Genomic DNA, 440,659 nt, shown 5'->3' on the forward strand with positions numbered 1-440,659 from the left:
CCGATGCCGGCAGCCAGACGGCCCGATGGTCGGCTTCCGTCGGCGGCCCCAGCCGCAGGACGGGGCGGGCCAGCCAGATCTGGCAGACCTTTTCGGCCCACATGTCGTATTCGGGCATGAAGGTGAACCGGCGATAGGTGCCGACATGGCGGTGCAGGGCGATGCGCCAGCCCGTCTCCTCCAGAACCTCGCGGTGCAGGGCGGCGATGGGGGGCTCCCCCCGGTCGATGCCGCCGCCCGGCAGCTGGAACTCCGGCTGCGGCGCGGTCTGGAATGTCGTCAGAACCTCCGTCCCGCGCAGGCAGACGGCATAGATCCCCGGCCTGCGCCGATACCGCTGCCCCGGCCGAACCGCTTCGCCATAACGTCGGATCATCATGTCCCCCTTGGGCATCTGGTTGCCGTGCCTATATAGGCGCGGTATGCCAAGTCATACGTTGTTTGCAAATCCCCGTGGGCCTGTTTGCCCAAAGGACATTCCATGACCATCGCACCGCAGATCGCCTGGGACGACACCGTCCTTCCCTTCCAGCTTGACCGTTCGGACATCCGGGGTCGCGTCGTGCGGCTGGACGGTGTGTTGGATCAGATCCTGTCGCGCCACGCCTATCCCCCGTCGATCGAGGCGCTGGTGGCCGAATCCGCGCTGCTGACCGCGCTGATCGGCCAGACGATCAAACTTCGCTGGAAGCTGTCGCTTCAGATTCGGGGCAACGGCGCGGTCAAGCTGATCGCCACCGATTATTACGGCCCGACCGATGACGGCCAACCCGCCCGCATCCGCGCCTATGCCGGGTTCGACAAGGACGCCCTGACCGACGCCCCCGCGTTCGACCAGTTGGGCGACGGGTATTTCGCCATCCTGATCGATCAGGGCGAAGGCACCGTCCCCTATCAGGGCATCACCCCCATCGCGGGCGGGTCGCTGGCCAAATGCGCCGAGACGTATTTCGCCCAGTCCGAACAGCTGCCCACCCGGTTCGAACTGTCCTTCGGCCGGTCGCAGCGCCCGGGCGAGGCGGAGGTCTGGCGCGCGGGCGGCGTGATGCTGCAGCACATGCCCAAGGCGTCCCCCTCGGTGGGCGAGGCGTCGGGCGAAGGCGGTCTGCTGACCCATGCCGACATCCTGTCGGGCGAGGAAAGCGACAGCTGGCTGCGCGCGAACTATCTTCTGGATACGGTGGAGGACATCGAGATGGTCGGCCCCACGGTGTCGCCGACGGATCTTCTGGTGCGCCTGTTCCACGAAGAAGGGCCGCGCGTGTTCGACGCGCAGGCGCTGCGCTTTGGCTGTTCATGTTCCGCCGACAAGGTGCAGGAGGCGCTGGCCCCCTATCCCCCCGAGGAGATCGCCGGAATGATCACCGAGGCGGGCGTCGTCACCGCCGATTGCCAATTCTGCGGCGCGCATTACGAATTCGCGCCCGACACCCTTGGATCGGACACGGTGGGACCGCCCGGAGATGACGCCTGACGCCCTGACCGCCGCCCTGACGCGCCCCGCCCCGCCCGATCCGGCGGGGCCATGGCCCGTGCCGGACATCCTGCGCCCAGCGGCGGTGCTTCTGGCGGTCGAGGGCGACCGTCTGTGGCTGACGAAACGCGCGACCGGTCTGGCCCATCATCCGGGCCAGATCGCCCTGCCCGGCGGCAAGGTCGATCCCACCGACGCCGATGCTGTGGCCTGCGCCCTGCGCGAATCGCAGGAGGAGATCGGCCTGCCCCCGGCCTCGGTCTGCGTTCTGGGCGCACTTCCCCCCCACCCCACAGTGACCGGATTCACGATCACGCCGGTCGTGGGCCTTCTGCACACGCGCTTCACCCCCCGACCGGAGGTGGGCGAGGTGGCCGAGGTCTTCGCCGTTCCCCTGACCCACATCCTCGATCCCGCGAGCTACCGGCTGGAATCCCGCATCTGGGGCGGGCGCACGCGGCGGTATTGGGTGGCGCCGTGGGGGCCCTATTACATCTGGGGGGCGACGGCGGGCATTCTGCGCGATCTGGCGGTGCGCGTCGGATGATCCTGCCCGCCGCCCCCTGGATGGACCCCGCCCGCCCCGTCGCCGCCGCGCTGGAAGACGCGGGCCATTGCGCGCTGCTGGTGGGCGGTTGCGTTCGCAACGCGCTGATGGGGCGGGCGGTGACCGATCTGGATCTGGCCACCGACGCCCATCCCGGCACGGTGATCGCGCGGGCCGAGGTGGCGGGCCTGAAGGTCGTGCCCACCGGGCTGGCCCACGGCACCGTCACCGTCATCACGGGCGGCACGCCCGTGGAGGTCACGACCTTCCGCCGCGATGTCGCCACCGATGGCCGCCATGCGACGGTGGCCTTCGCGCAGGATGTGGCCGAAGATGCCGCGCGCCGCGATTTCACGATGAATGCGCTTTATGCCGATCTGCGGGGGCGGGTGATCGATCCGCTGGGGGGCATGGACGATCTGCGCGCCCGCCATGTCCGCTTCGTCGGCGATCCCGACCGCCGCATCGCCGAAGATTACCTGCGCATCCTGCGGTTCTTTCGGTTTCACGCAATCTATGGCGATGCCGATGCGGGGCTGGATGCCGAGGGCCTGGCCGCCTGCGCATCGGGGGCGGAGGGGCTTGCCCGTCTGTCGCGCGAACGGGTGGGGGCAGAGATGGGCAAGCTTCTGTCCGCCGCCGATCCTGCGCCCGCCGTGGCGGCGATGGCGCAGGCGGGGGTGCTGGCGCGCGTGCTGCCGGGGGCGGACGCGACCGCGCTGCCGGTCCTTGTGCATCTGGAGGGAGATCTGCCCCCCGATCCGATCCGGCGTCTGGCCCTGCTGGGGGGCGAGGCGGACCTGCGCTTGTCCAAGGCCGACGCCACCCGCCTGACCCGTATCGCCGCCGCCGCGCGCGACGGCACCGCGCCGCCCGAACTGGCCTATCGTCACGGGGCGGCGCTGGCCCGCGATGCCGCGCTGGTCCGCGCGGCGCTGATCGGCACCCCTCCGGCGCTGGACGGGCTTGCCGAGGCCGCCGCCGCCCGTTTTCCCGTCACCGCCGCCGACCTGATGCCCGCCCTGAAGGGCCCCGCCCTCGGCCATCGCCTGCGCGAACTGGAGGCGCGGTGGATCGCCTCTGGCTTCCGTCTGACCAAGGATCAGCTTCTGGGGTGACCTGCCACCCCTGCCGACCTATATGGCACGGGTATTCAGAAAGCCGCCCCCATGTTCCAGTTTTTCGAACGGCTCGTCGATCCCTACGCGCCTTATGATCAAAAGGATGTCCCGCCGAACCGCCTCTGGCCGTTTCTGCGCGATTACATGCGCCCGTTCCGGGGGGTGTTCATCGTCACCGCGCTGTTGTCGGTGGTGGTGGCCGTCACCGATCTGGTGCTGATCTGGTATGTGGGGCGCATCGTCGATCTGCTGACGCGCGGCACCCCGGCCGAGGTCTGGGCCACCTATGGCACCGAAATCACCTTGGTCGCGCTGGGCGTATTGTTCTTGCGGCCCCTGGCATCGGCGGCGAACACCGCCATGCTGCACAACGCGATCCTGCCCAATTTCGGCACGCTGATCCGCTGGCGCGCGCACCGGCATGTCCTGCGTCAGCCCGTGGGCTGGTTCGAGGGGGATTTTGCCGGACGCCTCGCCAACCGCATCATGCAGACGCCCCCTGCCGCCGGGGACGCGGTGTTCAACGTCTTCGATGCGGTGGCCTTCGCGGCCACCACGGCGGTGGGCAGCCTTGTGGTTCTGGGACAGGCCGATCCGCGCCTGATGATCCCGCTGCTGATGTGGTTTCTCGGCTATGGTCTCCTGATGCGCTGGACGGTGCGGCGGGCGGGGCCAGCAGCCAAGGCCTCGTCGGACGCCCGCTCGGCAGTGACGGGGCGCGTGGTCGATGCCTATACCAACATCCATTCGGTCAAGCTGTTCGCCCATGACGGGCGGGAGGAGGCCCATGCGCGCGATGCCATCGAACATGCCCGCAGCACCTTCGCGGCCGAGATGCGGATCGTCAGCCGCATGGACATTTCCCTGACCCTTCTGAACGGCGCGATGATCGTCGGCGTGATCGGCTGGGCCGTCCTGCTGTGGCATCAGGGGGCGGCGACGGTGGGCGTGGTCGCGGCGGCGGCGGCGCTGGTCCTGCGGCTGAACAATATGACCTATTGGATCATGTGGGCCACCCAGCAGCTGTTCCAGTCGCTCGGCACCATTGCCGAGGGGATGGAGACCATCGCCCAACCCATCGCCCTGACCGATGCCAAGGGCGCCAAGCCCCTGCACCTGACCGAGGGGCGGATCGATCTGGACGCGCTGACGCATCATTACGGACGCGCCGTGGGCGGGGTGAACGGCATCACGCTGACCATCCGCCCCGGCGAACGTCTGGGCGTCGTGGGCCGCTCCGGCGCCGGAAAATCGACGTTGGTGAAGCTCTTGTTGCGCTTCTACGACCCCGAAGGCGGGGCCATCCGCATCGACGGGCAGGACATCGCGGGCGTCACCCAGTCCAGCCTGCGGCAGGCCGTGGGCATGGTGCAACAGGACCCGAGCCTCCTTCACCGTTCGGTCCGCGAAAACATCCTCTATGGCCGCCCCGACGCGACCGAGGAGCAGATGATCGCCGCCGCCCGACAGGCCGCCGCCCATGATTTCATCCTGACGTTGGAGGATGGCGAGGGCCGCACCGGCTATGACGCGCAGGTGGGCGAACGGGGGGTGAAGCTGTCGGGCGGTCAACGCCAGCGGATCGGCCTTGCCCGCGTCATCCTGAAGGACGCGCCCATCCTTGTGCTGGACGAGGCGACTTCGGCCCTCGATTCCGAGGTGGAGGCCGAGATTCAGGACGCGCTTTACGGCGTCATGGCGGGCAAGACCGTGATCGCCATCGCCCACCGCCTGTCCACGCTGGCGCATATGGACCGCATCCTTGTTCTGGACGACGGGCGGATTGCCGAGATCGGCACCCATGACGAATTGCTGGCCCGGAACGGCCTTTACGCACGCTTCTGGGCGCATCAGTCCGGCGGCTTCATCCACACCGAGGAGGATCCCGCATGAGGACCGCCCTGCGCCGCATGGGCGGCATGGTCGACGCCTTTCGCCCCGCCAAGGGCCAGCCGCCGGAAACGCTGGGCAGGTTCTTTCTGTGGTGCCTGAAGGGGTCCTGGCCCGCGCTGATCCTCGCCGCCGTCATCTCCTGCTTCACCGGCGCGCTGGAGGTGGTGTCGGCCACGCTGCTGGGCTGGGTGATCGACGGGGCGCAGGCCTCCGGCCCCGGCGCGTTCTGGGCGACAAGCTGGCCGCTGTTCGTAGGGTTGGCCGCCTTCTATCTGCTGCTCCGGCCCTTTGCGTTCGGCCTGTCCTCGGCCTCCAACGCGATCATGGTGCAGCCCAACGTCTTTCCGCTGGTTCTGGGGCGGCTGCACCGTTGGACGATGGGGCAGGACGTCACCTTCTTCGACAACGATTTCGCGGGCCGCATCAGCCAGAAACAGATGCAGGCCGCCCGCGCGGTCACGGATGTGGCGGCTGAAACGATCAACACGGTGGCTTTCGCGCTGGCCTCGGTCGTGGGGTCGGTGATCTTTTTGCTTTCGGTCGATATCTGGCTGGCGGTGGCGCTGGGCGTCTGGATCGTCGGCTATATCGTCCTGATCCGCCATTTCATGCCGCAGATCCGCAGGAATTCCGCCGCCCGCGCCAACGCCCGCGCGATGGTGTCGGGGCAGGTGGTGGACACGATCAGCAACATCAAGACGGTCAAGCTCTTCGCCCATGCCGAGTTCGAGGATCGGGTGGCCCTGCAGGCCATGGGCACCTTCCGCGAACGCAGCTTCGATTTCGGCGTCATCTCCACCACCTTTCGCACGGCGCTGATGCTGGTCTCGGGCCTTTTGCCCGTGGCGCTGATCGGCGGCACGCTGGTTCTGTGGCAGCAGGGCGTGGCCACGGCGGGCGACGTGGCGGCGGCGGGGGCAATTTCGCTGCGGCTGTCGCAGATGTCGGGCTGGGTCAGCTTCACGCTCATGTCCATCTACACCTCCATCGGTGAGGTGGAGGATGCGATGAACACGCTGGCCAAACCCCACAAGCTGCCCGACGCCAAGGGGGCGGAGGCGCTGCCCGCCGTGCGGGGCGAGGTGGCGTTCCGCGGGGTCACCTTCACCTATGGCGGGCGGCATGGCGGTGTCACGGATATCGACCTGACCATCGGCGCGGGCCAGAAGCTGGGCATCGTCGGCGCCTCGGGGGCGGGAAAATCCACGCTGGTCGCCCTGCTGCTGCGGCTTTACGACACCGAAAAGGGCGTGGTGGAGATTGATGGCCGCGATGTGCGGACCATCACGCAGGAAAGCCTGCGCCGCCAGATCGGGATGGTCACGCAGGAAACCGCGATGTTCAACCGCTCCGCCCGCGACAATATCCTCTATGGCCGCCCCGAGGCGACGGACGAGGATCTTCGCGCCGCCGCCCGCGCCGCCGAGGCCGACGACTTCATCGAGACGATGACCGACCATCAGGGGCGTTCGGGCTATGACGCCTATCTGGGCGAACGGGGGGTGAAGCTGTCGGGTGGCCAGCGCCAGCGGATCGCGCTGGCCCGCGCCTTCGTCAAGGATGCCCCGATCCTTGTGCTGGACGAAGCGACTTCGGCCCTTGATTCGGAGGTGGAGGCCTCGATTCAGGCCAGTCTGGAAAAGGTGATGGAGGGCAAGACCGTCCTCGCCATCGCCCACCGCCTGTCCACCATTGCCGAAATGGACCGGATCGTGGTGCTGGAAAAGGGCCGGATCGTCGAAGAAGGCACACATGACGCACTTCTGGCGCGAAACGGGGTTTACGCGCGCTATTGGAACCGGCAATCGGGCGGCTTTCTGGGAATGGACGACGACATGATCGGGGCAGCGGAATGAAACTGGTGGCGGACCGTCTGGGCCATCGCGGCGATGCGGTGGCCTATGTTTCGGAAGCGGGGGGGCCTTCCGGTCCCGTCTTCATGCCCCGGATCCTGCCGGGCGAGGAGGTGGAGGGCGAAATCACGGGCGACCGGATGCCCGCGCCCCGCATCCTGACGCCCTCTCCCGACCGCGTGGCGGCGCCGTGCCCGCATTACCGCACCTGCGGCGGCTGCGCGCTGCAACACGCGTCCGACCGGTTCGTGGCCGAATGGAAGCGCGCCGTGGTCGTCACGGCCTTGGCCGGGCAGGGGCTGGAGGCGGCGGTGGACGAGGCGCAGACCTCGCCCCAACGCTCCCGGCGCCGGGCCACGCTGCACGGACGACGGACCAAGGGCGGTGCGCTGATCGGCTTTCACGGGCGGGCCTCGGACGCGCTGGTCGCGGTGCCGAACTGCCTTCTGCTGACGCCGGCGCTGATGGCGGGCTTTCCCGCGCTGGAGGCGCTGGTGAAGGCGGGCGGATCGCGCAGCGGGGAACTGGCGCTGACCGTGACGGACAGCACGACCGGCCTCGATGTGGCGGTGACGGGGGGCAAGCCGCTGGATGCGGCGCTGCACGGCATGTTGGCGCAACTGGCCGAATCGCAAGGCCTCGCCCGTCTGACATGGGAGGGGGAGGTCGTGGCCCTGCGCCAACCCCCGCTCCAACGCTTCGGCGCGGCCCCCGTGGCCCCGCCGCCCGGCGCGTTCCTTCAGGCGACCGAGGCGGGGGAGGCGGCACTTCTGGCCTTTGTCACCCGGACCGTCGATGGGGCGAAGCGTGTCGCCGACCTGTTCGCCGGGGCGGGCACCTTCGCCCTGCCGCTGGCCCGGCAGGCCGAGGTGCACGCGGTGGAGGGCGATGCCGCCATGATCGCCGCGCTGGACAAGGGCTGGCGCGCGGCGACCGGCCTGAAGCGCGTCACGTCCGAAGCCCGCGACCTGTTCCGCCGCCCGCTGGATGCGGACGAACTGCGGGGCTTCGACGCCGTCGTCATCGATCCGCCCCGCGCGGGGGCCGAGGCGCAGGTGCGCGCGCTGGCCGCATCCCGCGTGCCGCGCATCGCCATGGTGTCCTGCAACCCGGTCACCTTCGCCCGCGACGCCCGCATCCTTGTGGAAAAGGGCTTCACGCTCGACCGCGTGGCGGTGATCGACCAGTTCCGCTGGTCCACCCATGTGGAGGTGGCGGCACAGTTCACCCGCTCGTGAAAAGGCCGCGGGAATCCCGACTAGGCAGGGGGCGTGATTCGGGATTAAATGCCCTGCAAAAATACCCCTGACACCGGGATAAAAAATGCGGGCAGTGAAATTGATTCTGGCGTTTGCGCTTGTGGCGGGTCTTGCGGCCTGCGGCGGCAACACGCCTCCTTCCAAATTCAAGACCTATGACGGGCCGCCGATCACCATGATCCAGGTCCAGAAGGCGAACCGGAAGATGTTCATGATGAGCGGCGCGCGCGTCGTCCACACCTATGACATCGCGCTGGGCTTCCAACCCGTCGGACACAAGCAGTTCGAAGGGGACGGCAAGACGCCCGAGGGCACCTACATCATCGACCGTCGCAACCCCAACAGCGCCTATCACCTGTCGGTCGGCGTCTCCTATCCCAATGCGAACGACCGGATCAACGCGCTGGCGGCGGGCAAGCTGCCGGGCGGGGACATCTTCATCCACGGCGACTCGCGGGGGCCGAAGCCCGGTTGGGACTGGACGGCGGGCTGCATCGCCGTGACGGATGCCGAGATGGAAGACATCTATGCCATGATCCGCGACGGAACCGTGATCCAGATCCTTCCCTGACGAAAAAGGCCCCGGACATCCGGGGCCTTTCGCTTATTGGGCCATCGCCATGCCATAGGGCGAGGAGGCCCCGCCGCCCCGTCCTGTGTTGATCACCCACCACAGCTTGCCCGCCGATTCCTGATACCAGGAAATGCCCACATCCGTGGCGTCCCGGTTCAACAGAACCTCGCGCGTGCCGGTCTGGTTCATCCAGTCGCCCACGGTCTGCGTCTCGGTCTGATAGGTCTCGGAGATATCCTCGCCCAGCAGCGTGCCGCCATAGCCCGCGCGCTGTGCCCGCACCAGAGGCGACGAGCCGTCCGAGCCGAAGTGCCAGGGCCGGTTCTGAACCGCCATATCGCGCGCATGGGTGGCGGCGGCGGCCGTCAGGGCGGCGTTCAACTGCAACGGGCCCATGCCACGCGCCTGACGCAGGGCATTGACGGAATCGAGCATCCGATACGTGATCTCGCCCCGCTGGCTTTCGTCGATCTGATAGACGCGCTGCGCCGGTTGCCCGTCCGGGCCCAGTTGCACCGCCGGTGCCCCCGAGCAGGCGGAAAGCGCGGCCAGGCCGCAAATCGCAAGAAGATATTTCATGGCTGTCCAGGCTTTCAGGATTTCGCCATACATAGCCGCCTGTCCGCACCGGATCAAACGCAAGATGCGCACGGTATTGTCATCGTGATTTGCCCGTCACACCGGATGACGCTATGTAGACCTCCGCGCGACACGGGCGTTCCAGCCGGTCGCCCATCATGGAAATGGAGAGACGGATGAGTGACGTGAAGCTCAATCGCCGGGCGTTGCTGGGGGCGGCTGCCGCCATGGGTGCCGGTGCCTTGGCCGCGCCGGCGTTGGCGCAGCAGAATGCGGTGATGCAGGGATCGACGGCGATGGAGGGATCGGCGGCGGCGCGATCGAACATCTCCAGCTTTCGGATGCTGGACTGGCGCAATCACTTCGACAACACCAACAACGGGGCGATTCTGGTCGATCTGACGTCGCGCGCGCTGCATTTCTGGTCGGCGGATCAAAGCGTCTACAAACTTTATCCCTGTTCCATCCCGCTGTCGGAAGACCTGACGCGCCGGGGCCGCACCACTGTGGTGGAAAAGCGTGAGAACCCCAGCTGGCGTCCCACGCCCGCGATGCGCCAGCGCAATCCCGAATGGCCCGAGGTCGTCGAAGGCGGTGCGCCGGACAACCCCTTGGGCGTGCGTGCGCTGTATCTTTCGTGGCAATATTATCGTATTCACGGCACGCACGACACCCGCAAGATCGGACGCGCATCCTCAAACGGTTGTGTGGGCCTCTATAACGAGCACATCATCGAGCTCTATTCGCTCACCTCCGTCGGGACACAAGTGTTGCTTATTTGACAACGTTTTCCGCGTCTTTGTGGGAACCCCAAGCCGCCGATTGCATTCACAATCCAGAGATGCCAATGCATTTCATACGAGGAACAGTCTTGGATGCAAAACGTCCCCTCTGTAACAAAAGACGTTGAGCAGTATCTGGAGGTCATTATGAAGAAAATCGCACTCGCCGCCGCTCTCTCGGTCGCTGCTACCTCGGCTTTCGCCGGTGGTATGGCTGAGCCGGTCATGGAACCCGTCATGGCTCCGGCCGTCGTGGAAGAAAACACCAGCTCGTCGTCGGCTGGCGTCGTTGTTCCGCTGCTGCTGCTGCTGGTTGTGGCTGCTGCCGCTGCTTCCTGATTTCAGGAACACAGAATATGGAAAAGGCGGGGGAGCGATCCCCCGCCTTTTTCAATTCCAAGGGCCGGATCAGATCCAGCCCGCCAGATTTTCGTGGATGATCGCGGCCAGCGCGGCGATATGGGCCGGGCGGTCGTTCAGGCAGGGGATATAGGTGAACGTCTCGCCCCCCGCATGAACGAAGGCCTCACGAATCTCGCCCTCGATCTCCTCCAGCGTCTCGATGCAGTCGGCGGAAAAGGCGGGTGCGACCACGGCGATGTTCTTGCGGCCCTGCCTGGCCAGTTCGGCCACATGTTCGACGGTATAGGGTTTCAGCCACTCCTCTGGGCCGAAAACCGACTGGAACGTGGTGTGGATCGCATCCTTCTCCCACCCCAGCGATTCGCGCAGAAGCCGCGTCGTTTTCTGGCATTGGCAGTGATAGGGGTCGCCCTGCATCAGATACCGCTTGGGCATCCCGTGATAGGAGGCGACGAGCACCTCCGGCTTCGTGTCCATCGCGTCCCACGCCTCACGCACCGAATCGGCCAGTGCGGCGATGTAGGCGGGATGTTCGAAATATTCGGCCACGGTGCGGGCGGCGGGCGCGCGGAACGCCCCTTGCAGGGCGCGGAAGAACGAATCGTTCGCGGTGGCCGTGGTCGCCCCCGCATATTGCGGATAAAGCGGCAGGAACAGGATGCGGTCGCACCCCGCCTCGATCATCGCCTTCACCCGCGATTCGGTGGAGGGATTGCCATAGCGCATGCAGAAATCGACCATCACCTCCGGCAGTTCCGCCGCCAGTGCCGCGGTCTGCGCCTTGGTGATCGTCATCAGCGGGCTTTCCCCGGCCTCGTTGTTCCAGATCGATTTGTAATTCGCGCCCGAGGTGAAGGGCCGTTTCGCCAGGATCACCGTCTGCAACAGCGGTTGCCATTTCCAGCGGGGGTAATCGATCACCCGCCGGTCGGACAGGAATTCCGACAGATAGCGGCGCATGTTCCAGTAGTCGTAACCGTCCGGCGTGCCGAGGTTGGCGATCAAGACGCCCACCCGTTTCGGCGGGATCGCGGGGTGGCCGGGGGGAAGGGTCTGGGACATGGGCGGCTCCTATGGCTAGGGCTGGAGATACGCGCCTGAACGGGGGCGTCAATCCTTCGGGCGCAAGGCGTCCGCCAGCCGGTGGGTGGCCGATCCCGGTCGCAGGGGCTGCGGCTGGCCCGGATGCGGGGCCCACCCCGTCAGCCAAACGAGATCGAACGTCGCGGGAATGCGCCCTTCGGCATCGGCATGATCGGCCTGATACCGCGCCGCCGCCCCCAGCAGAACGCCGCTGCGGGTGAACCGGCGCGGCCGTGCATCCAGGGCCGAGGTTTCGCCCATCCCCCGCAGATCATGCATCAGATGCAGCGCGTCGCGATAGCGGACGGTTCGCCGGTCCGCATCCGCCACCGGCAGCGCCAGCCCGGCGCGCGACAAAAGCGCACCCAGATCGCGAATGTCGGCCATGGGGAGGATGCGGGGGGACAGGCCGCCCGTCACCTCCGCCTCGGCCGCCGTCAGGGCGGCGCGCAGCTCGCGCAATGTCTCGCCGCCGAAGCAGACGGCCATGAACAGCCCGTCGGGGGCCAGTGCGCGGCGGCATTGCACGACCTGCCCCACCGGATCATCGGCCCAATGCAGGCACAGGGCGTGGATCACCAGATCATGCGCGCCGTCCGTCAGATCCAGAAGATCGGCATCGGGCACGGTGGCAAAGCCCGGCCAGAATTCCGGGAACGGTGTCACGACCACGGGCGACGTAAAGGTTCTGTTAACCTCGCTCAGTCTTTCCTGCGTCTCATGCGCGACATCCGCATGCAGGAACAGCGCCTCCGTGCGGGCGCGGGTCCGGTGGCGGGTCAGGGCAGGGCGGTCGGTCAGCTTGGGCGTCATGGACCGGAATGTGTGGGGGCGGGAATGGGAATGCAAGCGGTGCTGCGGGTGCTCTATCCCCCCGCCTGTTTCTGCTGTGGAGAGGGTGTGGCCTCGGGCGGGCTGTGCGGCCCCTGCTGGCGCGACACGCCCTTCGTGACGGGCGCGGTCTGTGATCGCTGCGGCACACCCGTGCCGGGGGCCGAGGATGCGGAGGCCTGCGACGATTGCCTGCGGATGCTGCCGCCCTGGGATCAGGGGCGCGCGGCCCTGATCTATGGCGACAATGCGCGGCGGATGGTGCTGGCGCTGAAACATGGCGACCGGCAGGATCTGATCGCCCCCGCCGCGCGCTGGATGGCGCAGGCGGTGGCCCCGATCCTGCGGCCCGACATGCTGGTGGCCCCCGTGCCGCTGCATTGGACGCGGCTGATCCGGCGGCGTTTCAACCAGTCCGCCCTGCTGGCCACAGGGCTGGCGCGGGCCACCGGCCTGACCGCCGCGCCGGCCCTTCTGACCCGCACCCGCCGCACCGCGAGCCAGGACGGACGCGGGGCCGCCGCCCGGTTCGAGAACGTCTCGGGCGCGATGCGCGTGCGCCGCCCGCAGGCGGTGCCCGGGCGTGCGGTTCTTCTGGTGGACGACGTGATGACCACCGGCGCGACCCTTGCGGCGGCGGCAGAGGCCTGCCGCGACGCAGGCGCCGCATATGTTGCGGTCGCGGTGCTGGCGCGCGTGGTCAAAACCCCCTAGATATGGTGGACCAAAACGGGAGAAAGACATGGCCACCGTCGAGATCTACACCACCCCCACCTGCCCCTTCTGCCATTCGGCCAAGGCGCTGCTGTCGAAAAAGGGTGTGGCCTTCACCGAAACCGACGTCAGCCGCGATCCCGACCTGCGGGCGAAGATGGCCGAACGCGCGGGCGGCCGCCGCTCGGTCCCGCAGATCTTCATCGACGGACAGTCGGTGGGCGGCAGCGACGACATCCACGCGCTGGACGCGCAAGGCAAGCTCGACGCGCTTCTGGCTGGCTGATGATCGACCGCACCGACGATCTTGCGATCACCTTGTTCGGAGAGCTGTTCATGGCCGATCAGCTGGCCCGAAACCGCATATCCAAGGTGCTGCCGAAAGGCATGGAGCTGTCGCATTTCGGCGTTCTGAACCATCTGGCCCGGTTGAACGAGGAACGGACCCCGGCCCAGCTGGCCAAATCGTTCCACGTCACGCGCGGGGCGATGACCAACACGCTGGCCAAGCTGGAATGGGCGGGGCATGTCCATATCCGCCCCGACTGGGACGACGCGCGGCGCAAGTTCGTCGGCATCTCGCCTTCGGGGCGGCAGGCGCGGGATGCGGCGGTGCATGCGATCGTTCCGATCATCGGCGGCGTGGTGAAAACGCTGGGGGCCGATCGCGTGCGCGCGGTTCTGCCGGTCCTGCGCGAGATGCGGGTGCGGTTCGAAGATGCCGACTGACCTGATCGTCACCGGGGCCACGGGGCGGCTGGCGCGCCTTCTTCGGCCCCATTGGCCGGACGCGATCTGGCTTGCGCGGGGCGATGCCTGGCCACAGGGGCGGGGCGGCACGATCCTGAATCTGGCGGGCGTCACCGATCCGCAGGGCCCGATGGAGGACAACGTCACCACGGCCGCCGCCGCGTTGGCCGAGGGGGCGCGGCGGGGCGCGCGGGTGTTTCTCATGTCCTCGGCCGCGGTGTATGGCACCGCGTCGGGCGATCTGACCGAGGATATGGCCCCGACGCCGGTCAGCCCTTACGGCGCAGCCAAGGCGCGGATGGAGGATCTGGCGCGGACGGCCCAGATCCCCGTTTGCGTGTTGCGTCTGGGCAATGTGGCGGGGGCGGATGCGCTGCTGCGCGCGACCCCGCCGGTCACGCTTGATCCGGTGGCGGGGGGGCGGGGGCCGGTGCGGTCCTATATCGGTCCCGCCACGCTGGCGCATGTGCTGCGGGCGTTGATGCACATCCCCGATCTGCCGCCGGTCCTGAACATCGCCGCCCCCGGACCCGTCGCGATGGCCGACCTTCTGGATGCCGCAGGCCTGCCTTGGGCGTTCGGCCCCCCGCGCGCCGGCGCGATCCCCCGCGTCGCCCTCTGCACCGCCCGGTTGCAGGCGCTGGTGCCCCTGCCCCCCGCCGATCCTGCGGCGATGATCGCCGAAGGGCGGGCCGCATGACGCCGGGAAAACGCCTGCTCGACCTCGCGCTGGTTGTGGTGCTGGCGCTGATCCTCGCGGTGCCCTTCGTCGTTCTGGTGGGGGTTCTGCTGATCGCGCAGGGGCGGCCGATCTTCTATGTCGCCGAACGCATGAAGGGCGTGGACCGGCCGTTCCGCCTGTGGAAGCTGCGGACCATGCGCCCCGCCGGCCCGAATGAGGGGGGCGTGTCGGGCGGCGACAAGTCCGACCGCGTGGGTCGCATCGGGCGGCTGCTGCGCAAGACCCGCGCGGACGAGATTCCGCAGCTTTGGAACGTCCTGCGCGGCGACATGAGCTTTGTCGGCCCCCGCCCCCCGCTGCGCAGCTATGTCGAGCGGTTTCCCGATCTTTACGCCCGCATCCTGCGCAACCGCCCCGGAATCACCGGCCTCGCCTCCTTGCATATTCACGGATTTGAGGAACGGGTGCTGACCCCCTGCACCACGGCAGAAGAGACGGACGCCGTCTATGTCCGTCGGTGCATTCCCCGCAAGGCGCGCCTCGATCTGATCTATCAACGCCATCAATCGGTGTGTTTCGACCTGTGCCTGATCCGCGATACCGCGAAACGGGTGATCTTCCGGCGGAAATAGGTCCGGTCCGCGCAGGAGTGCTTGTTGCGCCGTCCGAACCGTTCTAAGTCTTGAACGGTCTTATTTTTGTGCAGCCCCAGCGGTAGGATTCCCGATTTGCCATCGCCCAGAAATCATGTGTTTCGAATGGTCGATGCGCTGTCGCGAAAGCAGAAGCAGGCGGTTATCCTGACGCTGGATCTGATCCTCGCGCCGCTCGCGCTGCTGCTGACCTGTTCGCTGATCCACAATGTCCCCTTTCCCTTGTGGCTGTGGGGCCAGGTGTTCCCGCTGCTGCCCGTGCTGTCGGTTCTGGCGGGGGCGCTGTCGATGCTTCTGGGCATCTATCGCATCCAGTTGAAGGCGTTCGAGGTGTTGGCCATCGGCAAGGTCGCCGTCGCCTCGATCCTTCTGGGCCTGATGATGGCGGGCCTGATCCGCATGACGGATGTGCCGCTGCCGGGGGCGGCGGCGATCGTGTTCGCCCTGTTGTCCTTCCTGATGTCGGTCGGCGCGCGATATGGCCTTCTTTACACGTTGAAATGGGTGCTGCGTCAGGGAAAGCCCCGCCACAAGGTCCTGATCTATGGCGCGGGGACCACGGGCATCCAACTGGCGGCGGCGCTGCGGTCGCATGACAGCATCCGGCCGGTGGCGTTCGTCGATGATGGCGTGGCGGTGCAGGGTTTGACGATTTCCGGCCTGACGGTGCTGCGCCCCGACCAGATCGCCCAGGCGGTGCAGACGATGGGGGTGCAGCGCGTTCTTCTGGCGATGCCGTCCGCCTCGCCCGCGCGGCAGGCGCAGATCGCGCGGCATCTGGAAAAGCGCAAGCTGAAGGTGATGACCGTCCCATCCTTTGCCCAGTTGGTGGGCGAGGAGAAGCTGGTCGATCATCTGGCGCCGGTCATTCCCGGGCGGTTCCTGAACCGCCGTCAGGTGGAATCCGTGATGCCCGAAGGGGCCGAGGCCTATACCGACCGCGTGATCGTGGTGTCGGGGGCGGGCGGGTCGGTTGGATCTGAACTGTGCCGCCAGTTGATCGTGGCCCGGCCCCGGCGGCTGGTCCTGTTCGAATCCTCGGAAATCGCGCTTTATACCATCGACCGCGAATTGCGCGACATGGCCGAGGATCTGGGCGTTCTCATCACCCCGGTTCTGGGATCGGTCACCGATGCCCGTCTGGCGCGCATGGTCATGAACGATCACGCTGCCGAGGTGGTTTTCCATGCCGCCGCCTACAAGCACGTCCCGCTGGTGGAGGGGAATCCGATCGCGGGGCTGGCCAACAACGTTCTGGGCACCCGCACCTTCGCCGACGCCGCGCATGAGGCGGGGGTGGCGCGGTTTATCCTTGTGTCCACCGACAAGGCCGTGCGCCCGACCAACATCATGGGCGCGTCCAAGCGTCTGGCCGAACTGGTGATCCAGGATCTGGCCCTCCGGTCGCGGGGAACCGTCTTCTCCATGGTGCGCTTCGGCAACGTCCTCGGCTCGTCCGGGTCGGTCATTCCGCTGTTTCGCGACCAGATCGCGCGGGGCGGTCCCGTGACCCTGACGCATGAGGATGTGACCCGGTTCTTCATGACCATCGCCGAGGCGGCGCGTCTGGTGATGCTGGCGGGATCCTTCGCGGGGCAGGACAGCGGGGGCGAGGTGTTCGTTCTGGACATGGGCAAGCCGGTCAAGATCCGCAATCTGGCCCAGCAGATGATCGAAGCGGCCGGATATACCGTGCGCGACACCGGCAATCCCGATGGCGATATCGAGATCGTCGTGACCGGCCTGCGCCCCGGCGAGAAGTTGCACGAGGAACTTCTGATCGGCGAAGGACTTCTGACCACGCCCCACCCCAAGATCATGCGCGCCCGCGAAGAGGCGCTGAGCGAGTTGGAAATGGCCAGCGTCCTGCGCGCCCTGCGCACGGCGGTGGCCTTGGGCGATCCCGAAGCCGCGCGCGACGTGGTGCGTCGCTGGGTGGCGGGATATGTCGAACCGGCACCACTGCAGGCGGTTTCCGCCCACTGACCCTCTATTGCGGTTGCCTTGGGATACACGTCTCCGTTATTCCGAAGGCGTAATGATCAGTGTGGGTGTGGCGATGCGGAAAATTGTTCTGGGGTTTGGTGCCCTTGCCTTGTGCACGGGGTCGGCCCTGGCGCAGGACGCGGGCCGCTTCACGGTGACCCTTGGCGGCACCACCAGCCCGACCCTGGGGCAGCGCCCGATCCTCGGCTTCGGGGATGACGGGTTCGCCGCCCTCGGCTATCGCCATCAGGGCGCGCGTCTGGGCTACAATCTTGAGGTGTCGGGCGAAAGCGACGGCGACGGCGTGCGTCTGGATCGCAGCTATGTGGAGACGTATTGGGGCGAGTTCACCTTCGGTCTGGGCGCGATCGACCGCAACTGGGGGCCTTCGCGCCACACCTCGCTGATCATGTCGTCGAATGCGCGGCCCTTCGCTTCGGCCTATGTCCAGAAACGCGAATACAGCGCCTTCGACACACCGCTCCTGTCGTGGATCGGCCCGTGGAAGGGCGAGGTTTTCCTGGGTCAAAGCGACAGCCCCGGCAATCCCGACAACACCAAGCTTCTGGGTATGCGCCTGCAGCTGCAACCGGTCACGGGGTTCGAGATCGACCTTGTTCGCACCGCGCAATGGGGGGGCGAGGGGCGCCCCGAAGGTTTCGGCGATTTCATCGATACCCTGATCGGGCGCAGCAATTCGGCAACGGAACCGGACGCAAACCAGTTGGCCGGTCTTGGCCTGTCCTATACCCTGCCGGAAAACATCGCGCCCATCCGCGTCTATGGGCAAGCCATCGGCGAGGATGAATCGGGCGGCCTGCCCTCCTGCTTCATGTATCTGGCGGGGGTCGAGGGGCGCGGCCAGTCCTTCGGCGTGCCGACCACCGTCACCGTGGAAGGGGCCACGACCGAGATCGCCGATTCGACAAACGGTTTCTGCGGCGACGGCACGGCCTATACCAACTTCTTCTATGATGGCGGCTATACCAACGAGGGCGTGGTCATGGGCGCGCCGATGGACACCGATTCGCGCATGGTGCAACTGGCCGTCACGCATGAACTGTCCAATTTCGACGTGAACTGGTCGCTCGGCTATTACGTCATCAACGCGCCCAGCCTTCCCGATCACCGCCTGACGGCGGAACGGACAGAAGGCGGGATCGTCCGCGTCGGTGCCTCGCGCGATTTTGCCGACCTGTCGGTGCTGGGCGAGGTCACCTATCAGTCCTTCGATCTGGAACGTGCGGGCCAAGACCGTGGCTTTGGTGTCGGCCTGCGTCTGGCAAAATCCTTCTGACGGTTGCCGTCGGGGCAGGGGTCGGCCCATACTATGGGCCGGATTTCGCCCATGAAGGGACCATCATATGCCATTTTCGTCGTCATGGGCGTGGCTGAAGCGCCTCCATGCCCGCACCGACGCCGCCGATCTGTTCATGATCGCGGCCGGAATGGCGTTCTACGGCCTTCTGTCGATCTTTCCCGCCGTCGCCGCCGTCATCGCGATCTGGGGGTTCGTGGCGGACCCCGTCGTCATTCGCGGTCAGCTGGAGCTGGCGCGCGATTTCCTTCCCGGCGATGCGTTCAGCCTGATCTCCACCCAGGTCGATTCGCTGCTGGCCACCAATTCCCGTGATCTGGGCTGGGCGACGCTGGTCTCCACCATGCTGGCGCTGTGGTCGTGCCGGGCGGGGGTGGCCTCGCTCATCACCGGCATCAACACGGTGCACCACCTGCCCGCGCGCAGCGGGGTGATGCATGTCATCCGGGCGCTGTTCCTGACGATCACGCTGGTCGGGGTCGTCCTGTCGGCGATGGTGCTGGCGGTGGTGATGCCGGTTGTCATCCGCTATCTGCCGCTGGGGTATGGGCAGTCGGTCCTGCTGGAATCGCTGAACTTCGCGCTGGGGCTGGCTTTGGTGGTGTTCGGCATCGCGCTGGTCTATCGCCTTGGCCCCAACCGCCCGGCGGGAGAGCCGCGCCCGGTCTTCACCCGCGGCCTCTTGATGTCGGTCCTGCTCTGGGCGCTGATCTCACGCGGGTTCGTGTTCTATCTTAGCAATTTCCACAGCTACAATCAGGTCTATGGCTCCATCGGGGCGGTGATCGCGCTGCTGATGTGGATGTATCTGTCGGGATTCGCGATCCTGCTGGGGGCGGCGGTCGATGCCGACCACGCCGCCCGCCGCCATCGCCGTCAGTAATCGCGTTCGTAGAAGATGCCGAGGCCGGTGGATCCATCCCCCGTCCCGGTCGATCCGCGCACCGTGACATTGTCCGTAAGGTCGTAGTTCAGGCTGATCTCGCTTTGCCCCTGCGAATCGACCTGCACCTCGGTATAGGTGTCGGCGGCGATGTATTTCCCCGCCCGCACCGCCGCGTCGCCGCTGTCGTTCGTGGTCACGTCCAGATCGTCCAGCCCGAAGCTTTTGCGCAGGTTGCCGATGATGCCGTCCCCCCCGCGTCCGGCCAGCGTGGCCACGGCGGACGCAAGTTGCGCCGCCTGGAACGGCGAGATCGAGGACAGGTCGCGGCCGAACAGCAACTGCGCCAGAACCTCCTCCTGCGGCAGTTCCGGGGTGGAACTGAACGTCACCTCCGGCGCATCCGCCGGGCCGACGATGTTGACATAGCTGGTAACGCCGCTGTTCTCGCTGGCCGCGCGGATGTTCAGATAGGGGACGAACTCACCCTCCATCGTGATGGCCGCCTCGCTCAGGTTCAGGCGGCGGCCGAGGATGTCCAGACGGCCGCGCACCAGTTCGAACGCGCCGATCGGCACGATGTTGTTGGTGGTGCCCGTCAGCCGCAACTGGCCCCCGAATTCGGATTCCAGCCCCCGCCCGCGCACGAAGATGCGGTTCGGGGCCGAGATGGTCAGATCAAGGTTCAACCCCGCCGAGGCGCTGCTGCCCTGGGTCCGCCCGTCCTCGTCCAGAAGGCGGGCGCGGGCGCGGGTGGACCGGACGGGCGCGGTCTCGTTCACGTGCTGCAGGCGGGGCAGGGTGCCCGCGCCGCCCAGACCGCCCGAGGGCACCTGCACCTCGGTCTCCTCCAGCACGATGTTGCCCGCCACGGTGCCGTTTCCGGCCAGCGGTCCGGTCAGGCGGACCGTCCCGCCGGTGGTGGTGCGATACAGCGTGGGATCGCTGAACACCGCGCGGTTCAGCGTCACCGTCAGGTCGCTGTTGAACGGATCGGCCAGCCCGACCGAGCCGCCGACCGAGATGCTGCCCCCGTCTTCGGGGGCGGCGCTGGCGGTGATGCGGGCGACCGGCCCGGCCAGCGTGACCGTCGCGTCGATGGCGTTCATCGCAAGGTTCAGTTCCGGGTCGGCAAAACGCGCGCCTTGCGTGCGGATCGTGCCGTTCACCGACTCCAGCGCCAAGGGGCCGTTGACCCGCAGGTCGAACTGCACCGGCCCCGCCACGCTGCGCGGGCTGAGGAACGCGTTCGCCAGCGCCGCCTGCGCGGCCCCCGTCAACGACAGGTCGGCCCGATCAAAGGCCGCGCCCAGATCGCCGTTCACCCGCGCGTTGATCCCGCCCGGCCCCTGCGCCGTCAGATCGAGGCCATAGCGGTCGGGCCGTTGCTGCACCGTTCCCGACACCGTGACGGCGCCGGGAAACTGCGGCACCAGAAGGCCCAGATTGGCCAGCCGCGCCGTCAGGTTCAGGTCCTGCCCATTCTGCGCCGCCGTGCCGGTGGCGTTCACCGTGATCTGTGGGTTCTGCACATTCGCCCGTTCCACGATCACCGTGCCGTTGGTGATCTGTGCTGCGGCGGAAATGGTGGAGTTTCCGCGCAGCAGGCGATCCGCCTCGGCCTGCGCGACGGAGATGTTCCGTGCCTGCCCCTCCACCGTCACACGTGCGTTTTCCGGCGTGCCCTGAAAGGTCGTCACCGCGTTCACCGCCCCGGAATATCCCCGGCCAAGCGCGGTCAGATCGCTCAGGTTCAGGCGCGCGGTCACGTCGCTGCCCTCGGTCGAAAGCCGCCCTTCGGCGGTCAGGTCCAGCGCGCGGGCGTTGACCACGGCCTGCCGGATCACGGCGGCGCCGTTGTCCAGTGCCGCATCCAACCGAAGGCTGGATGCCCCGCGAAGCAGGCCATCCGCCTCCGCGATGCCGGTGCGGATGTCGGTGCCATCGGCGGTCAGGGTGATCTCCCCCGCCTCGGGCGTGCCCGTGAAGGTCACGGCGGCAGCGGCCGCCCCGGCATAGGGCGCGCCCAGAACCGAAAGGTCCCGCGCGTCGATATTCGCGGTCAGGTCGCTGCCGGTGGAGGCGATGAGCCCCTGCGCCTCGGCCGTCAGCCCTTGGGCGTTCACCGTCAGATCGCGGATGCGGGTGCCTGCCGTGTCGCGCAGTGTCGACAGATGGATGGTGGAGGTGCCGCCAAGCAGCCCGTCCACTTGATCGATCCCGACCTGAAGATCCGTGCCGGTCACATCGGCCACGGCGTCAAAGCCGCCTTCCAGCACGGTATAGCGGCCCGACACGGTCGCGGTTGCCGCCCCCGCCAAGGGGCGGCCGGCCAGCGTCGCCGCGCGGCTGATATCGGCGAACCGCGCCCCGATATTGCCGGTGATGGTCATCCCCGTGCTCAGCCCCTGGAACACGGCATCGGCGGTCAGGCCGTAATCCTCGCCGTCCAGCGCAAGGTTCGACAGGCGCAGCCCATCCTCGCCCTGCACCCAGACGATGTTCGCCCCACCTTGGATCGTCGGCCCCAGCGCCTCGTTCAGGGCGGGATCGGCGGCGGCGAGGCCCGTGGCGGCCAGCGTCAGATCCGCCGTCACCTGCTGCGCCGCGCCCGCGACGATGCGGCCCGTGCCGTCCAGCGCCAGCGTGTCGGCGTCGAAATCGGCGCGGTCCAGCCCCGTGATCCGCAGGCCCCCGCGCCAATCCTCGGACTGGGCGGCATCGAACGCCACCTCCAGATCGGCGGAGGTCACGCGGGTTTCCTGCTCCGTGGTCAGCGGCAGCAGCACCGGCTGCCCGTCCGGCGCGGCGATCCGCCCCGTCAGGTCGATCCGGTCGGGCAGCCCGTCGGCCCCTATGGTCACCGCCCCGTTCAAGGCCAGTTGCTGCGCCACCAGCGACACCGCGGGGATGTCCAGCACCCCGTCCGTCGATTGCGAGCCTTCGACCTTGAGCGCCAGGTTGTCGCCGAAGAACTCGGCATAGTCCGGCAGGAACAGCGGGGCGGCGTTGCCCGACAGGTCCGCGGCAAAGCCCAAGGGACCCTCCACCGGCGACTGGATGCGCACATCCCCCGCCAGACGCGGCTGTTCGTCGGTCGCCAGCGCAATGTTCGCGGTGAAATCGTCGATGGGCCCGGTGCCCGCCACCGTCAGGTCGATCGACGGCGCGCCCGGAAGGCCCAGCTTGCGCGTGACCAGACCGTCCGCCCCTTCGGCCACCGTCAGGTTGGTGACCAACTGGCGGTTTTCGTTGGCATAGCTCGCCTCAAGATCCAGCGAGAGCTCCTGCCCGTCGGTCCGGGCGATGTCCAGCGTGATCGACCCTTCACCATTGGCAAGGGACAGCGCGCCTTCCAATGAGGCCACGACATCTTCGCCCACAAGACCTTCGCCCAGCTCCAGCCGGTCCGCCGCGATGCGGCCGACATTCACGGATACGGGCAGTTGCGGCAGGCTGAACGGGGTGGCCTCCGGCGCGGGGGCCGCCTCCAGCCCCTCGGGGACCTTGGGCGTGCGGGCGACGATGATTTCGGCCGCGGTCAGTTCGGTCACCTGGAACTGGCGGCGGAACAGGGCCGACCGGTTCCAGTCCAGCACCACGTCGCGCAGGGTCAGCCAGACGCCGTCATCATCGGCGATGGTCAGTTCCTGCAACGTGGCGCGCGAGGACAGCGCGCCCTGAAATCCGCGAATGTCCACATTCACGCCGGGGGAAGAGAGGTTGTCCTCGATGATGCCTTCCAGCCAGCCGCGATCCTCGTCCGGGGTCGAAGGGGCCACATCCTGCGCCAGCGCGGCGCAGGGCAGGGCGGTGATGAGAAGAAGTGCCGTGATCCGCATCAGAATGCCTGCCCTATACCCACGTAGATCTGGACGCCTTCGCCCGTATCGCCCGACACCGGGGTCGCGATGTCCAGCCGGATCGGCCCCACGCCGGTGTCATAGCGCAGGCCGATGCCGGCGCCGGACTGTTCGCGCATGTCGGAAAAATCGCTGGCCCCGATGCGGCCCGCATCGAAGAACCCGACCAGGCCGATCGTGTCGGTCACCATGACCCGCGCCTCCACCGCCGCCGCAAGGAAGGCCGCGCCGCCGATCTTGTAATCTTCGTTCCCCGGAATGGGGTTCACGCCCAGCGATTGATAGGGTTGCCCCCGAACCGACCCGCCGCCCCCGGAATAGAACAGGTATTCGCGCGGCGTGTTCAGCAGGTCGGTCCCGAAGACCTGCCCCGCCTGCACCCGGCCGGCAAAGGTCACCCGGCGCGGCGTGCCAAGGCTGTAATAGCCGCGCCCGTCCAGCGTGGCGCGCAGACCGGAATCGGCATCGCCCGCCCCCGCGAAGGGTTCGATCGTGGCATTGGCAAACAGCCCTTCGGTCGCGTCCAGCGCGTTGTCGCGCGTGTCGTAGATGGTGCCGAGGGGCAGCGCCAAGGTCTTGTAGTCATAAGTGCCCAGATCGTCCTCCACCCGCGACTGGGCATAGGTCAGGCCGATGCTGGTCGTCAGTTCCTTGCTGATGACATGGGTGAAGCGCAGGCCCAGATCGAACCCGTCCGAGGTGAAGTCTTCCTCGTCCAACCGCTCGATCCCGATATTGACGGCGGCGGTGGTGTCCGCCGTGATCGTGGCGGGGCGTTCCAGCGTGGCGCCCAAGGAATAGTCGCGGCCCGAATTCTGCGCGCCGATATTTTCCACCGCCCCGTCGATCCGAAGCCGCTCCCCCCCGCCCAGAAGGTTGCGGTGGAGCCAATAGGCGGTGACCGACGCCCCTTCGGAGCTGGAAATCTCGGCCCCCACGCTGTAGCGGCGGGGAAGCTGTTCCACCACCGTGGTGGTGATGGGCAGAAGATCGGGGGCCAGAATGTCCCCTTCGGTCATCGCGACCGACGAAAAGATGCCCGTGCGCCGCAGCCGGTTGGCCGACGTGTCGAGTTCCTCGGGCGAATAGGTCTCGCCCTCGGGCAGGCCCGCGATCTTCTCGATCCGCCTTGGGTCCATCCGTTGCTGGCCCTGCACGGTCATGGGGCCGAAACGCAGCTGCGGGCCGGGGGCGATGCGCACCTCGGCCGACAGGGCGTTGGCGCGGTGGTCCGCGATCAGGCGTTCCTGCGCGACATCGGCCTTGGCGTATCCCGCCCCGCGCCAGCCGTCGATGCCGGCGCGCACCGCTTCGGCCACAAGGCCGCTTTCGGCAACCTCGCCCACCGCGAAGCCGTCGGGGAATTCCGACCCCTGGACATAGGGGGTGACGGTGGCGCGGGAAAAGCGGAACTGCGGCCCCGGATCCACGCGGATGACGATGCGGCGGATGGAGGCGGGGTCGGGGGCGTTCAGCGGCGGGATGGAGGCGACCTCGCGCCCGTCGATGGTGATGTTGATCACGGGGGAGTAGCGGCCAAGGGCATACATCGCGCCGACCAGACGGCCGTAATCGGCCTGCGCCGCGCCGAACAGCTCGTCCCAGCGGTCGCGTTCCGCCGACACTTCGGCGGTCAGGGAGGCATTGCGCAGCGTGTCGGTGATGTCCTTGTCGTTGCCGACCACCTGGAACACCACCGCGTCCAGCGCCTGCGCACCCGTCGTGGAGGCGATCCCGATCGCCGCCGCGATCCCCCATGCCTTCAGTCGTTCCACCCGTGCCCCCGATCTTTGTTCTTTTGGCGACTATATGCGCCAAACCCCCAATTGGAAAACGATTCCGGCGCGGGATTGGCAAGGGACGGCGCAATCGTGATAAGGGTGCGGCACCAAGGACGCATACAAGGGATGGCGGCATGTATATCGGGCTGGATCTGGGCACATCGGGGCTGAAGGGCATCCTGATCGACGACACGCAGACGGTCCTGGCCGAAGCGACGGCCCCCCTGACCGTGGAGCGCCCGCATTCCGGCTGGTCCGAACAGGACCCCGCCGCTTGGATTGCCGCCGCCGACGGGGTGATGCGGGCGCTGGCCGCGCAGGCCGATCTGGGCGCCGTCCGGGGCATCGGCCTGTCGGGCCAGCAGCATGGGGCGGTGACGCTGGACGCCTCGGACGCCGTGCTGCGCCCGGCGATCCTGTGGAACGACACCCGCGCCCATGTCGAGGCGGCGGAACTGGACGCCGATCCGCGGTTCCGGGCCATCAGCGGCAACATCGTCTTTCCGGGCTTCACCGCGCCGAAGCTGGTGTGGATGGCGCGGCATGAACCCGACCTGCGCGCCCGTGTGGCCAAGGTCCTGCTGCCCAAGGATTACCTGCGCCTGTGGCTGACGGGCGATCATGTGGCCGAAATGTCGGACGCGGCCGGAACCTCGTGGCTGGACACCGGCGCGCGGGACTGGTCGGACGACCTCTTGGCCGCGACGGGTCTGGGGCGGGACCACATGCCGCGTCTGGTGGAGGGGTCGGACGTCTCGGGCACCTTGCGGGCGGCGTTGGCGCGGGACTGGGGCCTGCCCCCGGGCGTGGTGATCGCGGGCGGGGGCGGGGACAACGCGGCCTCGGCCATCGGGGTGGGGGTGGTGAGGCCGGGGGCGGGGTTCGTCTCGCTCGGCACCTCCGGCGTGCTGTTTGCCGCGACCCAAGGGTATGCCCCCGCGCCCGACACGGCGGTGCACAGCTTCTGCCACTCCCTGCCGGATGCCTGGCACCAGATGGGGGTGATCCTGTCGGCCACCGATGCGGTCAACTGGTATGCCGGTCTGGTCGGACAGGATGCGGCGACCCTGGTGGCCGAGGCGGGGCCGTTGCAGGCCCCCGGGTCGGCGGTCTTCCTGCCCTATCTGGGTGGGGAACGGACCCCCCTGAACAATGCGGGCATTCGCGGGGGCTTTGCCGGACTTGCCCATGCGACCGACCGCGCGGCGGGCACGCGGGCGGTGGTGGAGGGCGTGACCTTCGCCATCCGCGATTGCCGCGACGCGCTGGCCCGCACCGGCACGCGGCTGGACAGCCTGATTGCCGTGGGCGGCGGATCGCGGTCGGACATGTGGCTGTCGATGTTGGCAACCGCGCTGGGCGTGGTCGTCCATCGTCCGGCGGCGGGCGATTTCGGCGGGGCCTTCGGCGCGGCGCGGCTGGGAATGCTGGCCGCCGGCGCATCCGCTGACATCCTGACCCCCCCGCCGGTGGAGCGGAGCTTCGAGCCGGACACCGCCCTTGCCGACGCGTTCGACGCCGGTCATGCGCGCTATGCCGCGCTGCGGGATGCCATCGTAGCACTGGGCTGAGGAACCGCACCCCGTCGGTCCCGTTGATCCTTCAGCCACGGCGCGCCGCGCCCCAGCCGGAGGATCTTTCCATGCCCGACGACACGCCCGACCTGACCAAGGGAATCGACGCCAAGCTGCTGGAGGATGGTGCCATCGTATCCGGCACGGTGGAGGGGAAGGCGGTCATCGTCCTGCGTCAGGGCGGCACCCTGCGCGCGCTGTCGGGCCAATGCACGCACCTGAAGGCCCCGCTGGAAAAGGGCGCGGTGATCGACGGCGAAATCCGCTGCCCGTGGCATCACGCGCGGTTCGATCTGGAAACGGGCGAGGCGGTGGGGGCCCCGGCCTATGCGCCCCTGTCCTGCTACCGCGTGGTGGAGGTGGATGGCCGCGTCGTCGTGCATCCGCGCACGACACGGCCCGAACCCGCACAGGCCCCCGCCGCGCCGCGCGTGGTGGTGATCGGCGGCGGGGCGGCCGGCCACGCGCTGGCCGAGATGATGGCCCGCCATGGGCAGGGGAAACGTGTCACCGTGATCATGGCCGATCCCGACCGCCCCTATGACCGGACCTTCTGTTCCAAACAGTATCTGGCGGGGAAAAAGGATATGGAGGACACCTTCCTGCCGGATCTGCCGGGCGTGGATCTGCGCACGGGGGCCGAGGTGGAGCGGATCGACCCCGCTGCGAAATCGGTCACACTGACCGATGGAACGGTGGTGGACTATGATGATCTGGTTCTGGCCACCGGGGCGGAGCCGAAACGGCCCGAATTCGACGGGATGGACCGCACCAACGTCCACACCCTGCGCACGCTGGACGACGCCACCCGCCTGATCGACGCGGCAAAGGGGGCGGAGCGCGCGGTCATTCTGGGCGCGGGCTTCATCGGGTTGGAGGTGGCGGCAGCGCTGATCGGGCGCGATCTGTCGGTGGAGGTGGTGGATCGCGGCGATCTGCCCATGGCGAAGGTGCTGGGACCGGAGGCCGGGGCCTTCCTGCGCGACCTGCACGAAAAGAAGGGCGTCGTCTTTCATGCCGGGCGGCAGATCGACGGCTTCGACGGAACGGTCGTGCATCTGGATGACGGCACGACGATCGAGGCCGACCTTCTGGTGATCGGCGGTGGTGTCGCCCCCCGCGTGGCCTTGGCCGAGGCGGCGGGGCTGGATCTGGCCGACCACGGAATCGCGGTGGATGCGACGCTTGCCACCTCTGTCCCGCACATCTTTGCCGCGGGGGATGTCGCGGCGACTCCCGACCCCCATGGCGTGGGACGCGTCCGCGTCGAACACTGGGTTCATGCCCAGCGGCAGGGCCAGTATCTGGCGCGGCGGTTCCTGGGGATGGAGGACGGCCCGTGGTCCGACACGCCGTTCTTCTGGTCGGGCCATTACGGCACGCAACTGCGCTATGTCGGTCATGCCAAGGCCGAGGATCGGACGATCGACGGCGATGTGGCGTCGGGCGACTTCGCCGTCCATTACCTCCAGGACGGCGAGGAGCGGGCCCTTCTGACCTGCAAGCGCGACGTCCTGTCCCTGGAAACCGAAGCCGCGTGGGACGCGGATCAGCGGCGCAGGCTGGCCGTGACGTAATTCACCGACAGGTCGCGGGCCGACAGGCTCCATGACCAGCCAAGGGGGTTGAACACCATCCCCTTGCGATCCACGGGATCGAGGCCCGCGCCACGCAGCAGGTCGAACAGTTCGTCCGGGGTGATGAACTTCTTCCAGTCATGCGTGCCCTTGGGCAGCCATCGCATGACCCATTCCGCCCCGACGATGGCCATGGCAAAGCTTTTCGGATTGCGGTTCAGGGTGGAGCAGATCATCAACCCGCCCGGCCGCAGCAGATCGTGGCAGGCGCGCAGATAGGCGGGGGGGGAGGCGACATGCTCCACCACCTCCATGTTCAGGACGACGTCGAACTGCTCTCCCGCCTCGGCCAGCGCCTCGGCCGTGGTGTGGCGATAATCGATCTCCAACCCCGACTGTTCGGCATGGATGCGGGCCACGGGAATGTTGCGTTCGGCGGCGTCCGCGCCCATGACCGTCGCCCCAAGGCGCGCCATGGGTTCCGCCAGCAACCCCCCGCCACAGCCGATGTCAAGGATGCGCAGCCCCTGAAACGGCCGCGCCGCCGTCAGATCGCGGTCGAACTCCATCGCGATCTGGGTGGTTATGTAATCCAGACGGCAGGGGTTCATCTGGTGCAGCGGCTTGAACTTGCCGTTCGGATCCCACCACTCGGCGGCCATCGCCTCGAATTTCGCAACTTCGGAAGGGTCGATGGTGGTGGTCATGGCAATCTTCCTCTTTTCGACGCGACAGCGGGCCGTTCCTCGCTATATAGGCGCAGGATGGAACAGAGGTCAGGCCAAAAGCGCGCAGGCGACAGTCTTTATCCCCCGATCGAGCCGTTCGACCGGCGGATCGTCGATGTGGGCGACGGCCATACGCTGTATGTCGAACAGTGCGGCAATCCGCATGGCGCGCCGGTGATCGTTCTGCATGGCGGGCCGGGGGGCGGCTGTTCGCCGATGATGCGGCGGTTCTTCGATCCGGCGCATTACCGCGTGATCCTGTTCGACCAGCGCGGCTGTGGCCGGTCGCAGCCCCGCGCCTCGGTCGCGGCGAACACGACTTGGCATCTGGTGGCCGACATCGAACGCATCCGCGCCGATCTGGGGGTGGATCAGGCGCTGATCTTCGGCGGCAGCTGGGGGGCCACGCTGGCGCTGATCTATGCCATCACCCATCCCGACCGCGTGACGGGGCTGGCCCTGCGCGGGGTGTTTCTTGGCACGCGGGGGGAAATCGACTGGTTCTATGGCGGGGGCGCGGGGCGGTTCTATCCCCTGAACTGGGCGCATTTCGCCCGCGCCGTGCCGGAGGAGGAGCGGGACGACATGATCGCCGCCTATCACCGCCGCCTGTTTCCGGGCGATCATCCCGATGCCGACCGTCTGGCGCGCATCTGGACGGGGTGGGAAAACGCGCTGGCCTCGGCCCATCACGACGGGGGCGTCAGCGAGGCGCCGCTGGACTACGCCCGCGTCTTCGCGCGGCTGGAGAACCACTATTTCCACAACCGCTGTTTTCTGGACCGGGACGACTGGATCCTGCACCACCGCGCGCGGATCGAACATCTTCCCGCCATCATCGTCCAGGGGCGGATGGACATGATCTGCCCCCCCGCCTCGGCCACTCGTCTGGCGGAGGGGTGGACCGGTGCCGATCTGCGGATCGTGCCCTTGGCGGGCCACGCTCTGTCCGAACCGGGGATCGGGTCCGCATTGATCCGCAGCTTGGATTTCTGGCGCGATACGGGAAAATTCGGCTGATATCACGCCCCCGTGACGCTTGCAGGCCCATATCACCCTCCTTATATACCGCTGCGTGGCCGGATGGGGCGATCATGCCTTGGTCGGTCGCATCTGGGATCGGGGCCAGGGGCCGTAACGGGCCTGGACCCATAAATCGCCGCTAAGAAGAGGTGCATGAACATGGCCAAAGTCATCGGTATCGACCTTGGAACCACCAACAGCTGCGTCGCCATCATGGATGGTGCACAGCCCCGCGTGATCGAAAACTCGGAAGGCGCGCGCACGACGCCGTCCATCGTCGGCTTCACCGAAGGTGAGCGTCTGGTGGGCCAGCCCGCCAAGCGTCAGGCCGTGACCAACCCGTCCAACACCGTATTCGCCGTCAAGCGTCTGATCGGCCGTCGCACGACCGATGCCGAGGTGACGAAGGACAAGAAGCTCGTCCCCTATTCCATCGTGGATGGTGGCAATGGCGACGCGTGGGTGGAAGTGCGGGACGAGAAATATTCCCCCAGCCAGATTTCCGCCTTCATCCTGCAGAAGATGAAGGAAACGGCCGAATCCTATCTGGGCGAGCCGGTGACGCAGGCCGTCATCACGGTTCCGGCCTATTTCAACGACGCCCAGCGTCAGGCCACCAAGGACGCGGGCAAGATCGCCGGTCTGGAAGTCCTGCGGATCATCAACGAACCGACGGCGGCGGCGCTGGCTTACGGCCTCGACAAGAAAGAGACGCGCACGATCGCCGTTTATGACCTTGGCGGCGGCACGTTCGACATCACGATCCTTGAGATCGACGACGGCCTGTTCGAAGTGAAATCGACCAACGGGGACACGTTCCTTGGCGGCGAAGACTTCGACATGCGGATCGTCAACTACCTTGCGGATGAGTTCAAGAAAGAGCATGGCGTCGATCTGACCGGCGACAAGATGGCGCTTCAGCGTCTGAAGGAAGCCGCCGAGAAGGCCAAGATCGAGCTGTCCTCCAGCCAGCAGACCGAGATCAACCAGCCGTTCATCTCCATGGGCTCCAACGGCCAGCCGCTGCACATGGTCATGAAACTGACCCGTGCGAAGCTGGAAAGCCTTGTCGCGGATCTGATCAAGAACTCGATCAAGCCGTGCCAAGCCGCGCTGAAGGATGCGGGCCTGTCGGTGAATGAGATCGACGAGGTGGTTCTGGTCGGCGGGATGACCCGTATGCCCAAGGTCATCGAGGAAGTGACGAAGTTCTTCGGCAAGGAGCCGCACAAGGGTGTGAACCCTGACGAGGTCGTGGCTCTGGGTGCCGCCATTCAGGCCGGCGTTCTGCAGGGCGACGTGAAGGATGTTGTGCTTCTGGACGTGACCCCGTTGTCGCTGGGGATCGAGACGTTGGGTGGCGTGTTCACCCGCCTGATCGACCGCAACACGACGATCCCGACCAAGAAGAGCCAGGTCTTCTCGACCGCCGAGGACAATCAGAACGCCGTGACCATCCGCGTCTTCCAGGGCGAACGTGAAATGGCCGCCGACAACAAGATGCTCGGTCAGTTCAACCTTGAGGACATCCCGCCCGCCCCGCGCGGCATGCCGCAGATCGAGGTGACGTTCGACATCGACGCCAACGGCATCGTGTCCGTGTCCGCCAAGGACAAAGGCACCGGCAAGTCGCAGAACATCACGATTCAGGCCTCGGGCGGTCTGTCGGATGAGGATATCGAGCAGATGGTCAAGGATGCCGAGGCGAATGCCGAAGGCGACAAGGCCCGGCGCGAGCTGGTCGAGGTGAAGAACCAGGGCGAGAGCCTTGTTCACGCCACCAAGAAGTCCATCGCCGAACATGGCGACAAGGTGGACCCGTCCACGGTGGAAGCGATCGAGTTCGCCATCGGCGCGCTGGAGGAAGCCTTGGCTGCCGAGGATGCCGGCAAGATCAAGGGCGCGATCCAGAACCTGACCGAAGCGTCGATGCGTCTGGGCGAGGCGATCTACAAGTCCCAGCAGGAAGCGGAGGGTGGCGCGGAAGCCCCCCGTGCCGCCGATGAGGACGGTATCGTCGATGCCGATTTCGAAGATCTTGACGACAACAAGCGCAAATGATCCCCCGGGATTGATGCAAGAAGGGGGCGGTCCGGCGACGGGCCGCCTCGTTCCATAAGGGACCCCGATGGCAAAACGTGATTATTACGATGTGCTTGGCGTTGCGAAGGGCGCGTCGGCGGAAGAACTGAAAAAAGCCTATCGCACCAAGGCCAAGGAGCTGCACCCCGATCGCAACTCCGACAACCCGCAGGCGGAGGCGCAGTTCAAGGACGTCAACGAAGCCTATGACGTGCTGAAGGACGCCGAGAAGAAGGCGGCCTATGACCGCTTTGGCCATGCCGCGTTCGAAGGCGGTATGGGCGGCGGCGGCGCGCGCGGCGGATATGGCCAGCAGGCCGACTTCTCCTCGGCCTTTTCCGACGTGTTCGAGGATCTGTTCGGCGATTTCATGGGCCGCGGTCAGGCGCGCAGCCGCGTGCAGCGCGGTTCGGACCTGCGCTACAACCTCCGCATTTCGCTGGAGGAGGCGTTCGCCGGATCGCAGAAGACGATCAACGTGCCCTCCTCCACCGCTTGCGATGCCTGTCATGGCACGGGGGCCGAGGGCGGCGCGGAGCCGGTCACCTGTCCCACCTGTTCGGGCATGGGCAAGGTGCGCGCGCAGCAGGGCTTCTTCACCGTCGAACGCACCTGCCCCACCTGCAACGGGCTGGGCCAGACGATCAAGAACCCCTGCAAGGTCTGTCACGGCGTGGGCCGGGTGGAGAAGGATCGCGCGCTGTCGGTCAACATTCCCAAGGGGGTGGAGACCGGAACCCGCATCCGACTGGCGGGAGAGGGCGAGGCCGGTCTGCGCGGCGGGCCGTCGGGCGATCTTTATATCTTCATCGAGGTGCAGGAACATGCCTTGTTCCTGCGCGATGGGGTGAACCTGTTCTGCCGCGTGCCGATCACGCTGGCCACCGCCGCCCTTGGGGGTGAGGTGGAGGTGCCGACCATCGACGGCGGCATGTCGCGCGTCAAGGTGCCCTCGGGCGCCCAGACGGGCAAGCAGATGCGCCTGCGGGGCAAGGGGATGCCCGCCCTGCGCGGGGCCGGTCAGGGCGACATGATGATCGAACTGGCGGTGGAAACCCCGGTGAACCTGACCGCGCGGCAAAAGGAAATCCTGCGGGAATTCGACACGCTGTCGGCCGACAACAATCCCGAAGGCAAAAGCTTCTTCTCCAAGGTGAAGGGCTTCTGGGACGGGATGAAAAGCTGAACGGGGCCGCCTTCGGGCGGTCCTTTCGTATCTGCATTAACCCCTTGTAAACCATCCTGCCGCATCGTGGCGGGATGACACCCGCATTTCACGAAGCCCCCGGCCTGTTCGATGACGAAGCGACGCCCGTCGCCGTCGCGGGCCGGATGCCGTCCTATATCTCCGACCATCGCAAACGCCTGCGCGCACGGTTTTCGGATGGCGGGGCGGTGGCGATGCCGGATTACGAGCTTCTGGAGCTGCTCCTGTTCCGCTCCATCCCCCGTCAGGATGTCAAACCGCTGGCCCGCCTGCTGCTGGACACCTTTGGCGACCTGAACCGGGTCGTCACCGCCCCTGCCGCCCGCCTGACGGCGGTAAAGGGGGTGGGAGAGACGGTGGCGCAGGATCTGAAGATTCTGGAGGCGGTGGCCCAGCGGATGATGCGCGCGCGGGTCATGCATCGGCCCGTGCTGTCATCCTGGGATGCGCTGCTGGACTATTGCCACACCGCCATGGCGCATCGCGAGACGGAGCAGTTTCGCGTGCTGTTCCTCGACCGCAAGAACGTCCTGATCGCGGATGAGGAACAGGCGCAGGGGACGGTGGACCATGTGCCGGTCTATCCGCGCGAGGTGATGAAGCGGGCGCTGGAGCTGAACGCTTCGGCCATCATCGTCGTGCACAACCACCCTTTGGGCGATCCGACGCCATCGCAATCCGACATCGCGATGACGGTGCAGATCCAGGATGCGGGGCAGGTTCTGGGCGTGACGCTGCACGATCATCTGATCATCGGCAAGGAACGGGAACTGTCCTTCCGCGCCTCGGGCTATCTGTGAAAAAAGGCGCCCCGCGGGGCGCCTTTTCATTTCAGGCCAGACGGCCGTGGCAATGCTTGAACTTCTCGCCCGATCCGCAGGGGCAGGGGTCGTTGCGCCCCACCTCGCCCCAGACCGAAGGATCGACGTCCTCGCTCGGCCCATCTTCCTGCAAGACCGGCTCCGACGCAGGCTCGGCGGGGGCCTCCTCCTGCTTCACGTTGATGCCGTGCTGCTGCATCATCTGCGCCAGCATCGCCTGCCGTTCCTCTTCGGTCAGCGGGCGGATCTGCGACAGGCGCTGCGTCACGTCATGGCGAAGCGAGCCGAGCATCGTGTCGAACAGGGCGAACCCTTCGGTCTTGTATTCCGACAGCGGATCGCGCTGCGCATAGCCGCGGAAGCCCACGACAGAGCGCAGATGCTCCAGCGTCAGCAGATGGTCGCGCCACTTGCCGTCGATGGCCTGCAGCAGCACCTGCTTTTCGATGTTGCGCATGTTCTCGGGGCCGAACTGTTCGGTCTTGGCCACCATCATCTCATCCGAGGCGGCGAAGATCCGGTCGCGGATGTCGGCCTGGTCCACGCCCTCTTCCGCCGCCCATTCCGGGATCGGCAGGTCCAACGTCAGAACCTCGCGCACATTGGCCTGAAGCGCCTCCGCCTCCCACGTGTCGGGATAGGATTTGGGGGGCATGTGCAGATCGACCATGTCCTCGATCACCTGATGGCGCATGTCCTGCGCGATCTCGGACAGATCGGAGGCGCCCATGATCTCCATCCGCTGGCCGAAAATGGCCTTGCGCTGGTCGTTCATCACATCGTCGAACTTCAGAAGGTTCTTGCGCATGTCGAAGTTGCGCGCCTCCACCTTGGCCTGCGCCTTTTCAAGGCTGCGGTTGACCCATGGGTGAACGATCGCCTCGCCTTCCTTCATGCCCAGCGTGGACAGGACCTTGTCCAGTCGTTCCGAACCGAAGATGCGCATCAGGTCGTCTTCCAGCGACAGGAAGAAGACCGAGCGGCCCGGATCGCCCTGACGGCCCGACCGGCCGCGCAGCTGGTTGTCGATCCGGCGCGATTCGTGGCGTTCGGTGCCAAGGACGAACAGCCCACCGGCGTCCAGCACGGCGGCCTTTTCGGCGGCATGGCTTTCTTCCACCTGCGCGCGGATGGCGTCGGGATCGGCCTCCGGATCGGCGGCCAGCGCCTCCATCACCTTGATCTCCACGCTGCCGCCCAACTGGATGTCGGTGCCGCGTCCGGCCATGTTGGTGGCGATGGTGACCGCGCCCAGCTTGCCCGCATCGGCGACGATCTGCGCCTCCTGCTCGTGCTGGCGCGCGTTCAGGACGTTGTGGGGGATGCCCGCCTGGTTCAGCAGGGCCGACAGCATCTCAGACTTCTCGATCGACGTGGTGCCGACCAGAATCGGCTGCTGCTTGGCGTGTGCCTCGACGATGGCCTTGACCGCGCCCTCGTATTTCTCGCGCGCGGTGCGATAGACCTGGTCGTGTTCGTCCGTCCGGTTCACGCCCCGGTTGGTCGGAACCTCCACCACGCCCAGCTTGTAGATTTCGCCGAACTCCTCCACCTCGGTCACGGCGGTGCCGGTCATGCCCGACAGCTTGTCGTAAAGGCGGAAATAATTCTGGAAGGTCACGGAGGCGAGGGTGACGTTTTCGGGCTGGATCTTCATGCCCTCCTTCGCCTCGATCGCCTGATGCAGACCTTCGGACAGGCGGCGGCCCTTCATCATCCGGCCGGTGAACTCATCCACCAGCATCACCTCGTCGTCGCGGATGATGTAATGCTGATCGCGCAGATAGAGTTTGTGCGCGCGCAACCCTTGGGTGACATGGTGCACCAGCGTCGTGCTTTCCGGGTCGTAGAGCGACTGATCCTCGGGCAAGAGGCCGGCCTTGTGCAATTCGCCTTCGATGAACTCGTTGCCCTCTTCGGTGAAGGTGACGTTGCGGGTCTTCTCGTCCAGCTTGAAATGCTCGTCGCTCAGCAACGGGATCAGCTTGTCCACCGCGACATATAGCTCCGACCGGTCCTGCGAAGGGCCGGAGATGATCAGCGGCGTCCGCGCCTCGTCGATCAGGATGCTGTCCACCTCGTCCACGATGGCGAAGTTGTGGCCGCGCTGCGCCATCTCTTCCAGCGAGTTCTTCATGTTGTCGCGCAGATAGTCGAAGCCGAGTTCGTTGTTCGTGGCATAGGTCACGTCGGCGCGGTAGGCCTCGCGCTTTTCGCCGTCCGCCTGGAAGGGATAGACGACGCCCGTGGTCATGCCCAGCTGCGCGAACACCTTCGACATCCAGCCCGCATCGCGCTTGGCCAGATAGTCGTTGACGGTGACGACATGCACGCCCTTGCCCGTCAGCGCGTTCAGATAGGCGGGGAAGGTCGCGACAAGGGTCTTGCCCTCGCCCGTCTTCATTTCGGCGATGTTGCCCTGATGCAGGAAGATCCCGCCCGCCAGCTGCACGTCATAGGCGCGCAGGCCAAGCGCGCGGCGCGCGCCTTCGCGGCAGGTGGCGAAGGCTTCGGGCAGAAGCTTGTCCAGATCCTCCCCGCCCTGGGCCCGGGCCTGCAGCTCGGCGGTCTTGGCCTTCAGGGCCTCATCGCTCAGCGGTTGAATCTCCGGCTCCAGCGCGTTGATCTTTGCGATCAGCGGGCGAACCGATTTGACGATCCGGTCGTTGGGCGAGCCAAAGACCTTTCGTGCGAGCGTTCCAAGACCGAGCATATTCTCTCCGGGTGAACCGGCGGAGGCCGGCTTCGTGACAAGATCGTGTGACGCTGCGGCCTTGTCCGGCCATTCCACCAGACATACAACGGAGGAAAGCCCCGGCGGCCCCGCGCTCGTGACGTATCGCGATGTAAGGGGGGATGGGTGCCAAGTCAACGTCGCGCACCCTGCGCGGCCCAAACGGAGACAATGATGCTGACGAAACACACGATCTGCGCCACGGCCCTTGCTTTGGTGATGACGGTTCCGGCCTTTGCCCAAGACGCAACGCCCGCACCGGCCACCGAGGCCCCCGCCGCAGCCGATGTGACGGCAGACACGGTGGTGGCCACCGTCAACGGCGCGGACATCACGCTGGGCCAGATGCTGATCCTGCGCCAGAACCTGCCGCCGCAGTATCAGCAGCTTCCCGACGAGGCGCTGTTCAAGGGCGTGATGGAGCAGTTGGTCCAGCAGCAGGCGCTGGCGGATTCGATGAAGGACAAGATCACCCCAAAGGACGAGATGGCGATCGCGATCGAGCGTCAGTCCTATCTGGCCGCCAAGGCGCTGGAGGAGGTGGCCGGCGCCGCGGTGACCGACGAATCGCTGCAGGCCGCCTATGACGCGCAATACGCCAATGCGGAGCCGACGACGGAATACAACGCCTCCCACATCCTGGTCGCGACCGAGGAGGAGGCCAAGGCCATCAAGCAGGAGCTGGAGGACGGGGCCGATTTCGCCGAGCTGGCGCGCGAGAAGTCCAGCGACGGCGCGGCGCAGAACGGCGGCGAACTGGGATGGTTCGGCCAGGGCATGATGGTGGAGCCCTTCCAGAACGCCGTCAGCGGCATGTCGGTGGGCGACGTGTCCGATCCGGTGCAGACGCAATTCGGCTGGCATGTGATCAAGCTGAACGAAACGCGCGAGGCCGAGGCCCCGACGCTGGACGAGGTGCGCGACGAGCTGTCGGCCCAGATCCAGGAACAGGCCGTGGCCGAGCATCTGGCCCAGATCGAGGAAGGGGCCGACATCACGCGCCCCGGAGAAGGGCTTGACCCCGCGCTGCTTCGCGACGATTCCTTGCTCGACCAATAAGGGTCGACACGCACGGAGCGAAGGGGATGGCGATGACCGATACGAAACCTGCAAAGGCGGTCTCGCCATTGGCCCCGGACGCCTTTCCCCGGCTGCCCGACATCGCGGGGGTCGAATTTTCCGCGGTTGAGGCCGGGGTGCGGTATGCCGGACGGACGGATGTGACGCTGATCCGTCTGGCGCCCGGCACGTCGGTGGCGGGGGTGTTCACCCGATCCTCCACCCGTGCGGCCTGTGTTCTGGATTGTCAGGACAAACTGGCCCAGCCCGCGCCGGACGGCGCAGGCGCGGCCATCATCGTCAATTCCGGCAACTCGAACGCGTTCACCGGCAAGGCAGGCGCGGTGTCGGTGGCCGAGGTGACAGGCGCGGTCGCCGCGGCGCTGGATCTGCCGGAGGGGCGGGTCTTCTCCTCCTCCACCGGGGTGATCGGCGAACCGCTGCCCCATGACCGCATCATCGCCAAGGTGCCCGCGCTGGTGCAGGGCCTGGACGCGGGCGGGATCGAAATGGCGGCCCGCGCCATCATGACGACCGACACCTTCCCCAAGGGGGCCGTGGTGGATGTGGGCGGCATCCGCATCGCGGGCATCGCCAAGGGGTCTGGAATGATCGCGCCGGACATGGCGACGATGCTGGTCTATATCTTCACCGATGCCAAGATCGAGCCCACGCTGCTGCAATCCATGCTATCGGCGCGCGTGGACGACACGTTCAACGCGATCACCGTGGACAGTGACACCTCCACCTCCGATGCGCTTCTTTTGTGCGCCACGGGGCAAAGCGGGGTGGAGGTCACGGCCGGGCCGGTGGCCGAGGCGTTCGAGGACGCCTTGGGCAGCCTGATGCTGGACCTGGCGCATCAGGTGGTGAAGGACGGCGAGGGTGCCACGAAATTCGTGGAGGTCCGCGTGACCGGTGCCGCGACGGCCGAGGACGCCCAGCGTGTGGCCATGGCGATCGCCAACTCGCCCCTGGTGAAGACGGCGATCGCGGGCGAGGATCCGAACTGGGGCCGCATCGTCATGGCGGTGGGCAAGTCCGGGGCCCACGCCGACCGCGACCTTCTGACGATCCGGTTGGGCGACATGATTCTGGCCGAAAACGGCTGGCGCAGCCCGTCCTATTCCGAGGAGGAGGCCGCCGCCTACATGAAGCGGTCCGAACTGGTCATCTCGGTCGATCTGGGTGTCGGGGGGGCGGCGAAAACGGTCTGGACCTGCGATCTGACGCACCGTTACATCGATATCAACGCCGATTACCGCTCGTGAAGACGGTTCTCGTGGCGGCGGTGGCCTTGGTCGACGACCGGGGCCGTATTCTTTTGGCGCAACGGCCCGAAGGCAAATCCATGGCCGGTCTGTGGGAATTTCCCGGCGGCAAGGTGGAGGAGGGCGAGACCCCCGAGGCCGCCCTTGTCCGCGAACTGGCCGAGGAGCTGGGGATCGAGGTCAGTGCCGCCGATCTTGCCCCCGCGATCTTCGCCAGCCACAGCTATGACACGTTCCACCTTCTCATGCCGGTGTTCCTGTGCCGTCGCTGGCAGGGAGAGGTCACGGGACGGGAGGGTCAGGCGCTGGACTGGGCCGTCGCGTCGGCGCTTGGCGACTATCCCATGCCCGCGGCGGACATCCCCCTGATCGCGCCGCTGACCATGGCCCTTAGCGCGCGAATGTAACGCTTCAATCACAAATCGGACAATTGGCAGGCATTGGCCGAAAATAGTGATGGATTTTTAAAACTTTTATGTATCCTTGGTTTCAGAGACACGAAGCGAGGGAAAGAACCATGTTGCGCACCATCACGATCGGAAGCTGCATTTCGGTCCAGGGCCAGTTCGTCGGGGATGCCGCCGATGGCAAGATCATCGTTCAGGTGGGGGAAAAGAGCTTTGTCGGTCGCCCCGTGCAAAGCGCACGCGTCGCCGCCTGATACCAAACCAACGCACGAAAAAAGCCGGGCATCATGCCCGGCTTTTTTCGTTTCTGGGGCTGGGATCAGGCCAGCTTCCGAACCACTTCCTCGCGTTCGAAGATCTCGATCACGTCGCCCGCGCGGATATCCTCGTAACGTTCGAACGCCATACCGCATTCTTGGCCGGAGATGACTTCCTTCACCTCGTCCTTGAAGCGTTTCAGCGTCTTCAGCGTGCCTTCGTGGATCACCACGTTGTCGCGCAGCAGACGGACACCGGCGGAACGACGTGCCACGCCTTCGGTGACCAGACAGCCCGCAACCATACCCACGCCGGTGACCTTGAAGGTCTCCTTGATGGTGGCATAGCCGATGAAATGCTCGCGGATCTCGTTCTTCAGCAGGCCCGAGGCGGCGTCTTTGATGTCATCGACCAGGTCGTAGATGATCGAGTAATACCGGATCTCCACGCTTTTCTGGTTCGCGGAATTCCGCGCCGAGGCGTTGGCCCGGACGTTGAACCCGATGATCGGCGCATTCGACGCCTCGGCCAGACCGACATCGGTGTCCGTGATCGCGCCCACACCGTAATGCAGGATGCGCACGCGCACCTCGTCGTTGCCGATCTTCTCCAGCGCCTGCACGATCGCCTCGGCCGAACCCTGAACGTCGGCCTTCACCAGAACCGGCAGTTCGGCCACGTCCTTGTCGGCCTTGGCCTTCGCCATCAGCTGTTCCAGCGTGGTCGCGGCCCCGGCGGCGGCGCGTTTGTCCTTGGCGGCGTTCTCGCGATAGAGCGCGATTTCGCGCGCCTGCGCCTCGGTTTCCACCACGTTCAGCACGTCACCGGCGGCGGGGGTGCCGTTCAGGCCCAGAACCTCGACCGGAACCGACGGACCGGCCTCGTTCACACGCTCGCCCTGATCGTTGATCAGCGCGCGGACCTTGCCCCACTGTTCGCCGACGACGAAGATGTCGCCGCGCTTCAGCGTCCCGTTCTGCACCAGAACCGTCGCCACGGGGCCACGACCCACGTCCAGCTTCGCCTCGATCACGGCACCGGAGGCGGCGCGGTCGGGGTTGGCCGTCAGTTCCAGAATCTCGGCCTGCAGGGCGATGGCTTCCAGAAGGTTGTCCAGGCCCTGACCGGTCTTGGCCGACACCTCGACATCCTGCACGTCGCCCGACATCTCCTCCACCACGATTTCGTGCTGCAGAAGGTCAGTGCGGACCTTGGTCGGGTTCGCGCCCGGCTTGTCCACTTTGTTGATCGCGACGATCATCGGCACCTTGGCGGCCTTGGCGTGGTTGATCGCCTCCACCGTCTGGGGCATGACCGCGTCATCGGCAGCCACGACCAGCACGACGATGTCGGTCACCTGCGCGCCACGGGCCCGCATCGACGTGAACGCCGCGTGGCCGGGGGTGTCGAGGAAGGTCAGCGTCGTGCCGCCTTCGGTCTTCACTTGATAGGCGCCGATGTGCTGGGTGATGCCGCCGGCCTCGCCCGAGACGACGTTGGCCTTGCGCAACGCGTCCAGCAGCGAGGTCTTGCCGTGGTCCACATGGCCCATGATGGTGATGACCGGGGCGCGGGTCTTCAGATCCGTGTCCTTGTCCTCGACCTGCTGGATCACCTGTTCCACGTCCGAATCGGAGACGCGGACGGCGCGGTGGCCGAATTCCTCGATCACCAGCTCGGCGGTGTCGGCGTCGATCGCCTGGTTCATCGTGACCATCATGCCCATTTTCATGAGCGATTTGACCACGTCGGCCGCGCGTTCGGTCATCCGGTTCGCCAGTTCCGACACCACGATGGTTTCGGGGATGCGAACATCGCGGAACTGCTTTTCGGCGCGCTGGCCGCCCATCGTCTTCTGACGGGCCTTTTCCTGCTTGCGCTTCATGGCCGCGAGCGAGCGCGTGCGCCCACCTTCGCCCGACAGGGCGTCGTTCAGCGTCAGCTTGCCCGAACGGCGGTTGTCCTCACGGCCCTTGCCGACGCGGTCGCGATCCTCACGCTCCCGCTCCGCCTTGCGGGGGGTGGGGGTGCCGGGACGCGCGGGGACGGGTCCGCCACCGGGGGCCTGGCGCGGGCTGGGGGCCTCGGCCTCGGCGCGCTTGGCGGCGTCGGCTCGGCGGGCATCCGCCTCGGCCAAGGCCTTCAGGCGCTCTTCTTCCTCGGCTTTGGCTTGCAGGGCGGCGACGCGTTCGCGCTCCTCCCGGTCCTTGGCTTCGATCTCTTCGCGGCGGCGCTGACGCTCTTCCTCGCGCTGACGCTCCTCCGCGGCGCGGCGCTCGGCGTCTTCCGCCTCGCGTGCCTTGGCGAGTTTCAGCGCGTTCAGGCGCCGTTCCATCTCCGCATCGGTGATGCCGGCAGGACGCTTGGAAGGGTCGCCCAGCCGGGCGGGTCCGCCACCAGCGGCCGACCCCGAAGCGCCCGGCTTCGGCACGACAACGCGCTTGCGCTTCGTTTCCACCAGAACACTTTTCGTGCGGCCGTGGCTGAAGCTTTGCTTCACCGACCCCGAACGCGGGGCCCCACCCAGACCGAGGGGTTTTTTACCGTCTGTATCGCTCATGCGTCTTTCGTATCCCTTCCGGCGGGCCTGCCGCCGATGTCACCGCGAAGTCCGGCGAGTCTTGCCGCGTCCTCTACTACACGTCGAGTGAGTCCGCCAGCCGCAAGCGCGCCGTGTATCGCATGTTCACGTCCGAATGCCAAACCCAATTCCTGAGCGGTCAGGCACCCTATGAACGTATCCTTACCATAGGGCGGATGCAGCTTCGACTTGCCACGTTCCGACCCGTCGCTGGCCTGGACAAGCACCGCGGCCTTGTCCTTGGTCAGCCAGTCCTTCACCTTCTCGTATCCCGTCACCGCCTCGCCCGCCTTGCGGGCCAGGCTGATCAGGTCCACCACCCGCCGCGCCATCTGGGCATCGACCATGTCGGCCAGCCCTTCGGGCACCTTGACCGGCTGGCGGGCGGCACGGGCGAACAGGCCCTTGGCCGCCGCCTTCTCGATCGCCTTGCGGTCGGCCGAGACATAGAAGCCCCGGCCCGGCAGCCGTGCCAGAATATCCGGCACCACCTGCGCCTCCGGCCCCAGACCGAACCGGATCAACCCGGCCTTCGGTCCCGACGTGCCGGACACGATGCATTTGCGTTCGGGGTCATCCCCCGTATCGGTCCGGCCGCCGCGTGTCATTTACGCCTCGTCTTCTTCGTCTTCGGCTTCGGTGTCCTCGGCCGTCTCAAGCTCGGTCGGATCGACCCAGCCCAGCATGACGCGCGCGGTCATGACCATGGTCTGCGCGTCTTCCAGCGATACGTCGAAGGATTCCAGAATGCCGTCATCCTTCTGACGCTTGCCGTCCTGAACCGTCCAGCCGCCGGCCAGTTCCCAATCGGCACAGGTCGCGAAATCTTCCAGCGTCTTGATGCCGTCCTTGGCCAGAGCTTCGACCATCGGGGGGGTCAGGCCGTCGAATTCGATCAGGCTGTCCTCGACCCCCAACGCGCGGGCGTTTTCCAGCGCCTTGACGTTGGCGGCCTCCAGGTGGTCGCGGGCGCGGGCCTGAAGCTCGGCCGCGGTATCCTCGTCGAAGCCGTCGATGGACAGAAGTTCGTCCGCCTCGACATAGGCCACCTCTTCCAGGTTCGTGAACCCTTCCGAGACAAGGAGTTGGGCCATCATCTCGTCGATATCAAGGGTTGCGATGAAGAGATTCGTGCGTTCGTTGAACTCGGCCTGACGACGCGCGCTCTCGTCGCTTTCGGTCACGATGTCGATGTCAAGCGCGGTCAGCTGGCTGGCCAGACGCACGTTCTGCCCGCGACGGCCAATGGCCAGCGACAGTTGTTCGTCCGGAACCACCACCTCGATCTTGCCCGCGTCGTCGTCGATCACGACCTTCGACACCTCGGCCGGTTGCAGCGCGTTCACAAGGAACGTCGCCTGATCCTCGTTCCACGGAATGATGTCGATCTTCTCGCCCTGCAGCTCGTTCACGACGGCCTGCACGCGGGACCCGCGCATCCCGACGCAGGCGCCGACCGGATCGATGGAGTTGTCATAGGAAATCACGGCGATCTTGGCGCGCGAGCCCGGGTCGCGGGCCACGGCCTTGATCTCGATGATGTTGTCGTAGATTTCCGGCACTTCCATCTTGAACAGTTCGGCCATGAACTGCGGATCGGTGCGCGACAGGAAAATCTGCGGGCCGCGGGGTTCGCGGCGCACATCCTTGATATAGCAGCGGATACGGTCGTTCGGGCGATAGGATTCGCGGCCGATCTTCTCGTTCCGGCGCAGGATCGCCTCGCCCCGGCCGATATCGACGATCAGGTTGCCGTATTCCTCGCGCTTGACCAGCGCGTTGATGATGGTGCCCTTGCGGTCCTTGAATTCCTCATACTGGCGATCCCGCTCGGCCTCGCGCACCTTCTGCAGGATGACCTGCTTGGCCGATTGCGCGGCGATGCGGCCCAGATCGACGGGCGGAACCTCGTCGATGACCTCCTGGCCCACCTGCGGATCGGCCAGATAGGTCTTGGCCTGTTTCACCGTCAGCTGGGCGTGGTGGTTCTCGAACTCCTCATCCGACACGACGGTGCGGATGCGGGCGAAGGTGGCCCGGCCCGTCTTGCGGTCGATCTTGACGCGGATGTCCAGATCGGCCCCGTAACGCGACTTCGCGGCACGGGCCAGACTGTCTTCCATCGCCTGGATCACCAGATCCGGGTCGATCATCTTTTCGCGCGCCACCGCCTCGGCGGTTTGCAGAAGTTCAAGCTGGTTGGCAGAGGTGATCGCCATGTCGCAGGGCCTTTCCGAAAGGTCAGTGCTTGGTGGGGGTGGGTTCCGGGGCGTCGTCTTCGTCGCCCGCTTCCGAGGTCTGGACCTCGTCGAAATCGGCCTCATTGAACGTGCCGCTGGCCTTTTTCTGGCGCAGCATCTCGGCAATCAGGTCATCCGTCAGGATCAGTTTGGCATCCGAAAGCCAGTCGAATTCAAGGCCGATGGTCAGCGTCTCGCCGCTTTCCTCGATCTCGATCAGCACCTCGGATCCTTCGGTGCCGCGCAAAAAGCCCTTGAAGCGGCGGCGGCCGTCGATCAGTTCGGTCGTCTCCACGCGCGCTTCGTAATCGGCCCACATGTCGAAATCCTTCAACCGGGTCAGCGGGCGGTCGATGCCGGGGGACGACACCTCAAGGACGTAATTCTCCTCGATCGGATCCTCGACATCCAGAAGGGCGGACACGGCGGTGGAGATCGTGCCGCAATCGTCCACCTCGATCCCGCCCTCGGGCTTGTCGGCCATGATCTGCAGGATGCGGGTCTTGCCGCCCATCAGGCGGATGCGGACCAGTTCGAAGCCCAGCCCCTCGATCGTGGGGGTCACGATTTCGGCCAGGCGGCGGTCGATGGCGGTTTTCGCAATAAGATCGGTCATCGGAGGTCCAGAATCGGAGGGGTCCAGAAACAAAAAAACGGGCCGAGCGGCCCGCATGATCATCCGGTGGAGCTTCGGGTTTGGACCCCGATGCGCCGCTATGGCCCTGCATATAGCGCAAGGCGCGGGGGCTGGCAAGGCGCTAGCGTCCGACCCCCCAGCTGGCCGAGGCGTAGATGCGGGTATAGAAGACCCCCATCAGCCCGATGACGAAGGCCACCGCCGACACCACGACCGGATAGGTTATGGAGCTGTTATGGGGTGTGTAGTTCAGGAACACGAAGCCGCGCGTCTGGTCGATGATGTGAAACAGCGGGTTCCAGTCGAACATCGCCAGCATCATTGCGGGCAGCGTGTTGGCCAGGAACATCTTGCCCGAGGCCAGCATGTTCACCCGCTGATACAGCATGACCAGGAGCCCGACGAGTCGCGGGTTCCACGGCATGAAGGCATAGGCGACCATGCCGAAGATCGCCCCGCTGGCCCAGGCCAGCAGGAACATGGCCATCATGCCCACCGGATCCTCGATCGTGATCGGCTGCACCGCCGCGTGATAGATGTAAAGCACCACCGCCGCCGACAGAAGCTGGGTGTAAAGCGCGGCAAAGGCCGATGCCGACAGCGCGATCACCGGATTCATCGGCGCATGTTTCATCATCTGCGATGTGGGGCCCTCGGACCCCGCGACCGCCCCCATCGTCTTGGTGTGGGTCAGGAACAGAAAGATGCCGGACATCACATAAAGCACGAAATCGCCGCGGATGGCCGCCGAACGCCCCACGAAGTTCATCAGCACGTAAAAGGCCGCCACCAGCAGAACCGTCTGCAGGATGTTCATGATCAGGCCCATGACCGCGTTCCCCGACCCCTTGCGCGCCTCGCGCACGGTGGCGTGGAAGATCACTTCCAGGGTGCGGGCCGGGGCGGACAGCAGGCCGCGCCGTTTTTGTTCGATCCGAAACATGGCATCCTCCGACGGGGCCCCGAGGCTATCTTCAACCCGATAGCTTGCCGTTCCGTCAACGACACATGATAGTGAAGCCGCGCGTCGCACACAACGCGCGATCATGGCCCTACCCAAACGGAGAGCGGGATGGATTTCGAGACGCTGATGCCCACCTTGCGGACCCTCGCGCTTGGCGCGGGCGACCGGATCATGGAAATTTACGAATCGCCCGATTTCGACGTGCGGTCCAAATCTGACGACAGCCCCGTCACGGCGGCGGACGAGGCGGCGGACGCCTTCATCAGCGAAGGGCTGCGCAAGGCCTTTCCCGATGTGACCCTGATCACCGAAGAGCAGGCCGACAGCCACGCCCTGACCGCCAGCACCTTCCTGATCGTCGATCCGCTGGACGGGACCAAGGATTTCGTGCAGCGGCGCGGCGATTTCACCGTCAACATCGCCTTCGTGCAGGACGGCGTTCCGGTGCGCGGCGTGGTCTATGCCCCCGCCAAGAAGCGCCTGTTCTGGACACGGCCCGACGGCACCTCGGTCGAGGAGACGGGCGATCTGGACAAGGATACGGTGGGCGACCTCGTACCGCTGCGCGTCTCCACCCCCGACAACGGGGCGCTGATGGTGGTGGCGTCGAAATCCCACCGCGATCAGGCGACGGACGATTACATCGGCAAATACGCGGTGCGCGACATGACCAGCGCGGGATCGAGCCTGAAGTTCTGTCTGGTGGCCACGGGCGAGGCCGACATCTATCCCCGTCTGGGCCGCACGATGGAATGGGATACGGCGGCGGGCGATGCCGTGTTGCGCGGCGCGGGCGGTCAGGTCGTGCGGTTCGATGACCAATCCGTCCTGACATATGGCAAGGCGGGCTGGGACAACCCGTTCTTCATCGCCCATGCCCCCGGCGTGGAGTTGAAGTGATGTCCGTTCTCATCGCGATTCCCGCGCGCTACGCCTCCACCCGCTATCCGGGCAAGCCGCTGGTGTCCCTGCGGGGGGCGGATGGCGACAAGACCCTGATCCAGCGCAGCTGGGAGGCGGCGATGGCCGTCGCCGGCGTGGACCGCGTGGTGGTGGCGACCGACGACGACCGCATCCGCGATCACGCGCAGGGCTTCGGGGCGGAGGTGGTGATGACCTCGCCCGCCTGCCGCAACGGCACCGAACGCTGCGCCGAGGTGGCGGCGCAGGTGTCGGATCACGACATCATCGTCAATCTTCAGGGCGACGCCCCCCTGACCCCGGCTTGGTTCGTGGAGGATCTTGTGGCCGGCCTGCGCGCACATCCCGAAGCGGCGGTGGCCACCCCCGTCCTGCGCTGCGACGGGGCCGCGCTGAACGGGTTTCTGGAGGATCGCCGCGCGGGCCGGGTGGGGGGCACCACGGCGGTGTTCGACGCGCGCCGCCACGGGCTCTATTTCTCCAAGGAGGTGATCCCCTTCACCTCCCGCACCTATGCCGAGGATGAGGCGACGCCGGTGTTCCACCATGTGGGCGTCTATGCCTATCGCCCCGACGCGCTGACCGCCTATGGCACATGGCCGACCGGCCCGCTGGAGGAGTTGGAGGGGCTGGAGCAGTTGCGGTTTCTGGAAAACGGCACCCCCATCCTGTGCGTGGAAGTGGAAGGGCGGGGCCGCGTGTTCTGGGAATTGAACAATCCGGCAGATGTTCCACGAATTGAACGGGTTCTTCAGGCGGGCGGATGACGGAAGCACGCCGATCCGACACGACGGAATTGATCGCGGCCCCGACCGGGCTATCATTGCCGGAACCGGCGCCACAACGCTTGCAAGATATACCGGCGCACCCTTAACATGTTAAAATCCCGCGTATCTGCGCAAAAAGTGAGAGTCATGAGCATCAAAAAGGTCACCAAAGCCGTTTTCCCCGTCGCTGGCATGGGGACGCGATTCCTTCCGGCCACGAAATCGGTTCCGAAAGAGATCCTGTCGCTGGTGGACCGACCGCTGGTGCAATACGCCATCGACGAAGCCCGCGCCGCCGGGATCGAGGAGTTCATCTTCGTCACCTCGCGCGGGAAATCGGCGCTTGAGGATTATTTCGACGTCTCGCCCACGCTGGAAGCCTCGCTCAAGGCGTCCGGCAAGGACGAGCTTCTGGACATCCTGAACTCCACCAACATGGATGACGGCAAGATCGCCTATGTTCGCCAGCACCGCGCGCTGGGTCTGGGCCACGCCGTCTGGTGTGCCCGCCGCCTGATCGGGGACGAGCCGTTTGCCGTCATGCTGCCCGATGACGTCATCACCGGCGACGTGCCCTGCCTGAAGCAGATGGTGCAGGCCTATGAGAAAACCGGCGGCAACATCGTGGCCGCGATGGAGGTGCCGGTCGAGGCGACGAAATCCTATGGCATCCTGGACGTGTCCGAAGACAACGGATCGACCGTGCGCGTGAAGGGCATGGTGGAAAAGCCGAAGTCGAACCCGCCGTCGAACCTGGCCGTGATCGGTCGTTACATCCTGACGCCGTCGGTTCTGGACACGCTGGACAAGAAGGAAACCGGCGCAGGTGGGGAAATCCAGCTGACCGACGCCATCGCCCGCGAGATCGAGACGAAGAACAACGTCTATGGCTTCCGCTTCAAGGGCGAGCGGTATGACTGCGGCTCCAAAGCAGGCTTCCTTCAGGCGACCGTCGCCTTCGGCCTGGCCCGCGACGACCTGCGCGACGAATTCAGCCAGTTCCTGAACGACGTCGTGTCCTCCAGCAAGACCGCGCAATAAAGGTGGGGCGTCGGGGGCCCGGCACCCCGACGCCGGCCGCGGGGATTCTGGAACTTCCGCCTTTGACGCCATCCGTGCAGACCGCGCGGGTGGCGTTCGCCTTGCGGTGGAAGCGCCGTCGCCTGTTGTGGCGCGCCTTTCGCAGCCGGGGCGACCTTGTGCCCGATCGCGACCGCACCGCGCAGATACGCCGCGACACGATTCTGGGTTTCGCCTGTGTGCGCAACGAGGCGGCGCGCCTGCCCTATTTTCTGGACCATGTCCGCCGTCTGGGCGTCGGGCATCTTCTGATCGTGGACAATGACAGCACCGACGGCACGCAGGACCTTCTGCGGAGCCAACCCGACGTGTCGCTGTGGACCACCACGGCGGGATACAAGGCGGCGCGCTTCGGCGTGAACTGGACCACCTGGCTGCAGATGCGGTTCGGCCACGGGCATTGGTGCCTGACGCTGGATGCGGACGAGTTGCTGATCTATCCCCATTGGCAGACGCGAGATCTGCGCGCGCTGACCGGCTGGCTGGACGATCACGGGCAGGACATGTTTCCCGCCATGATGCTGGACCTGTTTCCCAAAGGGCCACTGGACCGCGCGCCGCACCGGCCGGGCGACGATCCGACGCGGCACCTGTGCTGGTTCGACCACGGCAACTATTCGGTGCAGGTCCAGCCGCGTATGCGCAACTTCTGGATCCAGGGGGGGCCGCGCAGCCGCGCGCTTCTGGCTGATCCCCGGCGCGGTCCCACCCTGAACAAGGTGCCGCTGATCCGCTGGCGCCGCCATTACGCCTATGTCAATTCGACGCATTCGGTCCTGCCGCGTCGCCTGAACCGATTCTATGCCGAAGACGGGGGCGAGATGCCGTCCGGGCTTTTGCTGCACACGAAGTTCCTGAACACCGCCCCCGCCCGCGCCCGCGAAGAAAAAGCGCGCGGCGAACATTTTTTCGACGCCAGTTTTTATCAAGACTACTATGATGTTGTGGCATCGGGGCCTGATCTCTGGCATCCCTGTGCGGAACGATTGCGGGGATGGCGGCATCTGGAGGCGCTGGGCCTTATGTCACGCGGGGGGTGGGCCTGATCATGCCGGACACGGGACATGACATCCGAATTCCGACCGAGGTGTGCGTTTGGGGCTGAAACGAACGATCGACCTGCGCGTTCGGCGCGAATGGCACCGCCTGCGGGCCTGGCGCCGTCTGGCGGACCTGAAGGGCGTGGCCAATCGCACGGGCCGCATCCAGCGGGGCGATATCCTGCTGTTCTGCACCTTGCGCAACGAACGCATCCGCCTGCCGTATTTCTTCGACTACTATCGGCGGATGGGGGTCAACCACTTCCTGTTCGTGGACAATGGCAGCGATGACGGCACCCGCGACTATCTGGTCCGGCAGGAGGACGCCTCGGTCTGGACCACCACCGCAAGCTATCGCCGGGCGCATTTCGGGGTGGACTGGCTGAACGGGTTGCAGGGCCGGTTCGGGCACAATCACTGGTGCCTGACGGTGGATGCCGACGAATTCCTCGTCTATCCCTTCTGCGACACGCGCCCCTTGCGCGCGCTGACCGACTGGCTGCAAAGCTGTTCCATCCGGTCGATGTCGGCGATGATGCTGGACATGTATCCCAAAGGGTCCATCGGCGCGAAACCCTATCACGAAGGGCAGAATCCGTTCGAGATCGCGGAATGGTTCGACCCCGGCAATTACCAGATCAGCCGCAACGGCCAATATGGGAATGTCTGGATCCAGGGCGGGCCGCGCGGGCGGGCCTTTTTCGGCGACGCGCCCTATTCCGCGCCGGCGCTGAACAAGATCCCGCTGGTGCGGTGGAACCGCCGCTACGCCTATATCAGTTCCACCCACATGATGCTGCCGCGCGGCCTGAACAGCACCTATGACCGCTGGGGCGGTGAACAGGTATCGGGATGCCTGATGCATGCCAAGTTCATCGACACGTTCGGTGCCAAGGCGCAGGAGGAGATGCGTCGGGGCGAGCATTACGCCCAAAGCCGCGAATATGCCGCCTATCGCGAACGGATCGAGGCCGAACCCGACCTGTGGACGCGGTGGAGCGAGCGTTACGTCAACTGGCGCCAGCTGGAGATATTGGGCCTTATTTCCAAGGGGAACTGGGCATGAGCGTCGGATTCGTCATGTTGTGCCACACCGCGCTGGACCGCGTGGCGCAGGTGGCGCGCCATTGGGCCGAACAGGGCTGCCCGGTGGTGATCCATGTGGACAGCCGCGTGCGCCCGCGCGAGTTGCGCGACATGAAGAAAAGCCTGGACGACATGCGCAAGCTGATCCGGTTCAGCCCCCGCTATCGCTGCGAATGGGGGGGGTGGAACCTTGTGGCCGCCACGCAGGCCGCCTCGCAGATGATGTTGCGGCAGTTTCCGGGGGTGCGCCATGTCTACCTGACCTCGGGGGCGTGTTTGCCGTTGCGTCCGGCGGCGGATCTTGTCGCCTATCTGAACGAACGGCCCGAGACGGATTTCATCGAATCGGTCATGACCGAGGAGGTGGGCTGGACCATCGGCGGGCTGAACATCGAACGGTTCCGGCTGTTCTTCCCCTTTTCCTGGCGCCGAAACCGGCGTGTGTTCGATATCGCCACACGGATGCAGCAACGGCTGGGCGTGCGGCGGCGCATCCCGCAGGGGATCGTGCCGCATCTGGGCAGCCAATGGTGGTGCCTGACGCGCAAGACGCTGCTGGCCATTCTGGACAGCCCCGAACGCGTCCGCCACGATCGGTATTTCCGCCGGGTGTGGATCCCCGATGAAAGTTACTTCCAAACTCTGGTTCGCCGGTATTCCACCGATGTCGAAAGCCGGTCCCTGACGCTGTTCAAGTTCGATTTTCAGGGCAAGCCCCACATCTTCTATGACGATCACCTGTCGCTTCTGCGCCGGTCGGATTGCTTTGTGGCGCGCAAGGCCTGGGCCCATGCCGACCGGCTTTACGACCATTTCCTGTCCCCGGCGGTGGCCGAGGATCAGCGCTCCGATCCTAATCCGGGGCGGATCGACCGGCTGTTCAGCGCCGCAAAGGAACGGCGTGTGCGGGGGCGGGCGGGTCTGTACATGCAAAGCCGCTTTCCCGTGTCGAATTTCGAGAATGGCCGCACGGCGATGCCCTATTCGGTGCTGCAAGGGTTTGCCGAACTGATGCCGGATTTCCCCGATTGGCTGACCACGATGACCGAAACCCGTGTGCACGGCCATCTGTTCGGGCCGGAGCGGGTGGAATTCGCGGGCGGCCAATCGGTCTTCCGCGGCGGGCTGTCCGACAGTGCCAAGCTGCGCGACTACAATCCCAAAAGCTTCCTGACCAGCCTGATCTGGAACACGCGGCCCCGGCGGCAGTGCTTCATGTTCGGCCCGGCCGACAACCAGACGCTGAACGGCTTCATGGCCGCCGATCCCAACGCGCAGATCTCGATCGTGTCGGGGGCCTGGGCCGTTCCGCTCTATCGTTCGGGCCTGCCCTTTTCGGATATCCGGCGCGAAGCGGCGCGGCTGCAACGGGTGGAGATGGAGTTTCTGGATCTGTTGGAACAGCATTGGGTCAAGGCGCGGGTGCGGATCTGGCCGCTGGCTACCTTTCTCGACAAACCGACCGAGCCGCTGCAGACCATCATCGAGGAAATCGCCCCGCGCCTGCGCCCCCGTCTGACAAGCGCCCCCAATCTGGTCGATCTGACAGGTTTCGGGCAGTTCCTTCAGGATTTGCGCAATCAGGGGATGCAGCCCATGGTCATGGGCGATTATCCGGCCAACGATATATTTCACAATCCCGACCGACAGGTCCGTCCGCATCTGGTGAGCTGACATGACGTTTACAAGCTTTGTCCTTTTCGCCGGAATGCGGACCGGCTCGAACTTCCTTGAGGCCAATCTGAACGCCTTCGACGGCCTGACCTGCCATGGCGAGGTGTTCAATTCCGGCTTCATGGGCAAACTGGGCCAGACCGAGATGTTCGGCATCGACATCGCCGCCCGCGACCGTGACCCGCACACTGTGCTGGCCGCCATGAAGACGGGGGAGGGGTTGCAGGGGTTTCGCCAGTTTCAGGATCACGACACCCGCATCACGCAGGCCGTGCTGGACGATCCCACCTGTGCCAAGATCATCCTGACCCGCAATCCGCTGGAATCCTATGTCTCGCTCTTGATCGCGCGGGAAACGGGGCAATGGAAGCTGACCCATGCGGGCAAGGCCCGGGGCGCGAAGGTGGTGTTCAACGCGCCGGGCTTCGTGGCCCATGTGGAGGGGCTGGGCCGCTTTTACGCCGATATCCTGCACCGCCTGCAGGTGTCCGGCCAGACGGCGTTCCACATAGACTATGAGGATGTGCAGGATGTGGCCGTCCTGAACGGTCTGGCCAAGTTCCTGGGCATTCCCGCGCGGTTGCAGGAACTGGACGGCAAGCTGAAGAAGCAGAACCCCGATCCCCTGGCCGACAAGGTCGAAAACCCCAAGGCGGTGGAGGAGGCGCTGGCCCGTCTCGACCCGTTCCAGTTTTCGCGTGTGCCCAATTTCGAACCGCGGCGGGGGGCGGCGGTGCCGACCTTTCTGGCCGCGACCGGGGCCCCGGCCCTCTATATGCCCACCCGCAACGGGCCGGATGCGCAGGTCGTGCAATGGCTGCGCGATCTGGGCGGAGATGTGGTGGAGAAGATGGATCAGCGCGCCTTGCGGGCGTGGCGCGGCGCGCATCCCGGCCATCGCAGCTTCACCGTCCTGCGCCATCCGCTGGCCCGCGCCCACACCGCCTTCACCGATCAGATACTGACCAACGCGCTTGCGGGCATTCGCCAGCAGATGGTCCGTCGTTATGACCTGCCCTTGCCGCCGCCGGGACAGGATATGGGGTTCGAGGCGCATCGCACCGCGTTCCTTGCGTTTCTGCGGTTCTTGAAACTGCATGTCGCGGGGCAAAGCGGGGTGCGCGCGGATGCCGGCATGGCGTCGCAGGCGGCGGTTCTGGAGGGGATGGGCGCGGTGTGCCAGCCGGATCTGATCCTGCGGGAATCGCGGCTGTCCGAAGGGCTGGCCTTCCTCGCCGCGCAGATCGACCATCCGTCGCCCGCGCTGATCCCGGCCCCGGCCGATGCCGCGATCCCTTTGTCCACCTTGGTCGATGACGAGATCGAGGCGGCCGCGCGCGAGGCGTATCACCGCGATTACGACCAATTCGGCTTCGGCGACTGGCGCGACGAAGGCTAGGCCGCCTGCGACGCCCGCGATTCGGTCAGGATGGCATAGAGTTTGGCCGGGTCGGTGTTGGCGCGCAGCTTCTGGCACACCTTCTGGTCGCGCATGGTGCGCGACACCAGCGCCAGCGCCTTCAAATGATCCACCCCGGAATCCTTCGGCGCGAACAGGGCAAACACCAGATCCACCGGCTGGCGGTCCACGCTGTCGTAATCCAGCGGTTTTTCCAGACGGATGAAAATGCCCTGGATGCCCGGCAGGTCGTGCAGCCGGGCATGGGGCAGGGCGATGCCGTGGCCCACACCGGTGGGGCCAAGGCTCTCACGCTCTTGCAGGCCATCGGTGGCGATGGCGGCGTTCAGGCCATAAGCACCGCCCGCAATGTCGCCCAATTCCTGGAACAGGCGCTTCTTGCTGGTGATATGGCCCAGGACACGCACGGCGTCGGGGGCGAGAATCTTGGTCAGTTCCATACGGTTCCCGGCCCCGCGGGGCCCCTATTTTGCGTTGCGCGGATCGATCCAGCCGATATTGCCGTCTTCCCGGCGATATACCACATTGACCCCGCCATGTCCTTCGTTCCGGAAGACAAGCATCTGCTGCCCCCCCAGTTCCAACTGCATCACCGCTTCGCCCACGGTGATGGCCGGAACCTTCGTTTCGGTTTCCGCGACGATGATGGGCTGCCATTCCTGGCCCTTGTGGTCATCATCCGCGTCCTCTGTCGGGGCGAGGATATAGGAGGAGCCGCCGCCGAACACAACCGGGGTCGTCCGTGCCTTGTGGTGGTCGCGCAGCCGGCGCTTGTAACGGCGGATCTGCTTGTCCATCTTCTCGCGCGCGGCTTCGAACGCGGCATAAATCTCGGTCGCGCGGCCCTTGGCGCTGACGCTCAGGCCGGTGGACAGGTGAAGAACGGTCTCGCAGGTATGTTCATGCGCAATCTTGGAAAAGATGATCAGGGCATCGGTGGGTCGCTGGGCATACTTTTCGATCAACTCGTTCAACTCGGACTGAACGTGGGTCTGAAGCGCTTCGCCGATGTCGATCTGCTTGCCGCTGATCTGGTAACGCATGGTTGTCCTCCTTCTTTCGGGCATGTGCCCATGATTCAAGAATGGGGGACGTGGCGTGGAAATCCAGAGGTATCGTGACGAAACGGCGAATTCGCGCGCGTCAGGTCAGGGTGAAGGTGTCGCCCAGATAGACCTGCCGCACCATCGGGTCGGCCACGATCTCGTCCGTGGTGCCGCTTTTCAGGATGGTGCCGTCATGCAGGATATAGGCGCGGTCGACGATGGCCAGCGTCTCGCGCACGTTATGGTCGGTGATCAGGACGCCCAGACCCCGGCCTTTCAGGTCCTGCACCAGATGGCGAATCTCGGCCACGGCGATGGGATCGACCCCGGCAAAGGGTTCGTCCAGAAGGACATAGGCGGGGTCCGCCGCCAGACAGCGGGCGATCTCGGCCCGCCGCCGTTCGCCGCCCGACAGCGCCAGCGCAGGCGCGCGGCGGATATGGGTGATGGAAAACTCCGACAGCAGATCCTCAAGACGTTCCCGCCGCCGATGGGGGTCTTTCTCGCGGATCTCCAGCACGGCCAGGATGTTGTCCTCCACCGACAGGCCGCGAAAGATCGACATCTCCTGCGGCAGATAGCCGATGCCCAACCGGGCGCGGCGATACATCGGCAGGGCGGTCACATCGCGCCCGTCAATGGTGATCGCGCCGCTTTCGGGCGTGACGAGACCCGCGATGGTATAAAAACAGGTGGTCTTGCCCGACCCGTTCGGCCCCAGAAGGGCCACGACCTCGCCCCGCCGCAGGGCCAGCGACACGTCGCGGATCACCGGACGGCGTTTGTAGCTTTTGCGGATGTTCGTGACCTGCAGCCCGTCGGTCATTGGCGGGCGCCCGGCTGGAACAGGGTCTGGACCCGCCCCTCCATCCGGCCCGACCCGGACGCAAGGTCGATCGTCAGCCGATTGCCCGCGATGGTGCTGGACCCTTGCGTCAGAACCACGTCCCCCGACAGCACGACCTGCCCCGAGGCGATGGTATAGCTGGCCTCGCGCCCCTCGGCCGCCAACGTCTCGTTGGCCAGCGTCACGCCGCCCGTCGCGTGCAGCGCGGTGATCTCGTTCTGGCTTTCGCCGTATTCCACCCGCACCTCGTTCGCCGCCATGCGCAACGCGCCCTGCGCCACGCGCACGTTGCCGGTGAAGGTCGCGGCACCCGCCGCCTGATCGACCGACAGCTGGTCGGCATCCACGCCGACCGGGGCGGAGGTGTCCTGCGCGGCGCCCCCAAGGTCGATCTGCGTATCCTGTGCCGTGGCCGCCACGGGCAGGGCAAGGGCGAAAGACAGGATCGTCGCTTTCAGCATGGAACTTCCGATCATGGTTGTGGTGCAGGGGTGTATATCAGCTTGACGCCCCCGGTGAAGTCCAGACGATATTGCCCGCCCGTGTCCCCCGCCGGGTTCAGCGTCATTCCGCCCGCGGTCAGTTGCCCCATGGGCGCCTGCCCGGTGATGGGGCCGATGCCGGTCACCTGCGTGCGGTCCAGTTCGGCCACCGCCTCCGCCATGCGGATGTCATACCCGGTGGAGGTGTGCACCCGCACCTGCCCCGAAAAGGTCACGCGCTGGTTCGCATCGTCATAGGTGCCGGCGGCGGATTGCAGATGCGTGTCCACGCCGTCGGGGGTCGTCAGATCGGCCCGCAGCGCGCTGATCGTCGCGGGGCGCCCTTCGGCCGGGGGCCGCACCTCCGCCGCCGCGATGTTCAGCCGCGCCCCGTCCGAGGTCAGGCCCGACCATGTGGGTTCGGTCAGGCGCGGGTCCATCGCGCGGCCCTGCACATCGACGTTGGAATAGGGGATCGCGTCCTGCGTGCCGACCGTGCGCGACACCAGAAAGATCGTGGACAAAAGCGCCAGCGCCACCAGGGGAAGGGCGACCTTCAGCAGCTTCACCAGCTTGGTGTGCCGGTCCCCCGTTCTGCCCGCGATCCGCGCCATGTCAGGCCACCCCGGCGCGCAGGCAATCGTGGATATGGATCAGACCCACGGGACGGTCGTTCTCCACCACGAACAGGGCGGTGATCTTGCGGTCCTGCATCACCGCCACGGCCTTTTCGGCCAGCGCGTCGGGGCCGATGGTGCGGGGGTCGGGGGTCATCACCTCGGCCGCCGTATGGGTCAGCAGGCCCTGCATGTGACGGCGCAGGTCGCCATCGGTGACGATGCCCGCCAGACGGTCGCCGTCCAGCACGCCAAGCGTGCCGTAGCCCTTCCCGCTCATGACCAGCAGCGCCTCGGACATGGGCAGGTCGGCGGCCACCAGCGGCAGGTCGGTGTGCATTAGGTCGGCCACGCGCGACAGGCGGGCCCCCAGCTTGCCGCCCGGATGAAAGATGCGGAACTGTTCGGGCGTGAAGCGGCGATGTTCCATCAGGGCCAGCGCCAGCGCGTCGCCCAAGGCCAGCGTCATGGTGGTGGAGGTGGTGGGCACCACGCCCGTGCCACAGGCCTCGGGCACCTGCGGCAGCACCAGCGCCACATCCGCCTGCCGCAGCAAGGTCGATTGCGGGCGCGAGGCGACGCCGATCATCGGGATGGAAAACCGGCGGGTATGGGCCACCAGATCGGCCAGCTCCGGCGTCTCGCCCGAATTGGACAGGACCAGCACCACGTCCTGATCGGTGATCATGCCCAGATCGCCGTGGCTGGCTTCCGCCGGATGCACGAAATGCGCGGGTGTCCCGGTAGAGGCGAAGGTGGCCGCGATCTTGCGCCCGACATGGCCGGATTTGCCCATGCCCGACACGATGACGCGCCCCTTGGCCCCCAGGATCAGGTCCACCGCCCGGGCAAAGCCGTCATCCAGCGCGCCTTCAAGCGCCACCAGCGCCTGCGCCTCGATCCCGATCACGCGGCGGGCGGTGGCAAGATAATCAGTGGTGGAAGATGTCATTCGGCTCATTCCATCCCATCAGATCGAGTTTCGCGCGGGTGGGCAGGAAATCGAAGCAGCTTTGCGCCAGCGCCATGCGGTCCTCGCGGATCAGCCGTTCCTCCAGCGCGGTTTTCAGCGCGTGAAGGTAAAGAACGTCCGACGCCGCATATTCCATCTGCGCGTCCGTCAGCACCCCGGCCCCCCAATCGGAGGTCTGCTGCTGTTTCGACACGTCCACCCCCACCAGTTCGGCCAGCAGGTATTTCAGCCCGTGACGATCGGTGAAGGTGCGGATCATCTTCGACGCGATCTTGGTGCACCACACGGGCGCGGTCGTCACGCCGAAGGCGTTGTGGAGCGCCGCGATGTCGAAACGTCCGAAATGGAACAGTTTGACCACCGCCGGATCGGTCAGCAGACGTTCCAGGTTGGGGGCGCTCGTCTGGCCCTTGGCGATCTGCACCAGATGCGCGTCCCCGTCGCCTGCCGACAACTGCACCACGCACAGCCGGTCGCGCCGGGGGTCGAGGCCCATGGTTTCGGTATCGATGGCGACGATCGCGCCAAGGGTCAGCCCGTCGGGCAGGTCATTCTGATGCAAGTGAAGGGTCATGGGACAGGTCCGGGCGGCTGCGGTTGACACCAGCTAAGCCGTCCGGACGTGTTTCGCAAGGAAGCCGTCAGTCCGTGAACGTCACGCGCACGGGGTCAAGGCCGTCCACGCCGCCTTCGACCTTGCTGCCGGCCACGACGGCGCCGATGCCCGCCGGGGTTCCGGTCATCACCAGATCGCCCGGTTGCAGGCGGTAAAAACGCGAAAGATAGCTCAGAACCTCGGCCGGGCCGCGCGCCATGTCCGACAGCTTGCCGTCCTGCCGCACATCGCCGTCCAGCGTCAGCCAGATGCGCTGATCGCCCAGCGCGTCCATGTCGCCCGCGCGGGTCAGGGGGGCGATGATGGCCGATTCCTCGAAGTTCTTGGCGAAATCCCACGGGCGGCCTTTCTTCTTGGCCACCGCCTGCAGATCGCGGCGCGTCATGTCCAACCCCACGGCATAGCCGTAGATGGCGCGGGCGGCCTCCTCCTCGGACGCGTTGAACAGCGGCTGGCCCAGCGCCAGCACCAGTTCGATCTCGTAATGCAGGTTCTCGGTGCCCAGCGCATAGGCGACATCGGTGCCCGACGGCACAAGGGCGGAGGCGTCCTTCAGAAAGAAGAACGGCGCTTCGGTATCGACGGACGACCCGACTTCCTTGGCGTGGTCGGCATAATTCTGGCCGACGCAGAAGATGCGATGGACGGGATAGGCCGCCGTCTCGCCCTTCACGGGCAGGGTGGGATAGGTCTTTTGCGGGAACAGCGTGTCGGTCATCGGATCCTCCTTGGACTTGGCGCGCAGCCTGCGCCAAGCCAAGGGGGGTTGCAAGTCAGGGCTGCTTGGCAAACCGCAGATAGGGCAGTTTCACGTCCAGATCGCCGAACCGCTCCTTGGCCTGATCGTCGTTCAGGCTGAGTGCCACGATCACGTCCTGCCCCGGCTGCCAGTTGGCGGGGGTGGCGATGGGGACGCCGTCGGTCGCCTGCACCGCGTCCAGCGCGCGGAGGATTTCGGCGAAGTTGCGCCCCACCGACATGGGATAGGAGATCGTCAGCCGCACCTTCTTGTCCGGCCCGATCAGATAGACGGTGCGGACGGTGGCGGTGTGGGCGGGCGTGCGCCCTTCCGTGGGGGTGTAGTATTCCGCGGGCAGCATGTCATAGGCCTTGGACACCGTCAGCGACGTGTCGTCGATGATCGGGAAATCGGCCGGGCTTTGGGCAAAGGCCTCGATGTCGCGCTTCCATTTCTGGTGTTCGTCCACCGTGTCCACCGACACGCCGATGACCTTGGTGTTGCGCTTGGCGAATTCGGGGGCCAACTGCGCCACCGCGCCGAATTCCGTCGTGCAGACGGGGGTAAAATCGCGCGGATGGCTGAAGACGATGGCATAGCTGTCGCCCAGCCAGTCGTGGAACCGAATCTCGCCCGCCGTGGACTGGGCGGTGAAATCGGGGGCGATGTCGTTGATGCGGATAGACATGGGTTCTCCGTCGGTTCGGGAAGATGGGCCTTTCGGGTTTGGGGGATGATACCCACGCCCCGGCCCAAGAAAAGGGCGGCGCGGCGAAAAAAGGCGCATTGCCCGTTTTCGCCGCCCTGCGCGGAACGGGCGTTTCACACGCCCCCCGTGCCGAAAAACCTCAGTCGCCCGAGGCGTAGAGGAGGGCGATGTCGCGATGGTGCAATTCGCATTGCGCGCCTTCCCGGACCAGCACCGCCGCCGTCGGTTCCAGGATCACGACGCAGCCGTTGCGAAAGGCGTATTGCCGGGTGCCGTCCGCCAGCGTGGTCTGTTGCGGCACCTCGTCCATCGGGCGCTCTTCGGCGGTCTCCATGCAGCCGGCCAGAAAGGGCAGGGCCAGAACCGGGATCAGAAGCTGTTTCATCTCATTCTCCTTTCAGGAGTAGATAGCCTCTGTCCCGTCTCAGGCGAGGTATGGGCGGAACTGCGCCACCACCGTGTCATAGACCGCGCGCTTGAAGGGGACGATCGCCTCGATCATCGCGTCGGCCCGCATCCACCGCCATTCGGAGAATTCGGGATGGTCGCTGTCAATACGGATCCGGTCGTCGGTGCCGTGAAACCGCATCAGGAACCATTTCTGCCGCTGCCCACGATATCTGCCGCCCCAGACCTTTCCCAGCAACTCGGGCGGCAGGTCGTAGGTGACCCAATCGTCGGTCCCGGCCACCACCTCCACCTGATCGGCGGTAACGCCGGTTTCTTCCCACAATTCGCGCAAGGCGGCGTCGCGGGGGTTTTCACCCTGGTCGATCCCACCCTGCGGCATCTGCCACGCGGCCGAGGTGCTGTCCAACCGCCGGCCGGTAAAGATCAGCCCGTCGGCATTGATCAGGACCACGCCGACGCAGGGGCGATAGGGAAGATCGGTCATACGGTCACCTTCATCGGGGCCTGTTCGCCCACCTCGAACACGCGTTTGTAGCGGGCGATCTCCTCCGCCGGGCCGATGGCCTTCAGCGGATTGTCGGACAGTTTCACCGTGGGGCGGCCATTGGCCGAAATGGCCTTGCAGACCAGGCTGAACGGGTCCAGCGCGCCGTCCGGCACCAGCCCGCGGAAATCGTTGGTCAGCATCGTCCCCCAGCCGAACGAGGTCTTGACCCGGCCCTTGAACCGCGCGTGCAGATCCTCGATCTTGTCCACATCCAGCCCGTCGGAAAAGACGATCAGCTTGTCGCGCGGATCCTCGCCCCGGTCCTGCCACCAGCGAATCGCACGTTCGGCCCCGGTCGCGGGATCGCCGCTGTCGATCCGCACGCCGGTCCATGTGGTCAGCCAGTCGGGCGCGCGTTTCAGGAACCCTTCGGACCCGAAGGTGTCGGGCAGCATGACGCGCAGGTTGCCGTCATGCTCTTCGTGCCAGTCGGCCATGACCTTGTAGGGGGCCTGGGCCAGTTCGGCGTCGGTTTCGGCCAGCGCGGCATAGACCATGGGCAGTTCGTGGGCGTTGGTGCCGATCGCCTCCACCTCGCGCCGCATGGCGATCAGGCAGTTCGACGTGCCGGTGAACGCGGTGCCCAAGCCCTCCTGCATCGCCTGCACGCACCAGTCCTGCCACAGGAAGGAATGGCGGCGGCGGGTGCCGAAGTCGGCGATCTTCAGATCGGGAATGGCGCGCAGCCGCTCGATCTTCTCCCACAGCTTGGTCATCGCGCGGGCATAGAGGACCTGAATCTCGAACCGTCCCATGCGTTCCAGAACCGCGCGGGACCGCAGTTCGACCATGACCGCCAGCGCCGGAATCTCCCACAGCATGACCTCGGGCCAGGTGCCCTCGAAGGTCAGCTCGTATTGGCCGTCCTTCTTTTCAAGGTGATAGGGCGGAAGCTGGAGGTTCTCGAACCACTCCATGAAATCGGGGCGGAACATCTGGCGTTTGCCGTAAAAGGTGTTGCCGCGCAGATAGGTCGATTCCCCCCGGGTCAGGCGCAGGCTGCGGACGTGGTCCAGTTGCTGGCGCAGCTCCCCCTCGTCGATCAGATCGGCCAGCCGGACCGAGGAGGTGCGGTTGATGATCTGGAATCGCACCTGCGTGTCGGGCCGGTTGCGAAAGATCGACTGGCACATCAGAAGCTTGTAGAAATCGGTGTCGATCAACGACCGGACGATCGGGTCGATCTTCCATTTGTGGTTGTGAACCCGTGTGGCGATATCGGCCATCTATCCCTCCAACGTCACGCCCGCGGCGCGCATTTCGGCCACGGCACGGTCCAACGAGCCGTCCAGATCGATCGCGCGGCAGGCGGCCATGTCCACCGTCGCGGCAAAGCCCAGACGCGCGGCGTCCAGCGCCGACCATGCGACGCAGTAATCCGTGGCCAGCCCCGTCAGCGTGACCGCCGTCACCCCGCGATCCCGCAGGTATCCCGCAAGGCCGGTGGCGGTGGTCCGGTCATTCTCGAAAAACGCGGAATAGCTGTCGATGCCGACCCGCATACCCTTGCGCAGGATGATGTCGGCATCGGTTCGCAGGTCGGGATGGAACGCCGCCCCCGCCGTTCCCTGCACGCAGTGGCGGGGCCACAGCGTCTGGGGGCCGTAGGGCATGGGCACGGTGGAAAACGGCGCGGCACCGGCGACATCGGCAAAGCTGGAATGATCCTGCGGATGCCAGTCCTGCGTCAGCACGGTCGCATCGAACCGGTCCATCGCGGCATTGATGCGGGGGATGACCCGATCGCCCCCTGTCACGGCCAAGGCGCCGCCGGGGCAGAAATCGTTCTGCACGTCGATCACGATCAGTGCGTCCATGGCCCATCCCTCCTCAGGCCGTTGATGCGTAGGGGGGTGCGGTCCGCCCGTCAATGCCGACACTTGATTTTCCGCCGCCTTCGGCGCATCTGGCGGACATGCATATCGTAGCCGCGCTTTATCATTTCACCCGATTCCCCGACCCCGCCGCGCTGATCCCGCCCCTGCGGCAGGTGGCGGAGGGCGCGGGCGTGCGCGGATCGCTTCTGATCGCCCCCGAGGGGATCAACGGCACCATTGCCGGGTCCCGCGCAGGCATCGATGCCGTGCTGGCCGCCCTTCGCGCCCTGCCCGGATGTGCCGATCTGGAGTGGAAGGAAAGCACCGCACGCGACATGCCCTTCGACCGGCTGAAGGTGCGCCTGAAGCGCGAGATCGTGACGATGGGCCAGCCCGACGTCGATCCCCGCGCCCGCGTGGGCCATTACGTGGAGGCGCGGGACTGGAACGACCTGATCCGCCAGCCCGACGTCGTGGTGATCGACACCCGCAACGATTACGAGGTGGAGATCGGCACGTTTCAGGGCGCGGTCGATCCCGACACGTCCTCGTTCGGCGAGTTTCCCGAATGGTGGGCGCAGAACAAGGACCGGTTCGCCGGCAAGCGTGTGGCGATGTTCTGCACCGGCGGGATCCGGTGCGAGAAATCGACGAATTATCTGCTGGGGCAGGGGGTGGAGGATGTGTTCCACCTGAAGGGCGGTATCCTGAAATACCTTGAGGAGGTGCCGCAGGACGACAGCCTGTGGCAGGGCGAATGCTATGTCTTCGACAAACGCGTCTCGGTCGGGCATGGGCTGGTGCAGGGCGATTACGGCATGTGCCACGCCTGCGGCCGCCCGGTGGACGCGGCGGCCCGCGCGCATTCCGATTACGAGGACGGGGTCGCCTGCCCCCGCTGCATCGGCGAATACACCGACGAGGATCGCGCGCGGTTCCGTATGCGCCAGCGCCAGCGCGCCTGACGGTTGCGGCACGGCGCGGCGCGCCCTAAAACCGTCGTAAAGAAGGAGAGTGCCATGCCCCCCAAACCCGTCGTATTGTGCATCCTTGACGGCTGGGGCCTGCGCGAGGGGCGGGAGGCCAATGCCCCCGCGCTGGCGAACACACCCACGATGGACCGGCTGATGGCCACCTGTCCGCATTCCACGCTGGTGACCTTTGGCCCCGATGTGGGCCTGCCGAAAGGGCAGATGGGCAATTCCGAGGTCGGGCACACCAATATCGGCGCGGGCCGCGTCGTGGCGATGGATCTGGGCCAGATCGACCTTGCGATCGAGGATGGGACCTTCTTCACCAATCCCGCGCTGGGCGACTTCATCGCCAAGGTCCGCGCGGCAGGTGGGGCGGCGCATCTGATGGGCGTCATCTCGGACGGGGGGGTGCACGGGCATATCCTGCATCTGCTGGCGGCGGCCCGCGCGCTGGCCGAGGCGGGCCTGCCGGTGGTGATCCACGCGATCACCGACGGGCGGGACGTGGCGCCGTCCTCGGCGCTGACCTTCCTGAAGGCGGTGGAGGACAAGCTGCCCCACGGCGTGCGGATCGGCACGGTGTCGGGCCGGTATTACGCGATGGACCGGGACACCCGCTGGGACCGGGTGATGCTGGCGCAGGCCGCCATCGTCGATGGGCAGGGGCAGATGGCCGGATCCGCGACGGAGGCGATCGAGGCCGCCTATGCCAAGGGTGAGACGGACGAATTCATCCGACCCACCGTCATCGACGGCTATGCGGGGGCGCGGGACGGCGATGGGCTGTTCTGCCTGAACTTCCGCGCCGACCGCGCGCGGGAAATCCTGTCGGCGCTGGGCGATACTGATTTCACCGCCGCCGAACGGCGCGGGGTGGCGTGGTCGTCGATGCTGGGTATGGTCGATTATTCCACGGCGCATGACGCCTACATGACCTCGGTCTTTCCCAAGCGGGCCATCGTCAACACGCTGGGCGAATGGGTGGCGGCGCAGGGCCGGACGCAGTTCCGGCTGGCCGAGACGGAGAAATATCCCCACGTCACCTTCTTCCTCAACGGCGGGCGGGAGCAGCCCTTCGCGGAGGAAGACCGCTTCATGCCGAAATCCCCCAAGGTCGCGACCTATGACCTGCAACCCGAAATGTCCGAACCGGAGGTGGCCGCGCAACTGGTGGGCGCGATCCGGCACGGCTATGACCTGATCGTGGTGAATTTCGCGAACCCCGACATGGTGGGCCATACCGGCATCCTCGAGGCGGCGATGGCCGCGTGCGAGGCGGTGGATACCGGCCTTGGTCAGGCCGTGGCCGCGCTGGAGGAGGCGGGCGGCGCGATGCTGGTCATCGCCGATCACGGCAATTGCGAAACGATGGTCGATCCGGTCACCGGCGGGCCGCACACCGCGCATACGACGAACCTCGTTCCCGCGATTCTGGTCGGCGGGGCGGCGGGGGCGCGCTTGCAGGACGGGCGGCTGGCCGATGTGGCACCCACGCTGCTGCAACTGATGGGCCTGCCGCAACCGGCGGAGATGACCGGAAAGAGCCTGATCGCATGATCCGCGCCGCCGTCCTGATGGCGCTGATGGCCGCCCCCGCCTTTGCGGCGGGCCCGGCCGAACAGGCGCAGCAGGCGGCGGCGACCTTGCGCAAGGCGGTCAGCGACATGCAATCGGCGCGCGAGGGGCGGGACCGCGTGGCCGCCCTGACCCGTACCATCGGCGCCTATGAGGACGGGCTTGCGGCCCTGCGCGAAAGCCTGCGGCAGGTCGCCGCGCGCGAGGCCGATCTGCGCGCGCAGCAGGACGCGCGGCGGGCGGATCTGGGCCATATCCTTGGCGCGCTGGCGCGGATGGAAAGCGATCCCGGCCCGATGCTGATGCTGCATCCGGGCGGGCCGCTGGCGACGGTGCGGACGGGGATGATCCTGGCCGATGTCGGCCCCGCCCTTCAGGCCGAAGCCGACGGTATCGAATCCCGCCTGTCCGAACTGCGGCAACTGGCCGAGGTGCAGCGCGGCACCGCCGGCACGCTGGCCGAGGGGTTGCGCGTGGCGCAGGATGCCCGCGCCGCGCTGGGGCAGGCGATTTCCGACCGGACGGACCTGCCGCGCCGGTTCACCGACGATCCGTCGGTGCTGCGGGCGATCCTTGAAAGCTCGGACACGCTGGACGCATTCGCGGGCGGGCTGGACCCCGACGGGATGCCGCCCGGTTTTGCCGATCTGAAGGGCAGCCTGCCGCTTCCGGCCCATGCCACGCTGGTGCGCAAGGCGGATGCGCCAGACGCTGCGGGTGTGCGTCGTCCGGGAATCATCCTGGCCACCGCGCCGGGCGCGCTGGTGACGGCACCGATGGCCGCGACCATCCGCTATCGTGGGCCGCTGACCAACTACGGAAATGTGATGATCCTTGAGCCCGGCTCGGGGTATCTGATGGTGATTGCTGGGCTTGAGACGTTGTATGGCGAGGTGGGCGAGGTGGTGCCCGCCGGGGCCGCTTTGGGCTTGATGCCGGGCGGCGATCAGGCTCTGGTGGATTTTCTGGGCCGGGCGGGCACGCCGCCGGGTGCGGGCGGAACGGAAACGCTGTATGTGGAACTTCGGCAGGGCAGCGGGCCCGTCGATCCCGCGCAGTGGTTCGCAGCGACCGAAAGGTGATAGGACGCGTATGAGAAAGTTTGTTCTGGCCGCTTTGGGCGGCACCGTGGCGGGGGTTCTGGCCACCACCCAACTGGCCGCGCCCCTGATCGCGCAGGAACAGAAGCATGACAGTTCCGTCTATGAACAGCTGGATCTGTTCGGCGATGTGTTCGAACGCATTCGCCAGCAATATGTCGAGGATGTGGACAGCAAGGAGCTGATCCAGGCCGCGATCAACGGGATGCTCACCTCGCTTGATCCGCATTCCAGCTATCTGCCGCCCGACGATTTTTCCGACATGCAGGAACAGACGCGCGGCGAATTCGGCGGTCTGGGGATCGAGGTCACGACCGAGGACGGCTTCGTCAAGGTCGTGACGCCGATGGACGAAACGCCCGCCGCCGCCGCAGGCATCGAACCGGGCGACTTCATCACCGCCGTCGATGGCGAGTCGCTTCAGGGCCTGCCGCTGGATCAGGCGGTGGAGAAGATGCGCGGCCCGGTCGGGTCGGAAATCGTGATCACCATCGTGCGCGACGGGCAGACCGAACCCTTCGACGTGTCCCTGGTGCGCGACACGATCAAGGTGACGGCGGTGCGGTCGCGCACGGTCAGCGGCCACACGATCGTGTTGCGGGTGACGACGTTCAACGATCAGACCTATCCCGGGGTGCAGGCCGAACTGGCCAAGCGGGTCGAGGAACTGGGCGGGATGGACAATGTGAACGGCATCGTGCTGGATTTGCGCAACAACCCCGGCGGGCTGCTGACGCAGGCGATCAAGGTGTCGGACGCGTTTCTGGAGCAGGGGGAGATCGTCTCCACCCGCGGGCGCAACGAACAGGACAACGAACGCTACAACGCCGTGCCGGGGGATCTGGCGGAGGGCAAGCCGATCGTGGTCCTGATCAACGCGGGCTCGGCCTCGGCGTCGGAAATCGTGGCGGGGGCGTTGCAGGATCACAAGCGGGCCATCGTCGTGGGCACGAAAAGCTTCGGCAAGGGGTCGGTCCAGACCGTGGTGCCGGTGCGCAACGAAGGCGCGATGCGTCTGACCACCGCGCGGTATTACACGCCGTCGGGCCGGTCGATCCAGGCGCTGGGCGTGTCGCCCGACATCGTGGTGGAACAGCCCCGCGTCGATCCGCAGACCACGCCCGAGGATGCCGAAACCGGATCCTCTGTTCGGTCGGAATCCAGCCTGCGCGGCATCCTGTCCAACGATTCGATGACCGAGGAGGAGCGTCAGCAACTGGAAGCCGACCGCGCGCTGGTGGAGGAAACCGCCCGGCTGCGGCAGGAGGATTACCAGCTGGCCTATGCCGTGGACATCCTGCGCGGCCTGTCGGTGGTCGAATCCCGCTGATCCTTCCGGCCCCGCCCCCGCGGCGGGGCCTTACGTCAGGTCGTCATCCGCGACCTTGCCGCGCCCGGCCTTGACCCCGGCGCGGTTGGCTTTTGCCGCCAGCCGCCGCCGCTGGCTGCCCAAGGTGGGGCGGGTGGCGATCCGCCGCTTGGGCGCGACCAGCGCCTGCCGGATCAGGTCGGCCAGACGCTCGCGCGCGATCTCGCGGTTGCGGGCCTGGCTGCGGGTCTCCTCCACCTGAAGGATCAGCGCGCCTTCCTGCGTCCAGCGGCGTCCGGCCAACCGCTTCAATCGTGCCTTCACGGGGTCGGGCAAATGCGGCGACCGCGCCGCTTCGAACCGCAGTTCCACCGCGGTGGAGACCTTGTTGACGTTCTGCCCCCCGGGCCCCGAGGCCCGGACGAAGGTTTCGGTCAGTTCCCAATCGGCGATGAGGATGGTGTCGGTGATGCGCAGCATGTCAAAATAGAGAAAGGGCCGTCACGGCTGACGACCCTTTCCGAGATCCAAGGAGATGAGCCAGTTAGGAGATCATCCCAATTCGTGTGGTGGTCCGCAAGGGGCTGCCCTTAGCTGGTCACCCTCCGAACTGTCCCGACACCTCTCTCCAATATCACTCTAGACACTGGATCACCTCCTTTCAAATGCGTTGCCGATACTTGGGAGGTTGGCACAGATGCAGTGCAAGTCAACGCCCTTCCCACAATTCTTGGGTCGGGTGCCGCAAATTTCATCGCTGTGTCACACTTGCATCGGTAAACCGGTATTCAACGAGTTCGGTGCGTTCGAAGGGCATGAAATTGTCATCCGAAATCATCGTCAGGACCGTCTCGTCCCCGTCGCGCCAGACGGACAGGCCTTCCAGATTGTCGAATTTCGCGGGGCGCGTGGTCAGCAGCGTGACCTCCCCCCCGCCGTCCAGATCGAAGCGGCGCACGCGGCTGGAAAAGGCCACCCCCAGAAAGGCGCGTTCAAGGATATAGAGATGCCCCTCGAAGATGTCGGCGTCGCTGATGCGGAAGATGCCGCGGGCGGGGATTTCGAACAGCGGCGTCCAGTCGGGGTCATGGATCCAGACGGTGAAGATGTCGTCGCGCGGCACTTCGGGCACGGTCACCACACGCCCGTCCAGAAGCGCCACCGACTCCAGCCCGGCGTTGAACGGCAGATTGCGGAACGGGTCGTTCGGCAGGCGGGTGGGGACGCCGTCCATGGTGGGATAGCGGCGGATGCCCACGCGCTGTTCGAAGGCGATGAAGGCGGTGCCGTCCGAGGCAAGGCGCAGCCCCTCGGCATCCGACTGGGGCACGGGCAGGGGCGCGCCATCCTCGCCCCGCAGCGGGCGCAGGGGGCCCGTCTCCACCCCCGTCAGGCGCGGGCCGTCGCGGTGCAGCCGGCCCGTCATCCAGAAACCCTTGTCGGTTACGGCGGTGAAGCCCGTCCCGTCCTTCGTCACGTGAATGCCGGAAAAACCGCCGAAGTTCGGATCCTCCTCGGACCACCACCAGGTTGCCGCGTGCCGCCCGCCCGCCGGCAGTTGCCAGGAGGCGAGGGCGGCGACGGCGACGACCAGCGGAACCCCGATCAGCGCGCGCGCAAGACGTCGATACATTGGGCGGGCAGATCGGCAAGGGTATAGCTGCGCGGATGCGGCGCGGTGGGCGGTCCGGCGGGCGCATTGCGCGGCGGGTTCAGGTAATCCGTGACCCACCAGGTCAGCGTGTCGTCGCAGCCGTTGCCGCCCTTGGACAGTTCGTTGACCGAGGGCGTCTGGGGCGTGCATCCCCGCGCCCCGCGCGGGCAGGCCAGCCGGACGTGGAAATGCGTGTTGTGCCCGGCGATGGGGCGGATCTTCTGCAGCCATGGCGTGTCGGCGGGTGTGGCGGTGCGGCACATCTGGATCTTCACGGCGGCGGCCACGAAGATGCGGTCCACGCGGCTGTCCATCGCCGCCGATTGCAGCAGGGCGTGGTGCTGCGGCGTCCAGTTGCGGTTGACCGACCGCTGATCCTCGGTCCGGACCGAGATCGAGGACAGGCTTTCACGCTGCGCGCGGCTGAGCGTCAGGCTGGTGGGGGGCAGCATCCAGATGTCGGCATCCAGCCCGATCTGATGGCTGGCATGGCCCGAGGTCATGGGCCCCCCGCGCGGCTGGCTGATGTCGCCGATATAAAGGCCCCGCCAGCCGATCCTGGTCGCGGCGACCGACAGCTGCTGAAGGAATTCGATCATCTCCGGCTGGCCGTAATTGCGGTTGCGCGACAGGCGCATCGCCTGCCATGTCGGGCCGGTTTCCGGCAGGGCGACCATGCCCGCCCCGCAGCCCCGGTTGTAGAATCCGATGGGGGCGGGGCGTTGGGCCGACGGCGTCTTCGCCGCCCCGAAATACTGTGCGGCGGTCTGAGCGTTCGCCGGCAGCGCCAGCGCGAAGGTCAGAAGAAGGATGCGGATCATCGGGCGGCCCTGTGCGGTTTCACCCAGCATAGCAGGATCAGCCCCCCAAGAAAGAGCGCGATGACCGGCACGATGCCGATCCGCTGCGATCCGCTGATCTGCGTGGCGATGCCGATGAGCAGGGGGGCGAGGAAGGCCGTGGCCTTGCCCGACAGCGCGAACAGCCCGAACGCCTCGGTCATGCGGGCGGGGTCGGCCTGATCCAGCACCATCGTCCGGCTGGCGGCCTGCACCGCGCCCCCCGCAGCACCGATCACCGCGCCAAGGGCGAAGAACAGCGGCGTGCCAAGGTCGGTCGCGAAACCGAACACCGTGCCCGGCCCGATGGCGACCACGGCGGCGGCGGCGAGGATCAGCGCGATCAGGCAGGTGGCGATCACGGGGCGCGGGCCGAAGCGGCTGTCCGCCCGCCCGCCGATCCACGCGAAGACCGCCCCCGACAGCGCGGCAAGGATGCCGAAGATGCCGACATCCCGCACCTCCCATCCCAGAACCCCCACGGCATAGATGCCCCCGAAGGCATAGATGCCGTTCAAGGCGTCGCGATAGAGCATGGAGGACGCGAGGAACGCCACGAGCGAGCGTTGCCCCGGCAGGCGGGACAGGCTGGCGCGCAGGTCGGGCCAGGCCTGCCGCAGGGCGGGTCCGATCGGCCCTTGCGGCGCGGCGCCCCCCCGAACGAAGGCGAAGAACGGGATCATGAACACCAGATACCAGATGGCGGTCAGGGGGCCTGCGACGCGCGTCCCCTCCTCGGCCGCGGGATCGAGGCCGAAGGGCGGATCGGCGGTCTGGAACACCAGCAGCATCAGCATCAAGGCGACCAGACCACCCAGATAGCCGAAGGCCCAGCCGCTGCCGGAGATGCGCCCCATCTCCGCGCGCCCCGCAAGGCCGGGCAGAAGCGCGTTGGTGAAGACTGTCGCCAGCTCCATCCCGATCATGCCGATGCCGAAACAGACCAGCGTCCAGATCAGGCGCGGATCGTCCGGCGCGGCCCACCACAGCCCCCAGGACCCCGCGACATACATGACGGAAAACACCACGAGGAACCGCATATGCCCCCCCGCCCGGTCCGCCACCGCCCCCAGAAGCGGCGAGGCCACGGCGATGATCGCCCCCGTGACGGCCAGCCCATAGCCCCAGACGGTCTGGGCCGTGGCCCCGTCGCCCAGAATGCGCGCGATATAGGGGGCGAAGATGAACGTCATCAGAAGCGTGCTGAAGGGCTGGCTGGCCCAGTCGAAGAAATACCAGCCCCAGATCCGTCGCCGCATGTCCCGCCCCTCTGTTTGCCTGCATGTGGCGCGAAAGACGCCCTTTGGGCAAGGGGTGCGGCACCAGAACGGTTGTGCGCGGCGTGGCGATTGCTTAGGTCTGTCGGGCACGCCCCTTATGGACATCGGAATGTATTCGCTTCTTCAAATCCTCCTCCTGATCCTCGGGGTCGTCCAGTTCATCATCCTTGCCCATGTGATCATGAGCTGGCTGATCAACTTTCAGGTCCTGAACCTGCGCCAGCCCATCGTCTATCAGATCTGGGACGGGCTGAACCGCCTGCTGGAGCCGGTTTACGGCCGCATCCGCCGTGTGCTGCCGCAGATGGGGGGCCTGGACCTTGCGCCGCTGGTGGCGCTTCTGGCGGTCTATGCGCTGCGGATCATCCTCGTGAACAACGCGGGCGCGTTCTACTGATCCCATGAGCGACCTGCACTCCACGCTGCGCGAGGTTTTCGGCTTTGACGATTTCCGCCCCGGACAGGCGGAGATCGTGGAGGCGGTCATGGCGGGGCGCAACACGCTGGCCATCATGCCGACGGGCGGGGGCAAGTCGCTGTGTTTCCAGCTGCCCGCCTTGTGCCGCGAGGGGGTGACGGTCGTCGTCTCCCCCCTGATCGCGCTGATGCGGGATCAGGTGCGGGGCCTGCGCGAGGTGGGGGTGGAGGCGGGGGCGCTGACCTCGGCCAACAGCGAGGAGGAGAACGAGGAGGTCTTCGCCGCGCTGGATGCGGGAACGCTGAAGCTTCTCTATATGGCGCCTGAACGGCTGGGCGTGGCCGAAAGCCTGCTGCGCCGCGTGGGGGTCAGCCTGATCGCGGTGGACGAGGCGCATTGCGTCAGCCAGTGGGGCCACGATTTCCGCCCCGATTACCTGAAGATCGGCAACCTGCGCCGCGTGCTGGACGTGCCGCTGGCCGCCTTCACCGCCACGGCGGATGAAGAGACGCGGGCCGAGATCGTCCAGCGCCTGTTCGCGGGCGAGCCGCCGGAGACGTTCCTGCGCGGGTTCGACCGTCCGAACATCCATCTGGCCTTTGCCGTCAAGGACAGTCCGCGCCGCCAGATCCTCGATTATGCCGCGCGGCGCAAGGGGCTGTCGGGCATCGTCTATGCCGCCACGCGGGCCAAGACCGAAACGCTGGCCCGCGCGTTGGAGGAGGCGGGGCACAGCGCCGCCTTCTATCACGGCGGAATGGACCCGGACGAACGCCGCATGGTGGAAACGCGGTTCAAACGCGAGGACGGGCTGATCGTCGTGGCCACCGTGGCCTTCGGCATGGGGGTGGACAAGCCCGACATCCGCTGGGTCGCCCATGCCGATCTGCCGAAAACCATCGAAGGCTATTATCAGGAGATCGGGCGCGCGGGGCGGGACGGGGCGGCGGCGGACACGCTGACCCTTTACGGCCCCGACGACATCCGTCTGCGCCGCAGCCAGATCGACGAAAGCCCCGCGCCCCCCGAACGTCGCGCCGCCGATCACGCCCGCCTGAACGCGCTTCTGGGGCTGGCCGAGGCGGTGGCCTGCCGCCGTCAGGTGCTTCTGGGCTATTTCGGGGAGGCCAGCGCGCCTTGCGGCAATTGCGACCTCTGCGCCCGCCCGCCCACGCTGTTCAATGCGACCGATGCGGTACGCAAGGCGCTGTCGGCCATCCTGCGGACCGGAGAGCGGTTCGGGACCGGCCATCTGATCGACATCCTGACCGGACAGGCGACGGAAAAGGTGCGCGACCGGGGCCATGACGCGCTGCCGACCTTTGCCGTGGGGCGCGATCTGTCCAAGCCCGCCTGGGGGGCGGTGTTCCGGCAGATGATGGGCCGCGATCTGGTGCGCCCCGACCCCGAACGCCACGGCGCGCTGCGGATGACCGACGACGCCCTTCCCATCCTGCGGGGCGAGGCGGATATCACCCTGCGGCAGGACACGGTGGACCGCGCGACGACCCGCACGGTGGCCAAAACGCTTGTGCGGGACGAGGATGCGCCCCTGATGTCCGCGCTGAAGGCCAAGCGACGCGCGCTGGCCGAGGCGCAGAACGTTCCCGCCTATGTCATCTTCACCGATCGGACGCTGGCCGAGATGGCGGAGACGCGGCCCGCCGGTCTGGACGCCATGGCGCGGATCAGCGGCGTGGGGGCCAAGAAGCTCGACAGCTATGGCGCGGCCTTTCTGGAAGTGATCAACGGCGCGGCGGAGACGATGCATCCCCAGCGCCGCCGTCTGGCCGGGCGCGAGGCGGGCGAGATTTTCGACCGGCTGACCGACGTCCACCTGCGCCTGATGCGCGGCGAGGATGGGACGGAGAAACCGATGAGCCTGTCCACCAGCGCCCTGCGCAAGATCGCCGAGGCGCGGCCCCGCACCCTGACCGATCTGGACCGTGCGGGCACCTTGGGTGCCGCGCGTCTGGACCGGTTCGGGGCGGCGTTTCTTTCGGTGATGGCCGAGGAGTAGGAACACCGTTCCGCCGCGGATCGCACAGCGCCGCCGATATTTTGCCCGTGCGGCAAAACAGGACCCCGATTTTTTTTGACGAAGGCATCTTTCGGTTGCGTTGCAGCCGTGGCACGACAAGGATGCCGGGGAACGGCGCATCCAAATGACAGCTTTCGGAAGGCATCTCATGGCACTTGATGACCGGCAATTGACCCACCTGCAGCGGCTGGAGGCCGAGAGCATCCACATCATGCGCGAGGTGGTGTCCACGGCGACCAATCCGGTCATGCTTTATTCCGTGGGCAAGGATTCGGCCTGCATGTTGCACCTGGCGAAGAAGGCGTTCTATCCCTCGCCCCCGCCCTTCCCGCTTTTGCATGTGGACACCACCTGGAAATTCCAGGCGATGTATCAGTTGCGCGACAAGGCGGCGGCGGATGCGGGGATGCAGCTTCTGGTGCATCACAACCCCGAGGCGATGGAAAAGGGCATCAACCCCTTCGACCATGGGTCGTTGCACACCGATATGTGGAAGACCGACGGGCTGAAGCAGGCGCTGACGCATTACGGCTTCGATGCGGCCTTCGGCGGCGCGCGCCGCGACGAGGAGAAGTCCCGCGCCAAGGAGCGCGTGTTCTCATTCCGCAGCGCCAATCACCGCTGGGATCCGAAAAACCAGCGGCCCGAACTGTGGAACGCCTACAACGCGCGCAAGGCCAAGGGCGAATCGATCCGCGTCTTCCCGCTGTCGAACTGGACCGAGCTGGACATCTGGCAATACATCCAGCTGGAAGGGATCGAGATCGTGCCGCTCTATTTCTCCGCCCCGCGTCCGGTGGTGGAGCGTGACGGCCTTTTGATCATGGTCGATGACGACCGCTTCCCCCTGCGCAGCGGCGAGGAGCCGGAGATGCGGTCCATCCGCTTCCGCACGCTGGGCTGCTATCCCCTGACGGGGGCGGTGGAGTCGGAGGCCGCGACCCTGTCCGAGGTCATTCAGGAAATGCTGCTGACGACCACGTCGGAACGGCAGGGGCGGGCGATCGACCATGACAGCGCCGCCTCGATGGAAAAGAAAAAGCAGGAAGGGTATTTCTGATGTCCGAACAGTCGCACGAATACAAGGTCGACGCGCTGATCGCCGAGGACATCGACGCCTATCTGGACAAGCACCAGCACAAGACGATGCTGCGCTTCATCACCTGCGGATCGGTGGATGACGGCAAATCGACGCTGATCGGCCGGTTGCTGTATGACAGCAAGATGATCTTCGAGGATCAGTTGGCGACGCTGTCCAAGGATTCGAAGGCCGTGGGCACCCAGGGGCAGGAGATCGACTTCGCCCTTCTGGTGGACGGTCTGGCCGCCGAGCGTGAGCAGGGCATCACCATCGACGTCGCCTATCGCTTCTTTGCCACCGACAAGCGCAAGTTCATCGTGGCCGACACGCCGGGGCACGAGCAATACACCCGCAACATGGTGACCGGCGCCTCCACCGCCGATCTGGCCGTGATCCTGATCGACGCGCGGCAGGGGGTTCTGACCCAGACGCGGCGGCACAGCTACATCGTGAACCTGCTGGGCATTCCGAATGTCGTGCTGGCGATCAACAAGATGGACCTTGTGGGCTATTCCGAGGCGCGGTTCGATGAGATCGTCGCCGAATACCGCGAATTCGCCACCTCCATCGGCATCAAGGATTTCAAGGTCATTCCGATTTCCGGCCTGAAGGGCGACAACATCGTCGACCGTTCGGCGCATATGGACTGGTATTACGGCCCGACCCTGATGGCCCATCTGGAGGAGGTGCCGCTGTCCGACAGCGGCGCGGCCGAGCGTCCGTTCCGCCTGCCGGTGCAATGGGTGAACCGCCCCAACCTCGATTTCCGCGGGTTCTCCGGCACCATCGCCGCGGGCACGGTGCGGCCGGGCGATGCGGTTCGGGTCGTGCCGTCGGGCAAGACCTCGACCGTGAAATCCATCGTCACCTATGACGGGGATCTGGACCGCGCGGTGGCAGGGCAGGCGATCACCCTGACCCTGAATGACGAGATCGACTGTTCGCGCGGGAACGTCATCTCCATCGCCGACGCGCCGCCCGAGGTGGCCGACCAGTTCGAGACGACGCTGATCTGGATGGACGAGGCGGAGATGCTTCCGGGCCGGTCCTATATCCTGCAACTGGGCAGCCAGTCGGTCACCGCCACGATCACCGAGCCGAAATACGAGGTGAACGTCAACACGGCCGAACATCTGGCCTCGCGCACGTTGAAGCTGAACGCGATCGGGGTGTGCAACATCTCCACCGACCGTCCGCTTGTGTTCGAAAGCTATGAGGACGACCGCGCCTTGGGCGGGTTCATCCTGATCGACCGGATGACCAACGCCACGGTGGCGGCGGGCCTGATCCATTTCGCCCTGCGCCGGTCGCAGAACATCCACTGGCAGGCGGTGGACATCGACCGCACCGCCCATGCGGGCCAGAAGGGGCAGAAGGCGCGGGTCGTCTGGTTCACCGGCCTGTCGGGCTCGGGCAAATCGACCATTGCCAACCTGGTGGAGAAGAAGCTGCATTCGATGGGGCGGCATTCGTTCCTGCTGGACGGCGACAACGTGCGCCACGGCCTGAACCGCGATCTGGGCTTCACCGACGCCGACCGGGTGGAGAACATCCGCCGCGTGGGCGAGGTGGCGCGCCTGATGACCGATGCCGGCCTGATCGTGCTGACGGCCTTCATCAGCCCGTTCCAATCCGAACGCCGCATGGTGCGCGACCTGATGGAGGATGGCGAGTTCGTGGAGGTCTTCGTCAACACCCCGCTGGATGTGGCCGAAGGCCGCGACGTGAAGGGGCTCTACAAGAAGGCGCGGGCCGGGCAGTTGAAGAACTTCACCGGGATCGACAGCCCCTATGAGGCACCGGAGGCCCCCGAGATCACCGTCAACACCGTGGAGATGACGCCGGAAGATGCGGCGGAGATGATCGTCGAACATCTTCTGCGGACCTGAGGCCGGGGATCGTCCGGGGGCATCCCGACGGTCTGGACCGCGAGAATCAAGGGCGCGCCGTCGGTGCGCCCTTTTTCATTTCCGATCATCCGTGCGCATCCCCGCAGCGATCCGCAATAAAAAAGGCCCCGCAATGCGGGGCCTTCTGCGTTCGGACCGGGGAAGGGGTCAGGCGCGACCCAGGCCCCCCATCATCCGGTTCACCCGCAGCGCGACCAGCGTGCAGACGGCCCCCGACAGAAGGTAGAGCCCGGCGGCCCACAGGCCCAGTTGCGAGGCCAGATAAAGCGCGATCAGCGGTGCGAAGCCCGCGCCCAGCACCCAGGCGATGTCCGACGTGAAGGACGACGCGGTATACCGGTTGACGTTGCTGAAGCTGGAGGCGACGGCGCCCGAGGCCTGCCCGAAGCTGAGACCCAGAAGGACGAAGCCCAACATGACATAGAGCGACTGTCCCGCCCCGCCGAGGCCCAGCATCACCGGCCCCAGAATGGCGAAGACGGCGATCCCGACCGTGGACGCTGCCAGCAGCTTCCGACGTCCGATGCGATCCGACAGGATGCCCGACGCGGCGGTGGCGGCCAGCCCCACGATCGACCCGACCAGAAGCGTGGTCAGGAAGCTGGTCGGCGTGTTTTCGGTGAACAGGAAGACATACCCCAGCGGGAACACCGTCATCATGTGGAACAGCGCAAAGCTTGCCAGCGGGGTGAAGATGCCGACCAGCATGTGCCGCCCCTCGACCCGACAGGTGGTGCGCAGACTGGAGGGCATGAGTTCGTTCTGCTTGAACAGCTCTTCGTATTCCGGGGTCGCCACCAGACGCAGGCGGGCGAACAGGGCCACCACGTTGATCGAGAAGGCGACGAAGAACGGATAGCGCCAGCCCCAGTCGTAGAAATCGACCGCCGACATCGACGAGATGAGGTAGATGAACAGCGCCGTCACCACGACCAGCGCGATGGGCGCACCCAGTTGCGGGATCATCGCATACCAGCCGCGCTTATGCTCGGGCGCGCTGAGGGCCAGAAGCGAGGCGAGGCCGTCCCATGTGCCGCCCAGGGCGAAGCCCTGTGCCAGACGGAAGACGATCAGGATGCCGATGGCCCAGGCCCCCAGGACGTCGTAGGTGGGGATGAGGCCGATGAACACCGTGGACGTGCCCAGCATCAAAAGCGCCAGCGTCAGCTTGGCCGACCGGCCATAGGTGCGGTCCACCCAGTGGAAGAACAGCGATCCGAAGGGACGCGCCACGAAGGCCAGACCCAGGATGGCAAAGGAATACAGCGTTCCCGTCACCGCATCGGCGAAGGGGAACAGGCGCGCGGGAAACACCAGCACGCAGGCCATGGAAAAGACGAAGAAGTCGAAGAATTCGGCCGTGCGGCCGATGATGACGCCGATCGCCATCTCGCCGGGATCGCTTTCATGCCCCCCGTGGCCGTCTGAATGCAGGCGGCGGGCGTCCTGCTCTGCCGTGGTTGATGCAGGGATGCTCACGGGGCTCACTCCATTCGATTGGTCAGTTTGCTGTCTGCCTGTAATAGACTAGACTTTGGATTGGGCAAATTGTCCAATGTTGCATCATGGGGTTCGGTATTATCGGGGAACCCACGAAACGCCACCTCGGCCGCAAGTCCGACCATTTCGAATGGATTCGCCGTGAAAAGCCTCCGTCTCGCCGCATTGGCGCCCCTTCTTCTTATCGCCGCGTGCAAGCCCGTCGTGCTCGCCCCCGCCGGTGACGTCGCCGCCCAGCAGCGTGATGTGCTGGTGATCTCGACGCTTCTGATGCTGTTGATCATCATTCCGGTGATCGCGCTGGTCATCTACATCGCCTGGAAATACCGCGCCTCGAATCAGGACGCGGAATACGATCCCAAGTTCCACCACTCCACCCGGCTGGAACTGATCATCTGGGCCGCGCCGCTTTTGATCATCATCTGTCTGGGCGCGCTGACCTGGGTCGGCACGCACCTTCTGGACCCCTATCGCCCGCTGGATCGCATTTCCAAGAACACGCCGATCGAGGCGGATTATCAGCCGCTGCGCGTGCAGGTGGTCGCGATGGACTGGAAGTGGATGTTCATCTATCCCGAAGAGGGAATCGCGACGATCAACGAACTGGCCGTGCCGGTGGACCGTCCGGTGGAATTCTCCATGACCGCGACCTCGGTGATGAACACGCTTTATATCCCCGCGATGGCCGGCATGATCTATGCCATGCCCGCGATGGAAACCAAGCTGAACGGCGTGTTGAACAACGAAGGCGTGTATGACGGCTTCTCGGCGCATTATTCGGGTCACGGCTTCTCGCACATGCGGTTCAAGGCCCATGCGATGCAGCCGGGCGATTACGACGCCTGGGTCGAACAGGTGCGCGCCGAAGGCTCGGTTCTGGACCGGGCGGTCTATACCGAGGTGGAGCGTCCCTCCGAGGCGGTTCCCGTCACCTATTATTCGACCGTGGAGCCGGGCCTGTGGCACGCGATCCTGAACCGTTGCGTCAACGGCACGCGGATGTGCATGGACGAAATGATGGCGCTCGATTCGCTGGGCGGGTTCGAATCGCTTGGCATGATGAACGTGACCGAGGTGACGCAGAAGGTCTTCACCCGCGGCAAGACCCCGTTCGGTTCGGCGCCGGTCACGGTCGACGCCTTCTGCACCGTGCTGGATTCCGAGCGTGTCTACGGGTCCGACCAGCTGATCGTCGCCGCAAAGGACAGCCGTCCGCTGCGCGGCCACGGCCTGCAGACCCCCGGCCATCCGCTGACCCCGGTCATTACCCTTCTCACCGCGCCGAAGGGCGCCCAGGCTCTCTGACGGAACTGGTGACATGTCTTTAACAGATCTCATTTTCGGACGGCTGCGCTGGTCGTCCATCCCCCTCTATGAGCCGATCCTGATCGGCACGTTCATCGCCGTGGCGCTGGGGGGGCTGGCATTCCTGTTCCTCATGACCAAGTATCGGTTGTGGGCGCCCTTCTGGAATGAATGGGTCGTCAGCATCGACCACAAGAAGATCGGCATCATGTATATGGTGCTGGGCACGATCATGCTGCTGCGCGGCTTTGCCGACGCGCTGATGATGCGTCTGCAGCAGGTCCTGGCCTTCGGCGGGTCCGAGGGGTATCTGAACTCGCATCACTACGACCAGATCTTCACGGCGCATGGCGTGATCATGATCTTCTTCGTGGCGATGCCGTTCGTGACCGGTCTGATGAACTTCGTCATGCCGCTGCAGATCGGCGCGCGCGACGTGGCCTTTCCGTTCCTGAACAACTTCTCGTTCTGGATGACGGCGGGCGGTGCGGTCCTGACCATGGTGTCGCTGTTCGTGGGCGAATACGCGCAGACCGGCTGGCTGGCCTTCCCGCCGCTGTCGGGCATCGGGGCGTCGCCGTCCGTGGGCGTGGACTATTACATCTGGGGCCTTCAGGTCGCGGGTGTGGGCACGACGCTGTCGGGGATCAACCTTCTGGTCACCATCCTGAAGATGCGCTGCCCCGGCATGACGCTGATGAAGATGCCGATCTTCACCTGGACCGCGCTGTGCACGAACGTTCTGATCGTGGCCTCGTTCCCGGTTCTGACGGCCGTTCTCGTGCTGCTGACGCTCGACCGCTATATCGGGACGAACTTCTTCACCGCCGATCTGGGCGGCAACCCGATGATGTATGTCAACCTGATCTGGATCTGGGGCCACCCGGAGGTGTACATCCTGATCCTGCCGCTGTTCGGCGTGTTCTCCGAAGTCGTGGCCACCTTCTCGGGCAAGCGTCTGTTCGGCTACACGTCCATGGTCTACGCGACGGTGGTGATCACCATCCTGTCCTACGTCGTGTGGCTGCACCACTTCTTCACGATGGGGTCGGGCGCGTCGGTGAACTCGTTCTTCGGGATCACGACGATGATCATCTCCATCCCGACCGGGGCGAAGATCTTCAACTGGCTGTTCACGATGTACAAGGGCCGCATCCGGTTCGAACTGCCGATGATGTGGACGGTGGCCTTCCTGATCACCTTCACGATCGGCGGGATGACGGGCGTGCTTCTGGCCGTGCCGCCGGCGGACTTCGTGCTGCACAACTCGTTGTTCCTGATCGCGCACTTCCACAACGTGATCATCGGCGGCGTGGTGTTCGGGGTGTTCGCGGGCGTGAACTACTGGTTCCCCAAGGCCTTCGGCTTCCGGCTGGATCCGTTCTGGGGCAAGGTGTCGTTCTGGGGCTGGGTCCTGGGGTACTGGGTCGCCTTCACGCCGCTTTATGTTCTGGGCCTGATGGGCGTGACCCGCCGGATGCGTGTGTTCGACGATCCCGATCTGCGGATCTGGTTCATCATCGCCGCCTTCGGGGCCGTTCTGGTGGCCATCGGCATCGCCGCCTTCCTGATCCAGATCTTTGTGTCGGTGATGAAGCGCGACCAGCTGCGCGATCACACGGGCGATCCGTGGGGTGGCCGCACGCTGGAATGGGCAACTTCGTCCCCTCCGCCGAAGTACAACTTCGCGTTCACGCCGGTGGCCTATGACGTGGACACCTGGGCGGACATGAAGGCGCGCAACTACCAGCGGCCGGTGACCGGGTTCGTCCCGATCCACATGCCGCGCGGGACCGAGGCGGGGTTCATCCTGTCGGCCTTTGCCACGCTCTGCGGGTTTGCGTTGATCTGGTACATCTGGTGGCTCGCCGCGCTCAGCTTCGTCGCTACGATCGTCTACGCGATCTACCACACCTACAACCGCGATCGGGATTACTACATCCCGGCGGAAACGGTCGCCGCGACCGAAGCCGCCCGCACGAAGCAGCTTGCGGAGATCTGAGGCATGAGCACAGTCACCCTGCCCACCGATGGTGCCTTCCACCTGAAGGAAGAGCCCCATCACCCCGAGGGTTCGAGCACCATGCTCGGTTTCTGGATCTATCTGATGAGCGATTGCCTTATCTTTGCGGTCCTGTTCGCCACCTATGCGGTTCTCGGCGGCGCCTATGCCGCCGGGCCCGGCCCGAAGGAGTTGTTCGAACTCGACCTCATCGCCATCAACACGGCGATGCTGCTCTTGTCCTCGATCACCTATGGCTTTGCCATGCTGGCCATGGTCAAGCACAACAGCCGTCAGGTCATCGGTTGGCTTCTGGTCACCGCCGCCTTCGGGGCCGTGTTCCTCGGGATCGAAATCTACGAGTTCCACCACCTGATCCACATCGGCGCGGGCCCGCAGCGTTCGGCCTTCCTGTCGGCGTTCTTCCTGCTGGTCGGCACCCACGGTCTGCACGTCACCTTCGGCATGATCTGGCTGTTCACGCTGGTCTTCCAGGTGCGCAAGTTCGGTCTGACCACGGCGATGCAGCGCCGGCTGAGCTGCCTCAGCCTGTTCTGGCACTTCCTCGACGTCATCTGGATCGGCGTTTTCACCTTTGTCTATCTCGTGAGGATGGTCTGATGGCACACCACGCACATACGGACGGGCATCACGACCACGACGCCCACGCGCACGGGTCGTTCGGCTCCTACATGACGGGCTTCGTGCTGTCCGTGATCCTGACCGTGATCCCCTTCTGGCTGGTCATGGGCGAGGTTCTGGACAGCCGCGTGGCCACGATCCTGATCGTCACGGTACTGGCGGCCGTTCAGGTGATCGTGCATGTGATCTTCTTCCTGCATGTCAACGGCAAGGCGGAAGAAGGCTGGCTGCTGACATCGGTCGTCTTCACGCTGGTCGTGGTGGTGATCATGATCGCGGGGTCCGTCTGGGTCATGTGGAACATGAATGCCAACATGATGCCCGCCCATGACATGCTGCTGGAGACCCCGCAGCTGATCGTGCCCGAAAGCGCACCGGCCCAAAGCGTGCAGCATTGACAGAGGCGGGACCGGATCATCGCCGGCCCCGCTCTCGCCTGACGCTGGCGATCCTCGCGCTGCTGGCGGTGGCGGGGATCGCGGCGCTGCTGGCGCTTGGCACATGGCAGGTGCACCGCCTGGCGTGGAAAACCGACCTGATCGCGCGCGTGGACCAGCGTGTGCACGCCATGCCGACGCCGGCGCCCGGCCCGTCCGACTGGGCCGGCATCACCCGCGACAAGGATGAATACCGGCGCGTCACCGTCAGCGGCGAATTCCTGAACGATCAGGCGGTCCTGACGCAGGCCGTGACCGATCTGGGCGGTGGGTTCTGGGTCATCACGCCGCTGCGCACTGATGATGGAATTTACCTCATCAACCGCGGGTTCGTCCTGCCGGACGAGCGGACGACCTACTCCCGGCCGGCGGGCCCCCAAACGATCACCGGCCTGCTGCGAATGACCGAGCCGGGGGGCGGGTTCCTGCGCAGCAACAAACCGGACGAGGACCGCTGGTATTCCCGCGATGTCGCGGCCATTGCGGCCACGCGCGGATTGGACGACGTTGCGCCCTTCTTCATCGATGCCGACCGGGGTGAGGGAACGCCTGTGGGCGGCCTGACCATCATCGCCTTTCCCAACAAACATCTGGGATATGCCATAACATGGTTCGCGCTGGCGCTTGGCCTGATCGCGGCCACGATCTTTGTCGGGGTGCATGAATGGCGGCTGCGGCGGCGGTAAGGCCGGATCTGGCCGATGGGCGCGATCTTGTCCTGCTGGTCCAGTTGCGCTGGCTGGCGGTGGCGGGGCAGATCGCCGCCATTCTGATCGCGACCTTCGTTCTGGGGATCGACCTGCCGCTGCTGCCCATGTGGCTTGTGCTGCTGGTCCTGGTCGCGATGAACCTGATCAGTCGCACGCCGTTCCGCCACTGGCGCGGCGCGGTGGTGGTGGAGATGGTTGTCGACATGCTGGCCCTGACGACGCAACTGGCGCTGTCGGGTGGGGCGACGAACCCGTTCACCATCCTTTATCTGCTGCAGGTCACCCTGTCGGCGGTTCTTTTGCCGCGTGGCACGACCTGGGCGCTGGTGGGCCTTGTCGCCGTGCTGTTTCTGGCCATCATCCCGTTCCATGTCCCCCTGGTCCTGCCGGAGGGGGTGGAGCTGTTTCCCCTCTATATCCTGGGATTCGCCTTCGGCCTGCTGCTGGATGCCGTCCTGATCACCGCCTTCGTGACCCGCATCACCGCCAACCTGAAGGAGCGGACGACGCGGCTGGCCGCTCTGGACCAGCGCGCGCTGGAGGAGGATCACATCGTGCGGATGGGTCTGTTCGCCTCTGGCGCCGCGCATGAACTTGGCACGCCGCTCGCCTCCATCTCGGTCATTCTGGGGGACTGGCGTCACGCCGCGACCGATCCCGAACAGCGCGAGGATATCGACGCCATGCAAAAGGCGATCGATCGGTGCAAGGCGATCGTGACCGGCATCCTCATGACCTCGGGCGAGGCGCGGGGCGAGGCGCCGCGCGCGACCACCGTCCACACCTTCATCGAAGATTTGGCCAACGACTGGAGCGATCAGCGCGATTTCGAGGGGCTGTCCCTGCGCAACGATTTCGGCGAGGATATGCAGATCGTTCTGGACGCCACGTTGAAACAGATGATGATGAACGTTCTGGACAACGCGCTGGAGGTGTCGCCCACCTGGGTCGGGCTGGATGCCGCGCGGCGGGGCAACGATCTGGTGCTGGTCGTCCGCGACCACGGGACCGGATTCGCGCCGGATATCCTGGCCGATATCGGGCGTGCCCACCGTTCCACCAAGGGGCGGCAGGGGCGGGGGCTGGGGCTGTTCCTGACGGTCAACGCCATCCGCAAGCTGGGCGGCGACGTGACGGTGGCGAATGTGTCCGACGGGGCGGAGGTGACCTTGTGCCTGCCGCTTCAATCCTTGGCGCTGAGGGGGGAAGATGTCTGAAGGTTTGATCCTGCTGGTCGAGGATGACGCGGATTTCGCGGCCACGTTGAAACGATCGTTCGAAAAACGGGGCTTTCGCGTCCTGACCGCGTCCGGCCCGGACGCGCTGCCCGACGTGCTGGCGGCGGACACGCCAACCCATGCGGTGGTGGACCTGAAGCTGGCGGGCGGGTCGGGCCTTGTCTGCGTGGACCAGCTGCACCGCCATTCCGCCGAGATGCTGATCGTCGTGCTGACGGGGTTCGCCAGCATCGCCACGGCGGTGGAGGCGATCAAGCTGGGCGCCTGCCATTATCTGACCAAGCCGTCGAACACCGACGACATTCTGGACGCCTTCCAGCGCGGGTCGGGCGATACGGGCGTGGCGGCGGCGACCCAGCCCACGACCATCAAGACGCTGGAATGGGAGCGGATCCACGAAACGCTGGTCGCGACGGATTTCAACATCTCGGAAACCGCGCGCCGGTTGGGAATGCACCGCCGCACGCTGGCCCGCAAGCTGGAGAAGTGGCAGGTCCGATAAGCGGCCTGCCTTCGTCCGCCCGAAAGGCGGCACCGACCGAACGGCAACGACTGGCATCAAGGTGTAAAGTGGTGAGCCCAGCAGGATTCGAACCTGCGACCCACTGATTAAAAGTCAGTTGCTCTACCAACTGAGCTATGGGCCCACATCACAGGGGGCTGACTACGGCCTCACGCCGGGGGGGTCAAGGGCAAAACTTTCACCCTCTGGCAAAAACTTTGCCAGAGGCGTATATCGCGGCCATGGATCAGATCACCTTCCTCAAGATGCACGGGCTTGGCAACGATTTTGTCGTGCTGGACACGCGCGGGCGCGACGCTGTGACCACGCCCGCGCTGGCCCGCGCGCTGGGGGACCGCCACCGTGGGGTGGGGTTCGATCAGCTGGCCGAGATTCGCGACGCCGACGACCACGATTACGCGCTGGAGTTCTGGAACACCGACGGCAGTCGCGCGGGGGCCTGTGGCAATGCCAGCCGCTGTGTGGCCGCATTGATGCTGGACGGGCGGGACCGGGTCAGGTTCAAGACCGACCGAGGCACGCTGGTGGCCGAACGGGCCGGGGATCTGGTCGCGGTGAACATGGGGCATCCGCAACTGGATTGGGCCGAGATTCCGCTGGCCCGCGCCGTGGACACCGCCCATCTGCCGCTGGACGGGGATCCGGTGGCCGTGGGGATGGGCAATCCGCATTGCGTCTTCTTCGTGCCGGACGCCGAGGGCGTGGCGCTGACCGCCCTTGGACCGCGGATCGAACACGATCCGCTGTTCCCGCAGCGCACGAATGTCGAATTTGCCAGCCTTCTGGCCCCCGACCATCTGCGTATGCGGGTGTGGGAACGGGGCGCGGGCGTGACGCTGGCCTGCGGGTCGGGCACCTGCGCCACCGCCGTGGCCGCGCACCTGCGCGGGCTGACGGGGCGGCGCGTCACCGTGGATGTGGATGGCGGACGGCTGGACATCGACTGGCGCGACGATGGAGTCTGGATGACCGGCCCCGTGGCGAAGGTCTTCGAAGGCACCCTTTCCCCCGAATGGCTGCGGGCCGTATGACCGCGCCGGTCTTCTCCACCCTCGGCTGCCGCCTGAACGCCTATGAGACGGAGGCGATGAAGGAACTGGCCGCGCAGGCGGGCCTGTCGAACGCGGTCGTGGTGAACACCTGCGCCGTCACGGCCGAGGCGGTACGCAAGGCCAAGCAGGAAATCCGTCGCCTAGCGCGCGAAAACCCCGGCGCGCCGATTCTGGTCACCGGCTGCGCCGCGCAGACCGAGCCCGAAACCTTTGCCGACATGGCCGAGGTCACCCGCGTCATCGGCAACCATGAAAAGATGCAGGCCGATACGTGGCAATCGCTGCGCGCGCCCGACCTGATCGGCACGACCGAGAAGGTGATGGTCGATGACATCATGTCGGTCAAGGAAACCGCCGGCCATCTGATCGACGGCTTTGGCCGCCACCGCGCCTATGTGCAGGTTCAGAACGGCTGCGACCACCGCTGCACCTTCTGCATCATCCCTTACGGTCGGGGCAATTCCCGTTCGGTGCCCGCAGGGGTCGTGGTGGAGCAGATCAAGCGGCTTGTCGGCAAGGGCTTCAACGAAGTGGTGCTGACCGGCGTGGACCTCACCTCCTGGGGGGCGGACCTTCCGGCCACGCCCCGTCTGGGCGATCTGGTCATGCGCATCCTGAAACTGGTGCCCGACCTGCCCCGCCTTCGGATCAGCTCGATCGATTCGATCGAGGCGGATGACAACCTGATGCAGGCCATCGCCACCGAACCGCGCCTGATGCCGCATCTTCACCTGTCGTTGCAGGCAGGGGACGACATGATCCTGAAGCGGATGAAGCGCCGTCACCTGCGCGACGACGCGATCCGCTTTTGCGAGGAGGCGCGCCGCCTGCGCCCCGACATGATCTTCGGCGCGGACATCATCGCCGGCTTCCCGACCGAGACGGAGGCGATGTTCGACAACTCGCTGAAGCTGGTGGACGAGTGTGGCCTGACCTTTCTGCACGTGTTCCCGTTCAGCCCGCGCAAAGGCACGCCCGCCGCGCGGATGCCGCAGGTGCGCGGCCCGGCGATCCGCGACCGTGCGGCGCGGCTGCGCGCGGCGGGGGAGGCGCAGGTGCAGGCGCACCTGTCGGCTCAGATGGGACGGACCCATGCCGTTCTGATGGAAGGCCCGCGTCGCGGCCGGACCGAGCAGTTCACCGAGGTCGATTTCGCAACCGACCGGCCCGAGGGCCAGATCGTCGCCGCCCGCATCACCGGGGCGGCAGAGGGGCGGCTGACCGCCTAACGGATCGTGGCGCCCCGGTTCAGGCGCGGGGTCAGGGTCACCACCTCGCCGCCGATGATGCCTTCGGGGTGCTTGCCCGCGACGATTTCCGCCGCCTGACGCCCGATTTCGGCCCGGCAGGCGTCCATCGTCGCCAGCCGCATCGGCAGGCCGTCCAGCAGCTCCACATCGTTGAAACCCGCAAGACCCAGACGGCCGGGAATGTCGATCCCCTGTTCCAGGCACCACAAAAGCCCGCCCGCGCCGATGATGTCGTTCGAATAATACAGAAAGTCGAGATCGGGGGACCGGGCCATCATCTGGGCCGTGATCTCCCGTCCCTTGGCCAGGGCCGAGCCGCCCTCGTAGAATTCCCGATCCTCCAAGGCGATCCCCGCTTCGGCCAATGCCGCCTCGAACCCCTCCAGCCGCTTGCGCGCCCGGTGGTCGCCCACCATGCGCGAACCGAGAAAGCCGATGCGGCGATAGCCTGCGGCGATGATGGCCTCGGCCATCATCCGTCCCGCGCGGGTGTGGGAAATCCCGACCGCGCTGTCCACGGGCGTGCCGTCGGTGTCCATGATCTCGACGATCGGAATGCCCGCATTCTCCATCATGGCCCGCGCCGCATCGGTATGTTCCAGCCCCGCGACGATCAGGCCCGAGGGGCGCCAAGACAGCATCTCGTAGATGACGCTTTCTTCTTTGGCGGGGCTGTAGCCCGTGGCCCCGAAGACCGGTTGAAGGCCCGTATCCTCCAGCACCGCGGAGATGTTGCTCAGCACCTCGGGGAAAACCATGTTCGACAGCGAGGGGATGACCACGCCCACAAGGTTCACCCGCTGGCTTGCCAAGGCGCCCGCGATCTTGTTGGGGACATATCCCAACGCCTTCGCGGCCGTCAGTACCTTTTCCCGGGTGGCAACCGACACGTCGCCGCTGTTGCGCAACACGCGGCTGACGGTCATCTCGCTGACGCCCGACGCCTCGGACACATCGCGCAAGGTCAAAGGACGACGCGTTTCCATCTTGGTTCCCCCGCTGCTTGTCCCCCCTTGTTACGCCAACCGCACGGACACGCCAAGCGGGCTTGCGGCATCCGCCGTTTCCTGCGCAAAAGAAGGCAGGCGGCCCCGTGGCTCAACTGGATAGAGCAGCCCCCTCCTAAGGGGCAGGTTACAGGTTCAAGTCCTGTCGGGGTCACCAGTAAAATAAGGCTACTTCGCTAATTTTGGGGTTTGCCTTCTGGTCTGTCGAACCAGAGCGACCCCGCCAAGTTCCAGCGAATCCGCCGCTTTCCGCAGGTGGTCCGGGCTGAATTTGGCATAGGTCGAGCGGGTCACGTTCGGGTTGGAGTGCCCAAGATACTGCGCGATTTCCTCGATCGGGACGCCCGCCTCGGCCATGAACCGTCCGGCTGTTCTGCGCAGATCGTGGGGGGTGCAATGGTCGATCCCCGCGCGCTTCACGGCGGCGTTGAACCCTGTCTTGATCGATCCGACCGGACGGCCTCCCCATTCAATGACGTGATCAGAGAGGGCGGCGCGCTGCGCATCTTGCAGAGCGGCGATCAGCGTGTCGTTGATAGGCACGGTCGCACGGCCCTTGCGCGGTCCGATGTCGTTGGCGGCCAGCTTGATCACTCTGCGCTCCAAGTCGACGCGGTTCCACGTCAACTCCAGCAAGGCCCCGATGCGGCCGGCGGTCGTCAGCATCAAGAGCATTGCCAGGCGCACATGGGGATCGACAGCCGCCCCGATCAGCGCGGCCACCTCGTCCTTCGTTAGATACCGCTCGCGCGGTGGGGGTGTTTGGGGCAGTTCGATCCGGGGCGTCTTGTCGATCAGGCCGGATTTGAACGCCCACAGCAGGCTGGTGCGCAAGCATCCCATCTCCGTTCTGATCGTCGCGTCTTTTCGGCCAGCCGCCCGTCGCTTGGCGATATAGCGTCGGCAGTCCTCGACCTTGATCTGGCTCGCGGACAGGTGCCCAAAATCCGGCAGGACGTTCTTGCCGGTCTGGGCCATCTTGGCCTCTTGGCGCCGTCCGGACACCTCGACCTGATAGGCCTCCCAGATCTGGCCCACGGTCATCCCGGTGACGGGCGCCGTCTCCTTTAGGATTCGATCGCGCGCTTCGCGTTCTGCGTCTTTGGCCGTGTGTGCCTTAAGACGATAGCGTCTGCGGGTGCCGTCCGGCTCGTTCCACATGACGACAAAGCGGTCGTTGAGGCGTCCGATCCGGAAGTCTTGCATTCGTATTCCTCAAGGGCTTGGTTTGTGACGCGCATCATGCGCCCGACGCGAAACGCGGGCAAGCGGCCATCGCGGATCATCTGGCGAACGGTTTCCCCGCTGCACATCCAGCGATCCGCGATCATTTCAGGTGTCCAAGGCTTTCCCATCAGTGCCTCCGTCCAATGTGTTTCGCGATGTGCAGCCTGTCGAACGTCTCCTGTATTCGGTCGAGTATTTGCTGCGGGTGATAGTCGCCCTCGTTCAATCCAAAGGCGATCGCATCGGCTAGAAGGTCCAGCGCGGGGCCGGGGTGCGATTCGATGCTTCTTGCATAACCCCACACCTGAATGATTTCCTGCAGGGCCCGACTAGGTTTCCCGGCCATCATCCCACCTCCATCGAGTAATCCGTCGCCCGCTCCAGCCGCTTCCGGCAGGGGGCTATCCAGTCGTATTGCGTCTGCTCGGTCCAGCCGGGGGTCCAGACGATCCAGCAGTAGGCCGTGGCGGTCGTCATGCCCGCTTCCATCCGCCCGCGATTCATCGGCACCCGTTCGGTGAACTGGAGGATCGCGCGGGGCCGGTAGAGGCCAAACAGGAACTGGTGTCGCCGGACGCCCTCGGTGAACGCGCTGCGCACGATCAGGGCGCAGCCCTTGCGGCTGGTCTCGATCGCACGGCGGGCGAAGTCCTCGCCCAGGCGAAAGGGCGGGTTGGTGATCGTCCAGTCCACCATGGGCGGGGGCAGCATTTCCAGATAGACCCGCACCGGATAGCCCGCGCCGTAGTCGTGAACATCCGTCGCTTCGACCTGTCCAAAGTATTCCCGCAGCGGTCGCACCATGTGCCCGCGATTGGCGGCCGGTTCATGCACCTCGTCCGCCCTCGCGGCCAGCCCTTCGGCAAACAGCCATTCGCACAGGGCGCGCGTGGCCCACGGGGGCGTGGGATAGTCGTCCAGGCTGTGATGCGGCTCCACCCGGCGCTGCATGACGGCGGTGCTGGTGTTCTGGGTCATGCCGCCATCCTTTCCATCACAGTGCCAAGCCCGCGCGTCTCAGCTCGCAAAAGGGCGGAAACCGCTCCCGCGCCCACAGCAAACAGCGTCGTGCCGGTGCCCGGAGATTTCCCGACGGACCCATCGGGGCGTTCGAACTTGATCTTGCCCGCGACGAACAGCGTGGCGTCGCATCTGCGATTAGCGTCCTGCCACCACGGGGCCGATGTGCGGTCAGGTGTCAGCGCAATACCGTTGCCGTGCGAGAAAAACCGATCCAGCCAAGGTATGAGGCCATTGCGACCCCCGAAGGGCGGGTTCATCCATACCATGCCGTGCCAATCCTGAGCCAAGCAGTCATCAGAGGCAGTCAGCCAGTGGCTTGCCGGAACATGCGGCCCGCCGCCGATTGGTGCGGCCACATCCATTAAAAACGCGCATCCCAAGGCATCGAAGATGTATCGCGGCGTGTACCATTCGTCTGAAGCCCCCAAGGAGATTTCCCAAGCGCTCATGCCGCCACCTCACTCGCCACCAGATGCCCGCAGTTCGCGCGGATGATCATCGGCGCGGAGTCGATGAAGGAACCGTCAGGCATTTGCGATCTCCAGAAGCACGTCGGCGTGGCAAGGCTGATCCAGCGAGCACCAGCAGGCGAGGTCTTTGCCGCGCAGGCGTTCTTGGACCATCCTGATGGTGGGCGGGTGCCTCCGCCCCTGATGCCCCGTGCCGGTGATCCAGATGCGATACCAGTGAACGGCAATTGCGGCGGGGTCGGTCTTCTCGCCCAGTTCGCTCAGGCATTCCCGAGCCTCTGCAATGGACCAAGGGTTGCCCCACAGGGTCGGTCGCCCGACGTAGACGGCGCCCTCGGGCATGCGCCACCCTTTGGCGCGGCTTCGCTTGATGCGTTTAGCCATAGAAGAACCTCTCGGTCTTACTGTCCTTCGTGAGTGCGACACTGCGAACGAGTGGGCCAAAGCTGTCACGCTCCTCCATCCGCCACGCGCCGACTTCGAAGCCAGCGGCGACCAATGCAGGGGTGGCTAGATCAAGCTCCCAGCTGCGGTAGGAGTAAGTTCCGAAGCAGTTAGGGTGGTTGAAGAGGTCGTTCGGCAGGACCTCCGCGAGGTCGCGATCAGGCATACATCGCTCCCGGCCCCTCGGGGCACCATGTCTGATGGGTGTCGCCCTCGGGCGGGTTGCAGGTGCAGGCGGACGTGGCGGGGCCGATCGGGCCGTGCAGGTCCACCCGCGCGCGGCGCGTCAGGTCGGTGATCGTGTCGATGAGCTCCACGGTCGGGGCGTCCATGGGATCGGGGCGCATCACGCCGTTGATGCTGATCCCAGCCTTCAGCTCCTCGGCATAGGTGTCCAGCAGTTCGCACATCTCCAACAGCATCATGTCGCGCGGGTTGGCGTAGGCCACCGGCCCCGACGGCACGAACGGCTCCGGCACCTCGCCCCCGAACCGCGCGCGTTCCGCCGCCACGAAATACGCCCACGCGACGTTCAGGTTGGCGGTGTCGGGGGTGCGGGCTTCGCTGCGCAGGCAGGTGCCGTCCGACAGCCAGTATTGCGTGACGTGGCGGTCGTCCAGGGGGCCGGTCTGCTGGCGGATGATGTGGGGAATGGGGGCGGTCATTGTATGGCCCCCGCATGAAAGGGAACATCCGGTCTCAGCGAGGGGTTCAGCCTCGGTCGGGGAGTGCGCCACCCCAAGGCATCCATGAGCATGGACGGATTAAGCAATGCGGACCATGCGGTGGCGGGCTGCACTGCACATTTTTGAGAAGGAAGAAGTCCATGGACACAGACACCAACGTCGATGCGCAGCTGAACCTGCAATCCGAGATCATGCTTGAGGGAATGGAGGCCATTCGAAATATCTCGGGCGGTCTGCTGGCATGGGATCTGAAAGCCGATGATGAGCGGCTGGCGACCATACATGCCGTTTCCAAGGCGCTTTACAGCTTCGATGCCCGTAGCGAGGTATCGCTCGGCGTAAGCCGGGACACGATGCAGCGTCTCAAGGACGAGCACCCTGAGATCGCGGATATGTGCCCCAAGGCCTATGCTTGGCTGGACGACGTTTAACGCGCCTGGCGCAACGTAAAACTGTTCGAAGCGCTTGAGGAATCTCGCCTTGCGTCCAGCGACTTCGCGGCCGCCATGCCTCGAACATGACCCGGGCGGGAGGGCGTTTGGCAGCGTACGCCGCGCGTCCGACATTTTGGAATATTTGTAATTTGCGGACGGACGCCCTATATAGCGGTCATGATAGAAACAAACTGGGGTAACCCCGTCACCTTCTCCGAAGGCCCCGACGGTCCGATCCGCAACATCAAAACAGTCGAGCAGGCTCTGCAAAGCCTGAAAATGCAGTGGCCGCTTGCCAGCTGCACGAAGCGTCTTGCTGCCGCGCGAATGGCGCAGGGTGCCATGGAATGCGTCATCGATCCCAGAGCGGTTCGTGTGGCATTTCTCGAGGCTATCGAGCGCACCGACATGAAGCTCGTCGTCTGACCTCAGGTCGCGAACATTACCTGCGAACATGACGCCGTATGCGGATCCCGTGTGCGGCTTTTTCATGTCTACCATCATTGGATACGACCTCCGAAGGTGAGGAAATGCTTGGTGGCGTCGGGCGCGATCGAAAGGCTGCCAGCGACGGCGATCAAGGCGAAGAACATGGCGGCGATGGCGATGATCACGAGCCATCCACGGGCCCCGCCCGGCTCCAGCCGGTTGGGCGGATCGTCGGGCAGCAGCTGCTCCATGTCGGCACCGGGCGGGACGCCGCGGTGTTCGCGCAGGATGAACTGGTCGATGGCGTTGGGGCTGCGGGCAAGCACGGCCAGCGCCTCGATCTCGACGTCAGGCCGGATATACGGCTGACGGAGAGCGGTGCGGGCGTCGTGCAGCGACAGCGGGGAAAGGAATGGGCCGGTCATGATGTGGCTCCGGGGGAAAAGGCCCCCGCCCGAAGGCGAGGGAAGTTTGAGACAGTGACGCGCGTCCGACCCCCGACGCGCCGGGGATGGGGTCAGGCCGTCCGGCCCATGAAGAAGGGCAGGCCGGTTTCTTCGGCGGCGGTGGCGGCGATCTCGGCAAAGGTGGCGCGGCGCTGGTATTCGACGCGGCGCCATTCGAAGGCCAGCAGCAGTCCCTGCGCGGTGGGGCGGAAGCGGAAGGCCGCGCGCAGTTCCACCGGCGGTTCGCCGTTGTAGAGCGGGATGTTCAGGAAGAACTCGCGCGGCACCACCACGTCATTCGCCACGCGCGTATCCGTCTCGAACCGGAACTTGCGATCGCCGTTTTCCAACCGAACGCTGCTCTTGAAGCTCTGATCGACAGTCGCCTCCAGATCGCGGCTGATCTCAACCATCACCGTTGCTTCGGGCATGGAGATATCGACGCTGTTCTCTTCCAGAAACGCGGCAAATTCGGCCTGCGGGTGGAAGTCGCCCTCCATCGCATCCCACCGCTGGAATTCCTCAGACGGCAGCAGCTTGAACGTGGCAGTGTGCTTGCAGGCACCGGGCAGCAGAATGCCTTCTTCGTCGTCCTGGTTGCTGCGGTGGAAATCCAGATGCGCCGCAATGGTCATCGCATCGTAGTCCGCGATCAGGATCGACGCCGCCGTGCTGAACCGGTTGGCGTAGTCCGAAAGGGACCGGCGGTTGTCCAGCGTGACGCGCTGGATCTGGCGCGGCGGCAGGCGATGCGGGTCCGTGATGTCCTGCAGGCGGTGCTTGTCCGGCGTCAGGGCAAAGGTGCGCCCGTCGAGCAGGCGCAAGATCGGATCGGCCAGGCGGGCGCCTTCGATCGCCGCCTCGATGCCCGCGCGGGGATCCTCGATCACGGCGACGGTTGTGGTGCCGATCTCTCGGCCTTCGTGGTTTAGGGTTCGGGCCATGGGGGCCTCCTTTCAGGGGTGGGAAATCAGTCGCGGTCGCGCATGCGGCGGTCGTCCAAGTCATCGACCCAGTCTTCCTGGCGCGGATCGCGGCGGGACAGGCGGCCGTCATCGGTGGCGTAGTAGATGCCGGTGCCCATCGGGCGGCGCGGCTTTTTCACCGCGATGTCCGGGGTGCATTCGATCTGGCCGGCCTTGTTGACCTTGAACGGCAGGGTGATGGTGATCGACCCGTTGCCGCCGGTCTCGTTGATGGCGTCCATCAGCTCGTTCAGATGCTTGTCGCCCATCTCCAGCAATTCGCCGCGGCGAAAGGACTGGATGAATTCCATGAAGTTCAGTTCGGCTTTGGCCATGGGGCGATGCCTCTCAGTTGGGGTGATGCGGGCCGGTGCGGTCACGGGTGGGCCTCAAGTGTTGGGGGTGGTGGGGGTCAGGCCAGTGCGGCCATGATGTCGCCGGGTGCGCCGTCCTCGATGTCGGACAGGTCGTGGTCCTGCGTGTCGCTGCGCAGGCGGCGGGACCAGCCGCGCTTGTTGCAGGTGTTGCGGACGGCGATCAGCTTGAGGTCCAGCGCCTCGGCCAGCTCGCGCAGGGTCAGGTCCCAATCGCGGGCGGTTGCGTAGGACCAGATTAAGTAGGCCTGCGCCTCGCGCCGGACGGCGTCGGTGATGTGGCGGCGGGTCATGCTCATATCCCCCGATAGAGTTCGGCCTGATCCAGCGTGTGGGGCAGGTTGACGGCGGTGCGTTCGAGTGCGCAGCCGAAAAGCAACCCCGCCAGGGCGACGAGGGAAAGGATCAGGGTGGTACGGAGAAAGGTGGGCAGGCTGCGGACCAGCGCCTCACGCCGGATGCGGCGGGCGTTGATCAGGGACTGCGGGGCGCGCAGGGCCGTGGATACGGCGGGGCGCGGGTGGTCGGGGATGTTGAACATTTTTCCTCCATGTCCACCGGCCCATGCGTCGCGGTGGTATGGAGTAAAGATGCATTAATGCACATACTAAGTCAATGCACGAATGCATATTATGTGCATTTCGTATGCACATCAACGAATCGCCGTGTTACCCTTCCCCTACTAGCGTGGTGCTGGCGAACATAAAAAGGCCCCGCGCGGGGCGGGGGCTCGGAAGATGAACATACAGACTGGTTACCTTGAGCCGATTACTTTGGACGATCCTGACGGTGCCATGAGGGAAACGCATGCCGTAGTTCTGCTCAACAGTATGAAAAACATACTGAGCACGCTCAATCGGAGCTATCCGGGATTGGGGGTCCATTTGATGGTTGAACGTAAATCGTTCTGGGGACTTGGCCCGTCACGTTGGAGGAGGCTGTAATCGACCGCAGGACCAAATCTGTGAGATCGCGCAGTTCTGATCTTATTTCTGTCGGGAGCGCTTCGACCTTAAGATCAAGCGCTGCAACGCTGTCCGCAATGCGCTCGATATCGCCTTGGCCCCTCGCCTGCATCGCAATCATTATCCCAAATGCCCCAAACACTGCGGCGCACAGAAGGCCAACGGCCCACTGTTGGGTTGAGTAGCCCCCCTCCAGTCGCGAAACCCGGCCGTGGATGTCGCGTACGGCTACGAAGTCAGACAGCGCAACCATATCGCTGGTCGTAAGCCGCACTCTCTGGCCATTGAGCGGTTCAGTGGAGACCTCGGCCTCCTCAAAGCGAATGGTTTCCATCGGTGCTGCATTCATTTTTTCATAAGCGAATCCAGATGGAAAAACTGTGTCGCGGTGCAGTTTCCACAAATCATCGGAACAAAGCCGAACCCATCTGTCAGAGAGTGTATACTGACCATCGCCATCACTTCAGCCTCCTCCGTGCTTCTGCGCTTCGGAACGATCCACTGTCCGGCTCCACATAGGGGGCATTTGTTCGGTATATTCAGCTTCTCGATCTGCCGTATCACCGAGGCATGATTAGGATTGCTCATCAAGTAAGTCCTATGTTTACAACATGCGAAGCGGGATTGGTGTCGCCCGATCGGCGCACAGTACGTTTGCGCCCGTCGATCGTGACAACCTCGCTGCCGGGCAGGTAGGCGGCAGGGGTGCGGGCTGTCAGGGCTGCGCAAGCAATGGTGTTACAGGCGATCTTCCTTGCGGCCATGCAGATCATACCTTCCTCCCATACCAGACAACCTTGCCGACAACCTCGATATCTTCCACCGCTCGTTCGGTGTTCGGATAGGTCTGGTTGTCGGATATGACCATGATGTGGCCGCTTTTGGTACCGCGCCCGATACGTTTCACCAAAAGAGAAGCCCCGCCATCCTTGATGACAAACAGCCCATCGAACGACAGATCCTTCTTTAACATATCAATCATCACGACATCATCGTCGCTGATCGTCGGCAGCATGCTGTCGCCCTTGACGCCAATGATCGCTAGGTCTTTGGCCTTTGTTTTCGTGATCCGATGCAAATATCCGGCAGGGAAAACCAACTGCTCAATGATCCGCTCGTCTTCCACAATGTGCCCGTCTCCGGCACTGGCGTGGACATCGAAAACGGAAACGAGATTGTGGGTATTTTCAAGGGGTGCGGTGCCGACCTCATAGGATTTCGGCACCTCCCCGTCTCGAAAGGGGGCGAATGGTATTCCGCTGAACTCTTCGATCTTAGCAAGCGTTGGAAGCGATAGATCGAAGGCATGATCGGCACCGCTCAAGGGGCGGGTAAGCGTTGTCGTTGAAAGCCCGGCGGCCTTTGCCAAAGGCGATGCTCTTAGGCCGGTCGCCGCCATGACGTGCTTCAGATATCTAAGGTGCCAAGTTTCCTGCATGCCGCGATCCTAGCGATGCATTGGTGCAGGGTCATGTTGCATTGATGCATTGACTATTAGTGTGCAGCAATGCATATTATGTGCATCTTGCAGCGAGACACACATATGGCCCACCCTAACGACATCCCGGAAATGGAAGCAACTCTCGCTACCCATGGCATTTCGATTTCCGCAATGTGCCGCAAGGCAGCCGTTGCAGAAACGACTTGGGGACGCTGGAAGCGGGGGGAAGTCAGCCCGACCTTCAAAACGTGGGACGCCGTAGCGTTGGCTTATTCCGAAATCCTCCGCGACAAAGAACAGGGGGCCGCATGACCACGGCCCCCGTACCATCCTCTGCTGTTTCATCCGTTGCACCCTCACAAGCGCAACATAGGAACGGACCCACACAAATGTCTTTGTCCAAAGTTTTTGACCCGCGCACATTTCGCGCGAGTTTTGCCGGTTTCTGGTCGGCCTTCCTGCACGAGCATTATCGCAACCCCGAGGAAGTCTCGGTCGCGTTCGGTGTACGGTATCAGACCGCGCTGAACTGGTGGCAGGGGACGAACCGCCCCAGCGGCGATATCGTCGCCCTCGCCGGTAGGCGGTTTCAGGATTTCATGGATCGGCGGGCCGCATGATCTGGTGTTTGACCGCGCTGAAGGCCGTCGTCTCGACGGTGATCGTCACGCTTTTGGGGGTGTCATTCCTCCCCAGGGAGGCAGCCGCACGGCTGATCCCGCTGCAAAAGTTTTTGACCAAAGAAATTGAGCGGAGGCGCCCGTGACGCCGCGGGAATGCGGCCCCATTCGGGGGGCTAAGGTCTCCGAAGCCGAATTCCGGCGAATGTGGAACGATCCGAACCTGACCATGACGGAAATCGGCCGGCGGCTTGGCATCAGTCGCCACGCCGTAGCCGTACGGGCCCACTGGCGCAAACTGCCGCCGCGCGGAAATATTGCCGCGCATCTGGCGCAGAGCATACGGGATCCCGAGTTTGCGGCCATGTGGACAGCGGGCGTCCGGTATGGCGACCTGATCAAGCATTATGGGGTAGCGTTTGCCACGCCCGCCAAGACGGCCGCCCGGCTTGGCTTGCCAAAGCGCGGCAAGAACAGGCGCTCGGCCATCGGGATCGATGAATATCGCCAGATGAAGATCGGGCGGGATATGGCCGCGCAGGCCGCGCGTGAGGTGGCCGAACGGGCCGCGCGCGAGCGCCAGCAGGCGAGGTCATCATGAGCCATTCCGCCCTTGTCTGGCTGGCCACCGTGCCTGCCGAGCTGTCCAATGCCGAATTTCGGGTGCTTTACCACTTGTGCAATCACCACAATGACAAGACGGGGCTGTGCTTTCCGCCGCAGTCCTTGCTGCTGGAGCGGTGCGGGTTTTCCAATGGCACGTTGAACAACGCGCTTAACAAGCTGGAGGAGCGCGGACTAGTGCAACGGCATCGGTCCCGTGACGCTTCCCACCGCAAGCGCCCGACCCAATACGAGATCGCCCTTGGCGGGGCCAAGTCTATCTCCAGCCGGTTGGAGACGGAAAAGGGTAATTCCATCTCCAGCGGAGTGGAGACGGCGGGCGGGGAAACCAACTCCAGCGGAGTGAAGATGGAAGTAGGAAAAGCCATCTCCAAAAAACGCACCGTTCCATCTCCAAAAAACGGCAAAAGCCATCTCCAGCCCGTTGGAGATAAACCAGTAAATAAATCAAAAAATAACCCGCAGGCGGGTGCGCCCGCACACGAGGGCGCGCGAGACGCCGCCCCGGTCGAGGCTGATATCCCGGCATTCTGGGCTGAGAAGCTGAACACCGGGAAATTCGTGGCCAGCAGCGCGATCAACGCCGGAATGGCGCGGGCGATGCTGGACCGGAACCTCGTCACCCACGACCGGCTGCGCGCAGCGGGCATCGTGGTCTGATTGCTGAGAAAGGGCGCGAACGATGACGGCAGAGCAGGATGATCACGCCATCGAGGGGCGGCAGGCGGTTCGGGCGCACTTCGTGGGGCGGTTGCGCGACGCGGGGATCCAGAAGCCCAAAGGCATGACTGCCGGGGCGTTTGATCAGATGCTGGACCGTCAGGTGGACTGGCTGGCCTACATGCACCGCGAAAACCTGATCACGCTGGCCGAACAGGTGCTGGACAATGCGGGCGGGCCGAAGCGCGACATGTGCCCGACCGAACTGGTGATCCGTGATCTGGCGCGTCGGCTGCAAGAGCGCCCCGTGCAGAAAAACCGGATCATGACCAGCTGGCTGGCGTCGATCGAGGGGCCGTCCGCGCAGATGGCGGGGCATCTGGTCGAGTTGTTCCGGTTCCTGCGCGTCAACGGGCGTCCGCCGGGGGCGTTCGACAAGATCAAGATCAGCGAGGCCGCGCGGGACAACAGCCGGACGCTGGCCCTGATCCGCGAGCGCATGGCGATCGGCCAGGCGTCGATCGAGGAACGGCAGTTCGCGGAAGCCTATGCCGCCGATCAGCGGGTGGCCAACGACATCGTGCGGACCGGGGCGGAACGCCGGGATGCGAAACTGGAAGGGACAAGGGGATGATGATGCGGAAGATCAGCGCGGCGAAAGCACGGGTGCAGCTGGCCACCATGCCGTGGGATGTGGGGCCGCTGACCCGGAACCAGATGGCGGGCAAGGTGGTCGAACGGGTCATGGTGCGGAACCCCGAGACCGGCAAGCTGGAGAACCCCGACCGCGCGGTGCGGACGCGGCGCGAGTCGTGGATCGGGCGCTATCACCGGCGCGGCAAGCTGACGGCGGCGCAGTTCAACATCGCGGTCGAGCTGTTCGACGCATCGCAGGGGTTTCCGGTGCGGGACGTGCTGGCCGCGCTGCGGATCGATGCGGCGATGGGCGATTGCGATCCGGAAGTGGCGCGGGTGGATCGCCGGCGGAAGTTCTTCCGCATGGCGGCAGCGGTGCCCCAGTTCGCAGCGCCGGTCATCCGCCACGTTGTGCTGCACGACCTGTCCCTTCGGAGCATGCCGCATGTTCATGATGCCCGTGCTGAAGCGCGCCATCTAGACCGACTGCAGCGCGGGCTGGAGGCCCTTCACGGGGTGTGGGGCAGAAAATTGTTGACCGCCCCAAAATAATCGGGCAGATCGGCATAGTCGGAGACGTGCGCGGGTTGGAAACAACGCCGCGCTTTTTCGTATCCGAATGGCCTGCTGCGGTTCTGCCCGTGGCCTAATCCCCCTCCCGCCTCCGTCTGCCGCTCATGTCCCTTGGGGCAGGCGATGATGGCGGGTCGCCCGCCCCGAAAGGTGGCACCGCCGCACGGCCCGGCGTGGCAGGGGTCCAGATAGGAGGATGCGATGGCACCAAGATTGAAAGCGATGCCGTCGCTGCTGCCCGCCGCCCCGTCCGCGTTGCCCTCGATCAGTTCGGATTGGTCGAAGAAGCGTGACCAAGCGGTGTCGTGGCGCAAGTGGTATCACACGGCGCGGTGGCAGAAGCTGCGGAAGGGTGTGCTGGTGCGGGATCTGTTCACCTGCCAGCGATGCGGGCGGATCGAGGGAAACACCTCGCTGCTGGTCGCGGACCACAAGGAGCCGCACCGGGGCGATGAGACGCTGTTCTGGGATGCGGGCAATCTGCAATGCCTTTGCCAGTCCTGCCACAGCAGCGACAAGCAGCAGGAAGAGCGGCGCTTATAGCGGCGGTCCTGTCGTGATGATCTCGACCTGGTCATCGCTGGCGGCCGTCACCACCACCACGCGTATCCGCAATGTCTCCGCGGTGAGGATCGGATCGCCGCGCTCTGATAGCAATGAGAATGGATCTCTTGTTTGAAAGTAGCCCCGGCCCGACCAATCGCTGCCTTGCTGGCTAAACCGGACATCGACCCAACCTTCATATACAGCCCCACTTTCGCACTCGATCGTGGCATCTGATCTTACTGGTCTCAATTTCGTCCCTCCCTAAAGCCGCCAGTTTGCCCGACGCCTTGAGGCAATCAAGGATTCTCTCAGACAATGATTGATGGTGAAGGGATGAAGCTGGATACCGCTTGCCTTGTAGAAGGAAGGCGTGCCGAGGGGCTGGCGGATAAGCAGTTCAATATTCCGCGGCCGGCCTGTTCTATAGAACCTCGCTGATAGGCATAAATGAGAAGAAGCCTACTGCGCTCATATCGGTGATTAGAACCATAAGGCGGTCGTCACCGCACTGTATGATTGGATCCCCGAAGATATGCATGGCCGCCGGTGGTTGATCGCAAACGAACGACCCACCCATGCCGCTGGTGTTGAAGCGCATTATCACTTCACCCGTGTATCGTGTGCCATCGGGAAAGGTCAGGGTCGCCTCACCGTTCAACGCTTTCATCCACTCACCCATCGCTACGTTTGGCCCGAGTTCGAATCGGCAGGGTTCGGGTGAGCCTCCATATCCCTTTCCTCATGGATGCGCAGCACCAACGGTGCGGCTGGGGGGGGTGGGTCAAAAGTCAAAAGGGGCCCAGACGCTAGACCAGCGCCCCCCGCACGGAGAGATTTTTTTCTGATGACAGAGGTTTTCGACCTGTTCGGGAACCCCGTTGAGGCGGGGACCGGCAAGCCCGGACGGCCCCGCAAGGACGCCACGCCGGAAGATCGCAACAAAGTCAAGATGTTACTGGCGTTCGGCTGGTCCAACGAACGGATGGCCCGAACGCTCCGCATGTCGTTGCCGACATTTCGGCGCAATTTTTTTCAGGAGCTCGAAGAGCGCGACGCGGCCCGCGACATGCTCGACGCCCGCCGGATCGAGATCGCCATGGGCCTCGCCAACGACGGCAATGTCGGCGCGCTGAAGGAGTTGGGAAAGATGCTGGAAAAATCGGACCTGATGGGGATGGAGCGCCGGTTGCGTGATGCGCAGTCGGATGAGAAGTCCAAGGACGATCTGGTCACCGCAGCGGCTCCGCAACCCGGTAAGAAGGAAGCGGCGAAGGCGGCGGCGAAAACGGCTGGCGACGGAAGCCTCTGGGGCGATGACCTGAAACCCGGCATCCACTGATGACGGCCCCCATACGTTCGACCGCATGGTCAACGGCGGTCCCGGATTGGAAAGAGCGCATCCGCAAGGGGCGGTCGCTGATCCCGGACCTGCCGTTGCACGATGCCGTGGCCGAAAAGGCGTTGCGGATCTTCAAACGCCTCCGGGTGCCGGACATCATCGGCACCCCGACCTATGGCGACAGCTGCGGGGAATGGGTCTTTGACCTCGTCCGCGTGATCTTCGGATCCTACGATCCCGAGACCAAGCGCCGCGCGCTGCGGGAATTCTTCTTGCTGATCCCGAAGAAGAACGGCAAGTCCTCGATCGCTGCCGCGATCATCGTCACGGCGGCGATCCTGAACGAGCGGCCCGAAGCCGAACTGCTGCTGATCGCGCCGACGCAGAAGATTGCGGGAATCGCCTACAAGCAGGCCAAGGGCATCATCGCCCTGGATGATGATCTGGCGAAGCTGTTCCACGTCCAGAACCATCTGATGACCATCACGCACCGCAACACCGGCGCGATGATCCTTGTCAAAGCGGCCTCGCCGGACGTCATCACCGGCTCGAAATCAACGTTCATCCTCATCGATGAGACGCACGTCTTTGCCCAGATGGCGAAGGCGTCGGAGGTGTTCGTGGAAATCCGCGGGGCCTTGGCCGCGCGGCCCGACGGGTTCCTCTTGCAGATCACGACCCAGTCGAAGAAGCCGCCTGCCGGTGTCTTCAAGGCTGAACTGACCAAGGCGCGTGAAGTGCGGGACGGCGTTCGGGCCTTCCCGATGCTGGCGGTTCTTTATGAATTGCCGCCCGAGGATGCCAACGATGGCGGGTGGAAAAAGCCGGAGAACTGGGGCCGGGTCAATCCGCACCTGGGGCGGTCGGTCGATCCCGAATGGCTTCGCGACGAGGTGGAGACGGCGGAACTGGAAGGGCCGGAAAAGCTGGCGCTGATCGCCTCCCAGCATTTCAACGTGGAGATCGGCCTCGGCCTTCATGCCGATCGGTGGCCCGGCGCCATCTACTGGCGCGAGGCCGCGCTTGAGAAGATGACGCTCGACCGCCTGATTGACAGCTGCGACGTGGCGACTGTCGGGATCGACGGCGGCGGGTTGGACGACCTCATGGCCTTGGCGGTGATTGGTCGGCACCGGAAATCGCGGGCGTGGATCCACTGGGCCCGTGCCTGGGCGCAGCCGGACGTGCTGGAACGCCGGAAAGAGATCGTGCCGCGCCTGCGGGACTTCGAACGCGATGGCGATCTAGTGTTCTGCCAGTCGTCCGAGCAGCAGGAGGCGGAGGTCGCGGACATCTGCGAAAAGCTGTTCCTCGCGGGCGTCCTGCCCGAGGCGAACGGCATCGGCCTCGACAGCGCGGGAATCGCCACTTTGCTCGATGCCCTAGCATCGCGCGGGATGGATCAGCCGCTGGTGACAGCGGTGACGCAGGGCTGGAAACTGCAAGCGGCGGTTCTGACGCTGCCCCGGAAGCTGAAGGACAAGACCATGCGCACCTCGGGCCAGCCCCTGATGGATTGGGCCGTGGGCAACGCCAAGGTCGAACTGCGGGGGAGTAACTACCTGATCACGAAGCAGGCGTCCGGCGCAGCGAAGATCGACCCGCTCATGGCGACGTTTAACGCGGCGATGCTGATGTTTCTGAACCCGCAGGCCAAGCCCAGCTTGGACGAATTTCTGAATGACCCAATCATGGTGGTGTGATGTCGATCATTACAAAGTTGGCATCGACACTGCCCGCCCGGGTGCGGTCTGAGGTCTATGAGGTCGAGAAGGAAAAGCGGACTCGCGAAGGTGGAGGCGCAGATGTGCTGTCGCGGATATTCGGTCGCCGGTCCGCTGCCGGAAAGCCGGTCAACCTTCAGACCGCCATGCAGCTGTCGGCGGTTTGGGCCTGCGTCCGACAGACCGCCACGGTGATCTCATCCCTGCCGCTGTCGGTCTATGACAAGCGCGACAACGGATCGCGGGACACGGTGGCGGATCGGTTTGCCGAAGTGCTGACCGTTTCGCCCAATGCCGATCAGACCGGCATGGAATTCTGGGAAGGCATGGTTGCGTGGCTGATGACCAACGGCAATTGCTATGCCGAACGGACGGACGGGCGGCTTGGCCTGTCGCAGCTGCGCACCCTGCCGTCGATCTCGACCGAACCGTTTCGGAACGCAGATGGCGATCTGATGTATCGCGTCCGGGATAGGGGAAAGACCGAAGTCCTCCCGCGCGACAAGGTGTTCCATGTCCGGGGCTTCGGCTTCGGTTCGGATGTCGGCCTGTCGCCCATCACCTTCGGGGTGCAGACGATGGGCACGGCGCTGGCGGCGGAGGAAAGCGCGGGCAAGATCTTCGGCAACGGCATGCAGGTGTCGGGCATCCTAAAGGCCGGTCAGACGCTGACGGCGGAACAGCGGGTTCAGGCCCGCAAGATGCTGGAAGCCTATCGCGGGTCCGAGGCGGCGTGGAAGGTGATGGTGCTGGAGGCCGGTCTCGACTTCCAGACGCTGACCATGAACCCCGAAGATGCGCAGATGCTGGAGACGCGGCGATTCTCGGTCGAGGATATCTGCCGCTGGTTCGGGGTGCCGCCCATCGTTGTCGGCCATGCGGGCCAAGGCCAGACCATGTGGGGATCGGGCGTCGAGCAGATCATGATCGCTTGGATGAACACCGGCCTGAACCCGATCCTGCGGCGCATCGAAGGCCGGGTTCGCAAAGACCTGATCGCCCCCGGTCAACGCATCAAACGCTACGCCGAGTTCAACCGGGAGGGCATCCTCCAGATGGACAGCAAGGCCAAGGCCGAATTCCTCACCAAGCTAGTGAGCAACGGCATCATGTCGCGCAATGAGGCGCGGGAAAAACTCAACCTCGCCCGCCGCGATGGGGCGGACGATCTGACGGCACAGACGGCGATGGCCCCGGTGCAGGATCTCGGAAAAGAGGATACGCCATGACGCTCCGCACACTTCCCAAGGCCGATATCGCGTCCCGTCCGGGTCTGCGCAGCGATGTGACGCCCAAGTCGCTGTCACGCTGGAACCCGGACGTGCGGGCGGCGGCGGATGAGACCGAAGCAACAATCTCGATCCTCGATCCGATCGGCATGGATTATTGGGGCGACGGCGTCACGGCCAAGCGGATCACAGCGGCCCTGCGGTCGATCGGGGATCGCGATGCTGTCGTGAACGTCAATTCCCCCGGCGGCGACTTTTTCGAAGGGCTGGCCATCTACAACGCGCTGCGCGAGCATAAGGCCAAGGTGACGGTCAACATTCTGGGCGTTGCCGCCTCCGCCGCCTCGGTCATCGCCATGGCGGGGGATGAAATCCGCATCGCCCGCGCGGGCTTCCTGATGATCCACAACACGTGGGTCGTCGCCGCCGGGGATCGCAACGCCTTCATCGAGGTGGCCGATTGGCTGGCCCCGTTCGATGACGTGTCTGCCGACATCTACGCCGCCCGCACCGGGATCGCGAAGGACAAGATCGCGGCCATGCTTGACCGCGAAACGTGGATCTCCGGTTCGGCGGCTGTCGAACAGGGCTTTGCCGATGGCTTGCTGTCGGCGGATGAGATCGACGCGGGCAGCGATGCGCAGCAGAGCGGCGGCAGCGCCCGCGCGGAAAAGAGATTTGATGTGCTGGCCCATAAGGGCGGCATGTCGCGGGTGGAAGCGCGTCAGCTTCTGACCGACCTGAAAGGGGGCAAGCCCGGTGCTGCCTCGGACATCACGCCCGGTGCTGATGTCGCCCAGGGGCTTCGCAGCTTCTTGGAAAGCCTGAAATCCATCTGAGGAACATGACATGAAGAAATCCCTGATGCCGCTGGCAAGCCTGGCGGCGCTTATGGCTGCGCAACCCGTGGCCGTGATCGGTTCGGTTCGGGCCGATGCCGGTGGTGGCGATGTCGCGCAGCTGATGAAAGACGTGAAAGCGCAGCTGGATCGCGTCACCGGCGAGACGAACAAGACCGCCGAGAATGCACTGAAGGAAGCGCAGAAGGCAGGTGCCCTAACGGCGGAGACGAAAACCTCGGTCGATCAGCTGCTGAATCAGCAGGGGGTTTTGCAAACGGCGTTCGACAAGCTGGAAAAGCATATCGAGGGCATGGATGCGAACCACCTCGAACTCGAACAGCGTCTTGGTGGCAAGCGGGGCGACGGCGGCGATCTTCGCCAGACCCTCGGCATGGCCATCGCGCAGCATGACGGGGTCAAGGGCTTCACCAAGGGCAGCCTGACCTTCACCGTCAGCAACGCGATCACCACCGGTTCGGCCTCGGCCGGCGCGCTGAAGGTGCCGCAGCGCGAGACCGAAATCGTCGGCCTGCCGCGCCGCCAGTTCTTCGTCCGCGATCTGCTGTCGCGCAACACCACCGACACCGACCTGATCCAATATGCGCGCCTGAAAACGCGGGATCTGAAAGCGGCCCCGGTCGAAGAGACGACCATCAAGCCGATGTCGAACCTCGAATACGAAGAAGCGGATGCAAAGGTCGTCACGCTGGCGCACTGGATCCCGGTGTCGCGCCAGGCGATGGACGATATCCCGCAGCTTCAGGGCGAGATCGACAACGAGCTGGTCTACGGCCTCGACCTGACCGAAGAAAACCAGATCCTGTCGGGGGACGGCGAAGGGCAGAACCTGCCGGGGCTGATCACCAACGCCACGGCTTACAGCGCGGCCTATGAGCCGGAAGGCTCCACCCGGATCGACCGCCTGCGCTTTGCCATGCTGGAGGCCAGCCTTGCCGGTTATCCGGCGGATGGCATGGTGCTGAACGAGATCGAATGGGCGCTGATCGAAACGACCAAGGACAACGAAGGCCGCTACATCTTCGCCAATCCCCTTGGTCTGGCCGGTCCGGTTCTGTGGAGCCGCCCGATCGTCGCCACGCCGCAGATCGCGCAGGGCGACTTCCTGACCGGGGCGTTCCGCGTGGCGGCCACGATCTATGACCGCATGGACACGGAAATCGCGATCTCCAGCGAAGACCGCGACAACTTCGTCAAGAACATGCTGACGGTGCGGGCCGAAAAGCGGCTGGCGCTGGCCATCAAGCGCCGCGCCGCGCTGGTTCACGGCTCGTTCGCCGTCGCCTGATTCCCCGGTGGGCGCGTGATCGCGCCCGCCGTTTCCCATGGTTCGACACAGGAGAGATCAGATGTCGAAAGTGACCATCACCCCCATGCGCCAGTCCACGGGCGTCTATGGGACCATCCAAGCCTACCAGCCGGTGGAGGTGGACAGCGATCTGGCGAAGAGGCTGCTTAAGACGGGCAACTGGATCAATGGCAAAGTTGCCAAGGAAGATCTGCCGAAGATGTTCGCGCTTCCGATCGGTGCCACGATTTCGGAGATCGCGCAGGATCCCGAACAGGTGCTGGATGCGGAGCATCTTGCGGCGGAAGTCGAACGCCTTGGCAAACAGGCCGAAGGGCTGGATGCCCGCGAGGCGGCGCTGAATGACCGGCAAGCCGAACTCGATACCCTCTTGGCCAATCAGACTGCCGAAGGCCAGCGCCTGACCGCATGGGCAGAGGAACTTGGCGGGCGGGACAAGGTGCTGACCGATCTCGGCACTGATATCGACGCCCGCGAAAAGGCGCTGCAAGATGCCGAGTCGAAGCTCGCAACGGATCGCGAGGCCCATGACAAGGTCGTGGTCGATGCGGCCGCCGCTGCGAAGGCGAAGAAGTGATCGTCGATCTGAGCCTGCTGAAGACGCACTGTCGCATAGACCACGACGCCGAAGACATGGTTCTTTTCGCGTATGCCGAGGCGGCGCAGGCGCAGATCGAACATTGGATCGGTCGCCGTGTCTATGCGCGGGCGTCCGACCTTCCTCCAGCCGGTTCACCATCTCACGACCCGTACCAGCTGGTGGCCGATGCTTCGATCACCGTTGCGGTCCTGATGCTGGTGGGCCGCATGTATGATGATGAGCGGACCGGCGGGGCAAATGTCGGATTCAATGCAACGCCGCCCGCCGCCGTGCAGAGCATTCTGGCGGGCTATCGCGTGTTCCGGTCCTTGTCGGACGAATAGGCCATTCCGCCATGATGGGAGGCAAGTGAGATGAACAGAACCGCAGCTATGGACCGCCGTGTCCAGTTTTTTCGCGGAACGATGATCGATGACGGGCACCAGTCCCGTGTTTCGGACTTCCGCCCGCACGGGTTCCCGGTATGGGCGCAGAAGTCGCCGGTCAGCGATGGGGAGCGGTTTCGCGCGGACGCGGTGGCGCGGGACAACACCGATCGATTTCAGGTGCGTTGGTCAGCGTTCACCTCCGCGATCACCGCGGCGGATCGCCTGAAATGCGAAGGTGTCACCTATGGCATCAGCGGGATCAAGGAGATCGGACGCCGGGAGCGGCTGGAGATCACCGCGCATCGGCTGTCGCCATGACGTTCCGCATCGACGGCGACAAGGCGCTGATGCACGCGTTGCAGCAGATCGGACGGCGCAGTACGCAGATCGCCGTGACGCGCCGGGCGCTGCAAAAGGCGGCGGAGCCGATGCGGGTCAAGGCCGAGCAATACGCGCCCATCGGCCCCACGGGAAACCTGTCGAGCGGTATCAAGATCAGCGTGCGGGCCAAGGGAGAGGTCGGACGCGCCGCCTATGCGGCCACCATGCGGGAAACGGGGGGCGACAAGGCGGCGGCGGTGGCCGCGCTGCGGACGGCGCGGCGGACGTTCCGCGCCCTCAACCCACCCGCAATGCTCTACCTCGGCCCGGTGCAGGCATTGTTCTACGCCCACTTTGTCGAGTTCGGTACCAGGCCCCATCCCAATAAGGGGCGCTTTACGGGAACGCAGCATCCTGGCACCGCGCCCGATCCGTTCCTGCGCCCCGCCTTTGACGAGGAGGCGCAGGCGACAATTGCGCGCGTTGCCCGTCTGATCTGGACAGAAATCGAGAAGAACGCCACGCGCACAGCACGACGGAGGGCCAGAGCCGGTGGAAGTTGAACTGAGGCGCATGGTCATGGCCGCATTCGCGCTGCCGCCGATCGCGGTGAATTGGGGCGAAGCGGCCACGGATCAGCATGAAATCCACATCGTCCTGCACCTTATCAGCTGGGTCAGCGGGCACACGATGCAGGGGCCGGATGGGCTGAACACGTCGCGCGTGCAGATCGATTGCTATGGCCCGACCTGGGCCGATGCGCGAGGGGTTGCGGGGCGCGTTCGTGCGGCCCTCGACGGTTATCGCGGCGGTGTCTTCCGGGGCATCTTCGCAGACGGAATGCGCCAGACCCGCGAGGCTGGTGCGAATGCTGGCGAGTCCATCTATCGCGCCAGCGCGGACTTCATCATCCATTGGAGAACCTCACATGCTTGAAATCGAATCCCAGGCCGATATCGGCTATCAGGACGAGTTGTGGATCGGTCCGTTCGGGGATGGTCAAACCCCCACGGCTTGGACGCAGATCCTTGGCGTCGAAGAATTGGGGATGCCGGAAAAGACCCCCGAAGATGTCGATGTCACGCATATGCAATCGCCGGGGCGGTCCCGCGAAACGCGGCCCGGCCTGATGGCGGTGGCGGATTTCTCGCAGGACATCCAGTTCTGGCCGGAGCATCCGAGCCAGGTTCTGCTGGACGATCTGGCGGAACTGACCGAGGCGGGCGAGCCGGCCTACGTCCTGATCGAGATGAACGTGGGCGGGATGCGTCGGACCTATCGCGGTTACGTCAACTCGTTCACGCCCTCGGGCAGTGTGGGTGACAAGCGCATGGCTAGCTTGGCGATGAAAGTCTTCGACCGCGTCGCAAACAGCCGGGTGCCCGCATGAGCGACGTGACCGGCGCGTATCACCACGCTTTCGGTGAGAAAACCTATCGCCTTCGCCTGACCCTTGGCGGGATTGCCAAGCTGCAAGGTCGGCACGGCGACGATCTGGGCGGGCTGCTGTCGGGCAAGTATGCCAAGAAGGAGGGCGACATGGGACCTGCGCCCATTCCCCCGTTCGGCATCATGCTGGACGTCGTGGCCGTCGCGTTGGAAAAGGGCGAGGCTCTACCTGCTGACGAGGCGGCGGACCTTGCCGACGACCTCATGACGGCGGATCGCAATGTGTTTTCCCATGTGATGACGGCGGCGTTCCCGGACTCGGTGGGAAACGAAAAGCCCCCCAGGGCGAAACGGGCCTGAACCTTGGGGATCTGTTGACCGCCTATGTCGCGCTCGGGCTGGATGCGGCACGGTTCTGGGGCGTGACGCCGCGCCTGTTGAAGCTTGAGATGGATGGCGCAGAGGCGCGTCTACGGCGCGACCGGGAACTGACATGGTGGGGTGCGATGCTGCCCCATCTGAAAAAGCCCGTCCCGCTGGAGAAGTTCATGGGGCAGAAGGTCGATCCGGCGACGCGAGCTGCGGCGTTCAATGCGGCCTGGGACCGTGTCGATCGGGCGTTCAATCGCAAAGGGCGTTCGCAGCCTTGATAAGGGGCCCAAGGCTCTTCTTGAGTTCTTGCCCCGCTATCACTTGGTCAGTTTTCCAGATGGGCTCAATAGACGTGTGCCCAGCCTGCCGGGCCGTGCCATTCAACGCATAGGTCGTGCCACTCGCGCGAATGGTTGCAGCTGATTTCCGGCAGGCCAATACGCCGCTGTCAACGGTAAGTGGCCAATCAGCCCCATACTCTGCGGCTCCCACTGTATTCTGGTCGCCAGGCGATGCCAGCAAGGCGATCACAAGGATGAATACGAGACCGATGCCCGTGACGTAGAAGAAGGTTTTCATTTATGGCCATCGTTATTGGTGATCTTCGGGCCATTCTTGGCCTTGATACGGCTGCGTTTCAACAAGGTATGGAGCGCGCGCAGGCTTCGCTGGCCAGCGCCGGAGCGAGCATGCGGCGGGTTGGGCGGCAAATGTCGGTTGCGGTCACTGCGCCCGTCGTGGGGTTCGGTGCCCTGACCGTTCGCACGGCGGCGCAGTTCGAGCAATCCATGAGCCGCGTCGGGGCCGTGTCCGGAGCGACGGCGGATCAGCTCAACCGCTTGTCCGATCAGGCAAAGGAGCTTGGCCGCACGACGCAGTTCAGCGCGTCGCAGGCGGCGGATGGCATGTCGTTTCTGGCGATGGCCGGGTTCGACGTGGATCAGATCCTGACGGCCATGCCGGGAACGCTGCAGCTTGCGGCGGCGGCGCAGATGGATCTGGCGAGTGCTGCGGATACGGCGTCGAACATTCTGTCGGGGTTCGGGAAGGACGTGGGCGAGCTGAGTCACGTCAATGACGTTCTGGCCAAGACCTTCACCAGCACGAACACCAGCATGCAGCAGCTGGGGGATGCGATGTCCTATGTCGGGCCGATCGCCTCGACGGCGGGCGCGGAGTTCGAAGAAGTCTCTGCCGCCATCGGGCTGTTGGGCAATGCCGGTATCCAGGGCGAACGCGCGGGCACCGCCTTGCGGGGATCCTTGTCGAAGATGCTGCAGCCCACATCGGCGGTCAAACGGCAGATGGATGAGGCGGGTCTCAGCTTTACCGACGCCACAGGCCGTTTACTTCCGCTGGTGGATATCATCGAGCAGCTGGAGCCGCATGCGGATGATGCCGCCCTGATGCTGTCGATCTTCGGGCAGGAAGCCGGACCGGGCATGGCGGCACTGGTCGCCCAAGGCAGCGGGGCGTTGCGTGATCTGACCGGGGAACTGCGCGAAAGCGGCGGCACCGCGGCGCGGATTGCCGACCTGCAGATGGACAACCTGAACGGCCAGATTAAAGCGCTGCAATCCGCGTTCGAAGGTCTGCAGCTGGCCATCGCCGATAGTGGTCTTTTGGCGATGATCACCGGCCTGACAAAGCGTCTGACCGAGTTCGTCCAGAACCTGTCGAACACCAGCCCGAACGTCGTCAAATATGGCGTGGTCATCGGCGGATTGGCGGCTGTGCTTGGGCCGGTGATCATCGCCCTCGGTCTTATGGCGTCGGCCATCGCGGCCATTGGGGTGCCGATCGCCGGGGCCATTCTCGCCATCAGCGGAATCACCGCCGCCATCGTTGCATTCTGGCCCGAGATCGAAAAGGCCGGCGCTGCCGTGTTCGAGTTCGGACGCAATGTCAGTGAGGCGATCCTGGGCATTCTGCCGGAACGGATCAGCTCCGTTCTGCTGGCCCTGCGGCAAACGATCGTGGACATCTTCACGTCCATCCCGGATTTCATCCGGCATGTGCCGAGCTTGATGGCGGAGTCTTTCGCCACCACCCCGGCGGCGGTTCTCGGGTTCTTCCGCGACCTGCCGCAGAACATCGTCGATCTGTTCTCGGCGCTGCCCGGCATGATGGCCGAGGTAGGGCGCAACATTCTTGATGGTCTGCTGGCAGGGTTGCGCGAGAGGTGGGAGGGTGTTCGGGAAAGCGTCACCGGATTTGCGTCCGGCATGGTGGACAGCGTGAAGGAGCGGTTGGGCATCCATTCCCCGTCCCGCGTGTTTCGCGAGATCGGGCAGAACATCATGCAGGGCCTTGGCCTTGGTGTGACGGACGAGGCAGGGAATGCGGTCGGGGCCATGCAAGTGGCGACGGACGGTATGGTCGGCAATGCGGCGCAGATCGGCAACGGCTTTGCCAGCATGGAAAGCACCGCATCCTCCGCCTTCCGAGGGCTGATCACCGGCACCCAGACAATGGCGGAGACGGTGGGCGTCATCTTGCAGCGCCTGTCCGACCGGTTGCTGGACAGCGCATTTTCAAGCCTGTGGGGCGGCCTTGGCAAAAGCAGCTGGGGTCAGGCGATCGGCGGTTTCTTCGGGGGCATCGGCGCCAACGCCAATGGTACGAACAACTGGCGTGGGGGGCTGACCTGGGTGAACGAGCGTGGAGGCGAACTGATGAACCTGCCCAACGGCACCCAGATCATTCCGCATGATGTCTCGAAACGGATGGCGGACAGAATGAACGGACAGCCCATCACCTACGCACCGTCCTACCATCTGGGTGGCACCGCGACCAAGGAAGACATCTCTCGGCTCAAGAGTGAGATGGCCCGCGATCAGGCGCAGTTCACACAGCGTGTTCAGGCGTCGTTACAGCGCCCGAGGGGCTGACATATGATACTGACCCGTGATCAATTCTGGGACCGCCTGCGCGTTCGCAGCCTCGACCTGTTTCCGCCCGCCCTGAAGGTGACCAGCCGGACGGCGGGCGGGCAGGTTATTTCTGCCCGCAGGTTCGGTGAGGATCTCTGGCGCGCCTCGGTGATGCTGGCCCCGCATCATTACGGCAGCGGACGGGAGCGGCGCACCTTGCTGGCGCTGGCGCAGCAGCCAGGAATGCAGGTCCTGATCAATGACCCCACCTATGTGGGCCCCAACCGCACGGGTGTGACGCTTCAGGCAGTTGCCAGTGACAACCGTACCCTGACGGTTGCGGGCTTGGCGCAGGGTTCTGCGCTGCGACCGGGGGATTACCTGTCGATCAATCAGGCGCTTTACAGCGTCGTGACGGCAGGTCCCGCAAACGCCCAGGGCCGGGCGACGATCGCGATCATCCCGCATTTGCGTTTCGGCACTCCTGCCGGGGCCACAGTCGAACTCCGACAGCCCGAAATGCTCGCCGTGGTCGAGAACATCCAGCCCGCGACCTTTGAGGCGGCGATTGCGGGGGCTGCCTCGTTCACCATTCAGCAGGTGCATCCATGAGACCCACGTCCCCGGCCCTGACGGCCCACCGCAACCAGCGCAGCAGCGTCCATGCCGAGCACCTGGTCTGGATCGCTGCGCGCAACCGTGAGGACAATTCCATCGAGACGGTCGGGCTGTGGACCGGCAGCGGCCAGCGGTCATTCACCGTGGACAACGTGGTGCGTCGGTTCAATGGTGGGTGCATTGCGGACCTTTCCGCCTTGCACGACGAAGCCGGTATTCGGGTCCGGCGCAAAACCCTAACTTTGGCGGGAACGGCAGCCTCCACCGAGACAGCTTTGCGTATATACGACACCTACAATGCACCCGTCACGATCTGGCGGGCAGAGTTCAATGCGGACAAAAACCTTCTGGCAGCCCCCGAGAGGGTATGGCGCGGGGTGGTAGAGGCCGCTCCGTTCACGACCGCTGCGATCACCGATGACGGTGTAGCGCTCTGCACCGTTGATCTGACCCTGATATCCGATGCCTGGCGGCTGACCGTCATGCCGCCCCTCACGAAAGCCGCGGCGACGCAGGGGCTTCGGAACGGGGATCAGGGGCGACGGTATTCCAATGTCCATGACGCGACCGTGCAGTGGGGCGAAACGCAGCAAGCGCCGAAGAAGCGCAAGAAGTTTCTGGGGATATTCTGATGGATCGCCTTTCGGATTGGCGCGCCCGCCTGGTGGATTACCTGACGGAATGGCGCGACGTTCCCTTCGCCTATGGCACCGCCGATTGCTGGATCTTTGCGATGGGCGCGGCACACGCGTGCACGGGGCAAGACCATATCAGCGGGGTGCGAGACTATGACACCCGAGATGCGGGGCTCTCGCTGCTGCGTGAGATCACTGGGCGCAAGAGCCACGTCGATTTCGTCTACCGCACCTTTGGGAAGTTGCCGTCGATCTGGCTGGCGATGCCAGGCGATATCGCGACGATCGACACTCACGATGGCATCGGTCTCGGTGTCGTGCAGGGCGATTCCGGGATTTATGTGCTGACCGAGCATGATGGATGGCAGGTCGTGCCATTGGAGAAGGCCCGTGGCGTCTACGCCGTGGGGTCGAGGGGGCGCTGATGACATTTCTTGCCGTTCTGATTGCCGCGCTCGTCTGCGCGTTGCCTGCGCATGCCGGTTTTCTGGCGCCGGTCGTGGGCTGGTTTGCCGCTGGCGGTGTCGTAGCTGGTGCGGTCGCCAATATAGGCATCGGCCTTGGCCTGTCGCTGGTCGGCCGTGCCATGGCTCCGAAGCAGAAGAAGTCAGGGCCGGGGGCAATCTCGCTGGACGCACCCACGTCCGGTGACGGGACGCCACAGACGATCATTCTGGGGCGCCGCGCCGTGGTCGGTCATCGGACATGCCCGGAGTATTCCCGCGCCACCGGCAACGACTGGCTGACGATCGTGCGCGATCTGTCGGATGCGCCTGTCCATAAGCTGCGCGCCATCTGGATCGGCAATGACCGTATCGAAATGCCCGAGACGTTTCCGGCTTGGACCGATCCCGGCGTGTTTCACGAGCCCACCGGAAAATATGCGGGCAAGCTGCGTATCCGGTTTCACGACGGCACGCAGACGGAGGCGGATAACTTCCTGATCTGGGCCTATGGAAATCACCCTGATCGTCCTTGGCGGTCGGATATGGCGTTGCGAGGTGTTGCTTACGCCATAATTGAGCTGCGGCGGGACCAGGAACTCTATCCCGGCGTGCCCGATCTGCTGTTCGAGGTCGATGGCCTGCCACTGCTGGATCCGCGAACTGGACAGAGAGCTTGGTCGGACAACCTCCCGCTGCTCGCCTACAACGTGATGCGGGGCATCACCCTACCGGACGGTTCAATTTATGGCGGCGGGGTTCCTGCATCCGATCTTCCATTGTCCAGTTGGGCCCCGGCGATCAGCGAGGCGCAGACGCAGGGATGGCGCGGCGGCCTTGAGGTCAATATCGGGCCGGAGGATTATGACGGCGATGCGCCCTATGAGATCGTCGAGCATCTGTTGCAGGGATGCGCCGGACAGATCGCCGAAAGCGGTGGCACCTGGCGTGTCCGGATCGGCGGGCCGGGCCTGCCCGTCGCGACGATCACGGACCGTGATACCATCGTGACCGAGGATCAGGTGTTCACACCCCATTCCGGCCCCCGTGAAATCTACAACGGCGTCACCGCCCAATACAGCGAGCCGGGGGAGCGGTGGGAAGGTAAAACCACCCCTCTGCTGCTGGATGATGGCTATGCGGCCCGTGACGGAGGGCGCAATGTCGTGCATCTGACCTATAACGCGGTGACCGACAGCGAACAGGTGCAGCAGCTGATCACGATGGCGCTGCACGACAATCGCCGTCAGAGGTCGCACGAACTGTCGCTGCCGCCGGATTATGCGCCGGTCGAGGTTCTGGATACGCTCTCGTTGCACCTGCCATATGACGGCTATGTCGGCAAACTGGTCGAGGTCGTGGCGGTTCATCGTGACCCTGTCTCGATGACGCAGCGCGCGCATGTGCGGGAGGTTGATTCTTCGGACTTCACGCCACCCACCGTCGCACCTTTGCCGGTCCAGCCGGTGGTGACGACGCCGCTGGCACCGCTGGCATTGCCGGGGTGGTCGGTCGAGGTGTTCGCAATCAGGGACAACCAGGACCGCGATCGCCGCCCGGCTGTTCGGATCACGTGGGATCCGCTGCCGGCCGAAGGCATAGAGTGGCAGATGCGGGTGGCGGGCGACACGACGATCGCAGCACAGGATACGACGCAAGCGGTGGGAGCTGGTCAACTGGTCATCGACAAGGGGTTGATCCCCGGTGCGCGTATGCAAATCCGCGCCCGTGCGATCATTCGTGTCCGGCCCGCCGCGTGGACTGCCTGGACGACGTTTGAGGTTCCCAAGATCGGTCTCGGTGAGGACGATATCGGCCAGCAGGTCTGGGATGAGTTCACAGATCTCGCCACCAAGGCGGGGATCGAGACGGTCACGGAGTTCCCGGCCAAGCCAAGGGCCGATCAGATCGTTCTGAAGATGCCGGAAAAGCGGCTGTATCGGTGGGACGGCACAGCGTGGGTAGAGGACATCTTCGCGGGGATACCGGACGGGGCGATCGACGCCACCAAGATCGCCCAGGGGCTGGCGCTGATCGAGAACGTGGAGGGCGACACCCTTCCCACGATCCGCACCGCCACCACGATCACCTTCAAGGGGCGGCTCTACTCGTGGGACGGCACCCGCTACAGCGCCGATGTCCCGGCGGTGAACGTCACTGGCCAGCTGACCAACGATCAGATCGCCGCCGTCGCGGCGGCGAAGCTGACGGGTCAGATCGGATCGGTGCAGATTGCCGATCGGGCGGTGTCCACGGGCAAGATCGCGGATGCGGCGATCGAGGCGGGGAAACTAGCGAAGGGCGCGGTCACGGGTGACAAGATCGCGGATGCGGCCCTGTCGCTGTCGAAGTTCGCGGACGGGCTGCGTCCGATCGAGCGGGTCACCTCCCTGCCGGGGACGCCCCACGTCCTCGGGCGGGTAGTGTCGCTGACCACGGAGGGCGGCAAGCTCTACCGCAACACCGGCAGCGGCTGGACGGCCAGCGTTCCGGCGGCGGATGTGTCGGGGCAACTCGGCAACGATCAGATTGCGGCCGTCGCGGCGGCCAAGCTGACGGGCCAAATCACCGGCACCCAGATCACCGACCGGGCGATCAGCACGGGGAAGATGGCGGCGGGATCGGTCAGCACGGCCATCCTCGCCGCCGGATCGGTGGTGACCGACACGTTGGCCGCTTGGGCGGTCACGGCGGGCAAGCTGGCGGCGGCCAGCGTCACGGCCTTGGCCTTGGCCGCGAACTCGGTCACGGCGGGGGCGATTGCCGCCAATGCGATCGAGGCGGGGCACATTCGGGCCGGGGCTATCAGCACCGATGCCTTGGCGGCAAATGCCGTCACGGCCTCCAAGCTGGTGATCACCGACTTCACCAATCTGGTGACCAACGGCATCTTCGCCGGGGGATCGTCGGACGGGTGGAACCTCGCCAGCGGGGTGTCGGTCCTGCCGTCCCCCTCCAACGTGCCGTCCGAGTTCGCTCTGCGGATCGACACGATGGACGGGGGGCTGAACACCTGGACAAAGCGGATCCCGGTCGCGCCGGGGGACGAGGTGTTCGGCTCGCTCCGGGCGCGGGCCAGCGGCAGCAGCGATCGGCTGATGACCGTGCGCATGCGTCTGGTCTTCGAGGATGGGAGCGGCAACCAGCTGGAAGCCAATCACCTCTTCACCCAGACGACGCAATCCACCTCGCCGGTGGTCTTTACCGGCAGCGTGATGGCCCCTCCGGGGGCGGCAGCGTTCTATGTGACGGTGCAGCGGATCTCCAATGATGCGCAGCGATACTACGGTTATCTCGACAGCGTCACCGTGCGGTGGAAAACCCAAGGCGAACTGATCGTGGACGGGGCGATCACGGCTGCGAAGCTCATGGCCAATGCCGTCACGGCAGCGGCCATCGCGGCAGGCACGATCACCTCGGCCGAGATCGCCAGTGGGGCCATCACCACGGCCAAGCTGGACGCTCTGGCGGTCACCACGGCCAAGATCACCGCCTCGGCCATCACCGGGGACAAGATCGCGGCCAACGCCATCACGGCGCGCGAGATCCAGTCGGCCTCGATCAGCACGGCGCTTCTGGCGGCGGGCGCGGTGGTGGCCGAGAAGATCGCCACCGACGCGGTCACCACGCGGGCCTTGGCCGCGAACAGCGTCAGCGCGAATGCCCTCGCGGCGAACTCGGTCACGGCGGGGGCGATCGCCGCCAACGCGATCACGGCAGCCAAGATCGCTGCCGGGGCCGTGGGGGCGGAACAGATCGCTGCCAAGGCCATCGCCACGTCGAAGCTGGCCGTCTCCAACCTGGAGAACCTGTTCGACGGGGCCGATGCGCTGGCCACCAGTCCCTTCCTCCCCACCTCGGGGGCGAATGGCGGGCGCGGCGATTGGTCCAGCGCGTCGGGCCAGACCGGCTATCGGGGTCAAGCGGCGCTTATGATCGCCGGAGAATGGTCGGGCGTTGCCTATGAGATGCCCTCGTTTCCGGTGACGCCGGGGGCGGAGTATTTCATCCGCTTCTACGGGGCGCGTGATTCCTCGTGGGATGGACAATCCGCCAACTCCAAACTGCGCATCGGGGATCAGAGCGGGGGCTTCCTCGCGTCCATCTCCTACGCCGCCGGGGATCTGCCGCACTTCACCACGTCCAACTGGGCGGAACGGAGCGCGGTCTTCAGGGTGCCGGACGGGGTCAACGCCCTGAACATCACCCTTGGCAATGACGCTACGGCGGGACGGGCCTATCTGGCGGGCTTCGAAATGCGTCTGCGCAACAGCGGCGAGCTGATCGTGGATGGAGCCATCACGGCGGCCAAGGTCATGGCGGGGGCGATCACCGCCAACGCGATCGCGGCCTCGGCCATCCTCGCCAGCCATCTGGCAGCGGGGTCGGTGACGGCGAATGCCCTTGCGGCAAACTCGGTCACCGCGCGGGCCATCGCGGCCCGGTCGGTCACGGCGGATGCCATGGCCGCCAACTCGGTCACGGCGCAGAACGGGGCCATCGGCAATCTGGCGGTGCAGACGCTCAACATTGCAGGCAACGCTGTCACCGTCCCGGTTGCGGCATTCCGGGAACAGAATACAGGGGTGGATTCCAGCAATAATGAAACGACGGTTCTGAACGCCACGATGCGGAATGAGGGCTATCCGGTCTCGATCACGCTGAACTTCAGCTATTCGTTCGTCCGGGCTGCGGGGGCCAGCATCCAAGGGTCGGCCTACATCAACCTCTACAAGAACGGCTCGCTGCTGCGGCGCGTCTATTTCGTGCTTTCGGCAGATACCAATCAGTTCGGCCTGGCCTCATTCAACTATGTGGACACGGACGTGTCCCCGGGCACGGATGTCTATTCATTCCGCAGTCAGGTGAACGGCTTCTCCAACGCGTTCATAGCGAACACGTATCTCGGTCTTAGTCAGGTGAAGAAATGAGCTGGTTTGTCATCCACGACGAGGATGGACAGATCGTTGCGACCGGGCAGTGCCCGGCTTGCGATCTGTCCATCCAGTATCTTGAGCCGGGCCAAGCCCTGATCGAGACGGATGGGCCAATTTCGGATGCCCATCATGAGGTGCGGGGTGGCAAGGTCTGCGCCCGAACGGGACCGCCCAATCCAGAGGATCAGGTGGCCCTGACGCTGCGTGTGCGAAACGATCGCGATCGCCGCCTCGCCGCAACGGACTGGACACAGCTTTCCGATGTTCCGGACGCCACGCGGGCGCGGTGGCGCATCTACCGGCAGGCGCTTCGGGATGTGTCGGATCAGCCGGGGTTTCCCGGCGCGGTCGTGTGGCCGGAGCCTCCGACCGGAAATTGACATCGCGGGGGGCGGAATGGTTCGCCCCCCGCATCACCACGAAAGGACAGCCCGTGGGCTACAAAGTGCATCTGAAAACTGGCCGGGTCATCACCCTGGCGGAGGCCGTGCGCGAGGAACGCGACGGCTCGGGCGTTCGCTTCTACACCGCCGAGGGCGTGGGCTGCGGATCGTTCGGCGACGGCGTGGTGGATTACGCCTATCCCGACCACAGCGCGGTCGAGGAACCGACCAGCACCGCCGAACCCGCCGCCGATAAGACGGCCACCAACACCAAGGAAACATCGAAATGAGCGTTCAAGGCATTGTCGCGCAGAACCGCGAACTCAGGTGGCACAAGGAGCAGCTGGAACACCGCTGCCTGACCCTGGGCATCACACTGGACGAGACGGCGGAAAAGCTGGCCCTCGCCAACGTCCGGATCAAGGAGCTTGGCGGCGAGCCGATCGCCGACACCCCGCCCGACCCGGCGCCCGCGCCCGCCGCCTGATCCCACGATGCCCGCCCATCGCCAATCCAACGCTGCAAATGCACCGCTCCTAACTTGCGTACTGCTGACGCGTCGTGATCGTGCAGGGTCGCATATAAGAGGTTTCGCTTTACCTCAGGACGGTGAGATATTTCAGTTGACGTGACATAGGACGTTTGGCTAAGCAAGTTTTGCTTGCAGCGATAGGCCCCACACTCCACTTGTAGCAGCTTTTCGATTTTCTAGGATGAGCGGCTATTTGGATGCTTCGATTGACTATGAAGCGCTCCTCAGTTGACGGCTCTGTGTTGATAGGGTTGTGGGTTGCTGCAGGCTTTGCATGGAGGAAAGCGATGAACAAACATTCTAAGCTTTATAACCTTGCTCTCAGGTTGCTGTATTTGGCACTTCTCTTCGGAAAAGTTGCTAACGAATACATTGATCTGATGAGCAAGGTCGTCAATTGTCAGTCGCATTCGAAAACTACACCCATTCATTCGCTTTAGGGGCAAAACAAGTCTTTGTTCCAAATAATCTAAGCTTTCGAATTGGTTATGACATAAAGAGACAGGTTACAAAATCCTTCTCTTTTCCTTCATATTACTACCATTTGAGAAATGGTGGTCATGTAGCAGCTCTACATCTACATAGACATAATCAATATTTTGGAAAAGTTGATCTTAAGAACTTCTTTTACTCAATAGCTAGGAACAGAGTATCACGGGCACTGCAGAATATAGGTATTAGGCGCTCTGGACATTATGCGCGATGGTCCTGTGTGCGTAATCCGTATGGACATCCGCGATATGCCTTACCTCTTGGCTTCGTTCAATCTCCCGTTCTAGCCTCCTTAGTGCTGTGTTTATCTGAGGCGGGGAAGTGCTTAGAGTCGATGCATGCTGATGTTACCCGCTCAGTATACATGGATGATATATCATTTTCAGGCTCTACCCCTGAAGTGGTGAATGAGGCTATTGACCTCTTTAGCCAAGCAATAAGTAGATCAGAATTATTTCTAAATCCTGAAAAAACCATACTTGCCTCTGAGAGTATGCTTATTTTTGCTTGCCACATTGAAAATAGCAAAACTTACGTAACTCAAGATAGAATTAATACCTTTTATTCGACACAGCGGTCAGTTGAAAGCGCGGCGGGATTTGAGGCATACCGTGCTTCGGTATCGACAGGGAGCGCTTAAAGCACCGAGAACACTGCAATATAGCCCGCCCCTCGGCGGGCTTTTTCATATCTGGAGCCTTTCCCATGCCCGACCTGTCTCTTGAAGCCCGCAATGCACTGGCCGACACCCTGCGCACCCGCCTCTATGGCGGGGTGACCGTGTTCCGCGATGCGGGCGGGGTCGATCTTTTCACCCTGCCGAACCTCGCGTTCGACGCGGCGGCGGGCGGTGTGATCTCGGCTACGGGCCTGCCTGCCGATGCCCCCGTGATCGCCACCGGCATCGCCTCCAGTTACGAGCTGCGCGACAGCACGGGCGCGTGGGTGCTGCGCGGCCCCGTCAGCGCGCTGGAGGGCGGGGGCGAGGCGATCATGCCCAATCCCACCGTCACCAATGGCGAGGAAGCGCGGGTGACCTCGATCACCCTGACGGTGCCCGCCTCGAATGTCGTGGTGGGCTGATGCAGCTGGCCCGCATCGAGGGCGGGGTCGTGGTCAACGTGATCGAGGCGGATGCGGCCACGCCGGACTGGCCCGATCACGTCCCCCTGACCGGGGGCGCGTGGATCGGCTGGCTCTATCGCGACGGCGCGTTCGTCGATCCCAATCCGCCGGTGGAGGATGCCGATGTTTGACGAGAGCCTTGGCAGCTGGTCGACCGTGCAGGACGGGCCGATCTGGTATCGGGTGGGCGTCCTGCCCGTGTCGGGCACCCTGCGCGCCACGCGCGCGGGGCGGGCGCAGGTGATGCTGGTCGGCGCGGGCGGCACGGGCGCATCGTCGCCTGAAGGCGGCGGTGGCGGCGCGGGCTATCTTCTGACCCGGTGGCTCGACATTGCGCCGGGCGACATCGCCATCACCGTGGGGTCTGCGCCTTCGGCTGCCGCCGCGCTTGGAGGCACGACCTCGGCCTTTGGCCTGACCGCCCCCGGCGGGGGTGGTGGCAATTCCGGCAATGGCGGGAACGGCAGCGGATCCAGCGGCACTGGCGGCAGCACCCCCATCACCATCGGCGGGATCGGCAACCCCGGCAACAATGACGGCCGCAATTCCCGTGGCGGGCGTGGGGCGCGGGCGGGCGGCGGTGGGGGATCCACCACAGCGGCGGGCGGGGATGCAGCGACGGGTGTTCCGGGTGCGGGTGCGCCGGGAGTGGCGGTCACCTGGACCGGCGCGCGGTGGGTGCTGGCCCCCGGCGGCAATGGCTCGGTCGAACAGGCCTCGCCTCTGCCGCGCCCCGAGGGTTTCGCCAATCCCGGCGCGGGCGGTGGGGCGGGCACCGACCCCTATGCCGCGCAATCGGGCGTGGTGCTGGTGCGCTATGTGCTGCGCCAGGCGCTGACGATCGGCGCGGCCAGTCCAGCAGCGCGATCGGCGGCAACAGGCCATGCCGTGCGCGCGGCGGGGGTGGCAGGCGCGACGCCCGCGCCTGCCGCCGCCGCTCTGGCCCGCGCGGTGCGCGCCGTGACCGTGCAGGCCCCTGTGGGGGCGGTGCAAGCCTCCACCTCGGCCCTCGCCCTGCGGCGGGCGGGTCTGGGCCTCTCCGCGCCCCCGGTGGGGGCGGCGGTCGTGGCGGGAATCGCTCTGCCTTACATCATCCGGGGCCGCGTGGCCTTTGCCGAACACAGCCGCAGCTGGACCCGCGACCCGGGTCGGCGCTTCACATGACATCGAGGGGCACCATGGCCGATACATTCACCATCAAGCAGGGCGATACCTCGCCCGCGCTGGCCCGTGTGCTGGAAACAGCAGCGGGGCCGATCCCGCTGGAAATTGGGGACAAGGTGACCTTCTCCATGCGCCGCCCCTATGGCGGGCCCGTGGTGGTCGATCGTCAGCCCTGCCAGATCCGGGAGGGCAGCGTGGTCGTCTTTTTCTGGCACGACCGCGACACCGCCACGCCGGGGCTGTTCGAGGCAGAGTTCGAGATCACCCGCGCGGATCGTTCGATCGAAACGGTGCCAAACTGGGATTACCTCTACGTGAACGTGGTGGGGACGGTGGCGTGACCATGCAGGGACCATCCAGAACCGACTACTGGGCGTTCTTCCGCAACGTCGCGGCAACCATCACCGCCCTGGGCATCATCACCGGCGCGATCTGGTATTGGGTGCAGCCCCGCGTCATCGACTTCCTGCGGACCGAATTGTCCTTGCCATCAAACCTGACGGTGGACATCGCCAAGATACAGGACGTGCAGACGCGACAGGCCGAAACCCAGCAGCAGCAGGCGCAGACCCTGACCGTCCAGCAGCAATCCCTGTCCGAGATCAGCCGCGCCACCGCCACGTTGACCTCGACGCTGGAAAGCACGGTTAACCGCGTGGCGATGCTGGAGGAGAGCAGCCGCCGCGACAAGACGCCCCCGGTGATGTTTGTCGAGGACGGAAACAGCATCGACAGCGGCGCGATCGGGGCCTTCGTCCGCATCCAGTTCCGCTACATCAAGTCGCGCGACTGTGGGCGTCCGAACATCGCGGTGTATTTCACGGACGGTGCGGGGATCAGTCATGCATTCCGCGAGGTCTCGACCGTGGCTGACGATGGGCGCGGTGGATCGGCCCCCGTGCGTCCCGAGGTGCAGACGACGCGCTTCATCGCCAAGATCCCGGAAAGCGCCGGGGTCACGCCGACCACGGGCACGACGTTCGCCTTGGGCTTCATGCTGATGTCGTGGCCGGGGTGTCCGGATGTGCCGGAGGTTCGGTCGCCGCGGGTGCCGTTCCAGATCACCGATTAAGCGCGTCGAAATGTCCCGCGTCCAGCGAATGGCGGATCAGCGTGCTGCTGAACCTGCTGCGCCGGACGCGGGGTGGGTGACTTACACCTAATGCGGGTTATTGTTGATTGGCCAGGCGACAGTCTGGTTCCGTCCGCTCCGTTTGGCGTGATACAGTGCAGTATCAGCACGCTGTATGAGCTCTTTTACCGGTTCGCCAAAAGTGAGATTTGCGACCCCAACACTGATCGTTATCTTGCGCTGCCCGAGCGTCTCCAGCTGGGATGCAGCAATCGCGGAGCGAATGCCTTCCGCACGTTCGAATGCCTCTGAGCTGGTCACGCCTTTCATCAAGACTGCAAACTCTTCACCACCTAGCCGCCCAAAACTGTCAGTGGGCATCAATGAAGCTCGCGTAACGTTTGCGACGTGTGTTAGTGCCTCATCGCCAATGTGATGTCCGAATGTGTCATTAATTTGTTTGAAGTGGTCGATGTCAAATAGGACCAACACCGCGCTTTGCTTTTCACAGTCGTGTCGAGCGACACCTTCCTCAAAGACATGTCGAGTTTGCGCGCCGGTCAACCTGTCAATCGACGCCGACTGTTTCAATTCAAGCTGGGAAACAATCACTTTAGCAAAGCTGCTGAGTATTGCTTTCTCACCCTCTGTGAACTCTCGAGGAGACGTATCAAACAGACATAAAGTGCCCACATTGTAGCCGTCTGGCGTGGTCAAGGGTACGCCAAGGTAGCTACGAATTTTCGCGTCCCCCGTTACTAGAGGATTATCGGAAAAGCGGATGTCTTTCTGCGCGTCCGATACGGCAAGAGGTCCGTCGCCAGTGACCGTTATACGGCAAAATGTATCTTCGCGGGGATGATCGGTACACGGTATACCTGCACTTGCCCGGATCCAGAGGCGGTGGCTGTCGATGGTAGTAATCGCTGCGATAGGTATAGAGAATATTGTTTTCAGAATTTGAACAATATCAGCGTACTCTTTCCTTGCTTGGATGTTTTCAACGTCATAACGACTTAACGCGGCGATCCTGCCGTACTCATCGTTGTGCTTTGCCACATTCAAAACATTCAAAACACTACTCCTACTAACGCGGTCATCATCGTTAAAACACGTCTACTCGCTGGGCCAGACTGCAATATCGTGAATGCGCGGTCTACTGCCGAATGATGAACAATCTATGAGACACCGCCCCGCCCCGTGCGGGGTTTTTTCATATTAGGAGACCACCATGATCCCAGTCGGGTTCAAGGGCCGCGCGTTGGCGCTGGCCGCGATCGATATTGGTCGCATCGGAAGGCGCATCAGCGTGGGTGAGGACGAAATCCGCGCCGTGATCGAGGTCGAAACCTCGGGCGGCGGGTTCGACCGGCAGGGGCGCCCCAAGATGCTGTTCGAGCCGCATGTCTTCTGGCGCGAGCTCGGCCCGGGGCAGAAGCGCACGGCGGCGGAGGGACAAGGGCTCGCCTATCCCAAATGGGGGGCGCGGCCCTATCCGGGCGACAGCTATCTGCGCTTGGCGCTGGCGATGAAGCTCGATCCCGGCGCGGCGCTGCGCTCCGCTTCCTGGGGGCTGGGGCAGATCATGGGGTTTAACCACAAGGCGGCGGGCTATGCCAATGCCGGCGATATGGTCGCGGCGTTCTGCGACATGGAGGCGCTGCATCTGGAGGCGATGGTCGCGTTCATCGTGTCCGAAGGGTTGGACGATGACCTGCGCCGCCACGACTGGTCCAGCTTCGCGCGGGGCTACAACGGGGCGGGCTATGCGCAGCATGGCTATCACACCCGCCTCGCGGCAGCCTTTGCGCGCTGGCAGGCCATTCCGGATGCGCTGGCCCCCGACTTGCCCAAGATCGGCCTCGGGGCGCGTGGCCCGGCGGTGAAGACCGCGCAACAGCGGCTGCTGGCGGCGGGGCACGATCCCCGCGGCGTCGATGGCTGTTTTGGTGTCAACACCCGCCACGCCACCATCGCATTCCAATCCGCCCACGGCCTCGTGCCGGACGGCATCATCGGGCCCAAGACCTGGGCCGTTCTCAACACGGAGATTTACGCATGAAACTTGCCACCCAACTGTCGGCGCTGCCGACGAACAAGCTGCTGACCGGATCGGCCATCGGCCCGATTGCCACCGCCGCTTGGGCGGAGGTCATGGCAACTGCCGCGCCCGCGCTGGCGGGGCCCGGGATGTCCGGTCTGATTGGCTTCATCGCCGCGATCGTGGTCGGGTATTTCGTGCCGGATCGGCTGAACGAGGAACGTTAATAATGTCCAATGCCACCGACTTTGCGCGAGGCAAATTGCGTTGACACTCAGTGGGGCGCCTTATATGGCCGTGGACTAAGTTAGTGACGCCCGCCGTCGCTTCTTCCTCAGTCACCTTCCAGGCGCGCTAACGCCGATTAGGAAGGGAAAGAACGGCAGTGGGACACAACGTGCTCCCACTGCCCAAAACGAAACCGCCAGTATGCACATACATGGACAGGCTTCGGCCAAGAACAGGATGCCATCAGCACCTCCTTCGCGAAGCCTAGGTAGGTCCTAGCCCCGGAATCCGCCGATTACGTATCCCCAAAGGACTTTCATCGACGACATAAGGTGACGACGGGCGTCGCGTCTCATTTGTAATATTGGTTTAAATCTGTCAAGCGTTCTGCAATGCTATATGAAGGTCTCGGCTGTCACCCAGAGTTCGCGCAGCCTTCGCGCCTTGAGTAGTGATCAGCAGCCAAGTAGCGAATGCAATTCGATCACGCTTTTTGCACTTTTTCAAACTTCGCAGGCATTTTTGAGAAAGGCCGATAACAATTGCCGCTGCCCCAGAATCAATACGGACCTTTGGGTCGTAGTCAGCACGTTCGCGGGCTTCCTGGAGCTGTTTGAACTCTCGCGCAACGGTCATAATTTGCGGTGGAAAATCTATCTCTCGCCGTATGGCAAGAGCACAAGCATCTACACAAGCCCGATGGCCTAACCCACGATAGACCTCTACCCATGCCATGTTTCTTCTGTTCGGAACGGGCTTTCCGACAAGAGCATCTGCGCACATTCGTGCTAGCCCATGAAATACGGCGTAGTACGCAGTGCTTACACATCGCCGAAGATCTGACTGCGAAGCCCCGTTGGCTCCACCATTTAGTAGAAGGCGAGCGGTCGCAATCAAGTCATCAGCGATACCTTGGTCAGGCATGAGCCATTGTCACGGGTTGGATGACAGGGAAAACATCTCTGAATCGGTCCCCCATCGCTTTTTGAACCTTCCCGGTCAGGCCGAAGAATTTTTCCCCGATCGCAACAGGGTCCCGGTTGGTGAAGTCTACTTCAACGGTGACCACGCATTCATACTCACCGCTCGCGCCACGCTTCATCGAGATACTGATATCACGCGCCGCAGGACCGATTTTCTTTCGGACAGCAGCCTCTATGGCAGCCCGGATATCGTTGTCGATCGCTTCAGTCATCATGTCTCATCACCCCACGAGTCTGGTGTCCCGCCACGTGCACTTCACATGCATCTTGTCTGTAAAATGGTATCTCTGTGCGGCGGTTCCATACATGCAAACACTTTGCGCGCAAATGGGCAAAAGAAACTTTAACGGTCCGCCCAGAAATTTTCGCTAGGGGCCGCGGTGGGCCCGGCGAGGATGTTCACCTCAAGCATCGGGCAAGTGTGGAGCGGTCGATATGAAAAAAGGCGGGGCAACCCCCGCCTCTCAAAGCGCTTATCGCAGAAAGTCGATGCCAACGATCGCAAGTGTAATGATCGAAAGCGCGATCGAGGTGTAGGCGATCTGTCTGTCCGTCATGGTGTCACTCCTTTGATCCCCAAGGTTTGAGTTTGGCGACGATGGCCGACATCGCAAGGGCGGTCGCGGGTTTGATGTCAATGTCTTGGCCTGCCTGTGCATCCGCCACCCATCGCTGGGCGATGTTCCGGCTCACCCCAAGGCTTCTGACAATGTCAGCCGCAAAGCGGTGTTCGGTCTGTTGCATCCAAGCCAGAAAATCTTGCGATGTCATTTTGCCCGCCCTATGTTGAGGGAAGGTCGCCAGCCCCGCTGTAACGAGGCTGGCTTCCCTCCTAGATCACCAGTGGTGGACGATGTTTGCGACTAGCACCATCGTCGTGATGATCTGGAGGATGAGGGCGATGTGTTGAACTTTCATCCCTTTTCCTCCTGTGCGGGGCGGGACCATCCCGCCCCCTCTGCACATCTTGAATATGCACCTTTATGTGCGAAAGGGCAAGGGATAATTGCACATTATAGTGCAATACTTCTAGGGCATCGGAGGGGTTTGCTTTTTGGTTCGGTGAACCTGCGTCCACCTCTGTTCCCTGCACAGACCGAGAACAGCGGTGCTGAAATCACCCTTATTTTGCGGACGCATCCCTTATTTTGTTGACGAACCTATCCCCTCCTAAGGGGCAGGTTACAGGTTCAAGTCCTGTCGGGGTCACCAGTCTGATAAAGTTCTTGTGCGTGCCATGCGTCGATCCCACAGGGAACACATGGTCGGGGCAGGTGTTGGAGTAAGTGAACCCTCGCTTGGAATACGACACATGACGGCCCCCACGATCCTGATCGCCGAAGACGAAATGATAATTGCCATGGACCTGAAGGATACGCTGGAGGGGGCGGGGTTTCAGACGGAGGGTCCCTATGCCACGATGGCGGGGGCGATGAAGGCGATCGAGGCGGCCACCCCCGCCTGTGCGATCTTGGATGTGCGGCTGATGGACGAGGATATCTATCCCCTTGCGGATGAGCTGATCCGGCGGGGGATTCCGTTCATCTTTCACACGGGTCACGGCAAGCCGACCGACATTCTGGCCCGCTATCCCGCCGCCATATTCTGCCTGAAACCCAGCCGCCCGGAATCGGTGGTCGCGGCGGTGTCGCTGGCAACCGCCGCTGCGTGACCCAAGGGGCGTGGCAGCGCCGCTGACGGCATCGGCGGCCGGAACCGGGTCACCCCCCGGGCGTTTGTCCTGGCGACAACGGAGTGTGCACGTGACGACCGATCCCGACACCACCCCCGATGTCCCCCACAACATCAAGGACACCAAGGTCGACGAGTTGGAGGAGCAACTTCCCTCCATCGCCGCCGCCGTACACCAGCTGATCCGCGAGGATGGCGAGAAGGAAATGGCGCGCGACACGCGGGCGCTGATGTGGTCGGCCATCGCCGGCGGAATCACCATGAGCACGTCCTTCCTGATGCGCGCGATCCTCGCGGCGAATGTCGGTGACAGCGGGGCGGGGTTCCTGATCACGGCGGCGGGCTATACCATGGGGTTCATCCTCGTCATCGCGGCGGGGCAGCAGTTGTTCACCGAAAACACGGTCAAGCCCGTGCTGCCGCTGATGCAGGCCCCATCCTGGCGCAATCTGGGGCGCTTGGGCCGGTTGTGGGGCGTGGTGCTGGCCGGCAATATGACCGGCGGCGCGTTGGCGGCCGCCGTCTTCGCATATCTGCCCATGTTCACTCCCGCCGTGGATGAGGAGCTCATGGCCATCGGCCATCATCTGATGGAGCAATCCGCAGCCCAGATGTTCGCCAAGGGCGTCGTGGCGGGGTGGTTGATCGCGACGCTGGTCTGGACGCTTCGCAGCTTCGAGAGGTGGTCGCTGATCATGATTTTCCTCGTCACCTATCTGATCGCCATCGGTGATTTCACCCATATCGTCGTGGGAACGATCGAAGCCGTGTATCTGATGCTCGTCGGCCATGTGGGGATCGGGCCGGCGCTGCTGCAGTTCTTCTTTCCGGTGCTGCTGGGGAACGTCATGGGCGGCACGTTCATCTTCGCGCTGCTCAGCCACGCGCAGGTGCGGGCCGACATATCCCATTGACGGGAATGGCAGGGCGATCTGCCCGGATGTGCGGGAAATTGGTCGGAGCGAGAGGATTCGAACCTCCGACCCCCTGCTCCCGAAGCAGGTGCGCTACCAGGCTGCGCTACGCTCCGACCGTGGGGTGGCAACTATCCCGTTCGGAACGCGTTTGCAAGGGGGGGATTCACGGCCGCTGCTGTTTCTGCCAGCGCATGACGATGCCGGGGCGGGGCATGACGCCCTCGGGGCGCCAACGCGACCGCAGGACGGGTTTGGTGGACGACACGTTGTCCTCGCGCAGGACGATGTAAAGGCCCGAGGCGATGATCACCGCCGCCCCCAGAAGGGTGGTGGTCTGCACGCCTTCGTCGAAGAACAGAAACCCGAACAGGGCCGCCCAGATGATCTGGCTGTATTGCATTGGGGCGACGATGACCGCCTCGCCCATGCGATAGGCGCCGATGGTCAGCAACATCGCGGCAAAGGCGCAGATCGACATGACCCCGATCAGGCCCAGATGCGCAAGGGGCATGGGGACATAGACGAAGGGCAGCGCGCAGGCCATCAGGATGAAGTTCGCCATCATGGGATACACGAGCAGGACCACGCTCCGCTCCTCCCGCCCGATCTTGCGCACGATGATCGACGACAGCGACCCCGCGATGGCCGAGATCAGCGCCGCCAGATGCCCCAGGGTCAGGTCCGCGCTGCCCGGCTGTATCACGATCATCACGCCGATCAGACCGGCGACGATCGCGCCGCCGCGGTGGATCCCCACACGCTCCCCGAGCACGGGGATCGCCAGCAGCGTGATCAGCAGGGGCGTCGCGAACAGGATGGCATAGGTCTGCGCCAGCGGCAGGACGGTGAAGGCATAGAACGCCGTCACCCCCGCCACCACCGCCGCGATGGTCCGCGTCAGCGTCCACCACGGATGGCGCGGGATTAGATTGCCGTCGGTGCGGTCGCGCATCAGCATGATGGTGACCATGGGCATCCCGAAACAGACCGAGAAGAAGACGATCTGCATCGGGTTGTAGGACCCGCCCAGAAACTTCACCACCGTGTCATGGGTGGAATAGATCAGGAATGCGCCCAAGGCGGTCAGCGCCGCGCGCAGGTTGTGTCGTCCGTCCATCTCAGGTCCTTGCCGTATCGTGCCCGCCAAACTGAACCGTCGGGGGCGAATGACAAGGGCGTCAGCCCTTCAGCGCCGCCAGAATCGCGTCGCCCATCTGGCTGGTCGTCATCGGGTTGCCGCCCTCGGGGCCCATCAGGTCGGACGTGCGATGGCCTTGGGCCAGAACCGTCTCCACCGCGCGTTCCAGCCGTGTGGCCATGTCGCCCATGTCGAAGGAATACCGCAGGGCCATGGCGAAGGACAGGATCGTGGCGATGGGGTTGGCGCGGGCCTGACCCGCGATGTCGGGAGCCGACCCGTGCACGGGTTCATACAGCGCCTTCGGCCGCCCGTTCGCCATGGGCGCACCCAGGCTGGCCGAGGGCAGCATCCCCAGGCTGCCGGTCAGCATCGCCGCCGCATCGGACAGAAGATCGCCGAACAGGTTGTCGGTCACGATGACGTCGAACTGTTTGGGATTGCGCACCAACTGCATCAGCCCGTTGTCGGCATACATGTGGGACAGGGCGACATCGGGATATTCGTTCTTGTGCACCCAGGTCACTTCCTCGCGCCACAGGACGCCCGATTCCATGACATTGGCCTTTTCCATCGAACAGACGCGGTTGCCGCGGCGGCGGGCCAGCTCGAACGCCGACCGCGCGATGCGGCGGATTTCGGCCGTGGTGTAGCGTTGGGTGTTGATCCCCACGCGGTCGTCGCCCGTCCCCTCGATCCCGCGCGGTTCGCCGAAATAGACGCCGGAGGTCAGTTCGCGCACGATCATGATATCAAGCCCCGCGACCACGTCGCGCTTCAGGCTGGAGAAATCGGCCAGCGCGTCGAAGCATTGTGCAGGGCGCAGGTTGGCATAGAGGTCCATCTCCTTGCGGATGCGCAAGAGACCCGCCTCGGGGCGCTTGGCATAGTCCACCCCGTCGTATTTCGGGCTGCCGACCGCGCCCAGAAGCACCGCGTCCACGGCCTGCGCACGGGCCAGCGTCTCATCCGCCAGCGGCACGCCGAACGCGTCATAGGATGCGCCGCCGATCAGCCCCTCGCTTACGTCGAAGGGGGTGCCTTGCGTGCCAAGCCAGTCGATGATCTTGCGCACCTCGGCCATGACTTCGGGGCCGATGCCGTCGCCGGGCAGGATGAGAAGGGATGGATTGGCCATGAACGCCTCCTGTCTTTGGTTGCGAATGGCGTAGCGGGCAGGGCCACAGGGGTCAAGCGCGGGACTTGCCCGGTGGGGGACGAACCTCTATCTCCAATCCATGAAGCGCTTTATCCCATTCCTGTCCGACCGGCCTCTGGTCCCCGTCATCCGCCTGCATGGCACCATTTCGGCGGGGGGGCGCGGTCTGTCCGACGCCGGGCTGGCCCCGATGATCGAACGGGCCTTCCGCAAGGGAAAGCCCGTCGCCGTGGCGGTGGTGGTGAATTCCCCCGGTGGGTCGCCCGCGCAATCCAGCCTGATCGCCGCCCGTATCCGGCGGCTGGCCGATGAAAAATCGCTGCGGGTGCATGTGTTCGTCGAAGATGCGGCGGCCTCGGGCGGGTATTGGCTGGCCTGTGCGGGCGATGACATCTGGGTCGATCAAAGCTCGCTCGTCGGATCCATCGGGGTCATCTTCTCCAGCTTCGGCTTTCCCGAATTCATGGCCCGCCACGGCATCGAACGGCGCGTGCACACCGCGGGCACGTCGAAAAGCCTGGCCGATCCCTTCCTGCCGGAAAAGCCGCAGGACGTGGCACGGCTGAAGGCCATTCAGGCCCCGATCCATGATGCGTTCATCGCCCACGTCAAATCCCGGCGCGGCGCCCGGCTGGCCGAGGCCGACATCTTCAACGCCGACATCTGGGTGGGCCAGCAGGCGGTCGATCTGGGCCTGGCCGACGGGGTGGCGCATCTGGTGCCGAAGATGAAGGAACTCTATGGCCCGGACGTCCATCTGGCGCCCCATTCCCCCAGGCGCGGGCTGATGCAGCGGCTGGGTCTGCGGGCGATGGCCGATGTCATGGCCGGGGTCGAGGATCGGGCCGCCTGGGCCCGGCTGGGGTTGTAGGATGCTGATAAAGATCGCCATCCTGTTCCTTGCCGCCATCGTCCTGATCAGCCTGCTGGGCCTCTTTCGCGGCAAACGCTAGGAAAGTTGTGCCCCGTCAGGGGCATGGCGTCGCACGGGCGTTACTTTGGCCCCCGACGGCCGGCATCGCCGCATATTCCAAAATAATAATGTTTTATTTCAGCTGCTTGAATATGTGTCTAAAAATTGGGCAAAATGAATGGGGGCCCATGAAACAAGGCAAATCGCACCGCTCAGTGATTTTTTGCCCAAGTTTATCCACAGAAACGGTGGATGCCTTTTATCTTGCCAAGGCCGGACGGTCGGTGCAGCGGCAGGGAATCGGTCAACAGAGGTTCGGAACGTGACGGAGAAGGCGGTTCAAACGGGGCCACAGGTCATTCAGGGCTATCTGAAGACGCTAGACGCCTCGCCCGGTGTCTATCGGATGCTGGATGCGCAAAATCAGGTTTTGTATGTCGGCAAGGCGCGGAACCTGAAGATGCGGGTGTCGAACTATGCCCGCGCCACCGGCCATTCGGGGCGCATCGCGCGGATGATCCGCGAAACCGCCAGCATGATGTTCCTGACCACGCGGACCGAGACCGAGGCCCTGCTCTTGGAGCAGAACCTGATCAAGCAGCTCAAGCCCCGCTACAACGTGCTGCTGCGCGACGACAAGTCGTTTCCCGACATCCTGATCGCCAAGGATCACGCCTTCCCCATGATCCGCAAGCATCGGGGCAAGCGCGGCAAGGACGGCAGCTATTTCGGGCCCTTTGCCAGCGCGGGCGCGGTGAACCGGACGCTGAACCAGTTGCAGCGGGTCTTCCTGCTGCGCACCTGTTCGGATTCGGTGTTCGAGGGGCGGACCCGGCCCTGCCTTCTGTTCCAGATCAAGCGCTGTTCCGCCCCCTGCGTGGGAAAGGTGGATGCGGCGGAATACGGCGCGTTGATCGCGGATGCGGAGCTGTTCCTCAAGGGTCGGTCCACGCGCGTTCAGGCCGATCTTGCGCGCGACATGGCCCGCGCGTCCGAGGAGATGGAGTTCGAACGCGCCGCCGCCCTGCGTGACCGGATCAAGGCCCTGACGCAGGTGCAGCAGGGGCAGTCCATCAACCCGCAGGGCGTGGCGGAGGCGGATGTGATCGCCCTGCATATGGAGGGCGGGCAGGCCTGTGTGCAGGTGTTCTTCATCCGCGCCAACCAAAGCTGGGGCAACCGCGACTTCTATCCCAAAACCGCCGGGGCCGACGCGCCCGAGGTGCTGGAGGCCTTCCTGACGCAGTTCTATGACGACAAGGAGCCGCCCCGCATGGTGCTTCTGTCGCATGAGGTGGAGAATCCCGATCTGGTGCGCGCCGTCCTGACCGAACGGGCAGGACGCAAGGTGGCGGTGGGCGTGCCGCAGCGGGGGGAAAAGGCGGTGCTGGTGGCCAACGCCGTCCGCAACGCCCGCGAAAGCCTCGCCCGCCGCATGTCCGAAAGCGCCACGCAGACCAAGCTGTTGGAAGGCGTGGCCGAGGCGTTCGGATTGGACGCCCCGCCCGCGCGGATCGAGGTCTATGACAACTCGCATATTCAGGGCACGAACGCGGTGGGCGGGATGATCGTGGCCGGCCCCGAAGGCTTCATCAAAAGCCAGTATCGCAAGTTCAACATCAAAAGTGCCGCCGGGGCCAACAGCGACGACTTCGGCATGATGACCGAGGTTCTGACCCGCCGGTTCGAACGTTTGCTGAAGGAAGATCCCGACCGTCAGTCCGATGCGTGGCCCGATCTTCTGCTGATCGACGGCGGCGCGGGGCAGGTCAGCGCCGTGCGCGCCGTCATGGCCGAACTGGGTGTGGAGGACATTCCCATGGTCGGCGTGGCCAAGGGCATCGACCGCGACGCCGGCAAGGAGGAGTTCCACCGCACCGGCCAGCGCCCCTTCGCCCTGCAACGCAACGACCCGGTCCTCTATTTCATCCAGCGTCTGCGGGACGAGGCGCACCGTTGGGCCATCGGCGCGCACCGCACCAAGCGGGCCAAGGCCGTCAGCGCAACCCCTTTGGACGACATTCCGGGCGTGGGGGCCGCCCGCAAGCGCGCGCTGCTGGCGCATTTCGGCTCGGCCAAGGCCGTCGCCCGCGCGGGGATCGAAGATCTGCGGGCCGTGGGCGGCATTTCCGCGCAGATGGCGCAGAACGTCCACGATTTCTTTCATCCGCAGGGCTGAAACCGGACCATCCGTCGCATATCTGTTGTGCAACGAACCCTTTCTGCGGGTGGGGGGATAGGATAAGGCCAAAGCATGACGTGGAATCTGCCGAACATCCTGACGGTCCTGCGCCTGCTGGCGGCCCCCGGCGTGGCGCTGATGTTTCTTTACTTCCATCGGCCCTGGGCCGACTGGGCGGCGCTGACCCTGTTCGTGGGCGCGGCGGTCACCGACTGGTTCGATGGCTATCTTGCGCGTCTGTGGAAACAGGAATCGAATTTCGGCCGGATGCTGGACCCGATCGCCGACAAGGCGATGGTGGTGATCGCGCTGGTGGTCATCACCGGATATTCCGGCATGAACCCGTGGCTGATCCTGCCCGTGACCGTCATCCTGTTCCGTGAGGTGTTCGTGTCCGGCCTGCGCGAGTTTCTGGGGGCCCGCGCCGGTCTGTTGCGGGTGACGAAACTGGCGAAGTGGAAGACGACCGCGCAGATGGTGGCGATCGCCGTGCTGTTTCTGGGCACGGGGCTGGAATACATGGAAGGCATCGCCCGGCAGGGAATGACGCCCGAAGCCTATGCCGACGCCATGGCCAGCGGGCTGTCGGATCCCATCCGCACCTGCGGCGCGATCAGTTGTTCCACCACGGCCACGCAGATCGGGCTGGTGCTGATCTGGATCGCCGCCGTGCTGACCGCGATCACGGGCTGGGACTATTTCCAGAAATCCCGCCCCTATCTGAAGGACGAGGAATGATCGACATCCTCTATTTCGCCTGGCTGCGCGAACGGATCGGCCTGCCGAAAGAACGGGTGGAGACATCCGCCCCCACCGTCGCCGCCTTGGTCGAGGAATTGCGCGCCCGGAGCGATCATCACGCGCTGGCCCTGTCCGACCTGCGCGCCGTGCGCGTCGCGGTGGATCAGGAACTGACCGATTTCGACGCCCCCCTGACCGGCGCGCGCGAGGTGGCGTTCTTTCCGCCCATGACCGGCGGATGAGCGTCCCGTCACCCCATGTCCGCGTCCAGACCGAAGGCTTCGACGCGGGTGCGGAGCTGAACGCCTTTTCCCAAGGCCAGCCCTCCGGTGCCGTCGTGTCCTTTACCGGGATCGTCCGCGACAGCGGCGGCCTTCAGGCGATGGAGATCGAACATTACCCCGGCATGACCGAACGCGCCTTGTCCGCGATGGCGGATGAGGCGATCCGTCGCTTCACGCTGGACGCGGCGCTGGTCATCCACCGCCATGGACGGCTGGGTGTCGGAGAGGTCATCATGATGGTCGCCACCGCCAGCCGCCACCGCGCGCAGGCGTTCCAGGGGGCCGAGTTCCTCATGGATTACCTGAAATCCCGCGCGCCCTTCTGGAAGAAGGAAATCGCGGCGGAGGGTGCGGCCTGGGTCGCGGCGCGCCAGACGGATGAGGATGCGCTGACCCGCTGGTGACCTATCCCGCCAGCCCGTTGCGCCAGACGGGTTGCAGATCCCCCTCGCGCGGGGTCGCCTCATAGATGGCGCGGGCGATGGCGCGGATCAGGGCGCAGGCGGCGGCGTGGCCCAGAAGGAACATCTCCTCGTCCCGCACCGGCTTGGCGCCCGTGGCGGCGGCAAACACCAGATCCCCGTCATATTGCGTATGCGCGGGCACGATGCCGCGCGCGATGCCGTCCTGCGCCGCAATGGCCATGCGCTGCGCCTGCGCCTGCGTCAGGTCGGCATCGGTGGCGACGATGGCAAGGGTCGTGGCCTCGCCCTGCCGTTTCAGGGCCACGGGCTCCTCCTCTCCCACCAGAACCGCCGGCAGGCCGACCGATCCGAATTCGGCGTCGATTTCCCACGGGGCGGCCCAGAACCGGCGGCTTTCGCCCGCCGTCACCGACCCCACCGCATTCACCGCCACCAGCGCGCCCACCGTGATCCCGTTCTTCAGCACGCAGGACGCCGATCCGACACCCCCCTTCCACCGGGCGGTCATCGCGCCGAATCCGGCCCCCGCCGTGCCCAGATCGAACGTCTCGGCCGCCGCGTCGAACGCGGTCCGCCCCAGCGCTCGGTAGGGGTTGGCGTCCCACGCCTTGTCGCCCCCGTTGGCCAGATCGAACAGGATCGCCCCCGGCACGATCGGCACGCGCGCATCCCCCACGGCAAGGCCGCGTCCCGCCGCGCGCAGCCCGTCCGTCACCCCCGAACAGGCATCAAGGCCAAAGGCCGACCCGCCCGACAGCACCAGCGCATCCACCTTCTGCACAAGGCGGGACGGGTCCAGAAGGTCCGTCTCACGCGTGCCGGGGGCACCGCCCATGACCGACACGGCGGCGGTGAACGGGTGGTCGGCCGTCAGGACCGTGGTGCCCGACCGCAGAGTTTCGTCCTGCGCCTGACCGACGCGCAGCCCTGCGACATCGGTGATCAGATTGCGTGGTCCCTGTATCATGGCAGCCCCCTGGTATGTCCCGTGGGGTCCATCCCCGAATCGCGCCATCCTAGCCAAGATGCCGCAGGGGTAAAGGCACCCCGAGTTGACATGGCCCCCCGTTCGCGAAACATGGGGCGATCTTCGGAGGACCCCCTTGCGTTTCAACCGCCTGCGTCTGAACGGCTTCAAAAGCTTCGTCGACCCCACGGATATGCTGATCCGGGAGGGGCTGACGGGCGTGGTCGGGCCGAACGGGTGCGGCAAGTCGAACCTGCTGGAGGCGCTGCGCTGGGTCATGGGCGAAAACCGCCCCACCGCGATGCGCGGCGCGGGAATGGAGGATGTGATTTTCGCGGGCACGTCCAGCCGTGGGGCCCGGAACTTTGCCGAGGTGGCGCTGGTCATCGACAATGCGGACCGTCTGGCCCCGGCGGGGTTCAACGACCAGGATCAGATCGAGATCATCCGTCGCATCACCCGGGATGCGGGGTCGGCCTACAAGGTCAACACGCGCGATGTGCGGGCCAAGGACGTGCAGATGCTGTTCGCCGACGCCTCCACCGGGGCGCACAGCCCGGCGCTGGTGCGGCAGGGGCAAATCTCCGAACTCATCAACGCCAAGCCCCGCGCGCGGCGGCGGATACTGGAGGAGGCTGCGGGGATCTCCGGCCTTTACGCCCGCCGCCACGACGCCGAATTGCGGCTGACGGCGACCGAGGCGAACCTGACCCGCGTGGCCGATGTCGTGGAAGGGCTGGCGGGGCAGCTTCAGGTTCTGGCGCGGCAGGCGAAACAGGCCCAACGCTACCGCGAGATCGGCGAGGCGCTGCGCCGGGCCGAGGGGGCGCTTCTGTGGCGCCGGTGGAACGAGGCGGATCACGCGCGGCAGGAGGCCGAGGCCGGTCTGCGCGCCGCCGCCCAGGCCGCCGCGACGGCAGAGCGCGAGGCCGGGGCCGCCGCCACGGCGCGCGAAGGCGCCGAAGCGGCCCTTGCGCCCGCACGGGACGAAGACGCCATCGCCAGCGCCCTGTTCGCGCGGCTGGAGGCCGAGGGCGTCACTCTGGCCGACCGCGAGGGGCGGGCGCTGGCCGCCATCGACGCGTTGCGCCAACGTCTGGATCAACTGTCCCGCGACGCCGCGCGCGAAGAGGCGTTGACACGTGACGCCACCGACAGTTTGGAGCGGCTGGAGGCCGAGGCCGAGGTTCTGGCCGCCGCCGCTGACGGGCAGGACGACGCGCTGGAGGAGGCGGTGGAGGCGTCGGAAATCGCCGCTGAACGTCTGGCGGACGAGGAACTGGCCCACACCGCCCGCACCGAGGATGTGGCCCGCCTGTCGGCCCGCGACCAGTCCGCCCGCCGCCTGCTGGCCGACACCCGCGCCGCGCTGGAGCGGACCGAGGCCGCCGCCGTCCGCGCGGGGGCCGAGGCCGACACGGCGGCCGCCGATCAGGCGGGGCTGGCCGACGCCCTGACCAAAGCCGAAGACATGCTGGCCGAGGCGCGCGAGGCGGCGGAGGCCGCCGAAGAGGCGCTGGCCACCGCCGAGGACACCCGCGCCACCGCGCAGGAGGCGGAGGCCGAGGCCCGCGCCGCCCGGTCGGCGGCGGCGTCCGAGGCCGGGGCGCTGGCGGCGGAGGTGGCGGCCCTGACCCGCCTGATCGACCGCGACACCGAAGGGGGCCAGCCGCTTCTGGACCGCCTGCGGGTGGCGGAGGGGTATGAGGCGGCGCTGGGCGCGGCGCTGGCCGACGATCTGCGGGCCGAGGAGGGGCCGAGCGGCTGGATCGCCCTGCCCGATTACGACGCGCCGGACGTCCCGGACGGGGCCGTGCCCTTGTCGGATCATGTCACCGCCCCGCCGGTTCTGACCCGCCGTCTGGGCCGGATCGGGATCGTTCCGCGCGATGCGGGCGCGGCGCGGCAGGCCGCCCTGCGCCCCGGCCAGCGGCTGGTCAGCCTTGAGGGCGATCTCTGGCGCTGGGACGGGTTTCGTGTCGGGGGGGACGAGGCCCCCTCCGCCGCCGCGCTGCGGTTGCGCCAGAAGAACCGGCTGGCCCATCTGACCGAGGAGCTGGAGGGTGCCGAGGCGCGGTCAACCGCCGCGCATACCGCCCATGCGGCGGCGGACAGCGCCCTGATCCGCGCCACGCAGGACGATCAGACAGCGCGCGAGATGCGCCGCGCCGCCGATGCCCGCGTGGCGGAGGCCAGCCGCGCCGCCTCGCGCGCCGAGGCCGACCGGTCCATCGCGGCGGGCCGTGTGGAAACCGCCCGCGCCACCGCCCGCCGTCATGCCGACGAATCCCGCGCCGCCCGCCTGCGGCTGACCGAGGCGGAGGGCCAGCAGGTGCCCGAGGGCGACCTCGCCGCCGCCCGTGCCGCCGTCGAGCAGGGCCGCATGGCGGTGGAGGGCGCGCGGATCGCCATGCTGTCCCGCCGCGCCGCGTTGGACGACCTGCGCCGCGAGGGCGAGGCCCGCCGCCGCCGCCGCGACGAGGTGGCGCGCGAGCTGGCGGGCTGGCGGCAGCGGTCCGATACGGCGGGGCGGCGCAAGGCCGAACTCGCCGACCGCCACGCCGCCACCGCACAGGAGTTGGAGGAGGCGACCGCCGCCCCCGAGGAGCTGGCCGAGCTGCGCGAGGGGCTGGCCGAGCGGCTGGAGGAGGCCGGGGCCCGCCGGAACGCCGCCCGCGCCGCCCTGACTGCCGCCGAAACCACCGCCCGCACCGCGCAGGAGGCCGAGCGCGACACCGCCCGTCACGCCGCCGACGCCCGCGAGGCCCGCGCCCGCACCGAAGCCCTGCGCGATGCGGCCCGCGACGCCACGGACGCCGCCGCCCTGCGGATTGCCGAGGAGACCGACCGCTCGCCCGAGGCGCTTCTGGCGACGCTGGGCGATCCCGCCGCCTTCGGCCCCGCCGCGCAGTTGGAGGACGACGTTGCCCGCCTGCGCCGCCAGCGCGACGCCCTGGGCGCGGTGAACCTGCGCGCCGAGGAGGATGCCCGCGCCCTGACCGAGGAGCATGACACCCTCGCCGCCGAAAAGGCCGATCTGGAGGAGGCGATCAAGGCCCTGCGCGCCGGGATCGGCGGCCTGAACCGGGAGGGGCGCGAACGGCTTCTGGCTGCCTTCACCGAGGTCAATGCCAGCTTCGGAACGTTGTTCACCCATCTGTTCGGCGGGGGCGAGGCGCGGCTGGTCATGGTGGAATCCGACGATCCGCTGGATGCGGGGCTGGAGATCATGTGCCAGCCGCCGGGCAAGAAGCTGTCCACCCTGTCGCTTTTGTCGGGGGGCGAGCAGACGCTGACCGCCATGGCGCTGATCTTTGCCGTCTTTCTGGCCAACCCCGCGCCGATCTGCGTGCTGGACGAGGTGGATGCGCCGCTGGACGACGCCAACGTCACCCGCTTCTGCGATCTGCTGGACGAGATGACGCGCCGGACCGACACGCGGTTCCTGATCATCACCCACCACGCGGTGACGATGGCGCGGATGGACCGGCTGTTCGGGGTGACGATGGTGGAACAGGGCGTCAGCCAACTGGTCAGCGTGGACCTGAAGAAGGCCGAGGCGCTGGTCGCCTAGACCTTGCGGATCACGTCGCCCAGACGAACCTCGCCATCCTGTTCGATGGAACAGAGGATGCCGCGCAGGCGCAGGTGGGGATGGGCCACGACCCAATCCTTGGCGTCCGCCCCGTAACGCACCTTCCATTTCACGCAGGCGTCGTTGAAGGCGTCCGACACCCGCACCACCGCCGTGCCCAGATGCAGCAGCGTGCCCACGGGCAGGTTCGCCTCGGTCATGTCCAGATCGGCGATGACCGGATCGCCCGGATGCAGGCCGCCCCCGCAGACCAGATCGCGGATGCGGGCGGGCAGGATCGACACCTGAATGCGCGGATCGGGCGACCCATCGGCCAGCCGCATCCACGGGGCCTTGGTCCACCGTTCGCCCGGAATGCCGCCCGCCCGGGTCAGGGTCAGGCGGTCGGGAAAGGTGCGCTGCCCGTAATCCGGGCGAAAGCACAGGCAGGTGACGGGGGCCGCGTCCTTGGGCGCGTCCAGAATGTGGGGCAGGGCGGCGTCAAGGTCGGCGCGTGGAATCATGGGATGTCCTTTTCATGGCGGGCCAGATCAAGATCGACCGTCATCAAAAGCCCGCACGCGCGCAAGATCCGCCGCCGCCAGCCGGATGGATTCTGCACCGCGTCATAGAACGGCGCAACCCGCGCCGGATCGGACAGAACCGCCACCAGCGCCGCATTGCCGCCATAGGCCCCGCGCGCCAGCCGGAAGGGAAGGCGGCCCTGCCACGCCGAACGGTCATCGGCGTGAAAATGCAGCAGCGGCAGGTCGGGGGCGAAGGGAATCCCCTTGATCCGCGCGCCGTTCAGGAACCCGCCATGCAGGCGCGGCTCCATCCCTGGCACGCCGGTGCGGAAGAACGATTTGCCGATATGATGGCTGAGCGCGCCGCGCTGCAACGTCTGCGCATGGGGGCCGAAGGCGATCCGGCGCATCAACCAGCGGCGGCGCAGCGGGGCGCGGAACTCCCGCCCGCCTTCCAGCGCCTCCCACGGGCGAAGGGGCAGAAGGGGGGTGGCCGTTTCGGCCAGAACCTCGCCCACCGGGCGCAGGGGATGGAGGAATTCGTCCACGTCCAGATGGGCGATCCAAGGCAACGGCGCCTGCGCATACAGACGCTGCATGTTGCGGGCCTGCCGGTTCTGATGCCGGTCGGGGCGCCGCGCCCCCCACCAGCGGGCATCGCAGCGCTGGACCGTCACGCGCGGATGGGACAGGGCGAAGGGGTCGTCGGGGTCGTCCAGATGCAGCCAGATATGGTCCGCGCCAAGGGACAGATGGTGGCCGACAAAGGCGCGCAGCGCTTTGGGCGGGGCCTTGGCGGTGGTGCAGATCCCCCACGTCATGTCAGGCCCTTTTGCCGGTGCGACCATGGGAACAATAGACAGGGTTCGGCTCTTTCCTCAATGTGGATTCGCGGAAGGTATGGGGGGATGACATGCTGGAATTTCTGACCGAGGAATTGCGCGAGGGTCTGCGTTCGGCGCGGCGCACACGTCAGCGGGGCAGCCGCCTGCACATCCAGTTGGGCGACACGGTGTTTCCGCTGCGCCGAATGTGGGGCACGGGCCTGTCGGTGGACGCCGCGCGTCTGGAGCATCTGCGCGGGCTGGTCGACATCTATGACGGGCCGCGCCATGTCGGGCATTGCCTGATCGTCGCCTCCACCGTCGAAGGCGACGAGTTGATCTGCGAGTTCAAGTCGTTCCAGCCGGTGTATGAGGTGCCGCCCGTCGATTATGAACGGGCGGATTCCGCTGTGCGCGGATATCTGACCGCGCGTTGATCACTGCAGGTCGGCGAAGGCGTCGCGCAGGCGTTGCGCGGCGTTTTCGATATTGGCCCGCGTGGTGGCGATGTTGAACCGCAGGAAGTGTTCGCCGCCTTCACCGAAGGTGATGCCGTGGCTGGCGGCGATGCCCCCCTGCTTTTCCACCCGCGTCAGGATTTCGTCCTGGGTCATGCCGGTGCCCGAGAAATCGACCCAGGACAGATACGTCGCCTCCAGCGGCATCGACCGGACGCCGGGAATGGCGTTGACGGCGGCGTCGAACATGCGCCGGTTTTCGTCCAGATAGGCCATCAGCTCGTCCAGCCACGCCGCCCCTTCGGGACTGTAGGCGGCGGTGGCCATCCGAAGCCCGAAGCTGTTGGGCGAGATGCCAAGCGCCGCCAGCCGCCCGGCGAACCGGGCGCGCAGGGTCGGATCGGGAATGATGACGTTGCCGGTATGGCTGCCCGCAATGTTGAACGTCTTTGTGGTGGCGGTCATCATCACCAGCCGGTCGACGATGTCGGGCGCGGCCAGGGGCATCGGGACATGGCGCTGACCGGGGAAGACCAGATCGTGATGAATTTCGTCCGACACGAGGATCAGGTCGTGGCGAACGCAGAAATCGGCGACCGCGCGCAGCTCCTCCGCCGTCCAGACCCGCCCGCCGGGGTTGTGCGGCGAACACAGGATCAGCATCCGCTCCGCCCCCGTCATCTGCGCGTCCCACGCGTCGATATCCATGACATAGCGGCCATCGACCTGCGCCAGCGGGCAGGAGACGACCTTGCGCCCGGCCGTTTTGATCACGCGGGCGAAGGCGTGATAGACGGGGGTCATCAGGACCACCCCGTCGCCCGGCTGGGTGAAGGCGTCGATGCACAGGCCCGTGCCGTTCACCAGACCATGCGTGGTGAAGATCGCGTCCGCGTCCACCTCCCACCCGTGACGGGTGCGCATCCACCAGCGGATCGCCTCCAGATAGGGCCGGTCATCGCCGAAATAGCCGTAGACACCATGGGCGGCCATCGCCTCCACCTCGGCCTGCACGGCGGCCGGGGGGCGGAAATCCATGTCGGCCACCCACATGGGCAGGCCCTGCCCCTTGGGCACGTCATACAGCGTTTCCATCATGTCCCATTTGACGGAATGGGTGCCGATCCGGTCGATGGCCTCGTCGAAGTTCATCTGCTGCCTCCTGCAATCGCGGGGCAGGTTAGCGTGGGGGAAGAGGAAGGGGAAGGATTGCGTGGGGGCCGCGCTTGGCCTACATCTCGCGCATGATACGTCCGATCCTGATCCATCCCGATCCGCGCCTGAAAAAGATGTGCGATCCCGTCACCGACATCACGCCCGAGATCCGCGATCTGGCGCGCGACATGCTGGAGACGATGTATGACGCGCCGGGGGTGGGGCTGGCCGGTCCGCAGGTGGGGGCCATGCTGCGGATCCTGACCATGGACTGTTCCAAGGATGCCGAGACGGAGCCGCAGCCGATGGTGCTGCTGAACCCCAAGATCACCTGGGCGTCGGAGGATCTGAGCACCTATGAGGAAGGGTGCCTGTCGATCCCCGAGCAATATGCCGAGGTGGAGCGCCCCGCGCGGGTGCGCGCCCGTTGGCTGGATCTGGACGGGACGGAGCGCGAGCAGGAGTTCGACGGCCTTTGGGCCACCTGCCTGCAACACGAGATCGACCATCTGGATGGAAAACTGTTCATCGATTATCTGGGCCCGCTGAAACGGCAGATGATCACCCGCAAGATGCAGAAGCTGAAACGCGAACGCGCGCGGGACGGGGCATGATCCGCCCGTTCCTGCGCTGGCCCGACGCGCGCCTGCGCACCCCCGCCGCCCCGGTGGAGGCGATCACCGACGACATTCGCGCGATCTGGCGCGACATGGTGGAAACGATGGACGCCATGCCCGGCGTGGGTCTGGCCGCGCCCCAGATCGGGGTGATGCTGCGGCTGGCCGTGGTCGATTGTTCCGATGATCGTGGGCAGGCGATCCTTCTGGCCAACCCGGAGGTGCTGCACGCCTCGGTCCAGCCCCGCAGCCATGACGAGGCGAGCCCCAACCTGCCCGGCGTGCACGCCACCATCGACCGCCCGCGTGCGGTGACGGTGCGGTTCCTGAACGATCAGGGCGCGGTGGAGGAGCGGGATTTCGTCCATCTCTGGGCGACCTCGGTCCAGCATCAGATCGACCATCTGAACGGGCGGATGTATTTCGACCGCCTGTCGCCGCTGAAACGCAAGATGCTGATCGCGCGGGCGCAGAAACTGAACCGGAGGTAGGGGTATGCGGGTCATCTTCATGGGCACGCCCGAGTTTTCGGTGGCCGCGCTGGAGGCCGTCCATGCGGTGCATGAGGTGGTCTGCGTCTATACCCAGCCCCCGCGCCCCGCCGGACGGGGCAAGCAGCCGCGCCCCGGCCCGGTTCACGCCCGCGCGCTGGATCTGGGGCTGGAGGTGCGGCATCCGACATCGCTGAAATCGCCGGAGGCTTGGGCCGAGTTCGCCGCCTGGGATGCGGATGTGGCGGTCGTGGTGGCCTATGGCCTGATTCTGCCGCAGGCGGTGCTGGACGCCCCTCGTCTGGGCTGTCTGAACATCCACGCCTCGCTTTTGCCGCGCTGGCGGGGGGCGGCGCCGATTCACCGCGCGATTCTTGCCGGGGATGCGGAAACGGGCATCTGCATCATGCAGATGGATGCGGGGCTGGACACCGGGCCGGTGATCCTGCGCGAGGCGACGCCCATCGGTGCCGAGGAAACGACCGCCCAGTTGCATGATCGCCTGTCCGACATGGGCGCGCGGATGATCGTGACGGCTTTGGCGGGCGATCTGGCGGCCACGCCGCAACCTGCGGACGGCGTCACCTATGCCGCCAAGATCGACAAGGCCGAGGCGCGGATCGACTGGACCCGCCCGGCGGTCGAGGTGGATCGCCAGATCCGCGCCTTGTCGCCCTTTCCGGGCGCATGGGCCATGGCGGGGGGCGAGCGGGTGAAGATGCTGGCCAGCCGCGTGGTGCCGGGGGACGGCCCGCCGGGGGTGCATCTGGGCGATCTGGTCATCGCCTGCGGCACGGGGGCGGTCGCGATCTCATCGGCCCAGCGCGAGGGGAAGCGGCCGCAGACCCCGTCCGACCTTCTGCGCGGCTTCGATCTGCGGGTCCCGCTGACCTAAGCCCCGGCCTTCTTCTTGAACGGGGCCATCCCTTCGCGCGCCAGTTCGTCCGCCCGTTCGTTTTCGGCATGGCCCGCATGGCCCTTGATCCAGCGCCATTCGACGGTATGGCGGGCCTGCGCTGTATCCAGCCTTTCCCACAGATCGGCATTCTTCACCGGTTTGCGGTCGGCGGTTTTCCATCCGTTGCGCTTCCAGCCGTGAATCCAGCTGGTCACGCCGTTCCTGACGTAGTTGGAATCGGTCACGACAACCAGAGCCGACGGGCGGCTCAGCGCATCAAGGGCCGAGATCGCCGCCAGAAGTTCCATGCGGTTGTTGGTGGTCAGGGCCTCGCCCCCGCACAGGGTGCGTTCCTTCAGGACGGTATCCCCGTCCTTGGCCAGCATCAGGACACCCCAGCCCCCCGGGCCGGGATTTCCACTGCAGGCACCATCGGTATAGGCGTATAGATCAGGCATGACGGCGGGCTAACCCAACGCCCCGCGCCATGCAAGCGGCTTAGCGGCGGCGGGTGGCGGCCACGCGCACGCGGGCGGGTTCGGGGCGAACCGCAAGGGCCAGAGCCAGAAGCGACATTGCAGCGATCACAAGAACCATACGTGAAAACTCCTCCGTAGAAACATGAGCGTTTCACCGCGCGCGGGGATTGTCAAACGCTGTCTTGCACCGGTTCGCGCAACACGCGGGGCACCTTGAATTCCACGCGCTCCTTGACGGTTTCCACCAGTTCGACCGAGGTGTCGAATCGCGCGCGGAACGCGTCCACCACCTCGTTCACCAGCACCTCCGGGGCGGAGGCGCCGGCGGTGATGCCGACGGAGCCGATCCCTTCCAGCGCGCGCCAGTCGATATCCTCGGCCCGCTGGACCAGCTGGGCATAGGCGCAGCCCGCGGCGCGCCCCACTTCCACCAGCCGTTTGGAATTGGACGAATTGGGTGCGCCGATCACCAGAAGCGCGTCGATCCGCCCCGCGATCGCCTTGACCGACATCTGGCGGTTGGTGGTCGCGTAACAGATGTCTTCCTTGTGCGGGCCGACGATGGCGGGAAACCGCGCCTGCAACGCCTGCACGATCAGGACGGTGTCATCGACCGACAGGGTGGTCTGGGTGATGAAGGCCAGGCGTTCGGGGTCGCGGACCTCAAGCCCCGCCACATCCTCGGGCGTTTCGACCAGCAGAACTTCGCCGGGCGGAAGTTGCCCCATGGTGCCGATGGTTTCGGGATGGCCCGCATGGCCGATCATCACCATCTGGAGGCCGTCCGCGTGGTGACGCTCCGCTTCGATATGCACCTTGCTGACCAGAGGGCAGGTCGCGTCGACAAAGACCATCTCGCGCCGCGCCGCTTCGGCCGGGACGGCCTTGGGCACACCATGTGCCGAAAAGATCACCGGGCGGTCGCCCGGCACGTCGTCCAGCTCCTCCACGAAGATCGCCCCCTGATCTTTCAGCGAATCGACCACGAACTTATTGTGGACGATTTCGTGCCGGACATAGACGGGCGCACCCCATTTCTGCAGCGCCAGTTCCACGATCTTGATCGCGCGGTCCACGCCCGCGCAGAACCCGCGCGGCGCGGCCAGATACAGCATCAAAGGGGGCAGGGACATGCGGCTTGCCTTCTTGCGTGACGTGACAGAGGTAAGGTCTGGTGGGGCCGAGGTCCAGCCCCACCCGGACATGAGGGCGAGAATGCGGGCATTCGTGGCGCTGGGCGCGAATATGGGCGATGCTGAGGGCGCGGTCCGCGACGCCTTGGCGCGGCTGGGGCCGGTGGCGGCCAGTCCGCTCTATGCCACCCCTGCCTTTCCCGCAGGGTCCGGCCCCGATTATGTCAACGCCGTGGCCGAGGTGGCATGGGATGGCGCGCCCGATGCGCTGTTGATCGATCTTCACCGGATCGAGGCGTCGGCGGGGCGGGTGCGGGCGGACCGGTGGGGCGCGCGGGTCCTGGATCTCGACCTGTTGGCGCTGGGGGAAAGGGTGGAGGGCGACTGGGCGCATTGGCACGCCCTGCCGCCCGACCGACAGCAGCGCGAGGCGCCCGGGGCGCTTATCCTGCCGCACCCCCGGCTGCAGGATCGCGCCTTCGTGCTGGTTCCGTGGTCCGACATCGCCCCCGACTGGCGGCATCCGGTGCTGGACCGGACGGTTGCGCAGATGCGGGACGCGCTGCCTGCGGGCGATGTGGCGGCGGTGCGCCCCTTGTCATCCGGTCACGATCCGCGTAAATAGGCCGCTTGATGCCCCCATCAGATGGAGTCGCCCATGGCCCGCGTGACGGTCGAAGATTGCGTTGACAAGGTCCCGAACCGGTTTGAGCTGGTGATGCTGGCCGCGCACCGCGCGCGCGAGATCGCCACGGGTTCGCCCCTGACGGTCGATCGCGACAACGACAAGAACCCCGTCGTGTCCCTGCGCGAGATCGCGGACGAGACGCAGGGCGCCGAAGCGCTGCGCGAGCGGATGATCGAAAGCTTCCAGACCCAGATCGAGGTCGACGAGCCGGAAGAAGACCGCATGTCCGCCCTCATGGGGGCCGAGCCGGACCGTCCGGCCCAGGACGACATGTCGGAAGAAAAGCTTCTGCGCGCGCTGATGGAAGCGCAAGGCCAGAACTGATCGGAAAGCGGCGGGGATGATCGACCTCGACGACCTGATCGCCCTTGTCCGCAATTACAATCCGCGCAGCGATGCCGACCTGATCACGCGCGCCTATCACTATGGCGCGCGGATGCATGATGGGCAGATGCGCCAGTCGGGCGAGCCGTATTTCACCCATCCCGTCGCGGTGGCGGCCATCCTGACCGAACAGCAGCTGGATGACGCCACCATCGTCACGGCGCTTCTGCACGACACGATCGAAGACACGAAATCCACCTATGTCGAGGTGGAGCGGCTGTTCGGCACCGACATCGCCGAACTGGTCGATGGCGTGACCAAGCTGACCAATCTGGAACTTTCCTCCACCCAATCCAAGCAGGCGGACAACTTCCGCAAGCTGTTCATGGCCATGTCCAAGGACCTGCGGGTGATTCTGGTCAAGCTGGCGGACCGGTTGCACAACATGCGCACCATCCGCTCCATGCGCCCCGAAAAGCAGGCCCAGAAGGCGCGGGAGACGATGGAGATTTTCGCCCCCCTTGCGGGGCGCATGGGGATGCAGTGGATGCGCGAGGAGCTGGAGGATCTGTCCTTCCGCGTCCTGAACGCGGAGGCGAGGAAGTCGATCATCCGCCGGTTCATCACACTGCAGCGCGAAACCGGCGATCTTGTGCACACCATCACCGCCGATATCCGCACCGAGCTGGACAAGGCCGCGATCGACGCCGCCGTCTATGGGCGCGCGAAAAAGCCCTACAGCATCTGGCGCAAGATGCAGGAGAAGGATCTGGCCTTCTCGCGCCTGTCCGACATCTACGGCTTTCGCGTGATCTGCGAGAACGAGGCCGACTGCTATCGCATTCTGGGCGTGATCCACCATCGGTGGAAGGCGGTGCCGGGGCGGTTCAAGGATTACATCAGCCAGCCCAAGCAGAACGGCTATCGCTCCATCCACACCACGGTGCAGGGGCGGGACGGCAAGCGGGTGGAGGTGCAGATCCGCACCCGGCAGATGCATGAGGTGAACGAGGCCGGCGTCGCCGCGCATTGGGCCTACCGCGAGGGGAAGCGGGTCAAGAACCCCTTCGCCGTCGATCCCGCCAAATGGCTGGCCAGCCTGACCGAACGTCTGGACGAGGAAGACCACGTCGCCTTCATGGAGACGGTGAAGCTGGAGATGTACACCGATCAGGTGTTCTGCTTCACGCCCAAGGGCGACGTGATCCAGCTTCCCAAGGGGGCCACGCCGCTGGATTTCGCCTTTGCCATCCACACGCGGGTGGGCAATTCCTGCGTGTCGGCCAAGGTGGACGGCATCCGCGTGCCGCTCTGGACCCGTTTGCGGAACGGCCAGTCGGTGGAGATCATTTCGGCCGAGGGGCAGCGCCCGCAGGCGGCCTGGATGGACATCGTGACCACTGGCCGGGCCAAGACCGCCATCCGCCGCGCGCTGCGCGAGGATGATCGCAGCCGATTCGTCCGTCTGGGGCAGGAACTGGCCCGATCCGCCTTCGATCAGGTGGACCGCAAGATGAGCGACAAGGCCCTGCGCACCGCCGCGCGGATGCTCGCCGTGCCCGACGAGGTGGAGCTTCTGGCCCGCATCGGCGCCGCCGAACTGCCCGCGCGCCGGGTGATCGAGGTGCTTTATCCCGAGGTCGCGCCCCCGACTGAGGCGGAGGTGATCCAGAACCGCCCCGTGGTCGGACTGGCCCCCGATCAGCCCTATCGGCGCGCGCAATGCTGCCAGCCGCTGCCGGGGGAACGGATCGTCGGCATCACCTATCGCGGGCAGGGCGTGGTCATCCACACCATCGACTGCCCCGCGCTGGAGGAGTTCGAGAGCCAGTCCGAACGCTGGGTCGATTTGCACTGGCAGGCGGGGCGGCACGCGCCGATCCACAACGCCGCCCTGGATGTCACCATATCCAACGACGCGGGAATGCTGGGGCGGATCTGCACCTTGATCGGAGAGCGGGCGGCCAATATCTCGGATCTGGTCCTGACGGATCGGAAGCCCGATTTCTATCGCCTGATGATCGAGACGGAGGTGCGCGACGTGGAGCACCTGCATCTGGTCATGACCGCGCTGGAAACCGAAAGCCACGTGGCGCAGATCGCACGGATGCGCGATCTGAACCGCAAGCCGTAAGAGGTGTGACATGGTCTTTCGACGGCGCGAGCGGCGCACGACGGCCGCTTGGGCGCGCGAACTGATCTACCCCCGTGGCGGCTTTCGCCGGGCCATCCAGTATGTCCTGCACCGCATGCGCCGTCTGCCCGACGATCCGTCCCGCGTGGCGCGGGGGTTCGCGGCGGGGGTGTTCATCAGCTTCACGCCGTTCTTCGGGCTGCATTTCATCGGTGCGGTCCTGATCGCCTGGGCCATTCGCGGCAACATCCTTGCGGCGCTGCTGGGCACGTTCGTCGGCAATCCGGTGACGACGCCGATCATCGCCATCACCTCGGTCGGCCTGGGCCATTGGATGCTTGGGCGGGGGCGGGATTTCGACCTGTCGGAAATCGGGGCCGCCTTCGGCGATGCGGGGACCGAGCTGTGGGACAACATCTGCGCCATGTTCACCCCCGAGACCGTCCATTGGAACGAGATGGGCAGCTTCATGCACGAGGTCTATATCCCCTATCTCGTCGGGGGGATCCTGCCCGGGCTGGTCGTCAGCGCGCTGTTCTATGCCCTGTGCGTGCCCCTTGTGCGCGCCTATCAGGTGCTGCGGGCGGCCAAGGCCGAAGAACGCCGCCTGGCGCGCCTGTCCCCCAAGGAATGACCGGGCCGGTCTTGTGCGGGGGCGCGGCGCCTCGTATCCCTTGATGGAAGGAGTCGAGGGTGATCTTCAAACGTCGCGAAACACTGACATTCCGGCAACGGGTGCGCCGCACGGTCTGGCCGCAAGGGGGGTTCCGGCGGGCATGGTCCTATCTGTGGCACCGCGTCGTGCGCCTGCCGGACGAACCCCAGCGGGTGGCGCGCGGGGTGTTCTGCGGCGTCTTCGCGGCCTTCGGTCCGTATCTGTTTCATGACTACGTCATCGCGATGGCGTTGGCCCTGCTGATCCGGGGCAACCTGTTCGCCGCCGTCGTCGCCTCCTTCGTGCAGAACCCGCTGACGGTCCCGTTTCTGGCCGTGTCGGGCGTGGGGCTGGGCCAGCATCTTCTGGGGCTGAACGATGGTCTGCCCGCCTGGCAGATCGTGGCCTTTTTCGGCTCTGCCGCATCAGAACTGGGCCATAACGTGCTGGCGCTGGTCACCGACCGCGAGATGCGGTGGCTGAGCCTGCATATCTTTTTCGAACGGATCTATCTGCCCTATCTGCTGGGCGGCACGATCCTGGGGCTGATCGCGGGGACGGGGGCCTATGTCACCGTGCTGTCGCTGGTGCGTGCCTATCGCGCCTTGCGTGTGGCCCGCCTTCGCGACAGAAGCGAGGAACTGGCCCGCAAGCGGGCAATGAAGGACGGGGGTTAGGATGGCGTTGCGTCTTGGGGTGAACATCGACCACGTGGCGACCGTGCGGAACGCGCGCGGCGGGGCGCTGCCCGATCCGGTGCGCGCGGCCCTGCTGGTGGAGGCGGCGGGCGCCGACGGCATCACCGCCCATCTGCGCGAAGACCGCCGCCACATCCGCGACGCCGATATCGACGCGCTGATGGCGGCGCTGCGCATCCCCCTGAACTTCGAGATGGCGGCCACGGCCGAGATGCAGGCCATCGCGCTGCGCCACCGCCCCCATGCCGTCTGCCTGGTGCCCGAACGGCGCGAGGAGCGGACGACCGAGGGCGGGCTTGACGTGGCGGGCGACGCCGCGCGTCTGGCCGATTTCATCGCCCCCCTGCGCGAGGCGGGCGCGCGGGTGTCCATGTTCATCGGGCACGAAGCGCGTCAGATCGAAGCTTCGGCCAGGATCGGTGCGGCGGTGGTCGAACTGCACACGGGGCATTACTGCGACCTGATGGCCGAGGGGCGCGGGGCCGAGGCGGAGGTGGAGCTGTCCGCGCTGGCCCAAGGCGCGGCCCTGGCCCACGATCTGGGGCTGGAGGTTCATGCGGGCCATGGCCTGTCCTATGACACGGTGGGGGCGGTCGCCGCCTTTCCGCAGGTGATGGAGCTGAATATCGGCCATTTCCTGATCGGCGAGGCGATCTTTCGCGGTCTGGCCCCCGCGATCGAGGAGATGCGCCGCCATATGGAGGCGGCGCGGTGATCCTTGGGATCGGCACCGATCTGGCGAATATCGACCGGATCGCCCGTGTGCTGGAGCGGCACGGCGACCGGTTCCGCAACCGCGTGTTCACGGATATCGAACAGGCCAAGGCCGAACGCCGACTGGACACGCCCGGCACCTATGCCAAGCGCTGGGCGGCGAAGGAGGCCTGTTCCAAGGCGCTGGGCACCGGATTGCGCATGGGCATCGCCTGGAAGGACATGGCGGTCAGCAACCTGCCCACCGGCCAGCCGGTGATGCACCTGACCGGATGGGCGGCGGAGCGGTTGGCCGCCATGACGCCCCCGGGCCACGCGGCGGTGGTGCATGTGACGCTGACCGACGATCACCCTTGGGCGCAGGCCTTTGTCGTGATCGAGGCGCGGCCGCTTCACATCCCTGAAACTTGACATATCCGCGCCCCCCGCGCATGAGGTGTCGGTCACGAAGGGGCAATCCATGTTCGCAAAGAAGAAGACCACCGAAGCCAAGGGCGGCATCGCCGAGACGATCAAGACGATCGTCTGGGCCCTTCTGATCGCGGGCATCTTCCGCACGCTGTTCTTTCAGCCGTTCTGGATTCCGTCCGGGTCGATGAAGGACACGCTGCTGGTGGGCGACTTTCTGTTCGTGAACAAGATGGCCTATGGCTATTCCAAGTATTCCTGCCCCTTCGCCATGTGCCCGATCTCGGGCCGCGTCTTCGAACGCGCGCCGGAGCGGGGCGATGTGGTCGTCTTCCGCCATCCGGTGAACAACACCGATTTCATCAAGCGTCTGATCGGCCTGCCCGGCGATACGGTGCAGATGCGCAACGGGCAGCTGATCCTGAACGGCCAACCCGTCCCTCAAGTGCCCGACGGCACGTTCGAGGAGATCTATGAACGTCAGGGACCTTTGGGTCAGTATCCGCGGTGCGAAAACGCGCCCGTGGGCGAGGGGGGCGTCTGCACCCTGTCACGCTTTACCGAAACGCTGCCGAACGGCGTGTCGCATGACGTTCTGAACATCGACGACAACGGGTTCGCCGACAACACGCAGGAAATGACCGTTCCGCCGGGGCATTATTTCTTCATGGGCGACAACCGCGACAATTCCGAGGACAGCCGCTTCAGCCAAGCCGTCGGCGGTGTGGGCATGGTGCCGGCCGAATATCTGGTGGGGCGCGCGGACCGGATCATCTTCTCCTCCGCCGGGCGGTCGCTCTTCTACTTCTGGACCTGGCGGGCCGATCGTTTCTTCAAGGCGGTGGAGTGAAGGTCTCTGCCGATCTCCGCGCCCTGTCCGTCCGGCTGGGGCATGAGTTCAAGCGCCCGGAACTTCTGGTCCGGGCGCTGACGCATTCGTCCATCTCCTCTCCCACCCGCGCCTCGAACGAGCGGTTGGAGTTTCTGGGCGACCGTGTGCTGGGCCTGACCATGGCCGAGGCGCTGTTCCGCGCCGATGCGCAGGCCGCCGAAGGGCAGTTGGCCCCCCGCTTCAACGCGCTGGTGCGCAAGGAAACCTGCGCGGCCGTGGCGCGGGAAACGGGCGTGGGCGACGCGTTGAAGCTGGGCCGGTCCGAGATGATGTCGGGCGGGCGGCGGAAAGAGGCACTTCTGGGCGATGCGATGGAGGCGGTGATCGCCGCCGTCTATCTGGATGCGGGGTTCGAGGTGGCGCGCGACATGGTCCTGCGCCTGTGGGGCGACCGGATCGCCAAGGCCGAGGCCACGACCCGCGACGCCAAGACCGCGCTGCAGGAATGGGCGCAGGGGCGTGGGCAGCAGCCCCCCCGCTATGTCGAATGCGACCGGTCGGGGCCGGATCACGAACCGATTTTCGTTGTCGAAGTGCGCCTTGATTCGGGCGAGACGGAACGGGCATCGGCCCGCACGAAACGCGCCGCCGAACAGGTGGCGGCCAAGGCGCTTCTGGCGCGGATGGAGGATCAAGAATGACACGCGCCGGTTTCGTCGCCCTGATCGGAGAGCCGAATGCGGGCAAATCCACGCTTTTGAACCGCATGGTGGGGGCCAAGGTCTCTATCGTCACGCATAAGGTGCAGACGACGCGCGCCCGCATCCGCGGCGTGGCGATGGAGGGGGACGCGCAGATCGTGTTCGTGGACACGCCCGGCCTGTTCCGCCCGCGCCGTCGTCTGGACCGGGCGATGGTCGCCGCCGCCTGGGGCGGGGCCGCCGACGCCGATCTGATCGTGCTTCTGGTCGAGGCGCATCGCGGCCTGACGGACGGGGCCGCCGCCATCATTGATTCGCTGAAGGACCGGGTGCCGCAGGGCATGAAGGTGGCGCTGGCGATCAACAAGATCGACCGGGTGAAGGCCGAATCGCTTCTGGCCCTGACGCAAGAGTTGAACGCCGCGTTTCCGTTCGTGGAAACCTTCATGATATCGGCCGAGAAGGGATATGGCGTGCCCGCGCTGAAGGAATGGCTGGCGGGGCAACTGCCGGAAGGCGAATGGTTTTATCCCGAGGATCAGATCGCCGATCTGCCGATGCGGGTCATTGCCGCCGAAATCACGCGCGAGAAGCTGACCCTGCGCCTGCATGAAGAACTGCCCTATCAGCTGACGGTGGAGACGGAGAAGTGGGAGGACCGCAAGGACGGCTCCACCCGCATCGACCAGATCGTCTATGTCGCCCGCGATGGCCACAAGGGCATCGTTCTGGGCAACAAGGGCGAGACGATCAAATCCGTGGGGCAGGCGGCGCGGGTGGATATCACCGAATTCATCGGCCGTCCCGCCCATCTGTTTTTGCAGGTGAAGGTGCGCCCCAACTGGCTGGAAGAGCCTGAGCGGTATTCCGAGATGGGCTTGGATTTCAAGGACGGGAATTGACCCGTCTGACCGCCGATTTCTGGGTCCGCGCCTATCTGACGCGGTTGCGGCTGGCGGACATTCCGGCCTTCGTCACCGCCAAGGGGGACGCCACCGCCGGCGCGGTTCTGGTGAAATGCGCCACGCTGGACGGGCAGGCCCGCGCCTTTCAGCGCAGTTTCGATCTGATGACCGGCGAACGGGCTTGGGTTTCGCTGGCCGAAGGAGCGGAGCCGGAGGTGGACGCTGCCATCGCCCGCCAGCGCGGCTTCGACCCCGATCTGTGGGTGATCGAGATCGAGGATCGTCAGGGTCGGACCCTACTGGACGAAGACGGTCTTTCCGATACTTGATACGTCATGGAATGGCGGGACGAGGGGGTGCTTTTGTCCGTGCGCAGGCATGGGGAAAGCGCCGCGATCATCGAGGTGTTCACGGCGGCGCATGGCCGTCACGCGGGGCTGGTGCATGGCGGCGCCTCGCGCCGGATGGCGGCCACCCTGCAGCCGGGGCATCAGCTGGATGTGACCTGGCGGGCGCGGCTGGACGACCAGCTGGGCACCTTTGCCGTCGAACCCCTGCGCCCGCGTGTGGTGCTGGAGGATCGTCTGGCGCTGGCCGGCCTGAACGCGGCCTGCGCCATGCTGCATCTGGCCCTGCCCGAGCGGGAGGCCCACCCCGCCCTGTGGCACCGCACGATGCAGCTTCTGGACGGTCTGGGGACGGAGGGGTTCGGCGCCGACTATCTGCGGTGGGAACTGCGCCTGCTGGAGGAGATGGGCTTTGCGCTGGATCTGTCGCGCTGCGCCGTCACCGGATCGCATGACGATCTGGCGTTCGTCAGTCCGCGCACGGGGCGGGCGGTGGCGCGGGGGGCGGCGGGCGAATGGGCGGACCGGCTGCTGCCCTTGCCGCCGACGCTGCTGGGCCAAGGACCGGCCGCGCCGCCGCATCTGACCGACGGGTTCCGGCTGACGGCCCATTTCCTGACGCGCGCATTCGCCCCCCGCGACCTGCCCGAGGCGCGGGCCCGGTTGGTGGACCGTTTGACCCGGCTTGCATCTTCGCCGCGACAGGCAGACTGAGGGCCCCAGAGGGGGACAGAGCATGGATCAGATTTTCGGACTGCCGGCCGAGGCGTTCTGGGCGGCGATGGTCGTCACGGTTTTTGCGGGTGTGGTGAAGGGCGCCATCGGCTTTGCGATGCCCCTGGTCATGATGTCGCTGTTCACGGCCTTCTTGCCGCCGGAATATGCCCTGGCCGGGCTGATCTTGCCGGTCCTGTCCACCAACATCCATCAATCCCTGCGCGAGGGGCTAAGGCCCGCGTTGCAGGCGGGGCGGTCGGTCTGGCGGTTCATTCTGGTGACGGTGATCTTCATCTTCGTCTCGGCCCCGTTTGCCGCGGATATTCCGCCCGTCCTGTTCCTGCTGCTTCTGGGGGTGCCTGTCACGCTCTATGCCGGATTGCAATTGGCCGGGGTGCCCTTGGGGTTTGCCTTGCGGCATCAGCGGCGGGCGGAATGGGGGCTTGGGATCGTGGCCGGTCTTTATGGCGGGATTTCGGGGATATGGGGGCCGCCGCTGATCATCTATCTTCTGTCCACCGACATTCCGAAATCGTTGAACATGCGCATTCAGGGCGTGGTGTTCCTGATGGGCGGGGTCGTTCTTCTGGTCGCGCACCTGACCACGGGTGTGCTGGGGGGGGAACGGCTGCTGTTTTCGGCTGCGCTGATACCAGCGGCGTTTCTGGGGATGATCTGGGGCTATCGCATTCACGACCGGCTGGATCAGGCGCGGTTCCGCCGGTGGACGCAGGTGCTATTGGTGATCACCGGCCTGAACCTGATCCGGCAGGCGGTGATGTGAAAAGGGCGGCCCATGGGCCGCCCTTTCCGCATTCCGCTCAGTTGATCAGCCGATCGCGGCCGCTTTCACGTCGGCGTCGATATAGGGCACGTATTGCGCAAAGTTGTCGGCGAACATGCCGACCAGCTTCTTGGCCTGCGCGTCATAGGCGGCCGGATCGGCCCAGGTCGCGCGCGGATCCAGAAGCTGCGCATCGACGCCCGGCACGGAGACCGGCACCTCGAACCCGAAGTTCGGATCCTTGCGGAACTGCATCCCGTCCAGCGATCCATCGAGTGCGGCTGTCAGCAGGGCGCGGGTGGCCTTGATCGGCATCCGCTTGCCCGTGCCGAAGGCCCCGCCGGTCCAGCCGGTGTTCACCAGCCAGCAGGACGCGCCGTGCTGGGCGATCTTTTCCTGAAGCAGCTTGCCATAGACCTCGGGGCGGCGCGGCATGAAGGGCGCGCCGAAGCAGGTGGAGAAGGTGGGAACCGGCTCCACCACGCCCCGCTCCGTCCCCGGTGTTTTGGAGGTGAAGCCCGACAGGAAGTGATACATCGCCTGTGCCGGCGTCAGTCGCGCGATGGGGGGCAGCACGCCATAGGCGTCGCAGGTCAGCAGGATGACGTTTTTCGGATGGCCGCCCAACCCGTCTTCCGACGCGTTGGAGATGTAGTTCAGCGGATAGGCGCAGCGCATGTTCTCGGTCAGGCTCGAATCCTCGAAGTCGAGTTCGAGCGTGTCGGCATCGAAGACCATGTTTTCGATGACCGTGCCGAATTTATGCGTGGTGGCGTAGATTTCGGGCTCGGCCTCGGCCGACAGGTTGATCGTTTTCGCATAGCAGCCGCCTTCGAAATTGAAGGTGCCGCGATCGGACCAGCCGTGTTCGTCATCGCCGATCAGAACCCGCGACGGATCGGCCGAGAGCGTGGTTTTCCCCGTGCCCGACAGCCCGAAGAACACCGCCGTGTCCACCGGATTGCCGACGGCGTGGTTGGCCGAGCAGTGCATCGGCATCACGCCCTTTTCCGGCAGGATGTAGTTCAGCAGCGTGAAGACCGATTTCTTGTTCTCGCCCGCATATTCGGTGCCGCCGATCAGGATCAGCTTCCGTTCGAAGTTCAGGGCGATGACCGTGTCGGTGCGGCAGCCGTGCCGGGCGGGGTCGGCCTTGAAGCTGGGGCAGTTGATGATGGTGAATTCGGGGGTGAAGCCGTCCAGCTCCGACCGCTCGGGGCGGCGCAGAAGGTGGCGGATGAACAGGTTGTGCCAGGCCAGTTCGGTCACGACGCGCACATCCAGCCGGTGCGTTGGGTCGGCCCCGGCATAGAGGTCCTGCACGAAATAGTCGCGGCCCTTCATATGCGCCAGCATGTCGTCGTAAAGGCGGTCGAACGCGTTCGGCGCCATGGCGGTGTTGTTGTCCCACCAGATCGTGTCTTCCACGTCCTTGGTGCGCACGACATGCTTGTCCTTGGGCGAACGGCCGGTATAGGCGCCGGTGGTCACCAGAAACGCGCCGCCCTGACCGATCTGGCCTTCGCCGCGCGCGACCGCGGCCTGCATCAGCGCGGGTTCGTTCAGGTTGTAATGGACGGTGCCCAGCCCGGCGATGCCCTGATCTTCCAACTTCTGTGCCGGATTCACGCGTCCGATGGTCATATGCAAGCTCCCGATGCCGCATGGCGGCATTTGCTACCCGAAAAAAATTCGGCATCCGGTCGGGCGGATGCCGGTGACGCGCAGACCTCCCCACGCGTAACAATTTTACATATAACACGCAGAAATCATCCGAGAATACCCTCCGATCAACGCGTTAGCGCAATCATGAGCAGGTTTAGCGCAACCACATTCCGCATGTGCGGATCCTTGCCGCGCGGTTCCGGTGCATCGCGGAAATCCGGCATGTCCCCGTAATTCCCAGTTGTAAGTGATTCTGCACAGTGGAAGAAGGAGGAACCTGCGTTAACGATTTCAGACCTTCCGGAAAGACCCTGCCCATGCCGCGTATCGCCCTTGTGGATGATGACAGGAACATCCTGACATCGGTTGGCATGACCCTGGAGGCGGAGGGGTTCGACGTCGATACCTTCACCGACGGGCAAAGCGCGCTGGATGCCTTCGCCCGCCGGATGCCCGATCTGGCGGTTCTGGACATCAAGATGCCCCGCATGGACGGGATGGACCTGTTGCAGCGTCTGCGCCAATCGAGCGAGATTCCGGTCGTGTTCCTGACCTCCAAGGATGATGAGATCGACGAGATTCTGGGCCTGCGGATGGGCGCGGACGATTACATGCGCAAACCCTTTTCGCAGCGGCTGCTGGTGGAACGCATCCGCGTCCTGCTGCGCCGCCAGCAGGCGCGGGGCGGGGCGGCGGCCTCGGGCCCTGCGCAGATGCTGGAACGCGGGCAGTTGCGCATGGACCTGCAGCGCCATGCCGTGACGTGGCGAGGGCAGGAGATCGGGTTGACCGTGACCGAATTCCTGCTTCTGGGGGCTTTGGCCGAACATCCGGGCCATGTGAAAACGCGTGACCAGTTGATGAAGGTCGCCTATCAGGACGAGGTGCATGTCGATGATCGGACCATCGACAGTCACATCAAGCGGCTGCGCAAGAAACTGCGGCTGGCCGACACGGACTTCTGCGCGATCGAGACCCTGTATGGCATCGGCTACCGTTACAACGAGATCTGAGGGAATGGGGCGGGTTCGGCGATGGTGCCGGGGGTGGTGCGCCTCGCGGCTGGTGTGGCGCATCGTGGGGTTCAACCTGCTGTCGCTGGGGGTGATCCTTGGCGCGATGCTGGTGCTGAACCCGACGCGGGGCATGGTCTATGACATGCGGATCGAGATGTTGCAGATGCAGGTCCGGCTGACCGCGCTGACCTTTGCCGAGGACGGAACGCTGGACCCCGTCTCGCCGCGCGCGGGGCAGGTGGTGACGGTCTTCGGCACGGATGGACAGGTCCGGGCGCAGATGGCGGGGCGGACATTGCCGGGGGCGGACGCGCCCGATGCCGGCCCTGACTGCACGGCCCTGGGGGTCGAGGCGGCGTTGCCCGATGGCGGGTTCGTGCGGCTGTGCGAATCGGCCAGCGTGGCCGATGCGATCGCAGGGCGCGAAACGCGGCGTCTGGCCGTGGCAGCGGGGACGGCGATTTTTCTGTCCATCGGTCTCAGCCTGCTGCTGGCGGTGATGATCGCGCGGCCGCTGCGCGACCTTGCGGCGGCCGCGCGGCGCCGGGGGGCCGCCCCGCAAGGGCGCATCGCCATCCCCGACCTGACCGACCGCCCCGATGAGATCGGACATCTGTCGGACGCCATGCGCGGCATGGTGGACGCCCTTTACGACCGGATCGACGCCAACGAACGATTCGCCGCCGATGTCGCGCATGAATTGCGCAATCCGCTCGCCTCCATGCGGTCGGCGGTGGATACGCTGCGCATCGCGCGCGACGATCAGCGGGCGACGCTTCTGGACATCATCGACCATGACGTGCGCCGCATGGACCGGCTGGTGACCGACATCTCCAACGCCTCCCGCCTTGATACCGAACTGGTGAAGGAGGCGGAGGGGCCGATCGACCTGGGCGCGATGTTGGCGGGGCTGTCGAGCCATCTGACCCATCATGCCGAGGAGCGGAACGTGCGGTTCGCGCTGGACCTGCCCGACGCGCCCATCGTGGTGCAGGGGCTGGAGGCGCGTTTGGCGCAGGTGTTCGTGAACCTCATCTCCAACGCCGTGTCGTTTTCCAGGCCGGGCGACACGGTCAAGCTGTGGGCGCGCCAGCGGGGCAATCGCGCGCTGGTCGTGGTGGAGGATATGGGGCCGGGCATCCCGGACGACGCGATGGCGAAGATCTTCACCCGCTTCTACTCCGAACGGCCGGAGGATGATTTCGGCAACCATTCCGGCCTTGGCCTGTCCATCGCCCGCCAGATCGTTGAGGCGCATCGCGGCGTGATCTGGGCCGAGAACATCCGCCCCGAGGATGCGCCGGAAGCACCGCCGGATGGCGCGCGGTTCGTGGTGGGGCTTCCCGCGTGATCCTGCACGCCTCCTCGGTCGCGTGGCAGGGGCGGGGGGTGTTGATCCTCGGGCCGTCGGGCAGCGGCAAATCGACGCTGGCGTTGGCTCTCATGGCCTTTGGCGCGACCCTGATCGCCGACGACCGGACCGAGGTTCGGCGCGAGGGGGATACCCTGCACGCCGATGCGCCCGCCGCCCTTGCCGGGTTGATCGAGGCGCGCGGCGTGGGCCTCCTGCGCGCCGATTATGCGCCCGCCGCCGTGGGGCTGGCCGTGGATCTGGGGCGCGCCGAAACGCAACGCCTGCCGCATATGGGTCACACCTCCGTGCTTGGCATCCAATTGCCCCTTGTGCCCGGCGCGGGGCGGGATCACCTTGCTGGTTCGATCCTCCAATATCTCAAGTGCGGGCGATACAGGTGAGCGAGACGGCGCCGATCACAGCGGCCAATCAGGCCAACGGTCACGATCTGGTGCTGGTCACCGGCCCGTCGGGGGCTGGCCGGTCCACCGCGATCAACGCGCTTGAAGATATCGGGTTCGAGGTGATCGACAACCTCCCGCTGTCGCTGGTGCCGCGCCTGATCGAAGGGGCCTCGGTCGGGCCGCTGGCGCTGGGGCTGGACGTGCGCAACCGCGATTTCAACGCGACCGCCCTGATCGAGCTGATCGACCGGCTGACCCGCAATCCGGCGGTGGCGCTGGATGTGCTCTATGTCGATTGTTCGGCGGACGAACTGATCCGCCGCTACAACCAGACCCGCCGCCGCCATCCCCTGGGGCAGGCCCCGGCGGACGCGATCGGACGCGAGGTCGATCTTTTGTCCCCCGTGCGGGCGCGGGCCGATCACCTGATCGACACCACCGACATGTCCCCCCACGATCTGAAGGCCGAGATCGCATCGTGGTATGGCACGGGCGAGGGGGCGCGGATGACCGTCTCGCTCCAGTCCTTTTCCTATAAACGGGGGGTGCCGCGCGGGGTGGATCTGGTGTTCGATTGCCGCTTCCTGAACAACCCCCACTGGGTGCCCGCCCTGCGCGAGATGGACGGTCGGGACGCGGCGGTGGTGGACCATATCCGAAACGATCCGCGGTTTGAGGAGTTCTTCACCCGCGTCCGCGATCTGGTCCTGTTCCTGCTGCCCGCCCAACGGGATGAGGGCAAGGCCCATGCGACGGTGGCCTTCGGATGCACCGGCGGGCAACACCGATCGGTTGCGATGGTGGAAATGTTGGCCGACGCGCTTGCGCAAGGGGGTTGGCCGGTGGCAAGACGCCATCGTGAACTGGAACGAAGCGCGGCGCACAAGGCGCCCGGACATGGGATGAACGCGTGATCGGCATCGTGATCGTGGCACATGGAGGCTTGGCGCGCGAGTATCTCTCGGCGGTCGAACATGTCGTGGGCAAACAGCCGTCGATGACGGCCATTTCCATCGAGGATGATCACGACCGCAGCGCCAAGCAGGCCGAGATCTGCGCGGCGGCGGAAACCGTGGATACCGGCGGCGGCGTGGTGGTCGTGACGGACATGTTCGGCGGGTCGCCCTCGAACCTGTCGCTTCCGGCCTGCATGGCGCGGGGGCGGCGGATCGTCTATGGCGCGAACCTGCCCATGCTGATCAAGCTTGCCAAATCGCGCGATCTTCCGGTGGGGGATGCGGTCGCGCTGGCGCTGGATGCGGGGCGCAAATACATCAACTCTCTGGATCTTGGGGAAGCGACGACCTGATGGCCCGACGTTTGACGATCGTGAACGTGAAGGGGCTGCACGCCCGCGCCTCGGCCCGCTTCGTGGAGGTGGTGGAGGCGTTCGACGCCGAGGCGACCGTGTCCAAGGACGGGATGGACGTGTCGGGCGATTCGATCATGGGGCTTTTGATGCTCGCCGCCTCGCGCGGGACCGAGATCGAGGTGGCGACGAGCGGGCCGCAGGCCGACGCGCTGGCCGATGCGTTGGCGGCGCTGGTCGCCGACCGCTTCGGCGAGGATATGTGAAGGGCGGGTGTCCCCGCCCCCCCTGTCAGACCTTGGCCGTCAGCTCCGGCACGGCCTCGAAGATGTCGCAGACCAGCCCGTAATCGGCCACCTGGAAGATCGGCGCATCCTCGTCCTTGTTCAGGGCGACGATAACCTTGCTGTCCTTCATGCCCGCCAGATGCTGGATCGCGCCGGAAATGCCCACGGCGATATAAAGGTCGGGGGCCACCACCTTGCCCGTCTGCCCCACCTGCCAGTCGTTGGGGGCATAGCCCGCATCGACCGCCGCGCGCGAGGCACCGACCGCGCCGCCCAGCTTGTCGGCCAAGGCCACGATCAGGGCGAAATTCTCTTCCGATCCAAGGCCGCGCCCGCCCGAGACGACGACGCCGGCCGAGGTGAGTTCGGGCCGGCCCGTGCTTTCGATCCGGTCCTCCACCCAGGTGGACAGGGCGGGATCGGCGGGCGCGGTCATCGTGTCGATCGGGGCCGGGCCACCCGTCTCTGCCGGGGCAAAGCCCGTGGTGCGCAGCGTCAGCACTTTAACCGCGTCGCCCGAACGAACCCGCTGGACCGCGTTTCCGGCATAGGCGGGGCGTTCAAAGGTGTCGGCATCCAGGATAGCGGTCACGTCCGGGATGATCATCACGTCCAGAAGGGCCGCGACGCGGGGCAGGGTCGCCTTGCCCGCCGTGGTCGCGGCGGCGGCGACATGGGTGTATCCCCCGGCCTTCACCTCGGACAGGATCAGGTTCGCCAATGCCTCGGGCAGCGGCGCACCCTCGGCCTGCAGCACCTTCGTGACGCCGGACAGGGTCGCCGCCTCCGCCGCGGCCTCGGCCCCCACGGCCAGGACATGCACGTCGCCCAAGGGGGCGAGGGCGGTCAGGGCGCGGGCCACGGGATCGGCCACCAGACGGCCCTGCGCGGTTTCGGCAATCAGAAGAACGGTCATTTCAGCACCCCCGCCTCTTTCAGTTTTCCGACCAGTTCATCGACCGATCCCACCTTGATCCCGCCCGCGCGCTGCGCGGGTTCGCGGGTGTCCAGAACGGTCAGTCGCGGGGTGACATCGACGCCGTAATCGGCGGCGGTCTTTTCCTCGATCGGTTTCTTCTTCGCTTTCATGATGTTGGGCAGGCTGGCATAGCGCGGCTCGTTCAAACGCAGGTCGGTGGTGACCACCGCCGGAAAGGTCACGTCCACCACCTGAAGTCCGCCATCCACCTCGCGCGTGATGCGGGCGGTGTCGCCGTTGACCGCGATTTCGGACGCCTGCGTCGCCTGCGCCCAGCCCAGCAGGGCCGACAGCATCTGGCCCGTGGCCCCCATGTCGCCGTCGATCGCCTGCTTGCCGGTCAGGATCAGCTTCGGCGCCTCCTCGGCCGCGATGGCGGCAAGGATCTTGGCGGTGGCCAGCGGCTCCAGCGCGCCGTCCTCGGTCACCAGAATGGCGCGGTCGGCCCCCATGGCAAGGGCCGTGCGCAAGGTGTCGGTCGCCTGCTTCACGCCGATGGACACGGCCACGACTTCCGTCGCGATGCCGCGCTCCTTCAGGCGGATCGCCTCCTCAACGGCGATTTCATCGAAGGGGTTCATCGACATCTTCACATTCGCCAGATCGACGCCCGAGCCGTCCGGCTTCACGCGGACCTTCACGTTGTAATCGACGACCCGTTTCACGGGGACCAGTATTTTCATGATATCCTCTTCCAAAAGTCCGCCGGACGGACGGGGCGCAGGCGATCTGCGCGGCGGGGGGCGGCCCCAAAGGCAACGCGATGACGCTGGATACTGTCCATGTCAGGCGGGGCGCGTCAATCCGGGCTGCCACAGAATCTCCGACGCGCCATTGGCTGCGCGGGCGGCGACGAACAGCCAATCCGACAGGCGGTTGAGATAGCGGCGCGCCGGTTCGGACGTGTCGGGCACCGAGAGCGTGTCCCGTTCCGCCCGGCGGCAGACGGTGCGCGCCAGATGCAGATGGGCGGCCAGCGGGGTGCCGCCGGGCAGGATGAAGCTTTTCAACGGCGCAAGCGGCGCGTTCATCGCGTCGATCTCCTTCTCCAGCCGCGCGACCTGTTCGGGCAGGATTCGCAGGGGCGGATGGGCGGGCGTCGCGGTGGCGGGCAGCGCCAGATCCGCCCCCAGATCGAACAGATCGTTCGAGATGCGGGCCAGCGCCGCCGCCATGTCGTCCTGCGCGTGCAGACGGCACAGACCGATCGTGGCGTTCACCTCATCCACCGCGCCGATGGCGGCGAAACGGGCGTCGGTTTTCGGCAGGCGTCGGCCGTCGGCCAGCCCGCTGGTGCCGTCATCCCCGGTGCGGGTATAGATTTTCGACAGCGTGACCATCAGCCCTGCACCAGCGTCAGAAGAACGACCGCCGCCGCCCCGACCGCCAGGGCAAAGGACAGGCTGCGCGCCAGCCGCAAAAGCCGGACCGAGGACGGTTTGGTCACGTCCGACGCGAACCCGCCGCAGAGCAGCGCCACAACGGAGGCAACGGTGACGACCGCCATGGCGATCAGGATGGTCGCCGCGCGGGGCGAAAGATGTTCCATCAGGCGTTCCCCATGATGCGGTCGATGGCGCGGGTGGGCAGGATGCGGCGCGCCACGGCCATCAGTTTGGTCGGCGTGGTGATGCGGTAACGGGCGCGGGGGCGGTCCGCCTCCAGCGCATGGATGATCTGGTCGGTCACGGCAGAGGCGGGCAGTTCCCACCGGTCCTTGTCCGTCCCCTCATACAGGCGGTGCAACAGGCCTTCGTAGTCCTTGGCGCGCGCCGAGGCCTTCCAGTCGATCCAGCGTTCGAAATGGGGGATCGCGTTCTTGCGGAAATCCGAGGTGATGGGGCCGGGCTGGATCAGGCTGACATGGATGCCGGTGCCGCGCATTTCCATCCGCAGCACATCCGTCAGCCCCTCAAGCGCGAATTTGGTCGCGCAATAGGCCCCGCGCCACGGCGCGCCCGCAAAGCCCAGCACCGACGAACACATGACGATCCGACCGTGCCCCTGCCTGCGCATCATCGGGATGACGGCGCGGGTCAGTTCATGGGTGCCGAAAAGGTTCGTCTCGAAAATCTCCCGCAGGGCATCGCGGGGCAGATCCTCCACCGCGCCGGGGCAGGCGAAGGCCCCGTTGTTGTAGATGCCGTCGAGCGTTCCCCCGGTGCGGGCCGCCACCTCGGCCACGGCGGCGGCGATGCTGGCGGAACTGGCAAGATCGAGGGGAAAGCTCTCCAACCCCTCGGAGGCCAGACGTTCGCAGTCTTCGGGGCGGCGGCAGGTGGCAAACACGCGCCATCCGCGCGTGGCCAGGGTTTTGGCGGCATCGCGACCGATTCCTGAGGAGCAGCCGGTCATGAGAACGGAACGGGGGACGGTCTGGGTCATGCCCATGTTATGCAGAGGGGCCGGGCGAATTACAAACGGTCAGTTCATCGCCGTGCGCAGCGGCACCTGCTCCAGATAGGAGGAGGAGACCCAGCCTTCGACGCCGTCGCCCTCCATGCGGATCAGGGTCCAGCCGCCATCGACCTTGACGACGCTGATCTCCTCGCCGCGCGTCAGGCTGGACAGGACGGTGGCCTGCGGCGACGGCCCCTGCCGCACGTTCAGCCGGTTGGCGGTGACATGGGCGGTGCTCAGGGGGGCCTCGGACGCCATGGCGGCCATGACGGGTGCCGCGTCCGGCACGGCGGAATATTGCGGGGTCGGGATGAAACGATGGGTCGCGGCCGTCTGCACCGCCTGCGCGTGGGCCAGGCCGGCCCGCTGATGTCCCGCGTCCTGCCCTGCGATCACGAGGGTCAGGCCCACGCCTGCGGCAAGAAGAAGGGTCATACGCAACATTTGGGCACCTTTAAGCTTTTCGGCATTTTCTTGCCGTTCGCGAACACAAGCCCGTAATCGTGCGAAAAGTTCCCGCATTCGTGGGGCTGGACCGAACCTCGTCCGCGCCTTACAGGAGGGGGATGACCGATACCGCCGACGACACCCCCGACACCACGCTGAGCTTCGAGCCGCTGTCCCGCGCCATTGGCGAGCGGTATCTGACCTATGCCCTGTCCACGATCATGAACCGCGCGCTGCCCGACGCGCGCGACGGGCTGAAGCCGGTGCATCGCCGCATCCTCTATGCGATGCGCGAGTTGCGCCTGTCGCCCACGGGGGGCTTTCGCAAATCGGCCAAGATCTCGGGCGATGTGATGGGCAACTATCACCCGCATGGCGATGCGGCGATCTATGACGCGATGGCGCGGTTGGCGCAGGATTTCAACGTCCGCTATCCGCTGGTGGACGGGCAGGGGAACTTCGGCAACATCGACGGCGACAACCCCGCCGCCAGCCGTTACACCGAGGCGCGCCTGACGGCGATCGCCGAGACGTTGATGGAAGGGCTGGCCGAGAACGCGGTCGATTTTCGCCCGAACTATGATGGCACGCTGGAGGAACCGGCGGTGATGCCGGCGGCGTTTCCGAACCTTTTGGCCAACGGATCGTCCGGGATCGCGGTGGGGATGGCAACGAACATCCCGCCCCACAACCTTCACGAACTGATCGACGCCTGTCAGGCGATGATCAAGACGCCCGCCATCGAGGACGACGCACTGGTCGATCTGGTGCCCGGCCCCGATTTCCCCACCGGCGGCATCATCGTGGAGCCGCGCTCGGCCATCCTTGACGCCTATCGCACCGGACGCGGCGCGTTTCGCCTGCGCGCCAAGTGGGAGAGGGAGGATCTGGGGCGCGGCAACTGGCAGATCGTCGTCACCGAAATCCCCTATCAGGTGCAGAAATCCAAGCTGATCGAACGCTTGGCCGAGCTGATCCAGACGCGCAAGGTGCCGCTTTTGGCCGATGTGCGCGACGAATCGGCCGAGGATGTCCGCATCGTTCTGGAGCCGCGCGCCCGGACGGTGGAGCCGGACATGCTGATGGGGATGCTGTTCAAGAACTCCGACCTGGAAACCCGGTTCAGCCTGAACATGAACGTGCTGATCGACGGGCGGACGCCGAAGGTGTGCAGCCTGAAGGAGGTCCTGCGCGCGTTTCTGGATCACCGCCGCGAGGTTCTTCTGCGCCGGAGCGAGCATCGTCTGGCCAAGATCGACCATCAGCTTGAGGTGCTGGAAGGTCTGATCACCGCGTTCCTCAATCTGGATCGGGTAATCGACATCATCCGCTATGACGACAACCCCAAGCGCGCGCTGATGGTGGAGGATTGGACCCTGACCCGGCCCAAGGCGACGTCCGAGGCCGATTACATCAGCCCCGACACGTTCGGCACCCTGTCCGAAGTGCAGGCCGAGGCGATCCTGAACCTGCGCCTGCGGTCGTTGCGGCGGCTGGAGGAGATGGAGCTTCTGGCCGAACGCGACGCGTTGGTGGCCGAACGCGCCGATCTGGTCGATCTGCTGGCGAACGAGGCCAAGCAGTGGAAGACCATCGGCAAGGAATTGGCGACGATCCAGAAGACCTTCGGCAAGGGCACCGCGCTGGGCGCGCGTCGGTCGGCCTTTGCCGAAGCCGGCGAGACGCAGGACGTGCCGTTCGAGGCGATGATCGACCGCGAGCCGATCACCGTCATCTGCTCCCGGATGGGATGGATCCGGGCGATGAAGGGGCATGTCGCGCTGGGCTCGGACGTGAAGTTCAAGGATGGCGACGGCCCGCGGTTCATCTTCCATGCCGAGACGACCGACCGCATCCTGCTCGTGGGATCGAACGGGCGGTTCTATACCCTGCTGGGCGCGAACCTGCCCGGCGGGCGGGGGATGGGAGAGCCGGTGCGCCTGATGGTGGATCTGCCGAACGACGCCGAGATCACCGATCTGATCGTCTGGCGCGCGGGGGAGCGATGGCTCATCGCCTCCACCGCCGGGGACGGGTTCATCCTGCCGTCGGACGAAGCCGTGGCCATGACCCGCGCGGGCAAGGCCGTGCTGACGGTGAAGGAGGGCGTGACGACGGCGCTGGTGAAGCCTGTGCGCGGCGATCATGTCGCGGTCATCGGCGACAATCGCAAGATGCTGGTCTTTCCGATTTCGGATATGCCGGAAATGGGCAAGGGCAAAGGCGTGCGGTTGCAGAAATACAAGGATGGCGGGTTGTCCGACGCCATCACCTTCCCGCTGGAGGAGGGGCTGTCCTGGCAGCTGGAGGGTGGGCGCACGCGGCGCGAACCCGACCTGTCCGAATGGCTGGGCGCGCGCGCGACCGCCGGACGCATGGCCCCGCGCGGCTTTCCCCGCGATAACCGTTTCTGACTTGTAGCGGGGCGGTTTGGCCCTAGTGTGACCGCCACGCCAATGGAGTGCCCGATGTTGAAGCAGCTTTCCGCCTTGTGTCTTGTGCTGGGCCTTGCCGCCTGCGGAGGCAGCGATCTGAAGGATCCGCCCGTGGACATGGGCAATTTCCGTCTTGGCCTGAACATCGCGGTGGCCGACAACGCGCAGAAGGTTCCGATTTCCCGCAGTGCTACGGCGGACGAATGGGAAGAATCGATCCGCACGGCGGTGGCCGACCGGTTCGGGCGGTATCGCGGCACGAAGCTTTACAACATCGGCATCAGCGTGGACGGCTATGCGCTGGCCCCTCCGGGCATTCCGGTGGTGGCCGCGCCGAAGTCGGTTCTGGTGATCACGGCCAACATCTGGGACGACGCGGCGCAGAAGAAGCTGAACGCCGAAGGGCGGCAGATCCACGTCTGGGAAGACGGCGGGGCGAGCCTTCTGGGGACCGGCCTGATCCGCGGGCGCGACCGCCAGATGGAGGTTCTGTCCTATAACGCCGTCAAGAAGGTCGAGGAATGGCTGCTGACCCATCCCGAATGGTTCGACATCCAGGGCGCGGCCCCGACGGCCGTGGGGGCGACCCCGGTTCCCGAAGGGGCTGAGGCAGGGCCGGTGCCCGGCACGTCGATCCCGGTCGCGGCCAACTGACACTTGATTTATTCCGCGCCGGTGGATATCTGCCGCGCGACACAAACCGGGTCCGCAGTGGCCCCCGAACTTCGAGACCCCGTCATGGCAAAGGCAAAGTTTGAACGCAACAAACCGCACGTGAACATCGGGACCATTGGTCACGTTGACCACGGCAAGACGACGTTGACGGCGGCGATCACGAAGTATTTCGGCGAGTTCCGCGCGTATGACCAGATCGACGGCGCGCCGGAGGAGAAGGCTCGCGGGATCACGATCTCGACCGCGCACGTGGAATACGAGACGGAGAACCGTCACTACGCGCACGTGGACTGCCCCGGCCACGCCGACTACGTGAAGAACATGATCACCGGCGCGGCCCAGATGGACGGCGCGATCCTGGTCGTGAACGCCGCCGACGGTCCGATGCCGCAAACGCGCGAGCACATCCTGCTGGGCCGTCAGGTCGGCATCCCCTACATGGTCGTCTACCTGAACAAGGTCGACCAGGTGGATGACGAAGAGCTGCTGGAGCTGGTGGAGATGGAAGTGCGCGAGCTTCTGTCCTCCTACGACTACCCGGGCGATGACATTCCGATCGTCAAGGGCTCGGCCCTGGCCGCTCTGGAAGGTCGTGACGAGGAGATCGGCGAGAAGTCGATCCGCGCGCTGATGGAAGCCGTGGACGCCTACATCCCGACCCCGGCCCGCGCCGTGGACCAGCCGTTCCTGATGCCGGTCGAGGACGTGTTCTCGATCTCGGGTCGCGGCACGGTGGCCACGGGCCGCGTGGAGCGTGGTGTGGTGAAGGTCGGCGAGGAAGTCGAGATCGTCGGCATCCGCGACACCAAGAAGACCGTCTGCACGGGCGTCGAGATGTTCCGCAAGCTGCTGGATCAGGGCGAAGCAGGCGACAACGTGGGTCTTCTGCTGCGCGGTGTGGACCGTGAGGGGATCGAGCGCGGCCAGGTGCTGTGCAAGCCCGGCTCGGTGAAGCCGCACACGAAGTTCGAAGCGGAGGCCTACATCCTGACGAAGGAAGAGGGTGGCCGTCACACGCCGTTCTTCGCGAACTACCGTCCGCAATTCTACTTCCGCACGACCGACGTGACGGGCACGGTGGAACTGCCGGAAGGCACCGAGATGGTGATGCCGGGCGACAACCTGAAGTTCAACGTCGAACTGATCGCGCCGATCGCCATGGAAGAGAAGCTGCGCTTCGCCATCCGTGAAGGCGGCCGCACCGTCGGCGCAGGCGTCGTCTCGAAAATCATCGCCTGATTTCGGATCGGGTTCTTGGAAAGGCCGCCCTTGGGGGCGGCTTTTTCATGTGCGCGGGTGGCGCACAGAGGCTGTGCGGAATGGCCCGGATCGGTAAGTCATTGTGGCCAAGCATAAATCCCGCATCATTTTAACCGTCACGTTTTTGGGAACGTTATTAAAAGCGCAGAACATTGAATAATGTGAGTGAGGTGTGCATTTCCGCATGGTCGGCGCAGAAGACCGACGGAAAGGCTATCATGAAATACGCAACTCTTATCGCCGCTGCTCTTGTCGCATTCGCCGGAGCGGCTTCCGCGCAAACCACCCCGGTCCTGAACTCCTCCTCGCAGGTGGTTCTGCAAACCTTGGCACCCGATCTGGACGCCTCCAAGCTGACGCCGATCCAGGTGCGTCGCATCAACAACGAAGTGGCGTCGAACTCGGGCCTGACCAAACCCGTTCTGCAAAACATCGTCCGCAACTGATTTGCGGCGATGAGAACGGCAATCCTTCGCTTGGGTTCCAAAAATTAATTCGCGTTATTTTTTGAACCGTTCGGCAAAAAGGCGCGTTGTCTGCCCATAGCCGCGACGACTGCGGTCAAACAGGCGCCTCGACGCCGAAAGCGAAAGGTAGATACATGAAGACGCTTGCTCTCACCACTGCCGCTGCCCTGATTTCCGTTGCCGGTTTCGCCCACGCCCAACCGGCCGCACCGGGCGACATGCAACTCGACTCGGGCGCGATCGAACAGCTGCGGACGTTGGATCCCAATCTGGACGTGACGACGCTGACCCCGATCCAGATCAACGAGATCAACGAACAGGTCGCCGGTGACGGCCTTGACCAAGGCGAGTTGATCACGATCCTGGAAGACATGTAAGCGACCTTCGGATCGCGTGTGCGAGCCGCCCTTGAGGGGCGGCTTTTGCATTTGGGCTTGCGGCCCGATCGCCGTTGTTCTAGTTACGCCCGCAGTAGGAGTTTAGCTCAGTTGGTAGAGCATCGGTCTCCAAAACCGAGGGTCGTGGGTTCGAGTCCCCCAACTCCTGCCATTTACCCCGCATCGCTTGATTTGACGCTGCGACTGCGGTATGCGCGCGGCATGTGACAGGGGAAGACAGATGGCAAATCCGGTTCAGTTCATTCAGCAGGTCCGTACCGAGGTCGGCAAGATCGCATGGCCGGGGCGGCGCGAGGTGATTCTGACCACGTTGATGGTGCTGGTGCTGTCGGCGCTGACCGCGACGTTCTTCACGCTGGTCGATGTGGGCATCCGTTTCGGTCTGGGCGAGATTCTGGGCGCGTTCTGATTTTTTCTTGTCATCGAAGGGGTGGGCCGTTATCCACGCCCCGACGATACGAGAGGCAGGCGCGCAGCGATTCGGTTGCGCGCTGTTTTTTGTTCCCGGCGGGACGGTCCCGCGCATGAAGATAGGTGGCTGGCATGGCGAAGCGTTGGTATTCGGTAAGCGTCCTCTCGAATTTCGAGAAGAAGATTGCCGAGCAGATCAAGCAAGCCGTGTCGGAATCCGGTCTTGAGGACGAAATCGAGGAAGTGCTGGTCCCCACCGAAGAGGTGATCGAGGTCCGGCGCGGCAAGAAGGTGACGAGCGAGCGTCGTTTCATGCCCGGCTATGTGCTGGTGCGGATGGAGATGACGAACAGGGGCTATCACCTCATCACCTCCATCAACCGCGTGACGGGGTTTTTGGGGCCGCAGGGGCGTCCGATGCCCATGCGGGACGAGGAAGTGAACGCGATGCTGAACCGCACCGATGCGTCGGGCGAGGTGCCGCAGCCGCGCAACCTGATCCGCTTCGACATTGGCGAGACGGTGAACGTGACCGACGGTCCGTTCGAAGGCTTTGCCGGGCAGGTCGAGGATGTCGACGAAGACAACTCCCGCCTCAAGGTCACCGTATCGATCTTCGGGCGCGCGACGCCCGTGGAACTGGAATTCACTCAGGTGTCGAAGAACACCTGAGCGATCTCGTGGGAGGCTTTGGCCCGACCACTAAACCGTGCCTTCGGGCACTGTGACAAAGGAGAGGCCACATGGCCAAGAAGATCATCGGGCAGCTGAAGCTGCAAGTGAAGGCGGGGCAAGCCAACCCGTCCCCGCCCGTCGGCCCGGCCCTGGGTCAGCGCGGTCTGAACATCATGGCCTTCGTGAAGGAATTCAACGCGAAGACCGCGGATATCGAGCCGGGCACGCCCACGCCGACCATCATCACCTATTACCAGGACAAGTCGTTCAGCCTTGAGCTGAAATCGGCGCCCGCGTCCTACATGCTGAAGAAGGCCGCCGGTCTTCCTTCGGTGGGCAAGCGCAATCGTCCGCGCGGGTCGGAAAAGCCGGGCCGGGACGTGGCCGGCTCCGTGACCGTCGCACAGGTTCGTCAGATCGCCGAAGCGAAGATGAAAGACCTGAACGCCAACTCCGTGGAAGCTGCGATGCAGATCATCCTGGGTTCGGCGAAGTCCTGCGGTATCGAGGTCAAGGGGTAAGTCATGGCCATTGGTAAACGTACGAAAGCCGCCCGCACGACCTTCGAGGGCAAGACCCTGATCGCGGTCGAAGAGGCCGTGAAGCTGATCAAGAGCGCGGCGACCGCCAAGTTCGACGAAACGCTGGAAATCGCGATGAACCTGGGCGTCGACCCGCGTCACGCCGACCAGATGGTCCGCGGCGTGGTCACCCTGCCGAACGGCACGGGCAAGACGGTTCGCGTGGCTGTGTTTGCGCGCGGTGCGAAAGCGGACGAGGCGAAAGCCGCCGGGGCCGACATCGTCGGTGCCGAAGACCTGATGGAAACGATCCAGTCGGGCAAGATCGAGTTCGATCGCTGCATCGCGACGCCGGACATGATGCCGCTGGTCGGTCGTCTGGGCAAGATTCTGGGGCCGCGCAACCTGATGCCGAACCCCAAGGTCGGCACGGTGACGATGGACGTGGCCGGTGCCGTCGGCAACGCCAAGGGCGGTGAGGTCCAGTTCAAGGTCGAGAAGGCCGGCGTCATCCATGCCGGTATCGGCAAGGTCTCGTTCGACGAATCGAAGCTGGCCGAAAACGTCCGCGCCTTCGTCGAGGCGGTGACCCGTGCCCGCCCGGCGGGCGCGAAGGGCACCTATGTGAAGAAGGTCTCGCTGTCGTCCACCATGGGCCCTGGCGTGTCGCTGGACCTGGCCTCGGCCACCGGCAACTGAGATCGCATTCTGCCGCAAGAACGCCGTCAACCTTCGGGTTGGCGGCTTTTTCATGCGGGGGGGTCGGCCTTCGGGGCTTGGCACGGGGGGCGGACCTCTTTATAGGGAGCACTTGCAGCGTCCCCGCGATTCGTCGCGGGGTGTTGTATTCGTCCTAGACGGTGGGTGCGGAGCGATCCGCTTAATGTCCTGCCTGAGATGGGTATCGAGACAGATTTCCGGGGATTTCCTCGGGCGATCATGGCCTCGGGACCCTTTGGGACCCGAACGCCCTGCTTCGGTGGGGCTTATTTGAGCCGGGGGGAAACCCCCATACTTGGAGTGAACCTGTGGATAGAGCCCAGAAAGAGCAAGTGGTCGAGGAACTCGGCCAGATCTTCGAAAGCTCTGGCGTGGTGGTCGTTGCCCATTACGCAGGTCTGACGGTTGCACAGATGCAGGATCTGCGCGCGCGTATGCGCGAAGTCGGCGGATCCGTGCGCGTTGCCAAGAACAAGCTCGCCAAGATCGCCCTTGACGGGAAACCCTCCGCTGCGATGGGTGACCTGCTTACGGGCATGACCGTTCTCGCCTATTCCGATGACCCTGTCGCTGCTGCGAAGGTCGCGGACGCCTATGCCAAGACGAACGACAAGTTCATCATTCTTGGCGGCGCCATGGGCGAGACCGTTCTGGACCAAGACGGTGTGAAAGCCGTGGCCGCCATGCCGTCGCGTGAGGAGCTTATCGCTTCGATCGTCGGTTGCATCGGTGCGCCCGCGTCGAACATCGCCGGGGCCATTGGCGCGCCTGCTTCGAACATCGCTGGCATCCTCTCCACCTTGGAGGAGCGGGAAGCCGCCTGAGCAATCTTTGGCCTGCGTGGTTGCATAACCCCACGTTGGAACCCATCTTATTGAACGGAACAGAACATGGCTGATCTGAAAGCACTCGCCGAGCAAATCGTGAACCTCACGCTGCTGGAAGCGCAAGAACTGAAAACGATCCTGAAAGACGAGTACGGCATCGAGCCCGCCGCCGGTGGCGCGGTCATGATGGCCGGCCCGGCTGCTGGCGCAGGCGCTGCGGCAGAAGAAGAAAAGACCGAGTTCGACGTCGTCCTGACGGACGCTGGCGCGAACAAGATCAACGTCATCAAAGAAGTGCGTGGCATCACCGGTCTGGGCCTGAAAGAAGCCAAGGACCTGGTCGAAGCCGGTGGCAAGATCAAAGAAGGCGTCGCGAAAGCCGAAGCCGAAGAAATGAAGAAAAAGCTGGAAGCAGCTGGCGCGAAAGCCGAGCTGAAGTAATCCGGCCGGTGCCATCCGGCATCGCCAAGTAAAGAGGCTGGGTCCGAGAAATTCGGGCCCAGCCGAACCTGTCTTGGAGGGGGCTTTTGCGAAAGCCCCGCCCAAGGCGCGGTTCAAGGTTCGGGAGCTTGCCGGTGGGACGGTGGGCATGAATGGAACCTCAACCCCCTGCTTCGCAAGCGGCGCGCGTCCGGTCCCCGACGGAGGCACGCCCGCGAGACACGAAAGGTGACCTTGAGCATGGCTCAGAGCTACGTTGGCCAGAAGCGCATCCGCCGTTACTTCGGAAAAATCCGTGAAGTTCTGGAAATGCCGAACCTTATCGAGGTTCAGAAATCCTCTTACGACCTGTTCCTGAAATCGGGCGAAGGCCAGGTTCCGGCGGATGGCGAGGGGATCAAGGGCGTGTTCCAGTCCGTCTTCCCGATCAAGGATTTCAACGAGACGGCGGTGCTCGAGTTCGTGAAATACGAACTGGAGAAGCCGAAATACGACGTGGACGAATGCCAGCAGCGCGACATGACCTATGCCGCGCCGCTGAAGGTCACGCTGCGCCTGATCGTGTTCGATGTCGATGAGACGACGGGCAACCGGTCGGTCAAGGACATCAAGGAACAGGACGTCTATATGGGCGACATGCCCCTGATGACGTCGAACGGCACGTTCATCGTGAACGGGACCGAACGGGTGATCGTGTCCCAGATGCACCGTTCGCCGGGCGTGTTCTTCGATCACGACAAGGGCAAGACGCATTCCTCGGGGAAACTGCTGTTCGCCTGCCGCATCATTCCCTATCGCGGATCGTGGCTGGACTTCGAATTCGACGCCAAGGATGTCGTGTTCGCGCGCATCGACCGTCGCCGCAAGTTGCCGGTCACCACGCTGCTCTATGCGCTTGGTCTGGACCAGGACGCGATCATGTCGGCCTATTACGACACGGTCAGCTACAAGTACGAGAAGAACAAGGGTTGGGTGACCAAGTTCTTCCCCGATCGGATGCGCGGCACCCGTCCGGCCTATGACCTGATCGACGCCGCCACCGGCGAGGTGATCTGCAAGGCGGGCGACAAGATGACCCCGCGCATGGTCAAGAAGCTGATCGACGAGGCGCAGGTCACCGAGCTGCTGCTGCCGTTCGACCGCATCGTCGGGCGCTATGTCGCGCAGGACATCATCAACGAGGAAACGGGCGAGATCTGGGTCGAGGCCGGCGACGAGCTGACGATGGAGTATGACCGCGACGGCGAGATCAAGGGCGGCACGCTCCAGACCCTGCTGGACCAGGGCATCACCGAGATTCCGGTTCTGGACATCGACGGCGTGAACGTCGGCCCCTATATCCGCAACACGATGGCGGCGGACAAGAACATGAACCGCGAAGGCGCGCTCATGGACATCTACCGCGTCATGCGTCCGGGCGAGCCGCCGACCGTCGAAGCCGCGTCGAACCTGTTCCAGACGTTGTTCTTCGATTCGGAGCGCTACGACCTCTCGGCCGTGGGCCGCGTGAAGATGAACATGCGTCTGGATCTGGACAAGCCGGACACCCAGCGCACGCTGGACCGCGAGGACATCATCGCCTGCATCAAGGCGCTGACCGAACTGCGCGACGGCAAGGGCGAGATCGACGACATCGACCACCTCGGCAACCGCCGTGTGCGTTCGGTGGGCGAGCTGATGGAAAACCAGTATCGCGTCGGCCTGCTGCGGATGGAGCGCGCGATCAAGGAGCGCATGTCCTCGGTCGAGATCGACACGATCATGCCCCAAGACCTGATCAACGCGAAACCCGCGGCCGCGGCGGTGCGCGAATTCTTCGGCTCCAGCCAGCTGTCGCAGTTCATGGACCAGACGAACCCGCTGTCCGAAGTGACGCACAAGCGGCGTCTGTCGGCCCTTGGGCCGGGCGGTCTGACGCGGGAACGCGCGGGCTTCGAGGTGCGCGACGTTCATCCGACGCACTATGGCCGGATGTGCCCGATCGAGACGCCGGAAGGTCAGAACATCGGTCTGATCAACAGCCTCGCCACCTTCGCGCGCGTGAACAAGTATGGCTTCATCGAGACCCCTTATCGCAAGGTGGTGGACGGTCAGGTGACCGACGACGTGGTCTATATGTCCGCGACCGAGGAAATGCGTCACACGGTGGCGCAGGCCAACGCGACCATCGACGGGGAAGGGCGGTTCACCTCCGATCTCATCTCCACCCGCAAGGCGGGCGAGTTCATGCTGAACCCGCCGGACGCCGTCGATCTGATCGACGTGTCGCCCAAGCAGCTGGTGTCGGTCGCGGCCTCGCTGATCCCGTTCCTTGAGAACGACGACGCCAACCGCGCTCTCATGGGGTCGAACATGCAGCGTCAGGCGGTTCCGCTGCTGCAATCGGACGCGCCCTTTGTCGGCACGGGGATCGAGGCCATCGTGGCACGCGATTCCGGGGCCGCGATCATGGCACGCCGGGCCGGTGTGATCGACCAGGTGGACGCGACGCGGATCGTTGTGCGCGCCACCGAGATGCTGGAGCCGGGCGAGCCGGGTGTGGACATCTATCGTCTGCGCAAGTTCAAGCGGTCGAACCAGTCGTCCTGCATCAACCAGCGTCCGCTGGTGAAGGTGGGCAGCCAGGTGACGCGCGGCGAGGTGATCGCCGACGGTCCGAACACCGACATGGGCGAACTGGCCCTTGGCCGGAACGTGGTCGTGGCCTTCATGCCGTGGAACGGCTACAACTACGAGGACTCGATCCTGATCTCGGAGCGCATCCTGAAGGATGACGTCTTCACCTCGATCCACATCGAAGAATACGAGGTCGCCGCCCGCGACACGAAGCTGGGCCCGGAAGAGATCACGCGCGACATCCCGAACGTGGGTGAAGAAGCCCTGCGCAATCTGGATGAGGCCGGCATCGTCTATATCGGCGCCGAGGTTCAGCCGGGCGACATTCTGGTCGGCAAGATCACCCCGAAGGGCGAAAGCCCGATGACGCCGGAAGAGAAGCTGCTTCGTGCCATCTTCGGCGAAAAGGCATCGGACGTGCGCGACACCTCGCTGCGCCTGCCGCCGGGGGCCTATGGCACGATCGTGGAAGTTCGCGTCTTCAACCGTCACGGTGTGGACAAGGACGAGCGCGCGCTGCAGATCGAGCGGGAAGAAGTGGAACGCCTGTCGCGCGACCGCGACGACGAGCTGGCCATCCTGGACCGCAACATCTACTCGCGTCTGCGGACGCTGGTGATGGGCAAGACGGCGGTGAAGGGTCCGAAGGGCATCAAGTCCGGCTCGACCATCGACGCCGAACTGTTGGGCACCCTCTCCAAGGGGCAGTGGTGGCAGTTGGCCCTGGGTGAGGAAGCCGAGGCGAAAGAGGTCGAGGCGCTGCACGAGCAGTATGAGGCCCAGAAGCGTCAGCTCGATCACCGGTTCGAGGACAAGGTCGAGAAGGTCCGCCGCGGCGACGATCTGCCCCCGGGCGTGATGAAGATGGTCAAGGTGTTCGTCGCGGTGAAGCGCAAGCTGCAACCGGGCGACAAGATGGCCGGTCGTCACGGCAACAAGGGTGTCATCTCCAAGGTGGTTCCGGTCGAGGACATGCCGTTCCTTCAGGACGGAACCGCAGTCGATCTCGTGCTGAACCCGCTGGGCGTGCCGAGCCGGATGAACGTCGGTCAGATCCTGGAAACCCATATGGGCTGGGCCGCGCGCGGTCTGGGCATCAAGGTGGACGAGGCGCTGCAGGAATACCGTCGCAAAGGGGACATGACCCCGGTGAAGGAGGCCCTGCGCATCGCCTATGGCGACGAGACCTATGAGGCGGCCTTCTCGGATCGCGAGGATGACGACATCCTCGAGATGGCGGGTTCGGTCACCAAGGGCGTTCCGATCGCCACGCCGGTGTTCGACGGTGCGAAGGAGCCGGACGTCAACGACGCGCTGCGCCGTGCGGGCTTCAACGAATCCGGTCAGTCGATCGTGTTCGACGGCCGTTCGGGCGAGCAGTTCGCGCGTCCGGTCACCGTCGGCGTCAAGTACATGCTGAAGCTGCACCACCTTGTGGACGACAAGCTGCACGCACGTTCGACCGGGCCGTACAGCCTTGTGACCCAGCAGCCGCTGGGCGGTAAGGCGCAGTTCGGTGGTCAGCGTCTGGGGGAGATGGAGGTCTGGGCTCTGGAAGCTTATGGCGCCGCCTATACCCTGCAGGAGATGCTGACGGTCAAGTCGGACGACGTGGCCGGCCGGACCAAGATGTACGAGAGCATCGTCAAGGGCGAGGACAACTTCGAGGCCGGCGTGCCGGAATCGTTCAACGTTCTTGTCAAGGAGGTCCGCGGTCTGGGCCTCAACATGGAACTCCTGGATTCGGAGGAAGAGTGAGGGCGTACGCGCCCCACTCACCGCATCCCTTTCGTAAGGAAAAAAGATGAACCAGGAACTGAGCACCAACCCGTTCAATCCGGTCGCCCCCGTGCGGACCTTCGACGAGATCAAGGTCTCGCTCGCGTCCCCCGACCGGATCCTGTCGTGGTCCTACGGCGAGATCAAGAAGCCGGAAACCATCAACTACCGCACGTTCAAACCGGAGCGTGACGGCCTGTTCTGCGCGCGCATCTTCGGGCCGATCAAGGACTACGAATGCCTGTGCGGCAAATACAAGCGCATGAAGTATCGCGGCGTCGTCTGCGAGAAATGCGGCGTGGAAGTGACCTTGCAGAAGGTCCGCCGCGAGCGGATGGGGCATATCGAACTGGCCTCGCCCGTGGCCCACATCTGGTTCCTGAAGTCGCTGCCGTCCCGCATCGGTCTGATGCTGGACATGACGCTGCGGGATCTGGAACGGATTCTCTATTTCGAGAACTATGTCGTCATCGAGCCGGGTCTGACCGACCTGACCTACGCCCAGATGCTGACCGAGGACGAGTTCCTGGATGCGCAGGACCAGTACGGCGCCGATGCGTTCACCGCCAATATCGGCGCGGAAGCCATCCGCGAGATGCTGTCGGCGATCGACCTGCAGGCCACCGCAGACCAGCTGCGTGAGGATCTGAAGGAAGCGACGGGCGAACTGAAGCCGAAGAAGATCATCAAGCGTCTCAAGATCGTCGAATCGTTCCTGGAGTCGGGCAACCGTCCCGAATGGATGATCCTGACGGTTCTGCCGGTGATCCCGCCGGAACTGCGCCCGCTGGTGCCGCTGGACGGTGGCCGGTTCGCGACGTCGGACCTGAACGACCTGTATCGCCGGGTGATCAACCGCAACAACCGTCTGAAGCGCCTGATCGAGCTTCGTGCGCCCGACATCATCGTGCGCAACGAAAAGCGGATGCTGCAGGAAGCGGTCGATGCGCTGTTCGACAACGGCCGTCGCGGCCGCGTGATCACCGGCACCAACAAGCGTCCGCTGAAATCGCTGTCTGACATGCTGAAGGGCAAGCAGGGGCGTTTCCGTCAGAACCTTCTGGGCAAGCGGGTCGACTTCTCGGGCCGTTCGGTCATCGTGACGGGGCCGGAACTGAAGCTGCACCAGTGCGGTCTGCCCAAGAAGATGGCGCTGGAGCTGTTCAAGCCGTTCATCTACTCGCGTCTGGAGGCCAAGGGGCTGTCCAGCACGGTGAAGCAGGCCAAGAAGCTGGTCGAGAAAGAGCGTCCCGAGGTCTGGGACATCCTGGACGAGGTCATCCGCGAGCATCCGGTTCTGCTGAACCGCGCGCCCACGCTGCACCGTCTGGGCATCCAGGCGTTCGAACCGATCCTGATCGAAGGCAAGGCGATCCAGCTTCACCCGCTGGTCTGTTCGGCCTTCAACGCCGACTTCGACGGCGACCAGATGGCCGTGCACGTTCCGCTGAGCCTTGAGGCGCAGCTGGAAGCGCGCGTCCTGATGATGTCGACGAACAACGTCCTGTCGCCCGCCAACGGCGCGCCGATCATCGTGCCCTCGCAGGACATGGTGCTGGGTCTCTACTACACCACCATGCAGCGCGAAGGCATGCAGGGCGAGGGGATGGCCTTCGCCTCGGTCGAGGAAGTGGAGCACGCCCTTGCCGCCGGCGAGGTGCATCTGCACGCCAAGATCACGGCGCGGATCAAGCAGATCGACGACGAAGGCAACGAGGTCGTCCGCCGCTATGAAACCACGCCGGGCCGTCTGCGTCTGGGCAACCTGCTGCCGCTGAACGCGAAAGCGCCGTTCGAACTGGTGAACCGTCTTCTGCGCAAGAAAGACGTGCAGAACGTCATCGACACCGTCTACCGCTATTGCGGGCAGAAGGAATCGGTTATCTTCTGCGACCAGATCATGGGCATGGGCTTCCGCGAGGCGTTCAAGGCCGGCATCTCGTTCGGCAAGGACGACATGCTGATCCCCGATTCCAAATGGACCATCGTGAACGAGGTCCAGGATCAGGTGAAGGACTTCGAACAGCAGTACATGGACGGCCTGATCACCCAGGGCGAGAAGTACAACAAGGTCGTGGACGCCTGGTCGAAGTGCAACGACAAGGTGACCGAGGCCATGATGTCCACCATCTCGGCCACGCGTCATGATGCGGACGGCGCCGAAATGGAGCCGAACTCGGTCTACATGATGGCCCACTCCGGTGCGCGGGGTTCGGTCACGCAGATGAAGCAGCTGGGCGGGATGCGCGGCCTGATGGCCAAGCCGAACGGCGAGATCATCGAGACGCCGATCATCTCGAACTTCAAGGAAGGTCTGACCGTTCTTGAGTACTTCAACTCCACCCACGGCGCCCGGAAGGGTCTGTCGGATACGGCGTTGAAGACGGCGAACTCGGGCTACCTCACGCGGCGTCTGGTGGACGTGGCGCAGGACTGCATCGTGCGCACGCATGATTGCGGCACGGATCGCGCGGTCACCGCCTCGGCGGCGGTCAACGATGGCGAGATCGTGGCCCCGCTGGCCGAGCGTATCCTTGGTCGGGTTGCGGCGGACGACGTCTGCGTTCCGGGCACGGACGAGGTGATCGTGTCGGCGGGCGAGTTGATCGACGAGCGCAAGGCCGACGCGATCGACGCGGCCAACGTGGCGTCGATGCGGATCCGCAGCCCGCTGACCTGCGAGGCGGAAGAAGGCGTCTGCGCCATGTGCTATGGCCGCGATCTGGCCCGGGGCACGCTGGTGAACCAGGGCGAGGCCGTCGGCATCATCGCGGCGCAGTCCATCGGTGAACCGGGCACCCAGCTGACGATGCGGACGTTCCACATCGGCGGCGTGGCGCAAGGGGGCCAGCAGTCCTTCCTCGAAGCCTCGCAAGAGGGTCGGGTGGAGTTCCGCAACGCCAACCTGCTGGAAAACGCGGCCGGTGAACAGGTGGCGATGGGCCGCAACATGCAACTGGTCATCATCGATGACGCAGGGCAGGAGCGGGCGTCGCACAAGGTCACCTACGGGACGAAGGTCCATGTGCGTGACGGCGACACCATCAAGCGCGGCACCAAGCTGGTCGAATGGGACCCCTATACCCTGCCGATCATCGCCGAGCGGACGGGTGTGGCCCGGTTCGTCGACCTGATGCAGGGCCTGTCGGTCCGTGAGGATACCGATGATGCCACCGGCATGAGCCAGCGGATCGTCACGGATTGGCGCACGGCCCCAAAAGGGAACGAGCTGAAGCCCGAGATCATCATCATGGACCCGGAAACGGGCGAGCCGATGCGTGGGGAAGGGGGCAACCCGATCTCCTATCCGATGTCGGTGGACGCGATCCTTTCGGTCGAAGACGGCCAAGAGGTGAAGGCCGGTGACGTGGTGGCCCGGATTCCGCGCGAAGGCGCGCGGACGAAGGACATCACCGGGGGTCTGCCGCGCGTGGCGGAACTGTTCGAAGCCCGTCGTCCGAAGGATCACGCGATCATCGTGGAGAACGATGGCTATGTGCGCTTCGGCAAAGACTACAAGAACAAGCGCCGCATCACGATCGAACCGGTGGACGAAAGCCTGCAGGCCGTCGAATACATGGTGCCCAAAGGGAAGCATATTCCCGTGCAGGAAGGCGACTTCGTGCAGAAGGGCGACTACATCATGGACGGCAACCCGGCTCCGCACGACATTCTGCGGATCATGGGGATCGAGGCCTTGGCCAACTACATGATCGACGAAGTGCAGGACGTGTATCGCCTGCAGGGCGTGAAGATCAACGACAAGCATATCGAGGTGATCGTGCGGCAGATGCTGCAGAAGTACGAGATCCTGGATTCCGGCGAGACGACGCTGCTGAAAGGCGAGCATGTCGACAAGTCGGAGCTTGACGAGGTCAACGAGAAGGCCGTCGCGCACAACCTGCGTCCCGCGCAGGGCGAGCCGATCCTTCTGGGGATCACCAAGGCGTCGCTGCAGACCCGCAGCTTCATCTCGGCCGCGTCCTTCCAGGAAACGACCCGCGTGCTGACCGAGGCATCGGTTCAGGGCAAGCGCGACAAGCTGGTCGGCCTGAAGGAGAACGTGATCGTCGGCCGCCTGATCCCGGCGGGGACGGGCGGGGCCACCAGCCGCGTCAAGCAGATCGCGACCAAGCGCGATGCGGTGGTGATCGATGCCCGCCGCAGCGCCGCCGAAGAAGCGGCGGCGCTCGCGGCCCCGCAATCGGACGAGTGACACGAAAGCCCCCCGGAAACGGGGGGCTTTTTTCATCCCCCGTGCCGTGCCATGGTCCCCGCAAACGCGGAGGGTGCGATGGCGGTGCAAGTTCTGGGTCTTTGCCGATTCTCGTTGATCGTGGAGGGCGGGTTTCAGGCCCAGCCCGAGACGTTGGAGGCGCGCAGGCTCACCCTCTATGACCGTGCCCGGCTGGACTCCCGCTTTTTGTGGTTCGAGCATGTGTGCCTGCCCGCCCTGAAGGCGCAGACCGATCCCGATTTCACCCTTGTTCTTCTGACGGGTGTGGATCTGCCGTCTTGGGCGCTTGCGCGGTTGCGCGATCTGATCGCGCCGATCCCGCAGGTCGTGCTTCGGCAGGAGCCGCCCGCCGTGCACCGCCCCCTGTGCCGTCGGGTGTTGGACGCGCATCGCGACCGGAGCGCGATGGCGAGCCTTCAGTTCCGGCTGGACGACGACGACGCCGTCGCCGTGGACTTCGTGGAACGGCTGCGGGCCGATTTCCTTCTTCTTGGCCCGATGTTCGCCCGGGAAAAGCGGCTTTACCTCGATTACATGCAAGGCATGAGCCTGATCGCCCCGCCGGGGGCGGAGATGAAGGTTGTGCGGCAGGTCGCAGATCGGATTTCGGCCGGGTTGGCGATCGCCTTCCGACCGGAGGACGACGCCTGCGTCATGAGCTTTGCCCATCACAAGGTGCATCACTTCATGGCGGGGATGACGTTCTCGGATACGGCGATGTATGTGCGCGGCAAGCATGATAGCAATGACAGCATTCGCGGCGTCCTGCGCCACGATGGGATGGAGATGCCGCTGGACCCCGAGGAGATCGTGCCGATGACGGGCGCGCGGTTCGCACTGGACCTTGATGCATTCGATGGCGCCCTTGCGGCGCGGGGGTCGTGTTGACAGGCGGGGCGATTCCCCCTATACGCGCGCTACCGAATTGCGGGGACCATCCCGCCGCTCTGGAACCTTAGCGTTTTGAAGTGGTCATGATCCGGGCTTTACCCGCCCCGATCCTCTGAGATTCCACCGCGTCATCCCCTGCCTTGGGGGTGTATGCGGTTTTGGCGTTTCGCGCATGTGAAATGCCCTGAACTGGCGCCCCCCGAACAGGATCCGGGCAGGCGTTGATGAAACAGGAAGCACGGGGAACCGAATGCCGACGATCCAGCAGCTCATCCGCAAACCGCGGGAGCCGAAGAAAAACCGCTCCAAGTCCCAGCACTTGGAATCCTGCCCGCAGAAACGCGGCGTCTGTACGCGCGTCTACACGACGACGCCGAAGAAGCCGAACTCCGCTATGCGTAAGGTTGCGAAAGTCCGCCTCACCAACGGGTTCGAGGTGATTTCGTACATCCCGGGCGAAAAGCACAACCTGCAAGAGCACTCGGTCGTGCTCATCCGCGGCGGCCGGGTCAAAGACCTTCCGGGCGTGCGTTACCATATCCTGCGCGGCGTGCTGGACACGCAAGGCGTGAAAGACCGTCGTCAACGCCGTTCGAAATACGGCGCGAAGCGTCCGAAGTGAGGTTCTGAGAGATGTCCCGTCGTCACGCCGCCGAAAAGCGCGAAATCCTTCCCGATGCCAAGTTCGGCGATCGGGTTCTGACCAAGTTCATGAACAACCTGATGGTCGATGGCAAGAAGTCCACGGCCGAACGGATCGTCTACAACGCCCTGGATCGTGTCCAGTCGCGTCTGAAGCGCGAACCGATCGAGGCGTTCCATGAGGCCTTGGACAACGTCAAGCCGTCCGTCGAGGTGCGTTCGCGCCGCGTCGGTGGTGCCACGTATCAGGTTCCGGTCGAAGTCCGTCTGGAACGCCGCGAGGCTCTGGCCATTCGCTGGCTGATCATCGCCGCGCGCAAGCGCAACGAGAATACCATGGAGGAGCGTCTGGCGGCCGAGCTGTCGGATGCCGTGAACAACCGTGGTACCGCTGTGAAAAAGCGCGAAGACACCCACAAGATGGCCGACGCGAACAAAGCGTTCAGCCATTACCGCTGGTAACCCCTTAGCCTGAGGACCGACCCAATGGCACGCGACTACCCGCTGCAACGCTACCGCAATTTCGGCATCATGGCGCATATCGACGCCGGTAAAACGACGACGACCGAGCGGATCCTGTATTATACCGGCAAGTCCCACAAGATCGGCGAGGTGCATGATGGCGCCGCGACGATGGACTGGATGGAGCAGGAGCAGGAGCGTGGCATCACGATCACCTCGGCTGCGACCACGACCTTCTGGCAGCGCCAGGAGGATCCGACCAAGGAAGGAACTTCGGACACGAAGTTCCGCTTCAACATCATCGACACCCCCGGCCACGTCGACTTCACCATTGAAGTCGAGCGTTCGCTGGCGGTTCTGGACGGCGCGATCTGTCTGCTGGACGCCAACGCCGGCGTCGAGCCGCAGACCGAGACCGTCTGGCGTCAGGCCGACCGCTACAAGGTTCCGCGGATCGTGTTCGTCAACAAGATGGACAAGATCGGCGCCGACTTCTTCAACTGCGTGAAGATGATCAAGGACCGGACCGGCGCGACCCCGCTTCCGATCGCGCTGCCGATCGGGGCCGAGGACAAGCTGGAAGGCATCGTCGATCTGATCAAGATGGAAGAGTGGACCTGGGTCGGTGAAGACCTCGGGGCCTCCTGGACCCGTCAGCCCATCCGCGACGATCTGAAAGAGCTTGCCGACGAATGGCGCTCGAACCTGATCGAAATCGCGGTCGAGCAGGACGACGAGGCGATGGAAGCCTATCTGGAAGGCAACGAGCCCGACGAGGCGACCCTGCGCAAGCTGATCCGCAAGGGCACCCTGTCCCTGACCTTCGTTCCGGTGACCGCCGGTTCGGCGTTCAAGAACAAGGGTGTGCAGCCGCTCCTGAACTCCGTCATCGACTTCCTGCCCTCGCCGCTGGACGTTCCGGCCTATACCGGCTTTGCACCGGGTGATGAGACGGAAACCCGCAACATCGAGCGTTCGGCCGACGACGCACAGCCCTTCTCGGGTCTGGCGTTCAAGATCATGAACGACCCCTTCGTCGGTTCGCTGACCTTCACGCGTCTTTATTCGGGCGTGCTGAAGAAGGGCGACACGATGATGAACTCGACCAAGGGCAAGCGTGAGCGTGTCGGTCGTATGATGATGATGCACGCGATCAACCGCGAGGAGATCGAGGAAGCGTTTGCGGGCGACATCATCGCGCTGGCCGGTCTGAAGGAAACGACGACGGGCGACACGCTGTGCGACCCGAACAACGCCGTCGTTCTTGAAACGATGACCTTCCCCGAGCCCGTGATCGAGATCGCGGTGGAGCCGAAGTCGAAAGCCGACCAGGAGAAGATGGGCCTCGCCCTCGCACGTCTGGCGGCCGAAGATCCGTCCTTCCGCGTCGAGACCAACTTCGAATCCGGTCAGACGATCATGAAGGGCATGGGCGAACTTCACCTTGACATCCTCGTCGACCGTATGCGTCGCGAGTTCAAGGTCGAGGCGAACATCGGTGCGCCGCAGGTGGCCTATCGCGAGACCATCTCGCGCGAAGCCGAGATCGACTACACGCACAAGAAGCAGACCGGCGGTACGGGCCAGTTCGCACGTATCAAGCTGGTGATCACCCCGACCGAGCCGGGCGAAGGGTATTCGTTCGAATCGAAGATCGTGGGCGGGACGGTTCCGAAGGAATACATTCCGGGCGTCGAAAAGGGCATCAAGTCGGTCATGGACTCCGGTCCGCTGGCGGGCTTCCCGGTCATCGACTTCAAGGTCGCGCTGATCGACGGTGCCTATCACGACGTCGACTCCTCGGTTCTGGCCTTCGAGATCGCCTCGCGTGCCGCGATGCGCGACGGCATGAAGAAAGCCGGCGCGAAACTGCTTGAGCCGATCATGAAGGTCGAAGTCGTGACGCCGGAAGAATACACCGGTTCGATCATCGGCGACCTGACCTCGCGTCGGGGCATGGTTCAGGGTCAGGACAGCCGCGGCAACGCCAACGTCATCTCGGCGATGGTCCCGCTGGCCAACATGTTCGGCTACATCAACAACCTGCGGTCCATGTCGTCGGGTCGTGCGGTGTTCTCGATGACCTTCGATCACTACGAGGCTGTTCCTCAGAACATCTCGGACGAGATCCAGAAAAAATATGCCTAATCGGCAGGGCGGGGGCTTCCCCGCCCTACCACTTTGCGGCCGGGTGTTGTAAACACCCGGCCATTCGAGTAGTGCGGGGCTTTCCCGCCGCTCCGCATGCGAATCGAAGAGGAAGCCAAGATGGCAAAGGCAAAGTTTGAACGCAACAAACCGCACGTGAACATCGGGACCATTGGTCACGTTGACCACGGCAAGACGACGTTGACGGCGGCGATCACGAAGTATTTCGGCGAGTTCCGCGCGTATGACCAGATCGACGGCGCGCCGGAGGAGAAGGCTCGCGGGATCACGATCTCGACCGCGCACGTGGAATACGAGACGGAGAACCGTCACTACGCGCACGTGGACTGCCCCGGCCACGCCGACTACGTGAAGAACATGATCACCGGCGCGGCCCAGATGGACGGCGCGATCCTGGTCGTGAACGCCGCCGACGGTCCGATGCCGCAAACGCGCGAGCACATCCTGCTGGGCCGTCAGGTCGGCATCCCCTACATGGTCGTCTACCTGAACAAGGTCGACCAGGTGGATGACGAAGAGCTGCTGGAGCTGGTGGAGATGGAAGTGCGCGAGCTTCTGTCCTCCTACGACTACCCGGGCGATGACATTCCGATCGTCAAGGGCTCGGCCCTGGCCGCTCTGGAAGGTCGTGACGAGGAGATCGGCGAGAAGTCGATCCGCGCGCTGATGGAAGCCGTGGACGCCTACATCCCGACCCCGGCCCGCGCCGTGGACCAGCCGTTCCTGATGCCGGTCGAGGACGTGTTCTCGATCTCGGGTCGCGGCACGGTGGCCACGGGCCGCGTGGAGCGTGGTGTGGTGAAGGTCGGCGAGGAAGTCGAGATCGTCGGCATCCGCGACACCAAGAAGACCGTCTGCACGGGCGTCGAGATGTTCCGCAAGCTGCTGGATCAGGGCGAAGCAGGCGACAACGTGGGTCTTCTGCTGCGCGGTGTGGACCGTGAGGGGATCGAGCGCGGCCAGGTGCTGTGCAAGCCCGGCTCGGTGAAGCCGCACACGAAGTTCGAAGCGGAGGCCTACATCCTGACGAAGGAAGAGGGTGGCCGTCACACGCCGTTCTTCGCGAACTACCGTCCGCAATTCTACTTCCGCACGACCGACGTGACGGGCACGGTGGAACTGCCGGAAGGCACCGAGATGGTGATGCCGGGCGACAACCTGAAGTTCAACGTCGAACTGATCGCGCCGATCGCCATGGAAGAGAAGCTGCGCTTCGCCATCCGTGAAGGCGGCCGCACCGTCGGCGCAGGCGTCGTCTCGAAAATCATCGCTTAATCAACCGCACCGGAAGAGGGGGCGGGGGCCGAAAGGCCCCCGTCTTCCCGCCGGGCCCAAAGGGCATGTAAAATGCAAGGTCAGACTATTCGCATCAGGCTGAAAGCCTTCGATTACCGCGTTCTGGATGCCAGCACGCAGGAAATCGTCTCCACGGCCAAGCGGACCGGCGCGCAAGTGCGCGGCCCGATCCCGCTGCCGAACCAGATTGAGAAATTCACGGTTCTCCGTGGCCCGCACATCGACAAGAAGTCGCGCGACCAGTGGGAAATCCGCACGCACAAGCGTCTTCTCGACATCGTTGATCCGACTCCGCAGACCGTGGACGCGCTGATGAAGCTCGACCTCGCCGCTGGCGTTGACGTCGAAATCAAAGTGTAAGGGATAGAACCTATGCGCTCTGGAATTATTGCAAAGAAGCTGGGCATGACCCGGCTGTTTCTGGAAGACGGCCGCCAGGTTCCGGTGACCGTTCTTCAACTCGACACCCTGCAGGTCGTGGCTCAGCGCACGGTCGACACGGACGGATACACCGCCGTTCAGCTTGGCGCGGGCACGGCGAAGGCCAAACGCACCTCGGCGGCGCAGCGCGGTCACTTCGCGAAAGCGAACGTGGAGCCCAAGCGCAAGATCGCGGAGTTCCGCGTCTCGCCTGAGAACCTGATCGGCGTGGGTGAAGAGATCATCGCGGACCATTACTTCGCAGGTCAGTTCGTCGACGTGGCGGGCACCTCGATCGGTAAGGGTTTTGCCGGTGCGATGAAGCGTCACAACTTCGGTGGTCTGCGCGCATCGCACGGTGTGTCGATCTCGCACCGTTCGCACGGGTCCACGGGCCAGTGCCAGGATCCGGGCAAGGTCTTCAAAGGCAAGAAGATGGCCGGTCACCTCGGTGCCGTGCGCGTCACCACGCAGAACCTGCAGGTCGTCAAGACCGACAGCGAGCGTGGCCTGATCATGATCAAGGGCGCGGTTCCCGGATCGAAGGGTGGCTGGGTCACCGTGAAGGATGCCGTCAAGAAGCCGGTTCCGGACAATGTGATCCTGCCCGCCGCTCTGCGTTCGGCGGCCGCTGCTGCGCACCGCGCGGCGGAAGAAGCTGCCGCTGCGGCTGCGGCTGAAGAAGAAGCGGCCCGCGCCGCTGCCGCTGCCGAGGCTGCTGCCGCCGAAGAGGCCGCGCTGGCCGAGGCCGAAGCCGAGATCAAGGCGGAAGGTTCCGATGCCTCCGACGAAGGAGAAGCGAAATGAAACTCGACGTCATCAAGCTTGACGCCGGCAAGGCAGGCTCGATCGACCTGGCCGACGACGTGTTCGGTCTGGAGCCGCGTGCGGACATCCTGCACCGCGTCGTGCGCTGGCAGCGTGCCAAGGCCCAGGCCGGCACGCACTCCACGCTCGGCAAGTCGGACGTGTCCTACTCGACCAAGAAGATCTACAAGCAGAAGGGCACCGGCGGCGCACGTCACGGGTCCAAGAAAGCGCCGATCTTCCGTCACGGTGGTGTCTACAAAGGCCCGCAGCCCCGCAGCCATGCCCACGATCTGCCGAAGAAATTCCGCGCTCTGGGTCTGAAGCACGCGCTGTCGTCCAAGGCTGCGACCGGCAATCTGGTCATCTTGGAAGATCTTAACCTGGCCGATGCGAAAACCGCGGGTCTGGCGAAGTCGGTCAAGGAACTGGGCTGGAAGCGCGTTCTGATCATCGACGGTGCCGAGGTGAACGAGAACTTCGCCAAGGCGGCGCGCAACCTCGAAGGCGTGGACATCCTGCCGACGATGGGTGCCAACGTGTATGATATCCTCAAGCGTGACACCCTGGTGATCACCAAGGCGGGTATCGAAGCTCTGGAGGCTCGTTTGAAATGAGCGTGAAGCCCGAACATTACGACATCATCAAGAAGCCGCTGATCACCGAGAAGGCGACGCTGGCATCCGAAGCCAACGCCGTGGTTTTCCAGGTGGCGATGGATTCGACCAAGCCGCAGATCAAGGAAGCGGTGGAAGCCGTTTTCGGTGTGAAGGTGAAAGCCGTGAACACCACGATCACCAAAGGCAAGGTCAAGCGTTTCCGCGGCCGTATCGGTGAGCGGAGCGACAAGAAGAAAGCGTATGTGACCCTGGAAGAGGGAAACACTATCGACGTCTCGACGGGCCTCTGATAGAACGCGCAACGAATCGAGTGGCCCCGGTTTTTACCGGGGCCACTGATTTTAACGACGGGGATCTTCGGAGCCCTTCACCGGGCCTGACAGAGTCGGGCCCCAGCTGTACGGAAGACAGGAAACATGGCACTCAAGTCGTATAAGCCGACGACGCCTGGCCAGCGTGGGCTGGTTCTGATCGACCGTTCGGAGCTGTGGAAAGGCCGCCCGGTCAAAACCCTTACCGAGGGTTTGACCAAGACGGGTGGTCGGAACAACACCGGACGCGTCACGATGTGGCACAAGGGTGGTGGCGCGAAGCGTCTCTACCGGATCGTCGATTTCAAGCGTCGCAAATTCGACATCTCGGCCGTGGTCGAGCGGATCGAGTATGACCCCAACCGCACCGCGTTCATCGCGCTTGTGAAGTACGAGGATGGCGAACTCGCCTATATCCTCGCGCCGCAGCGTCTGGCCGTGGGCGATAACGTCATCGCCGGCGCCAAGACCGACGTGAAACCGGGCAACGCGATGCCGTTCTCGGGTATGCCGATCGGGACGATCGTGCACAACGTCGAGATGAAGCCGGGCAAGGGCGGTCAGATCGCACGCGCCGCAGGCACCTACGCCCAGTTCGTGGGTCGTGACGGGGGCTATGCCCAGATCCGTCTGTCCTCGGGCGAGCTGCGCATGGTTCGTCAGGAATGCATGGCGACCATCGGCGCCGTGTCGAATGCCGACCACTCGAACCAGAACTTCGGTAAAGCCGGTCGTATGCGTCACAAGGGCATCCGCCCGACCGTTCGCGGTGTCGCGATGAACCCGATCGACCACCCGCATGGTGGTGGTGAGGGCCGGACCTCGGGCGGCCGTCACCCGGTCACGCCGTGGGGCAAGGGCACCAAGGGCAACCGCACCCGCAAGAACAAGACCACGGACAAGTACATTGTCCGCTCGCGTCACCTGAAGAAAGGGCGTTAATCCATGTCGCGTTCCGTCTGGAAAGGCCCGTTCGTCGACGCCTACGTCCTGAAAAAGGCCGAGAAGTCGCGCGAGTCGGGCAAGAACGAAGTGATCAAGATCTGGTCGCGTCGTTCCACCATCCTGCCGCAGTTCGTGGGCCTCACGTTCGGCGTCTACAACGGCAAGAAACACATCCCGGTGGCGATCACCGAGGAGATGATCGGCCAGAAGTTCGGTGAGTATTCGCCGACGCGGACCTATTACGGTCATGCCGCCGACAAGAAAGCCAAAAGGAAGTAAGCCATGAGCAAGGAAAAGAATCCGCGCCGCGTGGCCGAAAACGAGGCGATGGCGAAAGCCAAGATGCTGCGCACCTCGCCGCAGAAGCTGAACCTCGTCGCGGCACTGATCCGTGGCAAGAAGGTCGACAAGGCGATTGCCGATCTGACCTTCTCCAAGAAGCGCATCAGCCAAGACGTGCTGAAGTGCCTTCAGTCGGCGATCGCCAATGCCGAGAACAACCACGGGCTGGATGTCGATGATCTGATCGTCGCCGAAGCCTATTGCGGCAAGAACATTACGCTGAAGCGCGGCCGTCCGCGTGCGCGTGGCCGCTTCGGCAAGATCATGAAGCCGTTCAGCGAACTGACCATCAAGGTGCGTCAGAAAGGGGAGACTGCGTAATGGGTCAGAAGGTAAACCCCATCGGGATGCGTCTTCAGGTCAACCGCACCTGGGACAGCCGCTGGTATGCGGACACCAAGGATTACGGCAACCTGCTGCTTGAGGATCTGAAGATCCGCGAGTTCGTCCACAAAGAGGCGAAGCAGGCCGGCATCTCCAAGGTGATCATCGAGCGCCCGCACAAGAAGTGCCGCGTCACGATCCACGCCGCCCGCCCCGGTGTCATCATCGGCAAGAAAGGCGCGGACATCGAGACGCTTCGCAAGAAGCTGTCGCAGTTCACCGCATCCGAACTGCACCTGAACATCGTCGAAGTGCGCAAGCCCGAGCTTGACGCGCAGCTGGTCGCCGAATCCATCGCGCAACAGATGGAGCGTCGTGTGTCGTTCCGTCGTGCGATGAAGCGTGGCGTTCAGAACGCGATGCGCATCGGCGCCCTCGGGATCCGCGTGAATGTCGCGGGCCGTCTGGGCGGTGCCGAGATCGCACGGACCGAATGGTACCGCGAAGGTCGCGTTCCGCTGCACACGCTGCGTGCGGATATCGACTACGCCACCGAAGAGGCGATGACGCCCTATGGGATCATCGGCGTGAAGGTCTGGATCTTCAAAGGCGAGATCCTGGAGCATGACCCGCAGGCACACGACCGTCGTCAGGCGGAGTCGCAAGAGGGCGCAGCACCGCGTCCCCGTCGCGACCGTGAGCGCGCGTAAGGAGCACGAGAGATGCTGCAACCGAAACGGACCAAGTTCCGCAAACAGCACAAGGGCCGGATTCACGGCGAAGCCAAAGGCGGCTTCCTTCTGAACTTCGGCACCTATGGCCTGAAAGCCACCGAGCCCGAGCGTGTGACGGCGCGGCAGATCGAAGCGGCCCGCCGCGCGATCACCCGCCACATGAAGCGTCAGGGTCGTGTCTGGATCCGGATTTTCCCGGATGTTCCGGTCACCTCCAAACCCACCGAGGTTCGGATGGGTAAAGGTAAAGGCTCCGTCGATTTCTGGGCGGCCAAGGTGAAACCCGGTCGGATCATGTTTGAGATTGACGGAGTGCCCGAATCTGTGGCAAGGGAAGCCCTGCGCCTCGGTGCGATGAAACTTCCGGTGATTACCCGGGTCATCGTCCGCGAGGACTGGTAAGACCGAATCTGGACCCCCGGAGATAATCCGGGGGTTCGGTTTTTGATTTCACCCGCCAGGAAAGGGGTTACCCATACGGGGCCTTCTGGCGCAATGGAAAAGGAGGGACGCATGTCCGCCAAGGATTTCGTGGCGAAAACGCCCGATCAGCTGCGCGACCAGCTCGTTGCACTGAAAAAGGAAGCCTTCAACCTGCGCTTCCAGCAGGCCACCGGCCAGCTTGAGAACACCGCCCGCATGCGCACCGTCCGTCGCGACGTGGCCCGCATCAAGACGGTTCTGAACCAGAAAGCCGCTGACGCGGCGGCGAACTGAGGAGCCCGATAGATGCCCAAACGTATCCTGCAAGGCACCGTGACGAGCGACAAGAACGAGCAGACGATCACCGTTCTGGTCGAGCGCCGCTTCAAGCACCCGCTTCTGAAGAAGACCGTCCGGTCGTCGAAGAAGTATCGTGCGCATGACGCGAACAACACTTTCAAGGTCGGCGATTCCGTTCGCATCGAAGAATGTGCGCCGATTTCGAAAACCAAACGCTGGACGGTCGTGACCGAAACGGTCTGATTCGTCCCGAAACGAAACCCTGGGGGCGGTCCGCCGCTCTCCAAAGGTCGGGAGAACCTTAAATGATCCAGATGCAGACCAATCTGGATGTCGCTGACAACTCCGGCGCTCGCCGGGTGCAGTGCATCAAGGTCCTGGGTGGCTCGCACCGCCGTTATGCCTCCGTGGGCGACATCATCGTGGTGTCGGTCAAGGAAGCCATTCCGCGCGGCCGCGTGAAGAAAGGGGACGTCCGCAAGGCCGTCGTCGTTCGCACCGCCAAGGAAGTCCGTCGTGAAGACGGCACCGCAATCCGCTTCGACCGCAACGCCGCCGTCATCCTGAACAATGCAGGTGAGCCGGTTGGAACCCGTATCTTCGGGCCGGTCGTGCGTGAGCTGCGTGCCAAGAACTTCATGAAAATCATTTCGCTGGCGCCGGAGGTGCTCTGATGGCTGCGAAACTGAAAAAAGGCGATGAAGTCATCGTTCTGACCGGCAAGGACAAAGGCAAGAAAGGGACCATCGCGTCCGTTTCGCCCAAGGCCAACAAAGCGGTCGTCGATGGTGTGAACATGGCCATCCGTCACACGAAGCAGTCGCAGACCTCGCAAGGCGGTCGCATCTCGAAAGCGATGCCGATCGATCTGTCGAACCTGTCGCTGATGGACAAGAACGGCAAAGCCACCCGCGTCGGTTTCCGTGAGGAAGACGGCAAGCGCGTGCGGTTCGCCAAGACCACGGGGGATCTGATCTGATGCTCGATCAAGCCACCTATACCCCGCGCTTCAAGACGCTGTACAAGGACACGATCCGCGGCGCGATGAAGTCGGACTTCGGGTACAAGAACGACATGCAGATCCCGCGTCTGGACAAGATCGTCCTGAACATGGGTGTCGGCGAGGCGGTCAAGGATACCAAGAAGGTCAAGACGGCCGCCGAGGAGCTGTCGCTCATCGCCGGTCAGAAGGCGGTCATCACGCATGCCAAGAAGTCGATCGCCGGCTTTCGCGTCCGTGAAGAGATGCCGCTTGGCTGCAAGGTGACCCTGCGCGGCGACCGGATGTATGAATTCCTGGACCGTCTGATCACCATCGCGTTGCCGCGCGTCCGCGACTTTCGCGGCGTCAAGGCCACCTCGTTCGACGGCCGTGGCAACTACGCCATGGGTCTGAAAGAGCAGATCGTGTTCCCCGAGATCAACTTCGACAAGGTCGACGAGGTTCTGGGAATGGACATCATCATTTGCACCACGTCGAAAACCGATGCGGAAGCGAAGGCCCTGTTGAAGCATTTCAACATGCCCTTCATCGGCGAAACGCGCGAAGGATAAGTTATGGCCAAGAAATCCATGGTTGAACGTGAGGTCAAGCGCGCGAAGCTGGTGAAGCAATACGCTGCCAAGCGCGCCGCCCTCAAGGAAATCACGACGAACGCAGATCTGCCGATGGAGCAGCGCTTTGCCGCGCAGCTGAAACTGGCCGAACTGCCCCGCAACTCGTCCGCCACCCGGCTGCACAACCGCTGCCAGCTGACGGGGCGTCCGCACGCTTACTACCGTAAGCTGAAACTGTCGCGGATCATGCTGCGTGAACTGGCCTCGTTCGGTCAGATCCCCGGCATGGTCAAGTCGAGCTGGTAAGGGGGACCGCGAATGTTTGTGAACGATCCTCTGGGTGACATGCTCACCCGTATCCGCAACGCCCAGCTTCGCGGCAAGTCGACGGTGGCAACGCCGGCGTCCAAGCTGCGCGCCTGGGTGCTCGATGTCCTGCTCGAGGAAGGCTACATCCGTGGCTATGACAAGAGCGAGACCGAGAACGGTCAGGGCGAACTGCTGATCAGCCTGAAGTATTTCGAGGGTGAGCCGGTGATCCGCGAAGTCAAGCGCGTGTCCAAGCCGGGCCGCCGCGTGTACATGGCGTCGAAAGATCTGCCGTCGGTGCGCAACGGTCTGGGCGTCTCGATCATCTCCACGCCGAAAGGCGTCATGTCCGATGCAGCTGCACGGTCCGCCAATGTTGGCGGCGAAGTGCTCTGCACCGTGTTCTAAGGAGGGCAAGATGTCTCGTATTGGTAAGAAACCGGTCGAGTTGCCCAAGGGCGTGACGGCGGCCATCAGCGGTCAGACGGTGGAAGTGAAGGGGCCGAAAGGGACCCGCAGCTTCACCGCGACCGACGATGTGACGCTGGCCCTGGCCGACGACGCCGTGACCGTAACGCCGCGCGGCACGTCCAAACGGGCGCGCCAGCAGTGGGGCATGGCCCGCAGCCAGGTCGAGAACCTGGTGACGGGCGTGACCACGGGCTTCAAGAAAGAGCTGGAAATCCAGGGTGTGGGTTACCGCGCCGCGATGGCCGGCAACGTCCTGAAACTCTCGCTTGGTTATTCGCACGAAGTGAACTTCGACGTGCCGCAGGGCGTCACCGTGACGGCCCCGAAGCAAACCGAAATCGTTGTGGAAGGCATTGATCAGCAGCAGGTTGGTCAGGTCGCCGCGAACATCCGCGACTGGAAACGCCCCGAGCCCTACAAAGGCAAAGGCATCCGGTACAAGGACGAGTTCGTCTTCCGCAAGGAAGGCAAGAAGAAGTAAGGGGCGCAAAATGGCTTTGAATAAACGAGAGCTGTTCCAGAAGCGTCGCTTGCGCGTGCGGAACAAGATTAAGGCGATGGCGAACGGGCGGGCACGTCTGTCCGTTCACCGGTCGTCCAAGAACATCAGCGTTCAGCTGATTGACGATGTGAACGGCGTGACGCTGGCATCTGCCTCCACCTTGGAGAAAGATCTTGGCTTCGTCGGCAAGAACAATGTCGAGGCGTCCACCGCCGTCGGCAAGCTGATTGCCGAGCGCGCCAAGAAGGCTGGGGTCGAAGAGTGCTATTTCGATCGTGGCGGCTTCCTCTTTCACGGTAAGATCAAGGCTTTGGCCGAGGCTGCCCGTGAAGGCGGCCTGAAGTTCTAAGGAGGCGATTATGGCAGAACGTGAGAACCGCCGGGACCGTCGCGAACGCGAGGAAACCCCGGAATTCGCCGATCGTCTCGTGGCGATCAACCGTGTGTCGAAAACCGTGAAAGGTGGTAAGCGCTTCGGCTTTGCCGCACTCGTGGTGGTCGGCGATCAGCGCGGTCGTGTCGGCTTCGGCAAGGGCAAGGCTAAAGAAGTGCCCGAGGCGATCCGCAAGGCGACCGAGCAGGCGAAACGCCAGATGATCCGCGTCGCCCTGCGCGACGGCCGGACGCTGCACCATGACACCAATGGCCGCCACGGTGCGGGCAAGGTCGTCATGCGCGCCGCGGTTCCGGGAACCGGAATCATCGCCGGGGGGCCGATGCGCGCTGTGTTCGAGATGCTGGGCGTCCAGGACGTCGTGGCGAAATCGCTCGGTTCGCAGAACCCCTACAACATGATCCGCGCGACGCTTGATGGGCTGAAGCAGGAATCCTCCCCCCGTATGGTCGCGAATCGCCGCGGCAAGAAGGTGGCGGACATCCTGAAGAAGCCTGAAGCCGAAGTCGTCGAAGCGTAAGGAGACGGGCATATGGCAACCATCGTCGTCAAGCAGGTGGCTTCGGCCGCCCGCCGTCCGGCCATCCAGACCGCCACGCTGAAGGGTCTTGGGCTGAACAAGATGAACCGGACCCGCGAACTGGAAGATACGCCTTCCGTGCGCGGCATGGTCAACAAGATCCCGCACCTCGTGAAGATCATCGAAGAGCGGAACTGAGAAAGCGCCCCCGGAAACGGGGGCGTTTTTCATTGGACGGCGCGGGGTTCCCCCGGCATCATCCGTTCGGCGCGGGTAGGACATTTCGCCCATGCCAAAGATCGGCATGGTGCTTGAACGCATCAGCACTGTCCGTTATACGCGCAAGGTGGCGTCCTGCGGGGGGCCCGGAATCATTTTTACGCCGTGTCTGCCCAATCCGTCGCTGGGGGCAGTTCCGGTAGAGGAGAAGCGACATGAAACTTCACGAACTTCGCGACAACGAAGGCGCAGCCCGCAAGAAAAAACGCGTGGCGCGCGGCCCGGGTTCGGGCAAAGGCAAGACCGCCGGGCGCGGGATCAAGGGTCAGAAATCCCGCTCTGGCGTGGCGCTGAACGGGTATGAGGGTGGCCAGATGCCGCTCTACCGTCGTCTGCCGAAGCGGGGCTTCTCCAAGCCGAACCGCAAGGAATACGCGGTCATCAATCTGGGCCTGATCCAGAAATTCGTCGATGCGGGCAAGATCGATGCCTCGGTCGCGCTGGACGAAGCGGCTCTGGTCGCGTCCGGTCTGACCTCGCATGGACGTGACGGGATCCGCATCCTGAACAAGGGCGACATCACCGCCAAGCTGAACCTGACGGTGTCGGGCGCGTCGAAGTCGGCGGTCGAGGCGGTGGAGAAAGCTGGCGGCACGCTGACGGTGAAAGCCGCGAAAGCGACTGCGGAGTAAGCGTTTCGCGCGGGCGGGTGTCCGCGCGGCGCCGATCGGTTTCCGCGCCGCCGAGCCTTTCTCGCTCCGGCGGCGCGTTTTTTTGAAAGAGAACGGGCATGGCATCAGCTGCAGAGCAAATGGCGTCGAACCTGAGCTGGGGGGCTTTGGGTAAGGCCACCGAGCTGCGCCGACGCATCTTCTTTACCATCGGGCTGCTGATCGTCTATCGCATCGGCACCTATATTCCGGTTCCGGGCATCGACGGGACGTCGCTGCGCCAGTTCATGGACGGCGCCGCGGCCGGCCTCGGGGGCATCCTGTCGATGTTCACGGGTGGCGCGCTCAGCCGGATGGGCATCTTTGCCCTCGGGATCATGCCCTACATCTCTGCCTCGATCATCGTGCAGCTTCTGGCCGCGATGGTTCCCCATCTTGAGCAGCTCAAGAAAGAAGGGGAGCAGGGGCGCAAGAAGATCAACCAGTACACGCGCTATTTCACGGTCGTGCTGGCGACATTCCAAGCTTACGGCATCGCGAAAAGCCTTGAGGCAGGCGGTCTTGTCACCAACCCCGGCCTGTTCTTCCAGGCGGCCTGCGTCATCACGCTGGTGGGCGGCACGATGTTCCTTATGTGGCTGGGCGAGCAGATCACCGCGCGCGGCGTCGGCAACGGCATCTCGCTGATCATCTTCGTCGGCATTCTGGCCGAACTGCCGCTGCATCTTGGTCAGTTCCTCAGCCAAGGACGCTCCGGGGCCGTCTCTCCTGCCGTGATTATCGGCGTGGGGGTGATGATCATGGCGCTGATCGCCTTCGTCGTCTTCATGGAACGGGCGCTGCGCAAGATCCACATTCAGTATCCGCGCCGTCAGGTGGGGATGAAGGTGTATGATGGCGGGTCGAGCCACCTGCCGGTCAAGGTCAACCCGTCGGGCGTCATTCCGGCAATCTTCGCCTCGTCGTTGCTTCTGCTGCCGACGACGGCGGCAACCTTTACCGGGGGGCAGACGGGGCCGGTGATGTCGACGATCCTGGCCTATTTCGGGCCGGGGCAGCCGCTTTACCTGCTGTTCTTCACGGCGATGATCGTGTTCTTCGCATATTTCTACACCGCGAACGTCGCGTTCAAGACCGAGGATGTGGCCGAGAACCTGAAGAACCAGAACGGCTTCATCCCGGGGATCCGACCGGGCAAGCGGACGCAGGATTATCTCGACTATGTCGTGAACCGTGTTCTGGTTCTGGGGTCGGCCTATCTCGCGTTTGTCTGTCTGTTGCCCGAAGTGATCCGGCATCAACTTTCGATCCCGTTCTACTTCGGCGGAACGTCGGTTTTGATCGTCGTGTCGGTGACCATGGACACTATTCAGCAGGTTCAATCGCATCTTCTGGCCCACCAATATGAAGGCCTGATCGAAAAGTCGCAGCTTCGCGGGCGGAAACGTCCGGGCAAGCGGACCCCCGTCCGGCGCTAAGGAAGGCATATGACAAACGTAATCTTGCTGGGCCCGCCCGGAGCGGGGAAGGGAACACAGGCCAAGCGTCTTGTGGACGAGCGGGGGATGACCCAGCTGTCCACCGGCGACATGCTGCGCGCAGCGCGCAGCAGCGGGTCCGAGATGGGTCTGAAGGTCGCGGCGGTGATGGATGCGGGCGGTCTGGTCACGGATGAAATCGTCATCGGGCTGATCCGCGAGAAGCTCGAGAGCGGCGAGTCGAACGGCTACATCTTCGACGGTTTCCCGCGCACGCTCGGCCAGGCGGATGCCCTTGGGGCGTTGCTGGACCAGATCGGCCAGAAGCTCGACGCCGTGATTTCCATGCAGGTCGACGACAGCGCCTTGGTGCGCCGCGTCACCGGGCGGTATACCTGCGCGAATTGCGGCGCGGTTTATCACGACGAAACCCACCCGACCAAGGTGGACGGGGTCTGCGATTCCTGCGGATCGACCAATCTTGTGCGTCGCGCCGACGACAACGAGGAATCGCTGCGTCATCGTTTGATGGAGTATTACAAGAAGACCTCGCCCCTGATCGGTTACTACTATGCCAAGGGCGATCTGTCCTCGGTCGATGCACTGGCCAAGGTCGAAGACGTGGCGGGCGCAATCAAGGACATTCTTGACCGCTAGGTGCTTGACGGCATCGGATAATTCCAATACTTCACGGCGTCCCGCGGGAATCGCCGTGGGTCGTTTCGCCCATACGGGGTGAGGATCGTTCCCGTCACCGGGGCGATGTTGTGAAAAAAGGTTCCGGGGTTACGGAACCGCAACCAGAGAAGGAGACGCGTGTGGCACGTATTGCTGGCGTCAACATTCCGACGGGAAAACGGGTTCCCATCGCCCTGACCTATATCCACGGGATCGGGTCGCATGTGGCCGATCAGATTTGCGAATCGGTGAACATCGACCGCACCCGCCGCGTGAACGAACTGTCCGACGCCGAAGTTCTGGCGATCCGCGAATACATCGACGCCAACATCACCGTTGAAGGCGATCTGCGCCGCGAAGTGTCGATGAACGTGAAGCGTCTGATGGACCTCGGCTGCTATCGCGGTCTGCGCCATCGTCGCAACCTGCCGGTTCGCGGTCAGCGCACCCACACCAACGCTCGCACGCGCAAAGGCCCCGCGAAGGCCATTGCCGGCAAGAAGAAATAAGGGGGCGTGACAGATGGCTCGTGATAAGACCCGTATGAAGCGCAAAGAGCGCAAGAACATCGCCGCCGGCGTTGCTCATGTGAACTCGTCCTTCAACAACACCAAGATCCTGATCTCCGACGTGCAGGGCAACGCGATCTCGTGGTCGTCGGCCGGCACGATGGGCTTCAAGGGATCGCGGAAATCGACCCCCTACGCCGCGCAGATGGCCGCTGAAGACGCGGCCAAGAAGGCGCAGGAGCATGGCCTGAAGACGATCGAGGTCGAAGTTCAGGGCCCCGGTTCGGGCCGTGAATCGGCGCTGCGCGCGCTGGCCGCCGTCGGTCTGAACATCACGTCGATCCGCGACGTCACGCCGATGGCCCATAACGGCTGCCGTCCGCCGAAGCGCCGTCGCGTCTGACGCATTGAAAACAGGGATCGGGCCACGTGACCAACGTGGCCCGGTTTCGTCATTTCTGATCCTCGGGCGTTTCCCGCTTCTGGACATGGGCAGGAAACAGGTATGGAGGCGACACGCATGATCCACAAGAACTGGCAAGAACTGATCAAACCGACCCAGCTTCAGGTGAAGCCGGGCGCGGATGCCGCGCGTGTGGCGACCGTCGTCGCCGAACCGCTGGAGCGTGGCTTCGGCCTGACGCTCGGCAACGCACTCCGCCGCGTTCTGCTGTCGTCGCTGCAAGGTGGCGCGATCACCTCGGTGCAGATCGACAACGTCCTGCACGAGTTTTCCTCCGTCGCGGGCGTTCGCGAGGATGTGACGGACATCGTTCTGAACCTGAAGGGCGTCGCCCTGAAGATGGAAGTCGAAGGTCCGAAGCGTCTGGCGATTAACGCCAAAGGCCCGGGCGTCGTCACCGCGGGTGACATTGCCGAAACCAACGGGATCGAGGTTCTGAACAAGGATCACGTCATCTGCCACCTGGACGATGGCGCCGACGTGGCGATGGAACTGACGGTCAACACCGGCAAGGGCTATGTCGCGGCGGACAAGAACCGCCCCGAAGATGCGCCCATCGGCCTGATTCCGATCGACGCGATCTATTCGCCGGTCAAGAAGGTCAGCTACGACGTTCAGCCCACCCGTGAGGGCCAGGTTCTGGACTATGACAAACTGACCATGCGGATCGAGACCGACGGCTCGCTGACGCCGGAAGATGCCGTGGCCTATGCGTCGCGCATTCTGCAGGACCAGCTGTCGATCTTCGTCAATTTCGACGAGCCGGAAGCGGCCACGCGGTCGGATGCGGAAGATGGGCTGGAGTTCAACCCGCTGCTGCTGAAGAAGGTGGACGAGCTGGAACTGTCGGTCCGTTCGGCCAACTGCCTGAAGAACGACAACATCGTCTATATCGGCGACCTGATCCAGAAGACCGAAGCCGAGATGCTGCGCACCCCGAACTTCGGCCGCAAATCCTTGAACGAGATCAAGGAAGTGCTGTCGGGCATGGGTCTGCACCTTGGCATGGATGTCGAGGAATGGCCGCCCGAGAATATCGAAGATCTGGCCAAGCGTTTCGAAGACCAGTTCTGAGACAAAGGGGGGCGCGAGCCCCCCAAAATGCCCCGATTGCGGGGGAAAACACGGGCAGTTCCGCCCCAAGGTGAGCCGGAAACGACCGGCCTGACAAAGCAAAATAGGAGAGACCCATGCGTCACGCACGTGGATACCGCCGTCTGAACCGCACGCACGAACACCGCAAGGCGATGTTCGCCAACATGTCCGGCGCCCTGATCGAGCACGAGCAGATCAAGACGACCCTGCCCAAGGCGAAAGAGCTTCGCCCGATCGTGGAAAAGCTGATCACGCTGGCCAAACGCGGCGATCTGCACGCCCGCCGTCAGGCCCAGGCGGCGCTGAAGGAAGACAAGCACCTGGCGCGTCTGTTCGACATCCTCGGCCCGCGCTACAAAGAGCGTCAGGGCGGGTATATCCGCATCCTGAAGGCCGGCTTCCGCTATGGCGACATGGCCCCGATGGCGATCATCGAATTCGTGGATCGCGATACCTCGGCCAAAGGCGCGGCGGATCGCGCCCGTTTGGAGGCCTTTCAGGCCGAATAAGTTTTAGACACTTCGTTGTCTTAAAAGCCCGCTTTCGAGCGGGCTTTTTATTGCAATCGATCAACATTGCCTCCTTTATAGGGTCCACTCTTGGAACAGCCAATTATTGGCGGAAGGTCGGGCCGGTTTGATACGTGATTGGCAGTATGATGCGGTTATGGGTGCCGCCAGCCCGATTACCGAGGAGTTGGATCGACTTTCGCACCTGCCGAATCGGGGTTATGCCTTCGCCCTGCACATCCGCACGGGGCGTCCCACGGTCCTGATCTCGACCTTCAGCGATGCCTGGATGCGCTATTACGATGCGATGGGGTTCTTCCTGCGCGACCCCTGCATCGGCTGGGCCTGCACGGCGAACGGCGCCCAGAGGTGGAGCGATCCGCGCGTGATCGATCCCCACGGCGTCCTGCGCGAGGCGGCGACCTTCGGTATGCCCTATGGCGCCATGGCGGCGCAGGGGGATACGGCATCGCTCAGCGTTGGGGCCATCAGCCGGGTGGAGGGTGAATTCACGGATGATGAGCTGGCGGAGTTCTACAGCATCCTGCGGGCGATCCATCTGCGCATGGCCCCGTTGGAGCGGTTGACCCCGGCGCAGGTGCAGGCGCTGCGGATCATCTCCACCGGCACCCGCTATGCCGCCGCGGCGGAGCAACTGGGCATTTCGGAAAGCGCGCTCAAGGCGCGGCTGCACACGGCCCGGGCGCGGCTGATGGCGCGCACCACGCCCGATGCCATCCGGCGGGCCAAGGATTATGGTCTGATCTGATCTTTCCGCCGCGGGGGGGCGGCTTATCTGATCGGGATGCCCGATCTGTTCGACACCCTGCCCGACGACCTTCCTGCACCCAAGGGCCACCGCCCCCTGGCCGATCGGCTGCGCCCACGCGCCTTGTCCGAGGTGATCGGGCAGGAGCGGATCCTGTCGCCCGATGGCCCCTTGGGCGCGATGCTGGCGGCGCACAGCCTGTCCTCCATCATCCTTTGGGGGCCGCCCGGCGTCGGCAAGACCACCATCGCCCGCCTGCTGGCGCATGAAACGGACCTGGCCTTTGTGCAGATCAGCGCGATCTTCACCGGCGTTCCCGATCTGCGCAAGGTGTTCGAGCAGGCGAAGGTGCGCCGCCGGAACGGGCAGGGGACGCTGCTGTTCGTAGATGAGATCCACCGTTTCAACAAGGCGCAGCAGGACAGCTTCCTGCCGCATATGGAGGATGGGACGATCCTTCTGGTCGGGGCCACGACGGAAAACCCCTCGTTCGAATTGAATGCCGCCGTCCTGTCGCGCGCGCAGGTGATCGTGCTGGAACGGCTGGCGCTGAAGGATCTGGAGCGTCTGGCGCAGCGGGCAGAGCAGGAATTGGGCCGCGCCCTGCCGCTTGACGGCGAAGCGCGCGAATCCCTGCTGGAGATGGCGGACGGCGATGGGCGGGCGCTGTTGAACCTGATCGAGCAGGTGGCCGCCTGGACGACCGACCGCGTGATGGACCGCGCCGCGCTGTCCGAACGTCTGATGCGCCGCGCCGCCAAATACGACAAGTCGGGCGAGGAGCATTACAACCTCATCTCTGCCCTGCACAAATCGGTGCGGGGGTCGGACCCCGATGCCGCGCTGTATTGGTTCGCGCGGATGCTGGAGGGGGGGGAGGATCCGCGGTTCCTTGCCCGTCGCATCACCCGCATGTCGGTGGAGGATATCGGCCTTGCCGATCCGCAGGCCCAGGGCATCTGTCTTGAGGCGTGGCAGACCTATGAACGGCTGGGCAGCCCCGAGGGGGAACTGGCCCTGGCCGAGGCTTTGGTCTACCTCGCGCTCGCCCCCAAATCGAATGCGATCTACACCGCTTACAAGGCCGCGCGGGCGGCGGCGAAACAGACCGGGTCCGAACCGCCGCCCCTGCACATCCGCAACGCGCCGACGCGGATGATGAAGGACATGGGGTATGGCGCGGACTATGCCTATGATCACGATGCCGAGGACGGCTTTTCCGGCCAGAACTATTTCCCCGACGGCATGAAGCGCCCCGTCTGGTATGCCCCGCCCGAACGGGGGTATGAGCGCGAGTTGAAAAAACGGATCGAATATTTCGCGAAATTGCGCGACAAACGCAACCAGGGTTGACATTTCGCCCCCTGCACCGGAGACAGCGCGCATGTTTCTGACATTGATACAGGTCGGTTTGGGGGGCGCGATCGGGGCCTGCCTGCGCTTCGGGGTGAACGTCACCGCCGGCCGCGTCGTGGGGCCGTGGGCGACCATGGGGATCAACATCGCGGGATCGGCCGCGATGGGCGTGCTGGTGGTGGTGCTGGCCCTGAAGGGCGGGCAACGCGTCGCCCCGTTCCTGCTGACGGGGATGCTGGGGGGCTTCACCACCTTCTCCGCCTTCTCCCTCGATGCGCTGACCATGTGGGAGCGGGGGGATACCGCGCTCGCCACCCTCTACGTGACCCTGTCGGTCACCCTATCGCTTCTGGCCGTTCTGGCCGGGGCCGCCGCGGCACGGGAGTTCCTGGCATGAGCGTTCGCAACGAAACCGTTACCGAAGCCGAGGGCGAACAGCGCCTCGACAAGTGGTTCCGCCGCCGCTTTCCGCACGTGACCCAAGGGGCGGTGGAAAAGATGTGCCGCACGGGCCAGATCCGTGTCGATGGCGGACGGGCCAAGGCCTCGGACCGCGTGGCCCCCGGCATGTCGGTGCGCGTGCCGCCGCTGCCCGATGCCAACGCGGCCCCCCGCGACCTGCCGCAGCGCATCACCGCCGCCGACGCCAAGATGATCCAGGATGCGGTGATCTTCCGCGACGAACATCTGATCGTTTTGAACAAGCCCGCGGGCCTGCCCAGTCAGGGCGGGTCGGGGCAGGGCACCCGCCATGTCGATGGCTTGGCCGAGGCGTTGAAGTTCGGCTACAAGGACAAGCCCAAGCTGGTGCACCGTCTGGACAAGGACACGTCGGGCATCCTGATGCTGGCCCGCACCGACCGCGTGGCCCGCGCCCTGTCCGAATCGCTGCGCCACCGCAACGCGCGCAAGATCTACTGGGCGCTGGTGGCGGGTGTGCCGAACCCGAAAAAGGGCTCGATCAAATACGGCCTGATGAAAGCGGGCGGGCGTGAGGAGAAGATGGTCTGCGTCCATCCCGCCAAGATGTCCGATTTCCCCGACGCCAAACGCGCGCATACGGATTACTTCGTGCTGTGGTTCCTCGGCTCGCGCATGTCGTGGATGGCGCTGGAGCCGGTGACGGGCCGCACCCACCAATTGCGCGCCCATATGGCCGAGATGGGGCATCCGATCCTGGGCGACGGCAAATATGGCGGCAGCGCGCAGGAAAACATGGGCGACGGCTGGGGCGGTCAGGCGGGGGGCGAGGTCAGCCGCAAGCTGAACCTGCACGCGCGCCAGATCACCATCCAGCATCCGATCCTGAAAACCGACATGACCTTCGTGGCGCCCTTGCCGGACCATATGGCGAAAGCGTTCCGCACGCTGGACATGAAGGAAACCGACGTCCCCGCCGATCCGTTCGAGGTCTGAGATGAATTGGGCCCCCAAGCGCTTCTGGACCGCCGCCACGGTGCAGCCCGATGCGGGCGGTTTCACCGTTCATCTGGACGGGCGCCCCGTGCGCACCCCCGCCAAGACGCCGCTGATCGTGCCGACGGAAGCCTTGGCCGCGCGCATCGCCGCCGAGTGGGACCGGCAGGAGGGGCTTGTGCGGCCCGACACCATGCCCGCCACCCGCAGCGCGAATTCCGCGCTGGACAAGGTGGCCCCCCACCGCGCGGCGGTGATCGCCGAGATCGCGAATTACGGCGCCAGCGATCTTCTGTGCTACCGTGCCGAAGGGCCCATGGATCTGGTGACGCGCCAACAGGCCTGGGACACGCTTCTGGACTGGGCGGCGGGGCGATTCGGATCGCGCCTGATCGTGACCATCGGGATCCTGCCGGTGGCCCAGCCCGCCGACATCCTGTCCCGCCTGACGGCTGAGGTGGCGGCGAAGAACGATTTCGAGCTAGCCGCCCTGCACGATCTGGTGGCGATCTCCGGCTCCCTGATTCTCGGCCTTGCGGTGGCCGAGGGGCACATCACCCCCGCCCATGCCTTTTCCCTGTCGCGCATCGACGAGGCCTATCAGGCCGATATCTGGGGCGTGGACGAGGAGGCGGCACGAACCGATGCCGTGCGTCAAGAGGCGTTTCTGGAAGCGGCTGCAATTTTTCTATTGTGTCGGTGACAATCTCGCCCGATAGAGAATATATGCTCAGGGGCGGATCGGACATGGAACTCGGGACAAAGTTGCACAGGCGGCGCCATGCACCGGGTTGACGTGGGAAAACCTTCGGTCTGAGGATGAACGTGCGGGAGAACTCTGCATGACACCTTCACGGCCGATCCCGTCTTTGGCGCAGAACATCAGGAAGAGGTAAAAATGAAGAAGACCGTTTTCATGGGCACCCTTACGGCGGTGGGCCTTGTGGCTGGGCTGGCATCCGCCGCCACGCTGGATGACGTCAAGGCCCGCGGGGAGCTGGTGTGCGGTGTGAACCCCGGCCTGACGGGTTTCGCGGCACCTGATTCGACGGGCAACTGGGGCGGCTTCGACGTGGCGCTGTGCCGCGCGGTCGCGGCGGCCGTCGTGGGCGATGGCACCAAGGTGCGCTTCGTGCCCACCACCAGCGAGACGCGGTTCACCGCACTGGCCTCGGGCGAGATCGACCTGCTGGTCCGCAACTCCACCTGGACCTTCTCGCGCGATACCGATCTTGCGCTCGATTTCGCGGGCGTGAACTACTATGACGGCCAAGGCTTCATGGTGAACAAGAACTTGGGCGTCACCTCCGCCAAAGAGTTGGACGGCGCGACGATCTGCATCCAGACCGGCACCACGACCGAGCTGAACCTGGCCGATTACTTCGCCCAGAACAACATGACCTACACCCCCGTCGCGATCCAGACGAACGCGGAAGGGGAGCAGCAGTATCAGGCCGGTGCCTGCGATGCCTACACCACCGACGCGTCCGGTCTGGCCGCGACCCGCGCCGCCTTCGCGACCCCGGGCGATCACATCATCCTGCCCGAGATCATCTCCAAGGAGCCGCTCGGGCCGGCAACGCGTCAGGGCGACAGCCAGTGGACCGACATCGTCCGCTGGACGCTGAACGCGCTCATCGCGGCGGAAGAATACGGCGTTACCTCGGCCAACATGGAAGAGCTGGCGTCGAATTCGCAGAACCCCGAAGTGAAGCGCCTGCTGGGCACCGAGGGCAACCTGGGCGAGATGATCGGCCTGGACAATGACTGGGCCAAGCGGGCGATCGCCGCTGGCGGCAACTACGGCGAAATCTTCGCGGCCACCTTGGGCGAATCGACCCCGATCGGTCTGGCTCGCGGCCTGAACGCCCAGTGGACCCAGGGCGGTCTGCTCTACTCCCCGCCCTTCCGCTAAGGGCGTCGGGCGCGGCGGGTTCCGTCGCGCCCCCATCATCACCGACCGGCCAACGCGCGCAGACGCCGCCTTTCGGGATACAGACGACATTCCATGACAGGGGGTGCACATGGCAGATGCCGTGGAAAGGCCGAAGGCTTCCTTCCGCCCAAGCATGCTGATTTACGATACCCGGTATCGTTCGCTGACGATTCAGATCGTCGTATTCGCCCTGTTTCTGGCCGGGGCGGCCTGGTTGGTCGACAACACGGTGCGCAACCTCGCGGTGCTGGGCAAGACCTTCGATTTCGGGTTTCTGGGCCAGCGCGCGGGCTATGACATCGCGCAACGCCTGATCCCCTATTCGCAAAACAGCACCCATGCCCGCGCCTTGCTGGTGGGGCTGCTGAACACGCTGCTGATTGCCGTTCTGGGATGCCTTGCGGCGACCATCATCGGCGTCATTGTCGGGGTTCTGCGCCTGTCCTCCAACTGGATCGTGGCGCGGCTGATGGCGGTGTATGTGGAGATTTTCCGCAACGTGCCGCTGCTGCTGTGGATCCTGCTGATCTATACCGTCTTTACCGAAGCGTCCCCCGCGCCGAACGCCTTCCGCCCCGACCCCACGACGGGCGAGGCGGACCGCTCGATGCTGCTCGGGCTGTTCGCCGTCACCAACCGCTACACCGCCATTCCGGGGATGAGCGTGGAGCATGGTCTTGGCGCACTCGATCTGGGGCTGTTCACGCTGAACCTGACCTTCGCCGCCATCGTGGGGGTGCTGATCCTCAGCTTCGTCGCCCGCGCGTTGGTGCTGCGCCACGCGGCCGCCGTGCAGGAGGCGACGGGCCGTCGCCCGCGCACCTGGTGGAAATCGGCGCTGATCCTGATCCTTCCGGTGGCCATCGTGCTGTTCGCCTTGGGCTTTCATCTGAACGTGCCGGAACTGCGCGGCTTCAACTTCGTCGAGGGGGTGAACGTCTCCAACTCGTTCATGGCGCTGTGGCTGGCCTTGTCGCTCTATACCGGGGCGTTCATCGCGGAAATCGTGCGCGCGGGCATTCTGGCCGTGTCGCGGGGCCAAAGCGAGGCCGCGTTCGCCCTTGGCCTGCGCCCCCGCCGCACCATGAGCCTTGTGATCCTGCCGCAGGCGCTGCGGGTGATCATTCCGCCGCTGATCTCGCAATTTCTGAACCTGACCAAGAACTCCTCGCTGGCGATTGCCGTGGGGTATCTTGATCTGCGCGGCACGCTGGGCGGCATCACCCTGAACCAGACGGGGCGCGAGTTGGAATGCGTTCTGCTGATGATGCTGATCTATCTGATGATCAGCCTGATCATTTCGGGGGGGATGAACGTCTACAACTCCCGCGTCAAACTGAAGGAGCGGTGAGATGAGCGACACCCACGCACAAACCACGCCCTTCGTGCGCGAAACGATGGTGCCGCAGGCGCCGCCCCCCGCCGGGCAAACGGGCGCGGTGCGCTGGCTGCGCCAGAACCTGTTCTCCACCTGGCTGAACACGATCCTGACCATCGCCGGCCTTGTCGCGATCTTTTTCCTGCTGCGCGGGCTGGTGCCGTGGCTGGCGCATTCCGTCTGGAACGCGAACAGTCTGTCGGAATGCCGTCAGATCATCGCCGACCGCTGGGGCCCCGATGCCACGGGGGCCTGCTGGGCGGTGGTGCGGGATCGGTGGACGCAGTGGCTGTTCGGCTTCTACCCGCGTGAGCTTTACTGGCGCCCGGTGCTGGCCTTGGCGCTGATGTTCGTGGCGGCGGCACCTGTGCTGTTCCCGGCCCTGCCGCGCCGGCTGCTTGTGCTGTCCCTGCTCTATCCCTTCGTGGGGTTTTGGCTGCTGTGGGGCGGATCGATCTGGACGCCGGTCGGCGGTCTGGTCGGGTTCGTCATCTGGTATGGCGTCTGGACGGCGCTGGCCTCGCGGGCGCCGTTCATCGGGGTCGTGCTGGGGTTCCTGCTGGCGGTGTTCTGGTGGCTGTTCCTGGGCCATGACGTGATGCGCCTGATTTCGGACACGGTGCCCTATGGCATCCAGAGCGTCCGGTCCGACCGCTTCGGCGGGTTCGTCCTGTCGTTGACGATCGGCGTGGCCGCGATCGCCATGTCGCTGCCGATGGGCATCGCACTGGCGCTGGGGCGGCAATCGGACATGTTCCTGATCAAGACGCTCTGCGTGGGCTTCATCGAGTTCATCCGGGGCGTGCCGCTGATCACGCTGCTGTTCACGGCGTCGCTTCTGCTGAACTATTTCCTGCCGCCGGGGACCAGTTTCGACATCATCCTGCGGGTCATCATCATGGTGACGCTGTTCGCCGCCGCCTATATCGCCGAGGTGATCCGCGGCGGCCTCGCGGCCCTGCCGCGCGGCCAGTATGAGGCGGGGGACGCACTTGGCCTGAACTATTTCCAAGCGCAGCGCCTGATCATCCTGCCGCAGGCGCTGAAGATCTCCATCCCGGGCATCGTCTCCACCTTCATCGGCCTGTTCAAGGACACGACGCTGGTGATCTTCGTGGGCCTTCTGGACCCGCTGAAGGGCATCACCGACGCGGTGCGCGCCTCGTTCGACTGGAAGGGCATCTATTGGGAGCCCTACATCTTCGTCGGCAGCATCTTCTTCCTCTTCTGTTTCGGAATGTCGCGTTATTCCATGTATCTGGAACGCCGTCTGAAACGCGATCATCGTTAAGGAGCCCGTCATGGAAACCATCGAACGCGCCATCGACCAACGCAATATGCAGGTCAGCGACGAGGTCGCGATCCAGATCCGCGGGATGAACAAGTGGTATGGCCAGTTCCACGTCCTGCGCCACATCAACCTGACCGTCCATCGGGGCGAGCGGATCGTGATCTGCGGCCCCTCCGGGTCGGGCAAATCGACGCTGATCCGCTGCATCAATCGGCTGGAGGAGCATCAGTCGGGTCAGATCGTCGTGGATGGGACCGAGCTGACCTCGGACCTGAAGAACATCGACACCGTCCGGTCCGAGGTCGGGATGGTATTCCAGCACTTCAACCTGTTCCCGCACCTGACCATTCTGGAAAACTGCACGCTGGCCCCGATCTGGGTCCGCAAGATCCCCAAGGCCGAGGCCGAAAAGACGGCGATGCACTTTCTGGAAAAGGTGAAGATCCCCGATCAGGCCCACAAATATCCGGGCCAGCTTTCGGGCGGGCAGCAGCAGCGCGTGGCCATCGCCCGGTCGCTGTGCATGAAGCCGCGGATCATGCTGTTCGACGAACCGACCTCCGCCCTCGACCCCGAGATGATCAAGGAGGTGCTGGACACCATGATCGCCCTGGCGGAAGAGGGGATGACGATGCTGTGCGTGACGCACGAAATGGGCTTTGCCCAGGCCGTCGCCAACCGTGTGGTCTTCATGGATCAGGGGCAGATCGTGGAGCAGAACACCCCGCGCGAGTTCTTCAACAACCCGCAATCCCAACGCTCGAAAGAGTTCCTGAGCCAGATCCTCGGTCACTGACCAAGGCCGAAAGGGGGGGCGGAAACGCCCCCCGGCGTCAGCCCAGATCGCGGGGCGTGGTGAACGCCACCGTGCGCCCCGCGCCGAACCGAACCGCCGCCCAATCCGCGTCGAACTCGGCCACCAGCGTCGCGGCGGTGGGATAACGGGCAAACCCCGAATGCTCCGGCGCGCGCGCCACGATCAGGCGGGCAAATTCGGCGATGCCCGGATTATGCCCGATCATTGCAACGACCTGTCCCGTGGCCCCTTGAAGAACGCGCAACATCGTCTCAGGCGCCGCATGATAGAGGGCGGGGACAAGGCGCGGCGTGGGGGCGCCGGGCAGGGTGGTGGAGATCAGGTCCCACGTCTGCCGGGTGCGCGTGGCGTCCGAGCACAGCACCTCCTCCGGCAGGACGCCCTGAGCCGCCAGCCACGCCCCGATCTGCGGGGCCGCACGCTCCCCCCGCTCGGCCAGGGGGCGCTGGTGATCGGTCATCAACGGATCGTCCCAGCCCGATTTCGCGTGCCGGATCAGGATGAGGCGCGGCATCAGCGGATGCGCGGCTTCACGCGCGGCTCGGTCGAGCGGATCATGGACCCCGCGCCGTGATCGGTGAAGAGTTCCAGCAGACAGGCGTTGGGCACCCGCCCGTCCAGAATGACCACGGCCCGCACGCCTTCGTCGATGGCCGAAAGGGCGGTTTCGGTCTTGGGGATCATGCCGCCCGCGATGGTGCCATCAGCGATCATCGCGCGCACATCGTCGGGGGTCAGTTGGGTCACCACCTCGCCCGCCTTGTTCTTCACGCCCGACACGTCGGTCAGCAGCAGCAGGCGATCGGCCTGAAGCGCGCCGGCGATGGCCCCCGCCGCCGTATCGCCGTTGACGTTGAACGTTTCGTTATCCTCCATCCCCGTGGCGACAGGGGCCACCACCGGAATGATCCCGGCCTTGTAGAGATCGCGCAGCACCTGCACATTCATCTCCACCGGCTTGCCCACGAAGCCGAGTTCGGGATCGTCGGCCACCGCGACCATCAGGTCGTCATCCTTGCCGGAGATGCCGACCGCGCGTCCGCCCTGATCGTTGATCGCCTGCACGATGCGCTTGTTCACAAGACCCGACAGCACCATTTCGACCACGTCCACGGTGGCCTTGTCCGTCACCCGCTTGCCGCGCACGAATTCGGAGGTGATGCCCAGCTTGCCCAGAAGATCGTTGATCATCGGCCCGCCGCCATGCACGACCACGGGGTTCACCCCCACCTGCCGCATCAGCACCACGTCGCGGGCGAATTCGGCCATCGCGTCGTCGTCGCCCATGGCGTTGCCGCCGAATTTCACGACGACGACCGCCCCGGCATAGCGTTGGAGATAGGGAAGCGCCTCGGACAGGGTCTTGGCGGTGGCGATCGAGTCACGCATCATGGCAAGCTGTTTCTTCATCTGGGGTCCCTCGGTTGCCCAAAGGACTAGCGGCTTTGACGGGGGGTGCCAAGGGTCACGGCAGTTTCGGCGGAATGACGATGTCGTCGGTGACGGGCACCGTCTGACGTTCGATCATCCGGTGGACCTGCGGACGATCCGGGCCCTTGTGCAAGCTCAGCAGGCGGTCATAGGAGGCGACATCGGCCTGCGTGCGGCGGGTGTTGTGGCGGATGTAATCGACCCAGGTCGGCACGTGATACGTTTCCACCCAGATGTCGGGGTTTTCCAGATCACGCAGCAAGGACCATTGGCGCGCGCCGTCGCGGATGCGCACCAGCCGCCTTTCGGCCATGGTCTTCAGGAAGGCGGTCGTGTTTTCGGGCGGGATGACCCAATCGATCATGATCATGATCGGGCCGGATTGCGGTTTCAGGTCCAGCCGCAGGGCCGGGGCGCTGAAGCGGTTCGCAGGGTCCAGATTGCGGTCCGAGAACATGGGCATGGGCCGGACGCGCCCTAGGGCGGCCCCCGCCAGCATCAGCGCCGCCGCCGCCAGAAGCGTGGCCTGAACCGACACCGTGTCCGACATCACCCCCCACAGCCAACTGCCAAGCGCCATCCCTCCGAAGGTCGCCATCTGATAGATCGAGAGCGTCCGCCCCACGACCCAACGCGGGGTCGCCAACTGGACCGAGGCGTTGAACAGCGACAGGGCCGTCACCCACGCCATCCCGCACAGCAAAAGACCGATCAGCGCGATGGGCAGGTTGCCGGCAAAGGCCACGATCACCAGCCCCAGGGCGGTCAACACGAAGGCGGCGGCGACCAGTGTCTCGATATGGAACCGCTGCCGCAACTGCACGGCGAAAAGGGCGCTGCCGATGGCCCCCAGCCCGAACGCGCCCAGAAGGATGCCGAAGATCTGCGCCTCGGCCCGCAGCACGTCGCGGGTGATGACCGGCAAGAGCGCCAGAACCGTCACCGCGCCAAGACCGAACAGGAACCCCCGCATCATCACCCGCGACAGATCGGGCGAAAGGGCGACATAACGCAGGCCCGCCGCGATGGCATGGGCCATGCGTTCGCGCGGCAGGTCGCGCGGTTCCTGCGGGCTTTTCCATCGGGCAAGGGCATAGATCACGGCGATATAGCTGACCGCGTTCAACCCGAACGCCGCCGCCGGCCCCAGCGCCGCCACGATCGCCCCCCCGATCGCGGGCCCGATGGAGCGCATGAGATTGAAGCTCATGGAATTGAGGGTGATGGCGGCGGGAAGATCCTCACGCGGGACCAGATCGCGCATCGACGCCTGCCAGGACGGCTGATGCATCGCGTTGCCGCAGCCCAGAAGGAAGGTGAAGGCCAGAAGCAGCCACGGCGTCAGCATCCCCGAAAACGCGACAACCGCCAGCGCGGCGGACACGATCAGAAGAAAGCTTTGCGCGATCAGCATCACCGTCCGGCGGGGAAAACTGTCGGCCAGCGCGCCCGCCGCCACCGCCAGGATCATCACCGGCAACGAGGTGGAGGCCTGCACCAGGGCCACCATGTCATGCGACGGGGTGAGGAGCGCCATCTGCCACCCCGCGCCGACGTTCTGGATCAGCGTGCCAAGGTTTGCGACCAGCGTGGCCGTCCAGATCATGCGGAAGGCGGGGTGCTTCAGCGGCAAGAACGGCGATTCGTTTCGGGCGGGCGCAGGGGACGCGCCCGAGGGGGGCGCGGGGGTGTCGGCTGGCATTCGCGGGTTCTCCTCGGGCGATAATGCTAGCAGCCGCGCGGGGTTAGTCCAGCGTCGCGATGATCGCCCGAAGGGTTTCCACGCCGTCGCCTTTTTCCGAACTGGTCACGACCAGCTCCGGATAGGCGGCCGGATGCCGCCGAAGCGCGCCCCGCACCTGGTCCAGTGTCGCCTCGCGGTCCGTACGGCTGACCTTGTCGGCCTTGGTCAGCACGGTTTGGAACGTCACGGCGGACCGGTCCAGAAGGGTCATGATCTCCTCATCGACCTTTTTCACGCCGTGGCGCGTATCGATCAGCACGAAGGCACGGCGCAGCGTGGAGCGCCCCGCCAGATAGGATTTGAGCAGCGCCTGCCATTTCTGGACGATCGCCACCGGCGCCTCGGCATAGCCATAGCCCGGAAGGTCCACGAGGTATTTCTCCGCCCCCAGGGCGAAATAGTTGATCTCTTGCGTGCGGCCCGGCGTGTTGGAGGCGCGGGCCAGCGATTTTCGGCCCGTCAGCGCGTTGATCAGGCTGGATTTGCCCACGTTGGAACGACCGGCAAAGCACACTTCCACACGGTCGGGCGGGGGCAGGCCCGGCATGGCGACCACGCCCTTCACGAAATCGACGGGGCCTGCGAACAGCAGGCGACCGGCTTCGCGGGCATCATCCTCAGGCTCGGGGGTCAGGGGAAAGGGGATCATCGGGCAGCCTCCAGCGTCGCAAGGTCGGCCCCGCGAATGGCGTTCAGGTTTCGGGTCAGTTTGTCCAGCGGCCAGTCCCACCAGGCAAGGTCCAGCAGGCGGGCGATGGTGGCCTCGTCAAAGCGGCGCCGCACCTCGCGCGCGGGGTTTCCGGCCACCACGGCATAGGGGGCGACATCGCGCGTCACCACCGATTTCGCGGCGATGATCGCGCCCGCGCCGATGGTCACGCCGGGCAGGATCCACGCCTCCGACCCGATCCAGACATCGGGGCCGATGGTGGTGTCGCCGCGGTTCTCCGCCGCCCATGTCGCGGGGTCGAACTCCGCGTCCCAGCCATGGCCGAAGATGTTGAAGGGAAAGGTCGAAAACCCCGTCATGGCATGGTTCGCGCCGTTCATGACGATGCGGACGCCCGTGGCGAAGGCGCAGAACGGACCGATCCGCAGGTGGTCACCCACGAAATCGAAGTGATGCAGCACATTCCGATCAAAGAACCGCTCCGGCTGGTCGGGGTCGTCGTAATAGGTGTAGGGCCCGACCGTCACATTCGCCCGCCCTTCGGCCAGCGGTTGCAGGAACACGATCCGGCCCTGCCCCTTCATCGGATGCAAGGTCTGGGGGGAGGGGCCGGTCATACCCGCACCTCGTCGCCCGCGCGGATCGTGCCGCCCGCGACCACGGTGGCATAGACGCCGAAATCGCGGTGACCATAGGCCTCATGCAGGGCGGCCAGGGTATCGGCGTCGATCACGCCGGTGTCGGGGTCGGCCATCGTGGCGCGGCAGCGGGTGATCGGTTCCTCCACCCGCAGGCGGGTCGTGCCGATGGTGATCTCGCGCCCCACCAGATCGCGTTCGGCCAAAGGCGGCAGGCCGTCCAGCCACAGGTTCCCCCGCCAGCGATGCCGCGACAGGTCTTGCCCCATCCGCGCCGACAGATCGCCAAGGGTCGAGGTGGAGAGGAGGGAGATCGAGGGGAATGGGCTGTCCGTCATGCCCCGCCCCGCGGTCACGATCCGATCCGAAGCCGCGCGATCCGGCGGCATCAGCGGCCGCACCCAATCGAGAAAGCGCGGCAGATCGGCGGCGTCATCGGGACGAAAGGTCAGGTCGGGACGGTCGGGATGGCGCAGGGTCAGGGTGCGGGTCGTCTCCTCCAGCGCGGAGGTGATCGCCATCAGCGCCGGCACCTTCGCCCCGCGCGAGAAATTGGCGCAGCGGTTCCACCCCTCCACCAGACGGGCCGCCTCATGCGCCACCGCCCAATGCCGATCAAAGGGCAGGCAGGCCCCCGTCGAAAGCAGAACGGACGCGAGTTCCTCGCGTCCGTGTGCCTTGATCGGGTGCCGGTATATGGCGGCCAGCCGGATCATTTGGTGCTTTTGCCCTTTTTCGCAGGCATGGTCTTTTCCGGCGCGGCCACGGGTTTCGGCTTTTTGCGGAAGCTTGCCCGGATGTTGTCGAACAGGTCCGGTCGTTTCCCATGGCTCGCCATGATGATGTATTGCTGGGTGAAGGTGATCAGGTTGTTCGTGATCCAGTAGAGCACGAGACCGCTGGCGAAGCTGCCCAGCATGAACATGAACACCCACGGCATCCAGGCGAAGATCATCTGTTGCGTCGGATCGGTGGGCGCGGGGTTCAGCTTTTGCTGCAACCACATCGAGATGCCCAAAAGGATCGGCAGCACCCCGATGAAGATCAGCGCCAGGATCGAACCATGCTCCGGCGCGGCCCAGGGCAGCAGGCCGAACAGGTTGAACAGCGACGACGGATCGGGCGCGGACAGATCCTGCAGCCAGCCGAAAAACGGGGCGTGGCGCAGTTCGATCGTGACCAGAATCACCTTGTAAAGCGAGAAGAAGATCGGAATCTGCAGCAGGATCGGCAGACAGCCCGCCGCCGGATTGACCTTCTTCTCGCGATAGAGGGTCATGATCTCTTTCTGGAGCTTCTGCCGATCGTCGCCCGCACGTTCCTTCAGGGCCTCCATCTCAGGCTGGAGTTCCTTCATCCGCGCCATGGAGACATAGGATTTGTAAGCCAGCGGCAGCACCAAAGCCTTCAGGATGAAGGTCAGCGCGATGATTGCCAGGCCCATGTTGCCGATATGCGCGTTCAGCCAGTGCAGGACGGCGAAGATCGGTTTCGTCAGGAAGAAGAACCAGCCCCAGTCGATGCTGTCGATGAAGCCCGCCACGCCTTCGTCGTTCTGGTAATGGCGGATGGTGGCCCATTCCTTGGCGCCCGCGAACACGCGCGACGACGTCTCGATCGTGGCGCCGGGGGCGACGGTCATCAGCGGCTGGCGCGTTTCGGTGGTGTAGATGTCCGACTGCGGCAGGTATTTCTCCACCGCCGTGAAGGGCGTCTCCTCCTGCGGGATCAGCGTCGTCATCCAGTAATGGTCGGTGAAGCCGATCCAGCCGTCGGTCGTCGCCTCACGGGTGGCCACGAGGCCGCTTTCGCGCGGGGCGGCGGGCAGGTCGCGCACCGCCTTGTATTTCGTCTCGATCAACTCGCCATCGACGCGGCCCACGACGCCTTCGTGCAGGACGAAGAAGCCCTGAAGATCGACCGGCAGGCCGTGGCGCGCGATCATGCCGTAAGGGGCCAGGCGCTGTTCGGCGTCGCCCGTGTTCTGGACCTGATCGGTGACGGTGAACATGTATTGTTCGTCCACTGCGATGGTGCGGGTGAACAACAGGCCCGCCGGGCTTTGCCATTGCAGCGTGACCGGCGTGTCGGCGGTCAGCGTGCCCGCGCCCTGCACCTGCCATTGCGTGTCCGGTCCCGGCACGTCGGGATAATCCAGACCCCCGCCCGGCACCCAGCCCTGCAGCGCGTAATAGGCGCGATCTTCCCCAACCGGGGTCAGCAGGCGGACATTGGGCGAATCCTCGGCCAGCGTGACGCGATAGGATTTCAGCAGCAGATCGTCCAGTCGCGCCCCGATGGTGGAGATGGAGCCCGACAGTTCCGGCGTGTCGATGGTGATGCGCGGGGCCTCGGCCGCCACGGGGGCCACCTCGCCGCCCGCCGGATCGCCCTGCTGGGTCATCGGCTGATCGGCGGTCGTGCTCACCTGATCGGGCTGGTCGGGGTTGTTCGCCTGCTGCTCCGGCGGGAACAGCCAGAACCATCCCAGCATCACAAGGAGGCTGAGAACGATGGCGAGGACGAGGTTCTTCGGGTTTTCCATGAAGCAGCCGGCACCTTTTTCAGGGGTCGTAGGTCAGCGGTGGTTCAACGACAGGGGGGCGCAAAGGTCAAGCCTTTTCGCCCCCGCGTCACGGGTCCGCACGCAGACGTGGGGCGTCGTTCGGGGGTGTGGCCGCGCCCGCCATCAGCCCCGCGAAATCGAACAGGGACGGGTCCAGAAGGTGCGAGGGCCGCGCGTTCATCAGGCTGCGGAACATCACCTGACGGCGGCCGGGGGACCGCGCCTCCCACCCGTCCAGAAGCTGTTTGACCTGCTGGCGCTGCAACCCGTCCTGCGATCCGCACAAGTCGCAGGGGATGATGGGATAGTTCATCGCGGTGGCGAAGGCCTCGCAATCGGCCTCGGCCACGAAGGCCAGCGGGCGGTGGACGAACAGGTCGCCTTCTTCGTTCAAAAGGCGCGGCGGCATCGTCGCCAGCCGTCCGCCGTGGAACAGGTTCATGAAGAACGTCTCAAGAATGTCGTCGCGGTGATGGCCCAGAACCACGGCCGAACATCCCTCTTCGCGCGCGATGCGATAAAGGTTGCCGCGGCGCAGGCGCGAACACAGCGCGCACATCGTCCGGCCCTGCGGCACCTTGTCCATCACGATCGAATAGGTGTCCTGATACTCGATCCGGTGCGGCACGCCCATTTTCGACAGGAATTCCGGCAGGACGGTGGCGGGGAAGTTCGGCTGCCCCTGATCCAGATTGCAGGCAAGGATATCGACCGGCAGCAGCCCGCGCCATTGCAGTTCGGTCAGGACGGCCAGAAGGGTATAGCTGTCCTTGCCCCCCGACAGGCAGACCAGCCAGCGGTCGCCCTTGCGGATCATGCCATAGGTGTCCATCGCCTCCCGCACCTCGCGCACAAGACGCTTGCGCAGCTTGCGGAACTCGGTCGTCTTGGGCGCGCCGTGGAACAGGGGGTGGATGTCGTCGGCATCATCGAGCATCGTCGGGCTTCCTTTCCGGCACGGGGTCGTATCCCGATCCGCCAAATGGGTGGCATCGGGCCAACCGCCGCAGGGTTAGCCAGATGCCGATCAACGCGCCACGCTTTTCCAGCGCCTCAAGCGCATAGGCCGAACAGGTGGGCTGGAAGCGGCAGCCATGCCCGACCCAGGGCGACCAGAGCAGGCGATACGCCCGCACCGGCAGCGCGACAAGGCGGGCAAGGGGGGTCATTTGTGGATCTGGCGCAGCGCCAGCCGCAGATCGTTCGTCAGGGCGGCGAAGTCGCGCGTCGCGGTGGTGTTCGGACGGCCCACGAGAACGTAATCCCATCCCGCATGGCCCGCATCCGTCAGCACCAGCCGCGCAATCTCGCGCAGGCGCCGTTTGGCGCGGTTGCGCGCAACCGCGTTGCCCAACTTCTTGGAGCAGGTGAATCCGACCCGCAAAGGCGCATCATCGCCCCGCGCCCGCGCCTGCAGAAGAAACCCCTGCGCGCCTTGCCGCCGCGCCTGTGCGGCGCGCAGAAAATCGGCTCGTTTGGTCAGAACCTGCATGGCCATTCCCTACGCATGACAAAGCCGCCGGATGTCCGGCGGCCGCGTCAGATCACGTCCCGAAAACGTCGGCCCGAAGGATCAGGCCGAGAGTTTCTTGCGGCCCTTGGCGCGACGGGCGTTTAGGACAAGACGGCCGCCCTTGGTGGCCATGCGTGCACGAAAGCCGTGGCGGCGGGCGCGAACCAGGTTCGACGGTTGAAAAGTGCGCTTCATTGTAAAGCTCCATCACGCTGACAGGTCCGGCCGATGCCGAACGTCGAATAATCTCAAGCCACGCCCTATAGAAGCAGGCTTTCGCCAAGTCAACCGCCCGATCCCCGGATTTGCCGTAAACCCTTTGCGATGGCGGCGTGGCCGATTATGTATCTTGCAGGCAAAGTGCAAGGTGGGCGTGTGTTCAAGGGATGGTCGGGGTTTTTGAACTCGCTTTCGGGCCGGTTCCTCATGCTGACGGTCGTGTTCGTCCTCTTGGCCGAGGTCATGATTCTCGTCCCCTCCATCGCCCGCTTCCGCGAGGATTATCTGCAGTTGCGGCTGGAAAAGGCGCAGCTGGCCTCGCTGGCCCTGTTGACGACGGAAAACTCCATCTCCCCCCAGTTGGAGGCGGAATTGCTGTCAAATGCCGGCGTCTACAACGTCGTTCTGCGGCGGGACGCGGTGCGGCAACTGGTGCTGTCTTCGCCCATTCCCGCGCCGATCGACCGCACCTATGATCTGCGCAGCGTCAGCCACGCCGCCTTGATCCGCGATGCGGTGGAGGAATTTTTCGACCCCCGCGCCCATGTCATCCGCGTCATCGGCTTTCCCGTCGAACAGGGGGGCGACCTGATCGAGGTGGCGATGTCCACCGGACCCCTGCGCGCGGCGATGATCGATTACAGCCTGCGAATCCTCGCGATTTCGGCGGCGATCACCATCCTGACGGCGGCGATTCTGTTCATCGCCGTGCAAAAGCTGATGGTCGTGCCGATTCGCCGCGTGGTGGCGCATATGGCCGTCTATGCCGAAGCGCCCGAGGATGCGCGCCGCATGATCGCCCCCAAATCCGGCGTGCTGGAGATTCGCGAGGCCGAGGAGGCGCTGAAATCCATGCAGACGCAGCTGACCGGCAACCTGCGGCAGAAGGAACGTCTGGCCCAGTTGGGCGGGGCGGTGGCCAAGATCAGCCACGATCTGCGCAACATCCTGACCTCGGCCCAGCTGTTCGCGGACCGCATCGGCGACAGCGTCGATCCCATCGTCGCACGGTCGGCCCCCAAGCTGGTCAATTCGATCACCCGCGCGGTGTCCTTGTGCGAAACCACCCTGGCCTTCGGCAAGGCCGAGGAGCCGCCCCCCTCGCTGACCCGATTCTCGCTCCGCCTGCTGGTGGAGGAGGTGCTGGAGGCCGAACTGCCCGAGGATGGCCCGATCGCCCCCGTCCTGGACATTCCCGCCAGCATGATGGTGCGTGCCGACCGCGAGCAGGTCTATCGCGTGCTGTCGAACCTGATCCGCAACGCGCGTCAGGCGATCGAGGCGACGGGCGAGGCGGGCAATATCGAAATGGCCGGGGGGGAGGCGGATGCCGAATGGTGGATCCGCGTGGGGGACAACGGCCCCGGCCTGCCGCCCAAGGCGCGCGAGCATCTGTTCACCGCCTTTCAGGGCGGGACGCGCAAGGGCGGGTCGGGTCTGGGCCTTGCCATCGCCGCCGAACTGGTGCGCGGGCATGGCGGGCGGCTGGAGCTGCTTCACACGGGCGAAACGGGGACCGAGTTCCTGATCCGTCTGCCCAAGTCCGACACCCTGACCGACATCTGATGTCGCTTTCTTCGGGTTCGCCGCGATTTTCCCCTTGCGGCCCCCGCGCCCTGCCGTTACATCGCCCCCCAGTGGACCCGTAGCTCAGCTGGATAGAGCATCAGACTACGAATCTGAGGGTCGGGCGTTCGAATCGCTCCGGGTTCACCATCAAATCCCCTGTAAAACTTAGCGTCTGATCGTCTATCACCCTGATGGGTCATTCGTCGGTTGCTTCGAGTTGTCTCAGGTCGGTTGCTTCGACGTTCTGGCGCGAAGCTCAATGACCTTTCGGATCGTGCTGGACCGCTCGCGAACGTAGCGTTCCGTCGTCTTGAAATCGGCGTGGTTGGCCTGATGTTGAAGTTCCATCGGAGTCGCGCCAAGGGACCGTGCGTGGTTGATAGCACCGGCGCGCGTGTCGCGCATTTGCACCTCGTCTGGGACGCCCGCCGCCTTCGCGAATCGCCGCCATAGGGCCGCCCAGTAACGCTTTTCGAATGGCTTGCCGTCCGCCATCTTGATCACCGGACCGATACGCTGGTCCTGCGGGATTGCGGCAAGGCGAACGCGGATCTCCGGCACGACGGGAAACTCCAACACCTCGACCAGGGAGGCTTCGGTCTTGCTGGGGGTCTTGCGGATGACCGATAGGTCCTTGTCCACCATGTCCCAAGTCAAGCCGTCTGCCCACCGGCGGTCCGCACCGGAGCCGAGCCATTGGCCGCGCACATCGACCGCGCGTAGGGTCAGCCACCACTGGAGCAGGATGCCCAGGGCGAAGGCTGATTGCCCCGCCTCGTCTGCCTTGGTGATGATAGCAGCGACCTGATCGCCCGAGGGGCTAACGGTTCTGGCCTTCGGTGCCTTGATCCGCATTTCGCCAAGAATGGCCTGCACCTCGCGTGCGTGGCGATCCTTGATGATGACCCCGTAGCTGGTGACGATCCGCAGCATCGTGAACATGCGCTTGATGTAGGCGACGGAGCGGCCCTTGTCGGTCATGGCCTTCTGCCAGCGCTTCATCGCGATGTGGTCCGTCTCTGCAATCAGCGTCTTCCCGATCGCTTCCTCCCACCGGACCAAGCTGAACAGATAGTCCGCACGTGTGTTTTCCTTCACCTCGCGGAACGGGGAGAACTCGTCGCTCTTGTATCGGCCGATCAGCCATTGCCAGGTGCCGGGTTCGACCAGCGCCTCGGAAGCGTTGAACCAGCGCAGCATTTCGCGTGTCAGGTCGCGCGACGTCTGGGCGCGGGCGGCGTCTTGGCCGTCATCGGCTTCGCCTGGGAGGCGGATGGGATTCTTGCTGTATCCGGCGGTCACATAGCGGGCCGGGGGGCGCCAGTAAAACCAGCGCTTTACCCGTCGCATGCAGGGGGCGTAGAGCGGATCGCTCCCGTCCCACAGCGCGGCCTTGAAAGGGTCAGAATGCACCGAGGTCTTCCTTCGATTGATCGCCCGCGGGAATGCGGGCTTCGACATGATCCGCGATCCGGCGGCGCCGGCCAAGCCACGCCTCCACGTCGGCCTTCATGGTGAGCCCGACGAGGCCGTCCTTCTTCGGAAAGCCGTCGCGTTCGAGTTCTGGCCGGTGCTTCTTGAACCAGTCCAGAGATTTGCCGAGCGTGATGGCGACCCAGCGGTCCGAGCCATAGGCGGCCTGTTCGTGAAAGGTGTGGTCGTGGACGCTCATGTTCTCCTCCATGGATTAACCCAATCGCCCGCAAGCATGTCAGCGACGGTGGAAAGGAAATCGGTGTCAGGCCCGTTCGCGGCTTCCCACGCTGCCTTATCTTGGTGAATCGCCTCTGGACCGATCCGATGATGACGGACGCACAGCGGAATCGTCTCGAAGTCGCTGCGCTTTCGGCTTCCGTATCGGTGGCTGTAGCAGTGGTGTACCTCGACCGGCGATGCGCCACAGATCACGCAGGGCAATTGCTTCACGGCCTCGATGTGCCGTCTTGCCGCCGCCGTGCCGCGCTCGGGCTTTGGGCGCTTGAGCCCGAGGGGCGGGCGGCCCGCAAGATTGCCAGGGTGAACGGTCATGCCACCCTCGCTTCATCCGACCACCGCACGCCGTTTTCGGATCCCCACGCGAGGATGAATTCGATCAGGTCGCTCATCTGGCCCTTCGACAGGTTGGACGTGCGAAAGCCCACGGGGAACGGCTGGCCGTCCAGCCCCATTTGAAATTGCGTGGCATGGCCGCAGGCGTGCATGAAAAGCGCCTTCCAGACCTCCGACGTGTGGCAGCGGCCTTGCGGTTTCGCGCGGCTGACGTCGGACAGGAGCGCCCACATGAGGGCGTTCTGGTCGTTCGTGCGCGTTGCGGCGCGGACCGTCACCACCGCGTCCTGCGGCGCGAGGCTGATCAGGTGCCGGGCGAAGTCCCGTTGACTGGCGCCGCGCAGAATGACGGTCTGACCGCTCATTACAGCCTCCGATCGATCTGGAAGGGGATTTCGTCGTCATAGACCTGCGATGCTCCGCCGGTGCTCGCCCCGGCTGCCGTTCCACCGCTCGAAGCTTGGCCGCGATCACCGTTCGGCTGACCCGGACCGGCCGCATCATCAGCTGCATAATGCATCACGCCGCGGTGGATCAGTTCGGCACCCTCCGGCGTCTCAGCGATCTGCGCTTTCAGGCGCTTGGACAGCTTGTCGAAAATGCCCTGGTCGAAATTGTCGAGATCGAAGAAGATCGTATCGCCTTCTGCCTTTGGCCAGGCCTCCTGCTTGCCCGGAAACCGCATGATCGAGGTCATGTTGGAATAGGTGCGACCGTTGTTGCCGGTCTCGTGCATGATTTGCGCATAGCAGGGGACGCCAACCAAACGACTGATCCGAAAGCCGTTGCCGTTCTGGCCGCGAAAATCCTCGGGCTTGAACGGAGTGCCGCGCCAATTCTCAAGAAATTTGCGCAGGTTCGCCTTTTCGTGGAAGGACCAGGTGAAGCGCTCGCTGTGGATCGCCGGAACATCCTTGCCGTCGATCTCGGTGCGGACGCCCGGGATTTCCCACGAGATCAGGATTTTCCGGTTGTGCTTGACCTCGCCCTGATACTCGCTTTTGTGCGTGCCCATGTCAATCACGCGGCAGCAGATCATCTCGTGCTGTCCTTCGGGCGTGGGCTTGAAATTTCCGCCGGTGCTTTCTTCAATATAATCAACCATTGCTCTGTTTTCTCTGTGCTGTGCTTATTCGGTCAGGGTGGTTTCACGGGCGGCCAGCGCAGCGTCGAAGGCCGACAGGCGCTGGCGCAGGAGGCGCATTTCAATCAGGGACTGCTCGTCGAAGGGATAGCCCCGCCGCAGATCCTCGGTCAGACGTTCGACGCCGCCGAGGACCATTATCGCGAACACGTCGCGTGATCGGCTGGTGTCCTGAACGCGGGGCAGGCCGCCCATTATCTCGCCTCGTGTTCAGCCGATGCCTTCGCCATTCCCTCGCGGATGAGGCGAAAGACGCGGTAGGGGATCGGCTCCAGCAGTGGATCGGCCGCGCGAATGTCGGCCTCGATGCTGTCGAAGATGTGCTGCTGCATGGCGATGGGCGTCGGGTGGATATGACCGGTCCGGTCGCGCTCGGACGTGCGAAGGATGACCTCGTGCTTCATTGCGGCTGCTCCATGTGCGGCGGGATCAGGCCCACGGCCTGCATCGCGGTTGCGGGAGAAAGGCAAATCCATGCTGCCCAAGCGATCACCAGCAGGATCGCGGTGATGCAGATGGCGTTGCTGAGGGCGGTGAGGGCGGGGGCGGCCATGATTGGCTCCGGCGATTGAGGGAAAAGGCCCGGCCACAGATGGTTCTGGTGTGGCCGAGGAGGTGCGCCGCATGGGGGTGGTCCGGGACAGTGAAGAACCGACACCCCAGAGGCTGCGGCGGGGAAATCAGTAGACGGTGCCGAAACGGCGAACGCCGAAGCCGTCGGGGCCGTTCGTGATGCAGATGCCGGGAGTGTCACACTCGTCGAACGCGTCGCGCAGTTCGGTCGTGGCATCCTCGCAGCGGCCCGACACCGTGTTGATGCGGGTGCAGCGAATGGCGCTCATGGTGTCGTCGTTCCCGGCGGCGCCCGCGATCGCCCGCATGGCGTCGTGCAAGGTCAGCGGAACGGGTCCGTCAAGCGGGGCCCAGTCGTGGGTGTAGACGGTGCCCTTGTAGGTGCTGGTGCCCGACGTCTCTACCAGAAAGCGGTCGTATGTCGCGAGCGGCAGGGCGGTGGCGGTGCTGATGGAAGCGTGGTGCATCGGGTCATCTCCATGTCCACCGGCTCATGTGTCGCGGTGGGTGTGGGATGAGGATGGCATGGACAAATGTCCACGTCAATACCTGACGAGGACAATAGTCCACTTTGTCGCGGACAGCTCCGAATCGCTGTGTTATCCTGCGCCTGCCAGCGTGGTGCTGGGGGAGATAGATATGGCTTGCGAATCCTCGCCCACCGACCCGATGCTCATCCGGCTATTGGAAGGCAGCGGTACGGTGCAACGCGATCTGGATTTCATGCGGCAGATACTGGCGGATATGGAGGCGTCACAAGAATGGCTGCACCCGATCGGCCATGATGACAATCCGCCTGGCGGGCGGGAGAAGCACGACTATCACGTGCTGCTGCTTGCCGACGAAGGGTTCCTTCAGCGCATGCAACCCGGCATCTTCCGCATGACAGCGAAAGGTCACGACTTTCTGGACAACACGCGCGACAGCGGGATTTGGCGGGCATCCAAAGCCGCCCTGTCAGGCTTCGGCAGCCACAGCGTCACCATGTTGATGAACGTGGCCGAAGGCTATGTTCGGCAGAAGCTGATTGAGAACGGGGTGCCGCTGGGGCAGGGCTGGCCGAGGTGAAAATGCTTAGCGCATGGCAGGGCGGCCATTGATTGCATCCGGCCCGGCGGGCATAACCACCGCATGAAAGTCACCCACGATCCCGACGCCCGCACCTTTACCATCACCGGCAAGGCATGGTGGGATACATATCCGATCGAGGATCTGGGGAAGTGGCTGGCGTTCTATCGCATGCTACGCGACGAACACCCGAAGGCCCAAGGCGCATATGACGCGACTATCGCGGGGCTGGAGGGGTTGGCGAAAGAATTGGGCCTTCTGGCATGAAAAAGCCCGCCGGTGAAGGCGGGATATAAAGTTAGAGATAAAAAATATAAAATCGATATCTATCTATTCTCTCGGCCGCACCTCTTGATCTCCCTTTCCAGTGAAAGAACCGACTGGCCTATAGCAGATAGTAATCTAGGTTCTGCTTCTCTGTCCGGCTCACCAAAGGTTCCCCCAGTAGCATAACTCATTAGATCGGAAATCTTTTGCGCTAATGAAACCGAAACTTTTGGATGAGACTCGAAGCGCTGGGCGATTAGATGACTGACGTGGTGCAATCGCATGGTGATACGAGCAGCATAAATTGTGTCGTGTTTTCCAAGGTCTGCCGCTGACGAATTCCAATAGCTGAACGCTTCTTCCAAGACAATGTCTAGATGCTCGCAGGCTTCATCTACCATTGCTTGGTTATTTGCACGAAAACGTATGCCCCGAGCAAACCATCCCTCAATAAAATTTTTGAGAAATGGTCCAGAAGCAGCGCCCAGCAGAGCGCTCAAGAATTCCCGCCAGGGAATATTATTAAAATCTTGTAAGGTCAGCGATCTCCAGCCTCATCGATATATCGCCAAGCAGTTGCTATATATGGTGCATACGTGGGAGACAGACTTTCTAGCTTAAGATGGCGCTTTATGTCATTAATTGACAAGCCGCCCCGCACAAGTCCTCCAAATGCTTCTTCTACGAACGATGAAGGATAACCTGCAACACCATCGAATGTGACAACTATATCTTCACCGGCTCGAAGGGCTGGAAGTAAAAATACCTCTCGGAATTCTTCTCCACTGCCTGGTCCATGCTTCCTGTAACGGCCGCCGGGAAATCTAGTAAAGTCTTTGGCGATGCTTATCGTTTTCATTGCTTTTTCAATCTCTAGCAAACGAAGCATAAGGTAGATTCCATTCAATCAACGTTCCGCCAGTATGAGAAGGCAAGTAAAACTTGCGACACTCCGTTTCCGTAAGCTCGACATCGCCTTTACCGCTAAGAACGCGCATGTAACCTCCTCTTGCGCTTCTTACAACATCCCTCATCTGATCAAGACCTTTACCGCGTTCATCTAGCCCTGTCCTTGTCCGACCTATTTCAAAGGCAGCCTCTATGTCCTGCGCGTCAGACTTGGACGGTGATGAGCCTAGCTTGACAATCATCTCACTGATCCTCCGACGCCAGCCCTCCTCGCGGTCAAGGGTGGCAGCGATCCCCACCCCTTGATCATACACGAAGAACCTTAAGCTTTTGCTGACAGGATCATAGCAACTGGTTGCCCACCAGCGGCTTCCTGCCGTTGGGTATGTCGACACAGTGTTTCCATCACGCATATCCCCACTGCGTGCCGCCGTGTCCACATAAGCATGCTCGATGCTATTTATTACCGCTTCAGTAAGCCCTTCGAATAAATACATCTTTGCTTCCAGGGCGGTGCCAAGCGCAAGCAGGTCATTTTGCAAAGCGTCCATTGTCTCCGGCTGGCCTTTTACGCCGGACGCAAGGTTAAGAAGAACCAATTCATCCGCAAGGGTCGACTGCGTTGCAGGTACAGGGGACATGCCAAGCAGCTCGTATGTCCCTAGGGATCGCAGCACTCGCCGTACTCTTGGTTTCCATCGGTTACTCAGGCGCGCACGGATCTGAGTACCATAAAGTAACGACCATCTCTGTAACTCAGCCGAAAGGACGATGGCTGACGTAATTGAAAGGTCATCTATAGGCGAAAGATCAACAAATACCCTCGGCCATACCCATCTCCCGTGACGCTTTACCTTTCTTCTGTTCACGAAAGCTTCTCGCATTCGATGAAAAAATTGCAGTGTTGCAGCGGTGTTGTGCCTAAAGCTCAGCTTCGACGGGGGAATTACGGTAGTTTCGGTATGCCGCTCACCAATTCCAGGTATGCGTCGCGACTTTTTTTGATAACCTGCTTTTTGCCATCGGCTAATCGTAAGCAGCCTGCTCCTAGATATCCGCTTCATTCTTACATGACCTATATCTCAGAACACGCTAGCTTTGCCGACAACTGCCTGTTCTCATTCTCAACCGTGGTGATTTCTACCGGGCACCCCGAGACCTCGCGGATCGCCCGCAGGTTGCCTACGTAGACCTCGGCCTCCGTCGCCTCCCCGCCGAACAACGTCCGGTTCATCTGCGCTGTGTAGGTGTCGCCCGATCGGCGCACGGTGTGCTCGCGTCCGTCGATCGTGACGACCTGGCTGCCGGGCATGTAGGCGGCTGGGGTGCAGGCCGTCAGGGCTGCGCAGGCGAGGGCGGCAAAGGCGATGCGGTTGGCGGCAGTGCGGGTCAACACTGCCGGCCAATCCGGTGTTGACCGCTGCGCGACCATCCGCTTATCCTGTGAACGGAAAGGGAACGGGTGGTGGGTGTGACGGAGGAAAATGTTAAGGGGTTTGTCGAGGTGCTGCGTTCGATCACTGCGTTTCCCCCGGGGGCCGAGAGGGCTGGCCTCGTGCAGCGGCTCGCAACAACTCCCGCTCTCCTTCGGTCAATTCCTGCCACAGACGCGCGGCTTCGGATCGATCGGCCGAACTGTTATCCTGAAGCATCTCGTCCAGAGTAAAGCCAAAGGCATGAGCAACCTTCACGGCATCATCTACATTGGTCGACGCTTTCAATCCGGCGCGCGACCGTTGCATGAACTTTGTAATCTGGTCCTTAGACACTCCAGCGCGTTCCGCGAGGTGCGGAATAGACCACCCGGTGGCCTTCAGAGCTTCATCTAGGGCATCGAAAAACCGTCTAGTCATTGGTCGATATGACCATTTGAGCAGCGAATTCGCCACTGGACAATAGTCCGTTGACATCATGTGGACAAAAGTCTACATTGAGGTTATGGATCGCCAAATCATCATCACCGAAATCGAAGACTTCGCAGCGGCTTGTGGCTTGTCCCCCGCGACTGTCACGGAGAGAGCGGTAGGCAACAGCCGCCTCTACGCTCGCCTGAAGCATGGCGGAGATTGCACGACGCGCATCGTTGTCCGCCTCCGTGATTACATGGCGAAAAACCAGCCGTGCGCCCTCAAAGAACAGGGGGCCGCATGACCACGGCCCCCGTCCCATCCTCTGCTGCTGTCGTTGTTGCGGTCTCACAAGCGCAACATAGGAACGGAGCCACAGGTATGTCCTCCCCAAAGTTTTCCGGGCGCCGCGAGGTGCTGAGCTATCGCCAAACGTTCGCAGCCGTCTGGCAGCGGTTCATCATCCAGAACTTCGAAAGCCCGGCCCACGCCGCGCATGTGTTCCAGGTTGATCCCACTACCGCCGAAAACTGGTTCGAAGGGCGCAATGCTCCGCAGGGCTGGGTGGTCGGCAAGGCCATCGCCAACCCACTGACGCGCGAATCCGCCCTGTGCCTCCTGACAGGAGCGTCGGCATGATCTTTTTCAAGGCGCTACGTGAAAACCAGCGGCAACTTCAGCTCCGCGTCGAGTTCCTTGAAGGGGACGTGCAGCGTCTCATGGCAGAGGTAAAGACGCTCACTCGGCAGGAGGGGAAATCAGACCATTTCTGCACATTCTGCGGAAAAGGTAATCGCGAGGTTCAAAAGCTGATCGCGGGTCCGAAAGTGCTACGAGGCGATCAATCGGTGATGATCTGCGAAGAGTGTATCGCCCTGTGCACCGACATCATCGCGGAAAATGGAGGTGCCGCATGAGGGCGATTCTGCATTCCATCGCCCGCGCAGAATACTGGTGCGCCGCACATCTTGGCACCTTTGGGGAATGGTGGGCCGCTCGCGCGGCCCGTCGTCTCGGAAAGTTTTCCCCAGATCGTTCGGGAAGGTTCTGATGACGATGTCCCCGTGGTCCCCAGACGAAATGGCCGAGAAGCTGGCAATCATCGCCACGCTGACCCGGCACGAGCTGGACGGATATCAGGACGCCGCCCGGACGCGGGGGTATTTCCCCGGCGAGGCGCGGGCCTTGGCCGAACGGAGGGCGAAGCTGTGAACGTCGTCCGCCAATCCGAGCAGGAAATACACATCGGCATCGTCGCCTTTCTTCGGGCTGTTCTGCCCGCGAATGCCATCATCATGCACGCGCGCAATGAGGGCAATCGCGGCGGGCGCAGGGGCGTGATCGACGGCGCACGGGGCAAAGCCATGGGGGTGCAGCCGGGCTGGCCCGATCTGCTGATCTACACCGGGGGCCGGGGCTTCGCGATCGAGGTCAAGCGGTCCGGCGAAAAGATGACCCTGATTCAAGAGGCCGTGGCCGCACAGCTGTCGTGCCATGGCATCCCCCATTCTGTTTGCCGCAGCATCGAGGACGTCCGCGCGGCGCTCTCTGCTTGGGGCGTCACCACGAAAGAGAGAACGGCATGAGCGTCGAGATTTCCCGCATCCGCCTGGACGGCGGCACCCAATCCCGCGCCGCGATCAATGATGCGGTCGTGGCCGACTATGCCGAGGCGATGGCAAACCCGGACACGGTGTTCCCCCCGGTCGTCGTCTATTTCGACGGCAAGGATTACTGGCTGGCGGACGGGTTTCACCGGGTGGCCGCATGGTCGCAGATTGGGCGCACCGATATCCCCGCCGAGGTGCGCCAAGGCGACCGCCGCCGCGCGATCCTGCATTCCGTAGCGGCGAACGCCGTGCATGGCCTACGCCGGTCCAACGACGACAAGCGCCGCGCGGTGATGACGCTGCTGGAGGATACGGAGTGGTCCAAGTGGAGCGCTCGTGACATCGCCAAGCAATGCGGAGTGAGCCATGACTTCGCCGCACGCCTCAAACGTGAAATGTCATCGGATGACAGTGAGCCGCGAACCTACACCACGAAGCACGGCATACAGGCGACCATGCAGACCGCCAACATCGGCGCCGGATCAAAACCCGATCAACACCGGCTTATCGCCCCGACGAAGCCGGAAGGCGCCGCATCTGCGGGGGAGCCGCAAGACGTGCCTGCGCCCGCCGTGCCGTTGGCACCTCCGCCGCCACCTGCCGATCAAGAACCCGTTGACCCGGAAACGGCCAAGGTCCGCCGCGAACTGGCGAAGCTGACCCCCGACGCCGTTGTGGATGAGGTGATCGGGCTGCGGGCCACGCTGGCGGAAGTCCGCGCCAAGGCCGCCAAGCAGAAGGTCGAACTGGACGCGGCCAAAGCGCAGCTGGCCGACCATCGCGCCGACGACAAGGACGAGGTCATCACCCGCCTGACCGCCTCGCTGAAGAATGCCGAGAACGCCAAATGGCGCGAGGCAGAAAAGGCCGCCGCCGCCCTGCGTCAGGTCCACGCCCTGCAGAAGCGCGTGGCCGAACTGGAGAACATGGGGATCGCCCTGAACTGATGTCCATCCTGTCCCGCATACGCGCCCATGGCGGCGAGGTCATCCGCGACGAATGGCGGTTCCGGCTGCGCGCCGGCCGCTTGTCGCCGGAAGCGATCGTATGGCTGCGCGGGCATTGGCGGGAGGTGTGCCGCGAGGTCTGGCCCGCGTTTGACCTGTGGGACGAACGCGCCGCCATCCTGCAGTTCGATGCTGGTCTGACGCGCGCCGACGCCGAGGCCGAGGCATATGCGAGGATCACCGTATGCTAAATTTCACCGCCCCCGACGACATTTGCCTGCGGGATTATCAGGAATCCGCAGTGGAGGTCCTGCGCGATGGCATCCGGCGCGGGGTGCGTCGGCAGATCCTGTGCGCGGGCACCGGGGCGGGAAAGACGGTCATCGCCGCCCATCTGCTGAAGCAGGCACATGAGAAGGGCTCCTATGCCCTGTTCCTGGTGGACCGGGTCGCGCTGGTCAAGCAGACGAGCGACACCTTCGCGCGCTATGGTATTCCCCATGGCGTGGTGCAGGGCATAAACGACCGCTGGTCGCCCCGCGAAAACGTGCAGGTGTGCTCGATCCAGACGCTGGCCCGCCGCATTCTGCCGCGCGATCCGGCGCTGATCGTCTATGACGAAGCCCATTGCCTTTACAAATCCACGCTGGATTACATGGCCCAGCACCCCGACGCAGTGAAGGTGGGATTGACGGCGACGCCGTTCACCCCCGGCATGGGGCAGCACTGGGACGGCATGGTGAATGTCCGATCCACTCGCAAGCTGATCGAGGACGGCCACCTGATCGAGCCGACGATCTTCGTGGCGAAAAGCCCCGATGATGCCGACCTGGGCCTGAACAAGTTCGGGGAGTTTTCGGACGACAGCGCCGCCTCGGCAGGCATCCGCATCGTCGGGGACGTCGTGTCCGAATGGATCGCCAAGACGCATCAGCATTTCGGGGGCCCGGCCAAGACCATCGTGTTTTCCCCGACCGTCGAACACGGGCGTGAGCTGTGCGCAGCCTTCGCCGCTGCGGGCTACAATTTCCAGCAGATCAGCTATCTGGACCGCAGCGACGAGGAGCGGGCCGCGAAGATCGAGGAGTTCCGCCGCCCCGACACGATGATCCACGGCCTTGTGTCCTGCGGCGTGCTGACCAAGGGCTTCGACGTGCCGGACACGCTGATCGGCGTTTCCTGCAAGCCCTATCGCAAAAGCTTGTCCAGCCACATGCAGGAGATCGGGCGCGTCATGCGGTCCGCCTCGGGCAAAGACAAGGCGCTGTGGCTGGATCACAGCGGCAACGTCGAGCGGTTCGCGATCGACATGTTCGACGTCTGGGAACACGGGGCAGGGGAGTTGTCCAATGCCGAGAAGCGCGACACCACGCCCCGCAAGCGCGACGAGCAAGTCCGCGAGAAGGTCGTTTGCCCGGAATGCTCCGGCGCGCTGCGCGGCACCACCTGCATGTGCTGCGGGTGGGAGAAGCCCGCGCGGTCCAGCATCGTAGCCGTTGATGGGGCGCTGCACCAATTCGACACGCAGAGCATTACCCTCAAGGCACGCGACGGGTTGCGGGCGGCCTGCCTGTCGGATCCCCGAACGGTCTGGGATGCTGCGCTGGCGTTCTGCTTCGAGCGCAGCCGCAAGGGTGACGATCACGCCATCCGCTGGGCGAAGAGCGTTTTTCGCAGCATCTATCCAAACGACTGGCCTGCGGGAAGCTGGGGCGTATCGCCGCCCGCGTTGGTGGACCAAGGGGCCTATGCCCTCATTGATCGGGAAACGAAGCGGTTCCGCAATGCCAGCAAGCGGAGGGCCGCATGATGCTGGACGATGCCATGCGCGAGGCCTGCCAAGCCATTGGGATCGACGTGCCGAGGGCGCCCGCGCCCGGCCGGTGGGTCAAGTCCGCCGTTGTGGGCAAGGGGCGGCAGAACACATCGGGCCGCGTCCTGATTTTCGACGACCGCCAGGGCGGCATCGCGCACAACTGGGCCACCGGGCAGCAGCAGCGGTTCAGCGTGCGCGGTCCCGGTGCCGCACCGACGCCCATCCGACGCGATCCGGCCAAGGAGCAGCGGGATCAGGCGGATCAGCGCGCGATCGAGGCGACATGCCAGCGTATTGTGCGCGCCGCCCGCCCTCAGCCGCATCCCTATCTGAACGCGAAGGGGTTCCCGGATGAGGAGGGGTTGGTCTGCGAGGATCTGCACCGTCATCTTCCTGCGGGTCGTCTGGGCGAGGTGCTGGCCAAAGCCATGCCGGAAGGGCCTGGGCCGTTCCTGATTGTGCCGGGCCGGATCGGGGATCGCATCACAACGGTGCAGTTCATCGCCCCCGATGGAGCGAAGAAGAATATCCTGCGCGGCATCATGGGCGGAGCTTCGCACCGGATCGCCACAGGGCGCGAAACGTGGGTATGCGAGGGCATCGCCACCGCGCTGACCATCCGCGCCGCCCTGCGCTTCATGGGGCGTTCCGCGACCGTGTTGGCCGCCTTTTCCGCATCCAATGTCGCGAAGGTCGCAGCGGGCATTCCCGGTTCGATCATCGCCGCGGACAACGACAAGCCTGTCGAGCAGTTCGGCGGGCTTGGCACGGGCGAATTCTATGCCCGTCGCAGCGGCTTGCGGTGGTCCATGCCGCCCGCCGCCGGGGATTTCAACGACATGATGCAGCAGGACGGCTTGCGCGCCGTGGCCGTGCATTTGCGGGGTGTCAGCATGGGTTAAGACGTATCCGAAGTGAGCCATTGGGTGCATGGTTCACGGGTTCGATCCCTGCGAGGCAATCAGGGGGGATCGCGGTGAAAGATCGGGTTGGTAACCGATTGGCACAGCCGGAAATGACCATCATAGCCGCATCGCTTCCTAATCATCAGGCCCTACCCCGGAACATGACGGGATGGGAAACCCCGGCAGGGGAGGCGGCACGCCCATTACCCGCACAGGATGCCCCCACAAAGGGAGCAGCCGCCCGCGTGTCGCCGTCAAAGCGCGCGGGAAGGTGCCGCCAGGTCCCCTTTGGGGAGTGAAGCGAAGGCCATGGATCGACAGCCTGACCCCGATCCCGCGCAGGAACAGCGCAGCCTCTTTGACGGTGTGTGATGCCTGTCCCTCGTCCGACACGCAGAACCGCGCTTCGCCCCGACGACGGGCGAAGTGTGCCTTTGCCGAACCCTGAACCGATCCGCAGCATCACGAGAGAAGTAAGAACGGATGAACGAGGAAACACAGACCCCGAAGAAACGCGCGACGCGGGCGGAACGCTTCAAACGACGGGCGGAAGCCGCAGAGAGGCTGGACGAAATTGCCCACCATGTGGCCGAGATCAGAAGGAACGACGAAATGGGATCGCACTACACATTCTGGTCGCATCTTGGCGAGCGCGGGGAATGGTGGCCGGGGTCGCAGCACTGGACCGCGCCGGATCGCATCGACATGTTCGGCAGTTTCGATGAGTTCGTGACCTGGCTGTCCAAGGAGGGCGGCGCATGAGCATCACAGCCGCCGAGGCTGCGGCCTGCCGCCGTCTTTGGGCATCCGTCCTGCTGGCGGCCTTGGACGACTTCAATCGAGACCACAGCCGGGCCAGTCGCCCGGATCTCGTTTTGGCGCGCGCACGGCGGTATTTCGTCAGCCGAGACGGACGCCAAGTCGCTTCCATGGCCGGGGTCGATGTGGATGCGGATCACGTTCTTGATGTGATTGCTCTGCCGCGAGATGCCTTCCGTCGGCGGCTGTATCTGCGGCCGGATCGTCTCGGGGTCACGGGGGAAGACACATGACCCCCGCCGACACCGTCCAGATGCCCCGTCGTCGCTTTCAAGCCTTGGCCGAAGAGGTGGCCGAGGCCTATGGCATCAGCCCCGCCGAATTGCTGGGAGAGGACCGGAGCCGCCACCTGTCCCACCCCCGTCAGCATCTCTACGCCTTGGCGCAGGAGCGGTTGGGCTGGTCCACCACTCGCATAGGGGCCGCCGTGGGGCGAGACCACAGCACCGTTCACTATGGCATCCGGCGGGCCCGGGAGCGCATCGCGCGGGGTGACGCATGACCGAGCGATACGGCAACCGGCGCGTCGTCACGATGTATGCCGAGATCAACGAATTGCGGCGCGCCATCCGCGCCCACGACAGCGAAGCCACCGAGGCCGCATGGGACAAGGTCGAAGCGCATATCGACTACGCCTACGGCCACCCGACACCGAGCAGGGAAGAACCATGAAACATGACCGCTATGCCGCCCAGATCGCCGCCGCCACCAAGGCCCCGGCGCGCACGGGTCAGATCAGCAAGGATCAGGCCAAGAAGGCGCGGCAGCGCGAGCGCAAACATGCCAAACGCGACGCGTCCGCCGCCGTAACCGCCGATATCTGGCAAGATCGGGAGGGCAAGGCCCGCCCAACGGACGAGCGGCGCGCGCGGGGCGCATGGGTATTGCGTGATGGAGAGGAGGCCGGTGTGACGGTGGCGGTGGATGAACACGCGCACGTGCTTGATCAGATGCTGGCCAAGAAGCTGATCACCGCAGACCAGTGCCTGGCGGGGCACGACTTCGCGGCGCTGATGGAGCGCACCCGCATGGTGTCGGCGGGTCGTTCCTGCCTCGATTTCACGCCGGTCGGGTATGAGGGGGACAACGATCCGACGCACGGCGAGTTGCGCGACGCGTCAGAGCGCAAGGTGCTTTATGCCCAGATGGGATCGTGGGTCTGGAGCGAGATGCGGATGGTCTGCCATCAGGGCTTCTGGCCGGACCGGCTGGACCGGCTGCGCGAGGGGCTGGACATGGCGGCGAAATATTGGGCGGGGAAAAGATAGGCCTTGTCGGGCGTTTCGAAATGGGCTATTTCAGTGGGTGACGACGTATGTCTTGAGCGCGGGCCGAAAGGTGCCGCGCTTTTTGCATTCCGCCGTCTGTCCAATCCGCCCCACCCGATACGGGCAGGGCGGACGGCTCCATCACCGGCGCTTCAAGAGCACGATCAGTGTGGCCAGCCACGCAGCGAGCGACGCGGTCTGCAGAATGAGGGACGTGATTTCAAACGTGGTCATGCTTTCCTCCAAGGGGGCAGGCCATGGCATATTGCAGAGCAGGCCAAGGCGATGTGAAGCGGCGCACCGTTGCGCTTGTATCGGGTGATCGTATCGTTGCTGACGCCCAACTGGCGGGCTGCCTCGCGCCCTGAGATGTCGCGCAGGTTGAGCCAAGCCAAGAAGTCGTCGGCGCTCATTGCCTCAGGCATCTGTTTCTCCTATGTTGAGGGAGGTGGAGCGGGCCTTTCGACCCGCCCCTTTCTTCACTTCCTCCGGCTGGCGACTATCAGAGCGGCAATTCCGATAGCCAGCTGGAGGGCCTGAAGAACCAAGGAAGTGGTTTCGTATTCCATCCTTGATCTCCTCTCCGATCATCTTGCCCTGACCGTTTGGGCTGGTTGGCCTCGCGCCTTCCATGTCCTTAATATAGGACGACCGATGCAGTCAGGCAAGAGAAAACGTCATTAAATAATGACAAATGTGGTGTGTTTTATCCCTATATTAGGATAAACGCCGTCACGTCAATCGTATGAGGGCCCGTGGCCTCGGCCCCATGCATCCCAGCCGGGCGGTCAATTCGGGTAAAGCAGCATGATCCGTCCCAGCGGCGCAACCGACGCCCGATACAAGACAGCGCGATGGCAGCGCCTCCGGGAGCGCATCATCGCCCGCGATAGTGCCGAATGCCAGATGTGCGGATGCCTGACCACCTCGGGCCGCTCGGGCCCCTCCGCCGCAGAGGTGGATCACAAGGTGCCCCACCGTGGGGATGACGACCTGTTCTGGGACGCCACAAACCTCCAGTGCCTGTGCAAGCGGTGTCACGGGTCGGTCAAGGCGAGGCAGGAGCGCGGCAGTAGGATGCAGCGGTCGGACGGCTGGTGAACCGGGGGGATCGGACCGATTTTTTGCCTTTCGGCCCCGATTTTCCGCCGATTTTCATTGACATGCAAAAATGTCACATTTTTAGGGCCCCTCGATAAAAAAGAGGGGGGGTAGGTCCGCCAGACCCGCGCCCCAGGTCCGATTTCACTGAGAACGCTTGCGAAAGAGGGGTGTCCCCGTGACGTACCGGATGCCCACGTACAGCCGCGTGTTCGAGGCCCATGGCCAAGCGGAGGAAATGGCTGCCTTCGCGGCGGTCCTGTGGAAGGAACGCATGGCCGATCTGAAGGCTCGCAAGCTGGTCACATCGGGCCGCGTGCGGATCGTGGACCGCTATGTCCGCGCGCTGACCGAATACGAGTTCCTCTATCCGCAGGCCATGGCCGAGGGGCCGACGCTGCAGGCGGAAAGCGGCGGGCAGTTCGCCAACATGCGGTGGCATGCGGTCGGAAAGCTGAACGAGCAGATCATGAAGTTCGAGGCCGCGCTGGCGATCCCGGCGAAGCATGACGAGGGCGACGCCCCGGCGCCGCCCCGACCGAAGTCCAAGGCGAGTAGGTATCTTGACTGATCGGACGACGGAATGGGCGCGCAAGGTGGTGGCGGGCAAGATCATCGTTGGGGAGTTGGTGCGGCTCGCGGCGGAACGGCATCTGCGCGACCTGAAGGACGGCAAGAAGCGCGGGCTATCGTGGGACGTCGCCGCGGCGGAGCGGGCGATAGATTTTTTCCCCTCGGTCCTCAGCATCACGGAGGGCGCGAAGGTCGGCGAGCCGTTCAATCTGCTGCCCTGGCACCTGTTCGTGGTCGGATCGATCTATGGCTGGAAGGACGCAAACGGGCTGCGCCGGTTTCGGTTCGTGTGGATGGAAACGGGCAAAGGGCAGGCGAAGTCGCCGCTGATGGCAGGCTTGGGCCTTTACGAGATCATCGGGCGGAAGAAGCGGCGGGCGGAGGTCTATTGCATCGGCGAGGATCGGAAGACGGCGAACGTGATGTTCCGGGATGCCGTGGCCATGTGCCGCGCCCCGATCCCGGACGAGGGTGAAGATACGCTTGAGACGACGCAACGGGTGATGATCCGGGGCACGGGGGACAACGCCTGGCGGATCGAGCATCCGTCCAGCGGATCGAAGTTCGAGCCGGTCGCCAACAGCGATGCGATCTCCGGGCCGAAGCCGGTTCTCGTTCTCGGGGACGAGATCCACGAGATGAAATCGAACAAGGCCATTTCGGTCTGGCGCGCGGCCATCGCCAAGATGTCCGGCGATCCCATGATGGTTCTGGGCACGAACACGCCGTCGGTCGATCAGCAGGTGGGGACGGAATACAGCGAGTATTTCCAGCGCGTCCTGCGCGGGGAGAACACCGATGACAGCGCGTTCGCGTTCATCGCGCGGACGGACAAGGGCGATGACCCGTTCCACGATGAAAGCTGCTGGGTGAAATCGCTTCCCGCGCTCGGGATCACCTATCCGATCGACAACGTCCGCAAGGAGGTCCAGACCTCGCGCAACATGATCAGCACGGCGCTGACGACGAAGCGGCTCTACTTCGGCATTCCAGTCGGGACGGCGGGGTTCTGGATCGCGGAGGATGCCTGGGAGGGGACGCAGGGCGAGATCGACGAGGCCGAGATGGTCGGTCGCAGGCTGCACCTGTCTCTCGACCTGTCGGAGAAGAACGACCTGACGGCTCTGTCCGGGTGCTGGGAGGGAGAGCGCCTGGCGGTCAAGACGTGGTATTTCACGACCGAGGAGCGTCTGGACGAGCGCAGTACGGCGGATCAGATCCCGTATCGGGAAATCGAAGCGACCGGTCAGCTGACCATCACCAAGAGCGCGACGATCGACTATTCCTATGTGGTCCAGCGGGTGCAGAAGCTGTGCGCGGATCACGACGTCGAGCAGCTGGTGGTGGACAGCACCTTCATCCAGAACTTCATGCGCGCCGCCGAGGAGGCGGGGTTCGCGTGCTGGATGTATGACGGTGACGAGCGGTCCTCCGGTGTGGGCCTCAAGATCGTGCGCCATGCCCAAGGCGGCAAGGTGGTGTTCGAGGAGAAGATGCTCTGCATGCCGCTCTCGATGCGGCATCTGGAGGACAAGATCCTGAAGGGTGAACTCGTCATTGATCGGAACCGGCTGACGACGATCTGCGCATCTAATGCCGTGGTGCAGTCTGACGCGTTCAAGAACAAGTACTTCCACAAGAACCGTTCACGCGGGCGGATCGACGGGATGGTGACGATCGCCATGGCGGTCGGATCGGCGGCGAGCCAGATGGACGCGCGGTCGCGGTCCTATCTCGAGGATGAGGATTTGATCGTCTTATGAACTGGTTTCAGCGCATTTTCGGCCCCTCCGAGGTAAAAGGCTACCATTCGGCGAACAAGGGGGATCTCGTCTTCTTTCAGGGAATCGGCGACTTCGGCTCGCGCGAGTTCACCAGTGTCGCGGCAGCGCTGCGGGCCGGATACACGATCGCGAGTGGCATGGGTCTCTTGCCGCTCACGGCGGAGGGGCGGGGCGGCGATGATTTGGCCGCGCTGCTGAACGATGAGCCGAATGACCTTCTCACCGGGGTCGAGTTCAAGGAATTGCTGACCCTTCACGCCGTATTCAGTGGCACTGGGCGGGCGTTCATCCGCCGCAATGCCTTGGGGAAGGTACAGGAGCTTCTGCCCCTGCATCCGGGCTGGTGCGGGCAGTGGACCTATCACAACGGGCAGTATGTCCTGCCGGTGACGATCGAAGATGCCGGCGTCCGGGGAGATTTCACGCGCGACGACATTCTGGAGATAACCTCCCCGCGCTGGAACATGCTCGGCGGCTTGGACGTGACGAACGCCTGCCGCCATGTCTTGGGGCTGTCGCGAAAGCTGCAGCAGAAGCAGGCCCAGTACGCCGACACGAATGCGCCTTACGGGGTCATGTTCGTGAAGGAGGGGGAGAGCAAGGGCGCCGTCGCGCGGCTGAAGGAAAGCTGGTCGAAGCAGTTCGGCCGCAGCGGCATCGCGGTTGTGGACATGGACGGAAAGTTCCAGCAGCTGGCGCAGTCTTCCACGGATCAGCAGCTGAACGAGGCCTTGAAGTTTCAGGTCGAGGAGATCGCCCGGATCTATGGCGTTCATCCTTACTTCCTGATGCAGACAGCAGGATCGGGGGCGCAGGGCGCAGTGGCCGATGCCATGTTGTTCCATCAGGCCCAGACCATGGCGCCGTGGATCACGCGGTGGGAGGCGGCGCTGAAACGGTCGTTGTTCCGCAACACGCAATCGGTGCCGAACTTCGACGAGAACGCACTGATGCGGACGACGCCGCAGGTGCGCGCGGAAATCTACGCTCGGGCGCTGGGCGGGGGCGGAAACGCACCCTGGATGACGCCCGACGAGGTCCGCGAGGGCCAGTCGCCGTTCAATCTGCCCGCCAAGGGCGACGCGTTCTGGACAACCGGCAACACAGGAGGGGGCGAATGAAGCTCCAATACAAGTTCGCCCCGCTGGAAGCCGATGTGGATCAGCGCGGCAAGGTGACGGGTTACGCGTCCAAGTTCGGCATTCGCGACCATGGCGGCGATATCGTGGTCAAGGGGGCCTTCGCTGGGCTGACCAAGAAGCCGAAGATGTTGTTCCAGCATGACGCATCGCAGGTGGTCGGGGTTTGGGACGTGGTCCATGAGGACGCTGACGGCCTGCACGTCGAAGGCCGCATCAACCTTGGGTCCACCCTCGGCAAGGATGTGCACTCAAACCTCGAATTCGGCGCCATCGACGGCATGTCGATCGGCTATCGCGCCAAGGACGCCGTGAAGACGGCGCAGGGGCGCGAATTGCGCGCCGTTGATCTGTGGGAGGTGTCGTTCGTGACCTTCCCCATGATGCCGGATGCGCTGGTGCAGTCGGTCAAGAGCATCGACGGGGGCAATCCCGTCCTGCTGAAACGATTTGTCGAGGATATCCTGCGTGAGGCGGATTTCTCGGCTGACGAGTCCAAGGCGGCGGCGGCTGCGGTGGCTCGGGTCCGCGCGGAACGTGAGGTGAGCGCAGGGCAAGACGAAGGCCTCAGCCTTGAGACCATTCGGAACGCGCTTCTCGGCCTGAAATAAGGCCGATCACCCCATCAAAGGAGACAGCAATGGCTGATCTGAATGAAGTCCGCGAAATGTTTCGCGGTGAGCTGAAGACCATGCTCGAAGACCGGGACCAGAAGTCCACGGATCTCGGCGAGCAGATCGAGCACCTGAAGACGAAATCGGCAAAAGATGCCGCCGACATCATGGGTCGGATCGATGGCACGTCCGCCGATATCGAAAAGCTGACGGCTGCGATCGACGCTCATGAGAAGAAGATGGCGGCCTTCGGCCCCGGCGCCCCGGGCAAGACGCTGGGCCAGCAGTTCGTGGAAAGCGACGAGTGGAAGTCGAAGGCGACCACTCAGCAGCCGACCACGGTCATGCTGGAGATGAAGGACATCCTGAACAGCGGCCAGATCGCCAACGGCGTCTCGCGGTCGGTTCTGGTGCCCGAGCAGCAGTCCGGGCTGGTCAATCCGCCGACGCTGGACCTGCGCATCCGCAGCCTGATCCCGGCGGGCGCCACGGCGAGCAACTCCATCCGCTCCATCGTGGAGAAGGGGTTCACCAACAATGCCGCAGTTGTCGCCGAGGGCGGTCTGAAGCCGAAATCGGAACTGACCTTCGGTGAGGAGATCGTGCCGGTTGAGAAGATCGCGCACCGGTTCCGGGTGTCGATGGAGGTGCTGGACGACGCGCCGATGATGCGGTCCTACATCGACGGTCGGGGCCGTTATGGCCTGCTGCTGAAGGAGGAGGATTACCTTCTGAACGGCAGCGCGGCGGCCGACGGCCTGCTGGACGTGGCCAAACCCTATGCTGCGGACTCGATCACCGACTACACCCCGGCCACGCTGGTCGACGATATCCGGGTGGCAAAGCTGCAGGTCCGCAAGGCGCTCTATCCGGCCTCGGGCGTGGTGCTGAATCCCGAAGACTGGGCTGCGATCGAACTGCTGAAATCGACCGAAGGCTCCTATCTGTTCTCGTCGGTGACCAGCGGCGCGACGCCCACGCTGTGGGGCATGCCGGTCGTGCAGTCGGACAGCATGCCCGCCGGCACGTTCCTTGTTGGGGCATTCTCGCTGGGCGCGCAAATCTGGGACCGCATGGGCATGACCGTCCGCGCCTCCACCGAGGACGGCGACAACTTCTCGGAGAACATGGTGACGATCCTGTTCGAGAAGCGCCTGGCTCTGGAGGTGAACCGGCCCGAGGCTTTCGTTCACAAGACGGCAGCTTGATCCAACGGGGCGGCTTACGGGCCGCCCCATCCCAACAGATGAGGGTGCTATGCCGAATTTCCTGACCCTTGGGGAGTTGAAGGGGCGTCTGCACATCACCTTCGACGATGATGATGGCGAACTTGCCGGGTATCTGGCGGCGGCCGAGAGCTATCTGGGCGATCCGCAAAACGGGATCCTGCACCGCCCCGTCGTCGCGCAGGAGTTCACCGAGACCTTCGCGGGCTTTGCGGAGGTGCAACTGGCCTTTCCTGACGAGGTGTCGGGCGTGTCGGTCACCTATGCCGATGCCGAGGGGGTAGAGCAAACGCTGCCGGAAGGATTCGCGCTGGCCGATGGGCGATTGATGCCCGCGCCGGGGGCGACATGGCCGCGCGCCAGGCGCGTGACCGTGACCTACACCGCCGGGTGGAAGCCGGGGCAGGTGCCGCGCGCGATCTGCGAGGCGGGGTATTTCATCGCCCGGTCATTCTACGAACAGGGCGACAAGATCGACCCGGAACGGTTCCGGTCGGTCGTCGCGATCAAGGTCGCAGGCTTCAGGAGGGCCACGCTATGAAGACGGTCGAGTTCACGCGGAAGCACGTCTATGGCGGGCTGGTGTTTCAGAAGGGCGACAAGCTGGAATGTCCGGATGATCGGGCCGCCGCGCTTGTGAAGGCCGGGGCCGCGCGGGTGCCCAAGGCGGCGAAGGACGAATGAACTTCTACCGCGCAACCTTCCTGGAGCCGGTGGAAGATCGAGACGCAGACGGCCAGATCATCCAGCGGTATGACGAGCGATTCCACGATCGGGTGAGCCTGCGGTTTCTGCGCGGGGGCGAAAACGTCATGGAGGCGCGGATGCAGAGCCGCAACCCCGTCATCATCGGGATGCGCGACAGCGCCCGCGCGCGGCGGGTGACCAGCGAGTGGCGGGTTCGGATTGACGGGCGGCTTTATGACGTCCGCGAGGAGCCGCGCCCGACCGAGGATCGGCGCAATCTGGAAATGCTGGCCGAGGCGGGGATGGTTCGATGATCGATGTGCGGGAACTGCGGCGCGTCGTCATGGATCGCTTGATAGATCAGGTTCCTGCGCTTGTGGGCCGCGTCTATGACAAGGCGGTGGAGGGCACAGCCTATCCCTACGCCAGCCTCGGCCCCAGTTATGGCACAGCGGCCAGCGTGGAGTGCATCCGGGCCCGGAACGTGACGCTTCAGATCGACATCTGGGACGACACGAACAAGGGAGTGGTGGAGGACATCGTCAGCGCGGTGGATATGGCGCTGGATGGGTGGCGTGCCCCGGATCGGCTGACGTCCGGGCCGGTGCGCGTGTCACTGATCCGTGTGATGGACGACGCCACGGCGGTTCATGGCGTCGTGCAGATCGAGGCAGGGGTGGAGGGTTAGCTGACATGCCGGGAATGTGCGCATGGTCGGCTAACCACGGACTTATTTCTCAAGGCAAAGGTAAAGATCTTCCGCGAGATACTCACCTACCATGCGGCTGGACGCGTGTTCGGCGCGCTTCTTACCGCCCGACGTGCAAACACGGGTTGCTTCGGCTTTCGTCTTGGCCATCGCCTCTGCCGCAGTATCGGAGGTCATTGTCGAACGCTAAATTTTGACGCTCGACCCGTTGAAATCGCTTACGATCGGGGTGACAGGGCCACACGCCGTAAGTGTCAAAGCAATAGCAGCCCCACCAAGAAGAATACGCATAAGAAGTCCTTAGGTTGATTCCGTGGGTCACAATCACATGCGCGTGATTTTTAGGGCAAGCGATATATCGCCTAAGGTTGTATTTTATGGCCAAACTGTCGCCCCGCATTACCGCAAAACTCAAGCGTATTCCGTCCATTGCCGTCGATGCCGCAAAGGATGCGATGGAGGAGGGTGCGCAGATGATCGTGGATCACATGCGCCAGTTGGCGCCCAAAGGGCGCACCGGGAAGCTGGCACAATCCATTGGCTGGACTTGGGGGGACCTGCCCCCCGGCACGTTCATGATCGACGAAGTCCGCAGCGGCGGGAATAAGGGTGACCAGTATGCCACGCTCCGGATCAAAATCTATGCCGGGTCGAAAGACGCCTTTTATGCGCGTTTTGTTGAGTTCGGCACCGCGCCCGGTACCAAAGGCGACAGGGTCTCGGGGCGTGAAAACGACGTGAACCAGAGCGCGGCGGGTCGGAAGGTCTACCGGACCCACCCCGGCACACCGGCCCAGCCGTTCTTCTATCCGGGCTGGAAGGCCAAGAAGGCCGAGTTCCGCAAGCTGATCCGACAGCGGGTCCGCGCGGCCATTAAGAAGGAGTTTGCCCGTGGCTAAGGCCCAATTCCACCGATTGTTCAATGCGACGGACGTCAAGCGGGGCGTCTCGATGCGGATTGAACCGCATGAGGCGTTCCGCACCTATCCGGCTTGGGTCATCGACAAGGCCGAGGCGGCGGGGGCCGCCACGCGATACGTGCCCCCCACCAAAGAAACCACCGATCAACCTGGAGACTGACACATGGCACTGCCTCAACTTCAACGCCGCGGCGATATGATCGTCATGGTGGATTTTGCCGGGTCCGGCACCTTCGCCAACTTCTGCGGCGCCACCGGTATCAGCCTGTCGCTGGAAAACGCGCTGGCCGAAACCACGACCGGCGACTGCGAGGACTGGTCCAAGCCGGTCCAAACCCTTGTCGCCTATGGCGCGCAGAACGTCACCATGACGATCAACGCGCAGATGGCGAAGTCCAACCGGGGTAAGCTGCTGTCCTGGGCCAAGGACCAGTTAGAGGTGCCGGTTCGCGTTCACATCGTGGATGGCGGGCGATGTCGAATACATCGATGGTGTCGGCCTGCTGACCACGCTGGGCATCGGAGGGATCGGCAATACCGAAAACGCCGTCATCACGCAGACGCTGAACATCCGGTTCAAGGATGGCGTCGAGTTCACGGATGCCACCTGATGGTGCCGGTCGTTCTTACTTGGCCGGGCGGTGAACACGCGTTTCGCCTCGGCATCGCCGAACTGGAGACGATCCAGCAGAAAACCGATTGCGGGCCGGAGCATGTGCTTTTGGCCCTCAATTCCGGCGCATGGACAGTCACACATCTGGTGGAGATCATCCGCTGCGGACTGATCGGCGGGGGCATGAACCACGTTGAAGCGCTGAAGCTGACCCGGAAGGCGTTCGATCTGCATCCGATCATTACGTTCAAGGTGCCGTGTCAGGAAATCCTGTCGGTCGCGTTGTTCGGTCCGCCGGAGGATCCCGTGGGGGAGCCTTCGCCGGTGGAGCCGACACCGGGGACCTGAAAAACGGCAAGCTGCGCTTCAGCACCTATTACGGGCTGGGCGCGGCGATGGGGTTCACGCCTGTGCAGGTGGGCGTGATGAGCCTGTGGGAGTTCATGGCCTGCCTTGACGGGTATGGCCGGGCAAATGGCTGGCAGGCCAATCCCGGCGGCAGAGGCATGAGCGTCGAGCGCATGCGGGAATTGGGTATCGAGGGGATCTGACACATGGCGCAAGAGCCCGATCTTGTCATTTCGGCGGGCTTTTCGGATGCCCAGTTGGTGCGAGAAGCCGACCGCATCGTCGCGATGTATCGCAAGAAGGGTCAGGAGGCGCAGAAGGCGTTTCAGGATTCGCAGGGACGCGTGACGAACACCGCCGCCGCCCGCGCCCATGTTCGCGAACTGGATCGGTTGTCCAAGGCCTACGACCCGGTCTATCGCGCCTCGCGTCAGTATGAGGCGGAGGTGCGCCGGTTGGATCGGGCGCTGGAACTGGGCGTCCTGACCCAACAGCAATACACCGCACAGGTGGAGCGGGCTGCGTCCGAGATGCGGGACGCCAGTGCCGCCACGCGTCAGGTCGCGGGGTCGAGCTCCTCGCTCTATTCCGCGTTCCGCCGCGGCGATGACGGCGCGCGTGGGTTGGCGGGCAGCGCGGCGGGCGTGGGGCGCAACATGGGCGCCATGCGTGCCCAAATCCAAAACGCATCCTTCCAGATCGGGGATTTCGCCGTGCAGGTCGGGTCGGGGCAATCGGCTATGGTTGCCTTGGGCCAACAGTTGCCGCAGTTCCTCGGGGCCTTCGGGGTGGTCGGTGCGGTGCTGGGGACCGTGGCCGCGATCGCCATTCCCGTCAGCGCTGCTCTGTTTCGCGTCGGGCGCGACAGCGAAGACGCCGCCAAACAGTCGGAGGCCTTCGATAAGGCTTTGGGCGACGTGCGATCGGCAATGGGCGAATTTGCCGACGCGATCGACACGCGGGCTGTGGGATCTGTTGACGACATGATCGAGCGGTTCGGTCGGGCGGATGAGGCTGTGAAGCAGCTGATGGACCGGCTGCGCGATGCGGCGCGTGAGGACGCGTTCAAAGGTTTTGGCCTATCGATCGACGAGGCGGTCAAAACGCTAGATGGGGCGCAAGAGCGGGTCGCTCAAATATTCGGCCGCCTAGCTGCGCTGCGGGACGAGCAGGCAGGAGTTAAAGAGCGGCTCGACGCGTTGGGAAACCCGCTCGCGGACCGTGGCGTATCTCGTGCGGCTGCCGAGCAATATAGGCTTCAGTTTCAGTTGCGAGAGACGCAAGCTGAGTTTGAGCGCCTGAACGCTGAAGTTGCCGAGTTCGGAATCAGCCCCGCCCAAATCGAGACGTTCAACGCAGCATGGCGGATCCTTGACGAGATGCTGGCAGCAGAGAATTTCACCGGCGCGGCGGACCAACTGGCAGTGATCCAAGGCATCCTGCGGGCCACTGGCAGCAAGGAAGCTGTCGATGTCGCCAACAGCCTTGACGAGGTGGGCACGCAGCTGCGTGAAGGCGCGAAGGAGGCGGGCGAGGTCGCGCGGCGCGCAGAGGACATCAGCCTTGCGGCGGCGGGCATCAGCTTCGACGGGGCAGTGCAGGGGGCGCAGACGCTGGCCGACGTGTTGGCGGCCGCAGCCCGGAACATGGCGTCGATGGAAAGCAGCCAAGCGCAGCAGCTGGCCCGCGCTCAAATCCGGGGGCAGTATGTCGGTGACCCGGTCGGAGAAGCGGGCGCATTGGCCCGGTTGGAATATCGGGATGAAAACCTTCCGAGGGGCACCAAGACCACGCCCCAGCAACGGCGTGATTTTCGTGAACGGCTCGATGCATACGTGGAGGGAGCGAAGGAAATCGCCCGAGAGGAGCAAAAGACGCTTGCAGCAGAACGCGCGGCGGCCGAGGCGGCACGGGGCGGGCGAGGTGGCGGTGGCGGGGGTGGCGGTTCTGCCGCCCAACGAACGCCGACCGACATCTTTGCCAACACGGATACCAATCTGACGGGGCTGGAACGCCAGATCGACCTGATCGGCAAGTCCTCGACCGAGGTGGCCCGCCTGCAAGCGCAGTGGGCGATCATGGACGAGGCCAAGCGCGCTGGCATCCCCCTGAATGACGAGATGAACGCCAAGATCAGCGCACAAGCTGACGAGGTGGCGCGGCTGACGGGCGAACTGGAGCGCGGGCAGTTGGCGCAGCAGCAGTTCGACAACGCGATCGACAGCATCGCCGGATCACTCAGCAGCCTGATCACCAGCGGTCAGAGCGTTCGGGAGAGCCTCGGGAACATCTTCCGGGGCATTGCGAACGACATCGTGAAAAGCGGCATCCAGTCGGCCTTGTCACGCGCGCTGACGGCCCCAGCCGCCGGTGGGGGCGGTGGGTTCGGCGGACTGCTGACCAAGGTGTTCGGGGGCTTCCGAGCGGATGGCGGGCCCGTGTCGCCCGGCAAGGCCTATGTGGTCGGGGAGCGGGGCCCCGAGGTGATCGTGCCCCGGGCGATGGGATCGGTCATCCCGAACCACAAGCTGGGGGGAGGATCTTCCGGCAGCACGATCATGATCGACATGACGGGCGCCACGGGAAATGCCGAGGTGCAGAACATGGTTCGGGCAGGGGTGACCGAGGGGCTGCGCGCCTATGACAGCGCCATGCCCAACCGGGTGCAGACGATCAATCGCAATCCGAGGTTTCGCTGATGGCCGTTCCGTTTCCTATGGATGCCGAGTTCTTTGCCGGCCTGCCGGTGATGTCGGCTTCATTCGATCTGGGCGAGGCCATGCAGTTCAGCGGTCGTACGGCGGGCGGTGCTGTCATGACAGCGGGCCTTGGTGCGAGGTTATGGACGGGATCGGTTTCGCTCTCTCCCATGCTGCCCGCCGCCGCAGAAGCTATCCGCGCGAAGTTGAGCGTTTTGCGAGAGCCGGGTCGCAGCCTCTTTGTGCGTCCATGCCCTGCCTCGCATCGTGCTGCAAGGATGGGCCTGACGGGGGTGACCATATCGGCTTTGGCCGCGAACGGTCGCGAACTTCGCTTGGCTGGCCTGCCCAGTGGGTTCGTCCTGCGGGCAGGTAGCCCCCTGTCGTTCCAGTACGGCACCAATCCGGCCCGCTATGCCTTTCACCGCGTCGTTTCGGATGTGGTGATCGGGTCCGGGGCATCGCCGATGATCGAGGTCACGCCCGCAATAAGGCCAGGGGCCGCAGTTGGCGCAACGGTTCAGGTGTCGAAGCCGTTCTTCAAGGCGATCATCCTGCCGGGAAGCGTATCGGCGGGTTCCGCCGCCCGACCTTATGTCTCCGGCATCTCGTTCGATATCCAGCAGACTCTGAGGTAACCATGCGCGATCTTGCCCCTGCCATTCTCGCCGCTCGCGCCGCGCGGGCTGGCATCATATCGCGCCACCTGATCTGGATTGAAGCGAGGGACCGGGAGACGGGGGCAGCCTCCCCGATCGGGTTTTGGACAGGCGACGACCATCAGGACTTCACCATCGGGAACGCTGTCCGCACCTATTACGGGGCGGGCACGGTCGGGGGCCTGCCGCAATTCGTGGAAGAGACCGGGGTTCAGGTCCGCAGCCACAACATCACCTTCTCGGGCATCGCGCCCGAGGTGGAGATTGCCCTGCGCGGCTATGACGTGCGTTTGGTTCCGTGTCAGATTCACCGGGCGGAATTCGACACCCTCACCGGGGCGCTGTTGGCGCCACCGCGCCCCGTGATCGACGGGGAGGTGTCGGGGGTGACGATCACCACACCCGCCCAGGGCGGTGAGGCCACAGCGACGCTGTCGGTGCTGTCCAACGCCGTGATGCTGACCCGCCCCCTGCCGCGCAAGCGGTCGGACGAAAGCCTGCGGGCGCGGCGGCCGCAGGACGCATTCCTGCAATACGCCCGTATCAGCGGCGCCAAAGGCGACCTCTGGGGGGCCAAGACGGTCTGACACCCCATGATCATGCTTCACCGCTACCTCGCCGCATCAGCGCGCGAGCCTTTTGCCTATGGCCAGCATGACTGCGCCACATTCGCCGCCCGTTGGGTCGAGATACGGACCGGGCGGGATATCTCGGACGGGCTGATCGGCCGCTATACCACGATGCGCGACGGGCTGCGGATCATGCGCGGCTTGGGGCTGGTCGATCATGTCGCCTTCTTCGCCCGCGCATTGCCCCGCCGCGATGGTTTGCCGCGTGTGGGCGATCTGGTTGCGGTGGCCGGGCTGGACGGGCCTGCGATGGGCATCTGGGGCGGCGAGGCCGCACATCATCTGGGCGAGACGGGGCTGGTGGCCCTGCCGCTGTCACAAGTCACGGACGTTTTCGAGGTATCCGCATGAGCAAGGTCGGCAAGGTTCTCGGCGGTCTCGCCCTCGGCGCGGGCCTCGTCTGGGCAACGGGCGGTCTGGCCGCCGGCGGGTGGGCCGCCTCCGCCTTGGGCGGCACGGTCGCGCGCCAGCTTCTGACCTCGGTCGCGCTGACGGCCCTGTCCACGGCGCTTGCATCGACCCCGGCTGCGGGAACGACGACGGGTGGCGTGCGATCGAGCGATACGGGTCGTGGCGACATCAATCCTGACAGCTTCGTGCTGGGCCGCTATGCCGTCGCCGGATCGCATGTCTGCCCGCCCTACGCCCATTCCCTGTCGGGCTACGACCGGCCGAACATCATCCTCAACTACGTCATTCACCTTGGTGGGCGCCCGGGGCAGCGACTGGCGGGGCTGATGATCGATGGTGCCACGGTGGAGATCACCGATACCGTGCATACCGACTATGGCCGGGAGGTCAGCATCGGCGGCGCGCGCGGACATGCCTGGGTGCAGTATTACGACGGGACGCAGACCGCTGCCGATCCCATGCTGCGCAGCCGCTACGCCAATCACCGTGATCGCCCGTGGGGTGCGGACATGGTCGGCACCGGCATCTGCTATGCCGTCATGACCTTCGCATGGTGGGAGGGGTTCCAAGGGTTTCCGTCCTGCCAATTCATCTTGGATGGGGCGCCGCTTTATGACCCGCGTCGCGACAGCAGCGTGGGCGGTAACGGTGCGCAGCGGTGGGGCAATCCCGCGACGTGGGCCGGGACAGAGAACCCCGCCGTGCAGATCTACAATCTGCTGCGCGGCATCCGCCTGCCGGGCGGTGCGGTCTATGGGGGTCGGGCAACGGCGGCGCAACTGCCGCTGGCCAACTGGATGGCGGCCATGGACGCCTGCGATGCGCCGGTGGCGCTGGAGGGAGGTGGGTCCGAACCGGCATGGCGTACCTCGTATGAGGCTCTGCTGTCGGATGAGCCCGCGGCGGTGATCGAGGAACTGGCGAAGGCGGCGTCCATCCAGTTGACGGAAAGCGGTGGCGTCTGGCGCGCACGTGTCGGCGGCCCGGGTCTGCCCGTGGGGCATCTGACCGATGACGACATTCTCGCGACCGAGGAGCAGACGTTCGACATGTTCCCCGCGCTCGATGCGACCCATAACGGCGTGTCGGTGTCGTTCCCGGATCCTGCGTCGAACTGGCAGGCGGCGGAGGCTCCGCTCTACCTCCGCTCGGATTTCGTTGCAGACGATGGCGGCAAGGAGCTTGTGGCGGATCTGACTGTTTCGGCAGCGCCCTATGCCGATCAGGTGCAGCGTTTGGGGCGGGCCTATGTCGAGGAGGAGCGTCGGTTCCGCCGGCACGTCCTAACTTTGCCCCCGGATTATGGCGCGGTCGAACCGCTGGACTCGATCACCTGGTCGAGCGAGCGCAACGGCTATGACGCCAAGGTGTTCGAAGTCTCGGCCGCCACCACGGATCCGGTGACACAACTGGTCAGCGTCACGCTGCGCGAGCGCGATCCCGAAGATTACAACTGGCAACCGGGCTTCACCTTGCCCTACACCCCGCAGCCTGCCGTGCCGTTTCAGCCGCCGCAGATTGATCTTGCCGCCGGGTTTACGGTGGCGGGTGTGGTCCTGACCGACGATGCGGGCAACGCGCGCCGTCCGGCCCTGCGCCTGTCTTGGGATACCTTCGATCTGGATCCGCTGTCGGCGGTTCTGTGGCAGGTGCGCCGCGCGGGCGAAACCGTGTCGCTGCGCGGCACCGTGGGCGATGTGGCGGCGGGCGAGGTGATCGCCGCCGATGGGATCGTGCCGGGCCAAGTTTACGAGGCGCGAATCCGCCCCGACCTGCGCGGCTATGACGCCCGTTGGACCAGGTGGCTGTCGGTGACTGCCCCGGATGTCAAGCTGCAGCCCGACGATATCGGCCAGCAGGTCTGGGACAACTTCACCGACATCGCCACGAAGGTGGGCATTGAGACGGTCACCGCGTTCCCGGCCAATCCGACGCCCGACAAGATCGTGCTGAAGATGCCGGAGGCGGTGCTTTATCGCTGGGACGGCAACGCGTGGGTCACCACGATCTTTGCCGGTGTGCCGAACGGGGCGATCGACGCCACCAAGATCGCCCAGGGGCTGGCGCTGATCCAGAACGTGGAGGGCGACACCCTTCCCACGATCCGCACCGCCACCACGATCACCTTCAAGGGGCGGCTCTATTCGTGGGACGGCACCCGCTACAGCGCCGATGTTCCGGCGGTGAACGTCACCGGCCAGCTGACCAATGACCAGATCGCCGCCGTCGCGGCGGCGAAGCTGACGGGCCAGATCGGATCGGTGCAGATTGCCGATCGCGCGGTGTCGACGGCCAAGATCGCGGATGGCGCGATTGCGGCTGGCAAGCTCGCCTCGGGCGCGGTCACGGATGACAAGATCGCGGATGCCGCTCTGTCGCTGTCGAAGTTCGCGGACGGGCTGCGTCCGATCGAGCGGGTCACCTCCTTGCCGGGGGCGCCCCACGTCCTCGGGCGGGTGGTGTCGCTGACCACGGAGGGCGGCAAGCTCTACCGCAACACCGGCAGCGGCTGGACGGCCAGCGTTCCGGCGGCGGACGTGTCGGGGCAGCTTGGCAATGATCAGATCGCGGCCATCGCGGCGGCAAAGCTGACCGGGCAGATCACCGGCACCCAGATCACCGACCGGGCAATCAGCACAGGCAAGATGGCGGCGGGTTCGGTCAGCACGGCCATTCTTGCCGCCGGATCGGTGGTGGCCGACACGCTGGCCGCGTTTGCGGTCACGGCGGGCAAACTGGCGGCGGCCAGCGTCACGGCACTGGCCTTGGCGGCGAACTCGGTCACGGCGGGGGCAATTGCCGCCAATGCGATCGAGGCGGGGCATATCCAGGCCGGGGCGATCAGCACCGATGCCTTGGCGGCGAATGCCGTCACGGCCTCCAAGTTGGTGATCACCGACTTCACCAATCTGGTGACCAACGGCATCTTCGCCGGGGGATCGTCGGACGGGTGGAACCTTGCCAGCGGGGTATCGGTCCTGCCCTCCCCCTCCAACGTGCCGTCAGAGTTCGCTCTGCGGATCGACACGATGGACGGGGGGCTGAACACCTGGACAAAGCGGATCCCGGTCGCGCCGGGGGACGAGGTGTTCGGCTCGCTTCGGGCACGGGCGAGCGGCAGCAGCGATCGGCTGATGACCGTGCGCATGCGGCTGGTCTTCGAGGATGGGAGCGGCAACCAGCTGGCGGCCAATCACCTCTTCACCCAGACCACGCAATCCACCACGCCGGTGGTCTTCTCCGGCAGCGTGGTGGCCCCGCCGGGGGCTGCAGCGTTCTATGTGACGGTGCAGCGGATCTCCGACGATCAGCAACGATACTACGGCTATCTCGACAGCGTCACCGTGCGGTGGAAGACCCAAGGCGAACTGATCGTGGATGGGGCGATCACCGCCGCCAAGCTCATGGCCAATGCCGTCACGGCAGCGGCCATCGCGGCGGGCACCATCACCTCGGCGGAGATTGCCAGCGGGGCCATCACCACGGCCAAGCTGGACGCGCTGGCGGTCACCACGGCCAAGATCGCCGCCTCGGCCGTCACGGCCAGTCAGATCGCGGCCAACGCCATCACGGCGCGCGAGATCCAATCGGCCTCGATCAGCACGACGCTTCTGGCGGCGGGCGCGGTGGTGGCCGACAAGATCGCCACCGACGCGGTGACCACGCGGGCCTTGGCCGCCAACAGTGTGAGCGCGAATGCCCTTGCGGCAAACTCGGTCACGGCGAGTGCCATCGCCGCCAACGCGATCACGGCGGCCAAGATCGCCGCCGGGGCCGTGGGGGCGGAACAGATCGCGGCCAAGGCCATCGCCACGTCGAAGCTGGCCGTCTCCAATCTGGAGAACCTGTTCGACGGGGCCGATGCGATGGCCACAAGCCCCTTCCTTCCCACTTCAGGGGCGAATGGCGGGCGCGGTGACTGGTCCAGCGCGTCGGGCCAAACCGGCTATCGGGGCCAATCGGCGCTGATGATCGCCGGGGCATGGTCCGGGGTGGCTTATGAGATGCCCTCGTTCCCGGTCACGCCGGGGGCGGAGTATTTCATCCGGTTCTACGGTGTGCGCGATGCGTCGTGGAACGGGCAATCGGCCAACTCGAAGCTGCGCATCGGGGATCAGAACGGGTCATTCCTCGCGTCCATCTCCTACGCTGCCGGGGATCTGCCGCATTTCACCTCGTCCAATTGGGCGGAGCGGAGCGCGGTGTTCCGGGTGCCGGACGGGGTGAATGCGCTGAACATCACCCTTGGCAACGACGCCACAGCGGGCACAGCCTATCTTGCCGGGTTCGAAATGCGTCTGCGCAACAGCGGCGAGTTGATCGTGGATGGGGCGATCACGGCGGCCAAGATCATGGCGGGGTCCATCACCGCCAACGCGATCGCGGCCTCGGCCATCCTCGCCAGCCATCTGGCGGCTGGGTCGGTGACGGCGAATGCCCTGGCGGCAAACTCGGTCACCGCGCGGGCCATCGCCGCGAAGTCGATCACGGCGGACGCCATGGCGGCACGGTCGGTCACCTTCGAAAATGGGGCTATCGATCGTCTTGCCGTCCGGACGTTCAACATCGGCGACAATCAGGTCACCGTGCCGGTCGGCATGTCCGGGCCGGTTGTCGAGCAAACGGGGCCGAATACCTATGCTCAGCTGGCGCGGGTGGTGATCCCACTCTCGCAAGCTGCGCCGATCCTAATTTGGTGGTCCATCCGGCATGGATATTACGATGGAGGCTTTGGACGCTATGGCATCCGTTTGGAGGTCAACGGGCAGATCGTCACGGAGAAGTCGGACAACAACCTGCCCGCAGACTGGCCGTCTGGTCAGTTCATGGTGCAGGGCACGACCGGCAACAATGTGGTCCGGCTGCTGTGGCGGGGGTGGGACGCTGCCCGCATCACCGCCGAAGGTCAGCTTGCAGCGATCGGGGCCATGAAATGAGCCGGTATCTTCTGTTTGACGACGTAGGCCACTGCCTCGGGGCCATCGACACCGACAGCGACCTGATCCTCTCGGCCAACATCCCGGAGGGAGGCGCGGCCATCGCGAGCAGCGCATCCCCATCGGACGTGTATCTCAAGGGGGGGAAGGTCAGAAACCTTCCCCCGCGCCCCGGCCCGTGGGCGGTGTTCGACATCGCCCACGACCGATGGACGGACCCCCGCACGGCCTCGGACGTCACCGCCGAAGAGGACGCGCAGACCCGTGCGGAGGCGGCAGCGTATCTAGCCGACACCGACTGGATGGTCATCCGCGCGGCGGAGGGCGGCAAACCGGTCCCAGACGACATCACCGCCCGCCGCGCTGCGGCGCGCGCGGCGCTGTCGTCCTGACATCGCGAGGGGGCGGAATGGTCCGCCCCCCGCATCACCACGAAAGGACAGCCCATGGGCTACAAGGTGCATCTGAAAACTGGCCGCGTCATCACCCTCGCGGAGGCCGTGCGCGAGGAACGCGACGGCTCGGGCGTTCGCTTCTACAACGCCGAAGGCGTGGGCTGCGGATCGTTCGGCGATGGCGTGGTCGATTACGCCTATCCCGATGACAGCGCGGTCGAAGAGCCGGCCACCACCACGGAGGAGAAGGCATGAGCGTGCAGGGCATCGTCGCGCAGAACCGCGAACTGAAATGGCACAAGGAGCAGCTGGAGCACCGCTGCCTGACCTTGGGCATCACGCTGGACGAGATGGCAGAAAAGCTGGCCCTCGCGAACGCCCGGATTAAAGAACTGGGCGGCGAGCCGATTGCCGACACCCCGCCCGATCCTGCACCCGCCGCCTGATCCCGCAGCGCCCGCCCCTCGGCGGGTTCTTTCATATCTGGAGCCTTTCCCATGACCCTGACCCTTTCGACCGCCCGCCGCAATACGGGGGTGGATGCGATGCTGGCCGACCTCTCCGGGGGCCGTCTGGTGATCCGCACGGCAGGCAAAGCCGTGCTGGCCACCGTGCCCCTTGCCACGCCCGCCTATGCCCCCGCCGTGGACGGGACCGCCGCGCTACGGCCCGTGGGCGAGGTGACCGCGACCGCTGCCGGGGTGGCGGCGGAGGCCGTCCTGATCACCGCCAGGGGCGAGGAGGCGATCAGCGGCGATGTGACTCTTTCCGATGAGGCCGGGTTCATCAAGATCACCGCCTCCTCGCTGTCGATTGCCGTGAACCAGGTGTTCCGGGTCGATGCCCTGCCGCTGACCCTGCCCGCAGGTGCCTGATGGCGACCCTGGGTGTGATCCGGCGCGGGGTGGTGGTGAACGCCATCGTGGCCGATGACGCCACGCCCGACCGCGCCGATTGGGTGGCCCTGCCGGACGGGGTGTGGATCGGCTGGCTGTTCGACGGGGTGAGCTTCACCGATCCCAATCCGCCCCCACCGGAGGATGACGATGTTTGACGAGAGCACGGGCGTCTGGAGCACGGTGCGGATCGACGGCGTGGCCTATCGCCTCGGGATCTTGACCGCCTCCGCCACGCTGGTGAAGACGGCGGCGGGGGCGTTCGACGCGGTGCTGATCGGCGCGGGCGGGACCGGGGGCGATGCCACGGAGGGCGGTGGCGGCGGGGCGGGCTATGTGCTGCAGCTCGCGGGCCGGACCCTTCCAGCGGGGAGCTATCCGATCACCATCGGCGCCGCGCCCACGGCGGCGATGCAGAAGGGCGGCGACACCTCGGCCTTTGGACTGCTGGCCCCCGGCGGCGGCCTTGGGACGCGCGGCGGGGCTGAGAACTCCATCGGCGGTGATGGGGGGAATGGTGGCGGCGCGGGGGCATCGGGCACGAACGGGCAATCCACCGTCTATCCCGGCGGCAAGGGCAATCCCGGTTTTGACGGCGGCCGCCGTGCGATCGGCGGCACCGGCACACGCGGCGGCGGTGGCGGGGGCGGCAATGGTGGGCCGGGGGGCGATGCGTCGCCGGGCAATCCCGGCACCGGCGGGCCGCCCATCGTTTTGACCTTCACCGGCGTTTCCGTGGCTTATGCCCCCGGCGGCAGCGGCGGGCGGAGTGGAGCGGCCCCGGTGCGCCCCGAAGGCGTCGGCACATGGGGCACCGGCGGGGCCACGAACGGCGCGTGGGCCGCGCAGCCGGGGGCGGTGATGGTGCGCTATGCGCTGCCCGTCACTCCGATCACCGGCGGCGGGACGCTGCCCGCGATGACAGCGGCGGGGCGGGCGACGGTCATCTCGCCCGTGGCGGGCGGAGGCGATCTGCCCGCGCTGACCGGTGGCGGAACGCTGGTCCCGATCGCGGCCATCACCGGCGGCGCGGATCTGCCCGCCCTGACCGGCGGGGGCAGCCTCACGCCACTCTATTTGGCGCGGGGCCGCATCGCCACCGCCGAACACAGCCGCAGCTGGACCCGTGATCCGGGGCGGCGCTTCACCTGACATCGAGGATTCTCATGGCCGACACATTCACCATCAAGCAGGGCGACACCTCGCCCGCGCTGGCCCGTGTGCTGGAGACGGCGCAGGGGCCGATCCCGCTGGAGGTCGGGGACAGGGTGACGTTCTCGATGCGCCGCCCTTATGGCGGGCCGGTGGTGGTGGACCGCCAGCCCTGCCAGATCACGCCGGAGGGGGTGGTGGTCTATTACTGGGCCGATACCGACACCGCCCTGCCGGGGCTGCATGAGGCGGAGTTCCAAATCACCCGCGCGGATGGCGCGATCGAGACCGTGCCGAATGGCGGGTATCTGGTGATCAACGTGGTGGGGGCGGTGGCGTGAACCTCGACCTGATCATCGAGAGGTTCGGGCTGGTCGGGCTGGTGCTGGTTGGGATGGCCGGCGCGCTGCTGATCCTGTGGCGACGATTGACGGAGGTGCAGGATGCGCGGATTGCCGACCAGGAGCGCAACGCCGAACGGCTGGCGAAGCTCTCGACCGAATCCACCACCGCGATGCGCGACGTGGGGGGAGACCTCACCACCTTGGCCGAGGTCATCAAGGATCGTCGCAATGGGTAGGCTGATGGATATCCTGACCGGCCGCCGCGCGGCCGAACGGCGCGCGGTCCGCGATCGGCTGGAGCTGCAGGCCGACATCGCCGTGGCCGTCGTGCAGGCCGAGGCGGATGAGCTGCGCCGCAAACGGGACGCCCTGCAAGGCGTCCTGGACGAATTTACCGAACGCAGGAGGGGGCGGAACGATGCCTGAACTGGTGAAAGACTTGGCCCTGATGGCCGACACGCTGGTGACGGCGGTGCTGGTGCTGCTGCACCTGCTTATCCTGCGGGGGTTCCTGCCGCTGTTCCTGCGCCCGGACGGCACGGCGGTGTGGCATCTGGCGGCCAGCTATGTCTGGCTTTCCAGCGCAATTGGGGCGCGGGCGATCTATTGGGCCTATGCGCCCGAGGTGGTGCGGGCGTTTCTTGGGCGGGGGATCATGAACGTGCTGTTCGGCGCCGCGCTGATCTATGGCGCGTATCTGGTGCTCAAGCTTCTGTGGCTGATTATCCCCGACATCGATCGGGGAAAGTATTCGATCCTGACCGCGCCGTGGTATCCCGCGTCCGGCGAATGGAGGATCAGCGTGTTGCTGAACCTACTGCGCCGGACGCGGGGTGGGTGACGTACCAAGTTCATACAATGTGAACAACAAGCAAAATGTGCTTAACAAAGCGTTAAATAGGCATATATGTGCTTACAACATTTGGCGGAACTTGGCTGCTTCCTAGGCTTTGTATATGGGCACCAGATGAGTGAGGTAACTATATTGCGGATTTACGAGTTGGAGTGCGAGATAATAGCACTCAGAAAGGCCTCGGTCCTAGCCCTTTTGCATTGTATAAATGACATGCAATCAGCCTCAATATCATCATCCGATATCCACAAGATGCTAGATAATATTTGTACTAGTGACGATATGGAGCTAGCCCGTATCGGGCGTTGTGCATCAGCAGCTTTCAAAAATGCCTTACCGTTAAAATAGAGCATGTTTTTGAAATTGCAGTTTCAAGTTAATTGAATACAAAAATTCAAAAACATCTTAGTTCAGTCTAACAGTATTCAAACTATTAAGCCGCTGAGTCATTTAACGTTTTATGTAACATGTTTGCAGAATTTATATCTGATTTTGATACGTCTCGGAGGGGCGGACGCGTCGCAGAACCCAAATCACATGGTAAAAAGTCAACTATAGCGAGGAGTGCTCTTCCAACGTCAGTTTGACCATTTGCGTAGGCACAACTACTCAAGCTTATAAGTAGGTCGGATGTAATTTTCATGTGATAACCCTATGACACATCCCGCCTACTAGTTCATTGTTACCAAAAAGTTAACACATGCCCCGCCTCGTGCGGGGTTTTTTTTATATCTGGAGACCACCATGATCCCATTCGGGTTCAAGGGTCGCGCGCTGGCGCTGGCCGCGATTGATATTGCCCGCATCGGACGGCGCATCGGTGTGGGCGAGGACGAGATCCGCGCCGTGATCGAGGTGGAGACCTCGGGCGGCGGGTTCGACCGCCAAGGCCGCCCCAAGATGCTGTTCGAGCCGCATGTATTCTGGCGTGAGCTCGGTGCCGGTCAGAAGCGCACGGCGGCGGAGGGGCAGGGGCTGGCCTATCCCAAATGGGGGATGCGGCCGTATCCAGCGAACAGCTATCCCCGCCTCGAACTCGCGATGAAGATTGACGCCCGCGCGGCGCTGCGTTCGGCGTCGTGGGGTCTGGGGCAGATCATGGGGTTCAACCACAAGGCGGCGGGCTATGCCAATGCCGGCGATATGGTGGCGGCGTTCTGTGATGCGGAAGCCCTGCATCTGGAAGCGATGGTCGCATTCATAGCCTCCGAAGGTCTGGACGATGACCTGCGCCGTCACGATTGGTCTGGCTTCGCCCGCGGCTACAACGGGGCGGGCTATGCGCAGCATGGTTATCACACTCGCCTCGCGGCCGCCTTCAAACGCTGGCAGGCCATCCCGGACGTGCTGGCCCCGGACCTGCCCAAGATCGGCCTCGGGGCACGGGGCCCGGCGGTGAAGACCGCGCAGCAGCGCCTGCTGGCGGCAGGACACGATCCCCGCGGCGTCGACGGCTGGTTCGGCGCGAACACCCGCGCGGCGGCCGTCGCCTTTCAATCTGCCCATGGCCTCGTGCCGGACGGTATCATCGGGCCCAAGACTTGGGCCATTCTCAACACGGAGATTGTCGCATGAAACTTGCAACGCAACTGTCGGCCCTGCCGACGAACAAGCTGCTGACCGGGTCCGCCATCGGTCCGATCGCCACCGCCGCATGGGCGGAGGTGATGGCCACGGCCGCGCCCGCGCTGGCGGGGCCGGGCATGTCCGCGCTGATCGGCTTCGTCGCCGCAATCGCGGTGGGGTATTTCGTGCCGGACCGGGTGAACGCGGGGCGGTGACGTTGACGAGAACGCTCGTTGAAACCGGCAACACGATGTCGGTGACGTGTCATCGAGTATTTGGGTGTATTAACTTCGTTATCGGGATCTTCTGGCTGCACCGTCGGAGATAAGTTGCTTGTTAAGGTCGCCTCGTCCGCAAACAAGTCGAACCTCATCGGGGCGCCCCCATGCCGCCGCAGTCATGACATACACTTTACGCCAATGCAGAAGCGCTATGAGGTGCTGCTGGCACGTGTGTCCATCCGCTGGCCAGTCAACCCCCCATAAGCGGTACGAATGACCATCGATCGATAAGTCACCGTTCGGCATGACGAGTATGGGACCGTTAGCAAAAAATGCATGTTCGTCCCATCGCGAGAGGTTTTTCGAACGTTTCCAAAGCGATGCGAGTATCCAGACAATGACTTTAGCAATCATGATTTCCAATCCGTGTGTGACACATCTGCAAAATTGAAGAAAGCAGGATACTACTAACGGACTGTTAACCAACTCCATGGCAAGTCGCGGTGAGACATCCATGCGAGACATTTATGATCACCAGCGACCTATTTGGCGGCCACCTGCTGTACAACAAAGATATGGCTGACGTAGGGGGGCCATATGACCGCTATTTGGACATGATCCCTACGTCATCGCTACGCTATCCTGGCGGTGCAGTGACGGAAGATCTCAGTCCCTATGATGGAAGCTGGGACGCGATATTTCATGAAGATGAATCCTCAGAGAATATACTTTCTGTTGAGGAGGCTTTTGAATTTACTAACGATCATAATGCAAAAATAGATTTTGTCCTGCCAACGGCCAATTTCCTTACTGTCGGTGAATTTGGCAGTCGAGAGCCACACGAGTACGCAATCGACCAAATGATGGACCGAGTTTCCGAAATGTTATTGGGTGCATACGGTAAGGTTGATATTGCCACTTTTGAGATCGGAAATGAATATTGGGGCGGGGGTACAACCATGACTGCCCAAGAATATGGCAAAATCGCCAATTATATGTCAAAAAAACTCGATAAAACAATCGAGGAATACAAAGCAACTCTTGAAAATCCGGAAGATTTCACAGAGCCAAATATTGCAGTTCAGAATGGCGCCTGGTGGAAAACCTATACGAACGAAACCCAGGATATTCTTGATGAACTTGACGCTGAAGCGCGCGCAGCAATCGATTCTGTCGTATCACATCACTACCCAAAGACGTTTGATCAAGCATTAGATCATGACCTATTCTATAAGCATATTGACATTTTTAAGGGTGCTGAAGGTCTCGAGCACGTTTCCGTACACCTTTCAGAATGGAACATGAGCAGCTACACGGATGAGCCAGGAATGCCACAAATGGCCGGGCTCTTGGCGACATTCGATCAGATGGTGGAGAACGACGTCACGTCGGCCAACATCTGGGGGGGGCAATACAAACACCTTGTGACACGCCTTTCGGGAAAATCCGATAACCATGACGAAGGTGTAAGTCCCCAAGATATAGATGTCTGGTTGACTCCGGCAGGGGAAGCTTACCGGCTACTTGCCAACAACGTGATAGGAACAGAACGAACCGATCTGAAAATCGACGACGTTCTCGAGTCAGGCTCTGAGGACGTAGCAATGTTCTCGTATGGAAACAGTGACAAAACCGTAATTTACCTCTCTTCGAGATCGGACGAGTCCAGTACCGTTGACTTGGACTTGGCGAAGCTGACCGGCGGTATCGAAGGTGTTCATATCTACACCACAACTCTTGGCGGGAAGGACATACCAGGGACTTTTGTGGACGAATCCGATCCGCATACGCCGCGATCTCGGGTTGAACTTGAGCATACGAATGCCGAAGAACTAAATGCTACCGCCGGCGAACTCGTTCTGCCTCCGCATGGTCTTATTCAAATTGTCGTTTCTCAGCCTGGTGTGGGCGTCCGGATGGAGGGCCAAGACAGCGTAATCGACCCGAATACGGACCTCGGGGATATGATGATGGGGGGATGGGGAAATGACACCATCTATGGACATTTAGGTGATGATACAATCCACGGCGGACTTGGCAACGACCTTATCTACGGTGGGGACGGTGATGATCTGATACTCGCCGGGGATGGTGTTGATGTCATCCATGCGGGAGCCGGAAACGACACGCTAGTGGGTGGGGTAGGGTCGAATGTTTTTATATCGAATGCGGGAGATTCTTATATAAAAACGGGGCCAGATGGCGACCTGATAATCCTGTCTGGAGATACAAATTCTGTCATCGAAAGTAACGGTGACGACTTCTTTTCTATCCAAACGACCGGCGACGTCACGATTACCGGCTTCGATGCTGCTGGCGATTACCTAAAAATAGGTAGGTCAGATGAAGACATCCGTTCGGCAATATCAGGGCTGAAAAAGGATGATGAAACGAATGATCTAGTTATAGAAACTGGGAAATTTGGTGTCATTCGCCTGAGTGATGCTGCGGAGCACTACGATGCCGTTCACGAAAATCTCACTTCACAGCTAGGAGATGAGGGTGAAGTTCCTGCGGGCGATAAAGATGAAGATCAAATATCTGACTTGTCACCACCGAAGGGCTCAATTGAAGGCAAAGAGGAATTAGCAAAACTACTTTCCGAATATATTGGCGATCTGACTGTAGAACAAGCTGAGGCCGTTGCGAAGGCTACGCAAGATAGCGACGGCGTATCCAGTCTATTTGAAGGCATGAACCACGAGTTCCTAGACCAGTATTTCTCCAGCGACGCCGCCGGTGGTATCAAGAACGTTCTCTATCCACATGTGAACGCCCCTAGACCCGGAAATCCAGGCGAATTGCCGGGAGATCCTCAGGTTCCTCGCCCCGACGATCCGGACGACAACCATCCCTCGCCTGTGCCTAACGATCCGGATACGCTACCCGAAGATCTACCAGACGATGGTAGCGCAGACCCATCTCCGCCCATACCCGAGCCAAATCCTCCTCCGGAAGGTAATGAGCCCGATATTCCACCCGCCGATGATGATCAGCCGGACGAAGATGATTCTGAAGAGAGCGATCCTGGGGAAGACGGCGATGGATACCCCCCACCCGACGATGATTACCCTCCGCCATCCCCAGATCATAGCAGTAGCGATGGTGGTGGCATTATTTGCTTTGTAGCTACCGCCAGTTATGGAGATAGGCGGCATCCGAAAGTAACGGAACTGAGGGAATTTCGAGATCGAGTTCTATTGACCCATCCCTTAGGCAGAGTCTTCGTTCGTGGCTACTGGATTGCAGGCCCTGTCGCAGCGAAATACGTAACCCCCGACAACATATTCGGCAACATTGTCAAGAAAATTGTACCGAGTATTCTAGATCACGCACGAGCGTCAAGACATGACTAATATAAACGATCTTCACTTTCTTACTCTCTCCGAGCCAGGCAAAGAGAAGCTTATTGAGTATATCATCGATAATTCTATCCAAGCAAAATTATATGATATGCGCTGGCTTAGCAATTCTCTGATCAAAGCAGTCGATGATGCTATCATTTTCGCTGCAATTAAATCGAATGACGCAGCGAACAAAAACGCTAGACCGCCGTTGCGATTGGTTCATTCAACGTGACAATTCGCGATTGGTAACCCAATACCGAGGTCACGCGCTGATCGCCGACCTAAGCCCTCGGTAAAGGCGCTGTGCGCGATCAGGGCGCAGCGCTTGTGGGAGCCCGCGATTTGCGGCCGGTTCGCGCACATCGTCTGTCTCTTCGGCCAACTCCTCCGCAAACAGCCATTCGCACAGGGCGCGCGTGGCCCACGGGGGTATGGGATAGTCGTCTAAGCTGTGATGCGGCTCCACCCGCCGCTGCATGACGACGGTGTTGGTGTTCTGGGTCATGCGCGTGGCCCTACTTCCTGAACGGGCGTAACGCGGCCCGGATGAGCATCGCCGCCTTCTTCGCCCATCCGCGGACAATGGGGCTTTCTTCCGCTGATCGGCGTCGATGACGATCGTCGACCTTGATCATCTTCATCATGGCGGCATGAATGACATGCTCGATCTCATCCAGCCCAGCCAATTCGGGGCGGAGCGGCAGCCCCATCGCCTCCAAGACATTCTGCCGATAGACGCGCTTGATGGTGGCGACGATTAGCGGATCGCCCCCGGTTGGGTTGTCTATGTAAAGGGCCATCTCGTCTTGGCTCAGGGCCATTTCACCACCGATTACGAAGTGCGGCAGGGGGCGGTCGTCGCAATAAGGGCAGGTCATGCCGCCATCTCCTCGATCATGGGCGACCACTGTTCCGCGCAGGCTGCGGCGAGGCCGGGAAAGGTTGCGCTGCGCTGCTTCCAGCGATCGGGGCCGGGGCTGGCGCGGTGGATCTTCGACCAGGCGGCGTGGCGGGCGGGATCCTCGTCTTTGCGGGGCGGGGTCAGGCGATTCGTCGCCGTCAGCTGAGGCAGGCCGCGCAGGTAGAGGCCGGTGGCCTTAAACGCCTCATCCCCGAACCACCATGGCTGGACGATCTGCGGCTTGGGCAGGTCGGACGGCTTCCGCTCCTTGGCGTGGCGGTGCATCACAGGGTTCTCGATCATCACGCGCGGGATGGGGGCGTTCCAGCACTCCGCAAACAGGGCCGCGCCCTCGGCCAGCTCCGCCCACATTTCGGCTAAGGTCCGACCACGCGGCGGGGCAGTCAGCCAGCGCACACCGCTGTTGCAAAGCCGGGTGCAGGGCGGGTGCATCACGGCCAGCATGTCCCAGCCGTCGCGTAGCACATCGCGCACGTCTCCGACGATATGGCGATTGCTGCGATCGTCGGCGGGTAGCAGGTCGCAAGACCAGACGTCATGCCCACGGGCGGCAAAGGCCCGGCGCATCACGCCCGAGGTCTCGCAGCCAATCAGGATCCGCATGGGGGTCATATCAGCACCCCCTGCGATGCTGCGCCCATGGGCGCAAAATTCATCCAGAGCACCTCGACACGGGCAGCAGCTCCATCGGCCAGCGCCTTGCGCTCGATCCTGTGCCAGCCGGTCAGCGCGTCGTCATACATGGGATGGGGGTAGCCCGAGAGAACCACCTTCCCCGTCAGGCTGCGAAGCACCTCCAGCATCTGGCTGTGATCCGCGTCTGTCATTTCATGCGCGTAGTCTGCGGCCGCATCAGTGCGGGTCGCGAAGACATAGGGCGGATCGACATAATGGAGCGTGTCCGGCCCATCATGGGCGGTCATGACGTCGCAGGCGCTGCGGTGTGAGATCACCACGCCTTGCAATCGCTCGATCATGGCGTTCATCGCGTCGGGGTAGTTCATCCAGTCCCGCGCCGGTGTCGTGCCAGACCGGCTGCTGTTCTGCCGAAAGCCGGATCTCCGATGCACCGCATTGGACCCGAACCCCATAAAGGATCGAACGACAGTCCTGCGGGCGCGTTCAAGGTCATCATCGGCGGGATTATACGCCTCGATGAATTCCACCTCGGCAAAGGGGGTGATGCGAAGGCTGTCGCGCAGATTTTGCGCCTGAGGGCCGCGCAGAACGCGAAACAGGTTTACCACCTCATCATCAAGGTCATTGTAGACCTCGGCATGGGATCGTGGCTTGCGCATCAGCACCGATGCGGCCCCGCCGAACGGTGCGACATAGACGCGATGCCGGGGGAAGTGGCTGATGATCCATGGGGCAAGCATCCACTTGCCCCCATGCCAGCGTAGGATGGGGCGGGTTGGGGCATTCATGGATACATCGCTCCCGGCCCCTCGGGGCACCATGTCTGATGGGTGTGGCCCTCGGGCGGGTTGCAGGCGCAGGCGGGCGCGGCGGGGCCGATCGAGCCGAACAACTCGACCAGCGCCTGGCGCCGCAGATCTGCGAACTGCGGCCAGCCATCCAGCGCGTCGGCAATGCGGGCCAGCAGCACGTCGCGGGGATGGGCGAAGCCCACGGGGGTCATGGGCAGCAGCGGTTGCGGCACCTCGCCCCCGCGCCGTGCGCGTTCCGCAGCCTCGCGATAGGCCCACGCGACATTCAGGTTCGCGGTGTCGGGGGTGCGGGCCTCGCTGCGCAGGTGGGTGCCGTCCGACAGCCAGTATTGCGTGACGTGGCGGTCACCCAGGGGGCCGGTCTGCTGGCGTTCGATGTGGGGGATGGGAGGGGTCATGCCTTTTCCCCGTTTGCTTCGAGATATGCGGAAAACGTGGAGGCGGTGGCATCGAAAACGCCTTCGCATTCCGGGCAATGCTTGAATGCGCCAGACGCGCAAACGCGACCTGTCTCATGGTCGAGATGCTTGTGCTCTATCTCAATGTCACTTCCGCACATGCCGCATGTGGCGATCACGGATCCTACGCGGACATCGGTGATCGGCTCGATGTGGAGATCGGTCATCACGCCCCTCCCTTGTGACTGGCTATGGCCGCGCGGATGGTCGCCAGCAGGTCCGCCACGCCCACCTGCGTCTCATCGCCCTCAAAGCCGCTGATGAACCGCTCTGCGGCCACCAGCGCCCCCACGTCCTCGGGTGGGGTGGTGTGGTCGGCGCGAATGTATTCTTGCCTCCACCAGCATTCGTCGTGGTAATCCCAAACGACAGCGGGCTTATTTTCGTGCCCCCCCCTCAATCCAAATCCGCTCGGCATCCCTTCCACCCGTTCGCGGCTGGTCGCCTCGGCGGGACGGCTGGCAAGGACATCCAAAGCGGCAGGTGGTGACATCGCGAGGATGGCATCCTCAATTTCTTTTTCGTCGCGATCCTCGACCCATCCGTGACGAATGCAGTTCAACGTGGAGGTTCGTCCAATCTTCCACGCCTCCACCAGCGCCGCGTTGTCCGTGGGCGCAGCGGTGGGGGTGGGGTGGGTGGTCGCCCTCAGCGCCCTTTGGAATAGATCGGCATAGTGTCGTGCGTCTCCGCGCGAGAACGTAGGGCTTTTTTCTCCGACAGAATGAAGCGCCCACATCTCCGCTGCCATAGCAAGATCGGCGTGAAGCGTGTCATCCGCCACAGCCTCCCCCGCTGTCTCCTGCGGGGCGGGTGGGGTGTCCAGAAGGGCGAACTTCTCAAAATGGTCGAGCATCTGCCGCCGAGCGATGTCCGTGGCCGTCTGGGATTGGTAGTGCGGACGGAGCCGTGCTACCTCGGCAAGCAGACCCGTGTGTGTCGTGTCTCTGGGCGAGGTGGCGCGGGCCGCGAGCGCGCGTGTCGTTTCCAGTATCGCCACCACCTCCGTATCCCGCAGAGAACCGTAGCCGTTCATCATGCGGATCAGCGGGAACAGAGCTTTTTCGACACCTTTCGGCGTCAGGTCTGGGGTGGCCGGGGCAGGGGGATCGGGTTGCTTTTGGGTCATGTCTCTATCCGTTTCGAACGGGTTGCCCCAGCCCGGTATTGGGCTGGAGCGCGAGACAACCGACGATGATATCAACGAAGAAAATTCAGACTACGAATCTGAGGGTCGGGCGTTCGAATCGCTCCGGGTTCACCATTACCCTTCATGACGTTGACGACCGTGCCTCGGGGGCTTTGCCCCGCGCCTTGGCATGAAAAAAGGGCCCGAAGGCCCCCACATCACTCCGTCACTTTTTTCACGAATTGGGATTTCAACCCGATCTGCCCGATTCCCGGCACCTTGCAGTCGATGTCGTGGTCGCCCTCCACCAGCCGGATGCCGCGCACCTTGGTGCCGACCTTGATCGTGGTGGAGGACCCCTTCAGCTTCAGATCCTTGATCACCGTGACCGTGTCGCCATCGGCCAGTGGGTTGCCGACCGCATCGCGGATGTCCGCCACGGCAAGAACCTCGGACGACCAGGCATGGCCGCATTCGGGACAGTTGAACAGGGCATCCGTCTGATAGGTATAGGCGGAGCGGCATTCGGGGCAGGGGGGCAAGGTATCCATCATGCGCGCGTCTATACCGTGGTGCCCCGCCCACGGCCACTGTATGCCGTGGGGATCGGCGGGAAAGGGCGGATCATGACGGCACAGGGGCGGACACCGGCGGGACCGTTCTCCGACGCGGAGCGGGCGGCCATCTATCGCGCGATCCGCGAACGGCGCGATGTGCGGGGTCCGTTTCGTCCCGAGGCCATTGCCGACGATGTTCTGATGCGGCTTCTGGGGGCGGCCCATGCCGCGCCGTCGGTCGGCCTGTCCCAGCCGTGGGATTTCCTCATCCTTCGCGATCCGGCCCTGCGCAAGGAGGTCCGGGCCGCGTTCGATCTGGCCAATGCCGAGGCGGCGGCGATGTTCGACGGGGAACGACGCGCGCTTTATTCCGACCTGAAATTGCAGGGCATTCTGGAGGCGCCGATCAACCTGTGCATCACCTGCGACCGCCGCCGGGGCGGCCCGGTGGTGCTGGGCCGGACCCACGACCCGGCGACCGATCTTTATTCGACGGTCTGCGCGGTGCAGAATCTGTGGCTGGCCGCGCGGGCGGAAGGGATCGGGGTGGGCTGGGTCAGCATCTTCCGGCAGGACGATCTGCGCCGCATCCTGCATCTGCCGGATCATGTCGTGCCGGTGGCCTATCTGTGCCTGGGCCATGTGGACGAACTTCATGACGGCCCGGAACTGGAGGCGCGGGGCTGGGGTCGCGCGGCCCCCCTGGCGCCCCATATCCGCACCGACCGCTGGTCGGATTAATTCACGCGGGTCAGAAGCTCTTCCACCTGAGGGCCGACAACCGCCACCAACCGCTGCACGCCTTCGGCATTGGGGTGGATGCCGTCATCCTGCATCAGGCGGCGGTCGAGCTGATTGCCCGACACCAGCGGCCCCAGATAATCATCGGCCAGAATCGCGCCGTGCTTTGCCGCCAGATCGGTCGCGATCGCGTTGAAGGCCGTCTGGAAATCCGGCCCGTAATTGCCCGGCGCGCGCAGCCCGATCAACAGGACGGGAAGCCCGCGCTCATCCGCTTTCGTCAGGATGGCGTCCAGATTGGCCCGTGTCTGCGCGGGGTCGAGGCCCCGCAGCATGTCGTTGCCGCCAAGGTTCACGATCAGCGCCTCCGCGTCCGGTTGCAGCGCCCAGTCCACGCGGCTCAGCCCGCCTGCGGTGGTGTCACCCGACACGCCCGCGTTGACGATCGTCGCGTCATGCCCGCGGTCCCGCAGCCATGCTTGAAGAACCGGCACGAACCCTTCGCCGTCGGGCAGGCCATAGCCTTGGGTCAGGCTGTCGCCCAAGGCCACCACTGTCTGCGCGGGGGCCATGACCGGCGTCAGGGCCAGACAAAATGCCGCAAGGGCATGGCGAAGCCGCGTCGAGTGATTACAACGGAAAGGGCGGAACAGGGAAATGGTCATGAATACGGTCCTTCAGGTGGAACAGGCGGCCTTGCGGCTGAACGGCAGTGCGGGTCCGGTCGAGATCCTGCGCGGCATCGATCTTGACGTGCACCGGGGGGAGACGTTGGGCCTTGTCGGGCCGTCGGGGTCGGGGAAATCCTCGCTTCTGATGCTGTTGGGCGGGCTGGAGCGGCCCACGGGCGGAACGGTGCGGGCGCTGGGCCAGGATCTGTCCGCCATGGACGAAGACGCGCTGTCCCGCTTCCGCCGGGGGAATATGGGGGTGGTGTTTCAGTCTTTCCACCTGATCCCCACGATGACCGCGCAGGAAAACGTGGCGCTGGCGCTGGAACTGGCAGGGCAGGAGGACGGAATGGCCCGCGCTGCCGAAGAATTGAACGCCGTGGGTCTGGGCCACCGGCTGGACCACTATCCCCGCCAGATGTCGGGGGGCGAGCAGCAGCGCGTGGCGCTGGCCCGCGCCTGGGCACCGCGCCCGGCGATCCTTCTGGCGGATGAGCCGACGGGCAACCTCGACAGTTCGACCGGCGCGCAGATCATGGATCTGCTGTTCGGCCTGCGCGATCATGGGGCGACGCTGGTTCTGGTGACCCATGCGCCCGAACTGGCCGAACGCTGCGACCGCGTGGTCCACATGGCCGACGGGCGTCTGGCCGCATGACCGGCACCGTTCCTATGGCGCTGCGGATCGCGCGGCGTGAAATGCGCGGCGGCCTGCGCGGTTTTCGCATCTTTCTTCTGTGCCTGATCCTTGGCGTCGCGGCCATCGCCGCCGTCGGCACCGTGCGGTCGGCGATCGAGAACGGCATTGCGGCGCAGGGCGCGCAGATCCTCGGCGGCAATGCCGAGATGAGCTTCACCTACCGCGAGGCCGACGCGACCGAGATGGACTTCATGGAGGCGCGGTCCGACCGCGTGTCCACCACGATCGAGATGCGGTCGATGGCCGGGATCGGCGACAGCCGCGTGCTGACGCAGTTGCGCGGGGTGGACGGGCTTTATCCGATGTTCGGCGCGGTCACGCTCGACCCCGCGATGCCCATCGGGCAGGCCTTCGCGGGCGACGATCTTCCCGGCGCGGTGATGGACCCGACGCTGGCCGCCCGTCTGGGCGCGACGGTGGGGGACGAGGTCACCCTGGCCGGGCGCCCCTTCCGCCTGATGGCCCTTTTGCGGGCGGAACCGGATGCGTCTTTCGGGGGCCTGTCCTGGGCGCCGCGCACGCTGGTCGGGCTGGATGCGCTGCGCGCGGCGGGGTTTCTGGCCCCCGGCACGGTGTTCGATGCCGACTACCGTCTGGACCTGCCCGACGGCACCGATCTTGAGGCGCTGAAGGCCGAGGCCCTGCGCCAGTTCTCCGACACCGGTATGCGCTGGCGGGATGAGCGTCGGCCCTCCTCCTCCACCGAACGGTTCGTGGACCAGATGGCGGCATTCCTGACGCTGATGGGGCTGGCGGGTCTGGCCGTGGGGGGCGTCGGCATTCAGGCGGCCACGGCGGCCTGGGTCGCGCGGCGGGTGCCGACGCTGGCGACCTTGCGGGTTCTGGGGGCCACGGGCCGCACGATCCTTCTGGCCTCGGCGTTGCAGGTGGGGGTGCTGGCGGGCGTGGGCGTTCTGGGCGGTCTGGCGCTGGGCGCGGCCCTGCCGATGCTGATGGGCGGTTGGCTGGCGGCCAGCCTGCCGTTTCCGGTGCAGGTCGGCCTCTATCCCGGTCCGCTGTTGCAGGCCGCCGTCTATGGCGTGCTGGTTGCGGCGCTGTTCACCTTGTGGCCCTTGGCGCGGGTGGCCGATCTGCGCGCGGCCTCGCTCTATCGTGGCGGGACGGAGGGGCGGCCCCCCCTCCGCTATGCCGTGGCGCTGGTCGTTCTGGCGGCGGCGCTGATCGGCGCGGCGGCGGTCTTCACCGGCGACTGGAAGCTGACCCTTGGAATGGCAGGCGGCATCGCGGGAACGATGGTCGTGCTGCTGCTGGCCGTGCGCGGGGTTCAGGCGTTGGCGCATCGGGCGGCGCGGCGGGTGCGGCGTCCGTCTTTCCGCGTGGCGCTCGCCTCGGTGGGGGAGGGGGCGGGCCTGCGCAACACCGTGCTGTCGCTGGGCCTTGGGCTTGGTGTTCTGGCGGCGGTGGGGCAGATCGACCTGAACCTGCGTCAGGCCATCGACCGCGACCTGCCCACGCGCGCGCCCTCGCATTTCTTCGTGGATGTGCAGCCCGATCAGGTGGACGCGTTTCTGGCCCGGCTGGAGGCCGCGCCCAAGGTGACGGAGGTGGCCCATGCCCCCATGCTGCGCGGTGTCCTGACCCGCATCAACGGCCGCCCTGCGCGCGAGGTGGGGGGCGATCACTGGGTCCTGCGCGGCGATCGCGGCCTGACCTATGCCGACACCCCGGCCGAGGAGGTGATTGCCGGCGACTGGTGGGCCGCCGATTATACCGGACCGCCGCAGGTCAGCTTCGGCGCGACCGAGGCGGCGGAAATCGGCATCGGCCTTGGCGACACGCTGACGATCAACGTCCTTGGCCGCGATATCGAGGCGACCATCACCTCGCTGCGCGAACTGGATTTCAGCGATGCGGGTCTGGGTTTCGTCATGGTGCTGAACCCGGCGGCGCTGGCCGGTGCGCCGCATACGAATGTGGTCACCATCCATTCGCAGGGCGACATCATCCCCCTGCTGAACGAACTGGGGCGGGAGTTTCCGAACGTCACCTCCATTTCCGTGGGCGACGCCATCGCGCGGGTGATGGAGATCATGGGGGCGGTGGCCACCGCGACGCGGGCGGCGGCGGCGATCACGCTGGCCGCCGGTCTGGCCGTGCTGATCGGGGCGGCGGCGGCGGCGCAACGCGCGCGCCTGCACGAGGCGGCGGTGCTGAAGGTGCTGGGCGCGACGCGGGCCTGGATCCTTGCGAACTTTGCCCTGCGCGCGGCGCTGATGGGTCTGGTCGCGGGGGGCGTGGCCGCGCTTGCGGGGGCGGTTGCCGCCTGGGCGGTGATGCGCTTCGTGCTGGAATCGACCTTCGTCTTTGCGCCATGGTCCGCCCTGATGATCATCGGCGGCGGGGTGGCGGCCACGCTGCTGGCCTCGGCCCTGTTCGCATGGCGGCCCCTCTCGGCCCGTCCGGCACGAATCCTGCGCGAGGGGTGATCAAACCCCTCGCAAAATCGTGCGGCCGCGTCATATTGACGTGACATAACGAACGAAGGGGGCACCCATGCTCAAGGAATTCCAGAAATTCATCGCGCGGGGGAATGTCCTCGATCTGGCGGTGGGGATCATCATCGGGGCGGCGTTCACCGCGATCGTCAGCTCCATCGTTCAGGACCTGATCAATCCGGTCATCGGCCTGATCATCGGCGGGATCGACTTCACCAACCTCTATTGGGTGATGTCGGGCACGGTTCCCGAAGGGGCGAGCCTGTCGCAGGCGCGCGATTCGGGGGCGGCGATCTTCGCCTATGGCAGCTTCATCATGGCGGTCATCAACTTCATGATCATCGCCTTCGTGGTGTTCATGCTGGTCAAGGTGGTCAACAACGTGAAGGACCACGTGCACCGCAAGGAAGAGGCCGCCCCCGCCGCGCCCAAAGGCCCGACGCAGGAGGAGCTTCTGATCCAGATCCGCGATCTTCTGGCGCAAAAGCCCACCGTTTGAACGACTTGCGCATGGCGGTGCGCGGCGTATGATCGGGGCCGGATCCAGAAGGGTCCGGACATGACCGGTTTTTCCATGAAACTCGACGCGATCGACCGCCGCATCCTTGCGGCCCTGCAACGTCAGGGCCGCATCACGAACGCCGAACTGGCCGAACAGGCCAACCTTTCGGCCTCTGCCTGCCACCGCCGCGTGCAGCGGCTGGAGGAGGAGGGGTTCATCGCCGGCTATGTCGCCCTTCTGGACGCGCGCAAGATGGATCGGCCCACGACGGTCTTCGTGGAAATCACCCTGTCGGGCCAGGCGGATGAGGTTCTGGCCGCGTTCGAGGCGGCGGTGCAGCGCATTCCCGATGTGCTGGAATGCCATCTGATGGCGGGATCGGCGGATTACCTTTTGAAGGTCGTGGCCCTGGACACCGAGGATTTCGCCCGCATCCACCGCCAGCATCTGGCGCGTCTTCCGGGCGTGGCGCAGATGCATTCGTCCTTTGCGCTGAAGACCGTGTTCCGCACGACGGCCATTCCCGTCTGACGGGCCCCGGATAACGAAAAACCCCCGAGCGGTGCCGGGGGTTCAACGACGGGCCTTGCGGCCCCAGCTTGACGAAACGTCTTAGAGGTTGCCCTCACGCTGCGCTTTCTTACGAGCGAGCTTCCGAGCCCGACGAACGGCTTCGGCTTGCTCGCGCGCTTTTTTCACGGACGGTTTCTCGAAATGTTGCTTGAGCTTCATTTCACGGAAAACGCCTTCGCGCTGAAGTTTCTTCTTCAGGGCCCGGAGGGCCTGTTCGACGTTGTTGTCGCGAACGCTGACCTGCATGTGGTGTCACCACCTTCCTAAGTTAAGATTTGCACAAAATTGGTGCAGGCGGGCGCGACATATCAGACTATATTCCCGCTGTCCACTCTCTGGCACGGAAGGCAAACGATATGGATGCACGACAGATCCGGGATGCGGTGATCGATGCGGCCCTTGGGCATGTGGCGTTCGATGGCTGGACGGAAACCACGTTGCGCGCGGCCATCGCCGATGCGGGGGTGGACCCCGTGTCCGCCCGCGCCCAGTTTCCGCGTGGGGCGGTCGATCTTGCCTTGGCCTATCATGCGCGGGGCGATGCAGCGATGGTGGACTATGCCAAGGGACTTCCGGCCGATCTGGGCATTTCGGGCCGCGTGGCCGCCATCATCCGCAGGCGGCTTGAACTGGCCGACCGGGAGGCGGTGCGCCGGGCGTCCACCCTGTTCGCCCTGCCGCACCACGCGGGCGACGGCGCGCGCGCGCTGTGGGGCACGTCGGATGCCATCTGGCGCGCCTTGGGCGACACGTCCGAGGATGTGAACTGGTATACCAAGCGCGCGACCCTGTCGGGCGTCTATGCCGCGACCGTCCTGTTCTGGTTGGGTGATGACAGCGGCGACCACCATGCGACCTGGGATTTCCTGAACCGTCGCATCGCGGATGTCATGAAGATCGAAGGGGTGAAGGCCCGCGCCCGCAAGAACCCGTTGGTGCGCGCGGCGATGCTGCCCTTTTCGGTCATCCGCGCGCCCGGGCGCGCCGACGACATGCCGGGCCGGATGTCCTGATGGACGGCGCGCCGGAGCTGATGCGCGCCATCGTCGCCAGCGGACCCGGCGGGCCGGAGGTGATGGGCATCGACTATGTCCCCACCCCCGTCCCCGGATATGGCGAGGTTCTGATCCGCATCGCCTTCACCGGCGTGAATCGCCCCGACGCGCTGCAACGTGCGGGGGCCTATCCGCCGCCCGCAGGGGCCTCGGCACTGATGGGGCTGGAATGTTCGGGCCACATCGCGGCCGTCGGGCGCGGGGTGACGGCCTGGGCGGTGGGCGACGCGGTCTGCGCGCTGCTGCCGGGCGGCGGATATGCCACCCACGCCGTCACCTGCGCGACCCAGGTCCTGCCCATCCCCGAAGGTCTGTCCATGGCCGAGGCGGCGTGTCTGCCCGAGACCTGCTTTACCGTCTGGTCCAACGTCGTCATGCGCGGGGGCTTAAGCGCGGGGCAGCGGTTTCTGGTCCACGGCGGATCGTCGGGCATCGGCACCACCGCGATCCAGATCGCCACGGGCTTGGGCGCGCGGGTCTTCGCCACCGCCGGGACGGATGCGAAATGCGCCGCCTGCGCCGATCTGGGGGCCGAGGCCATCAATTACCGCAATGATGATTTCGTCGCGATCCTGCGCGCCGTGGGGGGTGCGGACGTGATCCTCGACATGGTGGGGGGCAGCTATATCCCGCGCAACATCCGCGCCCTGGCCGATGACGGGCATCTGGTGCAGATCGCCTTTCTGGAGGCGGCCAAGGCGGAGGTGAACTTTGCCGAGATCATGATGCGCCGCCTGACCGTCACGGGATCGACACTGCGCCCCCAGACGCATCTGCAAAAGGCGCGGATCGCGCAGGAGGTGCGCGCCCATGTCTGGCCGATGATCGCGGCGGGGCATCTGCGCCCGGTGATGGACCGGATCTTTGCCATGGATGATGCCGCGGACGCCCACCGCCGGATGGAGGCGTCGGACCATATCGGCAAGATGGCCCTGCGGATGCCGGAGGAGTGAGGGGCCGCATTTCACCCTTTTCCCCGTCGGCGCTTTGGCTTATACAGCGCCTCAATTCCCGAAAACGAACCATCGCGGGCCTGCCCGCAGCCGTGTTCCCGGCACGGGAAAGATGTGTAGATCCCCGGCGCGGGACAGATGTGTAAGGAGAGGCCCATGACAAAGCCGCTGATGGCAAAGGCAACCGCGGTCTGGCTGGTGGACAACACCACGCTGTCCTTCAAACAGATCGCCGATTTCTGCGGCATGCACGAACTTGAGGTGCAGGGCATTGCCGATGGCGACGTGGCCACGGGCGTCAAGGGGTTCGACCCGGTCGCGAACAACCAGCTGGACGCGGGCGAGATCGAGAAGGGCCAGAAGGACAGCTTCTACAAACTGAAGCTGAAGTTCAACTCGGCCGCGCAGGGCGAGGACAAGCGCCGCGGCCCCCGCTATACCCCGCTGTCCAAACGGCAGGACCGCCCGAACGCGATCCTGTGGCTGGTGAAGTTCCACCCCGAACTGACCGACGGCCAGATCTCCAAGCTGGTGGGCACCACGAAACCGACCATCCTGTCGATTCGCGAACGCACGCATTGGAACATCCAGTCGATGACGCCGATCGACCCGGTGGCGCTGGGCCTGTGCCGTCAGACCGAACTGGACGCCGCCGTGCAGCAGGCCGCCCGCAAGAAGCTGGCCGAGGGCGGCGTGATGACGGATGACGAACGGCGCAAGCTGGTGTCCACCGCCCAATCGCTGGAGATGGACGACACCGCCCGCGATGCCGAACCCGAAAGCGGCCTGTTCCGCGATTCGCGGGACGAAGAGGAGGAGACCGACAAGGACTTCTCGAACGCCGACAGCTTCTTCAACCTGCCCGACACCCGGGACGAAGACGACGAGGACGAGCGTCGCTGACAAGAACGCCCGGAGGACACTCCGGGCGTTTTGCGTTTCAGCTGACGCAGACGACGCCGGTCCCGCGCATCGAACAATATCCGCCGGGGTTTTTCGCCAGATACTGCTGATGCTCCGGCTCGGCGTAATAGAAGGTCGGGGCGGGCAGGATCTCGGTCGTGATCGGGCGGTGCCCTGCGCGGGACAGTTCCACCTCATACGCCGCCTTCGACGCCTCGGCCTTTTGCGCCTGTTCGGGGGTGTAGGTATAGATGCCCGACCGATAGGTGGAGCCGACATCGTTGCCCTGCCGCATCCCTTGCGTCGGATCGTGCTGTTCCCAAAACGCTTTCAGCAGATCGTCATAGGAAATGACCGCAGGGTCGTAGATCACCCGCACCACCTCGTTATGGCCGGTTTTCTGGGTGCAGGTTTCGGGATAGGTCGGGTTGGGCGTATAGCCGCCGGCATAGCCGACCATGGTCAGCCAGACACCGGGCATCTGCCAGAACAGACGCTCCACCCCCCAGAAACAGCCCATGCCGAACATCGCCTCCTCCATCCCCTCGGGCACGGGGGATTTCAGCGGGATGCCGGAAATGAAATGCGCGTCGGATGTGGGGATCGGGTCGGGCCGTCCGGGAAGGGCGTCCTCGGGGCGGACCATCGTGGTGGGTTTGGAAAAGAACATGGGGGAACCTCCGGTTGGCCCCTGATATAGGGGGTCGCCACCGTCCGCGTAAGGGTCAGAGAAAGCTTTGCGGGTCGATGTCGATCGCCACCCGCATGTTGGGCGGCGGCTTCAGTTGCGCGACCCATTCGGCCAGGGCTGCCTGCAACGGCGCGCTGCGTTCGGCCTTGATCAGCAGGCGCACACGGTGGCGGCCCCGGACGCGGGCGATGGGGGCGGGGGCGGGGCCCCAGACCTGCGCTCCGATGGCGCGCAGCGGTCCGTCGCGCCGCGCCAGTTCGCCCGCGAAATCGAACACCCGCGCGACATCGGGATGCGACAGGATGATCCCTGCCATGCGCCCGTAAGGGGGGGTGCCCGCCATGCGCCGCTCGGTCGCTTCGGCCCGCCAGAAATCCTCCTCGTGGCCGGTCAGGATCGCGCGGATCACCGGGTGTTCGGGCTGATGGGTCTGCAAAAGGGCCACGCCCGCCCGTTCCGCCCGCCCCGCCCGGCCCGCCACCTGCCGCATCAGTTGGAACGTGCGTTCGGCGGCGCGCAGGTCCGAGCCTTGCAGCCCCAGATCGGCGTCGATCACGCCCACCAACGTCAGCAGGGGGAAGTTGTGCCCCTTGGCCACGATCTGCGTGCCGATGATGATGTCGGCCCCGCCGTCGGAGATGGTCTGGATCGCCTCCTTCAAGGCCCGCGCGCTGCCGAACAGGTCCGACGACAGAACGGCCACGCGGGCGCCCGGAAAGCGCTCGGCCACCTCCTCGGCCATACGTTCCACACCTGGCCCGACGGCGGCCATCTTACCTTCGACCGAACAGGCGGGGCAGGCCTCCGGCACGGGTTTGGACGCGCCGCACTGGTGGCAGACAAGGCGCTTCAGGAACCGATGCTCCACCATCCGCGCATCGCAGTCGTCACAGCCGATCTGATGGCCGCAGGCGCGGCAGATGGTGACGGGGGCATAGCCGCGCCGGTTCAGGAACAACAGCGCCTGCTCGCGCGCCGCCACCCGCGCCTCCACCTGCGTGGCCAGCGTTTCCGAAATCCAGCGGTTGGGGGGCAGCTTTTCCGCCCGCATGTCGATGGCCCGCATCTCGGGCAGGTCGGACACGCCGAAGCGCGAGGTGAGGTCCAGCCGCGCGTATTTGCCGGTATCGGCGTTCACCCACGTCTCCAGCGCGGGCGTGGCCGAGGCGAGCACCACCTGCGCGCCGCAGATCGACGCCCGCATCACCGCCATGTCGCGCGCGTTGTAATAGACGCCTTCTTCCTGCTTGTAGGAGGTGTCGTGCTCCTCATCCACCACGATCAGGCCCAGATCGCGGAAGGGCAGGAACAGCGCCGACCGCGCCCCCACCACCAGCTGCGCGCCGCCGTCCGAGATCATGCGCCACAGGCGGCGGCGTTCGGTGCTGGTGACGCCCGAATGCCACTCGGCGGGGCGCGCGCCGAACCGCGCCTCCACCCGTTCCAGAAAGCCCGCGGTCAGGGCGATTTCCGGCAGCAGGACCAGCGCCTGCCGATCGTGGCGCAGGGCCTCGGCCACCGCCTCCAGATAGACCTCGGTCTTGCCGGACCCCGTAACGCCCTTCAAAAGCGTCGTGCCATAGCGGCCCGAGGCCACCGCCGCCCGCAGCGCCTCCGACGCCGCCGCCTGATCGCCCGACAGGTCCTTGCCCGCGCGCGACGGGTCCAGCCGGGGATAGGGCTGGTCGCGGGGGGCGTCTTCTTCCGCCAGCACGCCGGCCTTGACCAGACCCTTGATGACAGCGGACGACACCCCCGCCTCCGCCGCCAGTTCGGTCGAGGTGACGGCCGCGCCCCCGAACACATCGAGCGCGTCCATCACCCGCAGGCGGGCGTCGGTTTCGCGCGCAGGCTCCCGCCCCGTGGCGCGCAGCACCCGGCGCAGCGCGGGGCCCGCGCCCAGATCGGGCGCGCGGGTGGCCAGCCGCAGCATCAGGGGCAGGGGGGTCAGGGTGTAATCGGCCATGCGGGTCAGAAAGGTCCGCATCTCGTCCCGCAGGGGGGTCGCCTCCAACACGCGGGACACGGGCCGGATGCGCGCGGGATCAAAGCCCCCCGCACCCGCACCCCAGACGCAGCCCAGAACGCGGCGGGGGCCCAAAGGCACCTCCACCAGATCGCCCAGCCCGCATCCGCCCTCGGGCGCCTTGTAATCCAGCGGACGGCCCAGCGGCTCGGTGGTCAGCACGCCCACCAGATCGCCTTCGTCAAACCGTTCCGACACTGCGGCACCTTTCGTCTGATCCCCGCTTGCGCTATCACGGGGCGGAGATCGGGGCAAACCCCGTTGGATTTTCCGGAGGACTGCATGAAATTCTTCGTCGATACCGCCGATGTGGCGGCCATTTCCGAACTGAACGACCTGAACCTTGTGGACGGGGTGACCACGAACCCGTCGCTGATCCTGAAATCGGGCCGCGACATTCTGGAAGTGACCAAGGAAATCTGCGGCATCGTGACCGGCCCCGTCTCGGCCGAGGTGGTGGCGCTGAAGGCCGAGGACATGATCGCCGAAGGCCGCAAGCTGGCCGAGATCGCGCCCAATATCGCCGTGAAGGTTCCGCTGACGCATGACGGGCTGAAAACCTGCAAGGTGCTGTCGGATGACGGGTTCATGGTCAACGTGACCCTGTGCTTCTCCGCCAATCAGGCGCTGCTGGCGGCAAAGGCGGGGGCCACGTTCATCAGCCCCTTCATCGGGCGTCTGGACGACATGAACCTCGATGGGCTGGAGCTGATCCAGGACATCCGCACCATCTATGACAATTTCGCGTTCAAGACGCAGATTTTGGCCGCATCGGTCCGCAACGCCAATCACGTGTCGCAATGCGCGCTGATCGGGGCCGACGTCATCACCGCGCCGCCCGCCGTCATCAAGGGTCTGGCCAGCCACCCGCTGACCGACAAGGGGCTGGAGCAGTTCATGGCCGACTGGGCCAAGACCGGCCAGAAGATCGTCTGATCCCATGCCCACCTACACCGCCCTGACCACCCTTCCGGGGGAAGACGCCGCCGAAGCCTTGGCCGAAGCCATCGAACGGATGGAGCCGGAGCCTTCGGGCGTCGGCGTGTTCGAGATCGAGGACGGGTCGGGGCTGTGGGAGGTGGGGGCCTACTTCCTCGACCGACCGGACGAGGTGACGCTGGAACTGCTGCGCACGGCCTTCGGCGCGGCCCCCTTCGTCATTTCCGAAGTGCCGGAGGTGGATTGGGTCGCCCATGTCCGCCGCGAACTGGCCCCCGTGTCGGCGGGCCGGTTCCACGTGTTCGGCAGCCATGACGCGGACAAGGTGCCCGAGGGCGTCGTGCCCTTGCAGATCGAGGCGACGGTGGCCTTCGGCACCGGCCATCACGGCACGACGCTGGGCTGCCTCAAGGCGTTGGACCGGCTGCTGACCGAAGGCGCGCGGTTTGCCAATGTCGCCGATATCGGCTGCGGCACCGCCGTCCTGGCGCTGGCGGCGGCCAAGGAACTGCCGGACGCGCGAATCGCCGCGTCGGACATTGACAGCGTGGCGGTGGACGTGGCCCGCGCCAATGTGGCGATCAACGGGCTGGAGGATCGGGTGTTCTGCTGCGAGGCGGCGGGATTTGCCAATCCCGACCTCATGTCCCGCGCGCCGTTCGACCTCATCTTCGCCAACATCCTGAAGGGCCCGCTGATCGAGCTTGCCCCCGACATCGCGGCCAACACGGCGGCGGGCGGCACAGTGATCCTGTCGGGACTTCTGGTCGTGCAGGCCGATGCGATCCTTGACGCCTATGTCGCGCAGGGCTTTGCCCTGCATCACCGCGAAGATCTGGGCGAATGGGCGGCGCTGACCTTGCGCAAGGGCTGAAAAAGGCAAAGGCCGCCACGGTTTCCCGTGCGGCCTGTCCTGTTCATCAAAGACGGTGACGTCTCAGATGTTGGCGATGTCGGCGCGGGTCAGCCCGATATCGTCCAGCTCGCGATCCGAAAGGCGGTTCAGGGCGCGGCGGGTGACGCGTGCGTCGTTCCAGTCACGCAGGGATTGGAAGATGCCCGTGAAGCGCGGTGCGGAAATGGCGCCGAGCTGTGCCGAGGGGCTCGTCTCGATGGCGGCCATGGTGTGTTCCTCTTCTTAAACAGCGGATAAATGCAGCACCCTTGCTGCATGACGGGTAAATAAGCGGGCACAACGCGCATGACAATTTGCGCTTTCGCAAGTCCGCGATGCGCTGACCGCATGGCTTGGGTCATCAGGACGTTACGATCTTGCGTCTGGCTGGCCGCTTCCGCTAGGGTCCCGTTCATGCTTCGTGCTGCGGGGCGGCAGGACGGAGGAACACTATGCGGGTTTTGGGAATCGATCCCGGTTTGCGCAACATGGGCTGGGGCATCATCGAGACCGAGGGCGCGCGCATTCGCCATGTGGCGAACGGCACCTGCAAATCGGCGACGGGCGAGCTGGCCTCGCGCCTGTGCGACCTGCACCGGCAGTTGACGGCGGTGGTCGAACGCTATGCCCCCGATGCGGCGGCGGTGGAACATACCTTCGTCAACAAGGACGCGGCCGGCACGCTGAAGTTGGGGCAGGCGCGCGGCATCGCCCTTCTGGTGCCCGCGCAGGCGGGGCTGGACGTGGGGGAATACGCCCCGAACGCGGTGAAGAAGACCGTGGTCGGTGTCGGCCATGCGGCCAAAAGCCAGATCGACCACATGGTGCGCATCCACCTTCCGGGGGTGGAGATCGCGGGGCCGGATGCCGCCGACGCACTGGCCATCGCCATCTGCCACGCGCATCATCTGCAAAGCTCGGGCCGGTTGCAGGCGGCTTTGGCGAAGGCCGCATCATGATCGGGCGGATCGCGGGACGGCTGGACTATCGCGGCACCGACCATGTGCTGATCGACGTGCGGGGCGTGGGCTACATCATCCACGTCTCAGACCGCACGCTGGCCTCTATGCCGGGGGTGGGGGAGGGGGTCGCGCTTTATACCGACCTTCTGGTGCGCGAGGATCTGTTGCAGCTTTACGGCTTTCCCACGCTGCTGGAAAAGGAATGGCATCGCCTTCTGATGACAGTGCAGGGCGTGGGCGCGCGGGCATCGATGGCGATCCTGGGCGCGCTGGGGCCCGAGGGGGTGTCGCGCGCCATCGCGTTGGGCGATGCGCGCTCGGTTCAGGCGGCCCCCGGCGTCGGTCCCAAGATCGCGCAGCGCGTGGTGATGGAGCTGAAGGCCAAGGCGCCCTCGGTCATGGCGATGGGGGCGGTGCCCTCCGACGCCCCGGTGATCGAGGAGGAGGCCAGCCCCACCCCCGCGCCCAAACGCCGCAGCCCGCCCGCCGTCCCGTCACGCGCGGCGCATACGGCGGACGCCCTGTCGGCCTTGGCAAATCTGGGCTATGGCCCTGCGGACGCGGCGGCGGCGGTGGCGCAATCTGCGGACGAATCCCCCGACGCGGATGCCGCCACCCTTATCCGCCTGTCCCTGCGCCGTCTTGCCCCCAAGGGTTGATCGCCCCATATCCCGCTGAAATCGCCGGAGGGTTCGATGGGCTACGCAAAGACCGCCATTCTGATGGCCGTGATGACGGCGCTGTTTCTGGGCCTTGGCGCGCTTCTGGGCGGTCGGGGCGGGATGATGATCGCGCTGTTGATTGCCGTGGCGATGAACCTGTTCTCCTACTGGAACTCGGACAAGGCCGTGCTGAGGATGCACAACGCGCGGCAGGTGGATGCGACGACGGCCCCCGATTTCTATGCCATGGTGCAGGGGCTGGCGGGCAACGCCGGTCTGCCGATGCCCAAGGTGTTCATCATCGACACCGACCAGCCCAACGCCTTCGCCACGGGCCGCAATCCTGAAAACGCCGCCGTGGCGGCGACGACCGGCCTTCTGAACCGGATGAGCCGAGAGGAAATCGCCGCCGTCATGGCGCATGAACTGGCCCATGTGCAAAACCGCGACACGCTGATCATGACGATCACCGCGACCTTTGCCGGGGCCATCTCCATGCTGGCGAACTTTGCGATGTTCTTCGGCAGCCGCGACCGGCCCGGCGGGTTCATCGGCACGCTGGCCCTGATGATTCTGGCGCCCCTGGCGGCGGGTCTGGTGCAGATGGCAATCTCGCGCAGTCGCGAATACGAGGCGGACCGGATCGGGGCGGAGATCTGCGGCAACCCCATGTGGCTGGCAAGCGCGCTTCAGAAGATCGAGGCCTTCGCCCAGAAGATCGACAATCCGGCGGCCGAGCGCAATCCCGCCACCGCGCACATGTTCATCATCAACCCGCTGCACATGTTCACGCATGACAAGCTGTTCTCCACCCATCCCAGCACGGCCAACCGCATCGCGGCGCTGCGGCAGATGGCGGGGGGGATGGCCGCACCGACGGTCGCACCCACGCCGCCGAAAACGCCGCGCCGGGGGCCGTGGGGCTGATCCCCCCTTGCGGGCGGGGCGTCGTTCCGCGATTGTTCCGGCATGAACCAGCCTGACCCCACCCTGCGCCCCGACCGTCTGCCCGAAGATCAGGACCGCGCCCTGCGCCCGCAGGGCTTGGGCGAATTCGTCGGTCAGGCCGAGGCGCGCGCCAACCTGCGCGTGTTCATCGAATCGGCCAAGATGCGGGCCGAGGCAATGGACCACACGCTGTTCCACGGCCCCCCCGGTCTGGGCAAGACGACGCTGGCGCAGATCATGGCGCGCGAACTGGGCGTCGGCTTTCGCATGACCTCCGGCCCCGTTCTGGCGAAACCGGGTGATCTGGCGGCCATCCTGACCAATCTCGAACCCCGCGACGTGCTGTTCATCGACGAGATTCACCGCCTGTCGCCCGTGGTGGAGGAGGTGCTCTATCCCGCGATGGAGGATTTCGCACTGGATCTGGTGATCGGTGAGGGGCCGGCCGCGCGGACGGTGCGGATCGATCTGCAACCCTTCACGCTTGTGGGGGCGACAACGCGGCTGGGGCTGCTGACGACCCCGCTCCGCGACCGATTCGGCATTCCGACGCGGCTTCAATTCTATACCGTCGATGAACTCGATCTGATCGTCGCCCGGGGCGCGCGCCTTCTGGGCGTCGATTCGGACCCCGAAGGCACGCGGGAGATCGCCCGCCGCGCCCGGGGTACGCCGCGCATCGCCGGGCGTCTTCTGCGCCGCGTCGTGGATTTCGCGCTGGTGGAGGGCAACGGCCGCCTCACGCGTGAGATTGCGGATACTGCCCTGTCGCGTCTTGGCGTGGACGATCTGGGTCTGGACGGCGCCGACCGCCGCTACATCCTTCTGCTGGCCGAGAATTACGGCGGCGGCCCCGTGGGCGTCGAAACCATCGCCGCCGCCCTGTCCGAGGCGCGGGATGCGGTGGAGGAGGTGATCGAGCCCTATCTTCTGCAGCAGGGTCTGATCCAGCGGACCCCCCGCGGGCGGATGCTGGCGCGCAAGGCGTGGCAGCATATCGGCATCGCGCCCCCGCGCGCCCCCGACCAGCCGGACATGTTCGCATGACGCCCGCCCAGATCGAATCGCTGTTCACCGGCCCGCAGGGGTTCCGCTTTGCGCGCTGGGGTCGGCCCATCGTCCCCGTGGTCTTCGGCGTGGACGCCGCGACCCTGCCGCTGGTCAAGGGCGCGATCGAGGCGGTGGTCGCCACCGCCGGTCACAAGATGGCCGACCACGATCCCGAACTGGGCGCGAACACGATGCTGTTCTTCTTTTCCGACTGGGATGAGGTGGCGGCGGTTCCAAATCTGGATCATCTGATCCCCGACCTTGCCGCCTTTGCCGCCGCGCGCAAGGCGGAGGGGGCCGAGACCGCGCGCCTGTTCCGCTTCGACGGGCAGGGGGCGATCCGGCTCGCGCTCCTGTTCGTGCACATGGGCGGCACCTTGCGCCACGCGGATGCGGGGGCGCTGATGCTGGATCAGGCGAGCCGCCTCATGCTGACCTTTGCGGGGGAGCCCGATCTGCCCGACCCCGCCCCCCTGCTGCGCGCGGCCTACGACCCCGTCCTGCCCGCCCGCGCCGAGGATCCGTCCCACGCCTTCCGTCTGGCGGCGCGGCTGTGAGCCATGTGTTCCACACCCGCGTCTGGTATGAGGATACCGACCTTGGCGGCATCGTCTATCACGCGAATTACCTGAAGTTCATCGAACGCGCGCGCAGCGAATGGGTCGAAGGCCTGGGCATCGACCAGAACGCGATGCGCGACGACGGCACCGTCTTTGCCGTTGCGCGGATCGAGGCGGACTTCCTCCGCCCCGCCCGTCTGGGCGACCGGCTGGAGGTGCACACGACCCCCGCCGCCATCACCACGGCCCGCGCGGTTCTGGACCAGCGGGTTCTGCGCGGGGCCGACACGCTGTTCATCGCCCGCGTCACGCTGGCCGCGCTGGGCCCCGCGGGGCGTCCGGTGCGCCTTCCCGCCGCCCTGCGGGGGCGATGACGCGTTCGTGTTGGCAATCCCTTTGCAAAGCGGATAGATTGGCCGCTAAGAGGCCATAACGGCCCTATACGGACGAGCAGGACGAATGGACACTGAAACCCTTGCCGCGGCGCAGGAGATCGATTTCTCCATGCTCGCGCTTTTCGCACGCGCCACGCTGACGGTGAAGCTTGTGATGATCCTGCTGATCATCATGTCCTTCTGGTCGTGGGCCATCATCATCCAGAAGCACATCGCCTATAAGGCCGCCCGCCGCGAGGCGTCGCTGTTCGATCGCGCCTTCTGGTCGGGCGAACCGCTGGACGAACTGTTCGAAAAGACCGGCAGCCAGCCCGACGGCCCCTCGGAAAAGGTGTTTGCCGCCGGGATGATGGAGTGGCGGCGCAGCCACCGGCAGGATGGCAAGCTGATCGCGGGCGCGCAGGCGCGGATCGACCGGGCGATGGACGTGGCCATCGTCAAGGAATCCGAACGGCTGAAATCCGGCCTGATGTTCCTTGCGACCACCGGGGCCACCGCGCCGTTCATCGGCCTGTTCGGCACCGTCTGGGGCATCATGCACGCCTTCCAGCAGATTGCCGTCACGCAGAACACCAACCTCGCCACCGTCGCGCCGGGCATTGCCGAGGCGCTTCTGGCGACGGGCATCGGCCTGATCGCGGCCATTCCCGCCGTGATTTTCTACAACAAGCTGAACGCCGACAGCGACCGCGTCCTGTCGGGTTATGAGGCGTTCGCCGACGAATTCTCGACCATCCTTTCGCGCCAGTTGGACGCCTGAGCGATGGCCGGGGGTGTCATGGGAAGCGCGGGCGGGGGTGGGCGTCGCGGACGCCGGCGTCGGCGCGGTGGCGGCACGATGTCCGAGATCAACATCACGCCCTTCGTGGACGTGATGCTGGTGCTCTTGATCATCTTCATGGTGGCCGCGCCGCTTCTGACGGTGGGCGTGCCCGTGCAGCTGCCCAACACCGCCGCCACCGCCCTGCCGACCGAGCAGGAGGAGCCGCTGGCGATCACCGTCACGGCGGACAACCGGCTGATGATCCAGACCTCGGACGTGGCCGAGAACGAGCTGATTCCGCGCCTGACCGCGATCGCGGCGGAGCGCGACAACCGCAAGATATTCCTGCGCGCCGACGGGGCCGTGCCCTATGAACGCGTCGCGCAGATCATGGGCGCGCTGAACGCGGCGGGCTTCAACAGCATCGGCCTTGTGACCGACAGCGACGGACCGACCTTTGGCGCCGGAAACTGACCATAACCCCTATGTGAGAACCGGGCTGATCCTGTCGGGCGCAGGACATGCCGTGTTCATCTTTCTGGTGCTGTTCGGCGATCTGTTCAGCAGCGCGCCCCCGCCCGAACCGGCGGTGGCCGACGTGTCGATCATGTCCGAGGCCGAGTTCAGCGAGATGATGTCGCAAAGCACCGCGCCCGAGGCGCAGGAGCCGGAACCCGCGCCCGCCCCCCCGGCGACGCCGCCCCGCACGCGGCCCCAACCGCAGCCCGCGCCCGAACCGGAAACGGCCCCCGAGCCGACCCCCGAACCCACGCCCGAGCCTGCGCCTGCGCCGGAACCCGCCCCCGAGCCCGAGCCGGCCCCGCCCGCCGCGCCGGAGGTGGCGCCCGCGCCCGTGCCCGAAAGCACGCCGCAGCCCGTCCTTCCGCCCGCCCCGGTGGAACAGCCGGTGCTGTCGCCGGACGCCAGCACGCGCCCGCGTCAGGCCCCCCGTGTGGCCCCCACGCCGTCCGAAGCGCCGCCCCCGCAGGCGGAGGTGGCTGAAACGCCCACCCCCGCCGTGACCGAGGAACCGGCCGAGCAGGCCGCCGAGGAACCGCCCCGTCCCGAACAGGCCCCGCCCGAGGCGGCGACCGAAACCGTGCCGGAACCCACCCCGCAGGCCAACATGGCCCCGGCGGGCAGCCCGCGCCCGCGCGACCGTCCGGCCCGTCCCGCCGCGCCCACGCAGGCGGACACCGCCACGCCCCCCGCCGCCAGTGCGCCCGCACAAACCGCAGAGCGCCCCGCCACCCCGCCCGCCACCCCGCCCGCCGAGGCGGCGCGCCCCTCAACGCCCGCCCCGTCGCAAAGCAGTTCGGTGGACGAGGCGCTGGCCGAGGCCTTGGGCGGCGGTGCCGACACCCCTGCACCAAGCGCGCCCTCCGGCCCGCCCATGACCTCGGGTGAGAAGGATTCGATGCGCGTCGCGGTGCAGCAGTGCTGGAACGTCGGATCGCTGTCCTCGGACGCGATGCAGACGGAGGTGGTCGTGGCCTTCACCGTGGGGCAGGACCGCAAGCCCGTGACCGGTTCGATCCGCATGGTCGGATCCTCCGGCGGGTCCAGCGCGGGGGCCAATCAGGCATTCGAGGCCGCGCGCCGCGCCATCATCCGCTGCGGATCATCCGGCTTCCCCCTGCCGCCCGAAAAATACGACCAGTGGCGCGAGATCGAGATGGTCTTCAACCCCACCAACATGCGGATGAGGTGACTTGCCATGTTCGCCCCCTATAATGACCGGAAACGCCAGAGGATGAGCATGCTGAGAACCCTCGCAACCGCGCTGACCGTCGCGCTGTCCATCACGGGCGGGATCGCCCACGCCCAACAGGGCCCCCTGCGGATCGAGATCACCGAAGGCGTGATCGAGCCGCTGCCCTTTGCCGTGCCCGCCTTCAGCGGCGGGAGCCAGGTGGCCAATGACATCACCCGTCTGGTCGCCGCCGATCTGGCGGGGACGGGACTGTTCCGCGAAATTCCCGCCTCCGCCCATATCAGCTCGGCCGGGTTCGATGCGCCCGTCGCCTATAACGACTGGAAGGCGATCAACGCGCAGGCGCTGATCACCGGCGCGGTCACGCAGGAAGGCAACCGCATCACGGTGAAGTTCCGCCTGTTCGACGTGTTCGCGGGCCAACCCCTGGGCGACGGGCTGCAATTCACCGGCACGACCGATACGTGGCGGCGCATGGCCCACAAAGTGGCCGACGCGGTTTACAGCCGCATCACCGGCGAAGGTCCGTATTTCGACAGCCGCGTCGTCTATGTCCAGGAAAGCGGGCCGAAGGACGCGCGCCAGAAACGTCTGGCCGTCATGGATTACGACGGCGCGAACGTGCAGTATCTGACCGACGCCTCGGCGCTGGTTCTGGCCCCGCGCTTTTCGCCGCAGGGCAACCAGATCCTGTTCACCTCCTATGCCTCGGGGTTTCCGCGCATCTACCTGATGAACGCGGCGAATCTGCAGACCCGTGCGCTGGATCAGCAACCGGGCACCATGACCTTCGCGCCCCGCTTTTCGCCCGATGGGCGCACGGTGGTGTTCAGCCTGGAGCAGGGGGGCAACTCCGACATCTATACGCTGGACACGCAAAGCGGCCAGCGGCGGCAGCTGACGAATTCGCCCGCGATCGAAACCGCGCCCAGCTTCTCGCCCGATGGCCGTCAGATCGTGTTCGAAAGCGACCGGTCGGGCAATTCGCAAATCTATGTGATGTCCGCCACCGGGGGGGAGGCCACGCGCATCTCCGGCGGGCCGGGGCGTTACAACACGCCCGTCTGGTCCCCGCGCGGCGACATGATCGCCTTCACCAAGCAGCAGGACGGGCGGTTCCATATCGGCGTCATGCGCACGGACGGGTCCGAGGAACGCCTTCTGACCTCGTCCTTCCTGGATGAGGGCCCGACCTGGGCGCCCAACGGCCGCGTGCTGATGTTCACCCGCGAAAGCGCAGGCGCCGACGGATCGGCCCAGCTCTATTCCGTGGACATTTCGGGCCGCAACCTGAAGCAGGTTCCGACACAGGGGGCCGCATCTGACCCGTCCTGGTCGCCCCTGCTGCCGTGATCCCAACCTCCGCCCTGTTTGCCGGGCGGGGAAAACCTGTTACCTTCCGCGAAAGCGTGAACGAGAGGACGTGTCGATGAGCTTCCTACCCAAGGCCATGATGCTGGTCGCGGTGCTTGGCCTTGCGGCCTGCAACAATCCCAACCGCTTTGGCGCTGGCGGCGCCGGCGCCGGATACGGCGCGGACGGGGCCTATGGCCAGAACGGCGGCTTCGGCGCGGGCGGCGTGGGCACCTCGGGTCTGGGCGACCCGAACGATCCGAACTCGGTCGCGTATTTCCAGCAGCGTCTGGGCGACCGGATCCTGTTCGATTACGACCAGTCGACGCTGAACGATGAAGGCCGTCGCGTTCTGACGGGGCAGGCGCAATGGCTGACCAGCCATCCGCAATACGCCGTCATCGTCGAAGGTCATGCCGATGAAAAAGGCACGCGGGAATACAACCTGGCCCTTGGCGCGCGGCGCGCATCCTCGGCGCAGGACTTCCTGATCTCGCAGGGCGTGCAACCCAGCCGCATCCGCACCGTGTCTTATGGCAAGGAACGCCCGGCCGAGACCTGTTCGGCCGAAAGCTGCTATGCCGCCAACCGCCGCGCGGTGACGGTGCTGCAATCGGGCGCGGGGTCCTGATGCGGTTCGCGCTGGTCCTGACGCTGGCGCTGCTTCCGGCTTCTGCCTTCGCGCAGGACCGGGCGCAGTCGCTGGCCGACATCCGGGCGGAGCTGTCGCAGCTCAACGCCCAGTTCAACAGCCTGAAGCAGGAACTGGTGTCCACGGGTGCCATCTCCTCGGGTGCTGCGGGCGGCTCGGCCCTGCAACGGCTGGACGCGATCGAATCCTCGATCCAGCGCCTGACCGGCCGGACCGAAGAGGTGGAGCTGCGCCTGAACCGCGTCATCGCCGACGGCACCAACCGCGTCGGCGATCTGGAATTCCGCGTGACGGAGCTTGAGGGCGGCGATCTTGGCGCCCTTCCCCCCACGGCCCCGCTGGGCGGGACGGACACGGCCGCCGCGCCGGCCCCATCCCCGGCCCCCGCGTCCCCGGCCCCCGCTTCCCCCACAACGCAGCTTGCCGTTCAAGAGCAGGCGGACTTCGACCGGGCGCGGGAGGTGCTCGGTCAAGGTGACTTTCGCGCCGCCGCGGACCAGCTTGAGGCCTTCGCCCAGACCTACACGGGCGGCCCCCTGACCTATGAGGCGCTTTATCTGCGCGGCGACGCGCTGAGCCGTCTTGGGGAAAACGGGGACGCGGCGCGCGCCTATCTCGACGCCTATTCCGGGGACCCGGACGGGCCGCGGGCGGGCGACGCGCTGCTGGGTTTGGGCCAGCGTCTTGGCGATCTGGGGCAGACGCAACAGGCCTGCGTCACGCTGGCCGAAGTCGGCAACAGCTTTGCCGGGACGGACGCGGCCACCCGCGCGCAATCCGCCGCACAGGCGCTTCGCTGCAACTGATGACGACGCGCCGCCTGTTTCAAGGCCCGGACCCGGCCCCGCCGGTTCTGGGCCTTGCCATTTCCGGCGGCGGGGATTCGGTCGCGATGCTGGTTCTGGCGGTGGATGCGGGGCTGACCTGCCGCGCCGCCACGGTGAACCACCACCTGCGCCCCGAGGCGGCGGCCGAGGCTGAAACCGTCGCCCGCCTGTGCGCCCGCCTGTCCGTGCCGCACGACATTCTGCATTGGCACTGGGACGGACATGGCAACCTGTCCGACGCGGCGCGGCGCGGGCGGCGCGCGGTTCTGGCCGACTGGGCAGGCCGCGCGGGCGTGGGCACCGTCGCCCTTGGCCATACGCGCGACGATGTGGCGGAGACGTTCCTGATGCGGCTGGCGCGTGGCGCGGGTCTGGACGGGCTGGCCGCGATGCGCGCCGACTGGACCGAAGGCGGCATCCGCTGGTGCCGCCCCCTGCTGGGGGCCGGGCGGGCGGAGCTGCGGGACATTCTGCGCGCCCGTGATCTTGGTTGGGCCGAGGATCCCTCGAACACCGATCCCCGGTATGACCGCGCGCGCGCGCGGGCCGCGCTGGACGCGCTGCCATTGGGCCTGACGGCGGACCGGCTGGCCGATGTGGCCGGACACCTGGCAGAGGCGCGCCGGGCGCTAGAGGCGGCGGTGACCGAGGCGGCGCGGCATCGTCTGCAGGTGCAGGGGGGCGATGTGCTGCTGCGCCCGGACGGGGCCGACCCGGAGATTCTGCGTCGCCTGGTGCTGCGGGCGATGGATTGGGTCGCGGGCCCCGCCTATCCACCACGCGGGGCGGCGCTGCGGCGTGCGATGGCGCGGCTGGCGGCGGGGCAGCCAACCGCGCTCCGCGGCTGCGGCATGGTGGCGCAGGACGGGCACTGGCGGGTGTTCCGCGAGGCCTCGGCGCTGCGAGGCCTTTGTGCGCCGGTGGGGGCGGTGTGGGACCGCTGGCATGTGACGGGGGGCTCAGCCGGCGAAAGCGTCCGGGCGCTGGGGCCCGACGGCCTGCGCCAGTGCCCCGACTGGCGCAAGATGGAGATGCCCCGCCGCAGCCTTCTGGCCGCCCCGTCCGTCTGGCAAAACGACCGCCTGGTCGCCGCCCCGCTGGCCGGAATCGCCTCCGCCCATGTCTTTCGCCATGATCCCGCGCCGGAGGCGTTGACGATGTCGCACGGCGCGTCTGCTTTATCGCATTGAACCCCCCGCCCGAATGACTATCTTGTCGCCCAAATGCCTTATGGGCCAGACGGGTTTGGGAGACGGTTTTGGGGAACGCACGCAATTTGGCTTTCTGGGTGGTCCTGTTCGTGCTGGTCCTCGCGCTGTTCAACCTGTTCAGCGGCGGCGGATCCTCGGGCACGTCCCGCACGATCTCCTTCTCGGACTTCATCGAACGGGTGGACAACGATCAGGTGTCCTCGGTCACGCTGGATGGGGAGCGTATCCAGTTCCGCGGCAGCGACGGGCAGCAATATGTGGCCATCCGCCCGCAGGGGGAAAACGTCACCGACCGTCTGCTGGCCAAGCAGATCGAGGTGCGGGCCGAACCGCAGGAGCAGTCGGGCTTCCTGTCGCTCATCTCGCTTTGGCTGCCGTTCATCGTGCTGATCGGGATCTGGATCTTCTTCATGAATCGGATGCAGGGCGGCGGAAAGGGCGGGGCCATGGGCTTTGGCAAATCCCGCGCCAAGCTGCTGACGGAAAAGCATGGCCGCGTGACCTTCGACGATGTCGCCGGCATCGACGAGGCGAAGGAAGAACTGGAAGAGATCGTCGAGTTCCTGCGCAACCCGCAGAAATTCAGCCGTCTGGGCGGCAAGATCCCCAAGGGTGCGCTGCTGGTCGGCCCCCCCGGCACGGGTAAGACGCTTCTGGCCCGCGCGATTGCGGGAGAGGCGGGTGTGCCGTTCTTCACCATTTCCGGGTCGGACTTCGTTGAGATGTTCGTGGGTGTCGGTGCGTCCCGTGTGCGCGACATGTTCGAACAGGCCAAGAAGAACGCCCCCTGCATCGTCTTCATCGACGAGATCGACGCCGTGGGCCGCGCGCGCGGCGTGGGCATCGGCGGCGGCAACGACGAGCGGGAGCAAACCCTCAACCAGCTGCTGGTGGAGATGGACGGCTTCGAGGCGAACGAGGGCGTGATCATTGTCGCGGCCACCAACCGCAAGGACGTGCTGGACCCCGCGCTGCTGCGTCCGGGCCGCTTTGACCGCCAGATCACCGTGCCGAACCCCGACATCAAGGGGCGCGAGAAGATCCTGAACGTCCACGCGCGCAAGGTGCCGCTGGGTCCGAACGTCGATCTGCGTCTGATCGCGCGCGGCACGCCCGGTTTCTCGGGGGCGGACCTGATGAACCTTGTGAACGAGGCAGCGCTGATGGCCGCGCGCGTCGGTCGCCGGTTCGTCACGATGGACGATTTCGAGAATGCCAAGGACAAGGTGATGATGGGGGCGGAGCGTCGGTCGATGGTCCTTAGCCCCGATCAGAAGGAAAAGGTCGCCTATCACGAGGCGGGACATGCCATCGTCGGCATGGCGCTGCCCAAATGCGATCCGGTCTACAAGGCGACGATCATTCCGCGCGGCGGCGCCCTTGGGATGGTGGTCAGCCTGCCGGAAATCGACCGGCTGCAGATCTTCAAGGATGAAAGCAAGCAGAAGCTGGCGATGACCATGGCCGGCAAGGCGGCCGAGATCATCAAATATGGCGAGGAGGGCGTCTCCTCCGGTCCGGCGGGCGATATCCAGCAGGCCAGCGCGCTGGCGCGCGCGATGGTCATGCGCTGGGGCATGTCGGACGAGGTCGGCAACATCGACTATGCCGAGGCGCATCAGGGCTATCAGGGGCAGACGGGCGGCTTCTCGGTCTCGGCCGAGACCAAGAACCGGATCGAGGCCGAGGTGAAGCGCCTGATCGACGAAGGCTACACCACCGCCGTGCGCATCCTGACCGAACAGAGCGAAGGGTTCGAGCGTCTGGCGAAAGGCTTGCTGGAATACGAGACGCTGACCGGCAACCAGATCCGCAAGGTCGTCGCCGGAGAGCCGATCGACGAGGATGACGAGGACGACAAGCCCTCCAGCGGGTCGATCACCGCCATCCCGAAAACCCGCCCGCGCCCGCCAAGCGACGGGATGCCGGAACCCTCGGCCTGATGACATGGAGCCCCGAAACCTATGCCCGGTTTCGGGGCTTTCGTTTGCGCCCCGCATTGGATCTTCTGGCACAGGTGGGGGAGGTGCCGGAGGGCGATGTGATCGACCTCGGCTGCGGCAGCGGCGCGGTGGCTGGGGCACTGGCGACGTTGGCCCGGCCCCTGATCGGTGTGGACATGTCAGCCGAGATGCTGGCGCAGGCGCCGGGTTATGACCGGCTGGTGCAGGCCGATATCGCCTCGTGGCAGCCGGAGACTCCGCCTGCGCTGATCTTTTCCAACGCCGCCTTGCACTGGCTGGGCGATCACGCGACGCTGATGCCCCGCCTCGCAGCCATGCTGCCCCGAACGGGGGTGCTGGCCGTCCAGATGCCGGGACAAGACGCGGCCCCCTCGCATCGTCTGATCGCGGACACGGCGCAGGCGCTGTGGCCCAACCGCTTTCCCCCTCCGCCGATCAAGGTGCAGCCCGCCGAATGGTATGCCGACCTGCTGATGCCCTTCGGTTCCGTGACGGCGTGGGAGACGCGGTATGTCCAGCATCTGGAGCCGGTCGCGTCCGGTCATCCCGTCCGGCACTTTACCGAAGGGGCGGCGATGGTGCCGTGGCTTGCGGTCCTGACGACGGACGAGCGGGGGCAGCTGATCGCAGCCTATGACACCGCTTTGGCCACGCCTTATTCCCTGCGACCGGATGGATCGGTCCTGTTTCCCTTCCGACGGGTGTTCTTTGTCCTGCGCCGCGATTGACCCTTTTCGGCCCTCGGGTCTATGAGGGGGCATCAGTGACAAGGGGTGTGGCATGACGGCAGTGGTGATCGACGGCAAGGCGTTCGCGGCAAAAGTCCGCGGGCAGGTGGGGATCGAGGTGGCCCGGTTGAAGGCCGCGGGCATCACCCCCGGTCTGGCGGTCGTGCTGGTGGGGGAGGACCCTGCGTCCAACGTCTATGTCACCTCCAAGGGCAAGATGACGCGCGAGGTGGGCATGGCCAGCTTCGAGCATCGCCTGGATGCCGCCACCCCCGAGGCCGACCTTCTGGCCCTGATCGCCAAGCTGAACGCCGATCCGGCGGTGCACGGGATTCTGGTGCAGCTTCCGTTGCCCGATCACATGGACGCGGCCAAGGTCATCAACGCGCTGGACCCGGCCAAGGACGTGGACGGCTTTCACATCCTGAACGTCGGTCTGCTGGGGACGGGGCAGAAGGCGATGGTGCCCTGCACGCCGCTGGGATGCCTGATGATGCTGCGCGACCACCATGGCAGCTTGTCCGGCTTGAACGCCGTGGTGCTGGGCCGATCGAACATCGTGGGCAAGCCGATGGCGCAACTGCTGCTGAATGACAGCTGCACCGTCACCATCGCCCATTCCCGCACCAAGGACTTGGCCGAGGTGTGCCGCCGCGCCGATATCCTGATCGCCGCCGTCGGGCGGCCCGAGATGGTGCCGGGCGACTGGATCAAGCCGGGGGCGACCGTCATCGACGTGGGCATCAACCGCGTCGAACGCGACGGCAAGATGCGGCTGGTGGGCGATGTGGATTACGCCAGCGCCAGCGCCGTGGCAGGGGCCATCACGCCGGTGCCGGGCGGGGTGGGGCCGATGACCATCGCCTGCCTGCTGGCCAACACCGTCACCGCCTGCTGCCGCGCGAACGGGCTGGAGGAGCCGGAGGGGCTGACGCCCTGAACGGCACGGCCAGCGCGCGCGTTCCGGTCAGGATCGCGCAGGCCCCGTCGCCCATCAGCGCCTCCAGCACCGGATCGTCGCACCAAAGACCGCCGGTATAGGTGCCATAGGCCGGCAGGATCACCTGCCGCGCATCCGTCAGGAAGCAGGGGCGCGCCTGCCCGGCCAGTCGGGCCTTGGGGTGGTAATGGCCGCTGATCTCCACCCCGTCGCCGGTCGCGATGTGCCGGAAGGTCAGGGGTCCGCGCGTGGTTTCCGCCATATAGGTGCCGCCGACGGCCATCGGCACGGGATCGTGGTTGCCCGCAACCCAGACCCAGTCGCGCCCCGCCATCAGGCGGGCCAGCCATAGGCGCTCCGCCTCCTCCAGCATGGCATAGGCATCGTCGAAACTGTCGCCGACGCAGATCACAGACCGTGCGGCGGTGGCGGCGATGTCGGCGTCCAGACGGCTCAGCGTATCGCGCACCTCGTAAGGGGGCAGAAGCGCGCCGCCGCGTCGGGCCAGACGTTCGGACTTGCCGAAATGCAGGTCCGCGACGATCAGCATCCCTTCGGCGGGCCAGAACAGCGCGCCCGAGGGCAGGGCGCGCAGCGTTTCCCCCGCAAGGCGAAAGCTGTGATCAGCCGTTGAAGAGGAAGTGCAGGACGTCGCCATCCTTGACCTCGTAGGTCTTGCCTTCGACGCGGAACTTGCCCGCCTCCTTGGCCCCCGCTTCGCCCTTGCCCGCGACGTAATCGTCGTAGGCGATGGTTTCGGCGCGGATGAAGCCCTTTTCGAAATCGCCATGGATCACGCCCGCCGCCTGCGGGGCCAGCATTCCGCCATGGATCGTCCAGGCCCGCGCTTCTTTCGGGCCGACGGTGAAATAGGTTTGAAGGCCCAGAAGGGCATAGCCCGCGCGGATCAGCCGGTCCAACCCTGCTTCGTCCAAGCCCATCTCGCCCAGGAACATCTCGGCCTCCTCGGCGTCGAGTTGGCTGATCTCCTCTTCGATGCGGGCGGAGATGACGACCGCGCCCGCGCCCTGCGCCGCGGCCATTTCGGCCACGCGGGCGGACTGGCTGTTGCCCTCCGCCGCCGCCTGCTCCTCAACGTTGCAGACATAGAGGATGGGCTTGGCGGTCAGAAGTTGCAGCATCCGCCACTGCTTCTGATCGTCCGCGGACACCTCGATGGTGCGGGCGGGCTTGCCGTCGTTCAGCGCGGCCTGTGCCTGCCGCAGAAGGCGGTCCTGATCGGCGGCCTCCTTGTCGCCGCCCTTCAGCTTGCGGGCGAGGTTGGCCAGACGCCGTTCGATCGATTCCATATCGGCCAGCATCAGTTCCGTCTCGATCGTTTCGGCATCGGCCACGGGGTCGATCCGGCCTTCAACATGGGTGATGTCCCCATCTTCGAAACAGCGCAGGACATGGGCGATGGCATCGCATTCGCGGATGTTGGCCAGGAACTGGTTGCCCAGGCCCTCACCCTTGGAGGCGCCGCGCACAAGGCCCGCGATGTCCACGAAGGTCATCCGCGCGGGAATGATCTGTTTCGATCCGGCAATCCCCGCCAGCGTGTCCAGACGCGCATCCGGCACCGCCACGTCGCCCACGTTGGGTTCGATGGTGCAGAACGGGAAGTTGGCCGCCTGCGCCGCCGCCGTGCGGGTCAGCGCGTTGAACAGGGTCGATTTGCCCACATTCGGCAAGCCGACGATCCCCATGCGAAAGCCCATCATCATCCCCTTTTTCCGCGACCCGCCCCAGATAAGGCGCGGGCGCGCCACACGCAAGCCAGTTGCGCGCGGCCCCGCTTTTCCCTACCACCTGTCGCAACGCAGGAGATGACGCCATGACCCGTATCGACGCCAAGTTCGCCGCCCTGAAAGCCGAAGGCAAGAAGGCGTTCGTCGCCTATGTCATGGCGGGCGACCCGGATGCGGACACGACGTTCCAGGTGATGCGGGGGATGCCCGCCGCCGGGGTGGACGTGATCGAACTGGGGATGCCCTTTACCGACCCGATGGCCGACGGATCGACCATCCAGCTGGCCGGGCAACGGGCGCTGGAAGGCGGGCAGACGCTGGACAAGACGCTGGAGATCGCGCGCCGTTTCCGCGAGGGCGACGACACGACGCCGATCGTTCTGATGGGCTATTACAACCCGATCTATTCCCGCGGGGTGAACCTGTTCCTGACGCAGGCGAAGGCCGCGGGGATCGACGGGCTGATCGTTGTGGACCTGCCGCCCGAGGAGGATGACGAACTGTGCCTGCCCGCCCAGGCGGCGGGGTTGAACTTCATCCGGCTGGCCACGCCCACGACCGACGCGGCGCGCCTGCCGCGCGTGCTGCAGAACACTTCGGGCTTCGTCTATTACGTGTCGATCAACGGGATCACCGGGGCGGCCGCGCCCCAGCCGTCCGACGTCGCGCCGGAAGTGGCGCGGATCAAGGCCTCCACCGACCTGCCGGTGATCGTGGGCTTCGGCATCACCACGGGGGCGGCCGCCGAAGGGATCGCCGCCATCGCCGACGGGTGCGTCGTGGGGTCGGCCATCGTCAAGCTGATCGGCGAGGGGCGTCCGGTGGCGGACGTTCTGGCCCATGTGGCGGACCTGGCCGCCGGAGCGCATCGCGCCTGAGGGTCAGCGGCGCAAGAGGCGGAACAGGCCCGAGGCCCCCCACCCGGCCAGAACCGCCATCGCCAGCGCCAGAAGGCCATAGACCAATGACTGCTCGCGCGAGAGGTTGTAGAGAAACCGCTCCAACCCCGCCTTGCGCACGCCGATCTGGCGTTCCAGCATGTCCACCACCTGACCGTCGCGGGTCAGGAAGATGCGCACCCGGTAATCGCCCTCGGTCAGGTCGGCGGGCAGGGCCACGTCGGTGCGAAACAGCGTCGCTTCATCGAAGGCCACCGCGCCTTCGTTGATGCGAAAGCGGCCCTGCGCCTCGCGGATGCGAACCAGCGCGTCCAGAAAGGTCTGCGGATCGTCGGTTTCCGAACTCATCCCCACCGACCGGATCGCCTGACGGATGGTGATGCGGTGGCGCAGGTCGTCGGTCTGGCTCAGGATCTCGTCCAGGGGGCCGGTGGTTGCCACGGCATAGAAGCTGGGCGCGCTGTCCACCCGCACGGCATCCGCGTTCACCCAGATGCCGAAACTGCGATCCTTGCGCCGGACCATCACGGGGGTATGGGGTCCCTCCACCGCCACGATCACCTCAAGCGGGGGACCTTCGGGCGGGGGGGCATCGCGCTGCACCGCGCCATAGACCAGGATTTCGGTGCCGATATAATTCGTCGTGATGGTGACGGAATATTGCGACAGGCCCAGAACGATCCTCTCCTGCGCCGCGGCGGGCAGGGCGAGGGCCAGAAGAAGAAGCGCGGCGCGGATCATTCCGTCACCGTCAGGTTGAACCGCTCCGGCGGGGTCAGCACCAGATCGAGCCCGACCTTCAGGCTGACGGCCAGAACCAGAAGGGCCAGCAGAATGCGCAATTGTTCGGCCCGCAGCTTCACCCCCACCTGCGCGCCGATCTGCGCCCCGATCACCCCGCCGATGATCAGCAGAAGCGCCAGCATGATGTCCACCGTGCCGCTGGTCATCGCGTGCAGAAGCGTGGTGAAGGCCGAAACGAGGATGATCTGAAAAAGCGAGGTGCCCACCACGACCTTGGTCGGCATTCCCAGAAGATAGATCATCGCGGGCACCATGATGAACCCGCCGCCCACGCCCATGATGGCCGACATGAAGCCCACGCCCGCCCCGATCGCCAGGGGCGGCAGGACGGAGATGTAGAGGCCCGAGGCGCGGAACTTCATCTTCCACGGCAGGCGATGCACCCAGGTGTGGGTGTGCGCGCGCCGGATGGGGGCGGCGGGGTTCTTCGCCCGGCGCAACGCGCCCAGGCTTTCGCGGAACATCAGCGCGCCGATCACGCCCAAAAACAGGACATAGGACAGCTGCACGATCAGATCGACCTGCCCCCGCGCCGCAAGCCGGGCGAAGATCCAGATGCCCAGGGCCGAGCCGACCAAGCCCCCCGCCTGCAGGACCAGCCCCATGCGGAAATCCACGGCCTTGCGCTTCAACTGCGCCAGCACACCCGAGATGGAGGAGGCGACGACCTGATTGGCCCCGGTCGCCACCGCCACGGCGGGCGGAATGCCGATGAAGAACAAAAGCGGCGTGATCAGGAAGCCGCCGCCCACCCCGAACATGCCCGACATGAACCCCACGATGCCGCCCAGTCCCAGAAGAAGGAAGGCGTTGATCGAAACCTCGGCAATGGGGAGGTAGATTTGCATGGGGCGGCCGGTTTTGGGCGTGTGTCAAGCCATCGGATCAAACGCGGGGGGTGTCAAGGCATGGTCACAGGGTTCGGAGCCATTCGCGCAGCGTCGCCTCGATCTTGACCGCGCCAAGGGGGGCCACGGCCTTGGTCTGCTCATGGCTCAGCGCCTCGTCCGACAGGCCTGCGCCCATGTTGGTTATGGTGGAGATGGCCGCGACCCGCAGCCCGAGGAACCGGGCGAGGATCACTTCCGGCACGGTGGACATGCCGACGGCGTCCGCGCCGCAGATCTTGGCCATGCGGATCTCGGCCGGGGTCTCGAAGCTGGGGCCGGAGAACCAGCCATAGACGCCTTCCTTCAGGGTGACGCCCGCGCGGGTGGCGGCGTCGGTCAGGGCGGCGCGGATGGCGGGATCATGCGCGTCGTCCATCGGCACGAAGCGCGCCTCGGAATGTTCGCCCACCAGCGGGTTCGCGCTGCAAAAGGCGATGTGGTCGGACAGCAGCATCAGTTCCCCCGGCGGAATGTCCTCGCGCAGGGAGCCGGCGGCGTTGGTCAGGATGAGGGTGTCCGCGCCAAGGGCCTTCAGCACCTCCAGCGGGCGGCGCATGACGGCGGCGTCGCCATCCTCGTAGAAATGCGCCCGTCCGGCGAAGACGGCGACGCGCACCCCCTCCAGATCGCCGATGACCAGCTTCGGCGAATGGCCCGACACGCCCGCATGGGGAAAGCCGCCCAGATCGGCATAGGGGATCGTCACGCCATCGACCGCATCGGCCAGATGCGACAGGCCGGAGCCGAGGACGAGGCCGACCCGCACGGGCGCATGGCCCGCCTTGTTGCGGATATAGGCGGCGAGGGTTTCGGCAGTCATCTTATCGTTCCTTGATATAGGGTTCGCCGCCGGCTCGCGGGGGGATCGCCTTGCCGACGAAGCCCGCAAGAACCAGCACGGTCAGGACATAGGGCAGGGCTTCCAGCGCGGGGACGGGGATGTTGGTGCGGGTGATGCCCGCCACCACGTCGGGGCGCAACGCCAGCGCCTGAAAGAAGCCGAACAGCAACGTGGCCCAAAGCGCGCCCCACGGCCGCCATTTGGCGAAGATCAGCGCGGCCAGCGCGATATAGCCGCGGCCCGCCGTCATCTCACGCCCAAAGCCTGCCTGCAGCGCGGTCGCCATATAGGCCCCTGCCATCCCGCACAAAAGGCCCGTGATCAGCACGGCGGCATAGCGGGTGCCGATGACCGACACGCCCGCCGTGTCCACCGCCGCCGGGTTCTCCCCCACGGCACGCAGGCGCAGGCCGAAGCGGGTGCGAAACAGCAGCCACCACGTCACCGGCACCGCCAGCAGCGCCATATAGACGAGGATGGAATGCCCCGAGATCACCTCGGCATAGAAACGCCCGAAAATGGGCACGCCGCGCAGGGTGTCGGCGAAGGGCAGGGTGATCTCGTTGAACCGCGCGGCCCCCGACAGGGCGGGCGTCCGGCCCCCCTGGCTGAACGCCGCCTGCGCCACCAGCACCGTGATGCCCGAGGCGAGGAAGTTCAACGCCACGCCCGAGATCAGCTGGTTGCCGCGAAAGGTGATCGACGCGATTCCGTGCAGCACCGCCCAGACGACCGACGCGCCGATCCCCGCCGCAAGCCCCGCCCAGGCCGACCCCGTCAGAAACGCCACCGCGCCCGAGGACATGGCCGCGACCAGCATCTTCCCCTCAAGCCCGATGTCGAACACGCCCGCGCGTTCGGACCACAGCCCCGCAAGGCAGGCCAGAAGAAGCGGCGTCGCCAGACGCAGCGTGGAATCGAGGAGTTGCAGCAGCGTTCCGTAATCCATCACGCCACCGCCTTTCCGGTCGCGACCTTGCGCGGGCGGAAGAACACGCCCAGCATCGACCGCACCATATAGCCCAAGGCACCGGTGAACAGGATCACCAGACCCTGCACCACCACCCGCAGGTCGATGGGGATCTGGGTCCACAACCCGATCTCGGCCCCGCCCTGATAGAGAAAGCCGAACAGCAGGGCTGCCAGAACCACGCCCAGCGGATGGCTGCGCCCCATCAGCGCGACGGCGATGCCGATGAACCCCGCCCCTTCGGAGGAGTTCTGAAGAAGCCGCCCGCTTTCGCCCATCACGTTGTTGATCGACATCATCCCCGCCAGCGCGCCAGACAGCGCCATGGCGATCATGATCGTCCGCACGGGGCGGATGCCGGCATAGCGGGCGGCGGGTTCGGATTTGCCGAAGGCGCGGATCTCATACCCCAAGGGTGTCCGCCACAGCAGGGCCCAGACCCCCACGCAGGCGATCAGCGCCACGAACAGCGAGATGTTGACCGGCACGGGCGAGGTGAAGATCAGGCTCAGCCCCGGAATGTCCGACAGCGCGGGGATGCCTGTCGCGAACCGCGCGGTGGCAGGTTCCGCCTGTCCCGGCGGGCGCAGGATGTCGACCAGGATCCAGACGATCAGGGCATAGGCGATGTAGTTGAACATGATCGTCGTGATGACGATGTGGCTGCCGCGTTTCGCCTGAAGCCAGCCCGGAATAGCCCCCCAGATCGCGCCGAAGGCGGCGGAGGCGAGGATGGCCGCGGTGAAGGCGATGGTCCAATGCGGCCACGGCACGAACAAAAGCACCATGGCGATGCCAAGGCCGCCCAGCTGCGCCTGCCCTTCACCGCCGATATTGAACAGGCCCGCATGAAAGGCGATGGTGACCGCCAGCCCCGTGAAGATGAAGCTGGTGGCGTAATAGAGCGTATAGCCCCAACCATAGGCCGAGCCGAGCGCGCCCGTGACCATGGTCGTCAGCGCCTCCCACGGGCTTTGCCCGATGGCGAGGATGACCAGCGTGGCGCAGATCGCCGCCAGCAGAACGGAGACGAGCGGCACAAGGAGGATGTCCGCCCAACGTGGTATCGGCTGCATCACCCCTCCACCCCGGCCATCATCAGGCCCAGTTCGCGTTCATTGGTTGCCTTCGGGTCGCGTTCGCCCATGATCCGCCCGTCGCACATGACGGCGATGCGGTCGGACAGGGCCATGATCTCATCCAGCTCCACCGACACCAGAAGGATGGCCGCGCCCCGATCGCGCAGGGCGACGATCTGCTTGTGGATGAACTCGATCGCGCCGATATCGACGCCCCGTGTGGGCTGGCCGATCAGAAGAAGGTCGGGCCCCCGTTCGATTTCCCGCGCAAGGATGATCTTCTGCTGGTTGCCCCCGGAGAAATGTTTGATCGCAAGGTTCGGCAGCGGGGGGCGCACGTCGAACCGGTCCATCTTGGCGGCCGTGTCGGCGCGCAGGGCGGCATGGTCGCTGAACGCCCCGCGCCGGAAGGCCGGATCGCGGTGATAGCCGAAGGCGATGTTTTCCCACGCCGCGAAATCCATGACCGCGCCCAGATGCTGACGATCCTCGGGGACATGGCCGATGCCCATGCGGCGGCGGTCCTGCCCGTCCTCGCGCCCCGAAAGGTCGAGGTCCGTGCCCTTCAGGCTGACATGCCCCGTGCCGCCCCGGATGCCGCCCAGAACCTCCAGCAGTTCCGACTGGCCGTTGCCGGCCACCCCGGCGATGCCCAAGACCTCCCCCCGCCGCAGGGTGAGGGAGACGCCCTTCAGACGCTCCACCCCGCCCTCGGTCGCGCGCAGGTCGTCCACCACCAGAACGGGCGTGCCCACCGTGGCTGGCGCCTTTTCCACCCGCAGCAGCACCTTGCGTCCGACCATGCGTTCGGCCAGATCGGCGGGCGAGGTGTCGCGGGTCGCGACCGTGCCCACCATCTCGCCCCGCCGCATGACGGAGACCGCGTCGGTAATCTCCATCACCTCGCGCAGCTTGTGGGTGATCAGGATGACCGTCTTGCCCTGGTCCTTCAGCCCGCGCAGGATGCGGAACAGATGGTCCGCCTCGGCGGGCGTCAGAACGCCGGTGGGTTCGTCCAGGATCAGGATGCGCGCGTCGCGGTAAAGGGCCTTCAGGATCTCCACCCGCTGCTGGTATCCGACGGACAGATCCTCGATCCGCGCATCGGGATCGACGTCCAGCCCGTATTCGCGCGAAAGATCCTCCAACACCTTGCGCGCCTTGCGCAGCGACGGGCGCAGAAGCCAGCCGTCCTCCGCCCCGAGCACGATGTTTTCCAGAACGGTGAAGTTCTGCACCAGCTTGAAATGCTGGAACACCATGCCGATGCCCGCGCGGATTGCGGCCTGGCTGTCGGGGATCTGCACCTCGCGCCCGTCGATCAGGATCTGCCCCGAATCGGCGCGGTAAAAGCCATAGAGGATCGACATCAGCGTCGATTTCCCGGCCCCGTTTTCGCCGATGATGCCGTGGATCGTGCCCGGCCCTGCGCGGAACGAGATGTCGCGATTGGCCTGCACCGCACCGAACGCCTTGGCGATCCCCCGCAATTCGATTGCGGGGGGCGCATGATCCACGGGCGGGGTCATCAGAAGCCGGCGACCGGGCAGGTGTCGTCGGCCATGTAGTCGTGGACGTCGATCTCGCCGTTGATGATCCGGGTCGTGGCTTCGGCCACGGCGGCCTCCATCTCGGGCGTGATCAGGGCGGCGTTGCTGTCGTCCACCGGGACGGCCACGCCTTCATCGGCCAGCCCCAGAACCACGGTGCCGGGTTCCACGGCATCGCCGGCGGTGAAGGCGTCGAACACCGCATTGTCCACCCGCTTGACCATCGAGGTCAGGACCTGACCGGGGTGGAGCATGTTCTGGTTGCTGTCCACGCCGATGGACAGGATCCCTTCATCCGCCGCCGTTTGCAGGATGCCGATGCCGGTGCCCCCTGCCGCGGCAAAGATCACGTCCGCCCCTTGGGCAATCTGGGCGCGGGTCAGTTCGCCGCCGCGCACCGGGTCGTTCCAGGCGGCGGGGGTGCTGCCGGTCCAGCTGACCAGAACCTTCGCATCCGGCTTGGTGGCCATGACGCCCTGGGCATAGCCGCAGCCGAATTTGCGGATCAGCGGAATGTCCATGCCGCCGATGAAGCCGACCGTCCCGGATTCGGACGCCATCGCCCCCATGATGCCCGCCAGATACGAGCCCTGCTCCTCGGAGAAGACGACTGAGCGGATGTTGGGCCCATCGACCACCGCGTCGATGATGACGAACTTGGTGTCGGGGTAATCGGGGGCGACCTGCGTCAGAACGTCGGAAAAGGCGAAGCCGGTCATCACGATCGGGTTCGATCCGGCCTGGGCAAGACGGCGCAGGGCCTGTTCGCGCTGGGCTTCGGACTGCATTTCCAGTTCGCGATAGGTGCCGCCGGTCTCCTCGGCCCAGCGGACGGCGCCGATGTTCGCCGCCTCGTTGAACGATTTGTCGAACTTGCCGCCCAGATCGAAGATCAGCGCCGGATCGGCGAAGGCTGTGCCGGACGAAAGGGTCAGCGCGGTGGCGGCCAGAAGGGCTTTGACGGTCATGATGGGTATCTCCCTGAGGGTGGCCGCGATGATCCGGCCTTGCCCCCGTTTTCCCCCGAAGGGCCGCCCTTCGTCAACCGCCTACGGTCAGGTTCCGCCGCATCATCCGCGCGTCGATCGCGCCGTAATAGCGCGGGCGGGTGCCGACGGGGACAAAGCCGTGGCGAAGATACAGGCGGATTGCGGGGGCGTTGTCGGCGGCGACCTCAAGGAACGCGGTGTCGGCGTCGGTGGCGGCGCGGGCCAGAAAGGCCGCGACCAGCCGCCCGCCGATGCCCCGACCCCGCGCGTCGGGGGCGGTGGCAAGGGTCAGCAGCTCCGCCTCGCCCGCGATGGACCGCCCGATCAGGAACCCCGCGCCGTCGCGCAGCAGAAACCCGCCGGGGGACAGGGCCGCGCCCCGCAGCGCATTGGCCGACCAGGGGGCGGGGGCGGTGAAGGAGGCCGCGTGGATGCGCGCCAGATCATCCCACATCGAGGATACGCGGCGGCGGGTCCGACGGCGGCGCGGCATCGGCCCCGCGCAGATAGAACGGGGCGGGACGGGGGCCTGCCCCCTGCATCCGGGCCTGCCGTGCGATCGCCTCGGCCAGCGGATGGAGCGGGGGGAGACGGGGGCCGTCGGGGATGGTGTCGGTCAGGCGGGCGGGCGTGTCGGGGCCATAGGTGCGGACATAGAACTCGCCCCGCCGCGCATCCTCGGCCACCACCAGCGGGCGGGGCAGGCCGAAGGCCCGCGCGTCCAGCGTGGTGACGCCGATGGCGGGAATGCCAAGCCCCAGCGCCAGACCGCGCGCGGCAGAGACGGCGATGCGGACGCCGGTGAAATTGCCGGGGCCGGTGCCGACCGCCAGCGCGTCCAGATCGCGCCATGTCAGGGCGGCGTCGGCCAGAACCTCCTCCAGCAGGGGGATCAGGCGTTCGGCTTGACCCTTTGCCATCGGTTCCTCGCGCTGGGCCAGAACCGTTTCGCCCGACAGCAAAGCGGCCGCGCAATGCGCGGCCGATGTGTCGAACGCAAGGATCGTGGCGTCAGGCCGCAACCGGACGCACCTCCAGCACCTCGGGGATGTAATGGCGCAGAAGGTTCTCGATCCCCATCTTCAGCGTCAGGGTCGAGGACGGGCAGCCCGCGCAGGCCCCCTGCATGTGCAGATACACGATGCCGCGATCGAACCCGTGGAAGGTGATATCGCCACCATCCTGCGCCACGGCGGGGCGGACGCGGGTATCCAGAAGTTCCTTGATCTGTTCGACGATGTCGCCATCTTCGCCCGTGTGTTCGGCATGGCCGCCGGCGGCGGTCGGGCGTTCGCCGTCCATCACCGGCATCCCGGACTGGTAATGGTCCATGATCGCGCCCAGAACGGCGGGCTTCACATGCATCCAGTCCTGCGTCTCGGCCTTGGTCACGGTGATGAAATCATGGCCGAAGAACACGCCCGTCACACCATCGACCGCGAAGATGCGGCGGGCGAGGGGAGAGGCGTCCGTCGCCTCGGCATTCGGGAAATCGGCGGTCCCCACCTCCAGCACGGCCAGGCCGGGCAGGAACTTCAACGTCGCGGGGTTCGGGGTCGGTTCGGTCTGGATGAACATGGGGTGCCTCCGGGGGTTACCCCCGATATGCGTGCGAAGGTCCCGCCTGTCAAGTTTTGGAATCGTTCTAATGTCAGGTGATGGCTTCCAGCCGTTCCTTCGACATGTCGCCCGGCACGATGGTCACGGGGATGGGCAGGGTGCCGGAATTGCGCGTCATATGCGTGACCAGCGGACCGGGACCGCCCTTTTCCACGCTGGCCCCAAGGACGAGGATGCCGATCTCGGGGTCTTCCTCCACCAGCTTCAGGATCTCGGCCCCGGCGTCGCCTTCGCGCACGATCAGGGTGGGGTGGACGCCCTGCCGGTCGCGCATCCATTTGGCGAAGACCTCGTAATGCGCCTCGATCCGTTCGCGCGCCTCGGCCCGCATCAGATCGGCCACGCCCATGAAATGTTGAAGTTCGTCCTGCGAGATGACGGACAGGATCACCACCCCCGCCCCGGTGTGCGAGGCGCGGAACGCGGCATAGCGCATCGCGTTCAGACATTCGCGGCTGTCGTCCAGCACCACCAGAAACTTGCGCATGTGGTTCTCCCTTTGCGGGCATGATGGGCGAAAACGGCCGCGGGGGGAAGGGGGCGCCTTCGGGCCGTCTGGGGGACGGGATGACCCGAAGGCGCGGGGCCGGGTGCGGCCACGGGGACAGGGTGGCGTGATTCGGTGACGGGTGTGTGACGATCAGCGGGCCAGCGCGCGCAGGCGGCGCAGGGCTATCGTCTGCCCCATCTGCGCCGCCAGACCCGCCAGCGACAGGATCAGCCCAAGGATTCCCGCCAGCAGGCCCGCCCCCGTGCGCGAGAGACGGACCGTCGCGCGCAGGAAGCGGGATTTGCTCAGGATCTCCATGCGGCCCACGGTGCGGGGGCCCAGCGCCTCGGCCGCGTTGGCGATGCGGCGGGCGTCGGTCGCATCATCGACATGGCGCAGCAGGTGCAGGGTCTGGACCGGGGGCAGCGCCCCTTCGATCCGCCCCACCGCGCGGGCGGTGTCGGCCACGGGGGCCAGCACGGCGGGGCGCAGCGCGCGCGTCAGGTCCGCCTGCGTCCGGACGGCGGGCAGGGTGGCCCAGTCCACGCCCTCGCGCGCGGCGCGGGTCAGGGTGGCGGTCAGGCGGGGGGACAAGAGGCGCATGCCGCGTGCGGTCTTGACCAGCCCCGCCCCCGCCTTCAGCCCCACCGTCGTCCCGCCCGAGGCGATGACGAACACCGTCGCCCCCAGCCCCACCGCCGCCAGCGCGATGTTCAGATCATCCACCTCGCGTCCGGCGGCATAGTTCATCCCCTCCCGCGCAAGTTCGGTGATGTCGCCAAGCCCCGTCAGCAGCATCGGCGCCTGACAGGCGAGTTCGGCGGACAGGCGGCATTCGCGGATGTTCCAAGCGCAGGCGGCGCAGGTGGCCATGCGGGCGGTCAGGCTGAAATCCATGTCCCGCGCGGCGGTGATGGGGGCGGGGTCCATGGGCAGGCCGCGTTCGCCCGCCACATCCACCACCGCGTCGATGGCAACCCAGTTGCGCGGATCTTCGGCCAGAAGGTCGGCCAGGCGGGCGTTCACGCGATCGGCCGTCGCCTCGCGCGCCATGGCGCGGTCCATCGCGGCGCTGATTTCGGCGGCCCCGCGATCCACGAAGGGCGTCAGGGCGGGGGTGTGGGCGATCACCCACACCGTCCAGCCCGTGAACGCCAACGAGGCCAGCGCAAACAGCGTCAGACACCCCCGCGCCAGCCGCCGGATCACATCACACCTGACGCGAGCGGATCATGCCCATGATGTCATAGACCTGCGCCACGATGGGGCGGGCGATGGCGTCGGCGCGTTCGGCCCCGCGACCGAGGATGGCGTCGATCTCGTCCGGTTCGGCCATCAGGCGGTTCATTTCCGCCGTGATCGGGCCAAGCTTGGCCACGGCCAGATCCGCCAGCGCCGGTTTGAACGTCCCGAACTGGGCGCCCGCGAACTCCTCCATCACCTTGGCCAAGGGCAGGTCGGCCAGTGCGGCATAGATGTTCACGAGGTTCTTCGCATCGGGCCGGCCCTCCAGCCCCTCCACCGTGTCGGGCAGGGGTTCGGCATCGGTCTTGGCCTTGCGGATCTTCTTGGCGATGGTGTCGGCATCGTCGGTCAGGTTGATCCGGCTGGCGTCGGAGGGATCGGATTTCGACATCTTCTTCGTGCCGTCGCGCAGGGACATGACCCGTGTGGCGGGCCCTTCGATCAGCGGTTCGGGAATGGGGAAGAAGTCCGTCTTGTAGTCGTGGTTGAACTTGGCCGCGATGTCGCGGGCCAGTTCGATATGCTGCTTCTGATCCTCGCCCACCGGGACATGGGTGGTGCGGAAGGACAGGATGTCGGCGGCCATCAGCGCGGGGTAGGCCAGAAGACCCAGCGAGGCGTTTTCGGCATTCGCGCCCGATTTGTCCTTGAACTGTGTCATGCGATACATCCAGCCGATGCGCGCCACGCAGGACAAAAGCCAGCCCAACTCGGCATGGGCGGTCACCTGGCTTTGGTTATACAGGATCGAACGCTTCGGATCGACGCCCGACGCGATATAGGAGGCCGCGATCTCGCGCGTTTGCTGGCGCAGGCGCGCGGGGTCCTGCCAGACGGTGACGGCGTGCAGATCGACCACGCAATACAGCGTCTCGATCCCCTCATCCTGTTTTTGCGCAAAACGCTTCAGCGCGCCAAGGTAGTTGCCAAGCGTCAGACTTCCCGAGGGTTGGATGCCCGAAAAGATGCGCGTGGGAAAAGCCTGAGGCGTTTGGACCGGCTCGGCCATGTGGGTTCTCCGTCTGGTATGTATCCGGCTTTGGGCTTATCGCTTGGGACCGAGATAAGGCAAGGAAAAGCGATGCAGCACGAAAATCCGGTGAACCCGTTGCCCATGGTTGTGTGGCTGCTGGCGCTGCCGATGGTGGCGCTGGAACTGGTGTTCGCCTTGGGCCAGATCGGGCTGATCGGCGATCCGGCCGCGATCGGCTGGCGGGTTCAGGCGATGGAGCGGTTCGCCTTCTTTCCCCAGATCCTGCAGGCCATGTGGGAGGCGGGCGACTGGCCGTTGGTCCAACTGATGCGGATGATCACCTATGTCTTCGTGCAAGGGTCGGTCACGCAGGCGGTGTTCGTGGTGGCGATCCTGCTGGCGCTGGGCAAGATGGTGGGGGAGGTGTTCCATCCGGCGGCGGTCTTGGCGGTGTTCGTCCTGTCCGCCGTGGTGGGGGCGATCGTCTATACCTGTGTGCCGGGGGTGCGGGTGCCGTTGATCGGCGGGTTTCCCGCCGTCTATGGCCTGATCGGGGCGTTCACCTTCCTGCTGTGGGTGAAGCTGGCGGGATCGGGGGCGCAATACCGGGCATTCTCGCTGATCGGGTTGTTGCTGGCGGTGCAGTTGCTGTTCGCCGCGCTGTTCGGAACGGGGTTCTCCTGGGTGGCGGACCTTGCGGGGTTCGTCACCGGCTTTGCGCTGTCCTTCGTGGTCAGCCCCGGCGGGCCGCAGCGGATGCTGGCCCGCATCCGTCAGCGCTGACGGCGCAGCTGGGCCTTCATGTCCGCCGGGCGGAAGGCCCCCAGCAGGAAGGCCGTGCCGAAATAGGTCACGATCCCGAGCGCGACCAGTGCGGCCAGCGCGCCATAGCGCAGCCCCTCCGTCGCCAGCGGGCCCGCAAGCGCCATCGACGCCGCCCACAGCGCCCCCCCCATGATGACCGAGGCCAGCGCGATGCGCGGCAGGCGGGCGCGCAGGCGGGCATCGGGGCGCACCGCATCCCCCATGCCTCGCGCGCCCCACCACAGCTGCGCGAACATCACCCAGCCCGAGACGGTGGTGGCCAGCGCCGCCGCAAGGAACCCGATGACCGGCATCATGCCCACGGCGAAGATCACGTTCACCACCATCGACCACAGCGCATAGCGGAACGGGCTGCGCGTATCCTCGCGCGCGTAATAAAGGGGCTGGAACAGTTTGTGCAGCACGAAGGCGGGCAGACCCAGACCATAGGCCGCCAGCACCAGCGCGGTGTTCCGTGCGTCCGTCGGGCTGAACGCGCCACGTTCATAGAGCACGCTGGTCAAGGGCAGGGCGATCACCACCAGCGCCACGGCGGCGGGAAGGGTCAAAAGGGCCGCAAACTCCATCCCGCGGTTGAAGCTGGCGCGACCGCCCTCATGATCGCCCGCGCGCAGACGGCGCGACAGTTCGGGCAGCAGCACCGTGCCGATGGCGATGCCCACCACACCCAGAGGCAGTTGATAAAGACGGTCGGCATAGGACAGCCAGCCGACCGCGCCTTCGGTGAAGCTGGCGACCTGACGCCCCACCAGAAGGTTGATCTGCACGACGCCCCCCGCCAGAACGGCGGGCCCGGCGATGACCAGCAGGCGCTTGAGTTCCGGCGTCAGCCGGGGGCGTCCGGGCAGGAACGTGTATCCTGCGCGCCGCGCCGCCCACCAGGTGAAGGCGAATTGCGCGATCCCCGTGACCGGCACCGTCCAGGCCAGCGTCAGCCCCATGTCCCAGCCCAACCGGGCGGCCAGCAGCATGGCAAGGATGAAGATGACGTTCATCATCACCGGCACCAGCGTGGCTTCGGTGAAGCGCCCGTGGGTGTTCAGCACCCCCGACATCAGCGCCACCAGCGAGATGAACAGGATATAGACGAAGCCGATCCGCCCATACTGCACCGCCAACCCGAAGCGTTCGTCGCCCACAAAGCCCGACGCCATCAGCCAGACAAGGCCGGGCATCGCCAGCGTGCCGATCAGCGTGACGGCGATCAGGACGGACCCCAGCGCGTTGAAGGCATCGGAGGCGAAGCGCTTCGGCTCCTCCCCCGCCTCGACCTTTTTCGCGAACATCGGCACGAAGGCCATGTTGAACGCGCCTTCGGCAAAGAACCGGCGGAACATGTTGGGCAGCGAGAAGGCGACAAGAAAGGCCTCGGCCACCGGCCCTGCGCCCAGATAGGCGGCCATCATGATGTCGCGCACGAACCCCACAAGGCGCGACCCGAAGGTCCACCCGCCCACGGTCAGAAAGCCGCGCGTCAGCTTTCGGCTCACCGTCCGGCCCTCGCCGCGCCATCGGCGATGGCCTTGCGCAATTTGGCCTCAAGACTGTCCCGGCGGGCGCGGGTGTGCAGTTTCAGTCCGAACATGTCTTTCACATAAAACGTATCGACGACCTGCGCCCCATAGGTCGCGATCTGCGCCGACGCAATATAGACGTTGTCGGCGGCCAGCGTGCGCGTCAGGTCATACAGAAGGCCGGGCCGGTCGCGGGTGTCCACCTCGATGATGGTGTAGATGTCGGAGCCGTCATTGTCGAAGACGATATGGGTGGGAAAGCGGAAGGCGCTGTCGCGTTTCTTGACCTTGTCGCGGTCGGCGAACGCCTCGCGCGCGACGACCTCGCCTTTCAGGATGCGGTCGATCAGCTGGCGCAGGCGGGGCAGGCGGGCAAGGTCGTAGGGCGCGCCGTCGGCGTCGTGGATCCAGAAGACCGCGGTGGCATAGCCGTCCTTGGTGGTATAGGTGCGCGCATCGACGATGTTGGCCCCGGCCAGCGCCAAGGCCCCCGCAAGGCGCGAGAAGATGCCCGGATGATCGGCCAGCGCGAAACAGGCGCGGGTGGCGGCGCGGTCCGGCTCCACGTCCAGATCGATGCGGATCTCGTCATCGCCAAGGCCGTCCAGAAGGCGGGCGAAGACCACCTGCGCCTCGGTCGGCAGGCCCTGCCAGTAGGGGGGGTAGTGGCGGGCCATTTCGGCCCGCAACCCGCGGGGGGACCAGTCGGCCAAGGCGGCGCGCAGGGCGCGGCGGGCCTCGCCCTCGCGGTGCTGGCGGTTCAGGGTTTCAAGCCCCCCTTCCAGCGCCGCCTCGGTATCGCGGTAAAGCTGGCGCAGAAGCTGCGCCTTCCAGTTGTTCCAAGTGCCCGGACCCACGCCGATGATGTCGCAGGTGGTCAGGACGGTCAGCAGGTCCAGCCGTTTGCGCGACCGCACCGCCTTGGCGAAATCGGCCACGGTGCGGGGATCGGAGATGTCGCGTTTCTGCGCCACGTCCGACATAAGAAGGTGATAGCGGACCAGCCATTCGATCGTGTCGCATTCCTCGGGCGTCAGGCCGAAGCGGCGGGTGACGCGGCGGGCGATCTGCGCCCCCAGGATCGAATGATCCTCGGGTCGGCCCTTGCCGATGTCGTGCAGCAGCAGGGCGATATACATCAGGCGGCGGAAGGTGCCGTCGCGCATCACCTCGGGCGCCACGGGAACGTCGTCCGCCATCTCCCCTTGCTCGATCCGCGCGAAGGTGGAGATGCACTGGATCGTGTGTTCGTCCACGGTATAGTGGTGATAGACGTTGAACTGCATCATCGCGACGATGCGCCCGAATTCGGGTATGAACGCCCCCAGCACCCCCAATTCGTTCATCGACCGCAGGATGCGTTCGGGGTTGCCGTGTTTCAGCATCAGGTCAAGAAAGATGCGGTTCGCCTCGCGGTCCTGCGCCATGTCGTCGTCGATCAAGGGCAGGTTCGCCGCGATCAGGCGCTGGGTGTCGGGATGCATCATCGTGCCGGTGCGCTGCACCTCCTCGAAGATGCGCAGGATGTTCAGCTTGTCGCTCAGGAACGTCGAGGGATCGCGGGGTTCGATGCGGCCGTGGTTCAGGCGGTAATCGCGTTTCAGCACCTTGCGGCGGCGCAAAAGGCCCATCAGCCGCGCCTCGCCCTTGGCATGGCGGGCCTCCAGCTCGGCCAGAAAGACGCTGGTCAATTCGCCCACGCGGGTGGCCTGGCGGAAATATTCCTGCATGAACCGTTCGACGCCGCGACGGCCGGGGCGATCCTCGAACCCCATGCGGGCGGCCACCTCCACCTGCATGTCGAAGGTCAGCTTGTCCACCGCGCGGCCGGCGGCGTAATGCAGGTGGGACCGGACGGTCCACAGGAAATCCTCGGCCGCGCGGAACAGGTTGTATTCGTCGCGGGTGAACAGATCGGCGGCGACCAGCCCTTCGGCTTTCGGCACGCGGTGCAGGTATTTGCCGATCCAATAGAGGGTCTGAAGATCGCGCAGGCCGCCCTTGCCCTCTTTCACGTTGGGTTCCAGCACATAGCGCTGGCCCCCCTGGCGTTGGTGGCGTTCGGCGCGTTCGGCCAGTTTCGCCTCGATGAACTCCGGCCCCGATTTGCGGAACAGGTCCGTCCACAGGCGTTCGGGCAGGGTGGCGGCCAGCGCCGCATCGCCGGTGATGAACCGCTGTTCCAGCAGGGCGGTGCGGATGGTGATGTCCGACCGCGCCATCGTCAGGCATTCGGACACGGACCGCGTGGCGTGGCCGACCTTCAGCTTCAAATCCCACAGGATATACAGCGTCGCCTCCACCACCGCGCGGTCGGCGTCGGTGGCGCGCGGCTGGGTCAGGAACAAGAGGTCCACATCGGAGAAGGGGGCCATCTCCTCGCGGCCATACCCGCCGACGGCGATGACGGCCAGATGGGCGTCGCCCGATTGCCCGGCCACGGCGAAGGCGGTGGTCACCAACCGATCCACCAGCGCCGATTGCCCGTTGATCAGGGCGCGGGCGTCATGAGGGTGGGCGGCGAAGGCCGCGCGCAGTTCGGCCTCGCCCTCGCGCCGAAGATCGGACAGCACGCGGATCGCCGCATCGCGCCATTGGCGCGGGTCGGCGTCGGGGGGCAGACCCTCCGCGATCCGGGAGCGGAGCGCGGAGGTGTCGGGCGGTTCAGAAACCGAAGCCGCGAGAGAAGCTGCGGGGGGCTGGGTCAATGACGCGCACCTGATTGTTGGAGATCTGCGCGATGGCCAGCGCGCGTTCGTTGGTGCCGTTCGTCAGAAGGCGGAACGCGCCGCCCGTGCCCGTAAAGCCCGAGGCCTGCGTCAGGTTCGCCTGCGTGATCGGACGCCCCGATTTCGCCAGCGCGCCGATGGCCGCGATCCCGTCATAGGCGAGGCCGGAAATCGGATGCGGCGCGCCGCCATAGGTCTGGCTGTAGCGGGCGGTGTATTGCTGCCACGGGCCCGGATCGGGCTGGGCGAACCAGCCGCCCTGCACGCCCGGCAGGCTGATCGTCTGGGTCGGGATGTCCCAGCGGGTCAGGCCCATGAACTGCACCATGTCCTGCCCCAGACCCGCATCGCGCAGGCTTTGGCTGATCATCGGCAGGGCGCCCGCGCTGTCGGCGGTCAGGAAGACGGAATTGGCCCCCGCCTCCTGGGTGCGGGTGGCGATGCCGGGGACGGCGTTGCGGATGCCGTTCTGCGAGAAGTCGTAGCCTTCCTCGCCCACCACGGTCGCGCCGGCCTGCCGTGCCCCGCTGGCGATGGCGGTGCGTCCCGCCTCGCCCGCGGCGGTGCGGTCATAGACGGTCATCACCCGCCCGGCATTGTTGCCTGCGGCGTATCCCGCCAGACGGCGGGCCGTGTTTTCGAACGTCTGGCCAAGGACATAGACATTGCCGCCCGCGACCGAGGTGTTGTTGGAGAAGGCCAGCACGTTGATCCCCTGCGGGGCCACGGCATTGCCGACCGCGTTTGCCTCGGCGGCGAAGACGGGGCCGAGGATGACCTGCGCCCCCTCCTGCACCGCAAGGCGGGCCTGCTGCGCGGCCACGCTGGCCTGACCGGAGGTGCGATAGACCTTGAGGTCGATCGTGTTCGCCCCCAAATCGCGGATGGCAAGACGGGCCGCGTTCTCCAGTCCGCGGGCCAGATCGTCATCGTTGCTGCGGCCGGATCCGGCCGGCACCAGCAGCGCGACCTGAACGGCCTGTCCGCGCGATGCGGCGGGTCCTTGGTTTGCAGTGGTCACGGGTTCGCAGGCGGCGAGCGCCAGGGCGGACAGCGCGATGGCGGCGTGGCCCAACGACTTGCGGGCGCGGGTGAAAATGGACAACATTCCCTCGGTTCCTCTATCCCGTGGCGGGTAATCCTGCGAAAGCCTAGGGCGGATGCGGGGCGAAGGCAACTTATCGAAGGGACAAAGGATGGCGACGCTGGCCCATGGGCTTTATTTCGTGGCGACGCCGATCGGGGCGGCGCGCGACATCACCCTGCGCGCGCTGGACATCCTGCGCGAGGCCGACGTTCTGGCGGCGGAGGATACGCGCACCCTGCGGCACCTGATGGAGATCCACGGCGTGGCGCTGAACGGGCGGCCGCTCGTCGCCTATCACGACCACAATGGCGGGCAGGCGACCCCCCGCCTGATCCGCGCGCTGGAGGAGGGCAAGACCGTCGCCTATGCCTCCGAGGCGGGAACGCCGCTGGTCTCCGATCCGGGGTTCGAACTGGGGCGGGAGGCGATCGCGGCGGGGCTGCCGGTGCTGACCGCGCCCGGCCCCTCGGCAGTGATCGCCGCGCTGACCGTGGCGGGGCTGCCGTCGGACCGGTTCATGTTCGCGGGCTTCCTGCCGGCCACCCGTTCGGCGCGGCAGAGGGTGCTGCGCGAACTGGCGGGGGTGCCCGCGACGCTGATCTTCTACGAATCGCCGCGGCGGCTTGCGGCGTCCCTTGCGGACATGGCCGACGTTCTGGGCCCCCGCGATGCCGCCGTCTGCCGCGAGCTGACCAAACGGTTCGAGGAGGTGGTGCGCGATCCGCTGCCCGATCTGGCCGCGACCTTTGCCGACCGCGACGTGAAGGGGGAGATCGTGGTGCTGGTGGATCGCGGCACGCCCGAAGTCGCGACCGAGGCCGACGTGGAAACCGCCCTGCGCGCCGCGTTGGAAACCGCGTCGGTCAAGGATGCGGCGGCGCAGGTGGCCGCGCGGCTGGGCCTTCCCAAGCGCGACGTCTATCAGATGGCGCTGAAGCTGTGAGCGCCACGAACCACCACGCGGGGCTCGCGGCGGAGGAGATCGTGGTGCGCCATTACGGCCTGCCCGTCGCCGCGCGGCGCTGGCGGGGGCCGGGGGGAGAGATCGACCTGATCCTGCGCGACGGCGCGCAGGTGATCTTCGTGGAGGTGAAGGCCGGACGCCGCGCCGCCCATGCCCTGCGGCCCGCGCAAGTCGCCCGCATCCGCGCCTCGGCCCTGGCTTTTCTGGGAAACGAGCCTTTGGGCCAGCGCACGGAATGCCGGTTCGACGTGGCGCTGGTGACCGATGGACGGGTGGAGGTCATTGCCAACCTGATGTGACCGCGCCACATATGGGCGCACATAGAAGGAGAGCCGCATGAAGGTCGCATTCCAGATGGACCCGATGGGGGACGTCAACATCGATGGGGACAGCACCTTCCGCATCGCGCTTGAGGCGCAGGCGCGGGGGCACACGCTGTTCCACTATCACCCGCAGCATCTGGCCTTCGACGAAGGGCGCATCACCGCGCGCGGCCAGTGGATGGAGCTGCGTCGCGAAAAGGGCAACCACGTCACGTTCTCGGACACCGAGGTGGTGGATCTGTCCACGATGGATGTGGTCTGGCTGCGGCAGGATCCGCCGTTCGACATGGGCTACATCACCTCCACCCACCTGCTCGACATGCTGCCCGACAGCGTGCAGGTGGTGAACGACCCGTTCTGGGTGCGGAACTATCCCGAAAAGCTTCTGGTGCTGACCTTTCCGCATCTGACGCCGCCGACGATGATCGCCCGCGATCTGGCGACGATCCGCGAGTTCAAGGCGCGACACGGCGACATCATCCTGAAGCCGCTCTATGGCAATGGCGGCGCGGGGGTGTTCCGGCTGGACGGCAACGATCGCAACCTGTCCTCGCTGCACGAGTTGTTCACGGGCATGAGCCGGGAGCCGCTGATCGTGCAGAAATTCCTGCCCGCCGTGTCCAAGGGCGACAAGCGTGTGATCCTGGTGAATGGCGAGCCGATCGGGGCGATCAACCGTGTCCCGCAGGAAGGCGAGACGCGGTCCAACATGCATGTGGGCGGACGGCCCGAAAAAGTGGCCCTGACCGATCGGGATCGCGAGATCTGCGCGGCGATCGGCCCGCTGTTGCGGGAAAAGGGGCAGGTCTTCGTCGGCATCGACGTGATCGGTGACTGGCTGACCGAAATCAACGTGACCTCGCCCACCGGGTTGCAGGAACTGGAGCGGTTCGATGGCACGAACGGCGCGGCCCTGATCTGGGAGGCGATCGAGGCCAAGGCCTGAGGCCCGCCTTCAAGGCCCGCCGGACATTCCGGCGGGCTTTTTCATGCCCGGCGACGGGTCACTTCGTCAGGATCAGTTTCCCCGCCCGGGTGATCCGCAGGCTGTAGATCTGCCCGTTCAGCACGATTCGCGCCTGATTGCCGCCATCGGTCAGGCGGGTGGCGTCATGCACCGGAAGCGTGGTGTCGATCAGGTGGGACAGGTCGGTCATCGCGTTCATGATGGGCGCTCCATACGATCAATGAGGGCGGTCAGGCCGTTGGACGGGGCCAGCCCGGACAGGGCTTGGCGCAGGATTTCGGGCAGGTCCGCATCGGAACCGGGGGTGGGCGTCGGCGAAGGCTGAGACATGGGTCACCTTTGGGATTCGCATCGTCTGTCCCGATAAACTGAGCGATTTACTCAGGTCTGTAAATACTGATTTTTTTACTCGGGAATAAAAGGCGGCTTTTCGCCGCGTTGGTGATCCGGCCCATGCACCCCATATGTCGATCCACAACGTATGGAGGATCGCATGAAGGACGCAAAATCCCTGCTCGACGGGTTGGTTCGGGGTCTGGGCGGCGGCGCGTCGGGAGGCTTGGGCGGTGTGCCGGGCGGCCTGGGGCAGATGGCCGAACAGGCCAAGGGGCTGTGGGACCAGCAGGGCGGCATGACCAAGATGGCGGCGGGCGGCGGTCTGGTCGCGCTGCTTCTGGGGGGGCGCGGCACGAAGAAGATCGCCGGCACCGCGTTGAAGGTCGGCGGCGCGGCGGTGGTCGGGGCCTTGGCCATGCGCGCGTGGCAGGACTGGCAGGCCGGCAAGCAGGCCGAGATCGCGAAGGCCCCCACGCCCGCGGCGCTTCCCTCGCCCGAGGGGACGGTGTTCCTGCCGTCGGACGCGGCGGCGGCGGACGATCTGTCCACCCGTCTGGTGCAGGCGATGGTGGCGGCGGCCAAGGCCGACGGCCACATCACCGATGACGAACGCGCCCGCATCACCGAACAGCTGGGCAATATCGGGCTGGACGCCGAGGGCGAGAAGATGATCGCCGACGAACTGAACACCCCCCTGGATGTGGGCCACATCGCAGGCCTTGCCCGCACACCCGAGGAGGGGGCCGAGATCTATGCCGCCTCGCTTCTGGTGGTGGACCCGGACGCGCCGGCAGAGAAAGGATATCTGGCCATGCTGGCCGCGCGGCTGAAGCTGGATCCCGAACTGGTGAAGCATCTTCACGCGCGGGTGGCCGAACTGGCCTGACATTGCGCCCGCCGCGCCGTCGTGATTGGACTGTGACATCAGGTCACAGGAGTCGGCGATGCGGGTGTTTCTGAACGGGTTCGGGCGAATCGGGCGTTCGGTTCTGCGGGCGTGGATGAAGGGCGGCTGGCCGCAGCTTCAGATCGTGGGCATCAACGATATCGCCACGCCCGAGATGTGCGCCTATCTGTTCCAGTATGACAGCGTGTTCGGGCCATGGTCCGGCACGGTCGCGCTGGAGGGGGGGGCGCTGGTGGTGGACGGCCGCCCCCTTGCGTTGCACCGGACCGCCGATCTGTCCTCGCTGGATCTGTCGGGCGTCGACGTGGTCTTGGAATGCACGGGGCGGGCGGACAGCCCCGAGGTCGCCACGCGCGGTCTGCGGGCGGGAGCACGGCGGGTGCTGATCTCCGGCCCCTCCGCCGCCGCCGATGTGACGCTGGTTCTGGGCGCGAACGAGGATGCGTTGCGGGACGAGCATCGGATCATTTCCAACGCCTCCTGCACGACCAATGCGCTGGCCCCCCTGATGCGGCTGCTGGATGTGGAATGGGGCATCGTGACGGGCACGATGACCACGATCCACTGCTATACCGGCAGCCAGCCCACGGTGGATGCCCCGGCGGCGGATTACGCCCGGTCGCGGGCGGCGGCGCTGTCGATGGTGCCCACGACCACCTCGGCCCAGCGGCTTCTGGACATGGTGCTGCCGCATCTGGCGGGGCGGGTGCTGGGATCGGCGGTGCGGGTGCCGGTGGCGTCGGTGTCGGCGGTGGATCTGGCGGTGATGACCGACCGTCCCGCCAAGGCGGAGGCGGTGAACGCGGCGTTCCGGGCGGCGGGGGGCGTCATCGGCGCGGTGGATGGCCCGCTGGTCAGCACGGACCTTCGCGCGCGGCCCGAAAGCGTGATCATGGCCTGCCCCGAAACCCGCGTGACCACGGGCGGAATGCTGCGGGTCTTCGGCTGGTATGACAACGAATGGGGCTTTTCCAACCGGATGCTGGACATGGCGGCGCGGCTTTAGTCCCGCAGCCATCCTTCCGGCGACCGCCGGAACCGTTGCGATGCGATTTCGTCGAACACCGCATCCGCACCCGCCGAAATGGCGGTGACGGCAATTTCCGCCCGGCTGACATCCAGCACGTTGAAACTGTTTTCCTGGTTGCGCAGCCGATCGGACAGGCCCGTTCCCGCCTGCACGAACAAAAGGCCCGGCGCGGTGGTGAAGGGCCCGATATGCGTTGTGTGAATGTGCCCGCACAGCACCACATCCGCCCCGCAGTCCGACAGCGCCTTCAGCGCCTTGGCCGATCCGCGCATCAGCTTCTTGTCCGTCCCTTCCAGATGTTCCAGCGGGTGATGCACCACGACCACCCGCGCGCGGTCGCCCGCGTCGGCAAAGGCGCGGCACACCCGGGTGCGGGTCCGTTCGGAAAAGCGCCCCGACTGATGGGCGAAGCGGTTGACGGTGTTGACGCCGACGACGACCATGCGGTCATCTTCGTGCGTCGGTTCCAGATTGGCGTCGATATGGGTGCGATACCGGTGCCACGGCCACAGCATTCGCACGAACAGATTGTCCAGCGGCGTGTCGTGGTTGCCGGGCACCGCCAGCACCTTCGCCTCGATCCGGTCGATGAAGGCGCGGGCGGCCTGGAACTGCGACACCCGCGCGCGCTGGGTGAAATCGCCGGAAATCACGCACAGGTCGGGTTTCAGCGCGTTGGTCCGCTCCAGCAGCGGTTCCAGCAGCGCGGGGGAGGTCCGGCCGAAATGCAGGTCGGACAGATGGACGATACGCTTCATGCCGTGACCACGCGGTCGGCCTTGCGCGGGATGATGATCGACAGGGCGTCGGGTTCGATGGCAAATTCCAGCGGGGTCGGCATACGGGATTTCTCGCCGTCATAGGCGACCAGAAGCTTGCCGCCGTTCGTGTCGATGCTGATGGCGCGGGTGTGGATCAGGTCGATGTCGCGGCCCAGCTTCACCGTGCCCATGCACAGCCGCCACGTCGTCTTGATCAACGCCCATTTCCCCTCGGCATGGGAAATGAAAAGGACGAGGTCGTCGTTGCTGATCTCCTCCATCCCCGGCAGCCCGAAGCGTTCCAGCTGATAGGCGGAGCGGGCGACGAAGACCAGCGGCGTGCGGACCGTGCGCGTTCCCTCATCGGTGATCAGCGTCATGGTCCAGGGCTTGCGATAGCGCAGGAAGGTTTTCAGCACCGACCAGTGGGCGGCGATGCGCCAGCGGCCCCAGCGTTTATAGACCGTTTCGCGTTGTTTCAGGATCGCGGGATAAATGCCGATGCTGGCGTTGTTCAGAAACACCTGCCCGTTCACCGTGCCCACGGCGATGCGATGCGGATCCCCGTTCAGAATGGCGCGGGCGGCGGGTTCGGGCTCTTGCGGAAACTCCAACCCCCGGGCGAAATAGTTGAAGGTGCCAAGGGGCAGAACGCCCAGCGCGGCGTCCGACCCCTTCATGGCATTGGCCACGCCCATCACGGTTCCGTCGCCCCCCGCCGCCACGATGGTGGTGAACCCGTCGTCCAGCGCCTGCCGCACGGTGTCCGCCAGATCCTGACCCGGTTGCCAGCGGCGCAGGGTGGCGCCACCGAACACGGCCATGGCGGCGTCGATGGCTTCGGCGTCGCGGGTGTTGCGACCCGATCCGGGGTTGGCGATCACGCAGATCGAGGCGGGGTCGATGGGCATGGGGGTCCTCGCAAGGGTTACGAGGACGAACGCGGCCCGCGCCGTTCGGTTTCCTGTCTTATTCGTTCAGACACGCGGCCAGCGTGTCCGCCAGCCCGGTCATCAGGTCGGCATAAAGCTCCGGCCCTTCGGTCAGCGTTCCGCCCTCTGGGTCCAGCGCGCCGCCCAGACGCACACCGGCATCCGCCGCCATCTGTTCGGCCAGTTTGGGATCGTGCAGGCGTTCGGGGAAGATGCAGGTGGCGGGACCTGCCGCCGCCCGGATATCCCGCAACCGCGCGGCCGAGGGGGAGGAGGCGTCGCCTTCGGTGATCGCGCCCGCCACGGTCAGGTCATACCGGTCGGCCAGATAGCCATAGGCGTCGTGGAAGACGACGAAGGGTTTGCCCTGCACGGTGTCGAACGTCGCCTCCAGATCGGTGTCCAGTGCGGTGATCCGGTCGCGCGCCGCCTCGGCATTGGCACGATAGGTGTCGGCATTGTCGGGATCTGCCTCGGCCAGACGTGCGGCGATGGCATCAAGCCAGACGGCGGCGTTGTCGGGGTTCAGCCAGGCATGGGGGTCGAGGCCGTCATGGGAATGGCCGTGATCGTGATCGTGGTCGCCGTGGTCATGCCCCTCGTGGTCGTGATCGTGCCCCTCATGGTCATGGTCATGGTCATGGTCATGGTCATCGGCATAGGCGCGGGTGGTCAGCCCGTCCACATGCAGCAAGGCCAGATCGTCGCCCGTTTCCACATTGGTCAGGGTGGTGTTCAGCCACGGCGTCATCTCCGGCCCCACCCAGAAGATCACATCGGCCTGTTGCAGGCTACGGACTTGGCTGGGGCGCAGCTGGAAATGGTGCGGATCGGTGCCGGGGGGCAGAAGGACCGGCGGCGTTTCACCCAGCACCTGCGCCACCAGCGATTGCACGGGGGCGATATCGGTCACCACTTTCACATCGGCCAGCGCGGGGGTGGCAAGTGTCGCCAACAGCAACGATATTGTATAACGCATCATTCGACCTTTCCAGAATACGGGGCAGGTCTTATATGTGATACTATAACAGGTCAAGAGGACGCCATGCCGGACCCGCTTGCTTTCGCCCGCCACGACCACGCCCATTGCGCCCATGGGGCGATGGCCCATGCCGAGGATCTGGCCAAACGCGAGGGGCTGCGCCTGACACCCGTGCGCCGCCGCGTGCTGGAGATCCTGCTGGAGGATCACCGCGCGCTGGGGGCTTATGACGTGCTGCAACGGCTGGCGGCGGAGGGGTTCGGCAATCAGCCGCCCGTTGCCTATCGTGCGCTGGAATTCCTGGTGGAGCATGGGCTGGCCCACCGCATTCAGCGTCTGAACGCCTTTACCGCCTGCGCCCATCCGGGCGAAGCCCATGCCCCGGTCTTTCTGATCTGCCGCAGTTGCAACACGGTGGCGGAGGCGGCGGGCGATGCGATCCGCGCCGCGCTGGAACGCGGGGCGGGCGATCTGGGCTTCACGGTGGAGCGCAGCAACATCGAGGCGCTGGGCCTTTGCGCCCCCTGCCGGACGGCCGGGGCATGACGCTGATCGCCGCCGAACACCTGTGGGTGCGGCTGGGCAACCAGCCGGTGCTGGAAGATGTCAGCCTGTCCCTCGAGGCGGGAGAGATCGTGACCATCGTCGGCCCGAACGGGTCGGGGAAATCGACGCTGCTGCGCACCATCCTTGGCGCGGTGCGCCCCGACCGGGGGCGTGTGCGGCGGCAGGCGGGGCTTCGTGTCGGCTATGTCCCGCAGAAGCTGGCGCTGGACCCGACCCTGCCGATGCCGGTGGGGCGCTTCCTGTCCTTGCCCCGCCGCCATGTCGCGGCAAGGGTGACCGAGGCCCTGGCCCGCGTCGATCTGCCGGGGGTGGAGGCGCGCCCGCTGGCCGGTCTGTCGGGCGGGCAGATGCAGCGCGTCCTCCTGGCCCGCGCCCTGCTGGAGGAACCGCAGGCCATCCTGCTGGACGAACCGACCCAAGGTCTCGATCAGCCGGGCGAGGCCGCCTTCTATCGCCTGCTGGAGGAGGTGCGCCGCACCACGGGTGCCGCCGTCCTGATGGTCAGCCACGATCTGCATGTCGTCATGGCGGCGTCCGACCGCGTCATCTGCCTCAACCGACATGTGTGCTGCGAGGGGGCGCCCGCCATGGTGTCGAACGCGCCGGAATACCGCGCGCTGTTCGGGCTGGGGACCCAAGGGGCGCTGGCGCTTTATCGTCACGACCACGACCACACGCACGATCATTGCGACCATGAGGGGCACAGCCATGCTGGATGATTTCCTGATCCGCGCGGGGCTCGCCGGTGTGGGCGTGGCGGGGGCGACGGGGCCTTTGGGCGTCTTCGTCGTCTGGCGGCGCATGGCCTATTTCGGGGATGCGACGGCCCATGCGGCGATTCTGGGCGTGGCACTGGCGCTGGCGGTGGATCTGCCGATCGCGACGGGCACGCTCTTGGTGGCGGGGGCGATGGCGCTGACGGTGGCCGGGCTGACCGGGCGCGGCTGGGCGGCGGATACCGTGCTGGGCGTCGCGGCGCATGGCGCGCTGGCCGTGGGGCTGGTCGCGATCAGCTTCGTCCAAGGGGTGCGGCTGGACCTTCAAAGCTATCTTTTCGGCGACATCCTGGCGGTGTCGCGCGGGGATATCGCCTTTGTCTGGGGCGGGGCGCTGGTGGTGGCGGGGCTGATCGCGTGGCGGTGGAACCGGCTGCTTCTCTCCACCGTCAACACCGATCTGGCGCAGGCCGCGGGCATCCGGCCGGGGCGGGAGGCGTTGGTCCTGACGATCGCGTTGGCGCTGGTCGTGGCCCTGTCGCTGAAGATCGTGGGGGCGCTTTTGATTTCGGCCCTGCTGATCATTCCGGCGGCGGCGGCCCGCCCCTTGGCGCGGTCCCCCGAACAGATGGTGGCGGGGGCGACGGCCATCGGGGCGGTGTCGGCGCTGGGGGGCCTGTGGGCCTCGGCCCATTGGGACACGCCGGCGGGCCCGTCCATCGTCAGCGCGGCGGTGGCGATCTTTGCGCTGACGGTGGTGGCGGGGCGTCTTCGCCGTTAACGGATCCGGCGGGTGTTGAGCCAGCTGGCCCATTCCTGTTCGGATCCGCGGAAGGCGTTGATGTCCACCCGCCCCTCGATCCCCGGAATAAGGCCGGTGCCGGTGTATTGCCAGAAATGCCAGTCGCGGCCCGGATGCACCTCGGACGGGTGGCCCGCCGTGGCGCGCAGCCAGAATTCCGCCGGCACCAGCCACATCGCGTTGTCCCGGAAGAAGTCGACCGTGGAATAGACGACGGGCCGCTGGCCATAGTGATTCTGAAGGATGTTCAGGAAGACCCCGGCCTGGCGCCGCACCTCCTCGGGGTTCGGGCGGATGCGGCAGGTGCGCGAGGTGGGGGTCCATTCCATGTCCAGAACGGGCGGCAGGTCGCCCCGGTGGCGCGGATGGTTGGCGATGAACCACGCCGCCTGTTCCTCGGGCGTGCGGCAGAAGTAATAGTAGTGATAGGCGCTGACCGGCACGCCCGCCGCCCGCGCGGCGTTGCGGTGCGTGGTATAAAGCGGATCGACGTAATCCCCGCCTTCCGTGGCCTTCACGAAGGCGAAGCGCACGCCATAGGCGCTGGCCTGCTGCCAATCGATCGAGGTCTGATACCGCGCCACGTCGATCCCGTGCACCGGATAGGCCGAGGGCACGTTCCGCCCCGTCCATGTGTGGGGCACCGCATCGCCGAAGGTGTTGGGGATGCCGCGCACCGCTTCGGGTTCCCGCCCGCCACAGGCGGCAAGGAAGGTGACGAACAGCAGGCAGAGGATGTGGGTGGGGCGCATGGGGGTCCTGTTTCGAATCGTTGGCCCTTTGTGGCGGGAAATGCCGCGCGGGTCATCACTTTGACATGCGGCCCTTTCGCGCGGGGGCCCGGTGACGTAAATTGGCCGCATGTCACATCCCGTCCGCTTCCTGCATCTGCGCGTCCACACCGAACATTCCCTTCTGGAAGGGGCGGTGCCGGTCAAATCCCTGGTCAAACTGTGCGCGGCGGCGGATATGCCCGCCGTGGCGGTGACGGACACGAACAACATGTTCGCCGCGCTGGAATTTTCCGTCACGGCCAGCGGCGCGGGCGTGCAGCCCATCATCGGCTGTCAGGTGGCGCTGGATTACGACCCCGCCCGTCCGGGGGAAAAGCCGCGCCTGCCTGCGGGCCTTGTCCTGCTGGCGCAGGACGAGGCGGGGTATATGAACCTGATGAAGCTGTCCTCCTGCCTTTACCTCGACAAGGGGGGGCAGTTGCCGCAGGTCACGCTGGACCAGCTTGAGGCGCATGGCGCAGGGTTGATCTGCCTGACGGGCGGGCCGGACGGGCCGGTGGGGCGGCTTCTGGCGGGCGGGCAGCGGCCCAAGGCCGAAGCGCTGATGCAGCGGCTGGCCGCGATCTATGGCGACCGGCTTTACGTTGAACTTCAGCGCCATCCGGGCGAGGGGGGGCGCCTGCCCGAGGCCGAGGCCCTGTCCGAACGCGGTTTCATCGAGATGGCCTATGCCATGAACCTGCCGCTGGTCGCCACGAACGACGTCTATTTCCCCAAGGCCGAGATGTATGAGGCGCATGATGCCCTGATCTGCATCGGCGAGGGGGCCTATGTCGATCAGCAGCAGCCCCGCCGCCGCCTGACGCCGCAGCATTACTTCAAGTCCGAAGCCGAGATGTGCGCCCTGTTCGCCGATCTGCCCGAGGCGCTGGAGAACACGGTGGAGATCGCCCGCCGCTGCGCCTTCAAGGCGGTGAAGCGCAACCCGATCCTGCCCCGCTTTGCCGAGGACGAGGTGGAGGAGCTGCGCCGTCAGGCCCGCGAGGGGCTGGACCGGCGGCTGGCCGTCATCCCCCACGCGGCCCCGGTGGAAGATTACCGCAAGCGGCTGGATTTCGAACTGGGCATCATCGAGCGGATGGGCTTTCCCGGCTATTTCCTGATCGTGGCCGATTTCATCAAATGGGCCAAGGATCACGACATTCCGGTGGGGCCGGGTCGGGGGTCGGGGGCCGGCAGTCTCGTCGCCTATGCGCTGACGATCACCGATCTCGATCCGCTGCGCTATGCCCTTCTGTTCGAACGGTTCCTCAACCCCGAACGGGTGTCGATGCCGGATTTCGACATCGACTTCTGCATGGACCGGCGGGAGGAGGTGATCCGCTATGTCCAGGGGAAATACGGGCGCGAGAAGGTGGGCCAGATCATCACCTTCGGCGCGCTGTTGTCCAAGGCCGCCGTGCGCGACGTGGGGCGGGTCTTGCAGATGTCCTATGGTCAGGTGGACCGGCTGTCGAAGCTGATCCCGGTCGAAGGGGTGAAGCCCGTGTCGATCGCCAAGGCGCTGGCGGATGAGCCGCGCCTGCGCGAGGCCGCGCGGGAGGAGGTGGTGAAGCGCCTTCTGGATTACGGCCAGAAGATCGAGGGGCTGCTGCGCAACGCCTCCACCCACGCCGCGGGTGTGGTGATCGGGGATCGTCCGCTGGATGAACTGGTGCCGCTTTATCAGGACCCGCGCTCGGACATGCCCGCGACGCAGTTCAACATGAAATGGGTGGAGGCGGCGGGGCTGGTGAAGTTCGACTTCCTCGGCCTCAAGACGCTGACGGTGATCCAGAACGCCATCGACCTGATCCGGGAGGGCGGGCGCGACCTGCACACGGGCGCCGACGGGCGCGCGCTCTATGTGCCCGAACCGGGGACGGAGAACGACATCGGGCATATCCCGCTGGACGACAAGCCGACCTATGATCTTTATTCCTCGGCCAAGACGGTCGCGGTGTTCCAGGTGGAATCCAGCGGCATGATGGACGCGCTGCGCCGCATGAAGCCCACCTGCATCGAGGATATCGTGGCGCTGGTCGCCCTTTACCGGCCCGGCCCGATGGAGAACATCCCGACCTATTGCGAGGTGAAGAACGGCGTCCGCGATCTGGAATCCATCCACCCGACCATCGATTTCATCCTGGCCGAAACGCAGGGCATCATCGTCTATCAGGAACAGGTGATGCAGATCGCGCAGGTCATGGCGGGCTATTCGCTGGGCGGGGCCGACCTTCTGCGCCGCGCGATGGGCAAGAAGATCGCCGAGGAGATGGCCAAGGAGCGCCCCAAATTCATCAAGGGCGCGGCGGAAACCCACAACATCGACGCGAAGAAGGCGGGCGAGGTCTTCGACCTTCTGGAGAAGTTCGCCAATTACGGCTTCAACAAATCCCACGCCGCCGCCTATGCCGTCGTCAGCTATCAGACGGGCTGGCTGAAGGCGAACCATCCGGTGGAGTTCATGGCCGGCGTCATGAACTGCGATATCGACCTGACGGACAAGCTCGCGATCTACAAGCGCGAGGTGGACAAGCTGGGGATCGAGACGGTGCCGCCTTGCGTCAACCGCAGCCAGGCGACGTTCAGCGTGAAGGGCGGCAAGCTGGTTTACGGCCTTGGCGCGCTGAAGAACGTGGGCGTGGAGGCGATGCGGATGATCGTCGCCGGGCGCGGCGATGCGCCCTTCGTCAGCCTGTTCGACATGGCCCGCCGCGTGGACCTGAAACGCGTGGGCAAGCGCCCTATGGAGATGCTGGCGCGGGCGGGGGCATTCGATGTGCTGGACGGCAACCGTGCGCGGGTGTTCGACGGGCTGGAGGCGCTGGTCGCCTATTCCGCGATGGTGCACGACCAGCGCGGCTCGGCGCAGGTGTCGTTGTTCGGCGAAGGGGGGGACGACCTGCCCGAACCGCGCATCATCAACCGCGACGACTGGCTGCCGGTGGAGCGATTGACCGAGGAGCATCAGGCGATCGGCTTCTATCTGTCGGGCCATCCCCTGGACGATTACATGGCCCCCCTGCGCCGCCGGAACGTGATGACGCTGACCGAATTGACGGCAGCGGCAGAGCAGGGGCCGAAGGTGGCCAAGCTTGCGGGATCGGTGTCGTCGAAGCAGGAACGCAAATCCGCCAAGGGCAACCGTTTCGCCTTCGTGCAGCTGTCCGACCCGACGGGATTGTATGAGGTGACGGTGTTTTCCGACACGCTGGAACAGGCGCGCGACCTGCTGGAGCCGGGGAGCAACGTCGTCCTGACGGTGGAGGCGCAGTTGGAGGGCGACACGCTGAAACTGCTGGCCCGCGCGGCGCAGCCCATCGATTCGGTGGCGGCGGAAGGCGGCGGCGGCGGGGTCCGCATCCATCTGGAGAAGGCGGAGGCGGCGGCCTCGGTCGCGGCGCTGTTCGGCCGGGTGGCGGGGGGGCGGGCGCAGTCCAAGGTCCAGTTCTGCATTACCGACCCGCAGGGGCGCGAGGTGTGGGTGGAGCTGCCCCAGCCCTATGCCGTGACGCCGCAGGTGAAGGGGGCGATCAAGGCCATCCAAGGCGTCGTCATGGTGGAGGATTTCACGTGAAGTGACGGGCGAACATGCGCGCCAGCGTCACGCCCAGCACGATCCGCACGACGTGATGCACCGTCACGAACACCACGCTCAGCTGGATGGACAGGGCGATCAGGCTCATCTCGGCCACGCCGCCGGGGGCGAAGGCCAGAAAGATCGCCGCCACCGGCTGCCCCGTCGCGCCCGACAGCGCCAGCCCGAACAGGGCCGCGATGCCAAGGCCCATCGCGACGTTCAGCACCGTCACCTTCGCCGCCAGCCCGATATGCCCCATCGGCAGCCCCGCGAACCGCGCGCCCAGAAGGCTGCCCACCACCACCTGCGCCACGCTGACGGCCCAGGCGGGCGGAATGGCATCCGTCAGCCCCAGCGCGTGGACCAGCGCCGACATCAGAAGCGGGCCGGTCATGGGGGCGGCCGGAAACCGCAGGCGCAGCGCGATCCACAACCCCGACGCCGCCGCGGCAAACAGAATGCCCACGTCGATCAGGCCCAGCGTCCCGTGGCTTTCCATCCGCAGAACGGGGCTGACATGCGTTTCGGTCAGCAGGGAAAAGGCGATGGGCACGAACAGGATCGTCAGGATTAGGCGCAGGAATTGCAGCAGGATCAGAAGCTTGACATCCGCCCCCGCCTCCTCGCCCAACATGACGCATTCCATCAGGCCCCCCGGCACCGCCCCGTAATAGGCGGTGGGCCGGTCGATGCCGAACCGCGAATAGAAGAGGTATCCCAACCCGTGAACCAGCGGAATGTAAAGGACCAGCGCCAGCAGGCTGGGCCACCATTCCAGCATCTGGCTCGCCACTTCGGGGGTGAAATTGCCGCCGATCGCCAGACCGACGATGGGGATGATGAAGGTCCGCAGCGTTTGCGGCACCTGCATCCGGTGCCCGAAGGGACGCCAGCCGAAGGCCGCCACGCCCCCCACCGCCAGCAGCGATCCGATCAGCAGCGCGATGGGCAGGCCCAGCGCCACGCCGATGCCCCCGCCCACCCCGCCGATCACCAGCGTGAGGACTGTCGCGGGCCAATCGATCCGGGTCAGGAACTGCATCCCCCTATTCACCACCGGGGCGCGGGGTTGGCAAGGGCCCTCACCAATGCGGCGGGCGCTGATCGGCCAGGGGGATCGTGCCGCCCGCGCCGCCCTCCTGCGCCTCACGCTCGGCCTCGCGTTCCAGCAAAAGGCCCACGCGGCGGGTCAGGCGGTCGATCTCGCGCGCCTGGGCGGTCACGACATCCGACAAATCCTCGACCATGCGGGTCAGATGGGCGATCTGTTCTTCGATATGGTCCAATGTTCCTTGGCGCGGCTTGTCGCCCGCGCCCCCTTCCGTTAAGCGTCTTGCGCACAGAATAGCGAAGGGTCCGCGCATGGCCAAGGACAAGTCCCCCCGTCGCCCCAAGGCCGAACCGCCGAAGGGTTTCCGCGATTATTTCGGCGCGGACGTGACCGAACGCAAGGATATGCTCCACGCCATTGCCGAGGTGTATCACCGCTATGGCTTCGACCCGCTGGAAACCAGCGCGGTGGAGACGGTGGAGGCGCTGGGCAAGTTCCTTCCCGACGTGGACCGCCCGAACGAGGGCGTCTTCGGCTGGCAGGACGAGGATGAGCAGTGGCTGGCGCTGCGTTACGATCTGACCGCACCTCTGGCCCGCGTGGCGGCGCAGTTCCGCAACGATCTGCCCAGCCCCTACCGCCGTTATGCGATGGGGCCGGTCTGGCGCAACGAAAAGCCGGGGCCGGGGCGCTTTCGCCAATTCTATCAATGCGACGCCGACACGGTGGGCGCGCCTTCGGTCGCGGCGGATGCCGAGATCTGCGCCATGCTGTCGGACGCGCTGGAGGTCGTGGGAATCCCGCGCGGCGATTACATCGTGCGGGTCAACAACCGCAAGGTTCTGAACGGCGTGATGCAGGCGGCGGGCATCTTCGACCCCGCCGATCCCGCGCGGTTCGAGGGGGAACGGGGCATCGTGCTGCGCGCCATCGACAAGCTGGACCGGCTGGGCGAGGACGGGGTCCGCGCGCTTCTGGGCGCGGGGCGCAAGGACGCCTCGGGCGATTACACCAGCGGGGCCGGTCTGGCCGAGGAGCAGGCGGAGATCGTCATGGGCTTCATGGCGGCCAAGCGCGCCACGGGGGCGGCCACGGCGGCGCGGTTGCGCGAACTGGTCGGCACCTCGCCCATCGGGTTGGAAGGGGTGCAGGAGCTGGAGACGATCGCCGAGATCCTTGACCGGCAGGGCTATGCCTCGGACCGGATCGAGGTGGACCCCTCGGTCGTGCGGGGCCTGGGTTACTACACCGGGCCCGTGTTCGAGGCGGAGCTGACCTTCGAGATTCTGGACGAGAAGGGCCAAAAGCGCCAGTTCGGCAGCGTGTCCGGCGGCGGGCGCTATGACGATCTGGTCAAGCGCTTCACCGGGCAGGCGGTGCCGGCCACGGGCGTCTCCATCGGGGTGGATCGGCTTCTGGCGGCCCTGCGCGCCAAGGGGCGCATGGGCGAACAGGCGGCGGGTCCGGTCATCGTGACCGTCATGGACCGCGACCGGATGGGCGACTACATGGCGATGGCCGCCGATCTGCGCAACGCGGGCGTGCGGGCCGAGGTTTATCTGGGCAACCCCAAGAACTTCGGCAACCAGTTGAAATACGCCGACAAGCGCGCATCCCCCGTGGCGGTGATCCAGGGCGGGGATGAGGCGGGCAAGGGCACCGTCATCCTCAAGGACCTGATCCTTGGCGCGAAGATCGCCGAAGGGGCCAGCCTTGAGGAATGGAAGGCCCGCCCCGCGCAGGTGGAAATTCCGCGCGGCGATCTGGTGGCCGAAGTGCGGAAGATGCTGTCATGACCAAGGCCGAGGTGCGGGCCGAGGCGGAACGTCTGTTCGCGGCCTTTCTGTCGGCGGGGGCCGAGGCGGTGGAGGCGGACATCCTGCTGCCCGCCGACACCCTGCTGGACCTGTATGGCGAAGACATCCGCGCCCGCGCCTATGTCACCCAGGACCCCCTGCGGGGCGAGATGATGTTGCGCCCCGATTTCACCGTGCCGGTGGTGCAGGCGCATATGGCGCATGGGGCGGACCCCGCGCGTTATGCCTATATGGGCGAGGTGTTCCGCAAGCAGGATCACCTGCTGCCCCGCGCCTCGGAATACCTTCAGGTCGGGTTCGAGGTGTTCGACCGCACCGCACCCGAACAGGCGGATGCCGAAGTATTCGCGCTGCTTGCGAACCTTCTGTCCCCCCTGAACCTGCGCCCGGCCACGGGGGACATGGCGATCCTGCTGGCCGCGATCCGGGGGCTGGAGACGACGCCCACCCGCATCAGCGCGCTGCTGCGTCATGTCTGGCGGCCGAAGCGGTTCCGGCATCTTCTGGACCGTTATGCCGGGCGCATCGGCCCCCATCCGGCCCGTATCCGCCTGCTGAAGGCGCTGGAGGCGGGCAAGCTGCCCAAGGTCGGCCCGCATATCGGCCTGCGGTCCGCGCAGGAGATCGCGGCCCGCATCCACGCGCTGGCCGACGACGCCGACACCGCCCCCATTCCGGCCAAGCAGGTGGGATTGCTGGAGGATCTGATGACCCTGTCCGCGCCCGCGCCCGCGGCGTTGGAGCGGCTGCGCGATCTGGCGGTCGATCTGCCCCATATCACCGACGCGGTGGAGGTTCTGGCCGCTCGGCTGTCCGCGCTGCGGGCGCGGGGCATCGACACCGACCGCCTGCCGTTCGAAACGGGGCATGGCCGCGTGGCGCTGGAATATTACGATGGCTTCGTCTTCAGCTTCCACGCCGCCGATCCCGCGCTGCCGCCGGTGGCGAATGGCGGGCGTTATGACGCGCTGACCCGCGTGTTGGGGCAGGGGCGGTCCATTCCGGCCGTGGGGGGCGTGGTGCGCCCGCATCTTGTGGCCGGGCTGGGGGGTCTGTCATGCTGAAAGTGGGGGTGCCGTCCAAGGGGCGGCTGATGGAAAAAACCTTCGACTGGTTCGGGGCGCGCGGGGTCACCATGCGCCGCACGGGCAACGAACGGGAATATTCCGGCGCGGTGGATGGGGTGGACGGGGTGCAGCTCGTGCTTTTGTCCGCCGGAGAGATTCCGCGCGAACTGGCGGCGGGGCGTGTGCATCTGGGCGTCACGGGGTCGGACCTTGTGCGCGACAAGCTGGCCGATTGGGCGATGCAGGCGGTGCAGGTGGCCCCGTTGGGCTTCGGTCACGCGGACCTGATCCTCGCGGTGCCGACATCCTGGGTGGATGTGGACACGCTGGACGATCTGGACGCCGCCGCTTCCGCCTTTCGCCGCACCCACGGCTTCCGGCTGCGGATCGCCACGAAATACCACCGCCTCGTGCGCGATTTCCTGACCGAGAACGGGGTTGCGGATTATCAGCTGGTGGACAGCCAGGGGGCGACCGAGGGCACGGTGCGCAACCTGACGGCCGAGGCGATCGCCGACATCACCTCCACCGGCGAGACGCTGCGCGCGAACCACCTGAAGATCCTTGAGGATGCGGTCGTGCACAAATCGCAGGCGACGCTGTTCGCCGCGCGCAACGCCGATTGGGGCCTTGCGATGGACCCGATGCGGACGTTGATGGCGCGGCTGAACCTGCCCATGCCGGATTTGGGCCGTTAACGCAGCCCCATATCCGCCAGCGCGCGCGCGAGCGCGGGAGGCAACGGCTCTTCCCGCGCGCGGCCCTGCGGCAGGTCGGCGGGGGCGTCCTTTGGGTCCAGATAGCGCCAGCCCTGAAACGCGCGGCGCGGCTGCACTTGGGTCCGCACCACCTCCGGGTCGAGGATCAGGGCGCATCGCTCGATCCCGTCCTCGCCGCGCACGGCCTCCATCGCGGTGATACGCTGGCGGGCCAGAACCAGCCCCTTGAAGATCCAGTAGATCGATCCGCCCGCCAGCACCTCCGCCTCGCGCTTGGGCCACATGCGGGTGATATGGCGGGGGGCGCCCTGCCAATGGGTGGCCTGACGATGGATCAGATCCTCGACCTTTTCGGCCCCGACGCACAATTTCAGAAGATGCAGGCTCATGCCGTATCAGATAGGGCGGGACGGCGTCCGCGTCCATCCGCCGCAACACCGCCTTTGGACAAAGGCGCATGTTTCTTGCGGGGACGATTGTATTTCTCACGTTTCATTGATAATCCCGCTTGCCTGAACCGCCATTTGCGAAAATCATGCGGCGGCAGTCATGTTGCGTAAGGGCCGAATGAACGGCCCGCGCATATCGGGAGGTAACTGTATGAAATTCGCCCATCTTCTCGCCGCCTCGACGCTGGCCGTCATGGCCGCCGGCGGCGTGCACGCCAAGACGCTGGTCTATTGCTCGGAAGGCTCGCCCGAAGGGTTCGACGCCGCCGCGACCACCGCCGGCACCACGATGGACGCCGCCGCGGGCACCATCCTGAACGGTCTGGTGCAGTTCGAGCCGGGCACGACCAACGTCCAGCCCGCCCTGGCCGAAAGCTGGGAGGTCAACGAGGACGGCACGGAATACACGTTCAAGCTGCGTCCGGGCGTGAAATTCCATACGACCGACTATTTCACACCGACGCGTGACGTGACCGCCGACGACGTGATCTTCTCGTTCGACCGTCAGGGCAATGCCGACAGCCCGTGGATCAACTATCTGCCGGGCATCAGCTACGAGTATTACAACTCGATGGAAATGCCGGCCCTGGTGAAAGAGATACAGAAGGTCGACGACCTGACGGTGAAGTTCGTGCTGACCCGCGCCGAAGCGCCGTTCCTTGCGAACCTCGCGATGCCCTTCGCCTCGATCATCTCCAAGGAATATGCCGACCAGCTGGAAGCCGACGGCAACCTGTCGGCGCTGAACAGCCAGCCGATCGGCACCGGCCCCTACCAGTTCGTCGCCTATCAGCCGGATGCGGTCATCCGCTATCAGGCGAACCCCGATTACTGGAACGGCGCGCAGGCGATCGACGATCTGGTCTTCGCCATCACCCCCGATCCGGCGGTGCGCCGTCAGCGTCTGGAAGCCGGCGAATGCCATGTCATGCCCTATCCCGCTCCGGCGGATATCGAGGCGCTGAAGGGCAACGACACCCTTCAGGTGATGGAGCAGGCGGGCCTGAACGTCGCCTATCTGGCCTACAACACCACCATCGCGCCGTTCGACAATCCCGAAGTGCGTCGCGCGCTGAACATGGCGATGAACAAGGAAGCGCTGGTCGAGGCGGTGTTCCAGGGCACGGGCGTCGTGGCCAAGAACCCGATCCCGCCGACCATGTGGTCCTATAACGACGCGGTCGAGGACAACCCCTACGATCCCGAAGGCGCCAAGGAAATCCTGGCGGCCGAAGGCGTGGACGGCCTGACGATGGAAGTCTGGGCGATGCCGGTGCAGCGTCCCTACATGCCCAACGCGCGCCGCACGGCCGAACTGATCCAGGCCGACTTCGCCGAAGTGGGCGTGAACGTGAACATCGTCTCCTATGAATGGGGCGAGTATCTCAAGCGGTCCACCGATCCGACCCGCACGGGCGCGGTGATCCTGGGCTGGACCGGCGACAACGGCGATCCGGACAACTTCCTGGCCGTGCTTCTGGGCTGTGCTGCGACCGGCGACGGCGGTGCGAACCGCGCCCAATGGTGCAACGAGGATTTCGACAAGCTGATCCAGGATGCCAAGGTCACGACCGACGTGGCCGAGCGCACCCGCCTGTATGAAGAGGCGCAGGTCGTCTTCAAGGACCAGAACCCTTGGGCCACGCTGGCGCATTCCACCGTCTACATGCCGATGTCGGCCAAGGTTCAGGGCTATGTCATGAACCCGCTGGGCCGTCACAGCTTCGAAGGTGTCGACCTGGCCGAGTGATCGGTCTGCATGGCAATCGGCGCGCCGAAGGGTTTCCTTCGGCGCGCCCTTAACATTCCTGGGGTCCCATGATCCGATTCTTCTTCGGCAAACTGGCCTATCTGATCCCGACCTTCATCGGGATCACCGTGGTCGCCTTCGGTTTTGTCCGCCTGCTGCCGGGCGATCCGGTCCTGCTGATGGCGGGAGAGCGGGGGATCACCCCCGAACGCCACGCCCTGCTGTCGGCGCAACTTGGCTTCGACCGGCCGATCGTGATGCAGTATCTCGATTTCGTCGGCGGCCTGTTCCAGGGGGATTTCGGGACCTCGCTGGCCACCCGCCGCCCCGTTCTGGGCGAGTTTCTGACGCTGTTCCCCGCCACGGTGGAACTGGGGCTTTGCGCCATCCTTCTGGCCACGCTGATCGGGATCCCGCTGGGCGTGTTCGCCGCGATCAAGCGTGGCAGCGCGTTCGACCAGATTTCCATGGGGGCGGCGCTTGTGGGCTATTCCATGCCGATCTTCTGGTGGGGGCTGCTGCTGATCATCCTGTTTTCGGGCATCCTTGGCTGGACGCCGGTGTCGGGACGGATCGATCTTTTGTATTTCTTCCCCAATGGCACGGGCTTCATGCTGATCGACAGCCTGATGTCGGGGCAATCGGGCGCCTTCCGCTCGGCGCTGAGCCATCTGATCCTGCCGTCCATCGTGCTGGCGACGATCCCGATGGCCGTCATCGCGCGGCAGTCGCGGTCGGCCATGCTGGAGGTGCTGTCCGAGGATTACGTGCGCACCGCACGGGCCAAGGGCATGACGCCGTGGCGGGTCGTGGGCATTCACGCGCTGCGCAACGCGATGATCCCGGTCATCACCACGATCGGCCTGCAGATCGGCGTGCTGATGGCGGGCGCGATCCTGACCGAGACGATCTTTTCCTGGCCGGGCATCGGCAAGTGGATGATCGATTCCATTTCGCGGCGCGATTATCCGTCGGTGCAGGGGGGCCTCTTGCTGATCGCGGGGATCGTGATGATCGTGAACCTGGTGGTCGATCTGCTGTATGGCATCATCAATCCGCGCATCCGGCATTCGTGAGGCATCCATGACCGATACAACCCATACCTCTTCGGAACGCGGACGCCTGCTGCGCGAATTCTGGTTCTATTTCTCGGAAAACCGTGGCGCGGTGATCGGGCTGGTGGTGTTCGCGCTGCTGGTTCTGGTGGCGATTTTCGCCCCGCTGATCGCCCCGCACAATCCCATCCAGCAATACCGGCAGTTCCTTCTGGTCCCGCCCGCGTGGCAGGACGGGGGCACCGCGCAATTCCTTCTGGGCACCGACGCGGTGGGGCGGGACGTGCTGTCGCGCCTGATCTTCGGCGCGCGGCAATCGCTGGTCATCGGTCTGGTCGTCGTGGCCATCGCCGTCATCGGCGGGATCGTCCTTGGCCTGCTGGCGGGCTTTTTCGGCGGCTGGATCGACACGGTGATCATGCGGGTGATGGACGTGATCCTGGCGTTCCCCTCGCTTTTGCTGGCGCTGGTGATGGTGGCGATCCTGGGGCCGGGCCTGATCAACGCGATGATCGCCATCGCCATCGTGCTGCAACCGCATTTCGCCCGCCTGACCCGGGCGGCGGTGATGGCGGAAAAGAACAAGGAATACGTCATGGCGGCCCGCGTGTCGGGCGCGGGGCGGCTGCGGCTGATGGTCAAGACCATCCTTCCCAACTGCATGGCCCCGCTGATCGTGCAGGGAACGCTGTCGTTCTCGACCGCGATCCTTGACGCCGCGGCGCTTGGTTTTCTTGGCATGGGCGCGCAACCGCCGCTTCCCGAATGGGGCACCATGCTGGCCGAGGCGCGGGAGTTCATCCTGCGCGCCTGGTGGGTCGTGACCTTCCCCGGCCTTGCCATCCTGATCACGGTTCTGGCGATCAACCTCGTGGGCGACGGCCTGCGCGACGCGCTCGACCCGAAACTGAAGCGGAGCTGACATGGCCCTTCTGGAAATCCGTAACCTCAACGTCAGCTTTGCCACCTCCACCGGCGCGTTTCACGCGGTGAAGGGGCTGGATCTGACGGTGCATGAACGCGAAGTGCTGTCCATCGTCGGGGAATCCGGCTCGGGCAAATCGGTGTCGATGCTGGCGGCGATGGGGCTTCTGCCCAAGACCGCCACCGTCACCGCCGACGTGATGACCTTTGACGGGCGCGATCTCTTGTCCATGTCGGACAAGGACCGCCGCGCGATCATCGGGCGGGAGATCTCGATGATCTTTCAGGAGCCGATCGCCTCGCTCAACCCCTGTTTCACCGTGGGGTATCAGATCGAGGAGGTGCTGCGCGCCCATCTGGGTCTGGGCCGGGCCGAGCGGCGCGCCCGCGCGATCGAGCTGTTCACCGCCGTGGGCATCCCCGACCCGGAGGCCAAGCTGTCGGCCTATCCCCACCAGATGTCGGGCGGGCAGTGTCAGCGGGTGATGATCGCCATTGCCATCGCCTGCAAACCCAAGCTGCTGATCGCGGACGAGCCGACCACCGCGCTGGACGTGACGATCCAGAAGCAGATCCTCGATCTGCTGATGGCGTTGCAGGAGGAGACGGGGATGGGCATGATCATGATCACCCATGACATGGGCGTGGTGGCCGAAACCGCCGACCGCGTCATCGTCAAATACAAGGGCCGCAAGATGGAGGAGGCCGACGTGCTGACCCTGTTCGAGGCGCCCGCCCACCCCTATACCAAGGCGCTGCTGTCGGCCCTGCCGGAACATGCGACGGGCGACCGTCTGTCCACCGTGTCCGATTTCATCGACCCCGCCACCCTGCAGGAGGACGCGCGATGACGGTCGTTCTGGAAGCCCGCAACATCGTGCGGGATTACGCGACCTCGGGCGGGATGTTCCGCCCGGCGGGCACGGTGCGGGCGCTCAAGGGCATCTCGTTTTCCGTGGAGCAGGGCAAGACGCTGGCCATCGTCGGGGAATCGGGGTGCGGCAAGTCCACGCTCGCCCGGATCCTGACGCTGATCGACCCTGCGACCGAGGGGCAGCTTCTGATCGACGGGCAGGCGGTGGACATTCGCCACATGACCCCCGACCTGCGCCGCAAGGTGCAGATCGTGTTCCAGAACCCTTACGGCAGCCTGAACCCCCGCCAGAAGGTGGGCGACATGCTGATGGAACCGCTGATCCTGAACACCAAGGACAGCGCGGCCACGCGGCGGGACAAGGCGATGGCGATGCTGACTAAGGTCGGCCTGCTGCCCGAGCACTTCAACCGCTATCCGCACATGTTCTCGGGCGGGCAGCGGCAGCGGCTCGCGATCGCCCGCGCGCTGATGGTGAACCCGCGGCTTCTGGTTCTGGACGAACCCGTATCGGCGCTGGATCTGTCGGTGCAGGCGCAGGTGCTGAACCTGCTGGCGGACCTTCAGGACGAATTCGACCTGACCTATGTCTTCATCAGCCACGATCTGTCGGTCGTACGCTACATCGCGGACGAGGTGATGGTGATGTACAAGGGCGAGGTCGTGGAGCATGGAACCCGCGACGCGGTGTTCGATGCGCCGCAGCATGACTACACCCGCAAGCTGTTCACGGCGACGCCCGTTACCGATCTGGACGCGATCCGCGCCCGCATCGCTCGGCGCCGGACCGCAGGTATCGGCGTCGGGGTCTGACGTCCAGCCTCACGGCCGGGGCGGGTTGTGCCGACCCCGGCCGTGGGATAGGTCAGGGGTTCCAACCCTGCCGAGGACCCCATGCCCCACGCAAACCTGCGTGCGATGACGGTGTTCGGGACGCTGGCGGTGACATTGTTCTCGCTCGGCGCCTCGGTCCCGACACCGCTTTACCCCCTGTTCCAGGCCAGCTACGGGCTGGCCGCCTTCGACCTGACGCTGATCTTCGGCATCTATGTCGTCTTTCTTCTGGCCGCGCTGCTGTGTGGCGGGCGGCTGTCGGACCATCTGGGGCGCAAGCCGGTCATCGCGATGGCGCTGGTTCTGAACCTCTTGGCCATCGCGCAGTTCACCTTTGCCGACGGGCTGACGGCCCTGTTGATCGCGCGCGCGGTGCAGGGCGTGGCGATGGGGCTGGCACTGCCGACGCTGGGGGCCGCCATCGTGGACGGCGATCATGAGCGGGGGCCGGTCCTGAATTCCATCGCGCCGTTCATCGGCATGTCGGTGGGGGCGCTGGGATCGGGTGTGCTGGCCACTTATGCCCCCTGGCCGATGATCATGCCGTTTCTGGTGATGGGGGCCTGGACGCTGGTCCAACTGATCTCCCTTCCCAAAATGCCGGAGACGGTGCCGCCGAAACCGGGGGCGATCGCCTCGCTTATCCCGCGGCTGGGTTTGCCGGTCGCGGCACGGACGACGTTTTCGCTGGTGGTGCCGCCGGTTCTGGCCGGTTGGGCCTTGGGCGGGCTGTTCATGTCGCTGATGCCGTCGATCCTGCAATCGGCGGTGCGGGCGGACCCCAAGCTGATCTCGGGGGCCACGGTGTTCCTGCTGATGGGCGGGGCGCTGATCGCCGTGCTGTGGGGGCGCAAGCGGGATGCGGGGCGGATGCTGCGCTTTGGCTGCCTGACGCAGGTCATCGGGGTGCCGATGGTGATTCTGGGGGTGGAGACGGGGAACATCGCCATCCTGCTTTCGGGAACGGTCATTGCCGGACCGGGGCAGGGGCTGATGTTCTCCTCCGCGATGCGCCTGCTGTTGCCGCTGGCCCTGGGGCATGAACGGGCGGGGATGATCGCGCTGTTCCTGGCCCTCAGCTATGTCACGATGGCGGTGCCGGCGGTTCTGGCCGGGATGGCGGTGGGGACCTTCGGCCTGTTGCAGGTGGCGCTGGTTTACGGCGCGGCGATCGTGGCGGTGCAGGGCGTGTCGCTGGCCCGCCTGCTGCGCGACGCCCGCGCGCCCGCGCCCTGTTGACACCCCGGGCGCGGCCTGTATAAGCGCGCGATCATTTGGTGTTGGTGGACCCCGCAAGGGGAAACCTGTCGCCCGCCCGGACAGCATCCGGAACGGAAAGGACAACGCCCTTATTCAAAGGAGATCAGCGGTGACCAAACGCACCTCTGCCAAATACAAGATCGACCGCCGCATGGGCGAAAACATCTGGGGCCGTCCGAAGTCCCCGGTGAACAAGCGTGAATACGGCCCCGGCCAGCACGGCCAGCGCCGCAAGAACAAACTGTCGGACTTCGGCACGCAGCTGCGCGCGAAGCAGAAGCTCAAAGGCTATTACGGCGATCTGACGGAAAAGCAGTTCCGCCGCATCTTCGCCGAGGCCGAGCGTCTGAAGGGCGACACCTCCGAAATGCTGATCGGCCTGCTGGAGCGTCGTCTGGACGCCGTGGTCTATCGCGCGAAATTCGTCCCGACCGTCTTTGCCGCACGTCAGTTCGTGAACCACGGCCACGTGCTGGTCAACGGCAAGCGCGTGAACATCGGCTCCTACCGCCTGCGCGAAGGCGATGTGGTGGAGGTCAAGCAGTCCTCCAAGCAGCTCGCCATCGTTCTGGAAGCCGTGGCGCTGGCCGAACGTGACGTGCCCGATTATGTCGAGGTGGATCATTCGAAGATGACCGCGACGCTGACCCGCACGCCGGGCCTGTCGGACGTGCCCTATCCCGTCGTGATGGAGCCGAACCTGGTCGTCGAATTCTACGCGCAGAACTGATCCCTTCGGGGTGTTCTGCGAAAGGCCGCTGCGGGAAACCGTGGCGGCCTTTTTCGTTCCGGCCGGTGCGCGCGACGTTTCTTCTGGCATGGCCGGGCACGCGACGTTAGAACCCGAAGGGCCAGAGGACCCGAGGATCATGACGAACGCCATTGCCCCCCAACCCGGAATACTCGACATCGCTTTGTATGAGGGCGGGAAAAGCCATGTGGCGGGGGTGTCGAACATCCTGAAGCTGTCCTCGAACGAAAATCCCGCCGGCCCGTCGGAAAAGGCCAAGGAGGCGTTCGCCCGCTCGGCCCACACGCTCCACCGCTATCCCGGCACCGATCACGCAAGCCTGCGCCAGGCGATCGCCGACGTGCACGGGCTGGATGCCGCGCGGATCATCTGCGGCGTCGGTTCGGATGAGATCATCACCTTTCTCTGCCAGGCCTATGCGGGCCCGGGGGACGAGGTTCTGTTCACCGAACACGGGTTCCTGATGTATCGCATCTCGGCCCTGGCGGTCGGTGCCACGCCGGTGGAGGCGCCCGAGCGCGAGCGGATGACGGATGTGGACGCGATCCTTGCGGCCTGCACCGAACAGACCAAGCTGGTTTTCATCGCCAACCCGAACAACCCGACCGGCACGATGATTTCCGCGTCCGAAATGGCGCGGCTGGCGGCAAACATTCCGCCGCAGGCGATTCTGGTGATCGACGGGGCTTATGCCGAATATGTGCAAGGCTACGACGCCGGGGCCAATCTGTCGGAAGCACGGGAAAACGTGGTGATGACGCGCACCTTCTCCAAGATCTATGGTCTGGGTGGGCTGCGGATCGGCTGGGGTTACGGCCCCAAGGCGATCATCGACGTGCTGAATCGCATCCGCGGGCCGTTCAACCTGTCCACCACGCAGCAGGAGGTGGCGGAGGCCGCCGTGCGCGATCAGGACTGGGTGCAGCGGTGCCGGGCCGAAAACGCCCGCTGGCGCGTCTGGCTGGCCGAGGCGTTGGCCGAGATCGGGGTTCCTTCGGACACGTCGATGGCGAATTTCATCCTGGCCCGTTTCGCCGACGCGGCCGAGGCCGAGGCCTGTGACGAGTTTCTGCAAAGTCAGGGGCTGATCGTGCGGCGGGTCTCCAGCTATAAGCTGCCCCACTGCCTGCGGATCACCGTGGGGGATGAGGCGTCCTGCCGCCGGGTCGCCCATGCCGTCGCGCAGTTCAAGGGCCTGCGCTGATGATCTATGACCGCGTGGCGCTGATCGGGCTGGGGCTGATCGCGTCGTCCATGGGCCATGCGATCAAGGCGGCGGGGCTGGCGAACGCGGTCGGTTTCGACACGGACGCATCCGTGCGGCAGGTCGCGCGGGACGTGGGGTTCTGCACCGTGGTGGACAGCTTGGCCGAAGCGGTGGCCGGGGCCGATCTGGTCGTGCTGGCCGTGCCGGTGGGCGCGATGGGGGATGTGGCCGCCGCCATGGCCCCGCATCTGAAGCCGGGGGCGACGGTCACGGATGTGGGGTCGGTCAAGCAGGCGGTGATCGCCGCCGTGGCCCCGCATATCCCGACCGGCGTGCATTTCGTGCCGGGTCATCCGCTGGCCGGCACCGAATATTCCGGGCCCCGCGCCGGGTTCGCCACCCTGTTTCAGGATCGCTGGTGCCTGCTGATCGACGACGGCGCGGATGCTGACGCCCTGAGCCGCCTTCGGACCTTCTGGGAGGGGATGGGCGCGAATGTGGATGTGATGGACGCGGCGCATCATGATGTCGTCATGGCCGTCGTGTCGCACACGCCGCACCTCATCGCCTATACCATGGTGGGGGTGGCCGAGCATGTCCGCCGCGTGTCCGACAGCGAGATCGTGAAGTATTCCGCCTCGGGTTTTCGCGATTTCACGCGCATCGCCTCAAGCGATCCGACGATGTGGCGCGACATCTTCCTGACGAACAAGGACGCGGTTCTGGATATCCTGGGCCGCTTTTCCGAGGAGTTGTTCGCCCTGCAGCGTGCGATCCGCATCGGCGACGGGAATCATCTGCACGACTATTTCACCCGCACCCGCGCGATCCGGCGCGGCATCGTGGAGGCGCGGCAGGACACCGCCGCGCCGAACTTCGGCCGGGGCGGGGAGCGGGGGTGAGGGGCGCGTGGATCGCGGCGCTGGTGCTGGCAGCGACCCCGGTGGCCGCCGCGCCTGACGCCTCGATCCGGCCCGAACACCGCCCGGCCCATGCCGAGGGGGCGGAGGGTCCAGCCGCGACCTCGCCCCTCCCGCGCGCCCGACCGGTCCGGCCGGCCGCCGCGCCGGGCACAGTGCCCCAGCCCCCCGCACCGGGCCTGTTATGCGGCATTCCCGGCCTGAAGGGGGAACGCCGCGCGCCGATTGCCGCGCAGGTCAACGGCTGCGGCATCGCGAATCCCGTGCGGCTGACCGAGGTGTCGGGCGTGCGCCTGTCGGAGCCTGCGGATGTGGACTGCTCCATCGCCGTGGCCTTGGACACGTGGGTGCGGACGGTGCTGCAACCCGGCTTCGACAACCGGGTGCGGCAGTTGGACGTGGCGGGGGCCTATGTCTGCCGCGGGCGCAACCGCGTGGCGGGGGCCAAGATCAGCGAGCATGGGCGCGGGCGGGCCATCGACATCCGCAGTCTGGTGATGACCGATGGCAGCCGCGTGTCGGTGGCGCGGGACTGGAACCGGGGGGATGCGGGGCGGCGGATGGTGGAGGCCTATACGCGCGGTTGCGGCATCTTCGGCACCACGCTCGGTCCGGGCTCCGACGGGTATCACGAGGATCACATGCATTTCGATGTGCCCCTGACCCGACGAAGCCCGTATTGCCGTTAGCGTTCCGTCAGTTTCAACTCGATCCGCCGGTTCTGCGCCCGCGCCTCGGGTGAATCGCCCTCCGCCACGGGGCGGTATTGGGCGAACCCGGTCGGGGCCAGACGGTCGGCGGGAAAGCCCAGACTGTCCTGCATGTAGCGCACGACGGACAGGGCGCGGGCCTGGCTCAGCTCCCAGTTGTCACGGAACTGGCCGGTGCCGGACAGGGGGGTGTCGTCGGTATGGCCGTCCACGCGCAGGATCCAGTCGATATTGGACGGAATCTCCCCCGCGATGTCGCGCAGGGTGGTCGCCACCTCGGCGATCTGGCGGCGGCCCTCGTCGGACAGGTCCGCGGCGCCCACGTTGAACAGCACCTCGGACGAAAACACGAAGCGGTCGCCCACGATCCGCACGCCCTCGCGGTCGGCCAGAATGTCGCGCAGCTTGCCGAAGAATTCGGACCGATAACGTTCCAGCTGCTCCGCCTCGGAGGCGAGGCGGATACGTTCGGCCTCCTCGATCTCGGCGCGGCGGCGCTGTTCCTCGGCGGCGCGGGCCAGGGCGACGTTCAACTGGTTGCCCAGATCGTCGATCCGCGCCTCTTGCGTGTCGCCGGTGGCGGTCTGCAGGTTCAGCGCCTGTTGCAAGGCCCCCAACTGGGCGCGCAGGGCCGCGACCTGTTGGTTCAGCGCCGCCGTCTGGCGTTCGGCCTCGGTCGATTTCGTGCGTTCGGCGGCCAGCGCCGCTTCGGCCACGGCCACCAGATCGCCACGCGCGGCGGCCTGCGCGGCCTCGGTCTGGGCACCGGCCAGCAGGGTCAGCGTCTCCTCGGCCTGCTTGCGCTGCTCCTCAAGGTTCAGGCTCATCGCCGTCAGTTCGGCTTCGGAATTGCGCAGGCGTTCGCGCAGGGCTTCGGCCGCGGCGGCGTCCACCATGCGGGCGGCTTCGGCCTCCGACAGGGCGGTCTGGGCCGTGGCCTGATCGGTCCGCAATTCCGCCACCATCGCCTCGATCGCCTCGCGCCGGGCGGCGGCCAGACGGGCGGCTTCGGCCTGCGCGTCGATTTCGGACCGGGCCGAGGCGAGGGCGAGGTTCAGCGCCTCCTCCCGCCCGACCGCGTCGTCGCGCGCCTGCGCCGCCTGATCGCGCGCCACGATCAACGAGGCCACCTGATCCTCGAAACTGGCGACGCGGGCGGTGGCGTCGTCCAGCCGTCCGGTCAGCGTGGCGGCAAGTTCGGCCTGCCGGTCGCGTTCCGCCGTCGCCGCGTCCAGATTGCCCGCCAGATCCTGCGCCCGACGCTGCTCCATCCCCAGCCGTTCGGACAGGGTCGCGACCTCCGCGCTCAGGCTGTCGAGTTCGGAGCCTTGCGAGGTAATGGTGTCGCGCAGCACCGATTGCACGACCAGAAAGATCGTCAGCACGAACATCAGCACCAGCAAAAGCGCGGTCATCGCATCCACGAAACCGGGCCAGATCTGGCTTTCGCGGGGCCGCCCGCCGCGACGGGACAGGGCCATCAGATTTCCCCTTTCGCCGCCAGACGAAGCGTTTGCGTCAACTGCGCCAGATCGGCGCGCAGTTCATTGACGCTTTCCTGTCGCCCGGCCGCCATCTCCTCCAACACGCGCAGAAGATGGGTGTCGATGGACCGCAGGCGGGCGCGGTATTCGGCGTCGGCATGGGGGGCGTCCTTGGCGGCGGACACCTCCATCGCGTCGGCCATGCGCGACTGCCCTTCGGCAATGCGCGACAGGGCGGCGGTCTGGTGCTCGGACAGGCGGGCATGGGCCTGATCCTGCGCTTCCACCCGGCCCAGCAGACCGCCGATGGCCTGCGCCAATTCGCTCGTGCGGTCGTCGGAGGCGGCGCGGATCGCTTCGCCCTGCGCCACCAGTTCGCGCAATTCGTCCATCTGCACGCTCATCTGGTCCAGAACGCCGGCGACGCCCGCCTCCTCTCCATCGGCAAAGCCAAGACGGGTGATGGAGGACAGCCATTCCTCCAGCTCCTGATGAAAGCGCGTCTGGGAATGCGAAGCGAACAGCGCCAGAAGCCCCACGACCAGCGACCCCGCCAGTCCCAGAAGCGAGGAGGAGAAGGCCGTTCCCATCCCGTCCAGCTGGTTCTGCAGGCCCGTCATCAGCCGCGACATCACCTCCACCCCGCTGGAGGAGGCGCCGTCCTGCGGGGCCAGGTTGCGGATCGTTTCCACCAGCGCGGGGACAGTGGTCGCAAGGCCATAGAAGGTGCCCAAGAGGCCGAGGAAGATCAGCAGGCTGCCCAGATAATGCGACACCTCCCGCGATTCATCCAGACGTGCGCCGACCGAATCAAGGATCGTGCGGGAGGAGGAGGCCGAGATGCGGCTGTTTCCTGTGCGCATCCGCAGAAGGTTCGCCAGCGGCAGCAGCATCCCCGGAGGGCTGGCCTGCACCCCCTTGCGTTGCACGAACGCCTCGATCCACGTCACCGACTGCATCAGGCGCACGACGCTGGCGAAGGTCAGCACAACCCCGATCAGGAAGACCAGGGTGATGAAGCCGTTCAGCCAGATCTTGGCCACGAACAGCGGCCAGACATGCGGCCAGGCCAGCGCCACGCCGACGCCGACCATGACGATGACCAGCGCCATCACCACAAGCTGCCGCAGGGGTTGGGTGAACACGTTGGCGGGCCGCACGATCGGGCCGGGGCGGAGGGCGGTCAGGGGTTTTTCCACGGGAGGGCGGGCCTTTGGATCGGTCATTTGTGGCCACGATAGGGACAGCCGCGCCATCTGCCAACCGTGTTCAGGGCTGTTCGCGCACTCGATTGGCAAGTGTGCGAAGTTCGTCATCGGGCAGGCCCAGATCGTCCAGACAGCGCAGGGTGTTGAACAGGTAATCGCGGTTGGGTCCCCGCTGGCCGTGGGCGGCGGCGATCATGCGCGCCTGCGTGTCCATATCGTGAAGGCAATACTGCACATGATCCGGGTCGATGACATAGGTCAGGGCGGTCACCGCGGGATCGGCCAGGGGCAGGCGCATTTCGTGATAGGCGTCCGAAACCAGTTCGCGTTCGCGCAGCGCGAACAGGGCCGCCGCCTCGGTCCCCCGGGCCACCAGAAAAGCCACGCCGTGGCAGACGGCCCCCGCCGCCCGGTCCAGCGCCAGCACCAGGCCGGGGCGTTCCGGCGTGCCGCGATAATGCACGGAGGCCATGCAGAAGCTGCGCCGCCACCCCTCCAGCCGCGCGGGCACCTGCCGTTCCACCGCAAAGCACGGATCCCAGATCAGCGAGCCATAGCCGAACACCCAGAGCCGTTCCGTCATCCGCTGGTCCTTTGCGCGCCCCGCCGTTATGCCTTTGGCGTAGCGGGCGACAAAGGCGGGTTCAATGCGGTTTCTGAAATGGGTCATCATCCTGTGTGCGCTGTTCGCGCTGTATTGGGTGGGGGGGCATCACCTGTTTTCAAACGGGCTGCGCGACTGGCTGGCGGCGCAGGAACGGGCGGGGCGCATGGCGCAGGTGCAGGATCTGACGACAGGGGGCTTTCCAGCGGACTTCGCGGCGGACGGGAAGGGAGTGCTGATCTCCGATCCCGCGTCGGGCTGGGGCTGGATGGCCGAAGGGGCGCATGTCTCGGTGCCCGCCTGGTGGCCGTTCCGCGTGAATGCCCAAGTGACGGGGCGGCAGGTGATCGACACGCCGACGGGGCAGATCGACCTTCTGGCCGAAGGGATGGCGGGCCATGTCGGCCTGAACGCCACGCTGGCACCCGTGTCGGGGGAACTGACCTCCGGCCCGATCCATGCGGCAACGGCCCAGGGGACGTTGCGGGCGGATGACCTGCGCATCGGCAGCGACCGGACCGAGGGACGCACCCACCGCCTGACCGCCGATGCGAACGGCTTGGCCGTGGAGGCGGGCGACATCCGTCTTGGCGACGGCCGCCTGCACCTGATCGCCGACGTGACGCTGGCCGAGGTGGTGGAGGGTCTGGCCGATGCCGTCGCCGTGCCGGTGGATGCCCTGCGGATCGAGGCGGGGGAACTTCGGCTGGGCGACATGGCCGTGCAGATCTCGGGCGATCTGGTGTCGGACGGGCGGGGCTTTGCCGCCGGCGACCTGACGCTGCGGATGGAGAATTGGCCCGCGGCCCTGAAACTGGCCGTCGATACCGGGGTGCTGCCCGCCGGTCAGGCCCGCACGCTGGAAGGGGGCTTTCGCCTGATGGCCGGGGGCGGCGACGCGCTGAACGTGCCGCTGTCGCTGGATGGGGGGATGATCCGCCTGGGCCCGCTGCCCCTCGGACCTGCCCCCCGCTTTCGATAGGCGCACAGGTCCTGTGCCGTGATGATGGTTTGGGGATGGGGGGGTGCGTGCTAAGGCAGCCCTATCCCAACGCGGCCTGGCCGCCATCATTCAAGGACGACCATGGAAAACCTCTCCCGCTATCAGCCCGCAGCCCTGTCCCTTCTGCGCGTGGCCGCTGGCCTCCTGATCCTCAGCTATGGCACGATGAAGGTGCTGCATTTTCCGGTGGGGATGCAGCCGCCCGTGGGGTCGATGGGCTGGATTGCCGGGTGCATCGAACTGATCGGCGGGGCGCTTCTGACCATCGGGCTGTTCGCCCGCCCTGCCGCCTTCGTCCTGTCGGGCCTGATGGCCTGCGCCTATTTCATTGCCCATGCGCCGAACGGGTTTTTCCCCGCGCTGAACGGCGGGTCGCTGGCGATGATCCTGTGCTTCACGTTCCTGTATCTGTCCGTGGCCGGGCCGGGGCCGTATTCGGTGGATGCGAAACGCGCATGAAAAAAGGCCCCCGAGGGGGCCTTTTCCTTATTCGGCGGTCAGGAGGGGCGGGCGCTGGTTGGCGATCCGCCCTTTCTGTTCGTCGATCTGCAACTCGATCTTGTCGTCCTTGACGACGACCTTGACGATCCCGCCCTTGGTCAGCCGACCGAACAGCAATTCCTCGGCCAGGGGCTTCTTGATGTTTTCCTGAATGACGCGGCCCAGGGGGCGCGCGCCCATCCGGTCGTCATAGCCCTTTTCGCCTAGCCAGGCCGCCGCTTCGGGCGTCAGTTCGATGTGGACGTTGCGGTCCATCAACTGCGCCTCAAGCTGCAGGACGAACTTCTCCACCACCTGCAGGATGATCTCACGTCCCAGCGGCGCGAAGGAGATGATGGCGTCCAGACGATTGCGGAACTCGGGCGTGAAGGTCCGCTCGATGGCGGCGGTATCCTCGCCCTCGCGCCGGTCGCGACCGAAGCCGATGGCCGATTTCTGCAACTCCGCCGCACCGGCGTTGGAGGTCATGATCAGGATCACGTTGCGGAAATCCACCTGCCGGCCGTTGTGGTCGGTCAGCTTGCCGTGGTCCATCACCTGCAGCAGGATGTTGTAGACGTCCGGGTGCGCCTTCTCCATCTCGTCCAGCAGCAGGACGCAATGGGGATGCTGGTCCACGCCGTCCGTCAACATGCCGCCCTGATCGAAACCGACATAACCGGGAGGGGCCCCGATCAGACGGCTGACCGCGTGCTTCTCCATATACTCCGACATGTCGAAGCGCAGCAGTTCCACGCCAAGGGTGGAGGCCAGTTGCTTGGCCACTTCCGTTTTCCCGACGCCCGTCGGACCCGCGAACAGATAGTTGCCGATGGGCTTTTCCGGTTCGCGCAGGCCGGCCCGTGCCAGCTTGATGGCCGAGGCCAGCGCCTCGATCGCCTTGTCCTGACCGAAGACCATGCGCTTCAACGTCGGCTCCAGTTCACGCAGAACCTCGGCATCGTCCTTGGACACGTTCTTCGGCGGGATGCGGGCGATCTTGGCGACGACGGCCTCGATCTCCTTCACGCCGATGGTCTTGCGCCGCTTGCTGTCCGACAGCAGGTGCTGCGCCGCGCCCGCCTCGTCGATCACGTCGATGGCCGAATCCGGCAGCTTGCGGTCGTTGATATAGCGCGAGGCCAGTTCCACCGCCGTCTTGATCGCGTCGTTGGTGTAGCGGATGTCGTGGTGATCCTCGAAATGCGGTTTCAGGCCCGTCAGGATCTTGATCGAATCCGGAATGGAGGGTTCGTTCACGTCGATCTTCTGGAACCGGCGCGACAGGGCGCGGTCCTTTTCGAAATGCTGGCGGAACTCCTTGTAGGTGGTGGAGCCCATGGTCCGCAGCTTGCCGCCCGACAATGCCGGTTTCAGCAGGTTCGACGCATCCATCGCCCCGCCCGAGGTCGCCCCCGCACCGATGACGGTGTGAATTTCGTCGATGAACAGGATCGCGTTGGGGTGATCCTCCATCTCCTTGACGACGGCCTTGAGCCGCTCCTCGAAATCACCGCGGTAACGGGTTCCGGCCAGAAGCGCGCCCATGTCGAGGCTGTAGATCGTGGCCCGGGCCAGAATGTCCGGCGTCTGGCCGTTGATGATCTTCCACGCCAGGCCTTCGGCGATGGCGGTCTTGCCCACGCCGGGATCGCCCACCAGAAGCGGGTTGTTCTTGCGGCGGCGGCACAGGACCTGGATGCAGCGCTCCACCTCTGCCTCGCGACCGATCAGCGGGTCCACATCGCCCTTCTTCGCCTTCACGTTCAGATCGACGCAGTATTTCGACAGGGCCGACTCCTTGGCCTCCCCGGCTTCGCCCTTGGGCGTCTCATGGTGCGGCTCCTCGGCCCCCGACACGCCGCGATTCTCGCCATAGGCCGGGTCCTTCGCCACGCCATGCGCGATGAAGTTCACCGCGTCATAGCGGGTCATGTCCTGTTCCTGCAGGAAATAGGCCGCGTTCGATTCCCGTTCGGCAAAGATGGCGACAAGGACGTTCGCCCCCGTCACTTCGGTCCGCCCCGAGGATTGGACATGGATCGCCGCGCGCTGGATCACGCGCTGGAAGGCGGCGGTCGGCACGGCTTCGGACCCCTCGACCGACGTCACGAGGGTGGAGAGGTCGTCGTCGATGAACTCGACCAGCGTCTTGCGAAGCTCGTCCATGTCCACCGCGCAGGCCTTCATCACCCGCGCCGCGTCCGGTTCGTCCAGAAGGGCCAGAAGGAGGTGTTCAAGTGTGGCGAGTTCATGGCGGCGGGCGTTCGCCAGCGCCAATGCGCCGTGAATGGCTTGCTCAAGGGTGTTGGAAAAAGATGGCACGGTGTGGTGCTCCTGTCCTTGGGAGGCGCCCGGCGGGACCGTGCGACTCTGGCCTCTTGCCCTTAAAGATCGGTGATTTCCGCCGCGCTTCAAGTGGGAATGCAAAACCGTGCGACATTCGGACGGTTTTGCAGTGAAAAGTGATCGCCCGGCCCGGTCCGGGCATGAAATGCGGGCGGATCAGAAACTGTCCTTGCGGCGTCGCACTTCGGCGAACACCGCGGCATCGTCGTCATCGACCATGCCGAGCGCGGCCTTGACCACCGGAAGGTTCGCACGAAGGAACGGGTTGGTCGCCAGCTCCTCGGACAGGGTGGACGGGACGGTGGGGGTGTTGTCGTCCCGGGCCGCCTCGACCGCCGCGATACGCGAGATAAGCATCTCGTTCTCCGGTTCAAGGGTTAGGGCGAAGCGCAGGTTCGACAGGGTGTATTCGTGCCCCGAACAGATCCGCGTCTCGGGCGGCAGGGCCGACAGCTTGGTCAGGCTGTCCCACATCTGCTCGGGCGTCCCCTCGAACAGCCGCCCGCAGCCCCCCGCCATCAGGCTGTCGCCGGTGAAGGCCAGTTCCGGTTCGGGCAGGTGAAAGGCGATGTGGCCGACGGTGTGCCCCGGCACGTCGATGACGCGGACCGGCGTGCCCAGAAGGTCCAGCACGTCGCCCTCCGTCACCTCGATGTCGAGTTCGGGCAGGCGGGCCACGTCGGCCTTGGCGCCGACGACCTTCGCGCCGGTCGCCGCCCGCAGCTTGGCCACGCCGTCGATGTGATCGCCGTGGTGGTGGGTCAGCAGGATATGCGTCAGCGGCCATTCGCGCGACGCAAGGACCACGAGGATCGGATTCGCTTCCGGCACATCGACGGCGATCGTTTCGCGCGTGTCGGTGTTGTGGACCAGGAAGGCGTAGTTGTCCTTCAGGCAGGGAATGGTCATCAGTTCGAGGGGCATGGCGTTTCTTTCAGGGGGACCGTAACGTTGAACGAACGATACGGCATTTCCGATCCCTGTCTTTCTGCATTTGGTGTCCATGTATCTTGATGTTCTGGATCTTCGCAATTTCTACTATCGCACGCAGTTGGGGCGGGTGGCGCAGCGCGGCATCCGCGACCGGGTCATGGGTCTCTGGCCCGAGGCGAAGGGGCAGACCGTGGTGGGCTTCGGATTCGCGGTCCCGCTTCTGCGCCCCTATCTGGGGACGGCGCGGCGGGTGATCGGTCTGATGCCGGGCGCGCAGGGCGTGATGCCCTGGCCCGCGGGAATGGAAAACGTGTCGGTCCTGACCGAAGAGACGTCCTGGCCGATCGAAACGGGCATGGTGGACAAGCTGGTGCTGCTGCATGGGCTGGAGCCGTCGGACCATCAGGCCGACCTCTTGGAGGAGTGCTGGCGGGTGCTGGGGCCAGGGGGACGGGCGCTGTTCATCGTGCCGGCGCGGTCGGGGTTGTGGGCGCGCACCGAACGGACGCCCTTCGGATTCGGCCGCCCCTATTCCGCCAATCAACTTGAGGCGCAGTTGCGACGGCATTCCTTCGTGCCCGAAGGGGCGTATTCGGCCCTGTTCGCGCCGCCGTCGCACAAGCGGTTCTGGCTGCGCACGGCGGGCGTGTGGGAGCGCGCGGGGCGTCGTCTGGCCCCGTGGCTTGCGGGGGGCGTGGTGATGGTGGAGGTGTCCAAGCAGGTCTATGCCCCGCGCAAGCCGGGGCTGAAGGCCGCCGTGGCCCGCCCCTTGCGCGCACTGGAAGGTGTGGCCCAGCCACCCGCCCTGCCCAGCCCGCGCGGATAGGGACCGCGGGCCGGGATCTGTCGGGGGTGCGGCAAAAAGGCCGTGGGAAACCCGCCACAGGCTACGGCTTCACAGTTGCGGCATGTCGCAGGCTCTGATAAACGAACGCCGAATTGCGAATGTGCCGGATGGGCGCATTTGTGCGCATTGATGGCGGCCCACCTCTTGCCGCCGGACCAAGTCTTGAAAGGGTCGACGTGTCTGAACCAGCCTCGATTTCCTCTGGCATCGCGACACGCTACGCGACGGCCGTGTTCGAACTGGCGAAAGACGCCGCCGCCATCCCGTCGCTGGAATCCGATCTGGATGCGCTGGACGCCGCCCTGGAGGGCAGCGCCGATCTGCGCGACTTCATCGCCTCGCCCCTGCGGACGCGGGCCGAGCAGGAGGCGGGCATCACGGCGCTGGCGCGCAAGATGGGCCTGTCGGATCTGGTGACGAACACGCTGGCGGTGATGGCGCAGAAGCGGCGTCTGTTCACCCTGCCGCGCGTGATCCAGGCCCTGCGCGACCTGATCGCCGAGGATCGGGGCGAAGTGACGGCCGAGGTCACCTCGGCCACCGCCCTGACCCCGGATCAGGCCGCGAAACTGTCGGAAACGCTGAAGGCCAAGGCCGGACGTGAAGTGAAATTGAAAACCGCCGTCGACGAAGCGCTGATCGGCGGTCTCGTCGTCAAGCTCGGCTCGACCATGATCGACACGTCGGTCCGCTCGAAGCTCGCGGCTCTCCAGAATACCATGAAAGAGGTTGGATAATGGCAATCCAGGCTGCTGAGATCTCTGCGATCCTTAAAGAGCAGATCAAGAACTTCGGTCAGGATGCCGAAGTGGCCGAAGTCGGTCGCGTCCTGTCGGTCGGCGACGGGATTGCCCGCGTCTATGGCCTCGACAGCGTTCAGGCTGGCGAGATGGTCGAATTCCCCGGCGGCATCCGCGGGATGGCGCTGAACCTTGAAACCGACAATGTCGGCGTCGTGATCTTCGGCGACGACCGCGGCATCAAGGAAGGCGACACGGTCAAGCGCACGCAGTCCATCGTGGACGTGCCGGTGGGCGATGCCCTTCTGGGTCGCGTCGTGGACGGTCTGGGCAACCCGCTGGACGGCAAGGGTCCGATCGCCGCGACCGAGCGTCGCGTGGCCGACGTGAAGGCCCCGGGCATCATCCCGCGCAAGGGCGTGCACGAACCGATGGCGACCGGCATCAAGTCCGTGGACGCGATGATCCCGGTGGGCCGTGGCCAGCGCGAGCTGATCATCGGCGACCGTCAGACGGGCAAGACCGCGATCGCGCTCGACACGATCCTGAACCAGAAATCCTACAACGAGGCGGCCGGGTCGGACGAATCGAAGAAGCTCTATTGCGTCTATGTCGCGATCGGGCAGAAGCGGTCCACCGTGGCGCAGCTGGTGAAGAAGCTGGAAGAAACCGGCGCCATGGCCTATTCGATGGTCGTCGCCGCCACCGCCTCGGACCCCGCGCCGATGCAGTATCTGGCCCCCTATGCCGCGACCGCGATGGCGGAATACTTCCGCGACAACGGTCGTCACGCGCTGATCATCTATGATGACCTGTCCAAACAGGCCGTGTCCTATCGTCAGATGTCGCTGCTGCTGCGCCGTCCGCCGGGCCGCGAAGCCTATCCGGGCGACGTGTTCTACCTCCACTCCCGCCTGCTGGAGCGTTCGGCCAAGCTGAACAGCGATTTCGGTTCGGGCTCGCTGACGGCGCTGCCGATCATCGAAACGCAGGGCGGCGACGTGTCGGCCTTCATTCCGACCAACGTGATCTCCATCACCGACGGTCAGATCTTCCTTGAGACGGAGCTGTTCTATCAGGGCATCCGCCCGGCCGTGAACACCGGTCTGTCGGTGTCGCGCGTGGGCTCCTCGGCCCAGACGGACGCGATGAAGTCGGTCGCGGGCTCGGTGAAGCTGGAGCTGGCGCAGTATCGCGAAATGGCGGCCTTCGCGCAGTTCGGCTCGGATCTGGATGCGGCGACGCAACAGCTTCTGAACCGTGGCGCGCGCCTGACCGAGCTGATGAAGCAGCCGCAATACGCGCCGCTGACCAATGCCGAGATCGTCTGCGTCATCTTTGCAGGCATCAAGGGCTACCTCGACAAGATCGCCGTCAAGGACGTGGGTCGGTTCGAGGAAGGTCTGCTGCAGTATCTGCGCACCGACCGGAAGGATCTTCTGGACGACATCACCCAGAACGACCGCAAGGTGAAGGGCGAGCTGGAAGAGAAGATTCGCGCGGCCTTGGACGCTTTTGCCAAAGACTTCGCCTGAGGGCGGGGCAGGGAGATAACACATGCCCAGCCTTAAGGACCTTAAGAACCGGATCGGAAGCGTCAAGAACACGCGGAAGATCACGAAGGCGATGCAGATGGTCGCCGCCGCGAAGCTGCGCCGGGCGCAGGACGCGGCGGAGGCGGCGCGCCCCTATGCCGACCGGATGAACGACGTGATGGCGGGGCTGGCCGGCTCGGTCCAGGGTGACGGGGCCCCCCGTCTTCTGGGCGGGACGGGCAAGTCGCAGACGCATCTTCTGGTCGTGATGACGGCGGAACGCGGCCTGTGCGGGGCCTTCAACTCCTCCATCGTGCGCAAGGCGCGGGTGCAGATCCAGGAACTGCTGGCCGCGGGCAAGACCGTGAAGATCCTGACCGTGGGCCGCAAGGGCCGCGACCAGCTTCGTCGCGATTACGCCAACCTGTTCGTCGGCCATGTCGACCTGAGCGAGGCCAAGCGCATCGGTTACGTCAACGCCCAAGGGATCGCGCGCGACATCCTGTCCCGCTTCGACGAGGGCGAGTTCGACGTGGCGACGATCTTCTATGCCCGCTTTCAGTCGGTCATCAGCCAGGTGCCGACGGCGCAGCAGGTGATCCCGGCGGTGTTCGAGGCGTCCACGGCGGGGTCCGAGCGTCCGGCCTACGATTACGAACCGTCCGAGGAAGGCATTCTGGCCGACCTTCTGCCCCGTGGTGTGGCGACGCAGATCTTCACGGCGCTGCTTGAGAATGCCGCGTCCGAACAGGGCGCGCGGATGAGCGCGATGGACAATGCGACCCGCAACGCGGGCGACATGATCAACGACCTGACGATCGAGTACAACCGGACCCGCCAGGCCGCGATCACCAAAGAGCTTATCGAAATCATTTCGGGCGCCGAGGCGCTCTGATCCCCGAACGGAGAAACGACATGGCACAAGCAGCACAAGGCAAGGTGACCCAGGTCATCGGCGCCGTCGTGGACGTGCAGTTCGAAGGGCCGCTGCCCGCGATTCTGAACGCGCTGACGACGGACAACAACGGCAAGACGCTGGTTCTGGAAACGGCGCAGCATCTGGGCGAAAACACCGTTCGGGCCATCGCGATGGACGCGACCGAAGGTCTGGTGCGCGGCGCGGCCGTGACCGATACGGGCGCCCCGATCACGGTGCCGGTGGGCGACGCGACGCTGGGCCGCATCCTGAACGTCATCGGCGAACCGATCGACGAAGCGGGCCCCGTGGATGCCGGCGAATCCCGTGCGATCCACCAGCCCGCCCCGGAATTCGACCAGCAGGCGACGACCTCGGAAATCCTCGTCACCGGCATCAAGGTCATCGACCTTCTGGCCCCCTATGCCAAAGGCGGCAAGGTCGGTCTGTTCGGCGGCGCGGGCGTGGGCAAGACGGTTCTGATCATGGAATTGATCAACAACATCGCCAAGGTGCACTCGGGCTATTCCGTGTTTGCCGGGGTGGGGGAGCGGACCCGTGAGGGCAACGACCTTTACCACGAGATGATCGAATCGGGCGTCATCAAGCCCGACAATCTGGCGGAATCGAAGGTGGCGCTGGTGTACGGCCAGATGAACGAGCCTCCGGGCGCCCGCGCGCGCATCGCGCTGACCGGCCTCACGCTGGCCGAACAGTTCCGCGATTCGTCGGGCTCGGACGTTCTGTTCTTCGTGGACAACATCTTCCGCTTCACGCAGGCCGGGTCCGAAGTGTCGGCTCTGCTGGGTCGTATCCCGTCCGCCGTGGGGTATCAGCCGACGCTGGCGACCGACATGGGCGCGATGCAGGAACGCATCACCTCGACCAAGAACGGCTCGATCACCTCGATCCAGGCCGTCTATGTTCCGGCGGACGACCTTACCGACCCGGCACCCGCCACGACCTTCGCGCACCTTGACGCGCGGACGGTTCTGTCGCGTGCGATCTCGGAACTGGGCATCTATCCGGCGGTCGACCCGCTCGACAGCTCGTCGCGCCTGATGGACCCGCAGATCTTGGGCGAGGAGCATTACAAGGTGGCGCGTGACGTGCAGGGCATCCTGCAACGTTACAAGTCGCTGCAGGACATCATCGCCATCCTCGGCATGGACGAACTGTCCGAGGAGGACAAGCTGACCGTGGCCCGCGCCCGGAAGATCCAGCGCTTCCTGTCGCAGCCGTTCGACGTGGCAAAGGTCTTCACCGGCGCCGACGGCAAGCAGGTTCCGCTGGAAGACACCATCTCGTCCTTCAAGGCGGTTGTGGCCGGTGAATACGATCACCTGCCGGAAGCGGCCTTCTACATGGTCGGCGGGATCGAGGAAGTGAAAGCCAAGGCCGAGAAGCTCGCCAAGGCTGCGGCGTAAGGGGATACCATGGCCGATACCCTTCAATTCGATCTCGTCTCGCCCGAGCGGAGCCTGGCTTCGGTCGCCGCGACCGAGGTTCAGATCCCGGGGGCCGAAGGCGACATGACGGTGATGGCGGGGCATGCCCCCCTCATCACCAGCCTGCGCCCCGGCATCCTGAAGGCCATCGGTCCGCAGGGTCATCTGACCTATGCCGTGACCGGCGGCTTTGCCGAGGCGACCGGACCGTCCCTGTCGGTGTTGGCGGAAAACGCCATCCCGGTGGAGGAAGCCACGGCCACGGTCTTTGACGAACTGGTGGCCGAGGCGCGCAGCCTGGCCGAAGTGGCCTTGCCCGAGGATCGGGCGGCGGCGGAAAAGAAGGTCAGCGACATGATCGCGCTTCGTGCGGCCGCCGGTCACTGAGATTCCCGCTAAGATTGTATTCAAAAGGCCCGTCGCGCGTTGCGATGGGCCTTTTTCTTGGGCTGTGACCTGCTAGTCTGCGGCGAACAACAGATATGCGGCCCATGAAATACATCACGTCCCCGTCCACGATCGCCATTGCCCAAGGGTCGAAGCTGCTCTTTTCGGATTTCGCGGATGGGGGGGAGATGTGGACCGGCCTTGGTCCGCGGGAACGCCGCCACCGCATCCAGTTCGACGCGGCGTTTCTGGCGCCCCCGACGATCATGGTGGGGATGGGCATGTGGGATCTGGGGCCCGATACCCCGGCGCGCGGCGACATTCAGGCCGAGAATGTCGGGCGCGACGGCTTCGATCTGGTGTTTCGCACCTGGTCGGACACGCGGGTGGCCCGGGTCCGCGCCGATTGGACAGCCATCGGCGCGGTGATGTCGGACAGCGACTGGGACGTCGAATGACCGCTCAGCGGTTGTAGAGGCCTTCGTAGATCGGAACCAGCGTGTCCGTCTCGAACAGTGAGGATACGGAGGTGCCGTTCCACGTGTTCAGGATGGCCTGGGCGAACATCGGCGCGGTGGGCACGATGCGGATGTTGGGGCAGGCCTTCACCGCCTCCGTCGGCTCGATCGAATCGGTGATGACCAGCGATTTCATGACCGATTTCGACACCCGTTCCACCGCCGGACCGGACAGGACGCCGTGGGTGATATAGGAATGCACCTCGGTCGCGCCGTTCTCGGTCAGCACCTCGGCCGCCTTGCACAGCGTGCCTGCGGTGTCGCAGATGTCGTCCACGATGATGCAGGTCTTGCCCTGCACGTCGCCGATCACCGTCATCTCCGCCACTTCGCCCGCCTTTTCACGCCGCTTGTCGACGATGGCGAGGGGGGCGTTGATCCGCTTGGCAATCTCTCGCGCGCGGGCGACGCCGCCCACGTCGGGCGAGACCACCATCACGTCGTTCAAGCGGCCGCGGAAGGTGTGTTCGATGTCCAGCGCGAAGATCGGCGCGGAATAGAGGTTGTCCACCGGAATGTCGAAGAACCCCTGGATCTGCGTCGCGTGCAGGTCCAGCGTCAGGATGCGGTCCACCCCCGCCTCCACCAGCAGGTTCGCGACCAGCTTGGCGGAAATGGGCGTGCGGGCCTTGGCGCGGCGGTCCTGACGGGCATAGCCGAAATAGGGGATGACGGCGGTGATCCGGTCTGCCGACGACCGGCGCAGCGCGTCGGTGATGATCAGCAGTTCCATCAGGTTGTCATTGGCGGGGTTCGAGGTCGGCTGGATGACGAACATGTCCTCGCCCCGGACATTCTCATAGACTTCGACGAAGATTTCCTGATCGTTGAACCGCTCCACCCGCGCGTCGACAAGGCTGACGGCCATGCCGCGATGCACCGCCATACGGCGGGCGATGCCCTTGGCAAGGGTCATGTTGGCGGTGCCGGAAATCAGTTTCGGCTCGGTCAAAGCGGGCATGCGGGCTATCCTTGGCAGCGGAATCGACGCGTGACGCATAGCACCCCCGGCCCCCAAGGCAAATGTCGGAAGCCGGTTTCGCACAGTTTATCCGCGAAGGTGGCCCAGAAACCGATCCACATCCGCGTCCGTGGTGTTCCAGGATGTCACCAGACGCGCCCCCAACGGATGATCCACGGTCTTGTTGAGGTAGTAGGACGCCCCTGCCGCCCGGGCGCGGGTATGCGCCGCCTCGGGGACATCGGCGAAGACGATGTTCGCCTCGCACGGATGGATCAGCCGTCCGCCGGGAATGCTCTCGATCCCACGGGCCAGACGCTGCGCGGCGGCGTTCGCCTGCCGGGCCAGACGCAGCCACAGCCCGTCCTGCAAATAGGCCAGCATCTGCGCCGAAAGATAGCGGTGCTTGGAAAACAGATGCCCACCCCGCTTGCGTCGCCGTTCGAACTCGGTCGCGCGCGCGGGATCGAACAGGATCACCGCCTCGACCCCAAGAAGCCCATTCTTGGTGCCGCCCAGCGTGACGATGTCGACCCCCGCCTTCCACGTCATGTCGGCGGGGGAGGCGTTGGTGGCGACCAGCGCGTTGGCGAACCGCGCGCCGTCCAGATGCACCCCCAGATCCGCCGCGCGGGCGATGGCCGTCAGCTCGGCGATCTGGTCGGGGGAATAGACGGTGCCAAGCTCGGTCGTGTTGGTCAGTGTCAGGGCGGCGGGCAGGGCGTTGTGAATCGACGCCGGCGTCATCCGGCCCAGCGTTGCGCGCAGGGCGTCGGGGTCCATCCGGCCGTCCGCGCCGGGGACCAGAACCAGCTTGCCGCCATCCATGAAGAATTCGGGGGCATTGCCTTCGTCCATCTGCACATGGGCGGTGCTGTGGCACAGGGCGGCCCCCCAGGGCGGGCACAGACAGGCCAAGGACAACGAGTTCGCCGCCGTGCCCGTCGCCACCAGATAGACCGCCGCCTCGGGCGCCTCGAACACCTCGCGCACGGTGTGGCGGACCTGATCCATGATCGTGTCATGGCCATACGGCATCTCGGCCCCGGAATTGGCGCGCATCAGCGCATCCATCACCTCGGGCGGGACGCAGGAGGCGTTGTCGGAGCTGAAGAACATGTTACGGCGTCTCCTCGATCAGGTAATCTTCCCAGTCTTCTTCGGATACCTGAAACTCCGGCACAGTCCAGCCTTGCACCGACGCGCCGGCACGGTGGATGGAGTTGCGGTCCCCCGTCAGCAGGTGATGCCATTCGGGCAGCGGATCGCCCTGATGCAACAGGCGATACGCGCAGGTGCGCGGCAGCCAATAGGCGATCTCGGGCAGTTTCTTCGGCGTCAGTTGCACGCAGTCGGGCACGAAATCGTGGCGATTGGCATAGCTGGAACAGAGGCACGTCTCCCCATCCAGAAGCTTGCAGGCCAGCCGGGTGAAGGCGATCTCGTTCGTGTCCTCGAACTCGATCTTGTTCAGGCAGCATTTGCCGCAGCCGTCGCACAGCGCCTCCCATTCCTGGGGGGTCATCTTCGACAGGGGGACGGTATCCCAGAAACGATCGCGCATCATGGCCTTCAGGTGGGGGTGCGGAAGGGAAAAGTCAAAGCGCGGACAGAAGGGCGCGGGCGCGGGCGCAATCGTCGTCCATCTGCGCGATCAGGGCGGGCAGGCCGTCGAACGTCATCTCGGGGCGCAGCCAGTCGATCAGCGCGACCGACAGATGCGCGCCGTAAAGATCGCCGGTGAAATCGAACAGGAAGGTTTCAAGGTTCGGCGCCTCTCCGTCGAACATCGGGCGCACGCCAAGGCTGGCGGCGCCGTCATAGGTGCCGCGATGCGGCCCGGTCAGCACATCCACCCGCACGGCATAGACGCCAAAGCGCGGGCGGTGCAGGCGCGACAGGGCCATGTTGGCAGTGGGATAGCCCAGATCCCGCCCGCGCTTTTCCCCGTGCAGAACCTCGCCCTCGATCCGGTGCCAATGGCCCAGCATCGCGGCGGCGCGGCGCGGGTCGCCGTCGGTCAGGGCGGCGCGGATGGCGGTGGAGGAGATCTCGTCCCCGTCGTGACCCACCAGATCGGCCAGCGTGACATCGAAATCATGCTCCGCCCCAAGGGAGATCAGCGTCTCGCAGGTGCCGGCGCGGTCGCGGCCGAAGGCGAAATCGCGGCCCACCACCACGTGGCGGATGCCCAGGCCTTCAACCAGAACCTCGCGCACGAAATCGGCGGGGCGCAGGGTGGCCAGCTGTTCGGCAAAGGGCAATTCATAAAGCCGTTCCACCCCCAGCTTCGCCAGGCGGTTGCGCCGCGCTTCGGCATTCATCAGGCGGAAGGGGGGCTGGAGGGGGGTGAAATATTCGCGGGGATGGGGTTCGAACGTCACGATGCCAAGGGGCCCGTTCCCCCGCGCCAGATCGATCACCGCCTGATGGCCGCGGTGCACGCCGTCGAAGTTGCCCATCGCGACCGAGGCGCCGCGCGCAGGGGCGGGCAGGTCACGCCAGTTGGTGAAAATGTCCATCATCCGGTCCCGTTGGCCCCACGTCCCCCTATCGCGCAGGGGGGCGCGGGTTTCAAGGCGTCAGCGCAGGTGGCCGATGGCGAAGGTCGGCTCCAGCGTCTGTTCGATCAGCCATTTTTCCAGCAACGTCGCATCGGGATTGGCGGTGTCGTCGCCGAAATGCTTGGCCGCAAGGCCCGAGGTGATGAACAGCGAATCGATCCCTTCGCTCACGCCGCCCTGCACATCGGTCAGGATGCCGTCGCCCACGCACAGCGTGTCGGCATCGGTCAGGTCGGGGGCGATGGTCGCCCGCTTGCGCCGCGCCAGATCATAGATCGGGCGATGGGGCTTGCCGAGATAGATGCTGCGCCCCCCGATCCGGTCATAGGCCTGCGCGATGGCCCCCGCGCACAGAACGCGCTGGTGGCCGATATCCACCTCGATATCCGGGTTGGCGCACAACAGCGGCAGATCGCGCGCCTTGGCATCCGCCAGAAGGCCGTCGTAATCGGCCAGCGTGTCGGTCAGATCGTCGAACAGGCCGGTGCAGACGATGCCCTCGGCCTCTTTCAGGGGCACCCGTTCCACGGCGGGCTGCTGCGCGGCAAGGGCGGACAGATCGGCGGAAAGGTCGGAAAAGAACCCCTCGTCCTTGGGGGCGCCGACATGGTGCACGCGGCGGCCCACGGCCCCGGTCAGCATCGCGAACTGCGCCGCATCGCCCGAGGTGGCGACATCGTCCCACGCATCGCGCGGCACGCCCATGGCGTCGATCTGTTCCACCACCGACCGTTTGGGGCGGGGGGAGTTGGTGACGAGGATCACCGTCCCGCCCGCGCGACGGAAGGTCTGAAGCGCCGTCACCGCGTCGGGAAAGGGGGCCACGCCGTCATGCAGGCAGCCCCAGATGTCGCAGAACAGCGCGCGGTATTGGCCCAGATCGGCCAGGGATTGAACGATGCGTGCCATCAGAGCGCCAGAACCGGAATGATCTGCTTCTTGCGGCTCATGACGCCCGGAAGCACCACCGTGTCGCCCGCGACCGTCACCCCGAAGCTGCGTTCGGCGATGCGTTTGACCAGATCGTTCGGCACGAGCAGCGTCGCCTCCTCGCGCAGGATGTCCACCACGAACAGCAGCACCTGATGCGCGCCGTCGGCGGCCGCGACCTCGGGCATCGCGGCGATCAGCGCGTCCTTGCGCGACAGGATCTGGGCGGGGCTGGTGGTTTCCAGAACCGACACCCGCAACTCCGTCCCGTCCACGGTGTATTCCTTGCTGTCCATTGTCAGCAGGGCCGCTTCGGAAAAGGCCGAGACGTCGGATTTCGCGGCGAACATCTCGGCCGCGAAATCGGCGATGTCCACGCGCAGGTCGTGGGCCAGCGCCTCGGCCACGGCGCGGTCATGGGGCGTGGTGGTGGGGCTGCGGAATTCCAGCGTGTCCGACAGGATGCAGGACAGCATCAGCCCCTTGATGTGACGGGGGGCCTTGTCCACCGCGCTGCCCATCAGGTCGTGCATGATGGTGGCGGTGCAGGCCAGCGGGCGGATGGTGATGTCGATCGGGCCCTTGGTGGTCAGCCCACCGACCAGCAGGTGGTGGTCGATGATCTGGACGATGGCCGCGTCGGCGATGGTGTCGGGCAGTTCGGCGGGGTTGTTGGTGTCCACGATCACCACCTCCTCGCCGGGGGCGAGGGTGTCCAGAAGGGCGGGCACCTCGACGCCCCAATGGCCCAGAACGAACATCGCTTCGGTGTTGGGGGTGCCCAGAACGCGGGGGGTGGCGGGGGTCTCGCGCATCTCGGACAGATACCAGGCCCAGACGATGGCCGAGGCGGTGGAATCGGTGTCGGGGGATTTGTGGCCGAAGACCTGAAGCATCGCGGGGTTCCCGTTCATGAAGATATGCGGTCGTTATAGGGGGGCATCCCCGGCTTGTCACCTCGGGCGCCGCCCTCTTTTGCGGCGTTTTGCGAACGGGTATTGCGTCTGGCGCATGGCGGGGTTTCGCCTTTTCAGCGTTGTCCGCAGGGGGGTGCGGGCGCATCTTGGGGACAAGACGAAACGATCCGCAATCCGAACCGAAAGGCCCGTCCGATGACCACCCTGACCGCAAACACCCCCGTCGCCGCTTCCCCCGCCTCGCTGGGCCTGTGGGCCAAGCTGGTCACCGCGGCAAGCATCTTCGGCGCCTCGGTCCGCGTTTCGGCGGCGATCCGGTCGCACCGCACCCCCGACGTCGCCGATCTGGACGTGCTGGGCATCAACCCCGCCGATATGCCGAAAGTCTACTGATCCAGACGGCGCAGCGCGTATCCGTCGGCTTCCAGGAGGGACAGCACCCCGTCCCGCCCCGGCAGGTGCAGCGCGCCCACCGCCACCACGATGGGGCCGGTTCCGGCCTCATCCTCGATCACCGGCATCCAGGCACGGTTGCGCAGGGTGATCAGCGCCGTTTCCGCCTCGGCAAAGGTGGCGTCGACCTCGGGTTCGGTCAAGGTGCCGTCCTCGATCGCCATCAGGCGCATGAATTCCCACATCACCCGGATATGCCCGTCGAAATAGGATGAGGCCAGCGTCACCGCGACATCTTCCGAGAGCGGCTCCAGCGGCAACGAGGACCGGATCAGGTCCAACTCCTCCTCCGGGGGGATGTTGTCGAACAGGGTGAACAGCGTGTCATAGGGTTCGACCGCGCGGACAGGGATATCCCGGTCCTGCGCCATGGCGATCAGCCGTTTGTCCAGACCGTTGTCGAACCCGCTTTGCATGGCGCAAGGCGGCATCCCCAGCAACATCGAGATATACCACGGCTTCATCTTGGCCGTCATGAAGCCGGGAATCCCCCGTTCCTCCATCGCCACGCGCAGCGCGTCCCATTCGGCGGGCGGCAGGCGTTCGGGCAGGGTGGGGCCGGACATCACGCTCATCGCCTCGGGGTGTTCGGCCATGTGACGCGCAAGGGCGGCCTCCTCCTCCGGCCCGGCCTCCACCAGAAGATGAGTGGCGCCGTCCAGATGGGGGGCGAGGCCTGCGGCCCAGTCCTCCATCCGCAGATCGTTCAGATGATAGGTGCCGATGACCACGATCCGCCGGTCATCCTTCGTCGCCTGCCATACCGTGCCGTCGGGATGGGGATGGGCCGCCGTGGCCGCGTCAAGCGCCGCACGCTGGTCGGCGGGCAGCGCGTCGATCAGGTTTTTGCCTTCGCACAGGGCAAAGGCCGGCGGGGCAACCAGCAGGGCTGCGGCAAGAACAAGGTGTTTCATCCCGGCAGCCTGACATGTCCGCCGCCTGTCGCCAAGAGCCACGAAAAATCGCGGGGAGGGGGCGTTGACAGAGCCGGTGGCCGTGCATAGCTTGCGGCCCGTTAGCACTTCCACAGGGTGAGTGCTAAAGACATTCATTCGAACCTGAGGGAGCGTTTCTCAGATGGCATTCAAACCGTTGCACGATCGTGTTCTGGTCCGTCGCATCGAAGGCGATGAAAAGACCAAGGGCGGCCTGATCATCCCCGATTCCGCCAAGGAAAAACCCGCCGAGGGCGAGATCATCGCCGTGGGCGAAGGCGCCCGCAAGGACTCGGGCGAGCTGATCGCACCGTCCGTCAAGGTGGGCGACCGCATCCTGTTCGGCAAGTGGTCGGGCACGGAAGTGACGCTTGAAGGCAAAGAACTGCTGATCATGAAGGAAAGCGACATTCTCGGCATCATCGCCTGAGATCCGCCTTTCTTAATTTCCACAGACATTCAGGAGATCTGACATGGCCGCTAAGGACGTGAAGTTCGACACCGATGCCCGCGAGCGTATGCTGCGTGGCGTCAACACCCTCGCCGATGCTGTCAAGGTGACGCTGGGCCCGAAAGGCCGCAACGTCGTCATCGACAAATCCTTCGGCGCCCCGCGCATCACCAAGGACGGTGTGACGGTCGCCAAGGAAATCGAACTGGCTGACAAGTTCGAGAACATGGGCGCCCAGCTTGTGAAAGAAGTCGCCTCGCGCACCAACGACGAAGCCGGCGACGGCACGACGACCGCGACGGTGCTGGCGCAAGCCATCATAAAGGAAGGCATGAAGTCGGTCGCTGCCGGCCTGAACCCGATGGATCTGAAGCGCGGCATCGACATGGCCACCGCCAAGGTCGTGGAAGCGATCCGCGCCGCCTCGCGTCCGGTGAACGATTCGGCGGAAGTCGCCCAGGTCGGCACCATCTCCGCCAACGGCGAAGCCGAGATCGGCCGTCAGATCGCGGATGCGATGCAGAAGGTCGGCAACGAGGGTGTCATCACCGTCGAAGAGAATAAAGGCCTCGAGACCGAGACCGAAGTCGTCGAAGGCATGCAGTTCGACCGCGGCTACCTCTCGCCCTATTTCGTCACGAACCCCGACAAGATGGTCGCGGAACTGGACGACGCGCTGATCCTGCTGCACGAGAAGAAACTCTCGTCCCTGCAGCCGATGGTTCCGCTGCTGGAAGCCGTGATCCAGTCGCAAAAGCCGCTGATCATCATCGCGGAAGACGTGGACGGCGAGGCTCTGGCCACGCTGGTCGTGAACAAGCTGCGCGGCGGTCTGAAGATCGCAGCCGTCAAGGCACCGGGCTTCGGCGATCGCCGCAAGGCCATGCTGCAGGACATCGCGATCCTGACCGGCGGTCAGGTGATTTCGGAAGACCTCGGCATGAAGCTGGAGAATGTCACGATCGACATGCTCGGCACCGCCAAGAAGGTCCAGATCACCAAGGACACCACGACCATCGTCGATGGCGCGGGCGACAAGGCCGAAATCTCGGCCCGCGTGTCCCAGATCCGCACGCAGATCGAGGAAACCACCTCGGACTACGACAAGGAAAAACTGCAAGAGCGCGTGGCCAAACTGGCTGGCGGCGTTGCCGTGATCCGCGTCGGCGGCATGACCGAGATCGAAGTGAAAGAGCGTAAGGACCGTGTGGACGACGCCCTGAACGCGACCCGTGCGGCCGTGCAGGAAGGCGTTGTCGTCGGTGGCGGCGTGGCGCTGGTTCAGGCCACGAAGGCGCTGGAAGGTCTGGAAGGCGCGAACGCCGATCAGAACGTCGGCATCTCGATCATCCGTCGCGCGCTGGAAGCACCGCTGCGTCAGATCTCCGAGAACTCGGGCGTCGACGGGGCTGTCGTGGCTGGCAAGATCCGCGAATCGTCCTCCACCTCGTTCGGCTTCAACGCCCAGACCGAAGAATATGGCGACATGTTCTCGTTCGGCGTGATCGATCCGGCCAAGGTGACCCGCACGGCGCTGGAAAACGCGGCATCGGTGGCCTCGCTGCTGATCACCACGGAAGCCATGATCGCCGACAAGCCGGAGCCGAAGGCCCCGGCAGGCGGTGGTATGCCCGACATGGGCGGCATGGGCGGCATGATGTAAGCTGCCGTTTCCTTTCAGGAAACACGGGGGCGTCCTTCGGGGCGCCCCTTTTCGTTTGGCAGGTTTCCGCGCATCCGGGTTGACAGGGGGAACCCGGCGCTTGCCAGACACGCCGCTGGCCCGCATCGTCCGGGGCAACGACAACAACCCCGGACAGTGAAGATGTTGATGCGCGCCACCCTCGCCCTGACGCTGATGCTTGGCCTTTCGGCTTGTGGTGGGGGGATGACGCCCGTCTCCCGCGGGGCGACGCCCGATGTGAACGTGCCCGCCGGACGGGCCGAGGTGGCGCGGATGGTGGACAAATACGCCGACCATTACGGCGTTCCGCGCACGCTGGCCCACCGCGTCGTGCGCCGCGAAAGCACCTACAACCCCGCGGCCCGCAACGGCTCCTATTACGGGCTGATGCAGATCGCCCCCCAAACCGCGCGCACCATGGGCTTTTCGGGCGAGGCGGGGCAGCTTCTGGATGCCGAAACCAACCTGCGCTATGCGATGAAATACCTGCGCGGCGCGTGGATGGTGTCGAACGGGTCCGAGGACACCGCCGTCAAATGGTATAGCCAGGGCTACTATTATGAGGCGAAGCGCCAGAACCTGCTGGTCGAGACCGGCCTCCGCTCCTGATCTTCGTCATCTCCATCCTTGCCCTTGCCGCCGTGCTGCCCTTGATCCGCGCGGCGGAGGGGGAGCCGCAGGTGATCGCGGCCAGCCTCTGCGTGGCGGGGGCCGCCCTGTCGTGGCTGGCGCTGATGCTGCGGCGCAAGCGGCGCGATGCGCCGGGACCGGGCGTGATCCTGCGCCGGGCCGCGCAGGTGCAGATGGTCGGGGCGGTTCTGCTGCTGGCCGGGCTGTTTGCCGTGGCGCAGGGGCTGGCGGCGATGCCGGTGGTGCTGGCCGTTGTGCCGGTGGGGGCGGGGGCACTGGTGGCGACGCTGGTCGGGCGGCAGATCCTCGGCGATGCGCCGGGTCTGTGGGAATGGCCCGTGGCGATCGGGGTGCTGATCGCGGCGGCCTGGACCGGACCGCTGGACGCGGTGCTGATGCTGCTGATCGCAGGGGGCAGCGCGGGGGCGCAGGGGCTTTTGCTGCGGCGCGGCGATCCGTTGGACCTTCTGGCCACGCATATGCTGTTGGCGGCGCCGTTGGCCGCGATTTTGCTGGTGGGGGATGCGCCACTTCGCGGTCTGCCGCTGGTGCTGACGCTTCTGGCGGCGCTGGCGCTGACCTTCGGGCTTTGGGGCTGGTTGCGCACCGGGCGCGCGGCGGGGAGCGTGGCCCTGCTGCTGGCCGCCGGGGCAGGGCTGGCGATGGAGGGCTGGCCCGCTATCGGATGATTGGCTCCAACGGGTCATAGATCACGCCCTCGCCCCAAGCCGCCTGGGCCAGACGGTCGGGCTTGACCCGCAACAAGGCCATTTCTTCCCGCGTGACCCAGCGGCGCTGCGTCACGACCCCCTCGGGATCGCGCCAATCCTGCGCGATGGTGCCCGCCACGACCGTGCAGCGGAAATAGAGATCGACCTGATGGAACGTCCCGCCCGGATCGTGGAATTCGTTCACCATGACCGGCGCGCCGACCGTGACGGTCAGGCCGGTTTCCTCATGCACCTCGCGGATCAGGTTGTCGGGCAGGGAGGTGTGGCGGTTCACCCCGCCGCCGGGGGCGGTCCAAAGGTCGGACACCCCCTCGGGCCACGCGTTGACCAGCAACAGACGCTGCCGGTCGTCCAGAATCAGCGCCCGCACCGCAAGGCGCGGACCGCTCATGCCTTGGGGGTGTCGGGCTTGGCCTCAAGCGCGGCCAGACGTGCGGCCAGCGCCGCGTTCTCTTCCCGCGCTTTCAGGGCCATGGCGCGGACAGCGTCGAATTCCTCACGCGTGACCAGATCGCGGTCGGCCAGCCACCGGTCGACCATGCCGCGAAACGCGGTCTCCGCCTCGGTCCGTGCGCCTTGGGCCACGCCCATGGCGTTGGTCATCAGTTGGGACATGTCGTCCAGAAACTTGCCTCGGGTCTGCATGATCGCTCCTGTTCGCGGTTCAGCAACATATGGCCGCAGGGGGGCCGCTTGACAAGGTCGGGGTCGCCCCCGACAAACATCGCCGAAACACGAGGCCCGCATGTCCTACATCCCCTTCCCCGATATCTCGCCCGAGATATTCACCCTGACCCTTGGCGGATTCAGCTTCTCGCTGCGCTGGTATGCGCTGGCCTATATCGCCGGGCTCTTGCTGGGATGGTGGATCGTGATGCGCCTGATCCGGCGCGTGGACCTGTGGCCGGCGGGCCAGCCGCCGATGACCGCCGATCAGGTGGAGCGGCTGCTGACTTGGGTCATTCTGGGGGTGGTGATCGGCGGGCGGCTGGGCTTCGTGCTGTTCTATGATCTGAACTATTACCTTGCGAACCCGCATCTGATCCCCGCCGTGTGGGAAGGGGGGATGTCCTTCCACGGCGGATTGCTGGGCGTGATCGCCGCCACGTGGATATTCACCGCGCGAGAGGGGATCGCCAAGCTGTCGGCGGGCGATGCGCTGGCGGCCGCCGTGCCGCCGGGGCTGTTCTTCGGGCGGCTGGCGAATTTCATCAATGCCGAACTCTGGGGGCGGCCGACCGATCTGCCCTGGGGCGTGGCCTTTCCGGGGCCGGCGGCGCAGTTCTGTCCGGGGGTGGAGGGCATCTGCGCCCGCCACCCGTCGCAGTTGTATGAGGCGGGGCTGGAAGGCCTGCTGCTGGGCGCGGTGATCTGGGTGCTGATCCTGCGGCGGGGCTGGCTGCGCTGGCCGGGCGCGATCGCCGGGGTGTTCATCGCCGGCTATGGCGCGTCGCGGTTTCTGGTGGAGTTCGTCCGCCAGCCCGACGCCCAGTTCGTGACCGAGGGCAACCCGCTGGGGCTGGCTTGGCAGATCGGCGGCTGGGGGCTGACGCAGGGGCAGGCGCTGTCCCTGCCGATGGTGGCCGTGGGCCTGTGGCTGATCCTGCGGGCGCGGCGGGCGGCGTGACCCCGCTGGCGCAGGCCTTGGTGCGGGAGATCGGGCTGGACGGTCCGATCAGCCTTGCCACCTTCATGCGGCGCGCGTTGCTGGACCCCGATCACGGCTATTACACGACGCGGATGCCCTTCGGGGCGGCGGGCGATTTCACCACCGCGCCGGAGATCAGCCAGATGTTCGGCGAGCTGATCGGCCTGTGTCTGGCGCAGCACTGGCTGGAATCGGGGGGCGGGGCCTTCACCTTGGCCGAGCTTGGGCCGGGGCGCGGGACGCTGATGGCCGACATCCTGCGCGCCACCCGCAACGTGCCCGGATTTCACGCCGCCGCCGATGTGGTGCTGGTGGAGGCGAGCCCCGCGCTGGCCGCGATGCAGGCCGGGCGCGTGCCGTGTCGCCATGTGGCCCGGGTGCAGGATCTGCCGGACGCCCCGCTGTGGCTGGTCGCGAACGAGTTCTTCGACGCGCTGCCGATCCGCCAGTTCCACCGGCGGGGGGCGGCGTGGCATGAACGGATGGTCGGCGTGACCGAGGGGCGTCTGGCCTTTGGCCTCTCGCCCCCTGTGGCGGGCACCTATGACGCCGATATCGTGGAGATCTGCCCCGACGCCGCCCCCATCATGGCCGAGATCGCCGCCCGTGTGACGGATCGCGGTCTGGCGCTGATCGTGGATTATGGCGGCTGGGGCAGCGATGGCGACACGTTTCAGGCCGTCCGCAACCACGCCTTTGCCGATCCGCTGGCCGATGTGGGGCAGGCGGACCTGACCGCGCATGTCGATTTTCGCGCGCTGGCGGCGGCGGCGGCGGAGTGCACGATACGCTATACGACGCAGGGGGCGCTTCTGGGCGGGTTGGGCATCGCCACGCGGGCCGAACGGCTGGCGGCCACCCTCAGCGGGGCGGCGCTGGAGGCGCATGTGGCGGCGTTTCGGCGGTTGACCGAGGCGGGGCAGATGGGCGAACTGTTCAAGGCCATGGCGGTCACGGGCCGCACCTCACCACAACCACCGGGGTTTCCATGACACTCGAGATCATCACCTCCCGCGCGCTGCATCCCGTTCGCCACGGGTTCTTCACCCGCAAGGGGGGGGCGTCGTCGGGCATCTTTCACGGGCTGAACTGCGGCCCCGGAAGTTCGGATCTGGCGGAGGTGGTGGCCATCAACCGCGCCCGCGTGGCCGAGGCGATGGGCGTGGACAGGGCTGCGCTGGTGACGGTGCATCAGGTCCATTCCCCCGACGTGGCGGTGGTGGAGGGGGCGTTCGACACGGCCCCCCGCGCCGACGCGATGGTGACGCGCGAACCGGGGCTGGCCTTGGGCATCCTGACCGCCGATTGCCAGCCGGTGCTGCTCGCCGATGCGAAGGCGGGCGTGATCGGCGCGGCCCATGCGGGGTGGAAGGGCGCGCTGTCGGGCGTGTTGGAGGCGACGGTGCAGGCGATGCGCGATCTGGGAGCCACGGACATCACCGCGGCGATCGGGCCGTGCATCAGCCAGCGCGCATATGAGGTCGGTCCCGAGATGCTGGACGCCTTCATGGCCGAGGATGACGCCTACAGCCGGTTCTTCGCCCAAGGGCAGGGGGACCGGCTGCTGTTCGATCTGCCGGGCTTCGGCCTGTCACGTCTGCGGGCGGCAGGGGTGGAGGCCGAATGGACCGGCCATTGCACCTATTCCGATGCCGAGCGGTTCTATTCCTATCGCCGCACCACCCACGCGAACGAGGCCGATTACGGCCGCCTTATCGCGACGATCCGGCTTTAGCGAGCCGCGCCTCAAGCACGTCGAAGGGCACGCCGGGTTCGTCCTTGGCGCCGCGAATCACCAGGCTGGTCTTGACGCTGGCGACATTCGCGGCCGAAGTCAGGTGCTGCGTCAGGAACGACTGGAAGGTGGACAGGTCGGGGGCCACGCATTTCAGGATGAAGTCGATCTCGCCGTTCAGCATGTGGCATTCGCGGACCAGCGACAGGCTGCGGCAATGATCCTCGAACGCGGCCAGATCGCGTTCGGCCTGGCTGTGCAGCCGCACCATGGCAAAGACCTGCACCTCGAACCCCATTTCGCGCGGGTCGATTTCGGCATGGTATCCGCGGATATAGCCCGCCACCTCCAGCGCGCGCACGCGGCGCAGGCAGGGCGGGGCGGATATGCCCACGCGCCGCGCCAGTTCCACGTTGGTCATGCGTCCGTCGGCCTGCAATTCGGCAAGGATCTGTCGGTCGATGGGATCCAGCTTCGATCCGGCCATGAAATGCTCCCTGTAAACTGTGCCGACATTACAGAACGCCCGTGCCACACGCAATATTATGTCGCAGAAAAACCACCCCTTGCGCGGGGGTTTCCGCCGCGCAAGGGGTGGCCTATATCGGGCGGCGACAGATACCGAAAGGGCGATCATGACCGAGACGCGGCACACCAAGGTTCTCATCATCGGCTCCGGCCCTGCGGGCTATACGGCGGGGGTCTATGCCGCCCGCGCGATGCTGAACCCGATCCTTGTGCAGGGTTTGCAGCCCGGCGGGCAGCTGACCATCACGACCGAGGTGGAGAACTGGCCCGGCGACACCCACGTGCAGGGCCCCGACCTGATGGTGCGGATGGAAGAGCACGCCCGCGCGATGGGGACCGAGATCGTCACGGATTACATCACCTCGCTCGACCTCTCGGTGCGTCCTTTTGTAGCGATGGCCGACAGCGGCACGATGTTCACGGCGGATGCGGTGATTCTGGCAACCGGCGCGCAGGCGAAATGGCTGGGCCTGCCGTCGGAGGAGCAGTTCAAGGGCTTCGGCGTCTCGGCCTGCGCCACCTGCGACGGATTCTTCTATCGCGGGAAGGAGGTTGTGGTGATCGGCGGCGGCAACACGGCGGTGGAAGAGGCGCTGTTCCTGACGAACTTCGCCACCAAGGTGACGCTGATCCACCGCCGCGACACTTTGCGGGCCGAAAAGATCCTGCAGGACCGCCTGTTCAACCACCCGAAGGTCGCCCTCGAATGGCATCAGACGGTGGAGGAGGTTCTGGGCAGCACCCCCGCCGGTGTGACGGGCGTGCGCCTGCGCGATGTGCGCGACGGAACCGAGAAGGTGATCCCCTGCGACGGGTTCTTCGTGGCGATCGGCCACAGCCCTGCGTCGGAATTGGTCAAGGATCAGCTTGAACTGCACTCCGACGGCTATGTGAAGGTGGAGGCGGGCAGCACCCGCACCTCGATCCCCGGTGTGTTCGCCGCCGGTGATCTGACCGACCATATCTATCGTCAGGCGATCACCAGCGCGGGCATGGGCTGCATGGCCGCGCTGGATGCGGAACGCTGGCTGGCGGGGATCGAAGAGGCGTTTCAGTAAACGCCCGACCTAGTGGACGTTCACCGGGGCCAGATCGTTCTGGATCGCAAGCTGGAAGGCCATCTTGCGGTCCCGCACAAGGGCGATCTGTTCCCCCGACGCGCTGTGCAGCGCATAGAGGATGTCCAGCCCCTCGGCCTGATCCTGCACTTCGGACGGCAGGTCGGCCACGGCGACGGGACGGACATAGACCATCCGGTCGGTTTGGGTGTTTTCAACATTCGGCATGATGGGTCTCCTGTTCTCAGGCGGATCGGATGGCGATGGTCTGCACCACCGTGTCCGGGACGACGCGCTTCAGGTCCACGTGAAGCAGTCCGTGCTTCAACTCGGCCCCCGCAACCTCCACCCCGTCGGCCAGCACGAAGCTGCGCTGAAAGGCGCGGCCGGCAATTCCACGGTGCAGGAACACGCGGGGCACGGTTTCATCCGCCTGTCGGCCACGGATGACCAGCTGGCGGTCTTCGACCGTGATGGACAGGTCCGCATCGGCGAACCCCGCCACCGCAAGGGTGATGCGATAGGCGTTGTCGGCCACCGCCTCGATGTTGAACGGGGGATATCCATCGGTTTTCGAGGTCCGTTCCACCAGCCGTTCCAGCTGTTCGAACCCAAGAAGGTGGGGATGCGCCCCGAAGCTGAGTTTCGTCATTCCGCTTGCCCTTGCATGAAGCGACAAATCGCGGGCCCGTGCGGCACCCGCAGGATCAATATGGGCAAGACGGGGACGCGCCGCAAGACGCGCAGAATTTTCCCCTCCCTTGCGTGAAACCCGCTATACTCCCCCCACGTCACATTTCCAGAGCAGACCATGAACGCCCATTCCGAACTCGACACCGAGGAAATGCTGAAGATCAGGGTGGCGGTTCTGCGGCAGGAACACCGCGATCTGGATGAAGCCATTCTGGCGCTCACCGCCTCGCCCGCGCCGGACGCGCTGCGCCTGCAACGTCTGAAGCGGCGCAAGCTGTGCCTTAAGGATGAAATCGTGCGGATCGAGGATCGCCTTATCCCCGACATCATCGCCTGATCCCATTGCGGGCGGGCGCGATGGCGTTATGATGCCGCCCTTTCACGGACGGGGGTCGTATATGGGCATCGAGGTCGGAATCATCATGGGCAGCCAGTCCGACTGGCCCACCCTGCGCGAGGCGGCGGTCATTCTGGACGACCTCGGGGTTCCGTATGAGGCCCGGATCGTGTCGGCCCACCGCACGCCCGACCGGCTGTGGACCTATGGCAAGGAGGCCGTGGGCCGAGGTCTGAAGGTCATCATCGCGGGCGCGGGCGGGGCGGCGCATCTGCCAGGCATGATGGCGTCGAAAACCCGCGTGCCGGTGATCGGCGTGCCGGTGCTGACCAAGGCGCTGTCGGGTGTGGACAGCCTGTATTCCATCCTGCAGATGCCCAAGGGCTTTCCCGTGGCGACCATGGCCATCGGCGCGCCGGGGGCGGCCAATGCCGGGCTGATGGCGGCGGGGATCCTTGCCCTGTCCGATCCGGCCCTGGCGCAGCGGCTGGACGCGTGGCGGGCGGCGCTGACCGCCTCCATCCCCGACATGCCGGAGGATGTGTGATGGCGGCGCTGCATCCGGGGGCGGTGATCGGGATCCTTGGCGGGGGCCAGTTGGCGCGGATGCTGTCGGTCGCGGCCAGCCGTCTGGGCTTTCGCACCCATGTCTATGAACCCAGCCCCAACCCGCCCGCGGGCGACGTGGCCCATGAGGTGACGACCGCCGCCTATGACGATGAGGCCGCCTTGCGCGCCTTTGCCGCATCCGTCGATGTCATCACCTATGAATTCGAGAACGTTCCGACCTCGGCCCTCGATCTGCTGGAGGCGCAGGTGGTCATCCGCCCGAACCGCCGCGCGCTGGCGGTCAGTCAGGACCGGATGGCGGAAAAGGAGTTCCTGTCGGGTCTGGGCCTGACCGTCGCGCCCTTCGCCCGCGTGACCGATGCCGCCAGCATGACGGCGGCGGTCGAGGCGATCGGGGCGCCGGCCATCCTCAAGACCACCCGTCTGGGATATGACGGTAAGGGGCAGGCCCGGCTGCGCGCGGCGGCGGATGCCGAAGCGGCACTCGCATCGATGAACGGGGCGGAGGCGGTGCTCGAAGGGTTCGTGACCTTCAGCCATGAGGTGTCGGTGATCGCCGCCCGCGGTCTTGACGGGGCCGTGGCCGCCTATGACCCCGGCGAGAACGTGCACCGCGACGGCATCCTGCACACGACCACCATCCCCGCCCGCCTGACGCCCGGCCAGCGCACCGATGCGGTGCTGATCGCGGCGCGCATCCTGAACGCGCTCGATTACGTGGGCGTCATGGGGGTGGAGCTGTTCGTGACCCAGAACGGGCTGATCGTGAACGAGATCGCGCCCCGGGTGCACAATTCCGGCCACTGGACACAGAACGGCTGCGCGGTGGACCAGTTCGAACAGCATATCCGCGCCGTGGCCGGCTGGCCCTTGGGCGACGGGGGGCGGCATTCGGACGTGGTGATGGAGAACCTGATCGGCGACGACATCCTGCGGGTGCCCGACATCGCAGGCGAGCGGGGCGCGGCGCTGCATCTCTATGGCAAGGCCGAGGCGCGTCCGGGCCGCAAGATGGGCCATGTAAACCGTGTGACGAAGGGGGCCTGAACGGGGGGGGCCTAGCGGTTCGGCGCGCTTCCACCTAGCTTCAGGGCAAAGGAGACGCCTCATGAACCCGCTTCTGTCCGACTGGACCGGCCCCTTCGGCCTTCCGCCCTTCGACCGCATCACCGATGCCGACTTCGCCCCCGCCATCGACGAAGGTCTGGCGGAGGCGCGGGCCAACATCGCGCGCATCAGCGCCGACCCTGCCGCCCCCACCTTCGCCAACACCATCGACGCGCTGGAACTGTCGGAGGAGGTGTTGGACCGCGTGGCGGGCGTTTTCTACACGCTGGCCGGGGCCGACAGCACCGACGCGCGTGAGGATCTGCAGCGTGAATTGGCGCCGAAGATGTCGGCCTTCTCGTCCGAGATCATCAACAACCACGCCCTGTTCGACCGGATCGACACCCTGTGGCAGGCGCGCGAAACGCTGGACCTCACGCCGGAACAGGCGCAGGTCCTGAAACTCTATCACCGCATGTTCGTGCGGGCGGGGGCGGAACTGACGGGGGCCGAGGCCGAACGTCTGACGGCGGTGAAGGCGCGGCTGGCGGTCCTTGGCACGCAGTTCGGCCAGAACCTGCTGGCCGAGGAAAAGGGCTGGTCCCGCGATCTGACGCCCGAAGATCTGGCGGGGCTGCCGGAGTTCGTGGTGGATGCGACCCGCGCCGCCGCCAGGGATCGGGGGCAGGCGGGGCACGTCCTGACGCTGGCGCGGTCGGTCATCACGCCGTTCCTGCAATTCTCGCCCGACCGCGATCTGCGGCGCGTGGCCTATGAGGCGTGGACCGCGCGCGGGGCCAACGGCAACGCGCAGGACAACCGCGCCATCGCGACCGAGATTCTGTCCCTGCGGGAGGAGCGGGCGCATCTTCTGGGCTATGCCAGCTTTGCCGATTACAAGCTGGCGCCGGAAATGGCCAAGACCCCGGCGGCGGTGCGCGATCTTTTGATGCAGGTCTGGGGCCCGGCAAAGGACGCCGCCGCCCGCGACGCCGAGGTTCTGACCCGCATGATGCACGAGGACGGGATCAACGGCGATCTGGAACCGTGGGACTGGCTCTATTACACCGAACGCCGCCGCAAGGCCGAACACGATCTGGACGAGGCGGAGATCAAGCCCTTCTTCGCGCTGGACGCGATGATCGAGGCGGCGTTCGACGTGTCGCGCCGCCTGTTCGGGCTGGAGTTCAAGGCGCTGGACCTGCCGCTTTATCACCCCGATGCGCGCGCGTGGGAGGTGACGCGGAACGGCAAACATCTGGCCGTGTTCATCGGCGATTATTTCGCGCGGCCGTCCAAGCGGTCGGGCGCGTGGTGCACGGCGATGCGGGTGCAGCGCAAGCTGGGGGGCGACCGCGCCCCCATCGTGATGAACGTCTGCAACTTCGCCAAGGGCGATCCCAGCCTTCTGTCCTATGACGATGCGCGGACCCTGTTTCACGAATTCGGCCACGCGCTGCACCAGATGCTGTCGGACGTGACCTACGCCTATGTGTCGGGCACCTCGGTCGCGCGGGACTTCGTGGAACTGCCCAGCCAGCTTTACGAACATTGGCTGGAGGTGCCGGAGGTTCTGCGCACACACGCCCGCCATGTGAAAACCGGCGCGCCGATGCCCGAGGATCTGATGGAGCGCCTTCTGGCGGCGGGCACCTACGATCAGGGGCATTCGACGGTGGAATACGTGGCCTCCGCCCTTGTCGATCTGGCGTTTCACGAAGGTGCCGCCCCCGCCGATCCGATGGCCCGGCAGGCCGAGGTGCTGGCCCAACTGGGGATGCCCGACGCCATTCGTATGCGGCACGCGACGCCGCATTTCGCGCATATCTTCACGGGCGACGGATATTCCTCGGGCTATTACAGCTATATGTGGTCCGAGGTGATGGACGCCGATGCCTTCGCCGCCTTCACCGAAACGGGCGACGCCTTCGACCCCGCCACCGCCCGCGCGCTGGAGGAGCATATCCTGTCCAAGGGCGGGACCGAAGAGGCGGAGGCCCTTTACACCGCCTTCCGGGGCAAGATGCCGGATGTTGCGCCGCTGCTGCGCGGGCGGGGGCTGGCCTGAGGGCCCTGTCGCAAAACCTTCGCGGAACCGCCCCGAAACCGTGACGTTTCCGCCTTTATCTGGCCCCCGTGAACACATGAGGGGCCGGTCATGCTGGAAGTCAGAAACGTCACGCGGATGTTTGGCGCGCGCGCGGCGGTGGACGATATCAGCTTCACCGTCGACGGGCCGGCCTTTGTCGGCGTGATCGGGCGGTCGGGGGCGGGCAAGTCCACCTTCCTGCGGATGATGAACCGCCTGACCGACGCGACCGCGGGCCGGATCCTGGTGGAGGGGCGCGACATCCTCGCCCTGCGCGGCCCGCAGGCGCGGGCGTGGCAAAGCGATTGTGCGATGATCTTCCAGCAGTTCAACCTTGTCCCCCGCATGGATGTGGTGTCGAACGTCCTGCATGGCATCCTGAACCGCCGCTCCACCCTTCAGACGATGTTCAACCTGTGGCCGCGCGCGGACATCCTGCGGGCGATCGACATTCTGGACCGGCTGGGCATCGCCGAACAGGCACCCAAACGGGCCGAGGCGCTGTCGGGCGGGCAGCAGCAGCGCGTGGCCATTGCCCGCGCCCTGATGCAGGATCCCCGCATCATCCTGGCCGACGAACCCATCGCCAGCCTTGATCCGATGAACGCGCAGGTGGTGATGGACGCCCTTCGGCGCATCAACCTGGAGGATGGCCGCATGGTCATCGCCAACCTGCACACGCTGGACACCGCGCGGCGGTATTGCGACCGCGTCATCGGTATGCGCGACGGGCGCATCGTGTTCGACGGCACGCCCGACCAGCTTTCGACCGGGGTCGCCCGCGACATCTATGGCGCGGATGCCAGCTTCAACGAGGCGGCGACCTCCACCTCCATTCCCACCGACACCTCATCCGACGACGCCTATGCCTTGCGGATGATGGCCTGACCCCTTCCATCCCTACGGAGAGACGATGAAACACGCAGTTCTGGCCCTGATGGCCGCCACCGCCCTGTCCCCCCTCGCCGCCACGGCGCAGGAGATCACGCAGTTCAACATCGGCATTCTGGGCGGCGAGAACGCGCAGGACCGCATGAATTCCAACGAATGCTACCGCGTGGCCATCGAAGAGGCGCTGGGCGTGCCGGTCAAGATCTTCACGCCCGCCGACTATGACGGCGTGATCCAGGGGCTGCTGGGCGGCACGCTGGACATGGCGTGGATGGGGGCGTCGGGCTATGCCAAGATCTATCTGACGAACCCCGATGCGGTGACGCCGGTCCTGACCAAGCAGAACATGGACGGTTCCACCGGCTATTACGCCGTGGCCTTCGCCCGCGCCGACAGCGGCATCACCTCGATCGAGGATGCCAAGGGCACGTCCTTCGTCTTCGCCGATCCGAACTCCACCTCCGGCTATCTGGTGCCGGCGGCGGAACTGACCCAGACCTATGGCCCCTTGGACGACTACTTCTCCGAAGTGCGGTTTTCGGGCGGGCATGAACAGTCGATCGTCGCCGTGGCCGGTGGGGACGCCGATGCGGGCGTCAGCTGGGCCGACGGTCTGGGCGACTGGGAAGACGGCTACAACTCGGGCGCGTTCCGTCGCGCGGCCGATGCCGGGCTGGTCGACATGAACGACATCGTGCCGATCTGGCAGTCCAGGCTGATCCCCGAAGGTCCGATGGTGCTGCGCAACGCCCTGCCGCAGGGGGTGCGCGACACGGTGACCCAACTGACCGCCGACCTTCACGAAACCGACCGCGCCTGCGCCTATGGCGTGGCGGCGGGCGAGGCGCAGGATTTCGTCCCGGTCGATCATGCCGCCTATGACGGGATCGTCGCCGCGCGCGAGTTGGAACAGGCGAACCGCTGATCCCACCCCGATGGACCGCCCCGACCCCGGGGCGGTCCCTTGTCCATTCCGACCGTGAGGGGTTCATGGCCGACACCGCGCCTTCCCATCCCGCGCCCGACATCCGCGGCGCCTATCTCGACATGGTGCGCCGCCGCCGGATGTATGGCGGCATCCTTCTGGTGTTCTTCGCGGCCCTGATGGTGTCGGGCTTCGATCTTGCCCAGTCGCGCAACGCGGGCGGGTTCCTGCCCGGCCTGCCCATGGTCTTCTCCTTCCCGTCCGAGGTCCTGTCCGAGGCGTGGCGCGAGCGGGCGGCCATTCCGGCCATGCTTCTGGGCCATCTGCCGTCCTTGATCGAGACGGTGAACATCGCCGCCGTCTCCACCCTGCTGGGCGGGCTGGCGGCGATGGGGCTGGCGCTTTTGTCCACGCACGGGCTGGCGCGCTGGCCCCGGCTGACGCCGGTGTTCCGCCGCATGATGGACACCACGCGCGCCATACCGGAGGTCGTGATCGCGCTGATGCTGATCTACATCCTGGGCGGCGGGCCGGTTCCGGCGGTGGCGGCCATCGCGCTGCACACGGCCGGCGCCTTGGGCAAGCTGTTTTCCGAAGTGGCCCAGAATGCCGACTTGAAACCGGTGGAGGGCCTGACCTCGGTCGGGGCCAACTGGGGGCAGCGGATGTGGCTGGGCGTCCTGCCGCAGGTCGCGCCGAACTGGACGTCCTATGCCCTGATGCGGTTCGAGATCAACGTGCGGGCCAGCGCGATCCTGGGCTTCGTCGGCTCGGGCGGGATCGGGTATGACCTGAAGATCGCGATGCAATGGGGGCAGGGGCGCTATGCCGAGGTGGTGGCGATCTTCCTGCTGCTGTTCCTGACCATCGTCGCGATCGACCGCCTGTCCGATCACGCCCGCGTCCGTTTGGTGAAGGGAGCCCTGCAATGACCGCCGCAATCATGGCCCCGCCGATCCTGCGCGGGTTCGCCCGTCGCCGCCTGACCGCCTTTGCCGTGCCGCTGGCGATCCTGGCCTATCTTCTCTATGCCGCGATCACCTTCGACGTGGCGGGCCTTGCGGCCCGTGCGCGGATGGACAATGCCGCGCTGATGCTGTCGGATTTCTGGCAGCACAAGACGCATATCACCCGCGACAACCGCACCGGCGCCCTGACCGCCGCGGTGGAGGGGGAGAACAAGGGCCTCTATCCCGAAGGCCGTCTGCCCGATTATGTCACCGTGAACGGGTCCGTCACCACCATCGATCTGGAGCGGGGCCATGTCGTCACCTATGACGCGGCGGGGGCGCGGTATCTGCATCCCGACCATGGCACCATCGACATCCGCCCCGAGGGCAACCGCCTGATCCTGACCGCGCCGCAGCCCTTGCCCGACTGGATCAACGCTTCGGACAGCCGCGTCAGCCTGACGACCGGGGCGGGCCGCTTCGCCTATACCCGATCCAAGGTGGAGACCTTCCGCTATTCCCCCGGCTGGCCGCTGTTCTTCTTCACGCTCGACAGCCCTTGGGCGTTCATGACCTGGGGGGAGATCGGCGCCGCCGCGCTGTGGGGCGAGCGGTTGGATCCGGCGCGATCCAACATCGCAAGCATGGCGCAGGATTTCTGGACCAACGCGATGTGGCGGCATGGCGACGTGTTCTGGGCGATCATGGAAACCATCCTGATGGCCTTTCTGGGCACGATGGGGGCGGCGATCCTGTCCCTGCCGCTGGCCTTCATGGCGGCGCGCAACATGAATCCGCTGGGGCCGGTGCGCTTCGGGCTGCGGCGGGTGTTCGATTTCATCCGCGGGGTGGACGCGCTGATCTGGACCATCGTTCTGGCCCGCGCCTTCGGCCCCGGCCCGATGACCGGCGCGCTGGCCATCCTGCTGACCGACACCGGCAGCTTCGGCAAGCTATTCTCCGAGGTGCTGGAAAACATCGACGAAAAGCAGGTGGAGGGCGTGCGGTCCACCGGCGCGGGGGCTGTGGCGCGGGCCCGGTTCGGGGTGATCCCGCAGGTGACGCCGGTGCTGCTGTCGCAGGTGCTGTATTTCCTTGAGGCCAACACCCGCGGGGCCACGGTGATCGGGGCCATCGTCGGCGGGGGGATCGGCCTGTTGTTGACGCAGGCGATCCAGACGCAGAAGGATTGGGAGGATGTGGCCTATTACATGGTGCTGATCGTGCTGACCATCATCGCGATGGACAGCCTGTCGGGCTGGCTGCGCCGCAAGCTGATCCGGGGGCACTGATGCCGAAACTTTCTGCCGACGTGCCGCTGATCCATCCGGGCGCGGTGGTGACCGCCTCCACCCTCGGGCGGTTCTGCGAGGTGGGGGAGGGCGCGCGCCTGCTTGCCACCGATCTGGGCGACTATGCCTATTGCGAACGGTTGTGCGACATCGCCAACGCGTCGGTGGGCAAATTCGCCAACATCGCCGCCCTGTGCCGCATCGGGCCGACCGATCACCCGATGCACACGGCCAGCCTGCATCACTTCCTGTATCGCGCCAGCTACTACTGGGACGACGCCGAGGATGACGCCGAGTTCTTCGCCGCCCGTGCGGCGCGGCGGACGGTGATCGGGCCGGACACCTGGCTGGGCCACGGCGCGATCGTGAAGCCGGACGTGACCATCGGCGCGGGGGCCATCGTCGCCTCGGGTGCGGTGGTGACGAAGGACGTGGCCCCCTACATGATCGTGGCGGGGGTGCCGGCGGTGCCGCTGCGCGCGCGGTTCACGGCCGATGTGGCCGACCGCCTTTTGGCGCTGGCGTGGTGGGATTGGGATCACGCCCGCCTGCGCCGCGCCCTGACCGACTTCCGCAGCCTGCCGGCCGAGGCGTTTCTGGAGATGTATGGCGGTTAGTCGGCGTTCACCGTCAGCGTCACGCGGTCGCCCGCGAACCAGGTCGTGCCGTATTCGACGGGGTGGCCGTCCGCATCCAGATTGATCGCCACCGTGCGCAGAACCGGCGCGCCCTGCGGCACCTCCAGCGCAAGGGCCATCGTGGCCGGGGCGATCTTGGCCGTCAGGCGGGTTTCGGCGCGGGTGTAATCGGCCACCCCGCAGGCCGCAAGCGCCCGGGTGACGGAGGTGTCGGCGCGCAGGTGGTCGGCAAGGGTCGGAAACCGCGTGGCGTCGAACACCGACCGGAACACCGCCAGGGGCTGCCCATCGGCCAGCGACACCCCTTCCATCACATGCACGGGCGCGCCGGGGGGCAGGCGCAGGGCCGCCGCCTCTTCCGCGTCGCAGGCGCGGATGTCCAGCCGGGTCAGCCGCCGAGACGCCGTCCGCCCCGAGGCGGCCAAGTTCTGATGAAAGCGCACCCGTCGCCCCAGGGGATATTCGGTCGGGGTGGCCGTGACGAACACCCCCGCCCCTTGCCGCGTGCGCAGCGTCCCGGCGGCGACCAGCGACTTCACCGCGTGCCGCACCGTGTGGCGGTTGACGCCGAACCGGGTCGCAAGCTCCCCCTCGGTCGGCAGGCGGTCGCCGGGGCGGTAATGGCCGTCCGTGATGTCCGTCTGTAACGTGGCGGCGATGGAGGTCCAGATCGGTTTGCGTGTCATTGAATGTTCACAACTCGGCGCTTGAGCCGAATCCTCCTTCGCGCTATCACTTGTCTAGTTGTATAGGAATCTGGACAAGTCAGCAAGATGTCGAGGTGGAGCATGGCACACGGGAACGAGATGCGAGCCAGTTGGATGGCCGTGCTGGCCAAGGCCCCCTCCGGGCGGTTGGCCGCGCTGATGCCGGACCTGCCCGCCCATGATATCCTGCGCGCGCCGGAAATCGGGGCGATCATGGTCGAAGGGCGCATCGGCGGCACCGGCGCGCGGTTCAATCTGGGCGAGATGACCGTTACGCGCTGTTCGGTCCGGCTGGACGGGGCCGAGGGCCATGCCTGCATTCAGGGGCGCGACAAGGACCACGCCCGCCGGGCCGCGGTTCTGGACGCGCTGATGCAGGGGGGCGCTGCGGCGCGGATCCGGGCGGAGGTTCTGGATCCCTTGACCGGGGCCGCCACCGCCACCCGCCGCGCCCGCGCCGAAAAGGCCGCCGCAACCAAGGTGGAGTTCTTCACGATGATGCGGGGGGAGGATTGATGACCGCGCACACCCTGTCCGGCGGGTTCGCCGATCCCGCCCGCCAATCCGCCCACGCCTTTCGCGCGGTGATGGAGGCGATGGCCCGCCCCGGCACGTTGCACGACCTGACGGGGGCCGTCGCGCCGGGCCTGTCGGTGGCGGCGGCGACCGTGATCTTGACCCTGACCGACGGCACGACGCCCCTGCATCTGGCAGGGGCTGCGGACACCGAGGCGCTGCGCCGCTGGGTCGCGTTCCACACCGGTGCGCCGCTGGTGGGGGCCGAGCAGGCGGCCTTTGCCGTCGGGCGCTGGGCGGATCTTCTGCCGGTGGACCGGTTTTCCGTGGGCGTCCCCGCCTATCCCGACCGGTCGGCCACGCTGATCGTGGAGGTGCCGACCCTTTCGGCCATGGGGCCTCGCCTGACCGGGCCGGGGATCGCAACGGCGGCCACTCTGGCCCTGCCCGACATCGCCGCGTTTCAGGCCAACCGGGCGCTGTTCCCGCTGGGCTTCGACACGATCCTGACCTGCGGCGCGCGGCTGGCCGCCCTGACGCGCAGCACGAATGTGGAGGCCGTCTGATGTATGTTGCCGTGAAAGGGGGCGAACGCGCGATCGACGCCGCCCACGCCTGGCTGGCCGAGGAACGTCGCGGCGACCGGGCGGTGGCCGACCTGACCGTCCCGCAGATCCGCGAACAGTTGGCGCTGGCGGTGGATCGGGTGATGGCCGAAGGCTCGCTCTATGATCCCGATCTGGCGGCGCTGGCGATCAAGCAGGCGCGGGGGGATCTGATCGAGGCGGTCTTCCTTATCCGCGCCTATCGCACCACCCTGCCGCGTTTCGGATCGTCCCGCCCGGTGGACACCGCCGCGATGGCGGTGGACCGGCGCGTGTCGGCCACGTTCAAGGATCTGCCCGGCGGGCAGGTTCTGGGCCCGACCTTCGATTACACCCACCGCCTGCTGGATTTCGCCCTGATGGCCGAAGGGGAGGCTCCCACCGCCGCCCCGACCGCGCCGCCCCGCGACGAACCCGTCCCCCATGTCATGGGCCTTCTGGACCGCGACGGCCTGATCGAGGCGGAGGCGCCGGACGACGCGCCGCCCACCGACCTGACCCGCACCCCGCTGGACCTGCCCGCCGACCGCGCGGTGCGGTTGCAGGCGTTGACGCGGGGGGATGAGGGGTTCGTCCTCTCGCTCGCCTATTCCACGCAGCGGGGATACGGGCGCACCCACGCCTTCGTGGGCGAATTGCGAATCGGGCGCGTGGCGGTCTGCGTCGATCTGCCCGAACTGGGCTTCGCGGTGGAGGTGGGCGAGATCGAACTGACCGAATGCGAGACGGTGAACCAGTTCAAGGGATCCAGGACCGAGCCGCCGCAATTCACCCGCGGCTATGGCCTCGTAATGGGGCAAAGCGAACGAAAGGCCATTTCCATGAGCTTGGTGGACCGCGCCCTGCGCTGGCAGGATCTGGGCGAGGATTTCGTCGGCGCGCCGGCGCAGGATCCTGAATTCGTCCTGTCCCATTGCGACAACATTCAGGCGACGGGGTTTCTGGAACATATCAAGCTGCCCCATTACGTCGATTTTCAGGCGGAACTGGAACTCGTCCGCCGGTTGCGCGCCGAGGCCATGGCGGGGCAGGAGGCTGCGGAATGAACATTGTTTTCGACATCGGCAACGTGCTGATCCGGTGGGATGCGGCGCTGGCCTTTCCGGATCACGACGCCGAGGCGTTTCTGGCCCGCATCGATTTCCCCGCCCTGAACCTGCGCGGCGACGGGGGGGAGAGCTTTGCCGATCTGGCGCAAGAGATCGCGGACCCGGACGACCGTGCGCTGTTCCTGACCTATCTGGCCAATTACGCCCGCACCATCGCCCAACCGATCGAGGGGACATGGGCGCTGATGGACCGCCTGCGGGCCCGCGGTCATGCGATCCACGCCATCACCAACTGGTCGGCAGAGACATGGCCGACGGGCGTCGCCACCCATCCGCGCCTTGCCACCAGCTTTGCCACCACCATCGTGTCGGGAGAGGAGGGGGTGGTCAAACCCGCCCCCGCGATCTTCGCCGCGTTATGCGCGCGCGCGGGCGTGGCCCCCGACACCTGCGTCTTCATCGACGACAGCGCGGCCAATGCGGCCGGGGCGCGCGCCTTCGGGATGGACGCCATCCATTTCACCACGCCCGAGGCGTTGGAAGCCGCGCTGATCGAAAGGGGTTTGCTGTGAGCGATTACAACTTCGCCTATCTGGACGAACAGACCAAGCGCATGATCCGCCGCGCCCTGCTGAAGGCGCTGGCGATCCCCGGATATCAGGTGCCCTTCGCCAGCCGCGAGATGCCGATGCCTTACGGCTGGGGCACGGGCGGGGTGCAGGTGACGGCGGCCTGCCTGACCCCCGACGACCGGTTGAAGGTGATCGACCAGGGCGCGGACGACACGACGAACGCCGTGTCCATCCGCCGCTTCTTCCAGCGCACGGCGGGCGTGGCCGTGACCGAGGCGACGGCGGATGCCACGGTGATCCAGACCCGCCACCGCATCCCCGAACGCCCGCTGACCGAAGGGCAGATCCTTGTCTATCAGGTGCCGATCCCCGAACCCCTGCGCTTTCTGGAACCGCGCGAGACCGAGACCCGCAAGATGCACGAGCTGGAGGAATACGGCCTGATGCATGTCAAACTCTATGAGGACATCGCCCGGCACGGCGCGATCGCGACCAGCTATGCCTATCCGGTGAAGGTGGAGGGGCGCTATGTCATGGACCCGTCGCCGATCCCGAAGTTCGACAATCCGAAACTGGGCGGCAATGCGGCGATCCAGCTGTTCGGGGCGGGGCGCGAAAGCCGCATCTATGCCCTGCCGCCCTATACCGACGTGGTCAGCCTGGATTTCGAGGATCATCCCTTCGTGGCCTCCAAGGCCGATCACGCCTGCGATCTGTGCGGGGCCACGGACAGCTATCTGGACGAGGTGATCACCGACGATCAGGGCCGCCGGATGTATGTCTGCTCCGACACCGATTTCTGCGGCGGGCGCGTGGCCCTGCGGGAGGTGGCGTGATGGACGGTGCGCACATGGCCCGGCCGCTGCTGCGGGTCGAGGGGCTGACCAAACGTTATGGCCCGCGCATCGGCTGCGCGGATGTGGGGTTCGATCTGTGGCCGGGCGAGGTTCTGGGCATCGTGGGAGAAAGCGGGTCGGGAAAGTCCACGCTTTTGTCCTGCCTGTCGGGCATGGCGCGCCCTGATGAGGGACGGATCCTGTGGGACGGGCGCGACGTGCTGACCTTTTCCGAGGCGGAGCGGCGGCGTCTGCTGCGCGGCGACTGGGCCTATGTCCACCAGAACCCGCGCGACGGGCTGCGGATGGGCGTCAGCGCGGGCGGCAATGTGGGCGAGCGGCTGATGGCCGTGGGCCAGCGCCATTACGGCGACATCCGCGCCACCGCCACCGACTGGCTGGGCCGGGTGGAGATCGCGGCCGACCGGATGGACGACCGGCCTTCGGCCTTTTCCGGCGGGATGCAGCAACGGTTGCAGATCGCCCGCAATCTGGTGACCGGCCCGCGTCTGGTGTTCATGGACGAACCCACGGGGGGGCTGGATGTCAGCGTGCAGGCGCGTCTTCTGGACCTGCTGCGCGGGCTGGTGCGCGACCTGGGCCTGTCGGTGGTGATCGTGACGCACGATCTGGCGGTGGTGCGGCTGCTGGCCGACCGGCTGATGGTGATGAAATCGGGCCGTGTGGTGGAAACGGGCCTGACCGATCAGGTGCTGGACGATCCGCAGCACGCCTATACCCAACTTCTCGTATCTTCCGTATTGCAGGTGTGATGATGATCCGGATCGAAAACGTCACCAAGACCTTCACCCTGCACAATCAGGGCGGCACCGCGCTGTCGGTGATGGAGGGGGCGCATCTGTCCGTCGCGGCGGGGGAATGCGTGGGCCTGATCGGGCAGTCCGGGGCGGGGAAATCGACGCTGATGCGGATGATCTACGGCAACTATCTTGCCGCGTCGGGCGTGATCGAGGTGGCGGGGGTGGACGTGGTCCGCGCCCCCCCGCGCGCGATATTGGCCCTGCGACGCGGGACGCTGGGCTATGTCAGCCAGTTCCTGCGCGTGGTCCCGCGCGTGCCCACGCGGGAGGTGGTGGCCGAACCGCTGCTGCGTCTGGGCGTGCCGGCGGATGAGGCAGACGCCCGCGCGGCGGATCTTCTGGCCCGCGTGAACATTCCCGAACGTCTGTGGGGCCTGTCGCCCACCACGTTTTCGGGCGGGGAACAGCAGCGGGTGAACATCGCGCGCGGCTTCGCCCACCCCTATCCCGTCCTGCTGTTGGACGAACCCACCGCCAGTCTGGACGCGACCAACCGCGCGGTCGTGCTCGATCTGATCGACGCCGCCAAGGCGCGGGGGGCAGCCATCGTCGGCATCTTCCATGACGAGGCGGCCCGCGCCCGGGTCTGCGACCGGCTGGTCGATGTGACGGGCTTCACGCCGGGGCTTGCGGCATGACGCGGCTGGTGGCGGTGGTCGGGCCCTCCGGGGCGGGCAAGGATCTGCTGATGGCGATGGCCTGCGCCGCCCGCCCCGACCTGCGCTGCGTGCGGCGGGTCATCACCCGTCCTGCCGATGCCGGGGGGGAGGAGTTCGACGGCGTGACCGAGGCGGAGTTCGCCCGCCGCCGCGATGCGGGCGAGTTCGCGCTGCACTGGCGGGCGCACGGGTTGGGATATGCCCTGCCGCGGGCGCAGATGGGGGGCGGGGGCGTGGTTCTGTTCAACGCCTCACGCGCCGCGCTGGCCGAGGCGGCGCGGATCTATCCCGATCTGACCGTGGTGCTGGTGACCGCACCGCCCGACATTCTGGCCGCCCGTCTGGCCCATCGCGGGCGGGAGAGTGCGCAGGACCAGGCCCGCCGTCTGGACCGCGCCGCCTTCGCCATGCCAGATGCGGTGACCTGGCGGACGGTCGCCAACGACACCACACCGGAGACGGGGCTTGCCCGCTTTCTTGCCGCTCTGCCCGCCCCGCGCCCCTTATCACCGCCCGCCCGACAGGAGCCTGCCATGACCGAGACGATCCTTGCCAACGCAACGCTGGTGCTGCCGGACGGGGTTGTGCGCGGCAGCCTGCGCCTGTCGGACGGGCGGATCGCAGACATCGCCGCCGGGGCCTCGGTGCCCGCCGGGGCGCTTGATTGCGATGGCGATCTGATCCTGCCCGGCCTGATCGAACTGCACACCGACAATCTGGAGCGCCATCTGCAACCCCGCCCCAAGGTCGCATGGCCGCATCAGGCCGCCATCATGGCGCATGACGCGGAGCTGGCCTCGGTCGGGATCACCACGGTGTTCGACGCGCTGCGGGTGGGGTCGATCTTTTCCAGTTCCAACGCGGGTTACGGCGAATATGCCCGCGCGCTGGCGACCGAGATCCTTGCCATGCGCACCGAGGGGGCCTTGCGCATCGACCACCGCCTGCATCTGCGGGCCGAGATCTGTTCGGAAACCCTGATCGAGGAAATGGCCAAGTTCGGCCCGGACGATGCGGTCGGCATCGTCAGCCTGATGGACCACACGCCCGGCGAGCGTCAGTTCCGCGACATCGGCAAGCTGCGCGATTACGTCATGGGCAAGCGCGGGATGAACGCGGCGGAATTCGACACGCATGTCGCCAGCCAGCAGGCCCTGCGCGCCCGCGTGGGCGCCGCGCATGAGGCGACCGCCGTGGCCGAGGCCCGCCGCTATGGCGCGGTGCTGGCCAGCCATGACGACACCACGGCGGCGCAGGTCGCGACCTCGGGCCGCCACGGGGTGCGGTTCGCGGAGTTTCCCACGACGCCCGAGGCCGCCCGCGCCTGCCGCGGCGCCGGGATTGCGGTGATGATGGGGGCGCCGAACCTGGTGCGCGGCGGATCGCATTCGGGCAATGTCGCGGCGCATGATCTGGCCGAGGCGGGTCTTCTGGATATCCTGTCGTCCGACTATATCCCGTCTTCGCTTCTGACGGCGGCGCTGATGCTGGGGGATCTGTGGGATGACATGCCGCGCGCGGTGGCCACCGTCACCTCGGCCCCCGCCGGGGCGACCGGCCTGACCGATCGCGGGGCGCTGACCGTGGGCCGGCGCGGGGACGTGATCCGGGTGAAGCGGCTGACCATGTCCAGCGCCGTGCGGGGCGTGTGGGTTCAGGGGCGTCGCGTCGGCTGATCCCCCGCGCACCGGCCCCGGGGGGTCATTCGGCCGGTTCCACCGTGGTGGGGATGTTGGCCTGTTCGCGCATGTTGTCCTTGATGATGGCCTTCACAAGGGCCACCCCCATCAGGACCATCACGATGGAGAACGGCAGCGCCCCCACGACCATCGCGCTTTGGATCGCGGAAATGCCCCCCGCGATCAGCAGCGCGCCCACCATCACGATCAGGGCGATACCCCAGAACAGCACGTGCAACCGTGTCTTCGGGCCATCATCCCCGGCGGCGTTGATGGTGTTGACGATCAGGATCGCGGAATCCGCCGTCGTCACCAGATAGGTGAGCAACAGCACCAGCGTGATGGCGGACAGGATGACGGCCATCGCCGGCGGGAACATGACGGCCAGCGCCGCGAACAGCTGATCCGACAGGACGCTGTTGATGATCGTGCCCTGCGCCAGCCCCGACAATTCCAGATCGATCGCCGTCCCGCCCACCAGCGCGAACCAGATGAAGCACATCAGCGATGGCATCACCATCGCGCCGAACACGAATTCCCGGATCGTCCGCCCGCGCGAGATCCGGGCCAGGAACAGGCCCACGAACGGGGCCACCGCGATCCACCACGCCCAGTAGAACACCGACCACGCCCCCTGCCAGGCCGACAGCGCGTCGCCCGTGGGCGTGCTGTCGGGTTGCCAGACGGCGAACATCCGCATCGGCAGCGACCAAAGGTAGTCGACGATGCCGAAGCCCAACGCCTGAAGCCCCGCCAGCGTGCTGCCGAAGATCAGGAACACCGCCAGAAGAAGGAAGCTGAGCCCGATGTTGAGGTTCGACAGCCACTTGATCCCGCGCCCGACACCCGACACCGCCGACAGGGTGGACGCGCCGACGATGATCAGCAGTCCCAGGATGATCGCGGTGGCCGAGGCCGATCCCTCCACGTTCAAAAGCCAGCCTGCGCCGGTGACGCGGTAGAGGCCCGACACGAACTGTTCCACCCCGAACCCCAGCGTCTGCGCCACGCCGACCACGGTCGCGACGACGGCCACGATGTCGACGACATGGCCCAACCAGCCCGACAGGCGCGTGCCGAAGAGCGGCGTCAGGGCCGACCGAATGGTCAGCGGCAGCCCGCGCCGATAGCTGAGATAGGCCAAGGCCATACCTGTGATCGCATATCCCGCCCACGCGGTCAGGCCCCAGTGCAGGAACGACCATTCGAAGGCCGGGCGAACGCTGCCCGCCGAGGCGGCGGCGACCTGTCCCGTGATGATCTCCGGGCTGTTGGAGAAGTGCGAAATCGGCTCTCCGGTGGCATAGGTCAGCATGCCCACCCCGATGCCCGCGCCGAACATCATCGAGAACCACGAGAAGGTGCCGAATTCGGGCCTGTCCTCCTCGGTTCCCAGCTTCATCCGGCCGGCCGCCGGGATCAGCGCCAGCGCGACGCACAGAAGCAGGAAGATCGAGGTGACATAGATGTACCAGCGGCTGAAGATGGTCAGGATGCCCGCGTTGATCGCGTTCAGGACGTTTCCGGCGTTTTGCGGGAACACGATGGCCCACAGGATCAACGCCCCGATCAGGATTTTCGCCGTGACGGCGACGGTGCGGCTGAACCCGTCGTAAAATCCGGTGTCGGCGGTCTTGATGTCAAGTTCGGTCAGGGGGGGCTTCAGGGTCATCGGCTCTTTTTGCTTATGGGTCGTCCGGCACCGAAATGCCGGAACGGGGGGGAGGGGGAAGGTGTATGGCTGCGGGGCGTCACGGCCCCAAGGGTGCAGTCCGTGTCTGGCTGTCTTCGGCAGGGGCGCGCCGGCGGGGGAACGAGGTCAGGCGTTCGGCGTGGCGCAGGGACATCCATCTTGTGTGCCGATCGGCACCGGTTTCGAGGCCGCCCGCAAATGGGCGAAACAACAAGGCAGGCCAGACATAGCCCGACCGCCCCCGAAGACAAATTCGCGGGGTGCGTCTTCGGACAGGGCCGGATATGGGTCCCCCTGCGACATATGGACCGGGGCGCGTCAGGCCCTTGCGCCAGAAGGGACGGGCCGTAGAGTAGCCGGTTCGAGAAAAGACGCCCCCGCCGCAGGCCGGCCGGGGCAGGGGAGGAGGACGCGATCATGTCAGAGAGGCCGGAGCTGAACCATCAGGGGCAGTATAACGAACAACGATCCTGGCGGGAGTGGAACATCTGGATCATGCGCGCGGCCGGGCTGATCGCCGCCGGGGTGGTCTATGCCCTGTTGGGCGGGGCCGAAGGGCTGGGACCGGATGCGCGCACCGTGGCCGCCATCGCCACCCTCATGGCGATCTGGTGGATGACCGAGGCGGTGCCGCTGTCGGTCACCTCGCTGTTGCCCATCGTGCTGATCCCGGCGCTGAGCGGGCAGACCGTGGGGCAGATCACCGCGCCCTATGCCAGCCCCATCGTGTTCCTGTTTCTGGGCGGGTTCCTGATCGCCATCGCGATGGAGAAGTGGAACCTGCACCGCCGCATCGCCCTTCTGACCATTTCCCGCATCGGGATGCAGCCGCGCCGGATCATCCTGGGGGTCATGATCTCCACCGGGTTCCTGTCGATGTGGGTGTCCAACACCGCGACGGCGCTGATGATGCTGCCGATCGGCACGTCCATCCTCGCCCTGTTCCTTGACCGCAAGGACGGCGCGGCGCAGCTGGCCGAGGATCAGCCGATCACCGACGCGATCCGCGATCCCAACGTCGCGGCCTTCGGGGTCTGCCTGATGCTCTCCATTGCCTGGGCCGCCTCCATCGGGGGTCTTGGGACGCTGCTGGGCAGCCCGCCCAACGCCATCGTCGCGGGCTATGCCGCGGATGAGATGGGCGTGACGATCAGCTTCCTGCAGTGGATGATCATCGGCACGCCGCTGGCCGCCGTGTTCCTGCTGGTCGCGTGGTGGCTGATGACGCATGTCCTTTATCGTTTCGATCTGCCGGAACTTCCGGGCGGGCGGACGATGATCGACCGCCAGATCGCCGATCTTGGCCCCATGAGCCAGGGCGAGAAGATGGTGCTTGCGGTGTTCGTCGGTGCCGCCACGCTGTGGATCCTGCCCAGCCTGTTGACCAACATCCCCTTCATCGCCGCCGCCTTCCCGTGGCTGGGCGGGTTCAACGACACGGTCATCGCCATTCTGGCCGGGGTGGTCATGTTCATCCTGCCCGCCAAGGGCAAGACGACGATGGTCCTGAACTGGAAGGATGCCGAGGACGGGTTGCCCTGGGGGGTGCTTCTGTTGTTCGGGGGCGGTCTGAGCCTGGCCTCCGCCGTCGGGGCTTCGGGTCTGGACGACTGGTTCGGCGCGCAGGTTTCGGGTCTGGGCGGGTTGCCGACGCTGCTGCTGGTGGCCGCCGTGGTGACGATCATCCTGTTTTTGACCGAGGTGACGTCCAACACCGCGACCGCCGCCACCTTCATCCCGATCCTGGGGGGCGTCGCGCTGGGCATCGGCGTGGATGCGATGCTGCTGATCATTCCCGCAGCCCTGGCCGCGACCTGCGCCTTCATGCTGCCGGTCGGAACCCCGCCCAATGCCATCGTCTTCGGATCGGGCAAGGTGACGATCGGTCAGATGGCCCGTGGGGGCGTGGTGCTGAACATCATCGGCATCATGATGATCACCGGCGTGATCTATCTGCTGGGGGGGCTGGCCTTCGGGCTGACGTTCTGACGGGCGCGGCGCGGGGGGGGACCTCCGCGCCCGTTCCCTGCCGGGCGGGTCAGACCCATTGCCCCGGTTCCATCAGCCCCAGATCCATGAGTTGCTGCGATTTCCACTGGAACGGCACCGAATAATGGCAGCGGAAATCGTGGATGTCATAACGGGATCCGGGGTTGGACTTCAGGGCCTTGGCCGCGCGGAACGAACAGACGGCGGTGGTGGCGCTGTGGTGCCACGGACAGGAATAGGTGTTGTATTCCTCGTCGTTGAAGGTGAAATCGGGGCGCATCTCCAGCCCCGCCTTGGCCTGGAACAGGCCGATCCGGTCGATCCGCCGCCGTTCGGCGGGCACATGTTCCTCGAACCGCCAGCGGATGCCGCCGAAGAAATCCAGCTGGCGGTCCTTGGGGTGCCCGTGATTGGCGGGGTCGGGACGGCCAAGGGCGTAATATCCGGCCCGGTCCAGAAACGCCTCCTCCAGCGAGACGGCCTTGGGGTTGCGCGACAGATCGCCTGCGTAAAGATCGACGACATAGGACAGGAAGGCATAGCGCCGTTCCTCGGTATGAAAGGCGATCAGTTCGCGCACGTCGCGCGTTTCGCAGAACGGGAAGAACAGGTATTCGCCGTTGAAGCAGTAGTGGAACCAGATCCCCGGCGCGGCGGCGATGAGCGTGTTCATCGCCCGCATCATCGCCCCTTCGGCATGGACGTTGTAGGCGATGCGGTGAACCCGCGCCTCATCCTCGGGGGGGACGGCGATGTCGTCATGGGCCAGCAGCAGGATGCAGCCGAAGCCCAGACGTCCGGCACGGCGCAGGCTGGACACGATCTCGGTCGCGTCTTCGGCCATGATGACGGCAACGGGGCCCTTCTTGAAGATGTCCGCATTGATCGCGTCGTCCAGGGTGCGGTATCGCATACGTCCATCCTTGCCGTTCGGGCGCAGAATGCGGGAAGCGGGGGCGTCAGGGCAAGAGGCTCGATTGCCCCGCCACGGGTTTTTCTGTAGAAGGCGCGGATTCCGCGAGGGGCCACCATGACCAAGAAGCTTTTCATCAAGACCTACGGCTGTCAGATGAACGTCTATGACAGCGAGCGGATGGCCGAGGCCATGGGCGCCGAAGGCTATGTCATGACTGACACGGCCGAGGATGCGGACATGGTGCTTCTGAACACCTGTCACATTCGCGAAAAGGCGTCGGAGAAGCTGTATTCCGATCTTGGCCGCCTGCGCCCGCTGAAGACCGCCAAGCCCGATCTGAAGATCGGCGTGGCGGGCTGCGTGGCCCAGGCCGAGGGGCCGGAGATCATCCGCCGTATGCCGCTGGTCGATCTGGTGGTGGGCCCGCAAACCTATCACCGGCTGCCCGACATGGTGGCGGGGCGTGCGCCCGCCGTGGACACCGAATTTCCGACCGAGGACAAGTTCGACCACCTGCCCAAGCGCAAGGCCCTGCGCGGGCCGACCGCGTTCCTGACGGTGCAGGAAGGGTGCGACAAGTTCTGCGCGTTCTGCGTCGTGCCCTATACCCGCGGGGCGGAAGTCAGCCGCGACCCGCAGCGCCTTCTGACCGAAGCGCGCGATCTGGTGGAACGCGGCGTGCGCGAGGTGACGCTGCTGGGCCAGAACGTCAACGCCTATCACGGGGGCGACTGGACGCTGGCGCAGCTGGTGCGCGAGATGGCGAAGATCGACGGGTTGGAGCGCATCCGCTATACCACCAGCCACCCCAACGACATGGACGATGCCCTGATCGCCGCCCATGGGGAGGAGCCCAAGCTCATGCCCTATCTGCATCTTCCGGTGCAGTCGGGATCGGACCGCATCCTGAAGGCGATGAACCGCAAGCACACCGCCGAACACTACATCCGCCTGATCGAGCGCATTCGCGCCGCCCGGCCCGATCTGATCCTGTCGTCGGATTTCATCGTGGCCTTCCCGGGCGAGACGGAGGCCGACCATCAGGCCACGCTCGACCTGATCCGCGAGGTTCATTACGGATCGGCCTTCAGCTTCAAGTATTCCGCGCGTCCGGGCACCCCGGCGGCCGAAAAGCCCGAACTTCCCGCAGCGGTGGGCGACGCCCGCCTGCAGGAGCTTCAGGCCCTGATCACCCAGCAGCAGCGCGCGACGCAGGATGCCATGGTCGGGCGCGAGGTGGGCGTTCTGTATGAAAAGGCCGGACGTCTGCCGGGGCAGATGGTGGGCAAGTCCGACCATCTGCACGCGGTGCATGTCGATGACGCGAACGGCACGGTGGGCGATCTGGTGCGGGTGCGCATCACCGCGGCCTCCACCAACTCGCTCGCGGCGGTGCGGCTCTAGATTTCGGCGGGGAATACGGGGCTGTCGCAATATCTTCACCCCCTTGGGCTGCAAAATGCTTGCCTCGGGGGGATGATGCCCCCACATTCAAGGGGCAGCCACCGCCTTGAAAAGGGAGATTTCCTTGGGCATCAGCGCTCTGACCCCCCCGAAACGTGCCGATGAGGCCATCGAGTCGCATCTGGAATTTCCCGACAACCGCCTGCTGATCGACCTGTGCGGCGAATATGACCGCAATCTGGCGCAGATCGAACATCAGTTGGGCATCCAGATCGTGCGCCGGGGCAACCGGCTGGTGATCCTGGGGGAAAAGACGTTGCGGGATCAGGCGATGGCGGTGCTGAAAGGCATGTATGCCCGTTTGGAATCGGGCCGGGGCCTTGTGTCGGGCGACATCGAAGGGGCCTTGCGCATGTCGGGCAACGTCTTCGGCGACACCGCCCTGCAGATGGAGATGTTCCAGCCCGGCCAGCACGAGATCCGCACCCGCAAGAAGCCGGTGGAGCCGCGGACCGACGCGCAGAAGGCCTATGTCGCGAACCTGTTCGACAATGAACTGGTCTTCGGCATCGGACCGGCGGGCACGGGCAAGACCTATCTGGCCGTGGCCGTGGGCGTGACCATGCTTCTGTCGGGCGCGGTGGAGAAGATCATCCTGTCCCGTCCGGCGGTGGAGGCGGGGGAACGGCTCGGCTTCCTTCCCGGCGACATGAAGGAGAAGGTCGATCCCTACATGCAGCCGCTTTATGACGCGCTGAACGATTTCCTGCCGCAGAAGCAGTTGGCCAAGCTGATGGAGGACAAGCGGATCGAGATCGCGCCGCTGGCCTTCATGCGCGGGCGGACCTTGGCCAACGCCTTCGTGGTGCTGGATGAGGCGCAGAACGCCACGACCATGCAGATGAAGATGTTCCTGACCCGTCTGGGCGAGGGCAGCCGCATGGTCATCACCGGCGACCGGACGCAGATCGACCTGCCGCGCGGCACCGCGTCGGGGTTGCAGGACGCCGAGCGTATCCTGAAGGACGTGCGGGGCGTGTCCTTCAACTACTTCAATTCCAAAGATGTGGTGCGGCACCCGCTTGTGGCCCGCATCATCGAGGCGTATGACGCCGCCGATGGAACCGCTGGTTGATACCGTAATCGAAGATGACCGCTGGGAGGCCTTTGGCCTTCCGGCCCTTGCCACGCGCGCGGCGGAGGCGACCTTCGCCACCTTGGGCGTTCATGGCGTGACGTTGGCGCTGATGGGCTGCGACGACGCGGAAATCGCCCGCCTGAACGGCGAATTCCGCGACAAGGCCAAGCCCACCAACGTCCTGTCCTGGCCGTCCGAAGATCGCGCGGCCGGAGAGCCGGGGGGCCTTCCCGACCTGTCGGGCGGCGATGACGACGATCCCGACGAATTGGGCGACATCGCCATCGCCTGGGACACCTGCATGGCCGAGGCGGAGGCGCAGGGCAAATCCCCGCAGGATCACGTGACGCATCTGGTCGTCCACGGCATCCTGCATCTTCTGGGATACGACCACGAAACCGATGCGGATGCCGAGCTGATGGAGGGGACGGAAACCCGCATCCTCGCCACGCTTCACATCAAGGATCCCTACGTGACGTAGGTCTTGCCAGACGGCCCCCCTATGCCCCATATTGGACCTGTCGCCCATCTGGGGCGTCGCATCCGTCAGAAGGACCAATGGGAAGCAGCATCGACGGCTCTCCTGCGGCGCAACGCGCGCAGGACACCGCAGAGGACATATCGCGACGTAACGTCGTGGACACTCTCACCTCACCCCCCCCGCCCACCGAACGCGACGGCCATCCCGAACGGGATACGGCCTCTGAAAAGGAGGGGCGCGGCTTTTTCGGCCGCCTGTTCAGCGCCTTTTCGCCCGACGATACGGACGAACTGAGCGATGACGCGGACGAAGACACCTCCGGCATCGCCAATCTTCGCCGCCTTCGGGTGGATGATGTGGCCGTCCCCAAGGCCGAGATCGTGGCCGTTTCGGTGGATATCGGCCTGTCCGATCTGGTGGCCACCTTCCGGCGCGAGGGGTATTCGCGGCTTCCGGTCTTTGACGGGTCGCTGGACAATCCGCTGGGCATGATCCTCTTGAAGGATCTGGCGCTGAAGCACGACTTCACCTCGGACGAACCGTTCGATCTGCGCGCCCTGCTGCGCCCGATCATGTTCGCGCCGCCGTCGATGACCTTGGGCACCCTGCTGCAGAAGATGCAGCGCGAACGGATGCATCTGGCGCTGGTGATCGACGAATATGGCGGGGTGGACGGTCTGGTCACGATCGAGGATCTGATCGAGACGGTCATCGGCGAGATCGACGACGAGCATGACGAGGTGGCGGGCGCCCTGTGGGTGCAGGACCGTCAGGGCGATTACATCGTGCAGTCGCGCGCGTCGGTCGATGCGTTCCGCAAGGCCACGGGCATCGACCTGCGCGGGGCCGAGGATGACGAGGACGTCAACACCATCGGTGGCCTGATCTTCGTGCGGGCCGGCCGCGTGCCCAAGAAGGGCGAGGTGGTGGAGCACGAAAGCGGCGTCCGGTTCGAGGTTCTGGACGGCGATCCCCGCCGCATCAAGCGTCTGCGCGTGCATCTGCCCAAGGGCGATGCGGTGCCGTCGGTCTGATCCCACCCGTGCGGCGCCTGTTCCGGCACGTTCCCGATTGGCCGCGCACATGCGCGGCCTTCGCGCTTGGTGCCGCCATGGCGGTCGGGCAGGCCCCCTTGGGCTGGTGGTTCGTGACGCTGGCGGCGCTGGGCGGCCTGTGTGTCCTCATCGGGCAGGGGGGCGTGGGCCGTGGCTGGTGGATCGGGCATCTGGCGGGGGCGGGCTATTTCGCGGTGTCCCTGAACTGGATCGTCGAGCCGTTTCTGGTCGATCCGCTGACCTATGGCTGGATGGCCCCGTTCGCGGTGGTGCTGATCTCGGTCGGGTTGGGGCTGTTCTGGGGGGGGGCGGGGGCCGTGTCGGCCCTCGTGCGTCCCGCGCTGCGGCCCGTGGCCTTTGCCGTGGCCCTGACGGCGATGGAATGGGTGCGCGGCCATATCCTGACGGGGTTCCCCTGGGCGCTGGTCGGGCATGTCTGGATCGGGTGGGCCCCGGCGCAGCTGGCGGCCTGGGTGGGGCCGGTGGGTCTTACGCTGATGACGGCGCTTCTGGCGGCGTTGCAGGTGGCGTTCCGGTGGCGGGGGGCGGCGGCGGCGGTCCTCGGGCTGGCGGCGGCCTTCGGGGCGGGGACGTGGCGGCTGGACCAGCCGGACCCTGCCGCGCCGGGGCAGACCGTCCGCCTGATCCAGCCGAACGCCGCGCAGGCGATGAAATGGGACCCCGACCGCGCCGCAACCTTGCTCCAGCGCGGGCTGGAACTCAGCGCCGCGCCGGGGTCGCCCGACCTGATCGTCTGGCCCGAAACCTCCATCCCCTATCTGCTGGACGACACCCTCTCGGCGGAGGTGGCCTTTGCCGCGCAGGGCGCGATTTCGGTCGTGGGCATTCAGCGGCTGGAGGGGGAGCGGGCGTTCAATTCGCTGGCCGTGATCGCGCCGGACGGGCAGGTGGGTCCGATCTATGACAAGCACCACCTCGTGCCGTTCGGCGAATACATCCCCTTCGGCGATACGCTGGCGCGGGTGGGCATCCGCGCCTTCGCCGCCCAGCTTGGCAATGGCTACAGCGCGGGGCCGGGGCCGGAGGTGCTGACCTTGGGGGCCACGCGGGCCTTGCCGCTGATCTGCTATGAGGCGGTGTTTCCGCAGGATGTGGCCGCCGCGCCGGTGCGTCCCGACTGGCTGCTGCAGGCCACGAACGACGCGTGGTTCGGCACGTTGACCGGCCCCTATCAGCATCTGGCGCAGGCGCGATTGCGCGCGATCGAGCAGGGGCTGCCGCTGCTGCGCGCCGCCAATACCGGCGTATCGGCGGTGATCGACGCGCGGGGTCGCATCCTGTCGGACCTGCCGATGGGGGTGGCGGGAAAGCTGGATGCGGCCCTGCCGGGGGCCTTGCCCCCCACCCTTTATTCCCGCACGGGCGACGTGCCTGTTCTGGTTCTTCTGGCGCTGATGGCTGCGCTGCTTGCAACGCGGCCCTGCCGAAACGAACGGTTGACGCCCCTGTGATAGGGGGATAGCGATGCGGTCATCGAACCGTCACAACGGCTTCCTGACGTGACGGGGATCATTCATCGGAGCATTTTCATGTCACGCAAGAATTACGTCTTCACCTCCGAATCCGTGTCGGAGGGGCACCCGGACAAGGTCTGCGACCGCATCTCGGATGCGATCCTCGACGCGTTCCTTGAGGCGGAACCCATGGCGCGCGTGGCGTGTGAGACGTTCGCCACCACCAATCAGGTCGTGGTGGGGGGCGAAGTCGGGTTGGCCGATCAGACCCGCCTGCACGACTATCTGGGCCGGATCGACGGGATCGTGCGCGATTGCGTCAAGGATATCGGATACGAGCAGGACAAGTTCCACTGGAACACGGTCAATGTCCTGAACCTGCTGCATCCGCAATCGGCGCATATCAGTCAGGGCGTGGACAAGGACGGCGCGGGCGATCAGGGCATCATGTTCGGCCATGCCGTGAACGAAACGCCGGAGCTGATGCCCGCCCCGATCCTTTATTCCCACGCGATCCTGCGCCGTCTGGCCGAGGCGCGGAAATCGGGCGCGGCCCCGACGCTCGGGCCGGATGCGAAATCGCAGATCTCGCTGCGGTACGAGGATGGCAAGCCGGTGGAGGTGACCTCGCTGGTGCTGTCCACCCAGCATCTGCATGAGGATCAGACCTCGGACGATATTCGCGCGATCATCGAACCGTATATCCGCGAGGTTCTGCCCGCGGGCTGGCTGACCGACAAGACCGAATGGTGGGTCAACCCGACGGGCACCTTCGTCATCGGCGGGCCGGACGGGGATGCGGGCCTGACGGGCCGCAAGATCATCGTCGACACCTATGGCGGGGCGGCCCCCCATGGCGGCGGCGCGTTTTCGGGCAAGGATCCGACCAAGGTGGACCGTTCGGCCGCCTATGCCGCGCGCTATCTGGCCAAGAACGTGGTCGCGGCGGGACTGGCCAAGAAGTGCACGATCCAGATTTCCTATGCCATCGGGGTCGCCAAGCCCCTGTCGGTCTATGTCGACACCTATGGCACGGGCGCGGTCGATCCGGCGGCGATCGAGGCGGCGATCCCCAAGGTCATGGACCTGTCGCCCCGCGGCATCCGCGAGCATCTGGACCTGAACCGTCCGATTTATGCCCGCACCGCTGCCTATGGCCATTTCGGGCGCGCGCCCGAGGCGGATGGCGGTTTCAGCTGGGAGCGGACCGATCTGGCCCGCGCGCTGGCCGCCGCCCTTTGACATCCGCGCCCTCGGGCGCCGCCCGTCCGGGACGATCCGGGCGGGCTTTCCCTTATGACAGGTCGTTCATGGCACTTTCCGATCTTCTCCGCCCCGAGGGGCTGCTTCTGGACATCGCCGCCGAAAACAAGGCGGACCTTCTGACGCAACTTTCGGCCCGCGTGGCGGATATATGGGATCTGGACGCCACACGTGTCCTGAAAAAACTGACCCAGCGGGAAGAGCTGGGGTCCACCGGCATCGGTCGGGGCATCGCCCTGCCGCATTGCACCTGCGACGGGGTGCAGACGCCGATGGTGGTCTTTGCCCGCGTGACGCCGGGGGTGGATTACAAGGCGGTGGACGGCGACAAGGTCGATCTGGTCATGGCGCTGCTTCTGCCCAAGGACAACACCAGTCAGCATCTGTCGGCCCTGGCGCAGGCGGCGCGCATCCTGCGGCAGCCGGCGGTGGTCAAGGCCCTGCGCCGCGCCAGCGCCCCCGAGGAGGTCATGGCCATCTTCCGCGCCGCCCAATCCACCGCCGAGGAAGAGCGGCGGGTGGAACAGGGCGCCTGACATGACCGACCCCACCCCCAAATCCCACGGCCGCCTGTCCATCCGCGCCTCGGTTCAGCCGCGCGATCTGATGGCGGATGTGCGCGTGGTGGGGGCGTGGCGCGCGCAGATCATCACCCTGTTCCCCGAGGCGTTTCCGGGCACGCTGGGCCTGTCGCTGACCGGCAAGGCGCTGGATCTGGGGCTTTGGGCGCTGGACACGATCGACCTGCGCCCCTTCGGCGAAGGGCGGCACCGCAATGTGGACGACACGCCGGCGGGGGGCGGGGCCGGGATGGTGCTGCGCCCCGACGTGGTGTCGCGCGCCCTGGACCAGGCGGCGGCGCAGGCCGCGCCGGGATCGCCCGTGATCTATCTGTCGCCCCGCGGCAAGCCCTTCGATCAGGCCATGGCGCAGCGCTGGTCGGAAGGGCCGGGGGTGACCCTGCTGTGCGGCCGGTTCGAAGGGGTGGATCAGCGCGTCATCGATCATTACGGGATCGAGGAGGTGAGCCTTGGCGATTTCGTCATGACGGGGGGCGAGATTGCGGCGCAGGCCTTGATCGACGCCACCGTTCGCCTTATACCGCGCGTCATCGGGAATCATGCGTCGACCGAGGAAGAGTCTTTCTCGGCCGGTCTTCTTGAATTTCCGCAATACACGAAACCTTCGGTCTGGCAGGACCGCGAGATCCCGGAAGTGCTTCTGTCCGGCCATCACGCGAACATCTCCCGCTGGCGGAAGGATCTGGCCGAAAGGCTGACAAAGGAACGCAGGCCTGATCTCTGGCGGGCTTACTGTGCGCGACACGGTAGGGACCCGGGCGAAGACTGAGAGCGCTCAGGCGGCATCACATCGTGGAATACCACGAGATTTGAAAAGGATATGCGATGAACCTGATCGCACAGATCGAAGCGGAACAGATCGCCGAACTTGGCAAGACCATTCCCGACTTCAAGGCTGGCGACACCGTGCGCGTCGGCTTCAAGGTGACCGAGGGCACCCGGACCCGCGTGCAGAACTATGAAGGCGTCTGCATCTCGCGCAAGGGCGGCGCCACGCTGGCGGCCTCGTTCACCGTTCGCAAGATTTCGTTCGGCGAAGGCGTGGAGCGTATGTTCCCGCTCTATTCGACGAACATCGATTCGATCGAGGTGGTTCGCCGTGGCCGCGTGCGCCGCGCGAAACTCTACTACCTCCGGTCGCGTCGCGGCAAATCGGCCCGTATCGCCGAGGTCACGAACTACAAAGCCAAGGCCTGAGGAGCGGATCCATGCAAAAAGACATCCATCCCGACTATCACTTCATCGACGTGAAGATGACCGACGGCAGCGTGCACAAGTTCCGCTCCACCTGGGGCAAGGAAGGCGAGCAGATGGCGCTGGACATCGACCCGCTGGCGCACCCGGCCTGGACCGGCGGCAACAGCCGCCTGATGGACACCGGCGGCCGCGTGTCGAAGTTCAAGAACAAATACGCCGGTCTGGGCTTCTGATCCGATCTGCATCGTGTTGCACAGGGCGCGGGGGAAACCTCGCGCCCTTTTGCTTTGCGCGCCACAGGCCGTGGCGGATCGGTCCCCCGCCCCTTGCACGGGAACGTGACAACCGATAGCCGGTTGGGAAAAGTTCGGGGGACGCGTCATGGCGCATATCATCGTCGTGGGCAACGAGAAGGGCGGGTCGGGGAAATCCACGACCTGCATGCATGTGGCGACCGCGCTGGTCCGGTCGGGGCATCGCGTGGGGGCGCTGGATCTGGACGTGCGGCAGCGCAGCTTCGGCCGTTATACCGAAAACCGGCTGGCCTTCCTGAACCGCACGGGGACCGACCTGCCATCCCCGACCTATCTCCCCCTGCCGGAGGTGGACGAGGCGACGCTGGCCCCCGGCGAGAATGTCATGGATCGACGGCTGGCCGAGGGTGTGGCGCGGCTGGAGCCGGATTCGGATTTCATCATCATCGATTGCCCCGGATCGTATACGCGGCTGAGCCAGGTCGCGCATACGCTGGCCGACACGCTGATCACGCCGCTGAACGACAGTTTCGTGGATTTCGACCTTCTGGCCCGGATCGACCCGGAAACCGGCAAGGTGAAGGGGCCGTCGATCTATTCCGAGATGGTTTGGAACGCGCGGCAGACGCGGGCGCAGGCGGGGCTGAAGCCGATTGACTGGATCGTGCTGCGCAACCGTCTGGGCGCGCAGCAGATGCACAACAAGAAGAAGGTGGGGGCCGCGCTTGAGGATCTGTCGCGCCGCATCGGCTTTCGCGTGGCGCCGGGGTTTTCGGAACGGGTGGTGTTCCGCGAATTGTTTCCGCGCGGCCTGACGCTGCTGGACCTGAAGGATATGGGGGTCGGCAGCCTCAACCTCTCCAACATCGCGGCGCGGCAGGAGGTGCGGGACCTCATGGACGAATTGCAGCTTCCGGGCGTGACCGTCAGCTTCTGAGCTCGGCCGCAAGAAAGCGTTCGAAGGCGTCCAGATCCAGAGGATCGACCTGACCGAAGGCCCGCATCCACACCGACGCCGCACGCAGGGCGTCCGGTTCCAGCCGACACCAGCGCAGACGGCCCCGGCGTTCCTGGGTGATCAGCCCCGCATCGACCAGAACCTGAAGGTGCTTCGACACCGCCGCCAGCGACATCTGGAACGGGGCGGCCACATCGGTCACCGCCATGTCATCCTCCAGCAGCATCGCAAGAATGCCGCGCCGGGTGGGGTCGGCCAGCGCCGCGAAGACTTTGTCCAGATTGTCGTTCATCCATCCGGTATGGGGCCGGAAGGGGCGGGCGGTCAATCGACGTTCAACCTTCGGGTTGACGAAGGGGCGGTGCGACATTCGCGCGCAGATCGACGCGGGTGGGGAATTTGTTGCATTCTCAGTGGCTTGCACCCTTGCCCCTGATGCTTGACTTGAGGGGGAGGGAGGGTTAATCCCTCTCGGGACTGTGAAGGGACGTGCCATGTCCGACAACCCCGATCCCGAACGGCTGCGCGCGCTTGAGGCGCGGCTGACGAAATTGAGGGGCCCCGAGGCGGAGCGCAACTCCGGTGAGGTGGGCAAGGCATTCTCGGCGGGCGAGGTCGGCTGGCGGATGGTGACGGAACTGGTCGCCGGATTGCTGATCGGGTTCGGACTGGGATACGGGTTGGATGTGCTGCTCGGCACTTTGCCCCTGTTCCTGATCATCTTCACGCTTCTTGGCTTCATCGCCGGGGTGCGGACGATGATGCGAAGCGCCCGCGACGTGCAGGCGAAACAGATTTCGGGCGAAGGTGCCCGCAAGGATGAGGATGGACGGCGTGGCAGTTGAAACGGACGGAAGCGGTTTCAAGATCGACCCGATGGGGCAATTCGTCGTCCGCCCGCTGTTCAGCGACGGGCCGATCCAGTGGTACACCGTCACCAACGTGACGCTGTGGCTGGCGCTGGCCGTGGTCTGCGTTCTGGCGCTGATGGTGCTGGGCACGCGCCGCCGCGCCATGATCCCGACCCGCAGCCAGTCCGTGGCCGAGATGGCCTATGGCCTGATCCACAACATGGTGCATGACGTCGTGGGCAAGGATGGGGCGAAATACTTCCCCTACATCATGACGTTGTTCCTGTTCGTGCTGTTCGCGAACCTGCTTGGCCTTGTCCCCGCCTCCTTCACCACCACCAGCCATGTGGCCGTGACGGCGACGCTGGCGCTGATGGTGTTCGTGTCGGTCACCGTCATCGGGTTCGTCCGCAAGGGTCCGGGCTTTCTGAAGCTCTTCTGGGTCGAGGCGGCGCCGCTGCCGGTGCGCCCGATCCTCGCCGTGATCGAGCTTATCTCCTATTTCGTGCGTCCCGTCAGCCATTCCGTCCGTCTTGCGGGCACGATGATGGCCGGGCACGCGGTTCTGAAAGTGTTCGCGGGCTTTGCGTCGATCGTCCTGATCTCGCCCGTGGCCATCGGGGCCGTCACCGCCATCTACGGGCTGGAGCTTCTGGTCTCGCTCGTTCAGGCGTATGTTTTCACCATTCTGACCTGTGTGTATCTGCGCGACGCCGTCGGCGAAGCCCATCACTGACACCGGTTCGACTTTTTAATACCCAATTCCATAAGGAGAATGACTATGGAAGGCGATCTCGTTCAATTTGCACTGATGGGCAAGTTCATTGGCGCCGGTCTGGCCGCCATCGGTTGTGGCGCGGCCGGTATCGGTGTGGGTCACATCGCGGGCAACTTCCTGTCGGGCGCCCTGCGCAACCCGTCGGCAGCCCCGGGCCAGCTGGCCAACCTGTTCGTCGGCATCGCGTTCGCGGAAGCTCTCGGGATCTTCTCGTTCCTGATCGCCCTGCTGCTGATGTTCGCGGTCTGATCACCGCCGTCATCTGTTCTTGGGCCGAAGGGGTGCAACGCCCCTTCGGCCTGATCCTTGCTGACGCGGAGGGTATTCATGCAACATGACGTTGAAACGGTGACCGAAGCGGCCGCCACCGATGCACCCGTCGTGCAAGGGATGCCGCAACTCGACTTTTCCAGCTATCCCAACCAGATTTTCTGGCTGCTGGTGGCGCTGGTCGCGATCTATCTGATCCTGACCCGCGTGGGTCTGCCCCGTGTCGCCTCGGTCTTGTCCGAGCGGCGTGGCGCGATCACCAACGACCTGCTGGCGGCGGAAGAGCTGAAGCAGAAGGCCAAGGATGCCGAGGCCGCTTATAACGCGGCGCTGGCCAAGGCACGGGCGGACGCGGCGGACATCGCCGCCGAAACGAAGGCGTCGATCGACGCGCAACTGCAGCAGGCGATCGCGCAGGCGGATGCCGAGATCGCCACGCGCGCCGCCGAATCCGAGGTTCGGATTTCGGAAATCCGGGCCGGAATGCGTCAAAGCGTGTCCGAGGTGGCAACCGACACCGCGCAGGCGCTGGTCGCGGCCTTGGGTGGCAAGGCCGATGCGTCGGTCGATGCGGCTGTCGCCGCCCGCGTGAAAGGATAAGCCATGAAGACCCTTGCCATTCTTCTGACGCTTGTCGCGACACCGGCCCTTGCGGCGGGGGGCGAGTTCCTGTCCCTGGGCAATTCCAACTTCGTCGTTCTTCTCGGCTTCCTCGTTTTTGTCGGGATCCTGGTCTGGTTCAAGGTTCCCAGCAAGATCGTGGGCGTTCTGGACAAGCGCGCGACGGATATCCGCAGCGAGCTGGAGGAAGCCCGCGCGCTGCGCGAAGAAGCGAAGGCGCTGCTGGCCTCTTATGAGCGCAAGCAGAAAGATGTGATGGAGCAATCCGAGCGCATCGTCGCCAAGGCCCGGCAGCACGCCATGGCGGCGGCCGATCAGGCCAAGCTTGCGCTGAAGGACGCGGTGGATCGCCGGATGCAGGCGGCGGCGGACCAGATCGCCTCGGCCGAAGCCGGCGCGGTCAAGGAAGTGCGCGAGCGGGCCATTGCGGTGGCCGTGGCCGCCGCGACCGAGGTTCTTTCCAAGCAAATGACGCCAGAGGCGCGATCCGCCTCGATCGATCGGTCGATCGATCAGGTGGCTGCGAAACTGCATTAAAAAAGGCCGGTCGAAAGACCGGCCTTTTTCCTGTCCGTGGCCCGCGCTTATTGCGTCGGGCGGATCACGATGTCCACGCGGCGGTTCTGTGCGCGGCCCGCAGCCGTCGCGTTCGAGGCCACCGGCTGGTTGAAGCCCATGCCATAGGACGACACGCGGTTGGACGGCACACCGCTGGAGATCAGCGTCTGGGCCACCGCACCGGCGCGGCGTTCCGACAGGTTCTGGTTCAGCGATGCGCTGCCCGTGTTGTCGGTATGGCCCACGATCTGGATGTTGGAGTTCGGATACTGGATCAGGTTCTGGGCCACGGCGCGCAGGTCGGCCTGCAGGTCCGGACGCAGCGAGGCGCTGTTCGTGGCGAACAGGATGTCCTGCGGCATGGTCACGACCAGTTCGTTGCCCGTGTTGCGCACACCGACGTTGGAGCTGGTGGAGGCGCGCAGCGCTGCGGCCTGACGGTCCATCTGTGCGCCGATCGCGCTGCCCAGAATGCCGCCGACGATGGCGCCGCCGGCAATCTTGGCGTCACGGTTGCTGCCCGATTGCGCGCCCAGCACGCCGCCGATGATGGCGCCGGTTGCGGCCCCCGCGGTCGTGCGCTGGTTGGCATAGGCCGAATTGCCGACGCCCGTGCCATAGGGATCCTGGCACGCGGCCAGACCCAGAAACGCCACGGCGCCGATTGCGATAGGTGTCTTGAACTTCATGATGTCGCCTCGTCTTCGCGAATGCGCCTGAAATGGCGCGTGAAACTCTTATAGAACGGCGATGGGCGGGGGAAGGTTCCGCCGGTGCCTCGGCGGGGACTTGCCGTGAATGTGTCCGGCTGCCATACCCTTGGGATGGCGCGCCAACTTCCCTATCACGATATTCACGCGATCTTTGCGATCCTGCACGGCATCGACCCCGAACCGAAGGGCGAGCTGGAGCATGTGAACGCCTATACGCTGCTGGTCGCGGTCGCCCTGTCGGCGCAGGCGACGGATGCGGGGGTGAACAAGGCCACGCGGGGGCTGTTCGCCCGCGTCACCACCCCCCAGCAGATGCTGGATCTGGGCGAAGACGCGCTGCTGGACGCGATCAAGACCATCGGCCTGTTTCGTCAGAAGGCCAGGAACGTCATGAAGCTCAGCCGCATCCTCGTGGATGTCCATGGGGGGGAGGTGCCGTCCTCGCGTGCGGCGCTGCAGGCGCTGCCGGGGGTGGGGCGCAAGACGGCGAATGTCGTTCTGAACATGTGGTTCCACCAGCCCGTCATGGCGGTGGACACGCATGTGTTCCGCGTGGCCAACCGCACCGGCATGGCGCCGGGCAAGGATGTGGAGGCGGTGGAGCGGCATCTGGAGGACCAAATCCCCGCGCAATTCGCGCTTCACGCCCATCACTGGCTGATCCTGCACGGGCGGTATATCTGTCTGGCGCGCAAGCCGCGCTGTGGCATCTGCCCCATCAACGACCACTGCCTGTTCGAGGAAAAAACCGCATGAAACGCTTTCAGGTCGCCGGCATCGGCAACGCGATGGTCGATGTTCTGGCCCCTACGCCGGACGATTTCCTGGCCCGTCACGGGATCCAGAAGGGGATCATGCAGCTGATCGATCAGGAGCGGGCGGTCGCGCTTTACGATGCCCTGGGCCCGACGCGGCAGATTTCCGGCGGATCGGCGGCGAACACCATCGCGGGGCTGGCGCATATGGGGGCCCGCACGACCTATGTCGGCAAGGTGCGCGATGACCAGTTGGGCGCGATCTTCGCCCATGACCTGCGGGCGCAGGGCGCGGTGTTCGACACCCCGCTCGCCCCCGCCACGACCGAGCAGGAGACGGGCCGCTGCCTGGTCTGCGTGACGGCGGATGGGGAGCGGTCGATGAACACCTATCTTGGCGTGTCGGAATTCCTTGGGCCGGACGACATCGACCCCGGCGCGATGGCCGATGCCGACTGGCTGTATCTGGAAGGCTATCGTTTCGACGGGCCGGACAGCAAGGAGGCGTTCGCCAAGGCCATCGCCGCGACGAAACAGGGCGGGGGCCGCGTTTCGGTCACCCTGTCCGATCCGTTCTGCGTGGAGCGTCACCGCGCGGCGTTCCGCGCGCTGGTGCGGGACGACGTGGACCTGCTGTTCGCCAACCGGGCCGAGATGATCTCGCTTTATCAGACCGACGATCTGGACGCGGCCCTGGATCAGGCGGCGGCCGAGGCGGCGATCGTGGCCTGCACCGACGGCGCGAACGGCGCGCATATCCTGACGGGGGGCGAGCGGTGGCACGTTCCGGCCGAACCGACGACCGTGGTGGACGCCACCGGCGCGGGCGATCTGTTCGCGGCGGGCTTCCTGTGGGGGCTGGTCAACGGGCGCACGCCGGCCGAGTGCGGACGGATGGGCTGCCTGGCCGCGGCCGAGGTGATTTCCCACATCGGCGCCCGGCCGGAGGTGGACCTGCGCGACATCTACCGCGCGCAGGGCCTGTAGGCATCAGTCGCCCAGACGGCGGTGGACCTCTTTCAGGTCCACCTCGGCCTTGGGCATCTTGTTGCCCGGATTGTCGAAGTCGTATTTGAACAGCTGGAAATCCTTCTTGTAGATTTCCCACATCAGATGCATCGACAGGTCGTCGAAATAATCCTCCACCGGGTGCGCCCGTTTCGGCCCGTGGCCTTCGGATTCGTTGAAGCGCGGGATGGTTTTCAGATCGACCTTGTGCTTGGTCTCCGCCGAATCCAGAACCTTCTGCATCCCGTCGTTGAACTTTTCGGTGAAGAAGATCTGGTCGTATTTCCCGCCATTCACGATGAAGGTGGAGATGTGGCCCGACATGGCCGACCAGTGGATGTCCGGGTCCATCGGCTTTTTCCAGCGGATGGTGTCGCGCGCGAACAGCAAAAAGCGGCGGAAGCTCTTGATCTGGTCGAACTCCTCCGTGCCGTCCGGCCCGCCCACTTCGATCCCGTAACGCTGGATCAAGAGCGGCACCATGTTCCCGCGATAGCGTTTGCCGTTGCGCTGGATGCCGCAGATCTTGTCGAAGAACGACGACAGGATGCGGGTATAGGGGTTGCGGACGACGGTGAAGGTCGGGCTGCGATGCGCCTTGGCGTTCGCCTCGATCAGCGGCTGGCTTTCAGGCTGGGACCACTTGTGCAGCCCGCTGGTCGAATCGTGGATGTCCCCGTCGAAGAATTCGCCGTGATCGGAATAGAACATGATCTGACCGATGGTCGAACACGCACATTTCGGCACGACGCGATAGACGAGGCTTTCGCTTTCGGTCATCCATGTTCCAGGGAATCCCATGGCCTTCTCCTGCTAAGGTCCTTGCCAGAAAAGAAGAAGCAGAGGACGCGAGACATTTCAATCACTGTGAAACCGATTTAATCATTCCGGGTCATCAAGGCTACCAAAAGGGCGCGCCATGGCGAAAATTGCGTTCATCCTGCTTTGTCACAAGGATCCCGTCGGGATCATCGCGCAGGCGCGGCGTCTGACCGCCTCGGGCGATTGCGTGGCGATCCATTTCGACCGTCGTGCCCGCCCCGAGGATTACGACATGCTGCGGCGGGAACTGGGGGCCAATCCGGGCGTGGTCTTCACGAAGAAGCGGTTGAAATGCGGCTGGGGGGAATATTCGCTGGTGGATGCGACCCTGCAGGCGGTGCGCGCCGCCTTTGCCGCGTTTCCCGATGCCACGCATTTCTACATGCTGTCGGGCGACTGCATGCCCATCAAATCGGCCGAATACGCCAAGACGTTCCTGGACCGCGACGATGTCGACTACATCGAGTCCTTCGATTTCTTCAAATCGAGTTGGATCAAGACGGGGATCAAGGAAGAACGGCTGATCTATCGCCATTATTTCAACGAACGCACCCAGAAGTGGCTGTTCTATGCCTCAATGGGGCTGCAGGAGCGGTTGGGCCTGGCGCGGCAGGTGCCGGCGGGTCTGGACATCCAGATCGGCAGCCAGTGGTGGGCGCTGCGGCGCGGCACGGTGCAGAAGGTTCTGAACTATTGCGATGCCAACCCCGCTGTCCTGCGGTTCTTCGCCACGACCTGGATCCCGGATGAGACGATGTTCCAGACGCTGGTCCGCCATCTGGTGCCCGACGCCGAGATTCGGACCCGCACCCTGACATTCCTGATGTTTTCCGACTATGGCCTGCCGCTGACCTTCTACAACGACCATTTCGATCTTCTGGTGTCGCAGGATTACCTGTTCGCCCGCAAGATCTCCCCCCAGGCGTTGGAGCTGAAGCAGCAGCTGGGCGATCTGTGGGCCGAGGAGGGGCGGACCTTCCACATCTCGAACGAGGGGCGGACGCTCTTGACCTTTCTGCGGCAGCGGGGCCGGATCGGGCGGCGTTTCGCCCCGCGCTTTTGGGAAACGGAATCGAGCATCGGGCGTGATCGGCAGCTGACCATCGTCGTGTGCAAGAAGTGGCACGTGGCCAAGCGGCTGGTGGACCGGATCGAGGAGGTGCTGGGCATCAAGGGTGTGCACTACCTGTTCAACGAGGCGGATTCGCCCCTGCCCGCCTTGGGGGGGATCGAGACGACGCTGGCCAAACGCACACGCCACCGGCGCGCGTTGGTGCGGATGCTGTTCGATTACTGGAACACCGACCGGATGGTCGTCTGCCTCGATCCGTCCAATCTGGACCTGATGCAGGACTTCGCGTCCGACAAGGGGCTGATTCGCATTCTGGAACTGGAATGCGAATTCAACGACGATTACCTGCAGGGCCATGCCCTGCGCGTCGGCCTGGCGGGCGAAGGGACGCCGGCCGAGACGATGGCCCGCATCCTGCCCACCGTGCGGTATGACTTCCGCTTCGAAAGCGACCGTATCCGCGACGCGGGCTTTGCCCGCTATCGCCGCCTGCGCCAGAAGCACGACCCCGCGCGCAACGCGCGGGTGCTGGCCGAATTCCTGTCGGTGCCCGAGGAGAAGGCGCTGGAGATCACCTCCACCCACTATCTGTTCATGGATTGACGATGACCTACGACCCCGAAAACATCTTCGCCCGCATCCTGCGCGGCGACATCCCCAACAAGACCGTGGCGGAGACGGCGCATACGCTGGCCTTTCACGACATCGCCCCCCACGCCCCGCACCATGTTCTGGTGATCCCCAAGGGGCCCTATGTCGATTTCGCGGATTTCGCCGCCCATGCCAGCGTGGAGGAGATCACCGATTTCCACCGCACCGCCGCCCAGATCTGCGAAGGGTTGGGCGAGGGGTATCGCACCATCTCCAATTCCGGCGGCCACGGGGGGCAGGAGGTGCCGCATTACCACCTGCACATCCTGGGCGGGCGTCCCTTGGGCCCGATGCTGACGCGTTAATGCGCGGCGGCCCAGTTCGGGCCGCGCCCGGCATCGACGATCAGCGGCACCGACAGCTTGACCACCGGATCGCAGGCCCCCTCCATCACGTCCCGCGCGCGGGCGATCAGGTCGTCCGCCGCCGTCTCCGCCACCTCGAACAGCAGTTCGTCATGGACCTGCAACAGCATGGTGGCGGGCAAATCCTTGATCGCGTCGGGCATCCGAATCATCGCGCGGCGGATGATGTCGGCCGCCGTGCCCTGGATGGGGGCGTTGATCGCCGCGCGGCGCGCGAACCCCGCGCCGGGGCCCTTGGCGTTGATCTCGGGCGTGTTGATGCGGCGCCCGAACAGCGTCTCCACATGGCCGTTGGCCTTCGCGAAGGCGATGGTCGCGTCCATGTAATCGCGGATGCCGGGGAAACGTTCAAAATAGCGGTCGATGAACCCCTGCGCATCGGCGCGGGGAATCCGCAGGTTCCGCGCAAGGCCGAAGCCCGAGATGCCGTAGATCACCCCGAAGTTGATCGCCTTGGCCTGACGGCGGATCATCGGGTCCATCCCCTCCAGCGGGGTGTTGAACATTTCGGCCGCCGTCATGGCGTGAATGTCGTGCCCCTCGCGGAACGCCTCCTTCAAGGCCGGAATGTCGGCGATATGCGCCAAGATCCGCAATTCGATCTGGCTGTAGTCGAGAGAGACCAAAACCTTCCCCTCGGGGGCCACGAAGGCCTCGCGGATGCGGCGGCCCTCCTCGCTCCGCACGGGGATGTTCTGAAGGTTCGGGTCGGTGGAGGCGAGTCGCCCCGTGTTCGCCCCGGCGATGGAATAGGAGGTGTGGACCCTGTGCGTGTCGGGGTGGATGTGATCCTGCAGCGCGTCGGTATAGGTGGATTTCAGCTTCGACACCTGACGCCAGTCCAGCACGCGGGCGGGCAGGTCGTGCCCCTCCGCCGCCAGATCCTCCAGAATGTCGGCCCCGGTGCCATAGGCGCCGGTCTTGCCCTTCTGCCCGCCCTGAAGGCCCAGTTCATCAAACAGGATCTCGCCCAGCTGCTTGGGTGATCCGACGTTGAACGACCGGCCCGCAAGCTGGTGGATTTCCTCCTCCAGCATGGCCATCTTCTGGGCGAAGGCGTTGGACATGCGCGACAGCACATCGCGGTCCACCCGCACCCCGGTCATCTCCATCTCGGCCAGCACCGGCACCAGCGGGCGTTCCAGCGTTTCATAGACGGTCGTGACGCGGGCGCGGTGCAGTTGCGGCTTGAACAATTCCCACAGGCGCAGGGTGATGTCGGCGTCTTCCGCCGCGTAAGGCGCGGCCTTGTCCAGCGGCACGCGGTCGAAGGTGATCTGGCTTTTGCCCGATCCGATCAGCCCCTTGATCGGGATGGGGGTGTGGCGCAGATACTGCTCGGACAGGGCGTCCATGCCGTGATTGTGCAGACCCGCATGCATGGCATAGGACATGAGCATCGTGTCATCGACCGGCGCGGGCGTCACGCCATGGCGCATCAGCATCTTGCAATCGTATTTCGCGTTATGCGCGATCTTCAGGATGGCGGGGTCTTCCATCACCGGCTTCAACTGGGCCAGAACCTCGGCCACCAGCATCTGGCCGGGGACAAGGTCGGCCCCCCCGAACAGATCGTCCGCCCCCGTCCGGTGCGCCAGCGGGATATAGCACGCCCGCCCCGCCACCACCGACAGCGAGATGCCCACGAGATCGGCCCGCATTTCGTCCAGGCCCGTGGTTTCGGTGTCGAAGGCCACATGCCCGACCTCGTGGATCAGGGCGATCCATTCGGCCAGCTGCGCAGGTTCGGTCACGATCTCATAGGCGGCGTGGTCGAAGGGCAGGGCCTCGGTCTCCTCCAACGGCGCTTCGGCCACGGGCGCGGGCAAGGGCATGTCCACCCCGCGCTTTTCCGCGATGCGGCGGGTCAGCGTGCGGAATTCCATGGCATTCAGGAACTCCATCAGGCTGTCGTCCGGCTCCCGCACCTCAAGACTGTCCAAAGTGAAATCCAGCGGCGTGTCGCAGTCCAACTGCACCAGCCGCTTGGAGATGCGGATCTGATCGGCATGGTCGATCAGGACCTGACGGCGCTTGGGCTGCTTGATCTCGCCCGCCCGCTCCAGCAACGTCTCCAGATCGCCGTATTCCTGGATGAGCAGCGCCGCCGTCTTGATGCCGATGCCGGGGGCGCCGGGCACGTTGTCCACCGAATCGCCCGCCAGCGCCTGCACGTCGACCACGCGGTCGGGACCGACGCCGAACTTCGCCTCCACCTCATCGCGTCCGATGCGCTTGTTCTTCATCGGGTCCAGCATCTCGACCCCGTCGCCCACAAGCTGCATCAGGTCCTTGTCCGAACTGATGATCGTGACCCGCGCGCCCGCATCCCGCGCCTTGCACGACATCGAGGCGATCAGATCGTCGGCCTCATACCCCTCGGTCTCGATGCAGGCGATGTTGAAGGCGCGCGTCGCCTCGCGCGTCAGGGGGAATTGCGGCTTCAGATCCTCGGGCAGGTCTGGGCGATTGGCCTTGTAGGCGGGATAGATGTCGTTGCGGAAGGTTTTCGACGAATGATCGAAGATCACTGCCACATGCGTCGGCGCGTCGGAGGCTTTCGAATCCTCCACATACCGGAACAGCATGTTGCAGAACCCCGCCACCGCGCCGATGGGCAGGCCGTCGGATTTCCGCGTCAGTGGCGGCAGCGCATGATAGGCGCGAAAGATGAAGGCCGATCCGTCGATCAGATGCAGGTGATGGCCTTTGCCGAATGTCATGATCCGCTCCTTCTTGCCCAAGGCTACGGATATGGCACGAAGCCCCTCAGGCTTCCAGCCTAGTGGCCGCCCTCGGCATGGTCACGGTCGATGACATAGCGTTTGTCGCAATAGCCGCATTCGACAAAGCCCGTCTCCTCGGGGATGGTCAGCCAGACGCGCGGATGGCCAAGCGCGCCCTGTCCCCCGTCGCAGGGAATGGTCCAGCGGGTGACGGTCTCGGTTTCCGGCGGAAGGGGGGGCATGGCGCGTCCTGTTGGCTTTTGTCGCGTCATTCTATCCCCTGCGGCGGCGGCTTCAAGCCATCACGCGGGAATCGTCAGGCGGGTCACGATCCGGCGGGCGATGGGGGCAATGACCAGAACGCAGGGAAACGCCACCGCCCAGGAGGGAAGCCAGCCGCCGATCCATTCGTCGGCCAGATGGGCCATCCCCCGCGCGCGGGCGATGGCCACGCCCGAGACGATGAACGACATCATCCCCGACAGCAGGAAGGCAAAGGCGACATGGGCGTAGCGTGCGGGAATCATGGCGGCGGTCCGATTCAGGGGGGGCTGCGGCATCATGCCCCAAGCGGAACCGGATGACCATCTATGTCGAGCATCCATTGCCCGTCCCGTTCCTCGGCCATGTCCATGAGGCGATAGAAGGTCTTGCGGTCGATCCGCGCCTCCATCCCGCCGCGCACATGGATATAAGGGGTGGGGGTGCCGTTCGGGTCCGCCACGCGCAACGGATGATCGGGGCCGGGCACGACACGGTCGCCGGTCGCCGTGATCAGGGTCGTGCCGTCCAGATCGGTCACCAGAAGCGGCGTATCCTCCACCACGATTCCCAGCTTTTCCACGGGCGTCACCAGATAATACCGATCCCCCTCGCGTTTCAGGATGGAGGCGAAGAGCTGCACCAGCCCCTCGCGGCGGATGGGTGCGCCCTCATGCCACCACGATCCGTCCCGCCGGATGACGATGTCGATCTCGCCGCAATAGGGCGGGGTCCACAGATGCACGGGCGCGGGGGTGCGGGTCGCATGGCCCAGCAGGTTTTTCACGGCATTTTGTCCCGTTTCGTCGTTTGCCATTTGAGCCTGCCTTGCAAAACCGCTTCTATGGGGCCGAACCTATCACGCCCCGAAGGATTGTCATGGACACGCGCGAGACCCTCATCCCCCGGATCGACGCGCTGGGCGCGCAACTGGCCTTGGCCAAGGCCAGCATCGCGCGCCGCTTTATCGGGCAGGAAGCGGTGGTCGATCTCGTGCTGGGCGCGATCCTGTGCGGGGGGCACGCGCTTCTGGTGGGGCTGCCGGGTCTGGGCAAGACGCGGCTGGTCGATACGCTGGCCACCGTTCTGGGGCTGGACGGGGGGCGCGTCCAATTCACGCCCGATCTGATGCCCGCCGACATTCTGGGGTCGGAGGTGCTGGACAATGCGGGCGGCACCCGCGCCTTCCGCTTCATCGAAGGGCCGATCTTCTGCCAGCTTCTTCTGGCGGACGAGATCAACCGCGCCAGCCCGCGCACGCAATCGGCGCTTTTGCAGGCGATGCAGGAACGCGAGGTGACGGTGGCGGGCGTGCACCGCCCCCTCGGCCCCCCGTTCCATGTTCTGGCAACGCAGAACCCGATCGATCAGGAGGGGACCTATCCCTTGCCCGAGGCGCAGTTGGACCGGTTCCTCGTGCAGATCGACGTGACCTATCCCGACCGGGCGACCGAGCGCGACATCCTGATCGCCACCACGGGCGCTGCCGAGGATGCCGTCCATCCCGTCCTGACGGCGGCGGAGCTGATGGAGGCGCAGCGCCTGATCCGCCGGATGCCGGTGGGGGAGGGGGTGGTGGACGCGATCCTCGATCTGGTCCGCGCCTGCCGCCCGGGCGAGGCGGAGGGTGCGGATTTGGCCGGAACGCTGGCCTGGGGGCCGGGGCCGCGCGCGGCGCAGGCCCTGATGCTGATGGTGCGGGCGCGGGCGCTTCTGGACGGGCGGCTGGCCCCGTCGATATCCGATGTGGCGGCGCTGGCGCGGCCCGTCCTGATCCACCGCATGGCGCTGGGCTTTGCTGCGCGCGCGCGGGGTGAGACGCTGGGCGGGGTCATCGACGGGGTGGTGGCGCGGCTGGATCAGGGCCGCGCGGCGTGACGCTCCTTTCCCGCTCCGAAGGTCTGGCGCAGGCGCTGCCGCCGCTGCTTGCGGCGGCCGAACGTCTGGCACAAACCGTGCGCCTTGGCGGACATGGCCGCCGACAAGCGGGCGCGGGGGATGAGTTCTGGCAATACCGCCCTGCGGGGTCGGGCGATGCGGCGCGGATGATCGACTGGCGACGTTCGGCCCGGTCGGACGGCCATGTGGTGCGCGACCGGGAATGGCAGGGGGCGCAAAGCGTGACCCTCTGGGTCGATGCGGGCCGGTCGATGACCTTTACCGGCGATCCGGCGCGGGGCAGCAAGGGCGACCGGGCGGGGCTTCTGGCGCTTGCGCTGGCGGTTTTGCTGCTGCGCGGCGGGGAACGGGTGGCGCTGGACGGGGCGGCCCCCCGTGCGGGGCGGGGCCATGCGGTGGCCTTGGCAGCAGGGCTGGCGGGGCGCGCGGCGCAGGATCATGCCGTGCCGGATTTCGGCGTGTTGCCCGCGCATGGGCAGGCGGTGATGCTGTCGGATTTCCTCGGGCCGCTGGACGGGGTGACGGCGGCGCTGGACCGCGCCGTGGCGCAGGATGTGCGCGGCGCGTTGGTGCAGGTGCTGGACCCGGTGGAGGACGCCTTCCCCTATGACGGGCGCACCCTGTTCGAATCGGTCAGCGGCCATCTGCGGTTCGAGACGCGCGAGGCGGGGGCCTTGCGCGATCGCTATCTGGACCGGCTTGCCGAACGGCGGGCCGAGCTGGAGGTGATGGCCCGTGCCGCCGGGTGGCATCTGCACGCGCATCATACGGGCGATGCGCCGCAGCCGGCGCTTTTGTGGCTCTATCGCGCCATCGGCCGGGACATGTGATGCCCGTCATCGGTTTCGCCCAACCCCTGATCCTGCTGGCGCTGATCGCGCTGCCGCTGCTGTGGTGGCTGCTGCGCGCCACCCCGCCCGCGCCGATCCGCCGCCGCTTTCCCGCCGTGGCGCTGCTTCTGGGCCTGCGCGACGATCAGGTGCAGGCCGACCGCACCCCGTGGTGGCTGATGGCACTGCGGATGCTGGCGGTGGCGGCGGTGATCGTGGGCTTTGCGGGCCCTGTCCTGAACCCGCGCGCCCCGTCGGGCGAGGACGGCCCGCTTCTGGTGGTGGTGGACGCGACATGGGCCGATGCGCCGGGATGGACCAACCGTCTGGCCGAATTGCGGCAGGTGGTCGAAGGGGCGGGGCGGGCCGGTCGCCCCGTGGCGCTGGTGCCCGCGACGGACCCGCCGGGCGCGGCCCCGTTCCAGACCGCCGACGCGCTGTTGCCCCGCCTCTCGGGCCTGATCCCCCGCGCGTGGGGGCCGGATTATGCCGGATGGGCGACCGCGCTGCCCGAAGGTCCGTTCGCCACGCTGTGGATCTCGGACGGCTTGGACCATCCCGGGCGGGCCGAGTTCCTGAGCGCGCTGGAAGATCGCGGCCCCGTGCGGGTGATGGAGGCACCGGACGCCACCCTGGCGCTGCGCCCCGCCCGGCGGGAGGGGGAGGCGCTGATCGTTCCCGCCGCGCGCCGTCCGGTCCTGACGGGGGCGGAGGCGGTGGTGCTGGCCCTTGGTCCCGACCCGTCGGGGGCGGAAACGGTGCTGGCCCGCACCCCCCTGCGGTTCGACGCGGACGCCACCGAGGCCGCCGCCCGTTTCACCCTGCCACCCGAATTGCGCAACCGCGTCACCCGTTTCCAGATCGAGGGCGTGCGGTCGGCGGGCGCGGTGACGCTGGCGGGCGATGCCCTGCGGCGGCGCGAGGTGGCGCTGATCCCCACCGGGCCGCAGGACGAAGGCGCGGACGTGCTGGCCCCCCTGTTCTATATCCGGCAGGCGCTGGCCCCCCATGCCGACCTGATCGAGGTGCCGCTGGATCAGGCGCTGCCCGCCAATCCCGACGTGATCGTCCTGACCGACGCCGCCCCGGCCGATGTGACCGCGCTGGAGGGGTGGGTGCGGGCGGGCGGCACGCTGCTGCGCTTTGCCGGCCCCCGGATGGCCGCCGCCCCCGACGATCCGCTGCTGCCCGTGCCGTTGCGCGTGGGCGGGCGCGAGATGGGCGGCGCGCTCAGCTGGGATGCGCCGCGCCGTCTGGCGCCGTTCCCCGAAAGCTCCCCCTTCCACGGCCTGCCCGTGCCGGAGGAGGTGACGGTGACGCGGCAGGTGCTGGCCGACCCCGGCCCCGATCTGGCCACCCGCACCCTGGCGGCGCTGGAGGACGGGACGCCTTTCGTCACCCGTCGCACGTTGGGGCAGGGGCAGGTGATCCTGTTCCATGCGACCGCCAATGCCGACTGGTCCAACCTGCCGCTGTCGGGCCTGTTCGTGGGGATGCTCACACGCCTGACCCAAGGGGCGGGGACGGGCACGCCCGAGGATCTGGCGGGCCGCATCTGGACCCCGGATCAGGCGCTGGACGCGTTCGGCCGCCTGACGCCCGCCCCCGCCTTGTCCGGCGTGGCGGGGGAGGCGCTGGCCACGGCCCCCCCTTCGGCCACCATGCCGCCGGGGATCTATGCCGACGGCGACGCCCGCGCGGCGCTGAACACATTGCGCGCCGATACGCCGCTGGAGGCGGCGGTCTGGCCCGACGGTCAGGTGGTGGAGGGCTTGACCGACACGCCCGAACGCAGCCTGAAGGGCGCGCTGCTGACGGTGGCCCTTCTGGCGCTGATGGTGGATGCGATCGCGGCGCTGGCCGTGTCCGGGCGGCTGGCCAGGGTGGCGTGGGTGGCCGCGCTGCTTTTGCTGCCCGTGGCGGAATCGCGGGCCGATCCGGTGGCCGACACGCAGGTCTTGCGGTTGGCCCATGTGCTGACGGGCGATGCGCGGGTGGACGATCTGGCGCAGCAAGGCCTTCTGGGCCTGTCGCGCCGCCTGTCCGAACGCACCACGGTGGAGCCGGGGGCCCCGGTGGGCGTGGACCCGGACCGGGACGATCTGGCGTTCTTTCCCCTGCTGTATTGGCCTGTCACCGCCGACGCGCCCACCCCGTCCCCGGCGGCGCTGGCCCGCCTGAACGATTTCCTGCGCACGGGCGGGATGATCCTGTTCGACACGCGCGACGGCGATCTGCCAAGCACTACCACGCCCGAGGCGCAGGCTCTGCAGCGCATCGCCGCCGGTCTGGACATCCCGCCGCTGGAACAGGTGCCCGAGGATCATGTCCTGACCCGCACCTTCTATCTGTTGCAGGATTTTCCCGGCCGCTACACCAATCGCGCCCTGTGGGTGGAGGCCGCACCCGACCCCGGCGCGGTCGAGGAGGGGCAGCCCTTTCGCCACCTGAACGACGGGGTGACGCCCGTGGTCATCGGCGGCAACGACTGGGCCGCCGCCTGGGCCGTGGATGAGACGGGCTTTCCCGCCCTGCCCGTGGGGCGGGGGTTCGCGGGCGAACGTCAACGCGAAATCGCCGTGCGTTTCGGCATCAACCTGGTGATTCACGTGCTGACCGGAAATTACAAGAACGACCAGATCCATGTCCCCGCCCTTTTGGAAAGGCTGGGGAATTGACCGGCGTCGTCTTCGATCCGCTTTTGCCCTTGTGGGGCATCTGGCTTCTGGCGGCGCTGGCGGTGGCGGCGTCGGGGCTGGCCTTCTGGCGGGCGCGGCGGGGGGCGGTGCTGCGGGCCGGGGCGGTGTCGGCGCTGCTTCTGGCGCTGGTCAATCCGTCCTTTCAGTCGGAAACCCGCGCGCCGCTGTCGGATATCGTCATCGCCGTGGTGGACGGCACCGCCAGCCAATCCCTGCGCGACCGCCCCGATCAGACGCAGGCCGCCCTGATGCGTCTGCGGGCCGAGGTTGCGGCCCTTGCGAACACCGAACTGCGGGTGATCCCGCTGGGCGATGCGCCCGAGGATGGCGGCACCCGCGCGATGGAGGCCTTGGGTCAGGCCATGGCGAACGAGCCGCGGGGCCGGATCGCGGGGGCGTTCCTGATCTCGGACGGGCGGGTGCATGACGTGGCGGCGGCCCCGGACATGCCCGCGCCGCTGCACCTGCTGCAAACCGGGCGGGCGGCGGATTGGGACCGTCGCCTGACCCTCCGAAACGCCCCCGCCTTCGCCATCGTGGGCGAGGAGACGCGCCTGACCCTGCGGATCGAGGAGGAGGGCGCGGTGCCGGATACCCTGCCGCAGACCGCGCGCGTGACCCTGTCGCTGGATGCCGAACCGCCGGTCACGACCGAGGTGCCGGTGGGGCAGGACATCGACCTGCCCATCACCCTGACGCATGGGGGGATGAACATCCTTCACGCCGCCATCGCCCCGGTGGAGGGGGAGATGACGGACCGCAACAACGCGCAGATCGTGCAGATCAACGGGGTGCGCGACCGGCTGCGGGTGTTGCTGGTGTCGGGCGAGCCTCATGCGGGGGAACGGGTGTGGCGCAATCTTCTGACCTCCGATCCGTCGGTCGATCTTGTCCATTTTACGATCCTGCGCCCGCCGGAAAAGCAGGACGGCACCCCGATCGAGGAACTGGCCCTCATCGCCTTTCCCACCCGCGAATTGTTCATGGAGAAGATCGACGCCTTCGATCTGATCATCTTCGACCGATATCGTCTGCGCGGCATCCTGCCCTACGACTATCTGGAAAACATGCGCGATTATGTCCGGCGCGGGGGCACGGTCCTGGTCGCGGCGGGGCCGGAATTCGCGGGCGTGGACAGCCTTGCCCGCTCCCCCCTGGGAGAGATCATGCCCGCCCGCCCCACGGGCCGCGTGCTGGAGGAGGCGTTCGTTCCCGGCCTGACCGACACGGGCCGCCGGCATCCGGTGACGGCCCCGCTGTCGGGCGATTGGGGGCCGTGGCTGCGGCAGGTGGAACTGACCCCCGCCGGATCGGGCGAGGTGCTGATGGACGGCATCGACGGGCGACCCCTTCTGGTTCTGGACCGCGTGGGCGAGGGGCGGATCGCGGTCCTCGGCTCGGACCAGATCTGGCTGTGGGGGCGCGGGTATGAGGGGGGCGGGCCGCAACTGGACCTGACCCGCCGTCTGGCGCATTGGATGCTGAAGGAACCGGAGCTGGAGGAGGAGGCGCTGACCGCCACCGCCTCGGGCGCGCAGGTGGCGATCGAACGCCGCAGCGTGGCCGACGCGCCGCCGGGCCCCCTGACCGTTACGGGGCCGGAGGGGGAGGAGACCGTCCTGACCCTGACCGAGGCGGCGCCGGGCCGTTTCGCCGCCCGCTGGGACGCGACCGGTCCGGGGCTTTACCGGATGCGGCAGGACAATCTGGAGGCGGTGTTCGCCGTGGGCCCCCCCGCGCCGCGCGAGTTTGCTGAGACCGTGGCGGGGACGGACACGCTGGCGCCGGTGCTTACGGGCAGCTTGCGGCTGGAGGAGGCGCCCGATTTCGACATTCGCGCCATCGGCGCGGGCCGCACGGCGCAGGGGCGGGGCTGGTTGGGCATCACCCCGCGCGGGGCCCATGACACCGAAGGCGTGCGGGTTCTGCCGATCCTGCCCGCCTGGGGCTGGCTGGCGCTGGCGCTTGCGTTGATCCTGGGGGCGTGGCTGCGCGAGGGGCGGTTCACCCCTCGTCGCGCTGGCTGATCACCACCCGCGATTGCGAGGCGAATTCCTGCCGCAGCACCGTCAGCGCGGTGATCAGCGTGGTCAGCATCAGCGTCCACGGCCCAAGCAGCCAGCCCAAGGCCGCCAGCGCGAAATAGATCGACCGCAGCCCGCGATTGTAGGCCTTGGCCCCCGTCACGTTCACCTCCGCCGCCTGATCGGTGCGGCGATAGGCGTCGTCATCCTCGGCGTTGTGCATGGAGGCCATCAGGACGGCGCAATACCCGAACAGCCGATGCGACCACATGAATTTCAACAGCGCGTTGGCCAGAAACAGCAGGACGACGATAACCTTGATCTCCACCACCACGGCCTGCGCGCCGATGGTCAGATCCTCGGCCACCAGGATCAGGCGTTCGGGGTTGCCGACCAGCGCGATCCCCGCCCCAAGCGCGATCATCGTGCCGGAGATGTAGAAGGACGTGGCCTGCCGCAGGCTGGTGATGACGGTGGCGTCGAAGATCTTCTGCTGGCGCGTCACGAAATGGCGCATCCAGTCGCGCCGGTAATCCGCCATCAGGACCGAGGTGGAGGGCCGCCCGCGCGGCGGGTTTTCCACGATCCAGCCGATGCCCGCGAACAGGATCACCAGAAGGGCGACGGCGATGTAATCGGCGGGCCCAAGCGGGCTGAGTCGGGGCAGGAGTTCCATACCCGTCCCCTAGCACACCCCCCCCGCGCGCCGGAAACGAAAAGGCACCGCTTGACGCGCGGGCGCGCGGTTCCCACATCCCTGTGGTGCCGATGCCGCTGTTCGGGTCGGCGCATTCGAACCGCCCCGCCGGACCCATCCGGGGGGCCACCCACATCGCTTGAACAAGGATGACACCATGCGTGGTTATGACTTCGCCCCCCTGTATCGGGCCACGGTCGGCTTTGATCGCATCACCGACCTGATGGACCGTGCGCTGAGCGCCGACGTGGCGCAGCCCAGCTATCCCCCCTACAACATCGAAAAGACGGCCGAGAACGCGTATCGCATTTCCCTCGCCGTGGCCGGGTTCACCCCCGACGATCTGTCGGTGGAGGTGAAGGACAACGCGCTGCACATCTCCGCCCGCCGCAAGGATGAGGACGGGGACCGCGCGTTCCTGCATCGCGGCATCGCCACCCGCGCCTTCGACCGCCGTTTTGCGTTGGCCGATCATGTCCGCGTTTCGGGGGCCACCCATGAACACGGGATGCTGCATATCGACCTGGTGCGCGAGATGCCGGAGGCGCTGAAGCCCCGCCGGATCGAGATCGCGTCCAGCCGCCCGGCGCTGGAAAGCCAGGTGCAGTAATCGAAAACCCCCCGGTCCTGCGACCGGGGGGTTTTTCAGTCTTCCGCGACGCGGGCGATAAGGATCTTGTCGATGCGCCGGTCGTCCAGATCCACCACTTCGAACCGCCAGCCTTCGCGTGTGAAGCAATCGCCCTGCGCGGGCATCCGGCGCAGCTGGTTCAGCATCAGGCCCGCCACCGTCTCGTAATCCCCGGCCAGATCCTGCGGAATCTTCAGCATCTCGCAAAACTCGTCGACCGGCATCCAGCCCGACACGAGATAGGACCCGTCCTCGCGTTCGGTGATGGCGGGTTCATCGGCAATGTCTTCCCGGAACACGCCGGTGATCGCCTCAAGGATGTCCCCGGTGGTGATGATCCCCTCGAAGCTGCCATATTCGTCATAGACCAGCGCCATGTGGTTGGGCGAGGCGCGCAGGATCTCGATCACGTTCAGCGCATCCGCCGCGTCCGAGATCACGGGAACCTCACGCAGCAGGGCGCCGACGTTCAGCGTCTCGCCCCGCGACAGGGCGGCGAAGGCGTCGGTCACATAAAGGACGCCGACATATTCGTCCGTCTCGCGCCGCCGCACGGGCAGGCGGGCGCGGCGCGAGGTGCGGATGACCTCCAGCACCTCCTCGGACGCCGCCTCAAGATCGACGGAGATCACGTCGCGCCGCTGGGTCATCAACTGCGAGGCGGCCCGGTCGGCCAGACGCATGACCCCGGTCAGCATGTGCCGTTCGCCCGTCTCGATCACCCCGTCCACATGCGCCTCGGCCAGGATGGTGCGGACCTCTTCCTCGGTCACGCGGTTCTTTTCCTCGGATTCCACGCGCAGCAGCTTCAGGACGGTGCGGCCCGACAAATCGAGGACGAACACGACCGGGGCCGCCACCCGCGACAGGATGTTCATGGCAGGGGCCACCTTGGCCGCCACCGCCTCGGGGTTTTTCAGCGCGATCTGCTTGGGAACCAGTTCCCCCACGATCAGCGAAAGATAGGTCAGCAGCACCACCACCGCGCCCACGCCCAGCGTGTCGGCGGCGGGCACGCCCTGTTCGCCCAGAAACCGCGCGAACCGCGCGCCCAGCGTCGCGCCGGAAAACGCGCCCGACAGAACCCCCACCAGCGTGATGCCGATCTGCACGGTGGACAGGAACCGCCCTGGATCGGCGGCCAGCCGCATGGCCGTTTCGGCCCCCGTGCTGCCGCCTTCGGCCATGCCGCGCAGGCGGGCGGGGCGGGCGGACACGACGGCCAGTTCCGACATGGCCAAGGCGCCGTTGATGACGATCAGGGCGGCAACGATCAGGATTTCAAGATACACGGGGTGGGAAAGCCTATGGGGGATGACCCGGAAAGAGTAGGGCCGATGCCGCCCCCCGTCGAGGGGAATCCGCCGTCAGGCCTGAAGGCGCTCGATCTCGGTCTGCATCGCCTCGACCTCGGCCCGCGATTCGCCCAAGGCTTCCATGACGGCGCGGAACTCCGCCTCGGCCTGACCGACCTGGGCCATCAGTTCGCGTTCCCGCTCCTGGGCATAGACGATGGCCTGATCGCGGGTTTCCTCGGCGTCGTGCAGGGCCTGCGCCAGCCGGTCCACCTCATCGATGCGGCCGTTCTCGATGGGCGACAGGCGGGTCATGAGCCAGCGGGCGAACCACCCCAGGGCGAAGGCCACGAAAAGAATGGCCGTCGTGGAAAGGATCAGGGTGGATCGGTCCAAGGGGCGCCTCGTGCGTCAGTTGTCGTCCTCGGGCCTGCGTTCGGGCCGGTCGGTCTGTTCTGTTGGCGCGAAAGAGGGTTCGGCGTCAACCGATTCCGCGTCCGAAGCCTCCCCGTCCGCCGGCGTGTCGTCGAACTCGGTGGCGGTGGGGTCGCCATCGCCCGACCCGTCCACCAGTTCGGCGGGGATGCTCAGCAACTCCTCCTCCGGCAGGACAAGACCCGTCACGCCCGCCACGGCGGCGGCGGCGCCGCGCGGCTCTTGGGGCATGGGTTCGGGCGGCAGGGGCGCGGCGTTGGGGTCGGGGGCCACATCGGTCAGGTGGAACTCGATCCGCCGGTTCGCCTCGCGTCCGTCCTCGGTCGCGTTGTCGGCAATGGGGTCCGCCTCGCCATAGCCGACGGCCGTCAGGCGCTCGGCGGGCACGCGGCGGCCCTGCAGGGCGACCATCACCGCCTCGGCCCGCGCTTGGCTCAGGGCCTGATTGCCCGCGTCGCTGCCCTGACTGTCGGTATAGCCGCGCACCTCGAAGCTGAGATTGCTGCAATCCAGAAGCGTCTGGGTCAGGGCGTCGAGCGTGGGATAGGCCGCGCCCTCGATTTCCGCCGATCCGGGGGCGAAGCTGATCTTCTGGCGGGCCATCGCGCTGGCGATCCGGTCCAGACACACCTCGGGCAGAGGCAGCGCGGCATAAGGGTCGAGATCCTCGTCATAGGTGGCGTTCACCTCGAACCCCGCCATGTCGCCCAGTTCCTGCGTCAGAAGGCGGGTGATCTCGCCTTCCGCCGCGCGCGATCCGGTGATGCCCGCGATGTCCAGCCGGTCGGGGGTGACGGTCAGGGTGCCGTGCTCCAGAAGCGCCAGTCCCTGAAGGCCCGCCAGCACGCGTTTGGTCCAGCCGGACGGCACGTCGGCCTTCACCGCCGGCTCTCCTGTCACGACATCCGCGCCGAATTGCGCGCGGGCGAAGGACAGCACGGCTTCCTGCCCCAGCGCGTCGCGGACGGGGCCGTCGATCCGCGCCTCGCCCGTGGGTGTGACCTCGGCGGTGAAGCGGTCCGCCATCTCGGCCACCGCTTCGGGCGCGGGCGGCAGGGTGGAGGTGAGCGAGAAACCCGCCGGAAGGGCGCGGGTCAGATCGGCCACCACGGTGTCGAAGGCGGCGCGGTCCATTCCCGGTTGGCCGGTCAGCAGGATGTCGGCATCCGACATCTGCAGATCGCCCTGCGGCAGACGGGCAAGCGCGGCCAGCCCCGCCACCGCCGCATCCCCCCATTGGGCCGACGGCGCGCCCAGCCCGATCGTGCAGGCCGCATCTCCCAGACCCAGCGGCTCGGCCGCGGCCAGGATCGTGTCGCGCTGGCTTTCGTCCGTGGCGGAACAGACCTGCAGGGTGCTGGCCTTCTCGCCCTTTTCCACATGCAGCGCGAAGGGGGTCAGCACCGGGCGCGGGGCGGCGATGTCGATGTCGATGGTGATGGCGTCCGAGGCCAGCGCGGCCAGCCGCGTCTCGAACTGGGCCTTCTGCTGGGCGTCGTCGGCAATCGCCTCCACCCGCACGTGATCCGGCCCGACCGAGATCTTGGAACGGGGGAGAAGCTTCAACGCCTCGATACCAAAGTTCATCGCCGCGTTCCACGTGTCGGGCGCGGCGTGATCGGCGGTTTCCAGCATGTCCGACACCTGCACGCCGCCGCCGACCAGCGCGGCCGTGTCGGCCAGCATCGCCTCGGACGATTTGGGGATCAGGCCGATCAGGGACACGCCCTCGTCGTTGCGCAGCATCTCCATCAGGAAGGGGGGTGCCTCCACCGCGCGGGTGGGCAGGACCGACATCTCATCGCGGATGCGCGCGCTGTCGACCACGCCGCCCGCGACCGACACGGCGCGAAAGCGCGTCGCCTCATCCGGGGCCGTGCCGGTCAGGTGGACGTTCAGCCCGTCGGCGCGCGCTTGGGCGAAGGTCAGCCCCTCTTCGGCCAGCCGTTCGGTGACGGCGGTCTGCGACCGGTCGCCCAGAATGTTCGCCGCAACCGTCGCCCCCCCGGCGGCCAGACCCGCGGCCCCCAGAAAGAAGGCGGGAATGATCACTTTGCGGGATATGGGCATCGACGGACTCCTTTGGGCGCGGGGGGAAGGTTTACGCCCCGCCCGTTCGCCCTTCAATTACACCAGGGCGGCACCGGCGAGAAACAGCGCAGCGACCAATCCCGCATCACGATTGGATCGAAAAAGCGTGAGGCAGGTGTGTGGGTCGTCGATATCCAGCCGCGTCATCTGCCAGACCATGTGCGCGGCGAAGGCCGCCGCCGCCAGAAGCCCCGCAGCCAACGCCGCCCCCGTCAGCGCCAGCAGCGCCGCCACGGCCATCAACCCCGACGACAGGATCAGGAACGCCACGAGCCACAGGGGCGAGGCCGCCCCGAACAGGCGCGCGGTGGATTTCACCCCGATCAGGGCGTCATCCTCGGTGTCCTGATGGGCATAGATCGTGTCGTAGAACAGCGTCCAGACAAGGCCCGAGGCGTAAAGCGCCAGCGTCCCCCAGCCCAGCGGCGTTCCATGCGCGGCCCAGGCCAGCAGGATGCCCCAGTTGAAGGCGATGCCCAGAAACACCTGCGGCCACCAGGTGAACCGTTTGGCGAAGGGATAGACCGCGACGGGGATCAGCGCCGCCAGCCCCAAAAGGATCGCCGTGCCGCCCAGCGTCAGAAGGATCGCCCCGGCGATGGCGGTCTGCACCACCATCCAGACCGCCGCCTGTTTCGGCGTGACCTGACCCGAGGGCAGGGGGCGCGAGCGGGTGCGCGCCACGGCGGCGTCGAAATCGCGGTCGGTCAGGTCGTTCCAGGTGCAGCCCGCCCCCCGCATCAGGAAGGCCCCCGCCGCGCAGGCGACCGCGATCCACAGGTCGAACAGGCGCAGCCCGTCGATGCCCGCCGCCATGGCCAAGCCCCACCAGCACGGGATCAGCAGCAGCCACGTGCCCGCCGGGCGGTCGGCCCGCGACAGGCGCAGATAGGGGCGCCAGCGGGCGGGGGCGTTGCGATCCACCCAGTTGCCCATCACGGCGTCGGCCACCTGTCCGCTGTTCGTCATGCTCGTCTCCCGCAGTTCGCCCATGGTCTAGGCTATGGCGCGCGCCGCGCCAAGGCGTTAGCAAGGGGGCATGAGCGAGCCAAAGATCCGATTGCATGTCCTGGCCCCCCTGCAGGAGGGGGCCGAAATCGACCTGACCGCCGATCAGGCCCATTACCTGTTCGGGGTGATGCGTCAGCCGGTCGGCGCGGCGATTCTGCTGTTCAACGGGCGCGACGGCGAATGGCGCGCGGTGGTGACCCGTGCGGGCAAGCGGGGCGGCACCCTGCGGGCCGAGGCGCGGACCCGGCCCCTTCAGACCCCGCCCGACCTGTGGCTTCTGTTCGCGCCCATCAAGAAGGCCCGCACCGATTTCATCGTCGAAAAGGCGGCCGAGATGGGGGCCGCGCGGATCGTGCCGGTGCAGACCCGGTTCACCAACGCCGACCGCATCCGGCAGGACCGGCTTCAGGCCCATGCGGTGGAGGCGGCGGAGCAATGCGGCGGCACCTTCGTGCCCGAGGTGGCGGACCTGACCCCGCTGGACCGGCTGCTGGACGGGTGGGACGACCGCCGGATCCTGTGGGCGGATGAGACGCTGACCCCGGACCCTGCGGGGCTGCGGGCAGCGGGGGCCGGGCCGTGGGCCATCCTGATCGGGCCGGAGGGCGGTTTCTCGGACGCCGAACGCACACGATTGCGTGGGATGGCGCAGGTCGTGCCGGTGGGTCTTGGCCCACGAATCCTGCGCGCCGACACGGCGGCGGTGGCGGCGATGACCCTTTGGCAGATGGCATTGGGCGATTGGCGGGCCGCGGGGGCTTGACTTGCCCCCTCCGAAGCGACAGGTCAGTCACTCCATGATGTGATCGAGGCCCAGATGTCCATTCCCCAGCAGGGCGGCGGCCCGATCGAAGATTTCTCCCAACTCGCCGCCTTGATGGAGACGGGCTGCAAGCCCGCCGACCGTTGGCGCATCGGCACCGAGCATGAGAAGTTCGGCATCACCCCCGACCAGCGCCCGCTGCCCTATGACACGATCCGCGACCTGATGGAGGCGCTGACCCGCTTCGGCTGGAACCGGGTGGAGGAGGGCGGCAAGCTGATCGGCCTGAACCGCAACGGGGCCAGCATCTCGCTCGAACCCGGCGGGCAGTTCGAACTGTCGGGCGCGCCGCTGGCAACCCTGCACGAGACGCAGGCCGAGATCGACACGCATCTGGCCGAATTGGCCGAGGTGCAGGGCGACAGCCGGTTTCTTGGCATCGGGGCCGCGCCCATCTGGCGGCACGAGGATATGCCGGTCATGCCCAAGGGCCGCTATCGCCTGATGACCGATTACATGGGCCGCGTGGGCACGCATGGCACGCAGATGATGTATCGGACCGCCACGGTCCAGGTGAACCTCGATTTCGCGTCCGAGGCGGACATGGTGAAGAAGCTGCGCGTCGGATTGGCGTTGCAGCCGGTGGCGACGGCGCTGTTCGCGTCCTCGCCCTTCTTCGACGGCGCGCTGAACGGGCATAAAAGCTGGCGGTCGCGCATTTGGCGCGGTCTCGACGATTCGCGCACCGGCATGATCCCCTTCGCGTTCGAAGACGGGATGGGCTTTCAGCGCTATGTCGATTGGGTGCTCGATGTGCCGATGTATTTCGTCTATCGCGACGGGCGGTATATCGACGCGCTGGGCCAGTCGTTCCGCGACTTCCTGAAAGGCGAACTGCCCGCCCTGCCGGGGGAGAAGCCCACCCTGTCGGACTGGGCCGACCACATGACGACGGTGTTCCCCGAGGCGCGGGTGAAAACCTATATCGAGATGCGGGGCGCCGATTGTGGCCCGCTGGACCGGATGACCGCGCTGCCCGCCTTCTGGGTTGGGCTGATGTATGACGGGGCCGCGCTGGATGCGGCCTGGGATCTGGTGAAGCATTTCGACGCCGCCACGCGCGAGGGGCTGCGGGTTGCAGCCTCCGTCTCGGCCCTGCAGGGGGAGGCGGGGGGCGTGCGCCTGCACGATCTGGCGCGCGAGGCGCTGCGCCTGTCCATCGGCGGCCTTGCCGCGCGGGGCTTGGGGGAGGAGGCGTTCCTTGCGCCTTTGGAGGATAGCATCGCCACGGGCCGCGTTCCGGCGGACGATCTGATCGCCGCCTATCGCGGGGAATGGGACGGCGATCTGACCCGCGTCTACGCCGCCACGGTTCTGTAGGTCGGGGCGTTACCTCTTCGCGCCGATCTTCGGTTCGGTGCCGGCGCGCAGGCGGGCGATGTTGGTGTGGTGGCGCAAAACGACCAGCGCCGCCAGCAGGACCGCCAGCGCGATCATGTGCACCTCTCCGATCACCACCATCCAGACCGGCGCCATCGCCGCCGCGACCAATGCGGCGAGCGAGGAGATGCGGAACAGCATCGCCATCACCAGCCACGTCCCGCAGCACAAAAGCCCCACCGGCCAGCACAGCGCCAGAAACGTGCCAAGGAAGGTCGCGACCCCCTTGCCGCCGCGAAAGCCCAGCCACACGGGATAAAGGTGGCCGAGGAACGCCGCGAAGGCCGCCACCTGCGCCGCATCCGGCCCGATGACCGCGCGCACGATCAGCACCGCGATCCCGCCTTTGGCGGCATCAAGGATCAACGTTGCGGCGGCGGCGGGTTTGTTGCCCGTCCGCAGCACGTTCGTGGCCCCGATATTGCCCGACCCGATCTTGCGCAGATCGCCCAGGCCGAAGGCGCGGGTGATGACGATGCCGAACGGCACCGACCCCAGAAGATAGCCGAAAACGGCCGCCGCGATCAGCAGCGACAGGGCGGTTTCAAAGATCGGCATCATAGACCTTTCGTCCGGCGACGAAGGTGGCCAGAACCCGCCCCTCCATCCGTTGCCCGTCGAAGGGCGTGTTCTTGGATTTCGACCGCAGGGCGAACCGGTCCAGCACGAAGGGCGCGTCGGGATCGAACAGCACCAGATCGGCGGGGCTGTCCACGGCCAGCCGCCCCTGCGGCAACCCCAGACGGCGCGCGGGGTTCAGCGCCATCGCCCGGAACAGCTCCGGCAGGGTCAGCGCGCCCGCGTGGTAAAGGCGCATCGCCGCCGGCAGCAAGGTCTCCAGCCCCACCGCGCCCGCCGCCGCATCCTCGAACGGCAGGCGTTTGGATTCCTCGTCCTGCGGCATGTGATGCGATCCGATGATGTCGATCAGGCCCGACGCCACCGCCGCGATCAACGCCGTGCGGTCATCCTCGGACCGCAGGGGCGGGGTCAGCTTGAAGAAGGTGCGGTAATCGCCGACGTCCAACTCGTTCAGCGTCAGGTGGTGGATCGACACGCCCGCCGTCACGTCCAACCCGTTGGCTTTGGCGCGTTCCAGTGCGGGCAGGGCGCGGGCGGTGGTGATCTGATCGGCGTGATAGCGCGCGCCCGTCATCTCCACCAGCGCCATGTCGCGGTCGAACCCCATGCGTTCGGCCATCGGATGCACGTCGGGCAGGCCGCGCAGCGACGCGAACTTGCCCTTCGTCGCCACCGCGCCCCTGGACAGGCCCGGTTCCTGCGGATGGCCGATCACCAGCGCGCCAAGGCTGCGGGCATAGGTCAGCGCGCGGTTCAGAACCTTCGTGTCGGTGCAGACCGCCTCGGCATCGGTGAAGGCGACGGCGCCCGCGTCCAGCAGAAAGCCGATCTCGGTCATCTCGCGCCCTGCGCGGCCCTTGGTCAAAGCGGCCATGTGGCGGACACGCACGGGCGAGGCTTCGGCCGCGCGTCGCGTCACGAATTCCAGCAGTTCCGGCGTGTCGATCACGGGGGCGGTGTCGGGGCGGGCGATCAGGGTGGTGACCCCGCCCTTGGCCGCCGCCATGCCCGCGCTGCGAAAGCTTTCCTTGTGGCGCGCGCCGGGTTCCCCGATATGCACGCCCATGTCGATCAGGCCGGGGGCCAGGCATTTGCCGCCGCAGTCCATCACCTCCGCCCCGTCGGGGGCAGAGGCGTTGCGGGCAACGATCATCCCACCCTCAAGGGTGAGCGATCCGATCGCGTCGGTCATCCCCTCGGGGTCGATCAGGCGGGCGTTGGTCAGGTGAATCATGTCATTGCGCCGCATCGTTGGTAAGTGCCGGTTGATCGTCATGGTCGAAATCGGTGCGGAAGGTCTTTTGGGTCCGCGCGCCCAAGGTCTTCATCGTCTCCAACTGCGACAGGACGTTGCCGCGCCCCGAGGACAGTTTGCCCATCGCGTCGTTGTAAGACGATTGCGCCGCGCCAAGATTGCGGCCGACCTTTTCCATGTCGTCCACGAACCCGGCGACCTTTTCGTAAAGCCGCCCCGCGCGGTCGGCGATCGCCTCGGCGTTGCGGTTGCGGCGTTCGACCGTCCAGACATTGGCGATGGTCCGCAGCGCCATCATCAGGGTGGTGGGGGTGGCGATGGTCACCGATTTCTCGAACGCCATGGT

At 65.5% G+C, this 440,659-nt stretch carries 500 protein-coding genes, 5 tRNA genes, 1 pseudogene and 1 riboswitch (2 of these 507 cut by a window edge); of the genes and pseudogenes, 339 read left to right on the forward strand and 167 right to left on the reverse strand.

The window, feature by feature from the left end:
* Window positions 1-376 carry the 5' portion of an NUDIX hydrolase gene (locus MU449_RS00470; protein ID WP_244738894.1) on the reverse strand. It extends 71 nt beyond the left edge of the window, so the window shows 376 of its 447 coding nt (coding positions 1-376); the start codon lies at window positions 374-376; its stop codon lies beyond the left edge, outside the window.
* Between the two features lie 105 nt (window positions 377-481).
* Here MU449_RS00470 and hslO point away from each other — a divergent pair, with 105 nt between their 5' ends.
* From hslO to MU449_RS00505, 7 genes are all read left to right on the forward strand, one after another.
* Complete coding sequence (hslO, locus tag MU449_RS00475) at window positions 482-1,474, forward strand: Hsp33 family molecular chaperone HslO (protein ID WP_244736012.1); 993 nt, start codon at window positions 482-484, stop codon at window positions 1,472-1,474.
* Window positions 1,464-2,021 carry a CoA pyrophosphatase gene (locus MU449_RS00480; protein ID WP_244736013.1) on the forward strand — a complete coding sequence of 186 codons (558 nt, stop codon included), beginning with the start codon at window positions 1,464-1,466 and terminating at the stop codon, window positions 2,019-2,021. Before hslO ends, MU449_RS00480 begins: the two co-directional genes overlap by 11 nt.
* Window positions 2,018-3,139 carry a CCA tRNA nucleotidyltransferase gene (locus tag MU449_RS00485; RefSeq protein ID WP_244736014.1) on the forward strand — a complete coding sequence of 374 codons (1,122 nt, stop codon included), beginning with the start codon at window positions 2,018-2,020 and terminating at the stop codon, window positions 3,137-3,139. The genes MU449_RS00480 and MU449_RS00485 overlap by 4 nt, the downstream gene beginning before the upstream one ends.
* Before the next feature lie 51 nt (window positions 3,140-3,190).
* Window positions 3,191-5,035, forward strand: a complete 1,845-nt coding sequence (locus MU449_RS00490) for an ABC transporter ATP-binding protein (protein WP_244736015.1) — start codon at window positions 3,191-3,193, stop codon at window positions 5,033-5,035.
* Complete coding sequence (locus MU449_RS00495; RefSeq protein WP_244736016.1) at window positions 5,032-6,891, forward strand: ABC transporter ATP-binding protein; 1,860 nt, start codon at window positions 5,032-5,034, stop codon at window positions 6,889-6,891. Before MU449_RS00490 ends, MU449_RS00495 begins: the two co-directional genes overlap by 4 nt.
* Entirely contained in the window at window positions 6,888-8,126 is a 1,239-nt protein-coding gene (locus MU449_RS00500) for a class I SAM-dependent RNA methyltransferase (protein WP_244736017.1), read from the forward strand. Before MU449_RS00495 ends, MU449_RS00500 begins: the two co-directional genes overlap by 4 nt.
* An 85-nt stretch (window positions 8,127-8,211) precedes the next feature.
* Window positions 8,212-8,718, forward strand: a complete 507-nt coding sequence (locus tag MU449_RS00505) for a L,D-transpeptidase family protein (protein ID WP_244736018.1) — start codon at window positions 8,212-8,214, stop codon at window positions 8,716-8,718.
* A gap of 33 nt (window positions 8,719-8,751) precedes the next feature.
* On the opposite strand, the gene dalA is transcribed toward MU449_RS00505, so the two are convergent.
* Window positions 8,752-9,300, reverse strand: a complete 549-nt coding sequence (gene dalA / locus MU449_RS00510) for a divisome-associated lipoprotein DalA (protein ID WP_244736019.1) — start codon at window positions 9,298-9,300, stop codon at window positions 8,752-8,754.
* A 176-nt stretch (window positions 9,301-9,476) separates the two neighbouring features.
* Here dalA and MU449_RS00515 point away from each other — a divergent pair, with 176 nt between their 5' ends.
* On the forward strand, window positions 9,477-10,082 hold the full coding sequence (locus MU449_RS00515; protein ID WP_244736020.1) for a L,D-transpeptidase: 606 nt from the start codon (window positions 9,477-9,479) through the stop codon (window positions 10,080-10,082).
* A gap of 147 nt (window positions 10,083-10,229) precedes the next feature.
* Window positions 10,230-10,421, forward strand: coding sequence for a hypothetical protein (locus tag MU449_RS00520; protein WP_244738896.1), 192 nt, complete (start codon window positions 10,230-10,232; stop codon window positions 10,419-10,421).
* 69 nt (window positions 10,422-10,490) lie between these two features.
* Here MU449_RS00520 and hemH read toward each other — a convergent pair whose 3' ends face one another.
* A complete protein-coding gene (gene hemH, locus MU449_RS00525) occupies window positions 10,491-11,507 on the reverse strand; it encodes a ferrochelatase (RefSeq protein ID WP_244736021.1) in 1,017 nt (338 codons plus the stop codon).
* A gap of 48 nt (window positions 11,508-11,555) precedes the next feature.
* The gene (locus MU449_RS00530; RefSeq protein ID WP_244736022.1) at window positions 11,556-12,341 is read right to left on the reverse strand and encodes a methyltransferase domain-containing protein; all 786 of its coding nucleotides are present in this window, start codon (window positions 12,339-12,341) and stop codon (window positions 11,556-11,558) included.
* A 24-nt stretch (window positions 12,342-12,365) separates the two neighbouring features.
* Here MU449_RS00530 and MU449_RS00535 point away from each other — a divergent pair, with 24 nt between their 5' ends.
* From MU449_RS00535 to MU449_RS00570, 8 genes are all read left to right on the forward strand, one after another.
* On the forward strand, window positions 12,366-13,073 hold the full coding sequence (locus tag MU449_RS00535; protein ID WP_244736023.1) for a ComF family protein: 708 nt from the start codon (window positions 12,366-12,368) through the stop codon (window positions 13,071-13,073).
* 28 nt (window positions 13,074-13,101) lie between these two features.
* Window positions 13,102-13,359, forward strand: coding sequence for a glutaredoxin 3 (grxC, locus tag MU449_RS00540; protein WP_244736024.1), 258 nt, complete (start codon window positions 13,102-13,104; stop codon window positions 13,357-13,359).
* The gene (locus MU449_RS00545; RefSeq protein WP_244736025.1) at window positions 13,359-13,802 is read left to right on the forward strand and encodes a MarR family winged helix-turn-helix transcriptional regulator; all 444 of its coding nucleotides are present in this window, start codon (window positions 13,359-13,361) and stop codon (window positions 13,800-13,802) included. The genes grxC and MU449_RS00545 overlap by 1 nt, the downstream gene beginning before the upstream one ends.
* On the forward strand, window positions 13,792-14,523 hold the full coding sequence (locus MU449_RS00550) for an NAD-dependent epimerase/dehydratase family protein (protein WP_244736026.1): 732 nt from the start codon (window positions 13,792-13,794) through the stop codon (window positions 14,521-14,523). Before MU449_RS00545 ends, MU449_RS00550 begins: the two co-directional genes overlap by 11 nt.
* Window positions 14,520-15,137, forward strand: coding sequence for a sugar transferase (locus MU449_RS00555; protein WP_244736027.1), 618 nt, complete (start codon window positions 14,520-14,522; stop codon window positions 15,135-15,137). The genes MU449_RS00550 and MU449_RS00555 overlap by 4 nt, the downstream gene beginning before the upstream one ends.
* A gap of 117 nt (window positions 15,138-15,254) precedes the next feature.
* Complete coding sequence (locus tag MU449_RS00560) at window positions 15,255-17,144, forward strand: polysaccharide biosynthesis protein (RefSeq protein ID WP_425309729.1); 1,890 nt, start codon at window positions 15,255-15,257, stop codon at window positions 17,142-17,144.
* Window positions 17,145-17,217: 73 nt separating this feature from the next.
* Window positions 17,218-18,441, forward strand: a complete 1,224-nt coding sequence (locus MU449_RS00565) for a capsule assembly Wzi family protein (protein ID WP_244736029.1) — start codon at window positions 17,218-17,220, stop codon at window positions 18,439-18,441.
* A 67-nt stretch (window positions 18,442-18,508) separates the two neighbouring features.
* A complete protein-coding gene (locus MU449_RS00570) occupies window positions 18,509-19,345 on the forward strand; it encodes a YihY/virulence factor BrkB family protein (RefSeq protein WP_244736030.1) in 837 nt (278 codons plus the stop codon).
* Here MU449_RS00570 and MU449_RS00575 read toward each other — a convergent pair.
* Together MU449_RS00575 and MU449_RS00580 are read right to left on the reverse strand one after the other, a co-directional pair.
* Window positions 19,339-23,187 carry a translocation/assembly module TamB domain-containing protein gene (locus tag MU449_RS00575; RefSeq protein ID WP_244736031.1) on the reverse strand — a complete coding sequence of 1,283 codons (3,849 nt, stop codon included), beginning with the start codon at window positions 23,185-23,187 and terminating at the stop codon, window positions 19,339-19,341. The two genes, MU449_RS00570 and MU449_RS00575, sit on opposite strands and share 7 nt — an antisense overlap.
* On the reverse strand, window positions 23,187-24,983 hold the full coding sequence (locus MU449_RS00580) for an autotransporter assembly complex protein TamA (protein ID WP_244736032.1): 1,797 nt from the start codon (window positions 24,981-24,983) through the stop codon (window positions 23,187-23,189). Before MU449_RS00580 ends, MU449_RS00575 begins: the two co-directional genes overlap by 1 nt.
* 140 nt (window positions 24,984-25,123) lie before the next feature.
* Between MU449_RS00580 and xylB the strand changes: the two genes are divergently transcribed.
* Both xylB and MU449_RS00590 read left to right on the forward strand, forming a co-directional pair.
* Entirely contained in the window at window positions 25,124-26,560 is a 1,437-nt protein-coding gene (xylB, locus tag MU449_RS00585) for a xylulokinase (protein ID WP_244736033.1), read from the forward strand.
* Between the two features lie 71 nt (window positions 26,561-26,631).
* Complete coding sequence (locus MU449_RS00590; protein WP_244736034.1) at window positions 26,632-28,140, forward strand: FAD-dependent oxidoreductase; 1,509 nt, start codon at window positions 26,632-26,634, stop codon at window positions 28,138-28,140.
* Here MU449_RS00590 and ubiG read toward each other — a convergent pair.
* Entirely contained in the window at window positions 28,113-28,847 is a 735-nt protein-coding gene (gene ubiG, locus MU449_RS00595) for a bifunctional 2-polyprenyl-6-hydroxyphenol methylase/3-demethylubiquinol 3-O-methyltransferase UbiG (protein WP_280517616.1), read from the reverse strand. The two genes, MU449_RS00590 and ubiG, sit on opposite strands and share 28 nt — an antisense overlap.
* Window positions 28,848-28,904: 57 nt before the next feature.
* On the opposite strand from ubiG, the gene pip reads away from it, so the two are divergent.
* The 4 genes from pip to radC all read left to right on the forward strand — a co-directional run bounded on the left by pip (window position 28,905) and on the right by radC (window position 33,980).
* Window positions 28,905-29,888, forward strand: a complete 984-nt coding sequence (gene pip / locus MU449_RS00600) for a prolyl aminopeptidase (protein ID WP_244736035.1) — start codon at window positions 28,905-28,907, stop codon at window positions 29,886-29,888.
* 162 nt (window positions 29,889-30,050) lie between these two features.
* Window positions 30,051-31,952 carry a molecular chaperone DnaK gene (dnaK, locus tag MU449_RS00605; protein ID WP_244736036.1) on the forward strand — a complete coding sequence of 634 codons (1,902 nt, stop codon included), beginning with the start codon at window positions 30,051-30,053 and terminating at the stop codon, window positions 31,950-31,952.
* A gap of 67 nt (window positions 31,953-32,019) precedes the next feature.
* Window positions 32,020-33,159 (forward strand): molecular chaperone DnaJ, encoded by a 1,140-nt coding sequence (gene dnaJ / locus MU449_RS00610; protein WP_244736037.1) that lies wholly within the window; start codon window positions 32,020-32,022, stop codon window positions 33,157-33,159.
* Window positions 33,160-33,233: 74 nt separating this feature from the next.
* Window positions 33,234-33,980: a RadC family protein gene (gene radC, locus MU449_RS00615; protein ID WP_244736038.1), complete on the forward strand. Its 747-nt coding sequence runs from the start codon at window positions 33,234-33,236 to the stop codon at window positions 33,978-33,980.
* A gap of 31 nt (window positions 33,981-34,011) precedes the next feature.
* Here the strand turns inward: radC and secA are convergent, their stop codons facing one another.
* Window positions 34,012-36,714 carry a preprotein translocase subunit SecA gene (secA, locus tag MU449_RS00620; protein ID WP_244736039.1) on the reverse strand — a complete coding sequence of 901 codons (2,703 nt, stop codon included), beginning with the start codon at window positions 36,712-36,714 and terminating at the stop codon, window positions 34,012-34,014.
* 240 nt (window positions 36,715-36,954) lie between these two features.
* On the opposite strand from secA, the gene MU449_RS00625 reads away from it, so the two are divergent.
* From MU449_RS00625 to MU449_RS00640, 4 genes are all read left to right on the forward strand, one after another.
* The gene (locus MU449_RS00625; RefSeq protein WP_244738899.1) at window positions 36,955-37,794 is read left to right on the forward strand and encodes a peptidylprolyl isomerase; all 840 of its coding nucleotides are present in this window, start codon (window positions 36,955-36,957) and stop codon (window positions 37,792-37,794) included.
* Between the two features lie 32 nt (window positions 37,795-37,826).
* A complete protein-coding gene (argJ, locus tag MU449_RS00630; RefSeq protein WP_244736040.1) occupies window positions 37,827-39,065 on the forward strand; it encodes a bifunctional glutamate N-acetyltransferase/amino-acid acetyltransferase ArgJ in 1,239 nt (412 codons plus the stop codon).
* Window positions 39,062-39,472, forward strand: coding sequence for an 8-oxo-dGTP diphosphatase MutT (mutT, locus tag MU449_RS00635; RefSeq protein WP_342345627.1), 411 nt, complete (start codon window positions 39,062-39,064; stop codon window positions 39,470-39,472). The genes argJ and mutT overlap by 4 nt, the downstream gene beginning before the upstream one ends.
* A 110-nt stretch (window positions 39,473-39,582) precedes the next feature.
* Window positions 39,583-39,726, forward strand: a complete 144-nt coding sequence (locus MU449_RS00640) for a hypothetical protein (protein ID WP_244736041.1) — start codon at window positions 39,583-39,585, stop codon at window positions 39,724-39,726.
* A 65-nt stretch (window positions 39,727-39,791) separates the two neighbouring features.
* On the opposite strand, the gene infB is transcribed toward MU449_RS00640, so the two are convergent.
* From infB to MU449_RS00665, 5 genes are all read right to left on the reverse strand, one after another.
* Window positions 39,792-42,290, reverse strand: coding sequence for a translation initiation factor IF-2 (infB, locus tag MU449_RS00645; protein WP_244736042.1), 2,499 nt, complete (start codon window positions 42,288-42,290; stop codon window positions 39,792-39,794).
* Window positions 42,287-42,919 (reverse strand): RNA-binding protein, encoded by a 633-nt coding sequence (locus MU449_RS00650; protein ID WP_244736044.1) that lies wholly within the window; start codon window positions 42,917-42,919, stop codon window positions 42,287-42,289. Before MU449_RS00650 ends, infB begins: the two co-directional genes overlap by 4 nt.
* The gene (nusA, locus tag MU449_RS00655) at window positions 42,920-44,530 is read right to left on the reverse strand and encodes a transcription termination factor NusA (protein ID WP_244736045.1); all 1,611 of its coding nucleotides are present in this window, start codon (window positions 44,528-44,530) and stop codon (window positions 42,920-42,922) included. It lies immediately after the preceding gene.
* Window positions 44,531-44,552: 22 nt separating this feature from the next.
* Window positions 44,553-45,167: a ribosome maturation factor RimP gene (gene rimP / locus MU449_RS00660; RefSeq protein ID WP_244736046.1), complete on the reverse strand. Its 615-nt coding sequence runs from the start codon at window positions 45,165-45,167 to the stop codon at window positions 44,553-44,555.
* Between the two features lie 142 nt (window positions 45,168-45,309).
* The gene (locus tag MU449_RS00665) at window positions 45,310-46,131 is read right to left on the reverse strand and encodes an ABC transporter permease (RefSeq protein ID WP_244736048.1); all 822 of its coding nucleotides are present in this window, start codon (window positions 46,129-46,131) and stop codon (window positions 45,310-45,312) included.
* Window positions 46,132-46,260: 129 nt separating this feature from the next.
* Between MU449_RS00665 and cysQ the strand changes: the two genes are divergently transcribed.
* The 7 genes from cysQ (at window position 46,261) to MU449_RS00700 (ending at window position 54,119) form a co-directional block, all read left to right on the forward strand.
* Window positions 46,261-47,052: a 3'(2'),5'-bisphosphate nucleotidase CysQ gene (gene cysQ / locus MU449_RS00670; protein WP_244736049.1), complete on the forward strand. Its 792-nt coding sequence runs from the start codon at window positions 46,261-46,263 to the stop codon at window positions 47,050-47,052.
* A complete protein-coding gene (locus tag MU449_RS00675) occupies window positions 47,052-47,840 on the forward strand; it encodes a 3-deoxy-manno-octulosonate cytidylyltransferase (RefSeq protein WP_244736050.1) in 789 nt (262 codons plus the stop codon). The genes cysQ and MU449_RS00675 overlap by 1 nt, the downstream gene beginning before the upstream one ends.
* A gap of 147 nt (window positions 47,841-47,987) precedes the next feature.
* Complete coding sequence (gene galU, locus MU449_RS00680; protein ID WP_244736052.1) at window positions 47,988-48,881, forward strand: UTP--glucose-1-phosphate uridylyltransferase GalU; 894 nt, start codon at window positions 47,988-47,990, stop codon at window positions 48,879-48,881.
* Between the two features lie 62 nt (window positions 48,882-48,943).
* Window positions 48,944-49,966, forward strand: a complete 1,023-nt coding sequence (locus MU449_RS00685; protein ID WP_244736053.1) for a glycosyltransferase family 2 protein — start codon at window positions 48,944-48,946, stop codon at window positions 49,964-49,966.
* A gap of 49 nt (window positions 49,967-50,015) precedes the next feature.
* A complete protein-coding gene (locus tag MU449_RS00690) occupies window positions 50,016-51,026 on the forward strand; it encodes a glycosyltransferase family 2 protein (RefSeq protein ID WP_244736054.1) in 1,011 nt (336 codons plus the stop codon).
* Window positions 51,023-52,720 (forward strand): beta-1,6-N-acetylglucosaminyltransferase, encoded by a 1,698-nt coding sequence (locus MU449_RS00695; RefSeq protein ID WP_244736055.1) that lies wholly within the window; start codon window positions 51,023-51,025, stop codon window positions 52,718-52,720. The genes MU449_RS00690 and MU449_RS00695 overlap by 4 nt, the downstream gene beginning before the upstream one ends.
* Before the next feature lies 1 nt (window position 52,721).
* Window positions 52,722-54,119, forward strand: coding sequence for a sulfotransferase family protein (locus tag MU449_RS00700; RefSeq protein WP_244736056.1), 1,398 nt, complete (start codon window positions 52,722-52,724; stop codon window positions 54,117-54,119).
* On the opposite strand, the gene MU449_RS00705 is transcribed toward MU449_RS00700, so the two are convergent.
* The 13 genes from MU449_RS00705 to pncA all read right to left on the reverse strand — a co-directional run bounded on the left by MU449_RS00705 (window position 54,116) and on the right by pncA (window position 62,944).
* Complete coding sequence (locus MU449_RS00705; RefSeq protein ID WP_244736057.1) at window positions 54,116-54,580, reverse strand: PTS sugar transporter subunit IIA; 465 nt, start codon at window positions 54,578-54,580, stop codon at window positions 54,116-54,118. The genes MU449_RS00700 and MU449_RS00705 overlap by 4 nt on opposite strands.
* Before the next feature lie 24 nt (window positions 54,581-54,604).
* Entirely contained in the window at window positions 54,605-55,183 is a 579-nt protein-coding gene (gene hpf, locus MU449_RS00710) for a ribosome hibernation-promoting factor, HPF/YfiA family (protein ID WP_244736058.1), read from the reverse strand.
* Between the two features lie 100 nt (window positions 55,184-55,283).
* On the reverse strand, window positions 55,284-56,012 hold the full coding sequence (lptB, locus tag MU449_RS00715; RefSeq protein WP_244736059.1) for an LPS export ABC transporter ATP-binding protein: 729 nt from the start codon (window positions 56,010-56,012) through the stop codon (window positions 55,284-55,286).
* Window positions 56,009-56,494 (reverse strand): lipopolysaccharide transport periplasmic protein LptA, encoded by a 486-nt coding sequence (gene lptA, locus MU449_RS00720; RefSeq protein WP_244736061.1) that lies wholly within the window; start codon window positions 56,492-56,494, stop codon window positions 56,009-56,011. Before lptA ends, lptB begins: the two co-directional genes overlap by 4 nt.
* Before the next feature lie 11 nt (window positions 56,495-56,505).
* Window positions 56,506-57,129: an LPS export ABC transporter periplasmic protein LptC gene (gene lptC / locus MU449_RS00725; protein WP_244736062.1), complete on the reverse strand. Its 624-nt coding sequence runs from the start codon at window positions 57,127-57,129 to the stop codon at window positions 56,506-56,508.
* 1 nt (window position 57,130) lies between these two features.
* The gene (locus MU449_RS00730) at window positions 57,131-58,084 is read right to left on the reverse strand and encodes a KpsF/GutQ family sugar-phosphate isomerase (protein WP_244736063.1); all 954 of its coding nucleotides are present in this window, start codon (window positions 58,082-58,084) and stop codon (window positions 57,131-57,133) included.
* The gene (locus tag MU449_RS00735) at window positions 58,065-58,679 is read right to left on the reverse strand and encodes a ribonuclease D (protein ID WP_244736064.1); all 615 of its coding nucleotides are present in this window, start codon (window positions 58,677-58,679) and stop codon (window positions 58,065-58,067) included. Before MU449_RS00735 ends, MU449_RS00730 begins: the two co-directional genes overlap by 20 nt.
* 67 nt (window positions 58,680-58,746) lie before the next feature.
* Entirely contained in the window at window positions 58,747-59,439 is a 693-nt protein-coding gene (locus MU449_RS00740) for a fumarylacetoacetate hydrolase family protein (protein WP_244736065.1), read from the reverse strand.
* Window positions 59,440-59,494: 55 nt separating this feature from the next.
* The gene (locus MU449_RS00745; protein ID WP_244736066.1) at window positions 59,495-60,148 is read right to left on the reverse strand and encodes a peroxiredoxin; all 654 of its coding nucleotides are present in this window, start codon (window positions 60,146-60,148) and stop codon (window positions 59,495-59,497) included.
* A 160-nt stretch (window positions 60,149-60,308) separates the two neighbouring features.
* Window positions 60,309-60,554, reverse strand: a complete 246-nt coding sequence (locus MU449_RS00750) for a hypothetical protein (protein WP_244736067.1) — start codon at window positions 60,552-60,554, stop codon at window positions 60,309-60,311.
* Between the two features lie 39 nt (window positions 60,555-60,593).
* Complete coding sequence (locus MU449_RS00755) at window positions 60,594-61,064, reverse strand: RNA pyrophosphohydrolase (RefSeq protein ID WP_244736068.1); 471 nt, start codon at window positions 61,062-61,064, stop codon at window positions 60,594-60,596.
* Window positions 61,061-62,353 carry a nicotinate phosphoribosyltransferase gene (gene pncB, locus MU449_RS00760; RefSeq protein ID WP_244736069.1) on the reverse strand — a complete coding sequence of 431 codons (1,293 nt, stop codon included), beginning with the start codon at window positions 62,351-62,353 and terminating at the stop codon, window positions 61,061-61,063. The genes MU449_RS00755 and pncB overlap by 4 nt, the downstream gene beginning before the upstream one ends.
* Window positions 62,354-62,944, reverse strand: a complete 591-nt coding sequence (pncA, locus tag MU449_RS00765) for a bifunctional nicotinamidase/pyrazinamidase (RefSeq protein ID WP_244736071.1) — start codon at window positions 62,942-62,944, stop codon at window positions 62,354-62,356.
* Window positions 62,945-63,042: 98 nt separating this feature from the next.
* Between pncA and trhO the strand changes: the two genes are divergently transcribed.
* The 4 genes from trhO to MU449_RS00785 are packed head-to-tail and all read left to right on the forward strand — an operon-like array spanning window position 63,043 to window position 67,923.
* On the forward strand, window positions 63,043-63,909 hold the full coding sequence (gene trhO, locus MU449_RS00770; RefSeq protein WP_244736072.1) for an oxygen-dependent tRNA uridine(34) hydroxylase TrhO: 867 nt from the start codon (window positions 63,043-63,045) through the stop codon (window positions 63,907-63,909).
* Window positions 63,910-63,963: 54 nt separating this feature from the next.
* Window positions 63,964-65,475: a 2,3-bisphosphoglycerate-independent phosphoglycerate mutase gene (gene gpmI, locus MU449_RS00775; protein WP_244736074.1), complete on the forward strand. Its 1,512-nt coding sequence runs from the start codon at window positions 63,964-63,966 to the stop codon at window positions 65,473-65,475.
* Window positions 65,472-66,575 (forward strand): murein hydrolase activator EnvC family protein, encoded by a 1,104-nt coding sequence (locus tag MU449_RS00780; protein WP_244736075.1) that lies wholly within the window; start codon window positions 65,472-65,474, stop codon window positions 66,573-66,575. The genes gpmI and MU449_RS00780 overlap by 4 nt, the downstream gene beginning before the upstream one ends.
* 10 nt (window positions 66,576-66,585) lie before the next feature.
* Window positions 66,586-67,923, forward strand: coding sequence for a S41 family peptidase (locus tag MU449_RS00785; protein ID WP_244736076.1), 1,338 nt, complete (start codon window positions 66,586-66,588; stop codon window positions 67,921-67,923).
* A 30-nt stretch (window positions 67,924-67,953) separates the two neighbouring features.
* Here MU449_RS00785 and arfB read toward each other — a convergent pair whose 3' ends face one another.
* The 4 genes from arfB to MU449_RS00805 form a co-directional block, all read right to left on the reverse strand.
* A complete protein-coding gene (gene arfB / locus MU449_RS00790; protein WP_244736078.1) occupies window positions 67,954-68,382 on the reverse strand; it encodes an alternative ribosome rescue aminoacyl-tRNA hydrolase ArfB in 429 nt (142 codons plus the stop codon).
* Window positions 68,383-68,653: 271 nt separating this feature from the next.
* Window positions 68,654-69,535, reverse strand: coding sequence for an esterase-like activity of phytase family protein (locus MU449_RS00795; protein ID WP_244736079.1), 882 nt, complete (start codon window positions 69,533-69,535; stop codon window positions 68,654-68,656).
* Entirely contained in the window at window positions 69,508-70,377 is an 870-nt protein-coding gene (mepA, locus tag MU449_RS00800; protein ID WP_244736080.1) for a penicillin-insensitive murein endopeptidase, read from the reverse strand. Before mepA ends, MU449_RS00795 begins: the two co-directional genes overlap by 28 nt.
* Entirely contained in the window at window positions 70,374-71,654 is a 1,281-nt protein-coding gene (locus MU449_RS00805) for an MFS transporter (RefSeq protein ID WP_244736082.1), read from the reverse strand. Before MU449_RS00805 ends, mepA begins: the two co-directional genes overlap by 4 nt.
* 130 nt (window positions 71,655-71,784) lie before the next feature.
* Between MU449_RS00805 and MU449_RS00810 the strand changes: the two genes are divergently transcribed.
* From MU449_RS00810 to cysN, 4 genes are all read left to right on the forward strand, one after another.
* The gene (locus MU449_RS00810) at window positions 71,785-72,072 is read left to right on the forward strand and encodes a YggT family protein (RefSeq protein WP_244736083.1); all 288 of its coding nucleotides are present in this window, start codon (window positions 71,785-71,787) and stop codon (window positions 72,070-72,072) included.
* Window positions 72,073-72,076: 4 nt separating this feature from the next.
* A complete protein-coding gene (gene recQ, locus MU449_RS00815) occupies window positions 72,077-74,113 on the forward strand; it encodes a DNA helicase RecQ (RefSeq protein WP_244736084.1) in 2,037 nt (678 codons plus the stop codon).
* 169 nt (window positions 74,114-74,282) lie between these two features.
* A complete protein-coding gene (cysD, locus tag MU449_RS00820; protein WP_244736085.1) occupies window positions 74,283-75,194 on the forward strand; it encodes a sulfate adenylyltransferase subunit CysD in 912 nt (303 codons plus the stop codon).
* Window positions 75,194-77,104, forward strand: a complete 1,911-nt coding sequence (cysN, locus tag MU449_RS00825; RefSeq protein ID WP_244736086.1) for a sulfate adenylyltransferase subunit CysN — start codon at window positions 75,194-75,196, stop codon at window positions 77,102-77,104. The genes cysD and cysN overlap by 1 nt, the downstream gene beginning before the upstream one ends.
* A 168-nt stretch (window positions 77,105-77,272) precedes the next feature.
* Here the strand turns inward: cysN and MU449_RS00830 are convergent, their stop codons facing one another.
* Entirely contained in the window at window positions 77,273-78,604 is a 1,332-nt protein-coding gene (locus tag MU449_RS00830) for an MFS transporter (RefSeq protein WP_244736087.1), read from the reverse strand.
* 162 nt (window positions 78,605-78,766) lie between these two features.
* On the opposite strand from MU449_RS00830, the gene cyoA reads away from it, so the two are divergent.
* From cyoA to MU449_RS00865, 7 genes are read left to right on the forward strand one after another with little or no spacing between them, the layout of a single operon-like run.
* On the forward strand, window positions 78,767-79,930 hold the full coding sequence (cyoA, locus tag MU449_RS00835) for a ubiquinol oxidase subunit II (RefSeq protein ID WP_244736088.1): 1,164 nt from the start codon (window positions 78,767-78,769) through the stop codon (window positions 79,928-79,930).
* A 13-nt stretch (window positions 79,931-79,943) separates the two neighbouring features.
* A complete protein-coding gene (cyoB, locus tag MU449_RS00840) occupies window positions 79,944-81,932 on the forward strand; it encodes a cytochrome o ubiquinol oxidase subunit I (RefSeq protein ID WP_244736090.1) in 1,989 nt (662 codons plus the stop codon).
* A 3-nt stretch (window positions 81,933-81,935) separates the two neighbouring features.
* Window positions 81,936-82,553 (forward strand): cytochrome o ubiquinol oxidase subunit III, encoded by a 618-nt coding sequence (cyoC, locus tag MU449_RS00845; protein WP_244736091.1) that lies wholly within the window; start codon window positions 81,936-81,938, stop codon window positions 82,551-82,553.
* On the forward strand, window positions 82,553-82,972 hold the full coding sequence (gene cyoD, locus MU449_RS00850) for a cytochrome o ubiquinol oxidase subunit IV (RefSeq protein WP_244736092.1): 420 nt from the start codon (window positions 82,553-82,555) through the stop codon (window positions 82,970-82,972). The genes cyoC and cyoD overlap by 1 nt, the downstream gene beginning before the upstream one ends.
* Window positions 82,969-83,697: an SURF1 family protein gene (locus tag MU449_RS00855; RefSeq protein WP_244736093.1), complete on the forward strand. Its 729-nt coding sequence runs from the start codon at window positions 82,969-82,971 to the stop codon at window positions 83,695-83,697. Before cyoD ends, MU449_RS00855 begins: the two co-directional genes overlap by 4 nt.
* A complete protein-coding gene (locus tag MU449_RS00860) occupies window positions 83,676-84,938 on the forward strand; it encodes an ATP-binding protein (RefSeq protein WP_244736095.1) in 1,263 nt (420 codons plus the stop codon). Before MU449_RS00855 ends, MU449_RS00860 begins: the two co-directional genes overlap by 22 nt.
* On the forward strand, window positions 84,931-85,461 hold the full coding sequence (locus MU449_RS00865) for a response regulator transcription factor (RefSeq protein WP_244736096.1): 531 nt from the start codon (window positions 84,931-84,933) through the stop codon (window positions 85,459-85,461). The genes MU449_RS00860 and MU449_RS00865 overlap by 8 nt, the downstream gene beginning before the upstream one ends.
* 69 nt (window positions 85,462-85,530) lie before the next feature.
* Here MU449_RS00865 and MU449_RS00870 read toward each other — a convergent pair.
* A tRNA-Lys gene (locus MU449_RS00870) sits at window positions 85,531-85,606 on the reverse strand.
* A gap of 97 nt (window positions 85,607-85,703) precedes the next feature.
* Between MU449_RS00870 and dapF the strand changes: the two genes are divergently transcribed.
* Window positions 85,704-86,513 (forward strand): diaminopimelate epimerase, encoded by an 810-nt coding sequence (gene dapF, locus MU449_RS00875; RefSeq protein WP_244736098.1) that lies wholly within the window; start codon window positions 85,704-85,706, stop codon window positions 86,511-86,513.
* Entirely contained in the window at window positions 86,495-87,763 is a 1,269-nt protein-coding gene (gene mtaB, locus MU449_RS00880) for a tRNA (N(6)-L-threonylcarbamoyladenosine(37)-C(2))-methylthiotransferase MtaB (protein WP_244736099.1), read from the forward strand. The genes dapF and mtaB overlap by 19 nt, the downstream gene beginning before the upstream one ends.
* Here the strand turns inward: mtaB and MU449_RS00885 are convergent.
* Window positions 87,760-88,770: a LacI family DNA-binding transcriptional regulator gene (locus tag MU449_RS00885; RefSeq protein WP_244736100.1), complete on the reverse strand. Its 1,011-nt coding sequence runs from the start codon at window positions 88,768-88,770 to the stop codon at window positions 87,760-87,762. The two genes, mtaB and MU449_RS00885, sit on opposite strands and share 4 nt — an antisense overlap.
* A gap of 101 nt (window positions 88,771-88,871) precedes the next feature.
* Here MU449_RS00885 and MU449_RS00890 point away from each other — a divergent pair.
* A tRNA-Arg gene (locus tag MU449_RS00890) sits at window positions 88,872-88,948 on the forward strand.
* 11 nt (window positions 88,949-88,959) lie between these two features.
* Here the strand turns inward: MU449_RS00890 and MU449_RS00895 are convergent.
* From MU449_RS00895 to MU449_RS00920, 7 genes are all read right to left on the reverse strand, one after another.
* Window positions 88,960-89,952, reverse strand: coding sequence for a tyrosine-type recombinase/integrase (locus tag MU449_RS00895; RefSeq protein ID WP_425310554.1), 993 nt, complete (start codon window positions 89,950-89,952; stop codon window positions 88,960-88,962).
* Window positions 89,859-90,146: an excisionase family DNA-binding protein gene (locus MU449_RS15895; RefSeq protein WP_425309753.1), complete on the reverse strand. Its 288-nt coding sequence runs from the start codon at window positions 90,144-90,146 to the stop codon at window positions 89,859-89,861. The genes MU449_RS00895 and MU449_RS15895 overlap by 94 nt, the downstream gene beginning before the upstream one ends.
* 217 nt (window positions 90,147-90,363) lie before the next feature.
* Window positions 90,364-90,996: a hypothetical protein gene (locus MU449_RS00900; protein ID WP_244736102.1), complete on the reverse strand. Its 633-nt coding sequence runs from the start codon at window positions 90,994-90,996 to the stop codon at window positions 90,364-90,366.
* Window positions 90,993-91,490 carry a phage N-6-adenine-methyltransferase gene (locus MU449_RS00905; RefSeq protein ID WP_244736103.1) on the reverse strand — a complete coding sequence of 166 codons (498 nt, stop codon included), beginning with the start codon at window positions 91,488-91,490 and terminating at the stop codon, window positions 90,993-90,995. The genes MU449_RS00900 and MU449_RS00905 overlap by 4 nt, the downstream gene beginning before the upstream one ends.
* A 75-nt stretch (window positions 91,491-91,565) precedes the next feature.
* A complete protein-coding gene (locus MU449_RS00910) occupies window positions 91,566-91,895 on the reverse strand; it encodes a DUF4326 domain-containing protein (protein WP_244736104.1) in 330 nt (109 codons plus the stop codon).
* Complete coding sequence (locus MU449_RS00915; RefSeq protein WP_244736105.1) at window positions 91,888-92,121, reverse strand: hypothetical protein; 234 nt, start codon at window positions 92,119-92,121, stop codon at window positions 91,888-91,890. The genes MU449_RS00910 and MU449_RS00915 overlap by 8 nt, the downstream gene beginning before the upstream one ends.
* A complete protein-coding gene (locus MU449_RS00920) occupies window positions 92,114-92,620 on the reverse strand; it encodes a hypothetical protein (RefSeq protein WP_244736106.1) in 507 nt (168 codons plus the stop codon). Before MU449_RS00920 ends, MU449_RS00915 begins: the two co-directional genes overlap by 8 nt.
* Before the next feature lie 161 nt (window positions 92,621-92,781).
* Between MU449_RS00920 and MU449_RS00925 the strand changes: the two genes are divergently transcribed.
* Window positions 92,782-93,072, forward strand: a complete 291-nt coding sequence (locus MU449_RS00925; RefSeq protein WP_244736108.1) for a hypothetical protein — start codon at window positions 92,782-92,784, stop codon at window positions 93,070-93,072.
* 180 nt (window positions 93,073-93,252) lie between these two features.
* Window positions 93,253-93,501: a DUF982 domain-containing protein gene (locus MU449_RS00930; protein WP_244736109.1), complete on the forward strand. Its 249-nt coding sequence runs from the start codon at window positions 93,253-93,255 to the stop codon at window positions 93,499-93,501.
* Window positions 93,502-93,575: 74 nt separating this feature from the next.
* On the opposite strand, the gene MU449_RS00935 is transcribed toward MU449_RS00930, so the two are convergent.
* The 6 genes from MU449_RS00935 to MU449_RS00960 all read right to left on the reverse strand — a co-directional run bounded on the left by MU449_RS00935 (window position 93,576) and on the right by MU449_RS00960 (window position 97,692).
* On the reverse strand, window positions 93,576-93,929 hold the full coding sequence (locus tag MU449_RS00935) for a hypothetical protein (protein WP_244736110.1): 354 nt from the start codon (window positions 93,927-93,929) through the stop codon (window positions 93,576-93,578).
* Window positions 93,930-94,021: 92 nt separating this feature from the next.
* Entirely contained in the window at window positions 94,022-94,894 is an 873-nt protein-coding gene (locus MU449_RS00940) for a DUF2303 family protein (RefSeq protein ID WP_244736112.1), read from the reverse strand.
* 26 nt (window positions 94,895-94,920) lie between these two features.
* Entirely contained in the window at window positions 94,921-95,250 is a 330-nt protein-coding gene (locus MU449_RS00945; RefSeq protein WP_244736113.1) for a transcriptional regulator, read from the reverse strand.
* Window positions 95,251-95,327: 77 nt separating this feature from the next.
* The gene (locus tag MU449_RS00950; RefSeq protein ID WP_244736114.1) at window positions 95,328-95,582 is read right to left on the reverse strand and encodes a hypothetical protein; all 255 of its coding nucleotides are present in this window, start codon (window positions 95,580-95,582) and stop codon (window positions 95,328-95,330) included.
* A 2-nt stretch (window positions 95,583-95,584) separates the two neighbouring features.
* The gene (locus MU449_RS00955) at window positions 95,585-95,830 is read right to left on the reverse strand and encodes a hypothetical protein (protein WP_244736115.1); all 246 of its coding nucleotides are present in this window, start codon (window positions 95,828-95,830) and stop codon (window positions 95,585-95,587) included.
* 1,193 nt (window positions 95,831-97,023) lie between these two features.
* The gene (locus MU449_RS00960) at window positions 97,024-97,692 is read right to left on the reverse strand and encodes a S24 family peptidase (protein WP_244736116.1); all 669 of its coding nucleotides are present in this window, start codon (window positions 97,690-97,692) and stop codon (window positions 97,024-97,026) included.
* A 392-nt stretch (window positions 97,693-98,084) separates the two neighbouring features.
* Here MU449_RS00960 and MU449_RS00965 point away from each other — a divergent pair, with 392 nt between their 5' ends.
* The 20 genes from MU449_RS00965 (at window position 98,085) to MU449_RS01060 (ending at window position 111,144) form a co-directional block, all read left to right on the forward strand.
* Entirely contained in the window at window positions 98,085-98,315 is a 231-nt protein-coding gene (locus MU449_RS00965) for a hypothetical protein (protein ID WP_244736117.1), read from the forward strand.
* A gap of 8 nt (window positions 98,316-98,323) precedes the next feature.
* A complete protein-coding gene (locus MU449_RS00970) occupies window positions 98,324-98,461 on the forward strand; it encodes a hypothetical protein (RefSeq protein ID WP_244736118.1) in 138 nt (45 codons plus the stop codon).
* Entirely contained in the window at window positions 98,458-98,916 is a 459-nt protein-coding gene (locus MU449_RS00975; RefSeq protein ID WP_244736119.1) for a winged helix-turn-helix domain-containing protein, read from the forward strand. The genes MU449_RS00970 and MU449_RS00975 overlap by 4 nt, the downstream gene beginning before the upstream one ends.
* A complete protein-coding gene (locus MU449_RS00980) occupies window positions 98,913-99,599 on the forward strand; it encodes a helix-turn-helix domain-containing protein (protein ID WP_244736120.1) in 687 nt (228 codons plus the stop codon). Before MU449_RS00975 ends, MU449_RS00980 begins: the two co-directional genes overlap by 4 nt.
* 22 nt (window positions 99,600-99,621) lie before the next feature.
* Complete coding sequence (locus MU449_RS00985) at window positions 99,622-100,233, forward strand: hypothetical protein (RefSeq protein WP_244736121.1); 612 nt, start codon at window positions 99,622-99,624, stop codon at window positions 100,231-100,233.
* Complete coding sequence (locus MU449_RS00990; protein WP_244736123.1) at window positions 100,230-100,787, forward strand: hypothetical protein; 558 nt, start codon at window positions 100,230-100,232, stop codon at window positions 100,785-100,787. The genes MU449_RS00985 and MU449_RS00990 overlap by 4 nt, the downstream gene beginning before the upstream one ends.
* 222 nt (window positions 100,788-101,009) lie before the next feature.
* Entirely contained in the window at window positions 101,010-101,351 is a 342-nt protein-coding gene (locus MU449_RS00995) for an HNH endonuclease (protein WP_244736124.1), read from the forward strand.
* An 847-nt stretch (window positions 101,352-102,198) separates the two neighbouring features.
* Window positions 102,199-102,693, forward strand: a complete 495-nt coding sequence (locus MU449_RS01000; RefSeq protein WP_244736126.1) for a resolvase — start codon at window positions 102,199-102,201, stop codon at window positions 102,691-102,693.
* The gene (locus MU449_RS01005) at window positions 102,693-104,396 is read left to right on the forward strand and encodes a terminase large subunit (RefSeq protein WP_244736127.1); all 1,704 of its coding nucleotides are present in this window, start codon (window positions 102,693-102,695) and stop codon (window positions 104,394-104,396) included. The genes MU449_RS01000 and MU449_RS01005 overlap by 1 nt, the downstream gene beginning before the upstream one ends.
* On the forward strand, window positions 104,396-105,646 hold the full coding sequence (locus MU449_RS01010; RefSeq protein ID WP_244736128.1) for a phage portal protein: 1,251 nt from the start codon (window positions 104,396-104,398) through the stop codon (window positions 105,644-105,646). The genes MU449_RS01005 and MU449_RS01010 overlap by 1 nt, the downstream gene beginning before the upstream one ends.
* Window positions 105,643-106,485, forward strand: coding sequence for a head maturation protease, ClpP-related (locus tag MU449_RS01015; protein WP_244736129.1), 843 nt, complete (start codon window positions 105,643-105,645; stop codon window positions 106,483-106,485). Before MU449_RS01010 ends, MU449_RS01015 begins: the two co-directional genes overlap by 4 nt.
* Window positions 106,486-106,495: 10 nt before the next feature.
* Entirely contained in the window at window positions 106,496-107,794 is a 1,299-nt protein-coding gene (locus tag MU449_RS01020) for a phage major capsid protein (protein WP_244736130.1), read from the forward strand.
* Between the two features lie 61 nt (window positions 107,795-107,855).
* Complete coding sequence (locus MU449_RS01025) at window positions 107,856-108,392, forward strand: hypothetical protein (protein WP_244736131.1); 537 nt, start codon at window positions 107,856-107,858, stop codon at window positions 108,390-108,392.
* The gene (locus tag MU449_RS01030) at window positions 108,389-108,739 is read left to right on the forward strand and encodes a head-tail connector protein (RefSeq protein ID WP_244736132.1); all 351 of its coding nucleotides are present in this window, start codon (window positions 108,389-108,391) and stop codon (window positions 108,737-108,739) included. The genes MU449_RS01025 and MU449_RS01030 overlap by 4 nt, the downstream gene beginning before the upstream one ends.
* Before the next feature lie 30 nt (window positions 108,740-108,769).
* Window positions 108,770-109,102 (forward strand): phage head closure protein, encoded by a 333-nt coding sequence (locus MU449_RS01035; protein WP_244736134.1) that lies wholly within the window; start codon window positions 108,770-108,772, stop codon window positions 109,100-109,102.
* Window positions 109,099-109,668, forward strand: coding sequence for an HK97-gp10 family putative phage morphogenesis protein (locus MU449_RS01040; protein WP_244736135.1), 570 nt, complete (start codon window positions 109,099-109,101; stop codon window positions 109,666-109,668). Before MU449_RS01035 ends, MU449_RS01040 begins: the two co-directional genes overlap by 4 nt.
* A 16-nt stretch (window positions 109,669-109,684) precedes the next feature.
* Complete coding sequence (locus tag MU449_RS01045) at window positions 109,685-110,041, forward strand: hypothetical protein (protein WP_244736137.1); 357 nt, start codon at window positions 109,685-109,687, stop codon at window positions 110,039-110,041.
* Entirely contained in the window at window positions 110,034-110,495 is a 462-nt protein-coding gene (locus MU449_RS01050) for a phage tail tube protein (RefSeq protein WP_244736138.1), read from the forward strand. Before MU449_RS01045 ends, MU449_RS01050 begins: the two co-directional genes overlap by 8 nt.
* A complete protein-coding gene (locus MU449_RS01055; RefSeq protein WP_244736140.1) occupies window positions 110,492-110,854 on the forward strand; it encodes a hypothetical protein in 363 nt (120 codons plus the stop codon). The genes MU449_RS01050 and MU449_RS01055 overlap by 4 nt, the downstream gene beginning before the upstream one ends.
* A gap of 14 nt (window positions 110,855-110,868) precedes the next feature.
* Window positions 110,869-111,144, forward strand: coding sequence for a hypothetical protein (locus tag MU449_RS01060; protein ID WP_244736141.1), 276 nt, complete (start codon window positions 110,869-110,871; stop codon window positions 111,142-111,144).
* Here the strand turns inward: MU449_RS01060 and MU449_RS01065 are convergent.
* Window positions 111,116-111,445, reverse strand: coding sequence for a DUF2511 domain-containing protein (locus tag MU449_RS01065; RefSeq protein ID WP_244736142.1), 330 nt, complete (start codon window positions 111,443-111,445; stop codon window positions 111,116-111,118). The genes MU449_RS01060 and MU449_RS01065 overlap by 29 nt on opposite strands.
* A 131-nt stretch (window positions 111,446-111,576) precedes the next feature.
* Here MU449_RS01065 and MU449_RS01070 point away from each other — a divergent pair, with 131 nt between their 5' ends.
* The 14 genes from MU449_RS01070 to MU449_RS01130 all read left to right on the forward strand — a co-directional run bounded on the left by MU449_RS01070 (window position 111,577) and on the right by MU449_RS01130 (window position 125,140).
* The gene (locus tag MU449_RS01070) at window positions 111,577-113,757 is read left to right on the forward strand and encodes a phage tail tape measure protein (RefSeq protein WP_244736143.1); all 2,181 of its coding nucleotides are present in this window, start codon (window positions 111,577-111,579) and stop codon (window positions 113,755-113,757) included.
* A gap of 3 nt (window positions 113,758-113,760) precedes the next feature.
* The gene (locus MU449_RS01075) at window positions 113,761-114,351 is read left to right on the forward strand and encodes a hypothetical protein (RefSeq protein ID WP_244736144.1); all 591 of its coding nucleotides are present in this window, start codon (window positions 113,761-113,763) and stop codon (window positions 114,349-114,351) included.
* Window positions 114,348-114,989 carry a hypothetical protein gene (locus tag MU449_RS01080; protein WP_244736145.1) on the forward strand — a complete coding sequence of 214 codons (642 nt, stop codon included), beginning with the start codon at window positions 114,348-114,350 and terminating at the stop codon, window positions 114,987-114,989. The genes MU449_RS01075 and MU449_RS01080 overlap by 4 nt, the downstream gene beginning before the upstream one ends.
* The gene (locus tag MU449_RS01085; RefSeq protein ID WP_244736146.1) at window positions 114,989-115,417 is read left to right on the forward strand and encodes a DUF6950 family protein; all 429 of its coding nucleotides are present in this window, start codon (window positions 114,989-114,991) and stop codon (window positions 115,415-115,417) included. Before MU449_RS01080 ends, MU449_RS01085 begins: the two co-directional genes overlap by 1 nt.
* On the forward strand, window positions 115,417-120,366 hold the full coding sequence (locus tag MU449_RS01090) for a phage tail protein (protein WP_244736147.1): 4,950 nt from the start codon (window positions 115,417-115,419) through the stop codon (window positions 120,364-120,366). Before MU449_RS01085 ends, MU449_RS01090 begins: the two co-directional genes overlap by 1 nt.
* A complete protein-coding gene (locus MU449_RS01095; protein WP_244736149.1) occupies window positions 120,363-120,752 on the forward strand; it encodes a tail fiber assembly protein in 390 nt (129 codons plus the stop codon). The genes MU449_RS01090 and MU449_RS01095 overlap by 4 nt, the downstream gene beginning before the upstream one ends.
* Window positions 120,753-120,805: 53 nt before the next feature.
* The gene (locus MU449_RS01100) at window positions 120,806-121,045 is read left to right on the forward strand and encodes a hypothetical protein (protein WP_244736150.1); all 240 of its coding nucleotides are present in this window, start codon (window positions 120,806-120,808) and stop codon (window positions 121,043-121,045) included.
* Window positions 121,042-121,242 carry a hypothetical protein gene (locus MU449_RS01105; protein WP_244736152.1) on the forward strand — a complete coding sequence of 67 codons (201 nt, stop codon included), beginning with the start codon at window positions 121,042-121,044 and terminating at the stop codon, window positions 121,240-121,242. Before MU449_RS01100 ends, MU449_RS01105 begins: the two co-directional genes overlap by 4 nt.
* 442 nt (window positions 121,243-121,684) lie before the next feature.
* Entirely contained in the window at window positions 121,685-122,419 is a 735-nt protein-coding gene (locus MU449_RS15900) for a reverse transcriptase domain-containing protein (protein WP_483299405.1), read from the forward strand.
* 65 nt (window positions 122,420-122,484) lie between these two features.
* Window positions 122,485-122,862 (forward strand): hypothetical protein, encoded by a 378-nt coding sequence (locus MU449_RS01110; RefSeq protein ID WP_244736153.1) that lies wholly within the window; start codon window positions 122,485-122,487, stop codon window positions 122,860-122,862.
* A complete protein-coding gene (locus tag MU449_RS01115; RefSeq protein ID WP_244736154.1) occupies window positions 122,862-123,035 on the forward strand; it encodes a hypothetical protein in 174 nt (57 codons plus the stop codon). The genes MU449_RS01110 and MU449_RS01115 overlap by 1 nt, the downstream gene beginning before the upstream one ends.
* Complete coding sequence (locus MU449_RS01120) at window positions 123,028-124,068, forward strand: glycine-rich domain-containing protein (RefSeq protein ID WP_244736156.1); 1,041 nt, start codon at window positions 123,028-123,030, stop codon at window positions 124,066-124,068. The genes MU449_RS01115 and MU449_RS01120 overlap by 8 nt, the downstream gene beginning before the upstream one ends.
* Before the next feature lie 14 nt (window positions 124,069-124,082).
* Complete coding sequence (locus MU449_RS01125; RefSeq protein ID WP_244736157.1) at window positions 124,083-124,409, forward strand: hypothetical protein; 327 nt, start codon at window positions 124,083-124,085, stop codon at window positions 124,407-124,409.
* Complete coding sequence (locus MU449_RS01130) at window positions 124,406-125,140, forward strand: hypothetical protein (RefSeq protein WP_244736158.1); 735 nt, start codon at window positions 124,406-124,408, stop codon at window positions 125,138-125,140. Before MU449_RS01125 ends, MU449_RS01130 begins: the two co-directional genes overlap by 4 nt.
* An 87-nt stretch (window positions 125,141-125,227) precedes the next feature.
* On the opposite strand, the gene MU449_RS01135 is transcribed toward MU449_RS01130, so the two are convergent.
* The gene (locus tag MU449_RS01135; protein WP_244736160.1) at window positions 125,228-126,199 is read right to left on the reverse strand and encodes a sensor domain-containing diguanylate cyclase; all 972 of its coding nucleotides are present in this window, start codon (window positions 126,197-126,199) and stop codon (window positions 125,228-125,230) included.
* A 172-nt stretch (window positions 126,200-126,371) separates the two neighbouring features.
* Between MU449_RS01135 and MU449_RS01140 the strand changes: the two genes are divergently transcribed.
* Together MU449_RS01140 and MU449_RS01145 are read left to right on the forward strand one after the other, a co-directional pair.
* Entirely contained in the window at window positions 126,372-127,202 is an 831-nt protein-coding gene (locus MU449_RS01140) for an N-acetylmuramidase domain-containing protein (RefSeq protein ID WP_244736161.1), read from the forward strand.
* Complete coding sequence (locus MU449_RS01145) at window positions 127,199-127,408, forward strand: hypothetical protein (protein ID WP_244736163.1); 210 nt, start codon at window positions 127,199-127,201, stop codon at window positions 127,406-127,408. The genes MU449_RS01140 and MU449_RS01145 overlap by 4 nt, the downstream gene beginning before the upstream one ends.
* Window positions 127,409-127,787: 379 nt before the next feature.
* Here the strand turns inward: MU449_RS01145 and MU449_RS01150 are convergent, their stop codons facing one another.
* From MU449_RS01150 to MU449_RS01160, 3 genes are all read right to left on the reverse strand, one after another.
* Complete coding sequence (locus tag MU449_RS01150; RefSeq protein ID WP_244736164.1) at window positions 127,788-128,144, reverse strand: hypothetical protein; 357 nt, start codon at window positions 128,142-128,144, stop codon at window positions 127,788-127,790.
* Window positions 128,145-128,325: 181 nt separating this feature from the next.
* The gene (locus MU449_RS01155; protein ID WP_244736165.1) at window positions 128,326-128,607 is read right to left on the reverse strand and encodes a hypothetical protein; all 282 of its coding nucleotides are present in this window, start codon (window positions 128,605-128,607) and stop codon (window positions 128,326-128,328) included.
* 346 nt (window positions 128,608-128,953) lie between these two features.
* Window positions 128,954-129,163, reverse strand: coding sequence for a hypothetical protein (locus MU449_RS01160; protein WP_244736167.1), 210 nt, complete (start codon window positions 129,161-129,163; stop codon window positions 128,954-128,956).
* Between the two features lie 541 nt (window positions 129,164-129,704).
* Here MU449_RS01160 and MU449_RS01165 point away from each other — a divergent pair.
* Both MU449_RS01165 and MU449_RS01170 read left to right on the forward strand, forming a co-directional pair.
* Window positions 129,705-130,064 carry a response regulator gene (locus tag MU449_RS01165; protein ID WP_244736168.1) on the forward strand — a complete coding sequence of 120 codons (360 nt, stop codon included), beginning with the start codon at window positions 129,705-129,707 and terminating at the stop codon, window positions 130,062-130,064.
* 91 nt (window positions 130,065-130,155) lie between these two features.
* Complete coding sequence (locus tag MU449_RS01170; RefSeq protein ID WP_244736170.1) at window positions 130,156-130,998, forward strand: formate/nitrite transporter family protein; 843 nt, start codon at window positions 130,156-130,158, stop codon at window positions 130,996-130,998.
* Window positions 130,999-131,037: 39 nt separating this feature from the next.
* Here the strand turns inward: MU449_RS01170 and MU449_RS01175 are convergent.
* The 3 genes from MU449_RS01175 to leuB all read right to left on the reverse strand — a co-directional run bounded on the left by MU449_RS01175 (window position 131,038) and on the right by leuB (window position 133,277).
* Window positions 131,038-131,114 (reverse strand) — tRNA-Pro (locus MU449_RS01175).
* A 50-nt stretch (window positions 131,115-131,164) separates the two neighbouring features.
* Window positions 131,165-132,118: a DMT family transporter gene (locus tag MU449_RS01180; RefSeq protein ID WP_244736171.1), complete on the reverse strand. Its 954-nt coding sequence runs from the start codon at window positions 132,116-132,118 to the stop codon at window positions 131,165-131,167.
* A 61-nt stretch (window positions 132,119-132,179) separates the two neighbouring features.
* Window positions 132,180-133,277 carry a 3-isopropylmalate dehydrogenase gene (gene leuB / locus MU449_RS01185; RefSeq protein ID WP_244736172.1) on the reverse strand — a complete coding sequence of 366 codons (1,098 nt, stop codon included), beginning with the start codon at window positions 133,275-133,277 and terminating at the stop codon, window positions 132,180-132,182.
* A 100-nt stretch (window positions 133,278-133,377) separates the two neighbouring features.
* Between leuB and MU449_RS01190 the strand changes: the two genes are divergently transcribed.
* From MU449_RS01190 to MU449_RS01210, 5 genes are all read left to right on the forward strand, one after another.
* Window positions 133,378-134,169, forward strand: coding sequence for a S49 family peptidase (locus MU449_RS01190; protein WP_244736174.1), 792 nt, complete (start codon window positions 133,378-133,380; stop codon window positions 134,167-134,169).
* Window positions 134,170-134,533: 364 nt separating this feature from the next.
* Window positions 134,534-136,390, forward strand: coding sequence for an excinuclease ABC subunit UvrC (gene uvrC, locus MU449_RS01195; protein WP_342345628.1), 1,857 nt, complete (start codon window positions 134,534-134,536; stop codon window positions 136,388-136,390).
* A 75-nt stretch (window positions 136,391-136,465) separates the two neighbouring features.
* Window positions 136,466-137,131, forward strand: a complete 666-nt coding sequence (gene pgsA, locus MU449_RS01200) for a CDP-diacylglycerol--glycerol-3-phosphate 3-phosphatidyltransferase (protein WP_244736175.1) — start codon at window positions 136,466-136,468, stop codon at window positions 137,129-137,131.
* Entirely contained in the window at window positions 137,128-137,376 is a 249-nt protein-coding gene (gene moaD, locus MU449_RS01205; protein ID WP_244736176.1) for a molybdopterin converting factor subunit 1, read from the forward strand. The genes pgsA and moaD overlap by 4 nt, the downstream gene beginning before the upstream one ends.
* Entirely contained in the window at window positions 137,373-137,822 is a 450-nt protein-coding gene (locus tag MU449_RS01210; protein WP_244736177.1) for a molybdenum cofactor biosynthesis protein MoaE, read from the forward strand. The genes moaD and MU449_RS01210 overlap by 4 nt, the downstream gene beginning before the upstream one ends.
* A 1-nt stretch (window position 137,823) precedes the next feature.
* Here MU449_RS01210 and MU449_RS01215 read toward each other — a convergent pair whose 3' ends face one another.
* Complete coding sequence (locus tag MU449_RS01215) at window positions 137,824-138,810, reverse strand: P1 family peptidase (protein WP_244736178.1); 987 nt, start codon at window positions 138,808-138,810, stop codon at window positions 137,824-137,826.
* 136 nt (window positions 138,811-138,946) lie between these two features.
* On the opposite strand from MU449_RS01215, the gene MU449_RS01220 reads away from it, so the two are divergent.
* Window positions 138,947-142,384 carry a chromosome segregation SMC family protein gene (locus tag MU449_RS01220; protein ID WP_244736179.1) on the forward strand — a complete coding sequence of 1,146 codons (3,438 nt, stop codon included), beginning with the start codon at window positions 138,947-138,949 and terminating at the stop codon, window positions 142,382-142,384.
* Here MU449_RS01220 and MU449_RS01225 read toward each other — a convergent pair.
* Together MU449_RS01225 and MU449_RS01230 are read right to left on the reverse strand one after the other, a co-directional pair.
* A complete protein-coding gene (locus tag MU449_RS01225) occupies window positions 142,381-142,908 on the reverse strand; it encodes an MOSC domain-containing protein (RefSeq protein WP_244736180.1) in 528 nt (175 codons plus the stop codon). The two genes, MU449_RS01220 and MU449_RS01225, sit on opposite strands and share 4 nt — an antisense overlap.
* Window positions 142,905-143,732, reverse strand: a complete 828-nt coding sequence (locus MU449_RS01230; RefSeq protein WP_244736181.1) for a glycosyltransferase family 2 protein — start codon at window positions 143,730-143,732, stop codon at window positions 142,905-142,907. The genes MU449_RS01225 and MU449_RS01230 overlap by 4 nt, the downstream gene beginning before the upstream one ends.
* A gap of 92 nt (window positions 143,733-143,824) precedes the next feature.
* Between MU449_RS01230 and MU449_RS01235 the strand changes: the two genes are divergently transcribed.
* Window positions 143,825-144,172 (forward strand): hypothetical protein, encoded by a 348-nt coding sequence (locus tag MU449_RS01235; protein WP_244736182.1) that lies wholly within the window; start codon window positions 143,825-143,827, stop codon window positions 144,170-144,172.
* On the opposite strand, the gene MU449_RS01240 is transcribed toward MU449_RS01235, so the two are convergent.
* On the reverse strand, window positions 144,173-145,345 hold the full coding sequence (locus tag MU449_RS01240) for a MalY/PatB family protein (RefSeq protein WP_244736183.1): 1,173 nt from the start codon (window positions 145,343-145,345) through the stop codon (window positions 144,173-144,175).
* Between the two features lie 92 nt (window positions 145,346-145,437).
* Between MU449_RS01240 and def (MU449_RS01245) the strand changes: the two genes are divergently transcribed.
* Genes def (MU449_RS01245) through fmt form a run of 3 tightly spaced genes read left to right on the forward strand, consistent with a single transcriptional unit; the run spans window position 145,438 to window position 147,351 of the window.
* Window positions 145,438-145,962, forward strand: a complete 525-nt coding sequence (gene def / locus MU449_RS01245) for a peptide deformylase (protein WP_244738902.1) — start codon at window positions 145,438-145,440, stop codon at window positions 145,960-145,962.
* Complete coding sequence (gene def, locus MU449_RS01250; protein ID WP_244736184.1) at window positions 145,959-146,456, forward strand: peptide deformylase; 498 nt, start codon at window positions 145,959-145,961, stop codon at window positions 146,454-146,456. The genes def (MU449_RS01245) and def (MU449_RS01250) overlap by 4 nt, the downstream gene beginning before the upstream one ends.
* 4 nt (window positions 146,457-146,460) lie before the next feature.
* A complete protein-coding gene (gene fmt / locus MU449_RS01255) occupies window positions 146,461-147,351 on the forward strand; it encodes a methionyl-tRNA formyltransferase (protein WP_244736185.1) in 891 nt (296 codons plus the stop codon).
* On the opposite strand, the gene rnhA is transcribed toward fmt, so the two are convergent.
* Both rnhA and ispH read right to left on the reverse strand, forming a co-directional pair.
* Window positions 147,348-147,812: a ribonuclease HI gene (gene rnhA / locus MU449_RS01260; RefSeq protein WP_244736186.1), complete on the reverse strand. Its 465-nt coding sequence runs from the start codon at window positions 147,810-147,812 to the stop codon at window positions 147,348-147,350. The genes fmt and rnhA overlap by 4 nt on opposite strands.
* A gap of 191 nt (window positions 147,813-148,003) precedes the next feature.
* Entirely contained in the window at window positions 148,004-148,966 is a 963-nt protein-coding gene (ispH, locus tag MU449_RS01265) for a 4-hydroxy-3-methylbut-2-enyl diphosphate reductase (RefSeq protein ID WP_244736187.1), read from the reverse strand.
* A gap of 82 nt (window positions 148,967-149,048) precedes the next feature.
* Here ispH and folK point away from each other — a divergent pair, with 82 nt between their 5' ends.
* The 13 genes from folK to MU449_RS01330 are packed head-to-tail and all read left to right on the forward strand — an operon-like array spanning window position 149,049 to window position 158,873.
* Complete coding sequence (folK, locus tag MU449_RS01270) at window positions 149,049-149,591, forward strand: 2-amino-4-hydroxy-6-hydroxymethyldihydropteridine diphosphokinase (RefSeq protein ID WP_244736188.1); 543 nt, start codon at window positions 149,049-149,051, stop codon at window positions 149,589-149,591.
* A 33-nt stretch (window positions 149,592-149,624) separates the two neighbouring features.
* Complete coding sequence (gene rpoZ / locus MU449_RS01275) at window positions 149,625-149,978, forward strand: DNA-directed RNA polymerase subunit omega (protein ID WP_244736189.1); 354 nt, start codon at window positions 149,625-149,627, stop codon at window positions 149,976-149,978.
* Window positions 149,979-149,994: 16 nt separating this feature from the next.
* Window positions 149,995-152,112, forward strand: coding sequence for a RelA/SpoT family protein (locus MU449_RS01280; RefSeq protein ID WP_244736190.1), 2,118 nt, complete (start codon window positions 149,995-149,997; stop codon window positions 152,110-152,112).
* A 10-nt stretch (window positions 152,113-152,122) separates the two neighbouring features.
* Entirely contained in the window at window positions 152,123-152,746 is a 624-nt protein-coding gene (locus MU449_RS01285) for a DUF2062 domain-containing protein (protein ID WP_244736191.1), read from the forward strand.
* Between the two features lie 59 nt (window positions 152,747-152,805).
* Window positions 152,806-153,444, forward strand: a complete 639-nt coding sequence (locus tag MU449_RS01290) for a DUF2062 domain-containing protein (RefSeq protein ID WP_244736192.1) — start codon at window positions 152,806-152,808, stop codon at window positions 153,442-153,444.
* A gap of 1 nt (window position 153,445) precedes the next feature.
* Window positions 153,446-154,180 (forward strand): pyridoxine 5'-phosphate synthase, encoded by a 735-nt coding sequence (locus MU449_RS01295; protein WP_244736193.1) that lies wholly within the window; start codon window positions 153,446-153,448, stop codon window positions 154,178-154,180.
* The gene (acpS, locus tag MU449_RS01300) at window positions 154,177-154,590 is read left to right on the forward strand and encodes a holo-ACP synthase (protein ID WP_244736194.1); all 414 of its coding nucleotides are present in this window, start codon (window positions 154,177-154,179) and stop codon (window positions 154,588-154,590) included. Before MU449_RS01295 ends, acpS begins: the two co-directional genes overlap by 4 nt.
* 49 nt (window positions 154,591-154,639) lie before the next feature.
* The gene (lepB, locus tag MU449_RS01305) at window positions 154,640-155,437 is read left to right on the forward strand and encodes a signal peptidase I (protein ID WP_244736195.1); all 798 of its coding nucleotides are present in this window, start codon (window positions 154,640-154,642) and stop codon (window positions 155,435-155,437) included.
* Complete coding sequence (rnc, locus tag MU449_RS01310; protein WP_244736196.1) at window positions 155,434-156,120, forward strand: ribonuclease III; 687 nt, start codon at window positions 155,434-155,436, stop codon at window positions 156,118-156,120. The genes lepB and rnc overlap by 4 nt, the downstream gene beginning before the upstream one ends.
* Window positions 156,117-157,022, forward strand: coding sequence for a GTPase Era (gene era, locus MU449_RS01315; RefSeq protein WP_244736197.1), 906 nt, complete (start codon window positions 156,117-156,119; stop codon window positions 157,020-157,022). The genes rnc and era overlap by 4 nt, the downstream gene beginning before the upstream one ends.
* Complete coding sequence (locus MU449_RS01320) at window positions 157,019-157,354, forward strand: DUF1491 family protein (RefSeq protein ID WP_244736198.1); 336 nt, start codon at window positions 157,019-157,021, stop codon at window positions 157,352-157,354. The genes era and MU449_RS01320 overlap by 4 nt, the downstream gene beginning before the upstream one ends.
* A 6-nt stretch (window positions 157,355-157,360) precedes the next feature.
* Window positions 157,361-158,086 carry a DNA repair protein RecO gene (recO, locus tag MU449_RS01325; RefSeq protein ID WP_244736199.1) on the forward strand — a complete coding sequence of 242 codons (726 nt, stop codon included), beginning with the start codon at window positions 157,361-157,363 and terminating at the stop codon, window positions 158,084-158,086.
* 22 nt (window positions 158,087-158,108) lie between these two features.
* A complete protein-coding gene (locus MU449_RS01330; protein ID WP_244736200.1) occupies window positions 158,109-158,873 on the forward strand; it encodes a sulfite exporter TauE/SafE family protein in 765 nt (254 codons plus the stop codon).
* 45 nt (window positions 158,874-158,918) lie between these two features.
* On the opposite strand, the gene MU449_RS01335 is transcribed toward MU449_RS01330, so the two are convergent.
* A complete protein-coding gene (locus MU449_RS01335; RefSeq protein WP_244736201.1) occupies window positions 158,919-160,517 on the reverse strand; it encodes a phosphoenolpyruvate carboxykinase in 1,599 nt (532 codons plus the stop codon).
* A 338-nt stretch (window positions 160,518-160,855) separates the two neighbouring features.
* Here MU449_RS01335 and MU449_RS01340 point away from each other — a divergent pair, with 338 nt between their 5' ends.
* The 6 genes from MU449_RS01340 to MU449_RS01365 are packed head-to-tail and all read left to right on the forward strand — an operon-like array spanning window position 160,856 to window position 164,887.
* Window positions 160,856-161,551 (forward strand): response regulator transcription factor, encoded by a 696-nt coding sequence (locus MU449_RS01340; protein WP_244736202.1) that lies wholly within the window; start codon window positions 160,856-160,858, stop codon window positions 161,549-161,551.
* Window positions 161,552-161,555: 4 nt separating this feature from the next.
* Window positions 161,556-162,905, forward strand: a complete 1,350-nt coding sequence (locus MU449_RS01345; RefSeq protein ID WP_244736203.1) for a HAMP domain-containing sensor histidine kinase — start codon at window positions 161,556-161,558, stop codon at window positions 162,903-162,905.
* Entirely contained in the window at window positions 162,902-163,309 is a 408-nt protein-coding gene (locus MU449_RS01350) for an HPr kinase/phosphorylase (RefSeq protein ID WP_244736204.1), read from the forward strand. Before MU449_RS01345 ends, MU449_RS01350 begins: the two co-directional genes overlap by 4 nt.
* On the forward strand, window positions 163,306-164,226 hold the full coding sequence (gene rapZ, locus MU449_RS01355; protein ID WP_244736205.1) for an RNase adapter RapZ: 921 nt from the start codon (window positions 163,306-163,308) through the stop codon (window positions 164,224-164,226). Before MU449_RS01350 ends, rapZ begins: the two co-directional genes overlap by 4 nt.
* Window positions 164,223-164,621: a PTS sugar transporter subunit IIA gene (locus MU449_RS01360; protein ID WP_244736206.1), complete on the forward strand. Its 399-nt coding sequence runs from the start codon at window positions 164,223-164,225 to the stop codon at window positions 164,619-164,621. The genes rapZ and MU449_RS01360 overlap by 4 nt, the downstream gene beginning before the upstream one ends.
* On the forward strand, window positions 164,621-164,887 hold the full coding sequence (locus tag MU449_RS01365; protein ID WP_425309783.1) for an HPr family phosphocarrier protein: 267 nt from the start codon (window positions 164,621-164,623) through the stop codon (window positions 164,885-164,887). Before MU449_RS01360 ends, MU449_RS01365 begins: the two co-directional genes overlap by 1 nt.
* A gap of 25 nt (window positions 164,888-164,912) precedes the next feature.
* Here MU449_RS01365 and MU449_RS01370 read toward each other — a convergent pair whose 3' ends face one another.
* The 6 genes from MU449_RS01370 to MU449_RS01395 form a co-directional block, all read right to left on the reverse strand.
* On the reverse strand, window positions 164,913-165,824 hold the full coding sequence (locus tag MU449_RS01370; RefSeq protein WP_244736207.1) for an electron transfer flavoprotein subunit alpha/FixB family protein: 912 nt from the start codon (window positions 165,822-165,824) through the stop codon (window positions 164,913-164,915).
* Window positions 165,821-166,570 carry an electron transfer flavoprotein subunit beta/FixA family protein gene (locus MU449_RS01375; protein ID WP_244736208.1) on the reverse strand — a complete coding sequence of 250 codons (750 nt, stop codon included), beginning with the start codon at window positions 166,568-166,570 and terminating at the stop codon, window positions 165,821-165,823. The genes MU449_RS01370 and MU449_RS01375 overlap by 4 nt, the downstream gene beginning before the upstream one ends.
* Before the next feature lie 102 nt (window positions 166,571-166,672).
* Window positions 166,673-167,227: a cob(I)yrinic acid a,c-diamide adenosyltransferase gene (locus tag MU449_RS01380; RefSeq protein ID WP_244736209.1), complete on the reverse strand. Its 555-nt coding sequence runs from the start codon at window positions 167,225-167,227 to the stop codon at window positions 166,673-166,675.
* Complete coding sequence (locus MU449_RS01385; RefSeq protein WP_244736210.1) at window positions 167,227-167,436, reverse strand: hypothetical protein; 210 nt, start codon at window positions 167,434-167,436, stop codon at window positions 167,227-167,229. The genes MU449_RS01380 and MU449_RS01385 overlap by 1 nt, the downstream gene beginning before the upstream one ends.
* Window positions 167,436-168,272, reverse strand: coding sequence for an SDR family NAD(P)-dependent oxidoreductase (locus MU449_RS01390; protein ID WP_244736211.1), 837 nt, complete (start codon window positions 168,270-168,272; stop codon window positions 167,436-167,438). Before MU449_RS01390 ends, MU449_RS01385 begins: the two co-directional genes overlap by 1 nt.
* A 39-nt stretch (window positions 168,273-168,311) precedes the next feature.
* Window positions 168,312-168,722: an SH3 domain-containing protein gene (locus tag MU449_RS01395; protein WP_244736212.1), complete on the reverse strand. Its 411-nt coding sequence runs from the start codon at window positions 168,720-168,722 to the stop codon at window positions 168,312-168,314.
* Between the two features lie 131 nt (window positions 168,723-168,853).
* Here MU449_RS01395 and parC point away from each other — a divergent pair, with 131 nt between their 5' ends.
* From parC to MU449_RS01670, 55 genes are all read left to right on the forward strand, one after another.
* Window positions 168,854-171,148 carry a DNA topoisomerase IV subunit A gene (gene parC / locus MU449_RS01400; protein WP_244736213.1) on the forward strand — a complete coding sequence of 765 codons (2,295 nt, stop codon included), beginning with the start codon at window positions 168,854-168,856 and terminating at the stop codon, window positions 171,146-171,148.
* 54 nt (window positions 171,149-171,202) lie between these two features.
* On the forward strand, window positions 171,203-171,823 hold the full coding sequence (locus MU449_RS01405; RefSeq protein ID WP_244736214.1) for a hypothetical protein: 621 nt from the start codon (window positions 171,203-171,205) through the stop codon (window positions 171,821-171,823).
* Between the two features lie 84 nt (window positions 171,824-171,907).
* Window positions 171,908-173,083 carry an elongation factor Tu gene (gene tuf / locus MU449_RS01410; protein ID WP_244736215.1) on the forward strand — a complete coding sequence of 392 codons (1,176 nt, stop codon included), beginning with the start codon at window positions 171,908-171,910 and terminating at the stop codon, window positions 173,081-173,083.
* Between the two features lie 239 nt (window positions 173,084-173,322).
* Window positions 173,323-173,550: a hypothetical protein gene (locus tag MU449_RS01415; protein WP_244736216.1), complete on the forward strand. Its 228-nt coding sequence runs from the start codon at window positions 173,323-173,325 to the stop codon at window positions 173,548-173,550.
* Window positions 173,551-173,705: 155 nt separating this feature from the next.
* A complete protein-coding gene (locus MU449_RS01420) occupies window positions 173,706-173,948 on the forward strand; it encodes a hypothetical protein (protein WP_244736217.1) in 243 nt (80 codons plus the stop codon).
* Between the two features lie 96 nt (window positions 173,949-174,044).
* Window positions 174,045-174,120: transfer RNA gene (locus MU449_RS01425), tRNA-Trp, on the forward strand.
* Between the two features lie 69 nt (window positions 174,121-174,189).
* Window positions 174,190-174,378, forward strand: a complete 189-nt coding sequence (gene secE, locus MU449_RS01430; RefSeq protein ID WP_244736218.1) for a preprotein translocase subunit SecE — start codon at window positions 174,190-174,192, stop codon at window positions 174,376-174,378.
* A 134-nt stretch (window positions 174,379-174,512) separates the two neighbouring features.
* Complete coding sequence (nusG, locus tag MU449_RS01435) at window positions 174,513-175,052, forward strand: transcription termination/antitermination protein NusG (RefSeq protein WP_244736219.1); 540 nt, start codon at window positions 174,513-174,515, stop codon at window positions 175,050-175,052.
* Between the two features lie 71 nt (window positions 175,053-175,123).
* The gene (gene rplK / locus MU449_RS01440; RefSeq protein WP_244736220.1) at window positions 175,124-175,576 is read left to right on the forward strand and encodes a 50S ribosomal protein L11; all 453 of its coding nucleotides are present in this window, start codon (window positions 175,124-175,126) and stop codon (window positions 175,574-175,576) included.
* Window positions 175,577-175,579: 3 nt separating this feature from the next.
* The gene (gene rplA / locus MU449_RS01445) at window positions 175,580-176,275 is read left to right on the forward strand and encodes a 50S ribosomal protein L1 (protein WP_244736221.1); all 696 of its coding nucleotides are present in this window, start codon (window positions 175,580-175,582) and stop codon (window positions 176,273-176,275) included.
* A 329-nt stretch (window positions 176,276-176,604) separates the two neighbouring features.
* Entirely contained in the window at window positions 176,605-177,120 is a 516-nt protein-coding gene (rplJ, locus tag MU449_RS01450) for a 50S ribosomal protein L10 (RefSeq protein ID WP_244736222.1), read from the forward strand.
* 66 nt (window positions 177,121-177,186) lie between these two features.
* Window positions 177,187-177,564: a 50S ribosomal protein L7/L12 gene (rplL, locus tag MU449_RS01455; RefSeq protein ID WP_244736223.1), complete on the forward strand. Its 378-nt coding sequence runs from the start codon at window positions 177,187-177,189 to the stop codon at window positions 177,562-177,564.
* A 240-nt stretch (window positions 177,565-177,804) separates the two neighbouring features.
* Window positions 177,805-181,938, forward strand: a complete 4,134-nt coding sequence (gene rpoB, locus MU449_RS01460) for a DNA-directed RNA polymerase subunit beta (RefSeq protein WP_244736224.1) — start codon at window positions 177,805-177,807, stop codon at window positions 181,936-181,938.
* 46 nt (window positions 181,939-181,984) lie between these two features.
* Window positions 181,985-186,175, forward strand: a complete 4,191-nt coding sequence (gene rpoC, locus MU449_RS01465; RefSeq protein ID WP_244736225.1) for a DNA-directed RNA polymerase subunit beta' — start codon at window positions 181,985-181,987, stop codon at window positions 186,173-186,175.
* 78 nt (window positions 186,176-186,253) lie between these two features.
* Window positions 186,254-187,084 carry a glycosyltransferase gene (locus MU449_RS01470; protein WP_244736226.1) on the forward strand — a complete coding sequence of 277 codons (831 nt, stop codon included), beginning with the start codon at window positions 186,254-186,256 and terminating at the stop codon, window positions 187,082-187,084.
* A gap of 253 nt (window positions 187,085-187,337) precedes the next feature.
* A complete protein-coding gene (rpsL, locus tag MU449_RS01475; protein ID WP_128254696.1) occupies window positions 187,338-187,709 on the forward strand; it encodes a 30S ribosomal protein S12 in 372 nt (123 codons plus the stop codon).
* A gap of 11 nt (window positions 187,710-187,720) precedes the next feature.
* Window positions 187,721-188,191 (forward strand): 30S ribosomal protein S7, encoded by a 471-nt coding sequence (gene rpsG / locus MU449_RS01480; protein ID WP_244736227.1) that lies wholly within the window; start codon window positions 187,721-187,723, stop codon window positions 188,189-188,191.
* A gap of 24 nt (window positions 188,192-188,215) precedes the next feature.
* Window positions 188,216-190,339 carry an elongation factor G gene (gene fusA, locus MU449_RS01485; RefSeq protein ID WP_244736228.1) on the forward strand — a complete coding sequence of 708 codons (2,124 nt, stop codon included), beginning with the start codon at window positions 188,216-188,218 and terminating at the stop codon, window positions 190,337-190,339.
* 120 nt (window positions 190,340-190,459) lie between these two features.
* Window positions 190,460-191,635 (forward strand): elongation factor Tu, encoded by a 1,176-nt coding sequence (gene tuf / locus MU449_RS01490; RefSeq protein ID WP_244736215.1) that lies wholly within the window; start codon window positions 190,460-190,462, stop codon window positions 191,633-191,635.
* Between the two features lie 72 nt (window positions 191,636-191,707).
* Window positions 191,708-192,016 carry a 30S ribosomal protein S10 gene (gene rpsJ, locus MU449_RS01495; RefSeq protein ID WP_244736229.1) on the forward strand — a complete coding sequence of 103 codons (309 nt, stop codon included), beginning with the start codon at window positions 191,708-191,710 and terminating at the stop codon, window positions 192,014-192,016.
* Window positions 192,017-192,028: 12 nt separating this feature from the next.
* The gene (gene rplC, locus MU449_RS01500) at window positions 192,029-192,883 is read left to right on the forward strand and encodes a 50S ribosomal protein L3 (RefSeq protein ID WP_244736230.1); all 855 of its coding nucleotides are present in this window, start codon (window positions 192,029-192,031) and stop codon (window positions 192,881-192,883) included.
* Window positions 192,880-193,500, forward strand: a complete 621-nt coding sequence (gene rplD / locus MU449_RS01505; RefSeq protein ID WP_244736231.1) for a 50S ribosomal protein L4 — start codon at window positions 192,880-192,882, stop codon at window positions 193,498-193,500. Before rplC ends, rplD begins: the two co-directional genes overlap by 4 nt.
* Window positions 193,497-193,793 (forward strand): 50S ribosomal protein L23, encoded by a 297-nt coding sequence (locus MU449_RS01510; RefSeq protein ID WP_244736232.1) that lies wholly within the window; start codon window positions 193,497-193,499, stop codon window positions 193,791-193,793. Before rplD ends, MU449_RS01510 begins: the two co-directional genes overlap by 4 nt.
* A 126-nt stretch (window positions 193,794-193,919) precedes the next feature.
* Window positions 193,920-194,756, forward strand: a complete 837-nt coding sequence (rplB, locus tag MU449_RS01515; protein ID WP_244736233.1) for a 50S ribosomal protein L2 — start codon at window positions 193,920-193,922, stop codon at window positions 194,754-194,756.
* Between the two features lie 3 nt (window positions 194,757-194,759).
* Window positions 194,760-195,038, forward strand: a complete 279-nt coding sequence (gene rpsS / locus MU449_RS01520; protein WP_244736234.1) for a 30S ribosomal protein S19 — start codon at window positions 194,760-194,762, stop codon at window positions 195,036-195,038.
* 3 nt (window positions 195,039-195,041) lie between these two features.
* Entirely contained in the window at window positions 195,042-195,422 is a 381-nt protein-coding gene (gene rplV, locus MU449_RS01525; RefSeq protein ID WP_244736235.1) for a 50S ribosomal protein L22, read from the forward strand.
* Window positions 195,422-196,135 (forward strand): 30S ribosomal protein S3, encoded by a 714-nt coding sequence (gene rpsC, locus MU449_RS01530; RefSeq protein WP_244736236.1) that lies wholly within the window; start codon window positions 195,422-195,424, stop codon window positions 196,133-196,135. The genes rplV and rpsC overlap by 1 nt, the downstream gene beginning before the upstream one ends.
* A gap of 12 nt (window positions 196,136-196,147) precedes the next feature.
* A complete protein-coding gene (gene rplP, locus MU449_RS01535; protein WP_244736237.1) occupies window positions 196,148-196,561 on the forward strand; it encodes a 50S ribosomal protein L16 in 414 nt (137 codons plus the stop codon).
* A gap of 111 nt (window positions 196,562-196,672) precedes the next feature.
* Window positions 196,673-196,876, forward strand: a complete 204-nt coding sequence (gene rpmC / locus MU449_RS01540) for a 50S ribosomal protein L29 (protein WP_244736238.1) — start codon at window positions 196,673-196,675, stop codon at window positions 196,874-196,876.
* 12 nt (window positions 196,877-196,888) lie between these two features.
* Window positions 196,889-197,125 carry a 30S ribosomal protein S17 gene (rpsQ, locus tag MU449_RS01545; protein ID WP_244736239.1) on the forward strand — a complete coding sequence of 79 codons (237 nt, stop codon included), beginning with the start codon at window positions 196,889-196,891 and terminating at the stop codon, window positions 197,123-197,125.
* A gap of 62 nt (window positions 197,126-197,187) precedes the next feature.
* Window positions 197,188-197,556 carry a 50S ribosomal protein L14 gene (gene rplN, locus MU449_RS01550; protein ID WP_038073566.1) on the forward strand — a complete coding sequence of 123 codons (369 nt, stop codon included), beginning with the start codon at window positions 197,188-197,190 and terminating at the stop codon, window positions 197,554-197,556.
* A complete protein-coding gene (gene rplX / locus MU449_RS01555; RefSeq protein ID WP_244736240.1) occupies window positions 197,556-197,861 on the forward strand; it encodes a 50S ribosomal protein L24 in 306 nt (101 codons plus the stop codon). The genes rplN and rplX overlap by 1 nt, the downstream gene beginning before the upstream one ends.
* Complete coding sequence (gene rplE, locus MU449_RS01560) at window positions 197,861-198,436, forward strand: 50S ribosomal protein L5 (protein ID WP_244736241.1); 576 nt, start codon at window positions 197,861-197,863, stop codon at window positions 198,434-198,436. Before rplX ends, rplE begins: the two co-directional genes overlap by 1 nt.
* Window positions 198,437-198,439: 3 nt before the next feature.
* The gene (rpsN, locus tag MU449_RS01565; protein WP_244736242.1) at window positions 198,440-198,745 is read left to right on the forward strand and encodes a 30S ribosomal protein S14; all 306 of its coding nucleotides are present in this window, start codon (window positions 198,440-198,442) and stop codon (window positions 198,743-198,745) included.
* 12 nt (window positions 198,746-198,757) lie between these two features.
* Entirely contained in the window at window positions 198,758-199,156 is a 399-nt protein-coding gene (gene rpsH, locus MU449_RS01570; protein ID WP_244736243.1) for a 30S ribosomal protein S8, read from the forward strand.
* A 10-nt stretch (window positions 199,157-199,166) separates the two neighbouring features.
* Entirely contained in the window at window positions 199,167-199,700 is a 534-nt protein-coding gene (gene rplF, locus MU449_RS01575; protein ID WP_244738905.1) for a 50S ribosomal protein L6, read from the forward strand.
* A gap of 10 nt (window positions 199,701-199,710) precedes the next feature.
* On the forward strand, window positions 199,711-200,070 hold the full coding sequence (gene rplR / locus MU449_RS01580; RefSeq protein WP_244736244.1) for a 50S ribosomal protein L18: 360 nt from the start codon (window positions 199,711-199,713) through the stop codon (window positions 200,068-200,070).
* A gap of 10 nt (window positions 200,071-200,080) precedes the next feature.
* Window positions 200,081-200,635 (forward strand): 30S ribosomal protein S5, encoded by a 555-nt coding sequence (gene rpsE / locus MU449_RS01585; RefSeq protein WP_244736245.1) that lies wholly within the window; start codon window positions 200,081-200,083, stop codon window positions 200,633-200,635.
* A gap of 12 nt (window positions 200,636-200,647) precedes the next feature.
* A complete protein-coding gene (gene rpmD / locus MU449_RS01590) occupies window positions 200,648-200,833 on the forward strand; it encodes a 50S ribosomal protein L30 (protein ID WP_211783796.1) in 186 nt (61 codons plus the stop codon).
* Between the two features lie 236 nt (window positions 200,834-201,069).
* Window positions 201,070-201,546, forward strand: coding sequence for a 50S ribosomal protein L15 (gene rplO / locus MU449_RS01595; protein WP_244736246.1), 477 nt, complete (start codon window positions 201,070-201,072; stop codon window positions 201,544-201,546).
* Window positions 201,547-201,644: 98 nt separating this feature from the next.
* Window positions 201,645-203,003, forward strand: a complete 1,359-nt coding sequence (gene secY / locus MU449_RS01600; RefSeq protein WP_244736247.1) for a preprotein translocase subunit SecY — start codon at window positions 201,645-201,647, stop codon at window positions 203,001-203,003.
* 9 nt (window positions 203,004-203,012) lie between these two features.
* Entirely contained in the window at window positions 203,013-203,660 is a 648-nt protein-coding gene (locus MU449_RS01605) for an adenylate kinase (RefSeq protein WP_244736248.1), read from the forward strand.
* Window positions 203,661-203,821: 161 nt separating this feature from the next.
* Complete coding sequence (rpsM, locus tag MU449_RS01610) at window positions 203,822-204,190, forward strand: 30S ribosomal protein S13 (protein WP_244736249.1); 369 nt, start codon at window positions 203,822-203,824, stop codon at window positions 204,188-204,190.
* 13 nt (window positions 204,191-204,203) lie between these two features.
* A complete protein-coding gene (gene rpsK / locus MU449_RS01615; RefSeq protein ID WP_136683665.1) occupies window positions 204,204-204,593 on the forward strand; it encodes a 30S ribosomal protein S11 in 390 nt (129 codons plus the stop codon).
* A gap of 117 nt (window positions 204,594-204,710) precedes the next feature.
* Window positions 204,711-205,727: a DNA-directed RNA polymerase subunit alpha gene (locus MU449_RS01620; RefSeq protein WP_244738907.1), complete on the forward strand. Its 1,017-nt coding sequence runs from the start codon at window positions 204,711-204,713 to the stop codon at window positions 205,725-205,727.
* Window positions 205,728-205,843: 116 nt separating this feature from the next.
* Window positions 205,844-206,257, forward strand: a complete 414-nt coding sequence (rplQ, locus tag MU449_RS01625) for a 50S ribosomal protein L17 (RefSeq protein ID WP_244736250.1) — start codon at window positions 205,844-205,846, stop codon at window positions 206,255-206,257.
* A gap of 157 nt (window positions 206,258-206,414) precedes the next feature.
* Window positions 206,415-207,026 (forward strand): autoinducer binding domain-containing protein, encoded by a 612-nt coding sequence (locus tag MU449_RS01630; protein ID WP_244736251.1) that lies wholly within the window; start codon window positions 206,415-206,417, stop codon window positions 207,024-207,026.
* A gap of 36 nt (window positions 207,027-207,062) precedes the next feature.
* On the forward strand, window positions 207,063-208,379 hold the full coding sequence (locus MU449_RS01635) for a replication-associated recombination protein A (protein ID WP_244736252.1): 1,317 nt from the start codon (window positions 207,063-207,065) through the stop codon (window positions 208,377-208,379).
* Between the two features lie 31 nt (window positions 208,380-208,410).
* Window positions 208,411-208,779: a fluoride efflux transporter CrcB gene (gene crcB, locus MU449_RS01640; protein ID WP_244736253.1), complete on the forward strand. Its 369-nt coding sequence runs from the start codon at window positions 208,411-208,413 to the stop codon at window positions 208,777-208,779.
* Window positions 208,776-209,798 carry an RluA family pseudouridine synthase gene (locus tag MU449_RS01645; RefSeq protein WP_244736254.1) on the forward strand — a complete coding sequence of 341 codons (1,023 nt, stop codon included), beginning with the start codon at window positions 208,776-208,778 and terminating at the stop codon, window positions 209,796-209,798. Before crcB ends, MU449_RS01645 begins: the two co-directional genes overlap by 4 nt.
* 1 nt (window position 209,799) lies before the next feature.
* Window positions 209,800-210,501 (forward strand): ATP12 family chaperone protein, encoded by a 702-nt coding sequence (locus tag MU449_RS01650; protein ID WP_244736255.1) that lies wholly within the window; start codon window positions 209,800-209,802, stop codon window positions 210,499-210,501.
* Window positions 210,502-210,696: 195 nt separating this feature from the next.
* A complete protein-coding gene (locus tag MU449_RS01655) occupies window positions 210,697-211,713 on the forward strand; it encodes an amino acid ABC transporter substrate-binding protein (protein WP_244736256.1) in 1,017 nt (338 codons plus the stop codon).
* Window positions 211,714-211,822: 109 nt separating this feature from the next.
* On the forward strand, window positions 211,823-213,085 hold the full coding sequence (locus MU449_RS01660) for an amino acid ABC transporter permease (protein ID WP_244736257.1): 1,263 nt from the start codon (window positions 211,823-211,825) through the stop codon (window positions 213,083-213,085).
* A 1-nt stretch (window position 213,086) separates the two neighbouring features.
* The gene (locus MU449_RS01665) at window positions 213,087-214,403 is read left to right on the forward strand and encodes an amino acid ABC transporter permease (protein ID WP_244736258.1); all 1,317 of its coding nucleotides are present in this window, start codon (window positions 213,087-213,089) and stop codon (window positions 214,401-214,403) included.
* 10 nt (window positions 214,404-214,413) lie between these two features.
* Window positions 214,414-215,199: an amino acid ABC transporter ATP-binding protein gene (locus MU449_RS01670; RefSeq protein WP_280517617.1), complete on the forward strand. Its 786-nt coding sequence runs from the start codon at window positions 214,414-214,416 to the stop codon at window positions 215,197-215,199.
* A gap of 37 nt (window positions 215,200-215,236) precedes the next feature.
* On the opposite strand, the gene MU449_RS01675 is transcribed toward MU449_RS01670, so the two are convergent.
* The 11 genes from MU449_RS01675 to rpmH all read right to left on the reverse strand — a co-directional run bounded on the left by MU449_RS01675 (window position 215,237) and on the right by rpmH (window position 223,977).
* Window positions 215,237-215,737, reverse strand: a complete 501-nt coding sequence (locus MU449_RS01675) for a SixA phosphatase family protein (RefSeq protein ID WP_425310559.1) — start codon at window positions 215,735-215,737, stop codon at window positions 215,237-215,239.
* On the reverse strand, window positions 215,734-216,612 hold the full coding sequence (argB, locus tag MU449_RS01680; protein ID WP_244738910.1) for an acetylglutamate kinase: 879 nt from the start codon (window positions 216,610-216,612) through the stop codon (window positions 215,734-215,736). The genes MU449_RS01675 and argB overlap by 4 nt, the downstream gene beginning before the upstream one ends.
* Before the next feature lie 73 nt (window positions 216,613-216,685).
* On the reverse strand, window positions 216,686-218,353 hold the full coding sequence (locus MU449_RS01685) for an MFS transporter (RefSeq protein ID WP_244736260.1): 1,668 nt from the start codon (window positions 218,351-218,353) through the stop codon (window positions 216,686-216,688).
* A 43-nt stretch (window positions 218,354-218,396) separates the two neighbouring features.
* A complete protein-coding gene (gene yihA, locus MU449_RS01690; protein ID WP_244736261.1) occupies window positions 218,397-219,044 on the reverse strand; it encodes a ribosome biogenesis GTP-binding protein YihA/YsxC in 648 nt (215 codons plus the stop codon).
* Window positions 219,041-219,682, reverse strand: a complete 642-nt coding sequence (locus MU449_RS15770; RefSeq protein WP_280517618.1) for a CatB-related O-acetyltransferase — start codon at window positions 219,680-219,682, stop codon at window positions 219,041-219,043. Before MU449_RS15770 ends, yihA begins: the two co-directional genes overlap by 4 nt.
* Window positions 219,679-220,419, reverse strand: coding sequence for an MOSC domain-containing protein (locus MU449_RS01700; protein ID WP_244736262.1), 741 nt, complete (start codon window positions 220,417-220,419; stop codon window positions 219,679-219,681). The genes MU449_RS15770 and MU449_RS01700 overlap by 4 nt, the downstream gene beginning before the upstream one ends.
* Window positions 220,416-222,248 (reverse strand): membrane protein insertase YidC, encoded by a 1,833-nt coding sequence (yidC, locus tag MU449_RS01705; protein ID WP_244736263.1) that lies wholly within the window; start codon window positions 222,246-222,248, stop codon window positions 220,416-220,418. The genes MU449_RS01700 and yidC overlap by 4 nt, the downstream gene beginning before the upstream one ends.
* Before the next feature lie 88 nt (window positions 222,249-222,336).
* Complete coding sequence (gene ttcA, locus MU449_RS01710) at window positions 222,337-223,206, reverse strand: tRNA 2-thiocytidine(32) synthetase TtcA (RefSeq protein ID WP_244736264.1); 870 nt, start codon at window positions 223,204-223,206, stop codon at window positions 222,337-222,339.
* The gene (gene yidD / locus MU449_RS01715; RefSeq protein WP_244736265.1) at window positions 223,196-223,438 is read right to left on the reverse strand and encodes a membrane protein insertion efficiency factor YidD; all 243 of its coding nucleotides are present in this window, start codon (window positions 223,436-223,438) and stop codon (window positions 223,196-223,198) included. The genes ttcA and yidD overlap by 11 nt, the downstream gene beginning before the upstream one ends.
* Window positions 223,435-223,767 carry a ribonuclease P protein component gene (gene rnpA, locus MU449_RS01720; protein WP_244736266.1) on the reverse strand — a complete coding sequence of 111 codons (333 nt, stop codon included), beginning with the start codon at window positions 223,765-223,767 and terminating at the stop codon, window positions 223,435-223,437. Before rnpA ends, yidD begins: the two co-directional genes overlap by 4 nt.
* 75 nt (window positions 223,768-223,842) lie before the next feature.
* Window positions 223,843-223,977, reverse strand: a complete 135-nt coding sequence (rpmH, locus tag MU449_RS01725; RefSeq protein WP_002721419.1) for a 50S ribosomal protein L34 — start codon at window positions 223,975-223,977, stop codon at window positions 223,843-223,845.
* Between the two features lie 147 nt (window positions 223,978-224,124).
* On the opposite strand from rpmH, the gene MU449_RS01730 reads away from it, so the two are divergent.
* Together MU449_RS01730 and MU449_RS01735 are read left to right on the forward strand one after the other, a co-directional pair.
* The gene (locus MU449_RS01730; RefSeq protein WP_244736267.1) at window positions 224,125-225,567 is read left to right on the forward strand and encodes a sensor histidine kinase; all 1,443 of its coding nucleotides are present in this window, start codon (window positions 224,125-224,127) and stop codon (window positions 225,565-225,567) included.
* Window positions 225,568-225,640: 73 nt separating this feature from the next.
* Window positions 225,641-225,717 (forward strand) — tRNA-Arg (locus MU449_RS01735).
* A 75-nt stretch (window positions 225,718-225,792) separates the two neighbouring features.
* Here the strand turns inward: MU449_RS01735 and MU449_RS01740 are convergent.
* The 9 genes from MU449_RS01740 to MU449_RS01780 all read right to left on the reverse strand — a co-directional run bounded on the left by MU449_RS01740 (window position 225,793) and on the right by MU449_RS01780 (window position 229,803).
* Window positions 225,793-227,058 (reverse strand): tyrosine-type recombinase/integrase, encoded by a 1,266-nt coding sequence (locus tag MU449_RS01740; RefSeq protein WP_244736268.1) that lies wholly within the window; start codon window positions 227,056-227,058, stop codon window positions 225,793-225,795.
* Window positions 226,973-227,242 carry a hypothetical protein gene (locus MU449_RS01745; protein WP_244736269.1) on the reverse strand — a complete coding sequence of 90 codons (270 nt, stop codon included), beginning with the start codon at window positions 227,240-227,242 and terminating at the stop codon, window positions 226,973-226,975. The genes MU449_RS01740 and MU449_RS01745 overlap by 86 nt, the downstream gene beginning before the upstream one ends.
* Complete coding sequence (locus MU449_RS01750) at window positions 227,239-227,598, reverse strand: Ref family recombination enhancement nuclease (protein WP_244736270.1); 360 nt, start codon at window positions 227,596-227,598, stop codon at window positions 227,239-227,241. Before MU449_RS01750 ends, MU449_RS01745 begins: the two co-directional genes overlap by 4 nt.
* Entirely contained in the window at window positions 227,595-227,984 is a 390-nt protein-coding gene (locus tag MU449_RS01755; protein ID WP_244736271.1) for a recombination protein NinB, read from the reverse strand. Before MU449_RS01755 ends, MU449_RS01750 begins: the two co-directional genes overlap by 4 nt.
* Window positions 227,984-228,724 (reverse strand): phage replication initiation protein, NGO0469 family, encoded by a 741-nt coding sequence (locus MU449_RS01760; protein WP_244736272.1) that lies wholly within the window; start codon window positions 228,722-228,724, stop codon window positions 227,984-227,986. Before MU449_RS01760 ends, MU449_RS01755 begins: the two co-directional genes overlap by 1 nt.
* A gap of 24 nt (window positions 228,725-228,748) precedes the next feature.
* On the reverse strand, window positions 228,749-228,958 hold the full coding sequence (locus MU449_RS01765) for a hypothetical protein (RefSeq protein WP_244736273.1): 210 nt from the start codon (window positions 228,956-228,958) through the stop codon (window positions 228,749-228,751).
* Window positions 228,958-229,167 carry a hypothetical protein gene (locus MU449_RS01770; protein ID WP_244736274.1) on the reverse strand — a complete coding sequence of 70 codons (210 nt, stop codon included), beginning with the start codon at window positions 229,165-229,167 and terminating at the stop codon, window positions 228,958-228,960. The genes MU449_RS01765 and MU449_RS01770 overlap by 1 nt, the downstream gene beginning before the upstream one ends.
* Window positions 229,164-229,316 (reverse strand): hypothetical protein, encoded by a 153-nt coding sequence (locus tag MU449_RS01775; RefSeq protein WP_244736275.1) that lies wholly within the window; start codon window positions 229,314-229,316, stop codon window positions 229,164-229,166. Before MU449_RS01775 ends, MU449_RS01770 begins: the two co-directional genes overlap by 4 nt.
* A gap of 127 nt (window positions 229,317-229,443) precedes the next feature.
* Window positions 229,444-229,803 carry a hypothetical protein gene (locus MU449_RS01780; protein ID WP_244736276.1) on the reverse strand — a complete coding sequence of 120 codons (360 nt, stop codon included), beginning with the start codon at window positions 229,801-229,803 and terminating at the stop codon, window positions 229,444-229,446.
* 58 nt (window positions 229,804-229,861) lie between these two features.
* Here MU449_RS01780 and MU449_RS01785 point away from each other — a divergent pair, with 58 nt between their 5' ends.
* Window positions 229,862-230,404, forward strand: a complete 543-nt coding sequence (locus MU449_RS01785; RefSeq protein WP_244736277.1) for a DUF2513 domain-containing protein — start codon at window positions 229,862-229,864, stop codon at window positions 230,402-230,404.
* Between the two features lie 63 nt (window positions 230,405-230,467).
* Complete coding sequence (locus MU449_RS01790; RefSeq protein ID WP_244736278.1) at window positions 230,468-230,671, forward strand: hypothetical protein; 204 nt, start codon at window positions 230,468-230,470, stop codon at window positions 230,669-230,671.
* A gap of 59 nt (window positions 230,672-230,730) precedes the next feature.
* On the opposite strand, the gene MU449_RS01795 is transcribed toward MU449_RS01790, so the two are convergent.
* The 4 genes from MU449_RS01795 to MU449_RS01805 form a co-directional block, all read right to left on the reverse strand.
* Entirely contained in the window at window positions 230,731-231,171 is a 441-nt protein-coding gene (locus tag MU449_RS01795; protein ID WP_244736279.1) for a hypothetical protein, read from the reverse strand.
* A gap of 38 nt (window positions 231,172-231,209) precedes the next feature.
* Window positions 231,210-231,560, reverse strand: a complete 351-nt coding sequence (locus MU449_RS15905; RefSeq protein ID WP_425310561.1) for an STAS-like domain-containing protein — start codon at window positions 231,558-231,560, stop codon at window positions 231,210-231,212.
* Window positions 231,538-232,221, reverse strand: coding sequence for a hypothetical protein (locus MU449_RS01800; RefSeq protein WP_244736280.1), 684 nt, complete (start codon window positions 232,219-232,221; stop codon window positions 231,538-231,540). Before MU449_RS01800 ends, MU449_RS15905 begins: the two co-directional genes overlap by 23 nt.
* A 434-nt stretch (window positions 232,222-232,655) precedes the next feature.
* Complete coding sequence (locus MU449_RS01805) at window positions 232,656-233,012, reverse strand: hypothetical protein (protein ID WP_244736281.1); 357 nt, start codon at window positions 233,010-233,012, stop codon at window positions 232,656-232,658.
* Between the two features lie 796 nt (window positions 233,013-233,808).
* Here MU449_RS01805 and MU449_RS01810 point away from each other — a divergent pair.
* From MU449_RS01810 to MU449_RS01870, 13 genes are all read left to right on the forward strand, one after another.
* Window positions 233,809-234,066: a hypothetical protein gene (locus MU449_RS01810; protein WP_244736282.1), complete on the forward strand. Its 258-nt coding sequence runs from the start codon at window positions 233,809-233,811 to the stop codon at window positions 234,064-234,066.
* Window positions 234,063-234,344: a ClpX C4-type zinc finger protein gene (locus tag MU449_RS01815; RefSeq protein ID WP_244736283.1), complete on the forward strand. Its 282-nt coding sequence runs from the start codon at window positions 234,063-234,065 to the stop codon at window positions 234,342-234,344. The genes MU449_RS01810 and MU449_RS01815 overlap by 4 nt, the downstream gene beginning before the upstream one ends.
* 133 nt (window positions 234,345-234,477) lie before the next feature.
* On the forward strand, window positions 234,478-234,639 hold the full coding sequence (locus MU449_RS01820; protein WP_244736284.1) for a hypothetical protein: 162 nt from the start codon (window positions 234,478-234,480) through the stop codon (window positions 234,637-234,639).
* Window positions 234,636-235,013 (forward strand): VRR-NUC domain-containing protein, encoded by a 378-nt coding sequence (locus tag MU449_RS01825; RefSeq protein ID WP_244736285.1) that lies wholly within the window; start codon window positions 234,636-234,638, stop codon window positions 235,011-235,013. Before MU449_RS01820 ends, MU449_RS01825 begins: the two co-directional genes overlap by 4 nt.
* On the forward strand, window positions 235,010-235,984 hold the full coding sequence (locus tag MU449_RS01830) for a ParB N-terminal domain-containing protein (protein WP_244736286.1): 975 nt from the start codon (window positions 235,010-235,012) through the stop codon (window positions 235,982-235,984). Before MU449_RS01825 ends, MU449_RS01830 begins: the two co-directional genes overlap by 4 nt.
* Entirely contained in the window at window positions 235,984-236,235 is a 252-nt protein-coding gene (locus MU449_RS01835; protein WP_244736287.1) for a hypothetical protein, read from the forward strand. The genes MU449_RS01830 and MU449_RS01835 overlap by 1 nt, the downstream gene beginning before the upstream one ends.
* Entirely contained in the window at window positions 236,229-237,794 is a 1,566-nt protein-coding gene (locus tag MU449_RS01840; protein WP_244736288.1) for a DEAD/DEAH box helicase, read from the forward strand. Before MU449_RS01835 ends, MU449_RS01840 begins: the two co-directional genes overlap by 7 nt.
* Window positions 237,791-238,702: a toprim domain-containing protein gene (locus tag MU449_RS01845; protein WP_244736289.1), complete on the forward strand. Its 912-nt coding sequence runs from the start codon at window positions 237,791-237,793 to the stop codon at window positions 238,700-238,702. Before MU449_RS01840 ends, MU449_RS01845 begins: the two co-directional genes overlap by 4 nt.
* A 486-nt stretch (window positions 238,703-239,188) precedes the next feature.
* Entirely contained in the window at window positions 239,189-239,467 is a 279-nt protein-coding gene (locus tag MU449_RS01850) for a hypothetical protein (RefSeq protein WP_244736290.1), read from the forward strand.
* On the forward strand, window positions 239,464-239,757 hold the full coding sequence (locus MU449_RS01855; RefSeq protein WP_244736291.1) for a hypothetical protein: 294 nt from the start codon (window positions 239,464-239,466) through the stop codon (window positions 239,755-239,757). Before MU449_RS01850 ends, MU449_RS01855 begins: the two co-directional genes overlap by 4 nt.
* Window positions 239,754-240,026, forward strand: a complete 273-nt coding sequence (locus MU449_RS01860) for a helix-turn-helix domain-containing protein (RefSeq protein ID WP_244736292.1) — start codon at window positions 239,754-239,756, stop codon at window positions 240,024-240,026. The genes MU449_RS01855 and MU449_RS01860 overlap by 4 nt, the downstream gene beginning before the upstream one ends.
* Entirely contained in the window at window positions 240,023-240,196 is a 174-nt protein-coding gene (locus MU449_RS01865) for a hypothetical protein (protein WP_244736293.1), read from the forward strand. Before MU449_RS01860 ends, MU449_RS01865 begins: the two co-directional genes overlap by 4 nt.
* Window positions 240,193-240,792 (forward strand): hypothetical protein, encoded by a 600-nt coding sequence (locus tag MU449_RS01870; RefSeq protein WP_244736294.1) that lies wholly within the window; start codon window positions 240,193-240,195, stop codon window positions 240,790-240,792. Before MU449_RS01865 ends, MU449_RS01870 begins: the two co-directional genes overlap by 4 nt.
* 230 nt (window positions 240,793-241,022) lie before the next feature.
* Here MU449_RS01870 and MU449_RS01875 read toward each other — a convergent pair whose 3' ends face one another.
* On the reverse strand, window positions 241,023-241,217 hold the full coding sequence (locus MU449_RS01875) for a hypothetical protein (protein ID WP_244736295.1): 195 nt from the start codon (window positions 241,215-241,217) through the stop codon (window positions 241,023-241,025).
* A gap of 382 nt (window positions 241,218-241,599) precedes the next feature.
* Between MU449_RS01875 and MU449_RS01880 the strand changes: the two genes are divergently transcribed.
* From MU449_RS01880 to MU449_RS02035, 32 genes are all read left to right on the forward strand, one after another.
* Window positions 241,600-241,893 (forward strand): HNH endonuclease, encoded by a 294-nt coding sequence (locus MU449_RS01880; protein WP_244736296.1) that lies wholly within the window; start codon window positions 241,600-241,602, stop codon window positions 241,891-241,893.
* A 190-nt stretch (window positions 241,894-242,083) separates the two neighbouring features.
* The gene (locus MU449_RS01885; RefSeq protein WP_244736297.1) at window positions 242,084-242,464 is read left to right on the forward strand and encodes a P27 family phage terminase small subunit; all 381 of its coding nucleotides are present in this window, start codon (window positions 242,084-242,086) and stop codon (window positions 242,462-242,464) included.
* The gene (locus MU449_RS01890) at window positions 242,457-244,229 is read left to right on the forward strand and encodes a terminase large subunit (protein ID WP_244736299.1); all 1,773 of its coding nucleotides are present in this window, start codon (window positions 242,457-242,459) and stop codon (window positions 244,227-244,229) included. Before MU449_RS01885 ends, MU449_RS01890 begins: the two co-directional genes overlap by 8 nt.
* A complete protein-coding gene (locus MU449_RS01895) occupies window positions 244,226-245,371 on the forward strand; it encodes a phage portal protein (protein WP_244736300.1) in 1,146 nt (381 codons plus the stop codon). Before MU449_RS01890 ends, MU449_RS01895 begins: the two co-directional genes overlap by 4 nt.
* Complete coding sequence (locus MU449_RS01900) at window positions 245,368-246,000, forward strand: HK97 family phage prohead protease (protein WP_244736302.1); 633 nt, start codon at window positions 245,368-245,370, stop codon at window positions 245,998-246,000. Before MU449_RS01895 ends, MU449_RS01900 begins: the two co-directional genes overlap by 4 nt.
* Window positions 246,001-246,029: 29 nt before the next feature.
* Window positions 246,030-247,211: a phage major capsid protein gene (locus tag MU449_RS01905; protein ID WP_244736303.1), complete on the forward strand. Its 1,182-nt coding sequence runs from the start codon at window positions 246,030-246,032 to the stop codon at window positions 247,209-247,211.
* Window positions 247,212-247,260: 49 nt separating this feature from the next.
* The gene (locus MU449_RS01910; protein WP_244736305.1) at window positions 247,261-247,770 is read left to right on the forward strand and encodes a head-tail connector protein; all 510 of its coding nucleotides are present in this window, start codon (window positions 247,261-247,263) and stop codon (window positions 247,768-247,770) included.
* The gene (locus MU449_RS01915) at window positions 247,767-247,913 is read left to right on the forward strand and encodes a DUF7210 family protein (RefSeq protein ID WP_244736306.1); all 147 of its coding nucleotides are present in this window, start codon (window positions 247,767-247,769) and stop codon (window positions 247,911-247,913) included. The genes MU449_RS01910 and MU449_RS01915 overlap by 4 nt, the downstream gene beginning before the upstream one ends.
* Window positions 247,910-248,230 (forward strand): phage head closure protein, encoded by a 321-nt coding sequence (locus MU449_RS01920; protein ID WP_244736308.1) that lies wholly within the window; start codon window positions 247,910-247,912, stop codon window positions 248,228-248,230. The genes MU449_RS01915 and MU449_RS01920 overlap by 4 nt, the downstream gene beginning before the upstream one ends.
* On the forward strand, window positions 248,227-248,604 hold the full coding sequence (locus MU449_RS01925) for a DUF3168 domain-containing protein (RefSeq protein WP_244736310.1): 378 nt from the start codon (window positions 248,227-248,229) through the stop codon (window positions 248,602-248,604). The genes MU449_RS01920 and MU449_RS01925 overlap by 4 nt, the downstream gene beginning before the upstream one ends.
* A gap of 398 nt (window positions 248,605-249,002) precedes the next feature.
* Window positions 249,003-249,524 (forward strand): HK97-gp10 family putative phage morphogenesis protein, encoded by a 522-nt coding sequence (locus tag MU449_RS01930; RefSeq protein ID WP_244736311.1) that lies wholly within the window; start codon window positions 249,003-249,005, stop codon window positions 249,522-249,524.
* Window positions 249,517-249,705, forward strand: a complete 189-nt coding sequence (locus MU449_RS01935) for a hypothetical protein (RefSeq protein WP_244736312.1) — start codon at window positions 249,517-249,519, stop codon at window positions 249,703-249,705. Before MU449_RS01930 ends, MU449_RS01935 begins: the two co-directional genes overlap by 8 nt.
* 3 nt (window positions 249,706-249,708) lie before the next feature.
* Window positions 249,709-250,506 carry a phage tail tube protein gene (locus MU449_RS01940; RefSeq protein ID WP_244736313.1) on the forward strand — a complete coding sequence of 266 codons (798 nt, stop codon included), beginning with the start codon at window positions 249,709-249,711 and terminating at the stop codon, window positions 250,504-250,506.
* Between the two features lie 47 nt (window positions 250,507-250,553).
* Window positions 250,554-250,709, forward strand: coding sequence for a hypothetical protein (locus MU449_RS01945; RefSeq protein WP_244736314.1), 156 nt, complete (start codon window positions 250,554-250,556; stop codon window positions 250,707-250,709).
* A 3-nt stretch (window positions 250,710-250,712) separates the two neighbouring features.
* On the forward strand, window positions 250,713-253,205 hold the full coding sequence (locus tag MU449_RS01950; protein WP_244736315.1) for a phage tail tape measure protein: 2,493 nt from the start codon (window positions 250,713-250,715) through the stop codon (window positions 253,203-253,205).
* Window positions 253,205-253,843 (forward strand): hypothetical protein, encoded by a 639-nt coding sequence (locus MU449_RS01955; protein WP_244736316.1) that lies wholly within the window; start codon window positions 253,205-253,207, stop codon window positions 253,841-253,843. The genes MU449_RS01950 and MU449_RS01955 overlap by 1 nt, the downstream gene beginning before the upstream one ends.
* Before the next feature lie 2 nt (window positions 253,844-253,845).
* A complete protein-coding gene (locus MU449_RS01960; protein ID WP_244736317.1) occupies window positions 253,846-254,451 on the forward strand; it encodes a hypothetical protein in 606 nt (201 codons plus the stop codon).
* A gap of 6 nt (window positions 254,452-254,457) precedes the next feature.
* A complete protein-coding gene (locus tag MU449_RS01965; RefSeq protein ID WP_244736319.1) occupies window positions 254,458-254,844 on the forward strand; it encodes a DUF6950 family protein in 387 nt (128 codons plus the stop codon).
* Window positions 254,841-259,841: a phage tail protein gene (locus MU449_RS01970; RefSeq protein WP_244736320.1), complete on the forward strand. Its 5,001-nt coding sequence runs from the start codon at window positions 254,841-254,843 to the stop codon at window positions 259,839-259,841. The genes MU449_RS01965 and MU449_RS01970 overlap by 4 nt, the downstream gene beginning before the upstream one ends.
* The gene (locus MU449_RS01975; RefSeq protein ID WP_244736322.1) at window positions 259,838-260,233 is read left to right on the forward strand and encodes a hypothetical protein; all 396 of its coding nucleotides are present in this window, start codon (window positions 259,838-259,840) and stop codon (window positions 260,231-260,233) included. The genes MU449_RS01970 and MU449_RS01975 overlap by 4 nt, the downstream gene beginning before the upstream one ends.
* A gap of 54 nt (window positions 260,234-260,287) precedes the next feature.
* Window positions 260,288-260,491 (forward strand): hypothetical protein, encoded by a 204-nt coding sequence (locus tag MU449_RS01980; RefSeq protein WP_244736323.1) that lies wholly within the window; start codon window positions 260,288-260,290, stop codon window positions 260,489-260,491.
* Window positions 260,488-260,682 (forward strand): hypothetical protein, encoded by a 195-nt coding sequence (locus MU449_RS01985; protein ID WP_244736324.1) that lies wholly within the window; start codon window positions 260,488-260,490, stop codon window positions 260,680-260,682. Before MU449_RS01980 ends, MU449_RS01985 begins: the two co-directional genes overlap by 4 nt.
* Before the next feature lie 51 nt (window positions 260,683-260,733).
* On the forward strand, window positions 260,734-261,111 hold the full coding sequence (locus tag MU449_RS01990) for a hypothetical protein (RefSeq protein WP_244736325.1): 378 nt from the start codon (window positions 260,734-260,736) through the stop codon (window positions 261,109-261,111).
* On the forward strand, window positions 261,111-261,290 hold the full coding sequence (locus MU449_RS01995; protein WP_244736326.1) for a hypothetical protein: 180 nt from the start codon (window positions 261,111-261,113) through the stop codon (window positions 261,288-261,290). The genes MU449_RS01990 and MU449_RS01995 overlap by 1 nt, the downstream gene beginning before the upstream one ends.
* Window positions 261,283-262,284, forward strand: coding sequence for a glycine-rich domain-containing protein (locus MU449_RS02000; protein ID WP_244736327.1), 1,002 nt, complete (start codon window positions 261,283-261,285; stop codon window positions 262,282-262,284). Before MU449_RS01995 ends, MU449_RS02000 begins: the two co-directional genes overlap by 8 nt.
* A 14-nt stretch (window positions 262,285-262,298) precedes the next feature.
* On the forward strand, window positions 262,299-262,625 hold the full coding sequence (locus MU449_RS02005; protein WP_244736328.1) for a hypothetical protein: 327 nt from the start codon (window positions 262,299-262,301) through the stop codon (window positions 262,623-262,625).
* On the forward strand, window positions 262,622-262,864 hold the full coding sequence (locus MU449_RS02010) for a hypothetical protein (RefSeq protein ID WP_244736330.1): 243 nt from the start codon (window positions 262,622-262,624) through the stop codon (window positions 262,862-262,864). The genes MU449_RS02005 and MU449_RS02010 overlap by 4 nt, the downstream gene beginning before the upstream one ends.
* A gap of 4 nt (window positions 262,865-262,868) precedes the next feature.
* Window positions 262,869-263,054, forward strand: coding sequence for a hypothetical protein (locus MU449_RS02015; RefSeq protein ID WP_244736332.1), 186 nt, complete (start codon window positions 262,869-262,871; stop codon window positions 263,052-263,054).
* On the forward strand, window positions 263,047-263,469 hold the full coding sequence (locus tag MU449_RS02020) for a hypothetical protein (protein WP_244736333.1): 423 nt from the start codon (window positions 263,047-263,049) through the stop codon (window positions 263,467-263,469). Before MU449_RS02015 ends, MU449_RS02020 begins: the two co-directional genes overlap by 8 nt.
* Before the next feature lie 756 nt (window positions 263,470-264,225).
* Complete coding sequence (locus MU449_RS02025; RefSeq protein ID WP_244736334.1) at window positions 264,226-265,056, forward strand: N-acetylmuramidase domain-containing protein; 831 nt, start codon at window positions 264,226-264,228, stop codon at window positions 265,054-265,056.
* Entirely contained in the window at window positions 265,053-265,262 is a 210-nt protein-coding gene (locus tag MU449_RS02030) for a hypothetical protein (protein WP_244736335.1), read from the forward strand. Before MU449_RS02025 ends, MU449_RS02030 begins: the two co-directional genes overlap by 4 nt.
* 533 nt (window positions 265,263-265,795) lie before the next feature.
* Window positions 265,796-268,624, forward strand: coding sequence for a calcium-binding protein (locus MU449_RS02035; protein ID WP_244736336.1), 2,829 nt, complete (start codon window positions 265,796-265,798; stop codon window positions 268,622-268,624).
* A gap of 253 nt (window positions 268,625-268,877) precedes the next feature.
* Here MU449_RS02035 and MU449_RS02040 read toward each other — a convergent pair whose 3' ends face one another.
* The 8 genes from MU449_RS02040 to MU449_RS02075 form a co-directional block, all read right to left on the reverse strand.
* The gene (locus tag MU449_RS02040) at window positions 268,878-269,120 is read right to left on the reverse strand and encodes a hypothetical protein (RefSeq protein ID WP_244736337.1); all 243 of its coding nucleotides are present in this window, start codon (window positions 269,118-269,120) and stop codon (window positions 268,878-268,880) included.
* Window positions 269,121-269,130: 10 nt separating this feature from the next.
* The gene (locus MU449_RS02045; RefSeq protein WP_244736338.1) at window positions 269,131-269,493 is read right to left on the reverse strand and encodes a sarcosine oxidase subunit delta; all 363 of its coding nucleotides are present in this window, start codon (window positions 269,491-269,493) and stop codon (window positions 269,131-269,133) included.
* Complete coding sequence (locus MU449_RS02050; RefSeq protein WP_425309829.1) at window positions 269,490-270,140, reverse strand: hypothetical protein; 651 nt, start codon at window positions 270,138-270,140, stop codon at window positions 269,490-269,492. Before MU449_RS02050 ends, MU449_RS02045 begins: the two co-directional genes overlap by 4 nt.
* 5 nt (window positions 270,141-270,145) lie before the next feature.
* Window positions 270,146-270,997: a DNA adenine methylase gene (locus MU449_RS02055; RefSeq protein ID WP_342345630.1), complete on the reverse strand. Its 852-nt coding sequence runs from the start codon at window positions 270,995-270,997 to the stop codon at window positions 270,146-270,148.
* Entirely contained in the window at window positions 270,961-271,386 is a 426-nt protein-coding gene (locus MU449_RS02060; protein ID WP_244736343.1) for a hypothetical protein, read from the reverse strand. The genes MU449_RS02055 and MU449_RS02060 overlap by 37 nt, the downstream gene beginning before the upstream one ends.
* Entirely contained in the window at window positions 271,383-271,613 is a 231-nt protein-coding gene (locus MU449_RS02065) for a hypothetical protein (RefSeq protein ID WP_244736344.1), read from the reverse strand. The genes MU449_RS02060 and MU449_RS02065 overlap by 4 nt, the downstream gene beginning before the upstream one ends.
* Window positions 271,613-272,575 (reverse strand): hypothetical protein, encoded by a 963-nt coding sequence (locus MU449_RS02070; RefSeq protein ID WP_244736345.1) that lies wholly within the window; start codon window positions 272,573-272,575, stop codon window positions 271,613-271,615. Before MU449_RS02070 ends, MU449_RS02065 begins: the two co-directional genes overlap by 1 nt.
* A 218-nt stretch (window positions 272,576-272,793) precedes the next feature.
* A complete protein-coding gene (locus MU449_RS02075; protein WP_280517620.1) occupies window positions 272,794-273,129 on the reverse strand; it encodes a zinc ribbon domain-containing protein YjdM in 336 nt (111 codons plus the stop codon).
* Between the two features lie 72 nt (window positions 273,130-273,201).
* On the opposite strand from MU449_RS02075, the gene bluB reads away from it, so the two are divergent.
* Window positions 273,202-273,873, forward strand: coding sequence for a 5,6-dimethylbenzimidazole synthase (gene bluB, locus MU449_RS02080; RefSeq protein WP_244736346.1), 672 nt, complete (start codon window positions 273,202-273,204; stop codon window positions 273,871-273,873).
* Here the strand turns inward: bluB and MU449_RS02085 are convergent.
* Complete coding sequence (locus tag MU449_RS02085; RefSeq protein WP_425309833.1) at window positions 273,870-274,538, reverse strand: arylesterase; 669 nt, start codon at window positions 274,536-274,538, stop codon at window positions 273,870-273,872. The genes bluB and MU449_RS02085 overlap by 4 nt on opposite strands.
* Here MU449_RS02085 and MU449_RS02090 point away from each other — a divergent pair.
* The 4 genes from MU449_RS02090 to MU449_RS02105 all read left to right on the forward strand — a co-directional run bounded on the left by MU449_RS02090 (window position 274,537) and on the right by MU449_RS02105 (window position 278,733).
* Entirely contained in the window at window positions 274,537-275,202 is a 666-nt protein-coding gene (locus MU449_RS02090; RefSeq protein WP_244736347.1) for an ABC transporter ATP-binding protein, read from the forward strand. The genes MU449_RS02085 and MU449_RS02090 overlap by 2 nt on opposite strands.
* On the forward strand, window positions 275,199-277,691 hold the full coding sequence (locus tag MU449_RS02095; protein ID WP_244736348.1) for an ABC transporter permease: 2,493 nt from the start codon (window positions 275,199-275,201) through the stop codon (window positions 277,689-277,691). Before MU449_RS02090 ends, MU449_RS02095 begins: the two co-directional genes overlap by 4 nt.
* Window positions 277,692-277,758: 67 nt before the next feature.
* Window positions 277,759-278,199, forward strand: coding sequence for a large conductance mechanosensitive channel protein MscL (gene mscL, locus MU449_RS02100; protein ID WP_244736349.1), 441 nt, complete (start codon window positions 277,759-277,761; stop codon window positions 278,197-278,199).
* A 75-nt stretch (window positions 278,200-278,274) separates the two neighbouring features.
* On the forward strand, window positions 278,275-278,733 hold the full coding sequence (locus MU449_RS02105; RefSeq protein WP_244738914.1) for an Lrp/AsnC family transcriptional regulator: 459 nt from the start codon (window positions 278,275-278,277) through the stop codon (window positions 278,731-278,733).
* Window positions 278,734-278,814: 81 nt separating this feature from the next.
* On the opposite strand, the gene rpsU is transcribed toward MU449_RS02105, so the two are convergent.
* Window positions 278,815-279,021 (reverse strand): 30S ribosomal protein S21, encoded by a 207-nt coding sequence (gene rpsU / locus MU449_RS02110; RefSeq protein ID WP_128254633.1) that lies wholly within the window; start codon window positions 279,019-279,021, stop codon window positions 278,815-278,817.
* 110 nt (window positions 279,022-279,131) lie between these two features.
* Here rpsU and MU449_RS02115 point away from each other — a divergent pair, with 110 nt between their 5' ends.
* The 3 genes from MU449_RS02115 (at window position 279,132) to MU449_RS02125 (ending at window position 281,686) form a co-directional block, all read left to right on the forward strand.
* Window positions 279,132-279,788, forward strand: coding sequence for a COQ9 family protein (locus MU449_RS02115; protein WP_244736350.1), 657 nt, complete (start codon window positions 279,132-279,134; stop codon window positions 279,786-279,788).
* Window positions 279,788-280,783, forward strand: a complete 996-nt coding sequence (locus tag MU449_RS02120) for an NAD(P)H-quinone oxidoreductase (RefSeq protein ID WP_244736352.1) — start codon at window positions 279,788-279,790, stop codon at window positions 280,781-280,783. Before MU449_RS02115 ends, MU449_RS02120 begins: the two co-directional genes overlap by 1 nt.
* A 156-nt stretch (window positions 280,784-280,939) precedes the next feature.
* Entirely contained in the window at window positions 280,940-281,686 is a 747-nt protein-coding gene (locus MU449_RS02125) for a DUF1013 domain-containing protein (protein ID WP_244736353.1), read from the forward strand.
* Between the two features lie 37 nt (window positions 281,687-281,723).
* Here the strand turns inward: MU449_RS02125 and msrA are convergent, their stop codons facing one another.
* Together msrA and MU449_RS02135 are read right to left on the reverse strand one after the other, a co-directional pair.
* A complete protein-coding gene (msrA, locus tag MU449_RS02130; RefSeq protein WP_244736354.1) occupies window positions 281,724-282,356 on the reverse strand; it encodes a peptide-methionine (S)-S-oxide reductase MsrA in 633 nt (210 codons plus the stop codon).
* 55 nt (window positions 282,357-282,411) lie between these two features.
* A complete protein-coding gene (locus MU449_RS02135) occupies window positions 282,412-284,601 on the reverse strand; it encodes a primosomal protein N' (protein WP_244736355.1) in 2,190 nt (729 codons plus the stop codon).
* 84 nt (window positions 284,602-284,685) lie between these two features.
* Between MU449_RS02135 and fsa the strand changes: the two genes are divergently transcribed.
* A complete protein-coding gene (fsa, locus tag MU449_RS02140) occupies window positions 284,686-285,339 on the forward strand; it encodes a fructose-6-phosphate aldolase (protein WP_244736356.1) in 654 nt (217 codons plus the stop codon).
* Window positions 285,340-285,343: 4 nt separating this feature from the next.
* On the forward strand, window positions 285,344-286,216 hold the full coding sequence (locus MU449_RS02145; RefSeq protein WP_244736357.1) for a 50S ribosomal protein L11 methyltransferase: 873 nt from the start codon (window positions 285,344-285,346) through the stop codon (window positions 286,214-286,216).
* 63 nt (window positions 286,217-286,279) lie between these two features.
* On the opposite strand, the gene MU449_RS02150 is transcribed toward MU449_RS02145, so the two are convergent.
* Window positions 286,280-286,465 carry a DUF1127 domain-containing protein gene (locus MU449_RS02150; protein WP_244736358.1) on the reverse strand — a complete coding sequence of 62 codons (186 nt, stop codon included), beginning with the start codon at window positions 286,463-286,465 and terminating at the stop codon, window positions 286,280-286,282.
* 224 nt (window positions 286,466-286,689) lie between these two features.
* Here MU449_RS02150 and ruvC point away from each other — a divergent pair, with 224 nt between their 5' ends.
* From ruvC to folD, 16 genes are all read left to right on the forward strand, one after another.
* The gene (gene ruvC, locus MU449_RS02155) at window positions 286,690-287,196 is read left to right on the forward strand and encodes a crossover junction endodeoxyribonuclease RuvC (RefSeq protein ID WP_244736360.1); all 507 of its coding nucleotides are present in this window, start codon (window positions 286,690-286,692) and stop codon (window positions 287,194-287,196) included.
* Window positions 287,193-287,858: a Holliday junction branch migration protein RuvA gene (gene ruvA, locus MU449_RS02160; RefSeq protein ID WP_244736361.1), complete on the forward strand. Its 666-nt coding sequence runs from the start codon at window positions 287,193-287,195 to the stop codon at window positions 287,856-287,858. The genes ruvC and ruvA overlap by 4 nt, the downstream gene beginning before the upstream one ends.
* 36 nt (window positions 287,859-287,894) lie before the next feature.
* Window positions 287,895-288,788 (forward strand): zinc metalloprotease HtpX, encoded by an 894-nt coding sequence (gene htpX, locus MU449_RS02165; RefSeq protein ID WP_244736362.1) that lies wholly within the window; start codon window positions 287,895-287,897, stop codon window positions 288,786-288,788.
* 42 nt (window positions 288,789-288,830) lie between these two features.
* Window positions 288,831-289,856 carry a Holliday junction branch migration DNA helicase RuvB gene (ruvB, locus tag MU449_RS02170; protein ID WP_244736363.1) on the forward strand — a complete coding sequence of 342 codons (1,026 nt, stop codon included), beginning with the start codon at window positions 288,831-288,833 and terminating at the stop codon, window positions 289,854-289,856.
* On the forward strand, window positions 289,853-290,416 hold the full coding sequence (locus MU449_RS02175; protein ID WP_244736364.1) for a hypothetical protein: 564 nt from the start codon (window positions 289,853-289,855) through the stop codon (window positions 290,414-290,416). Before ruvB ends, MU449_RS02175 begins: the two co-directional genes overlap by 4 nt.
* Complete coding sequence (locus MU449_RS02180) at window positions 290,413-290,793, forward strand: YbgC/FadM family acyl-CoA thioesterase (protein ID WP_244736365.1); 381 nt, start codon at window positions 290,413-290,415, stop codon at window positions 290,791-290,793. Before MU449_RS02175 ends, MU449_RS02180 begins: the two co-directional genes overlap by 4 nt.
* Before the next feature lie 85 nt (window positions 290,794-290,878).
* The gene (gene tolQ, locus MU449_RS02185; RefSeq protein WP_244736366.1) at window positions 290,879-291,574 is read left to right on the forward strand and encodes a protein TolQ; all 696 of its coding nucleotides are present in this window, start codon (window positions 290,879-290,881) and stop codon (window positions 291,572-291,574) included.
* Between the two features lie 3 nt (window positions 291,575-291,577).
* Window positions 291,578-292,051 carry a protein TolR gene (gene tolR / locus MU449_RS02190; RefSeq protein WP_244736367.1) on the forward strand — a complete coding sequence of 158 codons (474 nt, stop codon included), beginning with the start codon at window positions 291,578-291,580 and terminating at the stop codon, window positions 292,049-292,051.
* Entirely contained in the window at window positions 292,035-293,288 is a 1,254-nt protein-coding gene (locus tag MU449_RS02195) for a cell envelope biogenesis protein TolA (protein ID WP_280517622.1), read from the forward strand. Before tolR ends, MU449_RS02195 begins: the two co-directional genes overlap by 17 nt.
* A 42-nt stretch (window positions 293,289-293,330) precedes the next feature.
* Window positions 293,331-294,644 carry a Tol-Pal system beta propeller repeat protein TolB gene (gene tolB / locus MU449_RS02200; protein WP_244736368.1) on the forward strand — a complete coding sequence of 438 codons (1,314 nt, stop codon included), beginning with the start codon at window positions 293,331-293,333 and terminating at the stop codon, window positions 294,642-294,644.
* Between the two features lie 76 nt (window positions 294,645-294,720).
* Window positions 294,721-295,275, forward strand: a complete 555-nt coding sequence (pal, locus tag MU449_RS02205) for a peptidoglycan-associated lipoprotein Pal (protein WP_244736369.1) — start codon at window positions 294,721-294,723, stop codon at window positions 295,273-295,275.
* Complete coding sequence (gene ybgF, locus MU449_RS02210) at window positions 295,272-296,102, forward strand: tol-pal system protein YbgF (RefSeq protein WP_425310563.1); 831 nt, start codon at window positions 295,272-295,274, stop codon at window positions 296,100-296,102. The genes pal and ybgF overlap by 4 nt, the downstream gene beginning before the upstream one ends.
* Window positions 296,102-297,313, forward strand: a complete 1,212-nt coding sequence (gene tilS / locus MU449_RS02215; protein WP_244736372.1) for a tRNA lysidine(34) synthetase TilS — start codon at window positions 296,102-296,104, stop codon at window positions 297,311-297,313. Before ybgF ends, tilS begins: the two co-directional genes overlap by 1 nt.
* A 68-nt stretch (window positions 297,314-297,381) precedes the next feature.
* Window positions 297,382-299,277 carry an ATP-dependent zinc metalloprotease FtsH gene (gene ftsH, locus MU449_RS02220; protein ID WP_244736374.1) on the forward strand — a complete coding sequence of 632 codons (1,896 nt, stop codon included), beginning with the start codon at window positions 297,382-297,384 and terminating at the stop codon, window positions 299,275-299,277.
* Window positions 299,277-300,026: a methyltransferase domain-containing protein gene (locus MU449_RS02225; RefSeq protein WP_244736375.1), complete on the forward strand. Its 750-nt coding sequence runs from the start codon at window positions 299,277-299,279 to the stop codon at window positions 300,024-300,026. The genes ftsH and MU449_RS02225 overlap by 1 nt, the downstream gene beginning before the upstream one ends.
* A gap of 52 nt (window positions 300,027-300,078) precedes the next feature.
* Window positions 300,079-300,966: a bifunctional methylenetetrahydrofolate dehydrogenase/methenyltetrahydrofolate cyclohydrolase FolD gene (folD, locus tag MU449_RS02230; RefSeq protein ID WP_244736376.1), complete on the forward strand. Its 888-nt coding sequence runs from the start codon at window positions 300,079-300,081 to the stop codon at window positions 300,964-300,966.
* Here folD and pdeM read toward each other — a convergent pair.
* On the reverse strand, window positions 300,911-301,624 hold the full coding sequence (gene pdeM / locus MU449_RS02235) for a ligase-associated DNA damage response endonuclease PdeM (RefSeq protein ID WP_244736377.1): 714 nt from the start codon (window positions 301,622-301,624) through the stop codon (window positions 300,911-300,913). The two genes, folD and pdeM, sit on opposite strands and share 56 nt — an antisense overlap.
* Entirely contained in the window at window positions 301,590-302,687 is a 1,098-nt protein-coding gene (gene ychF, locus MU449_RS02240; RefSeq protein WP_244738918.1) for a redox-regulated ATPase YchF, read from the reverse strand. Before ychF ends, pdeM begins: the two co-directional genes overlap by 35 nt.
* Before the next feature lie 116 nt (window positions 302,688-302,803).
* Here ychF and trpA point away from each other — a divergent pair, with 116 nt between their 5' ends.
* Window positions 302,804-303,595 (forward strand): tryptophan synthase subunit alpha, encoded by a 792-nt coding sequence (gene trpA / locus MU449_RS02245; RefSeq protein WP_244736378.1) that lies wholly within the window; start codon window positions 302,804-302,806, stop codon window positions 303,593-303,595.
* A gap of 3 nt (window positions 303,596-303,598) precedes the next feature.
* Here the strand turns inward: trpA and MU449_RS02250 are convergent, their stop codons facing one another.
* The 13 genes from MU449_RS02250 to trpS form a co-directional block, all read right to left on the reverse strand.
* Window positions 303,599-304,357 carry a TIGR02186 family protein gene (locus MU449_RS02250; protein WP_244736379.1) on the reverse strand — a complete coding sequence of 253 codons (759 nt, stop codon included), beginning with the start codon at window positions 304,355-304,357 and terminating at the stop codon, window positions 303,599-303,601.
* Window positions 304,354-305,268, reverse strand: coding sequence for a sulfite exporter TauE/SafE family protein (locus MU449_RS02255; RefSeq protein ID WP_244736380.1), 915 nt, complete (start codon window positions 305,266-305,268; stop codon window positions 304,354-304,356). Before MU449_RS02255 ends, MU449_RS02250 begins: the two co-directional genes overlap by 4 nt.
* A 64-nt stretch (window positions 305,269-305,332) precedes the next feature.
* Window positions 305,333-306,130 carry a purine-nucleoside phosphorylase gene (locus MU449_RS02260; RefSeq protein WP_244736381.1) on the reverse strand — a complete coding sequence of 266 codons (798 nt, stop codon included), beginning with the start codon at window positions 306,128-306,130 and terminating at the stop codon, window positions 305,333-305,335.
* A 1-nt stretch (window position 306,131) separates the two neighbouring features.
* On the reverse strand, window positions 306,132-307,100 hold the full coding sequence (locus MU449_RS02265; protein ID WP_244738920.1) for an ABC transporter permease: 969 nt from the start codon (window positions 307,098-307,100) through the stop codon (window positions 306,132-306,134).
* On the reverse strand, window positions 307,100-308,197 hold the full coding sequence (locus MU449_RS02270; protein ID WP_244736382.1) for an ABC transporter permease: 1,098 nt from the start codon (window positions 308,195-308,197) through the stop codon (window positions 307,100-307,102). The genes MU449_RS02265 and MU449_RS02270 overlap by 1 nt, the downstream gene beginning before the upstream one ends.
* The gene (locus MU449_RS02275) at window positions 308,197-309,729 is read right to left on the reverse strand and encodes an ABC transporter ATP-binding protein (RefSeq protein ID WP_244736383.1); all 1,533 of its coding nucleotides are present in this window, start codon (window positions 309,727-309,729) and stop codon (window positions 308,197-308,199) included. The genes MU449_RS02270 and MU449_RS02275 overlap by 1 nt, the downstream gene beginning before the upstream one ends.
* Complete coding sequence (locus MU449_RS02280) at window positions 309,729-310,718, reverse strand: BMP family lipoprotein (RefSeq protein WP_244736384.1); 990 nt, start codon at window positions 310,716-310,718, stop codon at window positions 309,729-309,731. Before MU449_RS02280 ends, MU449_RS02275 begins: the two co-directional genes overlap by 1 nt.
* 73 nt (window positions 310,719-310,791) lie before the next feature.
* Complete coding sequence (locus MU449_RS02285) at window positions 310,792-311,193, reverse strand: GNAT family N-acetyltransferase (RefSeq protein WP_244736385.1); 402 nt, start codon at window positions 311,191-311,193, stop codon at window positions 310,792-310,794.
* Complete coding sequence (gene tsaB / locus MU449_RS02290; RefSeq protein WP_244736387.1) at window positions 311,183-311,761, reverse strand: tRNA (adenosine(37)-N6)-threonylcarbamoyltransferase complex dimerization subunit type 1 TsaB; 579 nt, start codon at window positions 311,759-311,761, stop codon at window positions 311,183-311,185. Before tsaB ends, MU449_RS02285 begins: the two co-directional genes overlap by 11 nt.
* Window positions 311,751-312,317 (reverse strand): NifU family protein, encoded by a 567-nt coding sequence (locus MU449_RS02295; RefSeq protein ID WP_244736388.1) that lies wholly within the window; start codon window positions 312,315-312,317, stop codon window positions 311,751-311,753. The genes tsaB and MU449_RS02295 overlap by 11 nt, the downstream gene beginning before the upstream one ends.
* Before the next feature lie 73 nt (window positions 312,318-312,390).
* A complete protein-coding gene (locus MU449_RS02300; protein ID WP_244736390.1) occupies window positions 312,391-312,846 on the reverse strand; it encodes a universal stress protein in 456 nt (151 codons plus the stop codon).
* A 153-nt stretch (window positions 312,847-312,999) separates the two neighbouring features.
* The gene (locus tag MU449_RS02305) at window positions 313,000-314,058 is read right to left on the reverse strand and encodes a hypothetical protein (protein WP_244736391.1); all 1,059 of its coding nucleotides are present in this window, start codon (window positions 314,056-314,058) and stop codon (window positions 313,000-313,002) included.
* 1 nt (window position 314,059) lies between these two features.
* Window positions 314,060-315,103, reverse strand: a complete 1,044-nt coding sequence (gene trpS, locus MU449_RS02310; RefSeq protein ID WP_244736393.1) for a tryptophan--tRNA ligase — start codon at window positions 315,101-315,103, stop codon at window positions 314,060-314,062.
* Between the two features lie 72 nt (window positions 315,104-315,175).
* On the opposite strand from trpS, the gene MU449_RS02315 reads away from it, so the two are divergent.
* Window positions 315,176-315,850, forward strand: a complete 675-nt coding sequence (locus tag MU449_RS02315) for a rhomboid family intramembrane serine protease (protein ID WP_244736394.1) — start codon at window positions 315,176-315,178, stop codon at window positions 315,848-315,850.
* Here MU449_RS02315 and murJ read toward each other — a convergent pair.
* The 3 genes from murJ to MU449_RS02330 are packed head-to-tail and all read right to left on the reverse strand — an operon-like array spanning window position 315,841 to window position 321,243.
* Window positions 315,841-317,382 (reverse strand): murein biosynthesis integral membrane protein MurJ, encoded by a 1,542-nt coding sequence (gene murJ, locus MU449_RS02320; protein ID WP_244736395.1) that lies wholly within the window; start codon window positions 317,380-317,382, stop codon window positions 315,841-315,843. The genes MU449_RS02315 and murJ overlap by 10 nt on opposite strands.
* Window positions 317,379-320,114: a [protein-PII] uridylyltransferase gene (locus MU449_RS02325; RefSeq protein WP_244736396.1), complete on the reverse strand. Its 2,736-nt coding sequence runs from the start codon at window positions 320,112-320,114 to the stop codon at window positions 317,379-317,381. Before MU449_RS02325 ends, murJ begins: the two co-directional genes overlap by 4 nt.
* The gene (locus tag MU449_RS02330) at window positions 320,071-321,243 is read right to left on the reverse strand and encodes a penicillin-binding protein activator (protein WP_244736397.1); all 1,173 of its coding nucleotides are present in this window, start codon (window positions 321,241-321,243) and stop codon (window positions 320,071-320,073) included. The genes MU449_RS02325 and MU449_RS02330 overlap by 44 nt, the downstream gene beginning before the upstream one ends.
* Before the next feature lie 88 nt (window positions 321,244-321,331).
* Here MU449_RS02330 and rsmI point away from each other — a divergent pair, with 88 nt between their 5' ends.
* The 3 genes from rsmI to gshB are packed head-to-tail and all read left to right on the forward strand — an operon-like array spanning window position 321,332 to window position 323,455.
* Window positions 321,332-322,165 (forward strand): 16S rRNA (cytidine(1402)-2'-O)-methyltransferase, encoded by an 834-nt coding sequence (gene rsmI, locus MU449_RS02335; protein ID WP_244736398.1) that lies wholly within the window; start codon window positions 321,332-321,334, stop codon window positions 322,163-322,165.
* Window positions 322,162-322,485 carry a YraN family protein gene (locus tag MU449_RS02340; protein ID WP_244736399.1) on the forward strand — a complete coding sequence of 108 codons (324 nt, stop codon included), beginning with the start codon at window positions 322,162-322,164 and terminating at the stop codon, window positions 322,483-322,485. The genes rsmI and MU449_RS02340 overlap by 4 nt, the downstream gene beginning before the upstream one ends.
* A 37-nt stretch (window positions 322,486-322,522) precedes the next feature.
* Window positions 322,523-323,455, forward strand: coding sequence for a glutathione synthase (gshB, locus tag MU449_RS02345; protein WP_244736400.1), 933 nt, complete (start codon window positions 322,523-322,525; stop codon window positions 323,453-323,455).
* Between the two features lie 58 nt (window positions 323,456-323,513).
* On the opposite strand, the gene hemP is transcribed toward gshB, so the two are convergent.
* Entirely contained in the window at window positions 323,514-323,675 is a 162-nt protein-coding gene (gene hemP / locus MU449_RS02350; protein ID WP_244736401.1) for a hemin uptake protein HemP, read from the reverse strand.
* The gene (locus MU449_RS15775; RefSeq protein WP_280517623.1) at window positions 323,672-323,806 is read right to left on the reverse strand and encodes a hypothetical protein; all 135 of its coding nucleotides are present in this window, start codon (window positions 323,804-323,806) and stop codon (window positions 323,672-323,674) included. Before MU449_RS15775 ends, hemP begins: the two co-directional genes overlap by 4 nt.
* A 163-nt stretch (window positions 323,807-323,969) precedes the next feature.
* Here MU449_RS15775 and MU449_RS02355 point away from each other — a divergent pair, with 163 nt between their 5' ends.
* Together MU449_RS02355 and MU449_RS02360 are read left to right on the forward strand one after the other, a co-directional pair.
* Window positions 323,970-324,698, forward strand: a complete 729-nt coding sequence (locus MU449_RS02355) for a tellurite resistance TerB family protein (protein ID WP_244736402.1) — start codon at window positions 323,970-323,972, stop codon at window positions 324,696-324,698.
* 58 nt (window positions 324,699-324,756) lie between these two features.
* Window positions 324,757-325,725 (forward strand): type I glyceraldehyde-3-phosphate dehydrogenase, encoded by a 969-nt coding sequence (locus MU449_RS02360; RefSeq protein WP_244736403.1) that lies wholly within the window; start codon window positions 324,757-324,759, stop codon window positions 325,723-325,725.
* Here MU449_RS02360 and MU449_RS02365 read toward each other — a convergent pair.
* The 3 genes from MU449_RS02365 to MU449_RS02375 are packed head-to-tail and all read right to left on the reverse strand — an operon-like array spanning window position 325,722 to window position 328,424.
* The gene (locus MU449_RS02365) at window positions 325,722-326,507 is read right to left on the reverse strand and encodes a metallophosphoesterase family protein (RefSeq protein ID WP_244736404.1); all 786 of its coding nucleotides are present in this window, start codon (window positions 326,505-326,507) and stop codon (window positions 325,722-325,724) included. The genes MU449_RS02360 and MU449_RS02365 overlap by 4 nt on opposite strands.
* Entirely contained in the window at window positions 326,504-327,421 is a 918-nt protein-coding gene (locus tag MU449_RS02370) for a diacylglycerol/lipid kinase family protein (RefSeq protein ID WP_244736405.1), read from the reverse strand. Before MU449_RS02370 ends, MU449_RS02365 begins: the two co-directional genes overlap by 4 nt.
* Before the next feature lie 58 nt (window positions 327,422-327,479).
* Window positions 327,480-328,424, reverse strand: coding sequence for a zinc ABC transporter substrate-binding protein (locus MU449_RS02375; RefSeq protein WP_342345632.1), 945 nt, complete (start codon window positions 328,422-328,424; stop codon window positions 327,480-327,482).
* Between the two features lie 63 nt (window positions 328,425-328,487).
* Between MU449_RS02375 and MU449_RS02380 the strand changes: the two genes are divergently transcribed.
* Genes MU449_RS02380 through MU449_RS02390 form a run of 3 tightly spaced genes read left to right on the forward strand, consistent with a single transcriptional unit; the run spans window position 328,488 to window position 330,488 of the window.
* Window positions 328,488-328,970 carry a Fur family transcriptional regulator gene (locus MU449_RS02380; protein ID WP_244736406.1) on the forward strand — a complete coding sequence of 161 codons (483 nt, stop codon included), beginning with the start codon at window positions 328,488-328,490 and terminating at the stop codon, window positions 328,968-328,970.
* Window positions 328,967-329,710: a metal ABC transporter ATP-binding protein gene (locus MU449_RS02385; RefSeq protein WP_244736407.1), complete on the forward strand. Its 744-nt coding sequence runs from the start codon at window positions 328,967-328,969 to the stop codon at window positions 329,708-329,710. Before MU449_RS02380 ends, MU449_RS02385 begins: the two co-directional genes overlap by 4 nt.
* Window positions 329,700-330,488, forward strand: coding sequence for a metal ABC transporter permease (locus MU449_RS02390; RefSeq protein WP_244736409.1), 789 nt, complete (start codon window positions 329,700-329,702; stop codon window positions 330,486-330,488). The genes MU449_RS02385 and MU449_RS02390 overlap by 11 nt, the downstream gene beginning before the upstream one ends.
* Here MU449_RS02390 and MU449_RS02395 read toward each other — a convergent pair.
* Window positions 330,485-331,261, reverse strand: a complete 777-nt coding sequence (locus MU449_RS02395; RefSeq protein ID WP_244736411.1) for a GH25 family lysozyme — start codon at window positions 331,259-331,261, stop codon at window positions 330,485-330,487. The genes MU449_RS02390 and MU449_RS02395 overlap by 4 nt on opposite strands.
* A 109-nt stretch (window positions 331,262-331,370) precedes the next feature.
* On the opposite strand from MU449_RS02395, the gene dnaE reads away from it, so the two are divergent.
* A complete protein-coding gene (dnaE, locus tag MU449_RS02400; RefSeq protein ID WP_244736412.1) occupies window positions 331,371-334,862 on the forward strand; it encodes a DNA polymerase III subunit alpha in 3,492 nt (1,163 codons plus the stop codon).
* Here the strand turns inward: dnaE and MU449_RS02405 are convergent.
* Together MU449_RS02405 and MU449_RS02410 are read right to left on the reverse strand one after the other, a co-directional pair.
* Complete coding sequence (locus MU449_RS02405; protein ID WP_244736413.1) at window positions 334,855-335,907, reverse strand: AbrB family transcriptional regulator; 1,053 nt, start codon at window positions 335,905-335,907, stop codon at window positions 334,855-334,857. The genes dnaE and MU449_RS02405 overlap by 8 nt on opposite strands.
* A gap of 40 nt (window positions 335,908-335,947) precedes the next feature.
* The gene (locus MU449_RS02410) at window positions 335,948-336,151 is read right to left on the reverse strand and encodes a SlyX family protein (protein ID WP_244736414.1); all 204 of its coding nucleotides are present in this window, start codon (window positions 336,149-336,151) and stop codon (window positions 335,948-335,950) included.
* Window positions 336,152-336,227: 76 nt separating this feature from the next.
* Here MU449_RS02410 and hisS point away from each other — a divergent pair, with 76 nt between their 5' ends.
* The 3 genes from hisS to hisG are packed head-to-tail and all read left to right on the forward strand — an operon-like array spanning window position 336,228 to window position 339,498.
* Window positions 336,228-337,712: a histidine--tRNA ligase gene (gene hisS, locus MU449_RS02415; RefSeq protein ID WP_244736415.1), complete on the forward strand. Its 1,485-nt coding sequence runs from the start codon at window positions 336,228-336,230 to the stop codon at window positions 337,710-337,712.
* Window positions 337,709-338,797, forward strand: a complete 1,089-nt coding sequence (locus tag MU449_RS02420; RefSeq protein ID WP_244736416.1) for an ATP phosphoribosyltransferase regulatory subunit — start codon at window positions 337,709-337,711, stop codon at window positions 338,795-338,797. Before hisS ends, MU449_RS02420 begins: the two co-directional genes overlap by 4 nt.
* On the forward strand, window positions 338,791-339,498 hold the full coding sequence (hisG, locus tag MU449_RS02425) for an ATP phosphoribosyltransferase (protein WP_244736417.1): 708 nt from the start codon (window positions 338,791-338,793) through the stop codon (window positions 339,496-339,498). The genes MU449_RS02420 and hisG overlap by 7 nt, the downstream gene beginning before the upstream one ends.
* Here the strand turns inward: hisG and MU449_RS02430 are convergent.
* Window positions 339,495-339,908: a DUF1489 family protein gene (locus MU449_RS02430; protein ID WP_244736419.1), complete on the reverse strand. Its 414-nt coding sequence runs from the start codon at window positions 339,906-339,908 to the stop codon at window positions 339,495-339,497. The two genes, hisG and MU449_RS02430, sit on opposite strands and share 4 nt — an antisense overlap.
* 211 nt (window positions 339,909-340,119) lie before the next feature.
* Here MU449_RS02430 and MU449_RS02435 point away from each other — a divergent pair, with 211 nt between their 5' ends.
* The 10 genes from MU449_RS02435 (at window position 340,120) to MU449_RS02480 (ending at window position 350,232) form a co-directional block, all read left to right on the forward strand.
* Entirely contained in the window at window positions 340,120-341,718 is a 1,599-nt protein-coding gene (locus MU449_RS02435) for an ABC transporter substrate-binding protein (protein WP_244736420.1), read from the forward strand.
* 68 nt (window positions 341,719-341,786) lie between these two features.
* Window positions 341,787-342,794: an ABC transporter permease subunit gene (locus MU449_RS02440; protein WP_244736421.1), complete on the forward strand. Its 1,008-nt coding sequence runs from the start codon at window positions 341,787-341,789 to the stop codon at window positions 342,792-342,794.
* Window positions 342,795-342,801: 7 nt separating this feature from the next.
* The gene (locus tag MU449_RS02445) at window positions 342,802-343,695 is read left to right on the forward strand and encodes an ABC transporter permease subunit (protein ID WP_244736422.1); all 894 of its coding nucleotides are present in this window, start codon (window positions 342,802-342,804) and stop codon (window positions 343,693-343,695) included.
* Between the two features lies 1 nt (window position 343,696).
* Window positions 343,697-344,548: an ABC transporter ATP-binding protein gene (locus tag MU449_RS02450; RefSeq protein WP_244736423.1), complete on the forward strand. Its 852-nt coding sequence runs from the start codon at window positions 343,697-343,699 to the stop codon at window positions 344,546-344,548.
* A complete protein-coding gene (locus MU449_RS02455) occupies window positions 344,545-345,384 on the forward strand; it encodes a dipeptide ABC transporter ATP-binding protein (RefSeq protein WP_244736424.1) in 840 nt (279 codons plus the stop codon). Before MU449_RS02450 ends, MU449_RS02455 begins: the two co-directional genes overlap by 4 nt.
* 81 nt (window positions 345,385-345,465) lie before the next feature.
* Entirely contained in the window at window positions 345,466-346,644 is a 1,179-nt protein-coding gene (locus MU449_RS02460; RefSeq protein ID WP_244736425.1) for an MFS transporter, read from the forward strand.
* Between the two features lie 130 nt (window positions 346,645-346,774).
* Complete coding sequence (gene rpsD, locus MU449_RS02465; protein ID WP_244736427.1) at window positions 346,775-347,395, forward strand: 30S ribosomal protein S4; 621 nt, start codon at window positions 346,775-346,777, stop codon at window positions 347,393-347,395.
* A gap of 139 nt (window positions 347,396-347,534) precedes the next feature.
* The gene (hisC, locus tag MU449_RS02470) at window positions 347,535-348,620 is read left to right on the forward strand and encodes a histidinol-phosphate transaminase (RefSeq protein WP_244736429.1); all 1,086 of its coding nucleotides are present in this window, start codon (window positions 347,535-347,537) and stop codon (window positions 348,618-348,620) included.
* Entirely contained in the window at window positions 348,617-349,525 is a 909-nt protein-coding gene (locus tag MU449_RS02475; protein WP_244738925.1) for a prephenate/arogenate dehydrogenase family protein, read from the forward strand. Before hisC ends, MU449_RS02475 begins: the two co-directional genes overlap by 4 nt.
* Entirely contained in the window at window positions 349,522-350,232 is a 711-nt protein-coding gene (locus tag MU449_RS02480) for an extensin-like domain-containing protein (RefSeq protein ID WP_244736430.1), read from the forward strand. Before MU449_RS02475 ends, MU449_RS02480 begins: the two co-directional genes overlap by 4 nt.
* Here MU449_RS02480 and MU449_RS02485 read toward each other — a convergent pair.
* The 3 genes from MU449_RS02485 to MU449_RS02495 are packed head-to-tail and all read right to left on the reverse strand — an operon-like array spanning window position 350,229 to window position 353,528.
* The gene (locus tag MU449_RS02485; RefSeq protein WP_244736431.1) at window positions 350,229-351,734 is read right to left on the reverse strand and encodes a peptidoglycan -binding protein; all 1,506 of its coding nucleotides are present in this window, start codon (window positions 351,732-351,734) and stop codon (window positions 350,229-350,231) included. The two genes, MU449_RS02480 and MU449_RS02485, sit on opposite strands and share 4 nt — an antisense overlap.
* Complete coding sequence (locus tag MU449_RS02490; protein ID WP_425309862.1) at window positions 351,734-352,963, reverse strand: biopolymer transporter ExbB; 1,230 nt, start codon at window positions 352,961-352,963, stop codon at window positions 351,734-351,736. The genes MU449_RS02485 and MU449_RS02490 overlap by 1 nt, the downstream gene beginning before the upstream one ends.
* Before the next feature lie 43 nt (window positions 352,964-353,006).
* Complete coding sequence (locus MU449_RS02495; protein ID WP_244736432.1) at window positions 353,007-353,528, reverse strand: gamma-glutamylcyclotransferase; 522 nt, start codon at window positions 353,526-353,528, stop codon at window positions 353,007-353,009.
* 64 nt (window positions 353,529-353,592) lie between these two features.
* Here MU449_RS02495 and MU449_RS02500 point away from each other — a divergent pair, with 64 nt between their 5' ends.
* Window positions 353,593-354,531: a DUF2125 domain-containing protein gene (locus MU449_RS02500; RefSeq protein ID WP_244736433.1), complete on the forward strand. Its 939-nt coding sequence runs from the start codon at window positions 353,593-353,595 to the stop codon at window positions 354,529-354,531.
* A 102-nt stretch (window positions 354,532-354,633) separates the two neighbouring features.
* Window positions 354,634-355,011 (forward strand): DoxX family protein, encoded by a 378-nt coding sequence (locus MU449_RS02505; protein WP_244736434.1) that lies wholly within the window; start codon window positions 354,634-354,636, stop codon window positions 355,009-355,011.
* 27 nt (window positions 355,012-355,038) lie between these two features.
* On the opposite strand, the gene clpA is transcribed toward MU449_RS02505, so the two are convergent.
* Complete coding sequence (gene clpA / locus MU449_RS02510) at window positions 355,039-357,357, reverse strand: ATP-dependent Clp protease ATP-binding subunit ClpA (protein WP_244736435.1); 2,319 nt, start codon at window positions 357,355-357,357, stop codon at window positions 355,039-355,041.
* 180 nt (window positions 357,358-357,537) lie between these two features.
* Entirely contained in the window at window positions 357,538-358,305 is a 768-nt protein-coding gene (gene gloB / locus MU449_RS02515; protein ID WP_244736436.1) for a hydroxyacylglutathione hydrolase, read from the reverse strand.
* 79 nt (window positions 358,306-358,384) lie between these two features.
* Between gloB and MU449_RS02520 the strand changes: the two genes are divergently transcribed.
* The 7 genes from MU449_RS02520 (at window position 358,385) to MU449_RS02550 (ending at window position 364,645) form a co-directional block, all read left to right on the forward strand.
* The gene (locus tag MU449_RS02520) at window positions 358,385-359,140 is read left to right on the forward strand and encodes a hypothetical protein (protein WP_244736437.1); all 756 of its coding nucleotides are present in this window, start codon (window positions 358,385-358,387) and stop codon (window positions 359,138-359,140) included.
* 197 nt (window positions 359,141-359,337) lie between these two features.
* The gene (locus MU449_RS02525; RefSeq protein ID WP_244736438.1) at window positions 359,338-359,898 is read left to right on the forward strand and encodes a F0F1 ATP synthase subunit delta; all 561 of its coding nucleotides are present in this window, start codon (window positions 359,338-359,340) and stop codon (window positions 359,896-359,898) included.
* A complete protein-coding gene (atpA, locus tag MU449_RS02530) occupies window positions 359,898-361,436 on the forward strand; it encodes a F0F1 ATP synthase subunit alpha (RefSeq protein WP_244736440.1) in 1,539 nt (512 codons plus the stop codon). The genes MU449_RS02525 and atpA overlap by 1 nt, the downstream gene beginning before the upstream one ends.
* 22 nt (window positions 361,437-361,458) lie before the next feature.
* Window positions 361,459-362,331: a F0F1 ATP synthase subunit gamma gene (locus tag MU449_RS02535; protein ID WP_244736441.1), complete on the forward strand. Its 873-nt coding sequence runs from the start codon at window positions 361,459-361,461 to the stop codon at window positions 362,329-362,331.
* Window positions 362,332-362,351: 20 nt separating this feature from the next.
* Complete coding sequence (gene atpD, locus MU449_RS02540; RefSeq protein ID WP_244736442.1) at window positions 362,352-363,779, forward strand: F0F1 ATP synthase subunit beta; 1,428 nt, start codon at window positions 362,352-362,354, stop codon at window positions 363,777-363,779.
* Between the two features lie 9 nt (window positions 363,780-363,788).
* Window positions 363,789-364,187 (forward strand): F0F1 ATP synthase subunit epsilon, encoded by a 399-nt coding sequence (locus tag MU449_RS02545; protein WP_244736443.1) that lies wholly within the window; start codon window positions 363,789-363,791, stop codon window positions 364,185-364,187.
* Window positions 364,188-364,291: 104 nt separating this feature from the next.
* The gene (locus MU449_RS02550; protein ID WP_244736444.1) at window positions 364,292-364,645 is read left to right on the forward strand and encodes an H-type lectin domain-containing protein; all 354 of its coding nucleotides are present in this window, start codon (window positions 364,292-364,294) and stop codon (window positions 364,643-364,645) included.
* A gap of 4 nt (window positions 364,646-364,649) precedes the next feature.
* Here MU449_RS02550 and MU449_RS02555 read toward each other — a convergent pair whose 3' ends face one another.
* The 6 genes from MU449_RS02555 to MU449_RS02580 form a co-directional block, all read right to left on the reverse strand.
* A complete protein-coding gene (locus MU449_RS02555; protein ID WP_244736445.1) occupies window positions 364,650-365,666 on the reverse strand; it encodes a ribose-phosphate pyrophosphokinase in 1,017 nt (338 codons plus the stop codon).
* 87 nt (window positions 365,667-365,753) lie between these two features.
* Window positions 365,754-366,785 (reverse strand): threonine aldolase family protein, encoded by a 1,032-nt coding sequence (locus tag MU449_RS02560; protein WP_244736447.1) that lies wholly within the window; start codon window positions 366,783-366,785, stop codon window positions 365,754-365,756.
* Between the two features lies 1 nt (window position 366,786).
* Window positions 366,787-367,230 (reverse strand): YcgN family cysteine cluster protein, encoded by a 444-nt coding sequence (locus MU449_RS02565; protein WP_244738930.1) that lies wholly within the window; start codon window positions 367,228-367,230, stop codon window positions 366,787-366,789.
* 34 nt (window positions 367,231-367,264) lie between these two features.
* Complete coding sequence (locus MU449_RS02570; protein WP_244738931.1) at window positions 367,265-368,188, reverse strand: bifunctional riboflavin kinase/FAD synthetase; 924 nt, start codon at window positions 368,186-368,188, stop codon at window positions 367,265-367,267.
* 60 nt (window positions 368,189-368,248) lie between these two features.
* Complete coding sequence (locus MU449_RS02575; protein ID WP_244736448.1) at window positions 368,249-369,139, reverse strand: TIGR01459 family HAD-type hydrolase; 891 nt, start codon at window positions 369,137-369,139, stop codon at window positions 368,249-368,251.
* The gene (locus MU449_RS02580; RefSeq protein ID WP_244736449.1) at window positions 369,139-370,056 is read right to left on the reverse strand and encodes a manganese-dependent inorganic pyrophosphatase; all 918 of its coding nucleotides are present in this window, start codon (window positions 370,054-370,056) and stop codon (window positions 369,139-369,141) included. Before MU449_RS02580 ends, MU449_RS02575 begins: the two co-directional genes overlap by 1 nt.
* A 216-nt stretch (window positions 370,057-370,272) precedes the next feature.
* Here MU449_RS02580 and MU449_RS02585 point away from each other — a divergent pair, with 216 nt between their 5' ends.
* Window positions 370,273-370,470 (forward strand): hypothetical protein, encoded by a 198-nt coding sequence (locus MU449_RS02585; RefSeq protein ID WP_244736451.1) that lies wholly within the window; start codon window positions 370,273-370,275, stop codon window positions 370,468-370,470.
* Here MU449_RS02585 and MU449_RS02590 read toward each other — a convergent pair.
* Window positions 370,464-371,444, reverse strand: coding sequence for a TraB/GumN family protein (locus tag MU449_RS02590; protein WP_244736452.1), 981 nt, complete (start codon window positions 371,442-371,444; stop codon window positions 370,464-370,466). The genes MU449_RS02585 and MU449_RS02590 overlap by 7 nt on opposite strands.
* Window positions 371,445-371,607: 163 nt before the next feature.
* On the opposite strand from MU449_RS02590, the gene MU449_RS02595 reads away from it, so the two are divergent.
* The 4 genes from MU449_RS02595 to MU449_RS02610 all read left to right on the forward strand — a co-directional run bounded on the left by MU449_RS02595 (window position 371,608) and on the right by MU449_RS02610 (window position 374,919).
* Entirely contained in the window at window positions 371,608-371,895 is a 288-nt protein-coding gene (locus MU449_RS02595) for a co-chaperone GroES (protein WP_244736454.1), read from the forward strand.
* Between the two features lie 43 nt (window positions 371,896-371,938).
* The gene (groL, locus tag MU449_RS02600) at window positions 371,939-373,579 is read left to right on the forward strand and encodes a chaperonin GroEL (protein WP_244736455.1); all 1,641 of its coding nucleotides are present in this window, start codon (window positions 371,939-371,941) and stop codon (window positions 373,577-373,579) included.
* A 162-nt stretch (window positions 373,580-373,741) separates the two neighbouring features.
* A complete protein-coding gene (locus MU449_RS02605) occupies window positions 373,742-374,209 on the forward strand; it encodes a transglycosylase SLT domain-containing protein (RefSeq protein ID WP_342345633.1) in 468 nt (155 codons plus the stop codon).
* 32 nt (window positions 374,210-374,241) lie between these two features.
* Window positions 374,242-374,919 carry a hypothetical protein gene (locus tag MU449_RS02610; RefSeq protein WP_244736456.1) on the forward strand — a complete coding sequence of 226 codons (678 nt, stop codon included), beginning with the start codon at window positions 374,242-374,244 and terminating at the stop codon, window positions 374,917-374,919.
* On the opposite strand, the gene MU449_RS02615 is transcribed toward MU449_RS02610, so the two are convergent.
* Window positions 374,909-375,352 carry an NUDIX domain-containing protein gene (locus tag MU449_RS02615; RefSeq protein WP_244736457.1) on the reverse strand — a complete coding sequence of 148 codons (444 nt, stop codon included), beginning with the start codon at window positions 375,350-375,352 and terminating at the stop codon, window positions 374,909-374,911. The two genes, MU449_RS02610 and MU449_RS02615, sit on opposite strands and share 11 nt — an antisense overlap.
* Entirely contained in the window at window positions 375,349-375,606 is a 258-nt protein-coding gene (locus MU449_RS02620; RefSeq protein ID WP_244736458.1) for an accessory factor UbiK family protein, read from the reverse strand. Before MU449_RS02620 ends, MU449_RS02615 begins: the two co-directional genes overlap by 4 nt.
* A 100-nt stretch (window positions 375,607-375,706) precedes the next feature.
* On the opposite strand from MU449_RS02620, the gene lgt reads away from it, so the two are divergent.
* Genes lgt through pgeF form a run of 3 tightly spaced genes read left to right on the forward strand, consistent with a single transcriptional unit; the run spans window position 375,707 to window position 378,344 of the window.
* Window positions 375,707-376,588, forward strand: coding sequence for a prolipoprotein diacylglyceryl transferase (gene lgt, locus MU449_RS02625; RefSeq protein WP_244736460.1), 882 nt, complete (start codon window positions 375,707-375,709; stop codon window positions 376,586-376,588).
* Window positions 376,585-377,601: a class I SAM-dependent methyltransferase gene (locus tag MU449_RS02630; protein ID WP_244738934.1), complete on the forward strand. Its 1,017-nt coding sequence runs from the start codon at window positions 376,585-376,587 to the stop codon at window positions 377,599-377,601. The genes lgt and MU449_RS02630 overlap by 4 nt, the downstream gene beginning before the upstream one ends.
* A complete protein-coding gene (gene pgeF, locus MU449_RS02635; RefSeq protein ID WP_244736461.1) occupies window positions 377,598-378,344 on the forward strand; it encodes a peptidoglycan editing factor PgeF in 747 nt (248 codons plus the stop codon). The genes MU449_RS02630 and pgeF overlap by 4 nt, the downstream gene beginning before the upstream one ends.
* Here the strand turns inward: pgeF and MU449_RS02640 are convergent.
* Window positions 378,322-378,831: an Lrp/AsnC family transcriptional regulator gene (locus MU449_RS02640; protein ID WP_244736462.1), complete on the reverse strand. Its 510-nt coding sequence runs from the start codon at window positions 378,829-378,831 to the stop codon at window positions 378,322-378,324. The two genes, pgeF and MU449_RS02640, sit on opposite strands and share 23 nt — an antisense overlap.
* A 148-nt stretch (window positions 378,832-378,979) precedes the next feature.
* Here MU449_RS02640 and trxB point away from each other — a divergent pair, with 148 nt between their 5' ends.
* Complete coding sequence (gene trxB / locus MU449_RS02645) at window positions 378,980-379,930, forward strand: thioredoxin-disulfide reductase (protein WP_244736464.1); 951 nt, start codon at window positions 378,980-378,982, stop codon at window positions 379,928-379,930.
* 9 nt (window positions 379,931-379,939) lie between these two features.
* On the opposite strand, the gene MU449_RS02650 is transcribed toward trxB, so the two are convergent.
* Both MU449_RS02650 and MU449_RS02655 read right to left on the reverse strand, forming a co-directional pair.
* Window positions 379,940-380,158 carry a DUF1150 family protein gene (locus tag MU449_RS02650; RefSeq protein ID WP_244736466.1) on the reverse strand — a complete coding sequence of 73 codons (219 nt, stop codon included), beginning with the start codon at window positions 380,156-380,158 and terminating at the stop codon, window positions 379,940-379,942.
* A gap of 16 nt (window positions 380,159-380,174) precedes the next feature.
* On the reverse strand, window positions 380,175-380,582 hold the full coding sequence (locus MU449_RS02655) for an Hsp20 family protein (RefSeq protein ID WP_244736467.1): 408 nt from the start codon (window positions 380,580-380,582) through the stop codon (window positions 380,175-380,177).
* A gap of 159 nt (window positions 380,583-380,741) precedes the next feature.
* Between MU449_RS02655 and MU449_RS02660 the strand changes: the two genes are divergently transcribed.
* The 9 genes from MU449_RS02660 to MU449_RS02700 all read left to right on the forward strand — a co-directional run bounded on the left by MU449_RS02660 (window position 380,742) and on the right by MU449_RS02700 (window position 389,341).
* Window positions 380,742-380,960 (forward strand): YdcH family protein, encoded by a 219-nt coding sequence (locus tag MU449_RS02660; RefSeq protein ID WP_244736468.1) that lies wholly within the window; start codon window positions 380,742-380,744, stop codon window positions 380,958-380,960.
* A gap of 61 nt (window positions 380,961-381,021) precedes the next feature.
* Window positions 381,022-381,507: a 5-(carboxyamino)imidazole ribonucleotide mutase gene (gene purE, locus MU449_RS02665; RefSeq protein WP_244736469.1), complete on the forward strand. Its 486-nt coding sequence runs from the start codon at window positions 381,022-381,024 to the stop codon at window positions 381,505-381,507.
* Window positions 381,507-382,577: a 5-(carboxyamino)imidazole ribonucleotide synthase gene (locus MU449_RS02670; RefSeq protein WP_280517625.1), complete on the forward strand. Its 1,071-nt coding sequence runs from the start codon at window positions 381,507-381,509 to the stop codon at window positions 382,575-382,577. Before purE ends, MU449_RS02670 begins: the two co-directional genes overlap by 1 nt.
* Window positions 382,578-382,638: 61 nt before the next feature.
* Complete coding sequence (locus MU449_RS02675; RefSeq protein ID WP_244736472.1) at window positions 382,639-384,645, forward strand: M3 family metallopeptidase; 2,007 nt, start codon at window positions 382,639-382,641, stop codon at window positions 384,643-384,645.
* Between the two features lie 90 nt (window positions 384,646-384,735).
* The gene (gene phnC, locus MU449_RS02680; protein ID WP_244736474.1) at window positions 384,736-385,554 is read left to right on the forward strand and encodes a phosphonate ABC transporter ATP-binding protein; all 819 of its coding nucleotides are present in this window, start codon (window positions 384,736-384,738) and stop codon (window positions 385,552-385,554) included.
* 25 nt (window positions 385,555-385,579) lie between these two features.
* Window positions 385,580-386,482, forward strand: coding sequence for a phosphonate ABC transporter substrate-binding protein (gene phnD / locus MU449_RS02685; protein ID WP_244736476.1), 903 nt, complete (start codon window positions 385,580-385,582; stop codon window positions 386,480-386,482).
* A gap of 65 nt (window positions 386,483-386,547) precedes the next feature.
* Window positions 386,548-387,414 (forward strand): phosphonate ABC transporter, permease protein PhnE, encoded by an 867-nt coding sequence (gene phnE, locus MU449_RS02690; protein WP_244736477.1) that lies wholly within the window; start codon window positions 386,548-386,550, stop codon window positions 387,412-387,414.
* Window positions 387,411-388,724, forward strand: a complete 1,314-nt coding sequence (phnE, locus tag MU449_RS02695; RefSeq protein WP_244736478.1) for a phosphonate ABC transporter, permease protein PhnE — start codon at window positions 387,411-387,413, stop codon at window positions 388,722-388,724. Before phnE (MU449_RS02690) ends, phnE (MU449_RS02695) begins: the two co-directional genes overlap by 4 nt.
* Window positions 388,724-389,341 (forward strand): LbetaH domain-containing protein, encoded by a 618-nt coding sequence (locus MU449_RS02700; protein ID WP_244736479.1) that lies wholly within the window; start codon window positions 388,724-388,726, stop codon window positions 389,339-389,341. Before phnE (MU449_RS02695) ends, MU449_RS02700 begins: the two co-directional genes overlap by 1 nt.
* Here MU449_RS02700 and phnF read toward each other — a convergent pair.
* The gene (phnF, locus tag MU449_RS02705; RefSeq protein WP_244736480.1) at window positions 389,338-390,048 is read right to left on the reverse strand and encodes a phosphonate metabolism transcriptional regulator PhnF; all 711 of its coding nucleotides are present in this window, start codon (window positions 390,046-390,048) and stop codon (window positions 389,338-389,340) included. The genes MU449_RS02700 and phnF overlap by 4 nt on opposite strands.
* Before the next feature lie 102 nt (window positions 390,049-390,150).
* Here phnF and phnG point away from each other — a divergent pair, with 102 nt between their 5' ends.
* From phnG to MU449_RS02750, 9 genes and pseudogenes are all read left to right on the forward strand, one after another.
* Window positions 390,151-390,585 (forward strand): phosphonate C-P lyase system protein PhnG, encoded by a 435-nt coding sequence (phnG, locus tag MU449_RS02710; RefSeq protein WP_244736481.1) that lies wholly within the window; start codon window positions 390,151-390,153, stop codon window positions 390,583-390,585.
* Entirely contained in the window at window positions 390,585-391,151 is a 567-nt protein-coding gene (phnH, locus tag MU449_RS02715; protein WP_244736482.1) for a phosphonate C-P lyase system protein PhnH, read from the forward strand. The genes phnG and phnH overlap by 1 nt, the downstream gene beginning before the upstream one ends.
* Complete coding sequence (locus MU449_RS02720; RefSeq protein ID WP_244736483.1) at window positions 391,151-392,236, forward strand: carbon-phosphorus lyase complex subunit; 1,086 nt, start codon at window positions 391,151-391,153, stop codon at window positions 392,234-392,236. Before phnH ends, MU449_RS02720 begins: the two co-directional genes overlap by 1 nt.
* Complete coding sequence (locus MU449_RS02725) at window positions 392,233-392,811, forward strand: HAD-IA family hydrolase (protein WP_244736484.1); 579 nt, start codon at window positions 392,233-392,235, stop codon at window positions 392,809-392,811. Before MU449_RS02720 ends, MU449_RS02725 begins: the two co-directional genes overlap by 4 nt.
* Window positions 392,808-393,647, forward strand: coding sequence for an alpha-D-ribose 1-methylphosphonate 5-phosphate C-P-lyase PhnJ (locus tag MU449_RS02730; protein WP_342345634.1), 840 nt, complete (start codon window positions 392,808-392,810; stop codon window positions 393,645-393,647). The genes MU449_RS02725 and MU449_RS02730 overlap by 4 nt, the downstream gene beginning before the upstream one ends.
* A gap of 14 nt (window positions 393,648-393,661) precedes the next feature.
* Complete coding sequence (gene phnK / locus MU449_RS02735) at window positions 393,662-394,420, forward strand: phosphonate C-P lyase system protein PhnK (protein WP_244736485.1); 759 nt, start codon at window positions 393,662-393,664, stop codon at window positions 394,418-394,420.
* A gap of 2 nt (window positions 394,421-394,422) precedes the next feature.
* Window positions 394,423-395,106, forward strand: a complete 684-nt coding sequence (gene phnL, locus MU449_RS02740; RefSeq protein ID WP_244736486.1) for a phosphonate C-P lyase system protein PhnL — start codon at window positions 394,423-394,425, stop codon at window positions 395,104-395,106.
* Window positions 395,103-395,597: pseudogene (gene phnN / locus MU449_RS02745) on the forward strand (phosphonate metabolism protein/1,5-bisphosphokinase (PRPP-forming) PhnN); the annotation flags it as partial. The gene phnL and the pseudogene phnN, both read left to right, overlap by 4 nt.
* Before the next feature lie 63 nt (window positions 395,598-395,660).
* A complete protein-coding gene (locus MU449_RS02750) occupies window positions 395,661-396,803 on the forward strand; it encodes an alpha-D-ribose 1-methylphosphonate 5-triphosphate diphosphatase (protein WP_244738937.1) in 1,143 nt (380 codons plus the stop codon).
* 25 nt (window positions 396,804-396,828) lie between these two features.
* Here the strand turns inward: MU449_RS02750 and MU449_RS02755 are convergent, their stop codons facing one another.
* Window positions 396,829-398,478 (reverse strand): BCCT family transporter, encoded by a 1,650-nt coding sequence (locus MU449_RS02755; RefSeq protein ID WP_244736487.1) that lies wholly within the window; start codon window positions 398,476-398,478, stop codon window positions 396,829-396,831.
* Window positions 398,479-398,916: 438 nt separating this feature from the next.
* Between MU449_RS02755 and MU449_RS02760 the strand changes: the two genes are divergently transcribed.
* Window positions 398,917-400,488: an SLC13 family permease gene (locus MU449_RS02760; RefSeq protein WP_244736489.1), complete on the forward strand. Its 1,572-nt coding sequence runs from the start codon at window positions 398,917-398,919 to the stop codon at window positions 400,486-400,488.
* A 49-nt stretch (window positions 400,489-400,537) separates the two neighbouring features.
* On the opposite strand, the gene MU449_RS02765 is transcribed toward MU449_RS02760, so the two are convergent.
* Window positions 400,538-401,401 carry a hypothetical protein gene (locus MU449_RS02765; protein ID WP_244736490.1) on the reverse strand — a complete coding sequence of 288 codons (864 nt, stop codon included), beginning with the start codon at window positions 401,399-401,401 and terminating at the stop codon, window positions 400,538-400,540.
* A gap of 117 nt (window positions 401,402-401,518) precedes the next feature.
* Here MU449_RS02765 and miaB point away from each other — a divergent pair, with 117 nt between their 5' ends.
* The 11 genes from miaB to MU449_RS02820 all read left to right on the forward strand — a co-directional run bounded on the left by miaB (window position 401,519) and on the right by MU449_RS02820 (window position 411,189).
* Entirely contained in the window at window positions 401,519-402,808 is a 1,290-nt protein-coding gene (miaB, locus tag MU449_RS02770; RefSeq protein WP_244736492.1) for a tRNA (N6-isopentenyl adenosine(37)-C2)-methylthiotransferase MiaB, read from the forward strand.
* A gap of 124 nt (window positions 402,809-402,932) precedes the next feature.
* A complete protein-coding gene (locus MU449_RS02775) occupies window positions 402,933-403,943 on the forward strand; it encodes a PhoH family protein (protein ID WP_244736493.1) in 1,011 nt (336 codons plus the stop codon).
* Window positions 403,927-404,427 carry an rRNA maturation RNase YbeY gene (gene ybeY / locus MU449_RS02780; RefSeq protein ID WP_244736495.1) on the forward strand — a complete coding sequence of 167 codons (501 nt, stop codon included), beginning with the start codon at window positions 403,927-403,929 and terminating at the stop codon, window positions 404,425-404,427. The genes MU449_RS02775 and ybeY overlap by 17 nt, the downstream gene beginning before the upstream one ends.
* Window positions 404,428-404,504: 77 nt before the next feature.
* Window positions 404,505-405,461 carry a hemolysin family protein gene (locus MU449_RS02785; protein WP_244736496.1) on the forward strand — a complete coding sequence of 319 codons (957 nt, stop codon included), beginning with the start codon at window positions 404,505-404,507 and terminating at the stop codon, window positions 405,459-405,461.
* Window positions 405,462-405,538: 77 nt separating this feature from the next.
* Complete coding sequence (gene lnt, locus MU449_RS02790; RefSeq protein ID WP_244738939.1) at window positions 405,539-406,954, forward strand: apolipoprotein N-acyltransferase; 1,416 nt, start codon at window positions 405,539-405,541, stop codon at window positions 406,952-406,954.
* A gap of 24 nt (window positions 406,955-406,978) precedes the next feature.
* Window positions 406,979-407,027, forward strand: a riboswitch (SAM-SAH riboswitch).
* 5 nt (window positions 407,028-407,032) lie between these two features.
* The gene (metK, locus tag MU449_RS02795; protein WP_244736498.1) at window positions 407,033-408,199 is read left to right on the forward strand and encodes a methionine adenosyltransferase; all 1,167 of its coding nucleotides are present in this window, start codon (window positions 407,033-407,035) and stop codon (window positions 408,197-408,199) included.
* A gap of 68 nt (window positions 408,200-408,267) precedes the next feature.
* Window positions 408,268-408,756: a PTS sugar transporter subunit IIA gene (locus MU449_RS02800; RefSeq protein WP_244736499.1), complete on the forward strand. Its 489-nt coding sequence runs from the start codon at window positions 408,268-408,270 to the stop codon at window positions 408,754-408,756.
* 1 nt (window position 408,757) lies between these two features.
* Complete coding sequence (gene trmD, locus MU449_RS02805) at window positions 408,758-409,570, forward strand: tRNA (guanosine(37)-N1)-methyltransferase TrmD (protein WP_244736500.1); 813 nt, start codon at window positions 408,758-408,760, stop codon at window positions 409,568-409,570.
* A gap of 56 nt (window positions 409,571-409,626) precedes the next feature.
* The gene (gene rplS, locus MU449_RS02810) at window positions 409,627-409,998 is read left to right on the forward strand and encodes a 50S ribosomal protein L19 (protein WP_244736501.1); all 372 of its coding nucleotides are present in this window, start codon (window positions 409,627-409,629) and stop codon (window positions 409,996-409,998) included.
* Between the two features lie 11 nt (window positions 409,999-410,009).
* Window positions 410,010-410,231: a 50S ribosomal protein L31 gene (gene rpmE, locus MU449_RS02815; protein ID WP_244736502.1), complete on the forward strand. Its 222-nt coding sequence runs from the start codon at window positions 410,010-410,012 to the stop codon at window positions 410,229-410,231.
* 148 nt (window positions 410,232-410,379) lie between these two features.
* Entirely contained in the window at window positions 410,380-411,189 is an 810-nt protein-coding gene (locus MU449_RS02820) for a division plane positioning ATPase MipZ (RefSeq protein ID WP_244736503.1), read from the forward strand.
* Here the strand turns inward: MU449_RS02820 and MU449_RS02825 are convergent.
* A complete protein-coding gene (locus MU449_RS02825) occupies window positions 411,179-411,502 on the reverse strand; it encodes an ArsR/SmtB family transcription factor (RefSeq protein WP_244738941.1) in 324 nt (107 codons plus the stop codon). The genes MU449_RS02820 and MU449_RS02825 overlap by 11 nt on opposite strands.
* A 202-nt stretch (window positions 411,503-411,704) precedes the next feature.
* On the opposite strand from MU449_RS02825, the gene MU449_RS02830 reads away from it, so the two are divergent.
* From MU449_RS02830 to MU449_RS02850, 5 genes are all read left to right on the forward strand, one after another.
* The gene (locus MU449_RS02830; RefSeq protein ID WP_244736504.1) at window positions 411,705-412,055 is read left to right on the forward strand and encodes an AtpZ/AtpI family protein; all 351 of its coding nucleotides are present in this window, start codon (window positions 411,705-411,707) and stop codon (window positions 412,053-412,055) included.
* Window positions 412,036-412,797 carry a F0F1 ATP synthase subunit A gene (locus MU449_RS02835; protein WP_280517626.1) on the forward strand — a complete coding sequence of 254 codons (762 nt, stop codon included), beginning with the start codon at window positions 412,036-412,038 and terminating at the stop codon, window positions 412,795-412,797. Before MU449_RS02830 ends, MU449_RS02835 begins: the two co-directional genes overlap by 20 nt.
* Window positions 412,798-412,842: 45 nt before the next feature.
* Window positions 412,843-413,088: a F0F1 ATP synthase subunit C gene (locus MU449_RS02840; protein ID WP_244736506.1), complete on the forward strand. Its 246-nt coding sequence runs from the start codon at window positions 412,843-412,845 to the stop codon at window positions 413,086-413,088.
* Window positions 413,089-413,166: 78 nt separating this feature from the next.
* A complete protein-coding gene (locus MU449_RS02845) occupies window positions 413,167-413,709 on the forward strand; it encodes a F0F1 ATP synthase subunit B' (protein WP_244736507.1) in 543 nt (180 codons plus the stop codon).
* A gap of 3 nt (window positions 413,710-413,712) precedes the next feature.
* Window positions 413,713-414,267, forward strand: coding sequence for a F0F1 ATP synthase subunit B (locus tag MU449_RS02850; protein ID WP_244736508.1), 555 nt, complete (start codon window positions 413,713-413,715; stop codon window positions 414,265-414,267).
* 47 nt (window positions 414,268-414,314) lie between these two features.
* On the opposite strand, the gene MU449_RS02855 is transcribed toward MU449_RS02850, so the two are convergent.
* Complete coding sequence (locus tag MU449_RS02855) at window positions 414,315-414,977, reverse strand: YiaD family glycine zipper/OmpA-like lipoprotein (protein WP_244736509.1); 663 nt, start codon at window positions 414,975-414,977, stop codon at window positions 414,315-414,317.
* Between the two features lie 135 nt (window positions 414,978-415,112).
* Here MU449_RS02855 and nth point away from each other — a divergent pair, with 135 nt between their 5' ends.
* Both nth and MU449_RS02865 read left to right on the forward strand, forming a co-directional pair.
* Window positions 415,113-415,757 (forward strand): endonuclease III, encoded by a 645-nt coding sequence (gene nth / locus MU449_RS02860; RefSeq protein WP_244736510.1) that lies wholly within the window; start codon window positions 415,113-415,115, stop codon window positions 415,755-415,757.
* The gene (locus MU449_RS02865; RefSeq protein ID WP_244736511.1) at window positions 415,754-416,743 is read left to right on the forward strand and encodes an adenosine kinase; all 990 of its coding nucleotides are present in this window, start codon (window positions 415,754-415,756) and stop codon (window positions 416,741-416,743) included. Before nth ends, MU449_RS02865 begins: the two co-directional genes overlap by 4 nt.
* 3 nt (window positions 416,744-416,746) lie before the next feature.
* Here the strand turns inward: MU449_RS02865 and MU449_RS02870 are convergent, their stop codons facing one another.
* Entirely contained in the window at window positions 416,747-417,565 is an 819-nt protein-coding gene (locus tag MU449_RS02870) for a sulfotransferase family protein (protein WP_244736512.1), read from the reverse strand.
* Window positions 417,566-417,683: 118 nt separating this feature from the next.
* Between MU449_RS02870 and MU449_RS02875 the strand changes: the two genes are divergently transcribed.
* Both MU449_RS02875 and MU449_RS02880 read left to right on the forward strand, forming a co-directional pair.
* Window positions 417,684-419,261, forward strand: a complete 1,578-nt coding sequence (locus MU449_RS02875; RefSeq protein WP_244736513.1) for a DUF5928 domain-containing protein — start codon at window positions 417,684-417,686, stop codon at window positions 419,259-419,261.
* On the forward strand, window positions 419,258-419,614 hold the full coding sequence (locus tag MU449_RS02880; protein ID WP_244736514.1) for an HIT domain-containing protein: 357 nt from the start codon (window positions 419,258-419,260) through the stop codon (window positions 419,612-419,614). Before MU449_RS02875 ends, MU449_RS02880 begins: the two co-directional genes overlap by 4 nt.
* Here the strand turns inward: MU449_RS02880 and polA are convergent.
* The 4 genes from polA to MU449_RS02900 are packed head-to-tail and all read right to left on the reverse strand — an operon-like array spanning window position 419,611 to window position 423,478.
* Window positions 419,611-422,397 carry a DNA polymerase I gene (gene polA / locus MU449_RS02885; protein ID WP_244736515.1) on the reverse strand — a complete coding sequence of 929 codons (2,787 nt, stop codon included), beginning with the start codon at window positions 422,395-422,397 and terminating at the stop codon, window positions 419,611-419,613. The genes MU449_RS02880 and polA overlap by 4 nt on opposite strands.
* Window positions 422,398-422,456: 59 nt before the next feature.
* The gene (locus MU449_RS02890; protein ID WP_244736516.1) at window positions 422,457-422,642 is read right to left on the reverse strand and encodes a zinc-finger domain-containing protein; all 186 of its coding nucleotides are present in this window, start codon (window positions 422,640-422,642) and stop codon (window positions 422,457-422,459) included.
* A gap of 60 nt (window positions 422,643-422,702) precedes the next feature.
* Window positions 422,703-422,927 (reverse strand): DUF2798 domain-containing protein, encoded by a 225-nt coding sequence (locus MU449_RS02895; RefSeq protein ID WP_244736517.1) that lies wholly within the window; start codon window positions 422,925-422,927, stop codon window positions 422,703-422,705.
* A 32-nt stretch (window positions 422,928-422,959) separates the two neighbouring features.
* Window positions 422,960-423,478: a DUF1285 domain-containing protein gene (locus tag MU449_RS02900; protein WP_244736518.1), complete on the reverse strand. Its 519-nt coding sequence runs from the start codon at window positions 423,476-423,478 to the stop codon at window positions 422,960-422,962.
* Between the two features lie 62 nt (window positions 423,479-423,540).
* On the opposite strand from MU449_RS02900, the gene MU449_RS02905 reads away from it, so the two are divergent.
* From MU449_RS02905 to MU449_RS02920, 4 genes are read left to right on the forward strand one after another with little or no spacing between them, the layout of a single operon-like run.
* Window positions 423,541-424,539, forward strand: a complete 999-nt coding sequence (locus tag MU449_RS02905; RefSeq protein WP_244736519.1) for an AAA family ATPase — start codon at window positions 423,541-423,543, stop codon at window positions 424,537-424,539.
* Window positions 424,536-425,390 carry a DUF58 domain-containing protein gene (locus MU449_RS02910; protein ID WP_244736520.1) on the forward strand — a complete coding sequence of 285 codons (855 nt, stop codon included), beginning with the start codon at window positions 424,536-424,538 and terminating at the stop codon, window positions 425,388-425,390. Before MU449_RS02905 ends, MU449_RS02910 begins: the two co-directional genes overlap by 4 nt.
* On the forward strand, window positions 425,390-428,068 hold the full coding sequence (locus tag MU449_RS02915; protein ID WP_244736521.1) for a DUF4159 domain-containing protein: 2,679 nt from the start codon (window positions 425,390-425,392) through the stop codon (window positions 428,066-428,068). Before MU449_RS02910 ends, MU449_RS02915 begins: the two co-directional genes overlap by 1 nt.
* On the forward strand, window positions 428,065-430,116 hold the full coding sequence (locus MU449_RS02920; RefSeq protein ID WP_244736522.1) for a glutamine amidotransferase: 2,052 nt from the start codon (window positions 428,065-428,067) through the stop codon (window positions 430,114-430,116). The genes MU449_RS02915 and MU449_RS02920 overlap by 4 nt, the downstream gene beginning before the upstream one ends.
* Here the strand turns inward: MU449_RS02920 and MU449_RS02925 are convergent.
* Entirely contained in the window at window positions 430,094-430,789 is a 696-nt protein-coding gene (locus MU449_RS02925) for a DUF599 domain-containing protein (RefSeq protein ID WP_244736523.1), read from the reverse strand. The two genes, MU449_RS02920 and MU449_RS02925, sit on opposite strands and share 23 nt — an antisense overlap.
* Before the next feature lie 178 nt (window positions 430,790-430,967).
* Here MU449_RS02925 and MU449_RS02930 point away from each other — a divergent pair, with 178 nt between their 5' ends.
* Window positions 430,968-431,420 (forward strand): Hsp20 family protein, encoded by a 453-nt coding sequence (locus tag MU449_RS02930; RefSeq protein ID WP_244736524.1) that lies wholly within the window; start codon window positions 430,968-430,970, stop codon window positions 431,418-431,420.
* Window positions 431,421-431,455: 35 nt separating this feature from the next.
* Here the strand turns inward: MU449_RS02930 and MU449_RS02935 are convergent, their stop codons facing one another.
* The 4 genes from MU449_RS02935 to ubiA all read right to left on the reverse strand — a co-directional run bounded on the left by MU449_RS02935 (window position 431,456) and on the right by ubiA (window position 436,231).
* Window positions 431,456-432,733 (reverse strand): hemolysin family protein, encoded by a 1,278-nt coding sequence (locus MU449_RS02935; RefSeq protein ID WP_244736525.1) that lies wholly within the window; start codon window positions 432,731-432,733, stop codon window positions 431,456-431,458.
* Window positions 432,734-432,808: 75 nt separating this feature from the next.
* Window positions 432,809-433,132 carry a hypothetical protein gene (locus MU449_RS02940; protein WP_244736526.1) on the reverse strand — a complete coding sequence of 108 codons (324 nt, stop codon included), beginning with the start codon at window positions 433,130-433,132 and terminating at the stop codon, window positions 432,809-432,811.
* A gap of 15 nt (window positions 433,133-433,147) precedes the next feature.
* Window positions 433,148-435,241 carry an OmpA family protein gene (locus tag MU449_RS02945; RefSeq protein WP_244736527.1) on the reverse strand — a complete coding sequence of 698 codons (2,094 nt, stop codon included), beginning with the start codon at window positions 435,239-435,241 and terminating at the stop codon, window positions 433,148-433,150.
* Window positions 435,242-435,298: 57 nt separating this feature from the next.
* Window positions 435,299-436,231 (reverse strand): 4-hydroxybenzoate octaprenyltransferase, encoded by a 933-nt coding sequence (ubiA, locus tag MU449_RS02950; protein ID WP_244736528.1) that lies wholly within the window; start codon window positions 436,229-436,231, stop codon window positions 435,299-435,301.
* A gap of 70 nt (window positions 436,232-436,301) precedes the next feature.
* Here ubiA and MU449_RS02955 point away from each other — a divergent pair, with 70 nt between their 5' ends.
* A complete protein-coding gene (locus MU449_RS02955; RefSeq protein WP_244736529.1) occupies window positions 436,302-437,036 on the forward strand; it encodes a 16S rRNA (uracil(1498)-N(3))-methyltransferase in 735 nt (244 codons plus the stop codon).
* Between the two features lie 54 nt (window positions 437,037-437,090).
* A complete protein-coding gene (locus MU449_RS02960; RefSeq protein ID WP_244736530.1) occupies window positions 437,091-438,416 on the forward strand; it encodes a glutamate--cysteine ligase in 1,326 nt (441 codons plus the stop codon).
* A 9-nt stretch (window positions 438,417-438,425) separates the two neighbouring features.
* Here the strand turns inward: MU449_RS02960 and plsY are convergent, their stop codons facing one another.
* The 3 genes in view from plsY to MU449_RS02975 are tightly spaced (at most 1 nt apart) and all read right to left on the reverse strand, a layout consistent with a single transcriptional unit that may run on beyond the window.
* Window positions 438,426-439,034 (reverse strand): glycerol-3-phosphate 1-O-acyltransferase PlsY, encoded by a 609-nt coding sequence (plsY, locus tag MU449_RS02965; RefSeq protein ID WP_244738943.1) that lies wholly within the window; start codon window positions 439,032-439,034, stop codon window positions 438,426-438,428.
* Window positions 439,021-440,292, reverse strand: coding sequence for a dihydroorotase (gene pyrC / locus MU449_RS02970; protein WP_244736531.1), 1,272 nt, complete (start codon window positions 440,290-440,292; stop codon window positions 439,021-439,023). The genes plsY and pyrC overlap by 14 nt, the downstream gene beginning before the upstream one ends.
* A gap of 1 nt (window position 440,293) precedes the next feature.
* On the reverse strand, window positions 440,294-440,659 hold the 3' portion of the coding sequence (locus tag MU449_RS02975) for a DNA recombination protein RmuC (protein ID WP_244736532.1). Its footprint extends 1,083 nt past the window's final position; 366 of the gene's 1,449 nt are visible here — the last part of the coding sequence; its start codon lies off the right edge, out of view; the stop codon is at window positions 440,294-440,296.

It is taken from the genome of Falsirhodobacter halotolerans, assembly GCF_022899245.1.
GTDB classification, from domain to species: Bacteria; Pseudomonadota; Alphaproteobacteria; order Rhodobacterales; family Rhodobacteraceae; genus Falsirhodobacter; species Falsirhodobacter halotolerans.

Coding starts and splice junctions, on each gene's coding strand:
- hslO (WP_244736012.1), top strand. CDS start 482: ATGACCATCGCACCGCAGATCGCCTGGGACGACACCGTCCTTCCCTTC.
- MU449_RS00480 (WP_244736013.1), top strand. CDS start 1,464: ATGACGCCTGACGCCCTGACCGCCGCCCTGACGCGCCCCGCCCCGCCC.
- MU449_RS00485 (WP_244736014.1), top strand. CDS start 2,018: ATGATCCTGCCCGCCGCCCCCTGGATGGACCCCGCCCGCCCCGTCGCC.
- MU449_RS00490 (WP_244736015.1), top strand. CDS start 3,191: ATGTTCCAGTTTTTCGAACGGCTCGTCGATCCCTACGCGCCTTATGAT.
- MU449_RS00495 (WP_244736016.1), top strand. CDS start 5,032: ATGAGGACCGCCCTGCGCCGCATGGGCGGCATGGTCGACGCCTTTCGC.
- MU449_RS00500 (WP_244736017.1), top strand. CDS start 6,888: ATGAAACTGGTGGCGGACCGTCTGGGCCATCGCGGCGATGCGGTGGCC.
- MU449_RS00505 (WP_244736018.1), top strand. CDS start 8,212: ATGCGGGCAGTGAAATTGATTCTGGCGTTTGCGCTTGTGGCGGGTCTT.
- dalA (WP_244736019.1), bottom strand. CDS start 9,300: ATGAAATATCTTCTTGCGATTTGCGGCCTGGCCGCGCTTTCCGCCTGC.
- MU449_RS00515 (WP_244736020.1), top strand. CDS start 9,477: ATGAGTGACGTGAAGCTCAATCGCCGGGCGTTGCTGGGGGCGGCTGCC.
- MU449_RS00520 (WP_244738896.1), top strand. CDS start 10,230: ATGAAGAAAATCGCACTCGCCGCCGCTCTCTCGGTCGCTGCTACCTCG.
- hemH (WP_244736021.1), bottom strand. CDS start 11,507: ATGTCCCAGACCCTTCCCCCCGGCCACCCCGCGATCCCGCCGAAACGG.
- MU449_RS00530 (WP_244736022.1), bottom strand. CDS start 12,341: ATGACGCCCAAGCTGACCGACCGCCCTGCCCTGACCCGCCACCGGACC.
- MU449_RS00535 (WP_244736023.1), top strand. CDS start 12,366: ATGGGAATGCAAGCGGTGCTGCGGGTGCTCTATCCCCCCGCCTGTTTC.
- grxC (WP_244736024.1), top strand. CDS start 13,102: ATGGCCACCGTCGAGATCTACACCACCCCCACCTGCCCCTTCTGCCAT.
- MU449_RS00545 (WP_244736025.1), top strand. CDS start 13,359: ATGATCGACCGCACCGACGATCTTGCGATCACCTTGTTCGGAGAGCTG.
- MU449_RS00550 (WP_244736026.1), top strand. CDS start 13,792: ATGCCGACTGACCTGATCGTCACCGGGGCCACGGGGCGGCTGGCGCGC.
- MU449_RS00555 (WP_244736027.1), top strand. CDS start 14,520: ATGACGCCGGGAAAACGCCTGCTCGACCTCGCGCTGGTTGTGGTGCTG.
- MU449_RS00565 (WP_244736029.1), top strand. CDS start 17,218: ATGCGGAAAATTGTTCTGGGGTTTGGTGCCCTTGCCTTGTGCACGGGG.
- MU449_RS00570 (WP_244736030.1), top strand. CDS start 18,509: ATGCCATTTTCGTCGTCATGGGCGTGGCTGAAGCGCCTCCATGCCCGC.
- MU449_RS00575 (WP_244736031.1), bottom strand. CDS start 23,187: ATGCGGATCACGGCACTTCTTCTCATCACCGCCCTGCCCTGCGCCGCG.
- xylB (WP_244736033.1), top strand. CDS start 25,124: ATGTATATCGGGCTGGATCTGGGCACATCGGGGCTGAAGGGCATCCTG.
- MU449_RS00590 (WP_244736034.1), top strand. CDS start 26,632: ATGCCCGACGACACGCCCGACCTGACCAAGGGAATCGACGCCAAGCTG.
- ubiG (WP_280517616.1), bottom strand. CDS start 28,847: ATGACCACCACCATCGACCCTTCCGAAGTTGCGAAATTCGAGGCGATG.
- pip (WP_244736035.1), top strand. CDS start 28,905: ATGGAACAGAGGTCAGGCCAAAAGCGCGCAGGCGACAGTCTTTATCCC.
- dnaK (WP_244736036.1), top strand. CDS start 30,051: ATGGCCAAAGTCATCGGTATCGACCTTGGAACCACCAACAGCTGCGTC.
- dnaJ (WP_244736037.1), top strand. CDS start 32,020: ATGGCAAAACGTGATTATTACGATGTGCTTGGCGTTGCGAAGGGCGCG.
- radC (WP_244736038.1), top strand. CDS start 33,234: ATGACACCCGCATTTCACGAAGCCCCCGGCCTGTTCGATGACGAAGCG.
- secA (WP_244736039.1), bottom strand. CDS start 36,714: ATGCTCGGTCTTGGAACGCTCGCACGAAAGGTCTTTGGCTCGCCCAAC.
- MU449_RS00625 (WP_244738899.1), top strand. CDS start 36,955: ATGACGGTTCCGGCCTTTGCCCAAGACGCAACGCCCGCACCGGCCACC.
- argJ (WP_244736040.1), top strand. CDS start 37,827: ATGACCGATACGAAACCTGCAAAGGCGGTCTCGCCATTGGCCCCGGAC.
- MU449_RS00640 (WP_244736041.1), top strand. CDS start 39,583: ATGTTGCGCACCATCACGATCGGAAGCTGCATTTCGGTCCAGGGCCAG.
- infB (WP_244736042.1), bottom strand. CDS start 42,290: ATGAGCGATACAGACGGTAAAAAACCCCTCGGTCTGGGTGGGGCCCCG.
- MU449_RS00650 (WP_244736044.1), bottom strand. CDS start 42,919: ATGACACGCGGCGGCCGGACCGATACGGGGGATGACCCCGAACGCAAA.
- nusA (WP_244736045.1), bottom strand. CDS start 44,530: ATGGCGATCACCTCTGCCAACCAGCTTGAACTTCTGCAAACCGCCGAG.
- rimP (WP_244736046.1), bottom strand. CDS start 45,167: ATGACCGATCTTATTGCGAAAACCGCCATCGACCGCCGCCTGGCCGAA.
- MU449_RS00665 (WP_244736048.1), bottom strand. CDS start 46,131: ATGTTTCGGATCGAACAAAAACGGCGCGGCCTGCTGTCCGCCCCGGCC.
- cysQ (WP_244736049.1), top strand. CDS start 46,261: ATGGATTTCGAGACGCTGATGCCCACCTTGCGGACCCTCGCGCTTGGC.
- MU449_RS00675 (WP_244736050.1), top strand. CDS start 47,052: ATGTCCGTTCTCATCGCGATTCCCGCGCGCTACGCCTCCACCCGCTAT.
- galU (WP_244736052.1), top strand. CDS start 47,988: ATGAGCATCAAAAAGGTCACCAAAGCCGTTTTCCCCGTCGCTGGCATG.
- MU449_RS00695 (WP_244736055.1), top strand. CDS start 51,023: ATGAGCGTCGGATTCGTCATGTTGTGCCACACCGCGCTGGACCGCGTG.
- MU449_RS00700 (WP_244736056.1), top strand. CDS start 52,722: ATGACGTTTACAAGCTTTGTCCTTTTCGCCGGAATGCGGACCGGCTCG.
- MU449_RS00705 (WP_244736057.1), bottom strand. CDS start 54,580: ATGGAACTGACCAAGATTCTCGCCCCCGACGCCGTGCGTGTCCTGGGC.
- hpf (WP_244736058.1), bottom strand. CDS start 55,183: ATGCGTTACCAGATCAGCGGCAAGCAGATCGACATCGGCGAAGCGCTT.
- lptB (WP_244736059.1), bottom strand. CDS start 56,012: ATGACCGACGGGCTGCAGGTCACGAACATCCGCAAAAGCTACAAACGC.
- lptA (WP_244736061.1), bottom strand. CDS start 56,494: ATGCTGAAAGCGACGATCCTGTCTTTCGCCCTTGCCCTGCCCGTGGCG.
- lptC (WP_244736062.1), bottom strand. CDS start 57,129: ATGGCGCGGATCGCGGGCAGAACGGGGGACCGGCACACCAAGCTGGTG.
- MU449_RS00730 (WP_244736063.1), bottom strand. CDS start 58,084: ATGACATCTTCCACCACTGATTATCTTGCCACCGCCCGCCGCGTGATC.
- MU449_RS00735 (WP_244736064.1), bottom strand. CDS start 58,679: ATGACCCTTCACTTGCATCAGAATGACCTGCCCGACGGGCTGACCCTT.
- MU449_RS00740 (WP_244736065.1), bottom strand. CDS start 59,439: ATGACCGACACGCTGTTCCCGCAAAAGACCTATCCCACCCTGCCCGTG.
- MU449_RS00745 (WP_244736066.1), bottom strand. CDS start 60,148: ATGTCTATCCGCATCAACGACATCGCCCCCGATTTCACCGCCCAGTCC.
- MU449_RS00750 (WP_244736067.1), bottom strand. CDS start 60,554: ATGAAACAGCTTCTGATCCCGGTTCTGGCCCTGCCCTTTCTGGCCGGC.
- MU449_RS00755 (WP_244736068.1), bottom strand. CDS start 61,064: ATGACCGATCTTCCCTATCGCCCCTGCGTCGGCGTGGTCCTGATCAAT.
- pncB (WP_244736069.1), bottom strand. CDS start 62,353: ATGGCCGATATCGCCACACGGGTTCACAACCACAAATGGAAGATCGAC.
- pncA (WP_244736071.1), bottom strand. CDS start 62,944: ATGGACGCACTGATCGTGATCGACGTGCAGAACGATTTCTGCCCCGGC.
- trhO (WP_244736072.1), top strand. CDS start 63,043: ATGCATATCGTAGCCGCGCTTTATCATTTCACCCGATTCCCCGACCCC.
- gpmI (WP_244736074.1), top strand. CDS start 63,964: ATGCCCCCCAAACCCGTCGTATTGTGCATCCTTGACGGCTGGGGCCTG.
- MU449_RS00780 (WP_244736075.1), top strand. CDS start 65,472: ATGATCCGCGCCGCCGTCCTGATGGCGCTGATGGCCGCCCCCGCCTTT.
- MU449_RS00785 (WP_244736076.1), top strand. CDS start 66,586: ATGAGAAAGTTTGTTCTGGCCGCTTTGGGCGGCACCGTGGCGGGGGTT.
- arfB (WP_244736078.1), bottom strand. CDS start 68,382: ATGCTGCGCATCACCGACACCATCCTCATCGCCGATTGGGAACTGACC.
- MU449_RS00795 (WP_244736079.1), bottom strand. CDS start 69,535: ATGTATCGACGTCTTGCGCGCGCGCTGATCGGGGTTCCGCTGGTCGTC.
- mepA (WP_244736080.1), bottom strand. CDS start 70,377: ATGATCCGCATCCTTCTTCTGACCTTCGCGCTGGCGCTGCCGGCGAAC.
- MU449_RS00805 (WP_244736082.1), bottom strand. CDS start 71,654: ATGCGGCGACGGATCTGGGGCTGGTATTTCTTCGACTGGGCCAGCCAG.
- MU449_RS00810 (WP_244736083.1), top strand. CDS start 71,785: ATGTATTCGCTTCTTCAAATCCTCCTCCTGATCCTCGGGGTCGTCCAG.
- recQ (WP_244736084.1), top strand. CDS start 72,077: ATGAGCGACCTGCACTCCACGCTGCGCGAGGTTTTCGGCTTTGACGAT.
- cysD (WP_244736085.1), top strand. CDS start 74,283: ATGGCACTTGATGACCGGCAATTGACCCACCTGCAGCGGCTGGAGGCC.
- cysN (WP_244736086.1), top strand. CDS start 75,194: ATGTCCGAACAGTCGCACGAATACAAGGTCGACGCGCTGATCGCCGAG.
- cyoB (WP_244736090.1), top strand. CDS start 79,944: ATGTCTTTAACAGATCTCATTTTCGGACGGCTGCGCTGGTCGTCCATC.
- cyoC (WP_244736091.1), top strand. CDS start 81,936: ATGAGCACAGTCACCCTGCCCACCGATGGTGCCTTCCACCTGAAGGAA.
- cyoD (WP_244736092.1), top strand. CDS start 82,553: ATGGCACACCACGCACATACGGACGGGCATCACGACCACGACGCCCAC.
- MU449_RS00860 (WP_244736095.1), top strand. CDS start 83,676: ATGGCGGCTGCGGCGGCGGTAAGGCCGGATCTGGCCGATGGGCGCGAT.
- MU449_RS00865 (WP_244736096.1), top strand. CDS start 84,931: ATGTCTGAAGGTTTGATCCTGCTGGTCGAGGATGACGCGGATTTCGCG.
- dapF (WP_244736098.1), top strand. CDS start 85,704: ATGGATCAGATCACCTTCCTCAAGATGCACGGGCTTGGCAACGATTTT.
- mtaB (WP_244736099.1), top strand. CDS start 86,495: ATGGCTGCGGGCCGTATGACCGCGCCGGTCTTCTCCACCCTCGGCTGC.
- MU449_RS00885 (WP_244736100.1), bottom strand. CDS start 88,770: ATGGAAACGCGTCGTCCTTTGACCTTGCGCGATGTGTCCGAGGCGTCG.
- MU449_RS00895 (WP_425310554.1), bottom strand. CDS start 89,952: ATGTGGAACGAGCCGGACGGCACCCGCAGACGCTATCGTCTTAAGGCA.
- MU449_RS15895 (WP_425309753.1), bottom strand. CDS start 90,146: ATGGGAAAGCCTTGGACACCTGAAATGATCGCGGATCGCTGGATGTGC.
- MU449_RS00900 (WP_244736102.1), bottom strand. CDS start 90,996: ATGACCCAGAACACCAGCACCGCCGTCATGCAGCGCCGGGTGGAGCCG.
- MU449_RS00905 (WP_244736103.1), bottom strand. CDS start 91,490: ATGAGCGCTTGGGAAATCTCCTTGGGGGCTTCAGACGAATGGTACACG.
- MU449_RS00910 (WP_244736104.1), bottom strand. CDS start 91,895: ATGGCTAAACGCATCAAGCGAAGCCGCGCCAAAGGGTGGCGCATGCCC.
- MU449_RS00915 (WP_244736105.1), bottom strand. CDS start 92,121: ATGCCTGATCGCGACCTCGCGGAGGTCCTGCCGAACGACCTCTTCAAC.
- MU449_RS00920 (WP_244736106.1), bottom strand. CDS start 92,620: ATGACCGCCCCCATTCCCCACATCATCCGCCAGCAGACCGGCCCCCTG.
- MU449_RS00925 (WP_244736108.1), top strand. CDS start 92,782: ATGGACACAGACACCAACGTCGATGCGCAGCTGAACCTGCAATCCGAG.
- MU449_RS00930 (WP_244736109.1), top strand. CDS start 93,253: ATGATAGAAACAAACTGGGGTAACCCCGTCACCTTCTCCGAAGGCCCC.
- MU449_RS00935 (WP_244736110.1), bottom strand. CDS start 93,929: ATGACCGGCCCATTCCTTTCCCCGCTGTCGCTGCACGACGCCCGCACC.
- MU449_RS00940 (WP_244736112.1), bottom strand. CDS start 94,894: ATGGCCCGAACCCTAAACCACGAAGGCCGAGAGATCGGCACCACAACC.
- MU449_RS00945 (WP_244736113.1), bottom strand. CDS start 95,250: ATGGCCAAAGCCGAACTGAACTTCATGGAATTCATCCAGTCCTTTCGC.
- MU449_RS00950 (WP_244736114.1), bottom strand. CDS start 95,582: ATGACCCGCCGCCACATCACCGACGCCGTCCGGCGCGAGGCGCAGGCC.
- MU449_RS00955 (WP_244736115.1), bottom strand. CDS start 95,830: ATGTTCAACATCCCCGACCACCCGCGCCCCGCCGTATCCACGGCCCTG.
- MU449_RS00960 (WP_244736116.1), bottom strand. CDS start 97,692: ATGCAGGAAACTTGGCACCTTAGATATCTGAAGCACGTCATGGCGGCG.
- MU449_RS00965 (WP_244736117.1), top strand. CDS start 98,085: ATGTCTTTGTCCAAAGTTTTTGACCCGCGCACATTTCGCGCGAGTTTT.
- MU449_RS00980 (WP_244736120.1), top strand. CDS start 98,913: ATGAGCCATTCCGCCCTTGTCTGGCTGGCCACCGTGCCTGCCGAGCTG.
- MU449_RS00985 (WP_244736121.1), top strand. CDS start 99,622: ATGACGGCAGAGCAGGATGATCACGCCATCGAGGGGCGGCAGGCGGTT.
- MU449_RS00990 (WP_244736123.1), top strand. CDS start 100,230: ATGATGATGCGGAAGATCAGCGCGGCGAAAGCACGGGTGCAGCTGGCC.
- MU449_RS00995 (WP_244736124.1), top strand. CDS start 101,010: ATGGCACCAAGATTGAAAGCGATGCCGTCGCTGCTGCCCGCCGCCCCG.
- MU449_RS01000 (WP_244736126.1), top strand. CDS start 102,199: ATGACAGAGGTTTTCGACCTGTTCGGGAACCCCGTTGAGGCGGGGACC.
- MU449_RS01005 (WP_244736127.1), top strand. CDS start 102,693: ATGACGGCCCCCATACGTTCGACCGCATGGTCAACGGCGGTCCCGGAT.
- MU449_RS01010 (WP_244736128.1), top strand. CDS start 104,396: ATGTCGATCATTACAAAGTTGGCATCGACACTGCCCGCCCGGGTGCGG.
- MU449_RS01015 (WP_244736129.1), top strand. CDS start 105,643: ATGACGCTCCGCACACTTCCCAAGGCCGATATCGCGTCCCGTCCGGGT.
- MU449_RS01020 (WP_244736130.1), top strand. CDS start 106,496: ATGAAGAAATCCCTGATGCCGCTGGCAAGCCTGGCGGCGCTTATGGCT.
- MU449_RS01025 (WP_244736131.1), top strand. CDS start 107,856: ATGTCGAAAGTGACCATCACCCCCATGCGCCAGTCCACGGGCGTCTAT.
- MU449_RS01035 (WP_244736134.1), top strand. CDS start 108,770: ATGAACAGAACCGCAGCTATGGACCGCCGTGTCCAGTTTTTTCGCGGA.
- MU449_RS01040 (WP_244736135.1), top strand. CDS start 109,099: ATGACGTTCCGCATCGACGGCGACAAGGCGCTGATGCACGCGTTGCAG.
- MU449_RS01045 (WP_244736137.1), top strand. CDS start 109,685: ATGGCCGCATTCGCGCTGCCGCCGATCGCGGTGAATTGGGGCGAAGCG.
- MU449_RS01050 (WP_244736138.1), top strand. CDS start 110,034: ATGCTTGAAATCGAATCCCAGGCCGATATCGGCTATCAGGACGAGTTG.
- MU449_RS01055 (WP_244736140.1), top strand. CDS start 110,492: ATGAGCGACGTGACCGGCGCGTATCACCACGCTTTCGGTGAGAAAACC.
- MU449_RS01065 (WP_244736142.1), bottom strand. CDS start 111,445: ATGAAAACCTTCTTCTACGTCACGGGCATCGGTCTCGTATTCATCCTT.
- MU449_RS01070 (WP_244736143.1), top strand. CDS start 111,577: ATGTCGGTTGCGGTCACTGCGCCCGTCGTGGGGTTCGGTGCCCTGACC.
- MU449_RS01075 (WP_244736144.1), top strand. CDS start 113,761: ATGATACTGACCCGTGATCAATTCTGGGACCGCCTGCGCGTTCGCAGC.
- MU449_RS01080 (WP_244736145.1), top strand. CDS start 114,348: ATGAGACCCACGTCCCCGGCCCTGACGGCCCACCGCAACCAGCGCAGC.
- MU449_RS01085 (WP_244736146.1), top strand. CDS start 114,989: ATGGATCGCCTTTCGGATTGGCGCGCCCGCCTGGTGGATTACCTGACG.
- MU449_RS01090 (WP_244736147.1), top strand. CDS start 115,417: ATGACATTTCTTGCCGTTCTGATTGCCGCGCTCGTCTGCGCGTTGCCT.
- MU449_RS01095 (WP_244736149.1), top strand. CDS start 120,363: ATGAGCTGGTTTGTCATCCACGACGAGGATGGACAGATCGTTGCGACC.
- MU449_RS01105 (WP_244736152.1), top strand. CDS start 121,042: ATGAGCGTTCAAGGCATTGTCGCGCAGAACCGCGAACTCAGGTGGCAC.
- MU449_RS01110 (WP_244736153.1), top strand. CDS start 122,485: ATGCCCGACCTGTCTCTTGAAGCCCGCAATGCACTGGCCGACACCCTG.
- MU449_RS01115 (WP_244736154.1), top strand. CDS start 122,862: ATGCAGCTGGCCCGCATCGAGGGCGGGGTCGTGGTCAACGTGATCGAG.
- MU449_RS01120 (WP_244736156.1), top strand. CDS start 123,028: ATGTTTGACGAGAGCCTTGGCAGCTGGTCGACCGTGCAGGACGGGCCG.
- MU449_RS01125 (WP_244736157.1), top strand. CDS start 124,083: ATGGCCGATACATTCACCATCAAGCAGGGCGATACCTCGCCCGCGCTG.
- MU449_RS01140 (WP_244736161.1), top strand. CDS start 126,372: ATGATCCCAGTCGGGTTCAAGGGCCGCGCGTTGGCGCTGGCCGCGATC.
- MU449_RS01145 (WP_244736163.1), top strand. CDS start 127,199: ATGAAACTTGCCACCCAACTGTCGGCGCTGCCGACGAACAAGCTGCTG.
- MU449_RS01150 (WP_244736164.1), bottom strand. CDS start 128,144: ATGGCATGGGTAGAGGTCTATCGTGGGTTAGGCCATCGGGCTTGTGTA.
- MU449_RS01155 (WP_244736165.1), bottom strand. CDS start 128,607: ATGATGACTGAAGCGATCGACAACGATATCCGGGCTGCCATAGAGGCT.
- MU449_RS01160 (WP_244736167.1), bottom strand. CDS start 129,163: ATGACATCGCAAGATTTTCTGGCTTGGATGCAACAGACCGAACACCGC.
- MU449_RS01165 (WP_244736168.1), top strand. CDS start 129,705: ATGACGGCCCCCACGATCCTGATCGCCGAAGACGAAATGATAATTGCC.
- MU449_RS01180 (WP_244736171.1), bottom strand. CDS start 132,118: ATGGACGGACGACACAACCTGCGCGCGGCGCTGACCGCCTTGGGCGCA.
- leuB (WP_244736172.1), bottom strand. CDS start 133,277: ATGGCCAATCCATCCCTTCTCATCCTGCCCGGCGACGGCATCGGCCCC.
- MU449_RS01190 (WP_244736174.1), top strand. CDS start 133,378: ATGAAGCGCTTTATCCCATTCCTGTCCGACCGGCCTCTGGTCCCCGTC.
- pgsA (WP_244736175.1), top strand. CDS start 136,466: ATGACGTGGAATCTGCCGAACATCCTGACGGTCCTGCGCCTGCTGGCG.
- moaD (WP_244736176.1), top strand. CDS start 137,128: ATGATCGACATCCTCTATTTCGCCTGGCTGCGCGAACGGATCGGCCTG.
- MU449_RS01210 (WP_244736177.1), top strand. CDS start 137,373: ATGAGCGTCCCGTCACCCCATGTCCGCGTCCAGACCGAAGGCTTCGAC.
- MU449_RS01215 (WP_244736178.1), bottom strand. CDS start 138,810: ATGATACAGGGACCACGCAATCTGATCACCGATGTCGCAGGGCTGCGC.
- MU449_RS01225 (WP_244736180.1), bottom strand. CDS start 142,908: ATGATTCCACGCGCCGACCTTGACGCCGCCCTGCCCCACATTCTGGAC.
- MU449_RS01230 (WP_244736181.1), bottom strand. CDS start 143,732: ATGACGTGGGGGATCTGCACCACCGCCAAGGCCCCGCCCAAAGCGCTG.
- MU449_RS01235 (WP_244736182.1), top strand. CDS start 143,825: ATGCTGGAATTTCTGACCGAGGAATTGCGCGAGGGTCTGCGTTCGGCG.
- MU449_RS01240 (WP_244736183.1), bottom strand. CDS start 145,345: ATGAACTTCGACGAGGCCATCGACCGGATCGGCACCCATTCCGTCAAA.
- def (WP_244738902.1), top strand. CDS start 145,438: ATGATACGTCCGATCCTGATCCATCCCGATCCGCGCCTGAAAAAGATG.
- def (WP_244736184.1), top strand. CDS start 145,959: ATGATCCGCCCGTTCCTGCGCTGGCCCGACGCGCGCCTGCGCACCCCC.
- fmt (WP_244736185.1), top strand. CDS start 146,461: ATGCGGGTCATCTTCATGGGCACGCCCGAGTTTTCGGTGGCCGCGCTG.
- rnhA (WP_244736186.1), bottom strand. CDS start 147,812: ATGCCTGATCTATACGCCTATACCGATGGTGCCTGCAGTGGAAATCCC.
- ispH (WP_244736187.1), bottom strand. CDS start 148,966: ATGTCCCTGCCCCCTTTGATGCTGTATCTGGCCGCGCCGCGCGGGTTC.
- folK (WP_244736188.1), top strand. CDS start 149,049: ATGCGGGCATTCGTGGCGCTGGGCGCGAATATGGGCGATGCTGAGGGC.
- rpoZ (WP_244736189.1), top strand. CDS start 149,625: ATGGCCCGCGTGACGGTCGAAGATTGCGTTGACAAGGTCCCGAACCGG.
- MU449_RS01280 (WP_244736190.1), top strand. CDS start 149,995: ATGATCGACCTCGACGACCTGATCGCCCTTGTCCGCAATTACAATCCG.
- MU449_RS01285 (WP_244736191.1), top strand. CDS start 152,123: ATGGTCTTTCGACGGCGCGAGCGGCGCACGACGGCCGCTTGGGCGCGC.
- MU449_RS01295 (WP_244736193.1), top strand. CDS start 153,446: ATGGCGTTGCGTCTTGGGGTGAACATCGACCACGTGGCGACCGTGCGG.
- lepB (WP_244736195.1), top strand. CDS start 154,640: ATGTTCGCAAAGAAGAAGACCACCGAAGCCAAGGGCGGCATCGCCGAG.
- era (WP_244736197.1), top strand. CDS start 156,117: ATGACACGCGCCGGTTTCGTCGCCCTGATCGGAGAGCCGAATGCGGGC.
- recO (WP_244736199.1), top strand. CDS start 157,361: ATGGAATGGCGGGACGAGGGGGTGCTTTTGTCCGTGCGCAGGCATGGG.
- MU449_RS01330 (WP_244736200.1), top strand. CDS start 158,109: ATGGATCAGATTTTCGGACTGCCGGCCGAGGCGTTCTGGGCGGCGATG.
- MU449_RS01335 (WP_244736201.1), bottom strand. CDS start 160,517: ATGACCATCGGACGCGTGAATCCGGCACAGAAGTTGGAAGATCAGGGC.
- MU449_RS01340 (WP_244736202.1), top strand. CDS start 160,856: ATGCCGCGTATCGCCCTTGTGGATGATGACAGGAACATCCTGACATCG.
- MU449_RS01345 (WP_244736203.1), top strand. CDS start 161,556: ATGGGGCGGGTTCGGCGATGGTGCCGGGGGTGGTGCGCCTCGCGGCTG.
- MU449_RS01365 (WP_425309783.1), top strand. CDS start 164,621: ATGGCCCGACGTTTGACGATCGTGAACGTGAAGGGGCTGCACGCCCGC.
- MU449_RS01370 (WP_244736207.1), bottom strand. CDS start 165,824: ATGACCGTTCTTCTGATTGCCGAAACCGCGCAGGGCCGTCTGGTGGCC.
- MU449_RS01375 (WP_244736208.1), bottom strand. CDS start 166,570: ATGAAAATACTGGTCCCCGTGAAACGGGTCGTCGATTACAACGTGAAG.
- MU449_RS01380 (WP_244736209.1), bottom strand. CDS start 167,227: ATGGTCACGCTGTCGAAAATCTATACCCGCACCGGGGATGACGGCACC.
- MU449_RS01385 (WP_244736210.1), bottom strand. CDS start 167,436: ATGGAACATCTTTCGCCCCGCGCGGCGACCATCCTGATCGCCATGGCG.
- MU449_RS01390 (WP_244736211.1), bottom strand. CDS start 168,272: ATGACCCAGACCGTCCCCCGTTCCGTTCTCATGACCGGCTGCTCCTCA.
- MU449_RS01395 (WP_244736212.1), bottom strand. CDS start 168,722: ATGACCCTTCTTCTTGCCGCAGGCGTGGGCCTGACCCTCGTGATCGCA.
- parC (WP_244736213.1), top strand. CDS start 168,854: ATGACCGATACCGCCGACGACACCCCCGACACCACGCTGAGCTTCGAG.
- MU449_RS01405 (WP_244736214.1), top strand. CDS start 171,203: ATGTTGAAGCAGCTTTCCGCCTTGTGTCTTGTGCTGGGCCTTGCCGCC.
- tuf (WP_244736215.1), top strand. CDS start 171,908: ATGGCAAAGGCAAAGTTTGAACGCAACAAACCGCACGTGAACATCGGG.
- MU449_RS01415 (WP_244736216.1), top strand. CDS start 173,323: ATGAAATACGCAACTCTTATCGCCGCTGCTCTTGTCGCATTCGCCGGA.
- MU449_RS01420 (WP_244736217.1), top strand. CDS start 173,706: ATGAAGACGCTTGCTCTCACCACTGCCGCTGCCCTGATTTCCGTTGCC.
- secE (WP_244736218.1), top strand. CDS start 174,190: ATGGCAAATCCGGTTCAGTTCATTCAGCAGGTCCGTACCGAGGTCGGC.
- nusG (WP_244736219.1), top strand. CDS start 174,513: ATGGCGAAGCGTTGGTATTCGGTAAGCGTCCTCTCGAATTTCGAGAAG.
- rplK (WP_244736220.1), top strand. CDS start 175,124: ATGGCCAAGAAGATCATCGGGCAGCTGAAGCTGCAAGTGAAGGCGGGG.
- rplA (WP_244736221.1), top strand. CDS start 175,580: ATGGCCATTGGTAAACGTACGAAAGCCGCCCGCACGACCTTCGAGGGC.
- rplL (WP_244736223.1), top strand. CDS start 177,187: ATGGCTGATCTGAAAGCACTCGCCGAGCAAATCGTGAACCTCACGCTG.
- rpoB (WP_244736224.1), top strand. CDS start 177,805: ATGGCTCAGAGCTACGTTGGCCAGAAGCGCATCCGCCGTTACTTCGGA.
- rpoC (WP_244736225.1), top strand. CDS start 181,985: ATGAACCAGGAACTGAGCACCAACCCGTTCAATCCGGTCGCCCCCGTG.
- MU449_RS01470 (WP_244736226.1), top strand. CDS start 186,254: ATGGCGGTGCAAGTTCTGGGTCTTTGCCGATTCTCGTTGATCGTGGAG.
- rpsL (WP_128254696.1), top strand. CDS start 187,338: ATGCCGACGATCCAGCAGCTCATCCGCAAACCGCGGGAGCCGAAGAAA.
- rpsG (WP_244736227.1), top strand. CDS start 187,721: ATGTCCCGTCGTCACGCCGCCGAAAAGCGCGAAATCCTTCCCGATGCC.
- fusA (WP_244736228.1), top strand. CDS start 188,216: ATGGCACGCGACTACCCGCTGCAACGCTACCGCAATTTCGGCATCATG.
- tuf (WP_244736215.1), top strand. CDS start 190,460: ATGGCAAAGGCAAAGTTTGAACGCAACAAACCGCACGTGAACATCGGG.
- rpsJ (WP_244736229.1), top strand. CDS start 191,708: ATGCAAGGTCAGACTATTCGCATCAGGCTGAAAGCCTTCGATTACCGC.
- rplC (WP_244736230.1), top strand. CDS start 192,029: ATGCGCTCTGGAATTATTGCAAAGAAGCTGGGCATGACCCGGCTGTTT.
- rplD (WP_244736231.1), top strand. CDS start 192,880: ATGAAACTCGACGTCATCAAGCTTGACGCCGGCAAGGCAGGCTCGATC.
- MU449_RS01510 (WP_244736232.1), top strand. CDS start 193,497: ATGAGCGTGAAGCCCGAACATTACGACATCATCAAGAAGCCGCTGATC.
- rplB (WP_244736233.1), top strand. CDS start 193,920: ATGGCACTCAAGTCGTATAAGCCGACGACGCCTGGCCAGCGTGGGCTG.
- rpsS (WP_244736234.1), top strand. CDS start 194,760: ATGTCGCGTTCCGTCTGGAAAGGCCCGTTCGTCGACGCCTACGTCCTG.
- rplV (WP_244736235.1), top strand. CDS start 195,042: ATGAGCAAGGAAAAGAATCCGCGCCGCGTGGCCGAAAACGAGGCGATG.
- rpsC (WP_244736236.1), top strand. CDS start 195,422: ATGGGTCAGAAGGTAAACCCCATCGGGATGCGTCTTCAGGTCAACCGC.
- rplP (WP_244736237.1), top strand. CDS start 196,148: ATGCTGCAACCGAAACGGACCAAGTTCCGCAAACAGCACAAGGGCCGG.
- rpmC (WP_244736238.1), top strand. CDS start 196,673: ATGTCCGCCAAGGATTTCGTGGCGAAAACGCCCGATCAGCTGCGCGAC.
- rpsQ (WP_244736239.1), top strand. CDS start 196,889: ATGCCCAAACGTATCCTGCAAGGCACCGTGACGAGCGACAAGAACGAG.
- rplN (WP_038073566.1), top strand. CDS start 197,188: ATGATCCAGATGCAGACCAATCTGGATGTCGCTGACAACTCCGGCGCT.
- rplX (WP_244736240.1), top strand. CDS start 197,556: ATGGCTGCGAAACTGAAAAAAGGCGATGAAGTCATCGTTCTGACCGGC.
- rplE (WP_244736241.1), top strand. CDS start 197,861: ATGCTCGATCAAGCCACCTATACCCCGCGCTTCAAGACGCTGTACAAG.
- rpsN (WP_244736242.1), top strand. CDS start 198,440: ATGGCCAAGAAATCCATGGTTGAACGTGAGGTCAAGCGCGCGAAGCTG.
- rpsH (WP_244736243.1), top strand. CDS start 198,758: ATGTTTGTGAACGATCCTCTGGGTGACATGCTCACCCGTATCCGCAAC.
- rplF (WP_244738905.1), top strand. CDS start 199,167: ATGTCTCGTATTGGTAAGAAACCGGTCGAGTTGCCCAAGGGCGTGACG.
- rplR (WP_244736244.1), top strand. CDS start 199,711: ATGGCTTTGAATAAACGAGAGCTGTTCCAGAAGCGTCGCTTGCGCGTG.
- rpsE (WP_244736245.1), top strand. CDS start 200,081: ATGGCAGAACGTGAGAACCGCCGGGACCGTCGCGAACGCGAGGAAACC.
- rpmD (WP_211783796.1), top strand. CDS start 200,648: ATGGCAACCATCGTCGTCAAGCAGGTGGCTTCGGCCGCCCGCCGTCCG.
- rplO (WP_244736246.1), top strand. CDS start 201,070: ATGAAACTTCACGAACTTCGCGACAACGAAGGCGCAGCCCGCAAGAAA.
- secY (WP_244736247.1), top strand. CDS start 201,645: ATGGCATCAGCTGCAGAGCAAATGGCGTCGAACCTGAGCTGGGGGGCT.
- MU449_RS01605 (WP_244736248.1), top strand. CDS start 203,013: ATGACAAACGTAATCTTGCTGGGCCCGCCCGGAGCGGGGAAGGGAACA.
- rpsK (WP_136683665.1), top strand. CDS start 204,204: ATGGCTCGTGATAAGACCCGTATGAAGCGCAAAGAGCGCAAGAACATC.
- MU449_RS01620 (WP_244738907.1), top strand. CDS start 204,711: ATGATCCACAAGAACTGGCAAGAACTGATCAAACCGACCCAGCTTCAG.
- rplQ (WP_244736250.1), top strand. CDS start 205,844: ATGCGTCACGCACGTGGATACCGCCGTCTGAACCGCACGCACGAACAC.
- MU449_RS01630 (WP_244736251.1), top strand. CDS start 206,415: ATGGGTGCCGCCAGCCCGATTACCGAGGAGTTGGATCGACTTTCGCAC.
- MU449_RS01635 (WP_244736252.1), top strand. CDS start 207,063: ATGCCCGATCTGTTCGACACCCTGCCCGACGACCTTCCTGCACCCAAG.
- crcB (WP_244736253.1), top strand. CDS start 208,411: ATGTTTCTGACATTGATACAGGTCGGTTTGGGGGGCGCGATCGGGGCC.
- MU449_RS01645 (WP_244736254.1), top strand. CDS start 208,776: ATGAGCGTTCGCAACGAAACCGTTACCGAAGCCGAGGGCGAACAGCGC.
- MU449_RS01650 (WP_244736255.1), top strand. CDS start 209,800: ATGAATTGGGCCCCCAAGCGCTTCTGGACCGCCGCCACGGTGCAGCCC.
- MU449_RS01655 (WP_244736256.1), top strand. CDS start 210,697: ATGAAGAAGACCGTTTTCATGGGCACCCTTACGGCGGTGGGCCTTGTG.
- MU449_RS01660 (WP_244736257.1), top strand. CDS start 211,823: ATGGCAGATGCCGTGGAAAGGCCGAAGGCTTCCTTCCGCCCAAGCATG.
- MU449_RS01665 (WP_244736258.1), top strand. CDS start 213,087: ATGAGCGACACCCACGCACAAACCACGCCCTTCGTGCGCGAAACGATG.
- MU449_RS01670 (WP_280517617.1), top strand. CDS start 214,414: ATGGAAACCATCGAACGCGCCATCGACCAACGCAATATGCAGGTCAGC.
- argB (WP_244738910.1), bottom strand. CDS start 216,612: ATGATGCGTGACTCGATCGCCACCGCCAAGACCCTGTCCGAGGCGCTT.
- MU449_RS01685 (WP_244736260.1), bottom strand. CDS start 218,353: ATGCCAGCCGACACCCCCGCGCCCCCCTCGGGCGCGTCCCCTGCGCCC.
- yihA (WP_244736261.1), bottom strand. CDS start 219,044: ATGATCCCCTTTCCCCTGACCCCCGAGCCTGAGGATGATGCCCGCGAA.
- MU449_RS15770 (WP_280517618.1), bottom strand. CDS start 219,682: ATGACCGGCCCCTCCCCCCAGACCTTGCATCCGATGAAGGGGCAGGGC.
- MU449_RS01700 (WP_244736262.1), bottom strand. CDS start 220,419: ATGATCCGGCTGGCCGCCATATACCGGCACCCGATCAAGGCACACGGA.
- yidC (WP_244736263.1), bottom strand. CDS start 222,248: ATGGAAAACCCGAAGAACCTCGTCCTCGCCATCGTTCTCAGCCTCCTT.
- ttcA (WP_244736264.1), bottom strand. CDS start 223,206: ATGCTCGATGATGCCGACGACATCCACCCCCTGTTCCACGGCGCGCCC.
- yidD (WP_244736265.1), bottom strand. CDS start 223,438: ATGACCCCCCTTGCCCGCCTTGTCGCGCTGCCGGTGCGGGCGTATCGC.
- rnpA (WP_244736266.1), bottom strand. CDS start 223,767: ATGGCCATGCAGGTTCTGACCAAACGAGCCGATTTTCTGCGCGCCGCA.
- rpmH (WP_002721419.1), bottom strand. CDS start 223,977: ATGAAGCGCACTTTTCAACCGTCGAACCTGGTTCGCGCCCGCCGCCAC.
- MU449_RS01730 (WP_244736267.1), top strand. CDS start 224,125: ATGTATCTTGCAGGCAAAGTGCAAGGTGGGCGTGTGTTCAAGGGATGG.
- MU449_RS01745 (WP_244736269.1), bottom strand. CDS start 227,242: ATGAGCGTCCACGACCACACCTTTCACGAACAGGCCGCCTATGGCTCG.
- MU449_RS01750 (WP_244736270.1), bottom strand. CDS start 227,598: ATGACCGTTCACCCTGGCAATCTTGCGGGCCGCCCGCCCCTCGGGCTC.
- MU449_RS01755 (WP_244736271.1), bottom strand. CDS start 227,984: ATGAGCGGTCAGACCGTCATTCTGCGCGGCGCCAGTCAACGGGACTTC.
- MU449_RS01760 (WP_244736272.1), bottom strand. CDS start 228,724: ATGGTTGATTATATTGAAGAAAGCACCGGCGGAAATTTCAAGCCCACG.
- MU449_RS01765 (WP_244736273.1), bottom strand. CDS start 228,958: ATGGGCGGCCTGCCCCGCGTTCAGGACACCAGCCGATCACGCGACGTG.
- MU449_RS01770 (WP_244736274.1), bottom strand. CDS start 229,167: ATGAAGCACGAGGTCATCCTTCGCACGTCCGAGCGCGACCGGACCGGT.
- MU449_RS01775 (WP_244736275.1), bottom strand. CDS start 229,316: ATGGCCGCCCCCGCCCTCACCGCCCTCAGCAACGCCATCTGCATCACC.
- MU449_RS01780 (WP_244736276.1), bottom strand. CDS start 229,803: ATGCACCACGCTTCCATCAGCACCGCCACCGCCCTGCCGCTCGCGACA.
- MU449_RS01785 (WP_244736277.1), top strand. CDS start 229,862: ATGGACAAATGTCCACGTCAATACCTGACGAGGACAATAGTCCACTTT.
- MU449_RS01790 (WP_244736278.1), top strand. CDS start 230,468: ATGAAAGTCACCCACGATCCCGACGCCCGCACCTTTACCATCACCGGC.
- MU449_RS15905 (WP_425310561.1), bottom strand. CDS start 231,560: ATGCTTCGTTTGCTAGAGATTGAAAAAGCAATGAAAACGATAAGCATC.
- MU449_RS01800 (WP_244736280.1), bottom strand. CDS start 232,221: ATGTCCCCTGTACCTGCAACGCAGTCGACCCTTGCGGATGAATTGGTT.
- MU449_RS01805 (WP_244736281.1), bottom strand. CDS start 233,012: ATGGTCGCGCAGCGGTCAACACCGGATTGGCCGGCAGTGTTGACCCGC.
- MU449_RS01810 (WP_244736282.1), top strand. CDS start 233,809: ATGTCCTCCCCAAAGTTTTCCGGGCGCCGCGAGGTGCTGAGCTATCGC.
- MU449_RS01815 (WP_244736283.1), top strand. CDS start 234,063: ATGATCTTTTTCAAGGCGCTACGTGAAAACCAGCGGCAACTTCAGCTC.
- MU449_RS01820 (WP_244736284.1), top strand. CDS start 234,478: ATGACGATGTCCCCGTGGTCCCCAGACGAAATGGCCGAGAAGCTGGCA.
- MU449_RS01830 (WP_244736286.1), top strand. CDS start 235,010: ATGAGCGTCGAGATTTCCCGCATCCGCCTGGACGGCGGCACCCAATCC.
- MU449_RS01835 (WP_244736287.1), top strand. CDS start 235,984: ATGTCCATCCTGTCCCGCATACGCGCCCATGGCGGCGAGGTCATCCGC.
- MU449_RS01840 (WP_244736288.1), top strand. CDS start 236,229: ATGCTAAATTTCACCGCCCCCGACGACATTTGCCTGCGGGATTATCAG.
- MU449_RS01845 (WP_244736289.1), top strand. CDS start 237,791: ATGATGCTGGACGATGCCATGCGCGAGGCCTGCCAAGCCATTGGGATC.
- MU449_RS01850 (WP_244736290.1), top strand. CDS start 239,189: ATGAACGAGGAAACACAGACCCCGAAGAAACGCGCGACGCGGGCGGAA.
- MU449_RS01855 (WP_244736291.1), top strand. CDS start 239,464: ATGAGCATCACAGCCGCCGAGGCTGCGGCCTGCCGCCGTCTTTGGGCA.
- MU449_RS01860 (WP_244736292.1), top strand. CDS start 239,754: ATGACCCCCGCCGACACCGTCCAGATGCCCCGTCGTCGCTTTCAAGCC.
- MU449_RS01865 (WP_244736293.1), top strand. CDS start 240,023: ATGACCGAGCGATACGGCAACCGGCGCGTCGTCACGATGTATGCCGAG.
- MU449_RS01870 (WP_244736294.1), top strand. CDS start 240,193: ATGAAACATGACCGCTATGCCGCCCAGATCGCCGCCGCCACCAAGGCC.
- MU449_RS01875 (WP_244736295.1), bottom strand. CDS start 241,217: ATGCCTGAGGCAATGAGCGCCGACGACTTCTTGGCTTGGCTCAACCTG.
- MU449_RS01880 (WP_244736296.1), top strand. CDS start 241,600: ATGATCCGTCCCAGCGGCGCAACCGACGCCCGATACAAGACAGCGCGA.
- MU449_RS01885 (WP_244736297.1), top strand. CDS start 242,084: ATGCCCACGTACAGCCGCGTGTTCGAGGCCCATGGCCAAGCGGAGGAA.
- MU449_RS01895 (WP_244736300.1), top strand. CDS start 244,226: ATGAACTGGTTTCAGCGCATTTTCGGCCCCTCCGAGGTAAAAGGCTAC.
- MU449_RS01900 (WP_244736302.1), top strand. CDS start 245,368: ATGAAGCTCCAATACAAGTTCGCCCCGCTGGAAGCCGATGTGGATCAG.
- MU449_RS01905 (WP_244736303.1), top strand. CDS start 246,030: ATGGCTGATCTGAATGAAGTCCGCGAAATGTTTCGCGGTGAGCTGAAG.
- MU449_RS01910 (WP_244736305.1), top strand. CDS start 247,261: ATGCCGAATTTCCTGACCCTTGGGGAGTTGAAGGGGCGTCTGCACATC.
- MU449_RS01915 (WP_244736306.1), top strand. CDS start 247,767: ATGAAGACGGTCGAGTTCACGCGGAAGCACGTCTATGGCGGGCTGGTG.
- MU449_RS01920 (WP_244736308.1), top strand. CDS start 247,910: ATGAACTTCTACCGCGCAACCTTCCTGGAGCCGGTGGAAGATCGAGAC.
- MU449_RS01925 (WP_244736310.1), top strand. CDS start 248,227: ATGATCGATGTGCGGGAACTGCGGCGCGTCGTCATGGATCGCTTGATA.
- MU449_RS01930 (WP_244736311.1), top strand. CDS start 249,003: ATGGCCAAACTGTCGCCCCGCATTACCGCAAAACTCAAGCGTATTCCG.
- MU449_RS01940 (WP_244736313.1), top strand. CDS start 249,709: ATGGCACTGCCTCAACTTCAACGCCGCGGCGATATGATCGTCATGGTG.
- MU449_RS01945 (WP_244736314.1), top strand. CDS start 250,554: ATGGGGTTCACGCCTGTGCAGGTGGGCGTGATGAGCCTGTGGGAGTTC.
- MU449_RS01950 (WP_244736315.1), top strand. CDS start 250,713: ATGGCGCAAGAGCCCGATCTTGTCATTTCGGCGGGCTTTTCGGATGCC.
- MU449_RS01955 (WP_244736316.1), top strand. CDS start 253,205: ATGGCCGTTCCGTTTCCTATGGATGCCGAGTTCTTTGCCGGCCTGCCG.
- MU449_RS01960 (WP_244736317.1), top strand. CDS start 253,846: ATGCGCGATCTTGCCCCTGCCATTCTCGCCGCTCGCGCCGCGCGGGCT.
- MU449_RS01965 (WP_244736319.1), top strand. CDS start 254,458: ATGATCATGCTTCACCGCTACCTCGCCGCATCAGCGCGCGAGCCTTTT.
- MU449_RS01970 (WP_244736320.1), top strand. CDS start 254,841: ATGAGCAAGGTCGGCAAGGTTCTCGGCGGTCTCGCCCTCGGCGCGGGC.
- MU449_RS01975 (WP_244736322.1), top strand. CDS start 259,838: ATGAGCCGGTATCTTCTGTTTGACGACGTAGGCCACTGCCTCGGGGCC.
- MU449_RS01980 (WP_244736323.1), top strand. CDS start 260,288: ATGGGCTACAAGGTGCATCTGAAAACTGGCCGCGTCATCACCCTCGCG.
- MU449_RS01985 (WP_244736324.1), top strand. CDS start 260,488: ATGAGCGTGCAGGGCATCGTCGCGCAGAACCGCGAACTGAAATGGCAC.
- MU449_RS01990 (WP_244736325.1), top strand. CDS start 260,734: ATGACCCTGACCCTTTCGACCGCCCGCCGCAATACGGGGGTGGATGCG.
- MU449_RS01995 (WP_244736326.1), top strand. CDS start 261,111: ATGGCGACCCTGGGTGTGATCCGGCGCGGGGTGGTGGTGAACGCCATC.
- MU449_RS02000 (WP_244736327.1), top strand. CDS start 261,283: ATGTTTGACGAGAGCACGGGCGTCTGGAGCACGGTGCGGATCGACGGC.
- MU449_RS02005 (WP_244736328.1), top strand. CDS start 262,299: ATGGCCGACACATTCACCATCAAGCAGGGCGACACCTCGCCCGCGCTG.
- MU449_RS02015 (WP_244736332.1), top strand. CDS start 262,869: ATGGATATCCTGACCGGCCGCCGCGCGGCCGAACGGCGCGCGGTCCGC.
- MU449_RS02020 (WP_244736333.1), top strand. CDS start 263,047: ATGCCTGAACTGGTGAAAGACTTGGCCCTGATGGCCGACACGCTGGTG.
- MU449_RS02025 (WP_244736334.1), top strand. CDS start 264,226: ATGATCCCATTCGGGTTCAAGGGTCGCGCGCTGGCGCTGGCCGCGATT.
- MU449_RS02030 (WP_244736335.1), top strand. CDS start 265,053: ATGAAACTTGCAACGCAACTGTCGGCCCTGCCGACGAACAAGCTGCTG.
- MU449_RS02035 (WP_244736336.1), top strand. CDS start 265,796: ATGATCACCAGCGACCTATTTGGCGGCCACCTGCTGTACAACAAAGAT.
- MU449_RS02040 (WP_244736337.1), bottom strand. CDS start 269,120: ATGACCCAGAACACCAACACCGTCGTCATGCAGCGGCGGGTGGAGCCG.
- MU449_RS02045 (WP_244736338.1), bottom strand. CDS start 269,493: ATGACCTGCCCTTATTGCGACGACCGCCCCCTGCCGCACTTCGTAATC.
- MU449_RS02050 (WP_425309829.1), bottom strand. CDS start 270,140: ATGCGGATCCTGATTGGCTGCGAGACCTCGGGCGTGATGCGCCGGGCC.
- MU449_RS02055 (WP_342345630.1), bottom strand. CDS start 270,997: ATGGTGCCCCGAGGGGCCGGGAGCGATGTATCCATGAATGCCCCAACC.
- MU449_RS02060 (WP_244736343.1), bottom strand. CDS start 271,386: ATGACCCCTCCCATCCCCCACATCGAACGCCAGCAGACCGGCCCCCTG.
- MU449_RS02065 (WP_244736344.1), bottom strand. CDS start 271,613: ATGACCGATCTCCACATCGAGCCGATCACCGATGTCCGCGTAGGATCC.
- MU449_RS02070 (WP_244736345.1), bottom strand. CDS start 272,575: ATGACCCAAAAGCAACCCGATCCCCCTGCCCCGGCCACCCCAGACCTG.
- MU449_RS02075 (WP_280517620.1), bottom strand. CDS start 273,129: ATGATGGATACCTTGCCCCCCTGCCCCGAATGCCGCTCCGCCTATACC.
- bluB (WP_244736346.1), top strand. CDS start 273,202: ATGACGGCACAGGGGCGGACACCGGCGGGACCGTTCTCCGACGCGGAG.
- MU449_RS02090 (WP_244736347.1), top strand. CDS start 274,537: ATGAATACGGTCCTTCAGGTGGAACAGGCGGCCTTGCGGCTGAACGGC.
- MU449_RS02085 (WP_425309833.1), bottom strand. CDS start 274,538: ATGACCATTTCCCTGTTCCGCCCTTTCCGTTGTAATCACTCGACGCGG.
- MU449_RS02095 (WP_244736348.1), top strand. CDS start 275,199: ATGACCGGCACCGTTCCTATGGCGCTGCGGATCGCGCGGCGTGAAATG.
- mscL (WP_244736349.1), top strand. CDS start 277,759: ATGCTCAAGGAATTCCAGAAATTCATCGCGCGGGGGAATGTCCTCGAT.
- MU449_RS02105 (WP_244738914.1), top strand. CDS start 278,275: ATGAAACTCGACGCGATCGACCGCCGCATCCTTGCGGCCCTGCAACGT.
- rpsU (WP_128254633.1), bottom strand. CDS start 279,021: ATGCAGGTCAGCGTTCGCGACAACAACGTCGAACAGGCCCTCCGGGCC.
- MU449_RS02115 (WP_244736350.1), top strand. CDS start 279,132: ATGGATGCACGACAGATCCGGGATGCGGTGATCGATGCGGCCCTTGGG.
- MU449_RS02120 (WP_244736352.1), top strand. CDS start 279,788: ATGGACGGCGCGCCGGAGCTGATGCGCGCCATCGTCGCCAGCGGACCC.
- MU449_RS02125 (WP_244736353.1), top strand. CDS start 280,940: ATGACAAAGCCGCTGATGGCAAAGGCAACCGCGGTCTGGCTGGTGGAC.
- msrA (WP_244736354.1), bottom strand. CDS start 282,356: ATGTTCTTTTCCAAACCCACCACGATGGTCCGCCCCGAGGACGCCCTT.
- fsa (WP_244736356.1), top strand. CDS start 284,686: ATGAAATTCTTCGTCGATACCGCCGATGTGGCGGCCATTTCCGAACTG.
- MU449_RS02145 (WP_244736357.1), top strand. CDS start 285,344: ATGCCCACCTACACCGCCCTGACCACCCTTCCGGGGGAAGACGCCGCC.
- MU449_RS02150 (WP_244736358.1), bottom strand. CDS start 286,465: ATGGCCGCCATCGAGACGAGCCCCTCGGCACAGCTCGGCGCCATTTCC.
- ruvC (WP_244736360.1), top strand. CDS start 286,690: ATGCGGGTTTTGGGAATCGATCCCGGTTTGCGCAACATGGGCTGGGGC.
- ruvA (WP_244736361.1), top strand. CDS start 287,193: ATGATCGGGCGGATCGCGGGACGGCTGGACTATCGCGGCACCGACCAT.
- htpX (WP_244736362.1), top strand. CDS start 287,895: ATGGGCTACGCAAAGACCGCCATTCTGATGGCCGTGATGACGGCGCTG.
- ruvB (WP_244736363.1), top strand. CDS start 288,831: ATGAACCAGCCTGACCCCACCCTGCGCCCCGACCGTCTGCCCGAAGAT.
- MU449_RS02175 (WP_244736364.1), top strand. CDS start 289,853: ATGACGCCCGCCCAGATCGAATCGCTGTTCACCGGCCCGCAGGGGTTC.
- tolQ (WP_244736366.1), top strand. CDS start 290,879: ATGGACACTGAAACCCTTGCCGCGGCGCAGGAGATCGATTTCTCCATG.
- tolR (WP_244736367.1), top strand. CDS start 291,578: ATGGCCGGGGGTGTCATGGGAAGCGCGGGCGGGGGTGGGCGTCGCGGA.
- tolB (WP_244736368.1), top strand. CDS start 293,331: ATGAGCATGCTGAGAACCCTCGCAACCGCGCTGACCGTCGCGCTGTCC.
- pal (WP_244736369.1), top strand. CDS start 294,721: ATGAGCTTCCTACCCAAGGCCATGATGCTGGTCGCGGTGCTTGGCCTT.
- tilS (WP_244736372.1), top strand. CDS start 296,102: ATGACGACGCGCCGCCTGTTTCAAGGCCCGGACCCGGCCCCGCCGGTT.
- MU449_RS02225 (WP_244736375.1), top strand. CDS start 299,277: ATGACATGGAGCCCCGAAACCTATGCCCGGTTTCGGGGCTTTCGTTTG.
- folD (WP_244736376.1), top strand. CDS start 300,079: ATGACGGCAGTGGTGATCGACGGCAAGGCGTTCGCGGCAAAAGTCCGC.
- pdeM (WP_244736377.1), bottom strand. CDS start 301,624: ATGGCGACGTCCTGCACTTCCTCTTCAACGGCTGATCACAGCTTTCGC.
- ychF (WP_244738918.1), bottom strand. CDS start 302,687: ATGGGCTTTCGCATGGGGATCGTCGGCTTGCCGAATGTGGGCAAATCG.
- trpA (WP_244736378.1), top strand. CDS start 302,804: ATGACCCGTATCGACGCCAAGTTCGCCGCCCTGAAAGCCGAAGGCAAG.
- MU449_RS02250 (WP_244736379.1), bottom strand. CDS start 304,357: ATGATCCGCGCCGCGCTTCTTCTTCTGGCCCTCGCCCTGCCCGCCGCG.
- MU449_RS02255 (WP_244736380.1), bottom strand. CDS start 305,268: ATGCAAATCTACCTCCCCATTGCCGAGGTTTCGATCAACGCCTTCCTT.
- MU449_RS02260 (WP_244736381.1), bottom strand. CDS start 306,130: ATGACTGCCGAAACCCTCGCCGCCTATATCCGCAACAAGGCGGGCCAT.
- MU449_RS02265 (WP_244738920.1), bottom strand. CDS start 307,100: ATGGATTACGGAACGCTGCTGCAACTCCTCGATTCCACGCTGCGTCTG.
- MU449_RS02270 (WP_244736382.1), bottom strand. CDS start 308,197: ATGCAGCCGATACCACGTTGGGCGGACATCCTCCTTGTGCCGCTCGTC.
- MU449_RS02275 (WP_244736383.1), bottom strand. CDS start 309,729: ATGACCCCGCCCGTGGATCATGCGCCCCCCGCAATCGAATTGCGGGGG.
- MU449_RS02280 (WP_244736384.1), bottom strand. CDS start 310,718: ATGACCGTCAAAGCCCTTCTGGCCGCCACCGCGCTGACCCTTTCGTCC.
- MU449_RS02285 (WP_244736385.1), bottom strand. CDS start 311,193: ATGTGGGATGATCTGGCGCGCATCCACGCGGCCTCCTTCACCGCCCCC.
- MU449_RS02295 (WP_244736388.1), bottom strand. CDS start 312,317: ATGTTCATCCAGACCGAACCGACCCCGAACCCCGCGACGTTGAAGTTC.
- MU449_RS02300 (WP_244736390.1), bottom strand. CDS start 312,846: ATGCGCAAGTTTCTGGTGGTGCTGGACGACAGCCGCGAATGTCTGAAC.
- trpS (WP_244736393.1), bottom strand. CDS start 315,103: ATGGCCGAGCCGGTCCAAACGCCTCAGGCTTTTCCCACGCGCATCTTT.
- MU449_RS02315 (WP_244736394.1), top strand. CDS start 315,176: ATGCAGCACGAAAATCCGGTGAACCCGTTGCCCATGGTTGTGTGGCTG.
- MU449_RS02330 (WP_244736397.1), bottom strand. CDS start 321,243: ATGTTGTCCATTTTCACCCGCGCCCGCAAGTCGTTGGGCCACGCCGCC.
- rsmI (WP_244736398.1), top strand. CDS start 321,332: ATGGCGACGCTGGCCCATGGGCTTTATTTCGTGGCGACGCCGATCGGG.
- gshB (WP_244736400.1), top strand. CDS start 322,523: ATGAAGGTCGCATTCCAGATGGACCCGATGGGGGACGTCAACATCGAT.
- hemP (WP_244736401.1), bottom strand. CDS start 323,675: ATGAACGCGATGACCGACCTGTCCCACCTGATCGACACCACGCTTCCG.
- MU449_RS15775 (WP_280517623.1), bottom strand. CDS start 323,806: ATGTCTCAGCCTTCGCCGACGCCCACCCCCGGTTCCGATGCGGACCTG.
- MU449_RS02355 (WP_244736402.1), top strand. CDS start 323,970: ATGAAGGACGCAAAATCCCTGCTCGACGGGTTGGTTCGGGGTCTGGGC.
- MU449_RS02360 (WP_244736403.1), top strand. CDS start 324,757: ATGCGGGTGTTTCTGAACGGGTTCGGGCGAATCGGGCGTTCGGTTCTG.
- MU449_RS02365 (WP_244736404.1), bottom strand. CDS start 326,507: ATGAAGCGTATCGTCCATCTGTCCGACCTGCATTTCGGCCGGACCTCC.
- MU449_RS02370 (WP_244736405.1), bottom strand. CDS start 327,421: ATGCCCATCGACCCCGCCTCGATCTGCGTGATCGCCAACCCCGGATCG.
- MU449_RS02375 (WP_342345632.1), bottom strand. CDS start 328,424: ATGATGCGTTATACAATATCGTTGCTGTTGGCGACACTTGCCACCCCC.
- MU449_RS02380 (WP_244736406.1), top strand. CDS start 328,488: ATGCCGGACCCGCTTGCTTTCGCCCGCCACGACCACGCCCATTGCGCC.
- MU449_RS02385 (WP_244736407.1), top strand. CDS start 328,967: ATGACGCTGATCGCCGCCGAACACCTGTGGGTGCGGCTGGGCAACCAG.
- MU449_RS02390 (WP_244736409.1), top strand. CDS start 329,700: ATGCTGGATGATTTCCTGATCCGCGCGGGGCTCGCCGGTGTGGGCGTG.
- MU449_RS02395 (WP_244736411.1), bottom strand. CDS start 331,261: ATGCGCCCCACCCACATCCTCTGCCTGCTGTTCGTCACCTTCCTTGCC.
- dnaE (WP_244736412.1), top strand. CDS start 331,371: ATGTCACATCCCGTCCGCTTCCTGCATCTGCGCGTCCACACCGAACAT.
- MU449_RS02405 (WP_244736413.1), bottom strand. CDS start 335,907: ATGCAGTTCCTGACCCGGATCGATTGGCCCGCGACAGTCCTCACGCTG.
- hisS (WP_244736415.1), top strand. CDS start 336,228: ATGGCCAAGGACAAGTCCCCCCGTCGCCCCAAGGCCGAACCGCCGAAG.
- MU449_RS02420 (WP_244736416.1), top strand. CDS start 337,709: ATGACCAAGGCCGAGGTGCGGGCCGAGGCGGAACGTCTGTTCGCGGCC.
- hisG (WP_244736417.1), top strand. CDS start 338,791: ATGCTGAAAGTGGGGGTGCCGTCCAAGGGGCGGCTGATGGAAAAAACC.
- MU449_RS02430 (WP_244736419.1), bottom strand. CDS start 339,908: ATGAGCCTGCATCTTCTGAAATTGTGCGTCGGGGCCGAAAAGGTCGAG.
- MU449_RS02435 (WP_244736420.1), top strand. CDS start 340,120: ATGAAATTCGCCCATCTTCTCGCCGCCTCGACGCTGGCCGTCATGGCC.
- MU449_RS02440 (WP_244736421.1), top strand. CDS start 341,787: ATGATCCGATTCTTCTTCGGCAAACTGGCCTATCTGATCCCGACCTTC.
- MU449_RS02445 (WP_244736422.1), top strand. CDS start 342,802: ATGACCGATACAACCCATACCTCTTCGGAACGCGGACGCCTGCTGCGC.
- MU449_RS02450 (WP_244736423.1), top strand. CDS start 343,697: ATGGCCCTTCTGGAAATCCGTAACCTCAACGTCAGCTTTGCCACCTCC.
- MU449_RS02455 (WP_244736424.1), top strand. CDS start 344,545: ATGACGGTCGTTCTGGAAGCCCGCAACATCGTGCGGGATTACGCGACC.
- MU449_RS02460 (WP_244736425.1), top strand. CDS start 345,466: ATGCCCCACGCAAACCTGCGTGCGATGACGGTGTTCGGGACGCTGGCG.
- hisC (WP_244736429.1), top strand. CDS start 347,535: ATGACGAACGCCATTGCCCCCCAACCCGGAATACTCGACATCGCTTTG.
- MU449_RS02485 (WP_244736431.1), bottom strand. CDS start 351,734: ATGGCCCTGTCCCGTCGCGGCGGGCGGCCCCGCGAAAGCCAGATCTGG.
- MU449_RS02490 (WP_425309862.1), bottom strand. CDS start 352,963: ATGACCGATCCAAAGGCCCGCCCTCCCGTGGAAAAACCCCTGACCGCC.
- MU449_RS02495 (WP_244736432.1), bottom strand. CDS start 353,528: ATGACGGAACGGCTCTGGGTGTTCGGCTATGGCTCGCTGATCTGGGAT.
- MU449_RS02500 (WP_244736433.1), top strand. CDS start 353,593: ATGCGGTTTCTGAAATGGGTCATCATCCTGTGTGCGCTGTTCGCGCTG.
- MU449_RS02505 (WP_244736434.1), top strand. CDS start 354,634: ATGGAAAACCTCTCCCGCTATCAGCCCGCAGCCCTGTCCCTTCTGCGC.
- gloB (WP_244736436.1), bottom strand. CDS start 358,305: ATGCCCCTCGAACTGATGACCATTCCCTGCCTGAAGGACAACTACGCC.
- MU449_RS02520 (WP_244736437.1), top strand. CDS start 358,385: ATGTATCTTGATGTTCTGGATCTTCGCAATTTCTACTATCGCACGCAG.
- atpA (WP_244736440.1), top strand. CDS start 359,898: ATGGCAATCCAGGCTGCTGAGATCTCTGCGATCCTTAAAGAGCAGATC.
- MU449_RS02535 (WP_244736441.1), top strand. CDS start 361,459: ATGCCCAGCCTTAAGGACCTTAAGAACCGGATCGGAAGCGTCAAGAAC.
- atpD (WP_244736442.1), top strand. CDS start 362,352: ATGGCACAAGCAGCACAAGGCAAGGTGACCCAGGTCATCGGCGCCGTC.
- MU449_RS02545 (WP_244736443.1), top strand. CDS start 363,789: ATGGCCGATACCCTTCAATTCGATCTCGTCTCGCCCGAGCGGAGCCTG.
- MU449_RS02550 (WP_244736444.1), top strand. CDS start 364,292: ATGAAATACATCACGTCCCCGTCCACGATCGCCATTGCCCAAGGGTCG.
- MU449_RS02555 (WP_244736445.1), bottom strand. CDS start 365,666: ATGCCCGCTTTGACCGAGCCGAAACTGATTTCCGGCACCGCCAACATG.
- MU449_RS02560 (WP_244736447.1), bottom strand. CDS start 366,785: ATGTTCTTCAGCTCCGACAACGCCTCCTGCGTCCCGCCCGAGGTGATG.
- MU449_RS02565 (WP_244738930.1), bottom strand. CDS start 367,230: ATGCGCGATCGTTTCTGGGATACCGTCCCCCTGTCGAAGATGACCCCC.
- MU449_RS02570 (WP_244738931.1), bottom strand. CDS start 368,188: ATGGACATTTTCACCAACTGGCGTGACCTGCCCGCCCCTGCGCGCGGC.
- MU449_RS02575 (WP_244736448.1), bottom strand. CDS start 369,139: ATGGCACGCATCGTTCAATCCCTGGCCGATCTGGGCCAATACCGCGCG.
- MU449_RS02580 (WP_244736449.1), bottom strand. CDS start 370,056: ATGCTTCAGGTCTTCGGCCACAAATCCCCCGACACCGATTCCACCGCC.
- MU449_RS02585 (WP_244736451.1), top strand. CDS start 370,273: ATGACCACCCTGACCGCAAACACCCCCGTCGCCGCTTCCCCCGCCTCG.
- MU449_RS02590 (WP_244736452.1), bottom strand. CDS start 371,444: ATGAAACACCTTGTTCTTGCCGCAGCCCTGCTGGTTGCCCCGCCGGCC.
- MU449_RS02595 (WP_244736454.1), top strand. CDS start 371,608: ATGGCATTCAAACCGTTGCACGATCGTGTTCTGGTCCGTCGCATCGAA.
- groL (WP_244736455.1), top strand. CDS start 371,939: ATGGCCGCTAAGGACGTGAAGTTCGACACCGATGCCCGCGAGCGTATG.
- MU449_RS02605 (WP_342345633.1), top strand. CDS start 373,742: ATGTTGATGCGCGCCACCCTCGCCCTGACGCTGATGCTTGGCCTTTCG.
- MU449_RS02615 (WP_244736457.1), bottom strand. CDS start 375,352: ATGAGCGGTCCGCGCCTTGCGGTGCGGGCGCTGATTCTGGACGACCGG.
- MU449_RS02620 (WP_244736458.1), bottom strand. CDS start 375,606: ATGCAGACCCGAGGCAAGTTTCTGGACGACATGTCCCAACTGATGACC.
- lgt (WP_244736460.1), top strand. CDS start 375,707: ATGTCCTACATCCCCTTCCCCGATATCTCGCCCGAGATATTCACCCTG.
- pgeF (WP_244736461.1), top strand. CDS start 377,598: ATGACACTCGAGATCATCACCTCCCGCGCGCTGCATCCCGTTCGCCAC.
- MU449_RS02640 (WP_244736462.1), bottom strand. CDS start 378,831: ATGGCCGGATCGAAGCTGGATCCCATCGACCGACAGATCCTTGCCGAA.
- trxB (WP_244736464.1), top strand. CDS start 378,980: ATGACCGAGACGCGGCACACCAAGGTTCTCATCATCGGCTCCGGCCCT.
- MU449_RS02650 (WP_244736466.1), bottom strand. CDS start 380,158: ATGCCGAATGTTGAAAACACCCAAACCGACCGGATGGTCTATGTCCGT.
- MU449_RS02655 (WP_244736467.1), bottom strand. CDS start 380,582: ATGACGAAACTCAGCTTCGGGGCGCATCCCCACCTTCTTGGGTTCGAA.
- MU449_RS02660 (WP_244736468.1), top strand. CDS start 380,742: ATGAACGCCCATTCCGAACTCGACACCGAGGAAATGCTGAAGATCAGG.
- purE (WP_244736469.1), top strand. CDS start 381,022: ATGGGCATCGAGGTCGGAATCATCATGGGCAGCCAGTCCGACTGGCCC.
- MU449_RS02670 (WP_280517625.1), top strand. CDS start 381,507: ATGGCGGCGCTGCATCCGGGGGCGGTGATCGGGATCCTTGGCGGGGGC.
- MU449_RS02675 (WP_244736472.1), top strand. CDS start 382,639: ATGAACCCGCTTCTGTCCGACTGGACCGGCCCCTTCGGCCTTCCGCCC.
- phnC (WP_244736474.1), top strand. CDS start 384,736: ATGCTGGAAGTCAGAAACGTCACGCGGATGTTTGGCGCGCGCGCGGCG.
- phnD (WP_244736476.1), top strand. CDS start 385,580: ATGAAACACGCAGTTCTGGCCCTGATGGCCGCCACCGCCCTGTCCCCC.
- phnE (WP_244736477.1), top strand. CDS start 386,548: ATGGCCGACACCGCGCCTTCCCATCCCGCGCCCGACATCCGCGGCGCC.
- phnE (WP_244736478.1), top strand. CDS start 387,411: ATGACCGCCGCAATCATGGCCCCGCCGATCCTGCGCGGGTTCGCCCGT.
- MU449_RS02700 (WP_244736479.1), top strand. CDS start 388,724: ATGCCGAAACTTTCTGCCGACGTGCCGCTGATCCATCCGGGCGCGGTG.
- phnF (WP_244736480.1), bottom strand. CDS start 390,048: ATGACACGCAAACCGATCTGGACCTCCATCGCCGCCACGTTACAGACG.
- phnG (WP_244736481.1), top strand. CDS start 390,151: ATGGCACACGGGAACGAGATGCGAGCCAGTTGGATGGCCGTGCTGGCC.
- phnH (WP_244736482.1), top strand. CDS start 390,585: ATGACCGCGCACACCCTGTCCGGCGGGTTCGCCGATCCCGCCCGCCAA.
- MU449_RS02720 (WP_244736483.1), top strand. CDS start 391,151: ATGTATGTTGCCGTGAAAGGGGGCGAACGCGCGATCGACGCCGCCCAC.
- MU449_RS02725 (WP_244736484.1), top strand. CDS start 392,233: ATGAACATTGTTTTCGACATCGGCAACGTGCTGATCCGGTGGGATGCG.
- phnK (WP_244736485.1), top strand. CDS start 393,662: ATGGCCCGGCCGCTGCTGCGGGTCGAGGGGCTGACCAAACGTTATGGC.
- phnL (WP_244736486.1), top strand. CDS start 394,423: ATGATCCGGATCGAAAACGTCACCAAGACCTTCACCCTGCACAATCAG.
- MU449_RS02750 (WP_244738937.1), top strand. CDS start 395,661: ATGACCGAGACGATCCTTGCCAACGCAACGCTGGTGCTGCCGGACGGG.
- MU449_RS02755 (WP_244736487.1), bottom strand. CDS start 398,478: ATGACCCTGAAGCCCCCCCTGACCGAACTTGACATCAAGACCGCCGAC.
- MU449_RS02760 (WP_244736489.1), top strand. CDS start 398,917: ATGTCAGAGAGGCCGGAGCTGAACCATCAGGGGCAGTATAACGAACAA.
- MU449_RS02765 (WP_244736490.1), bottom strand. CDS start 401,401: ATGCGATACCGCACCCTGGACGACGCGATCAATGCGGACATCTTCAAG.
- miaB (WP_244736492.1), top strand. CDS start 401,519: ATGACCAAGAAGCTTTTCATCAAGACCTACGGCTGTCAGATGAACGTC.
- ybeY (WP_244736495.1), top strand. CDS start 403,927: ATGGAACCGCTGGTTGATACCGTAATCGAAGATGACCGCTGGGAGGCC.
- MU449_RS02785 (WP_244736496.1), top strand. CDS start 404,505: ATGGGAAGCAGCATCGACGGCTCTCCTGCGGCGCAACGCGCGCAGGAC.
- lnt (WP_244738939.1), top strand. CDS start 405,539: ATGGCGGTCGGGCAGGCCCCCTTGGGCTGGTGGTTCGTGACGCTGGCG.
- metK (WP_244736498.1), top strand. CDS start 407,033: ATGTCACGCAAGAATTACGTCTTCACCTCCGAATCCGTGTCGGAGGGG.
- MU449_RS02800 (WP_244736499.1), top strand. CDS start 408,268: ATGGCACTTTCCGATCTTCTCCGCCCCGAGGGGCTGCTTCTGGACATC.
- trmD (WP_244736500.1), top strand. CDS start 408,758: ATGACCGACCCCACCCCCAAATCCCACGGCCGCCTGTCCATCCGCGCC.
- rplS (WP_244736501.1), top strand. CDS start 409,627: ATGAACCTGATCGCACAGATCGAAGCGGAACAGATCGCCGAACTTGGC.
- rpmE (WP_244736502.1), top strand. CDS start 410,010: ATGCAAAAAGACATCCATCCCGACTATCACTTCATCGACGTGAAGATG.
- MU449_RS02820 (WP_244736503.1), top strand. CDS start 410,380: ATGGCGCATATCATCGTCGTGGGCAACGAGAAGGGCGGGTCGGGGAAA.
- MU449_RS02825 (WP_244738941.1), bottom strand. CDS start 411,502: ATGAACGACAATCTGGACAAAGTCTTCGCGGCGCTGGCCGACCCCACC.
- MU449_RS02830 (WP_244736504.1), top strand. CDS start 411,705: ATGTCCGACAACCCCGATCCCGAACGGCTGCGCGCGCTTGAGGCGCGG.
- MU449_RS02835 (WP_280517626.1), top strand. CDS start 412,036: ATGGACGGCGTGGCAGTTGAAACGGACGGAAGCGGTTTCAAGATCGAC.
- MU449_RS02840 (WP_244736506.1), top strand. CDS start 412,843: ATGGAAGGCGATCTCGTTCAATTTGCACTGATGGGCAAGTTCATTGGC.
- MU449_RS02845 (WP_244736507.1), top strand. CDS start 413,167: ATGCAACATGACGTTGAAACGGTGACCGAAGCGGCCGCCACCGATGCA.
- MU449_RS02850 (WP_244736508.1), top strand. CDS start 413,713: ATGAAGACCCTTGCCATTCTTCTGACGCTTGTCGCGACACCGGCCCTT.
- MU449_RS02855 (WP_244736509.1), bottom strand. CDS start 414,977: ATGAAGTTCAAGACACCTATCGCAATCGGCGCCGTGGCGTTTCTGGGT.
- nth (WP_244736510.1), top strand. CDS start 415,113: ATGGCGCGCCAACTTCCCTATCACGATATTCACGCGATCTTTGCGATC.
- MU449_RS02865 (WP_244736511.1), top strand. CDS start 415,754: ATGAAACGCTTTCAGGTCGCCGGCATCGGCAACGCGATGGTCGATGTT.
- MU449_RS02870 (WP_244736512.1), bottom strand. CDS start 417,565: ATGGGATTCCCTGGAACATGGATGACCGAAAGCGAAAGCCTCGTCTAT.
- MU449_RS02875 (WP_244736513.1), top strand. CDS start 417,684: ATGGCGAAAATTGCGTTCATCCTGCTTTGTCACAAGGATCCCGTCGGG.
- polA (WP_244736515.1), bottom strand. CDS start 422,397: ATGACATTCGGCAAAGGCCATCACCTGCATCTGATCGACGGATCGGCC.
- MU449_RS02890 (WP_244736516.1), bottom strand. CDS start 422,642: ATGCCCCCCCTTCCGCCGGAAACCGAGACCGTCACCCGCTGGACCATT.
- MU449_RS02895 (WP_244736517.1), bottom strand. CDS start 422,927: ATGATTCCCGCACGCTACGCCCATGTCGCCTTTGCCTTCCTGCTGTCG.
- MU449_RS02900 (WP_244736518.1), bottom strand. CDS start 423,478: ATGGCAAACGACGAAACGGGACAAAATGCCGTGAAAAACCTGCTGGGC.
- MU449_RS02905 (WP_244736519.1), top strand. CDS start 423,541: ATGGACACGCGCGAGACCCTCATCCCCCGGATCGACGCGCTGGGCGCG.
- MU449_RS02915 (WP_244736521.1), top strand. CDS start 425,390: ATGCCCGTCATCGGTTTCGCCCAACCCCTGATCCTGCTGGCGCTGATC.
- MU449_RS02925 (WP_244736523.1), bottom strand. CDS start 430,789: ATGGAACTCCTGCCCCGACTCAGCCCGCTTGGGCCCGCCGATTACATC.
- MU449_RS02930 (WP_244736524.1), top strand. CDS start 430,968: ATGCGTGGTTATGACTTCGCCCCCCTGTATCGGGCCACGGTCGGCTTT.
- MU449_RS02945 (WP_244736527.1), bottom strand. CDS start 435,241: ATGCCCATATCCCGCAAAGTGATCATTCCCGCCTTCTTTCTGGGGGCC.
- ubiA (WP_244736528.1), bottom strand. CDS start 436,231: ATGACGAACAGCGGACAGGTGGCCGACGCCGTGATGGGCAACTGGGTG.
- MU449_RS02955 (WP_244736529.1), top strand. CDS start 436,302: ATGAGCGAGCCAAAGATCCGATTGCATGTCCTGGCCCCCCTGCAGGAG.
- MU449_RS02960 (WP_244736530.1), top strand. CDS start 437,091: ATGTCCATTCCCCAGCAGGGCGGCGGCCCGATCGAAGATTTCTCCCAA.
- plsY (WP_244738943.1), bottom strand. CDS start 439,034: ATGCCGATCTTTGAAACCGCCCTGTCGCTGCTGATCGCGGCGGCCGTT.
- pyrC (WP_244736531.1), bottom strand. CDS start 440,292: ATGATTCACCTGACCAACGCCCGCCTGATCGACCCCGAGGGGATGACC.